The 435,423-nt window shown below is 63.6% G+C and carries 481 protein-coding genes, 10 tRNA genes, 2 rRNA genes, 1 other RNA gene and 1 pseudogene; 230 read left to right on the top strand and 265 right to left on the bottom strand.

Features of this window, described 5'->3' with window-relative positions:
* Both KBY73_RS03020 and rrf read left to right on the top strand, forming a co-directional pair.
* Nucleotides 1–99, top strand: a 23S ribosomal RNA gene (locus KBY73_RS03020); the annotation flags it as partial.
* Nucleotides 100–211: 112 nt separating this feature from the next.
* Nucleotides 212–328, top strand: a 5S ribosomal RNA gene (gene rrf, locus KBY73_RS03025).
* A gap of 147 nt (nt 329–475) precedes the next feature.
* Here the strand turns inward: rrf and KBY73_RS03030 are convergent.
* The 4 genes from KBY73_RS03030 to KBY73_RS03050 form a co-directional block, all read right to left on the bottom strand.
* Nucleotides 476–910, bottom strand: a complete 435-nt coding sequence (locus KBY73_RS03030; RefSeq protein WP_254935645.1) for a DUF4440 domain-containing protein — start codon at nt 908–910, stop codon at nt 476–478.
* Complete coding sequence (mtnC, locus tag KBY73_RS15030) at nt 907–2,349, bottom strand: acireductone synthase (RefSeq protein WP_315858395.1); 1,443 nt, start codon at nt 2,347–2,349, stop codon at nt 907–909. Before mtnC ends, KBY73_RS03030 begins: the two co-directional genes overlap by 4 nt.
* Nucleotides 2,328–3,173, bottom strand: a complete 846-nt coding sequence (locus KBY73_RS03045; protein ID WP_254935646.1) for a DNA-formamidopyrimidine glycosylase — start codon at nt 3,171–3,173, stop codon at nt 2,328–2,330. Before KBY73_RS03045 ends, mtnC begins: the two co-directional genes overlap by 22 nt.
* A gap of 108 nt (nt 3,174–3,281) precedes the next feature.
* Entirely contained in the window at nt 3,282–3,491 is a 210-nt protein-coding gene (locus KBY73_RS03050) for a photosystem I reaction center subunit IV (protein ID WP_106502000.1), read from the bottom strand.
* Between the two features lie 150 nt (nt 3,492–3,641).
* Here KBY73_RS03050 and KBY73_RS03055 point away from each other — a divergent pair, with 150 nt between their 5' ends.
* Both KBY73_RS03055 and KBY73_RS03060 read left to right on the top strand, forming a co-directional pair.
* Complete coding sequence (locus KBY73_RS03055; RefSeq protein ID WP_254935647.1) at nt 3,642–4,682, top strand: hypothetical protein; 1,041 nt, start codon at nt 3,642–3,644, stop codon at nt 4,680–4,682.
* Between the two features lie 77 nt (nt 4,683–4,759).
* Nucleotides 4,760–6,265: an ATP-dependent DNA helicase RecQ gene (locus tag KBY73_RS03060; RefSeq protein WP_254935648.1), complete on the top strand. Its 1,506-nt coding sequence runs from the start codon at nt 4,760–4,762 to the stop codon at nt 6,263–6,265.
* Nucleotides 6,266–6,305: 40 nt separating this feature from the next.
* On the opposite strand, the gene KBY73_RS03065 is transcribed toward KBY73_RS03060, so the two are convergent.
* The 4 genes from KBY73_RS03065 to KBY73_RS03080 form a co-directional block, all read right to left on the bottom strand.
* A complete protein-coding gene (locus tag KBY73_RS03065; RefSeq protein WP_254935649.1) occupies nt 6,306–7,799 on the bottom strand; it encodes a LysM peptidoglycan-binding domain-containing protein in 1,494 nt (497 codons plus the stop codon).
* Nucleotides 7,800–7,924: 125 nt separating this feature from the next.
* Nucleotides 7,925–9,274, bottom strand: coding sequence for an aldehyde dehydrogenase family protein (locus tag KBY73_RS03070; protein WP_254936190.1), 1,350 nt, complete (start codon nt 9,272–9,274; stop codon nt 7,925–7,927).
* A gap of 249 nt (nt 9,275–9,523) precedes the next feature.
* Nucleotides 9,524–9,595 (bottom strand) — tRNA-Thr (locus tag KBY73_RS03075).
* A gap of 10 nt (nt 9,596–9,605) precedes the next feature.
* A tRNA-Tyr gene (locus KBY73_RS03080) sits at nt 9,606–9,687 on the bottom strand.
* Nucleotides 9,688–9,724: 37 nt separating this feature from the next.
* Between KBY73_RS03080 and aroQ the strand changes: the two genes are divergently transcribed.
* From aroQ to KBY73_RS03095, 3 genes are read left to right on the top strand one after another with little or no spacing between them, the layout of a single operon-like run.
* Entirely contained in the window at nt 9,725–10,165 is a 441-nt protein-coding gene (aroQ, locus tag KBY73_RS03085) for a type II 3-dehydroquinate dehydratase (protein ID WP_254935650.1), read from the top strand.
* Nucleotides 10,165–10,779 carry a tRNA-(ms[2]io[6]A)-hydroxylase gene (locus KBY73_RS03090; protein WP_254935651.1) on the top strand — a complete coding sequence of 205 codons (615 nt, stop codon included), beginning with the start codon at nt 10,165–10,167 and terminating at the stop codon, nt 10,777–10,779. Before aroQ ends, KBY73_RS03090 begins: the two co-directional genes overlap by 1 nt.
* A gap of 41 nt (nt 10,780–10,820) precedes the next feature.
* Nucleotides 10,821–11,738 carry a cation diffusion facilitator family transporter gene (locus KBY73_RS03095; protein ID WP_254935652.1) on the top strand — a complete coding sequence of 306 codons (918 nt, stop codon included), beginning with the start codon at nt 10,821–10,823 and terminating at the stop codon, nt 11,736–11,738.
* A 15-nt stretch (nt 11,739–11,753) separates the two neighbouring features.
* Here KBY73_RS03095 and KBY73_RS03100 read toward each other — a convergent pair whose 3' ends face one another.
* Both KBY73_RS03100 and KBY73_RS03105 read right to left on the bottom strand, forming a co-directional pair.
* Nucleotides 11,754–12,914: an HD-GYP domain-containing protein gene (locus tag KBY73_RS03100; protein ID WP_254935653.1), complete on the bottom strand. Its 1,161-nt coding sequence runs from the start codon at nt 12,912–12,914 to the stop codon at nt 11,754–11,756.
* A gap of 44 nt (nt 12,915–12,958) precedes the next feature.
* A complete protein-coding gene (locus tag KBY73_RS03105; protein ID WP_254935654.1) occupies nt 12,959–13,519 on the bottom strand; it encodes an acireductone dioxygenase in 561 nt (186 codons plus the stop codon).
* Nucleotides 13,520–13,601: 82 nt separating this feature from the next.
* On the opposite strand from KBY73_RS03105, the gene cobI reads away from it, so the two are divergent.
* Both cobI and KBY73_RS03115 read left to right on the top strand, forming a co-directional pair.
* Nucleotides 13,602–14,354 carry a precorrin-2 C(20)-methyltransferase gene (cobI, locus tag KBY73_RS03110; protein WP_254935655.1) on the top strand — a complete coding sequence of 251 codons (753 nt, stop codon included), beginning with the start codon at nt 13,602–13,604 and terminating at the stop codon, nt 14,352–14,354.
* Between the two features lie 56 nt (nt 14,355–14,410).
* The gene (locus KBY73_RS03115) at nt 14,411–15,193 is read left to right on the top strand and encodes a DUF4079 domain-containing protein (protein WP_254935656.1); all 783 of its coding nucleotides are present in this window, start codon (nt 14,411–14,413) and stop codon (nt 15,191–15,193) included.
* Here the strand turns inward: KBY73_RS03115 and KBY73_RS03120 are convergent.
* Both KBY73_RS03120 and dusB read right to left on the bottom strand, forming a co-directional pair.
* Nucleotides 15,081–17,159 (bottom strand): glycosyltransferase, encoded by a 2,079-nt coding sequence (locus tag KBY73_RS03120; protein ID WP_254935657.1) that lies wholly within the window; start codon nt 17,157–17,159, stop codon nt 15,081–15,083. The two genes, KBY73_RS03115 and KBY73_RS03120, sit on opposite strands and share 113 nt — an antisense overlap.
* Entirely contained in the window at nt 17,156–18,160 is a 1,005-nt protein-coding gene (gene dusB / locus KBY73_RS03125) for a tRNA dihydrouridine synthase DusB (RefSeq protein ID WP_254935658.1), read from the bottom strand. The genes KBY73_RS03120 and dusB overlap by 4 nt, the downstream gene beginning before the upstream one ends.
* A gap of 28 nt (nt 18,161–18,188) precedes the next feature.
* On the opposite strand from dusB, the gene KBY73_RS03130 reads away from it, so the two are divergent.
* The 7 genes from KBY73_RS03130 (at nt 18,189) to proC (ending at nt 23,443) form a co-directional block, all read left to right on the top strand.
* On the top strand, nt 18,189–18,668 hold the full coding sequence (locus KBY73_RS03130) for a DUF1823 family protein (RefSeq protein WP_254935659.1): 480 nt from the start codon (nt 18,189–18,191) through the stop codon (nt 18,666–18,668).
* Nucleotides 18,669–18,727: 59 nt separating this feature from the next.
* Nucleotides 18,728–20,092: a ribosome biogenesis GTPase Der gene (der, locus tag KBY73_RS03135; RefSeq protein ID WP_254935660.1), complete on the top strand. Its 1,365-nt coding sequence runs from the start codon at nt 18,728–18,730 to the stop codon at nt 20,090–20,092.
* A gap of 13 nt (nt 20,093–20,105) precedes the next feature.
* Nucleotides 20,106–21,038 (top strand): CbiQ family ECF transporter T component, encoded by a 933-nt coding sequence (locus KBY73_RS03140; RefSeq protein WP_254935661.1) that lies wholly within the window; start codon nt 20,106–20,108, stop codon nt 21,036–21,038.
* A 51-nt stretch (nt 21,039–21,089) separates the two neighbouring features.
* Nucleotides 21,090–21,356: a PipX family protein gene (locus tag KBY73_RS03145; RefSeq protein ID WP_106502177.1), complete on the top strand. Its 267-nt coding sequence runs from the start codon at nt 21,090–21,092 to the stop codon at nt 21,354–21,356.
* Entirely contained in the window at nt 21,301–21,999 is a 699-nt protein-coding gene (locus KBY73_RS03150; protein ID WP_396096489.1) for a YggS family pyridoxal phosphate-dependent enzyme, read from the top strand. Before KBY73_RS03145 ends, KBY73_RS03150 begins: the two co-directional genes overlap by 56 nt.
* Nucleotides 22,000–22,092: 93 nt before the next feature.
* Nucleotides 22,093–22,644 carry a cell division protein SepF gene (locus KBY73_RS03155; RefSeq protein WP_254935663.1) on the top strand — a complete coding sequence of 184 codons (552 nt, stop codon included), beginning with the start codon at nt 22,093–22,095 and terminating at the stop codon, nt 22,642–22,644.
* Between the two features lie 7 nt (nt 22,645–22,651).
* On the top strand, nt 22,652–23,443 hold the full coding sequence (proC, locus tag KBY73_RS03160; RefSeq protein WP_254935664.1) for a pyrroline-5-carboxylate reductase: 792 nt from the start codon (nt 22,652–22,654) through the stop codon (nt 23,441–23,443).
* An 84-nt stretch (nt 23,444–23,527) separates the two neighbouring features.
* On the opposite strand, the gene plsY is transcribed toward proC, so the two are convergent.
* Genes plsY through KBY73_RS03185 form a run of 5 tightly spaced genes read right to left on the bottom strand, consistent with a single transcriptional unit; the run spans nt 23,528 to nt 27,644 of the window.
* Entirely contained in the window at nt 23,528–24,127 is a 600-nt protein-coding gene (gene plsY / locus KBY73_RS03165; RefSeq protein ID WP_396096676.1) for a glycerol-3-phosphate 1-O-acyltransferase PlsY, read from the bottom strand.
* Nucleotides 24,128–24,177: 50 nt separating this feature from the next.
* Nucleotides 24,178–25,092, bottom strand: a complete 915-nt coding sequence (locus KBY73_RS03170; RefSeq protein WP_254935666.1) for a DUF3086 domain-containing protein — start codon at nt 25,090–25,092, stop codon at nt 24,178–24,180.
* Complete coding sequence (locus tag KBY73_RS03175) at nt 25,085–25,519, bottom strand: DUF3119 family protein (protein ID WP_254935667.1); 435 nt, start codon at nt 25,517–25,519, stop codon at nt 25,085–25,087. The genes KBY73_RS03170 and KBY73_RS03175 overlap by 8 nt, the downstream gene beginning before the upstream one ends.
* A complete protein-coding gene (locus KBY73_RS03180; RefSeq protein ID WP_254936191.1) occupies nt 25,519–26,265 on the bottom strand; it encodes an ABC transporter permease in 747 nt (248 codons plus the stop codon). Before KBY73_RS03180 ends, KBY73_RS03175 begins: the two co-directional genes overlap by 1 nt.
* Before the next feature lie 14 nt (nt 26,266–26,279).
* Nucleotides 26,280–27,644: an MFS transporter gene (locus KBY73_RS03185; RefSeq protein ID WP_254935668.1), complete on the bottom strand. Its 1,365-nt coding sequence runs from the start codon at nt 27,642–27,644 to the stop codon at nt 26,280–26,282.
* Nucleotides 27,645–27,742: 98 nt separating this feature from the next.
* Between KBY73_RS03185 and KBY73_RS03190 the strand changes: the two genes are divergently transcribed.
* A tRNA-Gly gene (locus tag KBY73_RS03190) sits at nt 27,743–27,813 on the top strand.
* 2 nt (nt 27,814–27,815) lie between these two features.
* Here KBY73_RS03190 and KBY73_RS03195 read toward each other — a convergent pair.
* Nucleotides 27,816–29,882, bottom strand: coding sequence for a glycogen-debranching protein (locus tag KBY73_RS03195; RefSeq protein WP_254936192.1), 2,067 nt, complete (start codon nt 29,880–29,882; stop codon nt 27,816–27,818).
* A 193-nt stretch (nt 29,883–30,075) separates the two neighbouring features.
* On the opposite strand from KBY73_RS03195, the gene KBY73_RS03200 reads away from it, so the two are divergent.
* From KBY73_RS03200 to KBY73_RS03310, 23 genes are all read left to right on the top strand, one after another.
* Nucleotides 30,076–30,756 carry an MBL fold metallo-hydrolase gene (locus KBY73_RS03200; protein WP_254935669.1) on the top strand — a complete coding sequence of 227 codons (681 nt, stop codon included), beginning with the start codon at nt 30,076–30,078 and terminating at the stop codon, nt 30,754–30,756.
* A 192-nt stretch (nt 30,757–30,948) separates the two neighbouring features.
* A complete protein-coding gene (locus KBY73_RS03205; protein ID WP_006911342.1) occupies nt 30,949–31,224 on the top strand; it encodes an HU family DNA-binding protein in 276 nt (91 codons plus the stop codon).
* A gap of 103 nt (nt 31,225–31,327) precedes the next feature.
* Entirely contained in the window at nt 31,328–32,284 is a 957-nt protein-coding gene (gluQRS, locus tag KBY73_RS03210; protein ID WP_254935670.1) for a tRNA glutamyl-Q(34) synthetase GluQRS, read from the top strand.
* 469 nt (nt 32,285–32,753) lie between these two features.
* Nucleotides 32,754–33,020 (top strand): hypothetical protein, encoded by a 267-nt coding sequence (locus KBY73_RS03215; protein WP_254935671.1) that lies wholly within the window; start codon nt 32,754–32,756, stop codon nt 33,018–33,020.
* Entirely contained in the window at nt 33,004–33,393 is a 390-nt protein-coding gene (locus KBY73_RS03220; RefSeq protein ID WP_254935672.1) for an NAD(P)H-dependent oxidoreductase subunit E, read from the top strand. Before KBY73_RS03215 ends, KBY73_RS03220 begins: the two co-directional genes overlap by 17 nt.
* Nucleotides 33,390–34,874: a NuoF family protein gene (locus KBY73_RS03225; RefSeq protein WP_254935673.1), complete on the top strand. Its 1,485-nt coding sequence runs from the start codon at nt 33,390–33,392 to the stop codon at nt 34,872–34,874. Before KBY73_RS03220 ends, KBY73_RS03225 begins: the two co-directional genes overlap by 4 nt.
* Nucleotides 34,871–35,602: a bidirectional hydrogenase complex protein HoxU gene (gene hoxU, locus KBY73_RS03230; RefSeq protein ID WP_254935674.1), complete on the top strand. Its 732-nt coding sequence runs from the start codon at nt 34,871–34,873 to the stop codon at nt 35,600–35,602. Before KBY73_RS03225 ends, hoxU begins: the two co-directional genes overlap by 4 nt.
* Complete coding sequence (locus tag KBY73_RS03235) at nt 35,599–36,183, top strand: oxidoreductase (RefSeq protein ID WP_254935675.1); 585 nt, start codon at nt 35,599–35,601, stop codon at nt 36,181–36,183. Before hoxU ends, KBY73_RS03235 begins: the two co-directional genes overlap by 4 nt.
* A 97-nt stretch (nt 36,184–36,280) precedes the next feature.
* The gene (locus tag KBY73_RS03240; RefSeq protein ID WP_254935676.1) at nt 36,281–37,285 is read left to right on the top strand and encodes a DUF6929 family protein; all 1,005 of its coding nucleotides are present in this window, start codon (nt 36,281–36,283) and stop codon (nt 37,283–37,285) included.
* A gap of 87 nt (nt 37,286–37,372) precedes the next feature.
* The gene (locus KBY73_RS03245) at nt 37,373–38,836 is read left to right on the top strand and encodes a Ni/Fe hydrogenase subunit alpha (RefSeq protein WP_254935677.1); all 1,464 of its coding nucleotides are present in this window, start codon (nt 37,373–37,375) and stop codon (nt 38,834–38,836) included.
* Between the two features lie 91 nt (nt 38,837–38,927).
* On the top strand, nt 38,928–40,244 hold the full coding sequence (locus KBY73_RS03250; protein ID WP_254935678.1) for a glycosyltransferase: 1,317 nt from the start codon (nt 38,928–38,930) through the stop codon (nt 40,242–40,244).
* 30 nt (nt 40,245–40,274) lie between these two features.
* Nucleotides 40,275–40,706, top strand: a complete 432-nt coding sequence (locus tag KBY73_RS03255) for a hydrogenase maturation protease (protein ID WP_254935679.1) — start codon at nt 40,275–40,277, stop codon at nt 40,704–40,706.
* Nucleotides 40,699–41,040, top strand: a complete 342-nt coding sequence (hypA, locus tag KBY73_RS03260; RefSeq protein ID WP_254935680.1) for a hydrogenase maturation nickel metallochaperone HypA — start codon at nt 40,699–40,701, stop codon at nt 41,038–41,040. The genes KBY73_RS03255 and hypA overlap by 8 nt, the downstream gene beginning before the upstream one ends.
* 151 nt (nt 41,041–41,191) lie before the next feature.
* Nucleotides 41,192–42,004, top strand: a complete 813-nt coding sequence (locus KBY73_RS03265; protein WP_254935681.1) for an SDR family NAD(P)-dependent oxidoreductase — start codon at nt 41,192–41,194, stop codon at nt 42,002–42,004.
* Nucleotides 42,005–42,119: 115 nt separating this feature from the next.
* Nucleotides 42,120–42,824: a hydrogenase nickel incorporation protein HypB gene (gene hypB / locus KBY73_RS03270; protein WP_254935682.1), complete on the top strand. Its 705-nt coding sequence runs from the start codon at nt 42,120–42,122 to the stop codon at nt 42,822–42,824.
* Nucleotides 42,821–45,151, top strand: coding sequence for a carbamoyltransferase HypF (hypF, locus tag KBY73_RS03275; RefSeq protein ID WP_254935683.1), 2,331 nt, complete (start codon nt 42,821–42,823; stop codon nt 45,149–45,151). Before hypB ends, hypF begins: the two co-directional genes overlap by 4 nt.
* Nucleotides 45,152–45,168: 17 nt before the next feature.
* Complete coding sequence (locus tag KBY73_RS03280) at nt 45,169–45,381, top strand: HypC/HybG/HupF family hydrogenase formation chaperone (protein ID WP_254935684.1); 213 nt, start codon at nt 45,169–45,171, stop codon at nt 45,379–45,381.
* Complete coding sequence (gene nifJ / locus KBY73_RS03285) at nt 45,378–48,989, top strand: pyruvate:ferredoxin (flavodoxin) oxidoreductase (RefSeq protein ID WP_254935685.1); 3,612 nt, start codon at nt 45,378–45,380, stop codon at nt 48,987–48,989. The genes KBY73_RS03280 and nifJ overlap by 4 nt, the downstream gene beginning before the upstream one ends.
* Nucleotides 48,986–50,017 (top strand): dihydroorotate dehydrogenase-like protein, encoded by a 1,032-nt coding sequence (locus KBY73_RS03290; RefSeq protein ID WP_254935686.1) that lies wholly within the window; start codon nt 48,986–48,988, stop codon nt 50,015–50,017. Before nifJ ends, KBY73_RS03290 begins: the two co-directional genes overlap by 4 nt.
* Nucleotides 50,018–50,103: 86 nt before the next feature.
* The gene (gene hypD / locus KBY73_RS03295; protein ID WP_396096679.1) at nt 50,104–51,126 is read left to right on the top strand and encodes a hydrogenase formation protein HypD; all 1,023 of its coding nucleotides are present in this window, start codon (nt 50,104–50,106) and stop codon (nt 51,124–51,126) included.
* Nucleotides 51,123–52,118, top strand: coding sequence for a hydrogenase expression/formation protein HypE (gene hypE / locus KBY73_RS03300; RefSeq protein ID WP_254935688.1), 996 nt, complete (start codon nt 51,123–51,125; stop codon nt 52,116–52,118). The genes hypD and hypE overlap by 4 nt, the downstream gene beginning before the upstream one ends.
* Before the next feature lie 53 nt (nt 52,119–52,171).
* Nucleotides 52,172–52,858: a response regulator transcription factor gene (locus KBY73_RS03305; protein ID WP_254935689.1), complete on the top strand. Its 687-nt coding sequence runs from the start codon at nt 52,172–52,174 to the stop codon at nt 52,856–52,858.
* A 109-nt stretch (nt 52,859–52,967) separates the two neighbouring features.
* Complete coding sequence (locus KBY73_RS03310; protein ID WP_254935690.1) at nt 52,968–53,201, top strand: DUF3136 domain-containing protein; 234 nt, start codon at nt 52,968–52,970, stop codon at nt 53,199–53,201.
* Here the strand turns inward: KBY73_RS03310 and KBY73_RS03315 are convergent.
* Together KBY73_RS03315 and KBY73_RS03320 are read right to left on the bottom strand one after the other, a co-directional pair.
* The gene (locus KBY73_RS03315) at nt 53,198–53,758 is read right to left on the bottom strand and encodes a hypothetical protein (RefSeq protein ID WP_254935691.1); all 561 of its coding nucleotides are present in this window, start codon (nt 53,756–53,758) and stop codon (nt 53,198–53,200) included. The genes KBY73_RS03310 and KBY73_RS03315 overlap by 4 nt on opposite strands.
* 14 nt (nt 53,759–53,772) lie before the next feature.
* Entirely contained in the window at nt 53,773–54,330 is a 558-nt protein-coding gene (locus KBY73_RS03320; RefSeq protein WP_254935692.1) for a PilZ domain-containing protein, read from the bottom strand.
* 42 nt (nt 54,331–54,372) lie between these two features.
* Here KBY73_RS03320 and KBY73_RS03325 point away from each other — a divergent pair, with 42 nt between their 5' ends.
* The 8 genes from KBY73_RS03325 (at nt 54,373) to KBY73_RS03360 (ending at nt 65,791) form a co-directional block, all read left to right on the top strand.
* Nucleotides 54,373–55,245, top strand: a complete 873-nt coding sequence (locus KBY73_RS03325) for a LysR family transcriptional regulator substrate-binding protein (RefSeq protein ID WP_254935693.1) — start codon at nt 54,373–54,375, stop codon at nt 55,243–55,245.
* Nucleotides 55,246–55,391: 146 nt separating this feature from the next.
* The gene (locus KBY73_RS03330; RefSeq protein ID WP_254935694.1) at nt 55,392–56,333 is read left to right on the top strand and encodes a LysR substrate-binding domain-containing protein; all 942 of its coding nucleotides are present in this window, start codon (nt 55,392–55,394) and stop codon (nt 56,331–56,333) included.
* Nucleotides 56,288–57,631, top strand: coding sequence for a DUF6880 family protein (locus KBY73_RS03335; RefSeq protein ID WP_254935695.1), 1,344 nt, complete (start codon nt 56,288–56,290; stop codon nt 57,629–57,631). The genes KBY73_RS03330 and KBY73_RS03335 overlap by 46 nt, the downstream gene beginning before the upstream one ends.
* A gap of 83 nt (nt 57,632–57,714) precedes the next feature.
* A complete protein-coding gene (locus tag KBY73_RS03340; RefSeq protein WP_254935696.1) occupies nt 57,715–58,887 on the top strand; it encodes a Fic family protein in 1,173 nt (390 codons plus the stop codon).
* A 613-nt stretch (nt 58,888–59,500) separates the two neighbouring features.
* A complete protein-coding gene (locus tag KBY73_RS03345) occupies nt 59,501–59,698 on the top strand; it encodes a type II toxin-antitoxin system RelE/ParE family toxin (RefSeq protein WP_254935697.1) in 198 nt (65 codons plus the stop codon).
* Nucleotides 59,695–60,060, top strand: a complete 366-nt coding sequence (locus tag KBY73_RS03350) for an XRE family transcriptional regulator (RefSeq protein WP_254935698.1) — start codon at nt 59,695–59,697, stop codon at nt 60,058–60,060. Before KBY73_RS03345 ends, KBY73_RS03350 begins: the two co-directional genes overlap by 4 nt.
* A 499-nt stretch (nt 60,061–60,559) precedes the next feature.
* Complete coding sequence (locus KBY73_RS03355; protein ID WP_254935699.1) at nt 60,560–63,052, top strand: dynamin family protein; 2,493 nt, start codon at nt 60,560–60,562, stop codon at nt 63,050–63,052.
* Nucleotides 63,053–63,247: 195 nt separating this feature from the next.
* A complete protein-coding gene (locus KBY73_RS03360) occupies nt 63,248–65,791 on the top strand; it encodes a DEAD/DEAH box helicase (RefSeq protein ID WP_254936193.1) in 2,544 nt (847 codons plus the stop codon).
* A gap of 331 nt (nt 65,792–66,122) precedes the next feature.
* On the opposite strand, the gene KBY73_RS03365 is transcribed toward KBY73_RS03360, so the two are convergent.
* The 9 genes from KBY73_RS03365 to KBY73_RS03405 all read right to left on the bottom strand — a co-directional run bounded on the left by KBY73_RS03365 (nt 66,123) and on the right by KBY73_RS03405 (nt 70,412).
* The gene (locus KBY73_RS03365; protein WP_315858396.1) at nt 66,123–66,368 is read right to left on the bottom strand and encodes a helix-turn-helix domain-containing protein; all 246 of its coding nucleotides are present in this window, start codon (nt 66,366–66,368) and stop codon (nt 66,123–66,125) included.
* Nucleotides 66,368–67,147, bottom strand: a complete 780-nt coding sequence (locus KBY73_RS03370; RefSeq protein WP_254935700.1) for a Bro-N domain-containing protein — start codon at nt 67,145–67,147, stop codon at nt 66,368–66,370. Before KBY73_RS03370 ends, KBY73_RS03365 begins: the two co-directional genes overlap by 1 nt.
* Nucleotides 67,144–67,449: a hypothetical protein gene (locus tag KBY73_RS03375; RefSeq protein WP_254935701.1), complete on the bottom strand. Its 306-nt coding sequence runs from the start codon at nt 67,447–67,449 to the stop codon at nt 67,144–67,146. The genes KBY73_RS03370 and KBY73_RS03375 overlap by 4 nt, the downstream gene beginning before the upstream one ends.
* Nucleotides 67,449–68,036, bottom strand: a complete 588-nt coding sequence (locus KBY73_RS03380; protein ID WP_254935702.1) for a hypothetical protein — start codon at nt 68,034–68,036, stop codon at nt 67,449–67,451. The genes KBY73_RS03375 and KBY73_RS03380 overlap by 1 nt, the downstream gene beginning before the upstream one ends.
* Entirely contained in the window at nt 68,029–68,265 is a 237-nt protein-coding gene (locus KBY73_RS03385; protein WP_254929476.1) for a hypothetical protein, read from the bottom strand. The genes KBY73_RS03380 and KBY73_RS03385 overlap by 8 nt, the downstream gene beginning before the upstream one ends.
* Complete coding sequence (locus KBY73_RS03390) at nt 68,262–68,981, bottom strand: hypothetical protein (protein ID WP_254935703.1); 720 nt, start codon at nt 68,979–68,981, stop codon at nt 68,262–68,264. Before KBY73_RS03390 ends, KBY73_RS03385 begins: the two co-directional genes overlap by 4 nt.
* Before the next feature lie 84 nt (nt 68,982–69,065).
* Nucleotides 69,066–69,815 (bottom strand): hypothetical protein, encoded by a 750-nt coding sequence (locus KBY73_RS03395; protein ID WP_254935704.1) that lies wholly within the window; start codon nt 69,813–69,815, stop codon nt 69,066–69,068.
* Between the two features lie 43 nt (nt 69,816–69,858).
* Nucleotides 69,859–70,038 (bottom strand): hypothetical protein, encoded by a 180-nt coding sequence (locus KBY73_RS03400; RefSeq protein WP_254935705.1) that lies wholly within the window; start codon nt 70,036–70,038, stop codon nt 69,859–69,861.
* Complete coding sequence (locus KBY73_RS03405) at nt 70,035–70,412, bottom strand: VRR-NUC domain-containing protein (RefSeq protein ID WP_254935706.1); 378 nt, start codon at nt 70,410–70,412, stop codon at nt 70,035–70,037. The genes KBY73_RS03400 and KBY73_RS03405 overlap by 4 nt, the downstream gene beginning before the upstream one ends.
* 105 nt (nt 70,413–70,517) lie before the next feature.
* On the opposite strand from KBY73_RS03405, the gene KBY73_RS03410 reads away from it, so the two are divergent.
* Entirely contained in the window at nt 70,518–71,789 is a 1,272-nt protein-coding gene (locus KBY73_RS03410; protein ID WP_254935707.1) for an ATP-binding protein, read from the top strand.
* A gap of 100 nt (nt 71,790–71,889) precedes the next feature.
* On the opposite strand, the gene KBY73_RS03415 is transcribed toward KBY73_RS03410, so the two are convergent.
* Nucleotides 71,890–73,320, bottom strand: a complete 1,431-nt coding sequence (locus KBY73_RS03415; protein WP_254935708.1) for a DEAD/DEAH box helicase — start codon at nt 73,318–73,320, stop codon at nt 71,890–71,892.
* A gap of 63 nt (nt 73,321–73,383) precedes the next feature.
* On the opposite strand from KBY73_RS03415, the gene KBY73_RS03420 reads away from it, so the two are divergent.
* The 7 genes from KBY73_RS03420 to KBY73_RS03450 all read left to right on the top strand — a co-directional run bounded on the left by KBY73_RS03420 (nt 73,384) and on the right by KBY73_RS03450 (nt 80,452).
* Nucleotides 73,384–73,629, top strand: coding sequence for a hypothetical protein (locus tag KBY73_RS03420; protein WP_161956112.1), 246 nt, complete (start codon nt 73,384–73,386; stop codon nt 73,627–73,629).
* A gap of 10 nt (nt 73,630–73,639) precedes the next feature.
* The gene (locus tag KBY73_RS03425; RefSeq protein ID WP_254935709.1) at nt 73,640–76,267 is read left to right on the top strand and encodes a primase-helicase zinc-binding domain-containing protein; all 2,628 of its coding nucleotides are present in this window, start codon (nt 73,640–73,642) and stop codon (nt 76,265–76,267) included.
* A gap of 287 nt (nt 76,268–76,554) precedes the next feature.
* Complete coding sequence (locus KBY73_RS03430) at nt 76,555–77,247, top strand: hypothetical protein (protein ID WP_254935710.1); 693 nt, start codon at nt 76,555–76,557, stop codon at nt 77,245–77,247.
* A 104-nt stretch (nt 77,248–77,351) separates the two neighbouring features.
* The gene (locus KBY73_RS03435) at nt 77,352–77,726 is read left to right on the top strand and encodes a hypothetical protein (protein WP_254935711.1); all 375 of its coding nucleotides are present in this window, start codon (nt 77,352–77,354) and stop codon (nt 77,724–77,726) included.
* A gap of 4 nt (nt 77,727–77,730) precedes the next feature.
* On the top strand, nt 77,731–78,267 hold the full coding sequence (locus KBY73_RS03440; protein ID WP_254935712.1) for a hypothetical protein: 537 nt from the start codon (nt 77,731–77,733) through the stop codon (nt 78,265–78,267).
* Nucleotides 78,267–79,901, top strand: a complete 1,635-nt coding sequence (locus tag KBY73_RS03445) for a terminase (protein ID WP_254935713.1) — start codon at nt 78,267–78,269, stop codon at nt 79,899–79,901. The genes KBY73_RS03440 and KBY73_RS03445 overlap by 1 nt, the downstream gene beginning before the upstream one ends.
* Nucleotides 79,902–79,921: 20 nt before the next feature.
* Nucleotides 79,922–80,452: a sigma-70 family RNA polymerase sigma factor gene (locus tag KBY73_RS03450; RefSeq protein WP_254935714.1), complete on the top strand. Its 531-nt coding sequence runs from the start codon at nt 79,922–79,924 to the stop codon at nt 80,450–80,452.
* 110 nt (nt 80,453–80,562) lie between these two features.
* Here the strand turns inward: KBY73_RS03450 and KBY73_RS15115 are convergent, their stop codons facing one another.
* Nucleotides 80,563–81,633 carry an SIR2 family protein gene (locus KBY73_RS15115; protein ID WP_396096681.1) on the bottom strand — a complete coding sequence of 357 codons (1,071 nt, stop codon included), beginning with the start codon at nt 81,631–81,633 and terminating at the stop codon, nt 80,563–80,565.
* A gap of 106 nt (nt 81,634–81,739) precedes the next feature.
* Nucleotides 81,740–82,438 carry a trypsin-like peptidase domain-containing protein gene (locus tag KBY73_RS03455; RefSeq protein WP_254935715.1) on the bottom strand — a complete coding sequence of 233 codons (699 nt, stop codon included), beginning with the start codon at nt 82,436–82,438 and terminating at the stop codon, nt 81,740–81,742.
* Nucleotides 82,439–82,672: 234 nt separating this feature from the next.
* On the opposite strand from KBY73_RS03455, the gene KBY73_RS03460 reads away from it, so the two are divergent.
* The 5 genes from KBY73_RS03460 to KBY73_RS03480 all read left to right on the top strand — a co-directional run bounded on the left by KBY73_RS03460 (nt 82,673) and on the right by KBY73_RS03480 (nt 86,379).
* Nucleotides 82,673–84,064, top strand: a complete 1,392-nt coding sequence (locus KBY73_RS03460) for a DUF4055 domain-containing protein (RefSeq protein WP_254935716.1) — start codon at nt 82,673–82,675, stop codon at nt 84,062–84,064.
* Complete coding sequence (locus KBY73_RS03465; protein ID WP_254935717.1) at nt 84,061–84,588, top strand: hypothetical protein; 528 nt, start codon at nt 84,061–84,063, stop codon at nt 84,586–84,588. The genes KBY73_RS03460 and KBY73_RS03465 overlap by 4 nt, the downstream gene beginning before the upstream one ends.
* A 3-nt stretch (nt 84,589–84,591) precedes the next feature.
* Nucleotides 84,592–85,158, top strand: a complete 567-nt coding sequence (locus KBY73_RS03470) for a hypothetical protein (RefSeq protein ID WP_254935718.1) — start codon at nt 84,592–84,594, stop codon at nt 85,156–85,158.
* 70 nt (nt 85,159–85,228) lie between these two features.
* Nucleotides 85,229–86,089, top strand: a complete 861-nt coding sequence (locus KBY73_RS03475; RefSeq protein ID WP_254935719.1) for a hypothetical protein — start codon at nt 85,229–85,231, stop codon at nt 86,087–86,089.
* 5 nt (nt 86,090–86,094) lie between these two features.
* Nucleotides 86,095–86,379 carry a hypothetical protein gene (locus KBY73_RS03480; RefSeq protein ID WP_254935720.1) on the top strand — a complete coding sequence of 95 codons (285 nt, stop codon included), beginning with the start codon at nt 86,095–86,097 and terminating at the stop codon, nt 86,377–86,379.
* A 75-nt stretch (nt 86,380–86,454) separates the two neighbouring features.
* Here the strand turns inward: KBY73_RS03480 and KBY73_RS03485 are convergent, their stop codons facing one another.
* Complete coding sequence (locus KBY73_RS03485; protein ID WP_254935721.1) at nt 86,455–86,670, bottom strand: hypothetical protein; 216 nt, start codon at nt 86,668–86,670, stop codon at nt 86,455–86,457.
* Between the two features lie 218 nt (nt 86,671–86,888).
* Here KBY73_RS03485 and KBY73_RS03490 point away from each other — a divergent pair, with 218 nt between their 5' ends.
* Nucleotides 86,889–87,563 carry an HD domain-containing protein gene (locus KBY73_RS03490; protein WP_254935722.1) on the top strand — a complete coding sequence of 225 codons (675 nt, stop codon included), beginning with the start codon at nt 86,889–86,891 and terminating at the stop codon, nt 87,561–87,563.
* A gap of 40 nt (nt 87,564–87,603) precedes the next feature.
* Here KBY73_RS03490 and KBY73_RS03495 read toward each other — a convergent pair whose 3' ends face one another.
* Entirely contained in the window at nt 87,604–87,861 is a 258-nt protein-coding gene (locus tag KBY73_RS03495) for a hypothetical protein (protein WP_254935723.1), read from the bottom strand.
* Nucleotides 87,862–87,878: 17 nt separating this feature from the next.
* Nucleotides 87,879–88,625: a C39 family peptidase gene (locus tag KBY73_RS03500; RefSeq protein ID WP_254935724.1), complete on the bottom strand. Its 747-nt coding sequence runs from the start codon at nt 88,623–88,625 to the stop codon at nt 87,879–87,881.
* A gap of 47 nt (nt 88,626–88,672) precedes the next feature.
* On the opposite strand from KBY73_RS03500, the gene KBY73_RS03505 reads away from it, so the two are divergent.
* The 4 genes from KBY73_RS03505 (at nt 88,673) to KBY73_RS03520 (ending at nt 91,218) form a co-directional block, all read left to right on the top strand.
* Entirely contained in the window at nt 88,673–89,359 is a 687-nt protein-coding gene (locus tag KBY73_RS03505) for a hypothetical protein (protein ID WP_254935725.1), read from the top strand.
* Nucleotides 89,360–89,420: 61 nt separating this feature from the next.
* Complete coding sequence (locus KBY73_RS03510; RefSeq protein ID WP_106502084.1) at nt 89,421–90,350, top strand: major capsid protein; 930 nt, start codon at nt 89,421–89,423, stop codon at nt 90,348–90,350.
* 3 nt (nt 90,351–90,353) lie between these two features.
* Nucleotides 90,354–90,791, top strand: coding sequence for a hypothetical protein (locus tag KBY73_RS03515; protein ID WP_254935726.1), 438 nt, complete (start codon nt 90,354–90,356; stop codon nt 90,789–90,791).
* Nucleotides 90,792–90,795: 4 nt separating this feature from the next.
* The gene (locus KBY73_RS03520; protein ID WP_254935727.1) at nt 90,796–91,218 is read left to right on the top strand and encodes a hypothetical protein; all 423 of its coding nucleotides are present in this window, start codon (nt 90,796–90,798) and stop codon (nt 91,216–91,218) included.
* Nucleotides 91,219–91,237: 19 nt separating this feature from the next.
* Here the strand turns inward: KBY73_RS03520 and KBY73_RS03525 are convergent, their stop codons facing one another.
* Both KBY73_RS03525 and KBY73_RS03530 read right to left on the bottom strand, forming a co-directional pair.
* Nucleotides 91,238–91,582, bottom strand: a complete 345-nt coding sequence (locus KBY73_RS03525) for a DUF86 domain-containing protein (protein WP_254935728.1) — start codon at nt 91,580–91,582, stop codon at nt 91,238–91,240.
* A complete protein-coding gene (locus tag KBY73_RS03530) occupies nt 91,579–91,893 on the bottom strand; it encodes a nucleotidyltransferase family protein (protein ID WP_106502187.1) in 315 nt (104 codons plus the stop codon). The genes KBY73_RS03525 and KBY73_RS03530 overlap by 4 nt, the downstream gene beginning before the upstream one ends.
* Before the next feature lie 77 nt (nt 91,894–91,970).
* On the opposite strand from KBY73_RS03530, the gene KBY73_RS03535 reads away from it, so the two are divergent.
* Nucleotides 91,971–92,756, top strand: a complete 786-nt coding sequence (locus KBY73_RS03535; RefSeq protein WP_254935729.1) for a hypothetical protein — start codon at nt 91,971–91,973, stop codon at nt 92,754–92,756.
* 48 nt (nt 92,757–92,804) lie between these two features.
* The gene (locus KBY73_RS03540; protein WP_254935730.1) at nt 92,805–93,425 is read left to right on the top strand and encodes a Fic family protein; all 621 of its coding nucleotides are present in this window, start codon (nt 92,805–92,807) and stop codon (nt 93,423–93,425) included.
* Here KBY73_RS03540 and KBY73_RS03545 read toward each other — a convergent pair.
* A complete protein-coding gene (locus KBY73_RS03545; protein WP_254935731.1) occupies nt 93,397–93,588 on the bottom strand; it encodes a hypothetical protein in 192 nt (63 codons plus the stop codon). The genes KBY73_RS03540 and KBY73_RS03545 overlap by 29 nt on opposite strands.
* Nucleotides 93,589–93,712: 124 nt before the next feature.
* Between KBY73_RS03545 and KBY73_RS03550 the strand changes: the two genes are divergently transcribed.
* Together KBY73_RS03550 and KBY73_RS03555 are read left to right on the top strand one after the other, a co-directional pair.
* Nucleotides 93,713–94,180 carry a hypothetical protein gene (locus KBY73_RS03550; protein ID WP_254935732.1) on the top strand — a complete coding sequence of 156 codons (468 nt, stop codon included), beginning with the start codon at nt 93,713–93,715 and terminating at the stop codon, nt 94,178–94,180.
* 72 nt (nt 94,181–94,252) lie between these two features.
* Nucleotides 94,253–94,813, top strand: a complete 561-nt coding sequence (locus tag KBY73_RS03555; RefSeq protein WP_254935733.1) for a collagen-like protein — start codon at nt 94,253–94,255, stop codon at nt 94,811–94,813.
* A gap of 45 nt (nt 94,814–94,858) precedes the next feature.
* Here KBY73_RS03555 and KBY73_RS03560 read toward each other — a convergent pair whose 3' ends face one another.
* From KBY73_RS03560 to KBY73_RS03595, 8 genes are all read right to left on the bottom strand, one after another.
* Nucleotides 94,859–95,212 (bottom strand): hypothetical protein, encoded by a 354-nt coding sequence (locus KBY73_RS03560; RefSeq protein ID WP_254935734.1) that lies wholly within the window; start codon nt 95,210–95,212, stop codon nt 94,859–94,861.
* Between the two features lie 139 nt (nt 95,213–95,351).
* Complete coding sequence (locus KBY73_RS03565) at nt 95,352–95,495, bottom strand: hypothetical protein (protein WP_254935735.1); 144 nt, start codon at nt 95,493–95,495, stop codon at nt 95,352–95,354.
* 151 nt (nt 95,496–95,646) lie between these two features.
* Nucleotides 95,647–96,003, bottom strand: a complete 357-nt coding sequence (locus KBY73_RS03570) for a hypothetical protein (RefSeq protein ID WP_254935736.1) — start codon at nt 96,001–96,003, stop codon at nt 95,647–95,649.
* A 36-nt stretch (nt 96,004–96,039) separates the two neighbouring features.
* Nucleotides 96,040–99,357 carry a DUF499 domain-containing protein gene (locus KBY73_RS03575; protein WP_254935737.1) on the bottom strand — a complete coding sequence of 1,106 codons (3,318 nt, stop codon included), beginning with the start codon at nt 99,355–99,357 and terminating at the stop codon, nt 96,040–96,042.
* Nucleotides 99,358–99,367: 10 nt separating this feature from the next.
* A complete protein-coding gene (locus KBY73_RS03580) occupies nt 99,368–102,265 on the bottom strand; it encodes a DUF1156 domain-containing protein (RefSeq protein ID WP_254935738.1) in 2,898 nt (965 codons plus the stop codon).
* On the bottom strand, nt 102,262–104,691 hold the full coding sequence (locus tag KBY73_RS03585; protein ID WP_254935739.1) for an ATP-dependent helicase: 2,430 nt from the start codon (nt 104,689–104,691) through the stop codon (nt 102,262–102,264). The genes KBY73_RS03580 and KBY73_RS03585 overlap by 4 nt, the downstream gene beginning before the upstream one ends.
* Nucleotides 104,691–108,218: a protein NO VEIN domain-containing protein gene (locus KBY73_RS03590; protein WP_254935740.1), complete on the bottom strand. Its 3,528-nt coding sequence runs from the start codon at nt 108,216–108,218 to the stop codon at nt 104,691–104,693. Before KBY73_RS03590 ends, KBY73_RS03585 begins: the two co-directional genes overlap by 1 nt.
* 162 nt (nt 108,219–108,380) lie before the next feature.
* Nucleotides 108,381–109,265: a hypothetical protein gene (locus KBY73_RS03595; protein ID WP_254935741.1), complete on the bottom strand. Its 885-nt coding sequence runs from the start codon at nt 109,263–109,265 to the stop codon at nt 108,381–108,383.
* Nucleotides 109,266–109,392: 127 nt separating this feature from the next.
* Here KBY73_RS03595 and KBY73_RS03600 point away from each other — a divergent pair, with 127 nt between their 5' ends.
* Nucleotides 109,393–111,591 carry an AAA family ATPase gene (locus KBY73_RS03600; protein WP_254935742.1) on the top strand — a complete coding sequence of 733 codons (2,199 nt, stop codon included), beginning with the start codon at nt 109,393–109,395 and terminating at the stop codon, nt 111,589–111,591.
* Nucleotides 111,592–111,790: 199 nt separating this feature from the next.
* Nucleotides 111,791–112,690 (top strand): hypothetical protein, encoded by a 900-nt coding sequence (locus tag KBY73_RS03605; protein ID WP_254935743.1) that lies wholly within the window; start codon nt 111,791–111,793, stop codon nt 112,688–112,690.
* A gap of 144 nt (nt 112,691–112,834) precedes the next feature.
* On the opposite strand, the gene KBY73_RS03610 is transcribed toward KBY73_RS03605, so the two are convergent.
* Nucleotides 112,835–112,975 (bottom strand): hypothetical protein, encoded by a 141-nt coding sequence (locus tag KBY73_RS03610; RefSeq protein WP_254935744.1) that lies wholly within the window; start codon nt 112,973–112,975, stop codon nt 112,835–112,837.
* 617 nt (nt 112,976–113,592) lie between these two features.
* Here KBY73_RS03610 and KBY73_RS03615 point away from each other — a divergent pair.
* On the top strand, nt 113,593–114,099 hold the full coding sequence (locus KBY73_RS03615) for a hypothetical protein (RefSeq protein ID WP_254935745.1): 507 nt from the start codon (nt 113,593–113,595) through the stop codon (nt 114,097–114,099).
* A gap of 27 nt (nt 114,100–114,126) precedes the next feature.
* Here KBY73_RS03615 and KBY73_RS03620 read toward each other — a convergent pair whose 3' ends face one another.
* The 3 genes from KBY73_RS03620 to KBY73_RS03630 form a co-directional block, all read right to left on the bottom strand.
* Nucleotides 114,127–114,537 (bottom strand): PPC domain-containing DNA-binding protein, encoded by a 411-nt coding sequence (locus tag KBY73_RS03620; RefSeq protein ID WP_254935746.1) that lies wholly within the window; start codon nt 114,535–114,537, stop codon nt 114,127–114,129.
* Nucleotides 114,534–115,058: a GNAT family N-acetyltransferase gene (locus tag KBY73_RS03625; protein WP_396096683.1), complete on the bottom strand. Its 525-nt coding sequence runs from the start codon at nt 115,056–115,058 to the stop codon at nt 114,534–114,536. Before KBY73_RS03625 ends, KBY73_RS03620 begins: the two co-directional genes overlap by 4 nt.
* 505 nt (nt 115,059–115,563) lie before the next feature.
* A complete protein-coding gene (locus KBY73_RS03630) occupies nt 115,564–116,163 on the bottom strand; it encodes a thermonuclease family protein (protein ID WP_254935748.1) in 600 nt (199 codons plus the stop codon).
* Between the two features lie 140 nt (nt 116,164–116,303).
* On the opposite strand from KBY73_RS03630, the gene KBY73_RS03635 reads away from it, so the two are divergent.
* Both KBY73_RS03635 and KBY73_RS03640 read left to right on the top strand, forming a co-directional pair.
* Nucleotides 116,304–116,633 carry a hypothetical protein gene (locus KBY73_RS03635; protein WP_254935749.1) on the top strand — a complete coding sequence of 110 codons (330 nt, stop codon included), beginning with the start codon at nt 116,304–116,306 and terminating at the stop codon, nt 116,631–116,633.
* Between the two features lie 135 nt (nt 116,634–116,768).
* Entirely contained in the window at nt 116,769–117,215 is a 447-nt protein-coding gene (locus KBY73_RS03640; RefSeq protein WP_254936195.1) for a DUF4236 domain-containing protein, read from the top strand.
* Nucleotides 117,216–117,255: 40 nt separating this feature from the next.
* Here the strand turns inward: KBY73_RS03640 and KBY73_RS03645 are convergent, their stop codons facing one another.
* Together KBY73_RS03645 and KBY73_RS03650 are read right to left on the bottom strand one after the other, a co-directional pair.
* Complete coding sequence (locus tag KBY73_RS03645) at nt 117,256–117,678, bottom strand: NUDIX hydrolase (RefSeq protein ID WP_254935750.1); 423 nt, start codon at nt 117,676–117,678, stop codon at nt 117,256–117,258.
* A 9-nt stretch (nt 117,679–117,687) separates the two neighbouring features.
* Nucleotides 117,688–117,930, bottom strand: coding sequence for a hypothetical protein (locus KBY73_RS03650; RefSeq protein ID WP_254935751.1), 243 nt, complete (start codon nt 117,928–117,930; stop codon nt 117,688–117,690).
* A gap of 104 nt (nt 117,931–118,034) precedes the next feature.
* On the opposite strand from KBY73_RS03650, the gene KBY73_RS03655 reads away from it, so the two are divergent.
* Together KBY73_RS03655 and KBY73_RS03660 are read left to right on the top strand one after the other, a co-directional pair.
* Nucleotides 118,035–118,178, top strand: a complete 144-nt coding sequence (locus tag KBY73_RS03655) for a hypothetical protein (protein ID WP_254935752.1) — start codon at nt 118,035–118,037, stop codon at nt 118,176–118,178.
* A gap of 55 nt (nt 118,179–118,233) precedes the next feature.
* Complete coding sequence (locus KBY73_RS03660; protein ID WP_254935753.1) at nt 118,234–118,959, top strand: glutaredoxin; 726 nt, start codon at nt 118,234–118,236, stop codon at nt 118,957–118,959.
* A 6-nt stretch (nt 118,960–118,965) separates the two neighbouring features.
* On the opposite strand, the gene KBY73_RS03665 is transcribed toward KBY73_RS03660, so the two are convergent.
* The 3 genes from KBY73_RS03665 to KBY73_RS03675 are packed head-to-tail and all read right to left on the bottom strand — an operon-like array spanning nt 118,966 to nt 120,258.
* The gene (locus KBY73_RS03665; RefSeq protein WP_254935754.1) at nt 118,966–119,241 is read right to left on the bottom strand and encodes a hypothetical protein; all 276 of its coding nucleotides are present in this window, start codon (nt 119,239–119,241) and stop codon (nt 118,966–118,968) included.
* A gap of 5 nt (nt 119,242–119,246) precedes the next feature.
* A complete protein-coding gene (locus KBY73_RS03670) occupies nt 119,247–119,501 on the bottom strand; it encodes a DUF3721 domain-containing protein (RefSeq protein ID WP_254935755.1) in 255 nt (84 codons plus the stop codon).
* A gap of 31 nt (nt 119,502–119,532) precedes the next feature.
* Complete coding sequence (locus tag KBY73_RS03675; RefSeq protein WP_254935756.1) at nt 119,533–120,258, bottom strand: DUF305 domain-containing protein; 726 nt, start codon at nt 120,256–120,258, stop codon at nt 119,533–119,535.
* A 60-nt stretch (nt 120,259–120,318) separates the two neighbouring features.
* Here KBY73_RS03675 and KBY73_RS03680 point away from each other — a divergent pair, with 60 nt between their 5' ends.
* The gene (locus KBY73_RS03680; RefSeq protein ID WP_315858397.1) at nt 120,319–120,759 is read left to right on the top strand and encodes a MerR family DNA-binding transcriptional regulator; all 441 of its coding nucleotides are present in this window, start codon (nt 120,319–120,321) and stop codon (nt 120,757–120,759) included.
* 51 nt (nt 120,760–120,810) lie between these two features.
* Here KBY73_RS03680 and KBY73_RS03685 read toward each other — a convergent pair whose 3' ends face one another.
* The 3 genes from KBY73_RS03685 to rppA all read right to left on the bottom strand — a co-directional run bounded on the left by KBY73_RS03685 (nt 120,811) and on the right by rppA (nt 123,715).
* Nucleotides 120,811–121,431, bottom strand: coding sequence for a DUF305 domain-containing protein (locus KBY73_RS03685; protein ID WP_254935757.1), 621 nt, complete (start codon nt 121,429–121,431; stop codon nt 120,811–120,813).
* Nucleotides 121,432–121,676: 245 nt separating this feature from the next.
* Nucleotides 121,677–123,014 (bottom strand): cell wall metabolism sensor histidine kinase WalK, encoded by a 1,338-nt coding sequence (locus KBY73_RS03690; RefSeq protein WP_254935758.1) that lies wholly within the window; start codon nt 123,012–123,014, stop codon nt 121,677–121,679.
* A complete protein-coding gene (gene rppA, locus KBY73_RS03695) occupies nt 123,011–123,715 on the bottom strand; it encodes a two-component system response regulator RppA (RefSeq protein ID WP_254936197.1) in 705 nt (234 codons plus the stop codon). The genes KBY73_RS03690 and rppA overlap by 4 nt, the downstream gene beginning before the upstream one ends.
* Before the next feature lie 120 nt (nt 123,716–123,835).
* Here rppA and KBY73_RS03700 point away from each other — a divergent pair, with 120 nt between their 5' ends.
* From KBY73_RS03700 to KBY73_RS03715, 4 genes are all read left to right on the top strand, one after another.
* Nucleotides 123,836–124,408 carry a hypothetical protein gene (locus tag KBY73_RS03700; RefSeq protein ID WP_254935759.1) on the top strand — a complete coding sequence of 191 codons (573 nt, stop codon included), beginning with the start codon at nt 123,836–123,838 and terminating at the stop codon, nt 124,406–124,408.
* A 41-nt stretch (nt 124,409–124,449) separates the two neighbouring features.
* Complete coding sequence (locus KBY73_RS03705; RefSeq protein ID WP_254935760.1) at nt 124,450–127,560, top strand: efflux RND transporter permease subunit; 3,111 nt, start codon at nt 124,450–124,452, stop codon at nt 127,558–127,560.
* On the top strand, nt 127,557–128,630 hold the full coding sequence (locus KBY73_RS03710; protein WP_254935761.1) for a DMT family transporter: 1,074 nt from the start codon (nt 127,557–127,559) through the stop codon (nt 128,628–128,630). The genes KBY73_RS03705 and KBY73_RS03710 overlap by 4 nt, the downstream gene beginning before the upstream one ends.
* Nucleotides 128,631–128,706: 76 nt before the next feature.
* Nucleotides 128,707–129,903, top strand: a complete 1,197-nt coding sequence (locus KBY73_RS03715) for a chromate transporter (protein WP_254935762.1) — start codon at nt 128,707–128,709, stop codon at nt 129,901–129,903.
* 459 nt (nt 129,904–130,362) lie between these two features.
* Here KBY73_RS03715 and KBY73_RS03720 read toward each other — a convergent pair whose 3' ends face one another.
* Together KBY73_RS03720 and KBY73_RS03725 are read right to left on the bottom strand one after the other, a co-directional pair.
* Nucleotides 130,363–130,647 (bottom strand): DUF1651 domain-containing protein, encoded by a 285-nt coding sequence (locus tag KBY73_RS03720; protein WP_254935763.1) that lies wholly within the window; start codon nt 130,645–130,647, stop codon nt 130,363–130,365.
* Nucleotides 130,648–130,654: 7 nt separating this feature from the next.
* Nucleotides 130,655–130,939 (bottom strand): galactose oxidase, encoded by a 285-nt coding sequence (locus KBY73_RS03725; RefSeq protein WP_254935764.1) that lies wholly within the window; start codon nt 130,937–130,939, stop codon nt 130,655–130,657.
* A gap of 100 nt (nt 130,940–131,039) precedes the next feature.
* Between KBY73_RS03725 and KBY73_RS03730 the strand changes: the two genes are divergently transcribed.
* Nucleotides 131,040–131,234, top strand: coding sequence for a hypothetical protein (locus KBY73_RS03730; protein WP_254935765.1), 195 nt, complete (start codon nt 131,040–131,042; stop codon nt 131,232–131,234).
* Between the two features lie 3 nt (nt 131,235–131,237).
* Here KBY73_RS03730 and KBY73_RS03735 read toward each other — a convergent pair whose 3' ends face one another.
* The 6 genes from KBY73_RS03735 to KBY73_RS03760 all read right to left on the bottom strand — a co-directional run bounded on the left by KBY73_RS03735 (nt 131,238) and on the right by KBY73_RS03760 (nt 135,300).
* The gene (locus tag KBY73_RS03735; RefSeq protein WP_254935766.1) at nt 131,238–132,005 is read right to left on the bottom strand and encodes an RAD52 family DNA repair protein; all 768 of its coding nucleotides are present in this window, start codon (nt 132,003–132,005) and stop codon (nt 131,238–131,240) included.
* 89 nt (nt 132,006–132,094) lie between these two features.
* On the bottom strand, nt 132,095–132,721 hold the full coding sequence (locus KBY73_RS03740; protein ID WP_254935767.1) for a siphovirus Gp157 family protein: 627 nt from the start codon (nt 132,719–132,721) through the stop codon (nt 132,095–132,097).
* 60 nt (nt 132,722–132,781) lie between these two features.
* Entirely contained in the window at nt 132,782–133,276 is a 495-nt protein-coding gene (locus KBY73_RS03745) for a DUF2493 domain-containing protein (RefSeq protein WP_254935768.1), read from the bottom strand.
* Nucleotides 133,277–133,514: 238 nt separating this feature from the next.
* A complete protein-coding gene (locus KBY73_RS03750) occupies nt 133,515–133,697 on the bottom strand; it encodes a hypothetical protein (protein WP_254935769.1) in 183 nt (60 codons plus the stop codon).
* A gap of 97 nt (nt 133,698–133,794) precedes the next feature.
* A complete protein-coding gene (locus tag KBY73_RS03755; RefSeq protein WP_254935770.1) occupies nt 133,795–135,033 on the bottom strand; it encodes a hypothetical protein in 1,239 nt (412 codons plus the stop codon).
* Between the two features lie 193 nt (nt 135,034–135,226).
* Nucleotides 135,227–135,300, bottom strand: a tRNA-Arg gene (locus KBY73_RS03760).
* 62 nt (nt 135,301–135,362) lie between these two features.
* Between KBY73_RS03760 and KBY73_RS03765 the strand changes: the two genes are divergently transcribed.
* Nucleotides 135,363–135,617, top strand: a complete 255-nt coding sequence (locus KBY73_RS03765) for a hypothetical protein (protein ID WP_254935771.1) — start codon at nt 135,363–135,365, stop codon at nt 135,615–135,617.
* Nucleotides 135,618–135,667: 50 nt separating this feature from the next.
* Complete coding sequence (locus tag KBY73_RS03770) at nt 135,668–136,411, top strand: hypothetical protein (RefSeq protein ID WP_254935772.1); 744 nt, start codon at nt 135,668–135,670, stop codon at nt 136,409–136,411.
* A gap of 11 nt (nt 136,412–136,422) precedes the next feature.
* Here the strand turns inward: KBY73_RS03770 and KBY73_RS03775 are convergent, their stop codons facing one another.
* Both KBY73_RS03775 and rsmI read right to left on the bottom strand, forming a co-directional pair.
* A complete protein-coding gene (locus KBY73_RS03775) occupies nt 136,423–136,662 on the bottom strand; it encodes a hypothetical protein (RefSeq protein ID WP_254935773.1) in 240 nt (79 codons plus the stop codon).
* Nucleotides 136,663–136,701: 39 nt separating this feature from the next.
* The gene (gene rsmI / locus KBY73_RS03780) at nt 136,702–137,625 is read right to left on the bottom strand and encodes a 16S rRNA (cytidine(1402)-2'-O)-methyltransferase (protein WP_254935774.1); all 924 of its coding nucleotides are present in this window, start codon (nt 137,623–137,625) and stop codon (nt 136,702–136,704) included.
* On the opposite strand from rsmI, the gene KBY73_RS03785 reads away from it, so the two are divergent.
* The 4 genes from KBY73_RS03785 (at nt 137,624) to KBY73_RS03800 (ending at nt 141,268) form a co-directional block, all read left to right on the top strand.
* Nucleotides 137,624–138,559 carry a 3'(2'),5'-bisphosphate nucleotidase CysQ gene (locus KBY73_RS03785; protein WP_254935775.1) on the top strand — a complete coding sequence of 312 codons (936 nt, stop codon included), beginning with the start codon at nt 137,624–137,626 and terminating at the stop codon, nt 138,557–138,559. The genes rsmI and KBY73_RS03785 overlap by 2 nt on opposite strands.
* Nucleotides 138,560–138,735: 176 nt before the next feature.
* On the top strand, nt 138,736–139,422 hold the full coding sequence (locus KBY73_RS03790; protein ID WP_254935776.1) for a hypothetical protein: 687 nt from the start codon (nt 138,736–138,738) through the stop codon (nt 139,420–139,422).
* Nucleotides 139,423–140,100, top strand: coding sequence for a sugar transferase (locus KBY73_RS03795; protein ID WP_254935777.1), 678 nt, complete (start codon nt 139,423–139,425; stop codon nt 140,098–140,100).
* Between the two features lie 16 nt (nt 140,101–140,116).
* A complete protein-coding gene (locus KBY73_RS03800) occupies nt 140,117–141,268 on the top strand; it encodes a glycosyltransferase family 4 protein (protein WP_254935778.1) in 1,152 nt (383 codons plus the stop codon).
* A gap of 8 nt (nt 141,269–141,276) precedes the next feature.
* Here the strand turns inward: KBY73_RS03800 and KBY73_RS03805 are convergent, their stop codons facing one another.
* From KBY73_RS03805 to KBY73_RS03825, 5 genes are all read right to left on the bottom strand, one after another.
* Nucleotides 141,277–142,185 (bottom strand): glycosyltransferase family 2 protein, encoded by a 909-nt coding sequence (locus KBY73_RS03805; RefSeq protein ID WP_254935779.1) that lies wholly within the window; start codon nt 142,183–142,185, stop codon nt 141,277–141,279.
* The gene (locus tag KBY73_RS03810; RefSeq protein WP_254935780.1) at nt 142,097–142,897 is read right to left on the bottom strand and encodes a glycosyltransferase; all 801 of its coding nucleotides are present in this window, start codon (nt 142,895–142,897) and stop codon (nt 142,097–142,099) included. Before KBY73_RS03810 ends, KBY73_RS03805 begins: the two co-directional genes overlap by 89 nt.
* Nucleotides 142,898–143,254: 357 nt before the next feature.
* Nucleotides 143,255–144,532, bottom strand: coding sequence for a glycosyltransferase family 4 protein (locus KBY73_RS03815; RefSeq protein WP_254935781.1), 1,278 nt, complete (start codon nt 144,530–144,532; stop codon nt 143,255–143,257).
* Nucleotides 144,529–145,380 (bottom strand): bifunctional 2-polyprenyl-6-hydroxyphenol methylase/3-demethylubiquinol 3-O-methyltransferase UbiG, encoded by an 852-nt coding sequence (locus KBY73_RS03820; protein WP_254935782.1) that lies wholly within the window; start codon nt 145,378–145,380, stop codon nt 144,529–144,531. Before KBY73_RS03820 ends, KBY73_RS03815 begins: the two co-directional genes overlap by 4 nt.
* Nucleotides 145,381–145,419: 39 nt before the next feature.
* Entirely contained in the window at nt 145,420–145,725 is a 306-nt protein-coding gene (locus KBY73_RS03825; protein ID WP_254935783.1) for a hypothetical protein, read from the bottom strand.
* A gap of 28 nt (nt 145,726–145,753) precedes the next feature.
* On the opposite strand from KBY73_RS03825, the gene KBY73_RS03830 reads away from it, so the two are divergent.
* Complete coding sequence (locus tag KBY73_RS03830) at nt 145,754–146,062, top strand: hypothetical protein (RefSeq protein WP_254935784.1); 309 nt, start codon at nt 145,754–145,756, stop codon at nt 146,060–146,062.
* Here KBY73_RS03830 and KBY73_RS15120 read toward each other — a convergent pair.
* From KBY73_RS15120 to KBY73_RS03925, 20 genes and pseudogenes are all read right to left on the bottom strand, one after another.
* Nucleotides 146,042–146,137: pseudogene (locus KBY73_RS15120) on the bottom strand (hypothetical protein); the annotation flags it as partial. The gene KBY73_RS03830 and the pseudogene KBY73_RS15120 overlap by 21 nt on opposite strands.
* Nucleotides 146,138–146,281: 144 nt before the next feature.
* Nucleotides 146,282–147,391, bottom strand: coding sequence for a hypothetical protein (locus KBY73_RS03835; RefSeq protein WP_254935785.1), 1,110 nt, complete (start codon nt 147,389–147,391; stop codon nt 146,282–146,284).
* 38 nt (nt 147,392–147,429) lie between these two features.
* Nucleotides 147,430–148,545 carry a DegT/DnrJ/EryC1/StrS aminotransferase family protein gene (locus KBY73_RS03840; protein WP_254935786.1) on the bottom strand — a complete coding sequence of 372 codons (1,116 nt, stop codon included), beginning with the start codon at nt 148,543–148,545 and terminating at the stop codon, nt 147,430–147,432.
* Entirely contained in the window at nt 148,542–149,288 is a 747-nt protein-coding gene (locus KBY73_RS03845) for a class I SAM-dependent methyltransferase (RefSeq protein ID WP_254935787.1), read from the bottom strand. Before KBY73_RS03845 ends, KBY73_RS03840 begins: the two co-directional genes overlap by 4 nt.
* A 30-nt stretch (nt 149,289–149,318) precedes the next feature.
* Complete coding sequence (locus KBY73_RS03850) at nt 149,319–150,143, bottom strand: nucleotidyl transferase AbiEii/AbiGii toxin family protein (RefSeq protein WP_254935788.1); 825 nt, start codon at nt 150,141–150,143, stop codon at nt 149,319–149,321.
* 59 nt (nt 150,144–150,202) lie between these two features.
* Nucleotides 150,203–151,015 carry a type IV toxin-antitoxin system AbiEi family antitoxin gene (locus KBY73_RS03855; RefSeq protein ID WP_254935789.1) on the bottom strand — a complete coding sequence of 271 codons (813 nt, stop codon included), beginning with the start codon at nt 151,013–151,015 and terminating at the stop codon, nt 150,203–150,205.
* Nucleotides 151,016–151,218: 203 nt separating this feature from the next.
* Nucleotides 151,219–151,533 carry a hypothetical protein gene (locus tag KBY73_RS03860; RefSeq protein WP_254935790.1) on the bottom strand — a complete coding sequence of 105 codons (315 nt, stop codon included), beginning with the start codon at nt 151,531–151,533 and terminating at the stop codon, nt 151,219–151,221.
* Nucleotides 151,534–151,665: 132 nt separating this feature from the next.
* On the bottom strand, nt 151,666–152,667 hold the full coding sequence (locus tag KBY73_RS03865; RefSeq protein ID WP_254935791.1) for a glycosyltransferase family 2 protein: 1,002 nt from the start codon (nt 152,665–152,667) through the stop codon (nt 151,666–151,668).
* The gene (locus KBY73_RS03870) at nt 152,664–153,176 is read right to left on the bottom strand and encodes a class I SAM-dependent methyltransferase (RefSeq protein WP_254935792.1); all 513 of its coding nucleotides are present in this window, start codon (nt 153,174–153,176) and stop codon (nt 152,664–152,666) included. The genes KBY73_RS03865 and KBY73_RS03870 overlap by 4 nt, the downstream gene beginning before the upstream one ends.
* Nucleotides 153,177–153,280: 104 nt before the next feature.
* A complete protein-coding gene (locus KBY73_RS03875; protein WP_254935793.1) occupies nt 153,281–154,498 on the bottom strand; it encodes a hypothetical protein in 1,218 nt (405 codons plus the stop codon).
* Nucleotides 154,495–155,835, bottom strand: a complete 1,341-nt coding sequence (locus KBY73_RS03880) for an ABC transporter ATP-binding protein (RefSeq protein WP_254935794.1) — start codon at nt 155,833–155,835, stop codon at nt 154,495–154,497. The genes KBY73_RS03875 and KBY73_RS03880 overlap by 4 nt, the downstream gene beginning before the upstream one ends.
* Before the next feature lie 40 nt (nt 155,836–155,875).
* A complete protein-coding gene (locus KBY73_RS03885) occupies nt 155,876–156,346 on the bottom strand; it encodes an RES family NAD+ phosphorylase (RefSeq protein WP_254935795.1) in 471 nt (156 codons plus the stop codon).
* Nucleotides 156,343–156,759, bottom strand: a complete 417-nt coding sequence (locus KBY73_RS03890; RefSeq protein WP_254935796.1) for an antitoxin Xre/MbcA/ParS toxin-binding domain-containing protein — start codon at nt 156,757–156,759, stop codon at nt 156,343–156,345. Before KBY73_RS03890 ends, KBY73_RS03885 begins: the two co-directional genes overlap by 4 nt.
* A 138-nt stretch (nt 156,760–156,897) precedes the next feature.
* Nucleotides 156,898–157,758, bottom strand: coding sequence for an ABC transporter permease (locus KBY73_RS03895; RefSeq protein WP_254935797.1), 861 nt, complete (start codon nt 157,756–157,758; stop codon nt 156,898–156,900).
* A 34-nt stretch (nt 157,759–157,792) separates the two neighbouring features.
* The gene (locus tag KBY73_RS03900; protein ID WP_254935798.1) at nt 157,793–157,972 is read right to left on the bottom strand and encodes a type II toxin-antitoxin system RelE/ParE family toxin; all 180 of its coding nucleotides are present in this window, start codon (nt 157,970–157,972) and stop codon (nt 157,793–157,795) included.
* A 52-nt stretch (nt 157,973–158,024) separates the two neighbouring features.
* Complete coding sequence (locus KBY73_RS03905; protein ID WP_254935799.1) at nt 158,025–158,246, bottom strand: ribbon-helix-helix protein, CopG family; 222 nt, start codon at nt 158,244–158,246, stop codon at nt 158,025–158,027.
* Nucleotides 158,247–158,423: 177 nt separating this feature from the next.
* Nucleotides 158,424–158,630 (bottom strand): hypothetical protein, encoded by a 207-nt coding sequence (locus KBY73_RS03910; protein ID WP_254935800.1) that lies wholly within the window; start codon nt 158,628–158,630, stop codon nt 158,424–158,426.
* 79 nt (nt 158,631–158,709) lie between these two features.
* Nucleotides 158,710–158,871 carry an AbrB/MazE/SpoVT family DNA-binding domain-containing protein gene (locus KBY73_RS03915; protein WP_254935801.1) on the bottom strand — a complete coding sequence of 54 codons (162 nt, stop codon included), beginning with the start codon at nt 158,869–158,871 and terminating at the stop codon, nt 158,710–158,712.
* Between the two features lie 60 nt (nt 158,872–158,931).
* The gene (locus KBY73_RS03920) at nt 158,932–159,654 is read right to left on the bottom strand and encodes an RES family NAD+ phosphorylase (RefSeq protein WP_254935802.1); all 723 of its coding nucleotides are present in this window, start codon (nt 159,652–159,654) and stop codon (nt 158,932–158,934) included.
* Nucleotides 159,647–160,012 (bottom strand): MbcA/ParS/Xre antitoxin family protein, encoded by a 366-nt coding sequence (locus KBY73_RS03925; protein WP_254935803.1) that lies wholly within the window; start codon nt 160,010–160,012, stop codon nt 159,647–159,649. The genes KBY73_RS03920 and KBY73_RS03925 overlap by 8 nt, the downstream gene beginning before the upstream one ends.
* 195 nt (nt 160,013–160,207) lie before the next feature.
* Here KBY73_RS03925 and KBY73_RS03930 point away from each other — a divergent pair, with 195 nt between their 5' ends.
* The gene (locus tag KBY73_RS03930; RefSeq protein WP_254935804.1) at nt 160,208–161,647 is read left to right on the top strand and encodes a hypothetical protein; all 1,440 of its coding nucleotides are present in this window, start codon (nt 160,208–160,210) and stop codon (nt 161,645–161,647) included.
* A gap of 225 nt (nt 161,648–161,872) precedes the next feature.
* Here the strand turns inward: KBY73_RS03930 and KBY73_RS03935 are convergent, their stop codons facing one another.
* The 3 genes from KBY73_RS03935 to rseP form a co-directional block, all read right to left on the bottom strand.
* Entirely contained in the window at nt 161,873–163,999 is a 2,127-nt protein-coding gene (locus KBY73_RS03935) for a polyribonucleotide nucleotidyltransferase (protein ID WP_254935805.1), read from the bottom strand.
* 143 nt (nt 164,000–164,142) lie between these two features.
* Complete coding sequence (gene rpsN, locus KBY73_RS03940) at nt 164,143–164,445, bottom strand: 30S ribosomal protein S14 (RefSeq protein ID WP_254935806.1); 303 nt, start codon at nt 164,443–164,445, stop codon at nt 164,143–164,145.
* 74 nt (nt 164,446–164,519) lie between these two features.
* Nucleotides 164,520–165,608 (bottom strand): RIP metalloprotease RseP, encoded by a 1,089-nt coding sequence (gene rseP, locus KBY73_RS03945; RefSeq protein ID WP_254935807.1) that lies wholly within the window; start codon nt 165,606–165,608, stop codon nt 164,520–164,522.
* Between the two features lie 194 nt (nt 165,609–165,802).
* Between rseP and KBY73_RS03950 the strand changes: the two genes are divergently transcribed.
* Nucleotides 165,803–166,648, top strand: a complete 846-nt coding sequence (locus KBY73_RS03950; protein ID WP_254935808.1) for a neuromedin U — start codon at nt 165,803–165,805, stop codon at nt 166,646–166,648.
* 11 nt (nt 166,649–166,659) lie between these two features.
* On the opposite strand, the gene KBY73_RS03955 is transcribed toward KBY73_RS03950, so the two are convergent.
* Nucleotides 166,660–166,929 carry a Txe/YoeB family addiction module toxin gene (locus KBY73_RS03955; RefSeq protein WP_254935809.1) on the bottom strand — a complete coding sequence of 90 codons (270 nt, stop codon included), beginning with the start codon at nt 166,927–166,929 and terminating at the stop codon, nt 166,660–166,662.
* Nucleotides 166,926–167,168, bottom strand: a complete 243-nt coding sequence (locus KBY73_RS03960) for a type II toxin-antitoxin system Phd/YefM family antitoxin (RefSeq protein ID WP_254935810.1) — start codon at nt 167,166–167,168, stop codon at nt 166,926–166,928. The genes KBY73_RS03955 and KBY73_RS03960 overlap by 4 nt, the downstream gene beginning before the upstream one ends.
* 207 nt (nt 167,169–167,375) lie before the next feature.
* Here KBY73_RS03960 and KBY73_RS03965 point away from each other — a divergent pair, with 207 nt between their 5' ends.
* Complete coding sequence (locus KBY73_RS03965) at nt 167,376–167,510, top strand: hypothetical protein (RefSeq protein ID WP_254935811.1); 135 nt, start codon at nt 167,376–167,378, stop codon at nt 167,508–167,510.
* 72 nt (nt 167,511–167,582) lie between these two features.
* Nucleotides 167,583–168,590 carry an ABC transporter substrate-binding protein gene (locus tag KBY73_RS03970; protein WP_315858398.1) on the top strand — a complete coding sequence of 336 codons (1,008 nt, stop codon included), beginning with the start codon at nt 167,583–167,585 and terminating at the stop codon, nt 168,588–168,590.
* On the opposite strand, the gene KBY73_RS03975 is transcribed toward KBY73_RS03970, so the two are convergent.
* On the bottom strand, nt 168,519–168,800 hold the full coding sequence (locus tag KBY73_RS03975) for a DUF2283 domain-containing protein (protein WP_315858399.1): 282 nt from the start codon (nt 168,798–168,800) through the stop codon (nt 168,519–168,521). The genes KBY73_RS03970 and KBY73_RS03975 overlap by 72 nt on opposite strands.
* 186 nt (nt 168,801–168,986) lie before the next feature.
* Here KBY73_RS03975 and KBY73_RS03980 point away from each other — a divergent pair, with 186 nt between their 5' ends.
* The 3 genes from KBY73_RS03980 to KBY73_RS03990 all read left to right on the top strand — a co-directional run bounded on the left by KBY73_RS03980 (nt 168,987) and on the right by KBY73_RS03990 (nt 170,994).
* Nucleotides 168,987–169,298 carry a CopG family ribbon-helix-helix protein gene (locus KBY73_RS03980; RefSeq protein WP_254935813.1) on the top strand — a complete coding sequence of 104 codons (312 nt, stop codon included), beginning with the start codon at nt 168,987–168,989 and terminating at the stop codon, nt 169,296–169,298.
* Nucleotides 169,295–169,648, top strand: coding sequence for a type II toxin-antitoxin system PemK/MazF family toxin (locus KBY73_RS03985; RefSeq protein ID WP_254935814.1), 354 nt, complete (start codon nt 169,295–169,297; stop codon nt 169,646–169,648). Before KBY73_RS03980 ends, KBY73_RS03985 begins: the two co-directional genes overlap by 4 nt.
* A gap of 110 nt (nt 169,649–169,758) precedes the next feature.
* Entirely contained in the window at nt 169,759–170,994 is a 1,236-nt protein-coding gene (locus KBY73_RS03990; protein WP_254935815.1) for an ATP-binding protein, read from the top strand.
* Between the two features lie 18 nt (nt 170,995–171,012).
* Here KBY73_RS03990 and KBY73_RS03995 read toward each other — a convergent pair whose 3' ends face one another.
* The 3 genes from KBY73_RS03995 to serS are packed head-to-tail and all read right to left on the bottom strand — an operon-like array spanning nt 171,013 to nt 172,796.
* Nucleotides 171,013–171,258, bottom strand: coding sequence for a hypothetical protein (locus KBY73_RS03995; protein ID WP_254935816.1), 246 nt, complete (start codon nt 171,256–171,258; stop codon nt 171,013–171,015).
* Nucleotides 171,237–171,506, bottom strand: coding sequence for a hypothetical protein (locus KBY73_RS04000; RefSeq protein ID WP_254935817.1), 270 nt, complete (start codon nt 171,504–171,506; stop codon nt 171,237–171,239). Before KBY73_RS04000 ends, KBY73_RS03995 begins: the two co-directional genes overlap by 22 nt.
* Nucleotides 171,507–171,518: 12 nt before the next feature.
* Complete coding sequence (serS, locus tag KBY73_RS04005) at nt 171,519–172,796, bottom strand: serine--tRNA ligase (RefSeq protein ID WP_254935818.1); 1,278 nt, start codon at nt 172,794–172,796, stop codon at nt 171,519–171,521.
* A gap of 293 nt (nt 172,797–173,089) precedes the next feature.
* On the opposite strand from serS, the gene KBY73_RS04010 reads away from it, so the two are divergent.
* Genes KBY73_RS04010 through KBY73_RS04020 form a run of 4 tightly spaced genes read left to right on the top strand, consistent with a single transcriptional unit; the run spans nt 173,090 to nt 176,928 of the window.
* On the top strand, nt 173,090–175,024 hold the full coding sequence (locus KBY73_RS04010) for a hypothetical protein (RefSeq protein ID WP_254935819.1): 1,935 nt from the start codon (nt 173,090–173,092) through the stop codon (nt 175,022–175,024).
* Nucleotides 175,024–175,722 carry a prepilin-type N-terminal cleavage/methylation domain-containing protein gene (locus KBY73_RS04015; RefSeq protein WP_254935820.1) on the top strand — a complete coding sequence of 233 codons (699 nt, stop codon included), beginning with the start codon at nt 175,024–175,026 and terminating at the stop codon, nt 175,720–175,722. Before KBY73_RS04010 ends, KBY73_RS04015 begins: the two co-directional genes overlap by 1 nt.
* A 5-nt stretch (nt 175,723–175,727) precedes the next feature.
* Nucleotides 175,728–176,333, top strand: coding sequence for a prepilin-type N-terminal cleavage/methylation domain-containing protein (locus KBY73_RS15125; protein ID WP_396096541.1), 606 nt, complete (start codon nt 175,728–175,730; stop codon nt 176,331–176,333).
* Entirely contained in the window at nt 176,299–176,928 is a 630-nt protein-coding gene (locus KBY73_RS04020; protein WP_254935821.1) for a prepilin-type N-terminal cleavage/methylation domain-containing protein, read from the top strand. Before KBY73_RS15125 ends, KBY73_RS04020 begins: the two co-directional genes overlap by 35 nt.
* Before the next feature lie 52 nt (nt 176,929–176,980).
* On the opposite strand, the gene KBY73_RS04025 is transcribed toward KBY73_RS04020, so the two are convergent.
* Both KBY73_RS04025 and KBY73_RS04030 read right to left on the bottom strand, forming a co-directional pair.
* Nucleotides 176,981–177,253, bottom strand: coding sequence for a NifU family protein (locus KBY73_RS04025; RefSeq protein ID WP_254935822.1), 273 nt, complete (start codon nt 177,251–177,253; stop codon nt 176,981–176,983).
* 53 nt (nt 177,254–177,306) lie between these two features.
* Nucleotides 177,307–177,909 (bottom strand): hypothetical protein, encoded by a 603-nt coding sequence (locus KBY73_RS04030; RefSeq protein ID WP_254935823.1) that lies wholly within the window; start codon nt 177,907–177,909, stop codon nt 177,307–177,309.
* 162 nt (nt 177,910–178,071) lie between these two features.
* On the opposite strand from KBY73_RS04030, the gene lepA reads away from it, so the two are divergent.
* Nucleotides 178,072–179,880, top strand: a complete 1,809-nt coding sequence (gene lepA / locus KBY73_RS04035; RefSeq protein WP_254935824.1) for a translation elongation factor 4 — start codon at nt 178,072–178,074, stop codon at nt 179,878–179,880.
* A 105-nt stretch (nt 179,881–179,985) separates the two neighbouring features.
* On the opposite strand, the gene KBY73_RS04040 is transcribed toward lepA, so the two are convergent.
* Genes KBY73_RS04040 through KBY73_RS04050 form a run of 3 tightly spaced genes read right to left on the bottom strand, consistent with a single transcriptional unit; the run spans nt 179,986 to nt 182,469 of the window.
* Entirely contained in the window at nt 179,986–180,345 is a 360-nt protein-coding gene (locus KBY73_RS04040; RefSeq protein WP_254935825.1) for a DUF4351 domain-containing protein, read from the bottom strand.
* Nucleotides 180,320–180,790, bottom strand: a complete 471-nt coding sequence (locus KBY73_RS04045; protein WP_254935826.1) for an Rpn family recombination-promoting nuclease/putative transposase — start codon at nt 180,788–180,790, stop codon at nt 180,320–180,322. Before KBY73_RS04045 ends, KBY73_RS04040 begins: the two co-directional genes overlap by 26 nt.
* A gap of 29 nt (nt 180,791–180,819) precedes the next feature.
* A complete protein-coding gene (locus tag KBY73_RS04050) occupies nt 180,820–182,469 on the bottom strand; it encodes a bifunctional diguanylate cyclase/phosphodiesterase (RefSeq protein WP_254935827.1) in 1,650 nt (549 codons plus the stop codon).
* Nucleotides 182,470–182,644: 175 nt separating this feature from the next.
* Between KBY73_RS04050 and KBY73_RS04055 the strand changes: the two genes are divergently transcribed.
* From KBY73_RS04055 to KBY73_RS04080, 6 genes are all read left to right on the top strand, one after another.
* The gene (locus tag KBY73_RS04055; RefSeq protein WP_254935828.1) at nt 182,645–183,151 is read left to right on the top strand and encodes a hypothetical protein; all 507 of its coding nucleotides are present in this window, start codon (nt 182,645–182,647) and stop codon (nt 183,149–183,151) included.
* The gene (locus KBY73_RS04060; RefSeq protein ID WP_254935829.1) at nt 183,148–183,558 is read left to right on the top strand and encodes a hypothetical protein; all 411 of its coding nucleotides are present in this window, start codon (nt 183,148–183,150) and stop codon (nt 183,556–183,558) included. The genes KBY73_RS04055 and KBY73_RS04060 overlap by 4 nt, the downstream gene beginning before the upstream one ends.
* Complete coding sequence (locus KBY73_RS04065) at nt 183,545–184,060, top strand: GspH/FimT family pseudopilin (RefSeq protein ID WP_254935830.1); 516 nt, start codon at nt 183,545–183,547, stop codon at nt 184,058–184,060. Before KBY73_RS04060 ends, KBY73_RS04065 begins: the two co-directional genes overlap by 14 nt.
* A complete protein-coding gene (locus tag KBY73_RS04070; RefSeq protein ID WP_254935831.1) occupies nt 184,057–184,614 on the top strand; it encodes a prepilin-type N-terminal cleavage/methylation domain-containing protein in 558 nt (185 codons plus the stop codon). Before KBY73_RS04065 ends, KBY73_RS04070 begins: the two co-directional genes overlap by 4 nt.
* Nucleotides 184,615–184,796: 182 nt before the next feature.
* A complete protein-coding gene (locus tag KBY73_RS04075; RefSeq protein WP_254935832.1) occupies nt 184,797–184,931 on the top strand; it encodes a hypothetical protein in 135 nt (44 codons plus the stop codon).
* 85 nt (nt 184,932–185,016) lie between these two features.
* On the top strand, nt 185,017–185,382 hold the full coding sequence (locus KBY73_RS04080) for a hypothetical protein (protein ID WP_254935833.1): 366 nt from the start codon (nt 185,017–185,019) through the stop codon (nt 185,380–185,382).
* Here KBY73_RS04080 and KBY73_RS04085 read toward each other — a convergent pair.
* Together KBY73_RS04085 and KBY73_RS04090 are read right to left on the bottom strand one after the other, a co-directional pair.
* Nucleotides 185,376–185,630, bottom strand: coding sequence for a Txe/YoeB family addiction module toxin (locus tag KBY73_RS04085; protein WP_254935834.1), 255 nt, complete (start codon nt 185,628–185,630; stop codon nt 185,376–185,378). The genes KBY73_RS04080 and KBY73_RS04085 overlap by 7 nt on opposite strands.
* Nucleotides 185,621–185,878, bottom strand: coding sequence for a type II toxin-antitoxin system Phd/YefM family antitoxin (locus KBY73_RS04090; RefSeq protein ID WP_254935835.1), 258 nt, complete (start codon nt 185,876–185,878; stop codon nt 185,621–185,623). The genes KBY73_RS04085 and KBY73_RS04090 overlap by 10 nt, the downstream gene beginning before the upstream one ends.
* Before the next feature lie 107 nt (nt 185,879–185,985).
* On the opposite strand from KBY73_RS04090, the gene KBY73_RS04095 reads away from it, so the two are divergent.
* From KBY73_RS04095 to KBY73_RS04105, 3 genes are all read left to right on the top strand, one after another.
* Nucleotides 185,986–186,456, top strand: a complete 471-nt coding sequence (locus KBY73_RS04095; protein WP_254935836.1) for a hypothetical protein — start codon at nt 185,986–185,988, stop codon at nt 186,454–186,456.
* 333 nt (nt 186,457–186,789) lie between these two features.
* Nucleotides 186,790–187,146 carry a GAF domain-containing protein gene (locus KBY73_RS04100; RefSeq protein WP_254935837.1) on the top strand — a complete coding sequence of 119 codons (357 nt, stop codon included), beginning with the start codon at nt 186,790–186,792 and terminating at the stop codon, nt 187,144–187,146.
* Nucleotides 187,125–187,655 (top strand): HD domain-containing phosphohydrolase, encoded by a 531-nt coding sequence (locus KBY73_RS04105; RefSeq protein WP_254935838.1) that lies wholly within the window; start codon nt 187,125–187,127, stop codon nt 187,653–187,655. Before KBY73_RS04100 ends, KBY73_RS04105 begins: the two co-directional genes overlap by 22 nt.
* Here the strand turns inward: KBY73_RS04105 and KBY73_RS04110 are convergent.
* From KBY73_RS04110 to KBY73_RS15035, 3 genes are all read right to left on the bottom strand, one after another.
* Complete coding sequence (locus tag KBY73_RS04110; RefSeq protein ID WP_254935839.1) at nt 187,645–187,821, bottom strand: hypothetical protein; 177 nt, start codon at nt 187,819–187,821, stop codon at nt 187,645–187,647. The two genes, KBY73_RS04105 and KBY73_RS04110, sit on opposite strands and share 11 nt — an antisense overlap.
* 139 nt (nt 187,822–187,960) lie before the next feature.
* Nucleotides 187,961–188,488: a type IV pilin protein gene (locus tag KBY73_RS04115; RefSeq protein WP_396096549.1), complete on the bottom strand. Its 528-nt coding sequence runs from the start codon at nt 188,486–188,488 to the stop codon at nt 187,961–187,963.
* Nucleotides 188,489–188,720: 232 nt separating this feature from the next.
* Complete coding sequence (locus KBY73_RS15035) at nt 188,721–189,182, bottom strand: prepilin-type N-terminal cleavage/methylation domain-containing protein (protein ID WP_315858400.1); 462 nt, start codon at nt 189,180–189,182, stop codon at nt 188,721–188,723.
* A 132-nt stretch (nt 189,183–189,314) separates the two neighbouring features.
* Here KBY73_RS15035 and KBY73_RS04125 point away from each other — a divergent pair, with 132 nt between their 5' ends.
* The 3 genes from KBY73_RS04125 to KBY73_RS04135 are packed head-to-tail and all read left to right on the top strand — an operon-like array spanning nt 189,315 to nt 191,711.
* Nucleotides 189,315–190,643 (top strand): cell wall metabolism sensor histidine kinase WalK, encoded by a 1,329-nt coding sequence (locus KBY73_RS04125; RefSeq protein WP_254935840.1) that lies wholly within the window; start codon nt 189,315–189,317, stop codon nt 190,641–190,643.
* A 43-nt stretch (nt 190,644–190,686) separates the two neighbouring features.
* Nucleotides 190,687–191,103, top strand: a complete 417-nt coding sequence (locus tag KBY73_RS04130) for a ParD-like family protein (protein ID WP_254935841.1) — start codon at nt 190,687–190,689, stop codon at nt 191,101–191,103.
* Nucleotides 191,100–191,711, top strand: a complete 612-nt coding sequence (locus KBY73_RS04135) for a zeta toxin family protein (protein ID WP_254935842.1) — start codon at nt 191,100–191,102, stop codon at nt 191,709–191,711. The genes KBY73_RS04130 and KBY73_RS04135 overlap by 4 nt, the downstream gene beginning before the upstream one ends.
* Here the strand turns inward: KBY73_RS04135 and KBY73_RS04140 are convergent.
* The 6 genes from KBY73_RS04140 to KBY73_RS04165 all read right to left on the bottom strand — a co-directional run bounded on the left by KBY73_RS04140 (nt 191,680) and on the right by KBY73_RS04165 (nt 193,952).
* Nucleotides 191,680–192,378 (bottom strand): response regulator transcription factor, encoded by a 699-nt coding sequence (locus KBY73_RS04140; RefSeq protein ID WP_254935843.1) that lies wholly within the window; start codon nt 192,376–192,378, stop codon nt 191,680–191,682. The genes KBY73_RS04135 and KBY73_RS04140 overlap by 32 nt on opposite strands.
* Nucleotides 192,378–192,542, bottom strand: a complete 165-nt coding sequence (locus tag KBY73_RS04145; RefSeq protein ID WP_254935844.1) for a hypothetical protein — start codon at nt 192,540–192,542, stop codon at nt 192,378–192,380. Before KBY73_RS04145 ends, KBY73_RS04140 begins: the two co-directional genes overlap by 1 nt.
* A gap of 107 nt (nt 192,543–192,649) precedes the next feature.
* Nucleotides 192,650–193,099, bottom strand: coding sequence for a TA system VapC family ribonuclease toxin (locus KBY73_RS04150; protein ID WP_254935845.1), 450 nt, complete (start codon nt 193,097–193,099; stop codon nt 192,650–192,652).
* Entirely contained in the window at nt 193,096–193,344 is a 249-nt protein-coding gene (locus KBY73_RS04155) for a CopG family transcriptional regulator (protein ID WP_254935846.1), read from the bottom strand. The genes KBY73_RS04150 and KBY73_RS04155 overlap by 4 nt, the downstream gene beginning before the upstream one ends.
* Nucleotides 193,345–193,395: 51 nt before the next feature.
* Entirely contained in the window at nt 193,396–193,731 is a 336-nt protein-coding gene (locus tag KBY73_RS04160) for a type II toxin-antitoxin system PemK/MazF family toxin (protein WP_254935847.1), read from the bottom strand.
* On the bottom strand, nt 193,728–193,952 hold the full coding sequence (locus KBY73_RS04165) for an AbrB/MazE/SpoVT family DNA-binding domain-containing protein (RefSeq protein ID WP_254935848.1): 225 nt from the start codon (nt 193,950–193,952) through the stop codon (nt 193,728–193,730). The genes KBY73_RS04160 and KBY73_RS04165 overlap by 4 nt, the downstream gene beginning before the upstream one ends.
* Nucleotides 193,953–194,072: 120 nt before the next feature.
* Here KBY73_RS04165 and KBY73_RS04170 point away from each other — a divergent pair, with 120 nt between their 5' ends.
* A complete protein-coding gene (locus KBY73_RS04170) occupies nt 194,073–194,936 on the top strand; it encodes an ABC transporter permease (protein ID WP_254935849.1) in 864 nt (287 codons plus the stop codon).
* Between the two features lie 22 nt (nt 194,937–194,958).
* On the opposite strand, the gene KBY73_RS04175 is transcribed toward KBY73_RS04170, so the two are convergent.
* Together KBY73_RS04175 and KBY73_RS04180 are read right to left on the bottom strand one after the other, a co-directional pair.
* Nucleotides 194,959–196,098, bottom strand: coding sequence for an ATP-binding protein (locus KBY73_RS04175; protein ID WP_254935850.1), 1,140 nt, complete (start codon nt 196,096–196,098; stop codon nt 194,959–194,961).
* Between the two features lie 24 nt (nt 196,099–196,122).
* Nucleotides 196,123–196,563 carry a DUF6165 family protein gene (locus KBY73_RS04180; protein WP_254935851.1) on the bottom strand — a complete coding sequence of 147 codons (441 nt, stop codon included), beginning with the start codon at nt 196,561–196,563 and terminating at the stop codon, nt 196,123–196,125.
* Nucleotides 196,564–196,616: 53 nt separating this feature from the next.
* On the opposite strand from KBY73_RS04180, the gene KBY73_RS04185 reads away from it, so the two are divergent.
* Nucleotides 196,617–196,829 (top strand): hypothetical protein, encoded by a 213-nt coding sequence (locus tag KBY73_RS04185; RefSeq protein WP_254935852.1) that lies wholly within the window; start codon nt 196,617–196,619, stop codon nt 196,827–196,829.
* Nucleotides 196,830–196,836: 7 nt separating this feature from the next.
* Here KBY73_RS04185 and trmH read toward each other — a convergent pair whose 3' ends face one another.
* Nucleotides 196,837–197,532: a tRNA (guanosine(18)-2'-O)-methyltransferase TrmH gene (gene trmH, locus KBY73_RS04190; protein ID WP_254935853.1), complete on the bottom strand. Its 696-nt coding sequence runs from the start codon at nt 197,530–197,532 to the stop codon at nt 196,837–196,839.
* Between the two features lie 194 nt (nt 197,533–197,726).
* On the opposite strand from trmH, the gene KBY73_RS04195 reads away from it, so the two are divergent.
* The 4 genes from KBY73_RS04195 to KBY73_RS04210 all read left to right on the top strand — a co-directional run bounded on the left by KBY73_RS04195 (nt 197,727) and on the right by KBY73_RS04210 (nt 199,990).
* A complete protein-coding gene (locus tag KBY73_RS04195; RefSeq protein ID WP_254935854.1) occupies nt 197,727–198,062 on the top strand; it encodes an MGMT family protein in 336 nt (111 codons plus the stop codon).
* An 890-nt stretch (nt 198,063–198,952) separates the two neighbouring features.
* Complete coding sequence (locus KBY73_RS04200) at nt 198,953–199,282, top strand: hypothetical protein (RefSeq protein WP_254935855.1); 330 nt, start codon at nt 198,953–198,955, stop codon at nt 199,280–199,282.
* A gap of 256 nt (nt 199,283–199,538) precedes the next feature.
* Nucleotides 199,539–199,676, top strand: a complete 138-nt coding sequence (locus KBY73_RS04205) for a hypothetical protein (RefSeq protein WP_254935856.1) — start codon at nt 199,539–199,541, stop codon at nt 199,674–199,676.
* Nucleotides 199,677–199,765: 89 nt separating this feature from the next.
* Complete coding sequence (locus KBY73_RS04210) at nt 199,766–199,990, top strand: hypothetical protein (RefSeq protein ID WP_254935857.1); 225 nt, start codon at nt 199,766–199,768, stop codon at nt 199,988–199,990.
* Between the two features lie 156 nt (nt 199,991–200,146).
* Here the strand turns inward: KBY73_RS04210 and KBY73_RS04215 are convergent, their stop codons facing one another.
* Both KBY73_RS04215 and KBY73_RS04220 read right to left on the bottom strand, forming a co-directional pair.
* A complete protein-coding gene (locus KBY73_RS04215; protein ID WP_254935858.1) occupies nt 200,147–200,311 on the bottom strand; it encodes a hypothetical protein in 165 nt (54 codons plus the stop codon).
* A 48-nt stretch (nt 200,312–200,359) separates the two neighbouring features.
* Nucleotides 200,360–202,135 (bottom strand): hypothetical protein, encoded by a 1,776-nt coding sequence (locus tag KBY73_RS04220; RefSeq protein ID WP_254935859.1) that lies wholly within the window; start codon nt 202,133–202,135, stop codon nt 200,360–200,362.
* Between the two features lie 338 nt (nt 202,136–202,473).
* Here KBY73_RS04220 and KBY73_RS04225 point away from each other — a divergent pair, with 338 nt between their 5' ends.
* Nucleotides 202,474–203,355: a hypothetical protein gene (locus tag KBY73_RS04225; protein WP_254935860.1), complete on the top strand. Its 882-nt coding sequence runs from the start codon at nt 202,474–202,476 to the stop codon at nt 203,353–203,355.
* A 102-nt stretch (nt 203,356–203,457) separates the two neighbouring features.
* Complete coding sequence (locus tag KBY73_RS04230; protein WP_254935861.1) at nt 203,458–203,784, top strand: multidrug efflux SMR transporter; 327 nt, start codon at nt 203,458–203,460, stop codon at nt 203,782–203,784.
* A 617-nt stretch (nt 203,785–204,401) separates the two neighbouring features.
* Here the strand turns inward: KBY73_RS04230 and KBY73_RS04235 are convergent.
* Entirely contained in the window at nt 204,402–204,545 is a 144-nt protein-coding gene (locus tag KBY73_RS04235; RefSeq protein ID WP_254935862.1) for a hypothetical protein, read from the bottom strand.
* A gap of 110 nt (nt 204,546–204,655) precedes the next feature.
* Between KBY73_RS04235 and KBY73_RS04240 the strand changes: the two genes are divergently transcribed.
* Nucleotides 204,656–206,029, top strand: coding sequence for a 16S rRNA (cytosine(967)-C(5))-methyltransferase (locus tag KBY73_RS04240; RefSeq protein ID WP_396096558.1), 1,374 nt, complete (start codon nt 204,656–204,658; stop codon nt 206,027–206,029).
* Nucleotides 206,030–206,036: 7 nt separating this feature from the next.
* Here KBY73_RS04240 and KBY73_RS04245 read toward each other — a convergent pair whose 3' ends face one another.
* The 3 genes from KBY73_RS04245 to KBY73_RS04255 are packed head-to-tail and all read right to left on the bottom strand — an operon-like array spanning nt 206,037 to nt 209,360.
* Complete coding sequence (locus KBY73_RS04245) at nt 206,037–208,151, bottom strand: transglycosylase domain-containing protein (protein WP_396096560.1); 2,115 nt, start codon at nt 208,149–208,151, stop codon at nt 206,037–206,039.
* Between the two features lies 1 nt (nt 208,152).
* Nucleotides 208,153–209,133 carry a chlorophyll synthase ChlG gene (gene chlG, locus KBY73_RS04250; protein ID WP_396096562.1) on the bottom strand — a complete coding sequence of 327 codons (981 nt, stop codon included), beginning with the start codon at nt 209,131–209,133 and terminating at the stop codon, nt 208,153–208,155.
* Nucleotides 209,134–209,144: 11 nt separating this feature from the next.
* Nucleotides 209,145–209,360 (bottom strand): DUF2862 domain-containing protein, encoded by a 216-nt coding sequence (locus KBY73_RS04255; RefSeq protein ID WP_254935863.1) that lies wholly within the window; start codon nt 209,358–209,360, stop codon nt 209,145–209,147.
* A gap of 57 nt (nt 209,361–209,417) precedes the next feature.
* On the opposite strand from KBY73_RS04255, the gene hisF reads away from it, so the two are divergent.
* The 9 genes from hisF to KBY73_RS04300 all read left to right on the top strand — a co-directional run bounded on the left by hisF (nt 209,418) and on the right by KBY73_RS04300 (nt 216,988).
* Nucleotides 209,418–210,203, top strand: a complete 786-nt coding sequence (gene hisF / locus KBY73_RS04260; RefSeq protein ID WP_254935864.1) for an imidazole glycerol phosphate synthase subunit HisF — start codon at nt 209,418–209,420, stop codon at nt 210,201–210,203.
* 45 nt (nt 210,204–210,248) lie between these two features.
* Nucleotides 210,249–210,539, top strand: a complete 291-nt coding sequence (locus KBY73_RS04265) for a hypothetical protein (RefSeq protein WP_254935865.1) — start codon at nt 210,249–210,251, stop codon at nt 210,537–210,539.
* Nucleotides 210,526–211,230, top strand: a complete 705-nt coding sequence (ubiE, locus tag KBY73_RS04270) for a bifunctional demethylmenaquinone methyltransferase/2-methoxy-6-polyprenyl-1,4-benzoquinol methylase UbiE (protein WP_254935866.1) — start codon at nt 210,526–210,528, stop codon at nt 211,228–211,230. The genes KBY73_RS04265 and ubiE overlap by 14 nt, the downstream gene beginning before the upstream one ends.
* Nucleotides 211,231–211,329: 99 nt before the next feature.
* Nucleotides 211,330–212,076 (top strand): EAL domain-containing protein, encoded by a 747-nt coding sequence (locus tag KBY73_RS04275; protein ID WP_254935867.1) that lies wholly within the window; start codon nt 211,330–211,332, stop codon nt 212,074–212,076.
* 184 nt (nt 212,077–212,260) lie between these two features.
* Complete coding sequence (locus KBY73_RS04280) at nt 212,261–213,724, top strand: sensor domain-containing diguanylate cyclase (RefSeq protein ID WP_254935868.1); 1,464 nt, start codon at nt 212,261–212,263, stop codon at nt 213,722–213,724.
* Nucleotides 213,721–214,611, top strand: a complete 891-nt coding sequence (gene glyQ / locus KBY73_RS04285; protein ID WP_254935869.1) for a glycine--tRNA ligase subunit alpha — start codon at nt 213,721–213,723, stop codon at nt 214,609–214,611. Before KBY73_RS04280 ends, glyQ begins: the two co-directional genes overlap by 4 nt.
* Entirely contained in the window at nt 214,608–214,802 is a 195-nt protein-coding gene (locus KBY73_RS04290; protein ID WP_254935870.1) for a hypothetical protein, read from the top strand. Before glyQ ends, KBY73_RS04290 begins: the two co-directional genes overlap by 4 nt.
* 64 nt (nt 214,803–214,866) lie before the next feature.
* Nucleotides 214,867–216,867, top strand: coding sequence for a ComEC/Rec2 family competence protein (locus tag KBY73_RS04295; protein ID WP_254935871.1), 2,001 nt, complete (start codon nt 214,867–214,869; stop codon nt 216,865–216,867).
* A gap of 36 nt (nt 216,868–216,903) precedes the next feature.
* Nucleotides 216,904–216,988 (top strand) — tRNA-Ser (locus KBY73_RS04300).
* A gap of 269 nt (nt 216,989–217,257) precedes the next feature.
* On the opposite strand, the gene KBY73_RS15040 is transcribed toward KBY73_RS04300, so the two are convergent.
* The 5 genes from KBY73_RS15040 to KBY73_RS04325 all read right to left on the bottom strand — a co-directional run bounded on the left by KBY73_RS15040 (nt 217,258) and on the right by KBY73_RS04325 (nt 220,604).
* Nucleotides 217,258–217,542, bottom strand: a complete 285-nt coding sequence (locus KBY73_RS15040; RefSeq protein ID WP_315858401.1) for a ribbon-helix-helix domain-containing protein — start codon at nt 217,540–217,542, stop codon at nt 217,258–217,260.
* 621 nt (nt 217,543–218,163) lie between these two features.
* On the bottom strand, nt 218,164–218,697 hold the full coding sequence (locus KBY73_RS04310) for a hypothetical protein (RefSeq protein WP_254935873.1): 534 nt from the start codon (nt 218,695–218,697) through the stop codon (nt 218,164–218,166).
* A gap of 631 nt (nt 218,698–219,328) precedes the next feature.
* On the bottom strand, nt 219,329–219,499 hold the full coding sequence (locus KBY73_RS04315) for a hypothetical protein (RefSeq protein WP_254935874.1): 171 nt from the start codon (nt 219,497–219,499) through the stop codon (nt 219,329–219,331).
* 19 nt (nt 219,500–219,518) lie between these two features.
* Entirely contained in the window at nt 219,519–219,839 is a 321-nt protein-coding gene (locus KBY73_RS04320) for a DUF1311 domain-containing protein (RefSeq protein ID WP_254935875.1), read from the bottom strand.
* 111 nt (nt 219,840–219,950) lie between these two features.
* On the bottom strand, nt 219,951–220,604 hold the full coding sequence (locus tag KBY73_RS04325; RefSeq protein ID WP_254935876.1) for a methyltransferase domain-containing protein: 654 nt from the start codon (nt 220,602–220,604) through the stop codon (nt 219,951–219,953).
* A gap of 799 nt (nt 220,605–221,403) precedes the next feature.
* Between KBY73_RS04325 and KBY73_RS04330 the strand changes: the two genes are divergently transcribed.
* On the top strand, nt 221,404–221,625 hold the full coding sequence (locus KBY73_RS04330) for a hypothetical protein (RefSeq protein ID WP_254935877.1): 222 nt from the start codon (nt 221,404–221,406) through the stop codon (nt 221,623–221,625).
* Between the two features lie 42 nt (nt 221,626–221,667).
* Here the strand turns inward: KBY73_RS04330 and KBY73_RS04335 are convergent, their stop codons facing one another.
* Both KBY73_RS04335 and KBY73_RS04340 read right to left on the bottom strand, forming a co-directional pair.
* Nucleotides 221,668–221,853 carry a hypothetical protein gene (locus KBY73_RS04335; protein WP_254935878.1) on the bottom strand — a complete coding sequence of 62 codons (186 nt, stop codon included), beginning with the start codon at nt 221,851–221,853 and terminating at the stop codon, nt 221,668–221,670.
* 224 nt (nt 221,854–222,077) lie between these two features.
* Nucleotides 222,078–222,377, bottom strand: coding sequence for a hypothetical protein (locus KBY73_RS04340; RefSeq protein ID WP_254935879.1), 300 nt, complete (start codon nt 222,375–222,377; stop codon nt 222,078–222,080).
* A 122-nt stretch (nt 222,378–222,499) separates the two neighbouring features.
* Between KBY73_RS04340 and KBY73_RS04345 the strand changes: the two genes are divergently transcribed.
* Both KBY73_RS04345 and KBY73_RS04350 read left to right on the top strand, forming a co-directional pair.
* Nucleotides 222,500–222,646, top strand: a complete 147-nt coding sequence (locus tag KBY73_RS04345; RefSeq protein WP_254935880.1) for a DUF2256 domain-containing protein — start codon at nt 222,500–222,502, stop codon at nt 222,644–222,646.
* Between the two features lie 3 nt (nt 222,647–222,649).
* Nucleotides 222,650–222,976, top strand: coding sequence for a YciI family protein (locus tag KBY73_RS04350; RefSeq protein ID WP_254935881.1), 327 nt, complete (start codon nt 222,650–222,652; stop codon nt 222,974–222,976).
* Here the strand turns inward: KBY73_RS04350 and KBY73_RS04355 are convergent.
* From KBY73_RS04355 to KBY73_RS04380, 6 genes are read right to left on the bottom strand one after another with little or no spacing between them, the layout of a single operon-like run.
* Entirely contained in the window at nt 222,947–223,189 is a 243-nt protein-coding gene (locus KBY73_RS04355) for a hypothetical protein (protein WP_254935882.1), read from the bottom strand. The genes KBY73_RS04350 and KBY73_RS04355 overlap by 30 nt on opposite strands.
* Nucleotides 223,190–223,238: 49 nt before the next feature.
* Complete coding sequence (cbiB, locus tag KBY73_RS04360; protein ID WP_396096686.1) at nt 223,239–224,261, bottom strand: adenosylcobinamide-phosphate synthase CbiB; 1,023 nt, start codon at nt 224,259–224,261, stop codon at nt 223,239–223,241.
* A gap of 23 nt (nt 224,262–224,284) precedes the next feature.
* Entirely contained in the window at nt 224,285–225,280 is a 996-nt protein-coding gene (gene ilvC, locus KBY73_RS04365; protein WP_254935883.1) for a ketol-acid reductoisomerase, read from the bottom strand.
* A gap of 46 nt (nt 225,281–225,326) precedes the next feature.
* Nucleotides 225,327–225,929, bottom strand: coding sequence for an ATP-dependent Clp protease proteolytic subunit (locus tag KBY73_RS04370; RefSeq protein WP_254935884.1), 603 nt, complete (start codon nt 225,927–225,929; stop codon nt 225,327–225,329).
* 51 nt (nt 225,930–225,980) lie between these two features.
* Entirely contained in the window at nt 225,981–226,667 is a 687-nt protein-coding gene (locus tag KBY73_RS04375) for an ATP-dependent Clp protease proteolytic subunit (protein ID WP_254935885.1), read from the bottom strand.
* A gap of 31 nt (nt 226,668–226,698) precedes the next feature.
* A complete protein-coding gene (locus KBY73_RS04380; protein ID WP_254935886.1) occupies nt 226,699–227,853 on the bottom strand; it encodes a PIN/TRAM domain-containing protein in 1,155 nt (384 codons plus the stop codon).
* Nucleotides 227,854–228,045: 192 nt separating this feature from the next.
* Here KBY73_RS04380 and KBY73_RS04385 point away from each other — a divergent pair, with 192 nt between their 5' ends.
* Nucleotides 228,046–229,224 (top strand): coproporphyrinogen-III oxidase family protein, encoded by a 1,179-nt coding sequence (locus KBY73_RS04385; protein WP_254936203.1) that lies wholly within the window; start codon nt 228,046–228,048, stop codon nt 229,222–229,224.
* On the opposite strand, the gene panB is transcribed toward KBY73_RS04385, so the two are convergent.
* Complete coding sequence (panB, locus tag KBY73_RS04390) at nt 229,172–230,011, bottom strand: 3-methyl-2-oxobutanoate hydroxymethyltransferase (RefSeq protein ID WP_254936204.1); 840 nt, start codon at nt 230,009–230,011, stop codon at nt 229,172–229,174. The genes KBY73_RS04385 and panB overlap by 53 nt on opposite strands.
* A 45-nt stretch (nt 230,012–230,056) precedes the next feature.
* Here panB and ffs point away from each other — a divergent pair.
* Nucleotides 230,057–230,153, top strand: an RNA gene (ffs, locus tag KBY73_RS04395) — signal recognition particle sRNA small type.
* Nucleotides 230,154–230,171: 18 nt separating this feature from the next.
* Here ffs and ftsZ read toward each other — a convergent pair.
* From ftsZ to miaB, 5 genes are all read right to left on the bottom strand, one after another.
* On the bottom strand, nt 230,172–231,353 hold the full coding sequence (gene ftsZ / locus KBY73_RS04400) for a cell division protein FtsZ (protein ID WP_254935887.1): 1,182 nt from the start codon (nt 231,351–231,353) through the stop codon (nt 230,172–230,174).
* Nucleotides 231,354–231,430: 77 nt separating this feature from the next.
* Nucleotides 231,431–232,249, bottom strand: a complete 819-nt coding sequence (locus tag KBY73_RS04405; RefSeq protein WP_254935888.1) for an FtsQ-type POTRA domain-containing protein — start codon at nt 232,247–232,249, stop codon at nt 231,431–231,433.
* Nucleotides 232,250–232,271: 22 nt separating this feature from the next.
* Complete coding sequence (locus tag KBY73_RS04410) at nt 232,272–232,682, bottom strand: hypothetical protein (protein ID WP_254935889.1); 411 nt, start codon at nt 232,680–232,682, stop codon at nt 232,272–232,274.
* Nucleotides 232,679–233,776: a D-alanine--D-alanine ligase family protein gene (locus tag KBY73_RS04415; RefSeq protein ID WP_254935890.1), complete on the bottom strand. Its 1,098-nt coding sequence runs from the start codon at nt 233,774–233,776 to the stop codon at nt 232,679–232,681. Before KBY73_RS04415 ends, KBY73_RS04410 begins: the two co-directional genes overlap by 4 nt.
* 33 nt (nt 233,777–233,809) lie before the next feature.
* Nucleotides 233,810–235,171, bottom strand: coding sequence for a tRNA (N6-isopentenyl adenosine(37)-C2)-methylthiotransferase MiaB (gene miaB, locus KBY73_RS04420; RefSeq protein ID WP_254935891.1), 1,362 nt, complete (start codon nt 235,169–235,171; stop codon nt 233,810–233,812).
* Nucleotides 235,172–235,452: 281 nt separating this feature from the next.
* Between miaB and KBY73_RS04425 the strand changes: the two genes are divergently transcribed.
* On the top strand, nt 235,453–236,550 hold the full coding sequence (locus KBY73_RS04425; RefSeq protein WP_254935892.1) for a dipeptide epimerase: 1,098 nt from the start codon (nt 235,453–235,455) through the stop codon (nt 236,548–236,550).
* Nucleotides 236,544–237,605, top strand: coding sequence for a DUF1611 domain-containing protein (locus KBY73_RS04430; protein WP_254935893.1), 1,062 nt, complete (start codon nt 236,544–236,546; stop codon nt 237,603–237,605). The genes KBY73_RS04425 and KBY73_RS04430 overlap by 7 nt, the downstream gene beginning before the upstream one ends.
* 49 nt (nt 237,606–237,654) lie before the next feature.
* Here the strand turns inward: KBY73_RS04430 and KBY73_RS04435 are convergent.
* Both KBY73_RS04435 and KBY73_RS04440 read right to left on the bottom strand, forming a co-directional pair.
* Nucleotides 237,655–237,727, bottom strand: a tRNA-His gene (locus tag KBY73_RS04435).
* Between the two features lie 73 nt (nt 237,728–237,800).
* Nucleotides 237,801–238,013 carry a hypothetical protein gene (locus KBY73_RS04440; protein ID WP_254935894.1) on the bottom strand — a complete coding sequence of 71 codons (213 nt, stop codon included), beginning with the start codon at nt 238,011–238,013 and terminating at the stop codon, nt 237,801–237,803.
* A 162-nt stretch (nt 238,014–238,175) separates the two neighbouring features.
* Between KBY73_RS04440 and KBY73_RS04445 the strand changes: the two genes are divergently transcribed.
* From KBY73_RS04445 to KBY73_RS04455, 3 genes are read left to right on the top strand one after another with little or no spacing between them, the layout of a single operon-like run.
* Entirely contained in the window at nt 238,176–238,547 is a 372-nt protein-coding gene (locus KBY73_RS04445) for a DUF4359 domain-containing protein (protein WP_254936205.1), read from the top strand.
* Nucleotides 238,547–239,821, top strand: coding sequence for an amidohydrolase family protein (locus KBY73_RS04450; RefSeq protein WP_254935895.1), 1,275 nt, complete (start codon nt 238,547–238,549; stop codon nt 239,819–239,821). The genes KBY73_RS04445 and KBY73_RS04450 overlap by 1 nt, the downstream gene beginning before the upstream one ends.
* Nucleotides 239,814–241,193 (top strand): FAD-binding oxidoreductase, encoded by a 1,380-nt coding sequence (locus tag KBY73_RS04455; protein WP_254935896.1) that lies wholly within the window; start codon nt 239,814–239,816, stop codon nt 241,191–241,193. Before KBY73_RS04450 ends, KBY73_RS04455 begins: the two co-directional genes overlap by 8 nt.
* On the opposite strand, the gene KBY73_RS04460 is transcribed toward KBY73_RS04455, so the two are convergent.
* The 5 genes from KBY73_RS04460 to murA form a co-directional block, all read right to left on the bottom strand.
* The gene (locus tag KBY73_RS04460) at nt 241,177–241,665 is read right to left on the bottom strand and encodes a pentapeptide repeat-containing protein (protein ID WP_396096573.1); all 489 of its coding nucleotides are present in this window, start codon (nt 241,663–241,665) and stop codon (nt 241,177–241,179) included. The genes KBY73_RS04455 and KBY73_RS04460 overlap by 17 nt on opposite strands.
* 265 nt (nt 241,666–241,930) lie before the next feature.
* On the bottom strand, nt 241,931–243,187 hold the full coding sequence (locus KBY73_RS04465) for a folylpolyglutamate synthase/dihydrofolate synthase family protein (RefSeq protein ID WP_254935897.1): 1,257 nt from the start codon (nt 243,185–243,187) through the stop codon (nt 241,931–241,933).
* Nucleotides 243,188–243,194: 7 nt separating this feature from the next.
* The gene (locus KBY73_RS04470; protein ID WP_254936207.1) at nt 243,195–244,391 is read right to left on the bottom strand and encodes an aspartate aminotransferase family protein; all 1,197 of its coding nucleotides are present in this window, start codon (nt 244,389–244,391) and stop codon (nt 243,195–243,197) included.
* 41 nt (nt 244,392–244,432) lie between these two features.
* Nucleotides 244,433–244,514, bottom strand: a tRNA-Leu gene (locus KBY73_RS04475).
* A 12-nt stretch (nt 244,515–244,526) separates the two neighbouring features.
* Entirely contained in the window at nt 244,527–245,843 is a 1,317-nt protein-coding gene (gene murA / locus KBY73_RS04480) for a UDP-N-acetylglucosamine 1-carboxyvinyltransferase (protein ID WP_254935898.1), read from the bottom strand.
* 153 nt (nt 245,844–245,996) lie between these two features.
* On the opposite strand from murA, the gene KBY73_RS04485 reads away from it, so the two are divergent.
* The 5 genes from KBY73_RS04485 (at nt 245,997) to trpC (ending at nt 249,600) form a co-directional block, all read left to right on the top strand.
* A tRNA-Leu gene (locus tag KBY73_RS04485) sits at nt 245,997–246,080 on the top strand.
* 8 nt (nt 246,081–246,088) lie between these two features.
* Nucleotides 246,089–246,337: a hypothetical protein gene (locus tag KBY73_RS04490; RefSeq protein ID WP_254935899.1), complete on the top strand. Its 249-nt coding sequence runs from the start codon at nt 246,089–246,091 to the stop codon at nt 246,335–246,337.
* Nucleotides 246,338–246,356: 19 nt separating this feature from the next.
* Entirely contained in the window at nt 246,357–247,178 is an 822-nt protein-coding gene (locus KBY73_RS04495; protein WP_254935900.1) for an RNA methyltransferase, read from the top strand.
* A gap of 38 nt (nt 247,179–247,216) precedes the next feature.
* Complete coding sequence (locus KBY73_RS04500) at nt 247,217–248,707, top strand: dihydrolipoyl dehydrogenase (RefSeq protein ID WP_254935901.1); 1,491 nt, start codon at nt 247,217–247,219, stop codon at nt 248,705–248,707.
* A gap of 5 nt (nt 248,708–248,712) precedes the next feature.
* On the top strand, nt 248,713–249,600 hold the full coding sequence (gene trpC, locus KBY73_RS04505; protein ID WP_254935902.1) for an indole-3-glycerol phosphate synthase TrpC: 888 nt from the start codon (nt 248,713–248,715) through the stop codon (nt 249,598–249,600).
* A gap of 213 nt (nt 249,601–249,813) precedes the next feature.
* On the opposite strand, the gene rpsD is transcribed toward trpC, so the two are convergent.
* Nucleotides 249,814–250,422, bottom strand: coding sequence for a 30S ribosomal protein S4 (rpsD, locus tag KBY73_RS04510; protein WP_254935903.1), 609 nt, complete (start codon nt 250,420–250,422; stop codon nt 249,814–249,816).
* Between the two features lie 197 nt (nt 250,423–250,619).
* On the opposite strand from rpsD, the gene yidD reads away from it, so the two are divergent.
* From yidD to aqpZ, 4 genes are all read left to right on the top strand, one after another.
* A complete protein-coding gene (gene yidD, locus KBY73_RS04515) occupies nt 250,620–250,883 on the top strand; it encodes a membrane protein insertion efficiency factor YidD (protein WP_254936208.1) in 264 nt (87 codons plus the stop codon).
* 65 nt (nt 250,884–250,948) lie between these two features.
* Nucleotides 250,949–251,212, top strand: a complete 264-nt coding sequence (locus KBY73_RS04520; protein WP_396096577.1) for a glutaredoxin family protein — start codon at nt 250,949–250,951, stop codon at nt 251,210–251,212.
* Nucleotides 251,213–251,239: 27 nt separating this feature from the next.
* Entirely contained in the window at nt 251,240–252,730 is a 1,491-nt protein-coding gene (locus tag KBY73_RS04525) for a UDP-N-acetylmuramoyl-L-alanyl-D-glutamate--2,6-diaminopimelate ligase (RefSeq protein ID WP_254935905.1), read from the top strand.
* 132 nt (nt 252,731–252,862) lie between these two features.
* Entirely contained in the window at nt 252,863–253,591 is a 729-nt protein-coding gene (gene aqpZ, locus KBY73_RS04530; RefSeq protein ID WP_254936209.1) for an aquaporin Z, read from the top strand.
* Between the two features lie 26 nt (nt 253,592–253,617).
* Here the strand turns inward: aqpZ and KBY73_RS04535 are convergent, their stop codons facing one another.
* Nucleotides 253,618–253,938 (bottom strand): hypothetical protein, encoded by a 321-nt coding sequence (locus KBY73_RS04535; RefSeq protein ID WP_254935906.1) that lies wholly within the window; start codon nt 253,936–253,938, stop codon nt 253,618–253,620.
* 71 nt (nt 253,939–254,009) lie between these two features.
* Entirely contained in the window at nt 254,010–255,164 is a 1,155-nt protein-coding gene (locus KBY73_RS04540) for an aminotransferase class V-fold PLP-dependent enzyme (protein WP_254935907.1), read from the bottom strand.
* Nucleotides 255,165–255,259: 95 nt separating this feature from the next.
* Here KBY73_RS04540 and KBY73_RS04545 point away from each other — a divergent pair, with 95 nt between their 5' ends.
* Nucleotides 255,260–256,066, top strand: a complete 807-nt coding sequence (locus KBY73_RS04545; protein WP_254935908.1) for a mechanosensitive ion channel family protein — start codon at nt 255,260–255,262, stop codon at nt 256,064–256,066.
* Here KBY73_RS04545 and KBY73_RS04550 read toward each other — a convergent pair.
* The 11 genes from KBY73_RS04550 to sppA form a co-directional block, all read right to left on the bottom strand.
* Nucleotides 256,063–256,236 (bottom strand): hypothetical protein, encoded by a 174-nt coding sequence (locus KBY73_RS04550; protein WP_254935909.1) that lies wholly within the window; start codon nt 256,234–256,236, stop codon nt 256,063–256,065. The genes KBY73_RS04545 and KBY73_RS04550 overlap by 4 nt on opposite strands.
* Before the next feature lie 156 nt (nt 256,237–256,392).
* Nucleotides 256,393–257,358: a hypothetical protein gene (locus KBY73_RS04555; protein ID WP_254935910.1), complete on the bottom strand. Its 966-nt coding sequence runs from the start codon at nt 257,356–257,358 to the stop codon at nt 256,393–256,395.
* A gap of 99 nt (nt 257,359–257,457) precedes the next feature.
* Nucleotides 257,458–258,957 (bottom strand): AAA family ATPase, encoded by a 1,500-nt coding sequence (locus KBY73_RS04560; RefSeq protein WP_254935911.1) that lies wholly within the window; start codon nt 258,955–258,957, stop codon nt 257,458–257,460.
* Between the two features lie 10 nt (nt 258,958–258,967).
* Nucleotides 258,968–259,507: a DUF177 domain-containing protein gene (locus tag KBY73_RS04565; protein WP_254935912.1), complete on the bottom strand. Its 540-nt coding sequence runs from the start codon at nt 259,505–259,507 to the stop codon at nt 258,968–258,970.
* Between the two features lie 3 nt (nt 259,508–259,510).
* Nucleotides 259,511–260,638: a membrane protein insertase YidC gene (yidC, locus tag KBY73_RS04570; protein WP_254935913.1), complete on the bottom strand. Its 1,128-nt coding sequence runs from the start codon at nt 260,636–260,638 to the stop codon at nt 259,511–259,513.
* A gap of 53 nt (nt 260,639–260,691) precedes the next feature.
* The gene (locus KBY73_RS04575) at nt 260,692–261,099 is read right to left on the bottom strand and encodes a PH domain-containing protein (RefSeq protein WP_254935914.1); all 408 of its coding nucleotides are present in this window, start codon (nt 261,097–261,099) and stop codon (nt 260,692–260,694) included.
* Nucleotides 261,096–261,479, bottom strand: coding sequence for a ribonuclease P protein component (gene rnpA, locus KBY73_RS04580; protein ID WP_254935915.1), 384 nt, complete (start codon nt 261,477–261,479; stop codon nt 261,096–261,098). Before rnpA ends, KBY73_RS04575 begins: the two co-directional genes overlap by 4 nt.
* Before the next feature lie 5 nt (nt 261,480–261,484).
* Nucleotides 261,485–261,622 (bottom strand): 50S ribosomal protein L34, encoded by a 138-nt coding sequence (gene rpmH / locus KBY73_RS04585; protein WP_006170261.1) that lies wholly within the window; start codon nt 261,620–261,622, stop codon nt 261,485–261,487.
* Nucleotides 261,623–261,735: 113 nt separating this feature from the next.
* Entirely contained in the window at nt 261,736–262,329 is a 594-nt protein-coding gene (locus tag KBY73_RS04590; RefSeq protein ID WP_254935916.1) for a DUF2808 domain-containing protein, read from the bottom strand.
* 88 nt (nt 262,330–262,417) lie between these two features.
* Nucleotides 262,418–262,795, bottom strand: coding sequence for a chorismate mutase (gene aroH / locus KBY73_RS04595; protein WP_254935917.1), 378 nt, complete (start codon nt 262,793–262,795; stop codon nt 262,418–262,420).
* Nucleotides 262,792–263,604 (bottom strand): signal peptide peptidase SppA, encoded by an 813-nt coding sequence (gene sppA, locus KBY73_RS04600; RefSeq protein ID WP_254935918.1) that lies wholly within the window; start codon nt 263,602–263,604, stop codon nt 262,792–262,794. Before sppA ends, aroH begins: the two co-directional genes overlap by 4 nt.
* 58 nt (nt 263,605–263,662) lie before the next feature.
* Here sppA and KBY73_RS04605 point away from each other — a divergent pair, with 58 nt between their 5' ends.
* From KBY73_RS04605 to KBY73_RS04625, 5 genes are all read left to right on the top strand, one after another.
* Nucleotides 263,663–264,598 carry a DMT family transporter gene (locus KBY73_RS04605; protein ID WP_254935919.1) on the top strand — a complete coding sequence of 312 codons (936 nt, stop codon included), beginning with the start codon at nt 263,663–263,665 and terminating at the stop codon, nt 264,596–264,598.
* Nucleotides 264,598–265,674 carry a glycosyltransferase gene (locus KBY73_RS04610; protein ID WP_254935920.1) on the top strand — a complete coding sequence of 359 codons (1,077 nt, stop codon included), beginning with the start codon at nt 264,598–264,600 and terminating at the stop codon, nt 265,672–265,674. Before KBY73_RS04605 ends, KBY73_RS04610 begins: the two co-directional genes overlap by 1 nt.
* Nucleotides 265,675–265,733: 59 nt before the next feature.
* Complete coding sequence (locus KBY73_RS04615; RefSeq protein ID WP_254935921.1) at nt 265,734–265,982, top strand: type II toxin-antitoxin system Phd/YefM family antitoxin; 249 nt, start codon at nt 265,734–265,736, stop codon at nt 265,980–265,982.
* Between the two features lie 8 nt (nt 265,983–265,990).
* On the top strand, nt 265,991–266,380 hold the full coding sequence (locus KBY73_RS04620) for a type II toxin-antitoxin system VapC family toxin (protein ID WP_254935922.1): 390 nt from the start codon (nt 265,991–265,993) through the stop codon (nt 266,378–266,380).
* Nucleotides 266,381–266,475: 95 nt separating this feature from the next.
* A complete protein-coding gene (locus tag KBY73_RS04625; RefSeq protein ID WP_254935923.1) occupies nt 266,476–268,254 on the top strand; it encodes a glycosyltransferase family 39 protein in 1,779 nt (592 codons plus the stop codon).
* Here KBY73_RS04625 and KBY73_RS04630 read toward each other — a convergent pair.
* Entirely contained in the window at nt 268,248–268,796 is a 549-nt protein-coding gene (locus KBY73_RS04630; protein WP_254935924.1) for a DUF721 domain-containing protein, read from the bottom strand. The genes KBY73_RS04625 and KBY73_RS04630 overlap by 7 nt on opposite strands.
* 87 nt (nt 268,797–268,883) lie before the next feature.
* Between KBY73_RS04630 and KBY73_RS04635 the strand changes: the two genes are divergently transcribed.
* The 5 genes from KBY73_RS04635 (at nt 268,884) to KBY73_RS04655 (ending at nt 273,105) form a co-directional block, all read left to right on the top strand.
* Nucleotides 268,884–269,657 carry a PspA/IM30 family protein gene (locus KBY73_RS04635; RefSeq protein ID WP_254936210.1) on the top strand — a complete coding sequence of 258 codons (774 nt, stop codon included), beginning with the start codon at nt 268,884–268,886 and terminating at the stop codon, nt 269,655–269,657.
* 79 nt (nt 269,658–269,736) lie between these two features.
* Nucleotides 269,737–270,057, top strand: coding sequence for a thioredoxin (trxA, locus tag KBY73_RS04640; protein WP_254935925.1), 321 nt, complete (start codon nt 269,737–269,739; stop codon nt 270,055–270,057).
* Nucleotides 270,044–271,237: an aminotransferase class I/II-fold pyridoxal phosphate-dependent enzyme gene (locus tag KBY73_RS04645; RefSeq protein ID WP_254935926.1), complete on the top strand. Its 1,194-nt coding sequence runs from the start codon at nt 270,044–270,046 to the stop codon at nt 271,235–271,237. Before trxA (KBY73_RS04640) ends, KBY73_RS04645 begins: the two co-directional genes overlap by 14 nt.
* Nucleotides 271,234–271,941 (top strand): biotin--[acetyl-CoA-carboxylase] ligase, encoded by a 708-nt coding sequence (locus tag KBY73_RS04650; protein WP_254935927.1) that lies wholly within the window; start codon nt 271,234–271,236, stop codon nt 271,939–271,941. The genes KBY73_RS04645 and KBY73_RS04650 overlap by 4 nt, the downstream gene beginning before the upstream one ends.
* 42 nt (nt 271,942–271,983) lie before the next feature.
* Nucleotides 271,984–273,105: a M23 family metallopeptidase gene (locus KBY73_RS04655; RefSeq protein ID WP_254935928.1), complete on the top strand. Its 1,122-nt coding sequence runs from the start codon at nt 271,984–271,986 to the stop codon at nt 273,103–273,105.
* A gap of 22 nt (nt 273,106–273,127) precedes the next feature.
* On the opposite strand, the gene KBY73_RS04660 is transcribed toward KBY73_RS04655, so the two are convergent.
* Together KBY73_RS04660 and KBY73_RS04665 are read right to left on the bottom strand one after the other, a co-directional pair.
* Nucleotides 273,128–273,802, bottom strand: a complete 675-nt coding sequence (locus tag KBY73_RS04660; protein WP_254935929.1) for an ABC transporter ATP-binding protein — start codon at nt 273,800–273,802, stop codon at nt 273,128–273,130.
* A 36-nt stretch (nt 273,803–273,838) separates the two neighbouring features.
* Nucleotides 273,839–275,398 (bottom strand): NAD(P)H-quinone oxidoreductase subunit N, encoded by a 1,560-nt coding sequence (locus KBY73_RS04665; protein WP_254935930.1) that lies wholly within the window; start codon nt 275,396–275,398, stop codon nt 273,839–273,841.
* A 110-nt stretch (nt 275,399–275,508) separates the two neighbouring features.
* On the opposite strand from KBY73_RS04665, the gene topA reads away from it, so the two are divergent.
* The 5 genes from topA to KBY73_RS04690 are packed head-to-tail and all read left to right on the top strand — an operon-like array spanning nt 275,509 to nt 281,528.
* The gene (topA, locus tag KBY73_RS04670) at nt 275,509–278,226 is read left to right on the top strand and encodes a type I DNA topoisomerase (protein ID WP_254935931.1); all 2,718 of its coding nucleotides are present in this window, start codon (nt 275,509–275,511) and stop codon (nt 278,224–278,226) included.
* Nucleotides 278,226–278,681: a hypothetical protein gene (locus KBY73_RS04675; protein WP_254935932.1), complete on the top strand. Its 456-nt coding sequence runs from the start codon at nt 278,226–278,228 to the stop codon at nt 278,679–278,681. The genes topA and KBY73_RS04675 overlap by 1 nt, the downstream gene beginning before the upstream one ends.
* Nucleotides 278,681–279,343 carry a DUF2232 domain-containing protein gene (locus KBY73_RS04680; RefSeq protein WP_254935933.1) on the top strand — a complete coding sequence of 221 codons (663 nt, stop codon included), beginning with the start codon at nt 278,681–278,683 and terminating at the stop codon, nt 279,341–279,343. Before KBY73_RS04675 ends, KBY73_RS04680 begins: the two co-directional genes overlap by 1 nt.
* 21 nt (nt 279,344–279,364) lie before the next feature.
* Complete coding sequence (locus tag KBY73_RS04685; RefSeq protein WP_254935934.1) at nt 279,365–280,480, top strand: nicotinate-nucleotide--dimethylbenzimidazole phosphoribosyltransferase; 1,116 nt, start codon at nt 279,365–279,367, stop codon at nt 280,478–280,480.
* A gap of 10 nt (nt 280,481–280,490) precedes the next feature.
* Nucleotides 280,491–281,528 (top strand): twin-arginine translocation pathway signal, encoded by a 1,038-nt coding sequence (locus KBY73_RS04690; protein WP_254935935.1) that lies wholly within the window; start codon nt 280,491–280,493, stop codon nt 281,526–281,528.
* On the opposite strand, the gene KBY73_RS04695 is transcribed toward KBY73_RS04690, so the two are convergent.
* Entirely contained in the window at nt 281,525–282,598 is a 1,074-nt protein-coding gene (locus KBY73_RS04695) for an aldo/keto reductase (RefSeq protein ID WP_254936211.1), read from the bottom strand. The genes KBY73_RS04690 and KBY73_RS04695 overlap by 4 nt on opposite strands.
* A gap of 61 nt (nt 282,599–282,659) precedes the next feature.
* Entirely contained in the window at nt 282,660–283,229 is a 570-nt protein-coding gene (locus tag KBY73_RS04700) for a bifunctional nuclease family protein (RefSeq protein WP_254935936.1), read from the bottom strand.
* Nucleotides 283,230–283,290: 61 nt separating this feature from the next.
* Between KBY73_RS04700 and KBY73_RS04705 the strand changes: the two genes are divergently transcribed.
* Both KBY73_RS04705 and KBY73_RS04710 read left to right on the top strand, forming a co-directional pair.
* Nucleotides 283,291–283,956 (top strand): riboflavin synthase, encoded by a 666-nt coding sequence (locus tag KBY73_RS04705; protein WP_254936212.1) that lies wholly within the window; start codon nt 283,291–283,293, stop codon nt 283,954–283,956.
* A gap of 118 nt (nt 283,957–284,074) precedes the next feature.
* A complete protein-coding gene (locus tag KBY73_RS04710) occupies nt 284,075–284,581 on the top strand; it encodes an HdeD family acid-resistance protein (RefSeq protein WP_396096690.1) in 507 nt (168 codons plus the stop codon).
* Between the two features lie 24 nt (nt 284,582–284,605).
* On the opposite strand, the gene KBY73_RS04715 is transcribed toward KBY73_RS04710, so the two are convergent.
* The 4 genes from KBY73_RS04715 to KBY73_RS04730 form a co-directional block, all read right to left on the bottom strand.
* Nucleotides 284,606–284,971, bottom strand: coding sequence for an AbrB family transcriptional regulator (locus KBY73_RS04715; RefSeq protein ID WP_254936213.1), 366 nt, complete (start codon nt 284,969–284,971; stop codon nt 284,606–284,608).
* Between the two features lie 125 nt (nt 284,972–285,096).
* Nucleotides 285,097–285,705: a cytochrome c oxidase subunit 3 gene (locus tag KBY73_RS04720; RefSeq protein WP_254935938.1), complete on the bottom strand. Its 609-nt coding sequence runs from the start codon at nt 285,703–285,705 to the stop codon at nt 285,097–285,099.
* Nucleotides 285,702–287,324 carry a cytochrome c oxidase subunit I gene (gene ctaD, locus KBY73_RS04725; protein WP_254935939.1) on the bottom strand — a complete coding sequence of 541 codons (1,623 nt, stop codon included), beginning with the start codon at nt 287,322–287,324 and terminating at the stop codon, nt 285,702–285,704. The genes KBY73_RS04720 and ctaD overlap by 4 nt, the downstream gene beginning before the upstream one ends.
* A gap of 9 nt (nt 287,325–287,333) precedes the next feature.
* Nucleotides 287,334–288,191 (bottom strand): cytochrome c oxidase subunit II, encoded by an 858-nt coding sequence (locus KBY73_RS04730; protein WP_396096589.1) that lies wholly within the window; start codon nt 288,189–288,191, stop codon nt 287,334–287,336.
* Between the two features lie 195 nt (nt 288,192–288,386).
* Between KBY73_RS04730 and KBY73_RS04735 the strand changes: the two genes are divergently transcribed.
* Genes KBY73_RS04735 through KBY73_RS04760 form a run of 6 tightly spaced genes read left to right on the top strand, consistent with a single transcriptional unit; the run spans nt 288,387 to nt 293,335 of the window.
* Nucleotides 288,387–289,349, top strand: coding sequence for a COX15/CtaA family protein (locus tag KBY73_RS04735; protein ID WP_315858402.1), 963 nt, complete (start codon nt 288,387–288,389; stop codon nt 289,347–289,349).
* Nucleotides 289,342–290,325 (top strand): heme o synthase, encoded by a 984-nt coding sequence (locus KBY73_RS04740; protein WP_254935940.1) that lies wholly within the window; start codon nt 289,342–289,344, stop codon nt 290,323–290,325. The genes KBY73_RS04735 and KBY73_RS04740 overlap by 8 nt, the downstream gene beginning before the upstream one ends.
* The gene (locus KBY73_RS04745; RefSeq protein ID WP_254935941.1) at nt 290,326–291,366 is read left to right on the top strand and encodes an ABC transporter ATP-binding protein; all 1,041 of its coding nucleotides are present in this window, start codon (nt 290,326–290,328) and stop codon (nt 291,364–291,366) included. It abuts the gene before it with no gap.
* Nucleotides 291,366–292,211 carry an ABC transporter permease gene (locus KBY73_RS04750; protein WP_254935942.1) on the top strand — a complete coding sequence of 282 codons (846 nt, stop codon included), beginning with the start codon at nt 291,366–291,368 and terminating at the stop codon, nt 292,209–292,211. Before KBY73_RS04745 ends, KBY73_RS04750 begins: the two co-directional genes overlap by 1 nt.
* Before the next feature lie 11 nt (nt 292,212–292,222).
* Nucleotides 292,223–292,660 (top strand): hypothetical protein, encoded by a 438-nt coding sequence (locus KBY73_RS04755; protein ID WP_254935943.1) that lies wholly within the window; start codon nt 292,223–292,225, stop codon nt 292,658–292,660.
* Complete coding sequence (locus tag KBY73_RS04760; RefSeq protein WP_254935944.1) at nt 292,661–293,335, top strand: N-acetylmannosamine-6-phosphate 2-epimerase; 675 nt, start codon at nt 292,661–292,663, stop codon at nt 293,333–293,335.
* Nucleotides 293,336–293,346: 11 nt separating this feature from the next.
* Here KBY73_RS04760 and groL read toward each other — a convergent pair whose 3' ends face one another.
* On the bottom strand, nt 293,347–294,990 hold the full coding sequence (groL, locus tag KBY73_RS04765; protein WP_254935945.1) for a chaperonin GroEL: 1,644 nt from the start codon (nt 294,988–294,990) through the stop codon (nt 293,347–293,349).
* A gap of 134 nt (nt 294,991–295,124) precedes the next feature.
* Here groL and KBY73_RS04770 point away from each other — a divergent pair, with 134 nt between their 5' ends.
* The gene (locus KBY73_RS04770; protein ID WP_254936241.1) at nt 295,125–295,364 is read left to right on the top strand and encodes a hypothetical protein; all 240 of its coding nucleotides are present in this window, start codon (nt 295,125–295,127) and stop codon (nt 295,362–295,364) included.
* Here KBY73_RS04770 and fabG read toward each other — a convergent pair.
* Nucleotides 295,361–296,113 carry a 3-oxoacyl-[acyl-carrier-protein] reductase gene (fabG, locus tag KBY73_RS04775; RefSeq protein WP_254935946.1) on the bottom strand — a complete coding sequence of 251 codons (753 nt, stop codon included), beginning with the start codon at nt 296,111–296,113 and terminating at the stop codon, nt 295,361–295,363. The two genes, KBY73_RS04770 and fabG, sit on opposite strands and share 4 nt — an antisense overlap.
* Nucleotides 296,114–296,185: 72 nt before the next feature.
* Entirely contained in the window at nt 296,186–297,031 is an 846-nt protein-coding gene (locus KBY73_RS04780) for a lipopolysaccharide heptosyltransferase family protein (protein ID WP_254935947.1), read from the bottom strand.
* A 73-nt stretch (nt 297,032–297,104) separates the two neighbouring features.
* On the opposite strand from KBY73_RS04780, the gene ispD reads away from it, so the two are divergent.
* Nucleotides 297,105–297,785 (top strand): 2-C-methyl-D-erythritol 4-phosphate cytidylyltransferase, encoded by a 681-nt coding sequence (ispD, locus tag KBY73_RS04785; RefSeq protein WP_254935948.1) that lies wholly within the window; start codon nt 297,105–297,107, stop codon nt 297,783–297,785.
* On the opposite strand, the gene KBY73_RS04790 is transcribed toward ispD, so the two are convergent.
* Together KBY73_RS04790 and KBY73_RS04795 are read right to left on the bottom strand one after the other, a co-directional pair.
* The gene (locus KBY73_RS04790; RefSeq protein ID WP_254935949.1) at nt 297,748–298,677 is read right to left on the bottom strand and encodes an LD-carboxypeptidase; all 930 of its coding nucleotides are present in this window, start codon (nt 298,675–298,677) and stop codon (nt 297,748–297,750) included. The genes ispD and KBY73_RS04790 overlap by 38 nt on opposite strands.
* On the bottom strand, nt 298,674–299,579 hold the full coding sequence (locus tag KBY73_RS04795) for a 4-hydroxybenzoate polyprenyltransferase (RefSeq protein ID WP_254935950.1): 906 nt from the start codon (nt 299,577–299,579) through the stop codon (nt 298,674–298,676). Before KBY73_RS04795 ends, KBY73_RS04790 begins: the two co-directional genes overlap by 4 nt.
* 90 nt (nt 299,580–299,669) lie before the next feature.
* Between KBY73_RS04795 and KBY73_RS04800 the strand changes: the two genes are divergently transcribed.
* A complete protein-coding gene (locus KBY73_RS04800; protein ID WP_254936216.1) occupies nt 299,670–301,280 on the top strand; it encodes a Ppx/GppA phosphatase family protein in 1,611 nt (536 codons plus the stop codon).
* Here KBY73_RS04800 and KBY73_RS04805 read toward each other — a convergent pair.
* Together KBY73_RS04805 and KBY73_RS04810 are read right to left on the bottom strand one after the other, a co-directional pair.
* Nucleotides 301,261–302,019 carry a helix-turn-helix domain-containing protein gene (locus KBY73_RS04805; RefSeq protein WP_254935951.1) on the bottom strand — a complete coding sequence of 253 codons (759 nt, stop codon included), beginning with the start codon at nt 302,017–302,019 and terminating at the stop codon, nt 301,261–301,263. The two genes, KBY73_RS04800 and KBY73_RS04805, sit on opposite strands and share 20 nt — an antisense overlap.
* Before the next feature lie 79 nt (nt 302,020–302,098).
* A tRNA-Val gene (locus KBY73_RS04810) sits at nt 302,099–302,170 on the bottom strand.
* Between the two features lie 69 nt (nt 302,171–302,239).
* Here KBY73_RS04810 and KBY73_RS04815 point away from each other — a divergent pair.
* A complete protein-coding gene (locus KBY73_RS04815; RefSeq protein WP_254935952.1) occupies nt 302,240–303,757 on the top strand; it encodes an FAD-dependent oxidoreductase in 1,518 nt (505 codons plus the stop codon).
* An 8-nt stretch (nt 303,758–303,765) separates the two neighbouring features.
* Here KBY73_RS04815 and cobM read toward each other — a convergent pair whose 3' ends face one another.
* From cobM to petC, 4 genes are read right to left on the bottom strand one after another with little or no spacing between them, the layout of a single operon-like run.
* Entirely contained in the window at nt 303,766–304,533 is a 768-nt protein-coding gene (gene cobM / locus KBY73_RS04820; protein WP_254935953.1) for a precorrin-4 C(11)-methyltransferase, read from the bottom strand.
* On the bottom strand, nt 304,530–305,390 hold the full coding sequence (gene lgt, locus KBY73_RS04825) for a prolipoprotein diacylglyceryl transferase (RefSeq protein ID WP_254936217.1): 861 nt from the start codon (nt 305,388–305,390) through the stop codon (nt 304,530–304,532). Before lgt ends, cobM begins: the two co-directional genes overlap by 4 nt.
* Entirely contained in the window at nt 305,387–306,322 is a 936-nt protein-coding gene (petA, locus tag KBY73_RS04830; protein ID WP_254935954.1) for a cytochrome f, read from the bottom strand. Before petA ends, lgt begins: the two co-directional genes overlap by 4 nt.
* A gap of 48 nt (nt 306,323–306,370) precedes the next feature.
* Complete coding sequence (petC, locus tag KBY73_RS04835) at nt 306,371–306,931, bottom strand: cytochrome b6-f complex iron-sulfur subunit (RefSeq protein ID WP_254936218.1); 561 nt, start codon at nt 306,929–306,931, stop codon at nt 306,371–306,373.
* Nucleotides 306,932–307,061: 130 nt separating this feature from the next.
* On the opposite strand from petC, the gene KBY73_RS04840 reads away from it, so the two are divergent.
* Nucleotides 307,062–307,418 (top strand): DUF3067 family protein, encoded by a 357-nt coding sequence (locus tag KBY73_RS04840; RefSeq protein ID WP_261347177.1) that lies wholly within the window; start codon nt 307,062–307,064, stop codon nt 307,416–307,418.
* Here KBY73_RS04840 and tatC read toward each other — a convergent pair.
* Both tatC and KBY73_RS04850 read right to left on the bottom strand, forming a co-directional pair.
* Nucleotides 307,415–308,194, bottom strand: a complete 780-nt coding sequence (tatC, locus tag KBY73_RS04845) for a twin-arginine translocase subunit TatC (protein ID WP_254935956.1) — start codon at nt 308,192–308,194, stop codon at nt 307,415–307,417. The two genes, KBY73_RS04840 and tatC, sit on opposite strands and share 4 nt — an antisense overlap.
* Nucleotides 308,191–309,897 carry an NFACT family protein gene (locus tag KBY73_RS04850; RefSeq protein ID WP_254935957.1) on the bottom strand — a complete coding sequence of 569 codons (1,707 nt, stop codon included), beginning with the start codon at nt 309,895–309,897 and terminating at the stop codon, nt 308,191–308,193. Before KBY73_RS04850 ends, tatC begins: the two co-directional genes overlap by 4 nt.
* Before the next feature lie 79 nt (nt 309,898–309,976).
* On the opposite strand from KBY73_RS04850, the gene gmk reads away from it, so the two are divergent.
* Complete coding sequence (gene gmk / locus KBY73_RS04855; RefSeq protein ID WP_254935958.1) at nt 309,977–310,531, top strand: guanylate kinase; 555 nt, start codon at nt 309,977–309,979, stop codon at nt 310,529–310,531.
* Between the two features lie 77 nt (nt 310,532–310,608).
* Here gmk and KBY73_RS04860 read toward each other — a convergent pair whose 3' ends face one another.
* Entirely contained in the window at nt 310,609–310,725 is a 117-nt protein-coding gene (locus KBY73_RS04860) for a Photosystem I reaction center subunit IX (protein WP_254935959.1), read from the bottom strand.
* Between the two features lie 66 nt (nt 310,726–310,791).
* On the bottom strand, nt 310,792–311,286 hold the full coding sequence (locus KBY73_RS04865; RefSeq protein WP_254936219.1) for a Photosystem I reaction center subunit III: 495 nt from the start codon (nt 311,284–311,286) through the stop codon (nt 310,792–310,794).
* Nucleotides 311,287–311,347: 61 nt separating this feature from the next.
* On the opposite strand from KBY73_RS04865, the gene tsaD reads away from it, so the two are divergent.
* Together tsaD and KBY73_RS04875 are read left to right on the top strand one after the other, a co-directional pair.
* Nucleotides 311,348–312,415 (top strand): tRNA (adenosine(37)-N6)-threonylcarbamoyltransferase complex transferase subunit TsaD, encoded by a 1,068-nt coding sequence (gene tsaD / locus KBY73_RS04870; RefSeq protein WP_254935960.1) that lies wholly within the window; start codon nt 311,348–311,350, stop codon nt 312,413–312,415.
* 40 nt (nt 312,416–312,455) lie between these two features.
* A complete protein-coding gene (locus KBY73_RS04875; RefSeq protein ID WP_254935961.1) occupies nt 312,456–312,665 on the top strand; it encodes a chlorophyll a/b-binding protein in 210 nt (69 codons plus the stop codon).
* Nucleotides 312,666–312,691: 26 nt separating this feature from the next.
* Here KBY73_RS04875 and KBY73_RS04880 read toward each other — a convergent pair whose 3' ends face one another.
* Nucleotides 312,692–313,909, bottom strand: coding sequence for a type IV pilus twitching motility protein PilT (locus tag KBY73_RS04880; RefSeq protein ID WP_254935962.1), 1,218 nt, complete (start codon nt 313,907–313,909; stop codon nt 312,692–312,694).
* A gap of 108 nt (nt 313,910–314,017) precedes the next feature.
* On the opposite strand from KBY73_RS04880, the gene wecB reads away from it, so the two are divergent.
* Nucleotides 314,018–315,127: a non-hydrolyzing UDP-N-acetylglucosamine 2-epimerase gene (gene wecB, locus KBY73_RS04885; RefSeq protein WP_254935963.1), complete on the top strand. Its 1,110-nt coding sequence runs from the start codon at nt 314,018–314,020 to the stop codon at nt 315,125–315,127.
* A gap of 17 nt (nt 315,128–315,144) precedes the next feature.
* Here wecB and KBY73_RS04890 read toward each other — a convergent pair whose 3' ends face one another.
* Nucleotides 315,145–316,311: an efflux RND transporter periplasmic adaptor subunit gene (locus KBY73_RS04890; RefSeq protein ID WP_254935964.1), complete on the bottom strand. Its 1,167-nt coding sequence runs from the start codon at nt 316,309–316,311 to the stop codon at nt 315,145–315,147.
* Nucleotides 316,312–316,354: 43 nt separating this feature from the next.
* Here KBY73_RS04890 and ychF point away from each other — a divergent pair, with 43 nt between their 5' ends.
* Nucleotides 316,355–317,446 (top strand): redox-regulated ATPase YchF, encoded by a 1,092-nt coding sequence (gene ychF, locus KBY73_RS04895; protein ID WP_254935965.1) that lies wholly within the window; start codon nt 316,355–316,357, stop codon nt 317,444–317,446.
* A gap of 61 nt (nt 317,447–317,507) precedes the next feature.
* Nucleotides 317,508–317,717, top strand: coding sequence for a hypothetical protein (locus tag KBY73_RS04900; RefSeq protein ID WP_254935966.1), 210 nt, complete (start codon nt 317,508–317,510; stop codon nt 317,715–317,717).
* 90 nt (nt 317,718–317,807) lie between these two features.
* Here KBY73_RS04900 and KBY73_RS04905 read toward each other — a convergent pair whose 3' ends face one another.
* Complete coding sequence (locus tag KBY73_RS04905; RefSeq protein WP_254935967.1) at nt 317,808–319,070, bottom strand: MFS transporter; 1,263 nt, start codon at nt 319,068–319,070, stop codon at nt 317,808–317,810.
* Between the two features lie 81 nt (nt 319,071–319,151).
* Between KBY73_RS04905 and KBY73_RS04910 the strand changes: the two genes are divergently transcribed.
* Complete coding sequence (locus KBY73_RS04910) at nt 319,152–320,750, top strand: alpha/beta hydrolase (protein ID WP_254935968.1); 1,599 nt, start codon at nt 319,152–319,154, stop codon at nt 320,748–320,750.
* Between the two features lie 8 nt (nt 320,751–320,758).
* Here KBY73_RS04910 and KBY73_RS04915 read toward each other — a convergent pair whose 3' ends face one another.
* From KBY73_RS04915 to KBY73_RS04990, 16 genes are all read right to left on the bottom strand, one after another.
* A complete protein-coding gene (locus KBY73_RS04915; protein ID WP_254935969.1) occupies nt 320,759–321,790 on the bottom strand; it encodes an ABC transporter permease in 1,032 nt (343 codons plus the stop codon).
* On the bottom strand, nt 321,787–323,226 hold the full coding sequence (locus KBY73_RS04920) for an ABC transporter substrate-binding protein (RefSeq protein WP_396096694.1): 1,440 nt from the start codon (nt 323,224–323,226) through the stop codon (nt 321,787–321,789). The genes KBY73_RS04915 and KBY73_RS04920 overlap by 4 nt, the downstream gene beginning before the upstream one ends.
* Nucleotides 323,227–323,434: 208 nt before the next feature.
* The gene (locus KBY73_RS04925) at nt 323,435–323,659 is read right to left on the bottom strand and encodes a hypothetical protein (RefSeq protein WP_254935971.1); all 225 of its coding nucleotides are present in this window, start codon (nt 323,657–323,659) and stop codon (nt 323,435–323,437) included.
* A gap of 260 nt (nt 323,660–323,919) precedes the next feature.
* Nucleotides 323,920–325,233, bottom strand: a complete 1,314-nt coding sequence (locus tag KBY73_RS04930; protein WP_254935972.1) for a homoserine dehydrogenase — start codon at nt 325,231–325,233, stop codon at nt 323,920–323,922.
* A 48-nt stretch (nt 325,234–325,281) separates the two neighbouring features.
* Entirely contained in the window at nt 325,282–325,713 is a 432-nt protein-coding gene (locus tag KBY73_RS04935; protein WP_254935973.1) for a SufE family protein, read from the bottom strand.
* Nucleotides 325,713–326,168 (bottom strand): hypothetical protein, encoded by a 456-nt coding sequence (locus KBY73_RS04940; protein WP_254935974.1) that lies wholly within the window; start codon nt 326,166–326,168, stop codon nt 325,713–325,715. Before KBY73_RS04940 ends, KBY73_RS04935 begins: the two co-directional genes overlap by 1 nt.
* 7 nt (nt 326,169–326,175) lie before the next feature.
* Nucleotides 326,176–326,352, bottom strand: a complete 177-nt coding sequence (locus tag KBY73_RS04945; protein ID WP_254935975.1) for a hypothetical protein — start codon at nt 326,350–326,352, stop codon at nt 326,176–326,178.
* A gap of 69 nt (nt 326,353–326,421) precedes the next feature.
* Nucleotides 326,422–327,006, bottom strand: coding sequence for a 5-formyltetrahydrofolate cyclo-ligase (locus KBY73_RS04950; RefSeq protein ID WP_254935976.1), 585 nt, complete (start codon nt 327,004–327,006; stop codon nt 326,422–326,424).
* Nucleotides 327,003–327,476: a crossover junction endodeoxyribonuclease RuvC gene (gene ruvC, locus KBY73_RS04955; RefSeq protein ID WP_254935977.1), complete on the bottom strand. Its 474-nt coding sequence runs from the start codon at nt 327,474–327,476 to the stop codon at nt 327,003–327,005. The genes KBY73_RS04950 and ruvC overlap by 4 nt, the downstream gene beginning before the upstream one ends.
* A gap of 3 nt (nt 327,477–327,479) precedes the next feature.
* Nucleotides 327,480–328,250 (bottom strand): phosphatase PAP2 family protein, encoded by a 771-nt coding sequence (locus KBY73_RS04960; RefSeq protein ID WP_254935978.1) that lies wholly within the window; start codon nt 328,248–328,250, stop codon nt 327,480–327,482.
* 63 nt (nt 328,251–328,313) lie between these two features.
* Nucleotides 328,314–328,946: a hypothetical protein gene (locus KBY73_RS04965; RefSeq protein ID WP_254935979.1), complete on the bottom strand. Its 633-nt coding sequence runs from the start codon at nt 328,944–328,946 to the stop codon at nt 328,314–328,316.
* Between the two features lie 8 nt (nt 328,947–328,954).
* Nucleotides 328,955–330,043, bottom strand: coding sequence for a magnesium chelatase ATPase subunit I (gene bchI / locus KBY73_RS04970; RefSeq protein ID WP_254935980.1), 1,089 nt, complete (start codon nt 330,041–330,043; stop codon nt 328,955–328,957).
* The gene (locus KBY73_RS04975) at nt 330,040–331,503 is read right to left on the bottom strand and encodes a DUF3370 domain-containing protein (RefSeq protein ID WP_254935981.1); all 1,464 of its coding nucleotides are present in this window, start codon (nt 331,501–331,503) and stop codon (nt 330,040–330,042) included. The genes bchI and KBY73_RS04975 overlap by 4 nt, the downstream gene beginning before the upstream one ends.
* Nucleotides 331,500–332,480 carry a serine hydrolase gene (locus KBY73_RS04980; RefSeq protein WP_254936220.1) on the bottom strand — a complete coding sequence of 327 codons (981 nt, stop codon included), beginning with the start codon at nt 332,478–332,480 and terminating at the stop codon, nt 331,500–331,502. The genes KBY73_RS04975 and KBY73_RS04980 overlap by 4 nt, the downstream gene beginning before the upstream one ends.
* Nucleotides 332,481–332,585: 105 nt before the next feature.
* On the bottom strand, nt 332,586–333,335 hold the full coding sequence (locus tag KBY73_RS04985) for an RNA methyltransferase (protein WP_254935982.1): 750 nt from the start codon (nt 333,333–333,335) through the stop codon (nt 332,586–332,588).
* Nucleotides 333,332–333,718 carry a c-type cytochrome gene (locus KBY73_RS04990; RefSeq protein ID WP_396096604.1) on the bottom strand — a complete coding sequence of 129 codons (387 nt, stop codon included), beginning with the start codon at nt 333,716–333,718 and terminating at the stop codon, nt 333,332–333,334. Before KBY73_RS04990 ends, KBY73_RS04985 begins: the two co-directional genes overlap by 4 nt.
* Before the next feature lie 75 nt (nt 333,719–333,793).
* Here KBY73_RS04990 and petG point away from each other — a divergent pair, with 75 nt between their 5' ends.
* Nucleotides 333,794–333,904 carry a cytochrome b6-f complex subunit V gene (gene petG / locus KBY73_RS04995; protein ID WP_094559756.1) on the top strand — a complete coding sequence of 37 codons (111 nt, stop codon included), beginning with the start codon at nt 333,794–333,796 and terminating at the stop codon, nt 333,902–333,904.
* Between the two features lie 27 nt (nt 333,905–333,931).
* Here the strand turns inward: petG and rsmD are convergent, their stop codons facing one another.
* From rsmD to KBY73_RS05030, 7 genes are all read right to left on the bottom strand, one after another.
* Nucleotides 333,932–334,498 (bottom strand): 16S rRNA (guanine(966)-N(2))-methyltransferase RsmD, encoded by a 567-nt coding sequence (rsmD, locus tag KBY73_RS05000; RefSeq protein ID WP_254935983.1) that lies wholly within the window; start codon nt 334,496–334,498, stop codon nt 333,932–333,934.
* Complete coding sequence (hisH, locus tag KBY73_RS05005; RefSeq protein ID WP_254935984.1) at nt 334,495–335,118, bottom strand: imidazole glycerol phosphate synthase subunit HisH; 624 nt, start codon at nt 335,116–335,118, stop codon at nt 334,495–334,497. The genes rsmD and hisH overlap by 4 nt, the downstream gene beginning before the upstream one ends.
* Complete coding sequence (locus KBY73_RS05010) at nt 335,115–336,149, bottom strand: LOG family protein (RefSeq protein WP_254935985.1); 1,035 nt, start codon at nt 336,147–336,149, stop codon at nt 335,115–335,117. The genes hisH and KBY73_RS05010 overlap by 4 nt, the downstream gene beginning before the upstream one ends.
* 53 nt (nt 336,150–336,202) lie before the next feature.
* On the bottom strand, nt 336,203–336,526 hold the full coding sequence (trxA, locus tag KBY73_RS05015; RefSeq protein WP_106501486.1) for a thioredoxin: 324 nt from the start codon (nt 336,524–336,526) through the stop codon (nt 336,203–336,205).
* A gap of 211 nt (nt 336,527–336,737) precedes the next feature.
* Nucleotides 336,738–337,901, bottom strand: a complete 1,164-nt coding sequence (locus tag KBY73_RS05020) for a GuaB3 family IMP dehydrogenase-related protein (protein WP_254935986.1) — start codon at nt 337,899–337,901, stop codon at nt 336,738–336,740.
* Nucleotides 337,902–337,966: 65 nt separating this feature from the next.
* The gene (locus tag KBY73_RS05025) at nt 337,967–338,506 is read right to left on the bottom strand and encodes a CAAD domain-containing protein (RefSeq protein ID WP_254935987.1); all 540 of its coding nucleotides are present in this window, start codon (nt 338,504–338,506) and stop codon (nt 337,967–337,969) included.
* Between the two features lie 79 nt (nt 338,507–338,585).
* A complete protein-coding gene (locus tag KBY73_RS05030) occupies nt 338,586–339,746 on the bottom strand; it encodes a homocysteine biosynthesis protein (protein WP_254935988.1) in 1,161 nt (386 codons plus the stop codon).
* Nucleotides 339,747–339,793: 47 nt separating this feature from the next.
* Between KBY73_RS05030 and gyrA the strand changes: the two genes are divergently transcribed.
* The 3 genes from gyrA to crtL are packed head-to-tail and all read left to right on the top strand — an operon-like array spanning nt 339,794 to nt 344,846.
* On the top strand, nt 339,794–342,424 hold the full coding sequence (gene gyrA, locus KBY73_RS05035; protein WP_254935989.1) for a DNA gyrase subunit A: 2,631 nt from the start codon (nt 339,794–339,796) through the stop codon (nt 342,422–342,424).
* An 18-nt stretch (nt 342,425–342,442) separates the two neighbouring features.
* Nucleotides 342,443–343,576, top strand: coding sequence for a CARDB domain-containing protein (locus tag KBY73_RS05040; protein ID WP_254935990.1), 1,134 nt, complete (start codon nt 342,443–342,445; stop codon nt 343,574–343,576).
* Nucleotides 343,569–344,846, top strand: coding sequence for a lycopene beta cyclase (gene crtL / locus KBY73_RS05045; protein WP_254935991.1), 1,278 nt, complete (start codon nt 343,569–343,571; stop codon nt 344,844–344,846). Before KBY73_RS05040 ends, crtL begins: the two co-directional genes overlap by 8 nt.
* Before the next feature lie 8 nt (nt 344,847–344,854).
* Here the strand turns inward: crtL and KBY73_RS05050 are convergent, their stop codons facing one another.
* On the bottom strand, nt 344,855–346,429 hold the full coding sequence (locus tag KBY73_RS05050; RefSeq protein ID WP_254935992.1) for a glycoside hydrolase family 57 protein: 1,575 nt from the start codon (nt 346,427–346,429) through the stop codon (nt 344,855–344,857).
* 86 nt (nt 346,430–346,515) lie between these two features.
* Between KBY73_RS05050 and KBY73_RS05055 the strand changes: the two genes are divergently transcribed.
* Complete coding sequence (locus KBY73_RS05055) at nt 346,516–348,159, top strand: 2-isopropylmalate synthase (RefSeq protein ID WP_254935993.1); 1,644 nt, start codon at nt 346,516–346,518, stop codon at nt 348,157–348,159.
* A 220-nt stretch (nt 348,160–348,379) separates the two neighbouring features.
* Nucleotides 348,380–349,228: a carbohydrate ABC transporter permease gene (locus KBY73_RS05060; RefSeq protein WP_254935994.1), complete on the top strand. Its 849-nt coding sequence runs from the start codon at nt 348,380–348,382 to the stop codon at nt 349,226–349,228.
* Between the two features lie 33 nt (nt 349,229–349,261).
* Here the strand turns inward: KBY73_RS05060 and KBY73_RS05065 are convergent, their stop codons facing one another.
* The 4 genes from KBY73_RS05065 to KBY73_RS05080 all read right to left on the bottom strand — a co-directional run bounded on the left by KBY73_RS05065 (nt 349,262) and on the right by KBY73_RS05080 (nt 352,243).
* On the bottom strand, nt 349,262–349,702 hold the full coding sequence (locus tag KBY73_RS05065; RefSeq protein ID WP_254935995.1) for a hypothetical protein: 441 nt from the start codon (nt 349,700–349,702) through the stop codon (nt 349,262–349,264).
* A gap of 201 nt (nt 349,703–349,903) precedes the next feature.
* On the bottom strand, nt 349,904–350,431 hold the full coding sequence (locus KBY73_RS05070) for a hypothetical protein (RefSeq protein ID WP_254935996.1): 528 nt from the start codon (nt 350,429–350,431) through the stop codon (nt 349,904–349,906).
* 8 nt (nt 350,432–350,439) lie between these two features.
* Nucleotides 350,440–350,628: a hypothetical protein gene (locus KBY73_RS05075; protein WP_254935997.1), complete on the bottom strand. Its 189-nt coding sequence runs from the start codon at nt 350,626–350,628 to the stop codon at nt 350,440–350,442.
* 103 nt (nt 350,629–350,731) lie between these two features.
* Nucleotides 350,732–352,243 carry a peptide ligase PGM1-related protein gene (locus tag KBY73_RS05080; RefSeq protein WP_254935998.1) on the bottom strand — a complete coding sequence of 504 codons (1,512 nt, stop codon included), beginning with the start codon at nt 352,241–352,243 and terminating at the stop codon, nt 350,732–350,734.
* 60 nt (nt 352,244–352,303) lie between these two features.
* On the opposite strand from KBY73_RS05080, the gene KBY73_RS05085 reads away from it, so the two are divergent.
* Both KBY73_RS05085 and KBY73_RS05090 read left to right on the top strand, forming a co-directional pair.
* Nucleotides 352,304–352,591, top strand: coding sequence for a SemiSWEET family sugar transporter (locus KBY73_RS05085; protein WP_254935999.1), 288 nt, complete (start codon nt 352,304–352,306; stop codon nt 352,589–352,591).
* Nucleotides 352,588–353,127, top strand: a complete 540-nt coding sequence (locus tag KBY73_RS05090) for a hypothetical protein (protein ID WP_254936000.1) — start codon at nt 352,588–352,590, stop codon at nt 353,125–353,127. The genes KBY73_RS05085 and KBY73_RS05090 overlap by 4 nt, the downstream gene beginning before the upstream one ends.
* Here KBY73_RS05090 and KBY73_RS05095 read toward each other — a convergent pair.
* Nucleotides 353,124–355,193 carry an HDIG domain-containing metalloprotein gene (locus KBY73_RS05095; protein WP_254936001.1) on the bottom strand — a complete coding sequence of 690 codons (2,070 nt, stop codon included), beginning with the start codon at nt 355,191–355,193 and terminating at the stop codon, nt 353,124–353,126. The genes KBY73_RS05090 and KBY73_RS05095 overlap by 4 nt on opposite strands.
* Before the next feature lie 69 nt (nt 355,194–355,262).
* On the opposite strand from KBY73_RS05095, the gene folD reads away from it, so the two are divergent.
* From folD to KBY73_RS05120, 5 genes are all read left to right on the top strand, one after another.
* Nucleotides 355,263–356,141 carry a bifunctional methylenetetrahydrofolate dehydrogenase/methenyltetrahydrofolate cyclohydrolase FolD gene (gene folD / locus KBY73_RS05100; protein ID WP_254936222.1) on the top strand — a complete coding sequence of 293 codons (879 nt, stop codon included), beginning with the start codon at nt 355,263–355,265 and terminating at the stop codon, nt 356,139–356,141.
* Nucleotides 356,142–356,340: 199 nt separating this feature from the next.
* Nucleotides 356,341–356,511 (top strand): hypothetical protein, encoded by a 171-nt coding sequence (locus KBY73_RS05105; protein ID WP_254936002.1) that lies wholly within the window; start codon nt 356,341–356,343, stop codon nt 356,509–356,511.
* A 237-nt stretch (nt 356,512–356,748) separates the two neighbouring features.
* Nucleotides 356,749–357,651 carry a geranylgeranyl diphosphate synthase CrtE gene (gene crtE, locus KBY73_RS05110; RefSeq protein WP_254936003.1) on the top strand — a complete coding sequence of 301 codons (903 nt, stop codon included), beginning with the start codon at nt 356,749–356,751 and terminating at the stop codon, nt 357,649–357,651.
* Nucleotides 357,648–358,133: a divergent PAP2 family protein gene (locus KBY73_RS05115; protein WP_254936004.1), complete on the top strand. Its 486-nt coding sequence runs from the start codon at nt 357,648–357,650 to the stop codon at nt 358,131–358,133. Before crtE ends, KBY73_RS05115 begins: the two co-directional genes overlap by 4 nt.
* Nucleotides 358,126–359,577, top strand: coding sequence for an ATP-dependent RecD-like DNA helicase (locus KBY73_RS05120; RefSeq protein ID WP_254936005.1), 1,452 nt, complete (start codon nt 358,126–358,128; stop codon nt 359,575–359,577). Before KBY73_RS05115 ends, KBY73_RS05120 begins: the two co-directional genes overlap by 8 nt.
* Here KBY73_RS05120 and KBY73_RS05125 read toward each other — a convergent pair.
* Both KBY73_RS05125 and KBY73_RS15130 read right to left on the bottom strand, forming a co-directional pair.
* Nucleotides 359,568–360,407 (bottom strand): hypothetical protein, encoded by an 840-nt coding sequence (locus KBY73_RS05125; RefSeq protein ID WP_254936006.1) that lies wholly within the window; start codon nt 360,405–360,407, stop codon nt 359,568–359,570. The genes KBY73_RS05120 and KBY73_RS05125 overlap by 10 nt on opposite strands.
* Nucleotides 360,408–360,513: 106 nt before the next feature.
* Entirely contained in the window at nt 360,514–360,711 is a 198-nt protein-coding gene (locus tag KBY73_RS15130; RefSeq protein ID WP_396096613.1) for a hypothetical protein, read from the bottom strand.
* Nucleotides 360,712–361,155: 444 nt separating this feature from the next.
* On the opposite strand from KBY73_RS15130, the gene KBY73_RS05135 reads away from it, so the two are divergent.
* Together KBY73_RS05135 and KBY73_RS05140 are read left to right on the top strand one after the other, a co-directional pair.
* Nucleotides 361,156–361,839 (top strand): DUF6969 family protein, encoded by a 684-nt coding sequence (locus tag KBY73_RS05135; protein ID WP_254936007.1) that lies wholly within the window; start codon nt 361,156–361,158, stop codon nt 361,837–361,839.
* Nucleotides 361,805–362,338, top strand: coding sequence for a TVP38/TMEM64 family protein (locus tag KBY73_RS05140; protein WP_254936008.1), 534 nt, complete (start codon nt 361,805–361,807; stop codon nt 362,336–362,338). Before KBY73_RS05135 ends, KBY73_RS05140 begins: the two co-directional genes overlap by 35 nt.
* Before the next feature lie 374 nt (nt 362,339–362,712).
* Here KBY73_RS05140 and KBY73_RS05145 read toward each other — a convergent pair whose 3' ends face one another.
* Together KBY73_RS05145 and KBY73_RS05150 are read right to left on the bottom strand one after the other, a co-directional pair.
* Nucleotides 362,713–363,813 carry a methyltransferase domain-containing protein gene (locus KBY73_RS05145; protein WP_254936009.1) on the bottom strand — a complete coding sequence of 367 codons (1,101 nt, stop codon included), beginning with the start codon at nt 363,811–363,813 and terminating at the stop codon, nt 362,713–362,715.
* A gap of 39 nt (nt 363,814–363,852) precedes the next feature.
* Nucleotides 363,853–366,057: an FAD-dependent oxidoreductase gene (locus tag KBY73_RS05150; RefSeq protein WP_254936010.1), complete on the bottom strand. Its 2,205-nt coding sequence runs from the start codon at nt 366,055–366,057 to the stop codon at nt 363,853–363,855.
* A 146-nt stretch (nt 366,058–366,203) separates the two neighbouring features.
* On the opposite strand from KBY73_RS05150, the gene KBY73_RS05155 reads away from it, so the two are divergent.
* Genes KBY73_RS05155 through KBY73_RS05170 form a run of 4 tightly spaced genes read left to right on the top strand, consistent with a single transcriptional unit; the run spans nt 366,204 to nt 369,736 of the window.
* Nucleotides 366,204–366,887 (top strand): TIGR04282 family arsenosugar biosynthesis glycosyltransferase, encoded by a 684-nt coding sequence (locus tag KBY73_RS05155; RefSeq protein ID WP_254936011.1) that lies wholly within the window; start codon nt 366,204–366,206, stop codon nt 366,885–366,887.
* Nucleotides 366,811–367,542 carry a glycosyltransferase family 2 protein gene (locus KBY73_RS05160; RefSeq protein WP_254936012.1) on the top strand — a complete coding sequence of 244 codons (732 nt, stop codon included), beginning with the start codon at nt 366,811–366,813 and terminating at the stop codon, nt 367,540–367,542. The genes KBY73_RS05155 and KBY73_RS05160 overlap by 77 nt, the downstream gene beginning before the upstream one ends.
* Entirely contained in the window at nt 367,533–368,840 is a 1,308-nt protein-coding gene (locus KBY73_RS05165) for a hypothetical protein (protein WP_254936013.1), read from the top strand. Before KBY73_RS05160 ends, KBY73_RS05165 begins: the two co-directional genes overlap by 10 nt.
* A 29-nt stretch (nt 368,841–368,869) precedes the next feature.
* The gene (locus KBY73_RS05170; RefSeq protein WP_254936014.1) at nt 368,870–369,736 is read left to right on the top strand and encodes a DUF547 domain-containing protein; all 867 of its coding nucleotides are present in this window, start codon (nt 368,870–368,872) and stop codon (nt 369,734–369,736) included.
* A 21-nt stretch (nt 369,737–369,757) separates the two neighbouring features.
* Here the strand turns inward: KBY73_RS05170 and KBY73_RS05175 are convergent, their stop codons facing one another.
* The 12 genes from KBY73_RS05175 to KBY73_RS05230 all read right to left on the bottom strand — a co-directional run bounded on the left by KBY73_RS05175 (nt 369,758) and on the right by KBY73_RS05230 (nt 384,647).
* Nucleotides 369,758–370,195, bottom strand: coding sequence for an arsenate reductase ArsC (locus tag KBY73_RS05175; RefSeq protein ID WP_254936015.1), 438 nt, complete (start codon nt 370,193–370,195; stop codon nt 369,758–369,760).
* Between the two features lie 91 nt (nt 370,196–370,286).
* Nucleotides 370,287–371,288 carry an arsenosugar biosynthesis radical SAM (seleno)protein ArsS gene (arsS, locus tag KBY73_RS05180; RefSeq protein ID WP_254936016.1) on the bottom strand — a complete coding sequence of 334 codons (1,002 nt, stop codon included), beginning with the start codon at nt 371,286–371,288 and terminating at the stop codon, nt 370,287–370,289.
* On the bottom strand, nt 371,260–372,000 hold the full coding sequence (locus tag KBY73_RS05185; protein WP_254936017.1) for an anti-sigma factor domain-containing protein: 741 nt from the start codon (nt 371,998–372,000) through the stop codon (nt 371,260–371,262). The genes arsS and KBY73_RS05185 overlap by 29 nt, the downstream gene beginning before the upstream one ends.
* A complete protein-coding gene (locus KBY73_RS05190) occupies nt 371,987–372,580 on the bottom strand; it encodes a sigma-70 family RNA polymerase sigma factor (protein ID WP_254936018.1) in 594 nt (197 codons plus the stop codon). Before KBY73_RS05190 ends, KBY73_RS05185 begins: the two co-directional genes overlap by 14 nt.
* A gap of 2,223 nt (nt 372,581–374,803) precedes the next feature.
* Nucleotides 374,804–376,375 carry a vanadium-dependent haloperoxidase gene (locus KBY73_RS05195; RefSeq protein ID WP_254936019.1) on the bottom strand — a complete coding sequence of 524 codons (1,572 nt, stop codon included), beginning with the start codon at nt 376,373–376,375 and terminating at the stop codon, nt 374,804–374,806.
* A 1,060-nt stretch (nt 376,376–377,435) separates the two neighbouring features.
* The gene (locus KBY73_RS05200; protein WP_254936020.1) at nt 377,436–378,122 is read right to left on the bottom strand and encodes a GAP family protein; all 687 of its coding nucleotides are present in this window, start codon (nt 378,120–378,122) and stop codon (nt 377,436–377,438) included.
* On the bottom strand, nt 378,119–378,763 hold the full coding sequence (locus tag KBY73_RS05205) for a histidine phosphatase family protein (protein ID WP_254936021.1): 645 nt from the start codon (nt 378,761–378,763) through the stop codon (nt 378,119–378,121). Before KBY73_RS05205 ends, KBY73_RS05200 begins: the two co-directional genes overlap by 4 nt.
* A 1-nt stretch (nt 378,764) precedes the next feature.
* Nucleotides 378,765–379,019, bottom strand: a complete 255-nt coding sequence (locus KBY73_RS05210; protein WP_254936022.1) for an acylphosphatase — start codon at nt 379,017–379,019, stop codon at nt 378,765–378,767.
* Complete coding sequence (locus tag KBY73_RS05215; RefSeq protein ID WP_254936023.1) at nt 379,016–380,506, bottom strand: cobyrinate a,c-diamide synthase; 1,491 nt, start codon at nt 380,504–380,506, stop codon at nt 379,016–379,018. The genes KBY73_RS05210 and KBY73_RS05215 overlap by 4 nt, the downstream gene beginning before the upstream one ends.
* Complete coding sequence (locus KBY73_RS05220; RefSeq protein ID WP_254936024.1) at nt 380,507–381,802, bottom strand: glucose-6-phosphate dehydrogenase assembly protein OpcA; 1,296 nt, start codon at nt 381,800–381,802, stop codon at nt 380,507–380,509. It lies immediately after the preceding gene.
* 36 nt (nt 381,803–381,838) lie between these two features.
* Complete coding sequence (zwf, locus tag KBY73_RS05225) at nt 381,839–383,362, bottom strand: glucose-6-phosphate dehydrogenase (protein ID WP_254936025.1); 1,524 nt, start codon at nt 383,360–383,362, stop codon at nt 381,839–381,841.
* Between the two features lie 142 nt (nt 383,363–383,504).
* On the bottom strand, nt 383,505–384,647 hold the full coding sequence (locus KBY73_RS05230; RefSeq protein ID WP_254936026.1) for an FAD-binding oxidoreductase: 1,143 nt from the start codon (nt 384,645–384,647) through the stop codon (nt 383,505–383,507).
* Nucleotides 384,648–384,887: 240 nt separating this feature from the next.
* On the opposite strand from KBY73_RS05230, the gene KBY73_RS05235 reads away from it, so the two are divergent.
* A complete protein-coding gene (locus KBY73_RS05235) occupies nt 384,888–385,358 on the top strand; it encodes an SRPBCC family protein (RefSeq protein ID WP_254936223.1) in 471 nt (156 codons plus the stop codon).
* A gap of 115 nt (nt 385,359–385,473) precedes the next feature.
* On the opposite strand, the gene KBY73_RS05240 is transcribed toward KBY73_RS05235, so the two are convergent.
* Nucleotides 385,474–385,546, bottom strand: a tRNA-Glu gene (locus KBY73_RS05240).
* A gap of 77 nt (nt 385,547–385,623) precedes the next feature.
* Nucleotides 385,624–386,823: a histidine kinase gene (locus KBY73_RS05245; protein ID WP_254936027.1), complete on the bottom strand. Its 1,200-nt coding sequence runs from the start codon at nt 386,821–386,823 to the stop codon at nt 385,624–385,626.
* A gap of 95 nt (nt 386,824–386,918) precedes the next feature.
* On the opposite strand from KBY73_RS05245, the gene KBY73_RS05250 reads away from it, so the two are divergent.
* From KBY73_RS05250 to pepN, 3 genes are read left to right on the top strand one after another with little or no spacing between them, the layout of a single operon-like run.
* Nucleotides 386,919–387,473 (top strand): hypothetical protein, encoded by a 555-nt coding sequence (locus tag KBY73_RS05250; protein ID WP_254936028.1) that lies wholly within the window; start codon nt 386,919–386,921, stop codon nt 387,471–387,473.
* A gap of 44 nt (nt 387,474–387,517) precedes the next feature.
* A complete protein-coding gene (locus KBY73_RS05255; RefSeq protein ID WP_254936029.1) occupies nt 387,518–387,973 on the top strand; it encodes a cAMP phosphodiesterase in 456 nt (151 codons plus the stop codon).
* Nucleotides 387,974–387,978: 5 nt separating this feature from the next.
* A complete protein-coding gene (gene pepN, locus KBY73_RS05260) occupies nt 387,979–390,636 on the top strand; it encodes an aminopeptidase N (protein WP_254936030.1) in 2,658 nt (885 codons plus the stop codon).
* On the opposite strand, the gene KBY73_RS05265 is transcribed toward pepN, so the two are convergent.
* Nucleotides 390,637–391,761 (bottom strand): glycoside hydrolase family 10 protein, encoded by a 1,125-nt coding sequence (locus tag KBY73_RS05265; protein WP_396096622.1) that lies wholly within the window; start codon nt 391,759–391,761, stop codon nt 390,637–390,639. It lies immediately after the preceding gene.
* A 62-nt stretch (nt 391,762–391,823) separates the two neighbouring features.
* Entirely contained in the window at nt 391,824–392,831 is a 1,008-nt protein-coding gene (locus KBY73_RS05270; protein ID WP_254936031.1) for a ribose-phosphate pyrophosphokinase, read from the bottom strand.
* A 68-nt stretch (nt 392,832–392,899) separates the two neighbouring features.
* Here KBY73_RS05270 and KBY73_RS05275 point away from each other — a divergent pair, with 68 nt between their 5' ends.
* Nucleotides 392,900–393,403, top strand: coding sequence for a hypothetical protein (locus tag KBY73_RS05275; RefSeq protein WP_254936032.1), 504 nt, complete (start codon nt 392,900–392,902; stop codon nt 393,401–393,403).
* On the opposite strand, the gene KBY73_RS05280 is transcribed toward KBY73_RS05275, so the two are convergent.
* Complete coding sequence (locus KBY73_RS05280) at nt 393,386–394,381, bottom strand: LCP family protein (RefSeq protein WP_254936033.1); 996 nt, start codon at nt 394,379–394,381, stop codon at nt 393,386–393,388. The genes KBY73_RS05275 and KBY73_RS05280 overlap by 18 nt on opposite strands.
* Nucleotides 394,382–394,472: 91 nt before the next feature.
* Between KBY73_RS05280 and KBY73_RS05285 the strand changes: the two genes are divergently transcribed.
* Both KBY73_RS05285 and malQ read left to right on the top strand, forming a co-directional pair.
* Nucleotides 394,473–395,669, top strand: coding sequence for a Coenzyme F420 hydrogenase/dehydrogenase, beta subunit C-terminal domain (locus KBY73_RS05285; RefSeq protein WP_254936034.1), 1,197 nt, complete (start codon nt 394,473–394,475; stop codon nt 395,667–395,669).
* On the top strand, nt 395,666–397,192 hold the full coding sequence (gene malQ, locus KBY73_RS05290) for a 4-alpha-glucanotransferase (protein ID WP_254936035.1): 1,527 nt from the start codon (nt 395,666–395,668) through the stop codon (nt 397,190–397,192). The genes KBY73_RS05285 and malQ overlap by 4 nt, the downstream gene beginning before the upstream one ends.
* Here the strand turns inward: malQ and KBY73_RS05295 are convergent.
* Both KBY73_RS05295 and KBY73_RS05300 read right to left on the bottom strand, forming a co-directional pair.
* Nucleotides 397,156–397,965 carry a helix-turn-helix transcriptional regulator gene (locus KBY73_RS05295; protein ID WP_254936036.1) on the bottom strand — a complete coding sequence of 270 codons (810 nt, stop codon included), beginning with the start codon at nt 397,963–397,965 and terminating at the stop codon, nt 397,156–397,158. The two genes, malQ and KBY73_RS05295, sit on opposite strands and share 37 nt — an antisense overlap.
* 110 nt (nt 397,966–398,075) lie before the next feature.
* Nucleotides 398,076–398,807 (bottom strand): pseudouridine synthase, encoded by a 732-nt coding sequence (locus KBY73_RS05300; RefSeq protein WP_254936037.1) that lies wholly within the window; start codon nt 398,805–398,807, stop codon nt 398,076–398,078.
* A gap of 70 nt (nt 398,808–398,877) precedes the next feature.
* Here KBY73_RS05300 and KBY73_RS05305 point away from each other — a divergent pair, with 70 nt between their 5' ends.
* Nucleotides 398,878–399,894 carry an RpoD/SigA family RNA polymerase sigma factor gene (locus KBY73_RS05305; protein ID WP_254936038.1) on the top strand — a complete coding sequence of 339 codons (1,017 nt, stop codon included), beginning with the start codon at nt 398,878–398,880 and terminating at the stop codon, nt 399,892–399,894.
* A 68-nt stretch (nt 399,895–399,962) separates the two neighbouring features.
* Here the strand turns inward: KBY73_RS05305 and KBY73_RS05310 are convergent, their stop codons facing one another.
* Both KBY73_RS05310 and KBY73_RS05315 read right to left on the bottom strand, forming a co-directional pair.
* Entirely contained in the window at nt 399,963–400,430 is a 468-nt protein-coding gene (locus tag KBY73_RS05310) for a hypothetical protein (RefSeq protein WP_254936039.1), read from the bottom strand.
* A 38-nt stretch (nt 400,431–400,468) separates the two neighbouring features.
* Nucleotides 400,469–401,563 carry an ABC transporter substrate-binding protein gene (locus KBY73_RS05315; RefSeq protein ID WP_254936040.1) on the bottom strand — a complete coding sequence of 365 codons (1,095 nt, stop codon included), beginning with the start codon at nt 401,561–401,563 and terminating at the stop codon, nt 400,469–400,471.
* 4 nt (nt 401,564–401,567) lie between these two features.
* Between KBY73_RS05315 and KBY73_RS05320 the strand changes: the two genes are divergently transcribed.
* Nucleotides 401,568–402,863 (top strand): hypothetical protein, encoded by a 1,296-nt coding sequence (locus KBY73_RS05320; protein ID WP_254936041.1) that lies wholly within the window; start codon nt 401,568–401,570, stop codon nt 402,861–402,863.
* Nucleotides 402,864–402,888: 25 nt separating this feature from the next.
* Here KBY73_RS05320 and KBY73_RS05325 read toward each other — a convergent pair whose 3' ends face one another.
* Nucleotides 402,889–404,529 carry an AarF/ABC1/UbiB kinase family protein gene (locus KBY73_RS05325; RefSeq protein WP_254936225.1) on the bottom strand — a complete coding sequence of 547 codons (1,641 nt, stop codon included), beginning with the start codon at nt 404,527–404,529 and terminating at the stop codon, nt 402,889–402,891.
* 57 nt (nt 404,530–404,586) lie between these two features.
* Here KBY73_RS05325 and KBY73_RS05330 point away from each other — a divergent pair, with 57 nt between their 5' ends.
* The 3 genes from KBY73_RS05330 to KBY73_RS05340 are packed head-to-tail and all read left to right on the top strand — an operon-like array spanning nt 404,587 to nt 407,537.
* Entirely contained in the window at nt 404,587–405,939 is a 1,353-nt protein-coding gene (locus KBY73_RS05330) for a lysine decarboxylase (protein WP_254936042.1), read from the top strand.
* A gap of 7 nt (nt 405,940–405,946) precedes the next feature.
* The gene (cbiT, locus tag KBY73_RS05335; protein WP_254936043.1) at nt 405,947–406,606 is read left to right on the top strand and encodes a precorrin-6Y C5,15-methyltransferase subunit CbiT; all 660 of its coding nucleotides are present in this window, start codon (nt 405,947–405,949) and stop codon (nt 406,604–406,606) included.
* A gap of 10 nt (nt 406,607–406,616) precedes the next feature.
* Nucleotides 406,617–407,537, top strand: a complete 921-nt coding sequence (locus KBY73_RS05340) for a phosphatidate cytidylyltransferase (protein ID WP_261347168.1) — start codon at nt 406,617–406,619, stop codon at nt 407,535–407,537.
* A gap of 7 nt (nt 407,538–407,544) precedes the next feature.
* Here KBY73_RS05340 and KBY73_RS05345 read toward each other — a convergent pair whose 3' ends face one another.
* The 5 genes from KBY73_RS05345 to rimI all read right to left on the bottom strand — a co-directional run bounded on the left by KBY73_RS05345 (nt 407,545) and on the right by rimI (nt 413,437).
* Nucleotides 407,545–408,183, bottom strand: a complete 639-nt coding sequence (locus tag KBY73_RS05345) for a DUF2993 domain-containing protein (RefSeq protein ID WP_254936045.1) — start codon at nt 408,181–408,183, stop codon at nt 407,545–407,547.
* On the bottom strand, nt 408,180–409,073 hold the full coding sequence (locus KBY73_RS05350) for an alpha/beta fold hydrolase (protein ID WP_254936046.1): 894 nt from the start codon (nt 409,071–409,073) through the stop codon (nt 408,180–408,182). The genes KBY73_RS05345 and KBY73_RS05350 overlap by 4 nt, the downstream gene beginning before the upstream one ends.
* Nucleotides 409,070–410,176 carry an iron-containing alcohol dehydrogenase family protein gene (locus KBY73_RS05355; RefSeq protein ID WP_254936047.1) on the bottom strand — a complete coding sequence of 369 codons (1,107 nt, stop codon included), beginning with the start codon at nt 410,174–410,176 and terminating at the stop codon, nt 409,070–409,072. Before KBY73_RS05355 ends, KBY73_RS05350 begins: the two co-directional genes overlap by 4 nt.
* A 52-nt stretch (nt 410,177–410,228) precedes the next feature.
* A complete protein-coding gene (locus tag KBY73_RS05360; RefSeq protein ID WP_254936048.1) occupies nt 410,229–412,781 on the bottom strand; it encodes an ATP-dependent Clp protease ATP-binding subunit in 2,553 nt (850 codons plus the stop codon).
* A 179-nt stretch (nt 412,782–412,960) separates the two neighbouring features.
* Nucleotides 412,961–413,437, bottom strand: coding sequence for a ribosomal protein S18-alanine N-acetyltransferase (gene rimI / locus KBY73_RS05365; RefSeq protein WP_254936049.1), 477 nt, complete (start codon nt 413,435–413,437; stop codon nt 412,961–412,963).
* 27 nt (nt 413,438–413,464) lie between these two features.
* On the opposite strand from rimI, the gene lysA reads away from it, so the two are divergent.
* The 6 genes from lysA to KBY73_RS05395 all read left to right on the top strand — a co-directional run bounded on the left by lysA (nt 413,465) and on the right by KBY73_RS05395 (nt 419,427).
* Complete coding sequence (gene lysA, locus KBY73_RS05370) at nt 413,465–414,853, top strand: diaminopimelate decarboxylase (RefSeq protein WP_254936050.1); 1,389 nt, start codon at nt 413,465–413,467, stop codon at nt 414,851–414,853.
* 20 nt (nt 414,854–414,873) lie between these two features.
* The gene (gene cdaA, locus KBY73_RS05375; protein ID WP_254936226.1) at nt 414,874–415,704 is read left to right on the top strand and encodes a diadenylate cyclase CdaA; all 831 of its coding nucleotides are present in this window, start codon (nt 414,874–414,876) and stop codon (nt 415,702–415,704) included.
* Nucleotides 415,701–416,474 carry an isoprenyl transferase gene (locus tag KBY73_RS05380; RefSeq protein ID WP_254936051.1) on the top strand — a complete coding sequence of 258 codons (774 nt, stop codon included), beginning with the start codon at nt 415,701–415,703 and terminating at the stop codon, nt 416,472–416,474. Before cdaA ends, KBY73_RS05380 begins: the two co-directional genes overlap by 4 nt.
* Nucleotides 416,475–416,541: 67 nt before the next feature.
* A complete protein-coding gene (gene bioB / locus KBY73_RS05385) occupies nt 416,542–417,429 on the top strand; it encodes a biotin synthase BioB (RefSeq protein WP_396096697.1) in 888 nt (295 codons plus the stop codon).
* Complete coding sequence (locus KBY73_RS05390) at nt 417,426–418,361, top strand: rhodanese-related sulfurtransferase (RefSeq protein ID WP_254936053.1); 936 nt, start codon at nt 417,426–417,428, stop codon at nt 418,359–418,361. Before bioB ends, KBY73_RS05390 begins: the two co-directional genes overlap by 4 nt.
* Nucleotides 418,327–419,427 (top strand): DUF952 domain-containing protein, encoded by a 1,101-nt coding sequence (locus tag KBY73_RS05395; protein ID WP_254936054.1) that lies wholly within the window; start codon nt 418,327–418,329, stop codon nt 419,425–419,427. The genes KBY73_RS05390 and KBY73_RS05395 overlap by 35 nt, the downstream gene beginning before the upstream one ends.
* Here KBY73_RS05395 and KBY73_RS05400 read toward each other — a convergent pair.
* The gene (locus KBY73_RS05400) at nt 419,384–419,743 is read right to left on the bottom strand and encodes a type II toxin-antitoxin system VapC family toxin (RefSeq protein WP_254936055.1); all 360 of its coding nucleotides are present in this window, start codon (nt 419,741–419,743) and stop codon (nt 419,384–419,386) included. The two genes, KBY73_RS05395 and KBY73_RS05400, sit on opposite strands and share 44 nt — an antisense overlap.
* A gap of 71 nt (nt 419,744–419,814) precedes the next feature.
* Entirely contained in the window at nt 419,815–420,108 is a 294-nt protein-coding gene (locus KBY73_RS05405) for a type II toxin-antitoxin system Phd/YefM family antitoxin (RefSeq protein WP_254936056.1), read from the bottom strand.
* Between the two features lie 94 nt (nt 420,109–420,202).
* Between KBY73_RS05405 and KBY73_RS05410 the strand changes: the two genes are divergently transcribed.
* Nucleotides 420,203–420,736 carry a hypothetical protein gene (locus KBY73_RS05410; protein WP_254936057.1) on the top strand — a complete coding sequence of 178 codons (534 nt, stop codon included), beginning with the start codon at nt 420,203–420,205 and terminating at the stop codon, nt 420,734–420,736.
* Nucleotides 420,737–420,770: 34 nt separating this feature from the next.
* Here the strand turns inward: KBY73_RS05410 and KBY73_RS05415 are convergent, their stop codons facing one another.
* Complete coding sequence (locus KBY73_RS05415; RefSeq protein WP_254936058.1) at nt 420,771–422,000, bottom strand: carbohydrate porin; 1,230 nt, start codon at nt 421,998–422,000, stop codon at nt 420,771–420,773.
* A gap of 121 nt (nt 422,001–422,121) precedes the next feature.
* Here KBY73_RS05415 and KBY73_RS05420 point away from each other — a divergent pair, with 121 nt between their 5' ends.
* Entirely contained in the window at nt 422,122–422,871 is a 750-nt protein-coding gene (locus KBY73_RS05420) for a J domain-containing protein (RefSeq protein ID WP_254936059.1), read from the top strand.
* Here KBY73_RS05420 and lipA read toward each other — a convergent pair.
* The 3 genes from lipA to KBY73_RS05435 form a co-directional block, all read right to left on the bottom strand.
* Nucleotides 422,850–423,776 (bottom strand): lipoyl synthase, encoded by a 927-nt coding sequence (gene lipA, locus KBY73_RS05425; RefSeq protein ID WP_254936060.1) that lies wholly within the window; start codon nt 423,774–423,776, stop codon nt 422,850–422,852. The genes KBY73_RS05420 and lipA overlap by 22 nt on opposite strands.
* A gap of 19 nt (nt 423,777–423,795) precedes the next feature.
* Nucleotides 423,796–424,374: a recombination mediator RecR gene (recR, locus tag KBY73_RS05430; RefSeq protein ID WP_315858406.1), complete on the bottom strand. Its 579-nt coding sequence runs from the start codon at nt 424,372–424,374 to the stop codon at nt 423,796–423,798.
* 62 nt (nt 424,375–424,436) lie between these two features.
* On the bottom strand, nt 424,437–425,219 hold the full coding sequence (locus KBY73_RS05435) for a pentapeptide repeat-containing protein (protein WP_254936061.1): 783 nt from the start codon (nt 425,217–425,219) through the stop codon (nt 424,437–424,439).
* A 55-nt stretch (nt 425,220–425,274) separates the two neighbouring features.
* Between KBY73_RS05435 and psbP the strand changes: the two genes are divergently transcribed.
* From psbP to KBY73_RS05455, 4 genes are read left to right on the top strand one after another with little or no spacing between them, the layout of a single operon-like run.
* On the top strand, nt 425,275–425,805 hold the full coding sequence (gene psbP, locus KBY73_RS05440; RefSeq protein ID WP_254936228.1) for a photosystem II reaction center PsbP: 531 nt from the start codon (nt 425,275–425,277) through the stop codon (nt 425,803–425,805).
* Nucleotides 425,802–426,899: an FAD-dependent oxidoreductase gene (locus KBY73_RS05445; protein ID WP_254936062.1), complete on the top strand. Its 1,098-nt coding sequence runs from the start codon at nt 425,802–425,804 to the stop codon at nt 426,897–426,899. The genes psbP and KBY73_RS05445 overlap by 4 nt, the downstream gene beginning before the upstream one ends.
* 32 nt (nt 426,900–426,931) lie before the next feature.
* The gene (locus KBY73_RS05450) at nt 426,932–428,272 is read left to right on the top strand and encodes an NHLP bacteriocin system secretion protein (RefSeq protein WP_254936063.1); all 1,341 of its coding nucleotides are present in this window, start codon (nt 426,932–426,934) and stop codon (nt 428,270–428,272) included.
* Nucleotides 428,269–428,475 (top strand): hypothetical protein, encoded by a 207-nt coding sequence (locus KBY73_RS05455; protein WP_254936242.1) that lies wholly within the window; start codon nt 428,269–428,271, stop codon nt 428,473–428,475. The genes KBY73_RS05450 and KBY73_RS05455 overlap by 4 nt, the downstream gene beginning before the upstream one ends.
* A 4-nt stretch (nt 428,476–428,479) precedes the next feature.
* Here the strand turns inward: KBY73_RS05455 and KBY73_RS05460 are convergent, their stop codons facing one another.
* The 5 genes from KBY73_RS05460 to KBY73_RS05480 all read right to left on the bottom strand — a co-directional run bounded on the left by KBY73_RS05460 (nt 428,480) and on the right by KBY73_RS05480 (nt 435,192).
* Nucleotides 428,480–429,505 (bottom strand): FUSC family protein, encoded by a 1,026-nt coding sequence (locus KBY73_RS05460; protein ID WP_254936064.1) that lies wholly within the window; start codon nt 429,503–429,505, stop codon nt 428,480–428,482.
* Nucleotides 429,502–430,527, bottom strand: a complete 1,026-nt coding sequence (locus tag KBY73_RS05465) for a hypothetical protein (protein WP_254936065.1) — start codon at nt 430,525–430,527, stop codon at nt 429,502–429,504. Before KBY73_RS05465 ends, KBY73_RS05460 begins: the two co-directional genes overlap by 4 nt.
* Nucleotides 430,528–430,541: 14 nt before the next feature.
* Nucleotides 430,542–432,329, bottom strand: coding sequence for a TolC family protein (locus KBY73_RS05470; protein ID WP_254936066.1), 1,788 nt, complete (start codon nt 432,327–432,329; stop codon nt 430,542–430,544).
* A gap of 857 nt (nt 432,330–433,186) precedes the next feature.
* The gene (locus KBY73_RS05475; RefSeq protein ID WP_254936067.1) at nt 433,187–434,248 is read right to left on the bottom strand and encodes an FUSC family protein; all 1,062 of its coding nucleotides are present in this window, start codon (nt 434,246–434,248) and stop codon (nt 433,187–433,189) included.
* Nucleotides 434,245–435,192: an aromatic acid exporter family protein gene (locus KBY73_RS05480; protein ID WP_254936229.1), complete on the bottom strand. Its 948-nt coding sequence runs from the start codon at nt 435,190–435,192 to the stop codon at nt 434,245–434,247. The genes KBY73_RS05475 and KBY73_RS05480 overlap by 4 nt, the downstream gene beginning before the upstream one ends.
* Nucleotides 435,193–435,423: the final 231 nt, after the last annotated feature.

A 435,423-nucleotide genomic window follows, 5' to 3' on the forward strand; every position in this document is an offset into this window, starting at 1 on the left:
CCAGTAAGGTCACGGGAAGAACACCCGTTGATAGGCTCTATGTGGAAGCGCAGTAATGCGTGAAGCAGAGGAGTACTAATAGACCGAGGGCTTGACCAAAACTCAGGCTCTAAACAAAAGCTTGTTTCCAGTTCACAATCACCTGACTTTAAGGTTGAGTGATTTTCTTACCTATGTAGTTCTCAGGGTTCAACCTGAGGATGAATACTTTCCTGGTGTCCATGGCGCAGTGGAACCACTCCGATCCATCTCGAACTCGGCTGTGAAACGCTGCAGCGGCAACGATATTTGGGGGGCAGCCCCCTGAGAAAATAGCTCGATGCCAGGTAAAACATTCATCCCAATCAACTTCATCTTGCTCTTGAAAGAGTTTGTGTAAGTTGACTTAAAAGCCACCCCTAAGGGTGGCTTTTTTGTTGGTTAAGCTTCTTGGGTGGCCTTGGTAATTACAGCGGCTGCGGCTCAGGAACGCAACTCAGGAACGATGCACATGGACGTGTTTCCAGATGCCATCTATTCTCTGCCAAACACGGGTCTCGCAGCAGCTAGCGGTAACGGCTGCTCCGTCGACCATCTTCTGGGTGAGACGGGTGTAGCTCAATACGGCGGCGTCGGGACTGATCCAGCGAATATGTGGTCTGGCCATGCTCACCTGTATTGGGGCTGGAGGGCCGCTCGGCGCTGCTGCTGGTAAGTCGAAATAGAATTGATGGAAGGCAAGGCCCTCTGCGAGGACCCCATTGGTCTCTGCTTCGAAGCAGGTGAGATCTGCGCTGCAGTGGTTGGCATAGGTGAGCCAATCACCGTTTACGACGCTTTCAAGCAGGGTTTGGTTGAGGCAGATCAACTGCTTCTCGTTTGTCTGCGCCGCCCCAGCTTTTGCATCAATATCCTGATTGCCTTGATTCATGGGTTTAGCTCCAGGTCTTGGAATGAGCTGATCCTCTCAAACCGACTCACCGCTTGTGCCGAATTGCCTGGGCGGATGCTGAGCAGGGCCTGCATGCCGCTGGCCGCCGCCGCTTCGCATTCGGCCAGGGTGTCACTTATAAACAAAATTTGGTGGCTTGGAACATCAAGCGACTCGGCAATCTTTATGTAGCTGCTCTGATCCCGCTTGCTGCCGACGCGGGTGTCAAACCAGTGCCCAAATAGCGACCTGAGATCTCCACCACTGCTGTATCCGTAGATCAGCTGTTGGGCTCCAACTGATCCAGATGAATAGACCGCCAATTGCAGTCCGGCTGCATGCCACTGCCGAAGGGCGCCTGGTACATCTTCAAACAGCGGACCCTGAAGGTTGCCACCTTGGTAGCCAATTTCCCAGATCATCCCCTGCAGCTCTTTGAGTGGTGCGAGCTTGCGATCCTTTTTGATCAGCCAATGCAGGTACTTCAAAACACCCTCTCTCCAGCCTGATTGCCCCTGCTGCCGCATTGACTGAGCTTCGGGATCTGGATCTTCCGCCCAGGCTTTCTCCACTTCCGCTAGCAACTCTTGAACCTCCGGGTCCTTGTGCCGCCCGTTCAAAAAGCTGCCGAGATGTTCAGCTGCATAGGGGAAAAGGGTGGCTGATACAAAACTCACCGGGCAGGTGGTGCCTTCAATGTCAAGCAGCACATGGCTCAAGCCATGCCGTTGCACAACTGCCCTGCCGTGCTGTCTGCCGCTTAGCCCCTGAAGCAACACTTGGCGCCAGTGTTGCTCCAGCAGAAACTCCAGAATCTCGAGATGTCTTCGAGCTGTTGTTAGATCTTTGCCCCAGGCATAGAGCCCATGCCCCGCAATCAGTAACCCATAGGGCGCTGCCGCGAGGTGGGCTTCCGCGTTGCTGCGCAGTCGTGCCAGATCCTGATCGTTAGCCAGTACTGGAATTGAGACGCTGGTGGCGTGGGTGACCACACCTTCAAGTCCTTTAAGCATCTCCAGGTCCTGGAGCACTAGGAAGGCAGCCCCTTGTTTGGTGGGTGCGTAGTGCTGGGACAGCAGGGTTCCCGCTTGGGAATGGGTGTGCAGCACCGCACCGGCTCCACAGGTCTCCACAAGGCCGAGGTGCAGGGCGGTTTCGGCGCTGGCCCGCCCGGTGCCTTTCAACACTGCCCCAGCAGCATCGACCACGATCAGCTGCTCTGGGGCAACGTTGCCCTTATCCACCCCGCTTGGGGCCATCAGCAACTCCAGCGGCTGCCACCGCAAAACGCAGCTGAAGTTGCCTCCTGTGCCATCGCACCAACCGCGGCGATGGATAGCGGCCATCGTCGCGCTGAGCTGTTGAGCTAATTCGGCTGTTTGTGATGCGGTGCTATCCACGCAAGCTTGCGGTTGGTTCAATGCTGGCAGCTCGGGCACCAGTGGCTGCTGCGCCCGCCGAGTTTCTCGCGTTGGACGGGGGTGTTGCAGCGGCGGCAGGGTTCGCCGCCACGCCTGTATACCCAGGCCACGCCACCGTAATTGCCGTTGTTGCCCTTGAGGTCGCGGAAGTCGCTGAAGGTTGTGCCACCAGCGCCGATGCTGGTTTCAAGCACCTCCACCAGGGCCTGGCGCAGGCGCTCCAGCTGCGAGATGCCAAGGCTGCCGCTGGTGGTGGCGGGCCGAATTCCTGCAGCAAACAGGGACTCATCGGCGTAGATGTTGCCTACCCCCGCCACCAGCGCTTGATCCAGCAGGGCATTTTTGATTGGCCGCCTCGAGCCCCGCAGCCGCTCTGCCAGGTAGGCCGCGTTGAAGGCTGGGCTGAAGGGCTCGGGCCCCAGCCGCCCCAGGCCCGTGATTACCGAGTCCAACGGTTGGCCTGGCGGTACCCACCACATCTGGCCGAAGCTGCGGGTGTCTACGAACCGCAGCTCCTGATTGCTGGCAGCAAACAGTTGCACGCGGGTGTGGGAGCAGGCCGGTTTCGGTGTTTCCAGCCAAAGGAATTGGCCGGTCATGCGCAAATGCACGCCCCAGCTGCCAGCCTCTTCACCCCCTCGACTGAGCTGGCTCATCAGATATTTGCCACGTCGCGACCAGGTGCCAACTCGACACCCGCATAAGGCCGCAGCGAATGCAGCGGGGTCGACCGGGCTGGCTATGGCCCTAGCCCGGTGCACCTCAACCCTGCTGATCTCAAAGCCTTGGGTCTGCTGCTCGAGACCCCGCCGCACGGTTTCAACTTCGGGTAATTCCGGCATTGGCTTAAGCGCTTGCCCAGCAAAATGCCCGCGCAACCAAAAGTTGCACGGGCTTTAAAGAGGCCTGGAAATCTTCCTGGAACTTGGACCCCAAGAGGCTGAAGTGGTTCAGGCCTTTTGGAGTTCGCTCTCGGCGAAGTTGTTGGTGTTGATGCCGCCTTCAGAGCCGCTGTAGCCGTTGTAGTTCACCTTCTCAAAGCGAACCACCACGGGGTAGCGGATGCCGGAAGTGTCGATCGAAGCGACGGTGCCGACTTCGTTGAACCAGTAAGACTCGGGGCGCTTGATGCGCACCTTGTCGCCGCGGGAGATTGCCATCGCTGCGCTTTAGATCGGGTGGCTGCCAGAGCGAAGATACCCGCGCAGGAGGTTGGCTTCACCAAGGGCGTCATGATTTGTCGCCCTTGGTGAGACGTTGGCTGCCCATGGCACCATCGACAGCACAGCAGCCCGTCCTTTCCCATGGCCATGGACCCGATGGAGGTCCCGGCGCCGCCGGTGCTCAACCTCGAGCTGCCCGACCCCGAAAGTGACACCATCAGCACGATGGAATTTCTGGCCAGGCTTGAAGAAGCCTGGGCCGTGTGCGATCGCTTCGACCTGCAGACCGAAATCTGGCGCGGGCGGATTTTGGCGGCGGTGCGGGACCGGGAAAAGCGTGGCGGTGAAGGGCGAGGCACGGGCTTCCTGCAGTGGCTCCGGGAGCGGGAGATCAGCAAGACCCGGGCCTACACCTTGATTCAGCTGGCTGAGTCGGCTGAGAGCTTGGTGGGTGGCGGCCTGCTTGAGGAAACCAGCGTCAACAACTTTTCGAAGCGGGCCTTTCTGGAGACGGCCCAGGCCGACCCGGAGGTGCAGCAGATGATCAGCGAGGCGGCCAATGAGGGTCAGCAGATCACCCGTAAGCAAGTGCGTCGTCTTAGCGATGAGTTCACAGCCGCCACCAGCCCCCTTTTGCCCGAGGAGATCCGCCAGCGCACAGCTGACAATCTCCTGCCACCGCGGGCTGTGGCTCCCCTGGTGAAGGAGCTGGCCAAGTTGCCAGAGGACCAGCAGGAGGACCTGCGCAAGGTGTTGCGCGAGGAGCCGGAGCTGGAGCGAGTCAAGGAGGTAACCAGCACGGCCCGCTGGTTGAGCAAGGCGGCGGAGGCAGCTTTGGCGGTGCGGGCTTTTCAGCAGGGGGAGCTCGATTTCGAGAAGGCGCTGCAGGAGGCTCAGCGACTCGATGCCCTGGGCTTGCTGGCCGATGCGGTGGGCCAGGCCCAGGCCCTGGAGAGTGCCGTGCTGAAGCTGCACACCAGCTGGCGGCGGCTCGGGGGCCTGCAGGAGCGCCTCTGGGTGGAGAGCGGCAGCAGCACGCCCCACCTGCGCGAACTGCTCACTGCCTTGCAGTCGCTCAGCGGCAGCACCCTGCGGGTTTCCCTGGGGGAGCTGGCGGGGGGCAAGCGGGTGCGCTTGCAACTAGTGGAGGAGTCGCCGGAGCAGCTGCCACCACCACCCCTGCCGTGACCACCCCTGCCATGAGCGGCCCCTAGCACCGCATCTGGTGGTCGCTATGGTCGGTGAGCACTACGGGTAGGGCCCAATTGCCTTCTGGCCCCGCTGATCCCCTGGCGCTGGCCCTGGAGCGCCATTTCGGCTGGTCCGAGTTCCGTCCCGGTCAGCGGCCGGTGGTGGAGGCCCTGCTGGCCGGCCAAGACTGCCTGGCGGTGCTGCCCACTGGCGGTGGCAAGTCGCTTTGCTATCAGCTGCCCGCCTTGGTGCGTGGTGGGCTGGTGCTGGTGATTTCTCCGCTGGTTGCCCTGATGCAGGACCAGGTGAGCCAGCTGCAACGCCGAGGCATCCCTGCCGCCTGCCTGCATGGCGGCCTGGCCTTGCCGGAGCGGCGCCAGCTGCTGCAGCGGCTGCGCGATCACAGGCTGCGGCTGCTTTATCTGGCCCCGGAGCGGCTGCAGGGGGAGGCCACCCGCCAGCTGCTCGACGACGTGCTGGAGAGCGGCCAGCTGGTGGCACTTGCGGTGGACGAGGCCCACTGCATCAGCGCCTGGGGCCATGATTTCCGCCCCGACTACCGCCGCTTAGGCCAATTGCGGGCTCAGTGCCCTGGGGTGCCCCTAGTGGCGCTCAGCGCCACCGCAGCCCCCCAGGTGCGGGCCGACATCATTCGCCTGCTGCAGCTGCGGCGACCGCTGATCCAGGTGCGTTCTGCCCGCCGCACCAACCTTGTGTACGGCATGCAGGTGCGCCCGCCCGATCCCCTGCCCCTAGTGCTGGCGGAGCTGGGGGCATCCCGGGGCGCCGTGCTGATCTACGCGCGCACTCGCCGCTCGGTGGAGCAATGGGCAGCTCGCTTGACCGGGGTCGGGGTGGAGGCGATCGCATATCACGCCGGCATGGACCCCGAAAGCCGCCAGCTGGCCCTGGAGCATTTCCAGCTGCAGCCGCGGCCGGTGCTGGTGGCCACCGTGGCCTTCGGCATGGGAGTGGATCGATCGGATGTGGGACTAGTGCTGCACCTGGACCTGCCGGCCAGTCCGGAGGGGTATCTGCAGGAATCGGGCCGGGCCGGCCGGGATGGGGAACTGGCGCGCTGCCTGGTTCTCTACGACCCGGCTGATCGCACCAGCTTGGGCTGGGCAATTCGGGGCGTGGGGGCCCAGCGCCAACAGGACCAGCAACGGCTGGAGCTGGCCCAGCAACAATTGCGGCGGATGGAAGCGGTGGCGGAGGGCGAGGGCTGCCGGGAGCAGGCGCTGCTGCTGGCCGTAGGAGAACTGGCGGCTGTCTGCGGCCGCTGCGACAACTGCCGCAACCCCCGTGAAAGTCGGGATTGGTCTGTTGAGGCGCACCAGGCTCTGGAGGTCTTGGAGCTTCGTCCCGGCCGCGATCTACGCAACCTGGCTGAGGAGCTCGCATCCGCCGTGTCGGCAGAGCAGCGACAGCAGCAAGAAGCGAGCTGGGGGTGGCTGCTGCGGCGGCTGGCCCAGGAGGAATTGCTCAGCGAAAGCGATGACGGCGCCCAGCGGCTCTATCTGCGCGCCTCGGGCCGGCGCTACGTGCGCCAGCCCTGGCCACTCCACTGGGCTGCCTGACTGGGCTGGCTGATTGGGGGTGCTTGGCTAGCCGGTTGGATTAGCTGGCCCGGGCCTTACAGATATCGCTGATTAGCTGCTCCTCAAAGTCGCTCTGGGGTGCATCCCAGCTCTTCCATTGGCCTGATTGGCTGGTGGCATTGAGCTTGCGGGCTCCGCAGTTGACCGCCAAATAAACGGGCTTGCCATCGCCGTTGAGGGTTGGGGCTACAAAACTGCCCCCCATGGGTTGCCAGTTGGCCCAGTCCACCTGCAGCGGGCCGTAGCTGCGCCAGTCGGGCCCTTGGGGCTTGCTGCTGCTGGGCTTGCTGCCAGTGCTCGGCCGGCTGGCGGGGGAGGTGGTTGCGGTAGTCGAAGTGGTTGCGGCTTTGGCGATCGGCGTGGCAACGACAGGTGAGGGCTTGGGGGTGGGTTGGATTTTTGGCTGGGCCGCTGCTTGTAGGACTGGTTTTGCGGCGGGTTGCACGCTTTGTTCAACAGGCTGTTGAACAGCTTGCTGAACGGGCTGTTGAACGGATTGTTGAACTGGTTGTCGTATGGCCTGTTGAACGCTGGGTGTGGGCCGGGGAGTGGGTTTGGGGGCCGGCACGGCTATGGCTACAGCGGGAGTCACGGTTGTGGTCGCTGCTGTGGTCACGGTGGGTTTAGGGGCTGGCGTTGCAACTGGCGTTGCCTTTGCAACTGGCGTTGCCTTTGCCACTGGCGTTGCCGCAGGCTTGGGCTTTGCCTGGGCTGCTGGCTTTGGAGTGGCCTTCACGGGAGGCGGGGCTTGCAGTTTCAGGCGGGTGCCGGACACCACCAGATCGGGGTCGTCGATTTTGTTGATGGCAACTAGCCGCTCAACCGGCAGCCCGTAGCTGCCGGCGATGGTGGAGAGGCTCTCGCCGCTGCGCACCATGTGTTCCTTGGCGTTGCGCGGGGCCGCTGTGCTGCGGGGGGCGGCCGATGAGGAAGGACGCCCAGGGATGGCCAGGCGTGTTCCCGCCACCACCAGATTTGGATTGCTGATCCCGTTTACCTTGATCAGCTGCTCGGTGCTGGTGCCGAAGCGATCGGCGATTTCTGAAAGGGTTTCACCGCTTTTCACCGTGTAAGGGGCGGTGGGCAGCGCTCGGGGAGCGGCGGCCGCCGTTGCCCGGCGAGATCCAGGCAGCACCAGCTTTTGGCCTGCTACCACCATGTTGGGGTTGGTGATGCCGTTGGCCTGCATCAACTGGTTGAGGCTGACCCCCTGGCGATCGGCGATGTCGGAGAGGGTGTCTCCAGGCTGGACGGTGACACTGCCGCCCCTGGAGCTCCCAGCGCCAGCGGCGCTACTGCCTGGCAGCCGCAAGCTCTGGCCCGCCACCACCAGGTTGGGGTTGCTGATGCCATTGGCCTGCATTAGTCGGGTGAGGCTGACGCCGTGGCGGTCGGCAATTTCCGAGAGGGTTTCGCCTGGCTTCACCACCACGTTTGCCAGGGCTGCCGCAGGGGCCAGACCCGGGAAGGGCAACACCACCGCTAGGGCCAGGGCGGCAAGGGAGCGACGCATCGGCACCACGTATAGGTACGGGAACGTTAAGGGCGTTGTCTCGTCCCATCCAGTCCCCCGATCGTCTTCAGCGCATCAAAGCTTCTGATCGTCCTGCCTTTGCCCCCCCAATCGTCGTGCCCCAATTAGCCCAGCAGCCGCTTCACCAGGGCCAACTTGCCCGCATAGGGGGGGTAGCGGAAGGGCAGATCCAGCCAGAAGGGGCGCCGCAGCACCGTGCGGCGGTGCGAAAAGGTGAGAAAGCCAGCTTCGCCGTGGTAGCTGCCCATGCCGCTTTCGCCGACGCCGCCTAAGGGCAGGGCCGCCGCACCCGCCTGCATCACCACATCGTTGAAGCAGACGCCACCGGAGCTGGTGGTGTCCAGGGTGCGCTGCTGGGCGGCTCGATCGTGGCTGAACAAATAGAGCGCAAGGGGCTTGGGCCTCGCCCTCACCTCGGCCAGGGCGGCTTCCAGGTTGGCTACTGCCAGCACGGGCAGGATTGGGCCAAACAGCTCCTCCTGCATCAGCGGATCGTCGCCGGATTCGATCGCTACCAAGGTGGGTTCGATGCGCCGGCGGCTGGGATCGCTGCGCCCCCCCGCCAGCACCTGGCCGCGGCTGCGCGCTCCCGCCAGCAGGGCCTCCAGCCGCTGGAACTGGGCTTCATTGACGATGCAGCCCATGTCCTCGCTGGCGAGGGGATCGCTGCCGTAGAAGCGCTGCCATTCGGCGGCGATAGCTGCAACTAGCGCTTCCCGCACGGCTGGTTGCACCAGCAGGTGGTCGGGAGCGATGCAGGTTTGACCTGCATTGAGACCCTTGCCCCAGGCCAGGCGCTTGGCGCTGGTGGCGATGTCGGCATCGGCAAGCACGATCGCCGGACTCTTGCCGCCCAGCTCCAGGGTCACGGGGGTGAGATGGCGGGCGGCGGCGGCCATCACCAGCCGGCCCACCCGGCCGCCCCCGGTGAAAAGGATGTGGTCAAACTGCTGCTCCAGCAGCTCGGCTGCCACGGCCCCATCGCCGGTGACCACCTGCACCACCTCGGCTGGAAAGGCCAGGGGTAGGCAGCGGGCCAGGAGTGCGGAGATGTGGGGCGCATGTTCTGAGGGCTTGAGAACGGCCGTGTTGCCCGCCGCCAGGGCGCTCACCAGCGGATGCAGGCAGAGATGGAATGGGTAGTTCCAGGGGCCGATGATCAACACGCAGCCCAGAGGTTCGGTCTGCACCCAGGCTTGGCCGGGCCGCAGGGCCAGATCCAGCCCAATCGGCCGCGGTGCCATCCAGCGCTTCAGCTGACGCCGGGTGAGGGTCAGCTCCTGACGCACCGCTATCAGCTCAAAGGTGGCCTCGAGGGGCGGTTTGCCAAGGTCGGCCGCCAAGGCTTCGAGCACTGCCGCCTCCTGATCGCGCAACAGGCCTTCCAGGCGATCTAGCTGCTCCAGCCGCCAGGCCAGGCTGCGGGTGAGGCCCGCGCTGACGGGTGTCCGCATTGCCGCAATCGGCGTTGCTAGGAGAGGGGTTGCGGTTGGGGAGGAGGTCAAGGGGCGGGCCGCGTGTCAGCCCAAGCTGGCAAATTGCTTGCGGCTTCGGCTGCTCAGAGCCAAGCCAGCCCCTGCAGCATTTTGCAAAGCAGCTGCAGGAACATGACCTGGTCTTCCACGATCAGGCAGCGAAGGGTCACCCAGATGGAGCCGATGAACCATTTTGCTTGAGGAGCGGTGCCAGCCCCTCTTTTTGTAAGCCCTTGACGAGATTTGAACTCGTGACCTCTCCCTTACCAAGGGAGTGCTCTACCACTGAGCTACAAGGGCATGTGGAAGGTGGGCCGGGTTGGATTTGAACCAACGTAGGCAGAGCCAGCGGATTTACAGTCCGCCCCCATTAACCACTCGGGCACCGACCCGAACCACACCCGAAGAACTTACCAGCCGACCTTCTCCATGCAGCTGCTCGCTCTCCACGGTCCCAATCTCAACCTGCTGGGCACCCGTGAGCCGGGTGTTTATGGCAGTAGGACCCTTGATCAGGTCAACGCTGAGCTGGAGAGTCGCGCCCAGGCCCTGGGGGCGGCGATCAGCTGCTTTCAGAGCAACCATGAAGGCGCCCTGGTGGATCGCATCCACGAGGGCCGAGGCAGCGTGGATGGCATTTTGATCAATGCCGGCGCTTACACCCACAGCTCAATTGCCCTGCGCGATGCCCTGCTGGGGGTGGCGATTCCCTTCGTGGAATTGCACTTGAGCAACACCCACGCCCGCGAGCCATTTCGGCACCATTCCACCCTGGCCGATAAGGCCCTGGGCGTGATCTGTGGCTTTGGGCCGCTCAGCTACACCCTGGCCCTGGAGGGGCTGGTGGCCCACCTGCGAGCCCAGCCTTGATGGCCCGGGTTAAGTGGCTGACGGCTCCCACCAGCCCCGCCTGGCTGGAGCAGGCGATTGCCCAGCCAGAGCTGCTGTTGATTGACCACGCCCACTGCGAGCGCAAGGCTGCCGGCGTAGCCCTGCAGTTGATGTTCCGTTACCCAAGCGAGGTTGGCTTGGCGGCCGCCCTTAGCCCTCTGGCACGGGAGGAGTTGGAGCATTTCGAGCAGGTGCTGCAACTGCTGCAACGGCGCGGCGCAGCCCTGCGCCCCCTGCCGGCCCCGGCCTACGGCTCGGCACTCACGGCTCAGGTGCGCAAGGGCGAACCCCAGCGCATGCTCGATTCCTTTTTGGTGGCTGGCTTGATTGAGGCCCGTAGCCATGAGCGCATGGCCCTGCTGGCGGCCCATAGCCCCGATGCCGAGCTGCGAGAGCTGTATGGAGAGCTGCTGGCCAGCGAAGCGCGCCATTTCGGCCTCTACTGGCTGCTCTGCGAAGAGCGCTTCGGCCGTGAGGCCACGGTGGAGCGGCTGCAGGAGCTGGCGACGGCGGAAGTCGCTGCCCTTACAGGCGATCTCGCCGGCGCAGACCAGGTGCGGATGCACTCGGTGGGGGTTGATTTGGTGAGCTGACTTCGGCGGACAGCACCGCCCACCTGACCTACAAAAGGTTGATGAGCCATCCAGCGGTGGGCCGCCAGCGGCTGCCTCGCCACATCCAGCATGAACATCGAGATGGCAATCCAGCCGCCTTTCGCTGGAGTGTGTTGCTCAACAGCGGCCTCTCGGCTTTGCAGCTGGCCATTGGCATCGGCTTTGGCTCTTTGGCCCTGATCGGTGATGCCCTACACAACCTCGGCGATGTGGCGGGGTTGCTGCTGGGCTGGGGGGCTGAGCGCCTCAGCGCCCTGCCCGCCAGCAGGCAATTCACCTACGGATTTGGCCGCAGCACCCAGCTGGCTTCGATGATCAACGCGGCCTTGATCTTGATGGCATCCGCCGTTGTGATCGTGGAGGGCGTGCAAAGACTGGCCAAGCCGGTGGAGCTAACCCCTGGCCCGGTGGCGGTGGCGGCCCTGTTGGGCATTGCGGTGAACCTGGGCTCGGCTGGTTTGTTTGGCCACAACCACAGCCACGATCTCAACCGCCGAGCTGCGGTGGTTCACCTGCTCACCGATGCGGCGGTGAGTGCAGCGGTGCTGGTTAGCGCCCTATTGATTCAGTTCACCGGCATCCACTGGCTTGATCCCTTCACCGGTATTGGCGTGGGCTTGGCCGTGGCCTGGACCGGCTGGAGCCTGCTGCGTCAGTCGGTGCTGGTGAGCCTTGACGGGATCCCGCCAGGCATCGATCGAGATGCTGTGGAACGCACCTTGGCCGAGCTGCCAGGGGTGGCGGCGGTGCATCACATACATATTTGGGGCATGAGCACCTCCCAGACGGCTCTGACGGCGCACCTCCTGCGCGATCCCCAGCAGGTAGACGACATGTCCCTACTGCATAGAGCAAAAGCTGAGTTGGCCCAGCTGGGCATCGACCATTCGACCCTGCAGCTTGAGCCTCTGCAGCTAGAGCCTGACCATCTTCATTAAGTCAGGAGCTTTAGCTCAGCTGTCTTTGAATCGATCGCGGATGGTGTTGATCTCAGGGAGATGGCACTTCAAGGCCTGAACGCAATCGCCATCGATCTTGCCCCTTTCAACTAAGCGCTCCAGCTCACCAATGGCCGCCTCCACAGACCAGGGCTCTTTATAAGGCCGGTGACTTGTGAGGGCGTCGAGAATGTCGGCGACGGCGATGATCCTGGCCTCTAGGGCGATCTCAGCGCCTTTAAGCCCATTGGGGTAGCCGCTGCCATCGAGACACTCGTGGTGCCCGGCCACCACGTTGCGCATCACCTGGGAGTCGGGCAGGGTGTCAAGTCCGAATTCGCCGATCATGCGCTCTAGCACGTCAATACCCTTTTGAACGTGGGTATTCATCAGGGCTCGCTCTTCGGGGTTTAGACCGCCGGACTTGAGCAGAATGCTGTCAGGAATGCCGATTTTGCCAATGTCATGCAATGGTGCAAATAAATAAAGGTGCTCTATGTATTCATCGCTTAAGTCGTGGTGAGGGGCTAGCTCCCTGGCGATTAGGCGGGAGTAATGAGCCATGCGCTCAAGATGATTGCCGGTTTCAAAGTCGCGGAGGTTGGCAAATTCGCGAGCAACTTGAGCTGATGTGGTAATCGAGCGAACTAAATTTAATTCGTTTGAGATTGTTAGGCTGATCAGGGTATTATAAACCTCAAGGCTGCGTTGAATCTTTTTGCTGAAAGCAGCTGGCTTCAATGAGTCGTAGAAAAGGAAGCCGATAAACTCCTGCCTCTCGTATAGGGGCACGGTGAAGGAGGAGCGGTAGCCCTCGTTTAGGAGCCATTGGGAGTGAGGATGGGTAGGACTTACGACATCGGCGATTTCATCCAAAATCCGAATGCTACGGCTAGCTGCTAAGGCGCTGAGGGAGGCACTTTCGGCAAGGCGAAACTCATATCCTTTGATGGCTTCGCCCTTGCGAGTGCTGTGCACAAAGGTTTTGAGCATGTCATCGCTGGGTTCGTATAGAGCGCAGGCGATGCGGTCTACATCAGGAACCTGCTCCAGTAATTGCTCGTGCAGCTGGCGCAGTCTGAAATTGAGGTCATCTCCAACTTGACGGATCAGGCTGGCAGCTTCCTTATTCCTCTCGGGCTCAGGAGGGGAGAGATGGCTGGGCGGAAATGTCATTTGGAAAGAAAATCCATAACTTCTTTTTCGCTCCAAACCAAACTCTAAGTGGCTAACTCGTCGAGGCGGGGGTATTGGTCGGCGATTTGATCGCCGGTAAATTCGGCCACCCAGCCTGTGGGGTTGTCGAAGAAGCGCAGGGCGCAGAAATGGGGTTCGGGACCCATGTCAAACCAGTGCTTCGTGCCAGCCGGCACGGAAATCCAGTCGCCCGCTTCACAGAGCAGCTGCAGCACCGCATCGCCGATGTGCAGGCAGAAAAGGCCGCGGCCCTCTATGAAAAAGCGCACCTCGTCTTCGCTGTGGGTGTGCTCGGCCAGAAACTTCTGGCGCAGGGCTTGGCGGTCGGGATGGTTTGGTGTGAGGCGAATCGCATCCACCGTGGGGTATGAACCGCCGGCCTGCACCCGCGCGATTTCGGTGGCGTAGACAGCCAGGATTTCGGCCGGATCGGCATCCGGGGCCAAGCCGCCCTCGACGTGCCAGCGCTCAAAGCCAATGCCCATTGCCGCCAGGGTGGCGGCGATTGCGGCCGGATCACTACTGCTGAGGTTTGGTGCGGCTGTTGCGGCTGGGCCGGTGCCAAATACCTGCAGAAGAGTCATCGGGCCAGATCACGGTCTTTTCCCAGCTTAGAAAGGCTGCAGCAGCAGGCCCGTTGTGTTTTCGGCAGAATCTCCGGGAGTCTTGGCGCCGGTGGCAGGCCTCACCCTGGTAGGGGTTGGCCCCGGTGATCCTCAACTGCTCACCGTGGCGGCGGTGCGGGCCATTGGGGCCGCGGCGGTGGTCGCCTACCCGGTGGCCCGGCTCGAGGCGGAGGGAATGGCGGCCCAGATCGCCGCCCCCTGGATTAGCCCCGAGCAACGGCGCCTACCGCTGCTGTTTCCGATGGTGAGCGAGGCGGATCCGCGCCGCCAGGCCTGGCATGCCGCAGCTGCTGCCCTGGCCGCAGAAGTGGCTGCTGGCCAGGCTGTGGTGCTGCTGTGCGAGGGAGACGCCTCCCTCTATGCCAGCGCCTCCTACGCCCTGTTGGCCCTGGCGGAGCGCCATCCCAGCTGTCCGGTGGCGGTGATCCCCGGCATCACGGCGGTGGCCGCGGCCGCGGCGGCCGCCTCCTCCCAGGGGTTGCCCTGGCCCCTAGCCCTGCAGCAGGAGGCCCTGCTGATCCGCCCCACCCCGGAAACCTCCAGGGAACTGGAGGCCCTGCTGGAGCACGCTGCCGGGGAGGGCACGGTCTTGGCCCTGCTGAAGCTCGGGCACCGTTGGGCCTGGGTGCGACCCCTGCTGGAGGCCCGGGGGCTGCTGGCCGGCAGCCTGTTTGCCCAGCGCGTGGGCTGGCCCGACCAGCTGCTGGCGGCGGCGGCCGCGGTGCCCGCCGAGGAGCAGCCCTACTTTTCGCTGCTGTTGATCCGTCAGGGCTGGCCGGACGTGTTGCCCTGATGCTGTAGACGGGCCACGCCGTTCTGACCAGACTCAACCTGATCGCCCACGGCAGCATGACCCCGATCGACTGGTTGGCCCTGGTGCATCCGGTGCTGATCATCCTGTTCGTCTACCCGGTGGTGGGGGCGACGATCCGGCTTGGATTGCTGGCGCGGGAGCGGCGGCTTGGCCAGAGCAAGCAGCCGGTGGCCGTGCCGAAGGAACATGCCGACCATGGGCGTTGGCTGACGGCCGGCGTGGTGGTTGCGGTGTTGATCGCGCTGCTGTTTTCGTTTCTCAACCGCTGGTTCGATCCGGCTGCCGCCTTCCCTGGAGGCGCGGGGCGGCTAGTGCTGTTGTTGCTGGTGGCCCTGGGTTGCGTGCTTGCCCTCCTGGCCCTGTGGCACGTGCGTCTCCCGGCCCTGAGGGCCACCTTTGCCCTGTTGCTCTGGGCGGGTCTGTTGGGCCTGGGCAGCCAACCGGAGATCTGGCGCGTCAGTGACAACCCCTTCAGCGCAGGGTTTTGGGGGTCCCATTACTGGAGTGGCTCCCTCCTCGTCGGTCTGCTGTTGTTCGCGATGGCGGCCCGTCCGGAGATCCAGCGCTCACCCCGCATGCGGCGGTTGCATGTGAGCGCCAATGTGCTGGTGGCAGTGTTGCTGGCGGTGCAAGGCATCACCGGCAGCCGCGACCTGCTGGAGATCCCCCTCAGCTGGCAGAAACCGGCGATCTATGCCTGCGACTTCACGGCCCGCCGCTGTCCCCAGGGTCAGGCGCAGGGTCTGGATGGAGGGCCTGGTTCACCAGGCTTCGCCGTCCCGCTTGCGGTGGTGGGGGCGGCCAGGGCAGTTGGCTGAGCACTGCCAGCAGGGCCAGCCATTCCGGCGGAGCCTGCCGATCGGGCCAGGCCCCCGCCCTGCTGAACAACCAGCGGCGCAGGGCGAGCAGACCTTGGGAATCGCTTGGATCCCAGTCCACGCTCAGTGGCGGGCCGATCGGCCTGGTCAGCGATGACAGCGGAGCTTCCGCCAGAGGCTTCAGGGCCAGGGCCGGAACGCCGCTGGCACCCCCGGCGGCACTTGCGAACACAAGTCGCCAACCCGCTCCCCCTGGCCAGGGCTTCGGACACTCCAGATCGGCGCCACGCTCACTGATGGCCGTCAGCTGGGCGTGGCGACGCTGGCCCGTGGGCCCGAGCAGCTGAACGTCGAGGCGCAGGCCCAGCCAGGGGGTGGGATCGGGGCAGGGCCGATCCCAGCAGACCCGCAGGGCCACCAGCAGGCCCAGCAGATTCAATCCCGCCCAGGCCAGCCCCAGGCTCTGGCCAGGGCTGATCGGGCCGGCCAGCACGGCCCGGATCAAGGCTCCGAGGTTCAGTCCATTGAGCAGCAGGAGGGCGAGCAGGGGCAGGCCCAGCACGGGGGCGATGCCGCCGCGCTCGCGCACCCGGTGTTTGGGGGTGATGCGGAAGGGTTGCACTCGGCCCCAGAGGCTGAGCAGCACCGTGGTGGCGAGGGGCACCGTCAGGGCCCAGCCGGGCAATTCGGCCAGCAGGGCATGGCGGCTGCCGCGGTTGAGCCAACCCACACTCAGCAACAGGGCCAGCCAGAGGGGGAGGAGGCGCTCCACAAGGGCCTCCGCGGTGACATGCACGGGCAGTACCCCCAGCAGGCCGAGGCTGAGGGGCATCAGCAGCAGCACCAGCCGGGGCACGGTGTTGAACCAGTGCAGTCCGCCTTCGAGGAAGGCCAGGCGTTGATGCCATTGCAATCCGGCCACCCGCAGGGGCCCTTGCGGGAGCCGCAGGGCCTGAAGGGTTCCGGCGGCCCAGCGCTGCCGTTGCCGCACGAAATCGTGCATGCTCTCGGCGGCCAGGCCGGCACTGAGCTTTTCGCTCAGGTACTTCAGTTGCCAGCCTTGGCCCATCAAGGCAACGCCGGTGACGAAGTCTTCTGAGATGGCGGCCTCCACGAACCCTCCCACCGATGCGAGGGCTGCCCTGCGGACCACAAACGAGGTGCCGGCGCACACCACCGCGTCCCAGGCGCTGCGCACGGGCTCAATCCAGCGGTAGAAGCTCTCTTCGTCGGGCAGCAACCAGCGTTCCAGCCCCAGGTTGCGCATCACCGGATCGGCGTTGAAGAAACACTGGGGGGTTTGTACCAGGCCCACAGCCGGGTCGAGCAGCAGCCCGATGGTGCGGTTGAGGAAATGCTGCTGGGGCACGAAGTCGGCATCGAACACCGCCACGAGGTCACCGGCGCCCAGGGCCAGGCCGGCGTTGAGATTGCCGGCTTTGGCATGCAGCCGCTGGGGCCGGTGGTGGTAGCGGCAGCCATGGGCCGCGGCGAGCGCTGCCACTTCTGGCCGCCCTGCGTCATCGAGGACCCACACCGTGCGCTGCGGATAAGAAAGGCTGCCGCAACCCACCAGGCAGCGCTCCAGCACGGGTAAGGGTTCACCGCAGGTGGGAATCAGCACATCCACCCAGGGCCGCCAGTCGCTGGCCTGCCAGCGGGCCTGGGCGGCATCGGCCTCGGCGCGGCCATCGCTGAAGCGGCGCCAGGCCAGCAGCAGCGGCAGCAGGCCGCTGAGCAGCAACCAGCCCTCCGCCAGCAGTAGCAGCACACTCAGGCTGGCCGCCAAGGGGCTGTTGAGGTTGAGGCTGGCCGTCACCCGCCAGTGCAGATAGCGCAGGCTGAACAGGGCCAGCAGCACCAGCAGGCTGCGGCGCATCCACAGGGGCCGGCTCGCTTCCGGGCGACGGCTGAGCCACAGGGGCCAGAGCAGCAGCAGCCAGGGGAGCCAGAGCTCCGCAGTCATTCCAGGCCCGCTGCAGCGTTCTCAAGCAACGCTAGGGCGGTTTCCGGCGTGGGGGCCAGCATCAGGGCATGGCGCAACTGTGGTGCGCCTGGGAAGCCGTTGCAGGTCCAGCCCATGTGCTTGCGAGCGATCAGCAGGCCGTGGTCGCCCTTGGCCGCCACCAGGGCCTGCAGCTGCTCCGCCGCCAGGGCGAGGCGCTCGAGGGCGCCGGGGGTGGCTGGGATCGGCCGGCCGCTGAGGGCCGCATCGAGCTGGCCCACCAGCCAGGGGGCGCCCATGGTGCCGCGGCCCACCATCACCCCATCGGCGCCCGTTTGCTCCAGGCAGCGCACCGCATCCTCGGGGCTGTTGATGTCGCCATTGGCGATCACCGGGATCGTCAGCGCCGCCTTCACCGCAGCGATCGCGGCCCAGTCGGCCTGACCCTTGAAGCCCTGTTCGCGGCTGCGGCCGTGCAAGGTGAGCAGCTGGGCACCTGCATTTTCGAGCCGCTGGCACCAGCTCACCGCATCGCTGCCATCGCACCAGCCCAGCCGCGTTTTCACCGTCACCGGGAGAGCTACGGCCGCGGCCACACTTGCCACCAGGCGGGCCGCCAGCTCGGGATCGCGGATTAGGCCGCTACCGCCGCCTTTCTTGGCGATCTTCTTCACCGGGCAGCCCATATTGATGTCGATCAGAAAGGCGCCGGCGGCCTCGGCCCGCTTGGCCGCCTCGGCCATGGCGGCGGGCCGGTAATCAAACAGCTGCACACCGATCGGGCCGCTTTCCTCAGCCAGCTCCTCCACCTTCTGCAGCCCGAAGCCCAGCTCCAGGCTGGTGGCGTTCACCATCTCGGTAAACAGCAGGGCGTCGGGGGCCCAGCGCCGCACCAGGCCGCGAAAAATCCGATCGCTCACCCCCGCGAGAGGCGACTGCAGCACCCGGCAGCGCAGAGCGCGGGATGTGCCGTTGCCAGAGAGCTGCAGGGGAGAAGCTGTGATCGGTGAAGCAGTGATCATGGTGATCCGATTGTGATGCTTCAGGCCGATGGCTTCCGCTCAGGCCGCCCCCGCTGCCGTGCCCTACCCCTTGAGCCGAGAGTTGCTGGAGGCGGTGCTGGCCGACCGCACCAGCGATCGCTTCGTGTGTGAGCTGATCTGGCCGCGCCTGGGATATGAGCTGAATGGCTCCGGCACTTGGAGCGCCGGCCCGGCTACCAGCGCTGGCTGGCGGGAGTCCTTCCCCCTTGAACCCCAGTTCATCGCCGAGCGGCCGCCGGCCGTGGCGCTCACCCGCTCGATCGCCAAGGAGCACAAGCAGCTGCTCAAGCAGCAGCTGGGTTTTGCGGGCTACACGATCGGCGAGCTCTACCCGCGCCGCACCCGCCGCGCCACCGCCGTGAACTGGCTGCTGGCCCACCTGGCGGAGCGTGATGAAGCCCTGCCGGAGAGCGGGCCGCTGCCGCAGCTGTTGGCGGCGCCGGCTGATCCGGTGCTGGGGCATGCAGGCGACCTGCCCATCACCTGATGGCTGAGGTTTAGGTCTCTCTGTAGGGTCAATACAGGACAGACGTAGGAATACCTCCATTGGCCTTACCGGTCGTTGCCATTATTGGCCGCCCCAACGTGGGCAAATCCACCCTGGTGAACCGGCTCTGCCGCAGCCGCGAAGCGATCGTGCACGACACGCCCGGCGTGACGCGGGATCGCACCTATCAAGAGGGCTACTGGGCCGATCGCACCTTCCGGGTGGTCGACACCGGCGGCTTGGTGTTTGACGACGACAGCGAGTTTCTGCCGGAGATTCGCGAGCAGGCAAACCTGGCCCTGGCCGAGGCGGCCGTGGCCCTGGTTGTTGTTGATGGTCAGCTGGGTTGCACCGCCGCCGACCAGTCGATTGCCGAGTGGCTGCGGGGCCAGGGGGTTCCCACCATGCTCGCAGTGAATAAGTGCGAGTCGCCCGATGCGGGCCTGGCCATGGCGGCCGAGTTTTGGGGCCTGGGCCTGGGCGAGCCCTTCCCGATTTCGGCGATTCACGGTGCCGGCACCGGCGACCTGCTCGACAAGGTGGTGAGTTACTTGCCCCCCACCGAAGAAGACGAGGGCGAAGAGCCGATTCAGCTGGCGATCATCGGCCGGCCCAATGTGGGCAAATCCAGCCTGCTCAATGCGGTGTGCGGTGAAAACCGGGCGATCGTCAGCCCGATTCGGGGCACCACCCGCGACACGATCGACACCACGATCGAGCGGGAGGGCAAAACCTGGAAGCTGCTCGATACGGCCGGCATCCGCCGCCGCCGTTCGGTGAGCTACGGCCCCGAATACTTCGGCATCAGCCGCAGCTTCAAGGCGATCGAGCGCTCCGATGTGTGCGTGCTGGTGATTGACGCCCTCGATGGCGTCACCGAGCAAGACCAGCGCCTGGCTGGCCGCATCGAAGAGGACGGCCGAGCCTGCGTGGTGGTGGTGAATAAGTGGGATGCCATTGAAAAAGACAGCCACACCATGCCGGCGATGGAGAAGGAGCTCCGCGCCAAGCTCTATTTCCTCGACTGGGCGCCGATGCTGTTCACCTCTGCCCTCAGCGGCCAGCGGGTGCAGGCGATCTTCCCCCTGGCCCTGCTGGCGGTGGAGCAGCACCGCCGCCGCGTCACCACTTCGGTGGTGAATGAGGTGCTCACCGAAGCGCTCAGCTGGCGCACGCCGCCCACCAGCCGTGGTGGCCGCCAGGGCCGCCTCTACTACGGCACCCAGGTGGCGGTGCGGCCCCCCAGCTTCACGTTGTTTGTCAATGAGCCGAGGCTCTTTGGTGAAACCTATCGCCGCTATGTGGAGCGTCAGATCCGTGAGGGCCTGGGCTTTGAGGGCACGCCGATCAAGCTGTTCTGGCGCGGTAAGCAGCAGCGCGATGCTGAGAAGGAGCTGGCCCGCAGCCAGACTCGTGGGCGCTAGGGCCTGCGCTTAGGTGGATTTTTTACGCCAGATCCCCATCGGCCAATTTGCCGCCCCGGATCCGGCGGAGGCGGCCACGGGTGGCAGCTGGTTGCGCCGGCTTGATCCGCGCCTGAAGTTGGCCTGGAGTCTGATTTTTTTAGTAACGCCGATCCTGGCAGGACCGCTCTGGCGTCTCAGCCTGGTGGGCTTGTTGCTGCTGATTACCGCCGCTAGCGGGCTCAGCTGGCGGCTATGGCGCCGCAGCGTGCCGCTGCTACTGGCCCTGGCCCTATTGGTGGGTGCCCTAGCGGCCCTGCTGCCGGCGGGCACGGCGGCACCCGCAGCCCTGCAGCGGCCGCCGGCGGAGTTGCGGCTCCAGCCCGGCCCCCCTGGTAGCCCGCCGCCAGAGCGAGCCGGCACCCCCTGGGTGCTGCTGCGCGCTGGCCCCCTACTGGTGACCCGACGTTCAGCTGAGCTGGGCCTCAACGGCGCCACGCTGCTATTCACCCTGGTGCACAGCGCCAACCTGCTGCTGCTAAGCACCTCCCCCGAACAGTTGGTGTGGGCGATCAGCTGGCTGCTGGCGCCCTTGGCCCGGCTGGGCCTGCCGGTGGAGCGGCTTGGCTTCACCCTGCTACTGGCCCTGCGCTTCCTGCCCCTGGTGCAGGAGGAGTTGCAAAACCTGTTGCGATCTATTGCAACCCGCGCCGTGAATTTCAAGCAGCTGGGCTGGAAGGGGGGCTTGGCTTTGGTGCTGGCCCTGGGAGAGCGGCTGCTGGCCAATGTGTTGCTGCGCGCCGAGCAGGGAGCTGAGGCGCTGCTGGCCCGCGGCGGGGTCTGGCTGCCGCCCGACCAGCTGCTGCGACCAGCAGTTGCGGGGCGGGGCTTGGGCCTGCTCAACGCCACGGCGGCGGGCTTGCTGCTGCTGATGCTCCTGCTGCGTTGGAAAGTCGGTGACCTTTAATGGCCAAGTTCGACCGCATCGGTGAGCAGCGCATTGACGAGCAGCGCATTTGTGAGTCCGGAGCGCTACCTCAACCATCCCACCTTCGGGATGCTCTATCGGGTGGCGGCGGTTTCCGAAGGCCGGGATCTGTTCGCCACCCTCTATGCCCAGCGCATTTTTTTCGTCGTCACCCTGCAGCCCCGTGGCGCCACCTTTGAGGTGGTGCCGCTGATGGATGCTCGCCACTTTGCTGAGCAAAATCTGGTGCGCTCCCGCCGCGATGGTCCCGAGGCCCACGCCCATTGGCGTCAGTTGTTTGATCAGACCTTCATCTGAATCCTTGGCCGGGAGACTGGCCGCCCTCCAGGCCGAGCTGCCGCCAGGCTGCCGCCTGTTGGCGGTGAGCAAGGGTCAGCCCGCTGATCGGATCCGCGAAGCGGTGGCCGCCGGCCAGCGCAGCTTTGGTGAAAGTCGCCTGCAGGAGGCGGTGCTCAAGCAGGCCGAGCTGGCCGATCTGGCGCCCCTCGACTGGCATTTCATCGGTCGGCTGCAGGCCAATAAGGCCCGGGGTGTGGTGCGCCACTTCGGCACCATCCACTCCCTCGACAGCCTTGAGCTGGCTAGGCGCCTGGCCCGCATCGCCGCCGAGGAGCAGCGCCAGCCGGCGGTGTTTTTTCAGGTGAAATTTCGCCCCGATCCCGCCAAGACCGGCTTTGAGCCCGCTGAGCTCTGCCAGCACTGGCCCGAGCTGGCTGGCTTAGCCCCCCTGCAGCCCTTGGGCCTGATGACCCTGGCGCCCCTGGGCCTGGGCGAGGCCGAGCGCCGGGCCCTGTTTGGTGAGTGCGACGCCCTGGCGACGCAGCTGGGCCTGCCGGAGCGCTCGATGGGTATGAGTGGCGACTGGCCCGAGGCGGCTGCGGCTGGCAGCACCTGGGTTCGCATTGGTAGCGGCCTGTTTGGCCCTCGCCAAATTCATTAATTCCTCCACAAGGTGCCAATCTCCGCTTGAAAGCCTTGCCGCGATTGGTGTGGGACGCTATTCAGGTAGAAAGCAACCTGTGAGGTTCAGTTCGTGTCGTTGTTTTCCCGTCTGCGTGCCGTTGTCTCAGGAGACGACTATCTCGATGGCGACTACGACGATGAGCTCGATTACGACGGCGGCGAGCAGCCTGAGCCGAGCTACACCAGTCGTTCTAGCGCTCTAGCCCTGAGTTCCGATTTCAGCGCTGACGATCCTTTTGCCGGCACCAACGTGATCGGCATGCCCGGCCTTTCCACGGCCGTTGCCGAGGTGACCCTGATGGAGCCGCGCAGCTTCGATGAAATGCCCCGCGCCATTCAGGCCCTGCGCGAGCGCAAGACCGTGATCCTCAACCTCACGATGATGGAGCCCGATCAGGCCCAGCGCGCCGTGGATTTTGTGGCAGGCGGCACCTTCGCTATTGACGGCCACCAGGAGCGGGTGGGTGAAAGCATTTTTCTGTTTGCGCCTAGCTGCGTCACGGTGACCAACGCCACCAGCGACGAGGCCTCTTCGCCCACGATCGTGAGCCGCGAGATCAGCGAGCCCCAGCAGGACGTGGCCCCCAGCCCGGCCTGGGGCCGCCAGGACGCCGCCATTTAGGCCGGTTGTGACGCCAACCTTCGGCGTAGTGGGCCTGGGCCGTATGGCCCAGGCTTTGCTGTTTCCCCTGCTGGAAGCAGGTCTGGTGCAGCGCGAGGGTGTGCGGGCAGTTGTCGCCAGCGAAGCCTCGGCCGCCTGCCTGGCCCAAGCCCACGGTTTGGCCGTGGCTACTGATGCAGCTGCAGCCTGGTCTGCGCCGGTGGTGTTGCTGGCGGTCAAGCCCCAGCAGCTCGAGGCCGTGGCACCGGCGGCGGCTGGTGGTTCGGGCGGACTGCTGATCTCCGTGCTCGCCGGGGTCACCCTGGCGCGGCTGCAGCGTTTGTTTCCCGGCTGGCAGTGCGTGCGCGCCGTGCCAAATACCCCGGCCCTGGTGCGGGCGGGCCTCACGGGCCTGGCCTTTGGCGCCGAGGTGCCCTCAGACCAGCGCCGCTGGGTGCAGCAGCTCTTCGCCCAGGTGGGCGAGGTGCACGAGCTGCCTGAAGCCCAGCTCGATGCCTTTCTGGCGCTCACCTCATCTGGGCCCGCCTTTGTGGCGGTGGTAGCCGAAGCCTTGGCCGATGGCGCTGTTGCTGCCGGCTTGCCGAGGCTCCTAGCCCAGCGGCTGGCTCACCGCACCCTGGCTGGCAGCGCCGCCATGCTGGAGGAGCGCGATCTCCATCCTGGCCAGCTCAAGGACATGGTGAGCTCCCCGGCTGGTACCACCATCGCCGGTCTGCGTCAGCTGGAAAAAGCTGGCCTGCGCTCAGCCTTGATCGAGGCCGTGCTGGCTGCTGCCCAGCGCAGCCGCGAGCTGGCCTGAACGCGAGCTTGGGGTCTCGATCAGTCCTGGTCTCGATCAATCCTGGTCTCGATCAATCCTTGTCTTGATCAGACCTTGTCTTGATCAGTCCTTGGAAGCCCCCAGTCTGGGTTCGGTGCCGGCTAGCAGCCTTTTGATGTTGCTGCGGTGGCGCCACAGCACCAGCACGGTGGTGAGCAGGGCCAGGCCCAGGTATGGCCAGCGCAGACCCAGCCCCTGATCAGCAAACCAGCCCAGCATCAGCAGGGGCAGGGCCAGCGCCGCCACGACGCTGGATAGGGACACGATGCGGCTGAGGCTGAGCACGGCCAAGAAGATGCCGAAGCAGGCCAGCCCCACCGGCCAGGTGAGCCCCAGCAACATCCCCAGGCCGGTGGCCACCGCCTTGCCACCCTTCCAGCCCAGCCACACCGGCCAAATGTGGCCAGCCAGCGCCGCTAGGCCAGCCAGTACTACGCCAACGCCAAAGGGGTCGAGCAGGGTCTTGGCCAGCAGCACGGCGGCGGCGCCTTTGAGCACATCCACTAAGAACACCGCCAGGGCCGGCCCCTTGCCGACCACCCGCAGCACGTTGGTGGCACCGGTGGAGCCGGAACCCTCGCGGCGGATGTCGAGGCCAGCCAGCCAGCGCCCCGCCAGGTAACCGCTGGGGATTGAGCCGAGCAGGTAGCCGGCGATCAGCATGGCCAAAGTGAGCAGGGTCACGGCTGTTGGGAGGGTCACGGTGGCTGGGGTTAATAGGTTTCGTCGGCCATAAGTTCGCCGGGGCCGGCCGCGAAGACCAACCAGAGCGGAAACTGCAGGATTGGGATCTCGATTACCGGCTCGCCCGCATCCACCACGATGAAGGGCAGCTCGCCCCGCTCTTCGAGGCGGTCGGCCCGCTCCACCAGGGCATCGGCCCGCTCAAACAGGACGATGCCGCTGCTGGGTCCGAAATCCTCGCGGGAAAGGCCCAGGCAGTCCTGCAGGCCGCGGCGCCACTCCCCCAGACGCTCCGGTTGGCTGGCCAGCACCAGGGTTTGGAAGCGCTCGCCATAGAGTTCGCCGAGGATGGCGATGGCGGCGGCGGCCACCAGGGCATTGCGGCTGCGGCTGCCGCAGCTGGGCTGGGCGCCCCTGCCCCCCTGGCCCAGGAACCAGTCGTCGAGCAGGGCGGCTCCGCTGGCATCCAGGCTGCGGCGCAGCTGCCAGGGATCGGCGTAGAAGTCGGGCTGGCCGCCAAAGCGCGCAAGGCGCTCGCGAATCAGGACTTCGTCTGGGCCGAACAGCCCCGCGGCCGCTACAGCCGCTAGGGGTTGGCTGGCTACGGGGGTGCTGCTGATCTGGTCGAGGGGGGAGGGCTGCACCAGCACCTGCTGGGGCACCAGTTCCACCTGCTCGGCGGCCACGGCGAGATCCTGCAGGGCTCCCACCAGGTAGTCCTGGAAGCCCTTGAGCCGCCTGGCCACCCCATCGGCCTGACCTGCAAAGCTCGCTTCGATCTCTTTTTGGATCTGGCCGCGGCGCGCTTCCAGCTCGCGGATCTCCTCGAGCAGGGCCGTGCGCTGCTGCTGCAGCTCCGTAAGGGCCAGCTCCTGCCAGGGTGCTGCTGAGGGGGGCTCGGGGCTGGCAGGGGTGGGGGAAGCCTGGCTGGGGTCGTCAGACATCGCTTGGGGAATCGGGAGGTGCGGCGGGGGGAAGCTGGCTCAGGTGCTGCTCCAGCTGCTGGCGCAGGCTGGTTGCATCAAAGAGCACGGGCAGGAAGTGGATGCTGCCCTGTTCACGGAAATAAAACAGCACCGGCAGCCCCGGCCAAAAGATCGTCCAGCTCAGCCATTCTTGGTAGGGGAAGCGGCGCAGCAGGGTCTGCTGACGCCACACCAGCAGGGCATCGCCGCCAAATTCCAGCCGCAGCAGGCGGGTTTGTAGCAGCAGAAACAAACCGAACACCGCTACGACCAGGCTGAGCCAGATGGCCCCAGCCCACAGCGGCGTTAGGGCCAGAGCTGCCAGTCCCAGGCCAATCACGCCAAGGGCTACTCCGTAGGCGGGTTCGAGGACTACGCCGCTAGTGCCGGGGGCAGGGGAGGTCATCAGGTGAATAGCAGCGAGGTGAGCAGGGCGTCCATCAGGGCGACTGTGACCAGGATCATGACCACGGCGCCGGTGGTGCTGGTGCCCACCTCCTTGGGACCACCCCGGGTGGTTAGTCCCCAGCCGCAGGCGATCACAGCTATCTGCAGCCCGAATACCAGGGCTTTGAGCAGCATCGAGGGCAGGTCGTCGGGCTCCATCCAGGTGCGCACCGAGCTCCAGAACACCGCCGGGGGGATGTTGTAGAGCAGCGTGCTGCTCACCTGGCCCGACCAGATCCCCACCCAGAAGAACAGCAGGCATTGCACCGGCGCCATGATCACCATCGCTACTACCCGGGGCACCACCAAGTACTCCACGGGGTCGGTGCGCAGCATCGTGATCGCGTCGATCTGCTCAGTCACCTTCATGGTGCCGATCTGGGCCGCATAGGCAGTGGCCACCTTGCCGGTGAGCAGGGTGGCGGTGAGCAGTGGCGCGATCTCCCGTGATAGCCCCAGGGCCAATAGACCGCCCACCGTGGCGCTGGCGCCCTGTTTGGAGAGTTCCGCAGCCACCTGGATGTTGAACACGGTGCCTGCAGCCAAGGCCGTGATCAGCACGATCAGGAAGCTGCCGGGGCCGGCTTCCATCAGCTCTTGCATCAGATCGTTGAAGCCGATGCGCCCCTTGGCGATGGCGCTCACCGCCTGGCCGCCAACCAGCAGGCTGGCTCCTAGGCGCCGCAGCCAGCGCGGTGTTGTCAGCCAGGCGGGGCGCTTCATGGCTGGCGGTGCAGGCCTTTCTCCGGCCAGCGTCGCATCACCAGCAGGCCAGCGGTGATCAGCACGGCCGGAATCAAGCCCATGCATAGGCGGATGGTGGTGAGGGCAGTAGTGGGCTGGGCCAGTCCCTGGGCGGCCTGATAGCCGCTGAGGCTCAAGCCGTTACCAAGGGCAAACACGGCCACACCGATGCCCAGTTTCTGGGTGATCACCATCCAGGCGGTGTAGAGCCCGGCCGGTTTGTCGGGGTCGGCATCGATTGCATCGGGCAATAGGGCCCAGGGGATCAGGTAGGCGGTGGAGGCCCCCAGGCCCGTAACCATGATCGTGAGCACCAGTAGGCCCAGGGAGATGCCATTGCTGAAGCTGCCCAGTGGGTCAGTGCTGCCATCGAGGGGCACCAGCAGGCTGGCTCCCAGGCAGCCGGCAATCCACAGCCCCGTGCCCCAGCGCAGGGCGCAGACGCGGCCGTGGCGCCCTGCCACCCGGCTCCACAGCTGCAGCCCCGCCAGGGCACTGAGCTGGAAGGGAATCAGGATCCAGGTGCTCCAGCTCTCCGGCAGCTGCATCACCACGGCCAGGAAAATCAGCGATACCGGCTGCATCAGCTGCAGGGCACACCAGAGCAGCAGGTAAAGCCCCAGCACCTTGAGAAAGCGAGGGTTGGCGGCAATGCGCTGCAGTTGGCGCCTGATCGGTTCCGGGTGGCCCGTAGGGCGCTGGCAGTTGCGGGCGAAGGGCGCTAAGCCCCAGCAGCACAGCAGGGTGAACACCGTGAGGACAATTCCGGACACCCAGCCCATACGGAGGTAGCCCTCCGCGCCCTGGCCCACCAGCAGGGCCCCCAGCACCAAGCCGGCTAATCCAGCCAGGATGGATCCGGTGAAGCGGCTGGCATTCAGCTGGGTGCGCAGTTGGGTGGAGCTGGTGAGCTCGGAGGCCAGGGCCGAGTAGGGCAGGTTGACGCAGGTGTACAGCCCCATGGCCACCAGCTGAATCGCCACCAAAATTGAGAACTTCTGCCAGTTCCCCCCCGGCGGCACCCACCACATCGCGACCAGCGCAAGGCCTAGGGGAAGGGCGCTGCCAGCCATCCAGGGCAGCCGCGGGCCCCAGGGGTGCTTGGTGTGGTCGCTGAGCCAGCCCACTAGGGGGTCGTTGATGCCATCCCACACCTTCAGCACCATCAGCACTAGGCCCGCCATCCAGGCCGGCAGCCCGGCCACACCGGTGTAAAAGACAAATAGGTAGAAGCCCAGCTGGGTGGCAGCCATGCCGGTGCCGATGTCGCCGAGGCCATAGCTCCACAGCAGGCGACGCCGGGCTGCCTGCCCCAAGCTTGGTTCTTCAGCTGTAATCATCGGGGCCGCTTGGGGCTTGGGGTGGGCAGGCCATAATGTCTGAGCTGGGTTACTTCGGTAACAGCATCAGGGCATGTGACTCGTACACGTGTACTGCCGCGGGCGTAGTTTAGTGGTAAAACCTCAGCCTTCCAAGCTGATGATGCGGGTTCGATTCCCGCCGCCCGCTCTTTAAAGCTTTCTGCCTTCCAGCAGCGGGGCCGCCACCAGCAGCATCAGGCTGCGGCTCTGCAGGGGTGCGCCGGCGGGTAGCCACGCCTCAGGCTGGGAAGGCAGGTCTTCGCCGGGGGGTAGGGCCGTGTCAATCACCCGCAGCCAGCCCTGGCGGCAGCTGGGCAGCTCAAAGTGCATCGCCTTGCTGTAGGCGTTCATGCCGCACCAAACCAAGGGGCCCTGGTGACTGTCATTGAGGCTCCAGGCCAGGGTGTGGGACCAGCTCGCCCAGTCCGGGCTTGCTAATTCGACACCGTGCCACTGGCGCCAGAGGTGGCCGCGATCGCCGCTGCGCCTTTGGGGTTTGTCATCAAGGGGCAGCTCGGGGTTGAACAGCCCGGCCAGATGGGCCCGCAATTGCAGCAGGCGTTGCAGAAACAGGCGCAGGGCCAGGTCGCCAGTATCTGGTTGCCAGTGCATCCAGCCGAGGGGGTTGTTCTGGCACCAGGTGTTGTTGTTGCCGCCCTGGCTGCGGCGCACCTCATCGCCCATCAACAGCATTGGCACTCCCGGTGCGAGCAGCAGGCTTGTGAGCAGATTGCGCAGCTGACGCTCGCGCAGGGCCGTGATGGCGGAATCGGAGCTGGGGCCCTCCACACCGTGGTTCCAGGTGTTGTTGTGGTTGTCGCCGTCGCGGTTGTCCTCGCCGTTGGCCAGGTTGTGCTTGCCGTTGAAGCTCACCAGATCGGCCAGGGTGAAGCCGTCGTGGGCGGTCAGGAAGGTGATGCACTGACCTGGATGCACCGGCGTGTTGGTGAAAAGGTCTGGGCTGCCACTGAGGCGCTGGGCCATGGTCCAGCAGGTTTTTTCATCACCCTTCCAGAAGCGACGCAGGTCGTCGCGGAAGCGACCGTTCCAGGTGGCCACCCGGCGGGCGGGGAAGTCGGCGAGGCGATAAAGGCCACCGCAGTCCCAGGGTTCGCTGATCAGTTTCAGGTCGCTGAGGTCCGGGTCGGCCTCCATGTCCTCGAATAAGGGCGGCGAGTCCAGGGGGGCCAGGTTGTCGCCGCGACTGAGGGCGATGCCCAGGTCGAAGCGGAAGCCATCAATGCCCAGCTCCGTGGCCCAGCAGCGCAGCGATTCCAGGATCAGCCGCCGCACCAGCGGCCGATTGGCCGCAATGGTGTTGCCGCAGCCGCTCACATCTTGGTAATCGCCTTTGGCGCTCTGCTGGTAGTAAAGGCGGTCGCAGAAACCGCGCCAGCTGAGGGTGGGCCCATCCTGATTGCCCTCGGTGGTGTGGTTGTAGACCACATCCAGCAGTACTTCGATGCCGGCCCGGTGGCAGGCGGTCACCAGTTGCCGCACCTGGTCGCGGCCGCTGAGCGGGTCATCGCCCACCAGATAGTCGGGATGGGGCGCCATCCAGCTCAAGGGGCTGTAGCCCCAATAGTTGTGGCGTCCGGCCGGGGCGTCGTTGGGATCGAAGGCCATCACCGGCAGCAGCTCGATGGTGGTGATGCCCAGATCCTTCAGGTAGGGAATGGTGGGGATCAGCCCAAGCAAGCTGCCGTGCAGCTGGGCCGGCACGGGACAACCCGGGCCCTGGGTGAAGCCACCCACGTGCATTTCGTAGACGACGCTCTTCTGCCAGCTGTGACGCGGCCGGGGGGCGTGATGGAAATCAAAGCGGTCGCGCTCGGTTACCACTCCCTTGAGGCAGTGGCCGGTGTTGGGTGCCGCCCCAACGGCGCCGCCACGCTGATAGCTCTGCCAGCCGGCGATCGCTCGGGCACAGGGGTCGAGCAGCACCTTGGACGGATTGAAGCCATGGCCGCCCGGCTGCAACGGCCCAAATGCCCGGTAGCCGTAACAGCTGCCCAGGCCCAGACCCTCCACCTCCACATGCCAGTGATCAGCAGAGCGGTGCCGCTGGTCCAGTTCCACCACCCGCGCTGGTTCGCTCGCCTCGCCATCAGCGAACAGCAGCAGCTCGATCCGGGTAGCTAGAGGGGCCACCACCGAAAAATTGACGCCCCGGACGGTGAGGCTTGCCCCAAGCGGCCAGGGGTGGCCGATGTGAATCCCTTGGTGGTGATTCGGCGGCGGAGCTAGCTCAGGACTGTTGAATTGGACCGTCAAGGGGCCGAGCCTGCTGCAATGACGCTAGGCGCGAATCTGGTCTGGGGCAGCAGGCAGTTGCCTGCGGTGACCGTCTCCGGACGGATTGGGCTCCACCCCTTGCCCTGCCATTGCCCGCGCCACCTGCTTAAACAAGTTGACCCAGTTGACCCAACCCCCCGAATCCGGCCGGCCGCCCCAGCAGGTGCGCCCTGGTCTGTGGCTGTTCGCCCCCAGCCGCGATAGCCAGGGGGGAAGCAGCTGGCTGCTGGAGGCGTCTGCCTATGGAGGTAGCGGAGATCTGCTGGTGGATTGTCCGGGATTCACTGAAGCAAATCTGGCAATGTTGCGCCAGCGCACTGAGCTGGTGGGGCCAGGCAGGATCGTGCTCACTAGCCGCGAGGGCCACGGCCGCTGCCGGCGCTGGCAGGAGGCCCTGGGCTGGTCTGTGCTGGTGCAGGAGCAGGAGGCCTATCTGCTGCCGGGTGTGCAGGGGTGTACCAGCTTTGGCGAGCAGCTAACCCTGGCGCCTGGGGTCCAACTGCTCTGGACCCCAGGGCCCACGCCGGGCTCCTGCGTGCTGCTGGTGCGTGCTGGAGCAGTCGATGGCCTGTTTTGTGGGCGCTTGCTGCTACCAACCGGACCAGCTGCGTTGGCGCCCTTGCGCACGGCGCGCACCTTCCATTGGCCCCGCCAGCTGGCCAGTTTGGAGCGGCTGCGCAGCTGGTTGCCGGCCGGCTCTCCCGACTGGATCGCCAGTGGTGGCGGGCTTGGTGCCCTGCGGGGCGACAAGCTCGTTCATGGGGGGGCGGAGCTGCTAGCTGGGATCGTCTTTTGAGCCATTTGGGGCCTTCCTGGACCCCCCATGTGGGGAAATTGTCACGAAAACCGTTGCGGCAGAGCACTTCTGTGTTGCAGCAGCGTCCAGAGCCCCATACCATTGGCGCGCTCATCTCAGGGCCGGTCGGGGTTCTCCGACTCGCCACCTTTCGTCGCAACCCGACCGCCACCCCCGAGGCTTCCTATTCCCATGAACAAAGCTGATCTCGTCAACCTCGTTGCCGCCCGCACCGAGCTCACTAAGACCGACGTCTCCCAAGTCGTCGACGCCGCCATCGAAACCATCATCGACTCGGTCGTGGAAGGCAAGAAGGTGTCAATCCTGGGCTTCGGCTCCTTCGAGCCCCGTGAGCGCTCTGCCCGCCAGGGTCTGAACCCCAAGACCGGCGAGAAGATCAAGATCCCCGCTAAGCGGGTGCCTGCCTTCACCGCCGGCAAGATGTTCAAAGACCGCGTCCAGGGCTGATCTGGTTTCAGGTAATACCTGTCATGGCGGCCCCTAGGGGCCGCTTTTTTTGTGCCCACGGCAGAGTGGACCCCTGAGTGATGCTTCCCCCCTGCTGGCTGCTGTGCCGCTGCCATCCCCCCTGCAGGCCCTGGTCGAGGCCGGCCTGGCCCAGCGCCAGCGGGGTTATCGCGGCCGTTTCGCCCCATCCCCCACCGGCGCTCTGCACCGCGGCAACCTGCGCACGGCCCTGCTGAGTTGGTTGCACGCTCGGCTGCGGGGGGGTGCCTGGTTGCTGCGCCTCGACGACCTCGACACGCCCCGCAATCGGGCCGGTGCTGAGACATCGATCCTGGCTGATCTGGCCTGGCTGGGTCTTGATTGGGACGGGCCGGTGCTGCGCCAGAGCGAGCGGCGCGGGCTCTATGCCACGGCCCTGTCAGCCCTGCGGCGCCATGGCTTGCTCTATCCCTGCCGCTGCAGTCGCCGCCTGCTGGCCCATATCTCTGCGCCCCACGGCGCTACTGCCGTGTATCCGGGTACCTGCCGGGCTGCCAGTGGCGGCTGGGGGCCGGAGCAGGGGCGGCTGCCCAGCTGGCGCTTGCGGTTGGAGCCCGGGCGCCTGCATTGGCTGGAGAGCTATGGCGCTCCTGGGGAGCTCGATGGGCCAGCGGCTGTTGGTGATGTGGTGTTGCGCCGGGCTGATGGTTACCTCGCTTATCACCTGGCCACGGCGGTGGATGAGCTGGTTTTGGGAATCAGCGATGTGGTGCGCGGTGACGACCTCTGGAGTGCCACTGGTTCCCAGGTGGCCGTGATGGCGGCCCTGGGCGCGGCCCCGCCCCGCTACGGCCATGTGCCGCTCTGGCGCGATGGCGGCGGGCACCGGCTCAGCAAGCGAGAGGGGGCCGAGGGGCTCGCCGGCTACCAGCAGCGCGGCATGGATGCAGCGGCAGTGGTGGGCCAGCTGGCAGCCAGCGCGGCTTTGGTGCCAGCGGGCAGCCGCCTTTCAGCCGCTGAATTACTGCAGCAACTCAGCTCAGAGCGGCTGGACCAGATCCTCCGCGGCGCTCAGGCTTAAGGAAGGTTTCGGGATCAAGTGGGGAAAAGCGCATCACACTGGCGGTTAGCGCTAAGTCCCCGAATGGGGACATTTCGATGACCTACTCCGACGGGCCCCTGCAGCGGTCAAGCCACGCAAATTCCTGCCGCTGTCAGCAATGCGGAGGCAGCGGCATGCTGCGTCTGGACGATCAGCGCTACCGCACCTGCCTTGATTGCTTAGGGCAGGGCAAGGTGCTGCAGGCCAGGGCTGCCACCACCGTCGCCGCCATTCTTCAAGGCAGGGCTGGGCTTCAGGTCAGCCTTTCTGCTTCTTCTTCCGCCAGATGAAAAAGGCTGCGGTAGCCACCACCACGGCTAGGGGCGCCGCAGTTAACAGCAGCAAAATCACGGCAGTCCAGTCCGTGTACATCGCTCAGAGGCCAAACCGGAGTCATCATCCCAGTAAGCCGTTCTGGTTGCCGATCCCCATGGCACGGATATCTCCCATGGCTCTGATATTTCGATCAGCCCTTGCAGTGGGGGCCATCAGCATTGGTTTGCTCCTGGGGCAGTCAAGCCGGGCCGGGGTGGAGTTTGACAATTGCCAGCCCACCGCCGATGGCGGCATCAGCTGCGATACCCGTCCCACCGGCAATACCCAGATGGATGACGAGGCGGCCCGCTTTGGACTCTTTAACGACGCCAGCCCCGGCTGGAGCGAGTTTGATCCCGATCAGGGCTTTGAGGACGACCTCGGTGGCAACGACACCTGATCGCCCCGGCTGCCATGCCCTGGACGCCTCGCTGATTGAACGCCTGCATGCTGTGCAGCAGCGGCATGGCTATCTGCCGCGGGCTGAGTTGCAGCAGCTGGCGGTTGCCATGCAGCGCCCCCTAAGCGATGTGATGGGGGTGGCCAGTTTTTATCACCTGTTTCGCCTTGTTCCCCCGCCATTGCACCGCTGTGTGGTGTGTCGTGGCACCGCCTGCTTTGTGCGGGGGGCGGAGCGGCTGGAGGCGGGCCTACGGCGGCGGGGGGTGGCGTTTGAGACCGCCAGTTGTGTGGGGGCCTGCGGCCAGGCACCGGTGCTGGTGATCGATGGCACTGTTGGTTACGGCGATCCCGGTGCGCTGCCAGAACAATGAAGGCGGCCATCTCCTGGCGCTGTTGTGATGCCACCTCCTGCCGGGCGGCGGGGGCAGCGGCCCTGCGGCATAGCTTGGTGGCCCAGCACGGGGCGGAGCGGGTGAAGTCGGTGGGCTGCCTGCGGCTGTGTGGTCAAGGTCCCCTCGCCGCCGCAGACCACGAAGATGGCCGCGTCGAGTTGTTTGGCGGCGTGGCCGCTGAGCGCCAGCTGGATCCGCAGCATCCCTTCTTCACCCTGCAGCGATCCGTGGTGCTGGAGCGCTGTGGCCTGGTGGACCCCGGCTGCCTCGAAGATGCCCTTGCCCAAGGCGCCTACGCGGCCCTCGCCGTCTGCCGGCAGCTGGCACCGAAAGCCGTGGTGGAGGAGCTGGAGCGCAGCGGGCTGCGGGGCCGCGGCGGGGCCGGCTATCCCACCGGCCGCAAATGGCAGTTGGTGGCGGCTCAGCCGGGCAGCAGCAAGGTGGTGGTGTGCAATGCCGATGAGGGCGACCCGGGTGCCTTCATGGACCGGGCCGTGCTGGAGGGCGATCCCCACCGGCTGCTGGAGGGCATGGCGATCGCAGCCCATGCCGTTGGTGCCAATGAAGGCTACATTTACGTGCGGGCCGAATACCCATTGGCCATTGAGCGGTTGCGCGGCGCCATCGCTGCTGCTGAGGCCAGGGGTCTGCTGGCGGGCTTCGCTATGCAGCTGCGCATCGGTGCCGGGGCCTACGTGTGCGGCGAGGAAACGGCTCTGCTGCATTCGATCGAGGGGGGGCGGGGCACGCCGCGGCCGCGGCCGCCCTATCCGGCGGTGTCGGGCTTGTGGGGCCTGCCCACCTTGATCAATAACGTTGAAACCTTTGCCGCCGTGCCGGCGATCTTGCGGCAGGGCGGCGCCTGGTATGGCGCCATGGGTACCGCCACCAGCAAGGGCACCAAGGTGTTTGCCCTCTCTGGTGCCATCACCCACACCGGCTTGATCGAGGTGGAGATGGGCACCAGCCTGCGCACCATCGTTGAAACGATGGGAGGAGGGGTGCCTGCTAACCCCAACGGCAGTCTCGGCGTGGTGAAGGCGGTGCAAACCGGTGGCCCCTCGGGCGGATGCGTGCCGGCGGCGCTGCTCGATACCCCGGTCGACTACGAGGGACTGCAGGCGCTGGGATCAATCATGGGTTCGGGCGGCATGGTGGTGATCGACGAGTCGCTGGCGATGCCTGAACTGGCCCGCTATTTCATGGGCTTCTGCGTGGCCGAGAGCTGCGGCAAGTGCCTGCCATGCCGGGCCGGCACGGTGCAGCTGGAGCAGCTGCTCGATCGCTTCGTGGAGCGGCGCGCCACCGGCGCGGATCTCGTGCAGCTCGAGCAGCTTTGCGGCATGGTCAAGGCCACCAGCCTTTGTGGGCTGGGCCAGTCGGCTCCCAATCCGGTGCTGAGCACCTTGCGCTTTTTTCGCGCTGAATATGAGGCGGCCATCGCCGGGGCTGGGCCATGACCCAGGCGTCACCCAGCATCACCCTGCAGATCAACGGCCAACCCTGCACGGTGGCGGCCGATGCAACGCTGCTGCAGGCGATCCGCAGCGCCGGTTTGCAAGTGCCCACCCTCTGTCACCTCGATGGCCTTACCCCCGTGGGGGCCTGCCGGCTTTGTTTGGTGGACCTTGAGGGCCACCCCAAACTCGAGCCGGCCTGCGTCACCACCGCAGCTGAAGGGATGGTGGTTCATACCCACACACCGGAGCTGGAGAGCTACCGGCGCATGGCGGTGGAGCTGTTCTTCGCAGAGGGAAATCATGTGTGTGCCTTCTGCGTGGCCAATGGCGCCTGCGAGCTGCAGGACGTGGCGGTGGAGGTGGGCATGGACCACTCCCGTTTCCCCTACCAGTACCCCAAGCGCCATGTCGACGCTTCCCACGCCCTATTTGGGCTAGATCACCACCGCTGCATTCTTTGCACCCGTTGCGTGCGGATGTGCGACGAGATCGAAGGGGCGCACGTATGGGATGTGGGCTACAGGGGCAGCGCCTGTTCGATCATTGCCGGCCTCGACCAGCCCTGGGGCGAGGTGGAAGCCTGCACCTCCTGCGGCAAGTGCGTGGATGCGTGCCCCACCGGCGCCCTGTTCCGTAAGCAGGACGCCACCGCCGAGAAGCAGCCCCACCCCGAGCGGGCCCAGCAGCTGGCTGAAGCGCGCACTGACCGCCGCTGGCACAACCAATGACCACTCCCCAGGTGCAACCCCCAAAGCTGCGATTTGCCACGGTGTGGCTGGCCGGCTGCAGCGGCTGCCATATGTCGTTCCTCGATCTTGATGAATGGCTCTTTGAGCTCGCCGCAGCGGTGGAGATCGTCTACTCACCGGTGGCGAGCGACATCAAGGTGTTTCCCGAGGGGGTGGATCTGTGCCTGGTGGAGGGGGCGGTGGCTAATGCCGACAACCTCGCGCTGGCGCTGCAGCTGCGGGCCCGCAGCAAGTTGGTGGTGTCCTTTGGTGATTGCGCCGTGAGCGCCAACGTGCCGGGCCTGCGCAACCTCTGGGCCGGAGTGGCTGGTGGCAGCCGCCAGAGCGTGCTGGAGCGCGGTTATGTGGAGCTGGCCGATCGCGGCGCCCAGCATCCCCACGCCCCCGGCATCGTGCCGGAGCTGCTGGAGCGAGTGCTGCCGCTGCATGAGGTGATTGCGGTCGATTACTTCCTGCCGGGTTGTCCGCCCTCGGCGGAGCGGATCCGGGAGTTTCTGGAAGACCTACTGCGCGGCGAGCGGCCGCAGCAGCAGGGCGCTGAGCAGCTGAGGTTTGGCTGAGGGCTGGCAGGTTTCCGGTTTAAGGCGACTGGTGCTGCGCCCAAGATGGAACAGAATTAGTTTGATTGGGACTGGATCTTTATATGGAATTGCCAGCATGAAAATCCTCCTGGTGGGTGCTCTGGCGATACTTGCGCTGACTTCAGGAGGTAAGGCCCGGGCTTCTGAAGCGAGGTTTGCGCTTGAGATCTCCACCCCCAAGCGTCTCCTGAATCTGCCTTCGGGATCCGCGGTGACTGCCCAGGGCGGGCGCTTCTGGGTTTTCGGTGACGATAGCCCTTGGGCCTACGAATTGGATAACAGTCTCTCCATTAAGGACAAACATCAACTGGGAACCTTCTCGCTGGACCCAGCCGGACGAATTGCTAAGCAGTTCAAGCCTGATTTGGAATCATCGGCGGCGATTCGGCTCAATGGATTCGATCATCAGGTGGTGCTCGGATCTGGTAGTGAGGCCGGTTTGCGGGAAAGGGGGTATCTGATCCGTGAGAACAGGGATGGCGCTGGTGGTGGGATTGGGTTTGAAGTCAAGGAATTTCAACTGGCTCCTCTTTATGCACAGCTGAAGAAGGTGGGAGGGCTTGATCGTCTAAATATTGAGGGCCTGATCGTGGCAGGTCCGCAAGTGCTGCTCTTGAATCGGGTTAACGCTGGTGGGAACATGATATTTGCGATACCCAAGGAAGAATTTATTGATTATGTTCAGGGCCGCCGCTCCAGTGTTGCGAGGCCTGAGGTCATTCCTGTCCGTTTGCCTGCTGTAGATGGTTTTGAGGCGGGTCTTTCGGGGGGTGAATACTGGCCTGAACGCGATAGTTTGGTCTACACAGCTTCTGTAGAGGCTACGGGAAATGCATATGCTGATGGCGCAGTGCTGGGTAGTTTTGTTGGAGTGATACCCCGGCGTAATTTGCGGTCAAACGTATTGCTTGACTTGGTGGATGCGGCCATCCCTCTCAGTCGAGATGGGCGCATTGTCTTGACCAAGGCCGAATCCATCGCTGTTGAGTCTGGGAGCCTGCGCAAGATCAAAGGAGTTATTGTTAGCGATAATGACGATGGTACTAGCGAATTCTTTTGGTATCAGCTCGTGGCTTATTAATGCTCTTTCTCTTATCTCTTCCTTGGTGTTTATCCATGTGCTTGGCGCCAGGGCCTGCGTACACAGCACTTCAAGTCTGACTAAGCCATGACCAGCACGATCACGATCGATCCGGTGACCCGCATCGAGGGCCACGCCAAGATCACCCTGCATCTCGATCAGTCGGGCCGGATCACTGATGCCCGCTTCCACGTGGTCGAGTATCGCGGCTTCGAAACCTTTTGTGAGGGCCGGCCCTTCACGGAAATGGCGGGTATTACGGCGCGCATCTGCGGCATCTGCCCGGTGAGCCACCTGCTGGCCGCGGCGAAAACCGGCGACAAGTTGCTGGCCGTGCAGCCGCCTGCGGCGGCCCGCAAGTTGCGGCGGCTGCTGAACCTGGCCCAGATCTGCCAAAGCCACTCCCTCTCGTTTTTTCACCTCAGCAGCCCCGATTTCCTGCTGGGTTGGGATAGCGATCCGGCCAAGCGCAACGTGTTTGGCCTGATGGCGGCCGATCCGGAGCTGGCCCGAGCCGGCATCCGCCTGCGCCAATTTGGCCAGCAGCTCATCGAGCAGCTGGCGGGCCGCAAGATCCATGCGGCTTGGGCGGTGCCCGGGGGCGTTCGCACGCCGATGACGCCTGAGACGGCGGCCTGGATCCATCAGCGCTTGCCCGAAGCCGAAGCCACGGTGCGGCTGGCCTTGGAGGTGTTTCAGCGCTTGCTGGATCAGCAGCTGGCTGAAGAGCAGCGAGTGTTTGGCACCTTCGACTCCCTGTTCATGGGCCTGGTGGACGACCAGGGTCAGTGGTCGTGCATCGATGGCCTGTTGCGGCTGGTGGACAGCAGCGGCGCCGTGGTGGCCGATGGCCTCTCAGAAGACGACTACGTCAGCTTCTTGGGCGAGGCGGTGGAGAGCTGGAGCTACCTGAAATTCCCTTATTACAAGCCCCTTGGCTATCCGGAGGGGATGTATCGAGTGGGCCCCCTGGCGCGCCTGAATGTGTGCGAGCGGATCGGCACCCCCTGGGCCGATGCCGAGCTGGCGGCCTTTCGCGCCCGCAACGGCACAACTGCCAGCGGCGGCAGGATTGCTAACTCGTCGTTTGCTTATCACCATGCCCGTCTGGTGGAGATCGTGGCTTGTCTGGAGGCGATCGGCCAGCTGGCGCAGGATCCCGAGCTGCAATCCCCCCACGTGCGCAGCCATGCCAGCCTCAACGCCAACGAGGCGGTTGGGGTGAGCGAGGCGCCCCGGGGCACGTTGTTCCACCACTACCGGGTAGATGACGACGGCCTAATCACCCGGGTGAACCTGATCATCGCCACCGGCCAAAACAACCTGGCGATGAACCGCACCGTGGCTCAGATCGCCCGCCACTACCTCGGCCCCGCGCCACTTGCCGAGGGCGCCGAAATCCCTGAGGCCCTGCTCAACCGGGTGGAGGCGGGCATCCGCTGCTTTGATCCCTGCCTGAGCTGCAGCACCCATGCAGCCGGTCAGATGCCGCTGCGAATAGAGCTTGTGGATGCCACTGGGCGGCGGTTAGCGGAGCGTGTGCGGGATTAAGGGGGCAACCCCAGGGCAATGGGTCCGATCTCCAAGCTCTTCAGGATCAAGATGTCAGCTCTAGAAGCCCACGCTGGTCTCCCCGATCCCCATGGCTGAAGTGCTGCTGCTGTCGGTTCCAGTGTTCGGCCATGTCAAGCCGATGCTGGCCCTGGCCCGTGCTCTGGTGGCTGATGGCCATCGGGTGCGTTGGCTGGCGGGGGAGGCGTTTCGAGCGCGGGTGGAGAGCACCGGGGCGGTGTTCTGTGCAATGCGGGAGGGTTTTGATTACTCCCTGCCTGAGAAGGTGCCGCAGACCCTGCAGCAGCGACGACAGGCTTTGCGCGGTTTGGCCCAGCTGCGCTTCGATCTTGATGTCTTTTTCATTCAGCCTTCCCAGGGGTTCTGCCTGGATCTGCTGGCTCTCCACGATGAGCAAGCTGCCGACCTGGTGGTTTGCGACAGTTTTTTAATGGCCGGTGCCTGGTGGAGTGAGCGCACCGGGCGGCCCTGGGTGCAGTTGTGCTGCACTGTGCTCACGTGCCCCAGTCGCGCGGTGGCACCGTTCGGCCTGGCCTTGCCGCCCGATGACTCTCTGCTTGGGCGGTGGCGCAATAGGGTCCTGCGGCTGTTGACACGCAGCCTGCTGTTCCGCTCGCTGCGTACCAGCGCCGACCAGGCCCGTGCCGGGCTCTGCTTGCCACCTCGACGGCCCTGGCTGTTCGATCAGGTGTCTGCCGATCTGGTGCTCAGTGGCACCGTGGCGGCATTTGAGTATCCCCGGCCTGATCTGCCAGCTCAGGTCAGCTTCGTGGGTCCGCTGCTGGAGGAAGAGCAGGAGGCCTTCACTCCCCCCTCCTGGTGGGGTGACCTCGATGGCGTCACGGTGGTGCATGTGAGTCAAGGCACTATCAACACTGATCCCTCGTTGTTGCTGCGACCCACGATTGAGGCCTTGGCGGATCAACCGCTGTTGCTTGTGGTCACCACCGGCCGGTCAGATGGATCCAGCGAGGCGCTTGGCGCATTGCCTGCGAACGTGCGAGCGGCTGGTTATCTCCCTTACGGGTTCTTGCTGCCCAAGGTGGCCCTGATGATCACCAACGGTGGCTACCAGGGCGTGCAGGCCGCCTTGAGCTTCGGGGTGCCCCTAGTTACGGCCGGTGCCGGCGAGGACAAGCCGGAGGTCTGTGCTCGCCTCCGGCGCACCGGAGCTTCCTTGGATCTCGGCACCGCTCACCCCCAGGCCACCGCTATCCGTGCTGCGGTGCAGGAGGTGCTCACCGACCCGTCCTATCGGGCCGCAGCCCAGACCCTGGCGGCGCAAATGGCCGCTGCTGGAGGGGCTGCAGAAGCTGTCCGCAGGATCAACTTGGTGCTGGACAAGCAACGCCTCGCTGCGGATCAGGTCATCGCCGCCAACAATTAGGAGCTCGCCTCCCCCCTCACTTGCTTTGCCATGCAGCAGCACCCCCAGGGCAGCCGCCTGGTGATCGGCATCGGCAACAGCCTGCGCGGTGACGACGGGGTTGGGGCCTTGCTGGCCGAACAGGTGGGGGGACGCAGCGTCCAGCAGCTCACTCCGGAGCTGGCGGCGGAGCTGGCCGAGCTGGAGGCGGTGCTGTTTATCGATGCCTGGCTGGCGCCGGCCGGCGCGGCTCCCCGGATCACCTCGATCTCGCTTGCCGCGGGTGCGGCCGAGAGCCACCGGCTGGAGCCGGCCCAGCTGCTGGCGATCAGCCAGGCGCTCTACGGCTGTGCCCCTGCCGCCCACCTGCTCCAGGTGCCGGCGACGCGCTTCGACCATGGCACCACGCTCTCGGCTGAGCTTCAGGCCGCCCTGCCCCAGGCCCAGGCACTCATGCAGGGCTGGCTGGCGCGCCATGCATGAGCTCAGCCTGATGGAGGCGGTGCGCGATCAGTCGTTGGCGGCCGCCAACGCTGAGGGTGCCACTCGCATCACGGCGATCAGCCTGCGGATCGGCAGCCTGGCCGGGGTGGAGCCTGAGGCGTTGCGCTTTGCGCACACGGTGGTGATGGACGGCACGATCGCGGCGGGAGCCGAGCTGCGCATTGAGATTGTGATCGCTCGCTTTTTTTGTGAGCCCTGTCAGCAGGCGTTCGATACCGAACAGGGCGATTGCCTTTGCCTCCGCTGCGGCAGCTTCAGCCGCCGGCTGCTGCAAGGCCGCGAGCTGGAGCTGACCTCGCTAGAGCTCAGTTGAAAGCAGCATTGGCATTTTTTCAGTTTCAAACCTCATCGATGCCAAGTGGAACTACAGCATCGAGTAAGAAGCCCAATTGGCGGAGCAATTAGATTGCTAGTAGTTCGTTTCATCGGAATTTTTGCCTAATGAACCCAATTCAGAGCTTCTAATGTCAGCCCCAACCGTTCTTGTAACCGGAGCTTCCAGCGGAATTGGTGCGGCGACAGCTCGCCTATTGCTGGAGCGCGGCTGGCGTGTGTTTGCAGCTGCTCGACGGCTGGAGGCAATGGAGCCCCTGGCCGCCTTGGGTGCCGAGGTGATGGCACTGGATCTAAGCGATGACGACTCACGCCGCCAGCTCGCTGAGCAGCTCACAGCCAAGGTGGGTGCCCTCGATGCGCTGGTCAACAATGCTGGCTTCGGTGAAGTGGGTCCGCTTGAGACATTGGCCCTGGATCGAGCCCGGGCGATTTTCGAAGTCAACGTCTTTGGGCTGATGGGTCTCACCCAGCAGTTGTTACCTGCCATGCGCGAGCGAGGTCGCGGTCGCATCGTCAATATCTCCTCGATTGCCGGTCGCTGGGTTTCACCCGGATCGGGCTGGTACGGGGCCAGCAAGTTTGCGCTTGAGGCACTGAGCGATGCCTTGCGACTCGAGCTCAAGGCCTTCGGTGTCAGCGTGGTGGTGGTTGAGCCGGGCGTGATCGCTACCGACTTTGCCAACGTGGCCTCCCCTTCGATGGAGGGATCCTTGTCTTGCAGTACCTACGGCTTCATGATGCGTGCCGTTCGCAAGAGCTGGGATGCCGTCTACCGGGGTGCCTCCCCGCCGCTAGAGGTGGCACTAACAATCGAGCGAGCTCTCACCGACCCCACCCCATCAGCTCGTTACCTCTGCGGTCACCAGTCAGCCTCAGTGATCGCCAGCCGGATCCTGCCAACCCGACTGTGGGACAGCCTGGTTCGCATTCAGATGACCTGATGACTGTTATCACCTGTGGTGCTCTGAACCTTGCAGGGACGGAGGCCCATGGCCGTCGTTTCGGAAGGATTCCGGGTGGTGCCTAGCCTGGAAACGGCCCTTGTTCTTAGCTGCCATGTGCCGCGACTGCTCCTGCGGACAGCCGGCGCTTGAGCCGCTCCTACAACCAACCCGCCAGCTACCCCTGCACACGGCCCTGCTGCAGCGCAACGATGCCCAGGCGGCCGGCCTGCGCCAGCGCTTCGAAGCCGCAGGGGTCACGGTGGTGAACCTGCTCTCCTCGCCCGGCTCGGGCAAAACCGCCCTGCTCGAAGCCCTGGCCCAGCGCCTCGATCCCGCCGGTTTGGCGGTGATCGTGGGCGATCTGGCCACCGACAACGACGCCCGCCGCCTCCAGGCCGCCGGCCTGGCGGCGGTGCAGATCACCACTGGCCAGGCCTGCCACCTGGAGGCGCCAATGGTGGCCGAGGGTCTGCATCGCCTCAGCCACCAGGGCATCAGCCTTGAGCAGCTTGAACTGCTGGTGATCGAGAACGTCGGCAACCTGGTCTGTCCCGGCGCCTACGACCTGGGAGAGAGCTTGCGGGTGGTGCTGCTTTCCACCACCGAGGGAGAAGACAAGCCGCTCAAATATGCGCCGATCTTCCACGCCGCCGATCTGGTGCTGATCACCAAGATCGACCTGGCCGAGGCGGTGGGTTTCGATCGCGCCGCCGCCCACGCCGCCATCGCCCGCGTCGCCCCCCACGCCTCCGTGCTGGAAACCTCGGCCCGCAGCGGTGCCGGCCTCGACGCCCTGATCGCTGCCCTGGCGCGATGAATGTGGCGCGGCTGCGCCTGTGGTGCCGTGGCGTGGTGCAGGGGGTGGGTTTTCGGCCCCTGGTGCATCGCCTGGCCGCCGAGCTGCAGCTGGTGGGCGAGGTGGAAAACGTCGCTGGTGCCGTCAGGCTGGAGTTGCAGGGCAAGCGCCGCTCGCTCGAGCTACTGCTGCGGCGCTTGCCCGAGGCGTTGCAGCCCCCCGGCGCTCTTGAGCCACTGGCGCCTGAGTGGCTCCCGCCCCTCGTTCCGGCGCCACCCGGCCTGCGCATCGCCGCCGCCACCGCCCAACTCCTGGGCGCCAGCCTGATCGCCCCGTCCCTCGCCGCCGATCTGGCCCCCTGCCCCACCTGTCTGGCCGAGCTCCACGACCCCGGCAACCGCCGCCACCGCTACCCCTTCATCAGCTGCAGCCACTGCGGGCCCCGCTACTCGATCGCCAGCGCCGAGCCCTACGCCCGCGCCCACACCAGCTTGGCTGGCTTCCGCCTGTGCGCTCTCTGCCAGCAGGAGTTCGACGATCCGTCTGATCGCCGCTTCCACGCCGAAACGATCGGCTGCCCCGCCTGCGGGCCCCGGCTGCAGTGGCAGGGAGCCGGGGCCGGCGGTGGGGATCCGCTGGCGGCGGGCCTGGCCCTGCTGGCGGCGGGCGGGATTCTGGCCCTCCAGGGGGTGGGCGGCTTCCAGCTGCTGGTGGCTGCCGGCGATCCGGCGGCGGTGGCCCGGCTGCGCCAGCGCAAGCAGCGGCCCGCTAAGCCCCTGGCCCTGCTGGTAGCCGATCTGGAACAGATCCCTGCTGCCGTGGAGTTGTCTGCAGCAGAACGGCTCCAGCTGCAGCACCCGGCCGCGCCGATCGTGCTGCTGCGGTTACGGCCAGGCCAGCGCCAGCCCTTCGCTGGGGTGGCCCCCGGCAGCGCCGCTTTGGGGGTGATGCTGCCGGCTTCGCCGTTGCACCAGCTGCTGGCGGCGGGTTTTGGCCGCCCCCTGGTGGCCACCAGCGGCAACCGCAGCGGCGAGCCCCTCTGCCTCGATCCGGCCGAGTCCCTCGATCGCCTCGCCGGCATCGCCGATGGCTTCCTGCTGCACAACCGCCCGATCGTCCGCCGCCTCGACGACTCGGTGTTGCAGCTGATCGAAGGGCGGCCGGTGCTGCTGCGCCGGGCCCGCGGCTACGCCCCCCAGGCCCTGGCTCTGCAGGCCCCGCCCGGCACCGCCCTGGCCCTTGGCGGTGATCTCAAAAGTGCGCCGGCCCTGGCGCTCGGCGGCCGCGTTTGGCTGGCGCCACTGCTGGGTGATCTGGCTGGGCCCCTGCCGCAGCAGCTGTTGAGCGAGGGGCTCGAGCAGCTGCTGGAGCGCCCTGGCCCCGGGCTCGCCGCCCTGGCCTGCGATGGCCATCCCGGCTACGCCAGCCACCAGCTGGCCGCGGCGGCGGCCCGGCGGCTGGGGCTGCCGTTGCAGCTGGTGCAGCACCACCGCGCCCACGGCCTGGCTGTGGCGGCGGAGCACGGCCTGCCGCTGCCCCTGCTGGTGTGGGCCTGCGATGGCCTCGGCTATGGCGAGCCGGCCGAGGCGAGCGGCCATCGGCTCTGGGGCGGTGAGCTGCTCTGGCTCACGACGTCTGGCGCCGAGCGTTGGGCCTGCCTGCGCCCCTTTCCCCTGCCCGGCGGCGAGCGGGCCATGGCCGAACCCCGCCGGGCCGCCCTGGGCCTGCTGGCCGCGGCCGGCCCGGAGGCCCTGGGCCATCCGGGGGCCGCTGCTTGCCGGGCCGCTTTCAGCCCCGGCGACTGGCAGCTGCTGCTGCAGGCCATCGCCAGCGGCTGTAATAGCCCGCTTTGCTCCAGCACTGGCCGCCTGTTTGATGCGGCGGCCTCCCTGCTGGATCTGTGCCAGCGCAGCAGCTTTGAGGGGGAGGCGGGGCTGCTGCTGGAGGGCCTAGCCCTGCAGGCCCCGCCTCCGCAGGTGGCGCCCATGCCGCTGCTGCCGGCTGCGGGGCTGCAGCTTGGCTGGCTCGATTGGCAGCCCCTGTTGCAGAGCTTGTTGAACGCGAGAGCTGCGGGGGTGTCGCCGCAGGAGAGCGCTGCCTGCTCCCACGCTTCTCTGGCGGCCGGCTTGGCCAGTGCCGCGGCTAAGGCGGCTGGGCGCCTTGGTGCCACCACCGTGCTGCTGGCCGGTGGCTGCTTCCAGAACCGCCTGCTGCTGGAGCGCAGCGCCGCTGCCCTGCGCGCGGCCGGCCTGGTGCCCCGCTGGGCTGAGCAGCTGCCCAGCAACGACGGAGGTCTGGCCTTAGGCCAGCTTTGGGCAGCTCTGGCTGATCTCCCTATAACGAAGTAGAGCGTGGAGGCCTACCCATGTGCCTGGCCACCCCCGGCCTGATCTTGACGATCACCGGTTCGCCTGCGGATGCCGGCCCTGATGCGGAGCTGTGGCGCCAGGCCGAGGTGGATTTCGGTGGTGTGCGCCAGTGGGTGAGCCTGGCCTGCTTGCCGGAGGCGGCGGTGGGCGATCGGGTGCTGGTGCACGTGGGCATGGCCCTGAGCGTCGTGCTCGCTGAGGAGCCATGAGCACTCCCCTACTCACGATTGATGGCAACGAGGCCGTGGCCCGGGTGGCCTACCGCCTCAATGAGGTGATCGCCATCTACCCGATCACGCCGGCCTCGCCGATGGGGGAGTGGGCTGATGCCTGGGCCGCGGAAGGGCGGCCCAACCTTTGGGGCAGCGTGCCTTCGGTGGTGGAGCTGCAGAGCGAAGCGGGTGCTGCCGGCACGGTGCATGGCGCCCTGCAGGCGGGGGCGCTCACCACCACCTTCACGGCCAGCCAGGGGCTGCTGTTGATGATCCCCAACCTCCACAAGCTGGCGGGGGAGCTCACCCCGGCGGTGCTGCACGTGGCGGCCCGCTCCTTGGCGGCCCAGGGCCTGTCGATCTTTGGCGATCACAGCGATGTGATGGCCACCCGCGGTAGCGGTTGCGGGATTCTCTGCTCGGCGTCGGTGCAGGAGGCGGGCGACTTTGCCGCCATTGCTGCCCTGCTCAGCCTGCGCAGCCGGCTGCCGTTCCTGCATGTGTTCGATGGCTTTCGCACCTCCCACGAGATCCAGAAGATCGCGCCGCTCAGCGACGGCCAGCTGCTCGAGCTCATGCCCGCGGCGGAGATCAGTGCCCACCGCGCCCGCGCCCTCAGCCCCAATCGCCCGGTGATCCGCGGCACCAGCCAAAACCCCGACGTCTACTTCCAGGCGCGCGAATCGGTAAATCGCTTCTACGACGCGGCCCCGGACCATCTGATCGAGGCGATGGCGCGCTTTGGCGAGCTCACTGGTCGCCCCTACCGCCCCTACGACTACGTCGGCCCCGCCGCTGCCGAGCGGGTGCTGGTGCTGATGGGGTCGGGCTGTGAGACCGCCGTGGAGGCGGCTGAGGCGCTGCAGGCCGCCGGCGAGGGGGTGGGGGTGCTGAAGGTGCGCCTGTTTCGGCCCTTTGCGGCCCGGCTGCTGGTGGAGGCCCTGCCGGCCAGCACCCGGGCGATCGCCGTGCTCGATCGCTGCAAGGAGCCCGGCGCCCCCGGGGAGCCCCTCTACCTCGATGTGGTGGCAGCCCTGGCCGAGGAGTGGGCTGCCGTGCATGGGGGGGTGCATGGGCCAGCAGCGTTGCCGGCGGTGCTGGGCGGCCGCTACGGGCTGTCGTCGAAGGAGTTCACCCCGGCGATGGTGAAGGCGGTATTTGATCATTTGCGGCCCCTGCTGGCAGCTGGCCAGCCCCGCCCGCTCAACCACTTCACGGTGGGCATCGACGACGACCTCACCCATCTATCCCTGCCCCTCGACGCTGACGTCGAACACGGCTTCCACACCGACGCAGCTGAGGTGCGGGCCGTGTTTTACGGCCTGGGCTCCGACGGCACGGTGGGGGCCAACAAGGCGGCGATCAAGATCATTGGCGAGGGCACGGATTTGTATGCCCAGGGCTATTTCGTTTACGACTCCAAAAAGTCGGGTTCGGTCACGGTGTCGCACCTGCGCTTTGGGCCCCAGCCGATCCGCTCCACCTACCTGATCCAGCGGCCCACGTTTGTGGCCTGCCACCAGTGGGATTTCGTCGAGCGCTTCGATCTGCTGGCTGGCATCGAGCCCGGGGGCGTGTTTCTGCTCAATAGCCCCTTTGCGCCAGCAGACACCTGGGCGCGGCTGCCGGAAGCCCTGCGCGCTCAGATCCGCAGCAAGGGGATTCAGGTGCAGCAGATCAATGCCTACCAAGTGGCGCGCCAGGCGGGCATGGGGCCCCACATCAACACGGTGATGCAGGCCTGCTTCTTTGCCCTCAGCGGCGTGCTGCCGCGCGAGGAGGCCCTCTACCGCATTCGTCACTCGATCGAAACCAGCTACCGCCGTAAGGGTGAGGCCGTGGTGGCGATGAACCTGGCGGCCCTCGACGCCAGCCTCGAGCACCTGGTGCCCCTCGATTGGTCGAGCCTCGACGGCTCCGGCCCGGAGCCATTGCGGGAGGACCGGCTCACTGGTGCCCCGGATTTTGTGCGGGAGGTGATCGGGCCGATGCTGGATCGCCGCGGCGATGCCCTGCCGGTGAGTGCCCTGCCCTGTGACGGCACCTGGCCGGTGGGCACGGCCCGCTGGGAGAAGCGCAACATCGCCGCTGCGGTGCCGGTGTGGGAAACAGACCTGTGCGTGCAGTGCGGCAAGTGCGTGCTGGTGTGCCCCCATGCGGTGATCCGCGCCAAGGTGGGCGCCCCTGATCTCTTCGCCGCAGCCCCCGAGGGCTTCCGCACTGCCCCCGCCCGCGACCCCGCCTTTGCCGGCCAAACCTTCACCATCCAGGTGGCCGCCGAAGACTGCACCGGCTGCGCCCTGTGCGTGGAGGTATGCCCCGCCCGCGACCGCAGCGAGCCCAAGCGCAAGGCGATCAACATGGCGCCGCAGCGGCCGTTGCGTGAGCAGGCCCGCGGCAACTGGGACTTTTTCCTGCAGCTGCCCGAGGTGCCGCGCGCCGAGCTCAACCTGCACAAGATCGGCCAGCAGCAGCTGCAGCAGCCATTGTTTGAGTTTTCCGGCGCCTGCGGCGGCTGCGGCGAAACGCCATACCTCAAGCTCGCCTCCCAGCTGTTCGGCGATCGGATGCTGATCGCCAACGCCACCGGTTGCAGCTCGATCTACGGCGGCAACCTGCCCACCACCCCCTGGAGCGCCAACGCCGAAGGACGGGGCCCGGCCTGGAGCAATTCCCTGTTCGAAGACAACGCCGAATTCGGCTACGGGATGCGGGTGGCGCGTGACCAGCAGCGCCAGATGGCCCTCGATCTGCTGGAGCGGTTGGCGGGCCAGCTTGAGCCTGCCGAGCTGCCGCCCCCCTTGCTGGAGGCCCTGCGCAACGCCGACCAGAGCGATGAAGTCGGCATTGTCGAGCAGCGCCAGCGGGTGGCCGAGCTCAAGGGGCGTTTGGCGGGAATGGAGCACCCGGAAGCCCGCCAGCTGCTGGAGCTCGCCGATGCCCTGGTGAAAACCAGCGTCTGGCTGGTGGGCGGCGATGGCTGGGCCTACGACATCGGCTTCGGTGGGCTCGACCACGTGCTCGCCAGTGGCCGCGACGTCAACGCCCTGGTGCTCGACACCGAGGTGTACTCCAACACCGGCGGCCAGGCCTCCAAAAGCACCCCCCGGGGGGCGGTGGCCAAGTTTGCCGCCGCCGGCAAGACGGCCCCCAAAAAAGACCTGGGCCTGATGGCGATGACCTACGGCACCGTCTACGTAGCAAGTGTGGCGATGGGGGCCCGCGACGAGCACACCACCCGCGTATTTCTGGAGGCCGAGAGCTACCCGGGGCCTTCGCTGATCATTGCCTACTCCCACTGCATCGCCCACGGCATCGATATGGCCCAGGGCATGGCGCACCAGAAGCTGGCGGTGGATTCGGGCCGCTGGCTGCTCTACCGCTACGACCCGCGCCGAGCCGAGCGCGGCGAGACTCCCCTGCAACTCGACAGCCCGGCGCCAAAGCGCTCGCTCAAGGAGGCGATGGAGCAGGAAAACCGCTTCCGCATGCTGCGCTACAGCCAGCCGGAGCGGGCCCAGGCCCTGGTGCGCCAGGCCCAGCGGGAGCTCGAATGCCGCTGGGCCACCTATCGGGCCCTGGCCCAGTCAGCCCCCAAACCATGATCCCCGACCTCTCCACCACCTATCTCGGCCTGGCCCTGCGCAGCCCCCTGGTGGTGGGCGCTGCCGCGCCCCTCAGCGAGGAGCTAGGCCAGCTGCAGGCCCTGGAGCGGGCCGGGGCGGCGGCGATCGTGCTGCATTCGCTGTTTGAGGAGCAGATCGAGCAGGAGCAGCTTGACCTGCACCGCCATGCCATGGCCGGCACCGATAGCTATGGCGAGGCGCTCAGCTACGTGCCGGAGCCATCGATCTTCCATGGCGGGGAAGACATCTACCTGCGCCACCTGGAGCAGGCCTGCCAGCATTTGGCGGTGCCCGTGATCGCCAGCCTCAATGGCACTAAGGCGGGCCGCTGGGTGGAGTCGGCGCGGCGGATTGAGGCGGCCGGCGCCTCGGCCCTGGAGCTCAACATCTATGCCATTCCCACCGACCCCGAGCTCTCCAGCGCCGCCATCGAAGCCGAGGTGGAGGAGATCGTGCGCCAAGTGCGCGCTGAGGTGCGCCTGCCCCTAGCCGTGAAGCTCAGCCCCTTTTTCACCAACCTCAGCGCCATGGCCCGGCGCCTGGCCGCGGCGGGCGCCGATGGGCTGGTGCTGTTCAACCGCTTCTACCAGCCCGATATCGACATCGAGACCATGGAGGTGCGGCCCAACCTGCTGCTCTCCACCCCCCACGACCTGCGACTACCGCTGCGCTGGATCGCTCTGCTGCACGGCTGCCAGCCCCTGGATCTGGCCGCCAGTGGCGGTGTGCACCGGGGCACCGATGTGGTGCGGCTGTTGATGGCGGGGGCTGCGGTTACCCAGGTGGTGGGGGCGTTGCTGCGCCACGGCCCCGAGCGCCTGGCGGGCCTGGAGCAGGAGCTCTCCATCTGGCTGATGGAGCACGAGGTGGCCAGCGTGGCGGAGCTGGTGGGCTGTATGAGCCAGCAGCGCTGCCCCAATCCGGCCGAATACGAGCGGGCCCAATACATGCGCGCCATTCAGGGCTACCGCCCCGCCGATGCCCGCCAGGCGCCTGGCCCCTGGTGAGTGCCGCCCTGCAAAGCCAAATCAATGGCCGGGTTGCTGAGCTGGCGGCCCTGCTTGCTGCCACTGCCAGCCGCCCCTGGACCCTGATGGAGGTGTGCGGCGGTCAGACCCACGCCATCCTGCGTTGGGGGCTTGATCAATTGCTGCCACCGGGGCTGCGGCTGATTCATGGACCGGGCTGTCCGGTGTGCGTTACGCCGGCCGAGCGCCTCGATGCGGCCCTGGCGCTGGCGGCCTGCCCGGAGGTGATCCTCTGCTCCTACGGCGACATGCTGCGGGTGCCAGGCAGCGCCGCCGGCGCCGATCTGCTCGGCGCGCGGGCTGCAGGCGGCGACGTGCGCCTGCTCACCTCGCCCCTACAGGCCATTGCCCTGGCCCAGGCGTGCCCTGCGCGCCAGGTGGTGTTTTTGGCGGTGGGCTTTGAAACCACGGCACCGGCCACCGCCCTGCTGCTGCGCCAGGCCCGGGCCCTGGGGCTCACCAACCTCACGGTGCTGCTGGCCCACGTGCGGGTGGCGCCGGCGATGGCGGCATTGCTGCAGGAGCCAGGCAACCAGGTGCAGGGATTTTTGGCGGCGGGCCATGTGGGGGCGGTGATGGGCACCGCCGAGCTAGGGCAGTTGGTGCGGCGCCACCGGGTGCCGGTGGTGGTCACGGGCTTTGAGCCTGCCGATGTGATGGCCGGGCTGCTGCGACTGGTGCAGTTGCTGGAGGCGGGCACCCCGGCGCTTGCCAATGCCTACGGCCGGGTGGTGCGCCAGCAGGGCAACGGCGCCGCCCAGGCCATTATGAAGGAGGTGTTTGCGGTGGTGGACCAGCCCTGGCGGGGTTTGGGCCCCATCGCCGCTGGTGGCTATGAGCTGGCTGCGGCCTACCGCGACTTCGATGCGCTGCTGCGGTTTTGTCTGCCCTCAGCAGCGGTTTCCCCGCCGCCGGAGCCCCTAGCCAGCCCCTGCATCAGCGGCCTGATCCTGCAGGGCCGCGCCCTCCCTCCCGACTGCCCGGCCTTCGGCTCGGCCTGCACCCCGGAGCGACCCCTGGGGGCACCGATGGTGTCGAGCGAAGGGGCCTGTGCCGCCTACCACCGCTACCGGCCGCCGCCGCCATGAGCGACTGCATCCAGCTGGCCCATGGCGGCGGCGGCACCCTGATGCAGCAGCTGATCAACCAGGAGCTGCGGGCCCTCTACGCCGATCCGGCCCAGGTGCTGCACGATGCGGCCCGGCTCGAATTGCCGCCCGGCCCGCTCGCTTTCAGCACCGACGGCTACGTGGTGCAGCCGCTGGAATTTCCCGGTGGTGATATGGGCAGCCTGGCGGTGATCGGCACCGCCAATGATTTAGCGATGGCGGGCGCCCGGCCTCTGCATCTGAGTGTGGCGTTGCTGCTGGAGGAGGGCTTGCCGCTGGCGCTGCTGCGGCGCTTTGTGGCCTCGATGGCTGCGGCTGCGCGGGCCTGCGAGCTCACGATCGTTACCGGCGACACCAAGGTGGTGGAACGGGGCAAGGCCGACGGCATATTCATCACCACCAGCGGCATCGGGGCGGTGCAGGCGCCGATGCCGATTCACCCTACGGCGATTCGCCCGGGCGATCAGCTGCTGCTGAGCGGCGACCTGGGCCGCCATGGCGTGGCAATCCTGGCCGCTCGCCATGGCTTGGCCCTGGTGCCGCCCGTGCTCAGCGACTGCGCGCCGCTCTGGCCCCAGGTGCGGGCCCTGCTGGAGGCCGGGGTTCGGATTCACTGCCTGCGCGACCTCACTCGCGGCGGCCTGGCCAGTGCCCTGCAGGAGCTAGCGGAGGCGGCCGCGGTGGAGCTGGCGATTGAGGAGGCGCAACTGCCGGTGCTGGAGCCCGTGGCGCGCACCTGTGAGCTGCTGGGCTTTGAACCTCTGCACCTGGCCAATGAGGGTCGCTTTGTGGTGGTGGTGCCGCCATCGGCCCGCGATCAGGCCCAGACCCTGCTGGCGGCCAGTGGCGGAGCCTGGATCGGCAGTGTGCGGCCGGCCAGCCAGGGAGCGCGGGTGCTGCTTACCACCTCTTTTGGCACCGAGCGCCTGCTGCTGCCCCTCAGCGGCGAGCTGCTGCCCCGCATTTGCTGAACCCGTCAGCTGTCTTAGGGTGAACTGACGCCCCTGCCAAGAGTTGTGGGTCGATGGATCTCACCCCTTTTCTGAGCAGCCTGGAGGGCACCACCCTCGACCAGGTGCTGTTGTCGGTGGCGGTCAGCGGCAAGGTGGCGATCGCCATGAAGGGTCGCTTTCTGCTCCGATCAGTGTGCGAGAGCTTTCAAGACCGCACCCGCATCGGCTGTGCCGTCACCGATGAGGCCACCTGCCTGGAGTATCTGGCGCGGGAGCCCTACGAGCTGTTGATTTGCACCGACTACCTGGAGGACGGCAATGGCTTCGAGCTGGCCCGCAAGGCGCGCAGTGCCCATCAGGGCTTGCGGGTGGTAGTGCTGGCCCTGGGGGATGTGATCCCGGCCCAATACGTTGAGGCTTCCTGGTTGGAGGCGGTAGTTGCGGAAGCCGATTTCATCGGCGATCAGCGACCCCTGCAAGCAGCGGTGCTGGCGGTGATGGGGCAGCACTCCTACCGCAGCCCTTCGCTGCGTTCCGGCACCCTGCCCTACCTGAGTTGCCCGCGGCTCACTAAGCGCGAATACGAAGTGCTGGATCTGTTGGCCAGTGGCCTCACCGATCGGGAGATTGCTGAGCGACTGGTGGTGAGCGAGGAAACCGCCAAGACCTATACCAAGCGACTGCTCAAGACCCTCGACGTCAATAACAGGTTGCAGGCCGTGCTCAAGGGCATGCGCTGCGGCATGGTGCAGCTCTGAGCCCCCTTACATATTGTCCCCGTATGGGGGGCTCGGTAAACCTGCCCAGCAGCGCACACTCAAGCCAGGGCCCTACCGGGTTCTTTGCGGCCGCCCAGCCCTGTGTGCCATGACCACCTCCCTCCCCGCTCCAAGTCTCACCATTGGTGAATTGGAAGCGAACTATCCGCTTTATTGCAAGGCCATGCGCCTGTTGATTCGCGAGGGCAAGACGATCGCCAAGGTGCGCCGTACGGTTTGCTGGCAGCGGCTGGAGATCCTGCACAATTGCCTGCCGACTCAATACCGCGAGCCCGATTATTTATTCGCCTTGCTGCAGCGGGAGTTGAGCGCCGGCCTCTAGGCGTCGCTTACTTTTTCCAGCTGGGGATCGAGAACCCACAGGGCTAAGCCGCCGCCCCGTCCCCTGGCCAGCAGCCAGCCGTTATCGGCGGCGCCTGAGCGAGCGATCAGGGCGAAAAATGGGCGCCGGCGTTGCTCCGGCTGCTGGCTGATCGCTTGTCGCCAGAGCCTTTGGCGACCGAGCCGCAATTCCAGCTGGTCAAACCAAAACTCCAATAACGGCCTGCGGCCCCGCAGATTGCCGCTGCCGCTGAAGCGCAGCTGCAACGCCCCGAGCTGAACGCTGTTCAGCACCGTTAGATCACCCTGTTCCAGAGAAGGGGCATCTGGAGGGGCATCTCGTGTGGCGATGCTCAAACTTGCCTGCAGGCCCCGCAGCAGGGCTGCCTTGGCGGGGTTGGGTTGGGCCCTGCCCTTGCTCCAGAGCAGCTGGAGCCGCCAGCGGCCACACAGCTGCTCTGCCGTAATCCCGGAGCCCTGGCGACGGCTGAGCCGCTCAAGGGCCAGCGCCTGTTCGCCACTGGGAATTTCGCTGGTGGGAATTTCGCTATTAGGCATTTCGCTACTGGGCATCAGACGTCGAAGTTGGCTTTGAGGTAGCGCTCCAAAAAGGTGCCTGGTGGTAGCTCGGGGGGCAATTCAAATTTCATGCCTAAGTAGGTCTGAAAGGCATCGTCTGAAAACCACATCAACTGGGCCTGGAAGTTGACCATGCCCGTGCCCACCACCTCGGTAAGGGTGAGATCGCAGCTGGTGGCCACCGGTAGATCCACCTGGCCGTTGGCGATCACGCAAAGTCCTGTGCGGCTTAGGTCCCACAGGGTGATGACCCACTGATTCCCGTCGGCAGTGCGGAGGGAGCCGCGGGGGGCAATGGCGAAGGGAATGACTTTGCGCTCGTCTTGACGGTTGTCGGCCGAGCCCCTACGGCTGAGGCCGCTGCGCCTATCGAGGCCACTGCGGCGATCTTGCCGCTGTTCATCTTTGAGCCAATCTTGAACGCCACGTTGTTGGTCGCTTTCGCGTCGTTCGCCGCCGCTGCGCCGGTCGTTCGTGTTCAGTTTCTGAAAGCGACCTTCACCCCCCATGACGTACTGAAGTTGGGCATAAGAGTCCTTAAAGCCTGTCATAGCTCAGGTCTGGCTTAAGGTCGAGCGTCAGTTTTCGCGGAATTGGTTGACCTTGATGCGCTTACGGCGCTCGACGCCCTGCAGTGGCTGCGTACGTGTGAAGAGGTCTCTAAGCGCTTCGGCCTAAGTCAGGCCACCGTCAGCAGGCAATCGCGAAAATGTCTTGATCTTTTTGGTCTTGACTTCCAACGCATCGAGGGCGAGTGGAACACCGTTGGCGATTCGACGATCTTGGCGCTGGAGCGCGGCGTTCATCAAGTGGCGAGGTGGCAGGGGCTTAGGCCCCTGCGCCTGGAGGCCACCTATTGGTCAGGCCCCTTGTTGTGCACTCCTGTACCAGATGGTTGGATTCTTGGCCTTGCCAATATTGTTGGAGTGCCGCGTAATTTTCAGCTAGTTAGGGAGCGGATTGTTGATGTCTGCCTCACCGGCTTGCCTGATGGCCCACCTGCCGGCGACCCTGAGCTGACTTCGATTGAGCTATCGAAGATGCCGGTATTTTTTGTTGTTAGGCCGGGTCATCCTTTGATTAATCAAGCCCAGCTGTCCTTTGCTGATATTGCCCAATATCCAACCCTTGCGCTGCCACCAGGCTCCTATCCCCAAGTTGAGGCTTGCCTAAAGAAGCTCGGCTTCTGGAATGATCACGTGCGAATGTTTCGCTATAAGCGTGAAAATTGGGAGGGCAAAACGGAGGCGGAGCTCACTATCGGCTATGCCACTTCACTCAGCATGGAAATTTCTGGAGGTGATCTAGTCAGGCTTCCCCTGGAGTTGCCATTTTCCTCTGGGGAGGTGCTTGTATGCCGCCGAGATTTTATTGATCATCCCCGTTTGCTTTCCTTGCAGGCTTTGCTGCTTTCCCGTCTCGCTGGTTTAGCTGAGCGCCACGGCGATATCCAGCTACACAAGTAGGCCGCAAATGATTAATTATGCAGAAACTGAAAGATTCTGTTTTGTTCGTTACACTCGGCTTGGTGTTTTTGCTTTTTTGCGATAGACTAATTTGGTTTGCGGGGGGGGGGGTGGGGGGGTTGGTCGAGCTTGATTGCCTAGCCGCCTTGGACGGTCTGATTTGGCTGCGCACGGGCCATCAGGTTGAAGCCAGGTTCGGGATCGGTCAATCCAGCGTGAGTCGCTTGAGTCGCAAGTGCGCTGAGGTGTTTGGCTTCTCCCTGGTCAGGGGCGGTTCCGAGTGGAGCTTCAAGGGTGATACGACACTGCTCAATCTTGAGCGTCGTGTTCATCAAGCGGTGCGGTGGACCAGTGGTAGGCATTTGCGTCTGGAGGCGCAGCACTGGTCTGGCCCGTTGCTCTGTGAGCCGGCTCCAGCAGGTTGGATTGCTGGCTGTTTTCACTTTCATGAATACGAAAGGCCGCTGCAGCTGCTGAGGGAAGGGGTGATTGACGCCTGGGTGGCTTCCTATCCCGATGTCCCAGCTGCCACTGACCCCGCCATTGCCTGCATTGGCTTGAGCCGAATGCCGATTTGGCTGGTGGTCGATCAATCTCATCCGTTGCTTGAGCTTGGTGAGCAGGTCACATTTGCCGACGTGGCTGCCTATCCCTGTATGCCCCTGCCTGATGGCGCCTTTCCTAAATTTCAGGCTGTCCTGGAAGCCTGTGGCTTGTGGAACGGCGGCAGCCCAGAACGGATTAGGAATCCTTCCTGGTTTGGTGAAGTTAATTGTGAAGATCTCCTTGTTGGTTTCGCAACTCCCCTCTCCCTACTTCTCAGTGGCGATTGCTGCAGGGTGCTGCCCCTAAAGCTGCCTTTAGAGGTTGGCGATGCCCTCCTAGTGCCAAGGCAATACGAGCGTGCCCCCCAAACGCTGCAGTTGCTGGCGGATCTTCGTTCGCGTTTGGAGAGCCTCGCCGGCGCCGCTCCAGACATGGTGGTGTTAGACGGGTTCGAGCACCCAAGTGCAACCCCAAGCGACAAGCCCTTTAAGGAGCAATGGCTGCCAAGCGCACCCTCAATGCCAAAAACCTCGAAGGGCTAGGCGCGGCCGTCCTCGCCGAATTGCTGATTGAGGTGAGTGCTGGCAGTGCGGTGATGCAGCGCCGTTTGCGGCTGGCGCTAGCTGCTGCTGAGGGTGCCGGCGGAGCGGCCCAGGAGGTGCGCAAGCGCTTGGCAGCCCTGGCCCGTGCCACCACCTTTGTTGATTCGCGCAAGCGCAAAGCTTTGGTGGTTGAGCTGGAGGCCCAGCACCAGGCCATCGCTGGACCGGTGGCTGCAGTGGATCCGCCGCTGGCTCTGGAGTTGCTGCTGCGTTTTCTCGAGCTGGCAGATGGTGTGCTGGATCGCTGCTCCGACAGCACGGGCATCGTGATTGGCCTGTTCCAGAGGGCCGTGGTTGACGTCGGGCCGCTGGCCAGCGCGGCCGCCGTGCCCGCCGAAGCGCTGGCTGAGCAGCTGCTGGAGCTGGTGTTTGAAAACGGCCACGGCCAATTTGACGACTTGATCCCGGCGGTGGCCGATGCCCTTGGCGATCCGGGCCTGCGACTTCTCGAGCAAGGCTGCCGCGAGCGGGGTGCCTGCGATGGTCACCCAGCCCTGCTGCAGATCGCTGAATGCCTGGGTGATGTGGATGGCTATGTGGCCCAGTTTGATGCCAAGCAATTGGCCTGGCCCCCCACCGCCGCGGATGTGGCAAGTCATTTGCTGCAGGCGGGCCGCATCCAGCAGGCCCTGGCGGTGCTGGATGGCGCGGCCAGGGCTGCGGCTGCCTGGCATTCCCCTGAGTGGGACGACACCCGCATCGTCGTGCTTGAGGCCCTGGGCCGCAACGACGAGGCTCAGCAGTTGCGTTGGGCTTGTTTTGCCAAAACCCTCTCGGCTAGCCATTTGCGCCAACACCTCAAACGGCTTGCTGCCTTCGAGGACGTAGAGGCGGAGGAGCGGGCCTTTGCGGTGGCTGAGGACCATCCCATGCGGCTGCTGGCCCTCGATTTCCTCGTGCGCTGGCCCGCAGTGGCGCGGGCTGGGCGCCTAGTGCTCGCCCATGGGCCCGACGACTGGGATGGTGAGGCCTTCGCAATCCTTGCCCCAGCGGCTGAGCGGCTCAGCGCTGAGCAGCCGCTGGCCGCCACGGTGCTGCTGCGCTCGATGTTGGTTTTTGCCCTGTCGACGGGCCGCACCAAGCGCTACCGGCACGCTGCCGAGCACTTGGTCAGCTGTGAGCTGCTGGCCGCGCGCATCGACGACTGGCAGGGCGTGGAGCGCCACGAGAGCTTCGTGGGTCGCATTCGGGAGGTCTTTGGCGGCCGCTGGAGCTTCTGGTCTCTTGTGGAGCGCTGAGGCTCTGGCAGGCTGGCCCTCTATTCACGGGAAGGCCGTTTCTTTGAATAAGCTGGCTGGGTATTTAAGGTTGCCTGGGTGTAGTGCGGCGCGAGGCCACCGGCCACTACGAGTTCAGCGCCACCGCTGGGGAAACGGTGAGGGCTTTTGTGCCCGACCCGCTGCCGCCAGAGCCCCCGGTGTTGCTGGTGGGGCCACTGCAGGCGCTGCATGAGCGGGCGCTGCTGGCCTGCGGCCGCCTTGACGGCGTTTCCACCCTGCTGCCTGATCCAGAGCTGTTCCTCTACGCCTACGTGCGCCGCGAGGCCCTGCTCTCCTCCCAGATAGAGGGCACCCAGTCGTCGCTTTCTGATCTGCTGCTGTTCGAGCTGCAGGAAGCACCCGGCGTTCCCTTTGACGATGTGGTGGAGGTCTCCAGCTATGTGGCCGGGCTGGAGCATGGCCTGGCCAGGCTGGCGGAGGGGTTCCCGCTCTCCTGTCGCCTGCTGCGTGAGATCCACGGCCGGCTGCTGAGTCGCGGTCGCGGCGCCGATCGCCTGCCGGGGGAGTTCCGGCGCAGCCAGAACTGGATCGGCGGCACCCGCCCAGGCAATGCCCGCTTCGTGCCGCCCCCGCCGGGGCTAGTAGATGACTGCATGGGGCTGCTGGAGCAGTTCATCCATGGCGGCCACCACGGTGAGCACTCTCTGCCGGTGCTGGTACGCGCCGCCCTGGTCCATGTGCAGTTCGAGACTATCCACCCATTTCTCGATGGCAACGGCCGCCTGGGCCGGCTGCTGATTGTGCTGATGCTGATTGAGGCTGGCGTGCTCCAGCAGCCGCTGCTCTACTTGAGCCTGTTCTTCAAGCAGCACCGCAGCCGCTACTACGAGCTGCTCGACGGCGTGCGCCAGCAGGGCGACTGGGAGGCCTGGCTCGGGTTTTTCCTTGAGGGGGTGGAGAGCACGGCCTCAGCCGCGGTGGCTACGGCTCAGCGGCTGCTGGCGCTGTTCCATACGGATGAAGCGCGGCTGGGAGAATTGGGCCGCTTTGGCCCCAGTGTGCGCTTGGTCTACGCGGCACTGAGGCGGCGGCCGCTCACCAGCACCAAGCAGCTCAAGGAGCTGAGTGGGCTTAGCTTCCCCACCGCCGGCAAGGCGATCGAGGCCCTAGTGGATCTCGGCATCGCTAGGGAGATCACGGGCGGACGGCGCAATCGTCTGTTCGCCTACGACGCCTACCTGGCGATCCTCAGCGAGGGAACTGAGCCGCTCTGAGCGTTCTGCTCCATCGCATCGGCCAGCCGCCGCCCCTGCAACCTGGAGAGTGAGGGAACAGAACCGATTGAAACGCCCCCTGTTGGATTCGAACCAACGACCGGCTGCTTAGAAGACTTACGATCGCTGGCTTAAGAAGCCTTGCTGCAACCGGGTTCTTGGGTCGTAAATTCGCCAGGTGTGAGCAGAAGTGTGAGCAGTTCGCCGAGGAGGAGGCCTCAGCGTGCCTTCGTTCGAGCGGTTGCGGGGTGCTTCGTCGCGGCTCGCGCCACACCTCCTTGGCCTGACCAGGCTGGAGCCCAGCACCAACGGCCGACCCGCCTGCGGGCTGGTGCTCGCACCGCTCCCTGGTCGTGCATTTCTGCCGCTCTTCTGCCGCACCGACCCCTGGGTGGATGGGCTTGACGGCAGCAGCCAAGCCCCTAAGGTATTCCATTGAGGGAATACTGGATGTGGGGTGTCGGTCAGACCGCTGTCTTCGAGGACTGGTGGGGCGAGCTCAGCGAGCAGGAGCAGGACGATGTGACGGCCATCGTTGAACTGCTCCAGGAAATGGGTCCCCAGCTGCCCTTCCCCCCACTCCTCAGGAGTGGAGAGTTCCAGGCACAGCCGCATGCGCGAGCTGCGCATCCAGTCCCATGGTGACCCTTTGCGTGTCTTCTATGCCTTTGATCCCAGCCGCAGCGCCATCCTGCTGATCGGCGGCAACAAGACCGGCAAGGACAAGCGGTTCTACAAAACGATGATCCCCAAGGCGGACGCGCTCTACGACGAACACCTCATCAATCTGCAATCCCAACCCAAGCCATGACGCGTTCTTTCTCTGAACTCACCAAAGACCTCAGCCCTGAGCGGCGTGAGCGCATTGAGCAGCGCAAGGAGCAGCTGCGGCAGGAAATGACCCTGGCGGAACTGCGCAGGGCCTTTTCACTCACCCAGGACACCCTGGCCAAAAACCTCAACGTCAAGCAGGCCGAGATCTCCAAAATCGAGAATCGGGCCGACATGCTGATGAGCACGTTGCGCAACTTCGTCCAGGCCATGGGTGGTGACCTGGAGGTGAGGGCTGTCTTCCCCGACCGCTCCATTGAGATCAGCGCCTTTTCTTCTCTGGCCAACAAGCCCGGCAAGTCGCGCGCTGGCAAAAAGAAACAGCAAATGGTTGAGGCGTAGAGATCACTCTTCTGGTGCGCATGTGGACCGTCTGACGATTCAGGTATCGAACTACGGCATTCTGCGATCTTGTCACTCTCTTTATGGCATGAGCGCTACCCCTGGAGATCAGTGGGGTTATGTCTTTCTTGAAGAGTTCCCATTGGACCTAGTACGAATAGATAGCTGGCTGGTTCTTTGCACCGTGTGACTTGCAGTCAAAGGCAGGGAAGAAGGTGGCACATATTCAACAGGGTCGATGCCAGGCGATGGCTAGGTAGTTGGGTGGTGGGAAGTTGGGGCAAGAAGGGAAATTGTTAGGCCTGAGAAGTTCGCGCTCCGAACGTGTGGCTATATATTTGGCCGATCTTGGTCAATCCAGATCTTTCATAATATGCTGCTTTTGCATGAATATCTAGCTTTGGAGAATCTTTACCCCTGCATCGGCAAAAGCCCCTGGTTGGGATAGAATCCGTCAAATTTCACCTGCATGCAGAACAGCCTGTGTCGGAGGTAGGCCATGAATGCCCATGAGCTATTGGAATGGTACGAGCAGTCAGCTCGTCCGTTTCTCGAAAGGCACTCGCCAGACAGGCTTGAGGCACTGCAAGCCGATCAGGAGCGACTGAGTCGCCTCTTGGACTCGAAGGACGAAGTCACTGTTTGCTTTCTAGGTAACTCCGGTGTGGGCAAGAGCACACTGTTGAATGCCCTTGCTGCCGGCGCAAGCCAGATTCTCCCTGCTGGCGGTATTGGCCCCTTAACAGCACAGGCGACTGAGGTTCGCTACAGCGAGGAAAAGTTCTTTCACGTTACCTACCACCCAAAAAAGAATCTCTGGCGGCTTGCTTTCGCATTGGAATCTCGGCTACAGGCTGAGCGTCGTGCGGCCAAGCGGAAACATGGATCCGAAGTGATCGCAGATGGTGTACCAGCAGAAGAAGCTGGCCTGTCTGAGTTGGCAAGTGAACTGACACAGGATGATCTTGCAGAAGTTCTACAGCAAGCCCAAGTAGAACCAGTAGATTCGAGTGAAGATGGAACAGCCGATCCTGATGATGCACTTGAGGGCTTGATTAAACAAGCCAAGAACATTGTTTGCGGAAAGCAATTTGCTGAACGACCACTGGAGTACTTGGTAGATGCGCTCAGGCAAGCCTGCGGCTATGAACTCAAGTGGGAATCAGATATCGATGTAGGCGATCAAGCCCGAATCGAGCGGATCAAGCAAATTATGCTCTTCAGCAACGAAGATCGAACATATGAGCGAAGAGAGGGACAGGATCCTCGAGGGTTTCAGGAGGATATGACAGCACATGCCGCTGGCTTTCTGTCCCCGCTGATTGAACGGATTGATGTTGGTTGGCCTTCAGAACTGCTGCGATCTGGAGTTGTGCTGGTGGATTTGCCGGGCGTGGGTATTGCTCAGGATTCCTACCGAGACGTGACCAAATCCTATGTGCGCGATAAAGCTCGCGCCGTGATCGTCACCGTTGATAGGGCTGGCCCCACGGAGTCCACTATGGAGCTCCTTCGTACCAGCGGATATTGGCAGCGCTTAGTAGGCGCTGCAGATGATCCAGCTAGTGACGCTTGCACAATGCTGATAGCGGTCACTAAAGTCGATGATGTCACCCAGACTGAGTGGCAGAATCAAATCTCCACCCTAGAAGAAGGTGCACAACGCCCTAAAAAAAGAGATGTGTTTGCGCAACTCGTGGAGGAATTCAAGCCACGGATGAAATCCCAGATTGTCGAGCAGCTAGGTAAAATTGGTGATTCATCCAACGAGTCGGTCAATGCTGCTAGGGGGCAGGCCCGTGCAAGCATTATGGATTCACTGGAAATACATCCTGTTTCGGCTACTGAGCTACGCAGAATCCTGCTTGATGATGAGGATGATCGCCCTTTTCTGACAACCGTTGAACAGACAGGCATTTCGGAGCTGCAGGATTCTTTGGCTGGTCTTGCGCGACGTGAAACGGAGAGACAACGTCAAGCGATCGAGGAGCTGACTCAGAGGCTGGCGACAAGCCTGATTAGTGAGATGCAGCTCATCGAGGCAAGGTGGAAACAGGAAAACCGAGCGGCAGAGGAAGCCGAAAGACTTGAGAAGGCTCTCACTCCAATTCTTAATGATAAGAAGGAGGAATACCGCGCTCGCGCGGCTGCCTTTCGCAACTTTCTGGATGAGACTGTACAGGCGAAGATTGAAGCCCTGGTTTTGGAAGCACAGATAGCAGCCGAGAAAGACGTAAAGGAATATCTTTCTAGCCTGAGAGGTGCTCACTGGGGGACCCTGCGTGCGGCCGTGCGCCGAGGTGGCACATTTTATGGAAGCAGAAATATTAACCTTCCTGATGATATTACTGGATATTTTCTAGAGCCAATGGCAGCGGTTTGGGGCCAGAAGCTCTTGCGGGTAATCCGCGCGAAAACTTCCGATCTCGCAAGCGATACTGTTCAGATGGTTGAAGAGCTATGCGATTGGGCTATAGAGAATGGCGGGGTGACAGTAAGAAAGCAACTCCTACAGGCCCAGCGAGATCGTATATCCGCATTGGCGAAGCAGATCAAATCTGTTGGCAAGGAAGCTGTTGATGAGCTGCGACAGACCGTGAAATCAGAACTGTCATCAACTATCCGACAGCCAATCAAAATCTCATGTGAGCAGTTTGTTAAAAACGGAAATGACATTGGCCCTGGCGTCAAGCTGCGCATATTGGAATTGTTTTCCGACTTGGCTAAAGTGGCGACCTCTGCAGCCAAGGAGCCTGCTATTCGCATTCTTCAAGAGAATGCAACTCGCGTGCGAATGGAAGTCCAGCAGGAGTTGAAAAAGGGGGGCGATCCCTTGCAAGATACTGCTGATCTAATCGTTGAGAGCCACGAGGCACGGGTCCGTCGGTCTGATGCTCAAAAGCGCCGGACTGTTCTGATGGAGGTTGGTGCGGTGATTGACGGATTTCCTAATATGTCATCTGAAAATCTCCGCGCCGAAGTCCCGGGCTAGGAGGAAGCGATGCTTTTCGAGTACTCGGGTCATCAAAGAGCTTTATTGAGAACAGTCGATGACTTTGGCTTTGTTACGTATGATCTAGTCGGCATTCCAAGGCGGCTCTGTGAGATCGATTCACTCCCGCCTCTAGTCGAAACCAATGTCGATAAGCGTCGGGCAAAGCAGCTCCCCACACCCGCTGCCCAATTGGTGAAGCTAGAGCTCGCCGAGGGTGATAATTGGCTTTCCCTATCTTCAAGAACACTTGCGCGGGTATACGCTGCATTTCTTGTTGCTGAGGATCCTCAACGTCGCTTAGACGCGCGTAAAGCAGCCACCCTCATGCATCAAGTGAGCTTAGTCCAGCACATTTTACAGCGTCCCGATCTCAAGAAAGTTCTTATTGGTGATGAGGTTGGGCTCGGGAAGACTATTGAAGCGGGCCTGATCATTCGCCAGCTGCTTGAACGAGACTCTCGGATCCGAGTTCTATACTTAGCACCAGCTCGCTTGGTCTCTAACGTTGCAAGTGAGTTTCGCGATAAGCTTGATCTGGATGCACGTGTATGGGTGGCCGGCTCTGGTTCTGACGCCCGGATAGAGGACGACAGGATCGTTATTGCAAGTATTCACAAAGCAGTCTTTGGAGACAACCTCGACAAAGTAGTCAAAGGAGGGCCGTGGGATGTCCTTATCGTTGATGAATGCCACCATCTTTCCGACTGGAGCCCGTCTGGTGGCAAGCCTAACCAGTCTTTCAAGCTTGTAAGCCAGCTCATCAAGGGTCAGCCCGAAGAAGGGCGCCTGGTCCTCATGAGTGGAACCCCACATCAAGGGAGTGAAACCAGATTCCGTAATATTCTCAGATTGCTCTCTGACGATGGTAAAGACATCAAGGGTGCTGCAGGTCGTGTCATCTTTCGCACAAAAGATCGTGTTCGAGATTGGAGAGGAGCACCGCTTTTCCCGTCCCGTGATATCCGGAAGCCAGTCGTCGTAGAGCTCGGTAAAAACTACGAAGAATGGTATTCCTTGGTCGGCAAGCTTTATGACATAGATGGACTCAATGGAGTTCGCCTGCGTGCTGCAGGATGGGCAAAGGGGCAGGCTCTGCAGTGGGCTGCTTCGAGCGTTCAAGCGGGACTTGGCTTCTTAATCCGACTAGGAATTCGGCGTCTGAATTGGACTTTAGAGCATCCTTCACTGAGTCCAGCCCTCGCAGCTCTAAGGCCCTACCGGGGAGGCCCAGCGAATGAGCCAATACCTACACTCTTTGATCGGCTGGTCAAGCAGGTTGGTAAAGCTGCCCTGCAGCAGGTAGGAGATGAAGACGAGGAGGATTGGGATGAAGAGGAGTGGCGGCCTGATCCGAAATTGCTGGCTCAGTTGCTCGATGAAGGCGTGCAGCTGATTGAGAGTGGATCGTCGCAAGCAAAGTGGGATGCCGTTTGTGACTTGATCGATCGGTTTGAGGGAGACAAGGTGGTTCTCTTTGCGCAGCCTGTAGAGACGGTTTCTGTTGTGGCAGCTGTCCTTGAAAAGCGATATGGCATTAAGCCAGCGATCATCATTGGTAACCAGCCTGACCATGAGCGGACTGCACAAGTCACGCGCTTTCAATCGGACGACGGCCCCCGCTTTCTTGTTTCTTCAAAGGCCGGTGGCGAAGGACTCAATATGCAGCGTGCCAGGTATCTGATCCATCTCGATGTTCCCTGGAACCCCATGGATTTGGAGCAGCGGATTGGCAGGGTTCATCGATTTGGATCACGCAAGACCATTGTGGTTGACACCGTGGTTGCAGCAGGGAGTAGGGAAATCGATATGTATCGGATTGCGAGAGACAAGCTCGCATTGGTGGCACGCCATCTGGATCCCGAACAGTTTGAGACCTTGTTCAGTCGAGTGATGTCACTTGTCCCCCCAAAGGAGCTTGAGGCCATCTTGGGCGACCTTTCTGGACCGCTTGCTATCGACTCGCCTGGGGCGGAGGAGATAGGACGGCTCGTTAATGAAGGCTTTCACTCCTGGAGCCGCTTTGATGATGCGTATCGACGCCAAGCAGAGCTCATCAGAGCTGCCAGCCCGGGTGAAGCGCACTGGGCTGACCTCGCTGCCTTGCTCGTTAAGTACTGTGGTGCCTCAGATGGCCCTGGCGCTACATTTTCCTCCTTTGAGTTCTCGAACGATGAAATCATCGCAATCGAGGAAAATGTTGGCACGATTCAGGCAAATGGCAAGATCTATGCGTGTGGAGATACGGGGGGCTTGCTGGCTGCCGGGCCTGGCGGTGAAGTCGCGGCAAATCTTGGATTGAATCTTGATTGGGTTCAGCGCAACTTGCGTAATATTCTGACTCCTGATCGCCCCGTCGGAATCGCCTTTGTGAATCGATCGCCGAATCTTAGTCAGGATTCGAAAGGTGGAGATGTCACTGTATTCCTTTTCTTGCTTCGACAGCAACTCAGGCATGAGGCTGGGCGCTGGTCCGAAGGTATGGTTGAGCTGCGGCTCTTTTCGGTCGATAGAGAGAATCCGCCTGAAGAGGTGCTTGGAGAGGCGAAGGCCAGACTGGTTCGAGCATTGAGCTCCTCTACCAGGGTGAAAGACCCTCAGTCAGTCCGCATCAGAGAGGATTTTCCTTCTTTGGAGAATGAGCTTTTTTCAATGCTTCGGACTCCCTCTGAAGATGACATCGCGCGGGGTGTGCGCTATGTCGTCTGGCCATTGGCTGCAGTAGCTGTGATCCCGTAGGTTGGCTCTGCATCCCCTCCTTGCTTGGTTGCTGACTACTTCACGACAGGGCGGACTGTTGCCTTGCTCGACCTTTATCTTTGTGATCTCTCCAACAGCGGTTTCTGTATCTCGAACGGGTAGACGTCCTATGGCTTGTAAGGAGCTTCTGGGTGTGCCAGGCCGCGAATCCACCGCTGAGCGAGATGGAAATTAGCACTTGCATAAGAAGGGGCACCTTCAGACGTATGCATTCGGCCTGATCATGCTTGCCTCACATCAACCGGCCCCATCCGGAGCCTTTTGTCTGAGGTGGCTCTCCTCCGGATGAGTGGTCGCACGTCCGCTGATTTCAGGACTGCAGATGTCTCCTACTCCAGCCGGTGATCGTGGCCTCCACGTTCTCCAGGTGCCACTGCAGTGGCCCCCGACCCTGAGTGCAGCCCCAGCGGCGGTAGTGCTTGCCCGGGGTGAGCACCCCCCGCAGCCGCAGCTGACGGAGGGTCTCGCGGCTCATCCCAAGAGCAGCGCAAGCTTCGGCCGTCGTCATCCAGACCCGCTGACGTCCGGATGGGGGTGGTGTCGTCTGGTTCTCCATCAGGCCAGCTCCCGCAGCACGCTGACCACCGCGGGATTCCAGAGGATCTGGTAGCCGCTGTGGCCGCCGCGGCAATAGGGCAGGGCTTCTGCCCAATGTTCGCCGGCATTGGTGAGTTCCCATTCCCCACGCTGATTGCGGATCTGCAGCCCGCAGGCTGCAAGGTGTTGGTTCGTGTCCTTGGCTTTCATCCCTAGCAGCTGCCCGAGCCCCGTGGCATTGAGTGAGCAGATCGGGTCCTCCGCTGCCGGCAGGGCTCGCCGCAGGGTTTCGGTCGCCAGCCCAGTGTTTTCCTGAATGCAGGTGAGCGTTGCTGCCATGGCGATACCGGGTTTCACGCCGGGGACCTGGGCGACGGCCTGACCAATCAGCAACAGAGCCCCGACGCTGTCCTGCTTATCTGAGGGCAAGGATGCCGGCGTGGGCGCGAGGCCAGGCACGGAATAGCGCCCTGTCCGGCGGATCGCCGGCAAAACCTCGTGTGTGACCCAACGCTTGAAGCGCTTGGCCTCCGGCTTGCGGCTGCCGAGAACCAAGGTGTAGAGACCAGGTTCATTCACCGTGGCCACGGCCTGCACACCGCCAGGGGTGTCAGTTGAAATGACACCCTTCTCGTCGTCATCCAGTCGGGTCGTGGCCTGACGAGGATTGCCGATCCCCAGCACGCTGCAGACATCGGTGGCGACAAACCAGGGGTCGCCGTGCTCGTCAGCGAAGACGCGGAGCTGGCTGCCTTCGAAGTCAAAGGGAACAAGGGTGCTTGAAGTCGTGCTGTTCATCGGTCTGAAAACGCTGTGACGGGTGGAACCTCACCGGCATCAGTGCCGGCGGCGGGGCGGAAGACGGTGTTGGCGCTGCTCACAGGCCGAGGCGGCACAGGCCCGGCAAGCACGAGCAGCAGGGTGCTGAGCTGAAACGCCAGCCCCAGCAGCACCAGGGCGCGCAGCCCGGCAAGGCTGGAGGCCGTGACCATGACGGTGGGCCGGCGGGTGCGGCAGAAGGCAGGCAGCTGGGGAGCGGGCCGGTGAGGGGGCCTGCCGCTCCAGGCCCCGGCGTTGATGCCCTGACGATCAAGCGGCATCAGAACAACTCCTCGCCCTCGTCGGATGCACCGGTGCTCCAATCACCGGCACCACTGCCGGTGGTGGTGTAACCCTCGACCTCCTCGAAGCCATCGGTGGGATCGACCTGCTCGTAGGCAACGAACTCGACGACCTGGATGGCACGGGGCTGGAAGGTCATGCCGCAGCCGTTTTCGCCATCCCAGTCGTAGATGTCGAAGGCCACGACGACCTTGGAGCCGTTGCCGATGGCGGCCCCATCCCAGGGCTGCTTTTTGGCATCGACGATGCGGGGCCCCTCAGACAGGGAGCCATCACGCCGCTGAAACTGCGGCACCTTGAAGCGCACCGCGGTGAGCTCGCTGGGCGTTTCCTTGTCCGGCTTCCAGGGGAAACCCTTCTCGGCGCGGCGCTTGCGGCTGCCATGCAGAGCGATGAACTGGTCCTCCATTGCCAGCAAGAAGGACTGCGCCTTTTGGTCACTGTTGGGAAGCAGCAGATCGCAGGTCCAGGCCTTGGGTTTGCTCTTGTCGAGCTGGTGCCGGGGGGTGATCAGGTGGGCCCAGCGCACTTCGGCGAGGGGCGTGCGGAAGATCGTCTTAGCCATGGGTTGACTCGGGGTGAACGGTGGACGAGAGGGGTTGATCGAATGGGGCAAGCGGCGGCAGGCCAAGGCGCTCGCGCAGCAGGTGATGCACGGCGCCGCTGGCCGAGAGGTTGCGGGCTTGCATCAGCTCGCGGACCTGCAGGTAGACGTCGGTGCGGACCTGGGTCTGGATGACATGGCGACCGGCCCGTGAGCGGGGCTGCTCGCCATAGCGACGGGGCCTGCTCATGGCTCTGCGGGCGCTTGAGCGCCTTCGAACTCCTCGAGGAAGCGGTCGATGAAGGCGCTGTGCTGGTGCTGGGTGATGCGATCACCGATCGAGCGGGCATTGCGTGGCACCTGGAAGTGCTCACGGAACGCCGTGGTCAGCTCACGCCGAGCGGCCTGGGGAAGGGCAAGGATGCGCTGATGCGTGGCCTCGATTTCCTGAGCCGTGAGTGGCTCCAGAGCGACATCACTGCCACCGGCGCCTGCACAGGGTTCGGATGCCTCAGGAGAGGACGTCTTCGCCAGCAGAGCAGGACGTTGCACACCAGCAGAAGCGAGCTCAGCGACAGAAGCCGCCTCAGGCTCTACAGGCATAGCCTGCTTGGCTAAAGGAATGCCCAGCAGCATGGCCAGCATCCAGCCGGAAGCCTGAAGTGGGTCGTCGACCTCGTCGGCCCACTCTTCACTGCTGACCTCGGCGCCACCGGCGTGCATCACCGTGACCCGCAGCTTGTGTCGGCCACGGATGTCGACCAGCTGGCTGCTGAAGGCAATGCCCTGGGCAAACGCCGGCCTGGCCGCTTCGACCACGGCGGCCAGGTCAAGGGATGGAACGGCCTGCACCTGTTCCTGGAAGGAGGCCAGGGCGGCCGTGAGGGCGCGCTCGGCGCCGCCTTTTTCGCCGAGCAGCTCAAGGGCGCTGGCTGGCACGTCTGCGCGTGCGGGGATCTGCGTCATGGCATCAGGGTGTCGGGCTCGTGCCCGCTGGCCTGAGCTTAGCGGCTTTCTAACGCGAGCCGCAATCGGTTGGCGTCCTCGGACTTATCCGGGCTCCTTCCTGCGTCGCCGGGCGGCCGGCTTGGGCGGTCCTGCCGGGTCGTTGGCTTCCCAGGCTCGGATCCACTCGTCAGGAAGGAACTGCTCGTCTTGCGTCCAGAGTTGCGCCAGTTCGGAAGTGGAGTAGTCGTCGAGGGCCAGGACCTCGCGAAAACGCTTGCGGTACATCTCCGGCACCGACGCGGCGAGCTGCTCCAGCGCATCGGTGACGTCGGCGTCGCGCGTTCTGATCACACGACGCACATGGCGCCTCCAGTTCTGACAGAGATCCTCGGCTTCTTTCGACGAGAAGGTGGGAGAGAGAACTGCCTGATATCTATCGGGAACTTCCAGGTATCCGATGTAGCAGCTCCAGAATTCAACGGCACCCCAGGGCTGCTTTCCATCGTTGCCCAGCAATGGCTCGGCATATTCGATTTGTTCTCGAATACGCAGGGATTTGACCCCTTCCAGTCGTCGATGAGTATCCAGCAGCAACCTTCGGTTCAGTTCCTCAAGCTGGAAAAAAGCTTTCTGACGCAGCTCGCCGGCCTTGCCCTGCTCGATCACCGAGAGGTTGCCGTAGGAGATCACCTCAAACTTCGCTTCGGCACCCCACTCGCAGGCGGTGTACTGGGTCCAGCCGTTGCGGCGGCGCCAGTTCAACAGCATCTTCCCGAAGGCCCGACGTGACTCCTGTTGCCAGTCGAGGACGGCCTGGTAGGAGCGCCCCGTCAGGTCCATGTCGTATGTCATAGCCCGATTCTACGACCTGCTTGCCATTGCAAGCCAGAGCCTGTCAAGACTTGGCGGCATGGATTGAGTGGTTCACCGGCTCGGCCAGCAGCTGTTTGACCTGCTGGCCGCTCAGGATCCGACCCGTCTGAGCCTGGAAGCGCAGGGCCAGCGTGTACGGGTGTGCACCGGGATGGCAGCGAGCGAGGGACTGCAGCTGCCGGCTGAGCTCAGGCCGGTTCATGCCGTTTGCTCCTCGACGGCGCTCAACGTCAGGACTGCCTGGGCCTGTTGAACCGAGCGGCAGACGGCAGCAAGGCCGCCGAGATCTTGCACCGCCTGCAGGAAGGCGCGCTGCTCCGGACTGACGACCCCGCAGTTCGTCTTGATCTCCAGGGCAACGAACTGAGCAATCCGCTGGCCGACCAGTTCAGGCGTGATCTCCAGCGAGCGCAGACCGATCAGATCGCTGCTGCCCTTGGACAACCCGAAGCGCACGAAGCGCCCCTGCTGGTCGACCAAAGCGCCGGTGTTGTTGCGCCAGAGCCGTACCGGTCCGCGGCCGCAGGCCAGGCGGATGCGCTGCTGGATCTCGTGTTCGCTGGGGGAGGAGGCCATGCCTCCTGTTGCCGGGCAGGCCAGCGGCCTGCGGTAGGTATTGGCAGTTCCGCCAATATGAGGGCAGTATTGGCTGAACTGGTCTCGCGGCTGATACCTCGATCGATGGCACTGCCGAACCTCTGGGGGCTCTACAACCTGCGCTCCTCCCCCTACTTCCAGGCCACCCTGCGCTCGGATACCGAGGCCACTCCCCTCAATCTCTTCGTGGGCCGAGAGCGAGAACGGCAACTGCTGCTCACCACCATCGGTAGCAGCCGCAGCTCGAGGCAGGCTGTTGCCGGCAGGCCCGGAATCGGTAAGACCACCCTGGTGCAGGCGGTGAAGGCCGACGCCCGAGAGGCGGGGTACTGGACCTCCTCCGAGATCATTTCCTTGGGCAGTGAAGGCGGCTCAGAAGACCTGCTGGGCCGGCTGCTCAATGGCGCCTATGACGCCGTGCTGGCCAGTTTCCCCGCCGCTTCCGGACCAGCGATTGAAGCCGCGCAGCAGCTGGTGCGCAGCTTTCGCCTGCGCGGCGGCGGCTTTTCGGCATCAGCGTTTGGATTTGGGGCTGGCGGCACCCAAACCGAAGGCGTATCGACACCACCGAGTGCGCTCGTCCTTGATGGCCCACGGGTGCTGCGGGACCTGCTGGTCTACGCACAGGCGCAGGGGGCCCAGGGTCTGGTGCTGCACCTGAACAACCTTGAGAATCTCAGCGAGGCTGATGCCGACCGTGCCGCCGATCTGCTGCGCAGCGTCCGCGATCAGGCCCTGTTGCTGGATGGCCTGCACTTGATCGTGGTGGGCACGACCGACGCGGTGCGGACGGTGGTGCAAACCCACACCCAGATCCGTTCGGTGTTTAGCGATCCGCAGGTGCTCCAGCCTCTGGCGCTGGAGGCCGTGCAGCTGCTGCTGACCAACCGCTACGCCGCTCTGCAGTTGAGCCCGGGGCAGCCCTGGCGCGCACCGGTGGATGAGGCCGTGGTGGAGCGGCTCTATCAGCTCTTTCGCGGGGATCTGCGCGGAATGCTCAAGGCCCTCGAGGACGGCATGACGGCTTTGCTGGGGCTGACCAGTGCCGCAACCAGCGATGGGGCCGCGCCTGTCGGCATGGACGACCTGCTCTTGGTGCTGCGGCAGCGCAACCAGCAGGAGCTGAACGATCAGCTGGGGCCGACGGCCTGGGAACGTCTGCGGGCATGGGGCAACCGTGACCCGGAAGCCATTGAGATTCAGACAGGTCTCAAGACGCTCTGGGGCGTCAGCCAATCGGCGGTCTCCCAGACCCTGCAGCAACTCACCACCGCTGCCGCCGTGGAAGCCCTCCCCCGCAAGGGGCGTGATCCGATTCAGTACATGCTGACCGGAACGGCCCGGCTGGCCTTTTGACCGCGCACCATCACGGGCAGCGAGCACATCCATGCGCAGGTATTTGCTGAATGGCGAATACCTGGTGCGTATTTGGAGGGCTGTCACCCTCGCAAATACTTCATGCCTTGCCGCGTTGCCTGGCTGCCCACACATGCCTGGCCCAGCCGGGCTTATAGCCGCGTTCCTGCTCCCGCTGCAGCAAGTCCTCGAAGGTGCGGCAGCCGGCTGCCGGGTGCGTACGGCGTGGCCGGGCCTGCTGGAGCTGGGGGCGGTGCCGATCCGACCCGCTGATCTCGACCAGTTCACCCTCAAGCAGTTGGAGCCCATGGCGCTGCTCATCGCGGTCCTCTGCAAGAAACAGGTGGCCGCAGTCGGGGCAGACCTGTGCGGCACTGGGGCAACTGCAGAAGCAGATCGGGCAGTCCTTGATCGGAATCGAGATGCCCTCCCGGCGGCGGCGGCCAGCCAGGTTCCACGCGCGCTCATCGGTGGGCAGGCCATGGCGATGGGCATTGCCGACGTGATCGAGGATCACCGCCTCCTGCTTGCCCGGTGCGGGACGCAGGGCCCGGCCGACCATCTGCAGATAGAGCGACAAGGAAGCGGTTGGGCGCATCAGGATCGCGCCGCCCACTGAGGGGATGTCGGTGCCCTCGGAAATGATCATGCAACTGGTGAGCACCTCCACCTCCCCGGTGCCGAGCCCGGCGATCAAGCATTTGCGATCCTCTGCTGACGTGCCGCCGCTCACTGACGCGGCCCTGATCCCCGCAGCGCGGAAGGCGCCAGCCATCTGTTCGGCGTGCTCGATCGTGCAGCAAAAGCAGATGGCCGTGCCGGGGTGCAGCCGGCGCAGGTAGTGCGACACCGCATCACCGATTGCGGCCCGGTCCCCGAAGGCGCGCGCCGCCTGCTCCAGGTCGTACTCGCCCATCCGCTGGTGGAGTTCGGGACCCTGCCCCTTGCTGTTCCTGGCACCTGGCCAGGAGAAGACCTTGGGTCTGGCCAGCCAGCCCTGCTCCACCAGCCAGGCCGCAGAGGGCCCCAGCACCAGGGCCTCGAAGAAGCCGCCGGCCTCTACGCCGAGACCTTTGCCATCGAGGCGTTCGGGCGTGGCGGTCTTGCCGATCAGATGCGCCTCTGGCCAGGTGTTGATGATCTGGCCCCAGATGTTGCCTGCCACCAGGTGATGGGCCTCGTCCTGAATGATCAGATCCGGCGCTGACAGCTGCCCCAGCCGCCGGGCCACAGTCTGCACCGAGCCAACCGCCACCTGCCGGCCCTGCAGCTGGTGGCCGGGGGCGACCACATCGGGCTCCAGCCCCCAGGCCCGAACGGTGCCCGTGAGCTGCTCGATCAGCTCGGCCCGGTGGGCCAGCACCAGCACCTTCCTGCCCTTGCGGGCAGCGCCGCGGGCGATGGCGCCGATGGTCTGGCCTTTGCCCGCGCCGGTGGGCATGACGGCACAGACCCGCCGGTGGGCCTTGAGGGCCGCGCGGAGATCGGCCAGCAACTGCAGCTGGTAGTCACGCAGAACGATTGACGGCATTGGCACCAGATCGAGCGGGACGACTGCTAGCCGCTCATCTTCCTTGGCTCAGGCTAGCGAGGCATGGCCAAAGCTATTAGGCTGCAGATCACGAGCAATGGCCTGATGCCCGACTACGCCCTGCCGGTGAGTGTCTCGATCACCCAGCAGCAACTCGCCTGGCTGGATGCCCGCAGGCGTCACGGCTCCCTCAGTCGCTCGGCGGCACTGCGGCAGGTGCTGGATGCCGCCATGGACCGCGAACTCCTGCTGGACAGACCGGATCGGGCATCACCGAATCCCGCCGCGACCTCAACAGCGAGCAGGTGAGCCGGAACCCATGGCCTCTGATGCCATTACTGCGGCCCGGGGCCGCTGGCCGGAGATCCTGGCTGCCCTGGCGGGACTGAGCGGCGAGCAGCTCAGCAATCGCCATCAGCCCTGCCCGCTCTGCGGCGGGACGGATCGCTACCGCTTTGACGACAAGGACGGCAGTGGCTCCTGGTTCTGCAACCAGTGCGGCGGCAAGGACCAGCGCGGCGGCGCTGGCTCCGGCATCGACCTGCTGCTGCGCCGGCAGGGCTGGAGCTTTGTGGAGGCCGCCCGGCAGGTGGAGGCCTTCCTTGGCCTGGTGCCTGATCACCAGGACACCCGTGCCGATAGGGGCACCAGTCGAAACGGCAAGCCCTGGCGGATGCCTGACAAACCTCCCGCCGATGCCCAGCCACCGCCGTTGAACCGCGGGGCCACCGCCCAGTGGGCCTACCGCAATGGCGCAGGGGAAGTGCTGTTCTGGATCCAACGGATCCGGCTGCGTAACGGCGGCAAAGCCTTCCTGCATCGCGTCTGGCTGGATGGGGACTGGCATCGCCCCAGCCGCCGCGACGCCTTCAGCTGCGACTGGCCCACCCCCAGGCCGCTCTACGGACTGCCGAATCTGCTGGAGCGCCCCAACGCTCCGGTGCTGGTGGTGGAAGGGGAGAGCACCGCCGATGCGGCTGCACGCCTGTTCCCGCAGCACGTGGTGCTCACTTGGGCCAATGGCTCCAAGGCGATCGCCAAGGCGGACTGGACGCCGCTGGCCGGCCGCTCGGTGACGCTCTGGCCCGATGCCGATGCCGCGGGCCTGGAAGCCATGCAGAGCCTGACCGCCCTGCTGCACCCGCTCGACTGCCAGCTGCAACTGGTGGCTCTGCCGGCGGACTTGCCCCAGGGCTGGGACCTGGCCGATGCGGACTGGACACCCCAGCAGGCCGCCCGGCAGCTGGCGAAAGCAGCCCAGCCATGGAGCCCCGCCGACGCGGGTGCTGCTGGCGATGACGCTGGTGCTCCGCCAGTGACAGCGCCTGCTGCACCCCCAAACCCGGGCACGCCTTTTCAGTGCCTTGGCTACGACGCGGACGCGAACTTCTATCAACCCGGCAGCACCGGTCAGGTGATCCGCCTGCCCCGGGGTTGCCACACCGCCACCCACCTGGTGGCCTTGGCACCACTGGAGTACTGGGAGAGCCTCTACCCCAGCCGGACCGGTGTGAACTGGCCGGCGGCAGCCAGTGATCTGCACAAGAGCTCGGCCGCGATGGGGATCTTTGCGGTGGAGCGCATCCGCGGCCGCGGGGCCTGGTGGGATGAGGGCCGCACCGTGCTGCACCTCGGTGATCGCTTGATCACTCCCGATGGGGAGCACCCGATCACCAAACCCTTCCGCTCGCGGCACATCTACCAACGCCTCAAGCGCCTGGAGGGGCCCTGCGGCGTTGAGCCTCTGACCGTGCAAGAAGCAGGTGTGATCGTGGGCATCGCCAACCGCTTTCGCTGGGAGGTGCCGGCCTCCGGCACCCTGCTGCTGGGCTGGGTGGTGCTGGCTCCGATCTGCGGAGCCCTGCGCTGGCGGCCCCACCTCTGGCTCACTGCCGGCGCCGGCTCAGGCAAGAGCCAGATCCTCGATCGCTTCGTGGCGCCGCTGCTCGGTGATTTGAGCCTGGTGGTGGTGGGCGCGACCACAGAAGCAGGCCTGCGCCAGACCATCTGCTGCGATGCCGTGCCAGTGGTCTTCGATGAGGCGGAGAGCAATGAGAAGGGCGACCAGCAGCGCATGCAGGCGATCCTGTCGCTGGCGAGGGTGGCCAGCAGCGAGAGCAGCGCCGAGATGCTTAAGGGTTCCCCCAGCGGCGATGTGAGCCGCTACCGGGTGCGCTCGATGTTCCTGATGTCATCGATTGCCACTGCCCTCAAGCAGGGAGCTGACAAAAGCCGTTTCGCGCAGCTAACCCTGCGCAGCCCCACCGAGATGGGCAAGGAAGAACGCGAGGTGCACTGGCAGAGCCTTGATCGCGATCTCGAACGCCACATCACTCCAGAATTGGCGCGGCGATTGATCGCTCGCACCGTGTCGCTGATCCCGGTGATCCGTCAGTCGGTGGTGGTCTTCTCCGCTGCTGCGGCAAGGCACTTCGACTCCCAGCGCCTGGGGGATCAGTACGGAACCTTGATGGCCGGAGCCTGGTCGCTGCTGAGTGATGCGGTGCCTACCCAGGAGGAGGCGGAGCACTGCATCGCCTGCCATGACTGGGAGAGCTACAGCCAGAGCACGGAAGTACCGGATGAGGCCCGCTGCATTCAGACGATCCTGCAGCGCCAGGTGCGGGTGGAGACCGACGACAAACCCGTCACCCGCACCATCGGCGAGCTGGTGGAGCTGGCGGCTTGCCACAGCAGTTGCATCGACGTGAGCCCGGGTTTGGCGGCCCAGACCCTTGGGCGCCATGGCCTGCGGGTGGATCAGGACCGGCTGCTGGTGAGCAACACCGCCAAGGCGATTGAGCAGTTTCTTGCTGATACCGCCTGGCAGAACAGCTGGCCCGTGGTGCTGCTGCGCCTGGCCGGTGCGCAACGGGCCGGACCGGTGCGCTTCTGTGGCGCCGGCATGGTCAGCCGTGCGGTCGCCATTCCCCTGGGCGAGCTGTAACGAACAGCCGTCACAAACGGGCCAGACATAACAGCAGCGGTAACGCCCAGATCAACTGCCACGCAATCGATCTGGGCCGCTGTAACGATGTAACGCTCCAGGGATCCGATAGAGCCCCCTATGAATTCAATGGCACATGCACACCCTCTCAACCAGCCCCTGCTGCTTGCTAAAGCCTCTATCTCTGAAAAAGGGTTACAGCGTTACAGCCACCCCTAGAAACCTCGGCAGGCCGGCCCTCTCGGCTGTTACGCCCATCGTCACGCCGCGTCACAACTGAAACGGTCATGGTCACCACCACCTCCACCTGGCTTGATCCCATCCCCGGCCTCTGGCGGGATGAGGAGGCCCATCGCTACTGGCTGGGCGATCACCTGTTTCCGGTGTCGATCACCGGCGTGCTGGCCCATGGCCTCAGCGAGACCGCCAAACGGGCGATCGAGGCGAAGCGGCCGATCTGGGAGCCGCGCGGCACCACGGTGCATGCCGCTCTGGAGCACTACAGCCAGGCCCGCTTCTTGGTAGGCAAGAGCGCCAGCGAAGCCCTGCTGGATGCCGAAGCCATGCCAGGCCATCACCAGTACCGGGACTGGATCCTGCCGCTGCTGCAGCTGCCGCTCTGGGAGGAGGTGGAGGTGATCGCCAGCGAACGGCTCACCTGCTGCCTCACCCGCAACGTGGCTGGTGCCTTCGATGGGGCGTATGTCTCATCGGCACTGAGCGAACGCCATGGCCAGCCGGTGCGGGTGCTCTACGACCTCAAGACGCTCTCAGCCCATGGCCGGCCCTATTCCACCGCCGCCCAGCTGGGCGGCTACATGGTGCTGGAGGCCGCGCAGGGGAACCACTACGAGCTGGGTCAGACGATCTGGAGCAAGCCCGGCGAGGCGTTCACCAGCACCTTTTACAGCCGTGAGCAGTGCCTGGCGGCCTGGGCTGCGGCCTGGAGCCGTTACTGCCTGAGCCACCGCCCCTTCTGATCACCCAGGCATCCCCGAGGCATGTCGGGACATTGGCTCGTGATGCAGAGCCGCTAGATTGAGCAGGCTCGGAATTGTCCGGGTCAATGATCTAGTGCTCTCTGATGGCGGACCTCCTGCTCGCTGCTGCTCCACCTGCGTCCCCCGCAGATGCGGCTGATCTCGATGCCCTGCTGGATGCCGTCACCGCGATCAAGGCCCGGCAGAAGCAGCTGGAGCAGCAACTGGAGCCCCTGCTGGAGGCCCTCAACGCGGCGATGGCCGCTGGCCAGCTGGATCCAGCCTTCTCCCACAACGACTGGGGCTTTGCCCACAGCCCCGGGCGGCTGAGCTACGACTTCCCGCCGGTGGTGCAAGAGATCGAGCAGCAGCTCAAGGCCGCCAAGGACAGCGCGATCCAGCAGGGCAATGCCACTGAAAAGCGCGGCAAACCTTTCTGGACCATCCGTGCACCCAAAACGCCGGCACTGCCGTTCTGAGCCCATGCCGCAGCACTCCCGCCCAAGCAGCGCCGCTGATCCAGTGGAAGAGCTGCGCTCTGCAGCCAGCGCAGAAGACGACAACGGCCAGCCGCTGTATGAGCCCACCGACCCCGCCCGACCGATCGGCCATGCCAACCCCCCGCGCCGCACGAGGGGACTGCTCATGCAGCTACCCCCTCGGCCCTCGCGTTTGGAGGTGGAGCGGCGCGTGGCAGAAGCGCAGCTTTGGATCGCCCAGCGCATTCCGCTGGCGCTGATCGCCGAAAAAGCTCGTGAAAGCTGGGGGGTGAAGAACACCCAAACGATCAATCGCTACCTCAACCTGGCCCGCGAGCGGATGGTGGAGGAGCTGATCAGCGACCGGCGCCGCCACCAGGCCGAGCAGATCTTTGCCCTCAATGACTGCGCCCGCCGGGCCATGGATGCTGAGCAGTTCTCAGCTGCAGTGGGTGCCTTCCGGGTGATTGCCGAGATCGGCGGACTGCTGCGGGCGCCGATCAAACCACCCGAACCCCAAGGGGGCGGGGCCAGAAGTTGATGGCCGGCCTGCTTCTCGATCCGGCCAGCGACCGCTGGGCCGACTGGGGCCTGCTGGATGTTCCTGACCCCTGCCGCCAGCAGAACGGCCCCCAGGTCCAGCAGGCCTTCCGTGATTTCATCGTGGCCGCTTATCCCGGCTACGCCTTCCACACCTGGGCCGAGCGATTGATCGCTCTGCTGCAGCGCGTGGCCGATGGCGAGCTCAACCGCCTGATCGTCTGCTGCCCCCCACGGCTGGGCAAATCACTACTGGTGTCCAAGCTGTTCCCGGCCTACTGGGTGAGCCGCTACCCCACGCGCTTCTGCGCCATCGCCTCGTATTCGGCCGAGCTGGCCTATGCCCATAGCCGTGAGGCGCGGCACTACTACCGCGCCGTCGGCCATCCCCTCTCCAAGGACTCCACTGCCGTGGGCAACTGGCTGACGCCCGAGCGCGGTGGCTGCATTGCCGCCGGTGTGCGCGGCCCCTTCACCGGCAAGGGCTACGCCCTGGGGATCATCGATGACCCCTACAAGGGTCCAGAAGACGCCAATTCCGCCGGCCAACGCCAGAAGCTGATCGAGTGGTTCCAGTCCGTCTGGCTCACCCGCGCTGAACCAGCCCCTCAGGGGCCCTCGCGATGGGGTTTTGCAGGCGCGGCCCAGGTGGTGGTGCTGACCCGCTGGCACCAAGACGACCTGATCGGCTGGCTGTTGGAGCAGGAGAGCGGCGAGGCCCCGCAGCGCTGGCAGGTGCTGAACCTGCCGGCCATTGCTGAACTGCCCCAGCAGCAGATCAAGTTCCCGGCCACCTGCACCATCGAGCCGGACTGGCGCCAGCCCGGTGAGCCGCTCTGCCCAGAGCGTTTCCCGCTGGTGGAGCTGGAGCAGATCCGCATCCGCGCCGGCAGTTATTGGTGGAACGCGCTTTATCAGCAGCGCCCCTCCCCAGCAGAAGGTCTGCTGTTCAAACGCGCCTGGATCCGCACCACAGCGGGCACCCCTGCCCCAGACGGCCGGGCAGCGCAACGACCCTTTGCGGCGGTGGTGCTCAGTTGCGATCTGAGTTTCAAGGGGGGCGCGGAGAACGACTACTGCGGCTTCTGCCTGCTCGGCCTGCTGCCGGATCAGGAGGCCCGCCATCCGGCTGCCCAGGCCAAGGCACGGGATGAGCAGCTCCACCCCAGTGCCGCCCGGGTGCGCTCACCGGCCGAACCGCAGGAAGGTGTCCACCGGATCGAGGTGATCTGGAGCCAGCACCACCGCCTCGACCTACCGGGGGTGGTCAAATTCCTCGGCCAGACCCTGGCATCGCTGGGCCAGGGCTTGAGTCCTGATGCAGTGCTGATGGAGGACGCCGCCAATGGCCCGGCCGTCTGCCAGTTGCTGCAGCGCCAGATTCCTGGCCTGATTGCTGTGCGGCCCACCGGTAGCAAGGTGAGCCGCGCCCATGCCGTGGCCCCGCTGCTGGAGGCCGGCCAGCTGGCTTTTCGCAGCGGCAACGACGCCCTAATCAGCGAATTGCTGGGTTTTCCCAATGCCGCTCACGATGACCTGGTGGATGCCTTCTGCCAGGGCGTGATCTGGCTGCAGACCCAGCACTGGCGCAGCCAGGGCAAGGCCACGCCCCGGCCGTTGCTGTTCTCCCGCTGAGGGGCATCCCCCCATTTCTGATGAGCCCCACACCACACAACCACCGCCCCAGGCCTCAGCAGGCCACCCCTCGCGTGACGACATCAGGTCGTTCACGAGGCCCGTTGCGCTCGCCCCACGCCGCTGCTGATGCCCTGGTAGTGGAGCACCTGCCCTTTGCCGCCAAGGTGGCCGCCAACTACGCCCGCCGCACCGGCCATCCCAGGGAAGACCTGGAGCAGCTGGCGGCCATTGGGTTGATCAAGGCCTCACGCCGCTACGACATCCAGCGGCCGGGCCGCAGCCCCAACCACTTCATCGCCTACGCCAGGCCGTTCGTGAACGGCGAGATCACCCACTACCTGCGCGACAAGGGCTTTCTCATTACGGTGCCGGGCCGCTGGCGGGAGCTGCATGCTCGGGGGCAGAAGTTGCTGCGGCAGGGCACACCGGCGGATCAAGTTCCGGAGCTGCTCGGACTAAGCGCGGATCGTTGGTCGCAGATTTCAACTGCCTGCACTGTGAGGGTGGTGGCGATGGGGGCTGAGCAGGTGGAAGAGTCGTTGGGGTGAGGATGACTTTGAGTAACGTAATTGGGGATAGCTGTGCACCTATCTTCTTCGATCCAGCGCATCCCCCCCCTGCGCGTCAGGTTCATACGCTGGCTAGGCCGCACTCGCGCTTACTGTTCATTTCTAAGGAAGTCAGATAGGGATTCACAGTAGTCCCAGTTTTGCCCTTCCACGCCTGCTCTGCGAAGCACAGATCGCCATCTTTCTAGAGCCGCAGTGTTCGGATCCACGATACAGATGCGGCTCAAGCGCTCTGGCCTGAAACTGCCGAACATCGCGTCTGCGACTTGGTCGGCTGGCGGCAAAGAATAGCCGATCACGATGAGCTCACGTGCCGTATGAAGATATTCATACGCTCGAGTCCATAGCCATCGGAACAGACTGACGCTTGTGATGGGTTTAGTCGGAAGTGGCGGAATGAGCAACGGCGATACGGCATCGGACGGACTGGGCGATGATGAGTTGTCAACCCAGACTGCTTCGATACGGTATAGATGCTCTCCGGGATCACCGCCTCGAATAAGTGCCTGCAAGTTCTCGCTGGTGCATCTCCAGTTGATGGAGCCGTGCAGCTTCAACAGCAGTGGGTTGGGTTGTGGTGAGCGTGCGGGACGATCACGCCGCTCCCGAATCTGGTCAAAGTAGACATCAGTCACTGCTCGACCCCGCAATATGTGCTGGTCCAGCAATGTGTCATAGTTGAATGTGATGATCCGGTTTTCTAGGCGATCAATAGCGACTCCCGCCGGAAAGTATCTGGAAGCCAGTTGCTCGTACAAGCGAGAGCGGTTCTCGCGGGCCCGTCGGAGGACGATGCAGATGAGATGCGAGACCGAATCAAGCCAGACTGCCGGCTCAATTTGCGATCGCGAACGTCTCGGGTGAAGAGCCTCAAGCAGCTCGAGCAGGCCGAGCTGCCGCAACACTGCTTCCTCAAGCCTGTAGTCGCGGAAGCTTCCCCTTGGCGCGAAGAATCTCGACACTCTGTCTCGTTCCTCAGCCACCCAGTTGGGCCGGGCCAAGTCGAGGTCAGCGATTCTTGCTGCAAACTCTAAGTCCAACGGCGTCTGGTAGACGGGTGACTGACCAGGCGTCGCTCGGACCTGGCTGGCGGCTAGAGAAGCACCGGCTCCGAGGACAAACAGCTTTCCAACCTGCTTGCGATTCCGAGAATCTCTCATCGTCCATTCATACGTCGTCTTCCCGTCGTCCAAACGTAGAGACAACCGGGCGCAACCGGAATGATGAAAAAATAATTGTAATCCGGCTTAGGACCGGGACAGCCATTTAAATGAATCCCTGAAGATAGTACGCCGGTGTTACTGCAGCCAACTTGCCGCCCGTTTGGTCTGAGATTGTGCCGTGCATCAGTCCCAAGCAATAGGTCTTGTCCTTTAGCGTTGTCATGCCGCCGACAATCATTATTCCAAGGTCAAATACGGGTCCACCGCTGTATCCACCAATGCTCGGGTTCTCAAGGAGAAAGAACTCGCAAGGCGTATTGGTGTCTGCACGATTGAGGGAAATTAGTGCTGATGATGCGTAAGAGCGATAAGTGAGGGGGCTAAACATTCCCTGTGCGCCGAGGCCATTGGGAAAACCAACAGAAGTCAGTTCAATGTCTCTCGATATCGGTTCGCGTTGTGTTTGAAAATGGTCGAATGGGAGAAACCTATTGACCAAGTGAGGCTGAACCCTGGGATTCATCTCTATCGCGAGAGCTGAAATATCTGCTACCGGGTGATGCTTCCATGCCAGGCTCATGTTGAAGTCGGCTAACGACATTGAAGTTGCATTTCCCCGGGCATCACTGATGACAACCGCAGTAGCCTGGCTGGTCGCAAGAGCCACATGGGTTGCAGTTAGCAGGTAAAGCTTATCGGCCTTTTCGACAAAGATTCCCGTCCCAACCGATTCCTGACCAAGTGAGACCTGAGTTCGCAGGCTAAGAACAACTTGAAATGTTTGATCGCGTGTCAGGATCATTTAAGTCTCTAGTGTCTAATTTGTTCCTAGTTGGTTCCGCTAGCCTTAACAACAGTGCTCCGCTCTAGCTAGTAACCAGTTTTTCTTCAGTGCCCCTTGGGCCTTGAATGGCTTTGATGGCAGTGCTTCCCCAGGAACCCTCCGCAAACCGTAGGAGTCATCGACGGATCTGAGAACTACCTTGCCACCGGTTGATTGCCGCGCCGGCAAAAGCAGGCAGCACCGACGATCAATGTGCCCCCTGCGAACGCAACAGAGCTGCTCCCCTGGCCTCTGCACCCCACCCTGGCCGCACTGCTCCCCCGCCTGGAGCTGATCCAGGACTGCTGGGACCTCCTCGCTGGCCGCAAGGAGCACTACCTGCCCCGCGGTGAACGGGAGCCAGAGAGCGCCTACCGCCGAAGGCTGGAGGGGGCTCTGCCCTCCGGCTTCTTCCGCGATGCGCTGCGCACCTTCGCGGGGATGCTGGCTTCCAGCCACTGGCGGGAGCTGCCGGCCTCGCTGCAGGCGGTGATCAGTGATGTGGATGGACGCGGCACAGACCTGGGCGTGTTCCTCGAACGGGCCGACGTGCTGGTGCTCCGCGATGGTGCAGCACTGATTGGCGTGCTGCCGCCTGAGCACCTCTGGCCCAGCGAGGGCGACCGCCAGCAGGCCCTGCGCCGTGGCGATCGCCTCTCCCTGCCTCGTCTTGCTCTGCTGGAGCGCCGCGATGTCCTGAACTGGCACTTGCCCGGACCCCAGTCCCTACCTGACGCGGTCAGCTTTCGGCTGCCTAACCCCAAGGCCCAGGACGAGCCCCTGGACCCGGATCGACCACAGCATTCCTGGCTCTACGGCTCCGTTGCCCTCGATGGCGAGGGCATGAGCATTGAAACCATCGAGCTCATGGCAGACCCGCAGGCCTCGACCGGCTGGCGCCCGCAACGATCTGGACTACAGCACTACCGGGGTATCAGCCAGCTGCCCCTGATCTGGTACGCCAGCGATGGTGCTGCATTTGGGGAGGGCGACCTGCCCCACCTTGGCCTGGCGCATCAGTACCTCAACCACTTCCGCTGCCAGAGCGACTACCAGGAGCTGCTGTACCGAACGGCTCTGCCGGTGGGTGTGCGCACAGGGGTCGTCGGCCCCATGGGCAGTGGCACCAGCGAGCCGGTGGTGCTGGGCCCCAACAGCGTGATCGACCTGCCCGATGGCGCCAGCTTCCAGTTCGTTGAGATCCAGGCCCGCTCCTTGGCCGAGCACCGCGCCTGGCTGGAATCCCTCGACCAGGGCATGCGCCGTGACGCCCTGATTCCCTCTGGCGCCCAGGGGGCTCCACGCACCGCCACCGAGATCTCGCTGGCGGCCTCGCAGGCCTATGCGCTGCTGCAGAGCCAGGCGATCCAGAAGGCCTCGATGTTCTCCTCCCTCCTGCTGCACTGGTGCGCAATCACCGGAGAACCAGTTCCCGTGCAGCAGGGTCCGGCATTGCTGGTGGAAATCAGCCCGCTGGCCCCCGCGCCAAAACCACAACCAACCGTGGCCGAAATGCTGCAGCTGCATGAGCGCGGCATCGTGAGCGAGCAGGCCCTGCGGCAATGGCTGGGGGATCTGGCCGGCGTGGCGCCGGCTTCTGCATGACCACCAGCAGCAATGCGCCCAGCGCCCCAGGTGGTGCGACGTGGCAACCGCAAGACCAGGAGTCCATCCGCCAGTGCCTGGCGCTTCCCGCCACCGTTCCCTGCCTGGATGCCATCGGTCGGGCAATGGCAGATCTGCTGCGCCAACACGCGGCCGGGGTATTGAGTGCCCGTGCCCTACTGGATGCGGTGGCCCTGATCGATCAGCAGCTGCTGAATGGTGGCTACGAGCAGGAGCAGGCGATCCAGAAGCGCAGCCACTCGGGGCCGATCGCCGGCTCGGTCGCGGCGGCTGGTGATGCACCCCTGCAGAAAGCAGATGTGATCGCCTACGACACGGAGCTGTTGCGCGAGGAGAGCGAGACCACCTACGCCAACCCCAGTTCGCCCGCGATGGGTCTACTGCGTCAGCGGCGCCGCTACGCCGACCAGCTGCTTTTGCTGCTGCCTGGGCTCAGCAGCTGGGTGCAGTTCACCGCCCAGGCCGCAGGGCAGCTGGGAACAACGCCAATGCTGCGAGGTTGAGCGATGACCACAAGCCCCAGACGTTTCACCAGCGGCCAACATCCATGCGCAGCCGGGCCCTGGCCCTCTACGCCCCTCCAACCATTTGCCAACGCCCGCCTGCTGCTGGCCGAGAACGCTATTTACGGTGACACCACCTCTGCCGTGGTGGCCAGCCACGTGCTCGAGTGCTTTCTGGTGCGCGCCAACTACATCTCCTCTAAGGAGAACGGCCCTGGGGTCGACACCGGCGACTTCACCTATAGCGGCATGGTCTGCCGGGCTACCCGCCTGCCGCCTCACCCGGGCGCCATCTGGCTGAGCAGCACCTTGAGCTGGCAGCAGAACGGCCGCCGTGTGGCCACCGGTGGCAGCACCGTGGTCGCCCCCTGCGAGGGACTGATCTGGCTGGGGGATCTCAGCCTGCTCAACCCTGCGGGCGCTGCTGATGTGGATCCCTACGCCCAGCACACCGCCTTTGCGGTGCTGGAGTTCGGCGCCGATTACGGCTCCGGCGGCATCGGCTCCCTGGTGCAGCCGCTGATCGGCGAGCGGGTGTTCGGGACCCTCAAGCCGAATCGACTCATCTGATTCCTGCCTCGGCAACAGGGGATGGCAGCGCCGCGATGGGCTGCCGATCCACTGACAGCCGAGACGGGTCATGGCCACTGCTTCCGCAACCCCCAACACGAGCACCACCCGCAGCGGGGGTGAAGGCAACGAGCTGCTGGACCTCCAGGGCCCTGAGGCCAGCGAGCAGGACAGCACGCAGGCCGAGCACAGCAGTGGCGCGGATGCTGCAACCACCGCCAATGAACCCACCCAGGGATCTGGCGGTGATGGCCTCAGCGAGGCCCTCAAGGCCGAGCGCCGCCGCAGCAACAACCTCGAAAAAGAACTGCGCGGGCTGCGGCAGCAGCTGACCCGCTTCTCGGAGATCAACCCCGAGGAGTACGCCCGTCTGCAGGAGGCCGAACGCCAAAAGCAGCACCTCGAGCAGCAGCTGGAGCTGCGGGAACGCCAGATGGAGGAGGCCGCCGCCAAACGGGTGGCCGCCGTCAGTGCAGAGCGCGATGCCGCCCATGAGCGGGTGCAGGAGCTGCGCAAGGAGCGGCTGCTGGAGCGTGCCTTCTCAGAAGCAGAAGGGCGCACCGGGGGCGATGGGCGCGGCACCTTCTTTCAGGTGTTCCGCTCGATGCTCTGGGACTGCTTCCGGCTGGGCAGCAGCAAGGACGGCGGCGATGTGCTCGAACCGCTCGACGGCCATGGCCAGCCACTGCTCGGCGACGACGGCCGGCCGATGACCACGGCTGACTACCTCGATCAGCTGCGCATCCACCCCGTGTATGGCTTTCTGTTCCAGCAGCGCGGCGCCATGGGCACGGGCGCTTTGCCCGCGGGCACTGCAGCCGGCAGCCTTGGCTCCAGCGGGTTTGGCGAGGTGATCAATCCGCAGGCGATGAGCGCCAGCGAGCTTTATCGGGCTGGCTTTGCCCTCAATGGCCGCAGCCCGCGCAGCTGAGCGCGATGACGCGCTGGGACTACTACCTGGCCTTTTGGAGCCGTCGCTCCACCGCCACCGTTGTGCCGGCGCCGAATCGCAGCCAGGCCAGGGATCGTGCTCAGGCCAGGCAAAAAGCCGGCTACGGCAGCCTGGTGTCGATCCAGCAGGCCAATGCGGCCGACCGCCGCCTGATCCGTCAGGGCGTCTGGGTGCGCCGCCGCCGCAATGGCAGCAGTCCTCAGTTCGGCGCCGCTCCTGCGCGTGCTGCAGCACGCAGGCAACGGAGCCGCTACCGGCCCTGGCTCTGAGATCCGCCACGGGCTTGGCAACGAGCTGACCAAGGGCAGAAAGGCCCGGCAACGCCGGGCCACAAGGCCGCCGCCTCAGAGCACCGAAACGGTGCCGAGGCGCTTGGCGGCCAGCTTGCGGGCCAGCTGATGGGCCAGCTCAGCCGGCAGGAAGCGCGGCTTCTTCACGGGCTTGCCGCGGCGGCCATAGAAGACCGTGACGCGCTCGGCAGCGGCGACCTTGAGCCCAGCCGGGTAGCTGTGCAGCACCAGCTGACGGATCGGACAGGCCAGAGGAGCAGAGGAGGCCATGGGACGGAGGCGAGGAACACCTGTCCCATCGCCCCGGACGACACGCCCTGGCAAGGGTCGGCGTAGCCGACTCGCGTCAGCCCTTGCCAGGGCGGGGCGAGCAGGGCGCAGCCCTGCGCTCCGGGGCAGTGCTGGTGATTCCTCGCCGACCCCATGGCCGGATGGCTGCCGGGGCCTGGTTGAGACAGCAGCCGCAACACCGGCTGTAGAACGTGCCGATGACGGCTCCTGAGAACGCCCACAGCCAGCGCTACACCGATGCCCTGGGCTGGGCGGCTGAGCTGCACCGCGGTCAGCGTCGCAAGGGCAAGCCGGTTCCCTACATCGCCCACCTCATTGCCGTGAGTGCTCTGGTGTGGGAGGACGGCGGCAGCGAAAACCAGGCGATCGCGGCTCTGCTGCACGACGCCATCGAGGACGCGGGTCAGAGCCAGGCCTCAATTGCCGCACGCTTTGGCGAGGAGGTGGCCGCGATCGTGGTGGACTGCACCGACACCGCTGGCCCCGTGGAGCCCGGCGCCGAGAAGGAACCTTGGCTGCTGCGCAAGACCCGCTATCTCGCCTCGCTGGAGGAGAAGCCTCAGACCTCCCTGCTGGTGACGGCAGCCGACAAGGCCCACAACGCCCGCGATCTGGTGCTCGATGCGCGCAGCAACCCCAATGGCTGGGAGCGTTTCACGGCTGGACTGGAAGGCAGTGCCTGGTACCTGCTGCGCGTTCAACAGGCCCTGAGCCATCGCTTGCCGGAGAGTCGCTCCACCGCCCTGCTGGCAGAAGCGGTGCAGGAGCTGCTGAGCAGCGAGCCCTACAGGCGTCTGGTGCCCCATGGCATCGCTCCGGCGGTGTGGGCCGCCAGCTACCTGGATCGAACGGAGGCCCATCCCCAGCCTTAAAGCTTCCGCCCGTCGCGATCAGCGCTGCGGCCAGGCTGGTTCAGTTGTCTGGATCGCGGCGCCGGGCACTGACGATGCTGCCGCCACCGAGCAAGGCCAGGCTGGTGCCAACCGCCGTCTCAAAGGTCTGCTGCAGGTTCTCGGCGTAGCTGCTGCACACCGGGCCAAGCCGCCGCTGCAGACCAAGCCAAAAGCAACCGCCCAGGCCAGCGGCATAGAGCGCGAACTGGGCGATGAATACCCCAGCCACCGCCCGCAGCAGGAAGCGCTCGCGATCAAATCCATCGCCACCAGCCATGGCCGTGCTCCTTGGTATCAGGGATGGCAAGTGAGCAGCCAGCCGGTGCCGGGACCATCGGCCTGCCAGCGCGGCAGCCAGTTCTTCCAGCTGTAGTGCTGAGAGGCGCCGTTGGTGTTGGCGGTGTAGCCGCCATGGACCAGGTCGGCCTCACCGTTGGGGTCGTTGTGGATGGCGACTGTCTCGGTGAAACCGATCACCACGCTCCAGTGACCGCCGCCGCTGGGGGCTGAGGCGGGGCCGTGGTGCAGCCAGCCCACGGCCACTGGCCGCCCCAGGTTGATCTGCTCCTCCAGCGTTGCGCGCTGGCCGTTGGTGGCGAAGTGGGCGGTCAGCCCCAGGGACCGCAACGCCGCCAACTGCGCTTCTGCCGAGGTGGTGTCGCCATAGCGAGTACGGATGACGTTGTAGGCGTCATCGCCACTGACCTTGCCCCAAAAGCGGGCGAGCATGGCGCAGCTGCTGGAGAAGCACTCGCGATAGCCAGTGCCTGAGGCGTTGTCGTTCTGGTTCTCCCAGGCCACCGGCAGCGGATTGGCATGGGCCGGAGCCGGCGGCGCCGAGGAGAAGGTCTGCCGCCATGGGGCGGCCTCCGTGAGGATCGCCGGATCGGCCGCCATGACCGCCTGGCGCAACTGCTCGATGCCGGCGAGCTGCTGAGGCTGACCCTTCCAGTGGTCCCAGAACTGACGCCAGCGCTCAGCGCTGAACGGCGTCTGGGCAGCAGGGATGGCCGCATTAGAGGCAACAGGACTGGTGACCATGGCAGCAGGGCGACTTCCTGCTGTTGCCGTGCCGCAGCTCTACGGTCATGACAGCGCTTCTATGCAAGATGCCTGTTGCAACCAGGCGAAAGCCATGCTCAGCTCTGGTTGTAGCGGCGGCTGTCCTGACCTTTGGACTGGTCGACCGGCAGCCCGTTCAGGCGTTGCCGGGAGAAAGCAGCAGTGAACTGCTGCGGAACTGGCGTGCAGCCACTCACATTCTTCCCAGACCAAAAGCAGAGCGGAAATACACCGATGGCTATCCAGACCTCAGCTCCCAGGGTTCTGCGGCAGGAGGGAGCCTCGCGTTCAGCGCATTCTTGAACAGCGACCGCATCTCCGAAAGCGAAACCATCGACTACAGACCAGAGGCTTGTGAACGCGATCCCTACCGCTGCTCTGGTCAGGTCATCTTTCAGAAAAGCGGTAATGACCTGGGGCACCTTCTGATTGCCGAGGTCTTTGGCGTCGAGGTGTTGGAGGACTTCATACGCTCAGACGCCCTGAAAACAATCCACGAACCTGGTGGTGGATCCAGTCAGGTCAGCGTGTTTTATGCCGGCAATCGCTTCAACTACACCACCTGGGTCCACAGCGAGCCTGGACGGACTCGAGCGATCTCCCACTTCACTGTGCTGGGCAAGAACGATGCCGAGCTACGGAGACGCATCCGTTTGGCCGAGACCTGCTCCAACCCTGCAATGAGAAGTGATCCGCTTTGCAGTGCTCCTTGAGGCAGGGTTGGGGGCTCGGCAATAGCCCCTGACATCACTGGGGCCTGGCCCCACCTGTGCCATGGGCCTCACCCTCATCGAGGCAGCCAAATACGAGCACCGGCTTGAGCACCTCGCTGTGCTCAAGACCTTCTCGGAGGGCGAACTGCTCGCCCGGCTGCCGTTCATGAACATCGCCGGCAGCGGCCTCTTCTATTCCGCCGAGCAGGAACTGCCCTCGGTGGGCTTCCGCGCCGTCAACGAGGGCTACACCCAGAGCTACGGCGTGGTGGACCAGCGCGCAGAAGCGGTGCACCTCTTTGGCGGTGACGTGGATGTGGACCGCTCGATCGTGGACCTGATGGGCCCGGAGGCCCGCGCCAGCCAGATCGAGATGAAGGTGCGCTCGATGCGGTTGACGCTGGAGGCGACCGTGATCAACGGCGACACCGCCAGCAACCCCCGCGCCTTTGACGGCTTGAGCAAGCGGCTGCCGCCCGGCAACCCAATGGCGATCAACAACGCCTCCGGCGCTATCCCCGGTGCACCGCTGAACTTCGATCGGCTCGATGAGCTGATCGATTCGGTGAATGCCTATGGCGGCAGCAAGGTGCTGGTGATGAGCAAGGCGATGCGCCGCCAGCTCAATGCCCTCGCCCGCGCCTCCATCGGCGGCGGCGTTTACCAGACCAGCACCAACTCCTACGGGATGACGGTGCATCGCTACCAGGACTGCGACATCCTCACCGTCGACCGCGATGCCCAGGGCGTCGAGGTGATGGGCTACGACGAAGCGGGCGGCACCAGCTCGATCTACTGCTGCACCTTTGGCGATCAGGGCGTGACCGGCCTGCAGGGCCCGTTCCAGGGCCGCTACGGCATCTCGGTGCGGGACCTGGGCGAGGTGCCCGATGCCCCGGTGTTCCGCACCCGCGTGGATTGGTACGTGGGCTTTGCCGTGCTGCAGCCCCGCGCCGCCGGCCGTCTGTTCAACATCACCCCCGCTGCCTGAGCCATGGCCCTCACAAACGGCAACCCCTTGATCGATGCGGAGACCACCCTGGTGGGGTGGACGAACCGCAGCGCCATCCGCAACAGCGAGCACACCTTCCTCTCCGGTGAGGAGGTGCTGCTGAACACCAAGCTCGATGCGGCCTCCCGCTTCTCGCTGGTGGCCTCCCATCCCGGCGCGCCTGCCGCGGTGGAGGTGGAGTTGCTGCTGGCACCGGTGCTGCGCGATGGCACCACCGGCAGCTGGATCAGTGCTGTCCGCGTTGCCCTACCGGCAGAAGGTGGGCGGGTGGAGGCATTCCTCTCCGGCCATGACATCCAGATCACACCGGCGGATCTGCCCAACCTCGATCTGCCGGCGGTGTGTTTCGCCAAGGCGCTCGTGACCCCGACCACACCGGCGGGCATGCACGTGGGTCTGACGGCCACCATCGCGGCCTGAGCCCATGGCCCGCAAACGCTCCACCAGCCCCGCAGAGGAACCGGCAGCCGAGCTGCTGCCGGCGCAGCCCACCGCGATCGAAGTGGCACCAGCCACGGCGACCCGCCACGACCTGGTGGATCCCACCGTTCCGGCCGGCCTGGTGCGCATCAGCGACGGCAGCCAGGAGCGCTTCATCTGGCCGGTGCACCTGAGCGGCTGGCAGCAGCAGGGCTGGACCCTGATCGCTGCCGCCACCGGCGTTCAGATCACGCCGCAGCCGACAGCGCCTGCAGCAGTGATCGAGGCACCGCTGGCCGCAGTAACGCCAGAGGCGAGCACAGTCGAACCAACCCCAGACGTCGCCGAGTCCAAGCCAGTGGCCACCTGGGAGCTGGAGACCAGCGCCACAGGCGAGGCGCTGCTGCTCGACGACCCGCTGCTGTAAGAGGCGGGCAGCGGCCGCTTCACAGTTGAGGGGAGTCCTGCTGGAGCAGTCGCTGCACGGCTGCATCCAGCGGCGGCAGATCGCTCTCGACGGTTCGCCAGACCCGGCTGAGATTGACTTTGAGGTAGTCGTGAATCAGCACGTCTCGCATCCCTGCGATCTGCCGCCAGGGGATGGAGGGATTGGCAGCCCTCAGGTCTTCACTGAGGTTCTTGGTGGCCTTGCCGATGACTTCCAGATTGCGAATCACACCGTCCTGAATCAGGCGCGATGCCAGAAATGCGGCTTCCCCGGGCTCTGTGTACTCGGCGATGCGCTCAAGGCAATCGCGAATGCTTTCCAGGTAGAGGCGGTCCTTGTTCACAGACCCACGGCCTGCTGCAGGACTTCAGAGCGAATCAGCGGATGGAGCGAATCGGGCTCGGCCACATCAACCGGACAACCAAGCAGTTGCTCTAGCTCCTGACCCATACCCACCAACGCCAGCAATGACTGACTTGGCGGCAAATCGACCAGCAGATCGAGGTCGCTGTCCTCATGCTCCTGATTGAGGGCCACAGAGCCGAACACCCGCAGGTTGGAGGCCCCATAGCGCTGGGCAACCTCCAATACGGCAGGCCGGAGCGTCTCAAGCCGCTCGCGGATGCTGGGTGTGCCCGTGCTGGCGATGGTCATCGGTCCATTCTGCTCGGGAATCGGCAATAGCAATCGGTCCCTGGCGAACCCCTCTGGCCGGCGCAACACCCCAGACAATGGCCCCGCGCCTGGCTGCCAGCAGTCCCACTGCAAGTGGCGGCTCGGCAGCCAGCCCGCAGCTGATCCGGCTGCTGCCGCCTTGTGGCTGCCCTGGCGAGAGCGTGTGGGTGCCTCCCGTGGAGGTGAGCCGCTGGGAGCAGCAGGGCTACCGCCGCGCTCCAGTCCCCGCCGCACCGCTGGAGCTGGTCTGGCTGCCGGCGGCACCCGTGCCGCAGGACCCGGCTGGCAGCAGCGCGGTGTTGCTGCTACTCCAGGCCCGGCCACCGCTGCCAACGGCGCTGACGCTTGATTGGGGTGACGGCAGCGTTGAGACCTGGCCCTGGCCCAGCGGCGACAACGCGCCGCGGCTGCGCCATGCCTACGCCTGCGCCCAGGACTGGCAGGTTTCGGCAGAACTGAGCGGCAGCGGCATCAGCGCCGAGCTGGCGGTGCATCTGCTGGGCTGCCCGATCTGGCCGCCACCGCCACCCCTGCCGCCGGGGGCGATTCAACCGCTGATCCCCGGCAGCGGCCTGCTGGGCGAACCCTTTGATGGCCGGCGCCGCGAGCAATGGCAACTGCAGCGCTGGAGTGGCGGCACCAGCAGCGGCGGCGTACCCGCCAGCGATGGCTCCAGCACCCGCTTCCTGCGGGCCGACGGCCTCTGGGCCACCCCGCCGGGCAGTGGCGGCGGCACCCGCTGGTGGAGCGGCGAGGGGCCACCCGGTGTGCTGCCTGATGCCCAAGCGGGCGACTTTTACCTCGACATCCGCAGCGGTGATCTCTATACGTTGACCGCTTGAGGCCAGCGGGAGCGGAACACGGGAAGATGACGCCGAACGGGAGCCTGCATGAGCCGCTACCGCGTCGTTGGCGCAGAAGCTGAGTGCGAACCAAGCTCCAATGGACTGGTGTTGCGAAACCTTCTGGGTATCACCGATCCAGAGGAAATGGCCAACGTTGAGCAGGGGCTTCTGCGCCAGCTCTACCAAGCGGTGCTGAGTGATCCCGCCTACCAGGGCAGGCTGACGACGGCGATGCTGACTTCATGGCACAGCCGTTGGTTGGAGAACATTTACACATGGGCAGGAGCTGAGAGGAGTGTCAATGTCAGCAAAGATGGCTTCCTCTTTGCACCGGCTCTCTTTATTCCTGATCTGTTGCTTGAGTACCAACAGCAGCAACTCGATGTCTTAACACCATGCAGGCCAACGAGCATCGATGAGCTGCTTTATGCGCTGAGTTCAGTGCATGTTGAGCTGATCTTGATTCACCCTTTCCGCGAAGGCAATGGACGCATTGCACGGCTTCTGTGCGACGTGATGGCTTTTCAAGCCGAGATCGGCCCCTTGGACTACACGGAATGGGATCGAAGTCCAGGGGAGTATTTCGCGGCGATCCAAGCCGGTCATGGACGCGACCTTGAGCCGATGCAGCAGCTCTTCAGGCGATTGTTATCAGCCGCCGATTGACGACCACCTGCGGTGTGGAGAGCAGCTTGGCCTCGATGCTGCTGATCGACTGACGGGTCTCGATCGCCGTGGAGCTCGCCACAGATCGAATGATCCGCTGCTGCAGCGGCCGACGGCGAGCCAGAGCGCGCAGTCTCAGAAGCTCTTGATCTACTGCGGCCATGGTTTCGACCTCCTTGAGCCCATCCTCGCACTGACTGGCCTACAGGGCCAGACCAGCTGCTGAATTGAGGCGGCAATAGCAGCCGACCCCTTCGAGCGGCCAGCTGGACCGCAGGCGTACGGCCATGCCCTGGACACGCAGCACCAACCTCAAGGGCCCCTCGCTTCTGCGGGTGGCGCGGCTACCGGCGGCACTCAGCACTACCTCCAACACCAGCTGGCTCAGCCTGTTCAGCACACCGCTGGCGGCGCAACAGGTGCTCTCCTTTTCGGCGGAGCTCTACTTCTCCAGCGGCGCCAACAACACCGGCCTTGTGACCACCCTCTCAGGCCCCGCCACACCGCAGGCGGTGATCCACAACTTGGTGACCGGTGAATCGCTCACCAGCTTTCGCAACCTCACCGCCAGCAGCTACGACACGCCCCTGATCGGCACCACCTCCGCCGGAAGTTCGGTGCTCAGGGCCCAGGTGAGCGGCACGGTGGAGAACGGCGCCAATGCCGGCAACCTCAGCCTGCGTTTCCGCTCAGAAGTGGCCGGCACCGCGGTGACGGTGATGCGGGGCTCCTGGTGGCAGGTGCTGCAGCACTGAGCCGGGCTCAGACGCGCGCAACAACGGCAATAGGGGGTGTGCTCTCGCCGGCCACAGGGCCGTTGCTCTCCCATGGCCTGGATTCCCTCCGGTTCGCTCAAGGGCCCGCAAGGGGATCCCGGCCCGCAGGGACCTCAGGGGGTACAGGGCCAACCCGGTGCCGATGGCGCCCAGGGCGTGCAAGGCCCACAGGGACCAGCGGGTATGCAGGGCGTTGCCGGCCCGGAAGGACCGCAGGGCCAGCAGGGCATCCAGGGTGCTCCGGGCCTGGGCATCACCTTCAAGGGGCATGTGGCCACCGTGGCAGACCTGCCCGCCGATGCAGCCCAGGGCGATGCCTACATCGTGCAAGCGGATGACTCCTTCCGCGTCTGGGACGCCACCAGCAGCACCTGGGTGGATGGGGGGTCGATCCAGGGACCCCAAGGCATCGCCGGCCCACAGGGACCGCAAGGCCTGCAGGGAGAGCCCGGCCCCCAGGGCCTGCAGGGAGTAGAGGGTCCTGCCGGGCCCCATGGCAACCGCGGCACCGGCTGGTTCACCGGCAGTGGCGCACCCACAACCGTGCCCGGATCTGTGCCGGGTGATCTGTATCTGGATCAAACCAGCGGTGATGTGTACGTGCTGAGCTGAGGCCCGGTGCTGCGTGCTGATCACGCCCGCCGGGCCGGGATGGGCTCAGGCCAGCATCAGCCGGCGCTGCGCCTCGAGCTGGGAGCGCCGCAGCAGCTCCTGCTCGGCCAGCAGCCGCTCATCGAGCTCATCAATGCGAGCCAGGCACTGCTGGATCGCGGGAATCACCTGTTCCTCCAGCAGGGTGATCTCCTCTTCTCCATAGGGCTGCTCAATCCAGGTGCGCCGCAGCGCCAGCCCGCGCCGCCGCAGCAGAATCTCCTGCACGGAGCGGAGCGTGGATTCCAGCAGCAGGAACGGATCTTCTTCTGGTTTGCAGAACGCACCTTCCGGTGCGATAGGCCGGCAGAACGGCGATTCCGCGGAAGCCGGGTTGCCTGCAGCAGAGCGTGTGGCCATGACGATCGGCGCCGAGAGCGGCGCAGCGACGGGACCGATCCCAGCGGAGGCCCGACCGCAGGAGGGCCTCAGACTGGAGAGGCCCCGAGCAAGCCCCCCCCAAAGCGGAGCAGGCATTAGGGGCCGTAGCCCCCAGCCATCAGAAGGGCAAAAGAGCCTCGAGCTCGGGTTCTGCAGGGGCCTCAGGCTGCTCCGCCTGACGCTCGGTGAGCAGATCATCCAGCAGGGCTGCCAGCCGAATCAGCCCGCGGCACCAGCACTCCTCTGAAAGCCAGAGCAGCAAGCCATCGCTGCTGGCGGAGAAGTGCAGCCGGCGGGCGGCATGCAGGTGAATAGGGCTGTGAGCGGGAAGGCAAAGCGTGGCTATGGCGTACCCAGCGCAGGCCCCAATACCAATGGGGCGGGGTCAAGCCCTCGCGCCGCCCGAATCAGAACTAGAACTCTTCAAAGGTGGACCTTGGATCCAGTGAAAGACTTGGCTTGAATACCCAATGAGCCCCGCTTCTCACTCCAGAAAAGTTTCTACAAACTGAGCCATCGCTGTCCATATCCTTGCAACCATAATAAGTGTGAGTCAAAATTTCATATTCAATCAAAACTCCGCCGTCAGTCAGTGATGCATGCGTGATTTGGTGGTCTACGTAGCTCGTTCGGCAATCACCATCATCGACCTTCAAATCAAAGGCTGGCGAGAGCTCCTCTGCATAACTCTCTAGATAATCAATGAGGTCAACTTCCCCTTCTTCGTCTTCCAAGACGGGAGGGACGGGGATGGAAATCTCGTTGTCCATGAATCATCATCGTGATCTTATTAGCTTTTACGGTACTCAATACAACCCAGGCTTATCGACCTTCAGCGCCGCTGAGTTCTCCAGCACAATCCGTGCGGTTTGCTCGTCGATGCCGCCGGGGGCGTTGACCTGCACCTCCAGGGTCATCTCGATCTGAACTCCGGGCAGGGCCTGGAGGTGGGACATGACCTCCTCCACGAAGGCGCTCATCTGCAGGCTGGCCCTGGTGGGATCGAGTTTCACAGAAGCCACGTAGCGCGTGGGCAGCTGGGCTTTGGGTGGAACGGGCGGTTGTGGCGGAGTCGGTGGTGCAACCCCACCAGGCCCTGTTGATCCCGTTCCTTCATTTGTGTACGGCTTCTGTGTGCCCTTGCCTTCACCGGCACCTGGGCCGGGTGGCGGTGGATCCATCGGCTTGGCTCGATCCGCTTCGATCTGAGCCAGGGCCACCTCATCTTTGACGATGTAGCCGGTGAGGCTGCTGGGCTGAGTGCTGGATGCCTGCTGCGGCCTCAGGCCGCTGTAGCGGCCGCTGGCCTCATCGAAGCCATCGGCCAGATGGAAGGTGCTCTCACCACTGAGGGCAGCAGAGGGGTTGATCAATGCGTCGAGGATCACCTGATCGGTGCTCACCCTCGGCAGATACAGGTACTTGCGGCACCAGTCGACCAGATCACGCACGCGGACGTGGGGCTTTTCCACCCAGAGGAAGCGGTTGAGGTCGTCGCGGAGGCGGCGGGCACCGAGGGAACGGAACAGGAGGTCTTCCTGCTCGCACTTCTCACTGCTGCGCTGGCCAAGGCTGCCCTTGCCACTGCTGAGCTTCTTCTCATCCCACTGGGCACCGTTGGGGCCTGGGGCCTGCTGGTAAGGGATCAGGAGGTGGCACCAGGTTTCAGGGATGCGGCTGGCGACGGCTGTGGTGGCTTCCTCCACCTTCTTGATCGCCTGCTCCTTCTGGGCCACGCTGAGATTCAGCTCCAGGGCGTTGTCGGTGATGCGCTGCCAGGCGCGGCGATCGGCCAGGGCCTGGAAGAGGTTTTCGATGGTGTCTTCATCGGGGGCCAGGAACACCAGGGTGTTGGCGTACTGCCGTGGGCTGTTGCCCTTGCTCTGTAGACAGGCAGTAGCCCACTGGCGCGCCGCACTGAACTCCACCCCCTTGCGGTGGGTGTGCTCCGCCGCCAAGAGCACCAACCGGGTGGAGGGCTCATCGGGCACGGCGCTGCCATCGACGGGAGCAGCATGGAGGCCCGCGAATTCACCACGGCTGCTCGCCTCCTTGGCCAGGCGGGTGTTGAGCTCGGCGTTCAGCTCCTGGCGCTGACGCAGGTAGCTCTCGCGATAGTCCTCGGCGGTCCGGTTGAGGTTGGGACGGGTATCGATCCAGTAGCGGTCACCGTCCTGCTGAATGAAGCGGCCGCGATCGCCGAGGCGGCGCAGGGCATCCCCGAAGGTGGCGATCGGTTCGCCTGGCATTACGCAGGCCAGCTTGACCCGCTGATCGCCGATGCCGGGTCTCTCTGTTTCCGCATCGGGGGCGGTACCGATGTAGAGGCTGCGGGCCACGCGCTTGCAGGCACTTACTCGCCCGAAGTTGGGGTTTTCACTATCGAGCCGGGCGGGGGTGGAATCTGGACCGTCCACGTCCTGAGAAATGATCGGCTCCCACTGGTTGTCGAGATAGCGCAGCAGCTCGTTTTTGACATCGGCATCGTCAATCGGTACCGAGCTGGGCATGATCAACAGATCTTTGCTGTTGCCGTTCCAGAGGCCTTCGATGGTTTTGGCCAGCAGTCGCAACACGCCGCGCGTGCGCTGGAAGCGATCGAGGGTGCTCCAGTCGTCGTAGAGCCGCTTGAACAGCTCCGGGTGGATTGGGTAGGCGGCGGTGAGTAGATCGCGGTAGCCGGGTTCGCAGGTTTCGGAGGGGAACTCGTTTTTGTTGTTGGCGTATTGATCGCTGAAGGCCCTCACAACCGCATCGCGGGCGGCTCCACCTTCGTTGTTGGTGATGGTGTCGAACAGGCGGCGCCTGACGATCTCAAAGCCCTCATTGCCGCTGGCGGGACGCCATTCGTAGGCAATGCGGTTGACGACATTGCGCAGACCATCGAGGGCTTTTTCGCCATCGCTGCCACCGATCTCATTGGTGCTCTGGGGCACGGAGATAAGAAGCAACACATTTGGCACCTGCTTGGCCGCTTCTGTGAGCGCCTGCGCGAAGGACACCTGGGAATCAAAGGTGCCGGCGGGTAGGTTGGGATTGCTGACCAGGTTGCGGGCATAGGCCACCCACTCATCCACCAGGATCAGGCAGGGGGCAGTGGAGCTGAACAGAGCAGCCAGATCCTGGGCGCCTGGGGCAACGCGCTGCTGATCGCTGTTGGCGATGCGGGCATAGCCTTCGGCACCGCCCAACTGATAGGCCAGCTCACCCCAGAGGGTGTTGACCACGGTGCCATCGGGCTTGGTGCTTGCTTCTGCCGGACTGAAGGCCGTGCCCACCAGCACGGCGCGTGAAGCCTTGGGCACCGAATGGATGCCAACCTCCGTACATACCTCATCGAGGCCGGGAAGACTGGCCAGGGGAGTGCCAGAGCAGAGGTGGTAGAGCGAGAGCATCGAGTGGGTTTTGCCGCCACCGAAGTTGGTCTGCAGCTCGATCACCGGATCGCCGCCCTGGCCATTGAGCCGCTGCAGGGAGCGACGCAACAGGTCGCGCATGCCGGAGGTGATGAAAGTGCGGCGGTAGAACTCAATCGGATCGGTGTATTCGGGGGTCCCGAGCCCGCGACGCACCTGATCGAGGTCGGCGGCGAACTCGGCCTGCTGGTATTTACCGGAGATCACATCCGGGTGGGGGGTGATCACATCGCGCCAGGGAACGAGACCTGCTTTGGTTTGGCTTTCGGTGGTGGCCTGATAGCGGGTGCGGTTGCGAGCACGCTCGGAGAACACCACCTGCTGCAGCTCTTCCCGCAGGCCGCGGATTGCTTCTGCCTGCTCGGGGGCGCTGATGTTGCGGCAGAGACGAACGGCGGTGTCGAGGTAGCGGTCGACGTCGTCGGAGGAGAATGGTTCGGAATGGGCCCACTTGTTGCGGGCCTCCTTGAGCTCACTCACATAGGCCCGATCCGACTGACTCAGCAACCTCTTGAAGACCGCCCCCCAGTGCTCCATGAACAGGCCCAGCAGTACCGAGACGTCTTGCAGGTTGCTGGCCTGGGGCGGCAGGTTGTCTTGCCAATTAGTGCCGAGGCCCTGGTAGAGCTCACGGCTGAGGTAGGGCAGCAGGCCATCCCGGAGCTGATCCAGGGCCTTGCCGATGCGGTCGCGGTTGGAGAGAGCCATGGGGTTTGGATCAGATCAGGGTGGTCTGAAGGGGCGCAGACGAGCTGGTGGAGGAAGCTGATGCAAGGCGCTCCAGCTCAGGCCAGGCGATCACCAGGCCGTTGTAGGAGCGGGCTTCTTCTGCTTGTTTCTTCTTCTCGCAGTGGTTGTAGAGGCGATAGGCAAGGGCACGGCAATTGGTGGCGAGATCACCGTGGCCGGAGACATTCTTGAGCTGAAGCAGTAGCTCAGCGGCAGCGCTTTCCCCGTTCGCTTCTAGTCGCTTGATCAGATGCTGAGTTGCCTCCCAAACGCAGAGACGACGATCGGTGGTGGGATCCCAACCCTCTGGAAGTTGGGCGCGCTGGTAGAGCCGCACCTTCCCAGCCAAGGAGGAGAGGATTCCAGCCTCTGCAACCCCATCAACGGAGAGGTTGCGAGCAATGGCTAAACCTTCAGCATCCCCATAGGAGCGCTCTTCATAGCCGTAGCTCTCAAAGAAGGTGAGGGCAAAGCGGCTATCAGCGTCGAGATCGCCTTCGTCCTGGGAGAGGTACTCATCGAGGGCGGCGTTGATCTCGATTAGGGCCTCCCGCACGCTCATGGGGCTATCATCGGGGTTGAGCACGGCCCTGGCACTGCTGTAGATCGCCATGCCAGGCCCAATAGCAGCTTGAGCGACATCAACAGGGGCGATATTTGCACGTTCAAGCTGCTTAAGAGCCTTGGGCAAGAAATATTTAAGCTCTCGCCGAAATTCACTCCGCGTTAGATTGAGAGCGGTCTCGGAGCGTTTATTGCAAACCAGGACAATACTTGAAGCGAGTGAATTATAATTGGACTTAAGTGCGCTTGACTGCTCGGTCCTTATTGGCAAGGTTCCTGTGATTTCAAAACCTGCAGTAATAACCGCCTCCAAAAAGCTCTCCCAGCCCGTGCTGGCAAACCCTAAATTACTTTTTGCTTCTGCCTGCTTAAAAGCGTAGTAAATTGTACATGGAAAAACTGGGTGGGCTTCGTTTAGTATCGCCCTCATTGCATTAATCATTCCTTCAAGAAAGAAATGATCAGCGCTTTCTTTCCCTCCATGTCTGTAGGGAGTAGCTACAAGCTCCTCCGCTTTGGGGACCGCCATTGTGGCAAAAAGATCTGGATAGATGCCGCTTAAGCTTCTACGCAGCCAAACATAGAAAAAATCCGAGAGGTCGGCGTATCCGACATTGTCATAATACGGAGGGTCGGTGCTGATAATTGTTGGTGTTTTAATATGGGGATTAAGAAGTTGAGCAGGGTGTTGATTGGACACTCCCTTTGCTCCTTTGCCAAGATGACGAATAACTTTTGCAGAGTCCTCACACATTCCATCCCAATCCCCACCAGCGCCAGCAAAGGGGCTGCACTCGGGGAAGTCCCATACCATAGGTATTGCTTGCCTTCCAAAAGCACGCCCACTTTTTCCTTGATTAGCCCTCCATAGTCCAAGCGTGCAGTGATAAGAAGTCATCTTTGATACTACTTGACCAAGGTATGTGCAGACATAACCCGAATAGTGGCAAGCTTCAGCTTTGCTCATCCCAGCAGATTGCGCATCTATGGAAATAGCCTTGTTCGCCTCGCCAACAAGGTCTCCCAATGTTGATAGTAGAGCCAGTTGCCTAGGCGTAAACAACTGGCCATGCTTGGTAATGCCATAAATTTGAGTCTTGATGTCTCTAGGGTGATGATTTATCTCAAGCTCTGGAAACCAGCCTGGGCTCGTTATTTCTTGCTCTGCATTGCAACTTGCAGATGGCGGCAGGTAAACCCTTTCTTTGTCGCCCTGAACAACAACCCCTAGGCAGCGCAAGCCCATTCGGCCCGCAACACCTTCGGCACGAATATAATCATAGGAAATCGGGGAGCCCGACATTAGGCATTTAAATGCATTCCACTTTCCTGCTGACAATCCAGTTTTTGTCAATTGGGGGTCTGGTGGTGAGCCAGCACAGACAGTAATGCGATAACCGTCGCTGTCGACAATTGGCACAATATAGGCGTGGTTTTTGCCGCTAGTTGAAAGCAGGAAAGTTGAAGCCAGTGGAACATCAATCCCTTGAAATGCTGGGTTAGGGCTTTTTACTGTCCTAGCCCATAGCCAGGCAATTACAGGCAGGCAGCGGCCTTTGTATTTTGCTAAATCTTTCCTGGGATTCCCTGGATCTAGTATTAGCTCATCAGTGACTTCAACACTTTGATAGAGGTATTCCAGCCTCCGCCTTGCTTCGCTCCCAATCCACTTGCCGTAATAAGCCACATCCTCGGCAAGCCCTTCCGCCTTTGTGTAATTATTAAGTGACAACTTTTTGACTGAGTCAGGATTGACAGGTTTGGCGTCACGAACCAGCCCTGGAATCTCGATCATTGTCTTGTTGATGAGGACTGCCACCGGGTTCAGATCACTGGCGCAGGCCTCCAGCCCAAGCCGCTGCGCCTCCAGGGGCAAAGCTCCGCCGCCTGCAAATGGATCGTGGAAGCCGGGCAGCTTGTCTGGATTAAAGAGCTCTGCTGCCTGTGGGTGATTAGAGTTGTCATCGCAGGCCCGCCGCCAGCTCCGCTTGATTTCTTCCCGAGCTCGGTTCAACACCAGTTCATTGGTGGTGTTCTCCCAGATGACCAGCTCACTGACAAGGGCAAACAGCCGCAGCCGTTCGTTCTCCTGATCTTCCTCAGTAGGGAACTCCTCCGGTACTGCTGAAGGGTCATCCACCATCTGGCAGAAGATCACCGCCCTTGCTGCTGCCAACGGCCGCCGCGCCCACCACAAATGCAAGGTGCTGGGGTGACCATGACGGATGCTCTTCTCCCGTGCCGATGCCGCATTGATCGCCTCCAAAGGGATGGCGACCTCGATCATCTTCTTGCGGCGTTTGACGGGGTGGTCGGTCATCATTCGAACTCCGTTTCGTTGTCTTCGAGAATCACATCAAATACCCCTATGTCACCTGGTGAGTGGGGACCAAATCTCTCTCGCGTATCACTATCGTCGGGTGAATCCTGTCGCTTTTCTCGAAAACGGATGGCATTTTGATTGATATCATCCCACAGCTTTAACCTAATTGATGATTGTCTCCGGTCATCATCAGTCTTTAGAGGTTTCAATTCAAGATGCGACGTGATCTCCTGCACAACCTTCGTATAGACGGATTGCTGGGTCTCGGACGAAAGGAGACGAGACCACGACCTTGCACATGCATTCCCAACTTGATAGAGATGCATGTATGACAAGAGACTCTCTAGATAATAACTACCTGACTGACCAGGAAGGGCCGAAAGCTCTCCTTTGAATATAGCCCGGCATTCGGCTACATATCTTTCGACAGTCTTGTAGTCCGCCTCTGTCAAATAAGGCGACGGCTCATTCGATGTATAGAAAATATGTAGATCATGTATGGCCCGCGTCATGGCCACATAAAATATGCGTCTTTCTTCCTCCTCGGCAGAACGCTTCTCCCGAGCACTGGTCACTTCGCCAGTCGCCGAGGGGAAATCAGTCTGAGAACTATTCATATTGGGGACAACCACAACAGGAAACTCAAGTCCTTTTGCCTTGAATACTGTAAGTATTTTTAACTTCGATTCGTTCCTGCCGCGAATTTCCGTTGCATTAAATGCTTTAACCCTGTCGATTTGGGCCAGGAACGCGGCAAGCGTATCGTCTCCGGCGTAATCGACAAGGGCATCAAATATCTGTGCCTTAACTCGGCCAATACGGGGATGAACAGAGGAATCGATAATCCACTGTCGAAGCTCGGTTTTCGCATCTAAATCAGAGATGGCTTTTGCTGCAGTATATTCACTGGGACTTTTGTCTGAGTATGCGGAGAAGAATGCGATTAGATTATCCACTCCTTCGCTCCGCTTGCCAGAGTCATTTTGCCTCGTCTCATTGTATTCATCCAGTAACTCGCCTAAGGGCTTGGTATTTTCCGAGCCAAGAGCCTTGTTGATGACGGCCTCAAGTGCCGCGCGCTTCATGTATGTCTTTGGACGCGTATAAACCTTTCGCAATGCTTTTTGGTAGACTTCTTGGTCGCTTGCATCAAGGGCGCAACTATGCATTCGCTTGTGCTCGAGAATTAAAAGCGTTAGATAATCAAGAATGTATCCCGTCTCCCTTCTGAAGTAGAATGGCTTGCTATCAGGAATCTCGTACGGTATCTGCTTCGCGATTAGAACCTGTTCAATGCATGGGGTCTCAGCGTACTGCCTAATTAATACCACGATGTTGTCATAGCTTCCGGTCTCTGTATAGACTGATTCCGCGATCTGTGCTATTTCATTTGCTTGGTCGCGGATTGTATGAAAACGTCGGATATCCAACTTGCCAGTAAATGGCATCATCGGCATCATTTTCTTTTTGGCTCTATTCTGGTTTTTCTCGATTACTTGAGCCGCTAGTATCACCGGACCTGGAGACGATCTAAAATTCCTGCTTAGGCGATAGTCTGTCCAGCTATTGTCGCTTAGCTTTGATCGAATAAAGTCTGGCCTGGCGCCTCTCCATTCATAGATTGTCTGGTCATCATCTCCGATCACCATCATATTCTGTGACCTCTCGTCCAAGAACTGGAGCATCATATCCTGTGCTTTGTTGACGTCTTGATACTCGTCTACAACAACAAATTCATAGCGAGAGGCAAACTGTTCTCGCAGTGCCACGTTTGAACCTAGACCAACAGTCGCGTTAACCATGATGTCATCAAAGCCAAGCGCCTTGCAATTTCTCCTCTCGTGCTCGTAGGTATCAATTAAAACTTCCAGCCATTGATTTCGTTGAAATGTTTCAATGTCAAAATATGGACGGGCCCGCTCGGGTAGCGATTCGTACATCCAATCTGTGCACAACATATCTCCCTTGAGCTGCATGAGATAGTTCGAGAAATCACTGTACCCGAGGTCTTCTATTAGTTGCTTGTTGATTTCATGGTCTTTGGGGTTGATGCCGTTGTCATCACGTATTCTGTCCTTCGCCCTGTAAAAGCATCCCGAAAGTTCATTGTCGTCAACATTGAAACGTCTTGGGGCCTCAAGCTGATCTGTCTTGAAATTGACTATGCGCAAGGCGACGGCATGGAGTGTAGCTACTTCAACTCCTTCGCAGAATTCTTCATCGGCAAGCTTGTGTTCAAGTTGATTGCGAGCAAATCGACTAAATGTCGTTGCAAGTATTCGTTTGGGATTGTGGCCGCACTCGCCAATGAGGCGATTTATCCTCTTGACAACCGTTGTTGTCTTGCCTGAACCGGCAACTGCGAACACTACCGCTCGCCCCTGTTCGTGCTCGATGACTGCTTGTTGTTCTTTGGTCGCTTTCATCAGTGGGCGTCTCTCCCGGCGGCCAGCAGTTGTGGAAGGTTTTTGGTGATCTGGGTGTCGCCAAATCCAGGCAGGCCCCAGTCGACACCGCTCACGTACACCGGTGCTGAAGCCTGATCGCCAGCCACGCTTACCAGCGCCAACCGGAAACGGTGGGGTGAGTTGCGGCCGACATTCACCTCATTGATCGTGAGCGTGACGGAATCGGCCCCATCCGCCCGGCCCTTAACCTCAATGAAAAAGAGATTGCCACTGTCATCGATCGATTCGATGTCGTAGCCAAGGCCGCGCTGGGCACTGACGTCTTTTGGCATGCGACCTAGGGCTTTCTCGGCTTCAAAGACGGCGTTCATCGCCAGCAGTTCCACCCGCTTGCGGGCGGCTGCGTCCACGCCTTCTGGCTCGCTTTGGCCCTGCAGCGCTAGCAGCAGCCCCACCGGAAGCACCAGGGCGCCGCCCTTGAGGGTGGGCACCTTGGCGGTGATCTGGGTCTCTGCCTCCAGCTGCACCATCCGCTTCCCCAGACGGTTCAGCAGCACTTCGGCGCGATCCTTCGCCACCTTGGCCGGCAGCCGCACCTGCTTGCCGGCCTGCTCCTGGAGTTGCAGTTCGGCGTAGCGGCGGCTCCAGTGGTTGATCTCTCTCTGCATGCGCGCCTGAATTTCACGCCTGGCCTTGGCGATCCGCTCCAGACGCTCGGCCTTCACCTCCTCAAGGTGTTGAGGCACCAGGGTGGTCATGGCGTGCTGGAGCACCACCGCATCCCAGTCCTGCGCCAGCCAGCTCTCCTGCAGCAGGGGAGTCACCAGCGATTGCTCGGCCTCCTTCAAGGGCCGGTAGTCGAGATACGGGGCCGATCCGGCGGGGTTCACGTCCCCGCTGCGGCTGATCTCCAGGAATTGCAGCCGGTTGGAGATCAACTGCTGCTGGCCTGATCGCGTCTTGCGGCCATCCTGCAGGCCGTGCTCCAGGCAGAAGAGCAGCCGGGGCTCGCTGCCCAGGTCGCGTTCATCCACCAGCACCGCCCCCTGGCCCAGCACCGCTCCATCGCGCTCTGTCACCAGCGAGATGCAGGCCTCCAGCAGCGGATGACCGGGGCTCACCAGCTCTGCCCGGGGGCTATCGGCCACATGCTCCTTCTCAAAACAGATGCGCTCGTAGCGGGCCTGCACCGGTACACCGATCCCGATTTGCTGGTTGCGATCCATCAGCAGCGGCGGCACGTAGGTGATCTCGTAGCGGCCCTTCTCGCGGGGGTTCACCTTGCCCCCCAGCCGCCGGAACGCCTCGATGAAGAAGTCGTGCACGTAGTGGGGATGGATGCGTTTGGCCATCGCCCGCTCCATCTGCTGGCGCAGCTGCTCCACCGTGGCCGCATCCATGCCCTGGCGCACCAGGGCTCGCTGCGCGAGCAGCTCCTCCAAGTGGCCCTGGTCCACCGCTCCGTCGATCTCCAGCTCCAGCTGGGCCTTCACATCGGGGCGCTCGTTGTAGCGGACGGCATCCATCAACAACTCCCGCAGCGAGCGGCCCGAGAACAGCTGGCCGAGCACGTCGAACACCTTGTCGCCCAGGGCCTCGCGTGCGGCCTCCAGCTTCTTGAGCAGCTGGATGTACACGTCGCCCTCGCGGGTGTCTTTGGCCAGCAGGTTCCAGAGGTGGCAGACCTCCTTCTGGCCGATCCGGTGGATGCGCCCGAAGCGCTGCTCCAGTCGGTTGGGGTTCCAGGGCAGGTCGTAGTTCACCATCAGGTGCGCCCGCTGCAGGTTCACGCCCTCCCCGGCTGCATCGTTGGCCAGCAGCACCACCACCTCCGGGTCGTTCATGAAGGCATGCACGATCTGGCGGCGCCGATCGCGGGCCACCCCGCCGTGGATCTCCACCACCGCCTCCGGCCGTCCTAGACGGTCGCGGATCTTGGCGGCCAGATCCATCAGCGTGTCCTTGAACTCGGTGAACAGCACCAACTTGCGCCGCGCACCATTGGCCTGCTTCATCAGCGGGTCATCGAGGATCCGGTCCAGCTCCTGCCATTTGGCATCAGTGCGCTGGTCCACCACCTTGCGGCTCAGCTGCTCAAGCTCCTTGAGGGTCTGGATCTCGAACTCCAGCTCGGCCAGGGTTTGGGCGGTGGTTGCGTTGTCGGTGAAGGCCTCCTCAGTGCCTTCGATCTCGCCGGCGGTGTCTTCTTCGTAGAGGTCGTCGATTTCGTCGTCGCTCAGCCCGCCCGGCTGGTACTTGGCATCCAGCTGCAGGCGCTCTCCGGCTCCACGCCCTTCCAGTAGCAGGCGCTCCTCCTTCAGGCGGCTCTCCAGGCGCTCACGCCGTCGCTCCAGGGAGCGGTGAATGGCAAACGGGCTGCTGGCCAGACGACGCTGCAGGGTCATCAGGGCAAAGCCCACGTTGACCCGCTTTTTGCCGCCGCCCTGCTGGTTGGCGTTGCGGTCGGCGCGGTTCATCTCCTCGCGCACGTAGTCCGTCACCCGCTCGTAGAGCACCTTCTCCGCATCGGAGAGCTCGTACTCAGCCGTGTAGCTCTTGCGCTCGGGGAACAGCTTGGTGCCATGAAAGGTGTAGAGGTCTTCCTTCACCAGCCGCCGCATCAGATCGGTGGGATCGCTGCGGTGCACGGCATCGCGCTGGTGACCTGCAAAGCGGTCCTCATCCAGCAGGGCCATAAACAGTTGGAAGTCCTCTTCCTTGCCGTTGTGCGGCGTGGCGGTCATCAGCAGGAGGTTGCGGGCGTGGTTGCCCACCCGCTTGCCCATCTCGTAGCGCCTGGTGCGCTTCACCTCGCTCCCGAAGTAATGGGCGCTCATCCGGTGCGACTCGTCGCACACCACCAGGTCCCATTCCGGCGCCTGCTCTAGTCGGCTCTGCAGCTCCTCGTCGCGCGAGAGCATGTCCATCCGGGCAATCAGCAGCGGGCGCTGATCGAATGGGTTGCCCAGCCCGGTGGCGTTGATCATCTCGCGGGTGAGCAGCTCGAACTGCAGCTCGAACTTCTCCTTGAGCTCGTCCTGCCACTGCTCGGTGAGCGAGCCCGGCGCCACGATCAGGCAGCGCTCCAGCTCGCCGCGGATCAGCAGCTCCTTGATCAGCAAGCCGGCCATGATCGTCTTGCCGGCACCGGGGTCGTCGGCCAGCAGGAAGCGCATCGGCTGCCGGGGCAGCATGTGCTCGTAGACCGCACTGATCTGGTGGGGCAGCGGGTCGATCGTGCTGCTGCTCACCGCCACATAGGGGTCGAACAGGTAGGCCAGCTGGATCCGCTCGGCCTCGCTCACCAGCCGGAACAGATCACCGCTGCCGGCGAAGCTCCACTTGCGGCCGCCGCCCACCAGCTCCAGGTCGGCCTCATTGCTGCGGAACAGCAGCTGCTCGCCCAGGGCGCCGTCCTGCCCGCGGTAAACCACCTTGCAGGCGGCTTCGCCCAGCATCTCGGCCGTGATGATGCGGACGGCCTCGCGGCCCACCAGGCCCTTCACAAGAGCGTCGGGCTTGAGGTCTTCCAGGCGGGTGGTCATCGCTGCACCTCCTGCCATGGCTGCCGCCCAGGCACCCCAGCCACGCCCCCGATCGGAGCCATCAGTGAAGAGCCGCCCATCACGGCAAACGCATTCGCTTCAGTCTGCGCTAGGCCGGGGCAAAAGACAGCCACTCCGCAGCCAATGAAACGCTGATCAGAACTAGTTTTCATGCGGATCTTGCATTGTTTCGGCTAAACGCAGCTGCTGGCGTAGTGCCCGCACGGCTTCACGGGCAGCAGAGCCGTTGGCCGCTCCCTGGGGCAGCAGCAGCCAGAGCTGCTCCACCAGCACCGGTTGATCAGCCAAGGGCTTCAAGCCATACCGCTCCAACCAGTGCGGCCCAACCAGCTCCGGGCTGATCGGCAGGGCCAACTGCCGGTCGCGGGCGCGCTTGATCCACGCTTCAGCCTCCTGGCAGGCCGCTGGCTGCTGCTCCACCCCATAGCCCTGGGCCGCTACGGCCTGATGCAGCAGGGGGGCAACAGCTCTACGGGGCAGCAGCACCCGGCGGCTGGTAGCTGCCGTGGCCACCAACTGCAGGCGCAGCTGGCCCAGCGGCAGCACCACCAGACCCTCCCAGTGCGGCAGCTGACCTGAGAGCAGCCTGCGCTCCAGGCAGAAGGAACTGAGCAGCGCTCCATCCAGCAGGCCATGACGCACCAGCTCCGCCCAGTGCTCCGCCTGGCGGCAGCGCGCTGGCACCTGCTGAATCCCGGCCAGGCCGTGCAGCAGGCGTTGGTGCAGCACATCGGTGCCGATACGCAGCAGCCCCTCCATCAAACGGTGCTCGCGGTAGGCCAGCCGCAGGTGCTGCAGGCAGGTGTTGTGCCCGTGGCGGCACACCGAGGAGCCCTGGCGCGGCACTAGCCGGAACTGCAGCTGCATCAACTGCAGGCTGCGACACACCGTGCTCTGGTGCATGGCCAGGGCAGCGCCGGCCTTGGCCTGGGAGCCGGCCAGCTCGAGAAAGTCGAGGATGTGCAGGTCTGCCAGCGCCGCGGGTGGCGCGTAACTGCTGACTGGAGGACTGCTGGAGCTGGCCACGGCTGGCTTGAACGTTGCTGGTTGCAGCGTCAGCGCCGCAGGACCAATCCGAGCTGTTTTTTGTGCGAAAAAGAAGCCGCCGGGTGAGGATGCGGCTTCTGTTGTGGGGTGGGAGTTGCCGTTGCCGATGACGCCTGCGCTGCGCTGCCACCTGCTGATCGGCCAGCCCGCCAGCGGCAAGACCACCTTGGCCAAGGCCCTGGCGCCCCTGCTCAGCGCCCCGGGTGAACCGCCGGCGCAGGTGCTCTCCACTGATGCGATCCGGGCGGAGGTCTTCGGGGATGCGGCGGTGCAGGGCCCGTGGGTGGACATCCAGCAGCGGCTGCACCAACGCATCCAGGAGTGTGTGGCCACCGGCATCCCGGTGATCGTGGATGCCACCCATGCCCGCCGCGCCTGGCGGCTGGCACTCACCCAGGCGCTGCCGCTACCCGCTCCCGTGGAGTGGATCGGCTGGTGGCTCTATACCGATCTGCCCACCTCGTTGGAATGGAACAGCCGGCGCGAGCGGGCCGTGCCGGTGCCGGTGATCCAGGAGATGGCAGCCGCCCTGGCCGATCCGCACTTCGGGCCAGCACGGGCCGAGGGGTTTGCGGCCATCTGTGCCGTTGTGCCCACCCACCACAACGATCTGACAGCGGTGCTGCAGGCCGAACTGGCCGGGCTCGACCAGCGGATTCGCTCGGCCACCAACCGCGAGCGCAAGCTGCAGCGCCACGGCTACTCGCGCCTGCTGGATCTGGAGCGGCTGCTGCACCTGATCCGGCTACTCAGCACCTGGCCCGATCTGGCTGCCACCGACCCCGCCAGTGCAGAAGAGCTGGAGGCGATCCTGTCGCCCTTGCCTGTGGGCGATCTAGCGGACCGTGCTGCGGCTTTTCTGGGGAGGCTGCACGGAGCCTGTTTTGCCGATGCCAGCGCCCTTCGCAATGACCTGGCCTGGCTGGAGGCCAATGGCTTCTGCAGCGCCATCCCCAGCACAGCCCCCATTCAGCTGGCGGCTGCGCCGCGTGCCACCGGCCCCATCCATGGCGGGCTGCCGCCGATGGGCGACGGGCCGGTGTTTGTGCGGGTGATGACCCTGCTGCGCCACCTGCTGCAGGTGCCGTTTGATCGGCCAGCCGAGCGCGGCAGCAACCTGCATCAGCACCTGATCAGCGCCACAGAAACGATCCCCGGCGCCTATCTGCCGGGCGAAACGGCCACCCTGCGCAAGGACCTCGAAAAACTCCTCACCCCCTACGGCTTCCGCAACCGCAACGACAACGTGCGCCATGGCTACTGCCTGGGCGCTGCGGTGCTGTCGCCGGCCCGGCTGCGGGAGGTGCACAACGTGGTGCAGCAGGCGGCCGGACGGCTGGCCGATCCATCGGCGCAGGACCTGTTGAGTGAGCTGGATGAACGGTTGGGCTGGGCTGGCATCAGCGCCGATGGCCTACCGCCGGTGCGCAGCTACGCCCGCCATGCGGTGGTCGACACCCAGCTGGTGCGCCGCGACTCCCTGGCCGCACCCCGCCGCGCCGAGGCGATCGAGGCAGCGATCTTCGAACATCGCCGCGTGCTGCTGCAGCGCTACCCCGGCGTGGGCAGCTTTGCCGATAGCCCCGCCGGTGAGCTGCGGGTGTGGCCGCTGCAGCTGATCTTTCACAACGTGGGCTGGTATCTCCTCTTTGAGGAGGACCAGGTGGGGCGCGAGCAGGGGTTGATCCGCAGCGAACGGCTCGATCGCCTCGCCATGGCCCGCGCCGATGGCGACCTGCGCCGCAACCAGGAACAGCACGCCGCCGCCATCAACCGGCTGGAGCGCTTGCTGCACCACAGCGGCGGCATCTTCTTCGGCAGTGATCTGGAGCAGCAGCTGGCGGTGGCCAGCAGCTCAGCCCAGCGCCGCAGCCAGGCCCTGGTGACCCTGCGCTTCTGCTGCAGCCCCTGGGCCTTTGCCTTCATTCGCGAGGGCCTGCAGCGCTACCCGATCGAGCACACCCGCTTCTCCAAACCCTTGTCCAGCGACAGCTGGTGGCATCACCCCAAGGCGCCGCACGTGCTCGAGCCCGGGGCCGCGGATGCCAGCCACCCCTACCCGGTGGAGCTGGATCTGCCGCCCTGGACTGTGGCCGCCGACATCGACCTGCGGAGCTGGCTGTTTGCCTTTGGCGGCGGCATTCGCATCGAGCAACCGGATGCGCTCAGACAGGAGCTGCTGCAGCGCTGCCAGGAGGCGATCGCAGCCAATGGCGGGCCAGCAAGCCCAGCCAGTGCCGCGGGCCAGCCCTCCCAGCGGACTGCTTTTGCGAACCGACTGCACCAAGAGAGGCCGTTGTTGTAATCACGCCTGAACTCAATACGACCGCAAGAGGTCTTGTTTTGATGCGGATTTCGCATGGCTACAACCATTCATCACGACGCTTCTGAATGGCGCGCATCAGCGCCTAAATCAAGGCGTGAGCCCAGCTGTGGCCAATAGGAGCACTTGCATCGTGAAGAGAACGCATGGTCCGCTCGGCCTGTTCGCCGCAGCTGCACTGTTGAGCAGCCAGCTTCCGGTGCTGGCGGATGATCTGCCGCTGTATTGCAAATATCCGCCGGGTCGCGGACTCACTCCTGAGCAGGAAGCCCGCTGCGCTGAAGACCCGGCCAAGGCCCAAGCGGCCAAGAAGAAAGCAGATGAATTGCAGCCACCCACCTATCCCTTCTCCCGCGCCGGCTTCCTGACGGTTGAACCAACCAGCGGGAAACAGATTGGCTTGACGCTGCTCTCCAAAGACGGCAGTGAGATCACCTTCGATTACGGCAAGAACAAAGAGAGCCTGGTGCTGAAGCCGGCCGAGATCATCAGCTGGAAATCGGCCAACGCAGGCTCAGGAACCGACGCCAGCAGCGCCGTGAGCGTTGCCGTCGCGGGCGCCTTGTTCTTCTGGCCGATGATGCTGGCGGCCCCGTTCATGGTGAAGAACTACACCATCACCGGCTTTCAGGTTGAGACCATTGATCGGCTCGGCAAAGATGTCAGCCTTGATTTCGCCACCATCGAAAGCCCCAGACCAGCGATGGAGCTGCTGCGGTTTTCCACGGGTCTGACGGCAGGCACCAGACGCGGACCTGACACCACCAAACCGCTCTACGAGGCCGGACTCAAGCAATCGCTGCTTGAGCTGGAGACCCTCAAGAAACCGCTTCTGGTGGTGAACAACAAAAAGCCGTGGTGCTCAACCATCAAGCTCAGCGACAATCCAGACAGTGCCGCCTACAAGGGCATGGTTGAGCACATCAACGCCTTGCGCCGCAAGCTGGAGCTGCCACCCGTGCAAGACCTGGCAACCCAATCGACCGATCAGCAGTGGGAGGCCTATCTGGATTCCAAGCCAGGCCTGAGGCAATGGGCGGCGACCTACAAGCAGCAGGCAGAGATGCTGAAACAGTGCTGATCGATCGGCGCCAGCATCGGCGGCGCCTGTAGCCCGAGCGAGGCCCTCGCCTGAGCAGCAAGGGCGCAGGCACTGGGTCTGGAAACGATGCACAAGCTGCATCTTTTTTGTCGGCACCCTTGAGCTGCCACGGGGGACGGAGGCTCATGGAAGCGGGAATTCCATCGCCACTGGCGCTAGATCGAGGGCCGGCACTTGCCAGGTGGCGCGAATCCCGAACCACGCCAATCGGGCCATGGCGCAGCTATCGGTGCGCAGTTGCAGACAACGATGCACGAACTGCATCGAAATTCCGCGACTGGCCGGCGGCAATGGCGCGAACCGGCGCCGGATTGACGCGACCCGCCAGATCCGCAATTGTCACACCTACTAGAAGTGAGACAACTGAGGAGACCGCAAGACCCGTTGCGCCGCAATTGATCTTAAAAGTGTGGATTATTTTTCGTTATACGGGCCCGTGGTGCGCAGCCCTCAGACACTCGCGCCAAGTAATCACCAGCGCGCGATTCTAGGCCCACCCACCAAACATTTAATCTTTGCTTCAGGGTCTGGTTGGGAATTGACACCACCACTGGTGGTGGCGGGTGGTTCAGGACCCCACCAGTGCTGATAGAACTGATGGGCGCCTTGGCAAGGGGCGGCACTCCCGGTCACGGCCGGGCGAAACGGGGAGTCCCGGGCTTTTCGCAAAGAAAAGGCCCAGGGAATCTGACCTCCCTAGGCCTCCCCTTGAAGGGTGCTGGTTCTTATCAGCAGTTTCATGGTGACCCATCGACCGCCTTTTGCGCGCCATTCGCGACACATCTCAGCAATTGACCCCAGCCCCTTGACAGAGCTGTCGGGGCAGGTCAATCCATCTCTACCCAGCCGGCACCGTTCTGGTGTGGCCTGCATCGCTTCCGATGCTGCTGCCCAGTCCTGCGCTGCACACACCGGAGGTGGCCTGCATGACTGAGCCTCTCCCCACCCGCTGCTTGCTGCATCAAGTGCTGTACCAACGCACCTCGCCCTACGGCGACCCGTACGCCGTGGCTCTGATGATCGATCCTGCCGGCAACACCCATACGGCACTGGCCTGCAGCAAGTTCTTCGGCGATCTCGACAGGCTCACTGAGTTGGAGGGCCACGAGGTGAACCTGTTGCAAACCCCCAACGGCTTGAAACTCAGGCCGTGGGCGGAACAGACCATCGAGGCCAGTGACAGCTGCGATGAAACCTGTTGTTCATCGCCGTCGTTGGAACCCGGCGAACTGCCAGACCCCCTGTTTGCAGAGGAAGATCCACCAGCGAGCAGCACGGCTGCGAGCACAGGATCGGCAGCCTCTGCCTTCACGGACCTGGCCACCACCGTGGCCAAGCTGGCGCGGGATCTCAAGCTCCCAACGGCCATGTGGATTCACCTCCCGTAGCGGCGCCCCCCGTCAGCGCCCAGGAGATCAGCGCAGGCCCGGAGCTTGAGGACTGATCCGCAGTTCGGCGTAGCCAGTGACTGGATCCAGCTCCCGTTGGAACCGCCACTCCGGCAGAAGGCCAATCACCAGCTCGGCGGTGGTACTCACCAGTGAGCTGAGGCCGAGGTGCCCGCCGATGACGGCACCGCTGCTGTCTGCGATCGCAATGTGCAGATGGGCGCCATCGGGCGAGAGGGTGCCGGAGAGGCTGATGATCTCCAGCTCGCCGCAGATCGTCGTGGTCTCAGATGCTCCGGCCAGGCGCAACTGGGCTACCGACAGGCTGCCGACGGCGCTGATCACACACCCCGCCTGCGCCTGCTGCTCGCCCATCCAGGCTTCCAGGGCCCGGCGCAGGTCGTCGCCCGGATGCAGCCGCAGCGGCACCACCTTCATGGCTTGGGCACCTCCATCAGGCCCTGGACCATCACCAGCGCATCGACGTAACCCAGCTGCCGGTGGCGGAACGCCCCCGGCAACGTGCCGACCACCTGAAAGCCATTGCGCTGCCAGCAGCGGATGCCGGCGGTGTTGGTGCTCACCACCAGGTTGAACTGCATCGCCCGGAACCCCAACCGCCGCGCCGCCTGGAGCGAGTGCTGGCAAAGGCGGCTGCCGATCCCCCGCCGGCGGCAGTGCTCGGCCACCACATAGCCCGCGTTCGCTACATGGGCGCCGAGAGCGAGGGAGTTGGGCCTCAGGTAATAGGTGCCCACCAGCGCGCCAGTGGCATCCACCGCCACCATCACCGCCTGGCTCTGCTCCACCCAGGCCTGCAGGGCCTCGGCTTCGCTGATCGCCGGGTCGTGGGGGAAGGTTTCACCAGCGCGGAACACCGGCTCCAGCAGCGCCCACACCGCCGGCCAGTCGGCCGGCCCCAAGAGACGGATCTGCAGTGGCGATGGAGCGGGAGTCAGAGATCAGGTGCGCTGCACGGGTGATTGTCTCGCCAACAGGAAGGCGCCCCGTAGGGGGCGCCTTAGCACCGGTTGCGGCGGTCACCTACTCACACCAAGGGCTGCCGGTCGGGTGTCTGTGGTTCACGCATGCCCTGTCAGGGGCCTGGCAGGGAAGGAAAGGAGATCACGTCTGGGGGACGAGATGCTCAAGGCTTGACCGTCTCGGTTGTGATCCCGACCCGGGTTATGCAGCCCGGGGTGTCAACACGCGAGGAACAGAACTGGCGTATCGCTCTCTGCGGCTACGGGATGACGCTCGCGCCGCGTCACCACGTTCACCTTGTGTGTGTCGCATCGTTGGCGCACCTCCGTTGTGCGCACCGGCTCGGGTGATCCCTGGCCGGACTCTGTTGGAGGTGAAGGCCGGGTTGGCTCCCATCCCTTCCCTCAACTTCAACGTACGCCCCTTTTCAGCTGGCGGTGGCCCACTGGAGTGCCTGTTCCCGTACCAGCTGAAACCCAGTCAGCGCAACGAATCACACGCCTCGCCATCACCGTTGCCATCGAGATAGCTGTGCCCCTGGCGCAGCAACTCCTGGGCACGGTCGTAGGAGCCGATCTCGCTGCAGCGGTAACGCCGCCCACCGGGAGTGGTGCCATCGGAGATGCTGCGGCCCCGTGGGCTCCGGCGGAAATCCCACGGTCGGGTGATGCCGCCTTCCACCTGCCACACCCCATAGCGATGCCGGCTGGTCCGGACCTCGGCATCCAGATACTTCTTGGCGTTGCAGCCACCCAGGTACTGCCGGTAAGCAAAGGCCTGGCCGTCTTCCACCATCACCAGATTGAGGTTGATGTCACTGATCACCTCGGCCACCGTGCGGCCGTAGCGGTCGGTGGTCTTGACCTCGAGGGTCACCTCACGGCCGATCGGCAGCCGTTGCTGTAGGTAGCGCCGGGCCTGCTGGCCCCACGGACTCTGGGCCGTCTCGGGGGCATCGATGCAGGCGAGCCGCACGGTCAGAGCCCGGCCGGCTTGGCGCACACGAATCGTGTCGCCGTCGCCGATGGAAAGCACGGTGGCCCTGACGCTTTGGCCCTGGACCTCAGCCGGCCAGACCACGGACGCCCAGAGCGCGACACCCAGCAGAAACCACCTGACCATCGCCGGAGTTTGCACCGGCGCCGTTTCCATGCAGCTCCTGCATCGCCTGGGTGGACAGGGGTGATTCACGCCAATCTGGGGCTCTGTCTATGTCTGCGATGGGCCGCACTCCCCTGCTGATCGCCCTTGCTGTCGCGGCTCTTGCAGCCGGCAGCGGTCTGGCCCAGCAACCGGTGAGGCCCCTCCCGAAAGTGGGAGGGTGCCCATTGGGCTACTACAGCTCTGGCAGTTACTGCGTGCCCAGCAGCAGCGGCAACACCCGCGGGGCGATCGAAAAGAGCGGCAACAGCTGCCCGCTGGGCTTCTATTCCTCGGGCAACTACTGCCTCAGCAGCCCGAGCAACGAGCGCGAGGCGATCCAAAAGAGCGGCAACTCCTGCCCGCTGGGCTGGTTCAGCTCCGGCAGCTACTGCGTCAAGAGCCGCTGATCGCCATGGGCTTCCGCTTCCGCCGCTCCGCACGCCTGGGGCCTCTGCGCTTCAACTACCGCTTCGCGGGCCTACGGCTACGCCAAGGGGGGCCTCAGCTCGATCTCCGTTGGCGGGCGCGGAGCCTCCTTCAACATCCCGGTGAGCCGCAGCGGCGGGGCCCGTACCACCGTGGGGCTGCCGGGCACCGGCTTGAGCTGGAGCGTGGAGCACACGCCCGATCGCCCTGCCGCACCCCCAGCTGGCTCTGCAGCGGGCCTGCCCAACAGCCGGCGGCTGCGGCCCGGTCAGCTCGATGCCCTCAAGCAGTCGCTGCTTGAGGTTCTGCACAGAGAGCTGTTCGCTCTCAGTTCCACCGGGGAGCAGCTCTGGCAGCACGCCCTGGTGAGCCGACTGCTTGCTGATGGCTCCCTCTCGGTGCGAACGGCTGGCCTGCTGACCCTGGTCGAGACGCCTGAGGCGATGGAGGCCTACCTGCTACGAGCCCAGGGGCAGGACGATGCCAAACGCCGGGCCCAGCGCTGCATCGCGGCGGTGCAGCAAGCCTCAAGCCTGGCCGCTGGGCGTGGCTGGCTCTCCTGACCTGACAAGGGCAGGTCCAACGCTCCAGGCTTTGTTGTGGTCAGCCCTCTTCTTGGAGTACGTGCTGCATCACCTCCAGCAGTCCATCGGCCAGGGGGCGATGGGCGGCGAGCTTGGTGCTCCAGATCGATCCCGACAGGAGTTCCTCCGGGCTCACCAGGCCCAGGTCCTGGCCCTCCAGCAGCTGCAGCTGCTCCAGCGACACGGACAGCTCACCTCGATACACATGGGCCGTGCGCCGGTGGATGTGATGCACCATCACCAGCTCCACAGCGAGGGGCTGCCAGCTGATCTCCTCCAGGAGCTCCCGCCGCAGTGCCTGCTCCGGCGTTTCGCCTGGATCGAGGTGCCCGCCAAAGAGTCCCCAGCAACCGGGGGCGACGATGTTGGGGATCTCGTCGCGCAGCTGCATCAGCCAGCGACCATCCCGCTGCAGCATGGCCAGGGCGACTTCAACGGCCATGGCTCGAGCTCAGGCTGCGGCCGGCCGGCGCCGCTGCGTGGCATAGACCGCTGCTCCACCAGCCGCCAGCACGACGCCACCGCTGATGGCCAGGAACACCAGGGTCTGGAGCAGCAGTAGGAAGATCCCCAGGGCCGAACCTGCCGCGACCTGAATCCTGGCCTTGATCAGCAGGGTGAGGAGCACCAGCACAGTTGCCTTGAGGGCGAGAACCTTCGCGGTGGTGAGTGGGCAGAACGGGTTGGGGAGCATGGCGGGCTCGCTGTTTTCCCCATGCTGCTGGCCTCAGAGCCGCCCCGCGGTTGCCGTTCACTGGGGAGAGCCCGCTGTTGGGGAAAACCTTTCCAGCCCTGCTGGTGTTTCTCGTTCCAGAACTTGAGCGCATTGCCCAGGTTGAGCGCGATACGGCGTTCCCCCTAGGCCAAAGCGTGCGCCTGGAGCCGTGCCTCCGGCTGATCTCCAGCCGCGGACCCTCACGCGACCCGGACAACCGCCCTTGACTCTCCAGTGACTGGAGCACTCAGGCTGAAGGGATCCCGTTCTCCCTGGCTGCCCATGGATGCCGCGACCCTTGAGGCTGTCCGCCTCTACCGGATGGATCTTCCGGATCACCCCTGCCCCTGGGGTCTGCGGGCCCTTCATCTGCTGCAGGAGCAGCACATTCCCTTTGAGGACCATCGCCTCACTAGCAGCGAAGAGGTGGACGCCTTCAAGGCGGCCCATGGGGTGGCGACCACGCCCCAGGTGTTCGCAGGGCAGGAGCGGATCGGCGGGTACACCGAGCTGGCCGCACGGCTGGGGGTAAGGCCGGAAACGGCCGAGATCTTCTATACGCCGGTGGTGGTGGTGTTCGGCACTGCAGCTCTCATGGCTCTGGTGCTGAGCGCTGGGGTCAGCGGCTTCATGGGGTTCGCCATCTGCCTGCTGGCCATGCTCAAGCTGATGGATGTGGAGGCCTTCGCGGCCAGCTTCCGTAAGTACGACCTGCTCAGCCAGCGCTGGCGTCCCTGGGGACAGCTCTACCCAGGCATCGAGCTGCTGGTGGGGCTCGGTGTACTGATGCATCCCCTGGTCAACACCGCATCGCTGCTGGTGGGAGCCGTGGCGGTTCTGCTCGGTGCCATGGGCATGGTGTCGGTGGGCAAGGCCGTGTTCATCGATCACCTGGCGCTCAACTGCGCCTGCGTGGGCGGCAACTCCAAGACACCCCTCGGCGTGGTGAGTTTCGCCGAGAACCTGATCATGGCCGCCATGGGAGCCGTGATGCTCGCAGGCGGCTGAGGGGGCTCAGGTGCGTGCCCGGCCGCTGGAGAGGAGCATGGCCAGCCCGGAGGCGATCACCACAAGGGTGAGGCCGCCGAGTAACAGCGAGTAGTAAGGCTGAAGATTGATGGGGCCGAACTTGCCGGTGTGGATCTTGAGCAACCAGAAGGCATCGATCCCCCGCTCCAGAAGCAGGCTGTAGAGGGAGCCACTGGCCGCCGTTAGCAGCAACGGCGCGGCGGCCAGCGGAACCACGACGCGATGGGCCCGACGGAACCGGGCGCTGAGGGCTCGCGGCATCGGCCTCACTCTTGCCTCAGTTCCTTGTGCAGCATCGCCTCACCGCCGCAGGGCATCCACAGCCCATTGTTCTGATGCGTGCCCTTGCAGCCCAGCTCCTTGGCACGCTGCTCCGCCTCGGCCTGGGTCTTGTACATGCCCTTGGCGTGGGCCAGGGCCTGGCCTGGCAGCTGCAGAACAGACAGCAGTGCTAAGGCACCTACAGCGAGAGGTTGCTTGCGGATCCAATGGATACACACGTGTGAGAACAGGTAGATCATTTGTAGATGATTGACAAGATGCGGGTGGTAATCAGAACGAGAAAAGTGCGTCGAACTGGTAGTACTCAGGCTTGTCGAGTCCGTCATGCCTGAGCATGCGACGCAACTCAAGAATCTCGCGGCGTTGGGCGACGATGATCTGCCGCGCCAGGCGCTGAATGGTGGGGTTACTGCTCTTCTTGAGCGCATCGTGGGCCATCACCAGCGCACCGCCGTGGTGGGCGATCATTCCTTCTAGAAACCAGGTGACGCGGTTGTCCTTTCTTGGTGTGGAGCCCGTCATCTGCATCGCCTGAATCTGGGCAGCGCCCATGCGCTCCAGGCTTTCCATGCTGTTGGGATCGCCACCGGTCTTCAAGGCCACGGGATAGACGGGTGCCTCGGGGTACCAGGCCTTACGCCATTGCCCCATCGCCTTGATCTCCTGGGCCTGATCCCGCCAGATCTCCTTCCCCAGCGAGCCCACGCCGGGCACGCCGATGTCAAACACAAACTCACTCATGCGTAGGGCGCCGGTGTGGTGCTGCACCATCGCGTCGAGCCAGCGCAGGTCGTAGGTGGCTCCGGCGGGGCCGACATCGTGGTTGTGGGCGCTGTGGTCCATGGGTGCGACAGCCGGCGCTGATCCCGGCGCGGGAGCCGGAATACCCATCTGATGGTGTTGATGGTGGCCGTGATGGGGATCCATCTGGGCCAGGGTCGGAGCTGTAGCCCCAAGCAGGCCCAGCAGGGCAGTGGAGACGGGGGCGAGTCGCATGAAAACAGCTGGGGCAGCATCCAGCATTTAGCCTGCAACCTCCAGCTAGGGGAGAGTCAAGTGGCTGCGCGACATCCAGGGAGCCTTCTGCCCGGGGAGCTCGACAAAATCGGCGCTGTAGCCCGCCGCTCGGGCCTGACGGTCAAGACCATCCGCTTCTACTGCGATGAAGGGCTGATCCAGCCGATCAGCCGCAGCGAGGGCGGCTACCGGCTCTTCGATGACGGGGTGTTCTCGGAACTGGCCCTGATCCGCACCCTGCGGGCCATGGAGCTCCCGCTGACGGATGTCCGGCAGATCCTCGAGGCGCGGCGCTCGGGCGTCTGCACCTGCAGCGACCTGAAGGCGCGGATCCGCAGCAAGGCCGGTGAAATTGGCGAGAAGATCACAGCGATGCAAAGCCTGCAATCTGAGCTGTTTGCCCTGCTCAACAGCTGGGAAGTCTGTGGGGGCCGTACGCCGGTTGCTCCCACCCCCGTGCTGGTCGCCGCCGACCGCTGAGCTGGGCGTTTGCCACCTGACCGGGGCGGACTGGGACAACCCCTGGCGCTTTCAGTGGTTCGCCGTGCCGAACCACTGCTGATACCAGCGGGCCATCTGTTCGATCTCCTCGCTCTGCACCCGCACCATCGCCGCTTCCAGCTCCCGCAGCTCGGGATGGACGGTGCCCCACTGGGCATGGGAAGCCATCATCACGCCCATGCGGTGGTGGGCAATCATTTGCTCGAGAAAGGCCCGATCGAAGTCGGGAGCCGTGCGGAGGGAATCGAGGCTGGTGGAGAAGCCGGGCATTCCCATGCCCATACCGCCCATTCCCATGCCGCCCCTCATGCCCATCCCCTGACCCGGCCAGGTGGGCACGTCGCTGCCGTACCACTGGCGATACCAGCGGCGCATCTGGGCATTCTCCTGGCTCTGACTGGTGCGGATCCTCTCCGCAAGGCCCCGGATCTCCGGTCGCCTGGAGCGCTGCAGGGCCAGCTCCGCCATGGCGATGGCTCCCTCGTGGTGGGGAATCATCATCACGATGAAATGGGCATCGGCGGAACGCTGGCCCATCGGCATGCCACTCCGGCCACTACCAGGGGGCATCGCGGTGGTCGGAGCCGCGGTGCCGGCCTCAGCGCTAGGGGCGCTTGGGCCCGCCTGAACGGAGCTTGCCAGAACCAGCAAGGCCGCTGCCGCTGGAGCGATGCCTTTCAACGAACGCCCCCTCCCTACGCCGCAACGATTCAGACACCGGGCCATCGGCACCTCCGTTGAGCTGCTGATTCCAGCCTGGCCGGATTGGGCGGCAGGAAGGTTCGATGCAGCACAAGGGACACAGGGCCGCTGGCGAGACCGAGCTTCCACGGGGGCTGGAGGGGGTGCTGGGTGGAGCCGCAGAGCTCCATTCGGGTTAAAAAGGCTGCACCGGATCAGGGCAAACGCTTTTCAGCAGAAAGCCGCAGGGAAAACGTCGCGCCGTGTCCCGGTGTCGACTCCACACGGATGACCCCGCCATGGCGTCGGGCGATGGCCTGGGCGATCGCCAATCCCAGGCCGGTGCCCCCCTGCTGACGGCTACGGGCGGGATCGAGGCGATGGAACCGCTCAAAGATGCGCCCCTGGTCCTCCACTGGGATACCAGCGCCGCTGTCCTGCACGGACAACTGGATCTCCCGGCCGCGGCGCTGCAGACCTACCAGGACCGTGCCGCCAGCCGGGCTGTGCTGCAGGGCATTGCTGAGCAGATTGATCAGCAGGCGGCTCAATTCCGAATCCAACCCCAGAACGGTGGCGTCGCCCACCTCGATCGCCGCTTGCAGGGTCACCGTCGCCGCGGCGGCCGCTTCGCTGAAGTCCTCCAGTACGTCCGCGCAGATCTCCGCGAGGTTGCAGAGTTGCCTGTGGCTGCCGTGGGCGGGTCGCTCCAGGCTGGCGAGCAGCAGCAGATCGGCGATCAGCTGCTGCAACCGGCGTCCCTGGTTCAGCATTTGATCCAGGCCCCCCCCGCCGTTGCGTTCCGCTTCGAGCAGGGCCAGGAGGTTGGCCAGCGGCGTGCGCAGCTCATGGGCGACATCGGCACTGAACTGCTCCTGCCGGCGGTAAGCCTCCAGCAGGGGCGCCATCGCCAGGCCCGCCAGCCACCAGCTGGCCAGGGCCATTCCTGCCATCGCCAGAGCGAACACGCCGTGGCCCAGCCACCAAAGCCGGCTGGCCTCAGCATCAAGGGGTGCCAGGCTGCGGCTGATCTGCAGGGTGCCCCAGTCCTGCTCACCGCTGCCATGGGCCTGGTGCAGATGGATTGCGTAGCTCAACAACCGCTCACCCCCAGGCAAACGCTGCTCTAGCCACACCGGCTCCGGCCGGGCAGGCCCTAGGGCGCCAGGCGAGGCGGCCAGCAGCTGGCCGCGGGCATTGAAGATCCGCAGCTGGAAACGGGCCGGATCGGCGGCGCTGATGGCATGGCGCTCGATCAGGGCATCAGCGGCCGGACAGGCCTGACCCACCAGACACAGGCCCGGGAGCACCGCCGCCAATGCCGCAGACGGCACGGCCACTGGCGGCAAGCTGGGTTTGAGGCTGTCGTGCAGGGTGCCGGCAACGGTCTGCAGTTCGCGGCGCAGGGCGGCTTCCCGCTCCTGCAGCAGCAGGCGCGCCATGGCGAAACCGGCGCCGTACAGAATCCCGCCCATCACCAGCAGCGAGAGGGCAGCCAGGCGCAGCCGAGCTCGCCACAGCAGTGCCGGAGCCGGTGAGCGGTTGGGGCTCATGGCTCGTCAGGGAGCCGGGCCAGGAAGCGATAGCCGCGGCTCGGCACCGTTTCGATCGGGGAGGCCAGGCCATGGGCCGCCAGTTTTCGACGCAGCAGCCGCACTTGGGCAGCCACCACATTGCTCACCGGATCCTGATGCAGATCCCAGAGCTGGTTACGCAGTTGCGAGCCGGGGATGATCCGCTCAGGGTGCTCCAGGAAATAGGCCATCAGCTGCTGCTCCTTACCAGCCAGAGGGATCGTCACCACACCATCGGACGAGCTGACCTGCAGCTGGCCGGACTGGGGATCGAACCGGTAGGGCCCCACCTCCAACACGGGCTCGCGGTACCTGGGCTGGCGGCGTTGCAGGGCCCGCACCCGCGCCAGCAGTTCCTCCATCGCGAAGGGTTTGCTCAGGTAGTCATCGGCGCCGGCATCGAGCCCCTCCACCCGATCGGCCGTCTCGGCCCGGGCCGTGAGCAACAGCACGGGCAAGTCGAGACCGGCGGCGCGGGCGCGGCGGCAGAGCTCAGGGCCGCTCAGCCCCGGCAGCATCCAGTCCACGATCGCTAGCTCATAGCGGGCCAGCTCACCGCTGAGCAGCGTCCAGCCCTCCAGCCCATCGCTGCAATGGTCCACCACGTGGCCCTGGTGCTGCAGCACGGTCTGCACGGCGCCGGCCAGCTCCTGCTCGTCTTCCACCAGCAGGATCCGCAGCGGCATCAGGTGGAAGCTGAGACCGGCGGATGCTAGTGGGCACAGGCGATTTCACCTGTTTTTCATTCCTACTGCGGCATCCTCTGCGGGTTCTTGTTCTGCCCTTGCGGCAGCAGCAGCATGCGCGCCCTTCTTCTGGCCGGCGGCCTCAGCCTCGGAACTCTGGCCCTGGGTGGGTTCAGCCCGGCCATGGCCCACGTGGGTCATGGCGATGAGTTTCAGCAGCAGGGGAACGTGCGCCAGGTGAAGGCCAGCGCCGAGATCGATTCCATGCTGGGGATCACCACCGCTCCTGCCACGGAAGCCGGCGGCGTGGTTGTCATTCCGGTCGCTGCGGTGGTGGATGCGGATGGCAAGCCCCTGGCCTTCGTGAAAAGCGGCACCACCTACGACCCGGTGTTCCTCCATACCGGAGCCAGCCAAGGCGATGAGATCGCCATCACCGACGGCAGCATCGCGCCTGGAGACGAGGTGGTGACCCAGGGGGCCCTCTCGCTCTACGCCGAATCGAAGAAGAGCCAGAGCGCCGGCGCAGCTAGTGCGGCTGCCCCTGCTGCATCCTCTGACGCCTCTGCGACCCAAGCCACGCCAACGGCCGCCGGAGGCCTCAACCGCCTGGTGATCGGGGCCGGTGCTGTGGTGATCGTCCTTGGTGCTGGGGTTGTGGTCTCCCGGCTGGGCAAGAAGAACTAACCCCCGACCCTTGCTCTCTCTCCGCCTCCCAACCCTTTCTCATGCTGGAACGCCTGCTCAATCAGACGCTGCGGACCTCGATCGCCAGGCGCTGGCTGGTGGTTGTGGCCGCCGTGCTGATCACTCTCTGGGGCCTGTCGATCCTCAGCCGGATGCCCCTAGATGTGTTCCCCCAGTTCGCCCCTCCCCAGGTGGATGTGCAGACCACAGCCGATGGTCTGGCACCGGAAGAGGTGGAACAGCGCATCACCGTGCCGATTGAATCGGCCGTCAATGGCCTGCCGGGAGTGGAAACGGTGCGCTCCTCCTCAAAGGTGGGGCTCTCGATGGTGCAGGTGGTTTTCGATCAGAACGCCGACATCAATCGGGCGCGGCAATCGGTGGCGGAACGCCTGCAACAGATCGAGGCGGAGCTGCCTGCCCAAGCCAGCTCCCCGGCCATCTCACCCCTCGTGTCTCCCCTGGGCACGATCCTGCAGTACGCCTTCACCCTGGAGGGCGGCGGCCCCACGACGCCGATGGAGCTGCGCCGGATCGTCGCCACCACCTTCAACAACCAGATCCTGGAAGTTCCCGGTGTCTCCCAGGTGACCCTGTATGGCGGTGAGGAGGCCCAGCAGCAGATCCAGATCGATTCTCAGCGACTTCAGGCCCGCCAGGTGTCGTTGCAGGCTGTGGCCGAGGCGGCAACGGCCGCCAGTGCCAATGCCCCGGGCGGTTTTCTGATCGCCGGCGGGCAGGAGAAGCTGATCCGCGCCAGCGGCCAGGCGGGCAGTAGTGAGGATCTCGCTGGTTCTGTGGTGACCAACAGCCAAGGCCAGGCGCTGCGGATCGGTGATGTCGCCGAGGTGCGGCTGGCCAGTGCCCTGAAGCGCGGTGATGGCAGCTTCAACGGCAAGCCGGCAGTGGTGCTGATGATCAACAAACAGCCAGACATCGACACGCCAAGGGTGACCCGTGAGGTGGAGGAGCGGATCGCCGCCCTCAGCAAGACTCTGCCGGCTGACATTCAGGTGAAGCGCACCTTCCGGCAGGCCAATTTCATTGACACCGCGATCAAGAACGTCAGCACTTCCTTGATCGAAGGGATCCTGATCGTATCCGTGGTGATGGTGCTGTTTCTAATGAACTGGCGCACCGCCGTGATCACCCTCAGCGCCATCCCCCTGTCGCTCGTGATCGGGCTGATGTTGATGCGCGCCTTCGGGCTGGAGATCAACACCATGACCCTCGGTGGTCTGGTGGTGGCGATCGGCTCGGTGGTTGACGACGCCATCGTCGACATGGAGAACTGCTACTCGGGGCTGCGCCGCAACCAGGTGGCCGCCCAGCCCAGGAATCCCCTGCAGGTGGTGTTCGAAACCTCCGTGGAAGTACGCCAGCCGGTGCTCCTGTCCTCCGTGATCATCGTGGTGGTGTTCGCCCCGATCTTCAGCCTCTCGGGAGTGGAAGGGCGGATCTTTGCGCCCATGGGGCTGGCCTACCTGTTCTCGATCGCGGCCTCCAGCCTGGTGGCACTGACGCTCACACCAGCGCTCTGCGCCATCCTGCTGGCAAATACACGCCTTCCGGCCGAGAACACCTGGGTGGCCACTTGGGCCGAGCGGGCCTACAGGCCCTTGCTGGAGTTCTCGCTGTTGTCGCCCAGGCGCGTTCTGGCCGCTGCTCTGGCATTCGTTGTGGTGGCCTGTGCCATCTTGCCGAGCCTCGGGCGGGTGTTTCTACCGGAGTTCCGTGAGAAATCTTTGGTGAACTCGATGGTGCTCTATCCCGGAGTGTCCTTGGAGATGACCAACCGCGCCGGCCTGGCTCTCTCCAAGACCCTCAAGGCCAGCCCTTTGTTCGAGTGGGTGCAGGTGCGAACCGGCAGGGCCCCTGGTGATGCCGATGGAGCAGGCGTGAACCTGGCCCATGTGGATGTGGAATTGAGCGACGAGGCGATGAAGGATCGCCCTGCTGCCATTGCCGAACTACGCAACGCCTTCCTGAAGCTGCCCGGGGTGGCCCCGAACATCGGCGGTTTCATCTCCCACCGCATGGATGAGGTGCTCTCAGGGGTCCGCAGTGCGATCGCCATCAAGGTCTACGGCCCCGATCTGGCGGAGCTGCGCAGGATCGGCGAGCAGGTGCGCGATGCGATCGAGCCGATCCAGGGGGTGGTGGATCTGCAGCTCGAACCCCAGTTGCCGATCCAGCAGGTGCAGATCGCCTTCGATCGCCAGGCCGCCACGGCCAACGGGCTAACGATGCAGCAGCTCGCCGATGCGGTGGAGATCGCCCTCAATGGCAAGACGGTGGGCCAGGTGGTGAGCGACGGCACCGACCGCACCGATGTGGTGGTGATGCTCCCCGAAGACTCCCGCAACAGTCTTGATGCCCTGCGAGCGCTACCAATCGCCACCCCCGCCGGCACCATGCTGCCGCTGGGAAGCCTGGCCCGCATCGACTATGGCCTGGGCGCCAATGTGGTCAACCGTGAAGACGTGTCGCGGTTAATCGTGGTGTCCACCAACGTCAGCGGCCGGCCGCTGGGCACGGTTGTGGCCGACATTCAGAACACCATCGACAGCAAGATCAAACTGCCAAGCGGCTATTTGATTCGCTACGGCGGCCAGTTTGAGTCGGAGGAACGGGCCACCACCAACCTGCTGCTCTACAGCCTCTTGGCCATGGTGGTGATCGCCGTGTTGATGTTCGTGGCCGTGAAATCACTACCGGCCACGCTCGCGATCCTGATCAATCTGCCGCTGGCTCTTGTCGGGGGTCTGGTGGCCATCCTGCTCACCGGAGGGGTTCTCTCGGTGGCCTCCCTGATCGGCTTCATCACCCTGTTCGGGGTGGCGGTCCGCAATGGCCTGCTGCTGGTGGATAACTACAACCGCCGCCATGCGGAAGGCATGGAGCTCAAGGAGGTGATCCGCGCTGGCAGCCTGCAACGCCTCAATGCGATCCTGATGACGGCCCTCACCTCTGCCCTCGGCACGCTGCCCCTGGCTTTGGCCTTTGGGGCCGGAAACGAGATCCTGCAGCCCCTGGCGATCGTGGTGCTGGGTGGTCTGATTACCTCCACCCTGCTGACCCTGTTGGTTCTCCCTGCGCTCTACGCCCGTTTCGGCCGCTGGTTGCTGCCCAGGGCTATCTCTGAAGCATGAGAACAGAGCGTCCAGGGCAGTTAGCCGGCCTCGGTGCCGCCGTGCTGTTCGGCTGCAGCGCGCCGCTGATCAGCACCCTCACCGGCTCGGGCTCGGCCCTGAGCATCGCGGGCCTGCTCTACGCCGGCGCCACCATGGCCTTGCTGGCAGTTCGGTTGGTTCGAGGGACCCAGGCGGAAACCCCAATCCGCCGTGAAGACTGGCCGGCCCTCGCCGCGCTCACCTTGCTGGGTGGCGTGGTGGGTCCAGTCGCGCTCGTGCTGGGTCTGGCCCGCTTGCCGGCCACCGCCAGCTCGCTGCTGCTCAACCTGGAGGCGGTGTTCACCTTGGCGATCGCCGTGCTGGTGGGGCGCGAGCATCTGGGGCGGCGTGGCCTGGTTTCGGCGCTGCTCACCATCGCTGGCGCGGTGGTGTTGTCGCAGGGATCGCTCCGTGGTGCCACGGCCATCGGCTGCGCCCTGATCGCCCTGGCCACCCTGGCCTGGGGCATCGACAACAACCTTAGCCAGCGCCTCAGCCTGCGCGATCCGATCCAGATCGCCACCGCCAAGGCCGCTGGAGCGTGCTTGCCGATGTTGGCTCTGGCCCTGCTGCTGGGCCAGGCCTTTCCGCCCCTGCCGGTGAGCCTGACTCTGCTCGGCATCGGCGCCCTGGGCTACGGCATCTCGATCTGGCTGGATCTGCTGGCCCTGCGCGATCTGGGGGCGGCCCGCGAGGCCGTGCTGTTCTCCACCGCACCGTTCGTGGGGGTGCTGTTTGCTCTGGTGGTGCTGCGGGATCCGCTCACCTGGCCCGTGCTGATCGCCGCGGTGCTGATGGCCGCTGGCGTGGTGCTGCTGCTGCGCGAGCAACACAGCCACTGGCATCGCCACGAGCGGCTGCGTCATGCCCATCGCCACCGCCACGATCCCCGTGATGGCGATCCCCATCACCAGCACGACCATGCCCCGGCCGATCTGGAGGGCTTCCCCGCTGATCGCCCCTTCTGGCATGCCCATGAGCACGGCCACCAGGCGCTCGAGCATGGTCACCCCCATGTGAGCGACGCCCATCACCGCCATCAGCACTGAGCGTGTGAGACCCGTTCGGCGCTGCTGCGCCTGATCAAGTCCAGTCCCTCTCAAGTTTCTGCAACATCACACTTCCATGGCAGCAGAGATCAACGCGAACCAGGCTCCCGGAGCACCGCACTACTCGCTGGCTGACCTGATCCGTTATTTCCTCCTACTCGGAACGACGGGATTTGGCGGACCGATTGCGCTGGTGGGCTACATGCACCGCGATCTCGTGGAAGACCGAGGCTGGATCAGCGAGGACGGCTACCAGGAAGGCCTGACCCTCGCGCAGGTGGCACCAGGCCCCTTGGCAGCGCAGTTGTCATTTTATATGGGCTACATCCATTACGGCTTGCTGGGTTCAGCACTGGTGGGGCTGGCATTTGTTCTGCCCTCCTTTCTGATGGTGGTTGCCCTGGGTTGGGCCTACACCAGCTACGGCGGGCTGAGCTGGATGCAGGGCGCTTTCTATGGAGTCGGTGCCGCCGTGATCGGCATCATCGCCATCAGCGCCTACAAGCTCACGAACAAAACCATCGGACGTGACTGGTGGCTCTGGGCGGTCTACATCGTTAATGCAGCTTCTACTGTGATCAGCGAATCAGAGCGCATTGAGTTCATTCTGGCCGGTGGTGCACTGATCTGGTTTTTGCGTACACCGCCAAGCCAGCTATGGAATAGAAATAAATTGCACGGCCTCAGTGCACTGCCCCTGCTACCGATTCTTGCCGCTGTGCCCGTGGCCACCGCTGGACTGCTAAGCAAGATCTTCTGGTTTTTTGCCACGGCCGGCGCATTTGTCTTTGGTAGTGGCTTGGCGATCATCCCGTTCCTTTATGGCGGGGTGGTCAAGAACTTTCAATGGCTGGATACGCAACAGTTTCTGGATGCTGTTGCGGTGGCAATGATCACACCGGGCCCTGTCGTCATTACAACAGGATTCATCGGATTTCTGGTGGCAGGGTTTTCCGGTGCCTGCGTGGCATCCCTCGCCATGTTTCTCCCTTGCTACCTCCTGACCGTTATCCCAGCGCCGTATTTCCGTAAGCACGGCAAAAATCCGGCAATTGCGGCGTTTGTCAAAGGCGTCACCGCTGCTGCAACCGGAGCCATTACGGGGGCCGTGATCGTGCTGGCGCGTCAGTCCCTACAGGATCTACCAACCGTGTTGATCGCCATCACAGCGCTGTTCAGCCTGTGGTTCTTCGGTCGGAAGCTACCCGAACCACTGGTGGTGGCGGCTGCGGCGGTGCTCGGGATTCTGATCTTTCCGTTGACACACGCCTGAGCAACGAGACCGCCTCTGTGACGTAGTTCCTGCTTCCATTTGCCCTCATCTGAGCAGATGACCTCCAGCCAACCAAAACCCCCGAGCTGGGGGCCCGGGGGTTTTGGTGGCGGGTGTTGAACCTGCTGGCATTGGCACCTGGGGCCGAGCATTCCAGGTGTGAGGCAGTTGGTTCTCCGGTGGGCACCTGAAGCGGTGCGGATGGAGTGTCGACGGTTCAGGCAAACATTTGGTGTCTGAACTGACGACCCGCCCACGGATGGGGGAAGACTGTTGGAGCAGGGGCCTGCAGTCAGCGTTGCTTCTACGCGTGCTGAGGTGGGTTGTCAGCCATCGGTGGCTCCTCCCTGGGTTGATGGAACCAGATTCGCTCCGCCAGCAGCCCCGCACAATCGGCCATTGCACGCATTGCCCTGGGCTGCAGAGAGGAGCAGCGTGGGTGGTTTGGGCTGCTCCTCCTCATGCCCGAGGTGGTGGTGGCGGATCCCACTGGGGTGCACAGGCCCGCCACCCCTGCTGACGCCTTTCGGACCAGAGCTTGATCGCCTGCTGGCGGCTGAGCTCCTTGCGCCGCTTGAGGAGGGGCGGCGCGCCGTTTGGCATCACCTCCCCGAGCGTCACCTCCAGTGACTGGCTCCAGCGGTCGTAGCGGCGCGGCTGGAAATGCAGGACCTGACGGCCATCACTGATCCAGCCCTCCTGCGGGGAGAGCGGCGGCCGGCCGGTCCTGTCCGTGACATTCATCGGCCGCTCACACCACCTCCGGCGCCCAGCCGCGGCTGAGCGTCATGTCGTCAGTCCAGCCCTGGCAGCGGCTGGTGAGGTTCTCGCCGTGGGCGATCAGCCCTTGGTGCAGCTGGCATGTGAGCACGGGGATGCAGTTCACCCCGGCGTGATGCCTGAACCAGTGGCAGGTCATGCAGACCTTGCGGCTGCGGGTCTTGAGCAGCACGGCCTCATCGAGGTAATGCCACTCCTCGATAGGGATTTCAAGCCGGGCGGCCAGGGCCGCAGGCCGAGGCAAGGGGATACCCATGACCCATTCCAGACGCGTACATCTGTACTAGCACGCGCAACTCGGAATGGCGGCCACGGCCCATCGACCTAGGTACGGTTCAGGCAAAGGAGGCGTGTCGATGCTCCGCGAACTCGTGCTGGCCATTGGCATCCCCCTGCTGGTGCTGCTGCTGGCGGTGCTGGCCCTGGAGCAGTGGCGTGATCAGCTGCCGGCCTGGCTGCAGCGGTTGGCCGAGCGCCCGTCCTGGCTTTGGAACACCGGCATCGGGCTGATCATCGGCCTGTCGCTGCTGCGCTGGCTGCTGCAGCGCTGATGCTCAGGCCGCCAGCGCCTGGCGTTGGCCCGCAGGGTGCACCGATCGGTGCGAAACCAGAAACGCTTCGATCCAGTCGTGGTGGCGTCGCTGGCAGATCCGATCGGCAATCGAAGCCGCATCGTCCGGCACCTGAAAGCGTTTGCGGAACGCCTTGGTGAACCCTTCCAGAGCAGGACGGGGCAGGCCACGGACGGTGGCCAGGATCTGCTGGACGGTGGCTGGATCAAGGGGCTCCAGGCCTACCTCCGCCATGGACTCGACCGCGGTGCTGTTGCGCTGAGGCGCCGGTGCGTGACGGACTGGTGTGGGAGCAGTTGAGCTGGTGACCTCCCGCTGCTGCTTGTCGTAGAGCGCCAGCCCAAAGGGATTGCCGAAGGTCATCAGTGCCCGCTTCATGGCATCGGTTTCGGCCTCCTTGAGGGCGGACTCGTGGGCCTGGCCCAGGTCGGCGTCGATGCCGTGGCCAGCGCCGCTGCCCTCGCGGATGACATCGCCGACGCGGATGCGCACCCGGGCGGTGTAGGTGACACCCCAGCCTGCGCGGTTGCCGCTGCCCAGGGTGCGTTCGCGTTCAGAGACGCACTGCACGGCGATGGTTTCGCGCTGCCAGCCGTCGAAGCCAAAGATGCGGTTGGCTTCGGCGATGGCTTGCCAACCCTCCAGGTAGGCCAGGGACCGCCCGGCCTGGCTGCGGGTCTGGACCTTGGCGCGATCGAGTGGAGCGGAAAGGGCAGCGATCTGTTCAGGGGAGAAGACAGCGGTGGCCATGGAAATGCTGCGATGTGAGAAGGGATTTGGGTGGAAGGGGTGTGGGCCCGCGCCTGAAACGGACCCACGTGAAAGGGGGCTCTGCCCCCTCAGTGGATGCGCCAGGAGCGGCGGGATAGAAGCTGGGCGCCGGTGATCTGGCGGCCGGCATTGAGGGCCTCTTTGATGGCCGCCTTATCGGGCTTGCTGGTGGTGGTGACGGTGAGCCACTCGGAATCGAGGGCCTGTTCGTCGTCGATCACGACAGCCGATGACCTGCGGCTGCTGAGCTCGTGATTGGGGAAGGAGAAGCGGGTAGCGGCTGGCTGCAGCTGGGTGATGACAAACACCAGCGATTCCTCCAGGGCATCGGCCCGACTGGCATCAGAGCGGGCCAGATCGGTGAGCCGCTTGGCCTGCTGCTGGCGGTAGGTCGCCTGACCGCGCAGATGCTCGATCACCCAGCAGGTGGCATCGGCCTTATCGGCCAGGGCGGCCTTGTTGCCCTCTTCTGCAAGCAGTGCCGCCTCCAGCTCAGCCAGAGCTGAAGCCCGCTGTTCGGGGTCATCGGTTTCCAGCTGCTCGGCCAGCTGGCCGATGACGGTGGTGAGCTCCTGGGCCTCGATGCCCAGCTGCCAGAGAGAGCCAGATCGCTGGAGTGAGCAGGCCAGACCTGCCGCCTCCGCTCCTGACGCAACGACAGCAGCGGAGGCGGGAATAGAGGTGAGAACAGCCATGAGGGTGTGGGGGAATGAACGGATCGGAAACAGAACGGAGCGCCGATGGCGCACAAGGCTTCAGGAGCGGGCGGAGACAGGAACAGCCCAGAGCCCTGCCGAGGGACTGACCTGGGCCACCGAGATCGGGACCGGAGATCGGGCGGCCATACGGCGGGCTTGCTGCACCAGCGAGGCGGTGCCTGCTCCACCGGGGAAGGCCACGACCAGCACCGAGGCCATCGAGCCAGGGGAGGTGTGAGCCTCCGCCCGGGCAATGGCCTGCTGGAGCAGCTCGCGATTGCGGATTGGCCCGGCGGCCCGGCCGTGGCGCTCCCACTGGGCCGGCATCACCAGAGACGACCAGCCCAGCTGATGGGCCGCTCGGCCGATGGCGGCATCGGCGCCGCGGGCACCGCCATGGAGCAGCAGGTGCACCAGCCGGCCGCCGCTACGGGCGAGCAGCTCAGCGGCGACCCGCTGATGCGGCCAGGCCAGATCGCGGCCGCCACCAGCCGCGATCACAAGCGAATAAGCAGAGCCCGAACGTGGCTCAATTGAATGACAGATAGCCATGGAATCAGCTGCCAAAAGTGACAACTGATCGGGGCATCACAACCGCTCAGAGATACGCGGCTCTGATGGCGAGATCAGGGGATAAAGTTGCCGCAGGCGATGGGCTTGGGGCCTTTGGCGCAACCCTTATTCTACCAGTACGGATGCACTCTAGAGGCAGCAGAACCCTTGCAATGCAATGGATCCACGAAAAGCTGAGCTCCATAGAGGAGCCCCGGCTCGCTGAGAATCAAGACCATCAGATCTGGGCCGAATCAACCCGCCCCCGCCGCGCAGCTGCGAGAGAAACGCTGGGGCCCCTATGGCGGCTACCGCCGGTGACCAGCCCTTCGGCCACCGCAGCCGCGGGAGAGCAGCTGAGCCCGCCACCCCACACCGGCCCCGGAGCGGAGGGCGGCGGCGGCTGGCCGATGCACGCCACGGCACAGCCGTGGCACGCTGAAGGACGGCCGCTGCCGAACGGAGCCTTGCGGCGTTTTTGAGAGTTGTGGAGGGGGCGCTGGGAAGTTGGCGGTGCGTCAGCCCTTGGACGACTTCCACTGGACATTGGCCTGGGCCAAGGCCGCATCGACGACGTCGTCGCCGCACCAACGGCTGTAAGCCGCCAGATGGGTCTGAACGCTGTGGCCCATCAGGGTGGCGGCCACCTTCGGGGCCAGCCCCAGTACGACATGGGCGCGGTGCGCGTAGGCGTGGCGCAGGCTGTAGGGCACCAACTTCTCACCTATGGCGGTGTAGTGGTTCCTGAGCTTCTGCCAGGTCTGGCGCCGTTTCAGATACGTGGCGAGTGCCTCGCCACTTTCACCAGGTCGCAGTGGCGGCATCTGGCCAGGATGGAATCGGTTCAGCAGATCCCATTCAGCCGCCCACTCATCGCAGGGCAGGAGGCGGAGATTGCGTGGTGCGGTGGAGCCGCGGCTGGTCACTTTCCGATAACTGCAGTGCAGGTGATCGCCGCGACGTTCCAGGTGTCGCAACTCCTCAGGACGCAAGCCATAGGCGGCTACCAGCTGAAACGCCAGTCGCCAGCGGGCATCAGGGATCGCTGCAACCATCTCGAGGATGTGCTCGACCTCGATAGGGGTCGTGCGGTTGACCTCGGCTCTTTTTCTTCCGACATAGGGACTCAGATCAAGAGGCGGCGCCCAGCACTCAGGAAGGCGCTCCCCGTCCACCCCCCAACGCAACAGAGCTGCTGTCTGCTGAACCCGCATCTGACGTCCTCGGGCGCCCGGCTGCTGGGACCAGCGATCGGTGACCGCATCCAGGAGCTGGCGTGAATGGCCGGGCGACGGGTGCCTGTGCATCGCGGCCAGGACCTCGCGCATGCCTGGCTGCCAGATCTTGTCCCAGGTGCTGCTCTTCAGTTCGCCACTGCTGATCTTGCGCTGGCGGTAGGCCTCAATGAGTGCTCCCCAGTTGATCGGGCACTCCGGGTCTGATGCCCAGGGGCTCTCCTTTGCTGGTGGAATTTCATCGCGGCTTGGCTCCTTCTCCGCTCCCTTGCTGGTCACGTGGAGCTGCAGGGCGTCGTCCAGTGGAGTGCCGGCCAAGAAGGCCTCTCTCGCAGCTACCGCGTCTGCGGCAATGTCTTCGGCATGGGCTGGTGACCAGGGCCATGTCATCAGGACCTGTCGCTGCTTGCCATCACCGGCACCAGCGGTCACGCGGAGCCGGGCACGCCCCCGATAGGGGCTCACCGACCATCCCCGCGGAAACCCCCGCGCCTGCATGCGCAATGCCAGCAGCGCGCTCACGGGATCTGGCTTTCTGGTGGGCGCCGAGCGGGTCATGCGCGGGACGGGACAAAACTGCTCACAGGTGTGAGCAGAAGTGTGAGCAGTTTGCCCTCAGAGCTTGGCACGGGTGGTCAGGGACAGCCAGCGGCTTCCACGCTGAAAGCCGTTGCCCTGACAGGATTGTGGGGCAAAATTATGCCCCTGATTGAAACGCCCCCTGTTGGATTCGAACCAACGACCGGCTGCTTAGAAGGCAGCTGCTCTATCCGGCTGAGCTAAGGGAGCAGCCGTTGCCATGATCGCTCAGGAGATGGGGGCTTCACAACTGCGGCCCTGGCGCCAGAGTGGTGGCAGTGATCTTTTTTGAAATGCGTTTCGCCCTGCTGCTCTCTGCTGCTGGCTTGCTGGCCCTTGCGGCGCCCTTGGGCGCCCAGGCTGTGAGCTTGGATGAGGCCTGCGGCAAATTTGCCGGCAAGCTCAGTGCCGCCCAGGCTGCGGGTGATACCCAAAAAGCCCAGACGATCTATCAGGAGGGCTCAGCGCGCATCGCTTCGAGGTTCAACGGTGCCACCTGCCCGAACGTCAAACCCCCAACCCCCTAAACCCGCTGGCTCTTTCGGCCTACACTGGTCTGCTGCGCAACGCTCGCCCCATGGCTGCCACCCGGCTCACTGACAGCCAGAAGATCGAGATCGTGGCTCGCTACCGCGCAGGGGAAGTCAGCGCCGAGCTGGCTGAGGCCTATGGCTGCAGCACCAACACCGTGAGCCGCGTGGTGAAGGCTGGGCTGGAGCCAGCTGAATACGAGCAGCTCAAGCAGCAACGCAACCGGCCGCTCAAGCTTTCTCCAGAACAAGCTTCTCCAGAACAAGCTGCTCCAGAAGGAGACGTTCCAGAACCAGTTGCATCAGAGCCTGAACCTCCAGAGCCCGCCGGCGGCGACGAAGAGCATGCGTTGCTGGCGATCGACGATGCCGATGATTTTGGCGATGACGCCAATGATCTCGACTTCGCTGACGACGATCTAGCCGACCAGTTTGTGGCCGTGCCGCTGTTGCTGGTGGATCACGTTGGCGAGCCGGCCCAATGCCAGCCGCTCGCAGATGCGCCCCTTCCAGCCAGCGTTTACATGCTGGTGGATAAAACAGTGGAGCTCCAAGCCAAGCCGCTCAAGGACTTCCCCGAGCTTGGCCCGCTACCCGATGGTGAAGAGGAGCGGCAGGCCCTGATGGTGTTCGCCAATCCCCGTCAGGCCAAACGCCACTGCGGCCGCACCCAGCGCGTGATCAAGGTGCCAGACACTCGCATCCTGGAGCGCACGGCGCCCTACCTGATTGCCCAGGGCATCAGCCGGGTGGTGATGGAGGGCAGCCTCTACTCCTTGCCCGGCAGTTAATCACCGGGCCCTTAATCCCCAGGCAGTTGCTCGTTGCGGGGGACGAGCAGGGCGGCGCTGCAGCCGCCACTGAGTACGCCAATCACTAGCGCGATGCCCACCAGAAAACCGGCTGGCAGGGGTGTGCTGCGGGCAAAGCCCAGGTTGAGGCTGGGGCGCTGGTCGAGGTTTTGAGCACCCAGGCAGAGGATCGCTAGCAGCAAGCCACCGCCCAGCAGGCTGGATGCAAGCAGGCGCAGGCGCACGACCATCAGATCACTAGGTAATCCCTGTGGCGGCAGTCTGCCCGGTCAGGACTCGGTCTGCAGCTGCTCCTGGTGCAGCAGGGCGTAGAGCTCCCGCTTGCTGTGGCCGGTGCGCTCGGCCAGCAGCTTGGCGGCGGCGTTGCTGCTGTGGCCGGCCCGCTGCAGCTCCTGCAGCTCGGCGCTGAGGGCAGCGCTATCCCAGGCCAGGGGCTCTGGCGGCAGGGCGCCTGCCAACACCAGGGTGCATTCCCCCTGGGGCGGGGTGCGGCGGAAGTGCTCGATGGCTGCGCTAACGCTGGGACCCACCTGCTCTTCGTGCTTTTTGGTGAGTTCGCGGGCGACGCGTAGGGGCCGATCACCCAGCACCGCCAGTAGATCATCGAGCAGATCGAGCAGCCGGTGCGGGGCTTCAAACAGCACCATGGTGCGCTGCTCAGTTTGCAGTTCCTGCAGTCGCTGACGGCGCTGGTTGGTCTTGGGCGGCAGGAAGCCCTCAAAGCAGAAGCGGCCGCACGGCAGGCCACTGCTCACCAGGGCGGTGGTGACAGCGCTGGGGCCGGGAATGCAAATCACGTTGTGGCCAGCTGTGCGGGCGGCCGCCACCAGCACCTCGCCGGGATCGGAGATGCCCGGCAGCCCGGCGTCACTGATCACGGCCAGGGCTTCGCCTGCGGCGAGGGCCGCAAGCAGTTCGGGGATGCGGGCGGTTTGGTTGTGGGCGTGGAAGCTCACCAGCCGCGGCCCCTGCTCTTTTTGACGCAGGCCGAGCTGATGCAGCAGCAGGCCGCTGCGGCGAGTGTCTTCGCAGGCGATGCGCTGCACGCCGGCGAGCACCTGGCGGGCGCGGGGCGAGAGGTCGGCCAGGTTGCCGATGGGGGTGCCCACCAGGTAGAGCACGCCGGGGGCGGGTTCGGGGGCTTGCACGGCTTGGGGTGGGCTCCTGCAAAATGCTGAACCCTGCCAACCCATGATGCCGGCTGCCCTCCCCTTGCCCTCTGGCATTGCGCTCGAAGCCTTGCTGGTGGAGCTGCGGCGGCTGAGCTGGGGCGCGGCCGACATCCTGCTGGCCTATGGCCGCGGCGAGCAGCCCCCCTATGGCTTCCCGCCGGCGTTGAGCGTGGATGAGGGCGGCGAGGGCCCGGTGAGTGCGGCGGATCTGGCGGTGAACCAGTGGCTGCTGGAGGGCCTGGCCGCAGCCTTCCCCACGGCGGAGTGGACCGTGCTGAGCGAGGAAACCGCCAAGGAGCAGCTCACTGAAGGCGAGCCCCTGGCGGCGGAGTGGCTGTGGATCCTCGATCCCCTCGATGGCACTAAAGACTTCCTGCAGGGCACGGGCGAATATGCGGTGCATCTGGCCCTGGTGCACGGCGGCGAGCCGGTGCTGGGGGTGGTGCTGCTGCCTGTGCTGGAGGAGCTGTGGCTGGGCGTGATGCCAGGGTTGGCGGGCTCGGCAGGAGAGGCCTGGTGCGAAAGCCGGGTGGGCGAGCGCAGCCCCGTGCGGCTTAGTGGCCGGCGAGCTCTCGGCGAGCTGGTGCTGGTGGCCAGCCGCAACCACCGCGACCAGCGGCTCGAGCAGCTGCTGGCGGCCCTGGCCCTAGGCGACACCAAGGCAATCGGCAGCGTCGGCGGCAAGGTGGCCACGATCCTGCGCGGTGAGACTGATCTCTATATCTCCTTGTCGGGCAAGAGCGCCCCGAAGGATTGGGATATGGCAGCTCCTGAGGCGGTGTTACGCGCCGCCGGTGGCGCCTTCAGCCATGCCGACGGCCGCGCCCTGGCCTACAACAGCGGTGACGTACGCCAGGCCGGCTGTTTAATCGCCAGCCACGGCCCAGCCCACGCCGAATTGTGCGAAAAGGCGGCGGCGGCGCTGGCGGTGATTGATCCCGGTTTTGTTGTTTGAGGGCAAGAGATTGGTGGCTGGAGGGGAGAGGTCGCTTTTTTGTGGTGGACTTAGCTAGGACTTAGCCCACCCCTGAAAATGTTGTTGGCCCCTGCCCGGTCTTCAGTTTTTAGTTTTTAGTTGGCGTTAACTCAGCTATGAGCTGGCTGCAACCCTGCCCTGCCTAACTTGAACCGATGCGTTTGCCCTGGCTGCGTGCCCGACTGCGTCTGGTCGTTCTGGCTGGTTGGGATCTGGTGATGCTGCTGCTGGCCTATGCCGGCATCTATCAGCTGCGGATCGGTGGCTGGTGGGGCGAGAGCAGTGAGGCCTGGGGTTTTGCCCTGGCTTGGCTGGTGTTTTCCTATCTGCTGGGGCGCTACTCGCGCGAGAGCCCCCAGCGCAGCGTGGCCCTGCGCCGGCTGGGGCTGGCCCTGGCGGCGGCGGCGCTGCTGCTGCTGGCGGTGCAGCTGAACAGCTGGCTGGCACGGGTGCTGATGGAGGCCACTCGCTTCCGCGGCTTCCTGCTGCCCTGGCTGGGGTTGGTGGTGCTGGGTTCCCTGCTTGGGCAGACGCTGCTGCGCCGCCGTTCGGTCGTTGGGCTGCCCTGGCTGCTGGTGGCCAGCCCCGCTGAGCAGCAGGTGCTGGAGCGGGAGCTGGCGGGTGAGCGGCGCCGCTGGGGCAGTAGCGAGCAGCCGCTCTGGCGCTGCTGCCGGCTGGAGGATCTGGAGGCGGAAGTGGCGGCGGGTGGGCGCGAGCTGGCGGGGGTGGCGATCAGCACAGCCGCCTTGGGGACGCAGCGGCCCAGCGAGCTGGGGGTGCTGCTGGCGGCACGGAAGCGCGGCCTGAGCTGCTGCGCTTTAGATAGCTGGTGCGAGCGCTAGTTGCAGCGGCTGCCGCCGGAACTGTTTGACCCCGATGCCCTGCTGGTGGGTGAGGGCTTCCAGCTGCAGCCGGGCTGCTTCATCCGGCGCCTGAAGCGCTTTGGGGATGTGCTGGGGGCCGCGCTGCTGCTGCTGGCCACCGCACCGCTGCTGCTGCTGGCGATGCTGCTGATCAAGCTGGAGGACGGCGGCCCCCTGCTCTACCGCCAACACCGCAGTGGCCAATACGGCTCATTGATTTGGCTCACCAAACTGCGCACGATGGCCGTGGATGCTGAAGCCAGCGGTATCCGCTGGGCAACGCCCGGCGATCCGCGCATCACGCGGGTGGGCCACTGGCTGCGCCGCTGGCGCATCGACGAACTCCCCCAGCTGGTGAGCGTGCTCAGCGGCGAAATGAGCCTGATCGGCCCCCGCCCGGAGCGTCCCGAGCTTGAACAACAACTTGAAGCCCAGATTCCCCAATACCGCCTGCGCCACTGGCTCCGCCCGGGCCTGAGCGGTTGGGCCCAGGTGTGCTTCCCCTACGGCGCCTCTGTGGCAGACAGCCGCGCCAAACTCAGCTATGACCTCTATTACCTGCGCAATGCTGGGCCGTTGCTGGATCTGCTGATTGTGGGGATGACGCTGCGGCTGTTGGTCGGTGGTAGGGGCGCGGTGGCGGCTCGGCAGTGTTGATCCAGGCTGGGCAGGCGTGATTCAGCTGTTGCGGGAGTGGCCGCCCGGCTATGGCGGTGTTGAGCGGGTGGCCCATGAACTGGCGAGCGCTCTCACAGCCAACGGGGATTCCGTGACCACGCTCTCCCTGCGAGCACCCTCCTCTGGCAACGAGGGAGGCTCGTACCCGAGTGATCCATTGCCAGTCAATTACGCGCGATTGCGCCTGCCCGCGCTGCGAATGGGCAAGCTGCTCTTTGTCCTTCCCTCCGCCCGCTTGTGGCGGGTGCTCACGAGTGATGAGCCTCTACTGCTGCATCTGCCTTGTCCGATGGTCCTAGTTCTGGGCATGGCGGCCTGGTTGCTGAAGCCGAGGCGAAAGATCTGTGTGTATTGGCATGCGTTTCTGGACTCGCAGAGATGGCTGGTTGCCTTGTTGCTTTCGGTCTATGAGGGCCTGGCTGTTTATTGGATTCGCGCAGCTCAGGTGAATCTGCTCACCACCTCTCCTGTGCTTGCCGAGGCTCTAAGAGAAGAGGGGATCGATCTCTCAAAGATCGCTGTACTTTCCTGTTGCCTGTCGGAAGTTCAAGAACAACTCTGCTTGCAGAAGTGTAAGAACAACCAAGCGGCAACACACCGTGTTGCAGGAGGGAGGATCAAGCTGGTGTTTGTGGGCCGGCTGGGCACCTACAAGCGGGTGGATCTGCTGCTGCGGGCTTTTGCCGGCTCTGCTGCCGGCGAGCTGCACATCATTGGTACTGGTGACACCACGGAGATCGAAGTCCTGATCGCCCAACTCGTGCCTGCCTATCAGCAGGTGGTTCTGCATGGGCGGCTCGATGAGCAGCAGAAACTTGATGTGGTCGCCGCTTGTGATGTGCTTATTTTGCCCTCCTACAGCAGCAATGAAGCCTTTGGGATCGTGCAGCTTGAGGCGATGGCCTGCGGCCTAGCGGTCTGCGCGCCGCAGATCCTCCGTTCGGGCCTGGGATGGGTTGGCTCGCTGAATTTACTTTGTAATAACACCGACCCTGTACAGGACATTCGTGGCGCGATTGAGGTGCTCTCAAGGCCCGAGATGTTGAATGACCTGCGCGCTAGTTCCTTTGCTCGGTATCAGCAGCTTTTTGACCGTGATGTGTGGCTTATTGCACTTGAGGCCTGCCGCGACAATCTCGGCGCATAAGTTCTGAACTACGTGTCACGGGGCATTCTGAGGCCCTCTGCGTACCCTGTTAGCACGGAGCAGATGCGGTGTCTGTCGCCTCTCAGACCAGCCATCAGTGAATAAATAATTTCTACCGCCATGGCAAGTTGCCACTGGCTTCTGGCCAGTACATATCCCCTTGCGCGTGCGTAAAGCATCCGTTTGGCGACCGGTGGACGGTTATTTGGATGCGATAGCTCGGCGATGAAGATAACGGGCTGCTTCATCCTGGACAGCGTGCTGGTGCGGATGAGTAGATCGAGATCTTCCCCGGCTGCAATCTCACGACCGGGGCCAATTCGTTCATCGAATCCACCTGACTTTAGAGCTAGGTGGCGAGGAAGTAAATAGAAGGGTGTGCCAGAGATGCGAATCAGCCATAGTCTGGAGAGAAAGCCGCCATAAAGGTTGCGCCTTGCGGGACAGGGACGCTCCTTCCATTGGGCAAAAAGGATGGGCTGCCCATCAAGCTGCGATTGGGAGAACGGCAGGAAATGAACAACCTGTGCATCATCGTCGAGAAACCAAATATAGTCACCAGTGCAATGCTGGAGTCCGATGTTGCGCGCGTGAGAGGCGCCTGGAGCCGAAGCAATAATCGTGACAGGGTAGGAATATGACGTAGATGCCACATACCTTTTGGGAGACTGGTCAACTATAATAACTTCGCAAGTTTGGCGTTTCTTCTGCAGTGCGTTGTCGATCGATGCCAGGCATTTCGTCAGTTCGTCATGACGGTTAAGGCTCGCAATAACAATAGAGATGAATGGTATTGCTGCCTTGTCTGGCGAGGATTGAATCGTCATGTTATCCGGCACCAAAGAGGCGATTGTTAACTTGCCTCCATTGGAAGTAAAGTTTTCTCTTAGGGCTGATGGGAATCTGATGCGTTTCATGCGCTCGCTGCGTCTCGCTGATTACGCAGTTGAAGTGCGTGCGATCAAAGCTGATTCCACCGCGCCGCATGCACGCGAGAATGCTGCTGGTGCTTCCAAAGGAAAGCTCGCGTTCGTGCTGTATGGCGGCCTTGCCTGCACGCAGTAGCCACTCCAGATCAGCGCATATACGGTAGCTGGGATTGAACAATCCGTAAATCCGAAACAACTCCTCTGAAAAAAGTGTGCCTGCATGGCAGAAAGGCAGGCGCCCCCAGTGCCATCGGCAGGCCATCTTTGGGCAAATAGGCTTCACTAATTTCCCTGTGTTTGAGATCACCGTGCCATAGACAATATCTGGGGCTGTGGATTTAATTAGGGCGAGCGCTTCTATTAGGCCCTGGGTTTCCAGTCTGTCGCCAACACCAAGAAAGCAGTAATAGTCATTATTTGGATTTTTGGTGATAGCATGATTCCATGCCTTGTAGATGCCGCTTCCTGGCAGGATGGCTGCTTCTTTTTTGTTGAGGATCTCACTCAGAAGGGTGTCGGTTCCGTCTGTCGAGCCGCCATCCACGATCGCCATGCTCACCCCAGGAACGATGCAGCTCTGCTGTAGCGCATCGATATGGCGGCTGATCTCGCCAGCTTCATTCAGGCATGCCGTGATCAGACAGATTCGTGGCATTAATGGTGGATCGGGTCTTGAGCAGATCTGCTTCTGACTGTTCACACTAGCTTTAGTATCTCGGAATAGCCTAGGCACGGCGGATTCGCTGGTGCAGGCCGGTTTTGGCAGATCCCAGACCTTCCGCGAACCGCTGCTGTCGAGTAGGTCGACAAAAAGCACAGCGAATAACTATTAAAAATATCTAACTTCTTCTTGCAAGGTGCTGAGCGATGGATTGTCTGTGGTTAATGTTAATCGGATTGGGCACTATCGCCACAATTTTATCGTCAATGAAGGCACTGGGGCTCACGCAACGGGCAGTGTTAGCGATTTTCCTTGCGCTGCAGGTCTAGCGGTTGAGATCGAAACCTCTCTCATTGTCCTACCGATTGCTCATGCGGTAGAAATCATGATGGCACTTCAAGGTTTTGATGGTTGCCTAGAAGAGCTCGGGCAACCAATTGCCACTGATGTCTTGTATATCTCTGCGTACATCCCCGCCACCCGCGCCGGAGCCCAGAGCCGCTCGGCCCGCTCCCTAGCCGCAGCCCCCAAGGCACGGCGACGCGATGGATCCTCCAGCACCCAGCGAATTACCGCCGCGAGGGAAGCCGGCTCAAACGGTTTGGCCAGGGCGCCGGTAACGCGGTCGGCCACGATGTCGAGCAAGCCACCGGTGTTGAAGGCCACTACCGGGGTGCAGCAGGCCTGGGCTTCGAGGCCGGTATTGGGCAGGTTCTCCTGGCGGGAGGGGATCACGAACGCATCGGCGGCGCTGTAGAGGGCGCGCAGGCTGAGGTCGTCGTGCAGGTGGCCGGTGTAGTGAACCGGGAAGCCGAGCTGGGGCGGTGCTTGGGGGGCGAGCTGGCCGAACACCACCAGCTGCAGGGTCTGGAGGTTGGGTTCGGTGCGCAGGTGGGCGAGGGCAGCGAGCAGCAGGTCGATGCCCTTGCGCGGATCGCTGCCGCCGCCGATGGCGCCAAACAGCAACAGCGGGCAGTCCTGCGGCAGCCCGAGAAGCTGGCGAGCCAGGCGCTGGTCGATCGGCTGCCAGCTGTCGGTGTCGATCGGATTGGACACCACCGCTACGGGCCAATCGTGCATCAGGGCACTGGCGCGCACGCAACCGGCCAGCCACTGGCTGGGGCACACGATCTGCAGCGGCAGGCGCCAGTGTTTGCGTTTGCGCTGCCAGGTGTGGCGGTTGAGATCGAAGCCGCTCTCGTGGGCCGGGCGGTTGTCGCGCCGGTAGCCATCGCGCCAGCGGTGATCGGTGGTGTAGTGCTCGGCGCCGCAGAAGGCCCACATGTCGTGCAAGGTCCACACGATCGGCTTGCGGATGCGGGCGATATCGGCAATCGAGAGCATCTCGCCCTGCACCCAGTGCAGGTGCACCACATCGGCACCAGAGGCATTGATCCGCTCAGGCCAGCGCGATGGCAACAACGCCGGGGAGTGGATGATCGGGTTGCCCGTGTGCAGCAGCTGACGAAGCGGCGTGGCCAATTGCGGACGGATACGGCTGATGGCCTTGGCCCATTTGCTGGTGGGGCCCTCCACTGTCCAATCGCCCGAGGCGGCCACATTCACCAGCATCTGGGAGTCGATGCCGGAGCTGCGCAGGCCGTGATGGATGCGATAGGCCGCGCGGGCTGCGCCGCCGTAGATGTCGGAGCAGTTGAGCTGGAAAACCTTCAACGGGCTGGCATCGCAGACATCAAACGCATCAAGGCTCGCCCGGCATGTGTGCGGCCTTTGGGGAGGGATTTCACCCAGGGATACACCCACCGGGCCAAGATCTCAGCTCGCTTAGCCGCCTCTTCATCAAGATCTCCAGTACGCCCATAAGCACGGCCATATTTAACCTTCTCACGCGGCTGCAAGCCCATTCCGCGCATCGCTTGATCCCAGCCGATCGAGAGATGGAAGAGTTGGGGCAGGTGGCAGGCAATCACCGGAGCAAAACAGTTGGCGATCAGATAACGGCCGCCGATACGCAGGTGGCTGGCGGTGCTGGCTGCCAGCGCGATCGGATCGGGCACGTGCTCGAACACATCGGTGGCGACCAGCAGGTCGTAGTCACCCGTGAGTTCGGAAACAAAGCGCACGTTGGGCGTATCTGCAGCCAGGGCCATCGCCGCCGGATGGGGATGGGGCTCCACCACCTCCACCGAGGCCTGGGGCAAAGCCGTGCCGATGAAGCGCGCCAGCCCACCGAAACCGCCGCCGAAGTCGGCCACGCGCGCAGGGGCTTGCTCCATAACCCACGCGGTGAACGCCTGCCGAATGGCCAGGCTCTGGGGATCCTGCTCGATGAACAGGCCATTGAGCAGCCACACGGGATCCCGGTAGAAGGCCGTCACGCGCCCATCCATCTGCAGGGGATCACAGCCATGGTCATGCCACTGCTCATCCATCAACTGCCACAGTTGCTGCAGCGAGGGATAGCCCTGGTAGCGCTCGAACACGCTGTGGAGATAGCTGCGCTCCGTTTCTCCAAGGTGCTCGCGAACGGGCGGGGCAACGAGTCGGTTGACCTCAACCATGCCGGCCTCCCCATGCGGAGGCGGCTGGCGTACTGAGCGTTAACGGGGCTTCTGCGCCTCGATGAATAACGACTCGGTGCCCTTGCGCGGCTGGCCATCGGCAGCCAGGTCGAGCGGATGGAAGGGGAAATCGGAATGGTGGCTGGTGGATGCCGTGCAGCGCTCGATCGCCACGAAACCACTGGCACTCAACAAATGCATGAGGCTGTGGGCGTCGTAGAGCCAGTGATGGCGCTCGACCACGCTCATGTTCTGCTCGCGGAAGGCGCGCGGCAGCAGCTTGATCACGGCCAGCATCCAGAGGCGCTCGGCAAAGGCTGGTAGCCGCCGCAGGATCGCGCGCAAGGTGCGCCTTTCGGTGGGCGGGGGGGGAATGCATCAGTTCTTCACCAGCGCGTTCGCGCACGAAGGCCTTGCTGCTTTCGTTTCCCCGGGGATCAGCCTTCAGGCTTTGGTAGTAGCAACCCAATGCTCCGCAGGATTGACGCCGTACACACTGATCCAGCAGCTCCAGCACCATGAAATAGGCCTTCTCGTACTCACCTTGGTCGAGAGGCTGAAGATAATTGCGGCAGAGATTCTTCAGATCGGGCACCACCAGCCTGAGCAGGCCACCGGGTTTAAGAATGCGCCAGCACTGCTGAAGGAATGGTGCCACCAGATCGCGCGGGATGTGCTCTAGAAAGTGGGAAGAGTAGACTAAGCGCGCAGTTACGTCTGCCAAAGGCAAGCGGACAAGAAGATTGGCAGGCTGCACTGCGGAGCTGGTGCTGGCATAATCCAGGTTGAGCCTGTCGGAGCCTTACACATAGACGCCTCCGCAGGCAAAGTTAATGTTTTTTCTCATAGCCTGGCCCATTCATTCTGAAGCGGATTAGATATGCCGAGCGCGTCTTTCGCGCTAAATCGAGATCGATAGAAGACTGAGGGATTCGACCATCGACTTGTCATGGCTAAATTCAAGCGAGGCAGCAAGGCACCTTTTCTGGTATTCAGTATAATTATTGCTGATTTCATTCAGTGCGGTCGCAAGCTCGTGACAATCTCTAACAACCTTCCCTATCCCCTTTCCATTTACGAAGGCATGGGAATGAGAGGCATTGACCACAACTGGCTTCCCGCAAGCCAATGCATCATATAGTTTGCCAGCAGATCCAAGAGCGAGGCGGAGATTGTTATTCGACTGGGAAAATCCTACGAATACAGAGTCTGAACCATTGTAGATCATCCATTTTTTCGAAGAATCTACAAGATCAGTAGAGACGTAAATAGATCCAGTGTAGAGTTTTTCAAGGCTTCTAGCAAGCTCGGCCTGCCTGGGATCTGTGAACCAACCGTGAAGCACTATTGCAAATCTTTTTGGCAAAAGCGGAGCGCAACCAAGCAGAAAATGCAGCAACGTATCTTCATTCAAGGTTCCAACACATAGCAGAATAAAAACACTATCGTCTATGCCGAATCTATCTCTGAAGTATCTAGAATCACTAGAAGGAATTGGCTTCCTTGGCGAATTGTATACCACTGACAACCTTTTTACTCCCAAGCTGGTTCTTAGATAATTGCAACGCATTAAATCTTGCGATATCACCAAATCACACCAATGCGCCCCTAGTCGCTCTAACATTTTCAAAAGGAAATATCTTAAGCGGCTCCGCAATCTCAGTTCGGCGTTGCTATTTTTTTCGAGGAATTCAAGAGAGAAGTAGACTTTCTTAACTTTTACGAACAAAGCGCCTGCAAGGTAGAAGAGTGATTGATGGTCGAAGAAGAATATTAAGTCTGATTTTTTTATAGCACTTCTTAGAATAGAGAATTTGCCAAAAACATCAAGTTTTCGCGCCTCTTCAGGCGGAATGCCTAATAAGCAGCCTCTTAGATGCGAAGGAAAAGGAAATCGGTCAAGGTCGGCATTTGGGGCGTAGATGACAACTCTCCAGCCTTCTTCGGCAAAAAGGCTAGCGGCGTTTAGCAATGGCGTCGATATTCCAGCCCAGGAATATCGAGCAATCATAACAACGGTTCTATGCGATGTTGGTAGTTGAGGAGTAATCAACGGAAATGCTGCAAAACAATAGTTGCGACTCTGCTTATCTGGCAATCCGTGAGAGCAAGTCCACTTGGCAAATACAAACCAGAGGCAGATAGACCCTCTGCAATGGGCAGTTCTACTCCTTCAAATAAGCCCTGCTTCAGAAATACTGGCTGTCTGTGAATAGGGAAAAAGAATGGCCTTGTGCCAATCCCTGCTTCACTGAGATACTCGATTAAGCCGGAACGGCTAAGACTGGAATTGTTTAGAACAATGGCAAAAACCCAGTAGAGGTTGGCGGCATAAGGTAGTTGCCCCAGAGGAAGCTGAAGCCCGACAACATTGGAAAAATACTCGGAGTAGTTCACGCCAATCTGTCGCTTTCTTACCAGCGAGGCATCAAGGTTCTCCAGTTGCGCCAACCCCAATGCCGCCTGAATATTCGTCATCCGGTAATTCCACCCCAGCTCTTCGTGCACGAAACGCTGCTTAGCCTGAAAGCAAAGGTTGCGGAGCGAACGGCAGCGCTCGGCTAAGGCGGGGTCGTCAGTGACGCACATCCCCCCTTCACCAGTGGTGATGTGCTTATTGGGATAGAAGCTGAAGGTGCTGATGTGGCCAAAGGAACCGCAGGGTTTGCCCCTGTAGGTGCCACCGATCAGTTCCGCGGCATCTTCGATTACGGCCAAGCCGTGGCGGTCGGCCAGATCGAGGATCGGATCCATATCTACAGGCAGACCGTAGATGTGCACAACCATGATCGCGGCGGTGCGGGGGGTGATGGCGGCGGCCACCTGTTCGGGCACCATGTTCCAGGTGTCGGGGTCGGCGTCGACCACCACGGGGGTGGCGCCGGCGCGCACGATGGCGGCGGCGCAAGAGATGATCGTGAAGGTGGGCAGAATTACCTCGTCGCCGGGGCCCAGCTTGAGAGCAGCCACGGCGATGTCGAGGGCGGCGCTGCCGTTGGCGCAGGCGATGCCGTGCTGGCGACCCACCCGGCGGCTGAAGGCTTCCTCGAACTGGCTCACGAACGGGCCTTCAGAGGAGATCCAGCCGGTGTTGAGGCACTCCATCACCAGCTCTTTTTCCCGCTCGCCGATTACGGGTTCGTTGACGGGGATGAAGTCAGTCATCGCTTGCGCAGCACCAGGCACACGCCCCAGGTGGCCTCCGATGGCGCGGCACCAGTGAGCCATTCCTCGGCGGTGAGGCGCTCGAAGCCGGCGGCTTCTGCCAGGAGGTCGAGCTCGGGGAGGGAGAAGTGGCGCATCGGGTGCGTTTCCTCGAAGGAGTGGAAGGCGCCGGTGGTGAGGTCTTGGGCCATCACGGTGTAGTGCACATCCACGCGGTTGGCGTTGGGGTGGAGTGTGGGCTCGGCGATGCGGGTGATGGCGAGATCGGTGGTTTGCAGGCGCTTGACGCGCAGTTCGGGCCGCCGGGCGGCCACGGCGGGGGAGTACCACACGTCGAACAAGAACAGGCCGCCTGAATCGAGGTGGTGGGCGGCGTTGGCAAACACGGCCTGCACGGCGGGGTTGGTGGTTTGGTAACTCACCACATGGAACAACGCGAGAACCGCGTTGAAGCGCCGCGGCAGCTGGGTGGTGGTGATGTCGCCCTGCTGGCAGCTGAAGCCTTCGGCCTGCTGGGCGGCGGCCACCATGGCGGCGCTGCGCTCGAGGCCATGGACGCGGTAGCCGCGGGAGGCGAGCAGGCAGCCGTGGCGCCCGGTGCCGGAGCCGTAATCGAGCAGGTCGCGGCCAGCGATGCCGTGGCGCTGGAGCAGCTGATCCACATAGGCGGCTTCAGCGGCGGAGTCTTTCCCCTGATAGAGGAGGTCGTAGTAGCGGCTGCTGAGCTCGAAGGGCTGGCTCATGGCTTGATCATGGCATGGAGCTTACGTACCTCAAGCACCCAGCATTTCTGCGAAAACATTAGATCGATTTTGGGCATGATACTGCTCGATTACAGCCGTTGAGTTTTTCCAAGGAGCACCTGATAAGCCCACAACAAGGCGTAGCCAGAGCGTCTTGAAAGCCTGCAAAGCATGGTTTTGCTCATACTCCACATGGCTGGGCAGCAGTGGGTTGATGTCACCCACCAAGCTCCTGTTTAACTTCTTCAGCAAAATTTCCTCCACGTTGGCGCGCGTGAACGATGGGGCCGTACTTCCCAGGTAGTGCTGAAAGCAAGCAAGAATCGCTGCATCATCAAGATCGAGTCGATCAAAGGCCTGGCCTAGATCAAACAGATCTCGATCTTTACGTCGCTGCAGTAAGGCCCGAAACTTGGTGGCAATCAACTCCTCAGCGACATAAGAAAGCAGATTTGCGTTTCCGCTAAACCAAGGGTTTTCGAGCGTGAAAGGGTAATGGGCCAGATGAAGGCAAGCCTGGTGTTCCAGGGTATTGATTTCAATCTTGAGTCTTCGAGTTTCTTCTCCGACTGCGCCAACTGGCGAATAGAGATAGAGCAGTTTGATCGTCTGGCCACTCTGCTTCACATCGCGATCAAGGCCCAGCCACTGCAGTGCATCACCGATGGCCTGCAGCAGCGGCTTGATGGGGCCTGGCTGCAAAAAGATCAGGTCGATATCTTCTGAATAGCGCAGAGGCTCGGGCATCAACAGCTTGTGGATCGCTGTGCCACCTCGAAAAGCCAACCGCTCTTGCAGACCAGGGTGGCTGAAGAGATCGTGCAGTGCCCGTGAAATGATGAGATCCTGCTCCACCTGGCGAGGATCCGGCCATGGTGCCTGGAGCGCCCAGGCCTGAACGAACCCTTCAGGTATCAATCGTCAAGCTCCAGGCTGTGATTCACGATCACCTTCCATGTCGTATCTCTGGTAGTCATCGGCATGTCATCAGCCAACAAAGGATCGGCCTCTGGAGGGCTAAGCGGCACCCAATTTTTGGAGACAGCGGCAAAGGGCTGGAGCGCTTCAGCCAGGTGTGGATGCCCCAGCGTTTGCAGAAGGTAGCCCAGGCGGCGGATCGTGGTGCTTTCCAGCCATGGGGCCAACTCAGCAAGTCGATCGGGCCGTGCCTGGTCTGCCAGATCCTTGACGATCTGGGCGGCATGGTCGATCCCACCCAGCTGCCGCACGTAGCGGAGGCAGTCGGCAAGGGTGAGCTCGATGCCGGCCATGGTCGCGTATCCCCGCGGTGTGGGGATCACATCGATCAAGGGGGGGCGGTTCACAGCGGCGAACAGCTCGGGCTGCTGATGCAGAAAGCGCACCTGCACACGACCCTTCTGAATCGGCCTCAGCAGGCGTGGCGTGATCACCTGCACAGCCATTGCAGCCTGATGGCTGGATCCATGCAGGGCAGCAGCACGCCAGAGGGAAACCCGGTAGGCATTGCCCAGGAACTGCATCAGCGGATCGAGCCAGTGCATGGGATCTGGAAGTCCATAGATACCGTCTTCAGGCCGCAGCAGCACATAGAAGCCGGGGTGGAGCCGGGCGATGGATCCATTGCGAAGCTGGCGGGTGATGCAAGCTGCAAGGGCTGGTTGCGACCCGCCGAGGCGATGACGAAGCTCACCGGCAGAGATGCACTGCCGGCCTTCTGCCTGCAGCCGCAGAAGACAGTCCGCCAACCCTGGCATACGTCGCTCTCGAACCACCCACAAGGCCAGGGTAATCCTGCTGCCAGATCGTCAACAGAATTCAATGCAGAGTATCGAGTTTTGCAAACGGCCTGGGGGCATTAAGGGGTTTTGAGGCTGCTGGCGTGTTTACGGTTGGCGAGGGGCAGAGCGCCGGAAGGTGCCGCTGGAGCTGCTGAGCTCAAAGGGCTCGCTCATGGTTTGATCACAGCCTGATCGGCGCTGATGCCCTCAAAACGGGTTTTATCATTGTCGCCGGCGTAGGGGCCCTGCTTCACCTCGATCATCTCGGTGGGTTCGAGCATCTCGAAGCCATGGCCACCGTAGGCGAGCAGGATCACGTCGCCGGTTTCAAGGACGCGGCTTTCGAGATAGGTGTGGTCGTCGTCGTAGAAGTCGACCCGCACGCGGCCGGATCTGATGAACAGCACCTCCTTGGTGTATTGCACCTCGCGGGCCACGGGGTTGTGGACGTGGGGAGGGATCACATAGCCGCTAGGGCGGTTCATGTACCCCAGTTGCTGGGAGAAATCGCCAGGAGTAAAAAAGTCAATTCCCTCCTGGTGAAATTGTGTTCGCAGCAGAACAGCAAGCGTTCGACCCTTATGTACTATCGCTTCAATTAAATTTGCTGTCATGGATTAGAAGTAGGTTTCTTTGTGAACCCAGGCTCTAACTTCTGGATCCGATTCATAGGCCGACTGATGATATGCGAATCCTTCCTTGTAGCCCTCATGGAAAGCTGCTTGTGCAGGATTTAATGTGGAAGCCGACGGTGTAGACCATCCAAGTGCCTTTTTCTTAGCAGCTCTGAGCTTATTCCGAAGTCTTGGCATGAGCTTTTGATGGCTACTAGGCGGCGTAATGGAATGCACTTTGGGGGCATTTCTTAGGCAAGTGTAGGAATCGGAAACCCCTTGATTGAACCCTCTCTTCCGGAAATACCCCAAAGTCATTCGCTCCGGAGTTACTTTGTGATAAACTGATGCTCGTGAATCAAACATGCACTTAAGTTTATTGTCGGCAATATATTTGGAAACGTGAGTTTCACCATCTCCCCGAAAACGGATCAGGTCTTGAGGCATTCCGTCCGGGTGAAAGCCGCCAGCTGCAATTAGCACGTCCCTACGGATAGCAAAATTGCAACCCCAAACCATATACGGGCTTATTGGATACTTACCATTGGCTTGCTCTTGAATGCTGAGCCAAGGTAAAGAGTGAACATCATCGCCACGAGAGTTCCAAAGGCTATCCAGCCATCGCGGGTATGTCCCATAAAAAATGGGGACACTATTCCCGCCAAGCATGGCTAGGTCATCGGAGCTAAAGTTCTCAATGATTGCCGAAAGCCAAGTATCAGTAACTTCAACATCATCATCTAAAAATACAAGAATTGAGCCACGGGCAACTGAGCATCCTCGATGACGACCAGCGTGGAGTCCCGGGCTGGCCTCATGCAAATAGGTATAGTTGCGGAAATGAGATCCCAGAGACTTGCAGACTAGGTGTGTGCTGTCTTTTGACCCATTATCAACAATAATAAGTTCCGAATCTTCAAACTCTTTGCATTGAGACGCTAGGGACAAGACCGCGCTACCAAGAAGACTCGCTCTATTCCGAGTAGGAATTATAATTGAGATCACGGCTTCTTGCTAAGAGTTCCCCACCACATATTTGGCAAAGAGCCGACCTTAGTTGTTACGTGGCGTACTTCCTCAGCAATTACTCTTTGCACGCCAGTAGCCCAGCCAACATCATGAAATATCACTACAGAACCCTCTCGAAGTAAACTCTTATACGTATCCCAGTCTTGCTTTGCACCCTCATAACTATGATCCCCGTCAATGAAGAGTAAGTCCAAGGAATCCGTTAAGCCGTAGACATTATCTTTTACCATATTGCTCCATCCTCGGACTGGAATAATGAACTTCGAGAACCTCATTGTATTAGATTTAAATTCATTAAACGTATCCATTGCGCCTTCGCTCATTGCGTCATTCTCCCAAGTATCTATGCAAAGCAAACGGCCTTTGTTTGAGTTAATGCCCGCCGCTATTGCACATGAAGAAGCTCCTAAATAAGAGCCAACCTCCATGGCGTTAATTCTTCGCTTGGCCAACCTGTAAAGAGTGATTAACTCAGTGGTGGTCAAGTGCGTCTTACAATGAAATGCTGGGGCAAGGCGGGAGTATAGAACATCTTTTAATGCAGGGTATCGGTCTATTGCTTTTAATGAAAGAAAGTCTCGTGTGTTTTTCATTGTTCGTACCCAGGGCATCTTGTTAGGTTAAAACTCTCGCCAATGCCGAGATGCCTCGCCATATACATTAAACTTAGTGTCCTAAACCATGTTGGAAGCATGGCACCCTGATTAATTAGGCTCATAGTCTGCGGGGATCCATATACAAACGACTCATTTAGCCTAAATACAAATCCACCGTCATCTACCATGTTTGCAGTGACCCACTTAAAGGCAAGGTTGAGTGCCTTATTTATCTTTCTTTTCATGCTTTGACTAACGAATGGGAATGCTCTTATCAAAATATCTATTGAATCTATATCTTCACAGGCGCTTGAATTTGTAGCAACACCGAAGCCGCCAAGGCCATTCTGAGTTTTTAGCACAGTCTTTATGATTTGATCCCAATTAAAGGAATAAAATCCATCATAAAAAAAGAGTGGAAAAAGGTGATAAGCAAACTGAACAAGCCTTGATCTCTGCCTTGGATTATCTACATCAAGATTTCCCCACATACCTGTTTGGGGATTTATTCTTTCAAAAAGAATAGATTTCATAGAATTTAATGAATCAGCGGCATTTTTATCTTGCCATTGATCTCGTTGGTATTGAAGCAGGCATCCTATATTCATGATCTTATTGTCAACATCTGAGTCGCCGAGCCTACGCTCATGCCACTCAATGCTATTCAGCCATGAGGATATCTGTCTTGTCGAAAATTCAGAAAGGAAGTTGAATGGTTTACTGGGCCTAGACCCTAGTGCTGTATATCCACTTATCATATGAAGTGCCAGATGGCGAGCTCCCCACCAATCGGAATCATCATATATTTCATTGTACACCGAAGGATCAATAAATAAGCCATTCTGGCTCTGATAAGAATCAAAATAATGCGCCCAACTATGCCTTATGCTGTTGGGAATACCGGACAATTCGCCGAGTATGCTCAGTGTCATTAATGCGTATACTGATGCATAAAGTGATGTCTCTGTTGACGTCTTTGAATAATAGTATTCAAAGCTGGAATCATGTTTGCGGTGATTGTCAAGGAAGGCAAGGACTTTTCCCTTAAACTTATAATACTTGAAACTTTTAACGCTATTGCCTTTCTGTTTAACTCTTTTCTTGAGATGAAGCAGTTGGGATGTGTTTCTAACTTTGCTAGTTACCGATCTATAGTATTCTTTTGCTTTTTGTGGAGCAATTCGACTCAGCTGAGGTATGAGATATGTCATTTAACGATATCAACATGGGACAATGAGCTGACAACCGCTTCGGCTCTTAATGCTGCGACACCATCCTCTTTGGTAAGTAAATAGCCGGTCTTGTAAATATCTGATTGCATTATTGAAAAATCAATGCAATCTTCGACTTTGTCTGCGAGTGTGCCTTGGTGGCTTCCAAGGGAAACTGTCAGGACATATTGCCCGGGCGTCAATTGATTGCATTCAATTCTAAACTCAACTTCTCCGGATGACGGTATATTATGTGGAGGCTGAAATGCCATATAAGTGTTAAATCCTCCTACTCTAATCCCCTCGGTTGTCTTTACAATAAAACCTGCGCCAGCCAGCGAATCTGCTTCACTAGCTTGGTATTTTATTCTTAGCTTAAGGCATTCATTTTGCTTGAAGTCTCTATTTGGAGTTTTATCTTTTCCAAAGAGGGCCGCCGATATTAGGATGTTTTTGGCGCCTCTTATTCTATTTTTGTGGTTGCTTAGGTCGACAAAGCCAGCTCCCCTTTCGTATCCGCTAGAGAGATATTTTTGTATGCAATCGACTGAGGACCCTAAGTATTGGATTTTCCCTTCGTTCAGCCAAATGCCTTTGCTGCAAAGTTCGCCTAGGACGCCCATGCTATGGCTAACAAAAAGCACAGTCCTCCCTTCTCCTGATACGTCTTTCATTTTCCCTAAACACTTCTTCTGAAAACTGGCATCCCCCACCGCCAGCACCTCATCCACCACAAGGATCTCCGGCTCCAGATACGCCGCCACCGCAAACGCCAGCCGCACATACATGCCGCTGGAGTAGCGCTTAACCGGTGTGTCTAAGAATTTCTCCACCTCGGCGAAATCTACGATCTTATCAAACTTGGCACGGATCTCCCGCCGCATCATCCCCAAGATGGCGCCATTCAGATAAATGTTCTCCCGGCCCGTGAGCTCCGGGTGGAAGCCCGTGCCCACCTCCAGCAGGCTTGCCACCCTTCCCAGGATCTCCACTCGGCCCGTGGAGGGTTCGGTGATGCGGCTGAGGATCTTCAGCAGGGTGCTCTTGCCCGCCCCATTGCGGCCGATGATCCCAACCCGCTCACCCCGGCGGATCTCGAAGCTCACATCCTTCAGCGCCCAGAACTCCTCTTCGCTTTCGGATCGCTCCTTCGCCGCCTGGCGCTGGGCCTTGCGCAATTGCCCCGCCAGCGTGAAGGGGTTCAGCAGCCGGCCAGCTGCCTTGGCCTGGCGGGCCACCACATCGCGCAGGGCCGTGTAGCGCTCGCCTTGCTCGTGATGGAGGGAGTACTTCTTACCGAGTCCCTCTACCCGGATCACTACGTCGGAATCGCTCATGCAGGGAGGTGCGGGGTCATAAAGAAAGAAAGAGGGTGGGTCAGCCCAGCCGTTGATCCAGCTGGAAGGGCTCCTGGTGCACCAGCGCCACCTGGGCCATGGCTGGGTGCAGGGGATTAAGCAGCAGGTTGCGGGCCTGAGGCACCACCACCGAGGGCAGCACCAGGCCTAGCTGTTGCCCGGTCCGCAGCCATTCGCCTCCAAACGCGGCGCTGGCCTGGCCATGCGGGATGGCGTTCCAGCCCTCCGACAGGACCGTGGGATCGGCCTTGCCGATCAGCCCCGGCGTATCGGGCACGTCGAAACCACACAGCACAAGTGGGGCGCTGAGCACACCGTTGAGGTGCATCAACACTTCCAGCAAGGTGATCTCGGGTGTCATCCCCAGGTACACCGCCCGCTGCCCTGGTTGGTTCCAGCGCTGGCCATCGCGAGCCGCTCCCTGGCCCGTGAGATCTCCGGAGTAGCGGGCCTTGCTCAGTCGCCAGGCTCTAATCACACCCTCGCTCACACCGGTGCGCCTTGCTCCAGGGCCATTAGCAGCCGCCGCACCTGGCCCGCGCCGATCGCCGTGCGGCAGTGCTGCAGTGGGCTCGCCTGATGCAGCAGCGGGTGGGGTGCCTTGAGCCAAGCCTCGGTGCTGGCTGGCTGCTCAAACACGCCGTAGGCCAAGCTGATCACCTCCACCAGTCGGTCCAACCTCTCGGAGGCCACCAGATCCAGGACCACCTGCTCGCGGCTGCGGCGAGCCATCGTGGCCTCCGAGAGGGCCAGCAATGGTTCCAGGTCTGCCGGCTTGAGGTGCAGATGCTGCCGCAGGGCCGCCAGCCAGCTGCTGCTCCAGCCCTGCTCAATCGCTGTCAAGCGCTGCTGCTCATCCAGGGCGCCGCGTTCAGCAGCGCGTTGCCAGAAGGCTTGGCTCAAGTTGGCTTCAGGGGCTTCTTCACGTGTGGGAACAGGGATTGCAGGTGCCAAGGGCAGAGGGCTCCGGGCGGCGTCATCTGAGGCGATGCTAGCCCCAAATGATGCAGACGGGTGAGACGCGGCTCCGATCGCGCGCACTCAGATCACATCCGCAAACCGCTTCTCCATGCGCCGGAACTGGCGGATGCCGGTAATTAGCAGCAGCAGCACGATCACCATCGATAGGCCAAAACCCAGCGGGTTGATATACGCTCCCCGGCCAATAATCGCCCAGCGAAACCCCTCGATCACGCCCACCATCGGGTTGAGCGCAAACAGCAGCTGCCACTTCTCGGGCACGATCGCGCTGGAGAAACCCACCGGGCTCACATACAGACCAAACTGCACCAGAAAGGGCACAACATAGCGGAAGTCGCGGTATTGCACATTCAGGCTGGCCAGCCACAGGCCCGCGCCCATACTTGCTGCAAAGGCCACCGCCACCCAGAGGGGGAGAGTCAAAAGACGCCAGCTCGGCCACCACTGATGCCAGAGCATCAGGCCAGCCAGGATCACAAAAGAGATCAGGAAGTCCACAAAGCTCGTGATCACCGCTGCTGCCGGCACTATCAACCGCGGGAAATACACTTTTGTAAGCAAGTTTGCGTTGGAGATGAGGCTCTCAGAGCAGCTGCTCAGTGCCGTGCTGAAAAACTGCCAGGGCAACATCGCCGCAAAAACCAAAATGGCGTAGGGCGCATTCCCCTCTGTGGGCAACTTGGCCAGTCGGCCAAAGATCACTGTGAACACCACCATGGTGAGAAACGGCCGAATCAGCGCCCAGGCCACGCCGATGAAGGTCTGCTTGTAGCGCACGGTGATGTCACGCCAGGCCAGGATCGCGAACAGCTCCCGGTAGCGCCACAGGTCTTTCCAGTACTGCTTCTCGATCCGGTTGGGCTCGAGCACCAGCCATTGTTTCGCGGGGTCGCGGGTGCGGGTGGCGGTGCGGGCGGGCATCAGGGTGATGGGTGGGATGGGGATATGGGATCCATCAGCGATAGACCTCGCGGCGATGGCCGATGCGCACCACCAGGATCACCAGTTCGCTGCGCTGCCATTCGTAGACCACGCGATAGTGGCCCACCCGTAGGCGTCGCAACCCTTCGAATTCACCCTTGAGCGCAGAGCCGGCGGCAGGTGTGTCGCAGAGCAGGTCGATCGCCTCAACCACCCGCAGGCGATCAGCTTTTGGGAGTGCGCCAAGCGCCTTGACCGCGGACCGTTTAATCCGCAGCGAGCAGCGCATCGCGCACCTCCGCCCAGTTGAGTACGGGGTCTGCCGGATCCTTCAGCGCTGCCACCCCGCAGCGCAGATCTTCAATGTCGTCGAGGTAGTACTCGATGGCCTGGCGGATGATGTCGGCCCGGCATCGGTTGAGTTGCTGGGCCGCCGCATCAAGCTCGGCGCCAAGGGCGTCGGGGAGGCGGGCCGTGACCTGAACCATGGGGAACGCCGCGAATTCGTGGCGATGTCAGTGACATTATTTTAGGGCGGCAGGCCGTGCGAGGCCGAGTGCAGGTGGAGCTTCCTTGGCGGGTGGCGGCTATCACGCTTGGCTGCCGCGTCAATCCGTACAGGCTGTACAGAATCCTGAACACTGCCGAATCAGGCGCCTGGCGGCTCAGGGGGAAGTCCGTCTGATGAGCTCAAAGAAGCAGACGCACCGGCTCACCGGCTGCAGCCAGAAGCCGCGCTGCCTCCTGGTCAAAGGTCGCCAGTTGGTCGCCGCCAAAAGCTGCAGCCCGGCGCGCACGCTGGAGCTGGCCAGCAGCGCTTCGATGGCGCCGATGCAGTCGCTGGAGCTGAAGCGATACACCCGCCGCAGCATCCACACCAGCTCGCACAGCCCTTGCCTAGATCGTCCTGCACCAGCGCCCGCACCAGCACGTTGGTGTCGGCCGTGATCCTCACAGGTTTGCGATTCCTGATTTGCGCTCGCCGCAGGGAAGTCCGGCCCAACCAGCCCAGCTGGCCTCCTGGAGCTCCTCCACATCAAGTCGTTGGCCGGGCTTCACACCGAGATGGGCCAGGAGCTCCTTGCGCAAGGTCACCTGGCCCTTGCTGGTCACCTTGAGGGATGTACCGCGAGATTGAGCTGGTTGCGCAGGCAGGCGTTGGTGCGGAATCGCTCATCCACTCGCAGCACGGCCTGGCCAGCGGCCTTCCACTAGGAACTGCTCCCGCAGGAGCGTGAACACTTGGCTCAGGCCAAACGAGGCAAAGGTCACCCCATCGGGGCGAATCTCCAGCGCCCAGTCCTGGAAGTCGAACGGGGTACTGGCAAATGCTGCTGGGGTGAGCACACCCACGCAGGGAGGCTCCAGCGGGGCACGGGCTGAGGGCACCTCGAAGGCTTCCACATCGAGCTGGCGGAGCTGTTTCCCCAGCGCCTGGCTGGCTTGGTAGCTGCAGGGATCGGTCACCCCCGCCAGTTCTGCTGCGTTCAGGCAGTGCTGCAGCTGCAGGCCCCGCTGCACCGCGATCTCTACCTGAAACGACGTTTGCTCGCGCTGGATCACCTTGCCGGCCGGCAGCGGTGAACCCTCCAGAAGTCGCAGGGCATGGAAGGCCCGCTCGGCCAACACCGTGCCCAGGCCCCTGGCCCCATAAAACAGCTCTCGCTGGTCGGCTGCGGTGAAACTGGAGCCGCTGCGCAATGGCGGATAGCGAAAGGGGGTGGTGAGCAGCCGGTGCTGCCCCGGCGGGGCCGGCGGCTTCACCGTGTCGATCAGGGCCTCCAGCCGTGCCTGCTCCTGCAGTGAATCGGTCCAGCGTTCGCTGGCCTGGTAGCCCTGGCGGTCGGTCATGCGCACCACCTGGCCCACCAGCGGCTGGAGATGGGCCTCAAGCACGCATCGCGTCGAGATAGGCCGCCACCCGCGCTAGGCCCTCCACCGAGGCCAGTAACTGGCTTGGTGCCTGCTCGCCCAGGTGCTGATTGGGCTGCTCCAGCCAGTGGCGCATCAGCTCCGGATCGGAACCCATCAGGGCATCGAGGCTGCGCATCACCCGCAGAAACAGCAGCCCCAGCTGCCCTTCCTTGCTCTGGGGCGGCAGGCCGCTGCGCTCCAGGCTGGTGCGGTGCCGGCCCACGATCGCTCCCAGATCCTCCTTGGAAAGGCCCACCTCACCTGCCGCACGCAGGCAGGCCTCGGCTATCAGTTGAGCATCAGCGGCCGAGGCGTCCTGCCGCCGCTCCAGAACGGTCATAATGTGCTTGATGCATGTGCACAAATCTTAGGCGCTTTCGAGCAAAAGCACCAAGCCGATCGCCATCGATAGGCCAAAACCCAGCGGGTTGAGCGGTGATAAGTCGCCCATAACCTGGTGTGTGAATCGTGCGCAGAAAATATCCTTAGGAGCACCATCACTCCCTAGGGTTCGCCCAATGGGTGCGGCACCTGGATGGATCGGGGATTACGGCAATACTTTGATGCCCATCCGTTGCGCTGGTATCCGGTCGTTTTGCTGGCTGGAGTTGGGGTGTCGCTGGCAGCGGGCTCACCTCTGCAGAAGTTTCAGCAGCAGCGTTGGGTTGAGATTTTGCTGGCGGTGGCGGTGTTGGCTTGGTGTTACCGGCCTGCCGCAGCGCGCTCGTTGGGACGTCCCCTGCTTTCTGGTTGGTATGGCCTAGGCCTGATCGGCTTTGGGGGGGTGGCGCTGGTTGGTAGTGCACTGGGACCGATCCCTTGGATTTCCCTCGGTTTTGTTGGCGTGGTTTTACTGCAATTTGGCTTGCTGCCCCTGCTTGTGGATGGCTGGCGCGAGCGGCGAGATGAAGGCATCCGGCTGCTTGCCCTGCTGGCAGTGGCCCTAGTGGGTATGGATGTGGGCCTGTGGCTGGTGATGCATGGCTTCGATTTGCAGCCCTACGCCTGGATGCGTCGTTTGAGCCCCAGCGGCCAGCTGGAAATGGAAACGCCCTATCTATTTCTCAATGCCCGTTGGGCTAATCAGGTGAGCCTGCTGCTGCTCTGGACGTTCATTCCCCTGCTGCAGCAGTTGCAGCAGGGGGTGATCAGAAGGCAACGGCGCTTCTGGTGGTTTGTTTGTTGGGCCGTGCCGCTGCTTTGCTGCACCCAGGTGGTGCTTAGCGAGGGAGATGGGGCCTTAATCGCTATCTTGCTGGCCCTGGTGGGCCTGCTGGTGCAACGGCGCAATGTCCGCGCTGTGCAGATCCTGGCCTGCTGTTTGGCTGCCGCGTTTGCTTTATCTCTGCTGCTCAACGAGGGAACTTTGCTGTTGCAATTTGGCCAGCGCGCCGGCACCGAGCTGCAGCAATCCCTCACGGCTCCCCCTAAGGGGGCCACCCTGCCGACGGTTTACAGGCTGCCCTACTGGCTGCTTTACCTCCGTCATGTTGCCGATGCACCCTTTTTTGGCCATGGCATTCCGGTGATTCAGGCCGGTTCACCTGTCTGCACCCCCCACAACATCTGGGTGGCTCTTCTCTACTGGACAGGTCTTGCTGGCACTGGTTTTGCCCTACTCCTCACGACCGGATTTGTGCCGTGGAGTCGTCAGCAATGGCGCCAAGCCAGCCCGATGGCCATGCCTCTGCTGGTTTCGTTGTTTGCTTATCAGCTAGTTGATGACATCTGGCTGCGGCCCCTTTCCTTGGCCCTGTTACTGGTGTTGTTAGCCAGCCTGCTGCCTGCTGATGCGCCACCATTGCCAGAGCCAGCAATGGTGAGGCGTTTCACGCTCTTTTTTGAGCAATATCGCCTGTTGGCCTTGCTTGGGGTGTTGCTGCTTTGTTTATCGGTGGCCATGCCTGGTGGTGCTGGCTTGGGCCCATCAGATCTGGTGAGCATGCCAGGCCAGATGTGTCTGTTGCTCTTCTAGGCCAGTCCTGAGGGGAGTGGTCGTTTTTTGCTGGTGGACTTAGCTAGGACTTAGCCCGCCTCTAAAAATGTTGTTGGCCCCTCCCCTGTCTTCAGTTTTTGTTGGCGCCAAGGCGAGTGAGCTCATTCAGGCGCTTATATCCAATAAAAAGCCGGCCTTGCAGGGCCGGCTCTAAGTGCTTGAGGCCAAATTTAGAAAGGGCCAGTTGGCGGCCCTCCCTTTCAATCACTCAGGGGCAGGAGCTTCGCTTTGGGGCACGCCGCGCAGGGTGAGGTTGATGCGGCCGCGGTTGTCGATTTCGCGCACGCGCACCGTTACCTGATCACCCACGTTCACCACATCTTCCACTTTTTCTACCCGGGCTTCGGAGAGTTGGGAGATGTGAATCATCCCTTCCTTGCCAGGCAGGATCTCCACGAAGGCACCGATCGGGATCACGCGGGTCACGGCACCGCTGAATACCTCGCCTTCGCTGATGCGACGGGTGAGGCCTTCGATGATGCGCTGGGCCTCTTCGGCGGCAGCGCCATCGTGGCTGGCAATCGTGACGATGCCGCCATCTTCGATGTCGATCTTGGTGTTGGTGCGCTCGGTGATGCCCTTGATCGTGCGGCCGCCGGGGCCGATCACGGTGCCGATCAGTTCTGGATCAATCCGGAAGCTGAGCAGGCGTGGGGCGTGGGGCGACATGGTGTCGCGGGGCTTGTCGATTGCCTCGAGCATTTTCTCGAGGATGTGCAGCCGGGCGGGGCGGGCTTGGTTAACAGCTTCAGCCACGGTTTTCATATTTAGGCCCGTGATCTTCATGTCCATCTGCAGGGCGGTGATGCCCTTTTCGGTGCCGGCCACCTTGAAGTCCATGTCGCCAAGGAAATCTTCGATGCCTTGGATGTCGGTGAGGATGCGTACCTCCTCGCCCTCCTTGATCAGGCCCATGGCGGCGCCGCTCACTGGTGCCTTGAGGGGCACGCCGGCATCCATCAGGGCGAGGGTGCTGCCGCACACCGAACCCATCGAGGTGGAGCCGTTGGAGCTGAGGCACTCCGACACCACGCGCAGCACGTAGGGGAAGGACTCCTTGTTGGGCAGCACGGGCACAATCGCCCGCTCAGCCAGGGCGCCGTGACCGATTTCGCGGCGGCCGGGGGAGCGCATCGGCTTGGTTTCGCCGGTGGAGTAGGGGGGGAAGTTGTAGTGGTGGAGGTAGTGCTTCTCGGTGGACGGGTTGAGGTCGTCCATTTCCTGGGAGTCGCTCGGGGTGCCGAGGGTGGCGCAGGAGAGCACCTGGGTGAGGCCGCGCTGGAACAACGCTGAGCCATGCACTCGCTTGGGCAGTACGCCGGCGGCGGCGCTGATCGGCCGCACTTCATCAAGGTTGCGGCCATCGACACGCTTGCCCTCCTGGAGGATCTGGGCGCGCATCAGCTTTTTGGTCAGGTCCTTGTAGCTGTTGCCAAGGGCCTTGCCGCTGGAGGCGGAGCGGATCGGGTCGTCTTCGGCTAGAGCGGCGATCTTCTCGCTCACCTCGGCCTTGATGGCGTCGAGCTTCTCGTCGCGTTCAGTTTTGGTTTGGGAGAACTGCTTGAGCACCTCACCGATGCCACCGGCACATTCCTGCTCAAGGAAGTTGGGCAGGGTGGGGTCGATGACCTGGGGTTCGGGGATCACCTGCTCGATGCCGAGCTCCTTGAGCAGGTTTTGCTGCGCCTTGATTAGTTCGCACACCGCTTCGTAGCCGAAGTCGATCGCCTCGATCACGTCCTGCTCGGGCAGCTGGTTGGCACCGGCTTCCACCATCACCACGCCCTGGGGCGTGCCAGCTACCACCAGATCAAGCTCGCTGCGCTCGATTTCGCGGAAGCTGGGGTTGAGCACGAAGTCGTCGCCGAGCAGGCCCACCCGCACGGTGGCCATGGGGCCATAGAAGGGGATGCCGGCCAGCAGGGTTGCCATCGAGGCGCCGGTGACGGCGAGCACATCGGGTGGCACGCGCTCATCGAGCGAGAGGCAGGTGGCCACGATCTGGATGTCGTCGCGCATCCAGCTGGGGAATAGGGGCCGGATCGGCCGATCGATCAGGCGGCAGGTGAGGATTGCCCGCTCAGAGGGACGGCCTTCGCGACGGAAAAAGCTGCCAGGGATGCGACCGGCGGCGTAGAGACGCTCTTCGTAATCGCAGGTTAGGGGCAGAAAATCGATGCCTGGGCGACCGCCGGAGCGGGTGGCGGTGACCAAAACCGAGGTATCACCACACTCAACCATCACCGAGCCCCCAGCCTGGGGGGCGAACCGACCGGTGGTCAGCCGGATCTCCCGACCATCGAAGGAGATCGACTGAGTTTGTCCTTGCACGTGCGCTTATGTCCTGTTGTTGTCAGGGACCATTCTCGCATTTAGGCCGTTACTACTGGGGCATCCTTCGCTTTTTATCGCGTTTATGGGCTTGCTTGGCCATAAAAAAAGCGCCCGTAGGCGCCTTTGGAATCTTTAGCTGATTACCAGGAAGACTTGACCACACCGGGCAGCTCACCCTTGTGGGCGCGCTCGCGCAGCTGGTTGCGGCACAGGCCGAAATCGCGGTAATAGCCGCGGGGCTTGCCGGTGGCCCAACAGCGGTTGCGCACGCGGTTGGGAGCGCTGTTGCGGGGCAGCAGCTGGATTTTGCGGTGGATTTCCAGACGCTCCATGGGATCTGCAGCGGCGTCGAAGGCTGCCTTGAGGGCAGAGCGCTTGGCGGCAAAACGCTCAACCATCTTCTTGCGCTTGACATCGCGCGCAATCATCGACTTCTTCGCCATGCGGCCTGAACTGCGATCGGATAAGTGCTTTCGAGCTTACCTTGCGGCGGTTCGGGCTACAGGGTGGGGCCAGATCAGCGCCCAAGCAGCTGCTGCACGACCGGCAGCTGGGAGGTGTCCTTGACGATTAGGACCACGCTTAAGCCAACCAGGAAGACAAAGCCCGACTGCATGAAAGCCATCTGAAAGCGCTCGGGCAGGGGCTTACCCCGCAGGCCCTCGAGCAGCAGAAACACAAACTGACCGCCATCGAGCAGGGGCAGCGGCAGGGCGTTGAGCACCGCCAGGTTGATCGAGATCAAGGCGGTGAAGATGAACAAGCTGCTGCCGCCCTGCTTGGCCAGCGACGCCCCCATCTCAACAATTTTTACCGGACCAGACACCTGGCCCGCGGTCTCGCCGAAGTGGGTGGCGAGGGTCACGAACCCTTCCACGGTGCGGCTGGTGAGGGCGGCGAAGTCGTGGTTGGCCTGGCGGAAGGGCTCCAGGGGCGTGCGGGCGGGACGGAAGGCCTCGGTGCCATTGGGTTGCAGCTGGGCGCCAATGCGGCCAACGCCGCCGAGATCGGCGGGGGTGAGCTGGAGGGGCAGGGTTTGGCCGTTGCGCTCGGCTTCCAGGCGCAGGGTTTGATCGGGGGCGGCCTTGATGCGCTCCACCAAGGCGGCAACGGCGCTTTGGCCGCCGCCAAGATCGCTGCCATTGAGGCTCAAGATGCGATCGCCCGGCTGGAGGCCTGCAGCTGCTGCGGCTAGGCCGGGTTGTACGCCACTCACCAGCACGCCGGGGCTGGCGCTGAAACCGGCGGGGATGCCGAGCACCAGGCCCTGGCCGAGCAGCACCGCATAGGCGAGCAGCATGTTGGCCAGCACGCCGGCGGCGATCACCAGGGCCCGCTGGGCTAGGGGCCGGTTGCTGAGCAGGTTGGGGTCGTTTTTGGGGATGGGGCTGTCTTCATCGTCATCGGGAAAAGCCACGAAGCCGCCCAGGGGAATGGCCCTTAGGGCGAATTGCACACCGCGGCGCTGGCGCTCAAACAGCACCGGCCCAAAGCCGATCGAAAAGCTGCTGACGCGGATCCCCTGCCAGGTGGCGGCAAAGAAGTGCCCCGCCTCGTGCACCACGATCAGCCCTGCCAGGATCGCTAGTGCTGTGAGAACGCCCATCCAGGCCCCGCTATTAATGCGTCCATTGTGCTGGGTTTGCCTGGGGGCAGGGGGGCGGCATGCACGCTTTGGCGCTGAACTAAGTCTTGGCTAAGTCCACTCGCTGCGGCCGTGGGTTCCCCGCCGAGCCCGGGCCGTGCCAGCAGCAGCGCGACCCCTAAGATCCCGCCTCAGCAGTAGTTGTTTTTACCTATATGAATCGCTTCTGGAGTGCCCTGATCTGCGCCACCTTGCTGCCACTTCCCGCAGCAGCAGAACCTCCACCGGCAGAGCCACCGGCAGAACAAAAAGCAGAGCAAGAAGCAGAGCAAGAAGCCCAAACCGAGGCGCTGGCGGCAGAGGCCCAGAACCCGATCTCAAATTTGGTCAGCGTTCCGTTTCAGTACAACCTCACCCCTGGCATCGGGCCCAATGAAAACCAAACCCAGAGCCTGCTGAATATTCAGCCAGTGGTGCCGTTTTCGCTCAGCCCGGATCTCACTTTGGTGACCCGCACGATCCTGCCGGTGCTGAGCCAGCCCACTGCTACGGGCAATCAAAATGGCATTGGCGATCTCAACCCCAGCTTCTTCTTCGTGCCCAAGGCTAGGGGCGCTTGGACCTTTGGTTTTGGCCCCACCTTGGTATTACCAACGGCTAGCGATAGCAGCCTGGGCCGGGGCAAGTGGTCTGCGGGGCCGGCGGCGGTGGCGGTGTACAGCAAGGGCCCCTGGGTGGCCGGGGCACTGCTGAACAACATCTGGTCGTTTGCAGGCAATAGCGATCGCAGCTCGGTGAGTGCTTTTTTGCTGCAGCCCTTCATTAATTACAACCTGCCCCATGGCTGGTATTTAGTGACCGCGCCGATCGTCACCGCCAACTGGCGGGCGGCCAGTGCTGACCAATGGATTCTGCCGGTGGGCGGCGGTGTGGGCCGCTTGTTTCGCATCGGCAAGCAACCGATTAATGCCTCGCTGCAGGCCTACGCCAATGTGGTGAAGCCTGACATTTTTGGTGATGTCACTATCAGGGCTCAGATTCAGTTTTTGTTTCCTAAGTAGGTGAGGCAGAACTATTCATAGTGGCTCCAGAGCCGCAGCACTTTGACGATGCGCTCGTTGTCGAGTACCTGGTATATCAACCGGCGCTGAATGTTGATGCGCCGTGAGCAGGCGCCGCGCAGATCACCAACAAGGGCTTCGTAGGGCGGTGGCTGTTGGTAGGGATCGTCCCGTAGGAGTCCCAGTAGGTTCTGGGCTTTCTGCTTGAGGGCCGGTGCTGCGCAGGCAAGTTTGCGGGCGTCTTTCTGAGCTTGCTTAGTGAATAGAACGGTCCAGCTCACCAGCCTGGTTCGCTGCTCAGCTCAGCAGGCGCGGTGGCCATGCCTTCAAGGATCGATTCGCGCATCCCTGGGATCGACCCCAGGTGCAGGGTCTCCTGGATGGCGCGCCAATCGTCTTCCGAGATCAGCACGGCATTGCTGCGTTTGCCGTTGATCTGCACCGGCTCATGGGACTGGCCCACTTCATCGATTAGCGCGTAGAGGCGCTTACGGGCTTCTGTGGCTGACACGCTGGCCATAGACTCCCCTCATGCGTACGTTAAAGCGTACCAGCCTCGCCCTTGAAACGCTGGTGCCCCGCTCCATGGAGCTGAGCTTGCAATGTGATTGCGTATCGAGGGGTTCGAGGTGATAGCGCCCATCAAGGCCAATACATAAACCGCTCCTTGTGCTGGGTTTGCCTCGGGCAGGGGGGCGGCATGCAATCTTTGACGCTGAACTAAGTCTTGGCTAAGTCCGCTTGCTTCGGCCGTGTGTTCCCCGCCGAAGCCGAGCTGTGGCAGCAGCAGCGCAACCCTTTAGTTGTGATTCAGTTAATGGTTCTTATTGGCCATAAGACCATCCTGCTGCGTATCGTCTGAAAACTGATTAAATTTTTTGCTGTTTGTGATTTCACGATCCTGGCCCAGATTCAGTTTTGGTTCCGGAAGTAAGTGAGGCAACACCGCTTTAGGCAGCTGCTGGCGGTGGCCACGGCGGTGCTGGTGGCCTCGCTTACGGGCGGCTGCGAAGGCTGGCTTGAGTCCCTTGGGCTTCCCTACAAAATCGAGGTCCCGCTCGCCACTTGGCCGGGCTACGAATACTTTTATTTGGCCAAGCGCAAGCGGTTGGCGGCGGAGCAGAGCCTGCGCCTAGACACGCGCGACTACCCCGATCCGCAGGCAATCGTGCATGCATACCTGCGCGGCGAGCTGGATGTGGCCCAGCTCACCACGGTGGAGGCGGTGGATATCTGCAGTAAGCAACCAAAACGCTGTCCGGTGGTGGTGCTGGTGCTGGATGAATCCCGTGGCGGCGACATGGTGGCCGCCCGGGCTGGCCTGCTCAGCGTCGAAGACCTGCGTGGCCGCAAGGTGGCTGTGACCCCTTCAACCCTGGGGCCTTTTGTGCTCAGTAGGGCGCTTGAGGAGGCGGGTATGGCCCTCAAGGACGTGAAGGTGGTGCCGATGCCGATGGGCGAGATGGCGGGGAGTTTGGCGTGGCGCAAGGTGGATGCGGCGGCGTTCTTTCCGCCATTCAGCGACTACGCCCTGCGGGTGGGTTTGGCTCAGGTGCTGTTTGACAGCAGTCGCATCCCCGGCGAGATCTTCGATGTGCTGGTTGTAGATCCGCTGTTTGCATTGCACCACCGCGACGATCTGGCCCGGCTGCTGCGCACCTGGCAAGCCGCCCATGAATATGCCGATCGCCACCCAGATGAGGCGGATAAGTTGATGGCATTTAGGGAGAAGTTGAGCGTGCCGCGCTTCCGCCAGGCTGAGCAGGGGCTGGTTTATCACTCGTTGCAGGAGCAGGTGCCTTTACTGGAGCCGGGCGGGGTGCTGGCCCAAAACCTCAAGGCGGTGCAGCAGGTGCAGGTGGAGCTGGGCTTAATGAAGCCCGGTGCGCCTCTTCCCCGGGTCGACGATGCACCGCTGCGCCAGGCGCTGAATCAGCCCTGAACGGTTGCGGGCGCACGGTTTTTGGGCTGGCTGAAGAACGGGGCTTATCGGCAGCAGGGTCACCCCAACCGGCTTGCCGAGCTCATCAAAATCAACAATCAGGTTGTCGCTCAGGGCTTCGGAGCTGCTGCTCACCCGATCGGCAAGCTCGATGTAGAGGGTGTCGGTATCTGGGAAATAGCGGATTTTCATGGCGCAGGGGGGCGCCATGCACTTTTTGGAGATGAACTAAGTCTTGGCTAAGTCCACTCACTGAGGCCGTGTGTGGTTCCACTCAGCAGATGTTTGCCGTTTGGCTGGGCACCCCAGCTATTGAGCCGTCGCCTCCCTTTAGGCCGCGAACGGGTATGATCATATTGAGCATCTTATCAACCATGGCCGTCGCGTCATCTCCTTTTGAACGCGTCACGTTTTGAACGCGTCACGGTGACGATGCCGGCGGAGTTAGTTGCTGGCGTTGATCGCTACGAGCGCAACCGCAGTCGCTTCATCACAGAAGCCGTGCGTCATGAACTGAAGCGCCGTCGGCACCTGGAGCTGCTGCGATCACTCGACGAACCCCATCCCGACAGCCTGGCCACCGCCGCTTTGGGGCTGGAGGCCTGGGCTGGGGCGCTGCCCACAGAAGACAGCGATCTGCTCGACCCCACCGCAGGCCTGCCCTTGCGCTGGAGCGCCAATCAAGGCTGGCAAGAACCAGTGACATGAACCTGGCTAGAGGCACTTTGGTGCTCGTTGACCTGGAGCCAACGCTGGGCCATGAACAACAGGGGACTCGGCCTTGTGTGGTGGTGAGCGACGCGGCTGTTAACTGCAACCAGAGCTTTCCCCTGATCGCGGTGGTGCCGGTCACAGGCACTCCTGCCCAAGGGGCGCTCTATCCAGCCTTGGCACCTGGATCCAGCGGACTCACCAAGCCATCGACAGCCCTGGTGGATCAGCTGAGCTCCATCGACAAGCAACGCGTCCGCAGGCGCTATGGCGAGGTGTCACCAGAAGAGCTTGAGGCCATTGACGCGGGCTTGTGTCTGTATCTGGCCCTTGAGCCCCAGCCGTGACTCACCCAGCTGGTCGGCAAAAGCCCCATCAAGAGGCCGGCGAAAACCGGATTAGAAACTCCGCATTTACTGCATTAAGATGCCGGTGTTTCCCGCATCAGCGAGCCTGAGTGCCTGCCTACAGCCCCCGGATCGTGGATGGCGAACTGCGGGAGCTGTTGGGATCCGCAGGTGCTGTGGTGATCGAAGGGCCTAAGGCCTGCGGCAAGACGATGACGGCCTCGCAGCAATCCGCCTCCCGCGTGTTGCTCGACATCGACCAGGCCGCGCGGCAGGCCTTGGCGGTGGAGCCGAGGCTGGTGCTGGAAGGAGCAAGGCCGCGACTGCTGGATGAGTGGCAGGTGGCACCCGAGCTCTGGAATCAGGTGCGCAGGGCCGTCGATGCCTCCGAGCAGCCCGGCCAGTTTCTGCTCACCGGCTCAGCGGTGCCGGCGGAAGATATCAGCCGCCACACCGGCGCCGGCCGTTTCGGGTTCTTGCGCATGCGGCCCATGAGCTTGTTCGAATCTGGAGTGTCCAACGGCGCCGTGTCGCTGCGTCAGCTGTTTGCTGGCGAGGTGCAGACCGTGGCGGATCCAGGGCTGAGCGTGCAGGATCTCGGTGCGCTGATTGCGCGCGGCGGATGGCCCGCGCAGCAGAGCAGACCTCTGAAAGCGGCGAGCCGGGCCGCCCGCGACTACCTCGAGCAGGTGCGGCAGATTGACATCAGCCGAGTGGATCGCCGCCGCGATCCAGCCAGAGTGGGGGCACTGTTGCGCTCTCTCGGGCGCCATTGCGCCACTGAGGCCAGGCTCTCAACACTGGCCGCCGATGTCGCCCTGGATGAGCGCACCGTGACGGCTTATCTGCAGGCGTTGGAGCAGCTGATGGTGATCGAAGATCAGCCCGCCTGGGCTCCCCATCTGCGCTCGAGGGCGCGGCTGCGCAAGGCCCCAAAGCGTCATTTCGTCGACCCATCGCTGGCGCTGGCGGCCAGCGGGGCTGCTGCGGAGCGATTGCCGGAGGATTTTGAATGGTTCGGGCAGTTGTTCGAATCACTCGTGATCCGCGATTTGCGCGTGCTCAGCCAACCCCTGGAAGGAGAGGTGTTGCACTACCGCGATGACTACGGGGTGGAGGCGGATGCGATCGTGCAGCTGTGCGATGGGCGCTGGGGCGCCATCGAGATCAAGCTCGGCGAGGGGCAGGTTGACGAGGCCGCCGCCAACCTCAAGCGCTTCTCAGACCAGATCGACAGCCAACGCTCGGGGTCAGCGGCGTTTCTGGCCGTGATCTGCAGCAAGGGGTACGGCTATCGCCGGCCCGATGGGGTTGTGGTGGTGCCGGTTGGTGCCCTTGGGCCGTAGCCAGCCTCCTGCAGTGGGCTAGAGAGCCACTGGAAGTTGAGTTTTGAAGGGCTCGGCCAGGAGTTTGGCCAGGCCTGCTGCATTGCGGATGTCTACGCAGAGAAGGGTGGCACCAATGAATTCAAGTGTGTAGCCATCCCCTTCGAGTACCAGATCGGGAATGCCACGCAGGCTGGGATGGCGAAACAGGATGGCCCCGTTTTCGCCATCCACCAGACGCTCCATTCCTTCCAGTTGGGTGCTCAGGTGTTGGGCTTGATCCATCTTCCTGCTCCCAGGCCGTTGGTCACGGTGCGTTGGTCGGTGGGATATGTGGTGATCACCCGTTCCCCATCTTGGCTGAGAATGGCGATCCATGGGCGGTCTTCCCAGTCGGAGACAACCACAGTGGCTGCTGTGCTGAGGTCCAGATGCCGCTGGCCTTGCTTAAGAGCGGCTTGCCAGCTGTTCAGGCGATCACCGTTGATTTCGTAAGTCTCAAGCTTGTCGATCGCGTGCTTGCTTAGCTCCATGGGCTCCCCCCATCACCCCGCACCGATCGTGTCGCCACCGAAGTAAGGCACCAGGGCGGCGGGGAGCTTGACGGAACCATCAGCCTGCTGGCCGGTTTCGAGTAGGGCGGCCATGGTGCGGCCGATGGCGAGGCCGGAGCCGTTGAGGGTGTGGAGCAGGCGGGTGTTTTTGCCATCTTTGAAGCGGATGGCGGAGCGGCGGGCTTGGAAGTCGTTGCACACTGAGCAACTGGAGATCTCGCGGTAGGAGCCGGCGCCGGGCAGCCACACCTCGAGGTCGTAGGTGCGGGCTGCGGAGAAGCCCATATCACCGGTGCAGAGCTCGATCTTGCGGTAGGGCAGCTCGAGGGCTTCCAGCACGGCTTCGGCGTCAGCGGTGATCTGCTGGTGGGCGGCGGAGGAGTGGTCGGGATGGCAAAACCAGTAGAGCTCCACCTTGTTGAACTGGTGCAGTCGGATCAGGCCACGGGTGTCGCGGCCGTAGCTGCCGGCTTCGCGGCGGAAGCAGGGGGTGTAGGCGGCGTATTTGAGCGGCAGCTGCTCAGCGGGAATCACCTCGTCGCGGTGCAGGGAGGTGACTGGTACCTCGGCGGTGGGGGTGAGCCAGAGGTCGTCGTCGGCGCAGCGGAAGCTCTCCTCGGCGAATTTGGGCAGCTGGCCTGAACCCGTGAGGCTGGCGGAATTCACCAGGATCGGCGGCATCACCTCGCGGTAGCCCTTGGCGGTGTGCAGATCGAGCATGAAGCTGATCAGGGACCGCTCCATGCGGGCGCCAGCACCCATCAGGGTGATGAAACGGCTCTGGGCGATCCGCACGGAGCGTTCGGTTTCAAACAGCCCCAGCCGCTCGCCGATCTGCCAGTGCTCCTGCAGGCCAGCTTCGGTGCGGGGGCTGCCCCAACGCTTGATCTCGATGTTGTCGGCTTCGCTGCGACCATCGGGTGCCTCGGGCGAGGGCAGGTTGGGCAGGGCTGATAGGGCATCACGCAGCTGCAGCTCCATGGCTTTTTCCTGCTCCTCGAGGGCCGCTACCTGCTGCTTGATGGCGTTGCCCTGGTCGCGCAGGGCCTGCACCTCGGGACTGTTTGGGGCAGATCCGCCTTGAATCAGCTGCCCCACGGCCTTGCCGATGCGGTTGCCCTCGGCTTGAAGGTTGCTGCGCTGCTCCTCGAGATCGCGCTCCTGGCGGGCGATCTGCTGCAGCGGAGCGAGGTCTAGCGCCATGCCCCGACGGGCCAGCTGGGTGGTGATCAGCTCAGGGCTGTCGCGCAGAAGGCGCTGGTCAAGCACGGCGGCTGAATGTGGTTATCGTAATTTTAAGTGGCGACGCATCAACTACGGCGTTGGAGGAATTTCCAATCCTTTAAAGTGGATTGGACATTGGAATTCCTAGCATTGCTTGGCGCTCGCTTTGATGGGTAGTTTGCGAATTTGTCCGGAGTTTGCAAAAAAAACGCCCCTCCACTTAAAATAGAACACGATCAGCATCACGGGTGGTTGTCACAATGGTCGCTCACAACTCTAAAAGTCGAAGCCGATCCGGGCTTGCTGGCTTGAAAAGCTATAGGGACAGGTCGCAATATTTGAGCCTCTCGCTTAACCAGGTGGTATCAATAAGAAATCTTCTCGCTACATCTGCTAACCAAAAAAGAGCAGGTAACATTGTATTAGCGCTCATTCTTGCTGCTGCCGTAATAGCTACCGGCGCGGCAATTGTATTGCGCAGTCAGGGCTCGTATCTAGGGTCATTTTTCTCCTCAGAAAGCAAAGAGTCTCGCGAAGCTGCTTTGTATGGCCAGCAAGCCATAATTAGCGAATTGGCAAGGACGCCAAATCGTGGATTGCTTCTGGGAAGATCTACAACTACTGGTGGTTTGTTTGCTCCTAGTTCCTGGGCTGCTTCATCTGGCAACCCCGGGCAAAATCCGTGTTCTCTTTCGTCGTCGACCGGTTCTCCGGTCGCTCCAACATCTATAAGTGGCGTCACGACTACATCTAAAGCTGCTGTCAAAAATCAGTCAGACAAGAGTTACTGGCTCCGTTCAGTAGAGTTTAAAAACGAGGCAATTACTGGATCTAGAAGCGCAATTAAATTTAGTAGATCTAACGTGTCCTCTAACTGGAATTCCGCTACAACGGGATCTTATTCGGCATCTGCTGTAAATCTTCAAGGGGCTACCAAAGCCTATATTGAATTAGAAGTAGAAGGTGAATCTGTTCAAGCCGGGAAAACATCAATCTCGAGGATTAAAAAAGAATACGAAGTTGTGCCAAAATGCTGCGGGCGCTCCTTTGGTTACACTTTTGCCAGCCTCGCGGCTCCGACGGCAAGTTTTGGACAGGATTTGAGATCATGTCCCGCTTTTGGCCAAGGAATTTTAAATCTGGTTACAGGTGCGAATGGAAACGGAGTGTTTAATACTACAGGTGGAGCATTTGATTTATGGGAAAATAGTATTGGTACCAATCAAGACCTAGCAGTAACTTTAAATCCCAACGATGTTAAAAGCCTTGACGCAGATACCAGTCTAGCGGGTTCTACTCAAAAATTGCCGCCACAGATTGCGCTTCCTAGTGGCGCATCTATTAGTAATTCAGGTTGTATTACTGGCCAAGTTGCGCTGCCTGCAGCTGGGTTAAGCCCTCCTTCACAAGCATGTACGGGTTCAACAACAGCTGAAACTATTTATCAAGAGCAAACCGGATCTGCCCGTCCAAATTATTCAGGAAAAGGTAAGAATAGAGTGCTTATAAGTTATTCGGGTTGTGGGCCTAATGAGTACAGTGTGAATCCCAATACGGCGCCTCAGCTTCCTTCGGGAGCCATATTAACAGATCGATCACAACAAAATCTAGCTAATCAATCCCCCAGTCCAGACAGGTGCTACCTTCTCTCGAGTAGAACAACAGCTCCAGCTCCTTACTGTACTCAAGTTACCACTGCGAATGGTTCAGAATTTTATTGCAAGATTCGTTATGTTGACATTAGTGGCAATAGCAATGTTAGTGTAGACACAACTGGTGGAAATGTAACGCTATTGTTTACAGATGGCGACACGACGGGTTCGATACTTGGAGGTACGGCAGCTTTTGGGGGAAATGGTGGATTCGAGCATGTCGTCAATGGGAGCACTGCTGCTTTAGCTGATGCTTTCAGGTTTAGAGTTGTCAACAATGTTCTTGGAAGTGACTTTCAGCTTAAAGGCGCTGCTGGGGCTCTTGCGGGCTTTTTTGACCTTCGATATTCCGATGTATTTATAAGCGGTGGTGGAGGAAATGCCAATGTCAATCTTTCTGGGATAGTATGGACTAATAATTTGGATATAGCTGGTAATGTAACCCTTGTAAATCCACCGTCTGGTAACTGTACTGATCCAAATCCGGCTGCTGGCTCTACATGCGCATTACTTAGTGCGCTTTATCCAAAGCTGTTTGACGGCGATCCTACAAATGATGATATTACTCCGGCCAATGATTGGACTCCGCGTAGCGTATTTAGTCTTAACTTATTTCAATAATGACGATTGATATGACTTACGTGGCTTTAAAAGGCAGTTGCCGCCCATTTCTTGATTTGCTTTGGATGCCTAGTTGGCGTCGTAGTAGAGTTTCGGCAGTCTCTTCTAGTCCTTCGAACTTTCTTGAAAAGGTTGCAAAAGCCAGTTCGTCTGGTGCTGGATTTACCTTTGTAGAGGTATTGATGACTGTTGTGATTGTGGCAGTGGCCGCTGTAGCAGCTGCGGTCAGCACAAATGTGGCTGTTAGATTTTCAAATAAAGCACTTGATAGTACGCGTATTGATTCTCTCATCGATCGAGATATTGCTTCCCTAGAGAGGGCTTCATTCCAGTACACATATTGCACGGGAACATATAAGTGGGATTCTTCCCCATGCGGGTCCGCGGCTCCAGGTTCGCAAAATTACTATTTCCCTCTTGCTACTCCATCCTCTTCGGCGAATGCAGTCAATTTTGGTGCTGCTTGCACAGGCGGCACGATGACAAATTCATTGACAGACGCTATTAATGGAGGAGATAGCACTCTTGCGTTATCCCCTTCTGCGACAGCTCTTGGAATCTCAAGGGAGGTTACTCTTGATAGTGCCAGTGCTCATCGTCTTTTAATTGAGTATAGGTTGAATAATTCAGTTAAGCGACAAAGGGCTGTGGTGCCTGCCGCGGCATATTGGTGTCCAGATACGGAACCACTACTATAATTACTATGCACCTGTTTTCCCCCTATCCAAGATCTGGAAGCCCGAACAATGCGCTACGCCGATGCAAAAGCTCTGAGTGTGGCCTTTCTCTGGCTGAACTTCTTATCGTAATTGTAATCTTAGGGATATTTGCCGCCATAACTTTAGAGTCATATAATTCTTTTCAGCGAAGAGAGCGCGTCAATGCAGTCGCCCTTTCTATCTACGGCTGGTTGAATGAAGTAAGGCAGGCTAGTCTTCGCCTTCAAGACTCTGGCTGTATGGTTACTTTTGCAAGCGGCAGTATTGCTGCTGGGCAGCAGCTGGCAAGTGTTGAGACCGGCTCGAGTTGTGCTGCGATTTTGGGGGCTAACTCTAGCCTTGTTCTTGATCGAGATTTGACCAATGGGTTAATTACTCAAATAGGCCCATCTGTACTTTCTGTCACATACACTCCTAGGACGTTGTCCACGAATGTCTCAGATATTACCATTGGATTGACTGTAGATGCTAAGGCCCCGCAGCGCTGCTTACTTGTTTCTGCTGTATCTGGCTCTATTCAGGTCGGCCGTAACAATTCATCTTCCTCAACGACGGGTGTTTGCTCCTATTCCACTCAGCGTAGTATTTGACGTGAAGTATTCCGTCGGCCTCCGTTCTTATTTCAGGCTTTTGGCTAAATCAGGGAATGGCTACTCCCTTGTCGAGCTCTTGGTTGTAGTCGTCGTGATTGGAATAATCTCTCTTGCTCTGACTAGTTTCCTTTCCACCCAGCTGTTTGAATCATTGCGATTCGAAAAGGCTAGTCGAGAGACTGACGACGCGTCCCGTGTCCAACATCTTTTGGATACGGAGGTGTCTGAATCGGATGATGTTCTTTATCCTGGTTCGGTTACTGTCCCTGCTGTTTGCGGAGCTGGGGATCTCGTTTTCGCGCTTGACATTCCTAATCAATACAATGTAGCCACCGGATTGCCTAATTATTACAGAACATATTATCTTACTGGTGCATCGGGCGGGATTACCCGTTGTGGCAAGCCTGTTGTCGCGACTGGTGCTCTTGATTTTGCTTCCAGCGATGTCAGCTCGTCAATCTCTTCAAATATTTCGTTGGAAGTGGTGGCCTCGGGCTCTGGAGCGGAAGTACTCGAGTACAGGCTTTCGAGCTTAAATGGCCGGATCCTGGTTGATGGAAGAGCTTATGGGCAGGCTGAGGCGATCCGATGATGGTTGTCTATCAAAAATCTAATATTTAGCCTTAGATATCTTAGGAATAAGTTCAAAGAACCTGCACCACCTCTGATACCTCAGGAATTGCCTCCCGCAGCTTGCGCTCGATGCCCATCTTCAGCGTCATCGTGCTGCTGGGGCAGCTGCCGCAGGCTCCCTGCAGGCGAACTTTCACGATCGGGCCGTCGATTTCCACTACTTCCACGTTGCCGCCGTCGGCCATCAGGTAGGGGCGCAGCTCATCGAGGGTGCGCTCCACGTTTTCCAGCGTCAGGGCGTGGGGATCTTGGGCGGGGGCTGCGGGGGTGGTTTCGCTGCTCATTGGGGCCAGCCTGCATGGCTTTCCAGTTTAGGACGGTTGGGCCTGCGCCTGGCTTAGTCCAGGTGGAAATGGGCGAATAGGTTTGCGGCTGGGTCCTGCCGACCGTTGGTGCGCCAGCGAGTTACCAGCTCTTTGAGGCTTTTTTCATAGCGCCGCCGCTTCTGCGCGATCCGGCCCAGATAAAGCACCCCTGGGATGATGCCTGGTATCAAAAGCAGCAGGCCGATCCAGATGTCGCGCCTGTGGTAGCCCTTAGCCGGGAACCTACGGCCACTGCTGATCGCCCAGGCCAGCGCCCGGATTTCCTCGGGGAGATTGCGGTAATTACGTTTATTTGATTGGTCGTTTGCATAGGGCGTGATCTCCAGCTTTGCCTTGCGGGTCATATCCCGCGCAATCTGACGCCGCACGCCGATCACCTCCCTTGCCTTAGCCAGGGGCACCCGGGCAATCATCTGGCCCTTGGCAGTCATCAGCGTGAAGCTGGTCGCACTGATGCGCGACTGCTCCAGGGAGCCATACGTGCCATCAGCCAGCTTGCCCTCCTCCCTTGCCACATCCTGGGCTGCGGCAAACAGCAGGTTCAGACCCTCCTCCCGATTCACTAGCCGGCGCTCGTCTCGGGCTTGCGGCTTGGGAAGGTGCGGCTGATCCATGGATATAGCGCTGGCTGAAAACTAACTTTCAATCCTATGCCTTATAGAGTTATTCGCATGCAGTTGGGGGCGATTCCTCGATTGGTAGGTCAGCTGGCCGTTTCGCCCCAGGTTTCCGTCTCCTAGGCTGGCGGGAGCACCCATGAAGCCTCCGCCGGCACGATGACTGACGTTCCCGTTCAGCGGATCCGTAATTTCTGCATCATCGCCCACATCGACCACGGGAAATCCACCCTGGCCGACCGGCTGCTGCAGGACACCGGCACCGTTGCGGCTCGCGACATGCAGGCGCAGTTTCTCGACAACATGGAGCTGGAGCGTGAACGCGGCATCACCATCAAGCTCCAGCCCGCCCGTATGGAATACACCGCGGCCGATGGTGAGAGCTACATCCTCAACCTGATTGATACTCCCGGCCACGTTGACTTTTCCTATGAAGTAAGCCGTTCATTGCAGGCTTGTGAAGGCGCCCTGCTGGTAGTAGATGCCAGCCAGGGCGTGGAAGCCCAAACCCTGGCCAATGTCTACCTGGCGCTTGAAAACAATCTTGAGATCATTCCTGTCCTAAACAAGATTGATCTGCCTGGCGCCGATGCAGACCGCATCGCGGAAGAAATTGAAGCAATCATCGGGCTCGATTGCTCCAATGCAATTCATTGCTCAGCAAAAACTGGTCTCGGGGTGCCCGAAATCCTCCAGGCTGTGGTGGATCGGGTGCCGGCTCCCGCCGACAAAGTGGCTGAGCCGCTGCGGGCCTTGATATTCGACTCCTATTACGACGCCTACCGGGGCGTGATCGTGTATTTCCGTGTGATCTCCGGTTCGATCAGCAAGCGCGACAAGGTGCTACTGATGGCCAGCGGCAAGGTAGTGGAACTCGATGAGGTGGGCGTGATGGCGCCCGATCAGCGCCAGGTGGATTCACTCCATGCCGGCGAGGTGGGTTACATGGCCGCTTCTATCAAGGCCGTTGCCGATGCCCGCGTTGGCGACACCATCACGCTGGCAGCCAATCCTGCCGCTGAGCCGTTGCCCGGTTACACCGAGGCCAAGCCCATGGTGTTCTGCGGGCTGTTTCCCACCGACGCCGACCAATACCCTGATCTACGCGAAGCCCTAGACAAGCTGCAGCTTTCCGATGCCGCGCTCAAATATGAGCCGGAAACCAGTAGCGCCATGGGCTTTGGTTTCCGTTGTGGCTTCCTTGGCTTGCTGCACATGGAGATCGTGCAGGAGCGGCTGGAGCGGGAATACAACCTTGATCTGATTGTTACCGCGCCATCGGTGATCTATCAGGTGAACATGCTTGATAACACATTGATGATGGTGGACAATCCCGCCACCCTGCCCGACCCGCAAAAGCGTGAATCCATAGAAGAGCCCTATGTGAAGCTCGAGATTTACACCCCCAACATCTATAACGGCGCCCTGATGGAGCTGTGCCAAGAGCGGCGCGGTGAATTTATCGATATGAAATACATCACCACCGACCGGGTGACTCTCCACTACGAGATGCCGCTGGCGGAGGTGGTTACAGACTTCTTTGACCAGATGAAGTCGCGCACCAAGGGCTACGCCTCAATGGAATACAGCCTGATCGGCTACCGCAAAAATGAGCTGGTGCGTCTTGATGTATTGATCAATGGCGAGAAGGCCGACCCGCTCACCACCATCGTGCACCGCGATAAGGCCTACAACGTAGGCAAGGGTTTGGTGGAGAAACTCAAGGAGCTGATCCCCCGCCAGCAGTTCAAAATTCCAATCCAGGCCTCGATCGGCAGCCGCATCATTGCCTCCGAAAGCATCAGCGCCATGCGCAAAGATGTGCTAGCAAAGTGCTATGGCGGCGACATCTCCCGCAAGAAAAAGCTACTGCAAAAGCAAGCCAAGGGCAAAAAGCGCATGAAGGCCATGGGTAAAGTCGATGTGCCCCAAGAGGCCTTCATGGCCGTTCTCAAGCTGAACCAGTAGGGCGCTGTGGCTACTGTGTTGTGTGACGAGGCCGCCAGCTTTGGTCTGAATGGTTTAAGGGGCTGAACGTTTGCCCTCCTGAATTCTGTACAGGCTGTACGGAATTCAGGCGAGTGCTGCGAACCAGGCGGCCAGGTCGTCTGGTCCCTGAAAATCGAGCAGGGCTTCCGCCAAGGCCTCGAGTTGCTCCAGCGGCAGTGCCTCGATCTGGGCAGTGGTGGCGGCGCTCAGTGGGCCGCAGCGGCGGCTCAGCAGACGCAGGGTGACGCGGGCTTCTCCTCGGGCTTCTCCCCGCGCTTCTCCTTCGGCGAAGCCAATGCCGACGATCTCTTTGTAGATGCGGCTTTGGGTGAAGTCTTCAACGGTGATGCCGCCCATGGCGCATACCTCCGGGATAGATCGGGTTGGAAAGCGTGTTACCAAGATAGCGGCGATCACATCATCGAGCTCCGCTGTCCAGGGCATGCTCTTGGCTGCCGCTTGCTGACGCAAGAGCCAGAGATGCGTTGGGCGGCCAGTGCTCAGGCAGCAGTTCCACCCAGCGCACGCGATGCTCCAGAAATTTAGCCACAGGCTCCACTGCCCCGAAATGGAGCTGACGCGACGGGGCGATCACCACCACTCGCCAAGCATTGATGCTTGGCTCCTGCTGCAGAAGGCGCGCTGATTCGGCGTAAAGGCGCCGCAAAAAGCCGGCATCGGCAGCCATCTGGGCCTCGAGGATCAAGGCCGGCAGGTCGGGTCGATCGGCTGGAGGCAGAAAGAGACCGTCGAGTCGATATTCGCGTTCTTTCAGTGCGGGTGCTGAAAAGGTGTGACCCGCAGCGTCAGCAGGAAGCCCCTCAACTAGCGAGAGGATCCGGTCGGGATTGTTCTGGAACAGCCAGAAGAACAGCTTGTCGGAGAGCATTTAAGAATCTTGTACAGTCTTCGACGGCCCTAGGTGCCAGCACTAATGGCTGCGTCGTAGCAAGCGGCGAGCTCTGCAACTGGTAGGGGTTTGCTGAATAAATAGCCTTGGAAGTATTTAATGCCTAGTTTGCGTAGGGCTTGGAAGGTTGCCTCATCTTCTACTCCTTCTGCTACTAGGTGTAGGGGCATCTGGGTGGACATGCCAGCGATCACTTCGACGATCTGGCGGGCGTAGGGATCGGTGTGCAGAGCTAGCACAAAGGAACGATCGATTTTTATCTCGTTTGGCTGCAGCGTATTGATCAAGTTGAGCGAGGAGTAGCCGGTGCCGAAGTCATCTAGCGACAGCTCGATGCCAGCGGCGCGTAAGGCCTGCAGATTTGCTTCAGTGGTGGCGGAGCGATCCAGAATTGATGCCTCTGTGATCTCGAGCGTCAACCTTTTGGGATCGACGCCGGTGCGCTCCAGCATGCCCAGCAGCCTTGCCTGCAGCTGCGGATCACTTAATTGCGACGGGCTCACGTTGCTGGAGAGCCTCAGCCCAGGCTGTTGCAGGGCGCCATCAAGGGCTAGGAAGCCATCGAGGCTCAGCTGGAACAGGTGCTCACCCAGCTCCCGCATCATGCGGTAGCGCTCGGCGATATCGAGAAACACATCTGGGCCGATGAAGCCCCGACTGGGGTGCCGCCAGCGGGCCAAGGCTTCTACGCCGCGCAGCCTTTGCTCCTTATCCACCACCGGTTGGAAAGCCATGCTCAAGCCGCCTTGGCGCAGGGCATCTTTGAGGTCGGCGTAGAGCTGGTAGTCGTCGTAGCTGCCTTTGGCAGTGGCTACATCGAATACGGCTACGCGGGCGTGCTGCTGGCTCTTGGCTTGATCCATCGCCAGGTCGGACTGGCGCAGGATTGCTTCTGGATCGCTGGAGTCGGGATCCACCACATTTACGCCAATGCTGATATCGATATCGATGCTCACATTGCCGAGGTTGGCTAGCTCCTCAAACATCGCCATGATCCGGCAGGCAAACAAATGGGCGTGGGCCTTGAGGGTTTGCTCGGAGTTGCTCTTAATCGCCGATAGATCCATCAGCACCGCAAATTCATCACCACCTAGGCGGGAGAGGAAATCGCCAGCTCGAATTGTGTCTTTGAGCCGCTGCGAAACCGCTACCAGCGCCCGGTCGCCGGTGGCGTGGCCGTAGGTGTCGTTGATTGCTTTGAACTTATCGACATCAATAAACAACACCGCAAAGCGCTTACGCGAGCGCTTGGAGCGGGCTGATTCGATCTGCACCTGCTCAATGAAATGACGCCGATTGGGCAGCTGGGTCAGTGAATCGAGTAGCGCCAGCGACCGCGCTGATTCCAGCAGCCACTCCATGCGGCTGGCCAGTTGGTTCACCTTGAAGTTGATCTCACTGCGCTTAAAGCTGTCGGGTGGCATGCCCAGCTGCTGCAGCACCGCATCGAGGTTGCGGCTGGTCTGCCGCAGCCGCCGGCTCGACTTGTGCTCCAGCTGCAGTTCGCGCAGGTTTTGGCGCCGCCGCTCCAGCATCACTTTGGCGCGCACCAGCAGCACCACCGCCACCAGCCCGGCGAACACCAGTAGGTCGCGGCCCAAGTACCAGGCCAGTACTGACGTGAGCAGCAGCAGCGCCAGTAGCAATGGCTTGCGCATTTGCGAGCGCGGATGCTCCCGTCGCTCCTGCTTCCACCAGGACCGCACCGGTCGTTGCAGCAAAGCTCGCACCGGGGGGCGCATTTGATCTCACTAGTGGCCGCAAATTAGCGCCGCTTCAAGGATTTTGCCGCCCGTGGGAACACTGATCGCGTCGTTGTGCGCCAGGTGCCCCATGGCCCGGTTCCCCCGTTCCCTAGCTAGTCCCCCTCCAATGGCGGCTGGTTTTGTGTTGCCCCTCTCTGCCACAGCCTCGCTGCTGCTAGTGCTGAGCAGCGTTTCGCTGCAGGCTGCGGCCCTGCAGGCCCGCAGCCAGGTGCAGGCTGGCCAGCGGTTGCGGCAGGCGGAAGATCAGTTGATGTCGGCGGCCCAACACCTGCTGGCGGCGCCAGCTACCCCCGCCGTGGGCCAAACCGGCCAGGTGGGCCCGGTTGCCTACCGCTTGGTGGCTTTTGATGGCCCCCATTGGGATGGCGCACATGCTGCAGGTGGCCTGCAGCGGGGCCGAGCTGCCGCCACCTTGGAACTGCAGCCCACCGCTGAGCAGCCCCGCGCCCTGCGGGCGGCCTATGGCCTGGAGCTGGCCCGCACCATTACGCCCGATGGCCCCGGCAGCCAGCAGCTACTGGCAGTGCGGGAGCTGGGCTTGCGCGGTCGCACCAGCCAGGGGGTGGCGCCATGAACTTGGTAGAAGCGATGGTGGCCTCGGCCATGTTTGTGACCTCGTCTAGCTGCTCCTTGCAGTTGTGGTCGGGCAGCGCCAGCTGGGCGCGTCAGGCGGAAGCGCAGCAGCAGCAGGCGGCCCAACTGGAGGCAGCCCTCCTGGCTAGCCAGGCCCAGCTCACGGCCCTGGCCGGCACAACGATCGCCGCTGATTGCACGGCCGCCAGCAGCTGGCTTGTGGCCCATTTGCAAAGCCTCCCCAGCGGCGAGGGCATCGTGCGCCAGGTGAGCACCGAGCCCGGGGCCCTGGTGCGGTTGCAGGTTGCTGGTGCTGGTGGTGTGCAGCGCCAGCGCTGGCTAAGCCCAGCGGCCTACGGCTTGTGTGGATCGCAACCTGCAGCGGAGCCGAGCGATGCAACGACCTGACTCAGGCTTCAGCCTGGCCGAGCTCCTGGTGGCGGTGGCGGTGCTGGGCTTGCTGGCCAGCCTGGCCATAGATGGCGGCCAGCGCAGCCTGGCGCGGATGAGGGTGGAGGCGGCCAGCCGCCGGCTCGGGGTGGGCCTGGAGGCTGCGCGCCGGCAAGCCCAGAGCCAAGGCCAGCCCTGTGCTCTTGAGCTCGGTGCCAGCGGTTGGAGCGAGCCCAGTGGCGGCAGCCTGGCCGGCTGTCTGACGGCAGTGGTGGCCAGCAGCGAGCAGCAAGACAGCGACGCCGTGACGCTCCAGCACAACCTGCCCGGGGCCCTGCGTTTCAGCAGCAACGGACTGATTCTCGATGGCGGCACGGTGGTGATCGCTGCGCCTGGCACGGAACTGCGCCGCTGCCTGGTGGTGTCACTGCCGCTGGGGGTGAGCCGCCTGGGTCGCTACACCGGCCCCCTGGACGGCCCACCCAGCAGCAGTGCCTGCCTTGCCGATGGGGCTCTATGAAAGCGATTGCCAAGGCAAACGCCAGGGGCTTTTCCCTGGTGGAGCTGCTGCTTGCTCTTTTGATTGGTTGCTCGTTAAGCGGGCTGCTGTTGCAGGCTGTTTTGGCCGAGCTCAGCAGCGGTCAGCGCTTTGCTCGGCTGCTGCGCGAGCGGGCCGTGGCCCGGCGCACGCTGGAGCTGGTGCGGGGCGACCTGCTCCAAGCCCGGGGCCTCGCCGATCCCGCCGGGCTGGCGCCGGCCTGCAACCTGGCGGGCCGCAGAGTGGTGCTGCATCTCGATACTGCCTCTGGACCGATCACCTATTCATTGGGCAAGCCGGCTGAACCGATCTGGCGGGGCCAGGTGCTGATGCGCTGCGGACCGGCCTATGGCCTGCATGGCGAGCTGGGCAGCGGGGCGGCGCAAAACCGAGTGGTGCTCGATGCCCTGGCGGCCAGCGCTGGCTTCCGGGCCCAGCCCGCTAGCGCGGGGGTGCTGCAGCTGGAATTGGCGCAGGCCTGGGCCGATGGGGGGCGGCTGAGCTCCCGCTTGCCGGTGGCCATTGGGGCAAATTAAGCAAGCTGCCGGCTGGAGCGGCGGGGTGCTGAAAGCTCTCCTGAATTCAGTACAACCTGTACAGATTTAGGGAGGCGCCCACATTGCCAAGGCTTCCCCCTGAGCCGCCCGCTTCTCCACAGACGCCCGGAAATCTGCCCAGATCCCAGTGACCGCAGTTGATCTGGGCGGGAGAATAGGGCATGAGAAAGCCCAACACCTTCCGTCCCTGGAACCCCGCGCAGACGCTGCTGCTTTTGTACGCCTACTGCGTCGGCATCCCCTCCTCCCGGGTGCTCACCGGCAACCAGCAGCCGGACCACAGCCGGGTCTGGTGAGCCTGGGCGGGGTGAGCCACACCTTGTCGCGGTCTCCGGCAAGAATTCCCATTAGGTTGTAGCTATATAAGGCAACCTTCTGCGTTTGCTGCGGCAGAAGCTGGTGGAGGGCATCATCATGCCCTTGCCCGTGCTCACACGCCGCGACACCTGGATCCCGCGCGTAGCCGGCAAGGTTCTGGCGGTGATCGGCATGCGCCGCAGCGGCAAGACCAGCCTGCTCTGGCAGGAGCTCGGCGATCGCCTGGCGAATGCTGAATGGAGCCACCAGTCATGGCCAATTGATCTCAGCGCCAAGCCCTCTCGCCATCCACGGGCAAGAAGGGTTCCACACGCATCCCCAGCGCCTGCAGCAGCTGGCTGCGCGGGTGCTCCCCTAAACGTTTTTTTCGTGACCCCCACCCGTAGAAAACCAGACAGACCACACTTGATCAGCTTCAGCAGTCAGTAGTGATGCCGGAGCTGGGCGATCAGCAGGTCGCCCGCACTGATGCAGTAGACGATGCGATGTTCAGCGTCGATGCGCCGCGACCAGTAGCCGGTTAGGGCATGGCGAAGGGGCTCGGGTTTGCCGATCCCCGCGAAGGGATCTCGGCGGATCTCGTTGATCAGTCGGTTGATGCGCTGCAGGATCTTGCGATCGTGTTGCTGCCAGTGCATGTAGTCCTCCCAGGCCTCTGGGGAGAAAATCAGTCGCACGGCAGTAGATCGTGTTCTTCCCCGCCACCGCCGTTCAGGCAGGCGATAGAGCGGAGCAGGCGCTGGGCGTTGGCCGGGCTGCGCAGGAGAAAGGTGGTTTCCTCCATTGCCTTGTAATCGGCTAGGGAGAGCATCACCACGGCGGGCTCGCCGCGGCGTGTGATCACTACTGGTTCATGGTTTTCACACACCTTGTTCATCGTGCCCGCCAAATGGGCACGGGCGGTGCTGTAGGAGATCGCGTCCATCGGCTTTAAACCTTGCTGGCAGACGTACGTCTTACTGTACTGCTCTTGTGGGGGTCAGCCCGTGATCGAACGCCCGCGGCACTGGTGAACGCTGGGATCTGCTGCAGTTGGAGAAGGGCGGCCCGCCTACCGGCGGCGAGCAGCTGCGCGAGCGGGTGCGCCAGCTACTGAGTGGGGAGGCCGCCTCGGGGCCAGAGCCCCTGCAGTTTCGCCGTGCCGGCAGCATTGAGGCTCGCGGCTTGCCGCTGGCCACCGAGATCGATGCCAAGGGCAGCAGCTGGGCCCTGGCCACCGAACTGCTGGAGCGCTATGAGATGCCCTTCCAGTGGGATGCCAGCCATCGCCGCATCCTGGTGGGTGCCCTTGATGTGGTGCCTCGCTTTCAAGACGACGCGGTGCAGGCATCGGTGGGCTGGCCCCTGTTTGAGATGACCCTCGAGCGCAGCAGCGTCCCGGTGATCCTGCGGGGCATCGTGCGCCAGGACCGCGCCTGGTGCCGGGTGCTGGAATTTGCCGAGGAGCTAGGCATCAGCGTGGCCTACGACCCCTTCCGCCTGCTGGAGCGGCGGGGCGGTTGAAGACCGGCCCTGATCAAGCAGTCCGAGCAGGCTGAGCATGATTTGATGAAAACTTAAGTGGAAAACATCAGCCGCAGTGGAAGACATCAGCCGCACCGAATTCATCCTGCGCAGCCGCCAGGAGCGGGCCATGGCCAATGAGCGCCAAGGTGATCGGCCTACGCCTGCCTGTCGGCGCTAGAGCATTGCTGGTGCACTCGATCGTCGAGCAGGCGGGCTGATGACAACGGAGCCCTTCATTCCGCGGATGGCGATGCCTCAAAGCCAGAATGAAACACGACTACAAAGTTGCATTTGTCACCTGCCGATCCGCTTCAGGAACAACTGCAGGCCTTGCAGCTAAAGGTTCGAGCCGTGGTGCCCCAGGTGCAGCGCCTCACCTGCGAACGGGTGGATGGGGAGCTGCAGCGCCTCACACCGATTTACGACAGCAGACCACTGCCACCTGAAGCCTCATGGCGCGGTGGGTCGTCGGTGGTTTTGCCGGTGAGCCAGGACGGCAGGCTGGATTTTGTGGTGGGTTTCCATGCCCCCGAGGCGGCGGTCTTTTCAGATGCGGAGCAGGCCACCCTGGAGGCGTTGGCCGAGTTGATCGGCCTCACGGTGCGCAACCATTTCAATGCCACGGCTTCCCTCTATGTGGCCGTACCGGCGATCACCTCAACCGGGTGTCCCACTATTCGCGCTTGATCGCCGAGGGGCTAGCTGAGCGCCGGGGCCTCAGCGCCCATGCCGTCGATCAGATCGCCCGTTTCTCCCGCCTGCACGACATTGGCAAGATCGGCATCCCCGATCGGATTCTGCTCAAGCAGGGCCCGCTCACGGACGAGGAGCGGCAGGTGATGAACACCCATGTGCAGCTGGGGCTGGAGATGATCGGCAAGGTGCTTGGTCAATACGACCTAAGCGCCCTGCCCGGCGCCCAGGTGCTCTGCAATGTGATCCGCCACCACCATGAGCGCCTTGATGGCTCCGGCTATCCCGAGGGGCTCAAGGGTGAAGCGATTTCCCTGGAGGGCCGAATCGTGGCGGTAGCCGATGTGTTTGATGCGTTGGTGAGCCGCCGCCCTTACCACAACAGCTGCACGATCCAGGAGGGGCTGGCGGTGGTGCAGCAGCAGGCGGATGATGGCCGGCTTGATGGCGATTGTGTGGCGGAGTTGGAGCAGGTGCTGGCTGAAACGGGGATCAGCCCGTGATCGAGCGCACCCGGCGCTGGGCGCCATTGGCGCTACCAGTTTTATAGATGACGCCGTTTGAATCCTGCACGCTGAGCTGGTAATTGGGCTGGCGGGGATTGTTGGTGTCCACATCAAAGTAGACTACGCTTTCCACCACCAGGGCATCATTGCTGGAATCCGCCAATAGCTTCGTATCGGATCGGTGCGGCAAGCAGCGAGTAGCAAGACAGGGACCCTGTGACGCTTCCGCACAATCTGTCCGGGGCCTTGCCGATCCCACTGGAGCTTGAAGCTGCGCTATGAGGCGTGAATCGAATCGCTCATCATTGCGTTGCTTGGCATCTGGGTGGTTCTCCTTGCGTCCATCCACTGGCCTCTGCACATTGGGTGAGAGCGACGGCACCATTGGCGGTCACGGTTGCCTGGGCTTCTTGAGTTGTACTAAACGCGTCTCTGCTGGAAGTGAAAATGCTCTCCGTGCCCGCGGGTTCGCATTCGCCGGTGGTTGCTGCCGAAGCGGCTGGGGTTGCTGTGGTGAAATCGCCCGTGATCTGGGCTGCGGCACAAGCTCGCGCGGTTGACATGGCGCTCTTTTGCGCTGCATTGATTCGGGCCCTTCCCTGCTGATTCAGAAAGGCTGGCAGGGCAATAGCTGCCAAAACGCCGATGATTATCACCACGATTAGCAACTCCACCAATGTGAAGCCAGCTACTGCAGCTGGAATGCCGAACTTCCTGATTGCGATCTGGCCCAACTTGCCATTCTGAAGTGCTTGGCCTGCAGGGTGCTTCTTGGCAGGGCCACCCCGAAGCCGTGCCAATGTCACTGAAAAATGCTCAAGGCCGATCAAGAGAGTTTCGAGCAACAACCCACTCCTCGTCCAGCAATTTTGCGGAATTAGCATAATTATGCATGTTTAGCATGATTGGGCACGGTGTTCGCCCAATTTTGAGAATGGGTCTCAGGCGTGGGGCCCGAGCCTGGAATGCATGCTTCGAGATAATTATTGGTTGGCAATAAAAAGCTCCCCGAAGGGAGCTTGATATTTTAATTGTCAAACGCAAAGATTGGACTGTTAATAACTAGGATTTAACAGGAACGCATGCAGGTACGGTACCTGCAGTCCAACCAGATGCTGCGGCGCATGTGGTGAGAGCGGCAGATCCGTCGGAAGCAACTGTGGCTATGGCATCTGCAGTTGTGCCAAAAGCAGCTTGAGGTGATGTGAATGTACTAGGCGTTCCTGCTGCGTTGCAGGTTCCGTTGGTGCCACTTCCGGTAACGGTTGCAGAAGCCTGATCTCCGGTGACCTGAGCGGCGGCGCAAGCGCGGGCAGCTGACATGGCGCTGTTTTGAGCACCATTCACCTTGGCGCGGCCCTGCTGGTTCAGGAAGGCAGGTAGGGCAATGGCTGCGAGGATGCCGATGATGATCACAACGATCAGCAGTTCCACCAAGGTGAAGCCGGCCTGCAGGGCGTTGCGCTTCTTGGAGCTGTTGAGGCGTTGGATCAGGGAGCGCTGCGCGAGCAGCTTGGCTGCCATGGAAGATGCCACGGTTCAGAGTGATCTATGAGTTCGAACTGATCATCACAGCTATCAATTCGGTTGTATTGAGTCAGGGGTGAGCAGAATCTGAGGATTGCCTGAAGAAGGCGTTCTATGGACCGTTGGCCCATGCGCATTTCGCCCCTGCGGCTCTGGCTGCAGAGCACCTCCCTACTGGCGGTGCTGGCTGGCTACAGCCTGCTGCTGCTGTTCAACCAGGGCTTGGCTGGTCTGCAGCGGGGCACTGCCCACCAGCAACTGGTGCAGCAGCTGGAAACCACCCTGGCGGCCCGGGCCCGCAGCCGCGGCCAGCTGCAGGCTCTGACTGATTCCTCCCTGCTGCCAGGCCTGGAGCTGCGGCTGCGGCCTGCTGCTGCGCCAGCCCCGGCTGGAGCCCAACCCACCGAGCAAGGCCGCCAAGGGCAGGAATTGTTGGTGAGCACCACAGCCATTTCCTTGCTGGATGGCAGCACCGCAAGCTTGGAGGTGCTGCAGAACGTGTCGGCCTCGGTGCGGCAGGAGCGCCTGGCCTTCTGGCTGCTGGCGGTGGCGGCTGGTCTATCCAGCCTGTTCACCAGTGCCCTGTTGCGCCTGGTGTTGCAGCGCGGCCTGGTGCAGCCCCTGCAGGAATTCACCACCCAGCTCTCCGCCACCCAGGCGCCGCCGCTGGCTTCCGATCAGATCCCCGTGGCCGAGCAGCCAGAAGAGCTGCAGCCCATCGCCCTCGCTTTCAACGACCTGCAGCAGCGCCTATCGGTTTCCTGGGAGCGGCAGCGCTCCTTTGTTGATGGCGTTGCCCATGAGCTGCGCACGCCGATCACCCTGATCTCCGGCCACGCCCAGCGCCTGCTGCGTCAGCCCGGCTTGGAGGCCACAGCGCCCTCGCTGCGCTTGATCCAGCAGGAGGCCCAGCGCATGGGCAGCCTGGTGAGCGATCTGCTCGATCTGGCCCGCCAGGATTCCGGCCGGTTGCAGTTGCGGCGGCGGCCGATCCTGGCTGATGAGGCCCTGGTGCAGGCCTATGAGCGGCTGGCCTCCAGCAGCGGCTGGCGCTTGCACCTAGACACGCCAGCTGCGGAGCTGCCAGTGGCGATGGGCGATCCGGAGCGGTTGCAGCAGTGCCTGGCCGCCCTGATCGAAAACGCTCTTCACTACAGCCCCACGCCGCTGCCGGTCACCCTTGCTGCCGACCAGCAGGGTGATTCCCTGGTGCTGCATGTGCGCGACCAGGGCCCCGGCGTGGACCCCAGCGAGCGCGATGCAATCTTTGGCCGCTTCGCCCGCGGCAGCGCCGCCATCAATGCCAACAGCCGCGGCAGTGGTATCGGCCTGGCCGTGGTGCGGCTGCTGATGGAGGCGATGGGTGGCTCTGTGGTGGTGGCCGAGGCGCCAGGGGGTGGGGCTGATTTTCAGTTGCATCTGCCCTTGGTTAGGTCCTTGGGGGTGGTCAGCCCGTAGCAGATTGCTACGATCAAATTCGGTTTCTCTGGCGAGCTGGGCTATGGCGAAATCCCCATCCCCGGTGCGTCTGCAGGAGGAGCTGATGCAAAGCGCCACCCAGGCCGGGGCCCGGCACCATCGCAGCGCCGCCGAGCAGATCGAATACTGGGCGGCGCTGGGCCGGCAGGTTTGTCGTTTTGTCGACCCCGACAGCCTGCTGGATGTGGAAGCTGGGCTGGCGCGGCTGCAGGTGGAGCCGGTTGTGGCCCAGCCCGTGGCGCCAGAAGCGGTGTTCTCCGCCGTGGAACTGGCAAGGCAGAGCGGGGAGCTGCCCCACTTGGTGAGTAAGGCCGCCATCCGCTATCAGGCTTCCGCCAGCCAGCCCGGAGCGCTGGAGCGCATCGCGGCCGATGGCAGCCGCAGCACCGGCAGCTTTAGCAACGGCATCTTCATCCCTTTTGAGCCGGAGCCGGGTTGAGCGGGCGCACGGTTTCTGGCAAACAGCTCTGGTTGCTGGTGGGCGGTAATGGCGCCGGCAAAAGCACCTTTCACCGGCTGTTTCTGGAGCCGCTGGGTCTTCCCTTTGTGAATGCCGACAACCTCGCCAAACTCATTGCGCCGGATAGCCCGGAAGCCCATGGGTTTGAGGCGGCCCTGCTGGCTGAGCAGCAGCGTGAATCCTTGCTGCTGAGGGGTTTCAGTTTCTGCTTTGAAACGGTCTATTCCCATCCCTCCAAAGTCGACTTCGTTGCCCGCGCCAAGGCACTTGGTTATGAGGTGGTCTTGGTGCTGCTTCATCTCAATGACGCCTCCCTAAATCAGGCGCGGATCGCCCAGAGAATCTCAGAGGGTGGTCATCACGTGCCGGCTGAAAAGGTGATCAGCCGTATCCCCCGATTATTAAACAACGTCCAAGCATCTTTACCCTTATGCGATCAAGTGCGGCTTGTTGATAATTCCTCCACCGATCATCCCTTTTTGCCCGTAGCCACGATCATCGCTGGCCTTGAGCAGCGCCACCAAGATCCACTGCCTCCTTGGGCACACGAGCTGCTTATGCCCTTGGGGGTGCCTCCTTCAGCATGAAGCCCACGCCGCGGATGGTCTGAATCAGGGTTGGCCGGCCTTCTCGCTCCAGCTTGCGGCGCAGTGCCCGGATATACACATCGAGCACGTTGTCGTCGCCCACCCACTGCTCGCCCCACACCGCGTTGAGAATCGCCTCGCGGCCATGCACCTGATTGGGCTGGCGCAGTAATAGGTGCAACAGCTCAAATTCCCTGCCGGTGAGGCTGATGCTTTCGCCGCCGCGGCTCACCTCCCGGCTGGCTGCAGTGAGCTGCAGATCCGCCAGCTGCAGGGTTTCAGGCTCGCTGCTGGCTTTGCTGGCGCTGCGCAGCCTGGCCCGCACCCGGGCCAGCAGCTCCTCGATTGAGAAGGGTTTGGTGAGGTAGTCGTCGGCGCCGGCATCTAGCGCCTCCACCCGTTCGCGCACGTCATCGCGGGCGGTGAGCATCAGCACCGGCGTGTGATCGTCGCTGCCCCGCAAGCGCCGGCAGATCTCCACACCGCTGAAATCCGGCAGGGTCCAATCCAGCAGCAGCAGGTCCCAGCGGCTCTCCCGCAGCTGCACCAGCGCCTGCTGGCCGCTGGCTGCCTCGGCGCAGGCGTAGCCCTCGATCTCCAGCTCGGTGCGCAGGAAGTGGCGCAGCTCCGGGTCGTCGTCGACGATCAGCAGGCGGGGGCTGGGCATTAGCGCTCCCGGTCGGCCCGGATCAGCTCTTCCGGCGACTGGGGCCACTTCAGGGGAGGGCTCTGCGACCAGCGCTGTTCGATGCGCTCCAAGGCCGCTTGGCGCCGCATAGGGAGATCGTCGCCCGCCTGGTTTTCCAGGTCGCGAATCTGCAGCGACGGCATTGACAGCAGTCCAGGCTTTGGTGGCAATTTAGTGCGAGTGCCTGCCAACCCTGGCGCCAAATCCTGCCAATGCTGCGATGGGATCGAACGATTGGCAGGATTGGTGGCTAGGAGCCTGCGTTGGCAATCAGCTCGAGGGCGCCCTGCCCGCCTGCCACGGCAACGGTGCTGAGGCGTTGGTCGAGGCTGGCCAGCACCCCTCCCTGCTGCACCGCCAGAGCCAGGAGATAGGTGTCCGTGATCTGGCCCGAGTCCACCAGGGCCCTGGGGTTGACATGGCCAAGGCCCAGCAGGCTCGGGGCGTCTGCCCAGAACCGGTGCTGCGGATGGCCAACCAGCTCCTGCAGGATCCTGCTCACGACCGCCGGCGATCCCGGGGAATTCGGGTAGCGCGGATGCCCCACGATGCGCAGCACTGCGTTTTGGGTGATCGCACAACTGGCCCAATCGGCCCCTTCTCGGCTCGAAAACCAGCGGTGGCAGCTCTCGTGGTGGACATGCCTTGGGTCGATTAAGGCGATCAGCACGTTGGCATCGAGCAAGGCGACCGGAATCACTCCCCGTCCCCCCGCAGGCTGTTGACGAGCTCAAGATCTACTGGGCCTCCGCTGGGTTGCAGGGGCAGCAACGGAAACCCATTGCGCTGCTCCGGCGGCGGGCTGCCGGGAACTGCTGGCCCTGGGGTGGTTAGGGCGCGGCGTAGCAATTCGCTGACCACGTTGCCAATGGGTTGGCGCCGTTCGCGAGCCAATACCCGCGCTGCAGAGAGCACGTCGTCATCCAGCCGCAGGGTGGTGCGCATCTGGTGTGAGGCATCAATCATCAACCCTAGCCGCGATCGTCAGCGTCGTTCTCAGTCCACCAATTGGTGCAGCTGGGCTGCGACTCCATCTCGATCGGGCGGGGCCAGGTGTCCCAGGGTCTTCAGGATCAGGCGTTCATCCAGCGTGAACACCTTGAAGCGCACCAGGCAGGGCTGGGGCAGGCCGGCGGCCTGATGGTTCTGGATCGTCCAATCCAGGGGCCACGCGGATTGCTTGGCCGACGTCACCATCGCCAGCAGCACGTGGCCTGAGGCGCGCTGGAAGTCGGGTGGAGACAGCACCACCGCCGGGCGCCGCTTCTGGGTGGCGCGATCCGTGAAGGGGAACGGCACCAGCACCAGCGAATGACGGTCAAACGGCTTCATAGCCCTGCGAAGGCTTCCTCATCCGCCGGGCTGCTCCATTCCTGCAGGCTGGCGTCGAGGCTGCGCAGGTAGGCCAGATCCAGCGGCGCAATCGCCCGCACCCGTACTGAGCCATCCTCCAGCTCCCAGCTGAGTTGATCCCCCTGTCGCAGCCCCAAGGCTTCGCGCACCGCCTTGGGCACGGTCACCTGCCCCTTGGCCGTCAGGGTTGCCACTTCCATGGCCCTTGCCATCGTTTTTATCCAAAACTCACTTTAGCGCGGAGCTCTCCTTACGGTAAGGAAGCCTTGTTGGTGGATCGAGCTGTTGCAGCCCGCCGCCTAGCTGCGTAAGGTCGCGCCATGCTTTTGTCGTTGCGCCGCGCCCCCAGCCTCTCGGTCCGCATGGCCCGCTGGGGTTTGGTGATCGTGGTGGCCTACGCCCTGGTGGCCCTGCTCACGCCGCTGCTGGTGCATGCCGGCTGGCTTAGTGATCCCAACGCCGGCCTGCAAAATCCGATCTATGCCCAGCCCTCGCTGAGCCACTGGTGCGGCACCGATCGTTTAGGCCGCGACGTGTGCGTGCGCACCCTCGCCGGCAGTGGCGTGGCCCTGCAGGTGGTGCTGCTGGCCCTGGTGATCGCCCTGTTGATCGGTGTGCCCCTTGGCATGGTGAGCGGCTACTTGGGCGGCTGGGTGGATCGGGTGCTGGTGCTGCTGATGGACACCCTCTACACCCTGCCGGTGCTGCTGCTCTCGGTGGTGCTTGCCTTCCTGCTGGGCCGGGGCCTGCCCAATGCCGCCGCCGCCCTTTGCGTCGTCTACATCCCCCAATACTTCCGGGTGGTGCGCAACCAAACCGCCCAGGTGAAGGCTGAGTTGTTTGTGGAGGCGGCCCAGTCGCTTGGCGCCGGCCCGATCTGGATCCTGCGCCGCTACCTGCTGCGCAACGTGATCACCTCGGTGCCGGTGCTGCTCACCCTCAACGCCGCCGATGCCGTGCTGGTGCTCGGTGGCCTCGGCTTTCTGGGCCTTGGCCTGCCCGAAACCATCCCCGAGTGGGGCGGCGACCTGCAGCAGGCCCTCACCGCCGTGCCCACCGGCATCTGGTGGACCGCCCTCTACCCGGGCTTGGCCATGTTTGTGCTGGTTCTGGGGCTGTCGTTTTTAGGCGAAGGCCTCGAGAGCTGGCTCAGCGGCGGCAGCGCTCAGCGCACCGGATCCTGAAGGTCGGAGCCGAAGCCCGTCGTTAGGGGCGCAGTTGTCTCAACCAGGCTTCCAGCGGTTCACAGCGGATGCCATCGATCAGCAGCGGTTCTGGGCACAAGGAGAGCAGCAAGCGCTCTGCCTCTGGGTAGTCCTCACCGAAGGCCCGCAGCGCCTTGAGGTCGCTGCGATCGATGCGACGGCTGTGTTTCACCTCGATGGCCATAAATAAGTCTGGGCCATACACGACGAAATCCACCTCCAGTCCAGATCGGGTGCGCCAGAAGCTGAGTTGGGCCCCTCCTGGCCGCAGCTGGCAGAGCGCCCGCAGGTGCTGGGCCACCAGGGATTCCAAAGCGATGCCGCCAATCTCTTCCGGCCCATCAAGCGGGCCGCGGGGCCTGAGGGAGCGAAAAACTCCGGCATCGAAGCAGAAAAACTTCTGGTGCTGCACCAGCTGCCGCTGGGCTCGCCGTTGAAACACCGGCAGCCGAAAGCTGATCAACAGATCCTCAAGAATTCCCAGATAGCTTTCAGCCCTTTTGCGGGGTATCTCGGTTTCCCGGGCCAGGTTTGCCAGGTTGAGCAGGGTGCCCTGCGAAAAGCTGATCACCTCCAGAAACCTTGCGAAATCGCCGATCTGACGCACCAGGGCTTCTGCCTGCACCTCTTCCTGCAGATACAGCGAGGCATAGGCCGCCAAGGTGGCCTGGGGATCCACGGCTTGCCACACAAGGGGCACCAGTCCGTTGGCCTGGGCCCGCATCAGATCAAAATCCTGGCCGAGCTCAGCAGCCATGAAGGGCCCCATGTGCACGGCCACCAGCCGCCCACCGAGCAGGTTGGCGGCCCCGTGGCGCAGCTTGCGGGCACTCGAACCGGTGAGCACAAAACGCAGATCCCGCCGCTGCTCCACCAGGGCATGCACCACGTCGAGCAACTGGGGGGCTTTCTGGATTTCGTCGATCACCACCGTCTGAGCGGATTTGCCAGCGGCAGCAATGAATTCCGACAGCCGCTCTGGCCGGGCCTGGTAGGCCCTCAGTACATCCGGTGCCAGCAGATCCAGCCGCAGGGCTTCGGGGAACACCTGTGCCAGCCAGGTCGACTTGCCGGTGCCGCGGGGGCCAAACAGGAAGAAGCTGCCAGGAGGTGGCTGCAAAAATCGCCGCACTGCCGCCATATACGCAGCCGAAATGGAGTTTTGCTAGCCATTTTGCATGGGAATTAGGCGTTCGCTCGCTTGATTCCCATCGCCATAGCTGGCGTAGAGCTTCTCTTCCACAATCGCTGAACCGTGGCGCTCGTTGATGGCGCGTTTCACGGCGGCCCGTTCGTCGTTGCTGAAATACACCGCTCGCGCCAGGGCGACGAAATCGTCGCTGAAGTCCTGCTTGGCCTCAAGGGCGCGGATGTCGTCTTCGATGGCCCAGAGCTTGGCGTTGATCTGGCGCAGGGCGTCAAACAGGTCTTCTGCCACCGCCAGGCCCGCTGCCTCCAGACAACCCAGCAGTAGCTGCCGCTCCCGCTCCACGTTCGCTAGCCGCTCGCCACTGAGCCGCGCGGCCTTGAGTTCCAGGATCGTGATCTTGTCGACCACCTCCCCGATCGAAGCCGGAATCTGCAAGTTGGCAGGGCTAGGGGACACGGCCTGCGAGGAGAGGCCCACAATGGAAGCACCCCGTCACCCTGTGGATAGTCGTGCCCTGGTGGTTGGATCTGCTCCTGCTCTCTGCTGCTGCGGCGCTTTGGTGCAGCGGCAATGCCAATGACGACGACGTTTGGAGCCTGTTCCAGAAGTTTCTTGCTGCCGTTGCCCTGGCGGTGGTGCTGCTCGGCGGCCGTCAGATTTTTCTTGAGCTGCTGGGCCTCGGCCTGGCCCTGTGGCTTCCCAGTGCCCGCAGATATCAGTAACCGAGCATCAGCAGCGCAGCTTGATCGTGCGAGGCAGGGTTTCGCTGATGGCCCCCTCGGCATCAAGGCTTGGATAGGGGCGGCCTTCACGCTGGCACCAGGCCGCCACCTCCGGATAGGCCCACTCAAATAGCAGGGTGTCGTAGCGCCCGTCCGGCACCCCTTCGCCGTGGCGTGGCAGCACCCCGGCCACCTGCCGCTGACGCAGCGCCTCAAACAGCAGCGTGGCGCAGGCCACGCTCACATTCAGCGACTGCACCATGCCGTGCATCGGGATCACGATCGGCTGATCTACCAATGCCGCCGCTTCAGCGCTTAAGCCCCACTTCTCCGCCCCCAGCACCAGGGCGCTTGGGCCGGTGAAGTCGCACTGGCGGTAGTCAACCGCTTCCACCGACAGGTGGGTGCCATAGAGCCGAAAGCCCTGGTCCTTGAGTTGGCGCAGCAGGGCCACGCTGTCGCCGTCGCTATGGCGATGCAGCGGCACCCACTTTTCGCTGCCCTTAGAGGTGCAATTGAAGGTGGGCGTGCGGCCCGCCAGGCTCACCACATGGGCCTCAAGCACCCCCACCGCATCGCAGCTGCGCAGGATCGCCGAGAGGTTGTGGGGCTTATCCACGTGCTCGAGCACCACGGTGAGATCGCCCATGCGGCGATCGAGCACGGCCTTGAGCCGCTCAAAGCGGCGGGGCAGCAGGGTCATGGCGTCGGGCTCAGTTGAGGTGCGGAATCACGGGCATCTCCCGAATGCCCAGTCTCCCCAATGACAAGTCGCCTGCATTACGAGTCGAACGCATGACAAGTGCCCTTGGGCAGTCACTTTTTTGTTTTTAGGCTGGGTTCAACACCCGGTTGCCCAAGCTCAAACCAGCTTTGTTTCCTCCCGCTCGGCGCTCGATGCAAGCTCCCGCCCCCACCTTTGATCAGCGGGTTTACGCCGTCGTGGCCCAGATCCCTTGCGGACAGCTGGCCACCTACGGCCAGATCGCTGAGCTGGTTGGGGTCTGGGGCGCCGCCCGCCAGGTGGGCTGGGCCCTGCGGCGGTTGCCCCTGCCGTCGGAGATCCCGTGGCAGCGGGTTGTTAATGCCAAAGGGCAGATCAGCTTCAACCCCAGCCGCGAAGGCAGCGACTGGATCCAGCGTGATCTGCTGCTCGCTGAAGGCATACCCGTAGATGCAGCGGGCCAGTTGCCCCTGGCCCAGCACCGTTGGCGGGCAAAAGAAAATTTGTGAATTTGCTGGGATAAAGGCGCGTCTGAATCGACGCATTGAGGGAGGCGTCAACGGCAGTTGAAATTTGATATGAGGCCATTTTTGCGGCCATTTTGGAATTCAGTTGGTTCAGTGGGTCTGTTGGCGGGAGCTTCGTCCCACCTCGAGAGTGGCCCTAAAAGGCATTCATCGCTCATAGGGTGGCAATCGAGTTGGCCATGTCCCTCGGCACGCCGAGCAGATGCTTGACCAAGTCAAATCACTTAGGGCCACAAGTGTTGTGCTGCGCCAAGCCGTGCGCCAAGTGGTTGGTGCGCTGGAAATGGATAGGCGCATGCCGTCATAGAGAGACCCCCAGCGGCGTCCTGTAGCCCTCTCCAAGCCCCCGCTGGCCGCCTGATGGGTTTGCCTGGCTGCTGCCCAGCCTGGCCCGTTGCAGCCGGTCAGGGAAGGGTTTGGTGGGAACAGTTGCGAACTCGTACGGGTAAGCCTGGCCGGCAATGCGGGCGCGGTACTGGAGGGCAGTGTTCCCGTAGTGGGGTGGGGGGGGGACCCGGTGACGGTTCTGGTTGCTGCCCGACAAAGTGGAGGAGATGACCTCAGAACAGCTTTAGAGCCTTGCTGTCCTTGTACTGGCGATGGTGCCGGTGTCTCTGCTGTGGCGGGTCTGGATCCAGATGCTGGACTGATTGCTGCGCCGCTGGTAGCCGCACTGTTGGTTTTAGCTCCTGCCTGACGGTGTCGGCGGTGTCGCTGCCCTATTTCTGAACCGACCACCTAGGGCATTAGCAAGGGTCAGCGTGGTCGATGCAGCGCAGCCTTGCGGTACTGGACTCGTGTCACACCAAGCAGACACCGCTGCGCTGATGGGGCACAGTGGAAGAGGTCCAACCGTTTGACAGGAGGTCGTCGTGCCCCGCTCCAACCGCCTCAGCCTTTCCCTGGCAAGCACTGCCGCTGTGGCACTGGCATCGCTGCCCCTTGGCATCACCCCTGCAAGTGCTGCCAAGGTCGCCGAAGGAACCACCTCAAGCATCGGGGTGGTGGAGACTTCGCCTAATGCCCAGCAGTTCAACCTGAAGACTCAGGGTGCATCAACTGTCTTAGTGGCAAGAGGCGGTAATGATGGAAGAAAATTTGTAGTGCCAGCATTCCTTCAGCAACTACTGGGAGTTCTTGGAATCCAACCCCAAGGTTCTCCATTTTGTGAAATCTGCTTGGGTTCTTGGAATCCAGACTGACAACACGGTGCTACTCCTACCTACAACTTACCAAGCCCCTGCCATTACAGGGGTTTTTTATTGTCTCGATATACCCAACAGCACTCTTTATGAGCGCCTACAACTTGGAACAATCGGCATCCGCAGCCGTTCCCGTGCGCATTCGGCGAAGCACCATCCTCGCTCACCCCTCCCCCCTGACCCACGCAGCCAGCAGCTTGTGGAGGTCCTGGCCGTCGGGCAGCTCAGTCGGCGCTGCTGACAGCCTTCCCATGGGGTGCTGCGCTCGGGCGATGTCATGTGCGTGGGCTGCGTCCAGCGCCTGCACCATCTCGATGCCGAAGCATGCATCCGCAGGGAACAAAACGGCGAACTGGGGAATGGCGGTCAGCGCTGGCTGGGTGATGCTGGTTGATCGGGGCGCAGCGCTTAGCCAACTTTCAGCAAGCTCTCATGCCAGTGGGCAGCACCCTCAGCTAGAAAGGAAAAGAGCATCCAAATCCCATGATTCGCCGTATTGCTGCGCCTGCCCTGGCGGCGCTTACCCTCGCCGCATCCACTGCCATGCCTCTGGCGGCTGGGGCTGCGCCTAAAGATGTAGCGGCAATCGCTGAAAAGCGGACGGTACCTCTTTTAAGAGAGTGCGGTCAGCAAGAGTTTCTACCCTTTTGCCTTGCTATATTAGGAATTATAGAACGTCAGATTGAAGAGTTTAAAAACAGGTTTTGATCGCAGTTCTTTAGGTAGGCAGCCAGCTTCGATTGCAGCCATTCCCTGAGTGCCTGGCATGGTAAATGTCTTGCTTTAGGTGCTGTATTGAAGCTGCGTGCGCGAGAAATTCCCTTTTCGCGCATGCCGTTTCACTCCGAGGCCAGACGACGCCCCTCACCCCACCATCCGCAGTCTTTGCCGTGCCGGCAATGCCGACATCCGCCCTGACGGGTGCTGCGCTCGGGTGATGTCCTGTTCATGGGCAGCGTCCAGCGCCTGCACCATCAACAGGCTCGCCAGGTGTGACTTTCCGCTGTAGCGCCCGATTCCGACGCCCATGGCAGCGGTTGCTAAAGCGCGGGCCGCTAGGGGAATCGTTTTGGGCGATCAAGCAGCAAATGTGGCAACACCATTGGCGTTCACTGTGAGGGTGCCGTCTGCGAAGTTAAAGATCCCACCTTTCGATCCACCGATCTTTTCAAATTCGTTGACAGTCATGGAGACACCTTCAGAGGTGATATTGCTGCCAATAATGGTGTAAGTTCCTTGGCCAAATAGGATCTTATCAACACCAGATCCACCAGAAAATTCGCCGTCGCCAAAGCCAAGAAGGCGATCATTGCCATCTCCAAGGGATGTCTTGCCGAGGCGGCCAACGAACCCTCCATTCAACGCATCGACAGTGTCATCTCCAGCCCCCGTATCGATGAAGCCTTGATTAAAAATTCCTATTCCCCCAATGCCACGAATGCTGTCTTTGCCCGACCCGCCATTGATTGTGCCAAGATTTTGAATCCCAATTACTCCAGCCCCCGTAATGGTGTCATTTCCCTCGCCGCCATTAATTATGCCAAAATTATTTACCCCAGTACTCGAATCGCTCTTGCCCGTGACGAGGTCGTTCCCACTACCGCAGTCTATTAAATAATCGCCAACTTCAGGACCAATCAACGAGGCATTGAAAATGCCAGATCCATCCTTGCTCTCCCCGTTGATGGTGTCACGACCGGAGCCGCCAATGATGCTGCCTTCGTTGATGATTCCTTTTTCGGTGCCTCCTTTACCCTCGACAGTGTCATCTCCGGTACCACCATTAATGGTGCCTTTGTTGATGATTCCATCGTTGCCACCTTTACCGAGGATGGAGTCTCTTCCGTCGCCGCCCAATATGTTGCCGCCATTACCGATTCCGGTACTGGCGCTTTTACCAACTATGGAGTCATTACCTGAGCCCCCCTCAATGAGGAAGTCGACGCCAACGCTTAAGTCAAATAAACTGTTCAGGATTCCGTAGTCCGCCCCCTCGCCACGGATGGTGTCATTCCCAGAATCTGCATTAATGGTGGCGTTATTAACGATTCCCTCGTTGCCGCCTTGGCCCTCAACGATATCGTTTCCTTTGCCGGCCGTGATAAGGGCACGGCTTCCATTGGCGATACCAGCAAATCCTCCTATTCCAGAAATGAAATCGCTTCCTTTGCCTCCATCAATTGTGCCGGTGCTGAAGATTCCATATGAATCTGCTTCTCCCTTAACGGTGTCTTTTCCTTTGCCTAGCTGAATGACTTGTGACCCGTTTGAAATTCCTGTGGCGATAAAGACCTCGCCTTCTTGATCAATGTCGCCACCACCACGGGCTACGCCTTCGATGGTGTCTGCTCCGCTGCCCGTATCAATGGAGCCATCGTTGCTAACACCAAAATCTGGGCCTGAGCCACGGATTGTATCGTTACCAGATCTTGTATTTATAATACCAAGGTTCTCAATACCACCACCGTTTTCTTTGTTCCCATTTTGCTTTATGCTGCCCTCGATGGTGTCTGCTCCACTGCTCGTATCGATGGAGCCAGTGTTGACAAATCCGACTACTTTCCCGACGCCAGTGATGGTGTCGATGCCGGATCCAGTATCGAGAGTGCCAGCAACGCTGTAAATGCCATATTTTCCACCGCCTTTGCCTAAAACAATGTCGTTGCCAGATCCAGTATCGAGGGTGCCAACGATTTCAATGCCTACATTTTCAGCAGCAGAAATGCCAACAATGGTATCGCCCCCAGCTAGCGCCTCGACCGCCTCACCCGAAACGACATACCATCCACCATCGGAAATCGCTGTATTTGGTTGATTGTTAAACGGGAAGGCTGCAAGGTTGCGAAATGACATTGGCTATTGTTGTCTGAGGTTGATGTTTACATCTTAGCAGCTCTGCCACTCCTTCAGCTCCGTCGCTGTGGGGAGTTCATAGTTCATCGCCTTGCTGGTCTGTGCACCTTCCAAGTGGGGGTCGAGGGACTCTTGCCCGCCAACTTGATTGATGCAAAGCGCGCGCTTAGGCAGTTGACACCGGAGATAAACAGTTTGACACTATTTTGTTATCGCAAGACGGCTAGAGCGCCATTCGCAAGATCCCGTACCTCGCTTTGATCGAGACCAGGGACATCAATTAGCGAGTCAGTCAAGGCATGTTAAGCTGGTAGGAGGTTGTATCAATTTTTAAGGTCATGGTTGCTGCTGATGCTCCCATTCTGACAAAGAATCAGCTTGACGACTTATTCAATTTTTCCAGTCTAAATCAATCTGTAGAGCTCGCTTGCCAATTGGCGGTTCAACATCCAAGGCTGCTCTACTTATTCATGCAGAGATATGCCCATTTCAACGGTTATGCAGGCAGCTTAGTGGCTCGCTTGGCAAGCTCGGTTGGTCTTTCCCGCGACCTGTTTAAAAGCTCTTCTGCTGTTGTTGCAGACGAAGCAGATAGAGGACTTGAAATTGCGGCAAGAATATTGGCAGCAACTATTGATGAGCATGCGGATAAAGGTCAGAAATGCGCCCCTCATCGAGCGCTAGCTCAAGCAACTCTAAAATCCATAGGTGACTATGCAGTCTTGACCGTAGAAGAGAGAAACCATCTTTCCATTCTCCCCAATTGGATGCAAGGAACCTTGGAAAATACCGTCCAAGGATATCAAGGCGTGCCTGGCGATGTTCGTTCGCTGATTCGCGCGTTGGGATTTCACGCAGCATCTGAAATCCTCGCCAGCTTTGAATACTCAATTATAGATAAAGTTGTTAGGCATGATAACCGTAATATCGGTTATGATGCTTATCTTCGCGGGATCCATGAAAGGGTTGAAGTCGAGCAAGGGTTATTTAGCGCCTGGTACTGGATTGTCATTCATGGCAAGCATAAAGGTTCGGGGGTTGAAGATGAACATTTTCAGTCGGCTCTTGAAGCGCTTGATCTAGCTTCATGCTATCGAACTGAGTCGGCACAGCAAATACAACAATGGGCTCTGCAGGGTTTCTCAGACTTTGTTGAGATCCAGCAAAGACTTTTCAAAGAGATTGTACGAGAGGGCTCTGAGTATCTCCAACAGCTGTAGTCACTTAATTGCCTTCTTGACTTAAGCAAAGCCAAGCGCTGAAGCTGCCCCTCGCCTTTCTGGCAATTCCAAAATACTTAGCAGTTTATCCACGATTGATCTATGGGATGGTTTCTTTTAGTGGCGGCAATCGTCCCGGAAGTGATAGGCACGATTCTGTCTAAGCAAACAAATGGCTTTCAAAATCTCAATACATCAGCTCTGATGGTTATTTGTTATTGTTTGTCCTTGAGTGGTTTGACACTCGCTATGAAAACCATTGAAATGAGCATCGCTTATTCTGTTTGGACGGGATGCTCGATCTTGGCGATTTCGATCCTGGGTGTCGGCATCTTCAATGAGGCAATGAGCTTTGCCAAAGGGTTTTCAATTGTCCTGTTAGTGATAGGGCTTGTAGGCCTAATGGCGGAACATCAGCCTCGCGCCTGAGCGAAATATTTCCCTTCTTGCTTGCTAATCGGCTATTTTGGTGACAGCTTGAGGTCGGCCGCCAAAATTGCTCGCAATCAGTATTTTAAATCTTCACATATTTCAGAGAATAGACTCAACTAGCGCCATGGTAATTCTATTCCCATTTAAATGGACTGGCTCAGCCGTGTGATCGTGCAGATCATCCCTATATGACCCCTTTTCTTCAAGTTATTGGTAATGCTAGCGTTGTCCGCATATATTTAGTTGCCTATATCCCTCTTCGCTCGATTCCGGTAGCTGTCAGGAAAGATGACTTCTCTGCTGCCATTCAAGTAGTTATGGCAAGTGCAGCTGGTCTTGGGTCGATTTCCGGTCGTGGAGGATTGATCCAAAGCGACTTGGATTCTGCTGGCGTGCCTGTTCATAGATGTGGGCACGATTCCGGCAGAGGTCAACGGCCTCGCCACTTTGGCGTTGGTGGGGCGTCATGCACTTGATGCTGCTGTGGCGGTGTCGGTGGTTGTACCAATCCACAAATGACGCCACCCAAAGGCATGACTCCTCCACGCTGGCGAATGGCCCCTTGGGTAATTGGGCCGGTATTTTGCTGTGCGGACAAGCGATTCGGAATAGGGTTAGTCGTTGCTAACCCTTGGTCTGGAGAAGGACTGCACCGCGCCCAGTTCTTCCAGCCGGCTTTCCAGCGTGGCGGCGCGCATTGCGTTGCCGTTATCGGCATCCCCGTGGATGCCGCGGGCCAGTTGCCCCTGGCCCAGCACCGTTGGCGTGCTGGGGTTGATGACTTTGCAAATTAGTTCTTCTTAGCTAACTACCAAAAAACATCCACCACCTCCTCCTCTCCCCTGCCGCTTCCCCCTGCGCGCTAGTTGTGGAGCCTTGCCCTCCGCCGCCCCACGCCCTGGCACCCGCCCCCGCAACCGAAACTCCCGCGATTGGCCTGGCGCCGCGCCAGCTCGCCTGGCAGGTGTTGCTGGCGGTGGGCGCTGGCGCCTACGCCGATCTGGCGCTGGAGCGGGAGCTGCAGCGCCATCCCCTTGAGGGCGCCGACCGGGCCCTAGCCACCGAACTGGCCTACGGCGCCATTCGCCAGCGACGCCTGCTCGATGCCTGGCTTGATGCCCTCGGCAAGGTTCCCGCCGCCCGCCAGCCACCCAAGTTGCGCTGGCTGCTGCACCTAGGGCTCTACCAGCTGCTGTTCAGCAGCCGGGTGCCGGCCTCTGCGGCGGTGAGCACCACCGTGGAATTGGCAAAACGGGGTGGACTCGGCCGGCTGGCGCCGGTGGCCAATGGCCTGCTGCGGGCCTGCGGGCGCCGGCGCGCGGAGGCCGGGCCTGAGTCCTGGGATGGTCTGGGCCCCCTGCCCAGCGACCCCGCCGCCAGCTATGGCCTGCGCCATTCCCTGCCCGCCTGGCTCGCTGAGCTGGCGTTGCAATGGCCTGATCCCGAGGCCTTCGGTCTGGCCTGCAACCAACCCCCCGCCCTCGACCTGCGCCTCAACCTGCTGTGCACCACGCCTGCTGCTGCTTTGGAGGCCTTCACTGCCGCCGGGATCGAGGCGGCCCCCCTGCCGGATCTGCCCGGGGGCCTCACGCTCCTGGGCCGCAGCGGTGAGTTGCGCGCCCTGCCCGGCTACGCCGAGGGCCACTGGTGCGTGCAAGACCGCGCTGCCCAGGCGGTGGGTTTGCTGCTCGATCCCCAGCCCGGCGAGCGGATCCTCGATGCCTGCGCCGCCCCGGGTGGCAAGAGCACCCATCTCGCTGAGCTGATGGCAAACCAGGGTGAGGTGTGGGCCGTGGATCGCTCCGAGGGGCGCCTGCGCCGGGTGGGCGTCAATGCCGCCCGCCTTGGCCTGCAGTGCATCCACACCCTGGCCGCCGATGCCACCGCCCTAGCGGCTGAGAAGCCTGAGTGGCTCGGCTGGTTTGATCGCATCCTGCTGGATGCCCCCTGTTCGGGCCTTGGCACCCTGGCCCGCCACGCCGATGCCCGCTGGCGGATCAGCCCTGAAACGATCACCGAGTTGGTGCCGCTGCAGCGGTCCCTGCTGGAGTCCCTGCTGCCCCTGCTCAAGCCGGGCGGCCAGCTGGTGTATGCCACCTGCACCGTGCATCCGGCTGAAAACGGCCAGCTGCTCGCTGGCTTCCTTGCCGATCACCCCGGCTTGCAGCTGCAGCAGAGCTGGCAGCGTTGGCCAGCCGCCAGCGGTGGCGACGGCTTTTTTGCCGCTCTGCTGCAGGCTTAAGGCGGGGTTAGGGGGGTGGTGGTGGCGCCACCACCGGGGGTGGTGGGGCTTCCAGCGGCGGTGGTGTGGCGGGCGCCGGGCTGGGGGCAGCAGGGGTGCTTGGTGTTTGCGCCTGGGGGGCGGCAGGGCTGGCCGGCGCGGCTGGTGTGTAGGGCTGCTCGTTGAGACTGGGGGTGGGATCAAGCTCCAACGGCTGGGGTGCCGGCTCACGCCAGCTTTCGGTGCTGGCTGCCGGTTCACGGCGGCGCTCGGCTTGCTTTTTGTCCAGCCGGTAGGTGTCCTCTAGCTGCGGCTTGGGCGGAAACTGGCGCACTGGCAGGTCCTTGCTGATCGGCGCCATAAAGGCCCTCCAGGCGTAGGTGGCCACCACGCTGGTGTCCTTGGTGGTGCGGCTGTCGTCGTAGCCGAGCCACACCCCGGTGGTGAGCTGGGGGATCGAACCGATAAACCACAGGTCGCGGCCCCCCTCTGAGGTGCCCGTCTTACCGGCCACGGGCCGGTCCGGCAGGGCCGCGCCGCCGCCCGTGCCCGACCGCACCGCCCGCTCCAGCATCCACAGCATCAGGGCCGCGATGTCGCTATTGACGGCCCGGCGACCTTGATCGCCATCCACCCGGCGGCTCCACAGCAGCTCGCCATCGGGGCCGAGGATCTCCTCAAACGGTGTGGGTTTCACGTAGATGCCACCGTTATTGATGGCGGCGTAGGCGGCGGTCATGTCCACCACCGTTTGCTCGGTGGCGCCGAGGGCGAGGGGGTAGAAGCGCCCCAGCTCTCGGGTGATGCCGAGGCTCTTGGCCGTTTCGATCACCTTGTCGAAGCCCAGCTCCTGCAGCAACCCCACCGCCACTGTGTTGAGCGAGTTCTGCAGCGCCATCACCATCGACACCGAACCGAAGTAACGGTTGCCGAAATTCTTGGGGCAGTAGCCGGCGAAGCAGCGGGCCGAATCGCGGAATAGCCGCTCCGGCAGCATCCCCTGCTGCAGGGCCGTGAGATACACAAACAACTTGAAGGTGGAGCCGGGTGAGCGCAGGGCCTGGGCTGCCCGATTGAACTGGCTGTCCTTGAAGTCGGTGCCGCCCACCATCGCCCGCACCAGGCCTGTTCCGGGCTCCATCGCCACCAGAGCGCCCTGCATGCTGCCGCTGGCATAGCTGTTCACGGCCGACTGGGCCTTCTCCTGCCAGGCCAAATTGACGCTGCTGCGCACTGTCAAACCACCCACCTCGAGCTGCTCGGGGCTGAGCACCTTGGGCAGTTCCTGCTGCACCCAGCCGCTGAAGTAGGGGGCTCGGCTGTCCCAGTATTTGGGTTCGGCTGGCTTGAGTTGCAGCGGTGCCGCTTCAGCCTGCTGTTGCTCACTGACACTGATGAAGCCCGCCTCCTCCATGCGGCGCAGCACCACGGCCCGCCGCTCCAGGGCCAGGTCAGGATTCACCAGGGGTGAATAAACCGAGGGAGCCGGTGGTAGCCCTGCGATCAGGGCGGCTTCCGCAAGGGTTAGCTGTTCCGGGGTTTTTGTGAAATACACCCAGGCCGCGTCGGCAACGCCGTAGGCGCTCGAGCCGAGATAAACAACGTTGAGGTATTCGGTGAGGATCTGCGGTTTGCTGAGCTGGCGCTCGAGCTTGCCGGCCAGGGCGGCCTCTTTGAGCTTACGAATCAGGGTGCGGTCCTGGCTCAGAAATACGGTGCGGGCCAGCTGCTGGGTGATTGTGCTTGCCCCCTCCTCCACCGAGCCCTTGCGCAGGTTGCGCACCATGGCCCGGCCGATCCCCACCGGGTCAATGCCGTTGTGCTGATAGAAGCGCCGGTCTTCCGCGGCGATAAAAGCCTGCTGCACCAACGGCGGCATCGTTTCGGGCGTCAGCTTCTCGCGAGTTACCGGTCCGATTTTGTGCACCACCTGGCCGTCGGCCGAGAGGATGGTGAGGGTGCCTGGGCGGTTGAAGTGGTTGATGCCACGGGCGTCGGGCAGCAGGCTGTCAAAGCCCGCCACTAGCGCCGCCTGGCCGCAGGCAACGCCGCCGCCAATCAGGGCGGCAAGCAGCCCTACTCCCACCAGGTTCGTGCGGCGGGGCTGGGGAGCTTTGCCGGTGGCGGGGCGCTGGCGGTTCACCTCAGCTAACGAGGGAGCTGTGGCCGATTGCCAGGGCGGTCACGAGCATGCCGAGCACCAGGAATGGTTGGGCGCTTGCCTGGTATTTGACATCGAATGCGACTGGATCACGCAGCAGCCAGATGTCCTGGAAGGTGATCTGGGGAATGATCAGCAGCACCAACAACACCGACGCGAAGTGCTGGCCGATGGCAATCAGCACGGCCACCATCGCCAGTTGAAACACATCGATCATGCCGGCGCTGATCCAGCTTGCTTTCTCGATACCGAAAGCCACCGGAAGGGATTGCAGGCCCATGGCCCGGTCGCCCTCGACGCTCTTGAAGTCGTTGACCACGGCTATGCCTAGGCCGGCTAGGGAGTAGGCCAGGGTGAGCAGGGCGGTGGTCCAGGTGAGCTGGCCAAAAAGAGCCTGGCCGGCCCACCAGGGCAGGGCGATGTAGCTGGCGCCAAGGGCGTAGTTGCCAAGCCAACCGTTTTGCTTGAGCTTCAGCGGCGGAGCTGAATAGATGAAGCTCACAAAGGAGCCACCTAGGGCAAGCAGCAGCAGCACCGGGGTGGTGTGAGCGGCCCAGAGATCAAGGCCGTAGGCCACTCCTAGCCCTGACAGCAGCAGAATCCAGATCTGGGCCTTCACCTGGCCTAAAGGAATCGCTCCTGAAGGAATCGGCCGGTAGGGCTCGTTGATCGCGTCGATTTCGCGGTCGTAGTAGTCGTTGATCGTTTGGGTGTAGCCGGCCAGCAGGGGCCCGCTCATCAGCATGCAGGCGATCGAGGCGCCCACCTCGCTGATGCTCCAGTGGAAATTGCCTGAGGCGGCAGCACCGCACAACACACCCCAAATCAGGGGTATCCAGGTGACCGGCTTCATCAGCTGCAGCCGGATTTTCCAGATACTGCTGGTGCCGCTGGCACCCTTCATGCCGAGCAGCTGACGGGCACCGCCGCCGCTGGCCGCTTCGGGATTGGGGGTGTTGCTCAACGGCCTAGGCCTCAGGCGAGGGTGAGTTCGTCGTCAAAGAACCAGGCGATTTCACCATCGCTTAGTTCAACAACCACGCCGATGCCCTTGCCATCCACCGTGCGGAAACCGGTTACGGTGCCGATGGAGTCTGCCTTCAGGGAGTCAACCATTTTGCTTGAGATGCGATCCCGAACCCGGGTGACCCGCACCTTCGAGCCGATGTTGATGGTGGCAGCCTGGGACATGGCCGGCGCGACTGGAAAGTGGCGCAACCTTAACAGTGCCCTACGGAGCTCGAGTCCATGGTTGCCAAGCGGATCATTCCTTGTCTCGACGTGGCCGATGGCCGGGTGGTGAAGGGGGTGAATTTTGTTGGGCTGCGCGATGCCGGTGATCCGGTGGAGCTGGCCTGTCGCTACAGCGCCGCTGGAGCCGATGAGCTGGTTTTTCTCGACATCGCCGCCAGCCACCAGGGCCGCGGCACCCTGGTGGAGCTGGTGCAACGCACCGCTGAGGCGGTCACGATCCCCTTCACCGTGGGCGGTGGCATCAGCAGCGTTGAGGGCATCACCGAGCTGCTGCGCGCCGGCGCCGACAAGGTGAGCCTCAACTCATCGGCCGTGCGCGATCCCGAGCTGGTGGCCCGCGGCGCCGAGCGCTTTGGCTGCCAATGCATCGTGGTGGCCATTGATGCCCGCGCCAGAGCTGGTGGGGGTTGGGATGTTTATGTCAAAGGTGGCCGCGAGAACACGGGCCTCGATGCGGTGGCCTGGGCCCGGCAGGTGGTGGCCCTCGGAGCTGGCGAGATCCTGCTCACCTCCATGGATGGAGATGGCACCCAGGCGGGCTACGCCCTGGAGCTCACCCGGGCCGTGGCCGATGCGGTGGAGGTGCCAGTGATCGCCTCCGGCGGTGCCGGCTGCATCGACCACCTGGCTGAGGCCCTCGACCCCGGGCCGGCGGGTGGCCACGCCTCAGCAGCCCTATTGGCCTCCTTGCTCCACGATGGGATCCTCAGCGTCGAGCAGATCAAAACGGAGCTGCTGGGTCGTGGTTTGCCAATCCGGCCCCTCGCATCGAGTTGTTAAGCCTCGTTACATTGCTTAAAGACTTTCATTTGACACGGCCAGAGCTTGTTTTCCGCCCTTCCCGTACTTCCGCCTCCCGCCTCCACCGCAATTGCCCTCGGCATGGTGGCGGCGGTGGTGGCTTTGATTGCTTGGGCGCTGCAGCTGATGCAGGCCGCCAGTGATCGCCGGGAATTTTCGCTAATGCTGGCTGGCTGCATGGTGTGCTCAGCGGCAGTTGGCCTGGCCACCGTGATGGTGCTCACCTTCACCAGCCCCAGCCCCAGCCTGCTGCCTGCTGTGGATGCGGGCATCAGCCTCGATTCGATTGTGTTGCCCTGGGATGGCCAGCTTTAGGCCCGGAGATCCACAGGCGGTTCAGGAGCTGTTCGAGCAGATCGCGCCCCGCTACGACCAGCTCAACGACCTGCTCAGTTTTGGCCTGCATCGCCTCTGGAAACGTCAGGCGATTGCTTGGTTGCAGCCCCAGCCTGGCCAGCGTCTTTTAGATCTCTGTTGCGGCACCGGCGATCTAGCCCTAGTGCTGGCTTCCCGGGTGCGCCCAGGTGGCAGCGTGCTCGGCATAGATGCGGCGGCTGCCCCCCTGGCAGTGGCGGCCAGGCGGGCAGCCGCCCAGCCCTGGCTAGCGGTGAGCTGGCAGCAGGGCGATGCCCTGGCCACGGGCTTGGCGAGCGCTAGTTGCGATGGGGCCGTGATCGCCTACGGATTGCGCAACCTTGCTGATCCAGGTGCGGGCCTGCTGGAGTTGCGGCGACTGTTGCGCGATGGCGGCCGAGCCGCAGTGCTTGATTTCAACCGCACATCTGGGGCGGTAGCGAGCTTTCAGCGCTTTTATCTACGCCGGTTGGTGGTGCCCACCGCAGAGCGGTTCGGCATTCCCGAGCACTACGCCTACCTGGAGGAGAGCCTGCAGCGCTTTCCCACCGGCTCCGAGCAGCAGCAGCTGGCGCGGCGGGCGGGCTTCAGAGAAGTGCGGCATCGGCCCTTAGCAGGTGGCCTGATGGGTTTGCTGGAGCTGGTGGCCTGAGGCCAGTGGACAGCTTGGTTCCTGGCTGCTGGTGCGCGGCCCAATTGTGATTAAGGTTGAGCTGTCTCTTTTGCGTAGGGGTTAAATCCCCCCAGGGTTTTGGAAAACTTTTACATCCAGCCCATTATCGACCTTTCCTCAGGCCGGGTTTGCGGCGGCGAGGTGCTTTGGCGTCCCAACGACAACGTGCCAAGCGCTGAGGAGATTCAGGCTCTAGACGAAGATCCCGCTCTCAATATCTCGGTTACCCAAGATTCTTTCGTATTTGCTCTGCGGGCCCTCGACCGGATGCAGTCGAACGTGTGGCTGTCGGTGAATCTCTCCTGCCAATACGTTGGCTCAGGCAAGATGTTTTTCCGGCCGATCTCTAAGGCGGTTGGCGATCTCGACACCCTGCGCCGCAAGGTTGGTCGCCGCTTGGTGGTCGAAGTCACGGAGAAGGGCGTTGCGGGTCAGCACGAGTCGTCGTTCATCAACGAGCTCACCTCCTTGCACACCATCGCCGTCGACGACTTCGGTACCGGCGATGCGCCTCTCTCCCACATGCTGAACCTCAACTTCAGCAAGGTGAAGGTGGATCGCTCGATCGTCTCCGGTATCGATGCCGATTCCTTCCGCCAGCGTTTCCTCAAGTGGCTGGTGTCCGGGTGTCACGCCATCAATGTCGATGTCTGCGCCGAGGGCGTGGAAACGGAATCGGAGGCCACCTTCCTGCGCCGCATCGGCGTTAACCAGGGCCAGGGCTGGCTGTGGAGCAAGGCCATACCGGCTGAGCAGTTTGAAAACCTCACCGTGCCCAGCACAGCCGTCACCGAGTCGCTCGGCCGGATGCTCAACGCGTCCTGAATAAAAAAACCACCGCTGGCATAGCAAATACTTTTAACAAAAACAGTTTAAAAAGATACTTGTAATTCTACCCTTTGATGGGTAACTTGGCGTTAAGCGCTATAGAATCCTGCCTTGATTGAGGTGCTTTTTTGTGGGGCCTGTTTCGGTGCGAGCTGGGAGGCGCTTTCGGTTTTTACCCACCATGGGGCTGCTGCTGCTCTGCGGTTTTGGTGCCTCCAGCGCCTTCAGCTACTTCAGTGCCCGCGGCATCCTGGACCGCCAGCTGGCAACCACCCTGCCGTTAACGGCCCAGGCGCTCTCCGGTGAAGTGGAGCGCTATCTCACCCGGCCGGCGCTGCTTTCGTCTTCGATGGCCCGCAACACCTTCCTGGAGCGCTGGGTTGCCGCCGGGGAGCGGGACCAATCCGAAATGGTGGGCTATCTCCGCAATATCCAGGCCGAACACGGCGCCACCACCGCCTTTTTTGTGTCCGATCGCACCGGTCGCTATTACCACCCAAGCGGGGTGCTCAAGTCTGACTCCTCCAGCGATCCCAACGACCGCTGGTTTTACCGGGTGCAGGCCAGTGCCGATCCCTTTGAAGTCAACATCGATCGCGATACGGCCGATCCCAACCGGGTAACCGCCTTCACCAACTTTCGGGTGCTGGATCAGGCGGGTGGCTTCATCGGCGCTATCGGCTTAGGTATCGACGTGCGCGAGTTGGCTCGGGAGCTGAATCGCTATCAGGATCGCTATGGCGCCCAAGTGCTCTTGGTGACCCATGCAGGTCAGGTGGTGCTCTCCCCCGGCGCCCACTCTGGGGCAACCCTGAAGGAGGTGCCAGGGCTGGCTCCTTACGTTTCCCGGATCCTCGAGCAGCCCGCCACCTCCCTGCAGCTCCCCCACGGTGAGGGCCAGCTGTTCGTGAACAGTCGCCAGATCCCTGAGCTCGGTTGGGTGATTGTGGTGCTGCAGCAAAACGATCCGAGCAAGGCAGCGCTGCTGCCGATCCTTGGTCAGAATCTGCTTATTGCCCTGGGGGTGTCAGCAGTGGTGCTGCTGCTGGCCAATGCCACCGTGGGCAATTACCAGCGCCGGCTGCAGCAGCTGGCGATCACAGACAAGCTCACCGGGCTGCTCAACCGCACCGCCTTCGACACCCTATTTGCCCGTCTGGTGAAAGACGCGCTACGGCGGCAGGAGCCGTTGGCAGTGATGTTGTTTGACATCGATTTCTTCAAGCTGATTAATGACAGCCACGGCCACGCGGTGGGCGACCAGATGATTCAGCACGTTGCTGCTGTGCTCCAGCGGTCGACGCGTGGCAGTGATCTGTTGTTTCGCTGGGGTGGGGAGGAGTTTCTGCTGCTTTTGCCGGCGTGCTCGGCGGTCCAGGCGGTGGAGCGGGCGGAGCGGCAACGGCAGATCCTGCGATCGCAGCCCCTGGCCATTTCCCCCAGCTTGGCTGAGCCCATTGCCCCACCCACCCTCAGCTGCGGCGTCACCACCTATCAGCATGGTGAAACCCTTAAGGAGCTGCTGCTGCGGGCTGATCAGGCCCTCTACACGGCCAAGCGTGGGGGGCGTGATCGGGTGGTGTGCCTGGAGGCTGAGGCCCCCCTACTGGGCAGAATCGATCCAAAGCCCAGCACAGCAGCGTGAACTTCCAGGACATCATCAGCACCCTGAACCGCTTTTGGGCCGACCAGGGCTGCCTGCTCCTGCAGCCCTACGACACCGAAAAGGGCGCCGGCACGATGAGCCCCCACACGGTGCTGCGGGCGATCGGTCCCGAGCCCTGGGCCGTGGCCTACCCCGAACCCTGTCGCCGCCCCACCGATGGCCGCTACGGCGACAACCCCAACCGGGCCCAGCACTATTTCCAATATCAGGTGCTGATCAAGCCCAGCCCCGATGGCATCCAGGAGACCTATCTGGCCTCGCTGGAAGCGCTGGGCATCCGCGCCAAGGATCACGACATCCGCTTCGTAGAAGACAACTGGGAATCGCCGACGCTGGGCGCCTGGGGTGTGGGCTGGGAGGTGTGGCTTGACGGCATGGAGGTCACCCAGTTCACCTATTTCCAGCAGTGCGGCGGCCTCGATTGCCGGCCGGTGTCGATTGAAATCACCTACGGCCTGGAGCGCCTGGCCATGTATCTCCAGGATGTGGAGAGCATCTGGGATCTGAGCTGGGATGGCAATCGCTCCTATGGCGATATCTGGCTGCCATTTGAGAAGGGCCACTGCGCCTACAACTTCGAAGCCTCCAACCCCGAGCGGCTCAAGCAGCTGTTTGCCATCTATGAGGCGGAGGCGGCAGATCTGGTGGCCAAGCAGCTACCCGCTCCAGCCCTGGATTTCGTGCTCAAGTGCAGCCACACCTTCAACCTGCTGGAGGCCCGCGGCGTGATCTCTGTCACGGAGCGCACCGCCACGATCGGTCGCATCCGCACCCTGGCCCGTCAGGTGGCGGAGGCCTGGCTGGCCGAACGCGAAGCCCTCGGTTTTCCTTTGCTGAGCGAGGCCAAGCGCCCCGTGGTGGTGTGAAGAGGCTGCTCCAGCGCAGCTTGCTGGTGGTGGTGCTGGCCGGCGGCAGCTTCCAGTTGGGGCGCTTAAGTGAGCGGGCCGTGTGGCCCTGTCGCTTGCGCCCGGTGGCCAAGCTGGTGGCACCGCTATTGGGCCAGGAGATGCCGAGCCGGGAGCTCTGCGAGCTGTTGCTGCAGCTTCCGCGCCTCTAACTCCAGCCCGTGTGGGAACCCTGGCTGGGTTCATGCGGAGTGGCCAGTGGGCTGTTGTGGAGGTGTGGCGGACACTGCCGGCGCAGCCGGGCCGCGCCTAAAGCCGCTTTTGTGGGGCCTGCTTTTGGCCCTGCTGCTGCTGCGGGTGGGCTGGCTGGCGTTCACGCCGCCCCAGCCGGCGGCCGGTGATCCAGTGCTTCAACTCCAGGCAGCCGGTGGTCCGCTGGACCTGACGCTGCGGGGAGTTCTGCTCAGTGATCCGGTGCCCAGCGGTGCTCCGGTGCTCAGTGGTGGTGGTGCCTGCCGGGCCCTGCTGCAGCTGCCCGTGGGCCGCACCGAACTGCGCTTCGGCGATTGCCCGGAGCTGCAACAGGGTTGGCGCCTGCAGGTGCAGGGCCGCCTGCGGCGCCCCCAGGTGTCACCCCATCCGCTGCTGGCCGCACCAGCAGAGCGACTGGCGCGTCAGGGAAGCTTCAGCCAGCTGCAGGTGCAGGATTTTGAGGTGCTGCAGCGTGCGGCAACGCCGGTGGCAGACCTGCGCCGCCGCATGGCCCAGGCGCTGGTGCAGCATGCTGGCCCAAACAACGGCAGCGTGCTGGCGGCCCTGGTGCTCGGGAGCGCCGTGGTGCCCGTGCCGGCGGAGCTGCGCGAGGCGTTTCGGGCAGCGGGGCTATCCCATGCCCTGGCGGCTTCCGGCTTCCATTTGTCGGTGCTGCTGGGCGTGGTGCTGCCCCTGGGCGCGCGCTTGCCGCGGCTGGGGCGGCTCACCTTGGCGGCGGCGGCGATGGGCCTGTTTGTGCTGTTGGCAGGCCCCCAGCCCTCCGTGCTCAGGGCAGTGCTGATGGGGGCCCTGGCCCTGGGGGTGGTGGAGTGCGGCTACCGCGGTAGGCCCTTGGGCATCCTGGTCGCCAGCGCCCTGGTGTTGCTGCTGGCGCGGCCCGACTGGCTGCTCGATGTGGGCTTCCAGCTCAGCGTTGTGGCGACTGCTGCGCTGGTGGTGTCGGCCCGACCGCTGGAGCTGGGCCTGCGCCGCTGGCTGCCGGGTTGGTTGGCCGTGGCCACGGCGGTGCCGCTGGCGGCTTCGCTCTACACCCTGCCACTTCAGCTGCTGCACTTCGGCGTGGTGCCCCTCTATGCGGTACCGGCCAATTTGGTGGTGGCACCCCTGCTCACACCCCTCACCCTCGGGGCGATGGCCCTGGCCTGCCTGGCGGTGCTGCTGCCGCCGCTGCTACCGCTTGCCACCGTGCCCGTGGCCTGGCTTGCCAATGTGTTGGTGGCGGTGGTCAAGGTGTTTGCGGCGCTGCCCATGGCCCAGTGGCAATTGGGCCGCCCCGCCCCGGGCCTGGTGCTGCTGTTCAGTGTGGCGTTGCTGGCTCTGGCCTGGCCTGCCCTGGCCCGGCGCTGGCGCCTGCTTGGTGCTGCCCTGTTTGCGCTGGTGGTGGCGGTGCAGTTCAGCTTGCTAAGCGCCGACCAGTTGTTGCTGGTGCACCAGGGGCGGCTGGATCTGCTGGTGGCGCGGCACCAGGGCCGGGCGGTGCTGGTGAGCAGTTCAGGTGATGGCTTCAGTTGCAGCCAGGCCAGCCAGCTGGCCCGGGGTCTGGGGGTGCAGCGCTACGACTGGGCCTTACTGCTAGATCCGCTGGCGCCCGAGCAGCCGCACTGCTGGCAGGGGCAGGCCGGTCTGGTGATGGCCAGTGCCGATGGCAGTTTGCCGTTTCAGCCTGGCCAAAGGCTGGCTAGCCCTGGGCTGAGCGCCGCACCGGTGGCGATCGAGAGCCGGGCCATTCAGCTGCAGCTGGGCCGCTGGCGCTGGTTGCTGTTGCCCGACCGCCAGGCGCTCTGGGCCTGGCGGCAGCTGGCCGCCGATGGCTCAGAGCCAAGCGTGCTGCGCGGCCGGCTTGATGGCGTCTGGCTGGGTTTTGCACCCTCCGCCCGCGAGCGCCGCCACCTCAAGGAGCTTGGCGCCAAGTGGCTGTGGCTCAGTGGCGCCACCCCGGCGGGCTTGCCAGCGGCCTGGGCGGCCAGCGGTCCCAGTGGATACCTGCAGGCCGCCCTCGGCTGACCGATCCTTAGAGTGACGCAGGCCCAGCGGGTCTTTGGAGAGGTGGCTGAGTGGTCGAAAGCGAACGACTCGAAATCGTTTGAAGGGAAACCTTCCGTGGGTTCGAATCCCACCCTCTCCGCTTCTCAATAGTTTTCAAAGGGTCTGATTCGTCCAGACCCTTTGCTGTAACTGGGTTCTTGGTGGGTGGGTGGTCCAGGTGGATCCGCCCGAAAACAAGGGTCTCTGCCTGTTGTGTTGTTGGACTGCTGATATGCCCTTCTCTGACGCGCAGGTCCGCACTCTGAAGGCAGGTCATTGCAGACGGGTCATTGCAGACAGAGCGAATCTGTCGGGGATTCCGCTAGAAGCCCTCTGGCGCAAGGGCGTATCGACTGTAGATGATGTTGATTACGCCTCTTTTGAAAACCGCTCTAGAAGGTGGGATGCAAGGTTGCTAAGCGACCGCCCCTCGCAATCGCTTTTCGTCAGCAAATATCTATAAACGGTATGGGGGATGGTGACGCTGATTCGTTGTGGTTTTCTAAAGGCAACTGGAGTTTGATCGCTCCCTTGGGATTCGTGAGTGCCCATGGTTGGTAGGTCGTGCCTGGATTTAGCGACCCCCACATTATCCTGAAAGTGAATTAGCGCAACCTCGCCAATGCTGTGACCCGCATTATGCAGTCCCTGCATTATGCAGTCCCTGCATTATGTCGTTTCTGCATCATTTTTCGCTTTTTGTCTAAACTGCTACTGCGACTCGTCTTTGGAAAGAATATCTTTGGCTACTTCTGAGAATGAGCGACTAGTTTTCTCTGCAATCTTGCTAATTTTTCCACGATCTCGTCGCTTAATTCCAGCTCTATTCGCTTGGGAAAGTCTCTTGGGTCAAGGCGAAAAAAAGTTGTCGCATTGTCTTTCGTCGTTGCTTGTAAAATTGTGAAAAATGGATATAAAGAATCTTTGTTATTGCCTTATTCCTTTTCAATCCTAACTATTTTGCCCTCCCTTCGCTGTTCTGTTTTTCGGAAATCAACAGATAGGCGCTCAGCAGCGGTTGTGCTATTCCATCCCGTTGTGCCTGACCTTGAAGACTCTTGATGGCATCACTAACTTCTGTGTCGTATTCCCAACTGGTTTGTGACCGCTCCTTCTACTGAGAAGAACATCAGGATGATCGTTTGCCATTTCCGCTTGGGGTGAGTGGATGATGGGGCGCCGGGCGATTGTGCCAGGGCGCAGTTGAGGCGACCTCAGCAACAGGCGATCCCACTATTTAACAATCGCTGCTTGCCTAAAAATATTGTGATTCTGTCAGGCAAATCGCGATATCTGCCATTCGGCATTGCCTTTACTCTGCGTAAGATGAATGATGTTTTCAAAATCTTTCTCGCCCCTCCACTTTAGTTCAGCATTAATGCCAAGATTATCGGACGAAGTATTGTTATTTAGCCTTAAGCGTGCCACCGCAAATTCCAATATTTTTAATGTGTGGGGCAGCTGGGCGGCCCATCGGTGGTGTTTATTTTCGTATTTTATCTCTATTGAAAGATTCTTGATTGCAGCATTTAGCGCAGTTGGATCGTCAATTAATTCTTCTTTGCTTTGATTGCCATCGCTGCAAGAATTGACATAGAAGTATATGCTTCCTTTGATTGCAGGCGCTTTTAGGATGCTATCGCTGCCAATCTTGGCAAGAAGTTCCTTATTCTCATCAATCGTCTCCTCGCCAATGTGTCTGCCCAACAGCTTTGGAGCGCCTGGCTGTTCGTTCATTGCTGCTGGGTCGTGTGGTTGAAGTGTGGCAGGGGATTGCCCCAGTAGAGGCAGGCAGAGTCCTGTTCCCACTGGCAGCTGCAGTCACGATGAGCGGCAACCATCACGCTCTGGGCGGCATTGAGGTTTGCCAGGTCAATGGTGGAGAAGTCGGTTGGCATTGGTCTGAACCTATTGGATCTGCACTCGGGACCTTGCGGAATATTCCACTGGGTTCGGCTGTATATATCGCTACGGCATTCTTATGAATTTGCTTTAGAAATGGCAGATTCAGCGGAGTCGGTATGGATTTCTCTGGTTCGCCTTTCCTTCTTGCCTTTGTCGCCCTGGTGGGGTTTGTTGTGGTTGAAGTAGTACTTAAGTTTGGTGCCTGACATTCTGGTGCCTTTGCTGGGCAGGGAAGCAATAGGTGATTAGCAGTGCTTTGCTCTACTAAGGTGCTTGACGTATTGTTTTTGGCTTAAATCAACCACAGTAATATACAACCCAGAAGATCCCGCTAGCCCCCTTGTTGCGACAAACCTCGGCGGGCTTTTCTCTGTCGTCCTTGTTCTTGCGGCACTTTAATTATTATTCTTGTCCTAGGTGTGCTGCAAAAATGCTTAAGCGAGTTAATGGCAAATCTTCTCTTGTGCTGAGGGTCTTTATTGGGGTTGTTGTCTGGTGGATCTGGAAGCTGGTTCGGATGTAGTCCAAGAATGCTTCAGGACTTTTTCTTCCAGATTCGCTCCAGTGTTTTGCGGAACTCCCCACTGCTTTGTGGTCGTGCCAGGTCACGCTTCCAAAAGACGCTGCTAATCCACCACACCTGAAGAGCGCCGAACGCAAGGGCGACCAGACCCAGTTGGATGTAACCCCAGTTGAGCTGCTCCATTGCGCCAGTGCTCCCCTGATTAATTACCCATCCGCTTGAACTCTTCCAGCAGTGCCCGATTTAGGTGGTCATCGCATCCCACCACCAACTGCGGGTAGATGGTGCCGTCCTTGTAGGGGGCATAGGCGTGGGCACAGACCGCACGGGTGGCGTCCTGCCACTGTTGGAACATTGCCCTGGGGATCTTGCTTTGGAGTTGGTCGGTGGACTGCTGCCAGGACACCTCAGCGCAGTAGCGCATCTCCACCGTGTTCTCGCCAGGGCACCGGATCTGGGGTCCCTGGGCGTGGATCGCAGTGGGGAGTAGGACAAGGCCAGTGGCGACAAGTAGGTGCTTCATCGGGATCTTCTGGCGCTGCTTGAAGGGTATGGGTGCTTTCTGCTGTTGGCGACTGCCTCGGCGACAAGGGACTCAATGGACTCCTTGCCTTCACCTCCCCAGCATTTGGCATTATTGATGCAAATAAGTTCGCTTTTTCCAATCACAGTCTTTGCCAAGTATTAGATTGCTTCCTTTCCATTCAAATACTTTTTTCAATTTAAGGTTGAATGGGTGTTGAGTCGGGTCAAGAGTTCTGAAGTCTCCTGTTTTTATTTCTCTGTTGTTTACGGGTGAAAATGGACGCCGCAGCTTTAGAAGAATTTCCCCGAAAGCGGATACGCAGGGAATGTCATTGGTAATTAATGCATATTTGAAGTTTGGAAGAATTGATAAAATATCTTGAACTTTCTTCGTGCTTAAATGCATTAGTACGTCTTTGCAAACCAGCAGTTCTGCGCGAGGGAGTTCATTGTAATCATTTGGAAGACAGGCAAAGGAAACCCCTGGTCGTGAAAATGACTTCTGATTGTTTGCGATTACATTTTTAGATGCATCGATGCCAATATATGTTGCTCTGCCAAAGTCTAGAAATTGGGAGAACTGCCAGTCGCCGCAGCCAAGGTCAACGACTGATTTAATATCGTGTTGACGAATAAAGTTTTCTAGGAATATCTTGTAGGGCTGAGTTGCCTCAGGGGAACTTCCGCCCCCAGATCCCTTGCCCCAGTATGAATTTTCATAAATCTTATCAAAAATATCTGGATCGCCAAACTCAAGGCTCATAAAAAGTCGGTAAATTCTGAACTCTAAATTTAGCACTAAAGATGATTTTATGGTTGCAAACCATAACTCTTGATGTATAGCAGTTATTGCAGACGGTTTTTGGCAACTTCATAGATACGCAATTATTGCGCCGCTACCTCTGCCTCTGTTCCTTCTTCCAGATTTGCTCCAGTGTTTTGCGGAACTCCTCACCGCTTTGTGGTCGTGCTAGGTCACGCTTCCAAAAGACGCTGCTAATCCACCACACCTGAAGCCCGCCAAACGCCAGGGCGACCAGAGCCAGTTGGATATACCCCCAGTTCAAGTGCTCCATTAGCGACTCAGCTGCAGGGCAGTTTTGATCGGCAGGTGGGCGGTGGGGATTCCCAATGCCACCATTGAAACATTGCCGCAGGTGTCCGCATGAACACTTGCGACAATCACTCCATGCCGTGAGTGTAAATGCCTAATAGCGTAAGGGAGTCGTGATGAGCGACGGGAAGAATGTCCCTGGCGGAGTCGAACACGCTAGGGATTTTTTTGTGAACAAACCTTTGATCGCGTGTGTGGCTGCAACAGGTTTGGTCGCCAAGGTTGATGGATTTTTAAAATACGGCTGCATCAGTGAAGCAGTGTGGCAAGCAAAATGTAATTACAGTCCCCTTGCTTGTAAATAATGCCCCGCTTCTTCCTCCCCAGGATCGCATCCAACCGAAACAGGCGCGGACGGGCCTTGCAGTAGCTGGTCTGTGGATTTGCAGGGGATTTCCTTTTCCTGCTTCCTGCGGCATCCTTGGGTTGAATTCCATCACAACTGAAGATGAGGGACGACGACTTCTCTTTGAGCGACGACGATGCCAATGAGGTGGAGCTGCCTGTCTTTGATATGGGCGCCGATCACTGGCAGGAGGAGATTGATTTTCTAGAACAGCGTCTTCGTGGCGAGCAGGGCGATATTGATAAGGACGATAGGGAGACCTGCACGGAAGCACTGGCAATCGCCAAGGAGAACCTTGCCAATTGCTTAAGGCGCAAAAAATGATATTTTTATACCCTGCATGTTATCGGGCCTCTTATTTAATGCTCAATAACTAGCCGCAATTGATTTTGCGGGTCGTGCGGAGATTTTTACTTTTCTATAAAGCGAACAGAATTCTTCTTTGCCGGAATCCATGGAATGAGCCATTGAATTGAGAACATGCTCAAGATCTTCCGTTGCTAGTTCGCCGAGCGAATTCCAGTTTAAGGCAAACAGAATTGAAGAGTCCATGGCAGGGTATTGAGGCCACCCTGGTGCAAGGACGACTGATTAATTGTTTTCGAACCCTAACCCCATACCCTGTCAGAAGGGGGTTTCGGCACATCCTTTGGTGTTAAAAAATTAAGTAGATTGCAGTATGTTGTTGCGCTGCAATGCATTTGGGGGTATTTGAAGTGCTTTTCTCAGTGAACTTAAAGATTATTCGAATTGTGGTTCTGCTTTGATACTTGTCTTTAGTAGTTGTCGCCGTACTTGACTTCGGTTGATGCATTCATGAGTTCAACAGTCGTTTGGAAGCCCTGGGCCACAGTTACCTCGTGTTGAATGCCGATGTCCCTCAATGCAGTTACGTCGTATTCAGGGGCGGTGATCCAGCTGAAGCCTTTGCCAAATGTGTTGTCGGGGTTGACTACATACCAATGGCAGGCGGTGTCTGGAACTGCCACCGAGCATTTGGTCCAGTCGTTGTCCCATTGGGGAACCTGAACAAAAGAAAGGGCGGCAAATAAGAAACCAAAAATGCTTAACAGCATGACCGCCTTATGAAATCTTCACAATCCTACTATGGTTTGGTCGCTTTTTGTCGTTTCCCTGATTTGGATTTGGTTTCGGTTGCCTAAATTTCCCATCGCTGATCTGCGTCGAGCCCCTGGAGATGCCCCACCACGAGAACCGTCCCACCAAAATCTGCCCTGTCTGTGAGCGGCCTTTTCAGTGGCGGCGCAAGTGGAAGGATGTTTGGGATGAGGTGCGCTACTGCTCAGATAGGTGCCGCCGGCAACGCAGCGCCAAGGGGGTTTAGAGGATGGGCCCTACCTTTGTGAAGCTTGAGCTGGGTCTGGTTTCTAAGCCCCAATTTGACGCGGTGATTCCAGCTCACCTGGCTTGGCTGGCAGATCTCGAACGCAAGGGCCATGAGCCCCGCAGTGGTTATTGGGCCGATCGGGTCGGCCGCAGTGGTGATGGGGCTGGCGGCATGTTGCTGTTTAGGGCCGCCAGTTGGGAAGAAGCCGAGGCCCTTGTTCGAACAGATCCGCTGATCCTCCAGGGATGCGTCAGCTGGACGCTGCATCAATGGGCGCTGGTGTTTCCGCCAGCAGGCCTAGCTGTGAAACAGCAACACCAGGCCTGAATTGAGCTGGTGAAACTCCCGTTCTTCGCGACTTAGATCGAGCCCTACCTGCAGACCTTCCTTGAGGGCATCTTCATAGGGAGGAGCTGTTGGCGCTGCCCCGGCTTGCCAGAGGGCTGCAATCCCTACAGGTGTGGCGTGCCAGCGAAAGCAGGGGGTTAGGCCGATGTTCGGCTCCTTGAGGGCATCTTCAAGTAGTTCGCGAATCGCCATGGTCCCAGTGATCTGCGCGCAGCTTCGGCAGGGCCTGTGGCAGGGGCAATCAGCTGAGAGTTTTCGTGATGAACGACCCGGCCGCGGCAGCAGTGAGCCATATCAGCTCAAGCCGCCGATTCAGTTGCAGCATTTGCAGCACTGCGGCTTGATCCGGCGCTGGCAGGCCTGCGCCAAGTAGGGGCTTGCTGCGTATTTGGCCGCCGTAGCTATTGCTGCCTCCCAGCTGCACCCCCGTGACATGGGCATAGGCGGCTTGAGATAGCCCCGCATTGGGTGAGGGGTCGGCAGCTCCATCGCGCCGGGCCGCTGCCAGCACCCCGAGGCTGCGGCCTGGCTGGCCAGCTGCCAGCGGCAGGCTCACCGCCACCAGCCGGCAGGGCAGCCAAACCAGTAGGTCGTCGAGGCGGGCGCCTGCCGTGCCCAGCCAGCGCAGGCGCCCGCGGCGGTAGCCCAGCATTGAATCCAGCGTGCTGGCTGCTTTGAAGCCCCAAGCCAGGGCTAGGGGGCCGGGCCATGCGGGGTTGAGGCTCCACAGCCCAGCCCCAAGCAGCATCCAAAACAGTGGCGCAAACAGACCGTCCACGCCGTTCTCGCTGGCCGTTTCAGCCAGGGCCCGCAGGATCTCCGGGCCGTCGAGATCGGCCGTGTCGCGGCCCACTATCCAGGCAAGGGCTCGACGGGCGGGCTCAAGGGCTGTCTGGTTTTGTACGGGCTGCCTCTGTACAGCTTGTACGGAATTTGGGAGAGCTTTCAGCACCCCAGCCACCGCCTGCTCGAGGCTGCGGCCGGCAAGGGCGCTGGCCAAGGCCACCACCAGCAGTGGCGTAGGAGCCAGCCGCTCCATTCCCCAACCCGCGAGGCCGCTGCCCCCCACTAGCACCAGCGTGATTAAGCCCCCCGCCAGCCGCAGCTTCCAGGCTCTGGTGCCCGCCCAGGCTTCGGCGCCGCGGCGTAGCAGGGTGATCCACCAGCCCATTACCACCACCGGATGGGGACACCAGCGCGGGTCCCCGACTAGGCGATCGAGGCCGCAGGCGAGGACAACCAGCAGCAGGGGATTGCTGAGCAGTTGGTTGCTGAGCAGGGGTTGGATCAGGCCGTTTTCAGCCAGCTGAACATCGAGCGCAGGCCCTTGCCCACCTGCTCGATCGGATGGGCCGCATCGCGCTCGCGGATTTTGGTCATCTCTGGCTTGCCGGCGTCACACTCGGCCACGAAGTTGCGGGCGAAGGTGCCGTCCTGGATGTCGCTGAGGATGCGCTTCATCTCCGTTTTGGTGTCTGCGGTGATCAGGCGCGGGCCGCTCACGTAGTCGCCGTATTCAGCGGTGTTGGAGATCGAATCGCGCATAGCCGTCAGGCCGCCCTTAACCATAAGGTCGACGATCAGCTTCACCTCGTGCAGGCACTCGAAGTAGGCCAGCTCGGGCTGATAGCCGGCCTCCACCAGGGTTTCAAAGCCTGCTTTGACCAGCTCGGAGAGGCCGCCGCACAGCACGGCCTGCTCACCGAAGAGGTCGGTTTCGGTCTCTTCTTTGAAGTTGGTTTCGAGGATGCCGGCTCTGGTGCCGCCGATCCCTTTGGCATAGGCCATGGCCAACTCGCGGGCATGGCCGCTGGCGTCCTGCTCGATGGCGAATAGAGCCGGCACGCCCATGCCGTTCTGGTATTCCCAGCGCACGGTGTGGCCGGGGCCCTTGGGGGCAATCATCACCACGTCCACATCGGCGGGGGGCTTGATCAGCTCGAAGCGGATGTTGAAGCCGTGGGCGAAGCTGAGCACCTTGCCGGCGCTCAGGTGCGGTGCAATTTCCTTGTCGTAGACGGCCTTCTGGAATTCATCGGGCAGCAGCACCATGATCCAGTCGGCCTTGGCGCAGGCATCGGCCACGCTCAGTACTTCCAGGCCATCGGCCTTGGCTTTTTCTGCCGAGCGGCTGCCTTCGTAGAGCCCAACCACGACGTTGACGCCGCTGTCCTTGAGGTTCAGCGCGTGGGCATGGCCCTGGCTGCCGTAGCCAATGATGGCCACTGTCTTGCCATCAAGCAGGGAGAGGTCGGCGTCGGTGTCGTAATAGAGCTTGGCCATCCGGGCTGTCTAGGCAGGGCAAAGATCGAGCTTACGCAAACGCCCTTCAGGCTTCGCTCGGATGGGCGATCACCCGATCGATCAGGCCATAATCCTTGGCCTCAGCGGCGCTGAGGAAGTAATCGCGGTCGGTGTCTTTTTCAATTTTTTCAAAGGGCTGGCCAGTCATGTCAGCCATCGAGTGGTTGAGCATGTCCTTGATGCGCAGGATCTCCTTAGCCTCAATCTCGATGTCACTGGCCTGGCGCTGGCTGGTGCCGCCCAGGGGCTGGTGAATCATGATCCGGCTGTGGGGCAGGGCCAGCCGCTTGCCCTTTGTGCCAGCGCCCAGCAGGAAGGCGCCCATCGAGGCGGCCAGACCCACGCAGATCGTCACCACGTCGCTCTTGACGTATTGCATGGTGTCGTAGATCGCCAGGCCCGCGGTCACCGAGCCGCCGGGGGAGTTGATGTACAGATAGATCGGCTTGGAGTTGTCTTCCGAATCCAGATAGAGCATCTGGGCCACCAGGGCGTTGGCGACTGCATCGGTGACCTCCGAGCCCAGAAAGAGGATCCGTTCCACGCCCAGACGGGTGTAGATGTCAACCCAGCGCTCGTACTGGCTGCCGGGGAGGCGGTAGGGAACGCTGGGGGTGCCGATGGGCATGGGTCGAGGGTGAGGACGGGGTGGGGAACTGGATTGGTCGCCTATGGCCCTTTAGCCAAGGCCGGCTGCCGTGGCTGGGGGGGCGGTTGGTAGGTCTTTCTGGCTCGTGAGTACCCGATCGATCAGTCCGTACTCCTTGGCTTCCTCAGCGGTGAAGTAAGTCATGCGATCGGAATCGCGGGATAGCTGCTCCACCGACTTGCCGGTGTTGAGAGAAAGCATCTCCAGCAGGGTGCGCTTGTTGTGCAGCACTTCCTGGGCCCGGATCTGGATGTCGGTGGCCTGGCCGCGGGCGCCGCTGCGGGGCTGGTGCAGCACGATCGAGGCGTGGGGCAGGGCGGCCCGGTGGCCCTTGGTGCCAGCGCTGAGAATCATGGCTGCAGTGCCCATCGCCTGGCCGATGCAGATGGTGTGTACGGGCGGCTTCACGTAACGGAGCGTGTCGGCGATGGCGAAGGCTTCGGTTTCAAAGCCAACGGCGTCGCCGGTGTACCAGCTGGTGCCGGTGGAGTTGATGTAGAAGAAAATTGGCTTCTCCGGATTGTCAAACTCCAGGTAGAGCAGCTGGGCAATGATCAATTCGGTGACGTCAATGCCCATTTGGCGCTTGGCGTCGTCGTCGCTGAACAGGGGCAAGCCCAGATAAACGATTCGCTCCTTCAGCAGCAGGCTGGGCAGATCCGGGGGCGGCGTGCGCATAACCGCGGAATCGCCGTAGTAGGGGGCTGACACCGACATCCGCGATTGATAGGAAGCACGTTTGCGGAGCCTAGCGGGGGCTGTCCGCTTGCGGATTGGCCTTGCTGCGCTCTTGCCGTGGTTTGCGCTTGGCGCTGGCCTCCCCATTGGCCTCGGCTGGGGCACCGTCGCCCCGGGCGAAAACGATCCGGCCAGTGGGGTTTTGCAGGGCTCCGGTGACCACCACTGGCAGCCGCTCGCCAATGCGGCCCCGGGCGCCTTCCACCACCACCATGGTGCCGTCGTCGAGGTAGCCCACGCCCTGATCGGCCTCTTTGCCATCGCGGGCGATCTTGAGCAGCAGCTCGTCGCCAGGCTGCACCTCGGGCCGCAGGGCTATCACCAGCTCGCTGAGGTTGAGCACCTTGAGATCTTTCACCTCAGCCACCTTGGCCAGGTTGTAGTCGGCGGTGAGCAGGGTGCCGCCGGTGTCGGCGGTGAGCAGCAGCAGCTTGTCGTCGACGCCGTTGCCTTCGTAGCGGGTGCTGTTGACCACCAGCCGCCGGCCGTACTGGTCGCGCAGCTCGCTCAGCAGCTTGAGGCCGCGGCGTCCCCGGCCGCGCTTCTCGGCGTTGCCCGAGTCGGCTAGGGCCTGGAGCTCATCGATCACGCTCTGGGCCACGATCACCTGGCCCTCCAGCAGCCCTGAGGCGAGCAGGCCGCGGATGCGGCCGTCAATGATCACGCTGGTGTCGAGGATTTTGGCGCTGGCAGGTTGCAGAACCCCATCGGCCACCAACATCGCCTCGGTGCTGCTGGGGTTGAACAGGCGCAGCAGGGTGCGGCCATGCACTTCGGCCAGGTTGTAACCCGATACGCCGAAGAAGACGTTGCTGAGCACCGCCGCCAGCGGTTTGACGAAGATCACCTCCCAGGGCAGGGGCAGCAGCAGGATCGGCGCCAGCAGCAAGTTGGCCACCAGCAGGCCGAGGATCAGGCCCACGGCGCGGCTTACCAGCAGGTCGGTGGGCATGGTGCGCACCTGCTGCATCAGCTTGCGCCGCAGCTGCTGGAAGAAAACTCCAGCGATCACGCCAAAAAAGGCACCGAAGCCCCCCAGCACCGTGCGCAGCCCTTCTGGGTTGTCCACCTGCAGCAGCAGCTGCTCGGGCAGCAGGTCTACCCCCAGCCAGCCGGCGGCAGCGCCAGAGATCACAAACAGGATCAGGATGAGGGAGTCAACCATTCCCGTCGTGCGTGGCTACCCAGCTGATCTGGGTTGCAGCATGCCTGATTTCGGTGCCCTTGGCCTGAAGGGGTTTCCGCACCTGTCGTTGTGACTGCTCAATTTCCCCATCCAGTGCCAGTCCCAGTTCCAGTCCCAGCGCCAGCTCCAGTCCCGGCAGTCGCCCTGCCCTGGCCGCCACGCAGTGCCTATTTGCACATCCCCTTTTGTCACAGGCGTTGCTTTTATTGCGACTTTCCAGTGGTGCCCCTCGGCGACCGCGCCGGCGGCGAAGCGCCGGCGCCGGGGTCGGCCTCGATTGCGGCCTACCTCAGCTTGCTGCTGCAGGAGATTGCCGCCTCGCCCCCCGGCCCCCCGCTGGCCACGGTGTATTTCGGTGGCGGTACGCCCTCCCTGCTGACGCCCCCCCAGCTAGCGGCCCTGCTGGCGGCTCTGAGCTGCCGCTTTGGCCTGGCTCCTGGAGCTGAGATCAGCTTGGAGCTTGATCCAGCCAGTTTTGACCAGGATCGCCTGGCTGGCTATCTGCAGGCCGGGGTAAACCGGGTGAGCTTGGGCGGCCAGAGCTTTGACGATGCCGTGCTCGCCGGGCTGGGTCGCCGCCATCGCGGCGCGGACCTGCTGGAGGCCGCCGGCTGGCTGGCCCAAGCCCTGGCCGGCGGTGCCCTCAGCAGCTGGAGTCTGGATCTGATTCAGGGATTGCCGGGTCAGGACCTGGGCCACTGGCGCCAGCAACTGCGGCAAGCCATTGCCCTGGCACCACCCCACCTCTCCGTCTACGACCTCACCCTGGAGCCCGGCACCGTGTTTGCCCAGCGCCACGATCGCGGCCAGCTGCAGTTCCCCGATGCCGACCTAGGCGCCGACTTGATGGAGCTCACCTGGGCCGAGCTCAGCGCTGCTGGCTACGGCCACTACGAGATCTCCAACTACGCCCTCCCCGGCCACGCCTCCCGCCACAACCGCGTCTACTGGAGCGGCGCCGGCTGGTGGGGCTTTGGGATGGGAGCCACCGCGGCGCCCTGGGGTGAGCGCCTGGCCCGGCCGCGCACCCGCGAGGCCTATGCCGACTGGTTGGCCCAGCCGGGCTCGCCGCCCGCTAGCGCTGGCCAGGCTTGCCCAGGCATGCCGCTGGATGAGCGCTTGCTGGTGGGGTTGCGCCGCCGCGAAGGGGTGTCCATGCCCGCCCTGCTGGCCCAGGCGGGGCTCGGGCCAGCAGCGCTTGTGGCCTTGCGTGGCCGCTTGGCGCCCTGGATCAGCGAGGGGCTGCTGCGGATTGAGGGGCCCCGCTGGCGACTCAGTGATCCAGCTGGCCTGGCCCTCAGCAATGGGGTGCTGCGGGAGCTACTGGCGTGGTGGCAGGAGCAGGAGTAGTTGCCTGGGCAGGGTGACGCTGGCTGGCGATCCAGCCCTGCAGTGCTGCCACCCCCAGGGCCCGACCCTGCAGCAGCGGCGGGCTGAAGGGGGGCTGGCGGCTGGTGAGCCCCAGCAGGTCTGCCGTGACCCGAACCTGGCCATCACAGCCCTCACCGGCGCCGATGCCTATTACCGGTAGATCCAATTCCTGTTGCAGCAAGGCGCCCAGATTGGCGGGCACGTGTTCAAGCACCAGGGCGAAGCAACCCGCTGCCTGCAGTGCCAGGCCTTGGCGCCGCAGCCGCTCGCGACTGACCTCATCATTGCCCTGGCGGCGGTAGCCCAGCCGATGCACCGACTGGGGGATCAGGCCGATGTGGCCCATTACCGGTATGCCGCTGCGCACCAACCGGTCGATCACGGCCAGGGTCTCAGGCTCGGCGCCTTCAAGTTTCACAGCGGCGGCGGGGGTCTCCTTGAGCACCCGGCCGGCGGCGGCTACCGCGTCGTCTGGGCTGCACTGGTAGCTGAGGAAGGGCAGATCACAAATAAGCAGGGGCATTTGCCCGGGGCCGCAGCTGCTGGCCAGGCCGCGGGCCGTGGCCCGGGTGTGGTGCAGCATCTCCTCGAGGGTCACCGGCAGCGTGGTGGCGTGGCCCAGCACGGTCATCGCCAGGGAATCCCCCACCAGCACCGCATCAGCTCCGGCCTCGGCCACCAGAGCGCCAGAGAGGGCATCCCAGGCCGTAAGCATCGTGATTGGTAGGCCAGCCTGCTTGCGGCTCGCCAGATCAGCGGGGCGCAGGGGCACGGGCTTCGGTGCGAGTGATGCCATTGCTAACATCTAACCGACTCGGACCCATGCGGCTCCGACGCCCAAATCTGGTCAGGACCGGAAGGGAGCAGCCACACGGGATGCTCAGGGCAGGCGTGGAATCCGGGTCACCCCAATCACAAACCGCTAGCTAGCTGTCCTGGCTCTGGCGGTTGAGCAGGAAGGGGGGGATTTTGGCGCCCCGTTCCTCCTGGCTGCTGCTGAACAGGGGGGTGCCGGCAAAGCTGACCACAGTGCGCTCGGTGCGGTATGGGGCGCCACTTTCAAAGCCGGTGGCGATAACGGTCACATGGATTTCGCCCTCGAGGCGTTCATCCACCACGGCACCGACAATGATGTTGGCGTCAGGATCGACAACCTCGTAGATCACTTCAGATGCGGTGGTCATGTCCTCCAGGGTCATGTCTTTGCCGCCGCTGATGTTGATCACACAACCCTTGGCGCCATCGATGCGGGCCGATTCCAGCAGGGGGCTGCTCATCGCCGCCTGAGCCGCCTCAAGAGCGCGGGAGCGGCCGGAGCCCACACCGATGCCGAGCAGGGCGGTGCCGGCGCCAGCCATCACCGAGCGCACGTCGGCGAAGTCGACGTTCACCAAGCCCGGCCTGGTGATGATGTCGCTGATGCCCTTAACGCCCATTCGCAGCACATCATCGGCGGCGCGGAAGGCCTCTTGCAGGGGGGCGCCGGCAATGGCATCGCGCAGGCGATCGTTGGGGATCACGATCAAGGTGTCGACGCTTTCGGCCAACCGGGCAATGCCCTCTTCGGCCTGACGCAGCCGCTTGCGACCTTCAAACCCGAAGGGCTTGGTGACGATGCCTACGGTGAGGGCTCCAACTTCCTTGGCGACCTCGGCCAGGATTGGTGCTGCGCCGGTGCCGGTGCCGCCACCCATGCCAGCGGCGATGAAAACAAGGTCGGCACCCTGCAGTGATTCCTGCAGTTCGGCCCGGGACTCTTCCGCAGCCTTTTGGCCGATTACCGGATTGCCGCCGGCACCCAGGCCGCGAGTCAGTTTTTGTCCGAGCTGGATGCGCTTCTGCGATGCCGACTGCAGCAGCGCCTGGGCGTCGGTGTTCAGCACCCGGTAGCCCACACCCTGAAGGTCGGAGGCAATCATCCGGTTCACCGCATTGCTGCCGCCACCGCCGACCCCGATCACTTCGATGCGTGCCGACTGGCTCGGCACAATCCCGCCTGAAACGCCGCCAAAGGACGGATCGTTTGAGGCCTGGACACCGTTTGACTGGGAGGAGCTTTGGGTCATAGCGGCATCGGGGGTGGCGGTGCGATCAATCGGCGACTGCATTATGTCGACGTTTCCTTGCCTGGATCAGGCGAGTGTCTCACCTTTGCGGGTTTCCTGGCATGTCTCTGCTGGATTCCTTACGGCTCACTGCTGGCGGCAGCCAGTCCAGGGGTGGCGGGTAGGCCCAGCTCGGGTTGTTCTGGATCGCTGAGATCGATGGATTGCAGCCGGCGGCCCTTCACCTTTGCCGGCAGTTCCTGTTGCAGGTGACGGAGTACTTCAAGGCGCCGCCCCAATTGGGCATCAGCCGGCCCGAGGCGCACCTTGCCGAGCCGCTTGCTCTGCAGCCAGAGGCTGCTGTCTGGTTCAAAGCGGATCTGGCTGATGTCGCCACCAAGCCGCCCCCGTTGTTCGAGCACCAGGGCGAGGGCCGGGCGGTAGCGGGCCTGCCAACCCAGCACCAGCAATCCGGCACTGGCTTTTGCTGCGGCCCCCTGGCCCTGGCCAATGCTCATCCAGTGGCCGAGTCGATCGACATAGCCCTGCTCGCTTCCCTTGGCGGTGCGTCGCTGGGCCCTGGCTACCGCCTGGCGGTCGACCAGTTCAATCCGCAGCCGCGGCGGTGCCATCAGCCGACTCACCTGCACCTGTTCCACCGGCAGGGCACTGGCCAGCACCTCGGCGATGCGTTTGGGATGCAGGCCCAGCAGGGGTTGGGGAAAGGTCAGCCGGACGGCTTGCACCACCTGGTCGGTTCCCACCTGCTGGCTGCCCACCACCTCCACCTGGTCTGGACCGGTTAGCACCCATCCCTGACGCAGCAGGCCGTAGCCCAGGCCGCCGGCGAGGGCTAGCAGCACAAGGAAACGCCAAAGATTGCGCAGGCGCTCTCTTCGCCGCTGTTGGCGCAGTTGGCGCCGCCGCTCCGATCCAGGTGGGACAGGGGTGGCACTCACCGCAACAGGCTCCACTCCTGGCTCACAACTCGCAGCGCGAGCGCGACATCAGCTCAGCGATCCAGCGCCGGGCCCGCTCCGCATCGGCAAAGGGCAGGTCTTTTTGTTCGCCACCACCAACTAGGCGCAGGCGGCAGGCCCCCTGGCTCTCTTCCGTGAGGGGCGCCTCGCCCGAACCCAGCGACAGCAGCTCAACCAATTCGAGCTGCTTAATCACAAAAAAGTCATCCTGCTTGAGTTGGCCGGCTTCGAAGGAGCACCAACTCAGCACGCCATCCACCAGCCGGGCGCCGCCGCAGCTGTCGAGTTTGGCCAGCTCGGAGCCCTCGGCCCATTCGCGAAACAAGCGCTGCCGCCGCCGCTCTAGCCAGCCCAGGGCGGTGAGCAGCACGAAAACCAAAAGCAGTGGCAGCCAAAGCAGGCCGTGACTCATGTCGAAGGGCCTCCACTAGGTACCTGCGAGTGCCATTCTCGGGCCCCTTCGATCAATTCGCGCACCAAGGTGGGCAGGGCCACACCCGTGGCGGCCCAGAGCATCGGGTACATGCTCTGGCTGGTGAAGCCCGGCAGGGTGTTGATCTCGTTTAGCCACAGTTCGCCACTGGCTTCGCAGAAGAAGAAGTCAACCCGCGAAAGCCCCATGGCACCAACGGCCTCACAGGCCTCGATCGCCATAGCCCGGCAGCGTTCAGCCATCGCCTCTGGCACCAGCGCCGGAATCACGGTGTGGCTTTTGCCCTCGCTGTATTTGGTGTCGTAGTCGTACCAATCGGCTTCAAAGCAGATTTCGCCCAGCACCGAGGCCTGCAGGGGCTGGTGGCCGCCGCCCCGCACCGCGCATTCCAGCTCGCGGGCCGTAACCCCCTGCTCCACCACCAGCCGGGGATCAAGGGCGGCGGCAAGCTTCAGCCCGGCCTGCATGCTGGCCCGATCAGTGGCCTTGCTGATGCCCACCGAAGAGCCCAGGTTGGCGGGTTTCACGAAGCAGGGGTAGCCGAGCTGGCTCTCCAGCTGGTCGAGCAGGGCGTCGTCGTTTTGCGCCACTGCGCTCGCTGACACGCAGGCATAGGGCACCTGGGGCAGGCCAGCGGCGGCGAAGGCGGCTTTCATCGCCTGCTTATCCATGCCCACCGCCGAGCCCAGCACGCCCGAACCCACATAGGGAACCTGCATCAGGGTGAACAGCCCCTGGATCGTGCCGTCTTCGCCGTTGGGGCCGTGCAATACCGGCAGCCATACATCAATCTCCAGGGCGCCGGCAGGTAAGCCCCGAAATCCAGGCGGCGGCAGCGGTTGGGGCAGTTGCTCGAGCCGGGCCGGGCTGCCCTGGCGCAACACAGCATCGGCCAACTCAGCTCCCCACCAGCGCCCTTCGGGGTCGATGTAGAAGCAATGCAGCGAGTAGTGGGATGCGTTTTCGGCATCCCGCACGGCCGCCGCCACCGTGGCGGCGGAACGGATTGAGACGGCGTGTTCGCCGGAGGCTCCCCCAAAGATCAGACCAACGGCGATTGGGGTGGGAGTCATGCCAGCCGGTATGGGACCCAGGGGGCCCAAAACTCAGGCCAGTTTGCCGCTCAAGGAGAAGGCGCGCACCTCTTCGATTTGCACCGTCACTAGGTCGCCCGGTTTGATCGGGCTGCCATCGGGGTTTTGACCGGGGAAAAAGGTGAGCCGGTTGGTGCGGGTGCGGCCCATCACCTGACTGGAGTTTTTGGGATTGCTGCTTTCCACCAGGATCTCCTCACAGCGGCCGGCGTAGCGGTTGCTGCGCTGCTGGGCGGTGCGCTCCACCAGGGCGTTGAGCTCCTGCAGGCGCTCCACCTTCACCGCCTCGCTGAGCTGGTTGGGCCAGTCGGCCGCTGGGGTGTTGGGCCGCGGCGAGTAGGCGGCGGTATTCACCAGATCGAAGCCGATCTCCTCAATCAGGGCCAGGGTGCGGCGGTATTGGGCGTCGCTTTCGCCAGGGAAGGCCACGATCACATCGGCACTGATGGCGGCATCGGGCATGCGCTCGCGGATGCGTTCAACGATGCGGCGATAGCGATCCACCGTGTAGCCGCGGGCCATGGCTTTGAGCACTTCGTCGTCGCCGCTCTGGAAGGGCACATGGAAGTGTTCGCACACCTTGGGTAGGTCGGCGCAGGCATCGATCAGCCGCTCGGTGAAGTAGCGCGGGTGGCTGGTGGCAAAGCGGATCCGCTCAATTCCGGCCACGTCGTGGACGTGATGGAGCAGGTCGGTGAGGGTGTGGGCGCGGCGGCCCTCCGGGCTGATGCCGGGCAGGTCGCGGCCGTAGGCATCGATGTTTTGGCCCAGCAGGGTGATCTCCTTAAAGCCGCGTGCCGCCAGGCCCTGCATTTCCAGCTTGATCGCTTCGGGCAGCCGCGACTGCTCCTGGCCGCGCACCGAGGGCACCACGCAGTAGGTGCAGCGCTCATTGCAGCCGTAGATCACATTCACCCAGCCGCATACCTGGCTATCGCGGCGCGCGGTGGTGATGTCTTCAAGAATGTGTTGCTCACCGGTGGCCAGCACCTGCTGACCCTGCTCCACCTGGGCCAGCAAGGTGTCGAGTCGGTTGGCGTGCTGGGGGCCCATCACCAGATCCAGCTCGGGCACGCGCCGCAGTAACGATTCGCCCTCCTGCTGGGCTACGCAGCCCGCCACCACTAGGGTGAGGTTGGGGTTGAGGCGCTTGCGTTGGGCCTGGCGGCCTAGGTAGCTGTAAACCTTCTGCTCGGCGCTATCGCGGATTGTGCAGGTGTTGTAGAGCACCAAATCGGCGCTGTGCTCGTCTGTGCCGGCCCGGTAGCCCATGGCTTCCAGGATCCCGGCCATGCGCTCGGAATCCGCCTTGTTCATCTGGCAGCCAAAGGTGGTGATCCAGTAGCTGCCGCGCTGCGCTTGTGTCGCCGTCATCAACCCAGTTTCCGATATCGCTGGCCTACTCAGAGATCTTCCACAAGGGTTAGCTGCTGTCCGCAAAGGGCCACCGCTCCCTCACGGCAGTCGCGCAGGTCTGCCAGCTGCTGCTCAAGCAGTTGTTGGATCAGGGAGGAGCGGATCGGTGCGCTTGTGATATTCAGGATCGCGAGTTGCTCATGGTGATCCTGAGTTGTGTTGGCCCCAGTGGCTTGTTCACAGGCAACCTTTGAGCCATGCCAGCTTGGAAGCCCATTCCAGGAAAGGCCGCTGAAGCCATGCGCCTGAGCCTGCAACGCTTTCAGCTCACCAAGGCCGTGCCCCTGGCCATCAGCCGCGGCACGACCGCTGCGGTGGAGCACCTGCTGGTGAGCCTTGAGCACGACGGGCTCACGGGCATCGGCGAGACCGGCGGCTTCGATACCGGCCACCGCCATTACGACACCGATGCTGTTGCGGCGGAGCTGGAGGCGGTTGGCCCCCAGCTTGCGCTTCTGGCGCCTCAGCCCCTGCAGGCCCTGGAGCCCCTGCTGGCCGCCCTGAGCCCCCCGGCCCGTTGCGGCTTGGATCTGGCCCTGCACGACTGGTGGGGCAAAAGGTTGAACCAGCCGCTGCACCGGCTCTGGGGCCTGGATCCAGGCGCCTGTGTCGCCACCAGCGTCACCCTTGGCTTAGGTACGCCCGAGGCTGTGCTGGCGCGGCTCGAGCGCTGGTGGCTGCAGCTGCCTGCCACCCGCATCAAGCTCAAGCTGGGCAGCCCCGCTGGCATCGCCCACGACCTGGCCCTGCTGGAGGGGGTGGCTACCGCCCTCGAGCAGCGGCGCCAGCAGACAGGTAGCGCCTGTGAGCTGCAGGTGGATGCCAACGGCGGCTGGGATCTGGCCACAGCCCGGGCCATGCTCGAGCCCCTGGAGCGGGCCGGCGTGGTGCTGCTGGAGCAGCCCCTGGCGCCCCTGCTGGATCCGCAGCTGGATACCGCCGGCTTTGTAGCCCTGCGCGGGCTTTGCCCCCTGCCCCTGGTGGCCGATGAGAGCTGCTGGCAGCTGGCCGATCTGCTGCGGCTGGCCCCCCACGTAGATGGCATCAACATCAAGTTGCTCAAGAGCGGTGGCCTCAGCGAGGCCCTGCTGCTGGCCCAGACAGCTCGCCGCTTGGGTTTAGGGGTGATGGTGGGGTGCTACTCGGATGGGGCCCTGCTCAATGGCGCCGCAGCCCAGCTGCTGCCCCTGGTGACCTGGCCCGATCTCGATAGCCACCTCAACCTGGTGGACGATCCCTTCACGGGGCTGCCTGTGGAGGGAGACGTGCTGATCCCGCCAGTGGGCCCCGGCCATGGCATCGATCTGGGTATCGCCATGGAGCAGGCGTCATGTTGAGCCCAAACGCTCCGGTCGTGCTGCTGCAACATGGCGGCCTCAACGACCTCAGCGGCAAGACCGGTTTGGCGATGTTGCGCTATCGCAGTGGGCCGATCGTGGCGGTGATCGATCCTGCTTTCGCTGGCTCCGACCTGCAGCAGGTGAGCGGCATTGAGCGGGCTGTGCCGGTGGTGGCTGACATGGCGGCAGCCCTTGCCTACGGGCCCGAGGTGGCGGTGGTGGGGCTGGCCCCCTCCGGTGGCCGCCTGCCACAAGCGATGCGGGCCGATCTGCTGGCGGCGCTGCAGGCGGGGCTAAACCTGGCCAGTGGCCTGCACAGCCGCCTTGGCGATGATCCCGAGCTGGCTGCCGCCTGCAGCCGAGCCGGTCAGTGGATCTGGGATCTGCGTCAGGAGCCGGCTGGCTTGGAGGTGGCCGCAGCGCGAGCCGCTGCTCTGCCCTGCCGCCGCGTTCTGGCTGTGGGTTCGGATATGGCCGTGGGCAAAATGAGCGCCTGCTTGGAGTTGCAGGCTGAGGCCAGGCGCCGCGGCCTTGATGCCCGCTTTGTGGGCACGGGGCAGGCGGGAATCTTGATCAGCGGCCAGGGCGTGGCCCTCGATGCCGTGCGGATTGATTACGCCGCCGGTGCCGTGGAGGCGGCCGTGCTGGCCGCCGCCGTTGGGGCCGGGCCGGAGGCGTTGCTGCTGGTGGAGGGCCAGGGGTCGCTTTGCCATCCGGGCTCCAGCGCCACCTTGCCCCTGCTGCGCGGCAGCCAGCCCACCGATTTGCTGCTGGTGCACCGCGCTGGCCAGAGCCACGTGCGCACCCGGCCAGGGGAGGTGCCGGTAGCGATCCCGCCCCTGCCCGAGTTGATCGCGGCGCTGGAGGCGCTGGCGGCCTTGGGGCGTCCCGATGGCCTGCGGCCGCGGGTGCGGGCCGTGGCGCTCAACACCGCCCGATTGGACGCCGCCGCAGCTCAGCTTGCTGTTGCCGCCACCGCGGCCGAGATCGGCTTGCCCTGCGCCGATCCGGTGCGGCATGGGGCTGCGGTTTTGCTGCAGGCGCTGCAGTAGGTCACAAAAAAGCCGCCCCAAAAGTGGTGGGGACGGCTAGGGAATCAAGGGCGAGCGAGGGGATTCGAACCCCCGGATGGCGGCACCACAAGCCGCTGCCTTAACCGCTTGGCGACGCCCGCCGCGCTTCTCGAATGTAGCAAGTCGTGGCCTGTTAAGGCTTCTCACCCGTTGCGGCGACCTGCTTCAGCACAGCTACCGCGGCCTCAGCCACATGATCGGAATTGCTACAAGGCAGAGAATCCCCGCGCCTGTTTGCAGTTCGGGCAGCACGCCGGCCACTGGTACCAGCAGCGGCGAGCGCAGCCAGGGCCCGACTAGGTCGCGTAGAAATGCTGCTGAGTCGGCGTCGAGCAGGGCTGCTGCCAGGGCAACCAGAAAGGCCGTGCCAATGAGCTTTTGGTCCATGCCCTTGCTCCTGAGCTCGCATTAGACAGGACGTTGAGGGTTGGGGCAAGGCGCCCTGCCGTGGCTAGCAATAGGTGTCAACCTTGTTTGCCTGCAACTTTGCACCGTTTGGTTTGCCGTTTGGACACCCCGGCCCGCTTTGCATGGGCGCCTGGCTTGATCGTGCTCGCCCTGGCTGCTGGCGGGCTTGCCCTCACCAATCCATCGCCAGCCGATTTCCGTGCCTACGCCAGTGATCGCCTAGTGGAAGAGATCAGCGAGGAGCTCTGCGGCGATGGCGGCCTGCCGGTGCTGTTGCGGATGGCAATCAACAACTGTGTGGGGCTTGTTCAGGCCCAGCGAGAGGCCTTGGCGGCCGTGGTGCTCAGCTACACCCGCCGCCGCAACTACGGCCTTTTGAGTGTTTTCGAAACTGAGCTGGGTGGTCAATCGCTGCTGCGCTGGCAGGTGCCGCGCTTTCGCTCCACCGTGGTGGGAGTAGCCGGTCAATTTGTATTGATCAGCGCTGCCACCGACCGTTCCGAGAGCCCCTAGTGGAGCTGCGCCTGCCCCGGGGACTGCTGGATCCGCGCCTGGGCGGAGCCGAGTTTCGCGCCGATGCGGATGGGCTGGTGTCCCTGTGCATCGCTTTCGAGGCGGGACGGATCACGGCCATTTCGCCCCGGCCCGCCCCGGCGGCCAGCCTGCCCCTGGCCCTAACTCCCCTAATTGAGCCCCATGCTCACTTGGATAAGGCTTTCAGCGCCGCCGCCTTTCCCAACCGGGAGGGCACGATGGCGGCGGCCTTAGCTGCTAATCAACGCGAATACGCTCAGCGCAGCGTTGAGCAGGTGGCTGAGCGAGCTGAGCGCGCCCTGGAGCGGGCCTGGCGCAACGGCGTGCGGGCTATCCGCAGCCACATCGATAGCGTGGGGGTTGGGGCCGAGCCCAGCTGGGAAGCCCTGTTGGCGGCCCGTGAGCGCTGGCGCGATCGGCTGGAGCTGCAGCTGGTGGCCCTGGCACCGATGGCTCATTGGCTCACGGCGGAGGGGCAGGCCCTGGCCCGGCGGGTGGCCGCTGGCCAGGGCCTGCTGGGTGGGGTGATCGGGCCGCCCTATGGCCAGGGTGCCGCTCAGCGAAGCGCCGACCGCGAGGCCCTGCTGGCCCTGCTTGACCTGGCCGAGCGCCATGGTTGCGGTGTGGATCTGCACGTTGACGAAGCAGATGCCTGCCCTGGTGAGGGGGTGGCGATGGTGGCTCAGTTGGTGTTGGAGCAGCGCCGCGCCGTGGCGATCACCTGCAGCCACTCCAGCAGCATGGCCCTGTTGCCGCCACGCAACTGCGACCGGCTGGCGGATCGGCTGGCCGCCGCCAACATCGCCGTGGTGGCTCTGCCCACCTCCAATTTCTGGCTGCTGGGACGCCGGCCTGGGCGCACCCCCTGGCGGCGGCCCCTGGCGCCGATCCGCAGCCTGCAGCAGGCGGGCGTGCGGCTGGCTATCGGCGGCGACAACGTGCAAGACCCCTGGTATCCCGGCGGTGATTTCGATCCCATTGAGCTGCTGCGCTGGTCGGCGCCGCTCTGCCAATTGATGCCCTGGCAGCGGCTGGGACTTGCCCCCTTCAGCACCGCCGCCGCAGCGGTGCTGGAGCTGGCCTGGGATGGGGTGGTGCGGCTTGGGGCGCCCGCCGATTTAGTGCTGCTTGGGGCTGGTAGCTGGGGGGAGCTCCTGGCGCGGCCGCCCCAGCGCCGGGTCTTGCGTCAAGGCGTCTGGCTGCCGCCGCCCGAAGCTGAGTTGCTCTCCCCCCTATTACCACCCCATGGCTGAGCGTTGCCCTGAGGCCCAGATCGCTGCCCTGGCAGCTGAGCTGCGCCGGTTGGATTCGGCCCTGCCGCTGCTCGGGGCCGAGTCGCCGCTGGAGCTGGAGCGGCTCTCCCGCGACTACTACGACTACTCGCCAGTGCTGGTGACACTGCTGCAGGGCTGCCGCGCCCAGTTAGTGGCCAGAGCCACCACGGTGGAGCAGGTGCTGCTGGTGGCAGGAGCCTGTGCTCGCCAGGGCGTGCCCTTGACGGTGCGGGGTGCCGGTACGGGCAACTACGGCCAGTGTGTGCCGCTGCAAGGCGGCCTGGTGCTGGATCTCAGCGGCCTCAATCAGCTGCGCCAGCTCGATGAAGCCACCGGCGTGCTCGAGGTGGAGGCAGGCGCCTTGATGGGCGCGATCGAGCAGCAGTTGGCCCCCAGGGGCCGGGCCCTGCGGTTGGTGCCCAGCACGGTGCGCAGTGCCAGCATCGGTGGCTTTATCGCCGGTGGCTCCGGCGGCATCGGCTCCCTGCGCTGGGGTTTTCTGCGCGATCCCGGCAACCTGCTGGGCCTGGAGGTGGTAACCCTCGAGCCCGAGCCGCGGCTGCTGCAGCTCGATGCCGCCGCCAGCGCCCCGCTCAACCATGCTTACGGCACCAATGGCATCATCACGGCCCTGCGGCTCCCTACCAGCGAGGCGGTGGTTTGGCAGCAGCTGGTGGTGGGCTTCGAGCAGTGGGGGCAGGCCCTGGCGGCGGCCCAGGCCCTTGCCAGCGCAGCCTTTGAGCTCAATGCCATCACCGTGCTGGAGGGGGCGCTGGCTAGCCAGCTCCCCTGGCCGGCGGGCTGTCCGGCGCCCGAACCTGGTGAGCAGCGCCTGTTGTTGCTGGCCGCCCCCGCCTCGCTGGAGGTGTTGCCGAGCTGGCTGGCGGCCAGGGGCGGAGCGCTGCGCTGGCAGGCCCCCCAGGGCCAGAGCCGGGGGCTGCCGCTGCGGGAGCTCAGCTGGAACCACACCACCCTGCATTGGCGCGCTAGGCATCCGGATTGGACCTACCTGCAGATGCTGCTTCCTCAGCCGGAGGCCCCCTGCCTGGAGCGCTTGCGGGAGCAATGGGGCGACGACCTGCTTTGGCACCTGGAGGCCGTGAGGCAGCAGGGTGCGGCTCGGCTGGCGGCCCTGCCGCTGCTGCGCTGGCGCGGCGAGGAGGCCCTGCAGCAGCTGCTAGACGATTGCCGCCGCTGCGGTGCCGTGTTGTTTAACCCCCACGTGATCAGCGTCGAAGATGGTGGCTTGGGTGTGATCGATGCCGACCAGGTGGCAGCAAAGGCCGCCTACGACCCGGCCGGCCTGCTCAACCCCGGCAAATTGCGCGGCTGGCTCAGCAGCCCAGGCTGAGGCGGGTGTCGGCGCCGGTGATCGGGTTGGTGCCTTCGGCATCGCGGCAGAGGGAGCGCTGGTCTACCCGGTCGATCAGGGCGTCGCTGAAGTCGGCATCGGTGACGTTGGCGCCGCGGAAGCTGCTGCCTGAAGCGATTGCCCCGGTGAGAATGGCCCCGCTGAGATCGGCTCCAGAGAGGTCCACCTTGTCCATCAGGGTGCCGCTGAGATCGGCGCCGGCGAAATTGGCATTGGGGAAGGCCGCCTGGGTGAGAATCGCCCCGTGCAGATCGGCGCCGCTGAAGTTGGCGTGCCGTCCCGTGGCCCCAGCGAAGGAGGTATTGGCTAGATCCTGGCCGCTGAAATCCTGCTCGTTTTGGTTGGTGAGCGTGTAGTCCACTCCGGAGAAGTCGGCCGCCGCCGGCAGTGGAGAAAGCAGTGGAGACAGCAGCAGCACCAGGGCTAGGGAAAGGGCTACTGATTCCGCCACTGATTTGGCAACTGATTTGGCAACTGATTTCGCTATTGATTTGGCTCCTGACTGGGCCGCTGAGAGGAGCTCGACGAGGGGAGCCATGGGGATGGGCCGCGGGACCTCACTCTGGCCTGGATGGTGTGCGGTGGCAGCAGGGGGGGAGTAGGTGCGCGTTTTAAGACTTGACTTAGCCTTAGCTAAGCCAATAAGCAAAAACCTGCTTGAGCCTGATTGAGGGGGGTGGTTCGAGCCGTGCTGGTGGCGATGAGCAGCAGGCGAATTAACCAAACTCAGAAGTCTTTGGGCTTGCAACTGGGGCTTGCTCTGATGTGGCTAGCTGGCCGAGTAGGTAGAGAGAGCCAGCGACTACCACGCGCTGCAAACCACTTCCCGCTTGGGCCAGCCCGGCCTCGAGGCTGGGGGCGCTGTGCAGCTGGCTAGCGAGTCTGGGACAGGCGGAAGTAAGGGCTTCAAGGCTCCAGCAGGCGTGCCCTGGCACCGGAACGATCCAGGCCCGGTCGTCCGGGGCCAGCAGGGCCGCGGCTATCTCAGGCCCCTGCTTATTGGCCAACATGCCGAGCAGCCAGTAGCGCGGGCCGGGGGCCAGGCCGTGGCGCGCGGGATGGGCGTCGAGTTCGGCGCGTAGGGCGAGGGCGGCCGGCAGGTTGTGGGCGCCATCGAGCAGTAGGGGTAGGCCGTGCCAGTTCAGTTGTTGCAATCGGCCTGGCCAGCGGGCTGCTGCGAAACCGCGGCGTATGGCTGGGTCGTTGACCGGCCAGCCCCGCTCCCCTAAGGCCCGCAGCAGGCCCAGGGCGACGGCGCCATTGGCGGCCTGCACTGCTCCTGAAAGCCCCAGGGTCCACTGGTTGAGGTCCAGGGGCTGCACCCAGCGCAGCTCGGCTCCCATCGCGGCAGCCCGCTCCACCAGCACCGCCTCCACCTCCGGGCTCTGGGGAGCGCTAATTGCCACGGCTCCCGGCTGGAGCACGCCGGCTTTTTCGGCGGCAATCGTGGCTGGATCCGGCCCGAGGAACTCAGCGTGGTCGAGCCCCACCGAGGCAAAGCCGATCACGGGCCGGTGGGGATGGCAGGTGGTGGCGTCGAGCCGGCCCCCCAGTCCCACCTCCAGCACCACCAGCTCACAGTTCGCCTCCGCGAAGGCCAGAAAGGCGGCGGCGGTGACCAGCTCAAAAGGGGTTAGCTGGTGGCGTTGGGCGACCGGCGTGGCGGTTTCAAGGTGGCGGCGCAGGCATGGCGCGGCGATTGGGTCATGGCCCAGCCGGATCCGCTCGGTCCAGCTCGCCAGGTGCGGCGAGGTGTAGAGGCCGGCGCGGATGCCGCTGGCCAGCAGGGCCTGGTGCACCAGGGTGCAGATCGAGCCCTTGCCGTTGGTGCCCGCCACTTGCACGGCGGCAAAGCGGCGCTCGGGGTTGCCAAACTCAGCCAAGGCGGCCTGGAGGCGATCGAGTCCCAGGTCGACGCCGCGGCGGCTGAAGGGCTCGATCAGGTCGGCGAAGTTGTCGGGTTTAGCGACCAAGGCTGTTTCAGCGCCCAAGGCTGACTAGGGCGCGCTCGAGGCGGTCGACGGCTAGGCGCAGGTGGCGGGGCTGGATTACCAGCGGGGGCACGAAGCGCACCACCCGTGGGCCGGCGGGCACCAGCAGCAGCCCCTGCTCCATGGCCGCCTTGACGATGTCCGGAGCGCTTGGGGCCTCTTCGCGCAGCACCAGGCCTTGCAGTAGCCCCCAGCCCCGCACCCCCTCCAGCAGGGTGGGGTGGCGGCTCACCAGCTGGGCCAGTAGCTCTTGCAGCAGTCCGCCCATCACCTGCACGTGGCTGAGCAGGTCGCGACGCTCCAGCTCGGCCAGCACGGTGAGGCCGGCGCGGCAGGCGAAGGGGTTCCCGCCGAAGGTGCTGGCGTGTTCACCGGGGCGGAAGTGATCAACTGAGGCTTTCACCGCCAGGGCACCGATCGGGATGCCGCCGCCGAGGCCCTTGGCCAGGGTGATCGCATCGGGCTCCACCCCCAGCTGTTCGTAGCCCCAGAGCTGGCCGCTGCGGCCGACGCCGATCTGCACTTCATCGAAGATCAGCAGGATGTTGTGGGCGTCGCAGAGCTCGCGCACCCGCTGAAAAAAGGCCCTGTTGCCTGGATGCACGCCGCCTTCGCCTTGAATTGGTTCGAGCAGCACGGCGGCCACCCGCGGACCCTGAACTTCGCAGGTGGCGAGCAGGGCTTCAAAGGCGGCCGTGTCGTTGTAAGGGAAGTAGCGGAAGCCCTGCACCATCGGCTCAAAGCCCTGGTGGTACTTGGGCTGACCCGTGGCCGTAACCGCAGCCAGGGTGCGGCCGTGGAAGCTGGCCTGGGCGGTGAGAATTAGGGGCGCCTTGCCGTCGCCAGTGGCGATGCCCCTCACCGTGTGACCGTGCTTACGGGCCAGCTTGATGGCGGCCTCATTGGCCTCAGCGCCGGAGTTGCAGAAGAAAACCCGATCCAGGCAGCTGCTGGCGGTGATTGCAGCGGCGAGTTCCTCCTGCTCGGGGATTCGATACAGATTGGATACGTGCTGCAGCTTGCCCAGCTGGCGGCTTAGGGCCCGCTTCAGCCGCCCGTCGCTGTGACCGAGGGTGCAGACGGCAATGCCGGCTACGCAGTCGAGATAGCGCTTGCCATTGCTATCCCAAACCCAGACTCCCCGGCCCCGGGTGAGGCTGATCGGGAAGCGGGCATAGGTGTCCATCACGGCTGAGGCAGATATGCCTGAGGGGGTGATGGGCGAGATGGGAGCGGTGGGACTCGAACCCACAAACCCGAAGGCGCTCGATTTTGAGTCGAGTCCGTCTACCAATTCCGGCACGCTCCCGCAGTTGAGAGCTTAAGCCGCCGAGCTGACACGCTCAATGCTGGCACCGGCCGCATTGAGCTTGCCCTCAAGATTTGCGTAGCCACGGTCTAGGTATTCCAGGCCGCGCACGCTGGTGATGCCGTCGGCGGCTAGGCCGGCCAGCACCATGGCGGCGGAGGCGCGCAGGTCGCTGCCTTGCACTGGAGCACCGCTGAGGCGGGCCACCCCTTCCACAAAGGCGGTGTTGCCCTGCATGCGGATGGCCGCACCCATGCGTTGCAGTTCGCCCACGTGCTGCAAGCGATTTTCAAAGATGTTTTCGGTGATGACGCTGGTACCCCGGGCCGTGGCCAGCAGGCTCATGAAAGGGGCTTGCAGGTCGGTGGGGAAGCCAGGGAATGGCTGGGTGCGCAGGTCGACTGCGTTGATCTGGTCGGCCTTGATGGTGAGCCCGACGCCGTCGTGCTCCAAGGTGCAACCCGCCTCCTCAAGCTTGGTGAGCACGGCGCCAAGGTGATCTGGGATCACTGGGGTTACCCGCAAATGGGAGCGGGTGATGGCGGCTGCCAGTAGAAACGTGCCCGCTTCGATGCGATCTGGGATTACGGCGTAGTCGGCGCCATGTAGGCGATCCACACCCACGATTGTGATCGTGGAAGTGCCGGCGCCGCGCACCTTGGCACCCATGGCGATCAGCAGGCCAGCCAGATCAACAACCTCTGGCTCTAGTGCGGCGTTGTCAATAACCGTCTCGCCATCGGCGAGCGCCGCCGCCATCATCAATGTCTCGGTGGCGCCAACGCTGGGGCAGTCCATATGGATGCGGCCGCCCGTGAGGCGATGGCCGCTGCCCGGTACCACCGCGGTAACGACCCCATGCTCAATGGTGACTTGGGCACCGAGGGCCTTTAGACCTTTGACATGCTCAACAACGGGCCGGGTGCCGATCTGGCAGCCGCCTGGCAGGGGCACCTTGGCCATGCCAGTGCGGGCCAGCAGGGGGCCGATGCAGAAGAAGCTGGCCCTCAGGCTGTTAACCAGCTCATAGGGGGCTGTAGAGCTATTGATTGAGTCGCCCTTTAATTCCAGCGCGTCACCATCACGGTGCACTTGGCCGCCAAGGCTGCTGAGCATTTCGCTCATGGCGGCGATGTCGGTGAGCGGAGGGACGTTTCTAAGTCGGATCGTTTCCCTAGTTAACAGACAGGCAGCCATCAGCACCAATGCTGAATTCTTGGCACCACTCACCTGCAGCTCACCGGAGAGGCGCCGGCCGCCTCGGATTTCCAGCTGAGGATTTTGAAGAGAACGGGTCTTGTTAGGTGGCTGGACAGCGATCAGACCCATGGAACGACTGCCCGGCTCACGTCGCAGCATATTGACAACAAATGGTGAGACCGTCTAGACGGCCGCCGCCGGAACTGGCTCCGACCGCTGGTGCGGGTTGCCGATGGCGTATGTTTTCATCGTTGCAACGAGCCCAGCTCTAGCGACAGCCACGCGGATGTGGCGGAATTGGTAGACGCGCTAGTTTCAGGTACTAGTGGCAGCAATGTCGTGGGAGTTCAAGTCTCCCCATCCGCACTCTTCTCATGATAGTTCTCAAGATCTCAAACGCTTCCGAGGTGATGGCCTCGAAGTTAGGCAAATTCCTTGAGAGCCTTACTCCCGACAGCCTTGATCAATCCACGATCGAGGACATTGTCCTCAAGAAATTGGTCGAAAACCTGCATGCCGAAGGCTTGAAGGGTGAGGTTGCCTCAGTACGTGGGCTCGATTTAGACGGCAAGGAGCTCGTAGTGCACGACGGTTTGAGTGTGCGCCGTCACCAGGCTTTCTGAAGTGATCCATCGCGATGGCTTGAGTGCTGCTGAGCCGCTCACTAGCCGCCGCAACCCCCTGGTAAAGCAGCTGCGTCTGCTGCACGAGTCTCGCGGTCGCCGCGAGCAGGGTTTGCTGCTTCTGGAAGGCACCCACCTCCTGCAGGAGGCGGTCCGTTTAGGGCTTCAGCCCAGGGACTTGCTGGCTACCGCCGCTTGGCTGGCTGACCATGGCGAGCTGGTGGCAGCCCTGCCTCCAGGCTGCAGTTGGCGACTGGTGAGTGCTGAGGTGCTGGAGGCCATAGCCACTACCCAGCATCCCGACGGAGTGGTCGCCAGCCTGCTGCCTCCGACGGCAGCCGCTCCAGGCGTGGCCAGCTTTGTGCTGGCCCTTGATGGGATCCAGGATCCCGGCAACCTCGGCACCTTGATGCGCACTGCCTTGGCAGCGGGGGTTGGGGCCCTGTGGTTGGCCGATGGGGCTGACCCCTTTCAACCCAAGGTGTTGCGCGCCTCGGCGGGGGCTGCCTTGGCCCTGCCCCTGGTGCGAGAGAGCAGGCAGGAACTGGCGGAGCGGTTGCAGGCCGCAACGGCCGCCGGCCTGCAGCTGGTGGTTGCGGTGCGCCCCGAGACCGGATCGGTGGCTGCTACTTCGGCACCTATTCCCTATTGGAAGCTCGATTGGACCCGGCCCACGGTGTTGCTGCTTGGCAACGAGGGGGCCGGGGTGTCAGCGGAGCTCCAGGCCCTGGCCAGCCAGCGCGTCACCATTCCCCACAGCCCAGTGGTGGAATCCCTCAATGTGGCCGTGGCGGCAGCTCCGCTACTGCTCGAGCGTCTGCGCCAGCAGGCAGGAGCTTGACGGGGGAGAATGCCCGTCAACAACCGCAGTGCTGCCCGGTGAGCGACGCCCCCCTCGACGGATCGCGTTTTGACGGATTCCGTTTTGATGGTTCGAGCTTCGATTACGACGTGATCGTGATCGGTGCCGGCTATGGCGGCTTCGATGCGGCGAAGCACGCTGCCGACCATGGCCTGCGGGTCGCCATTGTTGAGTCGCGCGACATGGGCGGCACCTGTGTGAACAGGGGCTGTGTGCCTTCCAAGGCCCTGCTGGCGGCCAGTGGCCGGGTGCGGGAGCTGGCCGACGCCGAGCATCTGGCGGGCTTCGGCATCCACGCCGCCCCAGTGCGCTTTGAGCGCCAAAAGATCGCCGACCATGCAAACCAGCTGGTGGCAACTATCCGCAGCAATCTCACCAAAACCCTGGAGCGCGCCGGTGCCACGATCCTGCGGGGGCAGGGCCGCCTGGCCGGCCTTCAGCAGGTCACGGTGCGCGAGAGCGGCAGTGGCATCGAGCGCACCATCAGCGCCCGCGATGTGATTCTGGCTACCGGTTCCGAGCCTTTCGTGCCCCGCGGCATCGAGACCGATGGGCGCACCGTCTTCACCAGCGATGAGGCGGTGAACCTCGAGTGGCTGCCCCGCTGGCTGGCGATCATCGGCAGCGGCTACATCGGCCTGGAATTTGCCGATGTGTACACGGCCCTAGGCTGCGAGGTCACGATGATCGAGGCCCTGGATCGGGTGATGCCCACCTTCGATCCCGACATCGCCAAGCTCGCCGCCCGCAAGCTGATCGACGGTCGCGACATCGATGCCCGCGCCGGCCTGCTGGCCCGCAAGGTGACCCCCGGCTGCCCGGTGAAGATCGAGCTGGCAGACATGGCCACCAAGGAGCTGGTGGAAACCCTGGAGGTGGATGCGGTGCTGGTGGCAACTGGGCGGGTGCCCTCTAGCGCCGAGCTCAACCTGGCTGCCGTTGGTGTGGAAACCGAGCGGGGCTTCGTGCCAGTCGACGAGCGGATGCGGGTGTTGGTGGGCGGTGAGCCGGTGCCGCACCTTTGGGCCGTAGGCGATGTGACCGGCAAGATGATGCTGGCCCACACCGCCGCCGCCCAAGGCACCGTGGCGGTAGACAACATTCTTGGCCACAGCCGCCAGATCGACTACCGCTCAATCCCAGCGGCCACCTTCACCCACCCGGAGATCAGCTCGGTGGGCCTGAGCGAGGCAGACGCCAAAGTCCTGGCTGAGCAAGAGGGATTCGAGCTGGGCCTGGTGCGCAGCTACTTCAAGGCCAATTCCAAGGCCCTGGCTGAACTCGAGGGCGAAGGCCTGATGAAATTGCTATTCAACAAAGCCAGTGGTGAGGTGCTGGGCGCCCACATCTTTGGCTTGCATGCGGCGGACCTAATCCAGGAGATCGCTAACGCCGTGGCTCGCCGCCAGAGCGTGGTGCAACTGGCCACGGAGGTGCACACCCATCCGACCTTGAGCGAGGTGGTGGAAGTGGCCTACAAGCAAGCAGCCATGGCGGTGGCAGGCTGAGCACCATGGAGATCCGTCGCCGGCCGCCCAACCCCAAGGTGAAGGTGGCCTTTCTTGAATACGCCATCCGTCACGAGGACAGCGAGCCACGTCACATTCTTGAGCAGATCCTCTGGGAGAAGGATCGGGAGATAACGGCCGCCCGGGAGAGGGTGCCCTTGGAGAAGCTCAAACAGCAGGTGGCTGAGCTGCCGGCGACCAGGGATTTTTTGGCGGCTCTGCGGGCCTCCTGCCGCAAGCCGGCGGTGATCGCCGAGGTGAAAAAGGCCAGCCCCAGCAAGGGCGTGATTCGCGAGGACTTCGATCCCGAAGCGATTGCCAAGGGCTACGCCGCCGGTGGCGCTAGCTGCCTCTCGGTGCTCACCGATAAGCAGTTTTTCCAGGGTGGCTTTGAGGTGCTGGTGCAGGTGCGCCAGGCGGTGGATCTGCCCCTGCTCTGCAAGGACTTCATCCTGAGCCCATATCAGCTCTATCAGGCCCGCGCCGCCGGGGCCGATGCTGCCCTGCTGATCGCTGCGATTCTCAGCGACCAGGATTTGGCTTACCTGCTCAAGGTGGCCAGGGCTCTGGGCCTGGCCGTGCTGGTGGAGGTGCACGACGGCGAGGAACTAGAGCGGGTGCTGGGCCTTGATGGCGTGCAACTTATCGGTATCAACAACCGCGATCTAGCCAGCTTCCATACCGATCTGGCCACCACCGAGCAGCTCACTGCCGTTTACGGCGAACGCATCCGCGCCAAGGGCTGCCTGCTGGTGAGCGAGTCGGGCCTGTTCACCCGCGACGACCTCGACCGGGTACTGGGTGCTGGCGCCGAGGCGGTGCTGGTGGGCGAAGCGCTGATGCGTCAGGCCGATGTGACCGCCGCCCTGGAGACCTTGATCGGCAGCGACTGATGATCGGCAGCGACTGATGTTTGTGTTTGCAAGACTTAGCTAAGCCATGGTTTAGCTAAGAAGCGCGCAGGTTGGGCATTGCCGCCATTCCGGCCGCCATCCCAGCCGCCACGCCGGTCGCCACGCCGGTCGCTATAAAAATGAATGCAACAAAAAGCCCCCGCCACAGGGCGAGGGCTTGGGGAGTGCGGGGCTGCCGCAGCAGCCAGTCGCTCACACCTTGCGGGAGTAAAACTCAACCACCAGCAGTTCGTTGATCTCAAGGGCGACCCATTCGCGCTCGCATTTGCTGATCACCTTGGCGACGAGCTTGTTCTTATCGAGCTCCAGATGGGGCGGGATGTTGGCCAGACCCGGGAACGCCAAGTTGCCTTCAGCTAATTGCTTGCTCTGCTTGCGCTCGCGCACGGCGACCACATCGCCGGCCTTGCACTGGTAGCTGGGGATATCCACGACGCGGCCGTTCACGGTCACGTGGCCATGGTTAACCAGCTGGCGGGCGCCGGGGACGGTGGGGCCAAAACCCAGACGGAAGCAAACATTGTCGAGACGGTTCTCGAGCAGTTTCAGCAGGTTGGTACCCGTAGAACCCTCCTGGGCCCGGGCTTTCTTGACGTAGCGAACCAGCTGACGTTCGGAGATGCCGTAGTTGAAGCGAAGCTTTTGCTTCTCTTCGAGGCGGATGGCGTATTCGGAGCGCTTGCGACGGGCTTGGCCGTGCTGACCGGGGGGATAAGACCGCTTGGCGGACTTACGGGTGAGACCGGGAAGGTCTCCCAAGCGCCGCGTGATCCTCAGACGAGGGCCGCGGTAGCGAGACATGAAAACAAATTCAAAGGACGAAGTACCTCCCTTGGGAGGCAAGGCGCTGCGGTATCGAGCATGCTGGGATGAACCCGCTAACTCGAGCTGTGCCGCGCCAACGATCGATCCTATCGGTTGGGCCGCGCAGCCTCGATCTCCAGCCAGAGCCTGGCCTCGCCTCGCTGCAACAGGCCGAGCTTGGGGCTTCACCCCAACTGCCGATCAACCAGTCAACCCAGTTGCCGACCCAATTGCTTACTAGTGGCCTGGCGGCACTATTGCTCGCCTTGATCAGCTTTTATCGCCAGTGGATTTCGCCCTTGCTGGGGCCCCGCTGCCGTTTCATTCCCAGTTGCAGCGCCTACGGCCTCGAGGCGATCAGCCGCCATGGGCCCTGGCGGGGCAGCTGGCTCACCCTGCGCCGGCTGCTGCGTTGTCATCCCTTCACCGCCTGCGGTTGCGATCCCGTGCCCGATTGATGCTCTCCTCCACTCCCTCTTGGCCCTCTCCCGCTTCGCCCTCCCCCTCCCCCGGGCTTCCGGTTTTGCTGCTGCTAACCCGCAAGGGGTGCTGTCTGTGCGAGGGACTGGAGCAGAAGTTGCGCGCCCTCGATCCTCCGCTGGCGCTGGAGTTGATCGATGTGGATGGTGATCCCGCCCTGCAGGCCCGTTTTGGGCTGGAGGTGCCGGTGCTGCAGGTGCGCTCCGGCCAGGGAGAGCGACAGCTGCCCAGGGTGCCGCCCCGGCTGGCTGGCGCCAGCTTGCAGGTTTGGTTGCAGAAGCACGGTTTTTCCAGCCAGGACGCTTAGAAAGGCGCCAACTGCCTCGCCGGTGCCATGACCCAGCTGCTCCACCCAGTCCTGCAGCAGGTGGGTTTGGAGGTGCCGGTGGGCGTGCCCAACGGGGAGCTGAGCGGCATCAGTTGTGATTCCCGTCGCATCGGGCGGGGCACTTTGTTTGTGGGGCTGCCTGGCACCCAGGTGGATGGGGGCTGCTTCTGGCCCCAGGCCCTGCAGGCCGGTGCGGTAGCTGCGGTGATTAGTGAGGCCGCGGCGGCCCTTCAGCCGCCTGGACCAGGCGATGCGGTGCTGGTAGCGCCTGAGCCGCTGACCCGCTGGGCCGGAGAGCTGGCGGCTGCCTTCTGGTCCCAGCCCAGTCGCCGGCTGGCCCTGATTGGGGTCACCGGCACTAATGGCAAAACCACCACCACCTATTTGATCGAGCATCTGGCCGTTTCGTCAGGCAGGCCTTCGGCCCTGTTTGGCACCTTGGTGAATCGCTGGCCTGGCCACAGCGTGACGGCTCAGCACACCACGGCCTTCGCTGATCTGCTCCAGGCTCAGCTTGCCCAGGCCGTTGAGGCCGGTGCCCAGATCGGTGCCATGGAGGTGAGCTCCCATGCCCTTGATCAGCAGCGGGTAGCTGGCTGCCACTTCTCCGGCGCCGTGTTTACCAACCTCACCCAGGATCACCTCGACTATCACCCGTCGATGCAGGCCTATTTCGAAGCCAAGGCGCGGTTGTTTGCGGAGCCGCTGCTGGCTGGTGGGGCGGTGGTGAATGGCGACGACCCCTGGGGTGCCCAGCTGGTGAGCCGTCTAGGTAAGGCCTGTTGGCGCAGCTCCCTGGAAGACCCCAGCGCCGAGCTGTTCATCCGCGATTTGCAGCTGGGGGCAGGCGGCGTCCGCGGGGTGCTGCAGACGCCGGCGGGGGAGGGGGCATTTCACTCACCCCTGCTGGGGCGCTTCAACCTGATGAACCTGCTGCAGGCGGTTGGGGCCCTGGTCCAGCAGGGCGTCCCCCTGCTCCAGTTGCTAGATGGGCTAGCCAACTTCCGCGGCGTGCCTGGTCGCATGGAGCGGGTGGTGGTGGGCGACGGCGGCGGCGATCCAGCCGTGTTGGTGGATTACGCCCACACCCCCGATGGCCTGGCCAACGCCCTGGCTGCTTGCCGCCCCTTCACGGTGGGGCGTCTGATCTGCGTGTTTGGCTGCGGCGGCGACCGCGACCGCAGCAAGCGGCCCCAGATGGGAGCGATCGCCGCCCAGCTCGCTGACCAGCTCTATGTGACCTCCGACAACCCCCGCACCGAGGACGCCCAGCAAATCCTGGCCGATGTGACTGCCGGCATTGCCCCTGGAGCATCCATGCAGGTGGAGGCCGACCGGGCGATAGCGATCGCTGCCGCCATCGCCGCGGCAGCACCTGGGGATTTGGTGCTGATTGCCGGCAAGGGCCATGAGGACTACCAGATCCTCGGCACCACCAAGGTTCACTTCGACGACCGGGAAGAGGCGGAGAAAGCCCTGCGCCGCCGGCGGGTCTGAGCGACGCGCGGCTGAGTTGGTGGGCGTAAACCAACAAACTCGGACGCTGGTCTGGTTCCAGTCAGGCCAGCTAGATACCTTGGGCCTGCCATCTGTCTCCACCCTGTCTCAGCGATGACCCAGTCACAACCGATGTCTAGGCGATTCCTAGCCGAGCTGATCGGTACTTTCTGGTTGGTGTTCGGTGGTTGCGGCAGCGCGGTGCTGGCTGCGGTTTTCCCCTACGCCCAGGCCGATGCCAATCCCCTTGGACTGGGTTTCCTCGGGGTATCCCTGGCCTTTGGTCTCACCCTGCTCACCATGGCCTACGCCATCGGCCATATTTCTGGTTGCCACATCAATCCAGCCGTGAGTTTTGGCTTGTGGGCAAGTGGCCGTATGTCTGGATCCCATCTGCTGCCTTACATCGTGGCCCAGGTACTTGGTGGCACCCTTGCAGGGGGGCTGATCTATGGCATTGCCAGCGGTCGACCTGGTTTTGAGCTGTCCGGCTCCAACCCCCTGGCTACCAACGGCTTCGGCGCCCATTCCCCTGGGGGTTATGGCCTGGTTTCAGCGCTTCTGATCGAAGTAGTGCTTACTTTTATCTTCCTGCTGGTGATTCTCGGCACCACCCATCGAGATGCCATTGCCAGCATGGCCGGAGTGCCTATCGGACTGTCGTTGACCTTGATCCACCTGATCAGCATCCCAGTTACCAATACCTCAGTGAACCCCGCCCGAAGCACTGGCGTGGCCCTGTGGGTTGGTGGCGATGCCATGGGCCAGCTTTGGCTGTTCTGGCTAGCACCAATTGTTGGTGCCCTATTGGCGGGCTGGGTCCAGAGGCAGCTGCTGGATGGGTCTCGCCCCAGCGCTTGAGGCGAAACCATCTAGACCAGTGACCCTCAGTCCTGAGAACCTTCTTGGGAGCGCAGGGCGCCGTAGCTAATGGCGGCCAGCCCAACGGGGAGCAACAGCCACCAGAGCCTGGTTCGGTCTATCCGTAGGTCTGTTCTGGTGGCGGCATCAGTTTCTTTGGCACCAGCAAAGGGGGATTCCTTACTACTGCCGGCTGCCTTAGTGCCCTGGAGTTTCTCCAGGACTGGGGTTGCCGCCTCGGCTGCTTGAGGTGCAGATAACGGAGTACTGAAAAGTGCGGTGCAGCTCAGTCCGGCGCTGCAGGCGCTGAGCAGCAGTAGTTGGCGTAGGGAAGGGATGGGTGCCATCAATTGGCTCTAGGGCTTTTACATAGTGGCCAGAACTGCTCCTATTGGCATCGCGCCTTCCGTGCGGACTTTTAGAGATTTGCCAGCAAGTAGTCAATCTCAGCTTCGGTGCTGGTGATGTGGGTGCAGGCCCGCAGGCAGTGGGGATCGTCGAGGCTGCGCAGCCAGATGCCTTGCTCACCTAGGCGCTTCACCACCATTTCCGGATCTTCCCCGCTGATTTCAAAGCTGACTAGCCCCGCTGGTGGCGGCACCTCCAACAGCGTGCGGGCGCGCGGGTTTGCCTGCAGTCCTTGCCAGAGATAGCCGCTGCGCCGCTTAATCAGGGCCAAGCGCTCTTCGGCGGTGCCTTCCGCCTCCAACAGGTGCAGGGATTGCTCAAGACCAGCGCAAAGGGGTATGCAGGAGGTGGCTACTTCAAAGCGCCGGCTGTCCGTGTGAAATTCGCTCTGGCCGCTGGCTTCGTGGCTGAGACTGCGCCAGCCGATCAAAGTTGGTCTGGCCTCGCGCACCACCCGCTCCGATAGGGCTACTGCTCCCAGTCCCTCGGGGCCACAACACCATTTGTGGCCGGTGCAGCCGTAGATGTCAGCGGCGGCTGCACCGGCTTCGATGGGGATGGCCCCAAGGGATTGGGCCCCGTCCACCAGCAGCCAGGGATGCTTGGGGTGTGAGCTGAGCTGGCCGGCTACCGCTGCAATCGGCATCACCTGGCCCGTGTTCCAGAGCAGGTGTGAAAGCACAACCAATCGGGTGGCGGGGCTGAGCTGGCGATCCAATCGCTGCAGCACCTGCTCGTTTGTGTCATCGGCAGTGCCGCGCAGATCCGCCACCGGCAAGGTGGTGAGCACAAGCCCTTGGCGGTGGGCTAGTTCGCGGCAGGCGGCCACCACCCCCGGATGCTCGCAGTCGCTGATCAGGAGTTCGTCGCCTGCCTGCCAGGGCAGGCCCCAGAGCGGTAGTACGCAGCCACTGGTTACGTTTTCGCTGAAGGCCAGCCGGTGCGCCGGCACGCCAAACCAGCCAGCCAGGTGCTGACGCAGCTGGCTGGTGGTCTGTTCCACAAAAGGCCACACCGCTCCGGTAAACGGCCCCAGCTCCTGGATTGTGCGCCAGGCGGCCGTGATGGCCTCCAGGGACGAGCTCGGCAGGGGTCCCTGGCCGCCGTAGTTGAAGTAGGTCTTGTTGGCTAGCGCTGGTAGCTGGGCGCGGAAATCAGTTGGCATCAGGAGCGTTTATTTGCTCGGATCCTGGCATTGCATTGACGATCGGTCGATTGATCCGTGAAGATCCAGTTAGTTCAATCTATGAATTGTTGGCAATGCCAATTCCAGATCTGTCAGTGCTCGTGGCCTCCACGATTGTTCCCTTTATTTTGAAATTGGTGGGGGCAGTAGCCCTTTGGATCGCTGGTGGCTGGCTGATTCAGTTGGCAATGCGCATTATGCGCAAAAGTTTGCGTCATAGCAGCCTGGATGTGACGGTTGTTGGTTATCTGATCAATATCCTCGCTGCGGTTTTGCGAGTGATCTTGGTGGTAGCGATACTCGGCTTCTTTGGTATTCAGACAGCCAGCTTTGCTGCCCTGCTTGCTGGTGCCGGCGTAGCCATCGGGGCGGCCTGGAGTGGCATGCTCGGTAACTTTGCGGCTGGTGTTTTTCTGCAGATTTTCCGCCCTTTCAGTGTTGGTGACTTCATCACAGCTGCTGGCATCACCGGCACAGTGGAGGAAATCGGCATGTTTGTGACTTCGCTGCTAGCCCCAGACAATGTCCGCAACATCGTCCCCAATGGCAAGTTGTTTGGCGACACCATCCAGAACTATTCGGTCCATGGTTACCGTCGTGTTGAGCTAGTGGCCCAGCTCGACAATTCCGCTGATGTAGGCCGTGCCATTGCCCTGCTAAAAGAAGGCATCAAGCAGGTGCCTAATCAGTTTGCTGGCATGGAAGCAGACGTCGAGGTGCTCGAGTTCAGTGAGCGTGGTCCCCGGTTGGCGGTGCGTCCCTACACCCACACCAACAACTACTGGCAGGTGTATTTCGACACCAATCGCATGATCATCGACGTGCTCGGTGCCAATGGCTTCCCCGTGCCCAGGATTCCGCTGGCGATGGGCGCTAACTAGAGCACCTGGCCAACCATTACGGCGGCGATTGCTGAAAAAAGCGTGATACCCAAGGCGGTGAGCGGGTTCTGTCCCTGAGCCACCGCCACGGTGGTTACGATCCCTGCCCCAAGACAGGCCACCGCCAGTTGGTTAAGCACTTCAGGGCGGCTGTTTGGAGTGGGGCTCACGGATGCTCGGGCGGCTTGGGCCAGAACGTAGAGGTGATTTCCCTCTACGTCCCTGGTTGGCGCCGAGCTTGTTACCTAGTGTCGGAGTTCGTTACTCGCCGACATCACCGCTTCTTGGTAAGCCGCTGCTGAATCGGTAGGGGCTTGATTTCAATGTCAAATCCCTCCGCTACCAAAAGTTACCTGGCAAGCGGCATTGATCAGCTGAGCTTCCGCAGGGGTGGTGGGTACGCCGCCATTAAGCAAGCCTTGCTGGCAATCGGCTTCCATCTGGTAAGTGCCATAGCCATTATTGACGGCGAAGCTCACCCCGGACTGCGCCATGGGCTGAACACTGCCGTAATACAACTGCCAATTGGTGTTCGGCACAAGAACGTAGGCCTGCTGGCGAGCAATAGCTCGATCAATGGCGCTATTTATTATGGCTGCCGTTGTTAGGGCGGTGACTCCCCATACAACGGATTGGCCAAGCCACCAGCCCCAGGGCGGCGAGCTGGACACTCCATACCAACTGCCACCCCATGGCCTGTTGTTGTACCAACCTGAACTTCTTGCCCAGCCTGGGTTGTTGTAGTAGTTGTTGTTGACAACAACTCGTCGGGTCCAGATGTCGCGATTCTTGCGATTGTATTCGCGCCAGTTATTGCTATTCCAGTCTTTCCACTGGTTTTTGTCCTTAGCTCTTCGATCGTCCCAGCCCTGGTCATAGCCGCGTTCGTAGCCTTTTTCCTTGCCTTTTTCTTTGCCATATTTAAGGCCTTCCTCGTAGCCCTTCGTGGTGCCTTTTTCGTATCCCTTTTTCTTGCCCTTTTCCAGTCCCTCTTGATAGATGCGCTCTCGTTCTTTCTGATTTATATTTTGACCTTGTTTGTTGTCTTTGCCTGAATTTTGTTGCTTATCCTGTTGATTTTTTTTCTTTTTCTTTTTCTTTTCGTCTGCGTCTGCGTCCTGGTTCGCGATCCTTTGCCAGCCAGATGCGCCAGATTCTGAGGTGGTTGCCTCTGCGCTGGCTCTGTTAGCTGCCAAAACCGGTAGAGATCCTGTGCTGGCCATCAGTAGGGCCATCGCCAGGGAAGGAGCGGCGAGGCGATTGTTTGAGATCGGCAGGAATGGGAATCCCATGGTTGTCTCCTCGTTGGCTAGGTGTTGCGTTAATTCTGCTACTGATCTAGCTACGACCCACGGCCTTCATGTTGATGGGCATACCCGTTGTGAAACTGGCTAGCCCTGGCTGTTGGCTATTCCATTGGGCAGGGAAGCGGGCCTAGCCCGGCCGCCGCTGGCCCAGGCCTGCAGCGCCTCCAGTTGCTCCCTTGCGGTGCGCGAAAGGGGCACCACCTGGCTAGCGGCAGCGATGAGGTCGGCTTCGCCGAATTCCCGCTGCTCGGCGAAGGCCAGGTGCATGGCCTCGATCACGGTCTGCTCCAGTTCGGCGCCTGAGAATCCCGCAGTGCGATCTACCAGCACTTCCAGGGTGATGGTGTGCTTTGGCCGGCGGCGACGCAGCTGCAGATCTAGAATGGAGCGGCGTTCGTCAGCGCTGGGCAGATCCAGCAGGAAAATCTCGTCGAAGCGCCCCTTGCGCAGCAGTTCGCCTGGCAACTTGTCGACCCCATTGGCAGTGGCTACCACAAATACAGCGCTGGTTTTCTCTGCCATCCAGGTGAGCACCGTGCCCAGCACGCGCTGGCTGGTGCCCCCATCGCTGCGGGAATCGCCCCCAAAGCCTTTGTCGATCTCATCTATCCAGAGCACGCAGGGCGCCATCGCCTCCGCCCGCTGGATCATGTCGCGGGTGCGGGCCTCTGAAGCCCCAACCAAGCCGGCGAATAGCCGGCCCACATCCAGGCGCAGCAAGGGCATGCTCCAGCTGTGGGCTATCGCCTTGGCGGTGAGCGATTTGCCGGTGCCTTGGGGGCCCACCAGCAGCACGCCCCGGGGTAGGGGCAGGCCGTAGCGCATCGCTTCTTCGCTGAAGGCCATGTGGCGCTGCTCTAGCCAGTGCTTGAGGGCTTCGAGTCCACCGATATCGGCGGGGCTGGCCTCGCTTGGGCAGTACTCCAGCAGCTCGCTCTTGGCGATCGCCTGACGTTTCTCCTCCAGCACCTCGGCTAAATCCGCCTCCCCGAGTTGGCCGCGCCGCGCCAGGGCCCTGGCAGCTAGCTGGCGCACCCGCTGCTCACTGAGGCCGTGGCAAGCGGCGGTGAGCTGTTCGCACACAGCCGGTGCCATCGGGTAACCACTGGCGCCAGCAATAGTGCTGAGCAGTTGACGGATCTCTTCGGCATCAGGCAGGGGTAGGTCCAGCAAGGTGATGCTGTCTTCCAGTTCCCGGGGAATGGCCCAGTCGGGGGCTGTGATCACCAGGGTGCGGGGTGCCTGGCGCAGGCTCGAGGCCAGGTTGCGCAGCCGGCGGCAGACACCGGCGTCTTCGCAGTAGCGGTGAAAATCGCGCAGCACCAGCAGGGCCCCCTGCTCAGGCGGCAGGGGATCGAGGCAGGCCAGGGCAGCCATTGGGTTGCGAGTGGCCTCGCCGCTGCGGTTTGGGGCACCGCTCAAGCCATCAATGAAGTCCCAGCGCAGCAGGGTGCGGCCGCCCAGCCGCTGGGCGGCTTGCTCCAGCAGGCCATCAACCCGTTCCTCCTCGAGGCTGCGGATCCACAGAATCGGCGTGCGGGCCCGGATCAGTAGATCGAGTTGGTCGGCCCAGCTGTCTGTCACGGAGGGAGGCTCAGGGGTTCAGGCCCTGCAGGGCGCTCCAGCGGGAATCGATGCCGTCGCCGTCGCTGCTCCAGGTGGCTGGACCAGGGCAGTCTCTGCCGCAGTGGTTAACGATCGGTAGCAGCAGGTTTAGTTGCTCAAATACCCAGTGTTCTGGATCGAAATTGCCCCTGGGATCGAGCTGCTCCATCAGGCCGCTGTCGTCAGCCTCGCCCTCCATTGCCATCGAGTCGGATGGGATTGGGGCGGGTTCGCCGATCCAAAGCAGTTCCTGGTTGCTGGCGCGCAGGGGATGGTTGAAGTGCTGGAGGCAGCGGTCGCAGCAGAGGGTGACGATCGTTTCTGCTTTGCCCACCACCTCCAGCACGTTGCCTCGATGGCTGGCGTGCAGTTGGCCGCGAACCGGTGTGAGGCTGGCTAGACCCTCGATGGTTTGGTCAATCTGCCAATGGCGCCCAGCTTCCAGGTGCCGCAGATCCGAGATGGGAACAGGTCTAAGCCGCTCCCCGCCAATCTGCTCAGATTGATCTGGCCGCGGTGAATTGGACACGGGTCACTTCTTGCCCTTGGGTTCGAAGGGCAGGCGACCGCCGCTGGCAGACACAGTCACGGGTTGTTGCGCCATTTGCTGGTCAAGGATCGCCTGCAGGTTGTCGGGCAAGGCTTCACGGCTGAGCAGGAAGGTCTGCAGGGCCTGGAAGATGTTGGCCACCACCATGTAGAGCAGCACCCCAGCCGGCAGGGGGAAGAACAGGAACATGCCGGTGATCATCACCGGGGTGATCTTGTTGGCGGTGGATTGCTGAGGATTGGCGGGCATGCCCATGCCAGAAAGGATCTGGGAGGCAAAAAGGCTGGCGCCGAAACCTGCCACCAAGATGGCGATGTCCCAGTTCACGGCGCCGTCGGTCATAAAGCCCACCTGGCCGAGGGCCTTGATGAACAGGAAGCCGCTGCGGGCTGCCAGACCGGGGATCTTGGCCTCCACGGTGGCGTCGCCGGTGCCTAGGGCCGTGATCGTGCCATCAGCTGCCACGCTCACGACGCCTTCTCCCTTGGTCACGCTCCAGGCGGGGGTGTAGGCGTCGCCGTGGTCGATGCCCTGCAACACCGAAGCAAAGCTCGAGCCGTCTTTGGTGTGCAGCTTCACCTGGGCCGAATCACCCACCCCCAGCTTGGTGCCGCCTTCGAGGCTGGCGATCACCGGCACGTGGGTGGTTTCGGTAACGAAGATCGAATGGCTGGCGCTGTTGAAGGGCTTGGGCTCGACTGCGGCGATTTGCTCAGCGGGCAAAACCTTGAGGTTGAGGGTGTAGGGCACATCCGCGAAAGGTGAGCCTCGCAGGGTGGCGAACAGTGCAAACAGGATCGGCATCTGCACTAGCAGGGGCAGGCAGCCAGCCAGGGGGCTGCCGAACTCCTTCATCAGTTGGCCCAGCTCCTCCTGCTGCTTCTGGGGGTTGCTGGCGTATTTGGCCTTGATCTCGGCCTGCCGCTTCTGCATAGCGGGCTGGGCGATCCGCATGCGGCGGGCGTTGCGGATCGAGCCAGCGCTGAGCGGGAACAGGGCGAGGCGGATCACCACTGTGAGGGCGATGATTGCCAGTCCATAGCTGGGCACCAATCCGTAGAAGAAATCGAGGATTGGGAGCAGCAGGTTGTCGGAGATGTAGCCGATCACGGCAGAGGGGCTCTCGAGGTAGGGGGGAGCGTGGGCTCAGTGTGACTGATGGTCTAGGCGGCCATGCCCTTGGGTGTGGAGCTTTTGGCTTGGCGGCGCTCCTCGATGTAGGCCTCGAGCTCCCGGAACCCTGGCACTGCGCGCATCTCGAGCTTGGAGCCGTCGTTGAGCACCAGCACCATGTCGCCCCAGAGGCCGAAGCCGCGGGGCACACTGCGCACCTCCCTGATTTGGCTGTACACAACCTGGGTGCGGTCGCGCCCCAGCCAGCCACCATTCACCTCAATGCGGCGACTGGTGATCCGGAAACGCAGCCATAGAGCCCGCACGATCGCTCCAACGGCGAAAGGAATGCCGATGAGGGTGAGCCCGAGCACCAAATTGAAGATCAGATCTCCCTTGGCGGGCCCGCCTTCGTAGAAAACGCTTTCCTGAATGGAGGCGGTGGGGGCAGTACTCATCGCGTCAGGCCTGCTTGGTGAAGAAGTTGACTGCATTCTCCCAGCAAGGCCTGAGGGCATTGCTCAGCGCTGCCGGGTTTGAGGCTGAGTAGCAGCCAGAGGCAGCGCTGGCCATCGCCGATTTGCTGGGCAAGTAGGTGCTCGTGCAGCAGGCGGCGCAGGCGATTGCGGCGCACGGATCGTTTGTGCACCTTGCTGCTAATCACAATCCCGCAGCGCCAGCTGCTGGGGGGACTTGACTGCTGCTTTGTAGGTAGGAGTTGGGGCAGGGCGTCCAAAACGCGGAGCAACAAAAAAGGGCCGTGCGTTTTGCGGCCCTTCTGATACACACGGTCAAACACCCGTTGCCCCTTGAGCCGGTGGCACTGGGGCAAGGCCAAGGCTCTTAAACGGCGAGGCGGGCCCGGCCGCGGCGGCGGCGGGTGCGGATTACGCGGCGGCCTGTGTGGCTGCGCATGCGCACACGAAAACCAGATACGCGCTTGCGCTTACGACTTGTTCCTTCCAGGGTGCGCTTGGTCATGGCTGGCTCTTCGCTGCGCTTATTGCGTCGGTAATGGGCGTAAGGGCCAACCTATCAGGCGGGGTTGGCACCCCCCCCCAGTCAGTACCGCCCCTACTCAGTACCGGCTCAGCTCAGTTGTTAGGTGGATCGATCTGAATCAGCCAGCTGCCCAGGTAGCCGGCCATCGGCACGTCGCCGGGGGCTTGGGCTAAGGCATTGAACTGATACATCCCGATGTTGAAGGGATTGAAGATGTTCATGTACACCCCGATGGTGCCCGTGTCTGGTATGGGGGTGTCTGGGAAAATCTCAATAGCGCTGCCGTTGGCTGCTACTTCGATCGTGGCTGGAATGGTCTCCTTGCACCTGGTGCGAGACATCATGCCGCCCTCACTCATCTTGCATAGCTGGATTCGCTTGGGGTCAATTTTGGCGTCGAAATAGCTTGGGATGGTTATGCTTAATTTGAGAATTGCGGTTTTGCGATCTTTTGGTCTAAGTATCAAGTAGTACTCCGAGCGCTTGAGGCGCTGGGTGTCGGTCATGAAGAAGTAGAGCTTGCGGTAGTCCTTGGTGTTATCCCAGCGGAACTCCATCAGGCTGGGTGTGCCTTGGGCCAGGCTCGGCTGGATACCGGTGCTAAGGGCAACTGCTCCAGTAACGAGAGCGGCGCTGGCGGCCAGGGCCGGGAGAGCGAGTTGGTGGCGAAGGCGAGGGAAACCCATCAGGGCTGCATCATTAAGTGATTCGATTCTCAGCAGGGAGCTGCTGCCCCGGTGCCTGAGGTGGCCGGCCCCAAAGGTGGCGGCGGGCCTATGGCTGAGCCCGATCGGGACGCAGGCCAGCTGCCTCGCGCAGGTAGGGGTGCACCGGTATCTGCTGCGGTTGCAGCCATGCATGGGCCAGCAGTCGGATGCAGCGAGGTAGATCGCCGGCTACTTCCATTTGCTGGCAATCGAGCAAAGCCACCTGGTCCCAGCCTGGCTGGCGCCTGGCGATGGCCGCTGGGAAGCAGGCATCGAGATCCCGGGTTACCGAAAAGGTCACCGACACCAGCTGCTCGCCTTGGAGTCCATTGCGCTCCATCAGGGCATCCACAAGCTCCTTGACGCAGGCTTGAATCGCCTCGACACTGTTCAGCTCGGCGGTGGTGGCCCCGCGCAGGGCCCGCAGCACAAAACCAGCGTTCATGGCCTGTATAGCCACAGGGGTTGACCGCTCCAGGCCAGTTCCAGGCTGAAGCTCTCGATCAGCTGGCGCAGTTGGCTGCGGCCCGGCAGCACACCTCCAAAGCGTTTGGGCGGGGTGCCAAAGGTGATTGGGCGGGTTTTCTCAGGGTCGAGGCCGGCCAGCTCGGCGGCCAGGCGCCTGGCCGTCTCCTCGTCACCTAGCACGTCTACTAAACCCAGCTCCAGGGCTTGGGCGCCGCTGAACACCCGTCCATCGGCGAAGCCGCGCACCGTTTCTTGGTTAAGCCCCCTTCCCGTTGCTACGGCCTCCACAAACTGGTGGTAGCTCGAATCAATAAGACTCTGCAGCAGTTTGCGTTCCCCTTCGCTGAGAGAGCGATCCGGCGAAAGAATGTCTTTGTAGAGACCGCTCTTGACGGTTTCAAAGCTCACGCCCAGCCGCTCCAGCAGCTTGGAGAGGTTGTTGCCCCGCAGAATCACGCCGATCGAGCCGGTGATCGTGCCTGGGTTGGACACAATTTTTTCGGCGGCAACTCCGATGTAAACCCCGCCTGAGGCGGAAATGTTGCCGAAGCTGGCCACCACCTTGCAGCCCTTCTCTCGTAGGCGCAGTAGGGCGCTGTAGATCTCCTGGCTGTCGCCCACGGTGCCGCCGGGGCTATCGATGCGCAGCAACAGAGCAGGACACTCCCGTTGCTCCACCTGGCGCAGGGCCTTGATCACCCGGCTGCGGGTGGGGCCGGCGATTGGTCCTTCGATGGCAATGCGCGCCAGGGTGCGACGGGTCTTGCGGCGCCAGGGCCAGGGCATTTGGGATAGGTGAAGTGGTTGGATCTTAAAAACAAAGCCTTCGCCGGCCAGGAAGCTCATGCCCCAGGCCCTGCGATGGCCCTTGATGTTGCTCCCTTTTGCGCTGTGGGGCACGGCGATGGCGGCGATGCGGCCCCTGCTGGAATCCGGCAGTCCCCTGCAGGTGGCAAGCCTGCGGCTGCTGCCCGCGGGGGTTCTGGTGCTGCTGGCCGCCCTGTTGCTGGGCCGCTCGCTGCGGGTGGCTGCCGTTGATTGGCCCTGGTTACTGGCCTTTGCCCTGGTGGACGGCAGCCTCTTCCAGGGGCTACTGGCTAGGGGCCTGGGCCAAACCGGGGCGGGCCTCGGTTCGGTACTTATTGATTCTCAGCCCCTGCTGGTGGCTCTGCTGGCCCGCAGTTTGTTTGGGGAGGCGATCAATCCGGTGGGCTGGGTGGGTCTGCTGCTGGGGTTGCTAGGCATTCTTTGCCTGGGTTTGCCGGCACCGGTGCTGCGCCACTGGTGGCTCGATGGTCCGGTCGCCCTTGGCGAACAGGCCTGGAGCCATGGGGAGCTGTGGATGCTGGCGGCTGCGGCGGCGATGGCCATCGGCACGGTGCTGAGTCGCTACGCCAGCCGCCAGAGCGATCCGGTGGCAATTACCGGCTGGCACCTTCTGCTTGGTGGTCTGCCGCTGCTGGGCGGGGTCGCCTGGGAGGGGCCCCTGCTGCCCAGCTGGAGCCTGGGAGAATGGGGATTAATGGCTTATGCCACCGTGCTCGGCAGCGCCCTGGCCTATGGCCTCTTTTTCTGGTTTGCCAACAGTGGTGACCTCACAGGTTTCACCGCTCTCACCTTCTTAACTCCCGTCTTCGCCCTGCTCTGTGGGGTTTGGCTGCTTGGTGAGCAGTTGCAGCCGCTGCAGTGGCTCGGGGCCCTGCTGGCCTTGGTGTCGGTGCTGTTGATCAACCGGCGCCAGCAGCTCTGGCGCGGCACCTCCCTGCTGGAGCAGCCCTGATGCGGATCCTGGTGGTGAGTACTCCGGTGGGAGCCCTGGGCAGTGGCCGCGGCGGTGGTGTGGAGCTAACGGCCTGCGCCCTGGTGGCGGGGTTGTTGGGGCGGGGCCACCGGGTGACGGTGCTGGCGGCCGAGGGGTCGGTGTTGCCCAGCTCCTGCCTCGCCGCCGAACTTTGGACCAGTAGCGGCAGCTCCCAGACCAGCGCCCAGCACCAGCAGCGCAATGCCGCGATCACGATGCCGGCCGATGGCCTGCTGCAGGCCTTCTGGCGGCGGGCGCTATTGGAGGGGCCTGGGGCCGGCTTTGAGGCGGTGATCAACCTGGCCTACGACTGGCTGCCTCTCTGGTTGACGCCCATAGCGCCCCTGCCCCTGTTTCACCTGGTGAGCATGGGTTCGGTGAGTGAGGCGATGGATTTGGCGATTGCCGAGCTGGCGGCTTGGGATCAGCGGCGCCTTGCTTTTCATACGCGCGTTCAGGCGGAGGATTTTTGTTTGCCCCAGGCGCCGGTGGTGCTGGGCAATGGCTTTGACCTAGACGCCTATGGCTTCTGCGCCGAGCCTGAGCCGCTGCTCGGCTGGGCCGGCCGGGTGGCGCCGGAGAAGGGGCTGGAGGACGCGGCGGCGGCGGCGGCCCAGCTGGGGTTACCCCTAGCGGTGTGGGGTTTGGTGGAAGACCAGGACTATGCGGCAGCGGTGGAGGCGTCGGTGCCGGCTGGCACCCTGCAGTGGCGGGGTTTCTTGCCCACCGATCAGCTGCAGCAGCAGCTGGGCCATTGCCAGGCCCTGCTGAATACCCCCAAGTGGAATGAGGCCTACGGCAACGTGGTGGTGGAGGCGCTGGCCTGCGGTGTGCCGGTTGTGGCCTATCGCCGCGGCGGCCCTGGCGAGCTGGTGCAGCCGGGTTTCACCGGACTGCTGGTGGAGCCGGACGACGTGACGGCCCTGGCTGCGGCGGTGGCGCAGGTGGGCGCGATCGAGCGGCGTGCCTGCCGGGCCTGGGTGGAGGCCAACGCCACGCGGGCGGTGCTGGCGCAGCGGGTGGAGGCGTGGTTGCTGGCTGGTTTGGGTTTGTGAAAGGCGATATGGATTCTTAGTCGACTAAGCTGGTCAAATCTGGGAGGCGGATTACAGCCATGCGGCAGGTAAACATGCACGAGGCCAAGACCCACCTATCGCGGCTGGTTGATGAGGCAGCAGCGGGGGAGCCGTTTGTGATTTGCAAGGCCGGCCGGCCCATGGTGCGCGTCACCCCCCTCAGCGAGGCAGGCGCTGCTGCGGCACCACTGCGGCGCCTGGGCCTGCTGGTCGGCCAGTGCCAGGTGCCCGACGACTTTGATCAGCTGGGCGCCGCCGAGATCGCCGATCTGTTTGAAGGCGCCTGAGGCCAGCGATGCGCATATTGCTCGACACTCATCTTCTGGTGTGGGCGATGGGCTCGCCCGAGCGGCTGTCAGCGGCCCTAGCGGCGATGCTGCAGGATCCCGCCAATACGCCTGTGTTCAGTGTGGCCAGCCTGTGGGAGCTGGTGATCAAACAGGCGCTGGGGCGGCCGGATTTCCGGGTGGAGCCAGCCTTGCTGCGCCGAGCCCTGCTTGATGGCGGTTGGCAGGAACTGCCGATCCAGGCCCATCACGCTCTGGCTGTGGCCGCACTGCCGCTCCTGCATCGCGATCCCTTTGACCGGCTGTTGCTGGCCCAGGCCAGCGCTGATGGCCTGCTTTTGATCACTGCCGATCAGCAACTTGCGGCCTATCCGGGGCCGGTGCGGCTGATGGGCTGAATGGGCGCTTCAGTACGTTGAATGCTTCGGCAAAACGCCCTCTGCCACAGCGCTTAACGCCAGAACTGCCAAGCGCTGAGCCCCCACCGGCGACGTTGGCCCGCCATCGCCTGGTCTTGCTCTGCACCCTGGCGATCGGCTTGCTGCTCTTCGTGTGGCAGCTCGGCAGCACCGGGCTAGTGGATGAAACACCGCCGCTGTTCGCCGCCTCGGCGCGGGCGATGGCTGAAACGGGCGACTGGCTGATTCCCCGCGTCAACGGCCTGCCCCGCTACGACAAACCGCCGCTTGTGTATTGGCTGATGGGGGCCCTTTATGCCCTGCCGGGGCAGCAGGCTTGGAACCCCCTGGGCACCTGGGCGGCGCGGCTGCCCTCGGCCCTGGCCAGCGTGACCTTGATGCTGGGCCTGGCCCACACGCTGCTGCGCTGGCCCCAACGCTCCCGGGCCCCAGGAGCCACGGCGCTGGCGGCCGCCCTGGCCTACGGCCTTTCGCCCCTGGCGTTGGTCTGGGGCCGCATTGCCGTGAGTGATGCCCTGCTGGCGGGGTGTTTGGGGTTCAGCCTGCTGCTGAGCTGGCGCTGCTACGCCGCAGGCGGGCGCCGCTGGTGGCAGACCTGGCTGGTGCTGGGGCTGGCGGTGCTGGCCAAGGGGCCGGTGGCGGTGCTTTTGCTCGGGCTCACGCTCCTTTTATTTGGCTGGCTGCAGGCGGATCTGGGCGGGCTGTGGGCGCGGCTGCGGCCCCTGCCCGGGCTGGCACTCACCGCCCTGGTGGCGCTCCCTTGGTATGGCCTGGCGCTGCTGGTGGAGGGGGAGCCGTTCTGGCAGAGCTTTTTTGGTTACCACAATCTGCAGCGCTTCACCGCGGTGGTGAACAACCACCTGGCGCCCTGGTGGTTCTTCGGGCCGGTGCTGGTGATCGCCAGCTTGCCGGTCACTCCCTTGTTGCTGCTGGGGCTGGCCCAGGGCCTGGGGCGCCTGCGCTGGCGTTGGCTGCCGGCCGAGCCCCTGGCGCCAGAGCTCTCCCTGCAGCGCTTCGCCGCCTGCTGGCTGCTGGCGGTGTTGCTGTTTTTTACGGCGGCTGCCACCAAGCTGCCCAGCTACTGGCTGCCGGCCACGCCGGCGGCGGGCCTGCTGGTGGCCCTGGCGGCCCAGCGGAACGGTCGCTGGGCCTGGGGGCTGAGCCTGCTGCTAACGGCGGTGGTGGCCGGGGGCTTCGCGGCAGGCCCCCTGTGGCTGCCGCTGATTGAGGCCCCCGAGATGCCCAGCCTGGTGGCTGAGTTGTCGGCCGCGCCCTGGGTGCCCCTAGGTGCGGCCTTCTGGGCCTTGGCCCTGCTGCTGGGAGCCTGGGCGGGCTGGCGCAAGGACGCTCTGGCGGGCCTGCTGGCCCTGCAGCTGCCGCTGGCAGCGTTTGTGCCGGCGGTGTTGCTGCCGCTGGTGGAGTTGGGGGATCGGCTGCGGGCCGCCCCGGTGCGGGAGCTCGCGGCTGAGGCCCGCTCCGCCGGCCGGCCCAGTGAGCCCCTGGCGATGCTCGGCATGCTCAAACCCTCGCTGCACTACTACAGCCGCCGGGTGGTGATCTTCGAGGGTGATGAGCCCCAGCATTTGGTGAACCTGGCCGATCGCCTGCGGCATGAGAGCCGCCCAGGCCAAGCCGCCAGCACGCCGGCGCAGCAGCCGAGTGTGTTGGTGGTGATTGATTCCGGCACCGCCGCCCAGCCCCACTGGCAGGGACTTCAACCCCAGCTATTGAGTCGCCGCGGTATCTACGCCCTCTGGCGCCTGGAGCGCAGTCGCCTTGAGCAGCGGGCGGCCCAGCTGCGCGCAAAGGGTTTGAGCCCCGATTGGCGCGATCCGAGGCCCGAGCGCTACTGAGGCTGCGCGTCTTCTAATGACTGGGTCAGCTGCTTTTGCCGACAGAAACTGCAATGGCCCCAGCGGGCCATCTCACCGGCGGGGGCCGGGCTGGTGCAGCGGGGACAGCTAGCCATGCCGTGGACGTCCACCCGGCTGGGATGGACGCTCCACACTTCTTCTTCCTGCTGGCGGCCGGGGGGCACGGCGGCGCTGGGGTGGTGCTGCTCCAGGCGTATGTCGCGCACGGTGAAGCCGTTGGCGCGTAGGGCCCCCAGCAGTTGATGGCGGTTGTATTGGAGCGCTTGCAGCCAGGGGCCAGGGGCGGCGCCCACGGTGAGCAGGCCGCTGTGCAGCCGCAGGGGCCGGCAGTGGGGTGCCAGCTGGGCGCCGGCGATGCGGGGCCAGGCCTGCCATAGGGCTGCCAGGTGGCCGCCCTGCTGCCAGCTTTGCTCCAATTCCCGCAGGCAGCTGGCCAGGGCGCTGGCGGGCTGCCGGGGTGGCGGCATCAGCAGGCTCAGATTGCCGAGTTGGCGGGTTTGCTGCCGGGGGGCCTTGGCCATCACTTGACCCTATCGGCGGTGCGGCAATCCCGCTGCTGAATCAAGCCAAACCCTGGCTAACCTCAAGCCTTGCCCCTGCAGCCTCCGATGGGCTTCTTTGACCGCCTCAGCCGCCTGATCCGCGCCAACGCCAATGCGGCGGTGGGCGCGATGGAGGACCCTTCCAAGATTTTGGATCAATCGGTGGCCGACATGCAGTCGGACCTGATCAAGCTGCGCCAGGCGGTGGCTACTGCTATCGCTAGCCAAAAGCGCATCCAGAATCAGGCGGAGCAGGCCGATTCTCAGGCTAAAACGTGGTACGAGCGCGCTGAACTGGCTCTCAAGAAGGGTGAGGAAGACCTGGCCCGCGAAGCCTTAGGGCGCCGCAAAACCTGCCAGGACACCGCCACTGCCCTCAACACTCAGCTGCAGAGCCAGGCGGGTCAGGTGGAGCAGCTCAAAAAGACCTTGGTGTCACTTGAGAGCAAGATCGCCGAGGCCAAAACCAAGAAGGACATGCTCAAGGCCCGCGCCCAGGCGGCCCAGGCCCAGGAGCAGCTGCAGAGCGCCGTGGGCAGCTTGGGCACCAACAGCTCCATGGCCGCCTTTGAGCGCATGGAGGAAAAAGTGCAGACCCTGGAGGCTCGCAGCCAGGCCGCCGCTGAGCTGGCTGGAGCAGATCTGGAGAGTCAGTTTGCAGCGCTTGAAGGGGCCCCGGAGGTTGACGATGAATTGGCGGCTTTGAAAAATCGCCTGGCCGGTGGGACACCGGTATCCCTGCCCCTGGCAAACTCAGCTGCTGCCCAGCTCGAGCCGGTAAAGGTGAGCGAGGTAGACCCGGAGCTTGAGGAGCTCAAGCGTTCGATCGACAAACTCTGAGCGGCTTGGCAGTTCGTCTCCGGCCGGCTGCCCTGCTCCATACAATCGCCGTACGCATACGTTTTTAAGGGCTGCTGTCGTGTCTGTCGTTCATCTCACCGATGCCAATTTTCAAGCTGAGGTGACTGATTGTTCTACGCCCGTGCTGGTGGATGTATGGGCGGAGTGGTGTGGTCCCTGCCGGCTGATGGCTCCAATGATGGAGTGGATTGCTGCTGAATATGCGGGTCGTCTGGTGGTGGGCAAGCTCGAAGCAGACGCCAACCCCGCCATTCGCGATGGCTTGCAAATCCAGGGGCTGCCCGCCCTGATCTTGTTCCGAGATGGCAAGGAACTGGCTCGCCACGAGGGTGCCATGGCCAAACCTCAGCTACAGGCTTTTGTGGATGCCCATATCTGAGCGCCTGTCGCGTCTTGGCAGCGGCGTTTTCGCCCGCAATGACCAGCGCAAATCGGCCTACGCATCTCGTGCCGCCAGCCGGGGTCTTTCCCCACTGCTCGACCTCTCACTCGGCTCCACCGACCTGCAACCCCCCGAGGCGGCCATCGAGGCGATCGCTGCCCAGCTTGGTCAGCCTGCCAGCGCCTCCTACTGCCTTCACGCAGCGACCCTGCCCTTTCGCTCGGCAGTGGCCGATTGGGCCCAGCGTCGCTTTGGGGTGAAGGTCGATCCGGAGACGGAGGTGCTGTTGCTGGTCGGTTCCCAGGAGGGCACGGCCCACCTGCCCCTGGCGGTGCTCAACCCAGGTGATCGGGCCCTGCTGCTCGATCCCTGCTACCCGTCCCACCTGGGTGGCTTACACCTGGCTTCCGCTGAGCCGGTGTTTTTGCCGCTCGATCCCGAGGCGGGCTGGCGACCGGATTTTGATGCCCTCAGCCCTGAGCAGTGGGACGACTTGAAGTTGATGGTGCTCGGCTACCCCCACAACCCCACCGCTACTACGGGCCAGCAGGTCTGGCTGGATGAATCGGCGGAAAGGGCCTTTCGCCATGGGCTGGTGCTGGCCCACGACAACCCTTACGTGGATCTGGCCCTCGATGGCGAGGCGCCGGCCCTGTTGCGAGCACCCCATTGGCGCGACTGCGGCATTGAGTTTTTCTCCTTTTCCAAGGGCTGGTGTTTGGGGGGCTACCGGTTGGCTTTCGCCATCGGTGCCGAGTGGTTGATCAGCGCCTTGCGGCAGCTCAAGGGGGTGGTGGATTTCAATCAGTCCCTTGCGCTGCAGGCCGGGGCGATTGCGGCGCTTGAGCAGGCTCCCCATTGGCCTGGTCAGTTGCGGCAGGAATACCGGCAGCGACGCGATCGCATGGCTGACGCCCTGGAGGCGGTGGGCTGGCCGGTGCGGCGGCCCTCAATGGCGCTTTATTTGTGGTTGGAGTTGCCGCCCCAGGCGCGTGAGCGCAGCTGGGGTAGCGAAGAATTTTGTGCAGCCCTGCTCGAGTCCACCGGTGTGGCCCTGACCCCTGGCAATGGCTTTGGCTCCGGAGGCGAGGGCTGGTTGCGCCTTGCCCTGGTGCATCCGGTGGCCGAGCTCGAGGCTGGTGCGGCCCGCATCGGCGCCTGGCTGGCCACCCTTTGAGCTGGCAGCTGCGCCGCCTGCCGGTGTGTGCCAGCACCGAGATCGAACTTGCTCGCTGGCTGGAGCAGCGCCAGGTCGCTGGCTTGTCACTGCAGCGGCTGGCGGTAACAGCTCGGCGCCAGCGCTTTGGCCACGGTCAGCAGGGGCGGCCCTGGTTGTCGCCGGCGGGCGGGCTCTGGCTAAGTGCGGCCCTTCCTTGGGCTGGGGCTTTGCCTGGAACGGCCTCCCTGGGCCTTGCGGTGGCGGTGGGGCTGGCCCAGCAGCTCGAGGCCCTGGGGCTTGCGGTGCAACTCAAGTGGCCCAACGATTTGCTCGTGGGGGATCGCAAAATCGCGGGGTTGTTGCCCCGCTTGCGCTTGCGGGGCCAGCGGATCCGCGCTGCCCAGGTTGGGGTGGGTCTCAATGGTTGCAACCGGGTGCCGCCTGGAGCCCTGTCGGTGGCAGAGGCCCTCGGCTGCCGGCAGGGCCACCCCCTGGCGCGGCCAGAGCGCTTGTTGCCCAGGGTGCTTGCTGGCCTGGAGTGGGCTGCGGCCCATGCCCAGCAGCCTTGCGAGGTGCGCGCCGCCGCCGAGGCCCGGCTGTGGCGCCCACCGGCGGGCTGGTTGCACGACGGTGAGCTGTGGCAGGTGCTGGGTCTGCATGCCGATGGCCGCTTGCGCCTCAGCCGGCAGGGGCGGGAGCTGGCCCTGCAGCGCCACTTCTGAGGCCGCTCTTCGGCAAGGGCGCGTTCAGGCAGGATTTTTACAATGGCGCCTATGCGCGATCGCCAGCCACCGGGGCAAGCCCCCCTAAATCCTGCTGCCCCAAGCCCCCGGCGCCGGGGCCGAGCCCTGCTGGCGATGCTGCCCCTTGTTGCCGCGCCCTTGCTGGGAGTGGGCCTGGTCTGGGGGCAAGACCAGCTCAGTCCTGAAATTGCCCCTTCGCCACCGCCCGAGCCCCTGGCCCAGCCGCTGCGTCCCGATCCGGTTGCCCTGCCGAGCCGGCCGCCGGCCCGTTTTGATGCCTCCCTCGATGAGCTGGTGCGCGATGGGGTGGTTAGTCCGGTGGAGCGGGCCCGGATTCGTTCGGGCTCCGGCACGACCCCCTTCAACGTGCCGGCCCACCAGCAGGCCTGCAGCAGCGGCGCCCTTTCCCAGCAGGAGTGCAGCAGTGGTGTGGTGGTGCGCTGGCGCGGCCGTACCAACAACGGCGTAGATGGCGGCGGCGCAGGCACTGGTAATGCTGGCCCTGAATTTGGCCGCTATGACGGCGAAGGTCGCTTGCTGCCGCCGCTCACGGTGCCGGTTTCGGCCCTGCTGGCTGGCGCTGGCGGTAGCTTCCGCCTTGCCGATGTCTTTGGGGTCACGCCCCGCCCGGCTCCGATCGGTGGCAATGGCAACCGCAAGCTGCTGTTCCCTCTTATTGGCTCGGCGATCACCAGTAGCAACTTCGGCTACCGGCTGCACCCGATCCTGGGCAGCTGGCTGATGCACGCGGGCCGCGATCTAGCGGCTCCAGAGGGCACCCCAGTGGTTTCAGCCCTAGGCGGCTTGGTGGTGAGCAGTGGCCTGGCGGGGGGCTACGGCCTAGCGGTTGAGGTCGAACACGACCGGCCGCGGCGCCGCACCCTCTACGGCCATCTCAGCGAGCTCTACGTCAAGGAGGGCGACCGGGTGCGCCAGGGCGAGGTAATCGGCCGGGTCGGCAGCACGGGCTTAAGCAGCGGACCCCATCTGCACTTCGAGCTGCGGCTGCCCGGCGACGGCGGCTGGGTGGCGGTGGATCCTGGTGATCTAGATCCGGGCAAGGGTGCCGCTGGCAGCGATGCCATCGCCCTGTTGATGGGGCAGCTATTAGAGAGATTGGAGCGGCCCCGCACCGTCAGTTGAGGATCCATTAGCTGAGGATCCGTTAGCTGAGGATCCGGCCGTCGCGGAAGTGCACGATCTTCTCGGCCCTGGCTGCCACGTCGTCTTCGTGGGTCACCATCACCACGGTCATGCCGCCGCGATGAAGGGCATCGAAGATGTCAAGTACTTCGGCGGTGGTTTGGGAATCGAGGGCGCCGGTCGGCTCGTCGGCCAGCAGTAGGGCGGGCTGGTTGATGATCGCCCTGGCTATGGCTACCCGTTGCTGCTGGCCGCCTGAGAGCTGATTGGGCTTGTTGTTAAGCCGCTGACCCAGCCCCACCCGCTCGAGGGCCGCCCGGGCCCGTTGGCGCCGCTCAGCAGCAGGCACCCCTGCGTAAACCATCGGCAGGATCACATTGTCGAGGGCGCTCAACTGGGGCAGCAGATGGAACTGTTGAAACACAAAGCCCAGGTCGCGGTTGCGCAAATCAGCTAGCTGGTCATCGCTGAGGTCTTCCACCGGAGTGTTGTTGAGCCGGTAGCTGCCGCTGGAGGGGCGGTCGAGGCAGCCAAGAATATTCATGGCCGTGCTTTTGCCGGAGCCGGACGCTCCCATCACGGCCAAATAATCACCTCTATTTACGGTGAGATCTACACAGTCGAGGGCCTTAACGGCCATCTCGCCGCTGCCATAAACCTTGTCGACGCCCTGAAGTTGGGCAACGGGATCGCCCATTAAATCGCTGCCCTGTTCTTTGCAAATGACCTGTGCTCAACCAATGGCCTGAACCAGCATCGGCGTGCCGGTAACAGCCTGGCTGGCCCAGGTGAATAGGGGGTTGGAGAGAATGCCACCCACAGCGGTAACAATCACGCAGCCCACCAGGGCGGTGCGCAGGGCGGGCAGGCCAGCCACAGACCAATTGATTGACGGGTAGGCCTTCACCACATCTGAGGCTTCCTGGGGCTCTTTTACCACCATCATCTTGATCACTGAGATGTAGTAGTAGATCGACACCACCGAGGTGACCAGACCCACCACCACCAGCAGGTATTGGTGGTCGGCCCAGCCGGCAAAAAATAAATAAATCTTGCCAAAGAAGCCCAGCATCGGCGGTATGCCACCTAGGGAAAGCAGGCAGAGACTTAAACCAAGGGTGATCAGCGGATCCTTTTGATAAAGGCCGGCGTAATCAGCTATGCGGTCGGAGCCGGTGCGCAGCGAGAACAGGATGATGCAGGCGAAGGCGCCCAAATTCATGAACAGGTAGGCAGCCATGTAGAGCACCATCGCGGCGAAGCCGTCTTCGGTGCCGCACACCAGGCCGATCATCACGAAACCGGCCTGGCCGATGGAGCTGTAGGCCAGCATCCGTTTCATCGAGGTTTGGGCCAGGGCCACCACGTTGCCCAGCACCATGCTGAGCACCGCAAGCACGGTGAACAGCAGCTTCCACTGGGCATCAAAGCTCTCGAAGCAGCCCACCAGGATGCGCAGGGCCAGGGCAAACCCGGCGGCCTTGGAGCCCACTGAAAGGAAGGCCACCACCGGGGTTGGCGAGCCTTCGTAGACGTCGGGGGTCCACTGGTGGAAAGGCACCGCCGCGATCTTGAAGGCCACCGTGGCCAGCACGAAAACCAGGGCCAGGGCTGTTACGGGGGAGGCGCTGGTGCGCAGGGCCAGGGCTACGGCGTCGAGGCCGGTGGCACCGCCGGTGAGGCCATATAGAAGGGAAGCGCCATACAGGAATACGGCCGCGGCGGCCGAACCCACCAGCAAATATTTGAGCGCTGCCTCCGAGCTGCGGGCATCCCGCTTCATGTAGCCCGCCAGCAAGTAGCTAGATACCGAAAGGGTTTCCAGCGACACGAAAATGGTCACTAGATCGGTGGCACCACACAGGAACATGGCGCCAAGGGTGGCAGCCAGCAGGATGCCGGCGTATTCACCCACCGGCGTGCCGCTCTGCTCCACGTAGCGCCAGCTGACCAGCAATGAAATCAAGGTGGAGGCCGCCACCACGGCCCTGAAGGCAATCGCCAGGTTGTCCGCCAGGAAGGAGCCCACGAAGGAGGGCTGCAGGTCGGGGGTGTTCCACTGCAGGGCAAGCAACACCAAGGCGCTGCCTAGGCCGGCGTAACAAATCGGTGGCACCCAGCGACTGGCCGCCTTCTCGCCAGCGAGATCCACCAGCAGGCAGGTGAGCAGCGCGATCAGCACCGCCGCCTCCGGGGCGATGGCGCCAGCGTTGAGCTGGAGATTTAATCCTCCCGTTCCGGCACCACTGCTGATCGCATCGGCCACGGAGGAGAGGGCGCCCAGCAGGAACATCAGCGAGGGGACCGCGAGGTGGGAGCTGTGATGTGGAGGACTGTAGCGGCGCCTGGCTGTCAACTTGGGCGCTTGATGCGATAAAGAGGGAAGCGGTAAGTCGCTGGTCTGTGGGTCACACCCTGGTCATTGTTGAAAGTCCGACGAAGGCCCGCACCATCCGCGGCTTCCTTCCCAAGGACTTCAAGGTGGAAGCCTCGATGGGGCACGTCCGCGACTTGCCCAATAACGCCAGTGAGATTCCGGCGGCTCACAAAGGTGAGAAGTGGGCCAATCTCGGCGTCAACACCGCCGCCAACTTCGAGCCCCTCTACGTGGTGCCGAAGGACAAGAAAAAGGTGGTCAAGGAGCTCAAGGATGCCCTGAAGGGTGCCGACCAGCTGCTGCTGGCCACTGACGAAGATCGGGAAGGGGAATCGATCAGCTGGCACCTGCTGCAGCTGCTTAGCCCCAAGGTGCCTGTGAAGCGCATGGTGTTTCACGAGATCACCAAAGAGGCCATCAGCCGGGCTCTCGAGGACACCCGCGACCTCGATATGGAGCTGGTGCATGCCCAGGAAACCAGGCGCATTCTCGACCGGTTGGTGGGTTACACCCTTTCGCCGCTGCTTTGGAAAAAGGTGGCGTGGGGTTTGAGCGCCGGCCGGGTTCAATCGGTGGCAGTGCGCTTGCTCGTGCAGCGCGAGCGGGCCCGCCGGGCTTTCCGCAGTGGCAGCTACTGGGACCTCAAGGCCCGGCTGGAGCAGGGAGAAGCTGGCTTTGAGGCCAAGCTCAGCCATTTGAAAGGGGAGCGCATCGCCGGAGGCTCCGACTTCGATGAGAGCACCGGCGCCCTTAAGGCCGGCAGCAAGGTGAGGCTGCTGAGCGAGGCCGAGGCCCGCCAGCTCCAGGTCGAGGTCCAGGCCAACCCCTGGCAGGTGGCCTCCGTAGAGGAGAAGCCCACGGTGCGAAAGCCCGTGCCGCCTTTCACCACGAGCACCCTGCAGCAGGAGTCCAACCGCAAGCTGCGACTCTCGGCCCGGGAAACCATGCGCACGGCCCAGGGCCTCTACGAGCGCGGTTTCATCACCTACATGCGCACCGACTCGGTGCACCTCAGCGACCAGGCGATCAATGCTGCCCGCAGCTGCGTCAGCGAGAAGTACGGCAAGGACTACCTCAGCCCCAGCCCCCGCCAGTTTTCCACCAAGGCCCGCAACGCCCAGGAGGCCCACGAGGCGATTCGCCCAGCCGGTGAGGCGTTCCGCACCCCAAACGCCACAGGTCTTGATGGCAAGGATCTGGCCCTCTATGAGCTGATCTGGAAGCGCACCGTGGCCAGCCAGATGGCTGATGCCCGCCTCACCATGCTTGCTGTGGAATTGCAGGCCGATGGTGGCTCCCTGGGCCCAGCCCAGTTCCGGGCCTCGGGTAAGCGCATCGACTTCGCCGGTTTCTTTCGCGCCTACGTCGAGGGCAGCGACGATCCCGATGCGGCCCTAGAAGGTCAGGAGCTGTTGCTGCCGGCCCTGAAGGTGGGCGACAGACCCGCCTGCAAGGCGGTGGAGGCCCTCGGCCACCAAACCCAGCCCCCCGCTCGCTACAGCGAGGCTGCCCTGGTGAAGATGCTTGAGAAGGAGGGTATCGGTCGCCCCTCCACCTATGCCTCGATCATCGGCACGATCGTCGATCGCGGCTACGCCACCCTCGCCAACAACTCCCTCACCCCCAGCTTCACGGCTTTTGCTGTGACGGCCCTGCTGGAGGAGCACTTCCCGGATCTGGTGGACACCAGCTTCACGGCCCGGATGGAGAACACCCTCGATGAGATTTCCCACGGTCAGGTGCAGTGGCTGCCTTACCTGGAGAGCTTCTTTAAGGGTGAAAAGGGCCTGGAAACCCAGGTGCAGCAGCGGGAGGGCGATATCGATCCCGGCGTGTCCCGCACTGTTGAGCTGGAGGGCCTGCCCTGTGTGGTGCGCATCGGCCGCTTCGGCGCCTACCTGGAAACCAAGCGCGTCGCTGAAGACGGCACCGAGGAGCTGCTCAAGGCCACCCTGCCCCAGGAGATCACCCCTGCCGATCTCGATGCCGAAAAGGCGGAGTTGATCCTGAGGCAAAAGGCCGATGGGCCTGAGTCCCTTGGTGATGACCCGGAAAGCGGTGAGCAGGTGTATCTGCTGTTTGGCCAGTACGGCCCCTACGTGCAGCGGGGCCAGGTGAGTGACGAGAACCCCAAGCCCAAGCGAGCTTCGCTGCCCAAAGGCGCCAAGCCCGAGGAGCTGACCCTGGAGGATGCCATTGCCCTGTTGCGGCTACCCCGTCAACTTGGCGACCACCCGGAGGGCGGCCGGGTGGAGGCGGGTCTGGGTCGCTTTGGCCCCTACGTGGTGCACCACAAGGGCAAAGGCGAGAAGGACTACCGCTCGCTCAAGGCTGAGGACGACGTCCTGGTGGTTGGCCTTGACCGAGCCCTGGAGCTGTTCGCCATGCCCAAGAAGGGCCGTGGCGGCCGCACGGCCCTCAAGGACATCGGTGTCCCCGAGGGCGACGAGGAGGCGATCCAACTGTTTGACGGGCCCTACGGCCTCTACGTCAAGCAGGGCAAGGTGAATGCTTCGCTGCCGGAGGGCACCACCGCCGACACCATCACCCTGGAGCAGGCGGTTGAGCTGCTGGCCGCTAAGGCAGCTACTGGCAAAGCTGCGGCCAGGAAGCCGGGAGCTAAAAAGCCAGCAGCTAAAAAACCTGCAGCTAAGGCTCCTGCGGCAAAGAAAGCTCCCAGCACCACCAAGACCGGCCGACTGCGCGCCAGCGCGGTGCGAGTGATCAGGGCGGCGGACAGCTGATGGCAGGCGCCGGCCGCACCTTTGGGTCGCTGCTTTGCGCCCTAGCGCTGGCTGGCTGCAGTGGCACCCGCTTCGGCGACCAGCTGGCCCGCAGCTTCTCAGCGCCCCCGGCCCAGCCCGCTCAGCCGGTCTCTCCTGCCCCTAATCCAGCGACCGCCACGCCCGCCTCCAAAGCTGCTTCCCCCACTACGGCCTCCCCCACTACTGCCTCCCCCAAAAAGGCTGAGCCCAAGCCCGTAGAAGCCAAGCCAGCAGTCGTCAATCCCAGTAAGCCAGCCCCTTATCGCATCACGATCCAGCTGCCCTCCGCCGATCCCGCTGCCCCGGCTGAAGCGGTCACAGAAGCCTTGCGGGCGGCGGGGGTCAGTTTTGAGGTGGAGATGATTGAGCGGGTCGGAGCTGCTGCAACGCCGGCGCCTGCCCCCACGGTCACGCCGGCGCCGGCACCGCGCTGATGTCGTCCCGGCGCCAACTCAACCGCGGCCAGGCCCGCCAGTTGATGGATACGGCCTATCTCGCCGCCGCCACCGCCCTGCTGTGGGTGGCGCTCTATTACCTGCCGGTGGGCAGCCCCCTATTTCGGCTGGCCCTGCCCCTGCCCTTAGCCCTGTTGCAGTTGCGTCATGGCTGGCGCTGTGCCGTGGAGGGCCTGGTTGTGACCGCCCTATTGCTGGTCGCCTTGATGGGTCCGATCCGGGGGCCGTTGGTTGTTTTCCCCTATGGCTTGCTGGCGCTGTGGCTGGGCTGGTGCTGGCGGGCCAGGGCCGGTTGGAGCTCCAGTTGGTGGCTGAGCTGGGGCGTTGGCAGCCTGATCGGTGCAGCTGGCTTCCTGGTGCGGGTGGCGGTGCTCTCGGTTTTGGTGGGCGAGAACCTTTGGGTGCTGATCACCACGGCTGCTGCTGGTTTATTGGAGAAGCTGGCTGGCTGGCTGGGCCTGGCGGCATCGATCGAGCTGGCCCAGGTGCAGCTGGCTGCCCTGGCGCTGGTGTGGGTGCAGAACGTGATCGTGGTGCTGGCCCTGCATGCGGTGGCCTACTGGATTTTTCCGCGCCTGCATTCCCCCATCCCAGAGCCACCGGATGCCCTTCGGGCCCTGGTGGCCCTTGACCCCCTCTGATGCCCCCCTCTGAGCGGCCTGATGGCCCCTGATTCCTGGACCCAGGCCCTGGAGCAGGGCTGGCGCCGCAGCCGCACTCTGCTGCTGCTCGCGGCCACCGATACGGCTGCGGTGCCTGGGATTTCCGCTGCCGGGGCCTCTCCCCAGGCCCGGCTGGGCACGGCGGCCGCCGATGCCGAATTGCTGCTGCTGGGCCCCGGTGGTCGCCGCTGCCATGCCCTGCCGCCCCTGCCGGCTGGGGTCAGCCCGGCCCTGATAAGCCATGTGGTGTTGAGTCAGCTGGGGCTGCTGGAGCGCACCCGGGTGCTCGATCTGGGCTGTGCGATCGCGGCGGCGGTGCCGCACCTGCGCCTGCCGGGGCTGGAGAGTGCCGGCCCGGCCCGCTGCCTCAGCACGGGCCAGGCCCTTGCCCCAGCCCGGGTGGCGGCCCTGGTGCAGCGCGGCCGCGCCTGGGGCAGGCGCTGGGATCCGGCCGAGCCGTTGCTGCTGGCCGAATGTGTGCCAGGGGGCACCACCACGGCCCTGGCGGTGCTCGAGGGCCTGGGGGTGGCGGCGGCGGGTCTAGTGAGCGGCAGCTTGCGCCAACCGGCCCACGGGCTGAAGGCGGCCCTCGTGGCTCAGGGTTTGGCTGCAGCGAGTTTTGAGGCGGCAGAGCTGGCGGCAGTCTCTGACCCCCTAAACGTTTTGGCGGCGTTGGGGGATCCAATGCAGGCCTTCGCTGCTGGGCTGGTGGGGGCGGCGGCGGCCCGCGGTACGCCGGTGCTGCTGGCCGGTGGTAGCCAGATGGCGGCGGTGCTGGCCCTGGCCCTAGCCCTGGCTGAGCCAGAGCAGCGGCTAGCCCTGGCGGATCGCTTGGTGGTGGCCACCACCGCCTGGGTGGCCGAGGAAGCTGGCAGCAACCTGGCCCTGCTGCTGGAGCGCATAGGTGGCCGCTGGCAGGTGCGGCCGCGGCTGGAGGTGGCGGCCCTGCGCTTCCATGGCTGCATCAGCGCCGCCCTACGCGACTACGAGCGCGGCTACGTAAAGGAGGGGGTCGGGGCCGGGGGCCTGGCCCTGCTCTGGCAGTTGGCGGGCCGGCAGCCAGGGGCCCTGGCGGAGGCCTGCGATGCAGCCTGCCGGTTGGAGCTCGGTGTCTAGGGTCGCTGCCATGGCATTCACGCCCGCTGTGCTCTCCCGTCGCCGCCTGCTGCAGCTAGGGGTGGGCGCTGGCGCTGGCTTGCTGGCCGCTTGCCGCTCCGCCGCTGGCCCCGAGCTGCTGCTGGCAGAAGCAGACCTGCCAGCCGCCTGGCTGAAGCAACTGCCCGCCCCTTGGCGGACACGCCAAGTAGCTGATGCAGCTGCTGTGCAAAAAGCCGTGCGTCAGCTTGGCGAACGACCGGCCCCTGGCTTGGTTGCCCCCGGTTTGGTGGCTCTCAGTGACGGCTGGGCCAGTGGCCTGAGCCGGCAGCAACTTCAGCCCTTTGAGGCGCCGCGGCTGTGGGCTCGTCTGGCCGCCTTCAGTGCCCCGGTGGCTCGTCTGTTTGCCCCGCTGGGTGACGCGCAGCTGGCCTTCCCCTGGGCCTACAGCCCCTGGGTGATCGCCCTGCGCAGCCGCCCCGACCTGGCCGCCCGTCGCCAGGAGGGCTGGCAGTTGCTGCTTGATCCCAGCCTGAGCGGCCGGTTGGTGTTGCCCTCCAGCCCCCGCATCAGCCTGGAGATCATGGGCGGCGATTTTGCGCGGCTGGAGCGGTTGCGGGCCCAAGCCCTCGCCTACGACGACCGTGACGGCCTCAATCTGCTGCTCAGCGGTGATGCTGAGGCGGCGGTGCTGCCGCTGCAGCGCCTGATTCCCCTGCTGCGCCGCGACCAGCGCCTGGCGGTGATCTGGCCCGACAGCGGCGCGCCGCTCAGCTGGCAGCTGCTGCTGCGGCCTGAAGGTGGTGCCTCTTCAGTGCCGCCGCCGCTGGAGTGGCTGGGGGCGGTGCTGGAGCCGCCGCTGCTGGAAGCCCTGCTGGCGAAGGGCTGGGTGCCTCCTCTACCCCAGGCGCTGCTGGCGCCAGTGGCCCGGCGTTTCCCCACGTCGATGGCGGCGTTGCTGCTGCCGGGAGATGCCCTCCTGGGCCGCTGCTGGAGCCTGCCACCCCTTTCCGTGCCCCAGCAACTGGCCCAGCAGAACCTCTGGGATGCGGCCGCACCCAGGCCCTAGCCCCAAAGGCGGCGGCGCGGCGCGGCGCTGAGGAGCCGGTGGGTGTCGGCCAGCAGCTCGGGGATGGGCAGCACGTGGGGGCAGCGGGGCAGGCAGGCGCCGCAGGTGCGGCAGGCCTCGGCGTTGAGCTCCTCCCACCAGTGGCCGGCGCGGCCGATCAGGTTGTAGCGCTCCTGGGCAAAGGCCTCCATGCCGTGGCCCACGGCCAGGTTGCGCAGGCGCAGGAGTTCGGGGATCGGCACGCCGTTGGGGCAGGGCAAGCAGGCGCGGCACTGGCCGCAGCGCTCCGCCCCCAGGCGCTCGCGGCCGGCTGCATCCAGGCGCTGCAGGGCTGAGCGTTGCGCGGCACTCAGCCAGGGCGAGGGCCCGCCGATGGCAGCGGCCCAGGCCAGGTCTTCCGGCTGCTCAGCCCCCAGGCTCAAGGTGGAGATCCCTTGATCGAGCAGGAAGCGATAGGCCAGCTCCAGGGGGTGAAACGGGGCGCAGTCGGCCAGCAGCTCCGCTGGTGGGTCGTAGAGGCGACCGCCCTTGTCGGCCGGGGAGATGGCAAGCACGCCGATTCCCTGGGCCAGGGCGGAGCGGGCGATGGGCAGGAGGGTCTGGTCAAACAGGTGCACATGCAGGCTGCAGAACGTGAAGCTCCCCGAGCTCAGGGCGGCTTCGATCAGCTCGGGAGTGCCGTGGCTGCTGAAGCCCACCTGGCCCACCAGTCCTTCGTCTTTGGCCCAGGTCAGCAGGTCGGCGCCGGGCCCCTTAAGCGCCCACTCCAGGTGCTCGGGGCGGTTGAGGCCGTGTACGGCCAGGTTGGTGAGCTGGGCCACGCCAAGGCGGGCCAGGATTGAGCGCAACTGCCCCTGGCCGGCGGCCAGGTCGGGGCCGGGCAGCAGTTTGCTGGTGATGCGCCAGCCGTCTGAGGGGCCCAGGTTGTCCCGTTGCAGGGCCGCCAGGGCCTGGCCCAGGAAGGTTTCGGCAGGCCCGTAGGCAGGGGCTGTTTCCAGGTGGTTGATGCCGGCGGCCAGGGCTGCCCTAAGGACCGCTTCCATTTGGGCGGGGCTGCCCAGAGCCCGCATCGTGCCCAAGCTGAAGGCCGACACCGCCGGCCCGGCGCCGTAGGGGCGCTGCAGCTGGTTTTCAGGCTGTTGGTTCATCCCCAGATTGGTCCGCTTCTGGGGGGGCCTGTTTGAGGTGGCGCACTAGGTCGGCAGGGCTGGTGCTGTCCAGGAAGCGGCGGAAATTGTCCTGCTCCTGGGCGTCGGCCTCCGCATCCACCGGGATGGAGGCATCAGCCACGACCTCTTCGAGCATCCAGATGCTGCTGCCGGTGCGCAGGGCTAGGGCGATGGCATCGCTAGGCCTGGCGTCTATTTCGATGCTTGAGGCTGATGATTGGTCGCCAGCCGAGCCAATTTCCCCATCGCTAGCTGGGCTGAGTTTCAGCACGGCGCGGAAGGTGCTGTCTTCGATCGTGTGGATTACAACCCGGTCGAGCTGCAAACCCCCAGCGTCGATCAGGTCGGCCATCAGGTCATGGCTGAGGGGGCGGGTCGGCGGTTCTTCGCTGAGGCCAGCCAGGATATTTTGAGCTTGGGCCTGATCGATCCAGATCGGCACCTGGCGCCGGCCCGATGGATCGCGTAGCAGCACAATCGGGCTGCGACTGGCCGCATCGAGGGCAATTCCGGCAACGCGCATTTCAACCATGGCTAGGCGCAGCCTTTTGCCCGATTATGGCGAGGATGTATCCCCCTGGGCTGGACAGCAGATGTTTACCGGGCTGGTGCAGGCCACAGGCGTGATTCGCCGCTCGCCCCACGGGGTTCAGCTGCAGTGGGATGCAGCCCCGGGGGCTACCTGGACCCCAGCTGACCTGGCCCTAGGCGACAGCGTGGCGGTGGATGGGGTTTGTCTCACCGTTGCTGGGCGGCTGGCCGATGGCTTTCGCGCCGATGTCAGTGAGGAAACCCTGGGCCGCACCACCTTGGCCGCCAAGGCAGACCGGGGCGGCAGGGTGAATCTCGAGCCTGCCCTGCGCCTGGCCGACCGGCTTGGTGGCCACCTGGTGAGCGGCCATGTGGATGGGCTGGGGGTGGTGCGAGCCATCGCCCGCCAGACCGCCTCCTGGCGCCTGGAGCTGGCCTGGCAGAACCCCGCCTACGGCCGCTATGTGTGCGAAAAGGCCAGCGTGGCGGTGGATGGCATCAGCCTGACAGTGGCCGGCTGCGACCCCGATGGCGCCGGCTTCTGGATTGCCGTGATTCCCCACACCTGGGCAAGCACCACCCTGGCGCAGCTGGCCGTGGGGGATGGGGTCAACCTGGAGGCCGACCTACTGGCCAAGTACACCGAGCGTTTGTTGGCTGCCAGCGGCCCCAGCGGCGCGGCGGAGCCTATCAATGCCCCCTGGCTGGCTGATCACGGCTGGATCTGACGTCTGCGCTTGGCGTGACTACGGTCCAGGTGATGTTGCTGCCATAGCGATGGGCTCAGGTTTGTTTTCGTCCAAAGGCGAGGAATTGAAGGCCTTCACCCTGTTTGAGGGGGTGTTGATGCTGGTACTTGGGGTGCTGGCCCTGATCTTCCCGGTGCTGGCTTCCGCCTGGATCACCGTGATCGTGGCGGTGGGCTTTCTGGTGGGCGGCATCGTGGGTTGGGTAAGCAACCTGACCCGCTCCCGCCAGTTGGGACGCTGGTATTGCTTTTCGCGGCTGGTGATTTCCACCCTCTTCATCGTGGTGGGGGCCTGGATGATTCAGCAGTTCCGCGGCGGTCCGCTCGAGGGCGGCCTGGTCGTGGCCAGTCTGGCCTTTGCCATCGGCATCGTTTTCATCCTTGAAGGCCTGGTTTCGATGCTGGTGGCCCTTGGTCACACCCGGGTGAGTGGCTGGGGTTGGGGCTTGCTCAACGGAATCGTCACCCTGATTCTTGGCTTGCTGATAGTGACCATGCAGGCCTGGGGGCTGCTCTGGGTGATTGGGGTGCTGGTTGGAATCAGCTTTCTGTTCAGTGGTATCGACCTGCTCGCCTTCAGCGCCAGCTTCCATGGCGACGACTGAGCTGGAGTGCCAGGGGAGAGGGGCCTAGGGATCTTGTGGTTCGATCGGTAGCAGGCTGATCGAACCGTTGTCTGGGTTGATCTCGATCCGAAATTCCTGGCCCGGCTCCAGTCCCAGCCTGCGGGTGTAGGCCTGGCCGATCAGCAGGTTTCCGTTGCCATGCACCCGGGTGCGGAAATCAGCTTGCCGTCCCTTGCCTTGGCCGCTGCTGGCGGTTCGGCCAACGCTGTTGGGTACCGGGTAGCCCTTAGCGGCCACCAAAGCTCGATAAAAACTTTTTTTCAGCACCCGTCCGCTCGGACCCACGTAACCGCAGCCCCGAGCGATTTCGTCCTCTGGGCGGTTGCTCAGGGCGCGGGCCCGATCAAGAAGGGCCTTGCCTTCCAGCATGTCCGCGGGGCTGTCGCCGCTCCTGGCCGCCATGGGAAACGCCTGCACTAGGCAGATATATCAACTGATTGTGCCCGGTATGCGAGGAAATCGCCATCCGTGCCAGCGGTTGCCGACTTGGAGCCTCAGAGCAGATACAGGATTCCGTAGAGCACAACCCAGATGCCATCGACGAAATGCCAATAGAGCTCAGCTGCTTCTAAGCCGAAATGGTCGCTGGCGCTGATGCGTCCTCCCGGGCGGGTCTGCAGAGCAACGATGGCGATACAGATCACCCCAAGAGTCACGTGCAGGCCGTGGAAGCCTGTGAGGGCATAGAAGGTGCTGGCAAAAAGGTTGTCGGTGAGGCTGAAGGGCAGGTTGAAATACTCAACCATCTGACCCGCCAGGAAAATCGCGCCCAGGCCGCCAGTGATTGCCAGCCAGAGGCGGCTGGCCCCCAACTTTCCGGCCCGGCATTCCTTGCCCGCGCGATGAAAGGTGAAGCTGCTGATGATCAAAACCACCGTGTTGATGGTGGGTAGCAGCAATTCGAGCTCGTAAATCCCGCCTTCTGGCAGCGGATTCACGGCCCGGAAAGTGAGATAGGCAGCAAAAAAACCGGCGAAGGTCATGCCATCTGCCACCAAGAAGGTGGCCAGGCCAAATAGGCGGAAATCTCCGTGCCCCTCTCCAGCTGGGCCGTGGCCAGCCTCAACGACTACTGAATCCTGTAGGGGTGTGGTGCTCGTCACGCTTTTACCTCCGGGTGCTGGCCGTAGCCGTAGGGCTCGGTCACTAGTGGTGCCTCGCCATGCCAGTTTTCAACCGGTGGCGGCGAACTGGTGAGCCATTCAGATGTAAGGGCATTCCAAGGGTTGTCACCAGCCTCTTTGCCGTTTATCGCCGTAACCACAACATTGATAAGCAGTGGCAGGGTGCTGATTGCCATCAACAGGGCGCCCACACTGCTCACCTGGTTAAGGGTTGTGAAGGCGGGGTCGTATTCGGCAACTCGTCGGGGCATGCCATTCAAGCCGAGCCAGTGCTGGGGGGCGAAGCAGAGATTGAAACCAACAAAGGTGAGCAGGAAGTGGAGCCTGCCCAGGTCCTCGTTGAGCAGACGACCGGTGAATTTCGGATACCAGTGATATAAGGACCCGAAAATAACAAAGACCGTGCCCCCGTAAACGATGTAGTGGAAGTGACCCACCACGAAGTAGGTGTCGTGGACGTGAATATCGAAGGGCACTTGAGCCAAGGCAACGCCGGTGATGCCGCCAAATACAAAATTAACGATGAAGGCGCATGAGAACAGCATCGCCGAATTAAGAGCAATCTTTCCACCCCACAAAGTTGCCAACCAGTTGAAGAATTTAATGCCGGTTGGAACTGCGATAAAGGAGGTGGCAATCGTGAAAAACAGGCGCATCCAGGGGGGGGTGCCGCTGGTGAACATGTGGTGTGCCCAGACAATCAGGCCAAGGAAAACGATCGCCATGATCGAATACACCATCGTGGTGTAACCAAACAGAGGCTTGCGGGCGTGGATGGGAAGTATTTCGCTGACCAGGCCGAAGGCTGGCAGCACCATAATGTAAACAGCCGGGTGGGAATAGAACCAAAAAAGGTGTTGATAAACCACTACGTTTCCACCCATGGTTGGGTTGAAAAATCCGGTGTGGGCAATGATGTCGAAACTGAGCAGAATTAGGGTGCCTGCCAATACCGGGGTCGAAAGCACAACTAAAATGCTGGTGCCTAGCATTGCCCAGCAATACATAGGCAGCATCATCAGCTTTAGTCCTGGTCGCCGTAATTTGAGGATGGTGGCAATGAAGTTGATGCCGCCAAAAATCGAGCTGCCACCAAGCAGAAGCACGCTCAATATCCAAACCACTTGGCCTGCGGCTGGGGTCGTGAGACTTAGGGGTGGATAGGCGGTCCAGCCAGACTGGGCAGCAGCTCCAGCGATAAAATAACTACTGATAAGCAGAATGCCCGCAGGGGGAATCAGCCAGAAGGCCACAGCGTTGAGACGGGGGAAAGCCATGTCTCTGGCGCCCACATAAAAGGGAATCAGATAATTGCCGAAGGCACCGTTGACGACTGGCACGATCCAAAGAAAGATCATCACCGTGCCATGAAGGGTGAGCACCTCGTTGTAGGTCTCACGGCTGACAAAATCGGAGATTGGACTTATCAGTTCCGTGCGGATAACTCCAGCTAGGGCCCCGCCGATCAAATAAAAGATGAAGCCACAAATCAAATACTGCAGGCCAATCACCTTGTGATCGAGGCTGAAACTGAAGTAGCGCAGCCAGCCCTGGGGTTGCAGGTTGCCGTCGAAATCGCTTGGGTTGGCGAGAGTCATGGCTGGTCGTCAGGTGGTGGTGCGGTTGGGAGTGTTCTGCTGCAACCAGTTGTCGTAGGCATCGGGCTCGTGCACTACAACGTTGGAGCGCATGCCGCCGTGGTAAGGGCCGCAGAGCTCGGCGCAGATGATCGGATAGGTGCCAGCCCGAGTGGCTGTAAAGGAGAGCACGGTTGGCTGGCCTGGAATTACGTCCTGCTTGAGCCGGAACTGGGGTACCCAGAAGGCATGGATTACATCCCGGGCTTCCATGCGCAACTCCACCTGTTGACCTGTGGGCACATGCAGCTCGCCGCTGGTTATGTCTGAGCCTGGATAGTGAAAAATGAAGGCAAATTGCATAGCGGTTACCTCCACAGGTAAAACCGGTCCGGCAGGTGCAGCATCCATGCCGGCTACGCCAATGCCACCCCAAACCCGGCCAGCTGTATCGCCTTTCTTAACGCTGACCTGCTGCATGGCCCCTTGATCCATGGCCATGTGATCCATGGCCATGTGATCGTTGAGGGTGGCCATACCGCCCATCCGCTCATATATGTCGTAGCTGTATAGACCGACAAACAAAACAACTACTGCTGGGATGGCCGTCCAAACGATCTCCAGCGGCAGATTTCCCTCTATTGCCAGACCATCGCTGACATCGCCGCTGCGGCGCCTAAATCGAAACAAGCTGTAAACCAGCAGGATCACGATGCCGAGAAACAGCACGGTGCCAATGCTGAACAAAACCTTAAATAGATCGTCGTAGGTGGATGCGTTGCTGCTGGCGCCCAGCGGCAACACGTTGACGTTGTTGCCAACCCAAAGACCTGTCAGCACAAGGGCTGTGGTGGCCGTGAGCACAGCTAGGGCGGTGCGAATTGGCACGGTGCTGTTTGAGCTTCTGGTCAGCCTATGGGCATTGGCTGCGATGTGCGGCTCGATCCTTGCCTTAGTTGGCAAATCAACGCCTCAGGCGCTTGCAAGCAGGGCTGATGTTTTCACTTCGTGATCTGGGCAATTAAGAGTCCCTCGTTTTGAACAACTTGGTTAGCTTCTCTGGACTCCGGGATGGTCGTTTCCGTGACGACAAATCTCCAATCACCTCTAGCCCCAAGCTTTCGCAGCAGGCCAGACCCTGTTCTGACCCAGAAGCTCGCCCTGCTTGCCTCCCACCTAGTGGTGGCCTTGGTGGCCTTGGTTGGCATCGGCGGTGCCACCAGGGTGATGGAAGCGGGTTTGGCCTGTCCTGACTGGCCCCTCTGCTACGGCCGCCTCCTGCCAGGTCGTCAGATGAATCTGCAGGTGTTTTTGGAGTGGTTTCACCGCCTTGACGCTTTCGTGGTGGGAGTAGCCCTGCTGGTTCTTACGGCAGCGAGTTTTTTCTGGCGGCGCCGCCTGCCCGCTTGGTTGCCCTGGCTGGCTGCTGGGGCACTTTTTCTGGTGTTGGTTCAAGGGGCCCTGGGGGCTCTTACCGTCACTCAGCTTCTGGCTGCGCCCTTAGTTACTGCCCATCTCGCTACGGCCTTGCTGCTGGTTGCCCTTACAAGTGGCATCTACCAGCGTCTGGCAATGGTGAATAGGGCCTCGATCAGCCCTCCGCTTTGGTGGCAGCTGCTGGCGAGCTTGGCTCTGGTGCTGGTCTTAGCCCAGTGCCTGCTGGGTGGAACCATGGCCAGCCAGTGGGCGGCAGATCAGTGTTTTAGTGCTGGCAATGGCTGCCACTGGCTGCTGGCTCACCGCCAGCTCGCCATGACTGCAGCTGTTGCAGTGCTGGCCCTGGCAGCAGCAACACTGTTTTTGCCTCCAGGTCAGGGGCAACTGCCCGGCCTCGCCCAGGGAGCAGCCGTGTTGGTGCTGGCCCAGGTGAGCTTGGGCATTTGGACCTTGAAGCTCCAGCTGCAGGCGCCGCTGGTGACGATCGGCCACCAACTGCTGGCGGCCCTGCTGGTCGCTCTGCTTGCAGCGGTGCTTGCCCGCTCCCTTGGCAAATCAGGCCAGACCTTGCCCATGTCTCCAATGTCTTCCGAGGTGGCTCATGGTTAGTGCAACGATCACAGCTCCAATCGCCGTTGCCCCGGCGATCCGCCCCTCGGTGAAATTGCCGGCTTGGCTTGAAGTTGCCAAGCCCCGCCTCATACCGCTGCTGCTCGCTACCACCCTCGGTGGCATGGCCCTCAGCTCTGGCGATGCACCCACCGCCAGCACGATCATCTGCACCCTGGTGGGGGGCAGCCTGGCTTCGGCTGCGGCCGGTGTGCTCAATTGCCTCTGGGAACAGGATCTCGATGGGCGCATGCAGCGCACTAGCCGCCGGGCCCTGCCCTCTGGTCGTCTGGCCCAGCGCCAGGCCTTTGCCCTAGCCATTGGCCTCACCATCCTGTCGGTGGTGGTGCTGGTTATGGGCGTTAATCCGCTGGCTGCCAGCCTCTCCCTGCTGGGGCTCTGCAGCTATGTGCTGCTTTACACAGCCCTGCTCAAGCCGCGCACCAGTCAGAACATCGTGGTCGGCGGGGTCGCCGGAGCTATCCCGCCCTTGGTGGGAGCTGCCGCTGCCACCGGCTCCCTTGGCTGGGCTTCCTGGTGGTTGTTTTCCCTGGTGATGTTGTGGACGCCAGCCCACTTCTGGGCCCTGGCCCTGCTGCTCAAGGACGATTACCGCTCCGTGGGCATTCCGATGCTGCCGGTGGTCAAGGGCGTGGCGGTGACGACCCGGGCTATCAGCCATTACGCCTGGGCCACCGTTGGCTTCAGCCTGCTTGGGATAGTGGCGCTGCCAACAGGCGGCTTGCTTTATGGCTTGATGGTGCTGCCCTTCAACGCCCGTCTGCTGCAGCTGAGCTCCCAGCTACGCAGCCAGCCTGACGAACCCCAACGGGCCAAGGCCATGTTCCGCTGGTCGATTTTCTATTTATTCGGCATCTGTGCGTTGCTTTTGTTGGCCCGCCTACCGCAGGCAGCTCTGCTCGGCCCCCAACTGTTCAACGTCCCCTTTGCTGCCTTGCCTAGATTGGTCGGCTGATTGGAGCGGCTTGAGTCGGTGATCGAACTGCAGCAGCTCTGCAAGCGCTACGGGGGCAAAAAGGCGGCAACTGCCGTCGTTGCCCTCGACAACCTTTCCCTGCAAGTGCCGGCCGGCAGCCTCTATGGCCTGCTTGGTCCTAACGGTGCCGGTAAGACGACCGCCTTGCGCATCCTTTGCACCCTGCTGGCCCCTGACAGCGGCAGCGTTCGGGTAGGCAGCGTTGATGCCCTGGCCGAGCCCCGGGCGGTGCGTCGCTTGTTGGGCTACGTGGCCCAGGAGGTGGCAATCGACAAGATCCTCACCGGCCGCGAACTGCTGCAGCTGCAGGGTGATCTCTATCACCTGGCCCCAGCTGCCCGGAACCGGCGCATGGACGAGCTGATCGAGCTGCTCGGCATGGCCGAGTGGATTGATCGGCGGTGCGGTAGCTACTCGGGCGGGATGCGGCGCCGGCTCGATCTGGCCGCTGGCCTGTTGCACAGCCCCCAGGTGTTGGTGCTCGATGAGCCCACCGTCGGCCTTGATATCGAGAGTCGCGCGGCGATCTGGTCTGTGTTGCGCCAGCTACGCGATGGCGGCACAACTGTCCTGCTTAGCAGCCACTACTTAGAGGAGGTTGATGCCCTGGCTGACCATCTGGCTATCATCGAGGCTGGCAAGGTCATCGCCGAAGGCGCTCCTGCTGTGCTCAAGGCCGCCTTGGGTGGCGATCGAGTGACCTTGAGGGTGCGCGAATTCAGTGATGCCGACGAGGCTGAGCGGGTGCGCAGCTTGCTGAACGAATGCGCCGGGGTACGCCAGGTGGTGGTGAACCGGGCCCAGGGCTACTCCCTGAATCTGGTGATTGAGCACGACGGCGTTGTCGAGCAGCTGCGCCGCCAATTGGCGGCAGCCGACCTGCCGGTTTTCGCCCTCGCCCAGAGCCGCCCCAGCCTCGATGATGTCTATCTCCAGGCCACCGGCCGCACCCTGATGGACGCGGAGCTGGCGGTGGCCGGCAGCCGTGATCCCAAGGCTGAACGCAAAGCGAGCATGTGATGACCACAACCCTTCCAGGCCCCCAACCCGAGGCATCCGCCTTGGCCGAGATCAGTCAAGAAACCCTGGCCCTCACGCGTCGTTTGTTCGTACAGCTGCAGCGCCGGCCTTCCACCTTGGTGGCGGGGGTGCTGCAGCCCCTGATCTGGCTGGTGTTGTTTGGCGCCCTGTTTGCCAAGGCTCCGGCGGGCCTGCTGCCTGGCGGCATCAGCTACGGCCGCTTCCTTGGCGCAGGTGTGATCGTGTTCACGGCCTTCAGTGCGGCCCTTAACGCCGGCCTGCCGTTGATGTTTGACCGCGAATTCGGCTTCCTCAACCGGTTGCTAGTGGCGCCACTGCGCTCGCGCAGCTCGATCGTGTTCGCCTCGGTGCTCTACATCACCACTCTGAGCTTGGTGCAGAGCCTGGCGATCATGGGCACTGCCGCTTTGCTGGGTTACGGCTGGCCTGGTGCAGCTGGGCTGCTGCTGGTATTAGTCACCTTGCTGCTGTTGGTATTTGCAGTAACAGCCTTGAGTTTGGGGCTTGCTTTTGCGCTGCCAGGCCACATTGAGCTGATTGCGGTGATCTTTGTGGCCAACCTGCCACTGCTGTTTGCCAGCACCGCTTTGGCTCCGTTGTCGTTCATGCCGGCCTGGCTGGGCTGGCTAGCGGCCCTTAATCCCCTTACCTTCGCGATAGAACCGATTCGTGCCGCCTATGCGGGACAGGTCTCTCTCACCGCAGTGGTGCTGGAGGCCCCCTACGGCCAGCTCAGCAGCGCCACCTGCCTAGGGGTGCTCGCCTTGCTGGCCGCCGGGTTGTTCCTGCTGATTCGGCCGCTTTTGGATCGCAAGCTCACCTAGCAAGTCCTTTCGTGACGCAGCCCTCCAGATTCCCCCCGTCCGATCGTCCCGACTTAGGAGACCGCTTGCTGGCGGCGGTTGCAGAGCGGGATCAGGCCATGGCCCAGCGTCTGGTGCAGCAGTGGGCGCACCGCCGGGGGCTGGCTGCCCTCGAAGCCCTGATCGCCGGCCCTCTGTGTGTGGGCCAAGGAGTAGGGGCGGCTGAGTGGCTGCGCTCCCAGGCTGGCCTGGAAACCAACCTTCAGCCCAGCGTGCAACCAACTATGCAATTAGTTGAGCAACTAGTTGAGCAACCAGTTGAGCAACGGGCTGTGCTGGCCCTTGTGCAGGATGCCCTGGCTCCGGCAGCTCGCAATGCAGCCCCTGCGCCCTTTGCCCACGCTTCCCTGCGGGCCTGGTTGCCGGATGCTGAAGAGCTCAATGACTTTGCCCTTCCCCTGGCCAGCTGAGTGAAACCCTACGGTCTGATTGTGTCGGTGCAGGCCCCCGAGGGCTCACCAATGCGCGATCCCGATGTGATCGCCGCCATGGCAGATGCCAGTTTGCGCAATGGCGCCTCTGGGGTGCGTCTGGAAAGTCCAGAGCACATCGGCGCTGTTCGTCAGCGCTGCCCAACCGCCCTGATCGTGGGCCTATGGAAGCGCAGCTATCCAGACAGCTCGGTGTACATCACCCCGGGGTGGGAGGAGATTCGTGCGGTTTGGGCTGCTGGTGCCGATGTGGTGGCGATTGATGCCACCGAGCGCCATCGCCCCGGGGGTGAAAATTTGGAGGGTCTGATCGCCCGCGCCCAGCGCGAGCTTGGTGCTGCGCTGATGGCAGATGTGGACAGCGTTGCCAATGGCCTGCGTGCCGCCGAGTTGGGTTGCACCTGGGTCGGCACCACCCTTTATGGCTACACGGAATCAACCTCAGGCCAGAGGCCACCAGCCTGGGATCTATTGCCCCTGCTGCGGCAGCAATTACCCGCCGAGGTGAGCCTGATCTGCGAGGGTGGCATATCAAGCCCCCAGCAGGCCCGCCAAGCTCTCGACCTCGGCGCTGATGCCGTGGTTGTGGGCACGGCAATCACCGGGGTCGATTTGCAGGTTGCTGCCTATGTACGGGATGTACTGGGCGGCTGAGCAGCCTGGGATCACATCATCCCGGGCATGCCCATGCCACCCATTCCGCCCATTCCTCCCATGTCACCGCCGGGGGCTGCTTCGGGTTCGGGCTTATCGGCGATCACAACCTCGGTGGTGATCAGCATCGAGGCGATAGAGACCGCATCTTGAAGGGCTAGGCGCACCACCTTGGCCGCATCGAGAATGCCAGCTGCCAGCAGGTCTTCGTAGACGCCGGTGAGGGCGTTGTAGCCCTTGCCCAGCCGCAGGATCTCAGCTGCCACCACGGCGCCATCGGCACCGGAGTTGTGGGCGATCTGGCGCACGGGCTCGGCTAGGGCCCGTTTGACGATCTCGACGCCGGTGCGCTCGTCGCCCTGGCAGCTAGCCGCCAGGCTACTCAGCCCTTCGGCCAGCTCCAACAGGGTGCAGCCGCCACCAGCAATGATTCCCTCCTCCACCGCAGCGCGGGTGGCGTTGAGGGCGTCTTCGATGCGCAGTTTGCGGTTCTTGAGCTCGGTTTCGGTGGGAGCACCCACCTTGATCACGGCAACCCCTCCGGCCAGTTTGGCGATCCGCTCTTGCAGTTTTTCGCGGTCGTAATCGGACTCGGTGTTGTCGAGCTCGCGCTTGATTGAGGCCACCCGATCAGCTACCGCTGCCTGGTGCTCACCGCTGGCCACGATCGTGGTGCTGTCCTTGGTGATGGTGATGCGGCGGGCCTGACCGAGCTCGGCTAGGCCGGTCTTGTCCAGGGTCATGGCCTGGTCTTCGCTCACGACCGTGGCGCCGGTGAGTACGGCGATGTCGCCAAGCATGGCCTTGCGGCGATCCCCGAAGCCAGGGGCCCGCACTGCTGCAACCTGCAATACGCCCCGGTTTTTGTTCACCACCAGCGTGGCGAGAGCTTCGCCCTCCACTTCTTCCGCCAGGATCAGTAGGGGCCTGCCGCCCTTGGAAACCGCCTCCAGCACGGGCACCAGGTCAGTGATGGTGCTGATTTTGCGGTCGGTGATCAGGATCAGGGCATTTTCAAAGACGCATTCGCGCCTCTCCTGGTCGGTGACGAAGTAGGGGGAGCTGTAGCCACGGTCGAAGGCCATGCCCTCGGTGATCTCCAGTTCGGTGGCTAAGGAGGTGGATTCCTCAACGGTGATGACGCCGTCAGCGCTCACCTTGCCCATGGCTTCGGCGATCATCCGGCCGATCTCTTCGTCGTTGCCGGAGCTCACCTCGGCTACCTGGCGAATCGCTTCACCGGCGACGGGCTGGGCCCTCTCGGCGATGCCCGCCACGATCTGGGCTGTGGCCTTTTCCATGCCGCGGCGTAACCCGACCGGGCTGGCGCCGGCAGCCACGTTTCTGAGACCTTCGCGGACCAGCGCCTGGGCCAGCAGGGTGGCAGTGGTGGTGCCGTCGCCGGCGGTGTCCTTGGTCTTGCTGGCTACCTGCTGCATCAGCTTGGCGCCAACGTTTTCGAAGGGATCTTCGAGTTCGATCTCCCTGGCGATGGTGACGCCGTCATTAACGATCTCGGGCGCGCCGAATTTCTTTTCGAGCACCACGTTGCGGCCGCGGGGGCCGATGGTGACCTTCACCGCGTTGGCCAGAGCGTTTACACCCCGCTCAAGGGCGCCACGGGAGGCATCCGAAAAGCTGATCAGCTTGGCCATGAAAACGTTGAACACTCAGTTGTGCCAGGGTCCCACAGCGGACCACCGCCAGGCCAACGGAGCGGGGTGGGGAAAGCCGAATCAAGCTGCTGCTTTGGGCTACTTATTCGCTCCAGCCTCGATAGGGTTCAGCAATGGAGGATTTGCTGCAAACAGCACTGGAGAGCGCGGACGAAGCCATTTCGCTGGATCCGGGCTCCACTGCTAACGCCATGGTGTTTGTGCTCGTGGCGGCGGCTGGGGTGTTGATGGCCTTGGTTTATGTGCCGGTGAGGCTGTTTTTGACAATCACCGCCCGCAGTCGCCGCCTGCGCCTGTTGCAACGGATTCGCCGGCTGCGCGAGGAGTTGGCTCAGCCGCTCACAAACTCTTAACGCATCACCATGCCGCCATCCACCTGCAGCACCTGGCCGGTGATGTAGGCAGCAGCCGGGTCGGCGGCCAGAAAGCGCACTGCACCGGCTACTTCGCTGGCGCTGCCCATCCTCCCCAGGGGAATCGCAGCCAGGATCGGTTCTTTGTCGAGTTCGGCGGTCATGTCGCTCTCGATGAATCCTGGGGCAACAGCATTGACCGTGACCCCCCGGGCTGCAAATTCAGCCGCATTGCTGCGGGTGAGGCCGATCACCCCGGCCTTGGCGGCGCTGTAGTTGGCCTGGCCTGGATTGCCCATCAGGGCCACCACTGAGGTGATGTTGATGATGCGGCCGCTGCGGGCCTTGAGCATGGCCCGGCTCACAGCGCGGGTGCACAGAAAAACGCCGGTGAGATTGAGGTTGATCACGCTCTGCCAGTCGGCGGTTTTCATCCGCATCAGCAGACCGTCGCGGGTGATGCCGGCGTTGTTAACCAACACGTCGAGCCGGCCGCCCTTATCAAGCACCGCTTTGACCATGGCGTCGACCTGCTCTTCATCGGCTACATCGGCCCGATGGCTCCAGGCTTCGCCCCCGGCAGCAGTGATCTCAGCCACGACCGCTTCGGCGGCGTCGGGGGAGCTGGCGTAATTCACCACTACTTGGGCGCCGGCGGCTGCCAGATCAAGGGCGATGGCGCGACCGATACCCCGGCTGGCTCCTGTAACCAGGGCCACTTGGCCGGCCAGGGGGGCTGGGCTGGACATCACGGCACTCGACATCGCGGCACTGGGGTTTGTGGCGCTGATCGTATGGCCTGACTATCCCCCGAAACCCAATTATCCCAGTCCCAGGGCGGCGAGCACCTCGGCGTCGCCAAGTTGGCTGAGGTTGGCGGCGCTGCCGAGGCCCTGCACCCCAGCACGGCTGGGCAGACTGGCGGGATCCCGGCCCAGGGCCACCAGCGGCAGGCCAAGCAGCAGGGCTAATTCGCTGGCTACGGGGTCGCTGGCTAGCACCACATCGGCACTGGCGATCTGGGCGGCGCGCTTACGCATATCTCCAGCCCCAGTGCCAGCTAGTGCTGGCACGGTCCGCAGGTTGGGCAGCTTGCAGCGGATCTTGGCGGGTAGGTCTTGCCATTGCTGGGCTGGCCAGTCGCCACCAGCACCGGAGGGGGCCAGCAGCAGGGCCGGTCCATCGCCACTAGGTAGGGCCGCGCTGGCGGCCTCCAGGTCGGCAGGGGCGATTGGCAACCGGAAAGAATCAGCCTCGAGCCGCACCCCTATGGGCCGTAGGAAGGCTTCAAAGGCTTGGTTGGCCCAGCCGCCCTCGATGGGGGTGATCCGCTCGGTGGCGGAGAAGCCACCGCTGGCAACCCTGGTGGGGATGTGGCTCATCGACAGCATCAGATCCATCTGGCGGCTGGGGGCCAGGTTGAGGCTCACCTGAAAATCAGGCTCCCGCACCGAACCCATCAAGTTGGCCCAATCGGCCAGGGTTGCCTGCTCGTAGGTGAAGGGCATGGCCCGTTCCACGGCGGGATGCAGGGACCAAAGGGGCACAGCCGCTAACGGACACACCACCTGGACGTCGGCATGGAGTTGGTCGGCAACGGCGGCAACGGCGGCAAAACTCTGCAGCTGCTGGCTGCTGCCGCCCGGAATCAGAAACAGGGCGCGCATCGCAGACGACACAGGTTCGGCGGCCTGATTGTATGGATCAGATTCGGATTGACCCGTCTCGCGGGAGTCGCTTGTGCATTTGCTGATCGCCGCAGCCGGCAGCGGCCGCCGCATGGGGGCCACTGGCAACAAGCTGCTGTTGCCAGTGGCGGGGCGGTCGGTGCTGGCCTGGACCCTCGATGCGGCCCTCGCCTGCCCCGCCATTAGCTGGATCGGCATCGTGGGCCAGCCCGTTGATGCAGCCGCGATCGCGGCGATCGTGGCCGAAGCTCACCCTGACCTGCCGGTGCAGTGGATTGAGGGTGGTGACACCCGTCAGGAGTCGGTGAGCCGGGGGCTGGCGGCCCTGCCGGCAGCTGCTGTTGGGGTCCTGATCCACGACGGGGCTCGCTGTCTTGTTGAGCCGGAGCTGCTGGCCCGCTGTGCCGCTGCGGTGCAGCAAGGCGCAGCTGTGATCGCCGCCACCCCCGTAACAGACACGATCAAGCAGGTGGATGGAGCTGGCACCATCACGGCCACCCCAGATCGCAGCTGGTTGTGGGCAGCCCAAACTCCTCAGGGTTTTCCGGTGCAGCAGCTGCGGGCTGCCCATGCAACCGCCACCGAGCAGGGCTGGAGCGTCACCGACGATGCGGCCCTGTTTGAGCGGCTGGGTTTGGCGGTGCAGGTGTTGGAGGCGCCTGCCTCCAACATCAAGCTCACCACCCCCTTCGATCTCACCGTGGCAGCGGCGGTCCTTGCTTCGCGCTGCTGATCCGCAGCTGGCCGCTGCTGCCATCGAGCTCGGCCCAGGCACCTAGGGGTAGGGCCGCATTGCCGGCCACATGACCCACGGGCAAGTTGCTCACCACCGGGATGCCGAGATCGCTCGTGCGCTCGCGTAGCACCTGCTCGAGGCTGAACCGATCTGCCTCGGCCGTGCTGTCATCGCAGTCAGTGAACTGACCCAGGCCGATACCGGCCAGCTGCTGCAGCCCACCGCCTAGCCGCCAGTGGGTGAGCATGCGCTCGATTCGGTAAGGCGCTTCGCCCACGTCTTCGAGCACCAAGATGGTGCCGCGCAGATCCGGCATATACGGCGTACCCAGCAGGTGGGTGGCCACGGTGAGGTTGGCTGCCAGCAGGGGGCCTGCGGCGCTGCCACCACACCAGCTCTCGCCCTGAAGGTCGCCCAGGGGTTCGCCAAACAACAGGGACCGCAGCCGCTCCTTGCTCCAGGCGGGTTCGGCGGCCAGGGTGGTGAGCAGCGGCCCGTGGATGGCTCCTCCCTGCCCCTGGGCTACTTGGGCCCAGAGCAGGGAGGTGACGTCGGAGAAACCAAGCAGCCAGCGAGCTGGCAGGGCCAGGGGGGCTTCTAGCAACCGGGCCGCACCCCAGCCACCCCGCACACAGGCCAGCAGTTCGGCGCCCCGCCTGGCGGCCGCTTCCAGGTCGCCGCGGCGCTGTTGGTCTTGACCGGCCAGATAGCCCCACTGGCGCCCGTGCAGCGGCGTGCGCTCCACCTCCAGCCCCCAGCTCTCGAGCACGGCAATGCCCGTCTCCAGGCGCGCCAAGGCGTCGTCGCCCAGCAGGGCTGAGCTTGCCGCCACCAGCTGAACCCGATCCCCTGGCCGCAGCGGTGAGGGCTGAGGTGTGACCTGGCTCATGGCAGTTGCCCCAGCACTAGGGCAAGCAGCAGCAGCCCTCCCAGCTGCACCTGGCGGCTGAAGTGGCGGCCGTAGGCGGAGCGGGGCAGATTGGGGTGGCGCAGCAGGGCGGCTTCGCGCTGCATGCCAGCTGCTGCCAGCAGACCCAACGGCCAGCTGATCCAGCCGCAGCCCTGCAGACCGGCGGCTAGCCCCAGGGCCAGGGCGGCCAGGCCGTAGCTGATCGCCACCGCCAGGGGGGCCCGGCTGCCCAGGCTGAGGGCACTGCTGCGCACGCCGATGGCCCGGTCGTCATCCCGGTCGGCCATGGCGTACACCGTGTCGAAGCCGAAGGTCCAAAGCAAGGTGGCCAGCCACACCAGGGCCAGGGGCCAGCCGCCGGCCAGGGAGCCGGTGGTAGCGGCCCAGGGGATCAGCACCGCAAAGCCCCAGCAGAGGGCCAGCACCAGTTGGGGGTAACCAAACCAGCGTTTAGCCGAGGGGTAGAGCAGCACCGGTGGCAGGGCCGCGATTGCTAGCAGCAGGCAGAGGTTGCGACTGGCGGCGGGCAACCCCCACATCAGCACCAGCAGCACTGCCAAGGCGACAACCAGGCTGAGCAGCAGCAGGCCTATCGCCTCGCCAACGCCAACGCGGCCATCGGCTAGGGGACGGCTGCGGGTGCGCTCCACTAAGGGGTCAATGCGGCGGTCCCAGAGATCGTTGGCGATGCAGCCGGCCGCGCTCACCGCCAGTCCTCCCAGCACGATTAATCCCACTAACAGCGCCGCCGGTGGGGCGTTTGGGGTGAGCCAGAGGCTCCAGCCAGCTGGAATCAGCAGGATCAGGCGGCCACTGGGCTTGTGCCAGCGCACCAGCTCCAGCCAGACCCCCAGACGGGTGCCGCGCGTCGAGTTGGCCATGCCCCCTTTTCGTCGTGCCGCACCCTAGGTGTGCCGGTGGGATGGGCTGTGGGTGGCAAAGTAACGCCCCTGCGGCAGTTGCCGAGCTCGATGGTTCAGGCCCCCAACCTTCAGCAGGCCGGTCGCCGCCGGGTGGCTGCGATCGACATCGGCACCAACTCGATTCACCTGCTGGTGGCAGAGGTGGATCCGGAGCTGAGCAGTTTCAGTGTGGTGCTGGCTGAGAAGGCCACCACCCGGCTCGGTGAAAGGGATCCCCATAGCGGTGACCTCAGTGCCGAGGCGATCGAGCGGGCTTTCCGCACCCTGCGCCACGATCGTGATCTGGCCCTTAGTCATGGGGTGGATCAGATCGTCACGGCTGCCACCAGCGCCGTGCGGGAGGCCCCCAACGGCCGGGATTTTTTGGTGGCGCTGCAGGAGCAACTGGGCCTGGAGGTGGATCTGGTTAGCGGGCCCGAGGAGGCGCGACTGATCTATTTGGGTGTGCTTTCGGGCATGGCTTTCGGCGACCAGCCCCACTTGATTATTGATATCGGTGGCGGCTCCACCGAATTGGTGCTGGCCGATGGCCGCGACGGCCGCTCCTTCAGCAGCACCCGCATCGGAGCGGTGCGCCTGCAGCGGGAGTTTTGTCAGCAGGACCCCCTCCCGGTCGAACGTCGCTCCTTCCTGCAGGCATATATCCAGGGGGCCCTCGACCCTGCCGTAGCTGAGGTGAAGGCGGCGCTGCGGCGGGGCGAACAGCCGCTGATGGTTGGCACCAGCGGCACGGCCATGGCCCTAGCGGCCCTGGCTGCTGCTGAAGATCCCAAGCCGCCGCTGAAGCTGCAGGGCTACCGGCTCAGCCGCGAGCGCATCGACCAGCTCACCGCCAGGCTCCTGGCTATGACGCCGGAGCAGCGCCGCGCCTTGCCCGCCATCAATGACCGTCGGGCCGAGATCATCGTGCCAGGCGCCCTGATTTTGCAGACGGCGATGGCGATGCTCGGCGTGCGGGAGCTGGTGGTTTGTGATCGGGCCCTGCGGGAGGGCCTGATCGTGGACTGGATGCTGCGCAACGGCCTGCTGGGAGATCGCTTCGCCTTCCAGAGCACTATTCGCCAGCGCACCGTGCTGCACCTGGCCCAGCGCTTTGGTGTTGATCGAGCCCGGGCCGATCGGGTGGCTTCCCACGCCCTCAGCCTCTACGACCAGTCGCGGGGGCTACTGCACCACGACGAGGGGCCGGGCCGGGAGCTGCTTTGGGCCGCCGCCCAGTTGCATACCTGTGGCAAGAGCATCAATATCTCCGCTTATCACAAGCACAGCTGGTATTTGATCCGCCACGGGGAGCTGCTGGGCTACTCCGAATCCGAGCACCTGATGGTGGCAGCGATTGGCCGCTATCACCGCCGCAGCCTGCCGAAGAAGCGCCATGAGTCGTGGCAGCTGATCGAAGACCGCGACCAGCGCCGCACCGTTACGGCGATGGCCTTGCTGTTGAGGTTGGCGGCGGCCCTAGATCGCCGGCCCGCTGCGGTGATTGCGACCCTGCAGGTGACATCAAGGCAAAATGCGGTTTGCGTTGATCTGGAGCCCCTGGCGGCCGCCCCTGGTGAGCCAGCTCCGGATCTCAGCTTGGAGCGCTGGAGCCTGCGATCCTGCGCCGAAGTGGTGCAGGAATCCTGCGGCCTTGGTCTCAGGGTGCCGGAGCCCTGAAGCTGCGCCAACGCACCTGATCAATGGGGCCCAGGGGTTGGGCAGCGCCGCCACCTATTTGGGTGCGCACTAGGTCGGGACGCCCTGCCAGCACCTCAAGCCCTGGGCCAAGGGGGAAGCGCCGCTCACCTGTGAAGGTGCCACGGAACAGAGTGGTGCCGTTTTTTGTTTTTACTTCGAGCCAGCTGGGCTGGCTGCTCGTCAGTTGCAACTGAACGGGCTCGACGCTGCCTTTGCCGCTTTCTCTATCTCTGCTCCTGTCTGCTGGGGGATTCCCCGTCAGCAGCTGGGGCTGGGCTTGCGGCTGGGTTGGGCGGGCCTGGTGACGCTGCCACTGCTGCCAGCCCGCGGCGCCAGCGGCGCTGAGGGCGACCAGGATTGCTGCTGTGATGACCAGTCGGCTGCTGGTTTGTGCCAGTCTGGTTGGGGCGCGCTGGGTCAGTTCGGCCACCTTGATCGGCTTGGCTTGAAACTGGCCGCTATCGCGCAGGGTTTGCAAGGGGCCATCGATGTTGATGGCCAGGCTGCTGGCGATTCTGCGGGCCTGGGCGATCACAAAGACCGGTTCTGGCAATCGACTGGCGTCGGCTTCTTCCAGGGCCTGAAGTTGTTCGACCCCCATGTTTAAACGGGCTGCCAGCACGGCCAGTGAGAGACCTTGGCCCTCCCGGGCCTGGCGCAGCGTTTGGCCGAGGCAGTGCAGGGCGGATAAGGCCTCGGGGTTGGGAGAATCCGACACCAGAAAAGCAAGCTATGCAGATTTAGACATTCTGCAGGAAAATTCTGCAGGCAAATTTGATGCGGTCCAGCCGTTAAAATGGGCGATACTGGATTCGAACCAGTGACCCCTTCCGTGTGAAGGAAGTGCGCTACCGCTGTGCTAATCGCCCGCACCCTCAGAGCTTAAAACACCACAGGCAGTCGATCGGTCACCATGGGCTAAGAGCCAGTCGCATTGCGTGAGCGCCAACCCCGAAGGAGCCGATCCCAAGCCAGCAACGGCCCCGGTGGACTTGATCCAGTCAGCCGACTTGAGCCAGCCAGTGGATGTTGATCAGCCAGTGGACGTTGGTCAGCCAGTGGACGTGTTGATCGTGGGAGGCGGGGTGTGCGGTACGGCCCTGCTGTTCGAACTGGCCCGCTACACCGATTTGGGCCGCATCCTGCTGGTGGAGCGCTACGACGCCCTGGCCCGGGTGAACTCCAAGGCCACCAACAACAGCCAGACGATTCACTGCGGCGACATTGAGACCAACTACACGCTCGAGAAGGCGGTGCGGGTGAAGCGCACCGCCGAGATGATCGTGAACTACGCCGAGCTGCTTGATCCAGCCAGCCGCGAGCGCTGCGTTTTTCGCACTCCCAAAATGGTGCTGGGGGTGGGCGAGCGCGAGTGCACCTTCCTGCGGGAGCGGTTTGAGCGCTTTTCACCCCACTTCCCGGCGATGGAGCTGCTCGAGAAGCCGCAGATTGCCGAGTGGGAGCCCCAAGTGGGACTGGTGCAGGGGGAGTTGCGCCCGGAGGAGCTGGTGGCGATCGGCATCCGCCGCACTTACACCGCCGTGGACTACGAGGAGCTCTCCGCCTCGTTCGTGGCCCAGGCGGAAGCGGCGGTGGCCCAGGCCAAGAAGGGCGTGGCCGGCAGCGAGCGCCAGCTCAAGGTGCAGCTAGGCACCAGCGTGGTCGCTATTACGCCGGAGGGCGACGGCTACCGGGTGGAACTGGCCCCCACCCCAGGCTGCTCCAGCGCCGCCGGGGAGGCTCCACGCTCGGTGCGGGCCCGGCATGTGGTGGTGAATGCCGGAGCCCACAGCCTGCTGATGGCCCAGCGCATGGGCTACGGCCTGGAGTATTCCTGCCTGCCGGTGGCCGGCAGCTTCTACTTCACGCCGGATTTGCTTCGGGGCAAGGTTTACACCGTGCAGAACGACAAGCTGCCCTTTGCCGCAATCCACGGCGACCCGGACGTGCGCGCCCCTGGTAAAACCCGTTTTGGCCCTACCGCCCTGCTGCTGCCGCTGCTGGAGCGCTACAAGCCCGCTTCGTTCTGGGAGTTTCTGAAGGTGCTGCGGCTCGATTGGGCCGTGTTGGCCGTGTTCTGGCAGCTCTTTCGCATCGCCGATATCCGCAATTACATTTTTAAAAATCTGTTGTTCGAGGTGCCCTGGCTGAGGCGGCGATTGTTTTTGGCAGATGCTCGCAAGATCGTTCCCGACATGCGCCTCGAGGACCTCAGCTTCGCTGAGGGCTACGGCGGGGTGCGCCCCCAGCTGATCGATAAGGCCAACCGCAAGCTGATGCTCGGCGAGGCCAGTATCGCGGCCCGGCCCGGCCTTGTGTTCAACGTCACTCCTTCCCCTGGTGGCACCTGCTGCCTGGGTAATGCCGCCCGGGACCTGGAGGCGATCGTCGAGCGGTTGGGCTGTAGCTTCGATCGGCAGCGCTTGGCCCGGGAGCTTTACGGCGAGGCGGGCTGATGCCTTTGTCAGCTAGCGCCGCCGCGGAAAAGGTGATTGTGGCTAGCTGAGTAGAGGCGAGAACGGGCCTCAGCTGGCGCCGCCAGCGCCGGGCTGACCACGTAGAGGGTTGTGCGGATTAACTGCCGTTCCTGGCTCACCCGGGCCATGTCGGCCAGGGGAACCACCTTGATCCACTCATCAGGCCAGCTCACCCGGTAGCCAATGGCTACGGGAGTTTCGGCGGGGTAGTGGCGCAGCAGCTCGGTTTGCACCTCTTCGACGTGGCGAGCACTGAGGTAGAGGCAAAGGGAAGCTCGCAGGGAGGCCAGCCGCTCCAGTGCCTCCCGCTCCGGCACGCCGGTGCGTCCGCCGGCGCGGCTCAGCACGATCGTCTGAACCAGGCCAGGGATGGTGAGCTCGCTCTGCAGGGCAGATGCGGTGGCCTGGTAAGCACTCAAGCCGGGCACCACTTCCACGCCGATACCGGCATCGGCTAGGCGGCAAATTTGCTCGGCGATGGCGCCATAGAGGCAGGGATCCCCATCGTGGAGCCGCACCACGGTTTTGCCTGCACGGGCCCGATCCAGCACCACCTCCATCACCTGCTCCAGGGTGAGGGTGCTGGTGCGCACCTGCTCACAGCTATCGGGCGCCAGGGCTGCGATCTGGGGATTGATTAGGGAGTCGGTCCACACCAACACCTCCGCCTGTTCCAGCAGGCGGGCGGCGCGCAGGGTCAGCAGGTCGGGTGCGCCGGGCCCGGCACCAACTATCCAGACAGGCTTGTTATTCAAGTGGGTACTCCACTGGGGTCGGGCAGGGGGCGGTGGCGGCGGTAGAGCCACCAGAGGCCAACGCCGCCAAGGGCAATCAAAAGCAGGCTGACCAGCTGGGCCATGCGTAGGCCGCCATCACAGAAGGGCGGCTCAGAAAGCAGGCAGAGGGGGTCGAGGCGCAGCCCTTCAATCCACACCCGGCCGCTGCTGTAGGCCATCAGATACACGCAGCTGAGTGCTCCAGGCAGCAGCTGAATGCGGCCGCTACTGGCGGCCCGAAATAGCACCAGCAGTAGGGCGCAAACTCCCAGATTCCAAAGAGATTCGTAGAGGAAGGTGGGGTGAAAGTAGAGCTGCTCAAAAAATTCAGCTGGACGGCTGGCCGCTGGGATCTGCAGTTTCCAGGGGAGATCCGTAGGCAAGCCGAAGGCCTCAGAATTAAAGAAATTTCCCCAGCGGCCAATCGCCTGGCCGAGGGCCACGGCGGGCATCAGCACGTCGAGCAGCTGCCAGAAGGGCTGCCGGCGCCAGCGGCAGTACAGCATCGTGGCCAGGGCGCCGCCCAGCAGGGCGCCGTGGATGGCGATGCCTCCGCGCCAGATGGCGATCGCATCAAGCCAGTTGCCGGAATACTGGCGCCACTCGAGCGCGACGTAGTAGATGCGGGCCCCGATCACGGCCCCCAACACCATCAGGGGCAGGAGATCGGCAATCAGGGATGGCTCAATGCCTCGAGCCCGGCCGAGCCGGGTGGCCAGGCTGAGGCCTAGCAACACGGCAACGGCGATGAGCAGGCCGTACCAGCGCAAGGCAAAGGGGCCCAGCTGGAAAACCAGGGGCCCCGGGGAGGTGAAGGTGGCAAGCACGCTGCTCAGATCAAGCCTTCAGCAGCCTGAACCTTTTCAACCTGGCGCTTCTTGAGCACCAGCAAGATCTGGGCCAGGGCGATTGCGGCAAAGAAAGCCAACAGACCGTAGATGCGTACAGGGTTTTGCAGCACCACCTCGGCATCAATCTGGCCGAAGCCACCCACATTGGGGTCGTTGGTGATCGGAGAACCGGCAACTACTGCATCACCAACAGCCGCCAAGACTGTGGGGCCAGCCGGCACGGTTTCAGTGGCTGTAGTGCCATCTGCGGCGGTGATCTCCACCAGAGAAGCGCCGTTATCACCGGCAGTGATTGCAGACACCGTCCCAGTTACGGGGGCGTTGAACACGCCGTTGTTGCTCTTCTCGCCGGTGGGATACACCTGGCCGCGGCCACGGTTGCCGCCCACATGCAGCTGGTATTTGCCGAAGTGGATGCTGCTGTCGGTGGCGGGATCAGGAGAAAGAATCGGGAAAACGATCTCTTGGTGCTCATCACCGGAGATCGGGCCCACCAACAGAATGTTGGGTTGGTCGTCGGAATACTGGGTGTAGTAGATGCCGGCTGTTTCCTCCTTCAGCTCATCGCTGAGACGGTCTTGCGGGGCAAGGGTGAAGCCATCGGGAAGCATCACCACGGCGCCGACGTTGAGACCGGCGCGGCTGCCATCGCCGGCCACCTGCTGAACGCTGGCGTCGTAGGGGATTTCAACTACGGCCTTGAACACCGTGTCAGGGAAAATGGCCTGGGGCACTTCCACCCGGGTGGCCTTCTTGGCCAGGTGGCAGTTGGCGCAGACGATTTTGCCGGTGGCCTCCCGGGGGCTGGCGTAGTTCTGCTGGGCCCAGAAGGGATAGGCCCAGCTGGGGCTGGCGCCGGTCAAAAGCACGGCGAAGGCGATTAGGGAGCCGAGCAGCAGGGAAAGGGAACGACGCATCACGAGATCAGGCGACAGACAGGGAGAAGAAAAGCTGGATCGGGGTAATCAGGCCCACCAGGGCTTGTCGCCGGTGCGGAAGTCGGTTTCGCTCCACTGGCTAAGGAAGACGTTGTCGTTGTCTACAGAAACGTGAGCCAGGGCCAAGGAGAGGGGCGCTGGACCGCGCACCACTTTGCCGGTGGCGTCGTACTGGGAGCCATGGCAGGGGCACATGAATTTATTGGCGCCGCTGTTCCAGGGCACTACGCAGCCCAGGTGGGTGCAGATGGCGTTGATGCCGTAGCTGCCGATGGCGTCATTGCCCTCAACGAGCAAGTAGGTGGGATCTCCCTTGAGGCCCTGCACCAGGCTGCGATCGCCCTCCTTGTGAGTGCTGAGCCAGCCGCTGGCAGTGACGCTGTTGCCGAGCTCGTCTTTAGCGGTGGTGCCGCCGCCGCCTCCTGCCGCCTTGGGGGGAATGAAATAACGAGCCACTGGATAAAGGGCACCCAGGGCCACACCGGTCACAGACCCGAAGGTCAGCAGGTTCATGAACTGCCGGCGGCCCATTCCGGGCACATCACCGTTGGAGGCGCTACTTGAAGCGCTCGCTGGCATCTGGGTCATGAAGACGCGCCGGGACAATGTGGCGCCCATTATGAACCTTGCCTGTGCGGCTCCGGGGCGGTGCAGCCGGCTCGCCCCTGGGCCTGCAACATGCTGTTGTGCAATCCGTCGCGTGAGCTTGGGCGTGTCCCTGCCCTCCAGTGCCCTCCCCCCACCCCCTGAGCCAGGTTCGCCCCTGTCTGCGCAAGAGGTTTGGGATTTGCTGCAAACCCGTTGGCAGGTTTCCTACGACCTGCAGCTGGTGCAGCGTCGCGGCCGTCTCTACCTACAGGTGATGTGGGCCTACCTAGAGCAGCAATCCTTTCCGCTCACGGAGGAGGGCTACCGCAGCAAGCTCGAGGAACTGGTGGGTTTGCTGAACGGCCTGGGGGTGGCTGATCAGGTGCGCAGCTGGCTTGGCACCACCTCCGATAAGCCGAGACAGGGAAAGGCCATGGGTCTGGCGTTGGAGATCCCGGCCGGCAGGGCCAGCGAATTTTTACTCTAGGCGGGCCGCAGCCGTTCGGTGCAGGCCACCAGGCCAACGCCGATTAGGTAGAGGGCCGTGATCGCCCCGGAGAGCAGCAGCATCGTTACGGGGTCGGTGGAGGGGGTCAACACGGCTCCCGCCAGGGCACTTGCCAGTACCACCCAGCGCCAGCCTGCCAGCATGGGCTGGGCCTTCACCAAGCCAAGGGCGCCGAGCAACAATTGCAGCACCGGCAGTTGAAATGCCAGCGCGGTGGCCACCATCAGCAGCAGCACGAAGTCGAGGTAGCGCTCGATTGACCAGCTCGGTTCGACAACGTCGGCGCCGTAGCTCACCAGGAAGCGCAGGGCTGCGGGCACCAGCGCCCACCAGGCGAAAGCCAGCCCCGCAGCGAACAGCACCGCCGAGCCAGCTACCGCCGGGGCCACCAGCCGCCGCTCCCGCCGGGTAAGCCCGGGCAGCACGAACCCCAGACCCTCGTAGAACACGTAGGGCAGGGCCAAGGTGAGCCCGGCGTAGCCCGCCACTTTGAACGACACAAACAAAAATTCGCCCGGCGCCAGCTGCAGAAAGCGGATGCCCTCCGCTGGCACTTCCAGCAGCCGCACCAATGGTTTAACGGCGACGAGGCAGGCTGCTGCCGCCACCACTACCGCCAGCAGGCTGCGCAGCACGCGGCGGCGTAGCTCCTCGAGATGCTCCACCAGGCTCATCTCCACCTCGGCTGGAAATTCTCCAGGCCCCGATTCGGGCGCGGCGAGGGGCTTGGCTGAGATTTCGGGTTCGGCGCTCATCGTTTCTGCTCCATCAGCAGGCTAAGAGCCCGCTGAGGTTCTCCCCACAGCACGGAGCCGCCACGATGGCGCACGGTACCGGGAGCTGCACCAGGAATGCGTTGTAACTCCTCGGTGGGCACCATCACCACCGGCACCCGCCGGTTGCCCCGGCCCCTGCTGTAGTGAGCGGCCAGATCGGCTGCGGCCTGCAGATCCGCATCGCTGGCCGGTCGCTCCGAGCTTTTCAGCACCACATGGCTGCCGGGCAGCTCCTGGGCGTGGAACCAGAGATCGCCGCGGCGCGCCTGGCGAAAGGCGATCCATTCGTTTTGGCGGTGGTTGCGGCCAATTTGTATGGGCAAACCTGAAGGTGTGTGCAGCTCCAGGGGCTGGGGCACCCCCTCGATCGCCCCAGACCGCCGGCTCTGGCGACCCCCGGCTGGCTTGCGCTGGCCGCGCTCAGCCAGCAGGGCTTCGAGCTCGGCAGCCAGGCTGCTCACCTGCTCGAGGCTGTCGGCCTGCTCCAGGTAAGTGAGGCTGGCTTCGAGGCTTGCTAACCGCTGCCTGTGCAGCTCCAGCCTGGGGGTGATTGCCGCCACCGAACGCCGCCGTTTGCGGGCGGTTTTGTAGAGCTTCTGGGCCTCTTCAATGCACTGGCGGCTCGGCTGGAGCTGGCTGAGCAGGGCATCGGCGCGGCGCTGCAGAGCTTCCCCTTCAGGCACCGCATCCAGCAGGGCTTGCTGCTCGCTGGCCTGGCGGCTTTCGCGCTCGACTGTGGCCTTCAAGCGGTGCTGCAGCTGCTGGCGCTGCTGCACAAGCACCTGGGCGCCGAGGTGCTCGCTGAAGTAGGCGGCTATGCCTTGATTGATTGCCAGGGCTGGATTTGCGGTAGGGGTATCGCCGCTGGATCCAGCCCAGCAGCGGTAGCCGGCCGGTTCGAGCTGCCAGCTGAATCGCCCCATCTGCACGGCTTCAAGCCACTGGCGCCAGCCCTGCCACAACTGCTGCCATTGCTCTGGACTGATGCTGTCCACGGCCAGTTCGCCCCAGCCGCTGGGGAGTAGCTGGCGCAGTAAGGCCGGACTAATGCCCTGGTAGGCATCACGCAGGGCCTGCTGCAGGGGCAGGGGCACGAGGCGCAGACGGCGCTGCCAGCTCCCAAAGCTCTCCTCCAGCCGCGGCGGCTCGCCCGCCAGGGGCGGGGGCGGCTGGTAAGGGTCGCCGGTGCCGATCGGCCGTAGGCGTGATTGCTGGGGTTTCACCTGGCGGGCTAGGGCCACTACCTGGCGGTCGGCGTCGAGTAGCAGCAGGTTGCTGTGGCGGCCCATCAGCTCCACCACCAGCCAGCGCAGCACGGGCTCACCGGGACGCCTGGCGAAGCCAAGCTCCACCACCCGCTCCCAGCCCTGCTGCTGGATTTCTATGAGGGCCAGACCCTTGAGCCCGTGCTGCAGCTGCTGGGCCAGGGTGCTGCCATCCCCTTGCCGGGGTGGCGGCGGGATTGTGTGCAGCCGAGCCGCTTCTGCCTGCCAGCTGAGCTCGAGCCAGTGGCTACCGCTAAGGCTGCGCAGGCCGATCTGCAGGGCCTGGGAGCTGGCCTGCTGGGCCTTCTCAAAGCGACTTGGCAGCAGTAGCGGCCGCCACTCGGCCAGCACCGCCCGCAGGGTCGTGACGTCTACTGCCTGCAGGCGTGAGGGTGCCTGAAGGCGGGAGGGAGCCATGGCTTGGCAGGGGGACACGGCTTGGCAGGGGGGACACGGAGGCCGGCTTCTACTCTGCAGGCCAGAGCTGTCGCCCGCCATGAGCGCCTTGCCCGGCCGTCTCACCTTGATCACCGGACCTAGTGGAGTCGGCAAGGGCACCTTGGTGCAGCGACTGCTGCTACTTCATCCAGAGATCTGGCTATCAATCTCAGCCACCACCCGCGCCCCCCGCGCCGGTGAGCTGGATGGCCAGCACTACTTCTTTCTGACTCGCGACGCCTTTGAAGGCCAGGTGGCTGAGGGCGGGTTTCTGGAGTGGGCCGAATTTGCCGGCAACCTCTACGGCACCCCCCGCCAACCGGTGCAGGCCCAGCTAGCTGCAGGAAGGCCCGTTCTGCTTGAGATCGAGCTGGAGGGGGCACGCCAGGTGCGCCAAAGCTTTGCCGAGGCTTTCCAGATTTTTGTCGAACCCCCCAGTTTTGAGGAGCTTGAGCGGCGTATCCGCGGCCGCGGCACCGACAGCGAGGAGGCGATTGGCCGGCGGCTGGAGCGGGCCAAGGTGGAGCTGGCTGCGGCGCCAGAATTTGACGCGGTGCTTGTCAACGGCGAACTTGAACAGGCGTTAGCTGAGCTTGAGCAGCTGCTGAGCTAGGCCAGCTGGGCACGGGCAAAAAAAAAGGCCCCGAGGGGGCCGCCGCTGATCAGAAATGGCTGATCTGAGGGGGCTGATCAGAGGGGAAGGAACAGCAAGTCGGGGAAGAAATGGTTGAACTCGATCATTATTAAGGCGGTAACGCCGAACCAAATGGCAGCAAATACCGGAGCGGTGGTGAGGAACTTTTTCATGATGAAAAATTTAGAGATACGTCTTGGACTTGAAGGGCTAAGAACCCCTTAGCGGGGCGAAACTGCTCAGCGAGGAGAAACAGTGACCTTGTCGTCGGATTCGAGCAGCTTGCCGCTGGTGAGCTCGCCGAAGGCTGCCAGGGGCCAGGTGGCTGCTGCCAGGGTGCTCTTAATAGCCAGGGGCAGATCAATCTGGATCTCCTTCATGGTGGCGTCCTTGTCGCCGCGGATGGCGCGCAAGTAGTTGCGACCAGCCCAGCCAATGCAGCCAGCTATGTAAAGGAAGGCGATACCGGGGAGCATGAAATCACCGGCATGGTTCCAGCGTCCATCCACGATCAGGTGGGGTAGGCCATCGGTGCCGCATACGGACTGGCTGTACATCGCGAAACGCGCCTTGGCCTGATCGGTTTTGGCGGTAGCAGCGCGCTGCTGGAAGCGGGCGCTCTCGGAGCAGGGGGTCAGTCCTGCCACGTCAGCCTTGGCCGCAGGGGCGAAGCCGAGCAACAGGAAGGCGGAGAGCAGAACCGCGAAGAGTCGGCGGGAGAAAAGACGGCGCATCGGACGCAAGGCCGCGGGGCAGGATGACACTTCTGGACAGTACGGGAGCTGTTGAAGTCCAATGCCTTTGGTTCTTGCCCTCGAAACAAGTTGTGACGAGTCGGCGGCAGCGATTGTGCGTGATCAGACGGTGCTCGCCAGTGCCGTCGCCTCCCAGGTCGAGGAGCACGCCCGCTGGGGTGGCGTGGTGCCGGAAATCGCCTCGCGGCGTCACGTCGAGGCCCTGCCCCAGCTGATTGGGCAGGTGTGCCGAGATAGCGGCGTGACCATGGCCGAGCTCGATGGCATCGCCGCCACCGCCGCGCCGGGCCTGGTGGGGGCCCTGCTGGTGGCATCGGTCACGGGCCGCACCCTGGCGAGGCTGCATGGCAAGCCCTTTGTGGCTGTTCATCACCTTGAAGGTCATCTCTGCTCGGTGCAGCTGGGCGAGCCCCTGCCGCCCGGTCCCTACCTGGTGCTGCTGGTGAGCGGCGGCCATACCGAGTTGCTGCGGGTCGACGGGCCTGGCCGCTATGTCCGCTTGGGCCGCAGCCACGACGATGCCGCCGGCGAAGCCTTCGACAAGGTCTCCCGCCTGCTCGGGCTCGGATACCCGGGTGGACCGGCGATTGAGGCGGCTGGGCAAAACGGCGACCCCCTTCGCTTTGCCCTGCCCAAGGGCCGGGTGTCGCGGCCGGAGGGTGGCTTTTATCCCTACGACTTCAGTTTCAGCGGCCTCAAGACGGCGATGCTGCGCCAGGTGCGCGCTTTGGAGGCTGAGCACCAGGCGGGCGGCGAGCCGCTACCGCTGGCTGATCTAGCGGCCAGCTTTGAGCAGGTGGTGGCCCAGGTGTTGGTGGAGCGCAGTTGCCGCTGCGCCCGTGAGCAGGGCCTGGGCACGCTGGTGCTGGTGGGTGGCGTGGCCGCCAATCGGCGGCTGCGGCAGCTGTTGGAGCAGCGCTGCGGGCTTGATGGCCTGGCCTGGAGGGTGGCTCCGCTGGCCTACTGCACCGATAACGCCGCCATGATCGGTGTGGCTGCGGCCCAGCGCCTGGCCGGCGGCCAGAGCAGCTGTTTCGACTTGGGCGTGGCTGCCCGGCTGCCCCTGGAGCAAGCCGGCTTGCTTTACGAATCACAACCGTGCTTTTAATCGTCGTAAACTGAAATTCCTCCGGTATTGGTGCGGCCCGATGACCACCCTCAACCGCGAGCGCGAACTGCAAGACGCCGTCGATATTGATCAGGTGCCAGACGGGTTTGAGCCGGTGAGTGCCACCGAGCTCAATGCCTGGCGCCGCGGTTTCACCCCCCAAGCCGAGATCTGGAACGGCCGGCTGGCAATGGTGGGCCTGTCTGTGGGCTTATCGGTGCTGCTAGTGGCCCGCCTAGCGAGCCACTAGAAACCCTTGCCTCATCCCTGGGTTGACTAGCTCCGACCGCGAAGAGCTTGGGCCAGTTCGTTGGGCTTGAGGCTTTGGGCTAATGCGTCCTCTGGCGCAACCCGGTTGGCTTCCACCAATTGCTGCAAGGCCTGATTAGCGGTTTGCATGCCATCGAAAGCGCTGCGCTTCATGATCTCCTCGATCTCGTCGAGTTCGCCGCGCTGGATGTAATCCTTGCAGGCGTCGGTGTTGATCAAAATGTCGTGATAAGCGGCACGTTTGCCGTCGGTTGTTTTAAGCAGTCCCTGGGCTATCACGCCGAGCAGTGATTCTGAAACCGCACGCCGTACACTGTCCTGCTCGCTGGGGGGGTACATGCCCAGCACCCGTTCTACGGTTTTGACGGCGGAGTTTGTGTGCAAGGTGCCAAACACCAAGTGGCCTGTCTGGGAGGCCTCGATGGCTGTGGCCAGGGTCTCTTGATCGCGTATTTCTCCAATCAGGATTACATCGGGATCTTCCCGAAGCGCTGCCCGCAGGGCGTTGTGGAACACCTTGGTGTGCTGACCCACCTCCCGGTGCCTAATCAACGACTGGCGGCTTTCGTGTACGAATTCGACCGGATCTTCGATGGTGAGAATATGGCGGCACATGTTGCGGTTGATCCAGTCGATCATCGCGGCCAGGGTGGTGCTCTTGCCGGAGCCGGTGGGGCCCGTAACCAGGATCATTCCCTTGGGCCGGGCCGCCAGCTCCTTGAGCACTGACGGCAGGTTGAGATCTTCCATGGTGGCGATCTTTTGGGGGATCAGCCGCAGCACCATCGCCGGCCCCCGCAACGAATCCAACAGGTTGATGCGCACTCGCACAAAGGAAAAGGCGTGGGAGCCGTCGAATTCCTTGTCGCGTTGGAAGCCGTCGATTTCGGCGGGGCTGAGCATCTCTCTCATCCAGCCGCTGAAGGTGGCCGCATCAGTCACGGGCCATCCGGTGCCAGCCATCTCCCCCCGGGCCCGGAAGCGGGGTTCCTCTCCGACTCCCAGATGTACATCCGAGTAGCCCCTCTCGTTGGCGATGCGCACGATGCCTTCGAGGCTGTCGGGCTGGCTGCCATTATCTACCCGGGTGGGGGCAGTTCCACTGTCTGCGGTGGGGGCCGGGGGCGCCGCTGCTGGAGCTGGGGGTGCGGCGGCTGGCGGTGCTGCGGCAGGGGGGAAAGGTGACGGGGGAAAGGGAGACGGAGGAAAGGGTGAAGTCGTCATCTGCTGCGGTCACCGGTATCTGCCCAGCTTCGCTGCTGCAGCGGCTCCTGTCAGCCCCGGACCCTTTGCTGATGACCTTCGTAGGATCAATTGGTCTGCAGCGCTTCGGTGTCCAAGCCCCTTGTCACGATCGTGCTGGGCACCCGTCCGGAGGCCATCAAGCTGGCGCCGGTGATCCGGGCCTTTCAGCAGGCCGACGATTTCCGCACTCGGGTTGTGCTCACCGGCCAACACCGCGAAATGGTGAGCCAGGTAATGGGTCTGTTTGGCCTGACGGCCGACCACGATCTGGCCCTGATGGCTCCCAAGCAGACCCTCACCCACATCACCTGCGGCGCGCTGCAGGGGCTGAAGGAGGAATTTGGCGAGCATCGGCCCGATCTGGTGCTGGTGCAGGGCGACACCACCACCGCCTTCGCTTCGGCCCTGGCGGCCTTCTACGAGCAGATCCCGGTGGGCCACGTAGAGGCCGGGCTGCGCACCGACAACCTGCTCGATCCCTTCCCGGAGGAGGCCAACCGGCGCCTGATCTCCCAGCTGGCCCAGCTGCACTTCGCCCCCACGGCCCTCTCGGCTGCTAATTGCCGGGCATCAGGGGTGGTGGGCACGGTGCTTACCACCGGCAACACGGTGATCGACGCCCTGCTGTTGATGGCCGAGCAGGCGCCTCCCTACACCCTGCCCGGCCTCGATTTTGAGACGCAGCGGGTGATTCTGGCCACGGTGCACCGGCGTGAAAATTGGGGTGAGCGCCTACAGGACATAGGCCGCGGCTTCCGTGAGCTGCTCGAGCTCTATCCCGATACGTCCCTGCTGCTGCCCTTGCATCGCAATCCCACCGTGCGAGAGCCCCTGCAAGCCCTGCTCGGAGACCACCCCCGCGCCTTCCTGGTTGAACCCCTCGATTACGACCAGCTGGTGGCGGCGATGCGCGGCGCCACCTTGGTGCTGAGCGATTCGGGCGGTCTGCAGGAGGAGGCGCCATCGCTGGGTAAGCCGGTGCTGGTGCTGCGCCGCACCACGGAGCGCCCTGAGGCTGTGGAGGCAGGCACGGCAAAGCTGATCGGCACCGATAGCGCCGACATCGTGGCCGAGGCCAGCCGTCTGCTGGATGATCCGGCGGCTTATGAGGCCATGGCCCGGGCCCACAATCCCTTTGGCGACGGCCAGGCTTCAGGGCGGATCGTGGAGGCTGCGCGCACTTTCCTGGCTGGCTAAGCCTTGGGACCTGAGGTTCAGGGGCGCTTCTTGGCCCAGGGGGGCAGGTCGATGAACACCCGGGTGCCGCTTTTGAGCCCGGAGAGGATTTGGGTGTCCTTGCCGCTGCTGATGCCGAGCTCCACCGGCTGGAAGGTGGGCTGGTTTTTCGTGCCCACCAGCAGCACGCCCGGCCGCCCAGCCTCGGTGACGATCGCCACGGTGGGCACCAGGGTGTCGGCCCGCACCTGACCTGTCTGGAAGCCGACGTCGGCAGTCATGCCGATGCGCAGCTGGGGGGGCTCGCCAACCAAGCGCAGCACCACATCGAAGGAGGTGACGTTGTTGATCTTCACGGCCCGGGGGGTGACGCGCTTGACCCGTGCTTCAAAGCTTTTATCGGGAAAGGCATCCACCCGCACCGTGGCGCTCTGGCCTAGCTGCACACGGCCAATGTCGCTTTCCGGCACCTTGGCCACCACCTCCAGCCCCTGGGCTAGCTCCACAATCGAGGAGCTGGTTGCACCGGCGGTGGCCGAGGCGGTGGTGGTGGGTGTCACAAAGGCGCCAGGATCGGCGAAGCGCTGGGTCACCACCCCATCGAACGGCGCCCGCACCACCAGATCGGCTTGCTCCACCTGGCGGGCGGTCAACCGCTGGCGGGCGGCCTGTTCAGCCGCCTGGTCCACCAGGAAGGTGCTGCGCACGCTGTTGAAGTCGCTAAGGCTGATGGCGTTCTGGCGGTAGAGGCGCTCGTTGCGCTCCAGCTCGCTGCGGCTGCGGGCCAGCTGGGCCTGGGCTGAGCGCAATTGGGCCCGCAGCTCGGCGAGCCGCTCGTCGAGGTCGCCTCGATCCATGCGAGCTAGGGCCTGGCCGCGGTCTACCGGGTCGCCCTCCTCCACGTAGAGCGCCTCGATCACCCCCTGCCGTTTGGGGCTGACGTTTACGCGCTTTTCGGCCTCGAGTTCGCCGCTGGCACTCACCACCCCTGGCAGGTCGCCCGCAGCTGCAACAACGGTGTACAGCTCGAGATTGGCCCGGCTGGTGCCGCGCTGTCGCTGCACTAGGCCGATGCCAGCTACGAGCACAAGCCCTGCGGCGGCCGCGGCCCAAAGGCGCCGACGCTGCCAGGGCCGGCGCGGCGAGCTGGAAATCGCCGGCACTGAAGTGGGGGTGGAAATTGGGCTGGGGGCAGATAATTCCATTTTCGCTGCTGGCGCCTCGACCTGCGGCCCGTAGATTTCGTTGATGCTTAAAGCCGGAATCGTCGGTTTGCCCAACGTCGGCAAATCGACCCTGTTCAATGCCCTGGTCGCCAACGCCCAGGCCGAAGCCGCCAACTACCCCTTCTGCACGATTGAGCCGAATTCCGGTGTGGTCTCCGTGCCAGACCCCCGGCTTGACCAGCTAGCTGCGCTCAGCTCCAGCAAGGAGATCATTGCCACCCGGGTTGAGTTTGTCGATATCGCCGGGCTGGTGAAGGGGGCCAGCCAGGGAGAGGGTCTTGGCAACAAGTTTCTGGCCAACATCCGCGAGGTGGACGCAATCGTGCACGTGGTGCGCTGCTTCGAAAATGACGACGTGATCCATGTGAGTGGCTCGGTGGGGCCGGCCCGCGACGCGGAGGTGATCAACCTCGAGCTGGGCCTGGCCGATCTCTCCCAGGTGGAGAAGCGCCGCGAGCGGCTCAAGAAGCAGGTGCGCACCAGCAAGGAGGCCCAGCTTGAAGATGCCGTCCTCGAGCGCATCCAGGTAGAGCTGGAGGCCGGCGGTGCCGCCCGCAATGTGGCCCTCAGCGAGGAGGAGGCCCCGTTGCTCAAGCCCCTGGGGCTGCTCACCGCCAAGCCGATCATCTATGCCACCAATGTCAGCGAAGACGATCTGGCCAGCGGCAACGCCTACTGCGAGGAGGTGGCAGCGCTGGCCCTGAAGGAAGGGGCGGGCACGGTGCGCATCTCGGCCCAGGTGGAGGCTGAATTGATTGAGCTTCCCGAGGAGGATCGCACCGAATTCCTGGCGGGTCTCGGCGTAGGGGAGGGCGGCCTGCAGAGCCTGATCCGCGCCACCTACGACCTGCTGGGGCTGCGCACCTATTTCACTACCGGCGAGAAGGAAACCCGCGCCTGGACCATCCAGGCCGGCATGACCGCCCCCCAGGCCGCTGGCGTGATTCACACCGACTTCGAGCGCGGCTTCATCCGCGCCCAGACGATCGGCTACAAACAGCTGCTCGAGGCGGGTTCGCTGGTGGAAGCTCGCACCAAGGGCTGGCTGCGGGCTGAAGGCAAGGAGTACGTGGTGGCTGAGGGCGACGTGATGGAGTTTCTGTTCAACGTGTGAGCTCGGGGGCCGTTCACCAAGCCTGAACCTGCTTCAAAATGGATTTGCTGAGAGACACGCCATGACTACCCCCCAACCAACCAACCCTCAGCCCGAAGAAGCCGTGGACGTTGGCCATCCCCACGATTTTGAGGTGCAGAAGGAGCTGCACCAAAAGATCCGCAACGATCCCGACTACGACGACTGGGAATACGGCACCGAGCCCCTGCCCCACGAGGCCTGGGTGGCTAAGCAGGCATCCGCGCGCGAGCAACCGCCGGCCTCGGCTTGAAGCATGGCCCCCCTCTGAATCCGTACAACTCCTGCAACTTGCACAGCCTGTACACATTTCCTACAGGGGTTTCAGATTTTGGACCGGGTTTCAGCTCAACTGGTCCGATCCGAAATCTGCAGCTGGCTTCGGCCTGAGCCGCTTCACCAGGTTGAGGCCTGCCAGGCATAGCAGGGTCATGCCGATCCAGAAGCCACCGGCGTGGCTCTGGGCATCGAGGGCTACACCCGCCAGCAATGGAGCACCTAGGGCGCTCAGGGCAAAACATTGGGAAAAAAGAGCCATGGCCAAGCCCTGGTGCTCCTTCGGGCTGAGCTCGATCACCGCTGCGGTGGCAATCGGCAGGAAAGCAGCTGCCCCCAGAGCCAGGGGCAGCTGGGCCAGTAGCACCAGCCAAAGCCCTTGGCTGCTCAGGGCCGAAAAGGCCAGCAGCACCGTGCCCATCGCAAAGCAGGCCAGGCTCAGCCCTAGCCCGTGCGCTATGGGGCGCTTGGCCAGGGCCTGACCCACCGGCCACTGGATCAGCACCAGCACGCCCAGCTGCAGACCAACCAGCAGCGCCCCCAGGCTTTCAGGCATGGCCGCCCGCTCCAGGCCGCCGCGCACCAGATCCAGGGGCAGGGCGCTCTGCATCAGCGCCGGCAGCGAGGTGGCCAGCAGGCTGATCGCTAGTAGCGGCAGCAGTGGCGGCAACCATTGGCGCCAGGGGGTGTGATCGGCTGGATCGAGGCTGGCAGGTCTAGCCCGCTGCAGGGGCTGCCTTAGCAGCAGCGCTACCACCGCCAGCAGGCAGATGATGTCGATTAGGTAGATGCCCCGCAGCCGGCCGGCTGCAGCTAGCAGCGCCCCGAGCAAGGCTCCAGCCGCAATCCCAGCCGCATCGGCGCTGCGCACCAAGGCATAGCCCCGGGCGGTGGGAATCGGGGCAGGCCCCATGCGGCAGCCCAGGGGCACCGCCAGCTCAACCGCCGGCCAGTAGAGCCCGGCAGCGATGCCGATCAACAATTGCCCCTGCACATAGCCCGGGAAGCTGGCCGTGCCGAACAGCCGCAGGTCCCCCAGCAGGGCTGCCAGGGCGGCCAGTAGCACCGGTATCGAGCAGGCCAGCCCCCGATCCAGCAGCATGCCGCTCAAAAAACGACCAGCCGTGCCAGCCAGCGCTGCCAGCGCCAAACCCTGGGTCACCGCCTGGGCGCTGAAGGCCGCCTGGTGGAACACGATCGGAGTTAGGTACAGCACCCCACCGGCTCCAAACGAAGCCACCAGTCGCACTAAGGCCACCTGGCGCAGCGCCGCCGGAAACTGGGCCAGCCAGCCGGACTGCGGCGGACTGGCGGAACGGAAGGGGCGCAAACGGGCCGTTAGGTAGCTGAAGGGAGTCTGGCGCCGCCTAGCGGCCCTGGCACGAGAGAATAAATACCCCCGCCCTTTGCCTTGGCTCGCCGCTCGTTGCGCCTCTGGTGTTGCTTTACCGGAGCTCTGGCCATGGGCTGTATGCCGGCTCGGGCTGCCGAGGAGTTGGTGCTGCAACTCGATGGCCTGGCGCTGCCCATCGACCTGGTGGCCCTGGAGTCCTGGACTCGCCAGCCCCAGCAGGCATCTAACGACCTGAAGGCGTGGCTCAATCTGCTGGAGCCCCAGAGTCGCCGCGACCTGGTCCGCTTGCTGCAGGCGCCACTGCTGCGGGATCGCAGTTTTGGGCTGCAGCTGCTCAACAGCTGGACCGGCGAGCAGATGCTTAAAGAAGCCGGCAGCCTGCTGACTACCGGCCCTTCTGACCGCAGCACGGCACCGCTGCTGCTCAGCAGCCTGCGTCGGTTGCTGGAGGCACAGAGCAGCGTCTCCGCCCTGGAGCTGCTGCGGGCCCTGCCTGTGGCCAGCGTCACCCTGCGCCTCGATGGCGCGTTGCAGCTTGCCGGCCAGTGGCGCCGCCAGCTGCAGCGTCAAAACACTGCCCTGGAGCGGTTGCGCCAGCTGCCCCTGCCCCGGCGTAGCTCCAGTCCTTTGGGGTTTACCAGCGCCGTGCGGCGCCAGCCCCAGCGCCTGCAGCTGCAAGTTCCCCATCGGGTGGCGCCCCTGCCGCTGGAGCTATGGCCTGCCCAGCAGGCCCGCCGTGGCCCTTGGCTGCTGCTGATGCCGGGCCTGGGCGGCAGCGCCGACCAGCTCAGCTGGTTGGCGGCGGCTCTGGCTGATCGGGGTTGGCCCGTGTTGGTGGTGGTCCATCCCGGCAGCGACCAGCAGGCACTGCAGGCGTCGCTGCTTGGCGATGCCCCACCGCCCGGGGCCGAAACCTTGCCCCAGCGCCTGGCAGATCTGCAGGCCGTGCTCGAGGCCCAGCGGGAGGGCCAGCTGCCCTCTTTAGGCCCGGCGCCGGCGGGGGAGCAGGGCGTGGTGCTGGGGGGGCACTCACTTGGTGGCCTGGCTGCGCTGATGGGGGCTGGCCTGGTGCCGGAGCGGGGACTGGGTCGCCGTTGTGAGCTGGCCCTGGCGTCCTTGCCGCTTACCAACCTGTCGCGGCTGCTCCAGTGCCAGCTGCCTCGGATCACCGGTGATGGCGACGCCAGCGCCGGCCCCTTGCGGCCCCAGGCCACCCCCTTGCTGGGAGTGGTTGCCTTCAATGGTTTCGGCAGCCTGCTTTGGCCCCACCGCGGCCTGCAAGATCTCAACGTGCCGGTGTTGCTGGTTGGCGGCAGTCTCGATCTGGTGACCCCTCCGGTGCAGGAGCAGCTGGCCGTGTTTGCTGGTGCCACCCATTCCCGCAGCCGGCTGGTGCTGGTTGAAGGTGCCAGCCATTTCTCACCGGTGCGTATCGACAACCGGGGCGAAGCGTTGTTTCGACTCGGTGAGGAGCTGGTGGGCATCGAGCCCCTGAAGGTGCAGGCGCTGCTGCTCAACGTCACCAGCGAGTTTCTGCAGGGCTTTGAGCACCCATTGCTGCTTACCCCCCAACGCCGCGACCAGGACGGCGTCCGGGCCTACGTGCTCGATCGCAACCAGGCTCGCCGCTGGCAGGGGTTGCTGCCGCCGGAGTGAGTTAAGGCTCAGAACTTGATCCGCGGATCGAGCACGGCCACCAGCAGATCCACCAGCACCGTCACCAGCACCACCAGGCCGGCCACCACCACCACGATGCCCTGTACCAGTGGGTAGTCGCGCTGGCCGATCGCTTCCTGCAGCCGGAAGGCGATTCCTGGCCAGGAGTAGGTGACCTCGATCAGCAGTGCCCCGCCGATCAGCGACGCCACGGTGATGCCCGTGATCGTGAGCACCGGCAGCAGGGCATTGGGCAGGGCGTGGCGCAGCACCACCCGGGCCTCTCCCAGACCGCGGCTGCGGGCTGCTTCCACGTAATCGGAGCCGAGGGTGCGGCGCAGATTTAGCCGCAGCGAGTTGGCGAAGATGCCGCTGAGCAATAGGCCCAGGGTGGACGCTGGCAGCACCAGATGGCGCACGCTCCCTAGCAGCTGCTGCCATTCGCCCGTGGCCAGGCCACTGCGCAGGCTGTCGAGCAAGTAGAAGCCACTGCCTTGCGGCGGCAGCAAGGTGGGCGGGAAGCGCCCCCCCACCGGCAGCCAGCCCAGCCACACCGCAAACACCAGCTGCACCACCATCGCGGCCCAGAAGGGCGGTAGGGCATAGGTGCCGATGCCGTAGAGCCGGCCAGCTAGATCGAGCTTGCCTTCCGGGCGGGCAATGCCGGAAAAGCCCACCGCTAAACCGACAACGGCAGCCAGCAGCAGGGCCACCACCCCCAGCTCCAGGGAGGCCGGCAGGCTTTGGCGAATCACTTCCGTCACCGGTTCCTGGTTGGTGAGCGAGGCGCCCAGGTCGCCATGCAGCAATTTGCCCAGGAAGCCGCCGTATTGGTGCAGCAATGGTTGATCTAGGCCCAGCTGGGCCCGCAGCGCAGCGCGGGCGCTTTCGGGAGCGCGGGTGCCGAGCAGGGCGTCGATCGGATCCCCTGGCGCCAGCCGTAGCAGCAGAAAAACCAGGCTGGCGATCAGCCACAACATCAATGGCGCCAGCGCCAGCCGGGCGGCCAGGTAGCGCAGTAGGGCCCGGCGGCGGCTCATGGTTTGCTGCTCCCTTGGGAGGTCTGCTTACGGGTCAATTCCTGGAGCAAGAGGCGGCCGGAGCCATCGAAACGGGGCTGGCTGATGCTGGGCTGGGCCCAGGCCCGCGGTGCCACCAGCCACACCGGTAGGTAGGGGTTGGCGGCCGCCGTTTGGCGCTGGATGCGGCGCAACAGGGCGGCGCGGGCGGGGCCGGCTACAGAAGCACTGCGCTCCAGGTCTAGTTGCAGGCCGGGTTTGGCCCAGAAACTGCCACTGGCGGCGCTGGCCCCCTTGAGACAGCGCTCCCCTTGGGCTTCCTCACAGCCCAGCAAGGGCACCAGGTAGTTGTCGGCATCGGGAAAGTCGCCCATCCACTCCAGCAGGATTAGCGGGAAGGCCCCTTCCCCTAGCTGGCGGTAGGCGGTGGTGGCCTCCATGCCGGTCACCTCTAGCTCAACGCAATCGCCCAGATCTTGCTGCAGCTGGGCCTGCCAGGTGAGGGCAAACATCCGGTCGGCGGGGATGTTGGAGCGGAAGGTGAGCGGCAGGGCCAGGCGCTTGCCTTGGCAGTAACCGGCCTGGCGATAGAGCTGGCGGGCCTTGGCTGGGTTGTAGCTGGGCCAGGCCTGGGGGTCGGAGCCCTTGAGGCTGGGGGGCACCAGATCGCGCAAGGGCGGCCGCAGGCCCAGGGTGACCCGGCGGCTGATGGTGTGGCGATCGAGGCTGTAGGCCACCGCTTGGCGCAGCCGGGGATCGTTGAGGGGCGGCTGGTCGGTGAGCAGGGTGAGGTAGCCGATCTCCAGTGCCGGACCGCTGCCCTCCCGCAGGCTCCCAGCTGCAGCCTGGCGTTGCAAGGCGGCCTGCTGGTCGATTTCGAGGCTGGTCGAGAGCAGCACATCCACCTCGCCGCTCTGCAGGGCGCCGTAGAGAGCGGTGGAATTACTGAGCGACACCAGGTCGATGCCGCCATTGGCGGGTTTGGGCCCCCAATACCCCGCAAACGGCTCTAAGCGTTGCTGCTGACCTGTAAAGAAGCTGAGCCGGTAGGGCCCGGTGCCCACGAAGCGGTCGTTGAGGAAGCGATCGCGATGGTTTTTGTAGGCGCTGGGGGAGAGGGGCGTCAGGTTGACGGCGCTGAGCAGCTCGGCGAGGGGGCTGAAGGGGCGCTTGAGCGTCAGCTCGATTGTGTAGGGACCTACGGCCCGCGCTGCGCTTACCCGATCGCCCAGCAGGTAGCTGAGCTTGCCGATAGCTAGGAAGCGCTCCAGGCTGAACACCATGGCCGCGGCATTGAACGGCGTGCCGTCGTGGAAGCGCACGCCCTGGCGCAGCTGCACCTGGGCCTTGAGCCCGTCGGCGCTCAGCTGGGGCAGCGCCACTGCCAGGCGCGGCTCCAGCTGGCCAGCGGCATTGATCGCATAGAGCGGATCGCCGATCGCGCTCAACAGCTGCATGGCACCGAAGGTGTAGGCGCCGCCTGGATCAACCGTGTCGATGCGGTTTTTGCTGGCAACTACAAGCCGGTTGGCCGACGCCTCGTGCTTGGGCCGGCAGCCGGAGAGAGCCAGGCCAGCTGTCAGGACGCTGGTCAGCAGGGCTGCTGCCAGGGTTTGGGTCAGCCGCGGAGCGCGGGGCAAGGGGCGGCCGTCAAATCAACGCCATTCAAGACCGACGCGGCCAGGCAGGGCGCACCTGTTGCAGGGAAATTTCAAACACTTCCGATCCCTGGCGCGCCAGGGGCCAGCGGCGCAGCCAGCAGCGGTCGTGGTGGTCGTCGACGCCAATCACTTGGTAGAGCTGCTCATCGCTTTCAAGGTGCACGCAGGCGCCTTGGTGAAGGTTGACGGTGCTCGAGGCCTGGGCACTGGAGCAGGTGGGGCCGGTCATGGGGTTAGGGGCTAACTGATTGGTGCTTGCTGGGCAGATGCTGCGGGGGACAGGGGCTAAACACTGTTCGCCTCGCTACAAACATCGGCCTGGGTGTGGGGATCTCGACAGGGCTTGCCGCAGCACTGGCCCTTTCAGATCAGACCCCGCTGGGGTCTTAATAATTAATTTCGATTTATACCCCCACTGTGGCCTGCCACTGGTCCCATTGGCCAGTTGATGGCGATTTGGAGACCTGATGGAGTCAATCAGGCCCGCTGCTACAGGGTGCGCAGGCAGGCGGCCACGGCCTGAACATCTGACAGGGCCTCGATTGCGGCTAGGGCCTGGCGGAAGTTGGCTTCGCAAACCTCGTGGGTAATCACCACGATTTCGGCGGCGCCGGCGCTCTGGGTTTCGAACTGCACTATCGATTGAATCGACACCCCCGCTTCGCCAAAGCAGGTGCCGATCGCACCGATCACGCCAGCCCGGTCGCTGGTGCGCAGCCGCAAGTAGTTGCGGTGGCTGGTTACGGCACTCTCGACCAGCTGGCAGTCGCGCCAGCTGCCGGCGGCCAGCAGGGGATCGAGGGGCGCCTGAATGCCCCTACCGCCAGTGGCCTGGCGGATGCCGGCGATGTTGAGAATGTCGGCCACCACCGCCGATGCGGTGGGTCCTGCTCCAGCCCCGGGCCCGTAGAACATCACCTGGCCCACGGGGTCTCCCTCCACCAGGATCGCGTTGTTGACCCCGTTCACCCCGGCCAGCGGATGGGACTTGGGCAGCAGGGTGGGATGGACGCGCACATCGAGGAGCTGCTCGGCTTGCTCACTTGGCATGGCCTGGGCCACGGCCAAAAGCTTCACCACGTAGCCAAGCTGCTCGGCGTAGGCGATGTCGCGGGCATCGAGCTGGTCGATCCCTTCGGTTGGGATGGCTTCGCGGGGCACCGGACCGCCGTAGGCCAGGCCCGCCAAAATTGCGATCTTGTCGGCGGCATCTCCCCCCTGCACATCAGCGGCGGGGTCGGCTTCGGCGTAGCCCAGGCGCTGGGCGTCGGCCAGCACGTCGGCGTAGGCGGCGCCCTCTGCCGCCATGCGGCTGAGGATGTAGTTGGTGGTGCCGTTGATGATGCCGCTCACCCGCTGGATCCGGTTGGCTCCCAGGGACTGCTTCAGGGGCTCGATGATCGGGATGCCGCCACCTACGGCGGCTTCGATCAGCACGTACACCCCGCTGCGGGCAGCGGCGGCGGCGATCTCCTCGCCGTAGCGCGCAATTACGGCCTTGTTGGCGGTTACTACCGGTTTGCCGGCCGCAATCGCCCGCAGGATCAGGGAGCGGGCCGGCTCCAGGCCACCCATCACCTCCACCACGATGTCTACCGCCGGGTCGTCGATCACTGCTTCTGGGTCGGTGCAGAGCAGTTCGGCGGCCAGCTCCACCGTGCGCGGCCGGTTCAGGTCGCGAACGGCCACCCGCCGCAATTCGAGTTCGCCCACCAGCGGGTGGCGGCCGGCTGGGGTCGCCAGGATGGCTGCCACACCAGCCCCCACCGTGCCGAGCCCGAGCAAGCCGATGCCGATGGTCATGCGTTGGGGGGTAGCGGTGCGGCGATCCTATAAATCAATTGGCTTGGCCTAGGGGGTGGCCGACAAGGACTGGGCTTGGGCCTGCATCAGCCGCAGGATGTTAAGAAAGCCGTTGGCCCTTGAGGGGGTCAGGCTGGCCTGCAGGCCGGTGGCGGCGATGAAGGCCGGATCAATGGCGGTGGCCTGCTGCGGGGTCAGTCCCTCAAGCCCTTCGATCAGCAGGGCCAGCAGTCCCTTAGTGATGGCGGCGTCGGAGTCACCGCGCCAGTGCAGGGCACCATCGACTAACTCCGCCACCACAAAAACCTGCGAAACGCAGCCCTTCACCTTGAAGGCGTCATTGCGAAATTCCTCGGGCAGGGGCTCGAGCTTTTTGGCCAGCCAAAGCACGTATTCGTAGCGGCGGCGTGGATCGCTGGTGCTGGCGAGGCGCTCCACCATGCGGTCGAGGGCCGGACTGCCGCTGGGGGTAATGCTCATCAGCGCCGGCCGCGGCGGCGCCAGCTCAGGGCTCCTCCCAGGGCGCCGGCTGCGGCACTGAGGCCGAGCAGTGCCAGCCCTGTTTGGCCTCCTTGCCCTGGTCGGGAGCTGTTGAAGCGAGTTGAAAGGGCCGGTGCTGCCCCTGGCAGCTCGAGATAGTCGCGGTGGCCTGGTCCGCGGTCTACCTGCAGTTCCCAGGCTGAGGTTGCGTTGCTGGGCAGCTGGAAGCGGAGCTGGCCGCTGGCATCGGTGCGACCTACTTCGATTGGTTCACCATTGGGTGGCACCAGCCGTACCACCGCATCATCGGCGGGTTCCCCATTGCCGAAACGGCTGTCGAGCACCAGTTGATCGGTGAGGCTGCTCAGGCGCTCCAGGCTGCTTTCAATCGCGTGGCTATGGGCCGGGGCGGCGCTGGCAAACAGCAGCAGGGCCGGAATTACACGCAGATTCATGGCTGAATCAGGAAGCTTGCCAACGACTATCGCTACTTTTGCCGGCCTGAACCATCCGCACCATCGAACTCACCATCATCGAGAGGGCGTCGTGGCTCTGACCACGCTCCTGAAGTTCGGCAGCCAAGACCCTCTCTGGGACCGAGGCGTAGCTGCAGGGAGCAGTAAGAGCTTTGAGATCCAAGGCGTGGCCTGTTCTATGAGTTGATCTTGGCAAATAGCTGCTCGCAGCGCGTCCCGTGTAAAGGCATTGTCAAGAAGGGTGCCCGAGGCCGTTTTCATCGAGCCAGCCCTGCAGGGGCACATCCCAGGGGTCGCGCGGCAGCTGCTCAACCCGGCAGCCGCGGGGCAGCACCGCCAGCGCCGGCACTTGGGCCCAGGCGGGGTCGGCCCGCAGCCGGTCGTACCAGCCGCCGCCATAGCCCAGGCGGATGCCGGCCGCATCGCAGGACAGGGAAGGAATCAACAGCAGGCCCAGCTGCTCCGCGGCCAGCGCGCCGTCGCCATGCGCTGCGGATCGGGCCGCTGGTGCGGGGATGCCGCAGCCATCGGGCTCCAGGTCGTCGCCGCTCCGCCAGGGGCGGTACACCAGCCGGGCCGCCGGATCGCTTGGGGCGGCGGTGATGGCCGGCAGGGCCAGCTGGTTGGGCAGTAGGGCCTGCAGCGAGCGCAGGTCGACTTCGCCGGGCAGGGGCCAGTAGAGGCCCAGGTGGCGCCCGGGGGGCACCAGAGCTAGACAGTGCCGCCGGGCCTGGGCCTCGATGGCGGGCTGGGCCTCTGGCAGTAGGGCCAGGCGCCGGGCCCGGAATTGCTGGCGCAGGCTGGCTTTGGCGCTCACCGCTGGAACCAGCCGGTGAGGGCGGCGGCTAGGGCATCGGCGGCGTCGTCGGGGCGGGGCGGGGTGTCGAGGTTGAGCTCGCGCATTACCGCTTCGAGCACGTCGTCCTTCTGGGCGTGGCCATGGCCGGTGAGGGCCAGCTTGATCTGCATCGGTGGAAACTCCACCACCGGCACCTTGAGCCGCGCCAGGGTCATCATCAGCACGCCGCGGGCCTGTACCACCGAGATCGTGGTGCTGGAGCGGTAGAAGAAAAACTTTTCCACCACTGCCAGCTGGGGCTGCCAGGTGCGGATCAGCACCCGCAGGTCGCGGGCGATCTCCACCATCCGCTCCCCATCGCTGCGTCCAGGATCGGTGCGGATGATGCCGCAGTCGAGTAGGTGCTGGGCGCCGCCGCGGTGCTCCTCCACCTCAATCATCCCGTAGCCGACGCGGGCCAGGCCGGGATCGATGCCGAGGATCCTCATGGTTCAGCGCAGCATCGGCGGCAGGGCCTTGGCTGGAACTGCCCGCAGCAATTCGAGCTCCGCCCGTAGCGCCGGATCCTGCCGGAAGGCTCGCCACTGGGGACTGGCGATGATCTGCAGGGCGGCGTCAGCACCGAGGCGCTGGCCTGCCTCCACATCGGATGGGTAATGCACGCCGCAGAGCACCCGGTTGGCTCCACCCTGGCGGCCTACGTGATGGAGGCGCTCGCGACGCTCGGGAAGTAGATCGGCGAGCAGCTCGGCTGTGCTGCGGAACCACACGGCGTGTCCAGAGGGAAAGGAGCCGGTGTCTTCCCGTGGCAGACAGGGCTCCAGCCCAGGGTGGGCGATGTAGGGACGGATGCGGCCCTGTTGTTGCTTGATCCTTCGATAGGCGCTGTTCACCGGCGCCATGAACGCGTGTAGGCCGGCGCTGAGCATTGGCGTGGCCTTGCCGAGCTCAGTGCCCACAGCGCTGCTGAAGACATTGAGGTCGCGATCTAGTAGCAGCCAGGTGGTGGCCACGATCTCCGGGCTTCGGAAGCGCTGCAGCCACTCCAAGATCGCCAGATCAGCGGCTTCCGTGGCACTCCCGGGCGCTGGAGGGAGGCCAGCGATTGCGGCCAGTCGGCGCTGGTCGAGTTGGAGCTCCGCTGCTGCCGGTTCGGCTTGGGCGGCCAGGCATGTTTGCTGCAGGGCTAGGGCGGCCAGCAGACCAGCTACCCACTGAGACCGCCGCAGGGTGGTGGAACGGTGTGTTACACAGGTGGCCATGGCGGTGAACGTTGCAAACAATTGGGGGGAGGCAATATTTGAGGACTTCAGGGCCGGCGATGGTCAGCTCCGCGGTTGCTGACGAGGCTCCAGGCGTGGTTCACAGCGCTGCTGGCCATCGAGCAGCTGGGCCTGGCTGTAGATCCGCACCTCGGGCTGCTTTAGGGACGGCCGGTAGCGGAGCACAACCAGCTGGTCGAAGTCGTCGTCGGCGATCGGTGCCATCGCTGGCCAGCCCAGGCCTGCGGCGAGCTGCGGCAGGCGACGGTGTTCCCAGAACAGCACCACCCTGCCGCCGGCAACGCTCGGATCGGTGAGAATTTGGCGTCCTGACTGGAAAGAATCCTCGCGGGAGGCGAGGTCGATGGCGATGTCTACGCCGGTAGCAACCGCTAGAGGCACGGCCGTCTGGTAACTGCGGGCGTTCTTACTGGAAATGGGATCGAGATAGAAGCTGCGGATCTGGCTGGGGCGCCCAAAACAGTGCGGCAGCAGCGAGGCCAGCGCAATAGCGCGCTCGAATCCCTGCGCCGACAGGTTGTAATTGGACCCCCCAGGACCTTTGTGGCCATGCCGCATCAGCACCACCAGCTCAGGCGTGGCCCGAGCGGAGGGGGCCAGTGGCATCAGGCCGATACAGGCGGTGAAAAGCATCACCCGGCCGATGCAGTCAGCAGATGAGGCTCGGGAGGCCATGGGGTGGTTCACCCCACCAATGCCAGCTCGAAGGCGCTGCGATCGCTGCTGTCGGAGCGCTCGAACACCTTGCAGAACACCTTCACCACCCGGTCGCCGGAGTCGATCGTTTCCAGAGGGTCTTTGCGCAGGCGATGGCGCAGGCAGCAGGCCACGACGCGAGCCACGTCTTCTTCGCCCACCTCGGTGCGACCCTCGAAGGCGGCCAGGGCCCGGGCGGCCCGGTTGGTGACGATGTCGCCGCGCAGGCCATCCACATCCAGCTCGCCGCACACCGCCGAGATGCGAATGCGTAGGTCGGCATCGATCGCCACTTGATTCAGAAGCTTCTGCGCCGCAATCACCCGGTCCTGCAGGGCGTCCTGGGTTGTTTGCACAGCGTTGTTGAAGCCGTCTGGATCGCTGTCGAAGGCGGTGCGCTGATCCACCACCTGCACCCGCAGCTCTGGATCGCGCACTGTGCGCACCTCCACGCTCATGCCGAAGCGATCGAGCAGCTGGGGCCGCAGCTCCCCCTCCTCGGGGTTGCCGGAGCCGATCAGCACGAAGCGGGCCGGGTGGCGCACACTCACGCCTTCGCGCTCGACCGTGTTCCAGCCGGAGGCGGCTGAATCCAGCAGCACGTCCACCAGGTGGTCGTCGAGCAGGTTCACCTCATCCACGTAGAGCAGGCCGCGGTTGGCCTTGGCCAGCAGGCCGGGCTCAAAGGCCCGCACGCCTTCACTCAAGGCCTTTTCGATGTCGATCGTGCCGCAGAGGCGATCTTCCGTGGCGCCTAGGGGTAGGTCGACCATGGGCACCTGGCGGGGCTCCACCGGCAGCTCCTCACCCTGCTCGGCGCGGGCGCGCACCTCGGTGCTCTGCAGGTCTGGGTCGCTGGGGGAGCTGTTGTAAGGGTCGCCGGCCACCACATCGATTTCGGGCAGCAGGTCGGCCAGGGCCCGGATCGTGGTCGATTTGCCTGTGCCCCGGTCGCCCATGATCATCACGCCGCCAATGCGCGGATCGATCACGTTGAGCAGCAGGGCCAGTTTCATCTCCTCCTGCCCGACGATCGCGGTGAAGGGGAAGACCCTGCGCTTGCGAACTGGCGTCACGGCTGGCTGGCTGGAGTTGATTCGGATTGTTTCACAGCTGGGTTCATAGCTGGATCTGGAAGCGGCAACAGGCTGAGCACCTGGGGCGGGGTCGCATCGGCCGGATAGATCAGCCGCACCTGCAGCTGGCGGTTGGCCCCTGGCGCCAGGCTGATGGTGCCGAAGGCGGGGCTGGGTTCACCAGCACGCTGCACCAAATGGAAGCTGCGCCGGCCAAGGGGCCTGCTGCCCGGGCTGGCGCCATCGAGGCCCGTCACCTCCACCGTTCCGCGGAACATCACTGGCCGGCTGCCACTATTAATGCCGTCAATGCTTTTGAAGCGCAGGCCACCAATGGCGGCATCGCCCTTGAGCGGCGATTCCAGGGCCAGCTGCAGCGTCACCGGCTTGGTCGTGTCGTTGCGCAGGGGGATGCTGAGGTCGTATTCGACGCCGTAGTTGCCGTGGGCGGCCCAGGCGGTGCCCGGGTAGAAAGCCTGCAGCTCGGCGGTCTGCACCTGGCCGCTGCCGAGAGTGCCCCGCTCCAGGCTGCTGATCGGCCAGGAGATCGGCGCCCGGCTCACGCTCAGCCAGTTTTTACCGGGATCGCTGAGGCGGCTGCGCCAGGTGCTGCCCACCTGCACCCCACTCACCCGCGAATACACCATCCCCCCCTTGCTGCCCCGGGGGGTGGGGCTGTGCTCCCGGGGGCTGAGATCCCCCTCCAGCAGGGCGGCCCAGGCACCGGCCGGCGGTGGCGCGTTGCCGCTGCCAAAAGCGGCCAGGGTGGCCAGGCTCACGGGGGCCGAGCTCTCCAGCCGCAGCTGCAGGTTGCGGCCGTTGAGCAGGGGATCAAGGCCCCGCACCGGCAGGGGCAGCACCAGCAGGGTGGTGGTGGCCCCTGGGGGCAGGATCCAGCTGGCGGGCAGCTCGGTGCTGCGCTGGCGGGCCAGCAATTCGGTGGCCACCCGGCTGCCGGGGCCAGCCCACACCGGCGTAGTGCCCTGAACCATCAGGTCTGGCAGGGGCAGGAAGGGGGCGCCGGCCTGGCCGGGATCCACGGCCTGGGAAAGGGCTGTGGAGCCAGCCAGCAGCTTCAGGGTCACGGGGCCGGGGCCGCGGGGAGCGGCCAGCACCGCCAGCCACAGGGTGGAGTCGAGGCTCTCCGGCTTGCCCGCATACACGTGATGGCTGAACAGGTCGAAGCGGCCGTTCAAGGCCACATCGAGGTGGGCTGCAGGCACGCCGCGGCCGGCGCCGGGGAAAGTGGAGAGCAGGATCCCGGGCTCGCGAATCAGCTCGGGATTGTTGTCGTTTACCAGCAGCAGCCGGTCCAGTCCGCCGCTCAAGGGCGCCACGGTCTGGGGGCGTAGCAGCGGGGCCGCTGGGTTGGCTTTGGTCTGGCTCAGGGCGGGGGCAGCCAGGCTGCTTAGCAGCAGCAGGGGCAGCCAGCTGGCCTGGAGCAGGCGAGCGCGGTTCATTTGCGACCTACCAGGGTTTTTGATACTTCAGCTGCCATGGCGCGGATCAGATCGGTGGAGCGGGGGTCGTTGAACGGACCTTTCACCATGAAGGCCGCCACGGCGCGCTGGCCGTTGGGGAGCTGGATCAGGGCCGCATCGGCGTAGGCAATGCCGATATCACCGGTTTTGTTGTAGACGGTGATGCCGAAACTGAGCAGCTCGCTGTCGGGGTCGGCGGCATCTTTACCGAGCCCCTGGAGTAAGCCCAGGGGAATCAGGGTGTTGGTGCGGGAGCTGCCCATGATTTCCCTAAACAGGTCCCGTGCCCGGGGACTAAGACTTTCGCCGATATCCACCATGGCGATCGACTTGGCCAGGTCGCGGCTGCTGGTGGTGTTGGTGCCGTCGAGATCGGGCAGCCAGTTGTTGACTGCCGTCGCAGGCAGGCCCATGGCGGTGAAACGCTCATTGAGGGTCGTTTTGCCGCCTAGACGCTTGATCAGCAGGTTGGTGGCGCTGTTGTCGCTCACCCGGATCATCTCGGTGGCTGCTTCAAAAAACGGGAAGCGGGTGCCCACCGGTTTGTTGGCCATCCAGCCGGCTCCGCCGCCCACCACCTCTTTGGTGAGGGACAGGGGCTCGTTCCAGCGCAACTTGCCGTTATCGAGGTCTTCCAGGCCTGCCAGCAGAATCGGCGTTTTGATTGAGCTGGCGGCCGGCAGGGGTAGGTCGGGTTGCAGCTGGGCAAAGCGGCCGTCGTCGAGCACCAGCAGGAAGGCGCTGGCGGTGAGGTCTTTCTGGGCCGCTGCCAGCTCACCCCAGCGCTTGCTCACGGCTGCCAGCTCCGTGCGGGCTTCGAACTGGCCTGGATCGAGGCCCTTGGTGTTGCTGGCTGCGCTGAGGTCGAGGCTGGGGGCCTTGATGGCGCCTTGGGCCAGGCGGGGGGCCAGCAGCTTGAGACTGGTGCCGGTGACTACGCCTAGACCAATTCCCATCACCACCAGGCGCAACACCAACCGAAAGGGGCCTCCCCAGCGGTTCTTGGGGCTACGGGGCTGACGGCCAGCGGTCACGGGCCACTCCAACGAAGTGACCTGAAGTTAAGGGGTCTGACCAGGGTTGCTCTCGCGCTCACTGGCCCAGCGCAGCTGGCGCACCATGCCGCGCACCAGTGCTACCTCTTCGGTGGAGATTTGGGCCCGCTGCAGCAGCCCCCGCAGCTTGGCCATGCGGGCGTGGGCAGTGTGGGGATGGAGGAAGCCCACGTCGAGCAGCAGGGCCTCGGCATCGCCGAGCATCGCTTCGAGGCCCTGGCGGTCGCTTGGCTCCGGCAGGGCGCCAACCTCAGGGCCGCTGCCCAGGCTGCTTTCTAAGCAATGCCAGCTATGCAGCACCAGGGCTGCAGCGTGGGAGAGGTTGAGGGAGGCGTAGGCGTCGCCGCTGCCCAGGGTGAGCAGCTGGCCAGCCTGGAGCAGCTCGTCGTTGCTGAGGCCCCGATCCTCCCTGCCGAACACCAGGGCGCAGGGGCCACTGGCCTGGGCCAGCCAGCGCAGGGCCGGCTCCGGTGCTTGCAGGGGTAGGGGTTCGCCGGCCCGCCGGCCGCTGGTGGCCACCACCCGGCAGCAGTCGGCCAGGGCGGCGCTGAGACTGGGGAACAGGCGGGCCTGCTCCAGTAGCCAGCCGCCGTGCACGGCCATGCGCCGGGCCTCCTCGCCGAGGTGGTCGCAGCGGGGCGCCACCAGGCGCAGCTCACCTACGTCGAAGTTGGCACAGAGGCGAGCGACGCTGCCGACGTTGAGCGGCCCGGAGGGTTCCACCAGCACCACGGCCAGCTGGGCGGCGCTGCTCACACAAGACCGTTCAAGTAGGCCAGCAGATCGGCCATGGCCTGGGGTTCCGGTTGGAAGCGGGGCATCGGTGGCGTGCGGCCACTCACCACCTGCTGGATCAGCTGGCGGGAGCTCTTGCGGGCGGCGACGCCATGCAGATTGGGGCCCACCAGCCCTTGGGCGGCGATGCCGTGGCAGCCGGCGCAATTGAGCCGAAACAGCCGGCCGCCTTTTTCACTGGAGCCGGTGAGCTCAAGGGTCTGACGGCTGTAGGGATCGGCCTGGGCTGCAGGCAGCACAAGCAACACCGCCACGATGCAGGCCGCGGCCGCCATGCCCACCAGGGCAGCGATAAGGCCGCGGCGCCTATTAGCGGCATCTGGGTTTAGGGGTTGGCCGGTCACAGTTGGTGCAGGGCGCTCGCGGTGTGGGGGATGGGCGTGGAACAATTGTGCCCTGAACGCTTTGTCAGTGCTCCCATGATCGAACCCCTGCTCTGCGGCATCGTGCTCGGTCTGATCCCCGTGACCCTGGCTGGTTTGTTTGTAGCCGCCTGGAACCAGTATCGCCGTGGCACCCTGCTCGACTGAACTTCAGTCGGCGCCTCAGTTGACTCGTTAGTTGACTTGGTCCAGCAGCAGCAAGCTGGTGCTGCCGTAACGACGTTGATCGCGCTTGCTCCATCCGGCTGGAAGCGCTGGCAGCTCTGAGCTAGCGCATTCCCAGATCAAGGTGCCGCCTGGCTTGAGCCAGCCCCCTGCCAGCACACCATTTGCTATCTGGGCATAAAGGTTTGCGGCGTAGGGGGGGTCGGCATAGATCAAATCAAAGGCTGCCTGTTGATTTGGCTCCGCCAGCCAACGCCCCACCTCGCGGCAGTGCACCGCCCAGGCGCTCGCTTGGCGGCTGGCTTCCCCCAGCCCCTGATGCACCACCTCGAGATTGGTGCGGGCCACGGCGGCGATGCGGCGGTCCTGCTCGATCGCCACAACTCGGCTAGCACCCCGATGCAGGGCTTCGCAGGCCATAGCGCCGCTGCCGCTGCATAGATCCAGCCAGGCGCAGCCGGGCAGCTCGGCTGCCAGCAGGTTCATTGTCGCCAGCCGCACCCGGGAGCTGGTGGGGCGGGCGATGCTGCCCGGTGGACTCTGCAGCCGCCGGCCCCCGCTAAGCCGCAGGCTCATAAGACATCGAGCCAGGCCAGCCAGCGGCGCAGGATCGCCTCGCCGTGGGGGCCTGATTTTTCCGGGTGAAACTGGCAGGCGCCAATGGCGCCCTGCCAGACCGCGGCGGTGACGGTGGTGTCGGCGAAGCGCACCAGGGCGGTGTTGCAGGCCGGATCACTGGGTTCGGCGGCGTAGGAGTGCACGAAGTACACCCAGCTCTCCGGGCTGGCGGCCGGCAGCAGGGGACTGGGGTTTGCTGGCAGCAGGGGCTCCCAGCCCATGTGCGGAATCGGGTGGCCAGGTCGGCGGGGCAGGGCCCGTACCCGCCCCTGGAACAGGCCCAGGCCGGCGGCTTCGCCCTCATCGCTGGCCTCAAACAGCAGCTGCAGCCCCAGGCAAATGCCCAGCAGGGGCCGGCCGGCGGCGCACCAGGTCGTGATCGCCTCGGCTAGACCACCCTGGCGCAGGCGCTCCATCGCCGGATCAAAGGCTCCCACCCCTGGCAGCACCAGGGCCTTGCAGCCCTCCATTTCGGCGCCGCTATGGACGGTCTGCACCGTTGCTCCGAGCCGTTCGAAAGCCCGCTGCACTGAGTGCAGATTGCCCATGCCGTAATCGATCAAGCCGAGGCGACTCATGGGGCTGAAGAACTGGGTTGGCGGCGACCGGGCTCCGTCAGCAGCTGCTCTGGCGGTACCTCCAGCCAGTTGAGGGTGTCGAGCAGCTGGTAGAGCCGGCCGATGCGGCGGCGATTGAAGTGGAAATTCAGGCAGGGGCGCAGCAGGCCGGCATCGTCCACGGTCTCGCTCGCCTGGATAACGCCCTCATCCACCAGATCATCGAACTGCAGGTTGAGGGCAGCTAGCTGAACTGGCTGCAGGGCGCAGTTGAGCAGCAGCTCGATGCGGTTTTCGCCCAGCCTGGCGGAGTGAAAAAGGTGATAGAAGCGGCTGATGTGGGCCACTGCCTCCTCGGCACTGTGGGCCTCCATCAAGATGTCGCCGTCTTCGGGGGAGATCAGGCCGCTGGCGGCCAAACCCTGGTTGACGTCCCGCTGCCAGCCGCTCCAGAAGGGGTTGCCGGGTGGGGCAAGCAGCACCAGGGGAATCGGCGGGGTGCGGCCGGTTTGGATCAAGGTGAGCGATTCGAACAGCTCGTCGAGGGTGCCGAAGCCGCCTGGCATCACCACCAGGGCATCGCTCTCGCGCAAAAAGAAAAGCTTGCGGGTAAAGAAATAGCGGAAGTGGAGCAGCCGGCCATCGCAGCTGCTCACAAAGCGGTTGGCGTGCTGCTCAAACGGCAGGTCAACGTTGAGGCCGATGCTGGCCTCGCAGCCGGCACCGCTGTTGGCGGCCTCCATGATGCCGCCGCCAGCACCCGTCATTACATCAAATCCAGCGGCCACCGCGTAGCGGGCCAGCTCTTCGGCCAACGCGTAGCTGGGGTCGCTTTGCACCGTGCGAGCTGAACCGAAGACGGTGATCTTGCGGGTATGGCGGCGGGGGCGAAAGACCTCAAGGGCCTCACTGATGTCGGCTAGGGCGCCACTGATCAGCCGCCATTCATCGCGGCCACGCTCATGGCGACCCACCTGCAGCAGGGAAACAAGGGATCGCTCGATCAGATGCCGCTGGGGGTGGTCTTCGAGCTCATGGGCCAGAACCTGCAAAGGGCTCTGGCCGAAATGGGATGGGTCGCTCAGAACTAGATGCTCAACTGCGCTCAGAGGTACTTAGAAATCGTGGACGACAGGGTGGTTTTAGGCACGGCACCAACCACGGTGTCGACCTTCTGGCCCCCCTTGAAGATCATCAGGGTGGGGATGCTACGGATGCCGTACTGACTGGCGACGTTGGGATTCTCGTCGGTGTTTAGCTTGAACACCTTGATCTTGCCTTCGAATTCGGTGGCAATTTCGTCGACGATTGGCGCCACCATGCGGCAAGGGCCGCACCAGGGGGCCCAAAAATCGATCAGCACGGGCAAATCACTTTTGAGCACGTCTTGCTCAAAGGAGGCATCAGTGACAGCGGCAGCGCTGGACATCCTTGCAGGATCAGGGTTTGGCGAATCTAGCAAGGTTGTTTAAGGCCTACCCACGACCGTTGCAGGTCGTGATCCGGTGAGCCTGGGCAGCGGGAAGACAAAAGGCCCGGACGCGCCGGGCTGGAGGGTGTGAGGAGTGTGAGAGCCGAAGCTCGCACCTGTTGAGGCTAACGCTGCCGTCTGCCCTGGCTGTAGAAACGCCCGCCCAGGCCTATTTGCCCATGCCGAGCTGCTGGGCTTTTTGGTAAACCTTGCCCTCGGTGAGCAGGGATGGGGCAACCACCACTTCCACTTTCTGCATGTCTTTGATGGTGCGGGCGCCGAGGGTGCCCATCGAGGTGCGAATACAGCCCAGCAGGTTCTGGGTGCCGTCATCGAGACCGGCCGGACCCCGCAGGATCTTTTCCAGGCTGCCGGTGGTGCCAACTTTGATGCGGGTGCCGCGGGGCAGCACCGGGCTAGGGGTGGCCATACCCCAGTGGAAGCCCCGGCCGGGGGCCTCGCTGGCGCGGGCAATGGGGGAGCCGATCATCACGGCGTCGGCACCGCAGGCCAGGCACTTGCAGATGTCACCGCCGTTGACGATGCCGCCATCGGCCACGATCGGCACATAGCGGCCGCTCTCGGCGAAATATTCGTCGCGGGCGGCGGCACAGTCGGAAACAGAGGTGGCTTGGGGAATGCCAATACCCAGCACGCCGCGGCTGGTGCAGGCAGCACCGGGGCCGATGCCCACCATCACGCCGGCGGCGCCGGCCCGCATCAACTTCAGTGCCACCTCATAGGTGACGCAATTGCCAATGATCACGGGCACCCCGAAGGTGCGGCAAAGGTGCTCGAGATCGAGGCTCTCCTGGCCCTCAGGGCCGATGTGCTCGGTGCTGACAACCGTTGCCTGCACAAAGAAGAGGTCGGCGCCGGCTTCGGCGATGGCCTTGCCGAATCGCAGGGCGGCCACTGGAGTGGCGCTCACCGCCGCGATGCCGCCCTGCTGCTTGATCTCGGCAATCCGCTGACGGATCAGGTCTTCCCGCACCGGCTGGCTATAGAGCTCCTGCATCAGGGGCACGAAGTCCTCCTTGCCCACCGCTGCGATGCGGTCGAGGATGGGATTGGGGTCGTCGTAGCGGCACTGGACGCCCTCCAGGTTCAAAACGCCTAGGGCTCCTTGTTTGCTCAGTTCCACCGCCATGGCCACATCGACCACCCCGTCCATGGCACTGGCGATGATCGGAATCTCGCGGCTGATGCCGCCAAGGCTCCAACTGCTATCGGTGATAGCTGGATCAACCGTGCGGCCACCGGGCACCAGGGCGATCTCGTCGATGCCATAGGCACGACGCACAGTGCGGAAGCGACCGAGCTGAATGTCCACCTGGAGTCAACTAATTCGGGCCAAGCTATCAACCAGCCGCCCGCAGGCCACGGGGCAAGGCGGGATCAGTCCTTGCCGCGGAAGGCTTTCCAGCTTTGCTGCAGACCGCCCAGCAGCCGTTCGCGCTCGCTGCTGCGCAGCAGTTTGGGAATGCCATAGCGCACCGCCCACACCACCCCAACCAGCTCGAGCAGGCCGGGCACCAGGGGCAGGCTGTCGAGGGCGCCCAGCACGGCGCTGTAAACCCGTAGCACCAGCAGCAGGCCCACTAGGCCAGCCAGGATGGTCACCGGTTTGCGGGCCTGGGCCCACAGGTTGTTGAGCTCGTTTTGATCGAGCCACTGGCGCAGCTTGCCCAGCAGCAGTTCCCACTCACCACCTTCGCCGTTTTGGGGCTCGGCTTCAATCACCAGGGTGGCGGCGATGCTGGGCTCGGGGGGCGCCGCCTGTGGAGTGGGCTGTTCAACGATCTCTTCAAAGGGCTGTGGAGTGGGCTGTTCAACCGCCTGTGGAGCGGTTTGTTCAGTTGACTGTTGAACAGCCTCAACCTCTTGGCTGGGGCTGGCGGGATCGGTGTCGGGGTTGATGGTGGTGTCGTCGGCCATGGCGAGCGGAGCGGCGGGCGGCGCGGCGGGGATATGAATGTGGCGGGAGCTTAGGTGCGGTTGGCTGGGACACCAAGCCCTAGGCCTCAATCGGCAGCAAGCTGGGGCGGCTGCTCAGCGGCACGACAGGTAGGCGCAGGGGGAAGCTGCCTTCGATAAGGGCTTTTATCAGGGCCTCGCTGGCGGCGGCGGCCAGGCGCGGGCTGTGGGAGGGCGCACAGGCCACCGAGCGGCCTGCCACCTGGATCGTGCCGCTGAGCAGTTCGGCGTAGCTCACCGACCCCAGGCTGGGTTTGATGCGCCGCGGCACCGACAGGTCGAGCACGGGCGCCTCGAGCTCTTGGGGGCCAGCGGCGGCCTGGCGCGCTACCTCGGCATTGATCAGGGGCACCGGCGCCGCAATCGCAATCAGTAGGGCGCTGCCATGGCCCTCAAAAAAACAAGGCCGCACCCACTCGGGCCGCAGGCCGTGCAAATCCACGCTCACGGCGGCGGCTGCGCCGGGGGTGCGGGCATGGCCGCTGGCCTGGCGCCGGCAACCGGGCTGGTGGCCGCTGCCAGCGCCGATCACCCAGCCGATGGCGCCGCCTACCAGCACCGGTGAGCCAGGCCCCAGCAGCGACAACCCCGGCATGGTGAGGCCGATGCTGCCGGCGCCGCCGCAGGAATAGAGGGCGTTGGCGGCTGGACCCAGCAGGGTGCCGTAGGGGCTGGGGCAGGGCCCCTGCGCCTGGCTGAGGGCCACTACGCCGTTTTCAGTGATGGCCCGCTGCAGCAGCAGCCGGCCAGCGCCGATCTGTTCCAGCCCCAGCTCCGTGTGCAGCTCTCGGCGCGGGTGCAGGGCGGTGGCCTCGCCGCTGGCGTTGAAGGGCAGCGACTGGCCCTGCAGCAGGGCGCCGAGCAGCTGGGCGCCGCCCATCGCATCGCCTAGGCCGCCGCCGATCGGCAGCACCAGCTCGCCGCTGCCGCAGCCCGCTAACCCCGCCACTCCGGCCAGCTGGACGTCGCGCAGGCGGATGGGTGGATCCGTGGGGCCGAGGCTTAGGAGCAGGCTGGCCTGGTCGCTGAAACCCGCATCGGCTGCCACCACCACATCAGTGCTGGCGTAGGCCTCGGCCAGCCCGGCTTGCTGCACCAGGCTGCGAAAATCAGCGGCGGCGCGCACCTGCAGCTGGCCCCGTTGCTGCTTGAGCCTTAGCTCCGCCTCCTGGCGTGGCGGGAATGGATCGGATTTGGGCATTCCCCCTGGGCTTTAGATAAACTGACCGTTGCTAAAGACGGTCATCCATGGCGGACCCCAGCGGACCCGGTGCTGACATACCGGGGGAGTCCGGCGGCAACGGTGATTCGCGAATCATCCTGACCGATCTGCGCAACGAGATGTCGCGCTCCTATTTGGAGTATGCGATGAGCGTGATCGTGGGTCGGGCCCTGCCCGATGCCCGCGATGGCCTCAAGCCGGTGCACCGGCGCATTCTTTACGCGATGTATGAGCTGGGTCTGACCAGCGACCGGCCCTACAGGAAGTGCGCCCGTGTGGTGGGTGAGGTGCTTGGTAAGTACCACCCCCACGGCGACACGGCGGTGTACGACGCCCTGGTGCGGATGGCCCAGGACTTCAACATGCGCATGCCCCTGGTGAATGGGCACGGCAACTTTGGCTCGGTGGACGGCGATCCCCCGGCCGCCATGCGTTACACCGAATCACGGCTGCAGGCGCTGACAACCGACAGCCTGCTCGACGATATCGAGGCCGAGACGGTCGACTTCGCCGACAACTTTGATGGCTCCCAGCAGGAGCCCACCGTGATGCCGGCGCGGATTCCGCAGCTGCTGCTCAACGGCTCCACCGGCATCGCCGTGGGCATGGCGACCAACATCCCACCCCACAACCTCACTGAGCTGATCGACGGCACGCTGGCGCTGATCGCCAACCCCGACATCGACGATCTGCAGTTGATGGCGATCATCCCGGGGCCGGATTTCCCCACGGGAGGCCAGATCCTGGGTCGCCGCGGTATCCGTGACACCTACACCACCGGTCGCGGTTCAGTGACGATGCGGGGCGTCGCCTCGATTGAAACGCTGGAGGTGAAGGGCCGCCCCGACCGCGATGCGGTGATCATCACCGAATTGCCCTTCCAAACAAACAAGGCCTCGCTCATTGAGCGGATTGCCGAGCTGGTAAACGACAAGAAGCTGGAGGGAATCTCTGATATCCGCGATGAATCCGACCGCGATGGCATGCGGGTCGTGATCGAATTGCGCCGTGATGCCTACCCCCAGGTGGTGCTGAACAACCTGTTCAAACTCACGCCGCTGCAAAACAACTTCAGCGCCTACATGCTGGCGTTGGTGAAGTCGGAGCCGGTGCTGCTCACCCTGCGCAAAATGCTGCAGGTGTTTCTCGACTTCCGCATCGAGACGATCGAGCGCCGCACCCGCTACTTCCTGCGCAAAGCCGAGGAGCGCGACCATATCTTGCTGGGCCTGCTGCTGGCCCTAGACCAACTCGATCCGATCATTGCCCTGATCCGGGCTGCTTCCGATGCGGCCACTGCCCGCGTGCAGCTGCAGGAGCGCCACGGCCTCAGTGAGATCCAGGCCGACGCCATCCTGCAGATGCAGCTGCGGCGACTGACGGCCCTCGAGGCCGACAAGATCCGCCTTGAGCATGAGGATTTGGTCGCCAAGATTGCCGACTACAAAGACATCCTGGCCAATCGCGAGCGCGTACTCACGATCATCACCGAAGAGCTCGGTGCGATCCGCACTCGCTACCACTCCCCTCGCCGCACTGAGATTCTGGATCTCGAGGGCGGCCTCGAAGATATCGACCTGATCGCTAATGAGCGTTCGGTGGTGTTGCTCACCGAGAACGGCTACCTGAAGCGGATGCCGGTGAGCGAATTCGAGGCCACCAGCCGCGGCACCCGCGGCAAGGCCGGCACCAAGACCCAGGGCGAGGAGGCGGTGCGGCTGTTCATCAGCTGCAACGACCACGACAACCTGCTGCTGTTCTCCGATCGCGGCGTTGTCTACACCGTGCCGGCCTATCGGGTGCCGATCTGCAGCCGCGCTGCCAAGGGCACGCCGATTGTGCAGATGTTGCCGATTCCCCGCGAGGAGCAGATCACCTCGCTGCTGGCGGTGAGTGAATTCACCGATGACGGTGTGCTGGTGATGCTCACCAGTAGCGGCACGATTAAGCGCACCCGTCTATCGGCCTTTGCCAACATCCGCTCCAATGGCTTGATCGCCATCGATTTGGTGGAGGGTGATGCCCTCACCTGGGTGCGTTTGGCCCTGCCCGGCGACAGCATCCTGATCGGCTCGCGCAACGGCATGACGATCCACTTCCGTCTCAACGACGAGGAGTTGCGACCCCTAGGCCGCACAGCCCGCGGCGTGCGGGCCATGAATCTGCGCCCCGGCGACCAGCTGGTGAGCATGGATGTGCTGCCCGCCGAGCTCGCCGATCGGGTGGCGAGCTCGGCCAGCGCCGAAGACGACGACAGTGAGGAGGTGGCACCGAGCGAGGGTCCTTGGGTGCTGGTGGCCAGTGCCAGCGGCCTGGGTAAGCGGGTGCCGGTGGATCAGTTCCGCCTGCAGAAGCGCGCCGGCATGGGCCTGCGGGCGATCAAGTTCCGCAATAAGAGCGATGTGCTGGTGGGCCTCAAGGTGCTCGGGGCCGGCGAGGAGTTGCTGCTGGTGAGCGAGAAGGGGGTGATCGTGCGCACCCAGGCTGATGCGGTGCCACAGCAGTCGCGGGCGGCCACGGGCGTGCGCTTGCAGAAGCTCGATGCCCGCGATCGCCTCAGCGAAGTGGTGCTGGTGCCACCAGCTGCCGAAGATGAGGAGCTGCCCGTCCTGGAGGTGGTTGGTGAGGCCCCGGCCGATGCCGCCCTAGATGCCTGAGCCATAGGTTCCATTCCCATGGCCGACCTCTGGATCGCAAACACCATCAGCGATTTGATTCAGGGCGATGTGAACGAGCACCTGCCCCTGGAGCGCATTCCTCTCCAGGGTGATGTGTTGGGATTGGGCACCACCACCAGCATCGACAACGGGGAGCTCACCTTCCTGCAGGATGCCGATGGCGTGGTCACCACGATCTGGAAATGCCAGGCCAGCGATGGCGGTATTCGGGCCTTGCGGCCTGGGGATGGCAGCAGCCACTTCCCTTACGTTTGTTTCAGCGGTGATGCCACCGCCGTGCGCACGCCGGTGGATCTGGCCAGCCTGAGCGAGGTGCGGGGCCGGCCGTTGCAGGAGCTGGTGGCTGAGGCGATTGCCCAGCTGCGGCAGCAGGGCCGGTTAGCAGAGGCGCCGATTTATGGCCTGCGCCTGGTGTCGCAGTGGGAGTCTCTGGTGATCACGGTGGCCTCAAAGTTGTGCATGGGGCAGCAGCGGCGCAACACCTCCGTGGCCAGCAGTGCGGCCAGCGATGGCACCGCAGCGCGAAGCATCTACCAACTGCTGCAGCACTACCGATTAGCGCCGGAGAATCCCGGGGATCCCAGCGATCCGATCCGGTTTCTGGGCCGCTCCCTGGAGTGGGATTGCTGCGGCTTCTTCGACACCGATCCAGCCCAGGGCCGGGTCACGATCCCCGATCCCCACGCCCATCTGCATCTGCACGGCTGCAGCACTGATCTGCGTTACGGAGGCCATCTTCACCACGAACATCCCGGCACACGGCTGGCATCCCTGCAGCGGCTGGTGCTCTATCCCTTGCAGCAACTGCACCAGCTGGTGAGTGATCTGGCCATTGAGGCGCTGTACTTCCGCGATGGCAGCGCCCACTTCACCGTGGCCAATCGTGGTGCCATGGATGTGAGCGATGTGGGCGTTGCCGTGGTTGTCAACGACAGCTATGGCGGCCATCGCTATCTGCGGCTCCCCTGGCTGGCGGCCGGTGCCAGTGAAACCTTCAGCGTTCCCCTGCAGCTCCCCGCGGGGTGCCATCGTCTCGAGGTGATCGCCGATCCCGAGGGTCAGATCCTGGAGGAGGCAGCTTTCCAGTTCAACAATCGCGCCACTCTCGACATCCAGCTGCCAGATGTCTGAGCTGTTGGTTTTTGATGTGCTGGTGGTGGGTGCAGGCCCGGCGGCACTGGCTATCGCTGCCGAGCTGGCGGAGCAGGGGCTGGCGGTGGTTGTGCTGGCGGCAAGCGATTGCCGCGACCCCTGGCCCAACACCTACGGGATCTGGGGAGACGAGGTGGATGCCCTAGGCCTTGGCCACCTGCTGGAGCATCGCTGGAGCGACACGCTGAGTTATTTCGGTGCCGGCAGCAGCGATCCTGCCGATCCAGCCAACAGCCCCACCGCCCACGGCCGCGACTACGGCCTGTTCGACAAAAACAGGCTGCAGCAGTTCTGGCTGGAGCGTTGTGAGGCTGCCGGCGTGCAGTGGCTGCGCGGGCAGGCACTGGAGCTGAGCCATGGGGGCGGCCGCAGCCAGGTGGCCACCGCCGCAGGGGAAGTTCTGGAAGCAAGGCTGGTGCTGGATGCCAGCGGCCACAAGGCGGTATTTGTGCGGCGGCCCGACCAGGGGCCGGTGGCCGGCCAGGCGGCCTATGGCGTGGTGGGACGCTTCACGGCGCCGCCGGTGGAGCCGGGGCAATTCGTGCTGATGGATTACCGCGCCGACCATCTCAGCCCCGAGGAGCGCAGCGAGCCCCCCACTTTTCTCTATGCGATGGATCTGGGCCAGGGACGGTTTTTTGTGGAGGAGACCTCCCTGGCCCTGGCGCCACCGGTGCCCTACGCCACGCTCAAGCAGCGCCTCGAGCGGCGGCTGGCCCATCGCGGTGTGGCGATCGAGCAGGTGGAGCACGAGGAGTTTTGCCTGTTTCCGATGAACCTGCCCCTACCGGATCTGGATCAGCCCGTGCTGGCCTTTGGTGGGGCTGCGGCGATGGTGCATCCGGCCTCCGGCTACCTGGTGGGGGCCCTGCTGCGCCGGGCCCCGGCGGTGGCCGCAGCGGTGGCGGCGCGGCTGCGGGCTGAACCGGCCGCCACTTCGGCGGAGCTGGCCGCAGCTGGCTGGCAGGCGCTCTGGCCCCCGGAGCTACGCCGTAAACAGGCCCTCTACCAATTTGGGCTGGAGAAATTGATGCGCTTCTCGGAGCCCCAGCTGCGCAGTCACTTCGCCAGCTTCTTCTCCCTGCCCAGCGCCCAGTGGTATGGCTTTTTGACCAATACGCTCAGCCTGGGCGAGCTGCTGGCGGCGATGCTCGCCCTATTTGCCACGGCACCCTGGAGCGTGCGCTGGGGCCTGATGGGCATGCGGGGCCGGGAGTTGCAGCTGGGACTGCGCATGCTGGATCCCTAGTTTTGTGCCTAGGCCTGGACCGGCGCCGGCAGCCAATCGGCTGCGTTGAGCAGGGGGAATAGGCCGTCTTCGATGGCTATCGCCTTGAGCCATTTGGTGGGTAGCTCGGTGCCGTTTTCGATCGCATCCAGCAGGCGCCAGAAGCGATCAAGGTGGCGCTCGATCCTTTCTTTGGCCAGTCCGGTGGTGGTGCCCGCCCGCAGGATGAAGCTCCAATCAGAGCTTTGGGCCAGCAGCAGCTCCCGGCCCGCCTGGGTGAGCAGGTCTCGCTGGGCTGGGCTGCCAACGCCGCGCTGAACCCGAGCCACCATGGCCTGGGAGGCCCGTTGCCACTCGGCCACCACCCAGGCGTTGGTCTCGTTGAGCCAGTAGTCGTGGTAGCCACCCTGGCCCCAGCTGCTGGGGGAGGGGCGGCACACCTGCAGGGGCTCGACGCCTCCGAGGGCCTCCCGCAGGGTCACCAGGCGCACGCCGGCCTCATTGGCCTGGCGGAATAGGGCAGCTAGAAACTGGGGCCCCTCAAACCACCAATGGCCAAATAGCTCGGCATCGAAGGGGGCCACCAGCAGCGGCCGGCGCTCCATCGAGCGGGCCAGGCCGCTGAGCTCCTCGGCTCGGCCCTGCAGGTAGGTGGCGGCATGCTCCTCGATGCGCTCGGCGGCAACTGCGGGTTCGTAGGGCTGTTTCTGGTCGAGGGGGCAGCCCTGGGCCGTGACCCGGTGCAGCTTCAGGCCGAGGGGCCGGCGGCTGGTGATTGCATGGCTGGCTAGTTCGCTGTCGGGTAGATCCCAGCCCAGGTCGCGGTGGAATTCCCGGTAGGCGCCGTCGCCGGGGTAGCCCTCGCGGGCGCTCCACACCGGCAGGGTGGCGCTGCTGTCGCGGCCGAAGAAGGCTGCCCCAGCCGGCGAGCAGATCGGTGCGAACACGCCATAGCGGGGGCGGGGTTGGGCGTGCAGCAGACCGTGGGCATCGAGCACCGAGTAGCGCAGACCGCAGCCCACCAGCTGCTGATCGAGGCCTTCGTAGTAGGCGCATTCCGGCAGCCAGATGCCTAGGGGCCGCTCACCCAGCAGGCGTTCGTGCTCGCGCACTGCGGTGATCAGCTGGGCCCGCACCGCCTCTGGCACCTGGCGCAGCAGGGGCAGGTAGCCGTGGGTGGCGCCGCAGGTGATCAGGTCGAGCACCCCCTGTTGCTGCAGCCTGCGGAAGCGGGGGATCAGTTGCCCCTTGGCCTGACGCCACTGGTTCACCACCGTCTCGAGTTGGGCAGCTAGGTGGCTGGCGGCTGCTGTTTGGTCTTCCGGGGCTTGCTGCAGCAGCTCCTGACGGACGGCGATCCAGGCCAGGAAGCGGCCATTGAGCTGGGGATCGGCCAGCAGGGAAAGCAGGGTGGGCGAGAGGCCGAGGGTGAGCCGGGGGCGCTGGCGCCGGTCAGCGGCGGAGGCCTCGAGCACGGCCAGCAGCGGCAGGTAGCACTCCTGGAGCGCTTGGAAATACCAATCTTCCTCAAGCGAGCCGGGTTCGCTGGAGCGCACGTAGGGAAGATGAGCGTGGAGGACTAGGGCCAGATCGCCTGCGGCCATAACCTTCCTGCGATAACTGCACTCTAGGCGTAGTGCCCGCATACAATGGGCTATCTCATAGTCATTCCGCCTAGAGGGGCTCCCTTATGGCCCGCGATCCCGGCCGCGTATTGATCTTCGATACCACCTTGCGCGATGGCGAGCAGTCGCCTGGCGCCAGCCTGAACCTCGAGGAGAAGCTGGCGATCGCCCAGCAGTTGGCGCGGCTGGGGGTGGACATCATCGAGGCCGGCTTCCCCTTTGCCAGCCCCGGAGATTTCAACGCAGTGCAGCGCATTGCCGAAACCGTTGGCACGCCGGAAGGGCCGGTGATCTGCGGCCTGGCTCGGGCAGCTGCCGGCGACATCAAGGCCTGCGCTGATGCGGTGGCGCCCGCTGCTAAGCGGCGCATCCACACCTTTATTGCCACCAGCGACATCCATCTCGAGCACAAGCTGCGCAAGAGCCGCGCTGAGGTGCTGGCGATCACCGCCGAGATGGTGGCCTACGCCCGCTCGCTGGTGGACGACGTGGAATTTTCCTGCGAAGACGCCGGCCGCAGTGATCCGGAGTTCATGCATCAGGTGATCGAGGCGGCGATCAGCGCCGGCGCCACCACGATCAATATTCCCGACACCGTGGGCTACGCCACCCCAGCGGAATTCGGCGCCCTGATCGCCGGTATCAATGCCCAGGTGCCCAACATCGACCAGGCGGTGATCTCGGTGCACGGCCACAACGACCTGGGCCTGGCGGTGGCCAACTTCCTCGAGGCGGTGAAAAACGGCGCCCGCCAGCTGGAGTGCACGATCAATGGCATCGGTGAGCGGGCTGGCAACGCCTCGCTCGAGGAGCTGGTGATGGCGCTGCACGTGCGGCGCAGCTACTTCAACCCCTTCCTGGGGCGGCCAGCGGAGAGCACCGAGCCGCTCACGGGCGTGCGCACCGAGGAGATCACCAAGACCTCGCGGCTGGTGAGCAACCTCACCGGCATGGCGGTCCAGCCCAATAAGGCGATCGTGGGCGCCAACGCCTTTGCCCACGAGAGTGGCATCCACCAAGACGGCGTACTCAAGAACCGCCTCACCTACGAAATCATTGATGCCCGCACCGTTGGTTTGGCGGACAACCGCATCTCCCTGGGCAAGTTGAGCGGGCGCAGCGCCTTCCGGGCCCGGCTTGAGGAGCTGGGCTACACGCTCGAGCGTGAGGACCTCGACGATGCCTTCGCCCGCTTCAAGGAGCTGGCTGATCGCAAGCGGGAAATCAGCGACCGCGATCTAGAGGCGATCGTGAGCGAGCAGGTGCAGCAGCAAGATGGCGGCAGCTTCACCCTCAAGAGCGTGCAGGTGAGCTGTGGCACGGGCTTGCAGCCCACCGCCACCGTCACCCTGGTAACGGCGGATGGCGCCGAGCTCAGCGAGGCGGCGATCGGCACCGGGCCGGTGGATGCGGTGTGTCAGGCGCTCAATCGGCTGGCCCAGGTGCCCAATGAGCTGGTGGAATTTTCGGTGAAATCGGTCACCGAAGGCATCGATGCCATGGGTGATGTGACGATCCGGCTGCGCCACGAGGGCGTGCTCTATTCGGGCCACTCAGCTGACACGGACATCGTGGTGGCCGCCGCCCAGGCCTTCGTGAACGCCCTCAATAGGCTGGTAGCCGGTGGGCGTCACCAGCCGCTGCACCCCCAGAAGGCGCCGCTGCCCGTAGTGGGCGATCTGCCCCTGGCCGACCGGCCACGGGTTTAGGCCTGTGGGTCTATGCCTGTGGATCTATGCCTGTGGATCTGGTCGTTTGGGTGCGGCGTTTCAGCTTGGGTTCGCGTCCATGGGTCGGCGTTGTTTTTATTAATTAGCTAAGCCAAGACTAAGCTAAGCGCCAAAACACGACTAAGCGCCAAAACACGACATCCCCCCCCCTGGCCAGTCCCCCCGCCTGAGTCATCTTCTTCCCTTCAGCTCCCCCGCCATGAGCCTGCCCCTCTCAGGACCGCGCCGCTCACGGCTCAGAGCCGCCGCCCAGCTGATTTTGCTGTTGCTGGTGGCCCTGGCGATGCTGGTGCCGCTGCTGTGGCTGGTGAGCACCTCGCTGAAGGGTCCGGCGGAGGACATTTTCACCAGCCCGCCAGCCCTCTGGCCCAGTCAGCCCAGCTTTGAGGCCTACAGGCGCCTTTTTAGCGACAATCCAATCGGCACCTACCTGCTCAACAGCACGATTGTGAGTGGCCTGGCGGTGCTGGCCAATGTGCTCTTCTGCTCGTTGGCGGCCTATCCCCTGGCCCGCATGAATTTTCGCGGCCGGGGCTTGGTGCTGGCCCTAGTGGTAGCAACGATTTTGATCCCCTTTCAGGTGGTCATGATTCCGCTCTACCTGTTGATGGTGCAGATCGGCCTGCGCAACACCCTTTGGGCCCTGATCATTCCCCAGGCGGCCACCGCCTTTGGCATTTTCCTGCTGCGGCAGAGCTTCCTGGGGGTGCCGGTGGAGCTGGAGGAGGCGGCCCGCTGCGATGGCTGCACGCCGGTGGGGGAGTGGTGGAACGTGATGATTCCAGCGGCCCGGGCCGACCTGATCACCCTGGCGATGTTCGTGTTCATCGGTACCTGGAGCGATTTTCTCTGGCCCCTGGTGATCCTCGATGAACCCGAGCTCTACACGCTGCCACTTGGTCTGCAACAGCTGGCCAGCAGCTTTTCGCTCGACTGGCGCCTGGTGGCGGCAGGAGCGGTGATTTCGATCCTGCCGGTGCTGGTGGTGTTTATCGGCCTGCAGCGCTACATCCTGCCCAGCGCCGCCGGCGATGCAGTCAAAGGCTGAAAACCAGTGAGGGATTGAAAAGCTCCTGCTTGATCAGTTTGTAGATGCAGGGGGGCGCACAGGCGGCAGGGGCGGCACCCCCAAAGGCAGCTCATCGCTTTTCGGGTCAGTCGCTTCGCTGGGGCGGGCTGCGCGCAACTTGCTGAGCTCCGCCCGCAGGTTTGCGGTTTCGCGGCTCAGCCCATCGATGCGGGTGCCGTTGCGCTCCACCGCCTGCAGCCGCTCCACGGTGGTGCGCAGCTGCTGTTCCAGGCCAGTGGTGCGATCGAGGGCCCGGCTGTTCTCCAATCCCTGCACCCGCTCCTGCAGCTGGCGGATCGTGTCGTTTTGCTGGCGGGATTTACCCACGATCACCAAAAAAAGCACCACCAGCATTGCCGTGACACCGGCCTGCAGCCAGGGCACCCAGGCGAGAGAAGCGCCGTTGGGGCTGGCTTCGGTGCTGATCGCGGCTTGGTCAGGGGCTGGGGTCATCAAGGCAAGCAGCCAGTTCTGCCTAGATGCTGGCGGGCAGAAGGAGTTTTGTCAGGGGTGGCTGGGGGATTGTGAGGTGTTTGCAGGCAAGAGGCCAGGCAGTTATTTAAGCCATCTCTTGATGGGCACCCGCCACGTTTACGGCCTGGATTACGAATTTGGTTTCGTAATAAACCATGTTGCAGCCAAAGGCTACTGAGTTCAACGTAGCGCTACCGCGGCAAGTTGCTGCGCATCGCAGCGGCTCCAGGCGTTGCGATCCGCAGCTGTGCTGCCAACTCCTAGGGCCAGCAAGGCTTTTTCGGCTTGCTGCTGGCGGGCCTTGCTGCGTTGCCGCTTGGCCTCCTGCTCACCCTGCCAGTAGCGGCGCTCGGCGCGATCCCTGCTGCGCCAGGCCGCCAGGGCCTGCTCATAGCGCTCCTGCTCCAGCTCCTGGTCTTCGCGGGTGAAGCGTGCCAGCAGCTCCGGATCTGGTGCCGCAGGCCTCCGAAGGGGGGAGTAGGCCTGTTGCTTGAGATTGGCTAGCTCGCTGCTGCTGCGCCGCAGCTCCTGCAATTGACGCTGCACCGCTGGCTGCTGGCCGCGGCAGCGGCTCACCAGGGCACTCAGCTGCCGCTGGGCTGCCTCCGCCTGCTCGCGCTTTTGCCGCTCCGCGCCATTGCAGCCCAGCAGCGTTAGCGCCATCAAGGTGGTGCAAAAAAGGTTGGCCGTGGCGCGCCGTTGCTGCATTGGTGCCCTTAGGCAGCCCTACGGCCTAACTCGCCAGCGGGCGGCAGAAACTGCCACAGCCGCCGGTAGGCCTCCAACTCCAGATCACCCCAGCCCACTAGCTCGGGGTTGCTGCTCTGGATCGCCTCAAAAAGCTCCTGCCGGCTGCCTGGCAGGGCTTTCAGGCGAAGGATGGAGAGGGCCTCCGTCCGCTGCATGGGTGCTTGAAAACTCCCTCCAACCAACCGGATCTCGCTATCCGTGTCAAGCCACTCAGACCTGCGGCTGGTCTCCAGCTGCACCAATTCATCAGCCATTGCCCTAGTGCCCCAGCCGCCGGGCGGCTCTCAGCAGCTCCGCTTCCGTGGCCCCGTACACCGCTTCTGCTTCCGCGGCGCTGCGGCCGATGCAGGTCATGCCGAGCTTGCCGTATTGCGACAGGCATCCCAGCAGGTGAAACACGCTGCCGCGCAGCTGGGACGGGTCGAAGTGCAGGCCCGCCTCAGCCACGATGTCGATCAGATCCACCGGCAGCAGCCCGCGCAGGTGCGGCGCCGTGAGGTTGTCGGTGGCCTTGTAGTGCAGGGCCGGGCCGCTGGGGGCGTGATACAGCCCGCTGACTGGATCGAGGCTGCCGCTGGTGATGGCGCTTAGCGCCATGTAGGGGTGGGTGGTGCCGCCCTGGCGCAGGTTCACCTCGATCGCCTGCAGATCCCAGCGATCGCCAAAGCGCCGGGCGATGAAATCCACCGCATAGCGCTCCAGCGCGCCCTCTGCCGCTAGCGCCTCGCCCACCGCCTGGCCGTGGCGCATCAGCTCGGCCCGGTAGGACTCGGCCGCCGGGAAGCTGCAGCCCAGGTAGGTCTGGCCGCTGGGGCCGCCTAGCACCTGCTCATGGCTCGAGAGCACCTCCACCGCGCCGGCCTGCCCGCCCCTGCCGGGATAAATCGTGCCCTGCACGCTTGGTGAGCTGAGCTCCTCCCCTCCCTCCAGCCAAGCCTCCACCAGCGCCCCCTGCACCGCCAGCTGCTCCTTCCAGCTGGCGGCTGGCATCGGCAGAGCCTCCAGGGCCTGCCGCAGCCGCCGCCGCCGCTCAGCGCCACTGAGTCCCGCCAGCTGCAGGGGTGCGAGCGGCAAAGGGGCATTGCCCTCGCCGCTGAAGCCCTCATTGAGCTTCACCACGCACTGGCGCAGCTCGGGGTGGGCTTCCCAAAGCTCAGCCGCCGCCTCGGTGAGGTCGTCGAGGTTGTGGGTGAGGGCCGAGCCGGGGGGGTGGGGCACGCCGCAGCGGGCGAACAGCTCGCGGCTGCCGGCCTTGCTGCCCCAATAGCCCAGGGCCGGATCGGTGCCCAGCAGCGGCACCTGCAGCCGCTCCGAGAGCTGGCGTTCCAGGTCGCTCACAACAAAGCAGTTGATGAAGCTGCGCCCCGGCCGCAGCAGCTCGGCGATGCGCCCCAGTAGGGCCGGCCGCTCCAGCAGCTTGGCGGTGAGGGGTCGGCTGGAGGCGTCGTCGGTGTCGACTAGGTGCAGCCGCCGCCGCGCGTGGGAGGTGGGCACCCCCGGCAGCAGCTCCAGCACCGCATCCACCACCAGCTCCCCCAGCGGTTTGCTGGTGGCATACACCATGCGCACCCCCGGATCCCGCAGCCGGATCAGCGAAAACAGTTGGCGCTCCTCGTAGTGGTGGGCGCCGGTCACCAGGTCGATCTGGTTCTGGTCCATCGACAGCGACGGCACCATCAGCACGTCCACATCCGGCCCCTGGGCTGCGGTGCTCTGGCCCCACTGCGGCTGCAGTTGGGCCTGGAGCTCGCGGAAGCTGAGCAATGTCATGGGAGTGGGGGCAGGATCGAGTGCCAGCTCCCATGCTGACGGCACGCTCGCCCAACCCCCATGGCAGTTCCTTTGGTTAGTCCTGCTGTGCGCGCCCTTGGCTACCTGGCGGCGTTGCTCACCACCTTGAGCTTCTTCCCCCAGGCCCTCAAGACCCTGCGCAGTGGCGACACCAGCGCCATCTCCCTGCGCATGTACGGCCTGTTTACCGCCGGCATTGCCCTGTGGGCCATCTACGGGTTTTACACAGGCGATGGCCCCTTGATCGTGGCCAACCTGGTCACCCTGGTGCCCGCGGGGATCGTGCTGGAGCGCAAGCTGCAGTCCCTGCGCGCTCCGCGCCGATGAGCGCCCGGATCCGCCCAGCCCTGGACTCGCTGCTGCACGGCCTGATCAGTCTGGGCCTCGGTGCCCTGCTGGCCGCCTTCATCCTGGTGGGTGCCAGCCAGCAGGGGGGGCAGGGCAACTCCCAGCTCGCTGCCGACAGCCTGCGCATGCTCTGGTCGCCGGCGATATTTGCCGGGGTGGGTGTCCTGCTGATTGCCAATGGGCTGCTGCGCTGCCTGTGGCTGCTGCTGAAGAGGCAGCAGCGGGCTAAGCCAGTGCTGGTGCGGCCCGTGCTGGTGCGGAGTACTCCTGGGCGCACCGTTGCTACTGAGCCGGCTGTCGCCGAGTTAGCACCGCCGCCCCCGGATGCCTACCGGCGGGCCTGCGCTGAGCTTGGAGTCGAGCCAGGCAGCGACTGGGCCCTGGTGCGCTCAGCCTGGCGCCGCAACCTGCCCCAGTGGCATCCCGATCAGGGCGGCGCGCTAGATGTCTGGCGGCGCAAGCTGGCGGCCTACACCCTGCTCGAGGCCTGGCAGCAATTTGAGGAGCCGCGCTAGGCGCTGTAGCCCTTTCTGGCTGGGATCGGGTAGGCGATCCGCCGGTGGCGCATCCGCCGCCACACCCGCACGAAGGCCCGGATCAGTAGTTCCAGTTCGGCCCGACTGATGCCGCTTTCGGCTAGCTGGTTGTCGTCTTGGCGAGCTTCGATGATGCGGCGCACCATCTGGCGAGCCTCGCTTTCGCAAGTGCCGGGCGGCAGGGAGCGCAGGGCGGCTTCGCAGCCATCGGCCAGCATCAAGATCGCCGTCTCCCGGCTGCGGGGCGTTGGCCCCCGATAGCGGAAGCGCTCCTCGGCAACGCCCGGATCCCGTTCGCGGGCATGGTGCAGGAAGTAGCCCATCTTCAAGGTGCCCTGGTGCTCTGGGATGAAGTCGGCCAGGGGCCGTGGCAGCCGGTAGCGGCGGGCCAGCTTCAACCCCTCATCCACATGGGCCTGCAGGATGGCGGCGCTGGCGAAGGGGTCGTCAAGGCTGTCGTGCGGGTTGGCGCCCTCGCCCTGGTTCTCGATAAACCATTGGGGGCCGTGCAGCTTGCCTACGTCGTGATATAGCGCCCCGGTGCGCACCAGATCGATGTCGGCCTGGATGGCCCGCGCCCCCTCCTCAGCTAGGCCCGCGATCATCAAGGTGTGCTCGAAGGTGCCGGGTGCTTCCACCGAGAGCCGCCGCAGCAGGGGCCTTTGCAGGTCGGCCAGCTCCATCAACCGCGCCCGCGTCACCAGGCCAAAGAAGGTTTCCACCAGCGGCGCCAGCAGCAGGCCCGCCATCAGCAGGCCGCCCAGCAGCAGGGCTTCGCTCACGAGGTCCACCTGGGCCACCGCTCCCGGCCCCTGCAGCCCCCATTGAAGTGGTAGCCACTGCAGCAGCAGACCGGCGCCGGGCAGCAGCACCGCCAGTTGCAGTAGTTCGGCCCGGCTGCGCTGTCGTCCGGCCGCCAGGGCAGCCACGCTGCCCACCGCTGCCGCCACCAGCAGCCTCACTCCCATCAGGGCCGTGATCGGCATCGGCCACAGGAAGCTGGCTGCCGCCAGCCAGGCCAAGCCGCAGGGGGTGCCCAGCCCTTGGGCCAGCAGCAGCGCCGGGGGCACCAGCAGCACCAGCGGACTCGCCAGGGGCCCCAGCCAAAGCGCAAAACCCTGCACTACCAGCAGTGCCCCCAGGGCCAGCAGCGCTTGCCGCGGCTCCAGGCAGGCCCGCCAGCGGCGCAGCACCAGCACCAGCACGCCAGCCATGGCCAGCGCTTCTAGGAAGTGACCAAGCCAGGCCAGGGGCCGCGGCCGCCGGTTCACCAGGCCGAAGTAATCAAGTACGTCAAAGGCCTGGGGGCTGATCCTGTCGCCCTGACGGGTGATCAGATCTCCCTGTTGCACCGTGATCGTGGGGATCCCCTGCTGGGTGATCAACGCCTCGATGCGTCGCTGGCTCAGGCCTGGATCACTGCGCAGGTTGGAGTGGCCCTGCAGGGAGCTAGCCAAAAGCCGTGCCCCCAGCCCCCGCGGTAGCGGTGCCAAGGGCTCGAGCTGCAGGGTGGCCGCCTGAAGCAGCTGGCCTTCTGCGACCCCAGCTGCCAGCCCCTGGCTGAGCATGCGCAGCTGGGCTTGGCGCACCTCCCGGCCCCAGGCCGTGAGCTGGGTGCCCCCGGCCCCCCGCAGCCAATTGCGCTCCTCGGTGGTAATTGCCACCGGTTCGATGCGCTGCTGGTCTGATTTGGCCTGCTGCTCCACCGCCTGCAGATCCTGCTCCAATTTCTGACGCAGCTGCCTGTTGACCTGCTCATCCACCACCTGCACCGTGCTGCGAGGCACCACCTCCTGGCGCCGCTCCTCCAGGGCATTGCTATCCACCACCTTTGCCGCCTGCGGTGCCCTAGCCGTGAAGGGAGCCTCCATGCCGGGTCGCAGGTTTGGCTCCACCAACCAGGGCCAACTCGATACCAGTGCCACCAGGGCGCACACCAGCAGCACTGACGCTGTATCGCGATTGCGCCAAACCCCCGGCGAATGCCGCGGGCGCTCCAGCCGCAATAGCTGCCGCCACAGGGTTCGCAGCCGCCTTAACACCATTCCAAAACGCTAGCGGGCCCTAGGCCGGGCGGGATTGCAAGCTGGGGAGGCGTGCTTGCTTTCTGCACCATGGCCACCCGTATGGACGGCCGCCAGCTGGCCGGTGAGATCGAACTCCGGTTGCAGGCGACGATCGCTGAGCGACTGGCAGCCGTGGGGCGCCCGCCTGGTTTGGCGGTGTTGCGGGTGGGCGACGACCCGGCCAGTGGCGTCTATGTAGCTAATAAGGAAAAGGCCTGCGCCCGGGTGGGCATCACCAGCCTCGGCGCCCACCTCAGCGCCACGGCCAGCGCTGCCGAGGTGCTGGCCGCGGTGCAGCAGCTCAACGCCGATATCGCCTGCGACGGCATCCTGCTGCAGCTGCCCCTGCCTGCCGGCCTCGATGAAGGCCCGCTGCTGCTGGGGATCGACCCGGAGAAGGATGCCGACGGCCTGCACACCCTCAACCTGGGCCGGCTGCTCAAGGGTGAGCCGGGGCCGCGTAGCTGCACCCCCGCCGGTGTGATGGCCCTGCTGGCCCGCCACGGCGTGGCCCTTTCCGGCCAGCGGGCCGTCGTGGTGGGCCGCAGCATCTTGGTGGGCCAGCCGATGGCGCTGATGCTCCAGGCCGCCGATGCCACCGTGAGCGTGGCCCACTCCCGCACCACTGATCTTGCTGCCCTCACCCGCCAGGCCGACGTGCTGGTGGTGGCCGCCGGCCGGCCCCGCATGATCGGTGCTGAGCATGTGAAACCCGGCGCCGTGGTGATTGATGTGGGCATCCACCGCACCGAGAGCGGCCTATGCGGCGATGTGTGTTTTGAGGAGGTGGAGCCCCTCGCCAGCGCCATCAGCCCCGTGCCCGGTGGCGTGGGCCCGATGACCGTCACCATGCTGCTGGTGAACACCGTGGTGGCCTGGTGCCGCCGTGCCGGCGTCGAGCACGGCCTGGGCGATCTGGTCCCCTGAGCGGGCGGGGCCCGACCAGCGCCGCTCTAATAAGGCGGGCTAGTTATATCCAGGTTTGGCTGTTGATACCCAGGTTTGGGTATTTTTACCGGCAGCACTCCCAGTCAGTTCATCTATGCTTCTATAAGGTCTTTGATTCTGGAGTCTATGAATGGAGATCTCTATAGTTTTGTCACAGGTTCTCCGGGCTCAGGAGTCCGTGGAGTTGCTCTTGGACGAAGAGGCCCATGGCAAGCATTTCAGCCAAATTTCCGAGGCGCTGGAAGCGCTTAAGCTCGCTGAGATGCGTATCTATGAAGTGTTGAAAGAGCGTTCAGCGGTGCTCGGTAAGTGCATGACCACGTTGTCGTACACACCGAAAAGTAGGTAGGACTTGCTGCCTTTTTAATATTTATCCCACTGGAATTAACCATCCTCGTGCAGCAGGGCGTAGGCCGACCCCTTGCGTTTGAAAACCTCCAATCCCGGGCCTGTTAGCTTGGCAACGATGGTGGGGGGCCATGGGCGGCTGGAGGGCTGAGAACCGGGCTTTTGCAATGGAAATGTTTTTACGCGCCTGACTGCCAGGAGGTTGCCTGAGAGAATCCCTGCGAACAACCTGATTGGCATGACGGCGGCGGACTCCAGCCCCTTTGACTTCGCTGCCTATCTGGAGGCGACCCGCGTGCGGGTAGAGGCGGCCCTTGATGGCTCCCTGGGGCCGGAGCGGCCCGAATCCCTGCGCGAGGCGATGCGTTATTCGCTGCTGGCCGGTGGCAAGCGGCTGCGGCCGATCCTCTGCCTGGCGGCCTGTGAGCTGGCTGGCGGCAACAGCGAACTGGCCATGCCCACGGCTGTGGCCCTTGAGATGGTGCACACCATGTCGCTGATCCACGACGACCTGCCGGCGATGGACAACGACGATCTGCGCCGCGGCCGCCCCACCAATCACAAGGTCTATGGCGAAGCCAACGCCATCCTGGCCGGCGATGCCCTGCTCACCCGCGCCTTTGAGATGGTGGCGCTGCGCAGCCCAGGTGTGCCGGCCGAGCGCTTGCTGGCGGTGGTGGGCGAGCTATCCCTGGCTTCTGGCGCCCCTGGCCTGGTGGGCGGTCAGGTGGTGGATCTGGAGTGCGAGGCCAAATCCGTCGACCTCGAGACCCTCGAATACATCCACCTGCACAAGACCGGCGCTCTGCTGCGGGCCTGCGTGCTCACCGGCGCCCTGATCGCCGGCGCTTCCGAAGACTTGCTGGCCGCCCTGCGCACCTACGCCCGCGGCATTGGTTTGGCCTTTCAGATCATCGACGACATTCTTGATGTCACCTCCAGTAGTGAGGTGCTTGGCAAAACCGCCGGCAAGGATCTCACCGCCGACAAAACCACCTACCCCAAGCTGCTGGGCCTAGAGGAGTCGCGCCAGCGGGCTGATGCCCTGGTGGCCGAGGCCAAGGCCGCCCTGGCTCCCTGGCAAGCCAGTGCCGCGCCCCTGCTGTCCCTGGCCGACTACATCACGAGCCGCGACCGATGAGTAACCCCGTGCTGATTGGCGTCTTCGATAACGGCGTGCTCTGGTGGGGCCTGGCGGCCTGTGGCGCTGCCCAGCTCTCCAAGCTGGTGATTGAGCTGGTGGTGCATCGCCGCTGGAATCCGCGGGTGCTGGTGGAAACCGGTGGCATGCCCTCGAGCCACTCGGCCCTGCTCACCGGCACCACCGCAGCCCTGGGTTGGGTGCAGGGCTTTGAGGGGCCCCTGTTTGCCCTGGCGGCCGTGCTCTGTTTTGTAGTGCTCTACGACGCCTCTGGCGTGCGCCGCGCCGCCGGCCTCACCGCCGCCCGCGTTAATGAGATGGGACCGGACGCCAAGCCCCTCAAGGAAAATCTCGGCCACACCCGCCTGGAGGTGCTGATCGGTGCCCTGATCGGGCCGCTGGTGGCCTTGCCCGGTCTGGTGCTGGCTGGCTCGCCGCTGCATCTGGCCCAGGGCCTGGGCTGGTTCACCGCGGTTGGTTGACCCCGCTGCGGCCCTCACCGCCGACCAGCAGGTCGCAGTAGAGGCTTTTGCCGATTGGCTGGCGGCGCCCGCAGAGGGCACGCCCTTTGTGCTTAGTGGCTACGCCGGCACCGGCAAAACCTTCCTCTCGATGCGCTTTCTGGTCCAGGTGGAGGCCACTGGCCTCTGCTGGACCGTGGTGGCCCCCACCCATAAGGCCGTGGGTGTGCTGCGCTCCTACCTGGCTGGGGCTGGCCTTTCGCCCACCTGGTTTCCTTCCACCATTCACCGCTTGCTGCGGCTGAAACTCAAGCGCCAGCGCGATATCGAGCGCTGCGAGGAAACCGAGCAAACCGCCGTCGCCCTCGAGCACCTGGGCCTGGTGCTGATCGATGAGGCCTCGATGGTGGACTCCACCCTGCTGGAGATCAGCTTGCGCTGCGCCCACCCTTTTCGCACCCGGCTGGTGTTTGTGGGCGATCCAGCCCAGTTGCCGCCGGTTGGTGAACCCGTGAGCCCGGTGTTCAGCCTGGGCCGGGCCAGCCGGGCCGAGCTGCGCCAGGTGGTGCGCCACCAGGGGCCGGTGCTGCGCCTGGCTTCGGGGTTGCGCGAGGGCGACCTGCCCTGCCGCCGCCCGCCGCCGCTGCCGCCGATCCGCAACGCCAGCGGTCAGGTGGCCCTGCTGGAGCGCGGCGCCTGGCTGCAAGCCGCCCAGGCCGCCCTGCGCCGCAGCGCCGAAACTGACAACCCCGATCTAGCCCGCATCCTCTGCTACACCAACCGCTCCCTCGAGCAGCTGGTGCCGATCGCCCGCCGCGCCCTGCACGGCGAGATGGCCGACCAGCTGCCGGTGCTGCCAGGGGAGGTGCTGATCACCCGCGCTGCCGTGATGGCCCCTGCCTGCCGCGAGGGCGAAGATGCCGCCGAGGAGCCCGACATGCTGCTGGGCTCCAACCGGGAGCTGGTGGTGCGCGATGTCATCCCCGAGCGCTGCGATCTGGCCGACTTCGGCGTTACTGATCCGCCGGTGATCGATACCCTCACCGCCCGGGTGGAGGCCGGCGATAGCCAGCTGAGCCTGCGGCTACTGCCGCCCCTGGGCTCGGCGGCCCGGATCGCCCTCGAGGCTGTGTTGGCCCGCCTACGCCAGCAGGCCAAGGACGCCGGCAAGCAGGACGGCAAGGGCCTGTGGCGCCGTTTTTTCCTGGTGCGAGATGCCTTTGCCTCTCTAGGTCCGGCCGCCGTTCTCACCGTCCATCGCAGCCAGGGCAGCACTTTTGCCGAGGTGTTTGTCGATGGCGATGTGTTCTGGCCCAGCGACACCGTGCTGCGCCGCCAGCTGGTGTATGTGGCAGTGAGCCGGGCCAGCCAGGCGGTCACGCTCCAGGCCGGCGCTCCGGGTGCCGGGCCCAGCGCCCTAGCCGACCAGCAGCTCTGGAGCGACTGGTTGCTTGATCAGAGGTAGGCGACGCTGCCATCGCCGCCGATCACAAGCGTGCCTGTTTGAAACTTGACCTCTTCGAAAGAACTGGAACTGCCGATACTTTCAAAGCTGATAGCCGTCATGGACACTCCACGCTGATCGGTGATGCTCTGGCCATTGGTGTAGTTGTATTCGTCAGTATTGTCTGAAATCACATAAGTACCCTCCTTGAGGAACAGGCTGTCGCGGTCGCCTCCGCCATCTACGGTTTGGGGGCCAAAACCAATTAATCGATCAAAGCCAGGGCCCATGTCCAGATATCCCTTGCCATCAAGTCCCCCGCGGCGAACATTGACAAGGTCCGAACCCTTGCCCATATAGATATAATTGTCGTTGCGCAGGCCGGCTAGAACGCCGACTCCTCTTAGGGTGTCGTTGCCGCTGCCCATGTCGAGGTAGCCGCTGTTGGTGATGCCTTCCTGTCTGCGGCTTTTGCCGAGCATCAAGTCTTCGCCGCCTTCGCTGTAGATATTGCCTTGATTTTCCAGGCCTCTTGAGTTTGCAGAGATACCAGTGATCGTGTCATCCTCCAGGCCGGTGTTGATCGTGTCTTCGTTGTATAGCCCTGATTCCTGATCTGATTCACCGCGTACCAGATCATTGCCGGCCTGGGTTTTCAAGCTGCCGCTGATCCTTACCCCGCTGATTTCTTCGCTGCTGCCATTGATGATGTCGTCGCCGTCTAGGGTTTTTGCATTGAAGCGGCCGGAGAGACGAATCCCTTCTTCGCTATCCCGCACCCGATCCCGGCGTGGAGTCCAACGTCCATCTGTGCCGTTAGCCCAGCCTTTGTTGGTGAGTTTCGTGGTCATGATGTCTATGTTTTGTTGGCTTTTTCATCTTGACCACGTTGAATGGCTTTGGGCCTGAGTAATGCACATCTGGCCCACTTTGCTCCAGATCTGCGATCTGCTCAGCTCAGGCCAGCCGCAGGCCCTCGATGCCCTGCCAGCCCAGATAGATCGCCAGGGCCACGCTCACCAGGCCCACCAGCAGGTCGCCCTTGGCGAACAGCCACTGCTTGCCCCGCTCCAGCCCCACTAGTTTTTTGGATTTGGGGGACCGCGATCTTTTAACCGAGTCGGCCTTCGTGATCAGGTCGGACTCGATGATCACCAGTGCGTCTTTCTAGCCCAGCACAACTGGGGAATCCATCACCAGCGCTTCAGCGGCGACGACGAGCCCCCGCAGTGACGAGCCTCCTCGCGCAGGCTCTTAGTCAAGTCGTGAAGCAACCGAAGAATGAATAGGGAAAGCGAGATGGGATGGCTTACCAAGTGATCTGGCTTAATTTTTGCAAGGGAACTTCTAGTCAGCATGGCGCGAAATCCAAGTGCTGATCCCGTGGGTATTCCCAGGGTCAGCACGTTTTCTGCCCATGGCATCCCTCTCATCCCGCCTGCGGGCGGGTCTCGGTGTGGCCGCTCTTACGGCTGCTGCTCTTACCCTTCCGGGCTGTGCGGGCATCTGCGGCCCGCGCGGCGGTTGTGGGAGTAAGCAGGAGCAAAAGGCAGGAGGTTGCGGTGCTGCCAAATCGGGTGGCTGCGGCGCGGAGCGCTGATGCACCTGCGCCAGCGCTATCAGGCCGGTTGCCGCAGCCTGCGCCACTGGCTCATGGTCAATGAGCGGCATGGTTCCTTGGTGCGTGCTTGCACTGGTGAGGGGGTCGTGCTGGCCGATCGCCATTACCCCGAGAACGACTGGCGTGATCCGCTCAGCGGCAGCCAGGCTTATTACCACTGCCATCGGCCAGGTGAGGAGCATGGTCACCTGCACCTCTTTATGCCCGCCGAACCTGGAGCAGATCTCACCCATCTTCTGGCCATCGGTCTCGATCCCCGGGGTCTGCCCCTGAGCCTCTTCACGGTGAATCGCTGGGTCGCCAACGACGCTTGGCTCCCCGCACAGCTGAGCTGCCATCTGTTGGAGCGTTTTAGCCTTGCTGCGAGTGAGGCAGATCGGCACACCAGTGGATGGCTGGAGCAGTTACTCCGCTTCTATGCTCCAACAATTCAGTCTCTGCTGTTGGAGCGAGACCGAACCCTCGAGGATCGGGAAGGCTCACTGGAGCAGGCGCTTGAGGATCGGGATTTTGAGATCCCCAGCCAGCTGACCATCGACTGGGGTGCCGATCTCGATTCCGTTCAACAGCAGTGGAAATCACATGTGGAGCAGCTTCGATCCGGCGCTGTTGCACCATCCGGCCGGGATGGTGCTGTTCGTGCTGGCCTATGCCGTGGCTGAAATGCTGCTGCTTCCAGCGCTGCCTGCCACGGTCCTGGCCGGCAGCGTCTATGGCCTGACGTTGGGGTCGTTCTTGGTAGTGCTGGGGGCATCCCTGGGAGCTATGGGGGTGTTCACGCTGGCGCGGTGTTGGCTGCGCCCCCAGGCCAGCCGTTGGTTGGAGCGCTCCCGGCACCTGAAGTCCCTGCAGAGGGTGGTGAACCAGGAAGGCCTGCGGGTGCTGTTGCTGGCCCGTCTCTCGCCTGTGCTCCCTTTCAACCTCCTGAACGTGGCCTACGGCCTTAGCGACATCCCTCCGCTCACCTTCGGCCTCGGTCTGATCGGTATCGTCCCTGGCACGGTGCTGTATGTGGGGCTTGGGTCCGCTGTTGCCGATCCCCAAGCCGGTGCCGGGAGCCTGCACTTGATCGGACTGCTGGCCACGCTGGCCTGCGCGCTGCTCCTGGCGCGACGGTTGTTGCCCGGCTCCGCTCCAGCGCAGTCCGAGGACGATCCCTGAGCCTTCCTTCCTTTCCCATGACTGTGCAGCCACAGGCAGGTCCACTGCATTTCATGGAGCTACAGGACTCGGGGCGATAGCGCTCTCTGCCAATCCCCATGGGTGTGCCGGCATGGTCTTGATGGGAGCCGTTGCCGGCTGCAGCGCAGCTAGCGAATAAAACCTCAGCCTCAGCGGATCCAGCACGGTAGCCCCCCTGGCCGCCGAGATCGCCGACGCGCGCAGCGGCACCGCCCAGATCGGTCTGGGGTCCAGGGCGCTCAAGCCGGAGGAAGCGGATCTGCAGGCCACCACGACCGCCATCGACGGGATTGCCCTGCTCGGAGATCACCGCTGCCTACCTCGATGGTGTCCGGGGCTGACGCGGCAGCGATTCAGCAGCAGGAGCCACTCGTTGCAGCTGTGCCTGCCGCGGAGGAGGCAGCGGCTGCGGCAAAGGTTGTGGCCTCCGGTCCTCCAAACGGCAGGGCTGTTCCGCAGCCCTCGAACAGGCCGTAGTGGCGGCTGAAATCGCCGATGAAGCTGAAGTGGGGGGCCAGGCGGCTATCCGCAAGCATCCGGAAGGTGTTGCCACAGACGGGAAACACCTTGCCGGCCTCGATCCAGTGGTGCTTGTCGAAAGGCAGGGCGTGGGGGTGCTCGGCGATCGTGCCGCGGTAGATCACCGCCTGGCCGTGGTCTTCGCAGTCATCCTCCAGCTCGGGGAGGTGGAACAGCCGGTAGGTGGCGGAGAAGAAGCGGATGGCGCCGGTGCGGGCGGCCAGCTCGGCATCGGTGATCTCCAGGGGCCGGTCGCTCACCAGGCGGGGATCGGCGAAACCGGACTGGCGGGCCAGGCGCAGAAAGTCGTTCCAGTAGAGGGCGCCGCTGAGGCATTCGCCGTAGAGCACCTCATCGTGGCGCAGCGCCTCGGGCACGCGCCGGTCGGCGTACACGTCTGCGAAGAAGAACTCACCGCCGCTCTTGAGCAGGCGCCGCACCCCGTTCAGCACGGCCAGCTTGTCGGCCGAGAGGTTCACCACACAGTTGGAGATCACCAGATCGAAGCTGCCGGGCTCCAGGGGCAGCTGATCGAGCTGCTCGATGCGGCCCTCCAGGAACTCCACATTGGCGAAGCCGAACTGGTCGGCGTGGTGCTGTTGGTGCCGCCGGGCCACCGCCAGCTGCTCGGGCGTCATGTCCACCCCCACCACCGCGCCGCTGGCGCCCACCAGCTGGGCCAGCAGGTACACATCGCGGCCACTGCCGCAGCCCAGATCCAGCACCCGCATGCCCTCCAGCAGCGGCGGCACCACCAGGCCGCAGCCGTAGTAGCGCGACAGCACCTCGGGATGGATGCGGGCCAGCAGCGGACGCAGGGCTTCTGGCACGTTGCTGGCGTCGCAGCAGGCGTCGGTGCGCAGGTCGGCGCTGCTGCTGAGCGTGGCGCCGTAGTACTCCTGGACACTGCGGCTGACGTCGGTGGGGCTGGCCATGGAAGGTTGCAGGGGGTTGGACAGGAGGCTTCGGGGGGCTCAGCCGCGTCGCCGCCAGGCGTGATAGCGGCGCAGCCAGGGCATCAGGTGTTGGGGCACCCGCTGCTTCTTCCAGCTGGCGGCGGCGAACTTGTTGGCCTCCGCCATGGTGGGGTAGGCGTGAATGGTGGCAAAGATCCGGCCCAGCCCCAGGCCCCACTTCATCGCCAGCACAAACTCGGCCAGCAGTTCGCCTGCGTGCTCGCCCACGATCGTGGCGCCGAGGATGCGGTCGCTGCCGGGCTGGGTAAGCACCTTCACGAAGCCCTGCTCGGCGCTCTCCACGATCGCGCGGTCGAGTTCGTGCAGGGGGAAACGGGTCACGTCCACGGTGATGCCCTGCTGTTCGGCTTCGGCTTCGGTGAGTCCCACCGTGGCCACCTCCGGTTCGGTGAAGGTGGTGCGCGGAATCACCCGGTAGTCGGCCTTGAAGGCGCGCAGGTTGCCAAACAGGGCGTTCACCGCCGCATACCAGGCTTGGTGGGCGGCGGTGTGGGTGAACTGGAACGGTCCGGCCACATCGCCGGCGGCGTAGATGTTGGGGTAGTTGGTCTGCAGGAAGTCGTTGGTGGTGACCGTGGCGCCGGTAGGAATGCCCAGCTCCTCCAGGCCGTAGCCCGTGAGCCGGGCGCGGCGGCCTAGGGCGCAGAGCACGGCATCGCAGGCGATCGCCCGCTCCTCGTCCCCCTGCCGCACCCGCACTGTTACCGCACCCTGTGGGCCGGGCTGGCGCTCGAAGCCGAGCACCTGGGCGCCCATCAGTAGGGTCACGCCGTCGGTTTCCAGGGCCCGCTGCACCTCGACGGCCACGTCCGCGTCTTCCTTGCTGAGCAGGCGCTCGCTGCGCTGGATCTGGGTGATAGGCAGGCCCAGCTGGGCCAGGGCCTGGGCCAGTTCGCAGGCGATTGGCCCACCCCCCAGCACCGCCATCCGCGGCTGCTCCAGCGCGCAGTTGCCCAGCCAGCTCCACACCGTTTCGCTGGTGAGCAGCGGCACAGCCTCGCTCCCCGGCCAGTGAGGCAGCACCGGCTCGGCGCCGGTGGCCAGCACGATCGCGCGCGCAGTGAGCATCTGATCTTCCCCATCGGCCCCCTGGATCGCCACGGTCCAGGGATCGAGCAGGCGGGCCTGGCCGCGCAGCACCTCCACCCCCAGGCCCTCGTAGCGCTCGACGCTGTCGTGGGGCGCAATCGCCTCCACCTTGGCTGCCACCCGGGCGAACACCTGCCGCACGCTCAGGCGCGGCTCCACCGGCTCTAGGCCGTAGCGGTCGGCGCGCCGCATGCGCGCCGCCAGCCGCGCCGAGCTGATCAGCGCCTTGCTGGGCACGCAGCCGGTGTTGAGGCAGTCGCCGCCCATCTCGGCGCGCTCCACCAGAGTCACGCGCGCCTTGACCGTGGCGGCGATGTAGGAGGTCACCAGCCCTGCCGCACCGGCGCCGATCACGATCAGGTTGCGGTCGAAGTGGCGGGGGCGCTGCCAGGGGCGGTAGAGCCGCCAGATCTGCCAGCGGCGGGTCGCCGCCTTCGCCAGCCAGGGGAACAGGGCCAGCAGCAGCAGCGAGCCCAGCAGCGGCGGGCTGAGGATGCCGCCCAGGCCCCGCAGCTGGGCCAGCTGGGTGCCGGCGTTCACATACACCAGCGTGCCGGGCAGCATGCCGATCTGGCTGGTGAGGTAGTAGCTGGCGGCCCGCATCGGCGTCAGCGCCATCAGCAGATTCACCAGAAAGAAAGGAAACACCGGCGCCAGCCGCAGGCTGAGCAGGTAGAACACCCCATCGCGCGCCACGCCCGCCTCAATCGGCGCCAGCTGGCGGCCGAAGCGGCGCCGCACCAGATCGCGCAGCAGGGTGCGGGCCACCAGGAAGGCCAGCAGGGCCCCCAGGCTGGAGGCGAACGACACCAGCAGGGTGCCGAGCCCCAGGCCGAAGATCGCCCCGCCGGCGAGGGTGAGCACTGCGGCCCCCGGCAGCGACAGGGCCGTCACTAGAACGTAGATGAGCATGTAGGTGCCGGCCACCAGCACGGGCGCCTGCGCCCGCCGCTCCAGCAGGGCGCCATGGGCGCGCTGCAGGCCCTCCAGGGTGAGCTGGCGGTGCAGGCCCAGAGCGAAGAACAGGGTGACCACCATGGCGATGGCGGTGATCAGCAGCATTTGGCGCCAGCGGGCGTGCCGACCGGTCTGTGGCGCTGCAGAGGAGTTCATGCATCAGGCTAGGTCCCCTCGTTACCGGTGAGGCCTTGCCGTGGATTGCCCGCGGAGGGGGAGATGAAAACCACCAGGTCCGTTGGCCGGTACTGCCATCACCGGGTTTTGGGAGGGTCGGTTTCCTGCAGCTTCCTGTGCGAGTCGTGATCCTGGCCAAGGCCCCAAGGCCAGGCGCGGTAAAAACCAGGCTGGCGCCGGCCCTGGGGCAGGACGGGGCCGCCCGCCTGGCGGAACGGCTCTTGCTCCGCACTATTGGTACTGCCTGTGCCAGTGGCCTCGGCGTGGTGGAGCTGTGTGCGACTCCCGCCCCCGATGATCCGGCCTGGCGGCGGCGGAGCTGGCCGCCGGAGCTGGTATGGAGCGAACAGACCGACGGTGATCTGGGCGGGCGCATGGCAGCGGTGGCCCAGCGGGTGCTGGCGTCGGGAGCAAATCTGCTGCTACTGGGGATGGATTGTCCTGAACTAGAGGTCCACCACCTGCAGACGGCTGCGGTCCAGCTGTCCGGCACCGATGCCGCGCTGATCCCCAGCCTGGATGGGGGCTATGTGCTGCTGGGCCTGCGCCGCTTTCACCCCAACCTGTTTGATGCAGTTCCCTGGAGCACCGCCGCGGTCTGCGCCCTCACCCGCGAGCGGCTGCGCACGCTTGGATGGTCGTGGAACGAGCAGTGCCCCCTGGCCGATCTCGACGAACCTGCCGATCTGGATCGCCTGCCGAAGACAATCCGTGGGCAACTCGGAATCGACCATGTTTCTGGATCATCCGCCACAAGCGGTCGGCCCGGCCCTGCTCAACAGCATCCAGGTGGTGATTCCGGTGCGTGATGAGGAGCAAACGCTCAGCCATGTGATTTGGCAGCTGCAGGCCCAGGGACTGGGCCGCATCCGTGTGGTGGACAACGGCAGCCGCGATCGCAGCGCCACCATTGCCCGGCACATGGGGGCTGAGGTGCTCAGCGAACCGAGCCCCGGCTACGGGCGGGCCTGCTGGCGGGGCTGCCGCAACCTCGATCCGGCCGTGCGCTGGATTTTGTTCTGCGATGGCGATGGCGGTGATCCGCTCGAGGAGCTGCCCCGCTTCCTGGATCAGCTCAGCGATCACGACTTGCTGCTGGGCGACCGCACCGCCACCGCCGCCGGCCGAGCGGCGCTGACGCCTCTGCAGCGCTGGGGAAACTGGCTGGCCACAACGCTGATCGCCCTGGGCTGGGGATTCCGCTACCGCGATCTGGGCCCTCTGCGGCTGGTGCGGCGCTCGGCGTTCGAGGCCATGGGGATGCGCGACCGCGGGTACGGCTGGACCCTGGAGATGCAGGTGCGGGCCATCGAGCTGGGTCTGCGCGTGCGCGAGATGCCCGTCTCCCATCGGCCCCGCCTGGCCGGCCACTCCAAGATCTCCGGTCGGTGGGGCGCCAGTGTGCGGGCCGGCAGCGTGATTCTCACGACAGTTGGGCGCAGCTGGCTGAGGCGATGGCAGTGACAGCTCCCTCTTCTGCCCGCCTGCGGCTGTCGGCCAGCGCCCTGCTGCTGATCGGCGGGGCGTTGTGGATGGCTCCCCACGGCGACCTGTTCCACCCAGCCCAGCTGTTGCCGTTCTGGGGGGCGGCGGCGGTGATGGGGCTCGGGTTTGCCCTCTCATGGACCATGCCTGCCGTTCCCCGGGCACTCTTCTGGGCCGTGGCGGTGCTGGCGCGGCTGGCGCTGCTGCCGATGGAGCCCGGCGATGACATTTGGCGCTACCTCTGGGAGGGAGGCATCCAGCTGCAGGGATTCAGCCCGTATCACATTCCTCCCGATGCCCCTGCCCTGGAGGCCCTGCGCACGCCCTGGTGGGGGCAGATCAACCACCCAGACACCACGGCGATCTACCCGCCCCTGGCCCAGCTGTTGTTCCGGCTGCATGCTGCCCTGGCCCATCAGGTGGTGCTGTTCAAGGCGTCCTTCCTGGCCGCCGACCTGGCCATCTGCGGCCTGCTCGCTGCCCGCTTCGGTGCGACCCGCGCGGCGCTCTATGGCTGGAATCCGCTGGTGATCTACAGCGTCAGTGGCGGCGGCCACTACGACAGCTGGTTCCTGCTGCCGCTGGTGGCCGGCTGGCTGCTGGCCGAGCGCGAACCCCCGCCCCAGGGCCCCCGCTTCCAGGCCTGGATCGACCTGCTGCTGGGCCTGAGCGTGGCCCTGAAGTGGATCACCCTGCCGCTGCTGCTCCATCGAGTCTGGAGCCGTTGGCGGCAGCTTCGGCGCCCCGGCCCCGTGGTCGCCGCCGTGCTGCTGGGGCTGGCCCCCCTGCTGCTAGGGGCCCTGGCTTTCTGCCGTGGGCCGGCCTGCCCGTTGCTGCCCACCGGCTCCACATTCATGCGTTACGGCCGCAGTGCCGAGTGGATGCCCCACTGGATCGCCCAGTTCTTGCCCTGGACCCGGCAGATCAACGCTCTACACGGCCTGTTGCTTGTGGTGGTGGTGGTGCTGCTGCTGGCCACCACCGCGCGGTTGGGGGTGTTTGCCTGGCGCTACCTGGTGGCGGTGCTCCTGCTCTCACCGGTGGTGCATGGCTGGTATTTCATCTGGCTCATGCCCTTCGCCGTGCCTAGCCAGAACTGGGGGGCCAGGTTGGTGAGCCTCTCGGCCTTCGTGTACTTCGTTCTCCCCTCGAGGCTGCCCGACTGGCAGCTCACCACAGCGGAGCGCTTGCTTCTGTGGCTGCCCTTGCTTTTCGGTCTGCTGCTCAGTGGCCCGCTGCAGCGCCGCGCGCGAACCGATCCGGCAGTTCAGCGGTAACCCCCGTGTCCGGTTCCGGCTTTGCCTCCATGCTCCCCGCCCGTCACCGAGGCCCGTTGATCCTGCTCTGCGGCGTGTTGCTGCTCGGCATCGCGGGCTGCGACCGAGGGCCCGAGGACTTGCTGGCCCGCTCCACCAGCAGCACCACGGTGGCGTCCTCCACGCCCCAGCTTCCCTTGGATCCAGCTGAGTTCAACGCTGTACTGGCGTGGGTTGTGAATGGCCGCGGCATGGTCAACTATGCGGCCTTGCAGCGGCAACCCGCCCAGCTCGATCGCTACCTCCAGGCGCTGGCCGACCTTTCTCCCGCTCGCTTCGCCTCCTGGTCTGAGGCAGAACAGATCGCCCTGCTGATCAACGCCTACAACGCCCTGACCCTGCGCTCGATCATTGATCACGATCCGATCCGGCCGAGCATCAAGGCGATTCCTGGAGTGTGGAAACTGCGCCGTCACTCGGTGATTGGCCAGCGCCTCACCCTCGATGAAATCGAGCACCGGATTCTGCGGCGCGAGTACAACGAACCCCGCATCCACGCAGCCCTGGTGTGTGCAGCCATCAGCTGCCCGCCGCTGCGGAGCGAGGCCTACACGGGTCCGGAGCTGGACCGGCAGCTGGAGGATCAGACCAACCGCTGGCTGGCCAGCAGCGAGGGTCTGCGGATAGATCGGGAAGCCGGCACGGTGGCCATTTCCTCGATCTTTCAGTGGTTCGCCGAAGATTGGCCGCGTGCTGACCCCAGCGCCACCCCCGTACCTGGCCACAAGAAAGAGAGCGCCGTGCTCCACTTCATCGCGCGCCATCGCCCCGCTGAGGATCGGCCCCTGTTGCTGGGGGGTGACTTCCGCCTTGAATACCTTCCCTACAACTGGTCCCTGAACCGTCAGAGCCCCTGAACGGAGGGGGGATCTGACGGTTCAGGCCAGCTCTGCGGCCAGCAGGGCGCTGATTCGCTGCGCCAGTTCGTCGAAGCAGGCGGAGAAGGCCTGCCGGGCCTGCTCCCCCTCCCCGTGGGCAGCCGGATCGGGCAGACTCCAGTGCAGTGTTTCCGGGCCACCTGGCAGCGGTCCGCAGGTGCTGGCCGCGTGATCGCACACCGTCACCACCAAGTCGAAGGGGGCTTTAGCCGCCTCCAGTACGGCCGGCAGGCTCTTGCTTCTGAACTGACTGGTGTCCACGGGGAGCAGGCTGATCTGCTCGAGGGCCAGTGGGTGCACCCGGCCGGTGGGGGCGCTGCCTGCGCTGGCGACGTCAATGGTTCCCTGGCCCAAGGCCTGGAAGAGGGCCTCAGCCATGATGCTGCGCGCGGAATTGCCGGTGCACACCACCAGCACACGTTGGCGGATGTCGGTCATGGCAGGAAAGATGTCAGGTGGACTGTCGGGAGGAATTTCAGTGGGGCCTGTAAGGAGAGACAGGCCAGGGCCGCGAAGGCAGTTTGTGCACTCAGCTCAGCGCTCCACCGCAGCTGGAGCCGGTACCGGCGGTGCAGCCGAAGCAGTGATCGGCGACCGCGATCGGCTCATCCGAGGGGTCGTGTTCCAGCAGCTCCCTCAGATGGCGCCGGGGACTGCCTTCGCCCTCTGACAGACCAATCATCGGCAGACCGAGCATCTGGTTGAAGTCGCAGTCGTAGAGGTAGCCCTGCCAGTCCACGCTGATGGTGGAGCGGCACATCACCTGCTCCAGGTTGGAGGGGTTGTGGCTGGCGCGCAGCAGATCCATGTAGCTCTCCAGCCGGCCCTGCTGGCGCAGCCCGGCCGCGAAGCGCTGGATCGGCATGTTGGTGATCGTGTAAAGCCGGTTGAAATGGATGCCGAAGTGAGCGTGCAGTTCGCGCCTGTAGTCGGCCTCCAGTGCCGCCTGGGGCGGCGGCAGGCTCGGGCCCTGGGGGTTGTAGACCAGATCCAGTTCAAGGGCTGAACCCTCGATGCCGTACCCGAGGGCATTGAGCTGGCGCAGGCCGGCGATGCTGCGGTCGAACACGCCGTCGCCGCGCTGCTGGTCGACATTGGCAGCGCTGTAGCAGGGCAGGGAGGCCACCACTGTGACCCCCTGATCCGCCAGGAACCCGGCCAGATCCTCTTGGCCCGGCTCACTGAGAATGGTGAGATTGCAGCGGTCGATCACCGTCACCCCGAGCTGCCGTGCCTCGCTAACCAGATTGCGGAAGCCGGGATGTAGTTCCGGAGCTCCTCCGGTGAGATCCAGCGCGGTGAGTCCCCGCGCCCGCAGCACCTCCGGCACCAGGGCGATGGTGGTGGCGTCCATCGTCTCGGTGCGGCTGGGCCCGGCATTCACGTGGCAGTGGCTGCAGCTCTGGTTGCAGCGGTAGCCCAGGTTCACCTGCAGGGTGCCGGGCCGGCCCCGGCGCAGGGCGGGGAAGGCCAGTTCAGGAGGGCTGACCGCGATGGCGAGCTCAGACACTGGTGAGTAGCTCGGGGCCATCGGGGGTGCTGCCATCGGGTTGGAGGGGCTCGAGGGTGATACTGAGGGCCTGGGCCTGGCTGGAGGGCTGGGTGGGGATCGGCATCGCCACGCTGCCGTCGGCATTGGGAACGAAGCGCACACATCCCTTCGTTCTGCCGTTCACATTCGCCCACAGGCGGTACACATGGGTGGGCGGCGCCGGCGGCAGCCCACGAACCAGCAGCAGGTTGTGATCCTGGCCCGGGCTAACCACCACTTTTCCGGAGATCCCGGCATGGCCCGAGGTGCCCCGCAGCGCGAGTGTGCGGCTGGCCGTCGCCGGTGTCGCCTGCCGCAGGTTGGCCATCTCCTCGCGCAGCTGCACCACCTGGGTGCCCAGAGCCACGAGGCCGCAGGCCATGGCGGCCATGCCGAGTTGGGCGGGTCGCAACGGCCAGCGCCGGGCCTGCTCCTCGGTCCGCGGCTGATGACGGTTCTGCTCGGATTGCAACAGGCGGCGGCGCAGCCGGGCGGGCGGGGTTGCGTCATTGGGCAGGGCCATGGGCAGCAGCTCCAGGGTCAGCCGCAGTTCATCTAGCTGGCTCTGCAGGTGAGGGTCACTGGCGAGGGTCTTCCGCAGCTCCTGCCGCTCGCCTTCATCAAGGTCGCCGAGCACGTAGCCGGCCATCAGTTCATTGAGCTGGGGATGGGAGTCGTGGCGATCAGGTCGGTTGGGATCAAGGGCGGCCATGGTGATCGGCGGCGGTGGGGGAGGGGGCGAGGGCGTTGAGGGAACTGGAGGAGAAATCCATAAGATGGCCACGCAGGGCAAGCAGGCCCTGGCGGGAGCGTGTCTTCACCGTGCCCAGGGGTATCTGCAGGTGTTCGGCGATCGTCGACTGACTCATGCCCTCGTAGTAGGCCAGTTCCAGTACCTGGCGCTGGTTGGGGTGAATGCGTGCCAGGGCGCTGCGCATGCGCTCGGCCAGATCCCCCAGCTCCGCCCAGTCGTGGGGGCTGCGGGTGTGCCCGCCTAGAAGCTGGGTAGACCAGCGCTGCAGCAGATGCCAGCGATTGCGTTGCTGGCTGAGGCGGTTGATCGCCATCGAGCGGGTGAGCAGCAGCAGGTAGGCGAGCACCGGCCCGCGGCTGGCGTCGTAGCGCTCTTGGCGCCAGTAGCGCAGGAAAACGTCCTGCAAAAGATCTTCCGCCGCGGCGCTGTCGCGGCAGAGACGCAGCGCCAAGCGGTAGACAGCAGGGCTGTAGGCGTCGTAGAGGCCGGCCAGATCGTCGGGCGGCGGTGGCGAGAGTTTGTAATCGTTGACGACCATGCAGCGAACTGGGATCTGTAGGTTCTACCAGCTGCTTGTGGGATTGGTTTTAAGTCTGTGGCTTCTACCCATCCTGCGATCGGTTGCTGCTTGGGTCGCACCTTGATCAGCTTTGCTGGGTGAACAGGGCTATGGGTTTGGATTCATTCTGGAGGGTCGGTGTGCAGTGGCAGCATTGGACGAAAGCAATGTGCTGGCTATGGCCTGCTGTGATCTTGGTGAGGGACTGCGAAATCGATCTCCTAGAAGTCTTTCCCAATCACTGATCATTAGGGATGGTAAGTTTGTACGGCTTAGTTTTTTCTCCCAATTAACTTCTCCCAATTCGGACGAATCTAAGTATCGGCTTTCCGCAGTATTTAACGCTTTTGTTGGTTACTTAGAGATTCATCAGCCTCGGCTTCCATAGGCTTAATCAGCTATTGGACACAGATTCCGGCAGGCCGCGAGCGGACTCAATTTTTATTTTGCCAGTTGCCCAACTGAATTTGGTGTGTTTTGTAACCGTCTCATGGGACTGAATGGCTGGCCAATCGCATATTGGCAAGGCGCTCGACACCTTGCTTTGTTTGCAGTCTCGATCAATGAGAACGACTCAGGTAGAGGGTGTTTGCTCGCTCTCGCGGACCTCTACTCTAGAGCCTGGGTGTGGGGTGTGCTTAATCCACCTACTCGGGTAGTTAAATCTAGGCCCTGCGAAACTTGGCTTAGAATTTATATTTTAAGTGAGCGCTAGCAGAGGCCGACATGTTGCATATAAATCACCATTTTCCCCCTGCCTCGCCCAGCGCAGCGCTGACTTTCTGATCGCGGTTGTGCGCCCTAGCCGGCAAGCAACCGGCAGGTGAAACTGGATAGTCATCTCACGTGGACTTTCGAGCGATTCAGTCACCTGAGTTGATGGCCGAGCAGTAGCCCGGAGATACCACGATCCGCGCCATGCGCAGACATGGCATCAGCAATGGCAGGCCGTATGACGATATCTGTCACAACGTATTTGCTTAGCGTACCTATCGGTGCGACACGAGTTTGCTGACTTGTGCCAAGGCCCTGTTGCAGATCGTTTCCGATTGGTGGTGAATCGATATAGCAGGCACTGGGATCGTGACGGGCCTATGCGGGAAGTTTCCAACCGCTATCGGGAGGATCATGGAGTAATAACCCCGGCCGCGCCAAGCTGGGCAGCCTGGCGAGCAAAACCCTTCGATCTGATGGGATTTGGTCGATCACTGAGGTCATCGCTGCCCTCGCTTACGTCATCAATGGACTGCTAAACAGGCAGGTAAGGTAAAGCCCCTATAATTACTTGTAATAGGCCTTAGATTTATTGTATTATTGAGAGACAATGTTATAGGCTGAATATATCTTAATAAGTCTAGCCGCTCCCTTGTTGTATCTTCATGCGGTGTAATCGTGATGGTTGTCAAAAGAGCTCACTTGCGTGATCCGGTCGTTTCGGATCTGGGAATTTTGCTTTGGCTTGCTGTGGCATGCAGGTGACGTTGCGGCAGATGCGGGAGGGCTTTGTGTGCCTGATTCATATCGACTATGCTCCCATCGCGGCTGTTGCTGATCACGAGTATATGCTCTAAAGGGTGTAGTCCCTCCCGGCTTTGATGGATCTCACTTTTTTGACTGCATTCAATTGCGAATGCTTTTTGATAGGATTTTGACCTCATATGCTTCAATTGATCAAGTCGCGACTGAATTATTTCGCTTATGGATATCATCGGCCTCTTCGGCTTAAGTGCGGATTCACTTATGATAGGTGTGTAGCAATTGCCTGTGTACGCTCAAGGCTAAATAGCTAATAGCCCATTTGGTCAATAGTACGGATGTTGCATCGTCTTTGATGAGTTTGGAATCTTGCTTAGTTACCCATGGCTGGATCCATAAATATAAGTACATCTAATGCCCGGAGCGGCTGAAAATTGAATGTTGCCGGACTCTAGGTTCTTGGGCTTAACATTCTAGGTATATCTATGTTTCCTATTGTAGCAAGTTGCGATAAATCGCGGCCAAATACAAATCTTGGAGGATTTTGGAGCGTCACCGCTGGAGCTGGAGTAGTACGTCAAATTGCTTGGGGCTAGATCGATGAATTGCCACTTTTAGTGGATCTGGCAATGCTAAATCTGTATGATAGTAGATCGCATTAAGCACTCAGGGGTAGTGCTAATGCGATCTTGGCCTAATAATATAAATTGTATGGTGGGACTCTTATCAACTCCACAGGCTGGAGACTTCTTTGAAGACAGCGCTGCCTATTGCTTGGCCTAGTTGGAGTCCCTGTTCATTGCCATCATCAAAGTGGATTCCCCCATAAATCCTTGAGATGCCAGATTCTTTCCAGGCATCTTCCCATGTATCCCACTTGAGCCTAACAGGAATATTCTTATTTTTTTCAATTAGGGAAGTTGTCTTGATTGATGCTCCAAATTTTTCACTTCCAGTTATTTCCTCAATAAATTTTCCGGCTGCCGAAGAGAAAGTGCTATGCCCAGATACGAACTCTGAGAAAGGTGGGGAGTAGCCGCTTCCAGGTGTTTGGTATGTGACCCAGTCTTTTCCATTAATCTCTTTGGTCTTTTGGGCGTCACGAGAATAGGCATCAAATACGTATTGCCCAGTGATATCATCTTTTTCCCCAAGAAGTCCAAGCCTGCTGAGCTCCCTAATGGCTGTCAGGGGACGCGTGTAGTCAGTTTCAGTCTTTAAGCCCCATGCAGCAACGGAAGCACTGAGGAGAGATTGACCAATGCCAAAAAATAGTTTTGCGTCGTCAGCAAGATTATTGTCGAACTTTTCTGAAGCATATTTTCCAAACTCCATCCATGAACCTGGTGGAAACCCTGTGCCAGCACCATCCTCCCAGAATTCAGCAATGAGTTTTTGCTTGGGATTGAGATTTGCACTGGCTTCGACTACCCGTTCGGCTTGATTGATGAATTCAGGATTGATCCACTTCCCTACCAAGTCTTTCGAGATCTTTTTGGTTTTGTCCCCAACAGTGATCTTGCCTTTGTCGAGGTTGACATCGGCATCCTTGATTAACAGAAAAGGTTCGGGATCCTTAAGGTCGGCTTTGAGGTTTTCTAGCTCGTTTTTGCCAAGAATCTGACTTACTTCCCCCCATTGCGGAGTGAGAAACTGCTGCAAGCCACTAGTAGGAACATCTCCAACATTAAACTCGGGCGTCCAGCTGTCTAGGCTTTCGATATCGTTGGGGCCTGAGTTTGTTGGCAAAAAGTTTGAAGTATCAGACGCGCCATCATTTTTGTAGGATTTTGCAATTGCAGAGGCAACTTTTTGACTAATCTTAGACGCTAAATCGTTAGCTTTGGCTCCAAGATCTCTGAAATTTTTGCTAGCTACATCCTCAAAAATGGCTTTGGCGCCAGGGGCCTCATTGCGCATAGCCTTAACTGTCGAGTCAAGGACCACATTGTTAATGAAATCTCGCTTGTACTCCTTGCTCCTTCCCTTCAGGAAGGCCTCGGCCGTTCTCTCAGCTGAGTTGATCAGCGAAGTAAGAGAGCTCTTCTTAAGGCTTGAATTAAATGAATCCTCAAAGATCTGATAAGATTCGTAGAGAGCGCTGCCCATAAGGCCATAAAAGCGAGCTGCAATGGTTGGCCCGAACCTTCCATTAATCAACACTGACTTGCTTTCTACAGCATCTGTAGCAGCCCCTGCGAGTTTAAAGGCAAGAGTTGTTGATCCGTCTGTTGACCGCGCTTCTGTGTTTAGGGTGGCTGCGTCGGGATTGGCGCGAACTAGAACGGGCTTGCCCAAATTAATAGGTTGAAAAAGTTTTTACATATTAACTGTACTGCGGAATTCACCCCTTCCCGCTCATTTCTCTTTTGGCTGAGGATATCTGGTTTAAAAGTTAATAGAAAACTTCTTTGGTGAGAAGAGCTTTCTGTTGGCTCTTGAGTCCTTTGTGTGGCTTCCCTTGCTTCATTGGAGGGCCTTGCCTCTCTTTTGCTCGATGACTGGCTGCGCTCCAGGGCTATGACGCTTGATCGAGGGTTGTTGGGTTTTGCTTGCTGTTGGTCGCGGATGGGGCGGAAGGGCGGGGCCTGCCACGATGCAGGCCTCAGTGATGGACTGTCTTGCTTGAGACGTCTGGATTAATTGGCTGCGCAACAGCTTTTGGCTTTTCCGGCACATCCGCCACTCGGCTTGGCTGCACAGCAACCTTTTTGAGTGCCTGAGCCGCATCCTCCCATCATCAGTTCTTGCTTGGCGCCACAGGCACCCTTGGGGCCGCATGACCCTGCATATGCTGGCAACCCGACCGCTGCTGCGGAGATCGCGACAGCTCCAAGAGCAGTACGAAGGCGGCTGGAAAGTGAAGGCATGACAAATGAGAAAAGACATACTTATTACCGGTTCAGAGGTGAACTGGTTTTCGTGGGGTTGTCGGACCGAGCTCGAACCGTGACAGGCTGATTAGGAAAATGTGAGTTGGTGGCTGGAGGCTGGCGTTTAGGGCGTGCAGTACTAGGGGCTCAGGTGGCTATTGCGCATAGGCCAGCAGCCGGCTTGCTGGAGTAGGGGGGGGGGCCTAGAGCTGACGCAGATTTGTGGAAGCTTCCAGCTCCAGGAGGCTCCGATTTGGTGTGCGCAACCGTGCTGGTGCAGCTTGGGGTGGAGAGTTGAAGGCTCGTCGGCGAAGGCGTCGAGCTTGAGGGTGAGTGGAACTTGGCTGGGTAGGTGGGTCCAGGGGGTAGCGCTCTACTTGAGCTCGACGCCCTGCTCACCGTTACACGTAGTCTGGTTGAGATTTGCTTTTGGCCTAGCGGCTCGCTAGTAGGCCAGTGCAGAGAGGATGAGAGAAGCCAGTCTCTCAGCTCAGCCGCAGGCCCTCGATGCCCTGCCAGCCCAGATAGATCGCCAGGGCCACGCTCACCAGGCCCACCAGCAGGTCGCCCTTGGCGAACAGCCACTGCTTGCCCCGCTCCAGCAGGGGCAGCACGCGCTCTGGGCCGGCTAGCAGCAGGGCCAGCAGCGGCAGCAGCAGCAGGCTGGCGCTCACCAAGCTGAATGCCCCAGTGGCCAGCAGCTCCTGGCCGCGGCCGAGCCCCGCTGACAGCAGGCTGCTGGCGGACTTGGCAAACAGAAATAGATCGTCGGGGCTGGCCACCTGCAAGCCGGCACTGATGGCCAGCAGCAGCGGCAGGGGCAGGGCACAGAACTGATCGAGGCGGCGCGTCCAGCCCGGCGGCCCCGCACCCTCTTCATTTTTATTCAGCAGCTCCTTCGCCCCCAGCCCCAGCAGGGCGCCGGCGGCCAGCAGGTCGAGGCCGGTGAGGTGGACGCTGCCCTTGTCCATGCTCAGCAGCAGGCCGTGGCCCACCGTGAGCAGCAGGGTTACGGCCAGGGCGGCGGTGACCAGCCAGCCCGCCACAAACAGCCCGCCGCGCTGCAGGGGTTTGGGGCCGAGCAGCAGCAGCAGCAGCAGGCCGATGTGCAGCGGCGAAAAGCCGATCGCCAATCCAAAAGCTGCTAGCTCGCTGAGCAGGTTGGTACTCATGGTGCGGTCCTTATCGGGGCATTCCAGCGCACGATCGTGCGCCGTTCCCGCTCGTGGCCGAGCACCGACAGCGTGGCCGTATTCAGGTTGAACAGGGCCCCGCCTGCAGCACCCAGCCCCAGCCAGCTGCCCGCCAAGCTGCGCAAAATATGGCCGTGGGCTACCAGGGCAACGGCGCCCAGCTCGGCCTGGGAGGCCACCAGGGATTCGGCTAGGGCGATCACCCGCCGGCAGCGCTGCTCCACTTCCAGGCAGCTTTCACCGTCTGGGCAGCCGTGGCTCCATAAGGTCCAGTCGGGCACCTGGGCGCGGATCTCGGCGGTGCTGATGCCCTCGTAGCGGCCGTAGTCCCACTCCTGCAGGTCGGGGCAGATCTGGGCGCCCTCCCCCAGGCCCGCCAGCTCGGCGGTGCGCCGGGCCCGTTGCAGCGGACTCACCAGCACCGCCGCAAAGCGCTGGCTTGCCAGCCCTGGCGCTAAGGCCCGGGCCTGCGCCTCGCCCTCCGGCAGCAGGGGCAGGTCGGTGCGGCCGGTGTGGCGCCCGTCGCGGGCCCAGCTGGTCATCCCATGGCGCAGCAGCCACAGTTCGAGCTGGGGAGGCGTGCTGAATGTTTCGGGCAGCTTGCCCAGCAGCTGAGTCATTTCAGCGACGGACTTCAAACCAGTCGGTGCCGGCGGCGGCCACCTGGCTGCTAGCCACGCTGTTCACCACCGCATCAGCCGGGCCCTTCTCGCACCACAGCCGCAGCTCGGTGAGCTCCTGCGGGCAGCCCTCAGCTTCTATCTCCACCGAACCATCGGAGCAGTTGCGCACCCAGCCGCTCAAGCCAAGATCCTGGGCTCGCAGTTTGCAGGCGGCCCGGTAGCCCACCCCATGCACCTGGCCGCGCACGATCAAACGCCAGCGTTCTTGCTGGATCTGGGGCCGGGGTTCGTGGGGCTGCACGAAGCGGCGCTCGTCGGCAGCGGCGCGGCGCGCGCGGCTGCGGCTGCCAGGCGTGAGGGAATCACCGGGCATCCAGCCCAGTGGAGGTGCAGCCAGCTGGCGTGCACGTTCGGCGCTGTCCATCCTTCGCTCCGGGTTGCGGTCCCCCAGCCGTCAAGCTGCCACAGCCCACCGCCGGCTGCCACAGAGTTGTCGCAGTTGGATAGGGGCTCCAGTTGCCAGCGGTGAAATTCATGGCCGCAAAAGCTCTCGCCCGGCTGCACCAGCAAGCCATTGGCCGTGGCGGTAGCCGTGCGATAGCCCAGGCTCAGGGCGCCTTTGCGGGCCTGGAAGGGCAGCACGCCCGCCATTGGCTGCAGCTGCCCCTCGCTATCGGCCAGCTGCTCGCCCAGCAGCAGCAGGCCGCCGCATTCGGCCACCAGCGGCAGCCCAGCCGCCGCTGCCCGGGCCAGGTCGCCCAGGCTGCGCCGGCTTGCCGCCAGCTGGGCCGTGTGCAGCTCCGGGTAGCCCCCCGGCAGCAGCACCGCCCGGCAGCCCTCGGGTAGGGGCTCATCGGCCAAGGGGCTCCAGGCCAGCGGCTCCAGCCCCACCGCCTCGAGCAGCTCGCCGGCCTCCGGATAGCGGAAATGGAAGGCCGCATCGCTGGCGATCGCCACCGGCAGGGGCTGGGAGCTCGGTTGCGGGTTGGAGCTCTGCCGCAGGCGCTGGGGGCTCTGGCGCAGGCACCAGCTGATCGGATTTTCGGCCCCTGGCTCGGCTGCTGGTGGGGCCAGGAGGGGCAGCAGCTGCTCCAGGTCTAGGTGGCGGGCGGCCAGCTCGGCCCACTGCTCCTGGCGCTGCTCAAGGTCTTGCAGCTCCCCAGGCGGCAGCAGACCCAAGTGACGGGAGGGCAGCTCCAGGCTGGGGTGGTGCGGCAGAACCCCCAGCAGCGGCACCTCGATGCTGGCCAGCGCTTCTGCCAGCAGGGCGTGGTGGCGCTCGCTGCCCACCCGGTTGAGCACCACCCCGGCCAGCTGCACCACTGGTGGGCCATGGTCGCGGAAGCCCCGCACCAGCGCCGCCAGGGAGCCCGCCTGCCGCGACGCTTCCACCACAAACACCACCGGCAGGCCGAGCTGGGCCGCCACCGCTGCCGAGCTGCCCTCACTGCTGGGGCCGCGGCCATCGAACAGGCCCATCACCCCTTCCACCAGCGCCAAGTCGGCCCGGCTGCCGTGCCAGGTGAAGCAGCGCTCCAGCCACTCGGGCCCGCACAGCAGCGGATCGAGGTTGCGGCAGGTGTGGCCGCTCACCCGGCTGAGCAGCTGGGGATCGAGGTAGTCGGGCCCCACCTTGAAGGGCTGCAAACCCAGGCTCTGCGACCGGGCCCAGGCCGCCAGGCACAGCGACAGCAGGGTCTTGCCGCTACCGCTGCTGGGCGCGGCGATCAGACAGGCCATCTAGGGCAGCAGTTTGGCCGCGAGGGGGGCGGCGGCGGCCAGCAGGGGGTTGGTGGAGTCATGGCCGCCGGAGAGCAGGCGGGCCATCTCCATCTCCTCGCTCTCATTGGGCAGGGGCACCACCTCCTCAGCCAGTTCCATGCTGGCCATGCCGCCCGATTCGAGCCGCATGCAGCCGCCCGATTCGGAGCAGAGGATCACGCATAGCGGTGAGCCCTGGCTGCTTTGGCAGATCAGCCGCAGCCCCACCATGGCGCCGGGGTGGGTTTTGGGTACGCCCACTGGCACTGGCATCTGGCGGAAGCGCACGGTCTGGCCGTCGGTGCGCTCGAATTCAGCGCCGATGCCATCGCCCACCCCATCGCCATCCACCGCATAGGTCGAGATCAGGTGCCAGCCCAGTCGGTCGGCTAGCCAGGCCGCCAACAGCAAACCCTTCACCGGGTTGGATCCCTCCACGTCGAGGTCGAGCTGCACCACGTGGTTGAGGGCATCACGCCGCGAGGGCGGATCAAACACCATCGCCAGCGATTCGCGCCAGCTGCGCAGCCGCAGCCAGTTGAGGTCGTTGATCGGTTGGCCCGCATCGATCCGATCCACCAGTAGGTCGAGGCAGCGGCGTGGATCCCCCAGCGACGAATCCACCACCAGGCGCCGGGTGCCGGTGGCTAGAGCCGCCATCACCTCAGGGGCCTCGTCGAGGCTGCTGTTCCACCACACCCAGCAGGGCAGGTCTGGGGCGATCAGGGGTTGGACCAGATCGAGGTTCTGGCGCAGGGCACCGGTGCCGCCCCTGAGCACCACCACGTCGCCGCAGGCGGAGCTGCCAGCGCCCTCCTCCGGCAGGGGGCAGTAGGCGGCCACCAGGGTTTCTAAGGGCTGGCCGCCGTCGAGGGTGGGGGCCAGGGTGATCAGCCGCCGGGGCATGTGGGCGCTGATCGCCCCTTCCACAAACTGACCGCGCTGGTCTTCGGCGTGGTGATTGCCTCCCAGCTGGCCGAGCGCCCAGGCCAGCTGGGGATCCATCGGTGCCGTGCTCAGGGGCAAGCCACAGCTCACCGCCGCGGCGCGGGCCGCCTCCAGCACCGTTTCATTGAGCAGGCCGGTGATTGGTCCATCGAGCCGGCCGCAACGCACCAGCTGCTGCTCCAGCCAGGAGCCCTCCCACACCACCAGGGTGAAGGTGGCGGCGCCGGGGGAGCTGCCCAATTCCTGATTCCAGAGGCGCTCCAGGTAGCCGGGCACCTGGTCGGGGGGGAGGGCGAGGGGGGCCTGGAGGGTGAGCTGGGTCGACATGGGGTCAGACTCGCGGTGGGTTCAGGGCAACAGAAATCAGGGGCGACGCCAGGCCAGGCCGTCTTCGGCCAGCAGGTTGTCGGCGGCGGCAGGACCCCAGGTGCGGGCCTCGTAGGGGTATACGGGCAGCTGGGAGGGGGCGTCCTCGATCAGTTCCAGCAGCGGTGTGTAGAGACGCCAGGCGGCCTCCACCTCGTCACTGCGGGTGTAGAGGGTGGGGTCGCCCAGCATGGCGTCAGCTAGCAGGCGCACGTAGCCCTCGTCGCTGGGTTCGCCGAAGCTGTCGTCGTAGGAGAAGGCCATGTCCACCGGCCGGCTGCGCATGCCGGAGCCGGGGGCCTTCACCTCAAATTTAAATTCAGCACCTTCATCGGGCTGGATGCGCAGGATCAGCTGGTTGGGGGTTGGGGCGCCGCCAGCGGCATCGAACAGGTGCACCGGGGCCTCCCGGAAGGTGAGCACCACCTCGGAGAGCCGCTTGGGTAGGCGCTTGCCGGTGCGCAGGTAGAAGGGCACGCCCTGCCAGCGCCAGTTGTTGATGAACAGCTTCATCGCCACGTAGGTCTCCGTGGTGCTTTCCGGGTTCACCCCCGGCTCATGGCGGTAGCCGGCGATTGGTCGGGTGCTGGATCCCCCTGGCCCGTATTGGCCCCGCACACAGCACTTCCAGGGCTCGTCTTCATTGGCTAGGCGGGCTGCCTGCAGCACCTTGGCCTTCTCGTTGCGCATCGACTCGGGATCGAAGCGTCCCGGTGCCTCCATCGTCGTCAGGGCCAGCATCTGGGTGAGGTGGTTCTGCACCATGTCGCGCAGGGCGCCCGAGCTTTCGTAGTAGCCGGCCCGCTCCTCCACGCCCACGGTTTCGGCCGCCGTGATCTGCACGCTGGAGATGTAGTTGCGGTTCCAGATCGGCTCGAAGATCGTGTTGGCGAAGCGCAGCACCAGGATGTTCTGAACCGTCTCCTTTCCCAGGTAGTGGTCGATCCGGAAGATCTGACTTTCCTGGGCGCTGGTCTGAACCACCCGGTTGAGTTCCTGGGCGCTGCCGTAGTCGCGGCCGAAGGGCTTCTCGATCACCACCCGGCTACGAGCCGGGTCGCTCAGCAGCCCGGCGGCGGCCAGGGAGCGGCAGCCACTGCCGTAAAAATTCGGCGACACCGACAGGTAGAAGGTGCGGTTGCCCCGGGTGGCCCGCAGCCGGTCGATGCCGTCTAGCCGCTGGCCCAGCCGCACCACCGAAGGGGGATCCTCCAGATCCACCGGCTCATAGAAAAGCCCGGCGGCAAATTGCTCCCAGGCCACCCGGTGCTCAGCCACCTCTTGGGCCATGGCCTCGGCCATCTTGCCGCGGAATTCCTCATCGCTCCAGGGGCGGCGGGCGCAGCCCAGCACCGCAAATTCACTGGGGAGGCGGCGCTGGCGAAACAGCTCAAACAGCGCCGGTACCAGCTTGCGGTGGGTGAGGTCGCCACTGGCCCCAAAAATCACCAGGCATTGGGGCGGGATAACCCGCTCTTGGCGGAGTCCTACCCGCAGTGGATTGGTGAGCACAGCGCCCATGAATGCCTGTCTGGTGCCCATGGTTTAACGGGCCTGGAGCCGTCGCCCACCGCTTGGCCCACTTTGTGATGGTTTCTGTGTGGGATTCGCCAAAAAAAAGCCCGCCTTGGGGGCGGGCAGAAGAAGCAAATTTGGCTCGAATTCAATAGGTTTCGACGTGCCAGCGGTCGGCTTTTTTGAGCTGGGGACGCAACTCGGCCCAGTTCAAACCCTTGGCGGTGGCGGCGGCGGTCATCGCCTCGTCGATGCCGGGCTCCATGCCCCGCAGACCGCACATGTAGACGTGGGTCTTGGGATTTTCGATCCAGGAGAAGATCTCTTCGGCGTTCTCGCTGACGCGGTCTTGGATGTACATGCGGCCGCCGTTGGCGTTTTGCTGCTCGCGGCTGATCGCCTTGGTGTAGCGGAAGTTTTCGGGAAACTCGCTGGCGTAGCGGTTGAAGTCGTCGTCGTAAAGGAGGTTGGGGGTGGTGGGCACGCCCATCAACAGCCAGGCCTTACCGCGGAAATGCCAGCCGTTTTTCTCCCGCTCGGAGGGCTCAAACATGCGGCGCAGGTAGGTGCGCATCGGCGCGATGCCGGTGCCGGTGGCCAGCATGATCACGTTGGCTTCCTCGTCTTCAGGAAGCAGCATCTCCTTGCCCACTGGGCCGGTGATCTTCACCTTGGCGCCGGGTTCGATGTCGCAGAGGAAGGTGGAGCAGACGCCGTTGATCGTCTCGCCGTCCTTCTCGTATTGCAGCTGGCGCACGCACAGAGACACCGTGTTGCCCTCCAGATTGTCGCCGTGGCGGGTGCTGGCGATTGAGTAGAGGCGCAGCTTGTTGGGCTTGCCGTTGGCATCGGTGCCGTCGGGGATGATGCCGATGCTCTGGCCTTCGACGTAGTGCAGCTGGGGGTCACCACCGGAGAGGTCGAAGGTGATGTGATTCACCCGGCCGATCGCCCCTTCCGCCAGCAGGCTGTAGTTGTCGGTCACCGTGCCGACGAACGGATCCTTCGGCTTGTAAAGGTTGACGGGAACGTCGGCGTGGGACACGGCAGCGGGTTTCGAAGGAGCGGCGTTTGCTTTGGGGGCGGGTGCTGGGCTGGCGCCAGCGTCCGTGAGAACGGCGCTGATGCGACCGCCTTTCTGAGCGATTGATTGCATCAGGCCCTGGAGTTGGCCGAATGGAACGGTGAAGCGGCGCTCAGCCTGACGCTGGCGTCCCACCCCGAAGGCTTCCACCACGACGGTGAACATCCGGTTGTCGGACTGGGTGGCGCGACCGGTGGAAACACGCATACAGACTCAGTCCCCTCAAAAGCGCGCTGATCATAGGGAACACGACCGCAGCGAATTCCCGGCAGACACAGCTAGGTTTGTGCCCCAGCACACTTACGCCGTGCGTCCTTGGCGCAGCTTCTTGCCCAATCAGGTCTGCCCGGCCAGCTGGCTGAGCCAGTTTTGCTGTCGAAGGGGCCTGCGGATGTGATCAATTCCGCCCAAACCTCCGTTTGCAGCCTCGACACCATCCAGCAGGAGATGGAGCGGCTTCCCCAGGGCACCAGGCGCCTGGCAGTGCAGTTGCGCCTACCGCTTGATCCCCGCTGGATCTGGTCCGTGCTTACCGATTACGCCAATCTCAACAGCTTTATTCCCAACCTGGCTTCCTCCCGCCAGCTGTGGCGCCGCGGCAATCGGGTGGGTTTGGAGCAGGTGGGCACCCAGCAGTTCTGCGGGCTGCGTTTCAGCGCCAAGGTGGAGCTGGAGCTTGAGGAGGATCTCGAGGCAGGCGAGCTGCGCTTTTGCATGTGCCGCGGAGATTTCCGCCGCTTTGAAGGCTGTTGGCAGATCGGCCGCACTGGTGAAACCACCCATCTGCTCTACGAGCTCACGGTGCAGGGCCGGCCCGGCATGCCGATTGGCTTAATTGAGCAGCGTCTGCGCGAAGACCTGGCCAACAACCTGCGGGGAGTGCAGCGAGAGGCCGAACGCCGCGCTGCCCAATCCTGAATTAACAGGAGTTGAATTCCCGATTCAGCAGGAGTTGAAGTCCTGTTTAGTGGGAGTTGAAATAACAAACCCTTCTCTTTTGCCCATTGGGCATTAAAGGAGTTGGATTTATGTATACCCCCAAGGGGATTCGAACCCCTGTCGCCTCCGTGAAAGGGAGGTGTCCTAGGCCTCTAGACGATGGGGGCGAGGCCACAACGCTGTAAGGCGTTGATGTATTGGAAGCTACGGGGCAGGGGGACCCTTCGTCAAGGCGAGCAGCGCTTCAGGGCCTGTTATCAGTGGGGGCGACGCGACGATCAGGGCCCCTTGGCGTCAGTGCGGGTTGGACCTGGCCGCTCCAGACCGGCACGCTGACGTGGAAGCAAGCACCCTCGCCGGGCTCCGACACCACCCAGATGCGCCCCCCGTGCACCTCGGCGATGCGGCGGCACACCGATAGGCCCACGCCGTAGCCAGAGGTGGTGCCGGAGGTTTGGGGCAGGCGCACCCGATCCAGAAAAATCCGTTGCTGCTCCGCTTTGGGGATACCCGGCCCGGTGTCGCAAACGCTCACCTGCACCCACTGGTCGGTGCGGTGCAGCAGGGTCAGGTGCACCTGGCCCCGGTCCGGGGTGAACTTCAGGGCGTTTTCCAGCAGGTTCAGCAATACCTGGCGCATGCGGCGCTGGTCGGCGAACACATCTGGCAGGTCGGCCGGGATGTCGGTGATCAGCTCCAGGTCGCGGCCGATCCAGAGTTTTTCCAGCTCCAGGATCGCCTCGGCGGCCACCTTGCCCAGCGCCAGGCGCTGGGGGTTGAACAGGGCCTCCCAGCGGGTTGTGCCCACCTCCAGCAGGTCCTTGGAGAGTTCCTGGATGTCGTCGAGGCGGCGGGTGAGTACGTCCCGGAAGCGGCTCTCGTCGATCTGGCCGAGGGTGTGGCTCTGGAGGGCGAGCTTGGCAGCCGTCAGCGGCGTGCGCAGCTCGTGGGCCACCATGCGCAGCAGGCGTTCCTGCACCCCAAGGCGCTCGATCAGGGTTTCGTTTTCCTGGCGCAGCACCAGCAGCTGGTCTTCGAGCTGCAGCTCGCGCTTGGTGCGGCTGCCATCAATTTCAGCGGGCCGCAGGCTCATGCCCAGGCTCGTAACCACCTCCATCTGCTGCCAGCGCGGCAGCCAGCTGCGCAGCTTCTGGGTGATCGCATTGCCGGCGATCACCTGCTTGGGCAGGGGGTCGAGCTTCACCAGGGCTGGGGTGGCCACCAGCCGGTGCAGCTCCAGTAGCTGGGGTTGGTGGGCCGGATCGGCGATCTCCAGGCTCACCTTGAAGGCGCACTCCTCGCTTTTGAGGAACTGGATCAGGTTGCGCAGGTCCTGGCTGGCCAGGTGGTAGCTGGTGGCGACCAGCAGCAGCTTCAGTTCGGGGCGTTCGGTCGCTCCGTCGTTGGCGACCTGGGCGGCCGTGGTGGGGTGTTCGGCGCTCACGCAGCTAACCCTATGGGGATTTGGCCACACCAGCTCAATTTCGCTATGACTAAAGCAATCAATGCCGTGCGCCCTAGGGCCGGGGTGTCATGAGCATGTCTCCAAACTCCAGTCCAGTGGCGCCGCGCCCCAGGATTCAGCTCGACAGCAATTTGCGGCGCTGGTTTGCCCGCAATCTTGGCCTGTGGCGCTCGCGCAGGCTCTACTTCTTTGAGGATGGCGAGTCGCTGCGGGTCGACATGATGCTGCGGGTGGAAATATTCAGCGAGCCGGTGGAGGGTGATGCTGCCTATCGCTTCACCTGGTGGCCCGAGCAGGAATTCGAATTCTTCGACAAAAAGCCCCGCTACGTGCCCACTGGCACCATGGAGGCCAATTTATGCGGCCACCAGCTCAGCCGCAGCTGTGGCTACTTGAGCGGCACTCCCACCAAAAGCCAGATCCGCCAGGTGGATGAGCATGAGCTGATTTTTGAATCCAGCTACCAGGAGTGGCACATTCTTGAGCACATTCGCCTGGTCGACCAGGACCGCTACCGCTCCCGTTCGATCTACTCCTGGAAGAACGGCGCCCTGGATGTGGCCGAAACCCACCACGAGATCCGGGTTGAAGAAGCGGGGGCGCCCATCCCGCCTGACGCCCCGTCCTGATGCAGCAGCATGCAGTCATTAAATTTTCTTTTCCGGTGTTCCTGATGCCCCGTAGTTTTCTGGCTCCCCTGCTGGTGCTTCCCCTGCTGCTGGTGCCCGCAGCGGCCCTGGCCGCTCCAGCCACTGAGGCGGAAATGAACCTGTACACCCGTATTGCAGCCGTAAACGTATGCATTGCCAGGGGGGCAGGGGTTCCCTTCGATAAAGCGGTGGGCATTGCTGGCGAAACCGTCGCCCAGCTGATTCAGGGCCAGCACGATGGTGTAATCAGCCAGGTGGGAGCTAAGCCGCTCAGCATCGACGACCTGCGCAAGGGATCGATCAACTCGGCTGTCCTCGGTGCCGCTGAGATCTGCCCCAAGGAGGTGCCTGCAGATGTGATGGCCAAGGTGCAAGACGCCATCAAGCAGTCGCCAGATGCCAAGCCAGCAGTGAAGCCCGCCACCCCTAAGGCCGTTACTCCTAAGGCCGTTACTCCCAAGCCCGCTACCCCCAAGTAATTCCCATGCCGCTCGTGCGCCTCGCCGATTACCGTCCGGCGCCGTATCTGCTTGAGCGCACCGATCTAACGGTGCAGCTCCACTCCGGCCACACCGAGGTGCTGGCCCGGCTGGCCTTCTTGCCCAATCCGCTGGCCCAGCCGGGACCGTTGGTGCTCCAGGGCGTCGACTTGGAGCTGCTGGAATTGCGTCTCGATGGCGAGCTCCTGCCGGCTGAGGCCTTTGAGCTCAGCGACGACCAGCTGGTGATCACCCAGCCTCCCGCTGGGGTTTTTCAGCTGCAGAGCCGGGTGCGCATCCACCCGGAAACCAACAGCACCCTTGAAGGCCTCTACGCCAGTGGCGGGCTGTTCACGACCCAGTGCGAAGCCGAGGGATTTCGGCGTATCACCTTTCACCCCGACCGCCCCGATCTGCTCAGTCGCTTTCAGGTGCGGATCGAAGCCGATCGGGCCAGCTGTCCGGTGCTGCTCTCCAACGGCAACTGCCTAGACAGCGGCGACCTCGACGACGGCCGCCACTTCGCTGTTTGGGACGACCCTTTCCCCAAACCCTCCTATTTATTTGCCCTGGTGGCGGGCCAGCTTGAAGAGGTGAAAGACAGCTTCACCACCGCCAGCGGCCGTGCCGTGGCCCTGCGCATCCACGTGGAACCAGGCGATGCGCCTTACACCGCCCACGCCATGGCGTCGCTGAAACGCTCGATGGCCTGGGATGAGCAGCGCTACGGCCTCGAATACGACCTCGATGAGTTCAACATCGTGGCGGTGCGCCACTTCAATATGGGCGCGATGGAGAATAAAAGCCTCAATATCTTTAATTCCAAGCTGGTGCTAGCCGACGCCGAAACCGCTACCGATGGCGAGCTTGAGCGGATCGAGAGCGTGATTGCCCACGAGTATTTCCACAACTGGACAGGCAATCGCATCACCTGTCGCGACTGGTTCCAGCTGTCGCTCAAAGAAGGGCTAACCGTGTTTCGCGACCAGAGCTTCACGGAAGATATGCACGGTGCGGCATTGAATCGCATCGAAAATGTTTCGATGTTGCGTAATAGCCAGTTTCGTGAAGATGCCGGCCCCACTGCCCATCCCGTGCAGCCTGATGCTTATCAGGCGATCGACAACTTCTACACCACCACGATCTATGAAAAGGGATCGGAACTTATTCGTATGTTGCATACCCTGCTGGGTGAGGAGGCGTTCATGCGGGGGATGGCGCTCTACGTGAGCCGCCACGACGGCACCGCCGCTACCTGCGAAGACTTCGTGCAGGCGATGCAGGATGCCGCGCCCGTGCCGCCGCCCTTTGATTTCGCCCAATTTCGCCGTTGGTATCACCAGGCCGGCACGCCGCGGCTGCACATCCAGCGCCACTGGGATGGCGAAGCGGGCGTGCTGGAGCTGCAGGTGCAACAACACACCCCAGCCACACCCGGCCAGAGCGAAAAGCAGCCGCTGGTGATTCCCCTCGCCCTGGGGTTCCTGGGTCAGGGCGGCGAATCCCTGCCCGTGCGGCTTGAGGGGGAACCAGCCCCAGCCCGACTAGCCGGCGATGGCACCCGCCTGCTGGTGATCGACCAGCCCCAGCAAACCTTGCGTTTGGTGGGGTTGCCCCAGCAGCACCATCCACCGGCCCTTTCCCTGCTGCGCCATTTTTCAGCGCCGGTGATCCTGGAAATGGGCCGGCCCACCGCCGAGCTGGTGCACCTGCTGGCTGCCGATAGCGATCCTTTTGCCCGCTGGGATGCGGGCCAGGTGCTGCTGCGCCAAGCCGTGCTGGCCCGCGCCGCAGGCAGCGCCGATGGCCTGCTGGAAGAGGAGCTGATCGATGCCTTCGGCCGGATCCTGGCCGATCCCTCCCTATCTGAGGCCAGCCGCAGCGTGTTGCTGGCCTTGCCAGGTTTGCCCGAGCTCGAAGATGCCGCCGTTGCCATTGGCGCTGAGCCCGATCCACCGGCCCTATTTGCGGCGCTGCTTGCCCTGCAGCAGCGTTTTGGTGCGGCCTTGGCCGTGCCCCTGACCGCTGCTCTGGAGCGCTGCACGCCCCAGTGGAGCCTGGCCTGGCCCGCTGGTAATGGCGATCGCCTGCTTACGGGCACCGTGTGGAGCTGGCGGGTGGCCGCCGGTGATGCGCAGGTTGCGGAGGCTGCAGCGGCGGCGGTGCAAGGCCCCTCGATGACCCTGGCTCGCGCTGGCCTCAGGGCCCTGCAGTGCCATCCGATCGCTGAGCGCCAGCAGGCGGTGGAGGCTTTTTACCAACGCTGGCAGCACAAGCCGGTGATCCTTGATGCCTGGTTTGCCCTTGAAGCTTCTGCGCCCTTTGCCGATGGCCTGGAGCGGGTGGCTCGCCTGCTGGAACACCCCCGCTTTGATCCCGCCGCGCCCAATTCGGTGCGGGCCGTGCTCGGGGGGCTCGCCGGTAATACGGCGGTGTTCCATGCGGCCGATGGCTCCGGCTATCGCTTCATGGCAGCTCGCATCGCCGATCTCGACCAGCGCAACCCGATCACGGCCTCTCGACTGGCCAAGGTGTTTAGCCGCTGGCAGAGCTACGGACCAGCCCGTTCAGCCGCGATGCGCGCAGCCCTCGAGCAGCTCGCTGCAGCACCGCTTTCGCCCAATACCGGCGAGGTGGTGAGCCAGTGCCTCGGCGCTGATTAATCAGCGCCGGTAGCTCTGGTGTAGCTGGCGGAAGGCAGCTTGGCGGTAGGCAGCCCCCTCAGGCCCGGCGTGCAAACCCCAAAGTCCCTCCCAGTAGAAATAGATCACGCCATGGCCCCGCTGCAGCGACAGCTGGGCTTTCTGGCCCAGGGTCGCCATGGTGGGGGTGCGGCCACCAAAGCCCGCCAGGATGCCGATCTCCACAGGCATGCCCCAGCTGCGCGCCTTCACCAGAGCCGGTTGGTTGAGGTCCTTTTCGAAGCCCTTCACCGAGTGGGCGTAGTTCTGCACTACAAGGTCGTCGATCAGCTCGCCTAAGGACCAAAGCTCCCAGTCCTGCAGCCAGTGGTTGTAAGCAAAGCGGAAGGGGCCTGGCGAGAGGCTGATCACCGTGCCAGAGGGCTTGAGCTGGCCCCGCAGCTCCCGCAGCAGGGCGGTGAGCTGCTGACGCCGCCAGCGCATCCAGGCCCGATCCGTGTGGTCGTCTGGCGGCTCCCGGCCCGTGGCCGCCCGGAATAATTCGCGACTGGTGGGGTCGTAGCCGAGCTCCACGGGCCAGGCAAAGTGGTCGTCGAGCTGGATGCCATCGACGCTGCAGCGCTGCACTATCTCGCCGATCAGGCCAAGAAAGCGCTGCCGCACCCCCGGGTGGGCCGGGTTGAGCCACACCATTGGCTTGCCGTGCATGACCATCTCACTGCTGCCATCACGGCGCTGCAGCACCCAGTCGGGGTTTTGGCGCACCACGGCTGCGTCGGCCGGCTCCATCAGGCCGTACTCAAACCAGGGGATCACCTGCAGGCCGCGGCGATGGGCGGCCTTGGTGAAGCGGCAGATCGGATCGAGGTTGGGATTGGCTTTCGCTAGGGCCGGCTCCATCGGCGCATGGAGGGAGCGGTGGAAGGTGGTTCCCCTGCTCCACACGTTGGGATAGAGGGTGTTGAAGCCCGCTTCTGCCAGTTCCTGCACCGCCCGATCGATGCGGGCGGGGTCGTAATAGAGCGGGCTGGGGCTATTGGTGAGCCACACGCCGATACGCCGGGGTGGAGCTGGCTGCGCTTGGGCCAGCAGCGGAGCGGTGGCAGCCCAAGGCAGGGTGAGCAAAATGCTCGCCGCAGCAGGCAAAAAGGCTTTTAAGCGGGCAAAACGACGCAACTTCAGCGGATATGCCCTCAGCGGAACTGGTTTCAGCGGAACATCGAGCTCACCGAGCTCTCCTCGTGGATGCGCCAGATCGCTTCGCCGAGCATCTTGGCCACCGAGAGCACCTGAAGCTGGGGGAAGCGGTCGTCATCGCGGCGGGGAATGCTGTTGGTGACAAGCACCTCCTCGAATAACCCAGGCTCCGACATCCGCTCGATTGCCGGCGGGGAAAACACCGCGTGGCTGGCGCAGGCCAGCACCCGGGTTGCCCCCCGCTGCCGCAGCAGCCGGGCACCGGCACAGATCGTGCCGCCGGTGTCGATCATGTCGTCGATCAGGATTGCGGTCTTGCCCACCACATCGCCAATCACGGTGAGGCTTTCGGCCACGTTGTGACCGGAGCGACGCTTGTCGATGATCGCTAGGGGTGCGTCATTCATCTGCTTGGCGAAGGCCCGGGCCCGCGCCACACCTCCCACGTCCGGGGACACCACCACCACTTCACCAAGGTCGCGGGTGCGCAGATAGTCGACCAGCACCGGCGAGCCATAGATGTGGTCGCAGGGGATGTCGAAATAGCCCTGGATCTGGGCGGAGTGCAGGTCCATTGCCAGCACCCGATCCACCCCTGATTTAGCCAGCAGGTTGGCAACGAGTTTGGCGGTGATCGATTCCCGTCCGGCGGTCTTGCGGTCGGCGCGGGCGTATCCGTAATAAGGGATCACCGCGGTGATCTGCCGGGCCGAGGCCCGCTTGCAGGCATCCACCATGATCAGCAGCTCCATCAGGTGATCGTTCACCGGGGCGCAGGTGGGCTGGATCAGGAAGACATCGCAGCCGCGGATCGACTCCTGAATCTGGATGTAAAGCTCGCCGTCTGCGAAGCGTTTGATCACCCGCGGCCCATCTGGCACGCCCAGATAGGTGCCAATTTCCTGAGCCAGGGCTTGGTTGGAGGTGCCACTGAACAGCCGCAGACGCCGGGTGTCGTGATTCGGCTGGCTCGCGCTGCCCTGGGGTGCCACGCGATCAGCGGTCAGAAAACTGGTCACGGCGGGCGCTAACGCGTCGGCTGAAACCTGATGGTAGAAGCGAGCCCGCCCACCTAGTACAAAAATCCATGACTCTTTCCCTGCCTGGTCGGCAACGCCCGTTGGTGCTGGTGGGAGCTGGTGCAGCGGCTGCGGTGGCGGCGCTGCAAGCAGAAGCGGGGCCATCGCTGGCCTTGGCCCTGGGCCTGCCCTGGGGCAAACCGCTCGCAATTGAGCAGCCGCCCCAATCGCTGGCCTCCTTGGCTGAGCAGGGACCAGGCCTGGTGCCCTTGCCGCTTGATCCCGGCCTGGTGTTGCAGGGATTCGGCCACTGGGCCGAGGCCCTAGGGGCCTGGCGCCAGCCGGTGCTGCTGCTGCTGGCGGCCGAGCAGCTGCAGACGGGCCTGCCGGCGGCGATGGCTGCCCTGCTGACCCAGTGGCAAGTGCCCTTGGCCGGGCTGGTGCAGGCCGGTGGCCCCTGGCAGCCAGACCTGCGCCGCGGCGATGGCCTGCCCTGGTTGGGAACCCTGGAGGAGCCTTTTGACCTGGCCCCTGCTTTGGCCCTGCGCTTGGAGCTATTGCTCAGCCGTTGAGCTAGCCGCTACCGGCCAGAGGGGCTCAGGGGCGCTGCTGCTGATCTCGCGCAGGCTCAGTTTTCCCCCTCGGCTGCTGTTGGGTTCGGGTGCCGGTTCGGGTGCCGGGGCAAGGGGCAGGCTGGTGAATTGCACGCTCTCGGCCTGATCTAGGCCAGCCGCCAGCAGGCTCAGGGTTTCTGGCTGGCTCAAGTTGGTGACAACCCCCTGGTTGTTGAGTGATTTGAGCAAATTGGCAAGTTGGCCCAGCTGCTCCGGCAGGGCCAGCTCCCGCAGCAGGCTGCGAACCACCAGCTGCTGGTTGTCCTGGCGACTCTCCTCAGGCCGGTCTGGATCGCGGTAGCGCACCAGTTGCTCCACCTGGTTGCCCTTGAGCCGTTGCAGTCCGCCCTGAAGGTTGATGCTGAAGCGCTGGCTCTTGTCGTTGTAGCGAAGAGCCAGGGTGGGATTGGCGGCGATGCTGCCCAGGCCATCCACCAGGCTGCGCAGGTTGGAGCGGCCCAGCACCAAAAAGCGCGCTGGCTGGCCCGAGTCGAGGCCCACCAGGTTGCTCACCGCATCAGCGGTGAGGGCTACGCCGCCGATGCGATACAGGCTGCCGAGACTCTGGGGGCGTTTCTGGCCCGGCAGTTGCACGGCCAGGTTGGGCGGCAGGCTGAGCACCTGCAGGGGCCCCTGGGGATTAACCCGCACCAGCAGCAGGGCATCGGCGTTGGCTGCCCCCCGGGGAGCGGCCTTGTTGAGCGGATCGCCGGGACGCTCGCTGTCCAGGCCGATCACCAGCATGGTGATGCTGCGGCTGGGGGGCTTGGCTAAGTCGGCAGGCGTCAGCTGCTGCAGCGGTTCTGTGGCACGGTCGCCTATGGGCCAGAGCACACCGATCAGACCAGCGCCCATGGCCATGCCCACGGCTAACGCACCCAGCCGCAACAGGGTGGGTCCCCGGCGGGGCTGGCTTGGGGCGGAACGTCGGGCCATGGGGGCTTGTCGGCAAACCACTTTGGCCCAAGCCTCTACGCCTTGCACCCGATAGGTTGTGGCGGCGCAGATGCGATGGGGAAATCCGCTGATGGCTGCAACTGCTCCCCATGAGCGCGCCCGGCCCCTGGCCAAGGGCAGCGTCTATCCCGCCAAAGATTTATGCAGCCAGTGCGGTCTGTGTGACAGCCGCTGGGTTGCTTACGTGAAAAACAGCTGCGCCTTTCTGGAGCAGCGCTTTGAGGCTATGGAGGCTGCGGCCCATGGCCGTAGCCGCGACCTCGACAACGAGGAGGAGCTTTATTTCGGGGTGCAGCAGCGCATGCTCACCGCCCGGCTCCAGCAACCGATCGAAGGGGCCCAGTGGACGGGGATCGTCAGCCGCATCGGTGTGCGGGCCCTGGAAACTGGCCTTGTCGACGCGGTGCTTTGCGTTGGCCAAAGCGAGGAGGATCGCTTCACGCCCGTGCCCCGCCTCGCCCGCACCCCGGAGGAGGTGCTCAGTGCCCGGGTGAATAAGCCCACCCTGTCCCCAAATCTGGAGGTGCTGGAGCAGCTGCCCGGCAGCGGCATCCGCAAGCTGCTGGCGATCGGTGTGGGCTGCCAGATCCAGGCCCTGCGGGCGGTGCAACCCACCCTGCCCCTCGACGAGCTCTACGTGCTGGGCTTGCCCTGCGTTGACAACGTCAGTCGAGCGGGCCTGCAGACCTTCCTCGACAGCACCGTCAGCTCGCCAGAGACGGTGGTGCACTACGAGTTCATGCAGGACTTCCGCATCCACTTCCGCCACAGCGACGGCCGCGAGGAAACGGTGCCTTTCTTTGGTTTGGATACACCCAAGCTCAAGGATGTATTTGCTCCCAGTTGTTTGAGTTGTTTCGACTACACCAACGCCGGCGCCGATCTGGTGGTGGGCTACATGGGCGCGACCTTCGGCCGCCAATGGCTCACGGTGCGCAACCCCAGGGGCCAGTTGTTGCTGGATCTGGTGGAGGAGGAGCTCGACGTGGCACCAGTTACCTCCAGTGGTGAGCGTTTTGCGGCGGTGCAGCAGGGCATCGAGGCCTACGACAAGGCCCTGAAGCTGCCCATGTGGTTGGCCAACCTGATCGGTTTGGTGGTGCAGCGTCTCGGGCCGAAGGGCCTGGAATATGGCCGCTTTTCGATCGACTCCCACTTCACCCGCAACGCCCTCTGGTTGCGGCGTAACCACCCAGAAAAGCTCGAAGCCCACATTCCGGCGTTTGCCAAGGCCATCATTAGCCGATATCGGCTGCCGGCCTCGTGAATCAGGCCCACCGCCATGCCGGGGTGCTGCTGCACCCCACCTCCCTGCCCGGTAAGGGTGGTTGCGGCAGCTTTGGCCAGGCTGCTCACGATTGGCTTGACCTCCTCGGTCGCCATCGCATTGGCGTTTGGCAACTGCTGCCCCTTGCTCCCCCCGACGGCACCGGTTCGCCCTACAGCTCCCCTAGCGGCTCGGCCCTCAACCCCTGGCTGCTGGATGGCGAGCGGTTGCGGCAGGAGGGCTTTTTGCAGCCAGAGGACCTGGAGGCCCTACCTGGAGCTGCGCTGACGGCCGGGCCGATGGATTTGTCTGTGGTTGCGGTCCGTAGTACGGCTTTGGGAGAGGCTTTGGTCCGCCGCTGGGGCGCCCAGCCCGCGGAGCAGCAACGGGCTTTTGCCCGCTGGCGGCGCAGCCAACGGCGCTGGCTGCCAGACCACGCCCTATTCATGGTGATTCGCCGGCTCCAGGGCGGCCAGCCCTGGTGGCAGTGGCCGGCGCCCCTGGCCCAGCGTCAGCGCCGCGCCCTGGCGCGAATTGCCGCCGATCATGCCGACTGGCTGCTGCAGGAGCAGTTGCTGCAATGGCAGCTGCAGCGCCAGTGGCAGCAGCTGCGCCGCCAGGCCAGCCAGGCCGGCGTGCAGTTGCTGGGCGACCTGCCGTTTTATGTGGCCCACGACAGCGCCGACGTCTGGGCCCACCGCTCCTTGTTTTCCCTGCGCCCCGATGGCTCGCTCACGGCCCAGAGCGGCGTGCCACCGGACTACTTTTCGGCCACCGGCCAGCTCTGGGGCACTCCTGTTTACCGCTGGCCCAGGCACCTGCTCAGTGGCTTCAGCTGGTGGCTGGCCCGCCTGCAGCGCCAATTTGAATTGTTCGACCAGCTGCGGCTCGATCACTTCCGAGCCCTGCAGGCCTTCTGGAGCGTGCCGGGTGATGCCCCCACCGCCGAGAATGGCCGCTGGCGCTGGTTTCCAGGCTGGCCGCTGCTGGCCTTGCTCTGGCTGCGCCGCGGCAGGCACCTGCCCCTAATTGCTGAGGATCTTGGTGTGATCACCCCGGCGGTGGAGGCCCTGCGAGATGGTTTCGACTTGCCAGGCATGAAAATCCTGCAGTTCGCCTTTGATGGCGACCCCAACAACCCCTACTTACCAGCCAACATCCGCGGTCGCCGCTGGGTGGTGTACACCGGCACCCACGACAACGCCACCAGCGTTGGCTGGTGGCAGAGCCTCGGTGACGACGCCCGTCAGCGGGTGGCCGAGGCGGTGGGTGCACCGATCACGGCGCCGGCCTGGCAGTTGCTGGAGCTGGCCCTGGCGAGCTCTGCCGACCTAGCCGTGGCCCCCTTGCAGGATCTGCTGGAGCTCGATGACCGGGCCCGCTTCAATACTCCAGGCACCAGTTCGGGCAACTGGACTTGGCGCCTACAGCAGCCGGTGGCCAGTCTGGACGGGGCCCTGCAGGGCTATGGCGCCATGGCGGCGCGCTATGGCCGGGCGGCCTCTGCTGGTGAGCTGAACTGACCGGGCTGGCCCTTGACTGGCTGCAGGGGCGAGCCGTTCCAGCTCACTTGATCGCCGGCGCTGGGTGGAGGGTTGAGGCTGAGGCGGAAGCCGCCACTGAGGGGCAGGCTGAGGCTGCCGCTGCTGTTACGCAGGTTGGTGCGAACTCCGCTGGCGCTCTCCAGCGTCAGCTGGCTGGGCTGGCTTAATTGCAGCTCCAGCACTCCGGCCGCTGGAATTTGGCTTGGCTTTGCCCGCCGCAGTTGCCCAACCCCCTGGCCCCTGGCGGCCAGCTCCAGGGGGCGCAGTTCGGGATATAGCTGCAGCAGGGCTTGATCAGGCCGCGGCGGTTTGGCCTGGTCCCTGGCAGGTAGCGGCGAAATCGGCCGTAGCGCCAGCAGCCCTCGTGCTGCCAGTTGCTGCTGCTGCAGGTTCACCGCGTAGATCAGGCCCAGGGTCAGTAGGCCGTAGAGCAGCGTGCCCTGCCAGGTGGTGAATACATCGATTGAGCCCGGCGTGAAACGACGTAGCAGGGGCTCTCGCCTTTGGCCCTGAAAACGGAGCTGCTCGCTGCTTGGCAGCACCGTTTCTAAGCTGCCCGCTGGCAGCTCTAGGTGCCGCTCGATCAGCGGCACCATGGTGCGCAGGTAGGTGGCTTCCGGTAGGCGGTCGCGCCAGCCTCGCTCTAGGGCCTCCAGCACTGCTGCGCTGATACGTGTTTGCAGGGCGAGATCCCGCAGGCTTAGGCCCCGTTCCTCGCGCCGCAGCCGCAGCCGCTGGCCTGCTGCCAGCAACGGATCAGCTGGAGCCTCGGCAGGCCCACTTGGGGCCGCTGAATTACCACGGCGCCACCAGCGGCCGGGGCGGCCTCGCGGGCGCTTTGGTGGCTGCGGGGTAGAGGGGCTCAGGGTGGGGGTGTGGGATTAAGCAGTTGCCATTCTTGGCGATCGAGGCGCCGCCAGCGACCTTCGGGCAATGCGCCCAGCTGCAGGGGGCCGATTGCCAGCCGCTGCAGATCGAGCACGGGGTGGCCAAGGGCCTCGGCAGTGCGCCGGATCTGACGGTTGCGTCCCTCTCCCATCCGCAGTTCGATTTCGGTTGCCTGGGGGCGCCTTTGAATCAGCGCCAGCCCCACCGGTTGGCTGGCCTGGCCATCAAGGGGCACTCCGGCGGCCCAGCGCTCCAGCACCTGGTCATCCGGTTGGCCCTTCACCCACACCCGGTAAGTCTTGCGGTGGCCGTAGCGGGGATGGGTGAGCCGCAGGGTTACCTCCCCCTGGTTGCTGAGCAGCAGGGCGCCGCGGCTGTTGGCATCGAGCCGGCCCACCGGGTGGAGTCCGCTGCCGTGGCGCAGTTCGTCTGGCAGCAGGTCCAGCACGGTGGTTCGCCCCTCGGGGTCGTGGCAGCTGCAAACCACTCCCACCGGTTTGTTGAGCAGCAGCAGCAGGGGCTGGGGCCGGGCCGCCAGGGGCTCTCCCCGCACGGTGATGCGATCGCGCTCTGGGTCGGCCCGATCGCCCAGCTGGGCTACGGCACCATTCACCTGCACCAGGCCTTGGCCCAGCAGCTGTTCTGCCTGGCGCCGGGAGCAGAGCCCGGCGTTGGCTATCAGTTTTTGCAGCCGCTCAGAGGCCATGCCATCCATGTTCGCCCTTGAAAAGAATGGTAGGTTTACGAAACCAAAGAGTTTCGTAAACCGGCTCGCCATGTCCGCCCTGTCCGTTCTTGGCTCCAGCCCCAGTGCCGGCGCTGCCTCGGCCCAATCAGGCGGCGACCTAGTGCGCAGCTACCTGCGGGACATCGGCCGAGTGCCGCTGCTATCTCACGAGCAGGAGATCACCTTGGGCCGCCAGGTGCAGGAGCTGGTGGGTTTGGAGGAGCTTGAGCAGGAGCTGGAGGTGCAGCTGGGTAACAAGCCAAGCCAGGTGGAATTGGCCCAGGCCGCTGGTCTGAGCGCGCCCCTACTTAAGAAGCGCTTGCAGGCTGGCCGGCGTGCCAAGGAGCGGATGGTGGCTGCGAATTTGCGGCTGGTGGTGAGCGTGGCTAAGAAGTACACGCGTCGGAATATGGAGCTGCTGGACCTGATCCAGGAGGGCACGATCGGTTTGGTGCGCGGCGTTGAGAAGTTCGACCCAACCCGTGGGTACAAATTTTCAACTTATGCGTATTGGTGGATTCGCCAGGGGATCACGCGGGCAATCGCTGAGAAGAGCCGGACGATCCGGCTGCCAATCCACATCACCGAAACGCTGAACAAGCTGAAGAAGGGTCAGCGAGAACTAAGCCAGCTGCTGGGGCGCACGCCGACGGTGACGGAGCTTGCCGAAGCGGTGGAACTGCCGGAAGAGGAGGTGAAGGATCTGCTGTGCCGTGCGCGCCAACCGGTGAGCTTGGAGACGAAGGTGGGCGATGGGGATGACACCGAACTGCTTGACCTGCTGGCAGGAGATGCGGAGCTGCCGGAGGAGCGGGTGGATGGTGAGTGCCTGAAGGGCGACCTGCGTGCGCTGCTGGAGCAACTGCCGGAGCTGCAGGGGCGGGTGCTGAAGATGCGTTATGGGATTGAGGCTGGGGAGCCGCAAGAGAGCTCGGAGCCGATGAGCCTGAGCGCCATCGCTAAGCAATTGGGCATGAGCCGCGACAAAACTCGCAACCTGGAGCGCAAAGCCCTCGAAGGCGTACGGGCCCAATCACGCATGCTTGAGGGTTATCTGGTGGCTTGAGCTGACACAGCCGCTTGGCTTTGCCGCCTATTCGGCAGGTAACTTGATATATTTTTTAAGTAGTTAAATTAGAAAAACTGATCGAAGTTGTCGAAATCGACTGCACTGAAGGTGCCTGCTTCCACCTGAGCCATAAGCCGTTCCAGCTGCACCCACAGGGCGCCAGCTGTGGCAATCGACAACACAAAGGAAACCAGCAGGGCAACCCCGGCCGAGAAACCGAATACCTGCAGGCTGCCGCCAATAAACAGGGTGATGCCGATCACCACGCCGAAGTAAGGCAGGGTGACCGCAAAACTGCCAAGCGGTAGCAGGGGCAGGCGATCCTGTTTCCAGCCCTCCAGCTTGTTTTCTACCAATTTGGCGAAGGTGAGCCCGCAGAGCACGCCGATGGCCAGGCCCACACCAGCCACTAGGTAGGGGGGCTGGATGATCTGGGCATATTCCAGCAGGATGTCACTCGCATCTAAATCGCCGTACATCCAGCCGTCCGGCAGGGCGCTGCTGTCCATGGCGTCGAGGGGCAGGCTGGCCATCTGCTGAGACTGGTCTGGGTGGCCGAGACCCTAGGCCCTCAGGGTTCCCAGCGCTGGGAACCCAGGAAGGTGAGTTCGACGAAGCTGCTGCCGTTGTGGTCCTCGGGACCCAGTTGCACCCGGTAGCCACCAAGGTCTACATCGCGCATGGTCTCAAGCGCGGTCACAAAGCGTTGGCGGCTGGGTTCCGGCCCGGCTCGACGCAGGCCTTCCACTGTCATTTTTGCGGCAAGGAAGCCCTCCAGGCTGTTAAAGCCGAAGTGCGGTTTGGCCTGCTGGCGCCGCATCAATTCCTGGTATTCCCTCACCACTGGCACCCTTTCGTTCCAAGGGAAAGGCACCACCTGGGCGACGCCAATGCCACTGGCCTCATGGCTTTGCAGGGAGGCACGCAGGGCGCTGGTACCTACAAACGACACGTTCATCAGCTGGGCTGTGCTGCCGCGCCGCCGCATCTCGCGGCTTAAGGAGGCCGAGCTCGGGTAGGCAGCTACCACCAAAACTGCATTGGCATTGGCGTTTTGCACCATGCTGGCTGCCCTGCCGGTTTGGTTTGAGTTGCGCTCAACGCTGGCAGTAGCCACTGGTTTGAGGCCATGGCGTCTCAAGGCGTTGAGAGATCCCTTGAGGCCGTCTTGTCCAAAGGCATCGTTTTGATAGACAACCGCAACGCGATGGCGGCCGCTGCGCACTAAGTAGTCGACCATCCGGTCAATTTCCATGTGGTAACTGGTACGCAGGTTGAACACCATGGGGCGATGGGGCTGGCGTAGCAGTTGGGCGCCGGTGAGTGGAGCGATCAAAGGGATTTTCTGTTTCTCAACCAAGGGCAACACCGCCTTGACGGTGGGGGTGCCCACATAACCAAACAAAGCAAACACCTTGTCGCGCTCAACCAGCTGCTTGGTGTTGCGCAGGGTGAGAGGTGGGTCGTAGCGGTCGTCGAGGCTCAGCAGCTTCAGGCGCTTGCCATGGACGCCACCTTGGCGATTCACCTCTGAGAAATAGGCCAGAGCCCCTTGCCGGTATTCGCTGCCGAGCATGCCGGAGGGGCCGCTGAGGGCCGCCGACTGCCCCAGCACCAGTTCTGTTGATGCCAGGCCAGGCAGGGCCAGCGTCAGGGCCAGCGCCACTGCGGTGCCTACTCGCTCACAAGCGGCTTTCGGCTTTAACTTCAGCAAACTGCAGCAGTTGGGCATGGGTAAGCGCAGGCAAAGGCCTTGGAACGTGCTGGCGATGGTTGCCGTTGTTCTGGCGGCCATCCTGGCAATTTTGGGGATCGGGCGCATTGATGTGAGCCCGGTGCTAAGCCGCGATTCTTTGCGTCTCTCCTCCGCATCCCGCGCTCTCACCACCCTGCCCCTCGGCGAAAAGCCTGCCCTTGGTGTATGGAGCTCCATGCGGGGAGACCAGCTCAGCGCTGGCGAGGAACGGGTCGATCGGGCTGAGCTGGAGCGAGCCCCATACAAGGTGGAAGTGGGAGTGTATTCGACTAGCAATTATGAGCTAGATCTAACGGTGCCAAGCTATTCAAGTGGTGGCTATGTATGGCTGCGCTGGGAGGAGCCTATGCAGCGTTATGTGGAAACTCATGGCGGAGATATTTCCAGCTTGTTTATTGTTCTAAATACCTTGCTTTCTGATAAGGATTCAAGCCTTAGGCCGGTGGGCGAAATGCCGGTGCGACTTGCCGATGGCGGCTACTATCAATTATTCACGTATGTTGGTCGTTATTATGTAGATAAGGCTAGTTTTCGCCACTATCCTTTTATGAATATTAGCCTGCCACTTGTCATTGAGGCTAATGACGTGGATGGAGAGCTCGGTTATCAAAATCTCCGTTTAATTCCAGAGATTCGCAACAGCGGCATGGGTCTCTATGCACGCATTATTGGCTGGCTAAATACCGGCTGGTCAATTGCGGAATACCGACACCACTACGCTACAAATTTTGGCCTTGGTGGCGAAGAAAACGACTACAGCCAGATCCTCTTTGAAATTTCCTATGGCACCTCTTCGTGGTCATCTTTCTGGAGATTGTTGTTGCCACTCTCCGTGCTGATGGCCATGGTGTTGTTGGTATTTAAGGTGCGGCCTGATGAGCAGGATGCTCGTGCCAGTATCCCGGTCACTGTGCTTCTTACGCTGGTTTTTCTACAGCAAACCTATCGTGACAAGTTGCCTGATTTGCCCTTTCTTACCTTCCTTGATCAAGTATATGTCGTTGCTTACGTAGTCACGCTGGCAGCGTTTGTGTTGGTGCTATGGATTGGGCGTCGCTATGCCGTGATGGAATCGATTGAAGATCCAGCAGAGAAGCATGCACTATTAATGCATCTAAATCGCCTCGACGATATCTGGCCCCTAGTGGTAGTGCTGGTGGGTGGTGCTGCAATGACCTTCTGCTGGATGACGATCCCCCAAGTTGTTTGAGCTATCTATAAATTAGTTCTAATGTTTAAGCGGGTTGCAGTGTGAGCCTTGCCAGCATGCCACTCACCAACTTGCGGGGTGAAAAAGTACGTCCCATCAGTCCCATCAAGGCTCGCAAATCATCTGTGTGCAAGCGATCACCCTGGACCAAGGTAAGCAGCAGCCGTTGACGCAGGCTGCCGCCTTCTGGACCCAACAGCAGTTTCAGGCCAGCTCCAGCAACTGGAAGCAAATCGGGGCTGGTGGAATCGTTTTCCACAACCGCCAATAGATTCTCCAGTCGTTCAAGCTGCAGGCGGCCGTGTCGATCAAAGAGCACCTCAAGCAGTTTTTCGCGCATCTCACTGGTGTCTCCTGCCAGCAGGCGCCGGGCGACGTATGGATAGGCAACTCGGATGATCTTGAAGCTGGGATCAAGCCGCAGAGCCAAGCCCTCCTGGCTTACCACCGCCCGAATGATCAGGGCGAAGCGAGCCGGCACCCGAAAGGGATAGGCATACATCAGCTCCGAAAAGCGATCGGTGATGGCTTTGAAGTTGAAGGAGCCCACGTTGTCGCCTAAGGCGCCACCAAGCACCTCCTCAAGGGCAGGAATGATTGGCTCGAGGTCGGCCTTGGGGTTGAGGAAACCCAGGCTGACGAAATCATCGGCCAGGGCGCTGAAATCCCGATTGATCAGGTGAACAACGGCACCGGTGAGGGTGAGGCGATCGCTGTCGCTGATCGAATCCATCATGCCGAAATCCACATAGGCCACATGGCCTAGGGGGCCGGTTTTGCCGGAGAGCGCAAACAGGTTGCCGGGGTGGGGATCAGCGTGGAAATAGCCAAATTCGAGCAGTTGCTGCAGTCCGGCGATCACGCCAGTGCGGATCAGGGCCGAGGGATCCAGGTTGCGAGCTTCCAGCGCCTGGCGTTCCTGCAACTTGGTGCCATTGATCCACTGGGTAGTGAGCACCCGCTGGCTGGATAGCAGTCGCTCCACCCGCGGCACTGTCACCTCGGGCTGGCGGGCGAATAGATCGGCAAATCGTTCAGCGTTATTGGCCTCGAGCCGGTAATCAATCTCTTCAAACAATGTTGAGCCGAATTCATCGATGATGTCGCCGAGGCCAAAGCCCAGGTTGAGCGGCAACAGCGGCGCACTCAGCACAGCTAACAGGCGGATGATCACTAGATCCCGCCGCAAAATTGTGGGCAGATTGGGGCGTTGCACCTTGACTGCCACCCAGTGGCCATCAGCGAGCTGCGCTTTGTAGACCTGGCCCAGGCTGGCTGCTGCTACGGGGTAGTCGGGGAATACCTCAAACAGCTGGTCGGCCGGGGCGCCCAATTCCTGTTCAATGGTTGCTAGCGCAATCGCATGGGGATAGGCGGGCAGGTTGTCCTGCAGCTGGGTTAGCTGTTCGAGCCAGTCGCGCCGTACCAGATCGGGCCGGGTGGAAAGGGCTTGGCCCACCTTGATGAAGCAGGGGCCCAGGTCGGTGAGCGTAGTGAGAATGCGCTGGCCCAGCCGTTGCTGCACCTGGGCATTGCTGCTGTTGCCCTGCACCACCAACACCAGGGCCAGGCTGGACAGCTGCCAGATCACCACGATCAGCCGGGCGATCAGCACCCAGGGGCGCAACAGCAACCAGCGCAGGTCCCGGCCCGGGTCGTAACCCAGCTCCTTGGCAGCATCGGCGTTGGTCAAGGCACAGCAGTGGCTAGCTGGGCAGACTCTATGAACGCCACCCCTCTTGCCATGGGCCTGCCGCTGCATCTGCCGGCCCACGGCCGCGGTCGGGGTCTGTCTCCTGCCCTGAGGAGCCTGCTGCGCCAGCGGCCGGGCAGCTGGGACCTGCCGGAGCTGCCGGAGCAGGGTGGCCCCCTGATCGATACCGGTGCCGTCGCTGAGGCTCAGCGGCGTTGTGCCTCCCAGCTTGGTGCGGAGGCGGTCTGGTTTGGTGTTAACGGCGCCAGTGGCCTGCTGCAGGCGGCCCTGCTGGCCCTGGCTCCCCCTGGCAGCCGGGTGCTGCTGCCCCGCAACCTGCACCGCTCCTTGCTGCACGGCTGCGTGCTGGGCCAGCTGCGGCCCGTGCTGTTTGACCTGCCCTTCGATCCGGCCAGCGGCCTGTGGCTGCCACCGAGTCCAGCCCATCTCGAGGTGGTGCTCGCAGCAGCAGAGCAGGACGGTCCCCTGGCGGCCCTAGTGCTGGTATCGCCCAGCTACCAGGGCCAGCGCGCCGAGCTGCCGGCCCTAGTGGCATTGGCCCACGGCCGTGGGCTGCCCGTGCTTGTCGATCAAGCCCATGGCCGCGGGGTGGCCTTGGCTGCTGGGGCCGACCTAGTGGTGCTCTCGGGCCAGAAGGCTGGCGGCGGTTTGGCCCAGAGCGCAGCCCTGTTGCTGCAGGGCTGCAGGGCTGATCGCGATGCCGTGGCCCGGGCCCTGCTGTGGCTGCAGACCTCCAGCCCCAGCGCCCTGTTGCTGGCCTCCGCAGCAGCTGCTCTCGACGACCTCACCAGCTCGGCGGGCCGGCGCCGCTGGCAAGCGGCATGGCGCTGCGGCGAGCGCTTGCAGCGCCGCTGCCGTGCGCTGGGCTTGCCCCTGGTTGCCAATGACGACCCGCTGCGGTTGGTGCTGCACACCGCTGCCATGGGAATCAATGGGCTGGAGGCCGATGCCTGGTTGCTGCAGCGGGGTGTGATCGCCGAGTTGCCGGAACCGGGGGCGCTCACTTTTTGCTTGGGTATGGCGCCGCCCCCTGGGCTGGTGTGGCGCCTGCCCCACCAGCTGCTGCGCCTGCGGCGTGCCCTGGGGGGACCGCCCCTGCCACCCTTCAGCGCGCCACCGCTGCCGCTGGTAGCGGAGCCGGAGCTGCCCCTGGCCGAGGCCTGGCGCGCTCCAGCGGAAGTGGTGGCTTTGGCGGCGGCAGCTGGACGGATCGCCGCCGAACCCCTTTGTCCCTATCCGCCGGGTATACCCCTGCTGGTGCCCGGCGAGCGGATCGATCTGGCTAGGGCTACCTGGCTGCGGCAGCAGCAGCAGCTTTGGCCAGGCCAGATCGCTGATACGGTGAGGGTTGTGGCCGGATAGGGGGCCGATGGATTCCAGTGCCGCGGCCGATCTAGGCCAAGCTTCCCAGCAGCCGACCTACCAGTGGGATTTCGTCACCCCTGGGCTGCCGGATAGTGCCTTTGAAGACGCTCCGGGCTTCAGCCCCACCCCCATGGAGCTGAGGGTGATGCTGCTGGCCCATCTGCGCCCCCGCGCCGATTCCCTGGTGTGGGATGTGGGCGGCGGCACTGGTGCCCTGGCCCTGGAAATCGCCCGGCTGATGCCCAGGGGGGCAGTGCATACCCTCGAGCGCGACCCCGATGCCATCGAGTTGTTGGAGCAAAACCGACGCCGCTTTGGCATCACCAACCTGCACATCCACGCTGGCGCTGCGCCGGATGATCTGGACCAGCTGCCCGCCCACCCAGATCGGGTGCTGCTGGAGGTGGGACGGCCCTTGGGTGATGTGCTGCTGGCGGTATGGGAAGCGCTGGTGCCCCGCGGGCGCTTGGTGATCAGCACCGCCAGCCTGGAGGGCTTGGTGGATGCCACCGATACCCTTGGCCAGCTGGCGGCCTGCGATGTGCAGGTGGTGCAGGCCACCGTGCACCGCATGCAACGGCGCGGCAGCCAGGCCAAATTGGCTGCGGCCGAACCACTGTTTTTGATTGCTGCCGAGCGCTCAGCTAGCTCGGAGACCTCCTGATCGCCGCGTGTTGATACCTCCTACCCAGCCAGCTAAACCCCGCACCGCCACCTCCTTACCCCGGCTGTTGAGCGGCTGGCTGGCTGGGGGCTTTGGCTTCGTGGTGGTGATGCTTGGGGGCTGGTGGTTCACGGTGGCCGTGGGGGTGATCGTGCACTTGGGGCTGCTGGAGTTCTTCCGGATGGCCCAGTTCAAGGGGATCCGGCCCGCCACCAAAACCACCCTGGTGGCGGTGCAGCTGCTGCTGGTCACCACCCAGCTGGCCAGTGGCAGTGGCTTATTGGGTGGCGGTTGGTTTGCCGGTGATGTGGCCGCAGCTGTGCTGCCGGCCTCTGGGGCGGTGATCTGCGGCTGGCTGCTGTTGCAGCCGGTCACCGGCACCATCGCCGACATCGCGGCTTCAATTTTCGGGCTGTTTTACCTGGGTTTTCTGCCCAGCTACTGGATACGTCTGCGCGACCTGGCCGGAGACGCTCTGGCGCCCAACCTGGCCGGCCAGCCCTGGCCCGCCAGTGCCGGCCTCGCCCTCACCCTGCTGGCCTGCTTCTTGATAGTTGCCACCGACATCGGCTCCTACGTGATCGGCCGCCGGCTGGGGCGCCATCCGCTTTCGCCAATCTCCCCTGGCAAAACGGTGGAGGGGGCCCTGGGCGGGGTGGCCTGTGCGGTGGCGGTGGGTGCTTTCGGCGGCACCTTGATCGGCTGGAGCTGGGGCTGGCTGATCGGTGCGGTGCTCGGGGCGGTGGTGGCCCTGTTTGCCCTGGTGGGTGATCTCACCGAATCGATGATGAAGCGCGATGCAGGCCTAAAGGATTCCGGTGATGCCATTCCTGGGCATGGCGGGATCCTGGATCGAATCGACAGTTATTTGTTTGTGCCGGCGGTGGTTTACTCGCTGGTAACCCTGGTGTTGCCCCTCTTGCAGGGCTAGTGCAGGACTAAGGGCTCACCTGGGCCGTGCCAATCAGCTGCACCATGCCTGCCTCTATGCGGGCATCGCTGATGTGGATGCCGGGATCCATCGGCAGCCTGCTGCTGACCTCGCCGTCAACGGAGCGAATTTCGATGCTGCCCCTAGCTGCCAGCACGGTGGTGGCGAGCTCGACCAAGTCGGGAGCCCCAAGGGCTCGGGCGGCAAACACCAGGTTGTCGCGGCACATGCGCAGCTCCACCAGGGGCACGATGCCAAGCAGGGCCTCGCCCAGGCCATCGCCTAGGGCGCGCCACTGGGGGGCGCTGAGGGAGCGGGTGAGGCCGTCGGCGGTGAAACTCACCTGGCCCTGGATCTCGAAGGCCCGCTCCAGCTGCAGCGGTTGGCCCTTGAGCAGGTTGCCGCTGTGCACCTGGATGGGACCGCTGCTTAGCTCCACCAGCTCGAAGTGGAGGTCCCTGTAGATCACCCGGCGGGCCAGCAGTTGCACGCCGGCCAGACGACCGCGCAGTAACTGCAAGCCAGTTCCTTGCAGCTGGATATCGAGACTGCCGATGGACTGGCACTGCTGGCGCACCCAGAGCTGCAGGCCGCTGGCCAGCAGCTGCATCACCGGCCCGCCTGGTTTGTCGTCGCTGCTGCTCATTGCTGGGAAGGGGCGTCGAGCCAGGTGGCGGCGACGGTGGCGGTCTGATCGAGGTGCGGTAGGTGGCCGCAGGCATCCAGCTCAAGCACCCGCTCTCCTAACAGGGCCAGGGCCGCCCGCTTCTGGGGTGCCCGCAGGATGCGGTCATTGGCGCCCCACAGCACCTTGATTGGTTGGTGGGGCAGGGGGGCGCCGGCGCCGGCGAAGCCACCGGAGCGGGCAAAGCGCCGCAGGGCATCAGCCCAGCCAGGGCTTTGCAGGTGCAGCGAGGCGATCTCCAGTTCGGCAGCTCCCACGGCGGCGTCCGGATCGGCGAAGGCGGTGCGGCAAAGGCCCCGGCGCACCCCTGGTAGGGCCAGAAAGCGCACGCCTAGGCCATCGAGCAGGGGCGGCAGGGGCATGGGACGGCCAGTTAGGCCGGCTGGAGCCAGCAGCAATAGCCGATTCACCTGCTCGGGCAGGCGTCGGGCCAGCTCCACCGCCACCGAGCCACCCATCGAGGCACCGATCAGGCCGAGGGGGGCGGGATTGCGGCTGCCAATTTCCCGCGCCAAAACCTCCAGGTGGCGCAGCACGCCGCTGGGGCTGTAATCGCCGCCGCTGGGCCTTGGGCAGAAGCCAAAGCCGTACAGGTCGGGAATGAATAGCTGCACGCCGCTGGCCAGCAGGGGGGCCAGACGCCGGAATTCCAGGAAGGAACTATCAAAGCCATGCAGCAGCAACACCGGTGGCCCCTCGCCCAGCACGGCCACAGGCCAGGGCCCCTCACCGCCGAGTTCAGGCAGGGGCCACCACTGCACCTGCGCTGCCAGGGCCCTGCCCTGGGGATCCAGCAGGCTGCTGGCCGCTGCCGCCACCAGGGCTTGCTGGGCTGTGGGCTCGCTGTTCACGCGGGCTGGCGCTCGCTGCTGCAGGTGCTCACCAGGGCGGCCAGTAGGTCGTTGGGCCCTACGGCAAAGGGCAGGTGGTGCAGATCGGAATCGTCGCGGCAGGCAAAGGCGCAGGCCTGCTGCAGCTGGTGCAGACCTGCCTCAGCCAGGCCAAGCTCCTCCAGGCTCACCGGCAGGCCGAGCTTGCGGAACAGGGGCAGCAGCTGGCGCCGGGATTGGCCGGCCAGCTGGTTGCCGCCGAGCACCTCCTCCAGCCGCAGCTGCACCAGGATCCCGAAGCCCACTTTTTCGCCATGTAGGCGGCCATGGCTGGCCTCCAGTTGGGTGAGGCCGTTGTGAACGGCATGGGCGGCCACGGTGCGGCAGCGGGCTCCCCCAATACCGCCGATCAAGCCAGCGCTGAGGCCGCAGGCTTCAGCCACCCGCTCCCAGGCGGGGCCGTGGGGATCCTGGAGGGCAAATTCGGCTTCCAGCATGAGTTGGTCGCGCAGCACCCGGGCCATCTGAACCGCTTGCTGCACCAGGCCATCGCCGCTGGCGCCACTGCTCACCGACGACTCATACCACTTGGCCATGGCGTCGGCGATGCCGCTTGCCAAGGTGCGTGCTGGGGCTTGGCGGACCAGGTCGTGGTCAAAGATGAGCAGATCTGGGCAGCGGGCCAAGGCCACATCGCCCAGAAAGGCACCTTCAGCTGAATAGATGTTTGCCAGGGCAGTCCAGCCCGCGCAGGTGGCCGCACTGGTGGGCACGGTGATGCAAGGCAGGCTTAGCCGGTGGGCCAGCAGCTTGCCGGCATCGAGCACCTTGCCGCCACCAATGGCCACAACTGCATCGCAGCCTTGCTTTTGACAAATCGCGGCGACCGGTTGCAGGTCTTCTTCGCAGCAGTCGAACTGCAACTCGGCGCAGTGTGGCTCAAGCCCAGCCTGATGTAAGTCGGCAACCAGCTGCTGCCTCAGCCGGGCTGTTACGACGCTGCGACCCAGCACCAGGGGGCGCTGGCCCAGGGCAGCTAGCCGCGGGATGCCCTGGAGCCAAGCTCCAGGGCCCCTCAACACCTCTGCAGGTGCGATGGCGTGTTGGCTCAGGGAGTTGCTCATCCCGCTGCTGCTTTCATCCCCAAGTGATGGTACGGGCTAGGCCCGAATCCCCTCAAACTCCAGCCGCAGCCAATTCCGGCTCGGCCGGCAGGGCTGCCTGCTTGCGGATCACTACCTGCTTGTCTTCATTGACATCGACCAAGGCGGAGTCGCCATCGCCAATCCGTCCGGTGAGGAATTCCTCGGCCAGCGAATCTTCAAGCAGCCGCATCACAGCTCGGCGTAGGGGACGGGCGCCGTAGGAGGGGTTGTAGCCCTCCTCGACCAGCCGTTCCTTAAAGGCTTCCGTAACTGATAGGGCAATGCCCTTCTCCAACATCCGGCTGAACACCTCCTTGAGCATGATCTCGGCAATATCCTTGACCTCGTCGCGGTTGAGCTGACGGAAGACAATGATTTCGTCGAGGCGATTGAGGAATTCAGGGCGGAAGTATTGCTTCAGCTCCTCATTAACTAGCGAGCGAATGCGGTTGTAGTTGGTCTCATCTGCATCACCACCGCCAAACTCGAAGCCGAGGCCGCCGCCGCCCTTTTCAATCACCTTCGAACCAATGTTCGAGGTCATAATTATCAGGGTGTTCTTAAAGTCCACCGTGCGGCCCTTGGAATCGGTCAGGCGACCGTCTTCGAGCAGTTGCAGCAGCAGGTTGAACACATCGGGGTGTGCTTTTTCGATCTCGTCGAATAGCACCACGGTGTAGGGACGGCGGCGTACAGCCTCGGTGAGCTGGCCACCTTCATTGAAGCCCACATAGCCTGGAGGCGAGCCGATCAGCTTGCTGACCGTGTGGCGCTCCATGAATTCCGACATGTCAAGCCGGATCATGGCTTCTTCGCTGCCGAAAAAGTAAGCCGCCAGGGACTTGGTGAGCTCGGTTTTACCAACGCCGGTTGGGCCGGAGAAGATAAAGCTGGCAATCGGGCGGTTGGGATTTTTCAGCCCAACCCGGGCCCGGCGGATGGCACGGGACACGGCCTTAACGGCTTCGTCTTGGCCAATCAAGCGCTGGTGGAGGGTCTCCTCCATGTTCAGCAGCTTGGCTGTCTCGCTTTCGGTGAGCTTCTGAACAGGCACACCGGTCCAGGAGGCAACGATGTGGGCGATGTCTTCCTCCGTAACCATGGGCGTGCGGTCGCCATCGGCGGCACCCTCAAACACTGCTATGGGTGCACTGCTACCGGCCTCAGCAGTCACGGCCTCAGCTGCTGGCTCCTCATCTTTGCGGGTCTGCAGGATTGAACGAATCTGCTCGCGCAGCTCTACTTCCTTATCGCGCAACTCACCTGCCTTGGTGAAGTCTTGCTCCCGCACGGCCTGTTCTTTGTCTTTCTGGACAGCGCGCAGCTGCTTATCAGCTTCCTTAGCGGCAGGCGGCAACTTGGAATTCATCAGCCGCACCCGGCTGCCGGCTTCGTCTACCAGGTCGATTGCCTTGTCTGGTAGGAAGCGATCAGAGATGTAGCGGTCGCCTAGGGTGGCTGCCGCAATTAGGGCCTCATCGGCAATTATGAGGCGGTGGTGAGCTTCGTAGCGATCCTTCAGACCACGCAGAATTTCGATCGTGTCAATAACGGAAGGCTCGCCCACCATCACCGGCTGGAAGCGGCGCTCTAGGGCCGCGTCGCGCTCGATGTGTTTGCGGTACTCATCAAGGGTGGTGGCGCCGATGCATTGAAGTTCACCCCGGGCTAGGGCAGGCTTGAGAATGTTGGCGGCATCGATAGCACCTTCTGCCGCACCTGCGCCAATTAAGGTATGCACCTCATCGATCACGAGGATTACATTGCCGGCGCTGCGGATCTCCTCCATGATTTTTTTGAGGCGCTCCTCAAATTCACCCCGATATTTGGTGCCTGCCACCAGCAGGCCGATGTCCAAGGTGAGAACTCGTTTGTCTTCGAGGATGTCTGGAATATCACCAGAATTGATTCGCTGAGCCAAGCCTTCGGCGATGGCTGTTTTGCCTACGCCAGGCTCGCCAATTAGCACCGGATTATTCTTAGTACGACGACCCAGTATTTGGATTACACGCTCAATTTCGTTCTGACGACCCACCACCGGATCGAGCTTGCCGTCGGCGGCCTGCTGGGTGAGATTGCTGCCAAACTCGTCGAGGGTTGGTGTTTTGGTGGAGCCCTTGCCGCTGCCACCACCGGCGGCTACCTCGGCTGTTTCGCCCAGCATGCGGATCACCTGGGTGCGCACCTTGGCCAGATCAACGCCAAGATTTTCCAGGACCCGAGCAGCTACACCCTCACCCTCACGGATCAAGCCAAGCAGCAGGTGCTCGGTGCCGATGTAGTTGTGACCAAGCTGGCGAGCTTCTTCTAAGGAGAGTTCCAGAACTCGCTTGGCGCGAGGCGTGAAGGGGATCTCCACGGCAACGAAGCCTGAGCCTCTGCCGATGATTTTTTCAACCTCAACGCGGGCATCTTTGAGGTTCACCCCCATCGACTTGAGCACCTTGGCGGCAACGCCAGTTCCCTCACCGATCAGGCCAAGCAGGATCTGTTCGGTGCCCACAAAGTTGTGGCCAAGGCGGCGGGCCTCCTCTTGGGCCAGCATGATCACCTTGATGGCTTTCTCAGTAAACCGCTCGAACATTGGCCTAGGCCTGGTACAAGTGCTTCCAAGCTACCAGGGTTAACAGGTGTGGTGTGGTTTACGCCGCATCAAAGGCAGATCCCCTGCGGTAGCTGGCTCTAAGGCGTTTGAAGGCAACAATGCAAATTGCTGAATTGCCGGTCATTAGCAATAAGAAAAGCCGGTTATCCACACCACTGCTACGCATTATTCAGGTCAGATAACCGCAGCCATTGGATCAGGGCGTCTTCGCCATTGCGGTAGTAACCGCGACGCACTCCCGCATCACGGAAGCCCAGGCGGCGGTATAGGGCCACTGCTGCAGTGTTTGCCGGGGCTACTTCCAGGGTGGCGTGCAGGGCCCCCTGCTGCCCGGCCTCCAGCAGCAGGGCCTTCAGCACCTGCTGGCCGAAGCCCCGGCGCCGCTGCTCCGGATCCACCGCCACCACGGTGATGTGCAGTTCATCCACCACCAGCCATCCGCTAGCCATGGCCAGCAGCTGCTGCCCTTGCCAAAGTCCCACCCCGGGGCGCCGCTGCTCCGCCAGCTCGGTCTGCCACTGGGCGCGGTTCCAGAGGCCGCCGAGGCTGGCCTGGTCGAGGCCTAAGCAGGCCTCCAGGTGCTCAGGAGCCAGGGCCGCCTGGTGCAGCGCCGCCAGGGAGGTCCTTACATTCATGCTCACTAGACCCGCGCGGCCAAAGCCATGCTGACCTCCCATGAGCCCGCTGCGCTGCTGAATCCCTTTGAAAGCGATAGGGATCCCCATAGTCCTAATCGCAATCTCACCCCCCTCACCACTGCCCTCGATAGTGAGGGGCGCCTATTGGTGGGTGGCTGCCTGCTGAGCGACCTGGCCCGCGATTACGGCACACCTTTATATGTGCTCGATGAAGCCACCCTGCGGGGCACCTGCCGGGCCTACCGGGAAGCCCTCGCCCAGCACTACCCAGGGCCGTCCCTAGCCATCTACGCCTCCAAGGCCAATAGCTCCTTGGCCATAACTGCCCTGGTGGCATCCGAAGGCCTGGGGCTTGATGCGGTTTCTGCTGGCGAGTTGCTCACAGCCCTGCAGGGGGGCATGCCGGCGGAGCGCATCGTGCTGCACGGCAACAACAAGAGCCGCGAAGAGCTGGCCCTGGCAGCCGAGCAGGGCGTCACGGTGGTGGCTGACAACTGGCGCGATCTTGAGCTGCTGGCTGCCCTGGCCCCTGACTTGCAGCGACCTGTGCAGCTGATGCTGCGTTTTACGCCGGGCATTGAGTGCCACACCCATGAGTACATCCGCACCGGCCACCTCGACAGCAAGTTTGGCTTTGATCCCGACCAGCTCGAGGCGGTGCTGCAGCACCTGGTGACCTGTTCCTGGGCCCAGCTCACCGGGTTGCACGCCCATATCGGCTCCCAGATTTTCGAGCTCCAGCCCCACCGCGATCTGGCTGGCGTGATGGCCGACGCCCTGGCCTTGGCCCGCTCCCTGGGGCACCCGGTGGTTGATCTCAACGTGGGCGGTGGCCTGGGTATTCGCTACACCACCAGCGACGATCCGCCGAGCATCAGTGAGTGGGTGCGCACCGTGGCTGAGGCGGTGGTGGTGGCCTGTCAGGAGCGGGGGCTGGAGCTGCCCCGCCTGCTCTGTGAGCCGGGGCGTTCCCTGGTGGCCAGTGCCGGGGTCACCCTCTACGAGCTGGGCAGCCGCAAGGACATCCCCGGCCTCCGCACCTACCTCTCGGTGGACGGCGGCATGAGCGACAACCCCCGGCCGATCACTTACCAGTCCCAATACACGGCGGTATTGGCCGATCGCCCCACGGCCGAGGCCAGCGAAACCGTCACCGTGGCTGGTAAGCACTGCGAATCTGGCGACGTGCTGCTCAAGGATTTGGCCCTGCCGCCAGCTGGCAGCGGCGATGTGTTGGTGGTTTTTGCCACCGGCGCTTACAACGCCTCGATGAGCTCCAACTACAACCGCATCCCTCGGCCAGCGGCGGTGTTGGTCCACGACGGGTTCGCTGATTTGGTGCAGCGCCGCGAGCAGCCGGAAGACCTACTGCGCTACGACGTTTTGCCAACTCGGTTGCGATCGGTAAGGTGAGTTAATCGATTGGAGTGCGCGTGATCGGGCCGCAACTGGGTGAGTTGCTAAGGCTGATCGATTTGCGCTTGCTACTTGATCTGCTATTCGCCTTCGGCCTGGGTGTGCTTGTGCTGGGCCGGGTCACCGAGGCCCGCACCCTCTGGCTGCTGCGTGGCTATTTGTTGCTGGTGGCCCTGGCCTGGGTGGTGCAGCGCTACGCCAACCTGCCGCTCACCAGCAAGCTTGTTGATGCCCTGGTGCTGGCCTGCAGCCTCGCCCTGGCGATTCTCTGGCAGGGGGAGCTGCGCAGGCTGATGGAGCTGCTGGGCACCGGCCGCATCGGGGTTCTGTTTGGCAGCCGCAGCCAAGACCAACTGGGATCGGGATCGGTGGCGGTTCTAAGTGAGGCTGCCGGCCGCCTTTCCCAGGCCCGCCGCGGCGGCTTGATCGTGGTGGATCTGGGCAGCGACCTGCGTCCCGAAGACTTCTTGAATCCCGGCATTGGCCTCGACGCCAAGCTGTCGGTGGATTTGCTGCTCAACCTGTTCGCCGCTGACACGCCGCTGCACGACGGTGCCGTGCTGGTGAAGTCCAACCGCATCGTCGCCGCCGGTGTGATCCTGCCCCTATCCCGCCAGGGCATCAACCGCTATGGCACCCGCCATCTGGCGGCTCTGGGTCTGACCGAGCGCTTCGATCAGTGCCTGGCGATCGTTGTGTCGGAGGAAACCGGCACCCTGTCGCTGGCGAGTCAGGGCCGCCTCGAGCGGCCGATTACCAGCAGCCGTCTGCACGACCTGCTCAGCCAGGCCCTGGCCTTGCCTGTTGGGCGTAGCGTGGTGAAGGACACGCCGGAATCCCGCGGATGAGTCGCGCCCTGGCGACCACCACTGCGACTGCCCCCGAGGTAGTGACGCCTGGCCTTGATCCGGCGAGGTTGCCCAGCCATGTGGCCGTGATCATGGACGGCAATGGCCGCTGGGCAAAGCAGCGCAATCTTCCCCGGGTGATGGGCCACCGTGAAGGGGTTGAGGCCCTTAAGCGCACCTTGCGGCTCTGCAGCGACTGGGGCATCAGCGCCCTCACCGCCTACGCCTTTTCCACCGAAAACTGGAGCCGCCCTGGCGAGGAGGTGAGCTTTCTGATGGCCCTGTTTGAGCGGGTGCTGGCCCGCGAGCTTCAATCCCTGGAGCAGGAGCAGGTGCGGATTCGCTTTCTTGGCGATCTTGAGCCCCTGCCGGAGGGGCTGCAGCGCCTGATTGCCGATGCCACCGAGCGCACGGCAGCTAATACCGGCATTCACTTCAACGTTTGCACCAACTACGGCGGCCGAGCCGAGCTGGTGCGGGCTGCCCAGCGGCTGGCGCGGCGCTGCGTGGCTGGGGAACTAGATCCTGCCGCAATCGATGAGCAGCAGCTCGCCGCCGAGCTGCACACCGCTGGTGAGTGCGATCCGGATCTGCTGATCCGCACCAGTGGCGAGAGGCGCATCAGCAATTTCCTGCTTTGGCAGCTCGCCTACGCCGAAATCCACATCACCGATGTGCTCTGGCCCGATTTCAATCAGGCGGCCCTGCTCGATGCCCTGCTCGACTACCAAGGCCGCCAGCGCCGCTTTGGTGGTGTCGAACCCTGCTGAACTCGCCTTGATCACGCGTCACGACTGGTCCCGTTCCGAAATCCAGGCGCTGCTGGAGCAGCCCCTGATGGAGTTGCTTTGGCAGGCCCAGCAGGTGCACCGCTCCGCCAACCCCGGCTACCACGTGCAGCTGGCCTCCCTGCTCAGCGTCAAGACCGGCGGCTGCGAAGAGGACTGCGCCTACTGCCCCCAGTCGCTGCACAACAGCAGTGATGTGGCGGGCCGGCCGGAGCTGGAGGTGGAGCCGGTGCTGGAGCGGGCCCGGGCCGCCAAGCAAGCCGGGGCCCATCGTTTCTGCATGGGCTGGGCCTGGCGTGAGATCCGCGACGGTGCTCCCTTTGAGGCGATGCTGCAGATGGTGCGCGGTGTGCGCGAGCTGGGCCTGGAGGCCTGTGTAACCGCCGGCATGCTGAGCGACTCCCAGGCCGAGCGCCTAGCTGAAGCCGGCCTCACCGCCTACAACCACAACCTCGACACCAGCCCCGAGCACTACGACCGGATCATCACCACCCGCACTTACCAGGAGCGGCTGGAAACCCTGGCCCGGGTGCGCCGCTCCGGCATCACCCTCTGTTGTGGCGGCATCATCGGCATGGGCGAAACCGACGCCGATCGGGCCGGGCTGCTGCAGGTGCTTGCCAACTTGAATCCCCACCCGGAGAGCGTGCCGATCAATGCCCTGGTGGCGGTGGAGGGCACTCCCCTAGAAGACTTGCCGCCGGTCGACCCCCTGGAGCTGGTGCGGATGGTGGCCACGGCTCGGATCCTGATGCCCCAGGCGCGGGTGCGGCTCAGTGCAGGCCGCGAGCAGCTGGGTCGGGAAGCCCAGATTCTTTGCCTGCTGGCTGGTGCTGATTCGATTTTTTATGGCGACACCCTGCTAACCACCTCCAATCCTGCGGTGGAGGCCGACCGGGAGCTCCTGGCCGCCGCCGGCGTGCAGGTGGGCGGATGAGTGTGCTGGTGGCGGCGTTTTATCGCTTCGCCGCCCTTGAGGGCCTGCCAGAGCTGCAGCGCGAGCTGGGCGACCTGGCAGCAGCCGAGGGGGTAAGCGGCACGATCCTGCTGGCGCCTGAGGGGGTAAACGGCACGATTGCCGGAGCAGATGCTGGCGTTCAGGCGCTGCTGGCTCGGCTGCGGCAGGTGGCAGGCCTGGAGCGGTTGGAAGCCAAGTTCAGTCGCTCGGAGATTCAGGCTTTCCACCGGCTCAAAGTGCGGCTAAAGCGCGAGATCGTGACCATGGGTGAGCCCCAGGTGAGTCCCTATCTGGCCTCGGAGGTAGGCACCCACGTGCCCCCTGGGCAGTGGGATGCCCTGATCGCCGACCCCGACACCCTGGTGATCGATACCCGCAACGCCTACGAGGTGGCGATCGGCAGCTTTGAGGGTGCGATTGATCCGGGCACCGAAACTTTTCGCGAGTTTCCCCATTGGGTGGAGCGGGAGCTCAGGCCGCTGGTGGAGCAGCGCCAGCCCCGGGCGATTGCGATGTTCTGCACCGGTGGCATCCGCTGCGAGAAGGCCACGGCTTACCTGCAGCAGCAGGGTTTTGCCGGGGTGCACCACCTTGAGGGGGGAATCTTGCGCTACCTCGAGGAGATCCCCGAGCCGCTAAGCAGCTGGCGCGGCGAGTGTTTTGTGTTTGATAAGCGAGTAGCCGTCAACCACCAGCTCGAGCCCGGAGAGCACAGCGTTTGCCATGCCTGCGGCCTGCCGCTTTCGCCTGCCGATCGCAAGCTGGCCAGCTACGTGGCCGGGGTGAGCTGCCGCCACTGCCTCGAGCGCTTCAGCGACGCTGATCGTCAGCGTTTCGCCGAGCGTCAGCGCCAGATGGAGCGAGCCCGCCAGCGGGGTGAGCAGCACCTTGGTGGGCGCCCCGTTGGCTGATTACCAGCCAATTTTGTACAGCTTTCGCCGCTGCCCCTACGCGATCCGGGCGCGGCTGGCCTTCGCTGCCGCTGGCCTGCAACCTGGCCAGGACCTGGAGTTGCGCGAGGTGAGCCTCAAGGCCAAGCCCCCCGAGCTGCTGGAGGCCTCCGCCAAGGGCACGGTGCCGGTGTTGGTGCTGGGGGCTCAGGTGCTGGATGAAAGTCTGGCAATCATGCGCTGGGCCCTGGAGCGCCGCGACCCCCTCGGCTGGTTGGCGGGCTGGAGCCCAGCCCAGCTGGCCGATATGGAGGCACTGATTGCCACCAACGACGGCCCCTTTAAGCAGCACCTCGATCGCTTCAAATACCCCGATCGCTACCAAGGGGAGCCAGCCAGCACCAACCGGCTTGCTGGCCTCACGATCCTGCGCCGCTGGAATGAGCAACTAGGGGCCGGAGGCTGGCTGCTCGGCGATCGCCCTTCCCTGGCCGACTGGGCCCTGCTGCCCTTCGTGCGCCAGTTTCGCCTGGTGGATCCGGCGGGCTTTGACGCCGAGCCGCAGTTGGCGGCGCTCCAGGCCTGGCTGGGTCGGTTTTTGGCTTCTCCGGAGCTGGCGGCGGTGCAGGAGGTTCCCTGGGCGGCGCGAGCCCCTTGGCGCTCACCTGGCTTGCTTTATCACCTGGCGCTGCGGCCCGAGTGGCAGGCGGCCCGGGCCGATGGCGTGTATCGCCGCTCCACCCGTGGCTTGGCTTTGGAATCGGTGGGCTTCATCCACCTCAGCTCAGCGCACCAGGTGCCGGCCACCGCTAACCGCTTCTACGCCGATCTGCCCGCCGCTGAGGTGTTGTTGCTTACGGTCGATCCCCAGCGCCTGGCGGCTGCCGGTTTGGAGGTGCGCTTTGAGCCGGCCGCCTCGAACGCTGGCAACACTGGTGGGGAGCTGTTCCCCCATCTCTACGGCGCCTTGCCCCTGGGGGCCGTGCTGCGCGCTGAGCCCTGGCAGCGGCAGGCCATAGCGCAGGTGGGTGTGGGCGCTTGCGTCACTGGAGCACCTCCAGCTCAAGCAGCTGGGCCGCTTGGTTGAGGCGACGGTCGAAACAGGCGAAGGTCATGGGAAGGTCCAGTTGCTGGTGCAGGTTGTGGGCTGCAGCCAGTTGCACGCTGTCGTAGCCGCGTAGGGCAAATGCTTCTGCATAGATTCCGGCTTTTTCAACTAGCGGCTGGGTGACATCAGCGATCACAAAGTCAGGCCAAGCCCGCTCAAACATGGATCGAGCCTGGTCTAATCCAAGCTGATTAGCACCCTTGAAGCGAGTGCGCTGGGCAAAGGCAGCCATCGACTCAGCCCAGGTGATCCTGCAGACCGCGATTCCTTCTGAAGAAGAGCTTGCCTCGATCATGGTCTCGCTGCCCTGCTCGTCGATGAAGAGCTTGAGAAGGGCAGAGGTATCACAAAAAAGGATCACAGTCTCTAACCACGATCCTCGATCACGATGTCACTTATCAGTGGGCCGCCATCGTTCAGCTTTACGGGTGGTGGAATCACAGGATTCTTGCCATTCCAGCTGATCACGCCGGCATCAATCGCTTTCTGCAGCGGATTGGTTGAGGCTGAAGCAGCTGGGTTCAGAGCTGTGATGCGTGCGATGGGCTTGCGATGGGAGGTGACTTCCACTACCTCGCCAGATTGGGCACGGGCCAGCCATTCGGAGAGATGGGTCTTGAGATCCCGCACCGAAACCTGGCTTGCGACTACTTCTGACACGCTTGAAGCCACATATGCGACCACATTAGCCGCCTCCCGCTGCGATGGGGCGTTGGGCAACGGTTGAGACTGGCCCAGGCCGTGGCGGTTGTGGATGTCCAGCTCTTCCCCCGGGGCACCTACCTGCCCCAGCCCCAGCCTGGAGCAGCTGGAACAGGAAGCCCGCACGCGCGGCCTGTTGCTGCGCCTGCAGGTGGGCCGGCCAGCTGGGTTGGCCTGGAGCCTGCGGCTGGGAGTGGCGCGCAGGGATGGGAAGAGGCTGGTGCTGCTTGGTGAGATCAAAGGCTGGGCCCTGCCTGCGGCCGCTGGCCTGCGGCTCGACACGATGCGGGTGCAGGGCGAGGACACGGCCGCCGTAGGACCCTTGATCTGGGCGGCCACCTTTGCCTGGGCCCTGGAGGCAACCCCCTGCTGCCAGGCCACGATCCTGGCCATCCGCGACAGCGAGGCCCAGCACCGCCGCCTGGTGCGCTACTTCCGCCAGCTGGGCTTCAGCCCCCTGCGCGAGCTCGGTGCCGGCGTTGCCGATCTGGCCCCCCGGCTGATCTGGGGCGGGGGTGGTCTTTTGATGCGGGCCGATTGCACTGAGGTGTTGCGCCGCAGTGGACGGCGGCTGGGTCTGGACTGATCAACTTCCAAGCCGGCATCGGCTTGCAGCTGCTTCAAAACTGCAGCTGCAAGCCGATGCCGGCCGCCAGGATCGGCTCGGCGTTGCTGCCATCGGGGTTGAGGATCAGCTGCAGCACCGGCTGAAGACTGAGGTTGGCGTTCACCAGCCAGCTGTAGTTGAGTTCGAGCACGGTTTCACTGCTTTGGCCAGGCGAGAGGGTGGGGCTAAAGCGGCTGCTGCCGATCCCTAGGGCCAGCACGTCGAGGGGGCGGCCTGGCACTAGCCCCTGACTGAGCCAGCCCCCACCGAGAAATAGGGGTACGGGATTGGTGTCCCACTCGAAGCCAGCGTTTACGCCCAGCCAGAAGCGGTTGTCGAGCCCCAGTGGCAGCTGCGCCGCCATGGTGAGGGTGGCCATGGCGGCCCCATCCAGGTTGCCAGTGCTGCGGTTGTCGACGTAGCCGCTGGCGATCTGTAGGAGGGGCGGTGGCAGCTGGCGGTTGATTTGCTGGTCGCCGACGCGGATTGGCTTTTGCATCGCCGCCGCTCCCGGTAAGCGCTCATAGCTCCACTGGACTACCTGGAGGTGGCCGTTCAGGCGCTGCTGGTCGGGGTTGACGCCGAATAGGGAAGCCAGGCTGTATTCGGGATCCAGCAGAAAGGCGCCGTAGTGCCATTCGCCCCAGCGGCCGGCAGGCTCCGGTCGCCAACTCAGCTGCAGGCCAGGAGCGGTGTAGGGGTTGATTGGCAGCCCGTCAACACTGAGGTTGAGGGTGTCGTTGAGGGCTGAGTGCACGTAGGCATCAAGCACCGGTGCACTGACGAAACCGGGATTGAGCGAGAACACCCCGGCCTTGATGCCGATGCCTCCCTGGCCTGGCTGGCGCTCCACGCTGGCTTCGGTGAGCCAGAGGCCGGTGGGGTGGGCCGTGCTCTGCAGGGGGAAGGCGGCGCCGAGGCTCTTTGCGTAGTTGGCATCACCGCTGAACAGCATCAACTGCAGGTTGGTGCGCCAGTGGTCGGCTTCTTGCCACTGCTGCTGCTCCTTGGCCAGCCCGCTGCTGAATGTTGCCCCCAAGGTGAGTTGCTGCATCCAGCTGGCGCCTTGACGATCGCCACCGCTGGGGTTGGCCAGGGGCTGGGCCTGCAGGTTGAAGTCGAGGTCGAGCCAGCTGGCTGTTGGCGCCGGCTCTGCCAAAACTGAATACGGCAGCAGCCAATTGGTTGCTAGCAGCAGTAGGGGTGCCAGCAGGCGTTTGGAGGATCGTGCCGCGCCGCTCAAACGCTTACAGGCTCCAGATGGGGCTTGCCACTGGCTTGGAGTGGCGTTGGGGCAAGTATGCCGGTGCTGGCATTTCCATGCTCCGCAACAATGGCGACCTGGGTTGAGGTAGGGGGGTTGGATGGGTTTTGATCCCCGCCACTGGCGCCCCTCTGCCACCTCACCTCCGGTTACGGCCAATCTGGAGGAGCTACTGGCCGAAAACGAGAGCCTGCGCCGGGAGGTGCGGGCTCTGAGGCAGCAGTTAGACCAGCAAGTCTGGTCGCACCAGCAAGCCTGGTCGCAACAGCAAGCCTGGTCATCCAATCGGGCCCGCAGCCGTGTCACCTCCGCCGCTTCCCACGGGATCACGCCGGCTCGGCTGGAGCGCTGGGGAGCCGCCATGGCATCCCATCCCCGCTGGCAGGAGCTGCGCCTGGGGCCGCCCGCTGGTTTGCGGGGTTTGGTGGAGGAGTTGCGTAGCCAGTGGTGGGATCCGCGACTCGAGCTGGAACAGGAGCTAAACCGCCGCTGCCCCGGCCTGGGCTCTGAGCTGGTTGAGGCCTTGCGGGGACCCCACTGCCGCTGGCGCTGGGCTGTGCGGGCTGCCTTTGCGCTCTATGGTCCGCGCGCTCCAGAGTGGCTGGAGGAGGACCCAGTGCGGGTCGTGGAGGAGTTGCTGCGGCGCAGCCCAGGCAGCTCTGGCACAACCTCCAGCGCAGCTGATCCTCGCCAGCAAGCCCTAGCGCTGTTGGGCTTGGCGCCCGGTGCCAGCCCTGCCGAGATCCGGCGGGCCTACCGGCGACTGGCTAAAAACCACCACCCCGATCTTGGTGGAGAGGTGACGGCCTTCCATCGCCTTGATGCGGCCTATCGATTGCTGGTCGGTTGAGGGGCTGCGTGATAGCTGCTACGCACCAGCGGCCCGCTGCGCACCTGCTCAAACCCCAGCTCCCTGGCCCTGGCTCCCAGCTGATCAAATTCTTCTGGAGTCCAGTAGCGAGCCACCGGAATGTGGGCAAGGGATGGGCGCAGGTATTGGCCCAGGGTCAGGCGCTGGCAATCGACTGATCGCAGGTCGCCCATCGTCTGCAGCACCTCGGCTTCGGTTTCGCCCAGCCCCAGCATCAGCCCGCTTTTGGTGGGGATGGCGGGCGCCAGTTCGCGGGCAGCGGCCAACAGGGCCAGGGAGCGGCGGTAGGTGGCGCCCCGGCGCACCTCTCCTTGAAGATGTTCCACGGTTTCGAGGTTGTGGTTGAAGCAGGCGGGCTGCGCCGCCAGCACTGCGGCCAGCCGTTGGCGTTGGGCCGCTAACCCCTCCTGTTCGTCGCGCTGGCCGCCCCAGAAGTCGGGCGTTAGCACTTCGATGCCGATCGCCGGGCTGCGGCGGCGGATCGCGGCCATGGCGGTGGTGAATAGATGGGCGCCGTGGTCCGCTAGATCGTCCCGGGCCACGGCCGTGAGCACCACATAGGAGAGCTTGAGCGCGGTAACTGCCTCGGCTACCCGCTCGGACTCACCTGCGTCTAGGGGTTGGGGTGCCTGGCCCTTCTCCACCTGGCAGAAGGCGCAGCTGCGGGTGCAGATCGGGCCTCCCAGCAAAAAGGTGGCGGTGCCAGCGGCGTAGCACTCGGCTCGGTTGGGGCAGCGGCCCTCCTCGCAGATGGTGTGCAGCCGCTGCTGCTTCACCAATCCCTGCACGTTTTCCAGGGCTGAGGCGTTGCCCACCGGACGCCGCAGCCACTCGGGCAGCCGTTTGGCAGGGGCGATGCTGCTGTAGCGGGTCGTGCTGGTCATGGCAGGGCCACCTTTGCGCTTACTCCACCTGGCGTCTGCCCTCAAAGGCCCGGGCAAGGGTTACCTCGTCGGCGTATTCCAGCTCGCTGCCGACGGGCAAGCCGTAGGCAATGCGGCTCACGGTGGTGAATGGTTTGAGCAGCCGGGCCAAATAAAGGCTGGTGGTATCCCCTTCGACGCTTGGTGTCAGGGCCAGGATCACCTCAGTGATGGACTCCTTGTCGACCCGGTTCACCAGGGGCTGGATCTGCAGCAGCTCGGGGCCGATGCCATCCATTGGTGAGATCAAGCCGCAGAGCACGTGGTAGTGCCCCTTGAACTCCCTGGTGCGCTCCATCGCCAGCAGGTCGCGGGAATCGGCCACAACACAAAGCTGGCCGTTGCCGCGCTCCTGGTTGCGGCAGATCTCACAGATCGGCTCGGCCGAGAGGTGGAAGCAGCACTTGCACTGGCCCACCTGGCTGCGGGCCGCCAGCAGGGCGTCGGCGAAGTTGCGTACCTGCTCCTCAGGCTGGCGCAAAAGGTGCAAAGCCAGCCGCTGGGCCGTGCGCGGGCCAATGCCAGGTAAGCGCTCGAACTGGTCGATCAGCCTGGCCAGGGGGCGGGTAAAGCCGCTCAGCAGTCCGCCGCAATTGCTCAGAACTTAGGCAGCCTGCTCGATCAGCTGGGATTGGGGGCTCCGCTATCGAGGCTGGCCCTATCAAGTTGTGCTGCATCAAGTTCTGCCCCATCAAGTTGGGCACCTTCAAGTTGGGCACCCTCAAGATCGGCGCCAACTAAAATCGCGTCACGCAAGTTGGCACCGCGCAGATCAGCCCCGCGCAAGTTTGATCCGCTCAGATCGGTGCCGGCCAGGTTGGCTCGGCGCAGCACGCTTCCTTCCAGGTTGACGTTGTGCCAATGGCCGTTGGCAGCCTGCAGATTGCGCAGGTCAAAGCCCGCTAGCTGCTGGCCGTCGATTGGGAGCCCGGCGCTGTTAAGGATTTCTAGAGCAGAAATACGCCCCACCAGCCATTTGACGCCGGTGGCATTGCAGTTCATCAGCAGCTCGTAGGCCTCGATGTTGTCGCGTTGGCGCCGTTTTTGAGCCTCCAGCACGTAGAGGAAAGCGGCCGTCACGATGCTGAGCGATTCCACATTGCCGACGCTGATCAGAGCCTCCGCATCCCGCCAAAGGCACCCCGGGGCCCAGCGGTTGTTGCGGCAGGTGGCGTAGCTGTTCACCACCAGCAGCAGCGCCATGGCCGCTGCACCCGATAGGGCTAGGCGGAACAGAAAGGAGCCGTCTAGCAGGCGGAAGAAGCGGGAGTCGTGACGACGCTGCTGCCGGTCCACCCAGGTGGATTGGCGTGGCATGGGGAGACTGGAGATCAGGAGCCCATGCTGACCCCTGGGGGCACGGCTGCCCAGCAGAATGGCGCCACGCAACGCGCCTTGAGCCATGGCTGTCTTTCGCAATCAGGCAGGTTTTCGCAATCGGGCTGTCCTACGTACTTTTATGCCGCGTCTGGTTGCCTTGGTGCTGGCGGGGCTGTTGGTTGCTTGCAGTGCTGCGGCAGCCGGGCTCAATGGTTTCCAGAGCCCCGACGGGCGCTACGCCTTCCTCTACCCCACCGGTTGGACCCGGGTGCAGGTGAGCGGCGGCCCCCAGGTGGTGTTTCACGACCTGATCAACAGCGATGAAACCCTTAGCCTGGTGATTTCTGAGGTGAACTCCACCAACGACCTCGAAAAACTCGGCAGTGCCGTGGCCGTCGGGGAGCAGTTGCGCCGCACCGTGATCGCCCCTGAGGGCAGCGGCCGGGCCGCCGAACTGGTGGAGGCGTCCGAGCGCCAGGAGGGGCCCCGCACCTTCTACGACCTGGAATACGCCGTGCACCTCGACGACCGCGACCGCCACGAGCTGGCCACTGTGGTGCTCGACCGGGGCCGCCTGTACACCTTTGCGGCCAGCACCAATGAAATCCGCTGGGCCAAGGTGAAGGACATGTTCCACCAGGTGGTTACCTCGTTCACCCTGCTGGTGTGACGGCTTCGGCACCAGCCGATGTGGTGATCGTTGGCGCTGGGGTGGCTGGTGCTCTGTTGGCCTTGGCGTTGCGGGAGCTGGGGGCGTCGGTGACGGTCGTCGCTGCCCCCGCCAGCCATGGGCCTTGCTCCGCTACCGAGCTCAGCTATGGCGCTCTGCCGGGATGGCCCCTGGCCGCAACCCCCTTAGCTCGCTTGGCGGCCGGAGCCTCTAAGCGCTGGCGGTTTCTGCAAGAACGCCATGGTGATTTGGGCTGGCGGCCCTGCCGCTTGCGTTTGCACGGGGCTGCCGCCGGTTGGCGGCCCCTTAGTGCCTGGTGGCCGCTGCCCTTCGCCCAAGTGGATTCCGCAGTCTTGGCGGCGCGCTTGCCGCTGGTGCTGGCGGCTGCGGGGGTGACGGGCAAAACGGGCCGGGTGGAGCGCCTGGATCGCCAGCCAGCCCCTGGTTGGCGGCTTTCCCTCAGTGATGGCAGCGACCTGCAGGCCCCCCAGCTGGTGCTGGCTGCGGGCGCCCAGTGCCGCGAGCTCTGGCCGCTCCTGCCCCAGCGCTTGCGCAGCAGCTGGGCGGCGGCGCTGGAGCTGGCCTCCTTTCCGGCGCCGCTGGGCCGGGCCGCTGCCTGGCTGCCGGTCAGCTTTGGGCGGGTCGCTCTGGAGCGGCGCGCCGCTGGCCTGAGCCAGCCGGAGTGGCTGGTGGATGGCGGGTTGGTGCCCCGGGCAGAAGGGGCACTGTTGGGTCAGCACACCCTGGTGCGACCGGGCCTGGAGCTGGGCCCAGCGCCGCCGCCTATGGAGGTGGAAAGGCAACTGCGCCAAGAGCTAGCGGCGCAAGCCTGGGGGGAGCCGCTGGCGGCGCTGCCTGGTTGCCTGCGCCAGGCGGCCGTGGCCTTTTGCAGTGAGGGCTTGCCCCTGGTAGGTCCGCTGGCGGAGGCACCTGGGCTGTGGGTGTTCACCGGCTTCAGTGCGGGGTTCAGCCAGGTGCCGGTGCTGGCACCGCTGCTGGCCCAGGCCTTGGTGGCGGGTGGTGATCGGGTGGAAGCGGCGATGCAGCGCCTGCAGCAGCTGGGCCTGGGCTGGCCGGATCAGGCGGGGGGCTGACAGGCGTCCCTGATTCCTGCAAGCTGGGCGCCATGACTCAGGCCACTCCAACCCCAGCCCAGCTGTGGCCCCGCCGGCAATGGCAGCAGATGCAGACGCGCTGGAAGGGGCTGCGCGATCACAACCAGGTGGGCGTGAGCCTGGCGGGGGTGGGCGGCGTGCTGGTGCTGTGGGCCCTGTTCTGGCCCGTGCCCACCGAGGTGGAAGGCATGGGCGTGCTGATCTACCCCAACAACGCCGGCATCCTTAACGCCCGTGCTGGCGGCCAGGTGCGGGAGGTGTTCGTCAAGGAGGGGGAGCCGGTGGCGCGCGGCCAGGTGCTGATGCAGCTCTACCTGCCGGTGCTGGAGCGCCAGCTCGATCAGCAGCGCGGCAACCTGCGCCAACTGCAGCGGCACAACGCCCAGCTCGATGAGCGCGATGCCTTGCGCTTGCTCACCGAGAAGCGCGCCCTGGATACGTCTCTGGCCAAGTTGTCCGACGATCGCCGTCGCTACGGCGCCTTGCAGTCGACGTACTCCAGCAAACTGCGCAACCTGGATTGGCTGGCCCAGCGCGAGGTGGTGGCCCCGCTCTCCACCGAGGTGGTGTCGGCGGAGCAGGGGTTTACCAGCACCAGCGTGAATCTCGACGACGTGAAGATCAACGAGAAGAACGTGGTGACCAATTACCAGCAGGTGAAGCTCAACATCGAAACCCAGGCCCTGCAGCGCCGCTATCAGATCGACGATCTCAAGCGTGAGATCCAGGTGACCGAAGCCAAAATCGGCTACGACGGCAAGGTGCATGCCGACCGGGACGGCACGGTGTTGGATCTGCAGGTGATCGCCGGCCAGACCGTGGGCACCGGCCAGCGGCTGGGCACGATCGGCCGACCTGAACAACCCAGTTCCAAAGACCGCCCGTTGCGGGTGGTGGCTTACTTCGCCCCCGCTGATGCCCGCCGCCTGCCCCTGGGGCTGCCCGTGGAGGTGGTGCCGCAGTGGAACCAGCGCGGCCGCTTTGGCGGCATCGTGGGCAAGGTGAAGCAGGTGCTCACCCTGCCCGCCACCGCAGACGACATTTCCACCACCACCGGCAACGCCCAGCTGGCCCAGGAACTCACCAAGAACGGCCCGGTGATGCGCAGCGAAATTGAACTGGAGCGGGATCCCTCCAGCGTGGATGGCTACCGCTGGACCCTCTCGGGGGGCAGCGGCGTGTTCCCGATCCGCGACGGCCTCACGGTGTCGACCCACGCCTATGTGGAGTGGCGCTCGCCGATCAGCTACGTGATTCCAGGCCTGCGCTCCCTCACCGGCGGCTTCCGCGCCCCTTGGATCGATCTGCGCTGGAACCTGCCCTTCCTGCGCCAGCCCAACACTGTTTCGTGACCCGCCCCGTGGACGCCAAGCCCCGTTTCCAGATCCGCAACCCCCTGCTGCGTCAGGAATTTCCCTGGCTGGTCAGCGAGGTGGTGTTGCTGCTGATCCTGTTCAACGCCAACCCCCCGGAGCTGTGGTTCTGGCTGGTGGTGCTGCTGGTGGTGCTGCTCTATCGCGTGGAGCGCTGGTGGTCGTCGCGGCCCAACGCCTGAGTTCTCAGCTCACAAGCTCTCGCCATTGGCGTTCGGTGCTTTCCATGGTGTGATCCATGCGGTTGAGCACCATCAACTGAGCGGCCACCCGTTGCAGTTGCTCTGGACTTAGTCGCCTGTAGGCAGCCTTGGATTCGGGCGATTGCAGGGCCTCCAAGGACAGCGTCGAACGCGGTTGGCTCGGCGGTGGCTGTAGTTGGATTGAATGGCTGAGCTGCTGTTGCCAGCTCAGCAAACGCTCGACCACACCCTGCACAAAAGCTAGGCCTGCGTCGTAGTCGACCTGTAGACCCCAGCCCAGCCAGTCGGCATTCGGCAGGCGCCGCAGCTCGTCGAGATCCAGGATCAGGGCCTCGCTGGCCTGGTCCAGCAGCGCCCACATTCTTGCCACTGGATGCTGGCTCGCCAGGGTGCCCAGTTCCAGCAGGGCGCCCTGGCGTTGGTCGCGCAGGCTGATCAGGTTGATGCGCAGGTTGCGAATCTGTTGCCCCTGCTGGTGGCGCCGCTGCACTACCTGCTGCAAGGCTTCTCCCAGATCCACCAGCAGCTGCAGCAGTCCCTCGCGCTGCTGGATCCGGGCTCGAGAAGGCCAGAAAAGGCGCAGGCTGAGCAGGGCCATCAAGATGCCGAAGGCGGTCCAGAGCAAGCGCAGCGGGATCCAGCTGTCGAGCTGCTGGTCATGCGTCAGCCAGCCCATCACCACCACGAAGCAGCAGACCCCGTAGCCCACCGTGAGCCGCAACGAGCCGGCGATCAGCCGGGCCAGCAGTAGGGCCAGCGGCAGGGCTACCACCGGGGGCAGCTGGCCCCAGGCCCGGTAGCCAAAGAACACCACCATGGCTCCCACTGCGGTGCCAACCAGGCGCTGACGGCCGAGTTCGAGGGTGTTGCCGTAGTTCCCTACGGTGACGCTCAGCACAGCCAAGGAGGCGTAAAGCGCAAAGGGCAGGCCGGTGAGGCTGGCAAAGCCGTTCACCACCGTCACGGTTGCGGCGAGGCGCACGGTGTCCCGCAGGGCTGGGCTGGTCATCGGTTCGACGCCGAGAGCTGCGCCAGGGCGGATCTGAGCAGTGCCCGGCTGTGGAGCAGCTGTTTCAACACTTGGCACTGCTGGCCGATGGTAAGCAGCAGGGGCTGGGGAGCGCCTAGGTGCCCGGCTTCCTCAAGCCAAAGCTGAGCGGAGCTTGAGGGGCTCGGCACCGGGGCAGCGGCGGGCAGGGCATGCAGGCGCTCGGCAAGATCAGCAAGCGTGCTCCGCAGCAGCAGCTCAGGTCTCTCTGCCGGCACTGGGGTGGCCAGCTGCCGTAACAGGGGCTCCAGCAGCAGCCACTGGCGTAACACCTGTCGCCAGATGCTGCCGGCCTGGGCCCAGCGCGACAGCTGGTGTTGGGTGTGGGCGGGCATGGGAAGGCCCTGGTTTTGGTCGCGGAGCTGTTGCAAAAGCTGAATGCTGGGCAGCAGATCCTGGGAGCGCAGGGCAGCTGGGGGCTCACCGCCGCTATCCAGCCACTGCTGCATGGCCAGGATTTGCGCCTCGAGTTGGCTGGCGATCCGGGCTTCCAGGGCAGGGAGCTGTTGCAGGGGGCGGCGTGGCCAGAGGGCCCAGGTGGCGATCTGCGCCATCAAGATGCCAACCACTGCCGCGAAGGCCAGGTCAAAAATCGTCGCCCAGTTGAACTGGTTGCCGCGGTGCATCAGTTCCACGGCCCAGCAGCTCAAATACCCCGTACTCAGGCCTTTGAGCAGCCCCAGGCTGCGCACCAGCACGCCGGTTAGCAGGATTGCCAGGCCCAGCACCACCCAACTGGTGGATATCTCTTGCAGCACGATGGCCGTGAGGAGGCCGATCAAGGCGCCGGCCACCAGCTGGCCGATGCTGCGGGCGGGGGTGAGGTCATTCTCATTCACGAACAACACAGCCATCACCAGAGCCAGGGGAAGCAGCTGGTTGCGCCCTGACCAAAACAGGATCCCGATCGTCAGGGTGCTGGCCAGCCAGATGCGCAGACTGTTGCGCCAAAGAGGGCTTAGGGAGTGCAGGCCGGCAGCCATGGGGTGTCGCCCGTTCAGGGTTGGGTGATGGGGCTGCTGCTGAGCTGCAGCTGGGGCTGGATCGGCAGGTTTGGATCCCGGGGCATCGGCAGCAGTTCTTTCAGCAACTTCGCGTAGGTGATGTTCACGCCCACCGTGGCGTTGAGCCGCCGCACCAGGCTGTTGATGAGACGGTCTTGGGTGTTGGAGAGATTGAGCTCGTTGTCGAGGCCGGTTAGATAGCGCAGCCGCACGTCACGGAAGGCCTCCAGGGCAGCCGCCACGCCTCGGCGGGCTGAACTCAGCTTGGCCAGGCTGGCTTCGTGGTTGAAGAAGGCCTGCTCCATGCGCAGGCGGATGTCGTTGCGACTGGCGGCGTATTGCTGGGCCGTGGCCGCAGCCTGTTTGGTAAGGGCCCGGGCCTGGCCAGCGGTGGTGCCGGCATCAAACAGCAGCCAGGTGAAGGTCAAACCCACCGACCAGTCCCAGCCGTTGCTGGTGCTCAGGGGCAGGGCGGTGGAACCGCAGCAGCCGCCCCCGCCAAGAGTGAAGTCGCCGAGGCTGGTTTGGGAGCTGCTGCCACCGCCGCTGGCAAACAGCGAGAGTTTCGGCAATAGACCTGCCGCGGTGGCCTGGCTCTGCTGGGCCAGGGCCGTGCGGGTGGCCAGGATCGCCTCCAGTTCGGGGTTGCCCCGGTAGGCCGCCAGCAGGCTGGCCTCCAGATCGAGGGGCCAGCGGGGCTGCACCACGATCGGGTCGCTGGGGCTGGGGGTCACGCTGGCGGGCAGGTTGAGCAGCACCGCCAGTTGGCGGCGAGCCACTGCCCGATCCGCCAGAGACTGGATAAGGGTCTCTTCGTCGGCTGCCTGAATTGCCCGGCGACGCAGCACATCGAGCCTGGGCACTAGGCCCGCCTGCTTGAGGTCGAGGGTGTCCTGCAGGATCACCAGGTCGTTGCGCAGGTTGGCGTCGTAGACGCGCACCAGCTGCTCGTCTTGCTGGAGCTGGTAGTAAGCCTCACTCACCTGCAGCTGCAGGGAGCGCAGCTGGTTGGCATAGGTGTTGCGCTGCTGCTCCAGGCTGGCGCGGGCCGCGCGCACCGAGGGCGTGCGGGCGAAGTCGAGCAGGGCGTAGTTGAGTTGCAGGCTCCCCTCAACGCCCCATTCCCCGGAGGTGGCCGCCACGGAACCGCCGTTGGGCACATAGAAGGGGCCTGCGGTGGGCACGGGTGCCCCGCCTGACGGGGAGGGGCTGAGCAGCCCTGCAGGGTCAAACAGCGGGCCGAACCCCAGGTTGTCGTTTGGCTTCTTGGAGGTGGTGGTGCTGCGAGCCCCCTCGTAGCCACCAGTGGCAAAGGCGCTGATAGTTGGCCAGTAGCTGCCCATGGCGGCCTGGACGCGGGCCAGGGCGGCAGCCACCTGCTCGCGCTGGGCCTGCAGGGTGGCGCTGTTGGCAAAGGCGATGGCCAGGGCCTGCTCCAGGCTGAGGCTGGCAACGCCGCCAGCCTGAAGCTGCTGGGGGGTGGGCAGATCCAGGGGCGGGCCGGCCACCGTGTCGGCGGGTTGAATCGGACCGGTGGCGGGTTGGTTGGCCCGGATCAGGTTGGCGGGCAGCTCCGGTGTGCTGAGCACGTCGCCTACCGGGGGCTCGGGCTCGCTAGGCAGCAGCTGATCCAGGGCCCGCAGCTGCGCATCCAGCCGCTGCCAGCTGCGCTCCAGCAGCTTGGTGCTCTGGGGCTGGGCTGGGGGCTGGGCCAGGGCAGCCGGGGCCAGTTGGGCGGGGATGACCCCGAGCCACAACAGGGCCATAACGCGCTTGCGCATTGCCACAGTGATGCAGATAAGCGCCTTGGTCGGCGCATTCTGATTGGTGCAGCGGTTCTGCGGACCTGGGGGTGTTCGGCTTCAGGGGCGGCAGCTAGCTTCCTCGGTTTGCCCAGCACACCGGCGATCAGGATTGCCACATAGAGCTGGCCCACGATCGTGATGCCCACGCTGGCGGTGAGGCTGGTGAGGCTGCCGCTTTTTAGCACCGGGCTGCCGATGGTGGTGAGGCTGGCGAAGGCGGCGCCCAGCATCGCCGGTGCATGGCCGATGCCATCGGGTAGGGCATGGCCATGGGCCGGCAGGTTGAAAGCCGCCGGGTCGAGCACCAGCAGCGAATTGAGCACGATGCCGCCGGTGAATCCCACCAGCAGATACCCGGCCGCGGCTCCCATCAGCAGGTCGCCGTTGAAGAGTGGCTCCTCGGCCAGGGCATTGACCAGGTTCCAGAGCAGCTGCAGCATCAGCATCAGCCAGACCACCAGATGCACCACGCTGAGCTGAATGGCCAGGGCTGGGTCGAATACCAGGGCCATCTGCCACATCACCTCGATCAACAGCGCCAGGAGCCAGGCGAACCCCACCACCTGGCGGCGCAGCAAAGCCTTCTTTAGCCGCTGTTTCAGCTGCTGGGGAATCGACTCGCCCGGCGATGGCTCGAGTCTGTTTTGAGGCAAGAGGGGCGAATCCAGCAGTACGGCGACGCTGGCGATCACTAGATACACCAGGCTGACCAGCCGTGGTGCTTCCTCAAGGCCGCGCAGACCCACCAAGGCCAATACCTCAACCGCCAGGAGGCCTCTGTAAAAAGCGTGGCGCTGTTGAAGCAGGCTGCTGATCACGGCCATCGATGTGCTTCAGCTCCTGTCGAGAATTGCCAGCCAGTTCCCTTCGCCATTGCGGATGGCCTGCTCGGCCTGACGGCAGAGCATCAGCCGGCTGGCGATCCGCTCGAGTCGTTCCAGGGAGGCGGTGTTGGCGGTGGGGTCGTTGAGCTCCTGGTCCAGCTCCTGCCAGCTGAGCGGCAGCTGCAGCCCGGTGTCGGGTGGTTTTGGCAGCCCCCGGCGAATACGGATCTGCCGTTCCCATCGGCCTAGCTGGCTTGCCATGGCCTGCAGCAACTCCGCTTCGGCCCGGTGCAGCTGCACCACCAGCTGGGGATCTTGTAGGGAGGGTGGCTCGCGCACCAGGCCGCCCACCAGGGTGATCAGGCGGGAGGCAGTGGCCTCGAAATTGGCCATCAGCAGGGTGGCCGGATGGCGCTCCGGCAATGTGCCCAGCTCCTGCAGCAGCACAGGCCGCTGCCCCCGGATGGCGATCAGCTGGTTGCGCAGGGCCCGGTAGCGGCTGATTCCGATCGGATCAGCCCCCTCCCCCTGGTCGGCCGCGGCGGGATCTACCCGCGCCGCCAGGTCGCAGAAGCAGCTCTGCAACTGGCCGAGCAGGCCGGCGACCTGGGTCATGCTGGTGTCGAGTCCGCGGGCTGGCCAAAACAGCCGCAGGCCCAGCAGCGTGATCAGCACCCCGAAGCTGGTCCAGAAAAAGCGAAGCGGAATCCAGGCGGCTAGACCGCCCTCGTGGACGAGCCAGCCCATCACGATGACGATGCCGCCCACCTTGTAGCCCACCTGCAGTTTCAGCAGGCCGCCCAGCAGGCGCAGGGCGCCGAGGGTGAGCGCGAGCGCCAGCGGCATCGGCAGGCCCCGCAACCCCTCGTAGCCGATCAGCAACAGCACCGACCCGAGCGCCGTGCCCAGCAGGCGCTGGCTGCCCAGGGCGAGCGCGCCGCCGTAGGTGCCGGTGGACACCGCCAACACCGCCAGAGAAACGTATTGGCTGTCTCCCACCCCCGACAAGCTGGCGAAAGCGTTGCCGAGCCCTGCGGTGAAGGCTGTGCGCAGGCCGTTGCGGTTGATCACAGCGGAGCCATCCGGTTCAGCCCGCCCAGGCAGGCATGCAGCGGGCGCCCCTCCTCCGCGAGAGCCAGCAGCGGCAGCAGTGGGAGCTGCTGCTGCTGGGCCAGCTGCTGCCAACGCTGGGGCTCACGCCCTGGGGTCGGCCCGGGCTCTCCGCTGAGCTGCCGCTGCAGCTCCTTCACCGCGTGCCGCAGCAGATCGGCCTGCAGGCTCTGATGTTCGGGCAGGCCGGCCACCAGCCTCTCCCAGGCGATCCAGTGAAAGTGGGCCAGCTGCCATAGCCGCAGCCGTTGCTCCCAGCCGCTGCGTTTGAGGGCCTGATGGCGGGGGCCACTGCGCTCCTGGGCCACCAGTTGCTCCATGCATTGCAGGGCGTTGGTGAGCGGTGCCGGATCCAGCGGCTCGGGCCTGGATAGTCGTTGGGCCAGCCAGTCGCTGTAGGCCTGCAGCTGGGTCTTTAGGGCGTAACGCAGGCGCCCATCGGCTGCTTTGAGTTCGCTGCTGCTGTTTTGCGGCCAGAACAGCAGGCCCACCAGGATCGCCACAATGCAACCCACCACCGTGTCGAGGGCGCGGTTGAACACGTAGTCCCAGCCCAGCGCCGTATGGCCGGGAAGCATCAGAAACATCACAGCGATCAGCGCGGCCGTGCCTAAGGCGTTCTGCCAGCCCAGAAGCTGCAGCACAGGAATCATCACCAGCATCGACACCAGGACGCCGATCCAACCGCCGAGGATGGTGTGCACCAGGAAGGTGATGAGGCCCCCCGCCACGGTGCCCAGGATTCGGCCGCTGGCGGCCTTCAGTGAGTGGTCGTCGTTATCGTCGACAACCATCACCACTGCCATCAGCGGGTACCAGGCAAATTGAATGCGTTCGGTCCAGACGGCAATGGCGGCTGTGATGAGCGCGGCTACAAATAGCTTCAGGCTGTTGCGCAGCAGCATGTTTTGCACGGTCTGAGGCAGCTCTCAGCTGAGTCGAGCTTATGGGGATCGGCCCTGTTGCGCTTGGCTTACCCGCTGCGCTTGGCTGTCGTGAGGGGGCTGATATGAGCTGGCTACCGGCGCTATTCCCCAACCTGCCCATCCTGCGGTCTCCTGCTGAAGGGTCCTTTCATCGCCATTCCGAGGTGGTCATAAACGGGATAGGTGTTGTTGGTAGCGAGGGCGATGCTG

Origin of the sequence: Cyanobium sp. Tous-M-B4, assembly GCF_024345395.1 — a bacterium.
In the GTDB taxonomy this organism is placed as follows: Bacteria; Cyanobacteriota; Cyanobacteriia; order PCC-6307; family Cyanobiaceae; genus Cyanobium_A.

What these genes read in the sequence shown, in the direction of transcription:
- KBY73_RS03030 (WP_254935645.1), bottom strand. Translation starts at nt 910, where the DNA reads ATGAATCAAGGCAATCAGGATATTGATGCAAAAGCTGGGGCGGCGCAG.
- KBY73_RS03045 (WP_254935646.1), bottom strand. Translation starts at nt 3,173, where the DNA reads ATGCCGGAATTACCCGAAGTTGAAACCGTGCGGCGGGGTCTCGAGCAG.
- KBY73_RS03050 (WP_106502000.1), bottom strand. Translation starts at nt 3,491, where the DNA reads ATGGCAATCTCCCGCGGCGACAAGGTGCGCATCAAGCGCCCCGAGTCT.
- KBY73_RS03055 (WP_254935647.1), top strand. Translation starts at nt 3,642, where the DNA reads ATGGACCCGATGGAGGTCCCGGCGCCGCCGGTGCTCAACCTCGAGCTG.
- KBY73_RS03065 (WP_254935649.1), bottom strand. Translation starts at nt 7,799, where the DNA reads ATGCGTCGCTCCCTTGCCGCCCTGGCCCTAGCGGTGGTGTTGCCCTTC.
- KBY73_RS03070 (WP_254936190.1), bottom strand. Translation starts at nt 9,274, where the DNA reads ATGCGGACACCCGTCAGCGCGGGCCTCACCCGCAGCCTGGCCTGGCGG.
- aroQ (WP_254935650.1), top strand. Translation starts at nt 9,725, where the DNA reads ATGCAGCTGCTCGCTCTCCACGGTCCCAATCTCAACCTGCTGGGCACC.
- KBY73_RS03090 (WP_254935651.1), top strand. Translation starts at nt 10,165, where the DNA reads ATGGCCCGGGTTAAGTGGCTGACGGCTCCCACCAGCCCCGCCTGGCTG.
- KBY73_RS03095 (WP_254935652.1), top strand. Translation starts at nt 10,821, where the DNA reads ATGAGCCATCCAGCGGTGGGCCGCCAGCGGCTGCCTCGCCACATCCAG.
- KBY73_RS03100 (WP_254935653.1), bottom strand. Translation starts at nt 12,914, where the DNA reads ATGACATTTCCGCCCAGCCATCTCTCCCCTCCTGAGCCCGAGAGGAAT.
- KBY73_RS03105 (WP_254935654.1), bottom strand. Translation starts at nt 13,519, where the DNA reads ATGACTCTTCTGCAGGTATTTGGCACCGGCCCAGCCGCAACAGCCGCA.
- KBY73_RS03115 (WP_254935656.1), top strand. Translation starts at nt 14,411, where the DNA reads ATGACCCCGATCGACTGGTTGGCCCTGGTGCATCCGGTGCTGATCATC.
- KBY73_RS03120 (WP_254935657.1), bottom strand. Translation starts at nt 17,159, where the DNA reads ATGACTGCGGAGCTCTGGCTCCCCTGGCTGCTGCTGCTCTGGCCCCTG.
- dusB (WP_254935658.1), bottom strand. Translation starts at nt 18,160, where the DNA reads ATGATCACTGCTTCACCGATCACAGCTTCTCCCCTGCAGCTCTCTGGC.
- KBY73_RS03130 (WP_254935659.1), top strand. Translation starts at nt 18,189, where the DNA reads ATGGCTTCCGCTCAGGCCGCCCCCGCTGCCGTGCCCTACCCCTTGAGC.
- KBY73_RS03150 (WP_396096489.1), top strand. Translation starts at nt 21,301, where the DNA reads ATGGTCCCGAGGCCCACGCCCATTGGCGTCAGTTGTTTGATCAGACCT.
- plsY (WP_396096676.1), bottom strand. Translation starts at nt 24,127, where the DNA reads ATGCTGATCGCCGGCTACCTGCTCGGCTCAATCCCCAGCGGTTACCTG.
- KBY73_RS03170 (WP_254935666.1), bottom strand. Translation starts at nt 25,092, where the DNA reads ATGTCTGACGACCCCAGCCAGGCTTCCCCCACCCCTGCCAGCCCCGAG.
- KBY73_RS03175 (WP_254935667.1), bottom strand. Translation starts at nt 25,519, where the DNA reads ATGACCTCCCCTGCCCCCGGCACTAGCGGCGTAGTCCTCGAACCCGCC.
- KBY73_RS03185 (WP_254935668.1), bottom strand. Translation starts at nt 27,644, where the DNA reads ATGATTACAGCTGAAGAACCAAGCTTGGGGCAGGCAGCCCGGCGTCGC.
- KBY73_RS03205 (WP_006911342.1), top strand. Translation starts at nt 30,949, where the DNA reads ATGAACAAAGCTGATCTCGTCAACCTCGTTGCCGCCCGCACCGAGCTC.
- KBY73_RS03215 (WP_254935671.1), top strand. Translation starts at nt 32,754, where the DNA reads ATGGCTCTGATATTTCGATCAGCCCTTGCAGTGGGGGCCATCAGCATT.
- KBY73_RS03225 (WP_254935673.1), top strand. Translation starts at nt 33,390, where the DNA reads ATGAAGGCGGCCATCTCCTGGCGCTGTTGTGATGCCACCTCCTGCCGG.
- hoxU (WP_254935674.1), top strand. Translation starts at nt 34,871, where the DNA reads ATGACCCAGGCGTCACCCAGCATCACCCTGCAGATCAACGGCCAACCC.
- KBY73_RS03235 (WP_254935675.1), top strand. Translation starts at nt 35,599, where the DNA reads ATGACCACTCCCCAGGTGCAACCCCCAAAGCTGCGATTTGCCACGGTG.
- KBY73_RS03240 (WP_254935676.1), top strand. Translation starts at nt 36,281, where the DNA reads ATGAAAATCCTCCTGGTGGGTGCTCTGGCGATACTTGCGCTGACTTCA.
- KBY73_RS03245 (WP_254935677.1), top strand. Translation starts at nt 37,373, where the DNA reads ATGACCAGCACGATCACGATCGATCCGGTGACCCGCATCGAGGGCCAC.
- KBY73_RS03250 (WP_254935678.1), top strand. Translation starts at nt 38,928, where the DNA reads ATGGCTGAAGTGCTGCTGCTGTCGGTTCCAGTGTTCGGCCATGTCAAG.
- KBY73_RS03255 (WP_254935679.1), top strand. Translation starts at nt 40,275, where the DNA reads ATGCAGCAGCACCCCCAGGGCAGCCGCCTGGTGATCGGCATCGGCAAC.
- hypA (WP_254935680.1), top strand. Translation starts at nt 40,699, where the DNA reads ATGCATGAGCTCAGCCTGATGGAGGCGGTGCGCGATCAGTCGTTGGCG.
- KBY73_RS03265 (WP_254935681.1), top strand. Translation starts at nt 41,192, where the DNA reads ATGTCAGCCCCAACCGTTCTTGTAACCGGAGCTTCCAGCGGAATTGGT.
- hypB (WP_254935682.1), top strand. Translation starts at nt 42,120, where the DNA reads ATGTGCCGCGACTGCTCCTGCGGACAGCCGGCGCTTGAGCCGCTCCTA.
- hypF (WP_254935683.1), top strand. Translation starts at nt 42,821, where the DNA reads ATGAATGTGGCGCGGCTGCGCCTGTGGTGCCGTGGCGTGGTGCAGGGG.
- KBY73_RS03280 (WP_254935684.1), top strand. Translation starts at nt 45,169, where the DNA reads ATGTGCCTGGCCACCCCCGGCCTGATCTTGACGATCACCGGTTCGCCT.
- nifJ (WP_254935685.1), top strand. Translation starts at nt 45,378, where the DNA reads ATGAGCACTCCCCTACTCACGATTGATGGCAACGAGGCCGTGGCCCGG.
- KBY73_RS03290 (WP_254935686.1), top strand. Translation starts at nt 48,986, where the DNA reads ATGATCCCCGACCTCTCCACCACCTATCTCGGCCTGGCCCTGCGCAGC.
- hypD (WP_396096679.1), top strand. Translation starts at nt 50,104, where the DNA reads ATGGAGGTGTGCGGCGGTCAGACCCACGCCATCCTGCGTTGGGGGCTT.
- hypE (WP_254935688.1), top strand. Translation starts at nt 51,123, where the DNA reads ATGAGCGACTGCATCCAGCTGGCCCATGGCGGCGGCGGCACCCTGATG.
- KBY73_RS03305 (WP_254935689.1), top strand. Translation starts at nt 52,172, where the DNA reads ATGGATCTCACCCCTTTTCTGAGCAGCCTGGAGGGCACCACCCTCGAC.
- KBY73_RS03310 (WP_254935690.1), top strand. Translation starts at nt 52,968, where the DNA reads ATGACCACCTCCCTCCCCGCTCCAAGTCTCACCATTGGTGAATTGGAA.
- KBY73_RS03315 (WP_254935691.1), bottom strand. Translation starts at nt 53,758, where the DNA reads ATGCCTAATAGCGAAATTCCCACCAGCGAAATTCCCAGTGGCGAACAG.
- KBY73_RS03320 (WP_254935692.1), bottom strand. Translation starts at nt 54,330, where the DNA reads ATGACAGGCTTTAAGGACTCTTATGCCCAACTTCAGTACGTCATGGGG.
- KBY73_RS03335 (WP_254935695.1), top strand. Translation starts at nt 56,288, where the DNA reads ATGGCTGCCAAGCGCACCCTCAATGCCAAAAACCTCGAAGGGCTAGGC.
- KBY73_RS03345 (WP_254935697.1), top strand. Translation starts at nt 59,501, where the DNA reads ATGCGCGAGCTGCGCATCCAGTCCCATGGTGACCCTTTGCGTGTCTTC.
- KBY73_RS03350 (WP_254935698.1), top strand. Translation starts at nt 59,695, where the DNA reads ATGACGCGTTCTTTCTCTGAACTCACCAAAGACCTCAGCCCTGAGCGG.
- KBY73_RS03355 (WP_254935699.1), top strand. Translation starts at nt 60,560, where the DNA reads ATGAATGCCCATGAGCTATTGGAATGGTACGAGCAGTCAGCTCGTCCG.
- KBY73_RS03365 (WP_315858396.1), bottom strand. Translation starts at nt 66,368, where the DNA reads ATGGAGAACCAGACGACACCACCCCCATCCGGACGTCAGCGGGTCTGG.
- KBY73_RS03370 (WP_254935700.1), bottom strand. Translation starts at nt 67,147, where the DNA reads ATGAACAGCACGACTTCAAGCACCCTTGTTCCCTTTGACTTCGAAGGC.
- KBY73_RS03375 (WP_254935701.1), bottom strand. Translation starts at nt 67,449, where the DNA reads ATGCCGCTTGATCGTCAGGGCATCAACGCCGGGGCCTGGAGCGGCAGG.
- KBY73_RS03380 (WP_254935702.1), bottom strand. Translation starts at nt 68,036, where the DNA reads ATGGCTAAGACGATCTTCCGCACGCCCCTCGCCGAAGTGCGCTGGGCC.
- KBY73_RS03385 (WP_254929476.1), bottom strand. Translation starts at nt 68,265, where the DNA reads ATGAGCAGGCCCCGTCGCTATGGCGAGCAGCCCCGCTCACGGGCCGGT.
- KBY73_RS03390 (WP_254935703.1), bottom strand. Translation starts at nt 68,981, where the DNA reads ATGACGCAGATCCCCGCACGCGCAGACGTGCCAGCCAGCGCCCTTGAG.
- KBY73_RS03395 (WP_254935704.1), bottom strand. Translation starts at nt 69,815, where the DNA reads ATGACATACGACATGGACCTGACGGGGCGCTCCTACCAGGCCGTCCTC.
- KBY73_RS03400 (WP_254935705.1), bottom strand. Translation starts at nt 70,038, where the DNA reads ATGAACCGGCCTGAGCTCAGCCGGCAGCTGCAGTCCCTCGCTCGCTGC.
- KBY73_RS03405 (WP_254935706.1), bottom strand. Translation starts at nt 70,412, where the DNA reads ATGGCCTCCTCCCCCAGCGAACACGAGATCCAGCAGCGCATCCGCCTG.
- KBY73_RS03410 (WP_254935707.1), top strand. Translation starts at nt 70,518, where the DNA reads ATGGCACTGCCGAACCTCTGGGGGCTCTACAACCTGCGCTCCTCCCCC.
- KBY73_RS03415 (WP_254935708.1), bottom strand. Translation starts at nt 73,320, where the DNA reads ATGCCGTCAATCGTTCTGCGTGACTACCAGCTGCAGTTGCTGGCCGAT.
- KBY73_RS03420 (WP_161956112.1), top strand. Translation starts at nt 73,384, where the DNA reads ATGGCCAAAGCTATTAGGCTGCAGATCACGAGCAATGGCCTGATGCCC.
- KBY73_RS03425 (WP_254935709.1), top strand. Translation starts at nt 73,640, where the DNA reads ATGGCCTCTGATGCCATTACTGCGGCCCGGGGCCGCTGGCCGGAGATC.
- KBY73_RS03430 (WP_254935710.1), top strand. Translation starts at nt 76,555, where the DNA reads ATGGTCACCACCACCTCCACCTGGCTTGATCCCATCCCCGGCCTCTGG.
- KBY73_RS03435 (WP_254935711.1), top strand. Translation starts at nt 77,352, where the DNA reads ATGGCGGACCTCCTGCTCGCTGCTGCTCCACCTGCGTCCCCCGCAGAT.
- KBY73_RS03440 (WP_254935712.1), top strand. Translation starts at nt 77,731, where the DNA reads ATGCCGCAGCACTCCCGCCCAAGCAGCGCCGCTGATCCAGTGGAAGAG.
- KBY73_RS03445 (WP_254935713.1), top strand. Translation starts at nt 78,267, where the DNA reads ATGGCCGGCCTGCTTCTCGATCCGGCCAGCGACCGCTGGGCCGACTGG.
- KBY73_RS03450 (WP_254935714.1), top strand. Translation starts at nt 79,922, where the DNA reads ATGAGCCCCACACCACACAACCACCGCCCCAGGCCTCAGCAGGCCACC.
- KBY73_RS15115 (WP_396096681.1), bottom strand. Translation starts at nt 81,633, where the DNA reads ATGAGAGATTCTCGGAATCGCAAGCAGGTTGGAAAGCTGTTTGTCCTC.
- KBY73_RS03455 (WP_254935715.1), bottom strand. Translation starts at nt 82,438, where the DNA reads ATGATCCTGACACGCGATCAAACATTTCAAGTTGTTCTTAGCCTGCGA.
- KBY73_RS03465 (WP_254935717.1), top strand. Translation starts at nt 84,061, where the DNA reads ATGACCACCAGCAGCAATGCGCCCAGCGCCCCAGGTGGTGCGACGTGG.
- KBY73_RS03470 (WP_254935718.1), top strand. Translation starts at nt 84,592, where the DNA reads ATGACCACAAGCCCCAGACGTTTCACCAGCGGCCAACATCCATGCGCA.
- KBY73_RS03475 (WP_254935719.1), top strand. Translation starts at nt 85,229, where the DNA reads ATGGCCACTGCTTCCGCAACCCCCAACACGAGCACCACCCGCAGCGGG.
- KBY73_RS03480 (WP_254935720.1), top strand. Translation starts at nt 86,095, where the DNA reads ATGACGCGCTGGGACTACTACCTGGCCTTTTGGAGCCGTCGCTCCACC.
- KBY73_RS03485 (WP_254935721.1), bottom strand. Translation starts at nt 86,670, where the DNA reads ATGGCCTCCTCTGCTCCTCTGGCCTGTCCGATCCGTCAGCTGGTGCTG.
- KBY73_RS03490 (WP_254935722.1), top strand. Translation starts at nt 86,889, where the DNA reads ATGACGGCTCCTGAGAACGCCCACAGCCAGCGCTACACCGATGCCCTG.
- KBY73_RS03495 (WP_254935723.1), bottom strand. Translation starts at nt 87,861, where the DNA reads ATGGCTGGTGGCGATGGATTTGATCGCGAGCGCTTCCTGCTGCGGGCG.
- KBY73_RS03500 (WP_254935724.1), bottom strand. Translation starts at nt 88,625, where the DNA reads ATGGTCACCAGTCCTGTTGCCTCTAATGCGGCCATCCCTGCTGCCCAG.
- KBY73_RS03505 (WP_254935725.1), top strand. Translation starts at nt 88,673, where the DNA reads ATGACAGCGCTTCTATGCAAGATGCCTGTTGCAACCAGGCGAAAGCCA.
- KBY73_RS03510 (WP_106502084.1), top strand. Translation starts at nt 89,421, where the DNA reads ATGGGCCTCACCCTCATCGAGGCAGCCAAATACGAGCACCGGCTTGAG.
- KBY73_RS03515 (WP_254935726.1), top strand. Translation starts at nt 90,354, where the DNA reads ATGGCCCTCACAAACGGCAACCCCTTGATCGATGCGGAGACCACCCTG.
- KBY73_RS03520 (WP_254935727.1), top strand. Translation starts at nt 90,796, where the DNA reads ATGGCCCGCAAACGCTCCACCAGCCCCGCAGAGGAACCGGCAGCCGAG.
- KBY73_RS03530 (WP_106502187.1), bottom strand. Translation starts at nt 91,893, where the DNA reads ATGACCATCGCCAGCACGGGCACACCCAGCATCCGCGAGCGGCTTGAG.
- KBY73_RS03535 (WP_254935729.1), top strand. Translation starts at nt 91,971, where the DNA reads ATGGCCCCGCGCCTGGCTGCCAGCAGTCCCACTGCAAGTGGCGGCTCG.
- KBY73_RS03540 (WP_254935730.1), top strand. Translation starts at nt 92,805, where the DNA reads ATGAGCCGCTACCGCGTCGTTGGCGCAGAAGCTGAGTGCGAACCAAGC.
- KBY73_RS03545 (WP_254935731.1), bottom strand. Translation starts at nt 93,588, where the DNA reads ATGGCCGCAGTAGATCAAGAGCTTCTGAGACTGCGCGCTCTGGCTCGC.
- KBY73_RS03550 (WP_254935732.1), top strand. Translation starts at nt 93,713, where the DNA reads ATGCCCTGGACACGCAGCACCAACCTCAAGGGCCCCTCGCTTCTGCGG.
- KBY73_RS03555 (WP_254935733.1), top strand. Translation starts at nt 94,253, where the DNA reads ATGGCCTGGATTCCCTCCGGTTCGCTCAAGGGCCCGCAAGGGGATCCC.
- KBY73_RS03560 (WP_254935734.1), bottom strand. Translation starts at nt 95,212, where the DNA reads ATGGCCACACGCTCTGCTGCAGGCAACCCGGCTTCCGCGGAATCGCCG.
- KBY73_RS03570 (WP_254935736.1), bottom strand. Translation starts at nt 96,003, where the DNA reads ATGGACAACGAGATTTCCATCCCCGTCCCTCCCGTCTTGGAAGACGAA.
- KBY73_RS03575 (WP_254935737.1), bottom strand. Translation starts at nt 99,357, where the DNA reads ATGGCTCTCTCCAACCGCGACCGCATCGGCAAGGCCCTGGATCAGCTC.
- KBY73_RS03580 (WP_254935738.1), bottom strand. Translation starts at nt 102,265, where the DNA reads ATGATGACCGACCACCCCGTCAAACGCCGCAAGAAGATGATCGAGGTC.
- KBY73_RS03585 (WP_254935739.1), bottom strand. Translation starts at nt 104,691, where the DNA reads ATGAAAGCGACCAAAGAACAACAAGCAGTCATCGAGCACGAACAGGGG.
- KBY73_RS03590 (WP_254935740.1), bottom strand. Translation starts at nt 108,218, where the DNA reads ATGACCACCCGCCTGGAAGACCTCAAGCCCGACGCTCTTGTGAAGGGC.
- KBY73_RS03600 (WP_254935742.1), top strand. Translation starts at nt 109,393, where the DNA reads ATGACGCCTGCGCTGCGCTGCCACCTGCTGATCGGCCAGCCCGCCAGC.
- KBY73_RS03610 (WP_254935744.1), bottom strand. Translation starts at nt 112,975, where the DNA reads ATGCAGTTCGTGCATCGTTGTCTGCAACTGCGCACCGATAGCTGCGCC.
- KBY73_RS03615 (WP_254935745.1), top strand. Translation starts at nt 113,593, where the DNA reads ATGCTGCTGCCCAGTCCTGCGCTGCACACACCGGAGGTGGCCTGCATG.
- KBY73_RS03620 (WP_254935746.1), bottom strand. Translation starts at nt 114,537, where the DNA reads ATGAAGGTGGTGCCGCTGCGGCTGCATCCGGGCGACGACCTGCGCCGG.
- KBY73_RS03635 (WP_254935749.1), top strand. Translation starts at nt 116,304, where the DNA reads ATGGGCCGCACTCCCCTGCTGATCGCCCTTGCTGTCGCGGCTCTTGCA.
- KBY73_RS03645 (WP_254935750.1), bottom strand. Translation starts at nt 117,678, where the DNA reads ATGGCCGTTGAAGTCGCCCTGGCCATGCTGCAGCGGGATGGTCGCTGG.
- KBY73_RS03650 (WP_254935751.1), bottom strand. Translation starts at nt 117,930, where the DNA reads ATGCTCCCCAACCCGTTCTGCCCACTCACCACCGCGAAGGTTCTCGCC.
- KBY73_RS03660 (WP_254935753.1), top strand. Translation starts at nt 118,234, where the DNA reads ATGGATGCCGCGACCCTTGAGGCTGTCCGCCTCTACCGGATGGATCTT.
- KBY73_RS03665 (WP_254935754.1), bottom strand. Translation starts at nt 119,241, where the DNA reads ATGCCGCGAGCCCTCAGCGCCCGGTTCCGTCGGGCCCATCGCGTCGTG.
- KBY73_RS03670 (WP_254935755.1), bottom strand. Translation starts at nt 119,501, where the DNA reads ATGATCTACCTGTTCTCACACGTGTGTATCCATTGGATCCGCAAGCAA.
- KBY73_RS03675 (WP_254935756.1), bottom strand. Translation starts at nt 120,258, where the DNA reads ATGCGACTCGCCCCCGTCTCCACTGCCCTGCTGGGCCTGCTTGGGGCT.
- KBY73_RS03690 (WP_254935758.1), bottom strand. Translation starts at nt 123,014, where the DNA reads ATGAGCCCCAACCGCTCACCGGCTCCGGCACTGCTGTGGCGAGCTCGG.
- KBY73_RS03700 (WP_254935759.1), top strand. Translation starts at nt 123,836, where the DNA reads ATGCGCGCCCTTCTTCTGGCCGGCGGCCTCAGCCTCGGAACTCTGGCC.
- KBY73_RS03705 (WP_254935760.1), top strand. Translation starts at nt 124,450, where the DNA reads ATGCTGGAACGCCTGCTCAATCAGACGCTGCGGACCTCGATCGCCAGG.
- KBY73_RS03710 (WP_254935761.1), top strand. Translation starts at nt 127,557, where the DNA reads ATGAGAACAGAGCGTCCAGGGCAGTTAGCCGGCCTCGGTGCCGCCGTG.
- KBY73_RS03715 (WP_254935762.1), top strand. Translation starts at nt 128,707, where the DNA reads ATGGCAGCAGAGATCAACGCGAACCAGGCTCCCGGAGCACCGCACTAC.
- KBY73_RS03720 (WP_254935763.1), bottom strand. Translation starts at nt 130,647, where the DNA reads ATGAATGTCACGGACAGGACCGGCCGGCCGCCGCTCTCCCCGCAGGAG.
- KBY73_RS03725 (WP_254935764.1), bottom strand. Translation starts at nt 130,939, where the DNA reads ATGGGTATCCCCTTGCCTCGGCCTGCGGCCCTGGCCGCCCGGCTTGAA.
- KBY73_RS03730 (WP_254935765.1), top strand. Translation starts at nt 131,040, where the DNA reads ATGCTCCGCGAACTCGTGCTGGCCATTGGCATCCCCCTGCTGGTGCTG.
- KBY73_RS03735 (WP_254935766.1), bottom strand. Translation starts at nt 132,005, where the DNA reads ATGGCCACCGCTGTCTTCTCCCCTGAACAGATCGCTGCCCTTTCCGCT.
- KBY73_RS03740 (WP_254935767.1), bottom strand. Translation starts at nt 132,721, where the DNA reads ATGGCTGTTCTCACCTCTATTCCCGCCTCCGCTGCTGTCGTTGCGTCA.
- KBY73_RS03745 (WP_254935768.1), bottom strand. Translation starts at nt 133,276, where the DNA reads ATGGCTATCTGTCATTCAATTGAGCCACGTTCGGGCTCTGCTTATTCG.
- KBY73_RS03770 (WP_254935772.1), top strand. Translation starts at nt 135,668, where the DNA reads ATGGCTGCCACCCGGCTCACTGACAGCCAGAAGATCGAGATCGTGGCT.
- KBY73_RS03775 (WP_254935773.1), bottom strand. Translation starts at nt 136,662, where the DNA reads ATGGTCGTGCGCCTGCGCCTGCTTGCATCCAGCCTGCTGGGCGGTGGC.
- KBY73_RS03785 (WP_254935775.1), top strand. Translation starts at nt 137,624, where the DNA reads ATGATGCCGGCTGCCCTCCCCTTGCCCTCTGGCATTGCGCTCGAAGCC.
- rsmI (WP_254935774.1), bottom strand. Translation starts at nt 137,625, where the DNA reads ATGGGTTGGCAGGGTTCAGCATTTTGCAGGAGCCCACCCCAAGCCGTG.
- KBY73_RS03790 (WP_254935776.1), top strand. Translation starts at nt 138,736, where the DNA reads ATGCGTTTGCCCTGGCTGCGTGCCCGACTGCGTCTGGTCGTTCTGGCT.
- KBY73_RS03805 (WP_254935779.1), bottom strand. Translation starts at nt 142,185, where the DNA reads ATGAAACGCATCAGATTCCCATCAGCCCTAAGAGAAAACTTTACTTCC.
- KBY73_RS03820 (WP_254935782.1), bottom strand. Translation starts at nt 145,380, where the DNA reads ATGGTTGAGGTCAACCGACTCGTTGCCCCGCCCGTTCGCGAGCACCTT.
- KBY73_RS03830 (WP_254935784.1), top strand. Translation starts at nt 145,754, where the DNA reads ATGCATCAGTTCTTCACCAGCGCGTTCGCGCACGAAGGCCTTGCTGCT.
- KBY73_RS03835 (WP_254935785.1), bottom strand. Translation starts at nt 147,391, where the DNA reads ATGATTGCTCGATATTCCTGGGCTGGAATATCGACGCCATTGCTAAAC.
- KBY73_RS03840 (WP_254935786.1), bottom strand. Translation starts at nt 148,545, where the DNA reads ATGACTGACTTCATCCCCGTCAACGAACCCGTAATCGGCGAGCGGGAA.
- KBY73_RS03845 (WP_254935787.1), bottom strand. Translation starts at nt 149,288, where the DNA reads ATGAGCCAGCCCTTCGAGCTCAGCAGCCGCTACTACGACCTCCTCTAT.
- KBY73_RS03860 (WP_254935790.1), bottom strand. Translation starts at nt 151,533, where the DNA reads ATGAACCGCCCTAGCGGCTATGTGATCCCTCCCCACGTCCACAACCCC.
- KBY73_RS03875 (WP_254935793.1), bottom strand. Translation starts at nt 154,498, where the DNA reads ATGACATATCTCATACCTCAGCTGAGTCGAATTGCTCCACAAAAAGCA.
- KBY73_RS03880 (WP_254935794.1), bottom strand. Translation starts at nt 155,835, where the DNA reads ATGAGCGATTCCGACGTAGTGATCCGGGTAGAGGGACTCGGTAAGAAG.
- KBY73_RS03895 (WP_254935797.1), bottom strand. Translation starts at nt 157,758, where the DNA reads ATGCCCGCCCGCACCGCCACCCGCACCCGCGACCCCGCGAAACAATGG.
- KBY73_RS03905 (WP_254935799.1), bottom strand. Translation starts at nt 158,246, where the DNA reads ATGGTTCAGGTCACGGCCCGCCTCCCCGACGCCCTTGGCGCCGAGCTT.
- KBY73_RS03910 (WP_254935800.1), bottom strand. Translation starts at nt 158,630, where the DNA reads ATGCTGCGGCGGGTGTATCGCTTCAGCTCCAGCGACTGCATCGGCGCC.
- KBY73_RS03925 (WP_254935803.1), bottom strand. Translation starts at nt 160,012, where the DNA reads ATGACCGTTCTGGAGCGGCGGCAGGACGCCTCGGCCGCTGATGCTCAA.
- KBY73_RS03930 (WP_254935804.1), top strand. Translation starts at nt 160,208, where the DNA reads ATGGATCGGGGATTACGGCAATACTTTGATGCCCATCCGTTGCGCTGG.
- rpsN (WP_254935806.1), bottom strand. Translation starts at nt 164,445, where the DNA reads ATGGCGAAGAAGTCGATGATTGCGCGCGATGTCAAGCGCAAGAAGATG.
- rseP (WP_254935807.1), bottom strand. Translation starts at nt 165,608, where the DNA reads ATGGGCGTTCTCACAGCACTAGCGATCCTGGCAGGGCTGATCGTGGTG.
- KBY73_RS03950 (WP_254935808.1), top strand. Translation starts at nt 165,803, where the DNA reads ATGAATCGCTTCTGGAGTGCCCTGATCTGCGCCACCTTGCTGCCACTT.
- KBY73_RS03960 (WP_254935810.1), bottom strand. Translation starts at nt 167,168, where the DNA reads ATGGCCAGCGTGTCAGCCACAGAAGCCCGTAAGCGCCTCTACGCGCTA.
- KBY73_RS03975 (WP_315858399.1), bottom strand. Translation starts at nt 168,800, where the DNA reads ATGGCGCCCCCCTGCGCCATGAAAATCCGCTATTTCCCAGATACCGAC.
- KBY73_RS03985 (WP_254935814.1), top strand. Translation starts at nt 169,295, where the DNA reads ATGAACCTGGCTAGAGGCACTTTGGTGCTCGTTGACCTGGAGCCAACG.
- KBY73_RS03995 (WP_254935816.1), bottom strand. Translation starts at nt 171,258, where the DNA reads ATGGATCAAGCCCAACACCTGAGCACCCAACTGGAAGGAATGGAGCGT.
- KBY73_RS04000 (WP_254935817.1), bottom strand. Translation starts at nt 171,506, where the DNA reads ATGGAGCTAAGCAAGCACGCGATCGACAAGCTTGAGACTTACGAAATC.
- KBY73_RS04015 (WP_254935820.1), top strand. Translation starts at nt 175,024, where the DNA reads ATGACGATTGATATGACTTACGTGGCTTTAAAAGGCAGTTGCCGCCCA.
- KBY73_RS15125 (WP_396096541.1), top strand. Translation starts at nt 175,728, where the DNA reads ATGCACCTGTTTTCCCCCTATCCAAGATCTGGAAGCCCGAACAATGCG.
- KBY73_RS04025 (WP_254935822.1), bottom strand. Translation starts at nt 177,253, where the DNA reads ATGAGCAGCGAAACCACCCCCGCAGCCCCCGCCCAAGATCCCCACGCC.
- KBY73_RS04030 (WP_254935823.1), bottom strand. Translation starts at nt 177,909, where the DNA reads ATGGATCAGCCGCACCTTCCCAAGCCGCAAGCCCGAGACGAGCGCCGG.
- lepA (WP_254935824.1), top strand. Translation starts at nt 178,072, where the DNA reads ATGACTGACGTTCCCGTTCAGCGGATCCGTAATTTCTGCATCATCGCC.
- KBY73_RS04040 (WP_254935825.1), bottom strand. Translation starts at nt 180,345, where the DNA reads ATGCCCTGGACAGCGGAGCTCGATGATGTGATCGCCGCTATCTTGGTA.
- KBY73_RS04045 (WP_254935826.1), bottom strand. Translation starts at nt 180,790, where the DNA reads ATGCTCTCCGACAAGCTGTTCTTCTGGCTGTTCCAGAACAATCCCGAC.
- KBY73_RS04050 (WP_254935827.1), bottom strand. Translation starts at nt 182,469, where the DNA reads ATGCGCAAGCCATTGCTACTGGCGCTGCTGCTGCTCACGTCAGTACTG.
- KBY73_RS04055 (WP_254935828.1), top strand. Translation starts at nt 182,645, where the DNA reads ATGGCCCGGTTCCCCCGTTCCCTAGCTAGTCCCCCTCCAATGGCGGCT.
- KBY73_RS04060 (WP_254935829.1), top strand. Translation starts at nt 183,148, where the DNA reads ATGAACTTGGTAGAAGCGATGGTGGCCTCGGCCATGTTTGTGACCTCG.
- KBY73_RS04065 (WP_254935830.1), top strand. Translation starts at nt 183,545, where the DNA reads ATGCAACGACCTGACTCAGGCTTCAGCCTGGCCGAGCTCCTGGTGGCG.
- KBY73_RS04070 (WP_254935831.1), top strand. Translation starts at nt 184,057, where the DNA reads ATGAAAGCGATTGCCAAGGCAAACGCCAGGGGCTTTTCCCTGGTGGAG.
- KBY73_RS04075 (WP_254935832.1), top strand. Translation starts at nt 184,797, where the DNA reads ATGAGAAAGCCCAACACCTTCCGTCCCTGGAACCCCGCGCAGACGCTG.
- KBY73_RS04090 (WP_254935835.1), bottom strand. Translation starts at nt 185,878, where the DNA reads ATGGACGCGATCTCCTACAGCACCGCCCGTGCCCATTTGGCGGGCACG.
- KBY73_RS15035 (WP_315858400.1), bottom strand. Translation starts at nt 189,182, where the DNA reads ATGGCAGCCAAGCTGCTCGCGCAGCGCTCCCTGATCCAACGCCTCAAC.
- KBY73_RS04125 (WP_254935840.1), top strand. Translation starts at nt 189,315, where the DNA reads ATGCGCATTTCGCCCCTGCGGCTCTGGCTGCAGAGCACCTCCCTACTG.
- KBY73_RS04130 (WP_254935841.1), top strand. Translation starts at nt 190,687, where the DNA reads ATGGCGAAATCCCCATCCCCGGTGCGTCTGCAGGAGGAGCTGATGCAA.
- KBY73_RS04140 (WP_254935843.1), bottom strand. Translation starts at nt 192,378, where the DNA reads ATGCCCAGCCCCCGCCTGCTGATCGTCGACGACGACCCGGAGCTGCGC.
- KBY73_RS04145 (WP_254935844.1), bottom strand. Translation starts at nt 192,542, where the DNA reads ATGCCGTCGCTGCAGATTCGCGACCTGGAAAACCAGGCGGGCGACGAT.
- KBY73_RS04155 (WP_254935846.1), bottom strand. Translation starts at nt 193,344, where the DNA reads ATGCGCACCACCCTGCGGCTGGATGACGACGTGCTCTCTGCAGCGCGG.
- KBY73_RS04160 (WP_254935847.1), bottom strand. Translation starts at nt 193,731, where the DNA reads ATGAAGCCGTTTGACCGTCATTCGCTGGTGCTGGTGCCGTTCCCCTTC.
- KBY73_RS04165 (WP_254935848.1), bottom strand. Translation starts at nt 193,952, where the DNA reads ATGGAAGTGGCAACCCTGACGGCCAAGGGGCAGGTGACCGTGCCCAAG.
- KBY73_RS04170 (WP_254935849.1), top strand. Translation starts at nt 194,073, where the DNA reads ATGCTTTTGTCGTTGCGCCGCGCCCCCAGCCTCTCGGTCCGCATGGCC.
- KBY73_RS04175 (WP_254935850.1), bottom strand. Translation starts at nt 196,098, where the DNA reads ATGGCGGCAGTGCGGCGATTTTTGCAGCCACCTCCTGGCAGCTTCTTC.
- trmH (WP_254935853.1), bottom strand. Translation starts at nt 197,532, where the DNA reads ATGACCCTGCTGCCCCGCCGCTTTGAGCGGCTCAAGGCCGTGCTCGAT.
- KBY73_RS04195 (WP_254935854.1), top strand. Translation starts at nt 197,727, where the DNA reads ATGCAAGCTCCCGCCCCCACCTTTGATCAGCGGGTTTACGCCGTCGTG.
- KBY73_RS04210 (WP_254935857.1), top strand. Translation starts at nt 199,766, where the DNA reads ATGATTCGCCGTATTGCTGCGCCTGCCCTGGCGGCGCTTACCCTCGCC.
- KBY73_RS04215 (WP_254935858.1), bottom strand. Translation starts at nt 200,311, where the DNA reads ATGGGCGTCGGAATCGGGCGCTACAGCGGAAAGTCACACCTGGCGAGC.
- KBY73_RS04220 (WP_254935859.1), bottom strand. Translation starts at nt 202,135, where the DNA reads ATGTCATTTCGCAACCTTGCAGCCTTCCCGTTTAACAATCAACCAAAT.
- KBY73_RS04225 (WP_254935860.1), top strand. Translation starts at nt 202,474, where the DNA reads ATGGTTGCTGCTGATGCTCCCATTCTGACAAAGAATCAGCTTGACGAC.
- KBY73_RS04230 (WP_254935861.1), top strand. Translation starts at nt 203,458, where the DNA reads ATGGGATGGTTTCTTTTAGTGGCGGCAATCGTCCCGGAAGTGATAGGC.
- KBY73_RS04255 (WP_254935863.1), bottom strand. Translation starts at nt 209,360, where the DNA reads ATGTCCCAGGCTGCCACCATCAACATCGGCTCGAAGGTGCGGGTCACC.
- hisF (WP_254935864.1), top strand. Translation starts at nt 209,418, where the DNA reads ATGGTTGCCAAGCGGATCATTCCTTGTCTCGACGTGGCCGATGGCCGG.
- ubiE (WP_254935866.1), top strand. Translation starts at nt 210,526, where the DNA reads ATGGCCAGCTTTAGGCCCGGAGATCCACAGGCGGTTCAGGAGCTGTTC.
- KBY73_RS04280 (WP_254935868.1), top strand. Translation starts at nt 212,261, where the DNA reads ATGGGGCTGCTGCTGCTCTGCGGTTTTGGTGCCTCCAGCGCCTTCAGC.
- KBY73_RS15040 (WP_315858401.1), bottom strand. Translation starts at nt 217,542, where the DNA reads ATGCAGGGACTGCATAATGCGGGTCACAGCATTGGCGAGGTTGCGCTA.
- KBY73_RS04315 (WP_254935874.1), bottom strand. Translation starts at nt 219,499, where the DNA reads ATGGAGCAGCTCAACTGGGGTTACATCCAACTGGGTCTGGTCGCCCTT.
- KBY73_RS04320 (WP_254935875.1), bottom strand. Translation starts at nt 219,839, where the DNA reads ATGAAGCACCTACTTGTCGCCACTGGCCTTGTCCTACTCCCCACTGCG.
- KBY73_RS04325 (WP_254935876.1), bottom strand. Translation starts at nt 220,604, where the DNA reads ATGAGCCTTGAGTTTGGCGATCCAGATATTTTTGATAAGATTTATGAA.
- KBY73_RS04330 (WP_254935877.1), top strand. Translation starts at nt 221,404, where the DNA reads ATGAGGGACGACGACTTCTCTTTGAGCGACGACGATGCCAATGAGGTG.
- KBY73_RS04335 (WP_254935878.1), bottom strand. Translation starts at nt 221,853, where the DNA reads ATGGACTCTTCAATTCTGTTTGCCTTAAACTGGAATTCGCTCGGCGAA.
- KBY73_RS04340 (WP_254935879.1), bottom strand. Translation starts at nt 222,377, where the DNA reads ATGCTGTTAAGCATTTTTGGTTTCTTATTTGCCGCCCTTTCTTTTGTT.
- KBY73_RS04345 (WP_254935880.1), top strand. Translation starts at nt 222,500, where the DNA reads ATGCCCCACCACGAGAACCGTCCCACCAAAATCTGCCCTGTCTGTGAG.
- KBY73_RS04350 (WP_254935881.1), top strand. Translation starts at nt 222,650, where the DNA reads ATGGGCCCTACCTTTGTGAAGCTTGAGCTGGGTCTGGTTTCTAAGCCC.
- KBY73_RS04355 (WP_254935882.1), bottom strand. Translation starts at nt 223,189, where the DNA reads ATGGCGATTCGCGAACTACTTGAAGATGCCCTCAAGGAGCCGAACATC.
- ilvC (WP_254935883.1), bottom strand. Translation starts at nt 225,280, where the DNA reads ATGGCCAAGCTCTATTACGACACCGACGCCGACCTCTCCCTGCTTGAT.
- KBY73_RS04370 (WP_254935884.1), bottom strand. Translation starts at nt 225,929, where the DNA reads ATGCCCATCGGCACCCCCAGCGTTCCCTACCGCCTCCCCGGCAGCCAG.
- KBY73_RS04375 (WP_254935885.1), bottom strand. Translation starts at nt 226,667, where the DNA reads ATGTCGGTGTCAGCCCCCTACTACGGCGATTCCGCGGTTATGCGCACG.
- KBY73_RS04380 (WP_254935886.1), bottom strand. Translation starts at nt 227,853, where the DNA reads ATGGTTGACTCCCTCATCCTGATCCTGTTTGTGATCTCTGGCGCTGCC.
- ftsZ (WP_254935887.1), bottom strand. Translation starts at nt 231,353, where the DNA reads ATGCAGTCGCCGATTGATCGCACCGCCACCCCCGATGCCGCTATGACC.
- KBY73_RS04410 (WP_254935889.1), bottom strand. Translation starts at nt 232,682, where the DNA reads ATGAGTCACGGCCTGCTTTGGCTGCCACTGCTTTTGGTTTTCGTGCTG.
- KBY73_RS04415 (WP_254935890.1), bottom strand. Translation starts at nt 233,776, where the DNA reads ATGACTCCCACCCCAATCGCCGTTGGTCTGATCTTTGGGGGAGCCTCC.
- miaB (WP_254935891.1), bottom strand. Translation starts at nt 235,171, where the DNA reads ATGACGGCGACACAAGCGCAGCGCGGCAGCTACTGGATCACCACCTTT.
- KBY73_RS04425 (WP_254935892.1), top strand. Translation starts at nt 235,453, where the DNA reads ATGCGCCTGAGCCTGCAACGCTTTCAGCTCACCAAGGCCGTGCCCCTG.
- KBY73_RS04430 (WP_254935893.1), top strand. Translation starts at nt 236,544, where the DNA reads ATGTTGAGCCCAAACGCTCCGGTCGTGCTGCTGCAACATGGCGGCCTC.
- KBY73_RS04440 (WP_254935894.1), bottom strand. Translation starts at nt 238,013, where the DNA reads ATGGACCAAAAGCTCATTGGCACGGCCTTTCTGGTTGCCCTGGCAGCA.
- KBY73_RS04455 (WP_254935896.1), top strand. Translation starts at nt 239,814, where the DNA reads ATGGCTGAGCGTTGCCCTGAGGCCCAGATCGCTGCCCTGGCAGCTGAG.
- KBY73_RS04470 (WP_254936207.1), bottom strand. Translation starts at nt 244,391, where the DNA reads ATGGACACCTATGCCCGCTTCCCGATCAGCCTCACCCGGGGCCGGGGA.
- murA (WP_254935898.1), bottom strand. Translation starts at nt 245,843, where the DNA reads ATGGGTCTGATCGCTGTCCAGCCACCTAACAAGACCCGTTCTCTTCAA.
- KBY73_RS04490 (WP_254935899.1), top strand. Translation starts at nt 246,089, where the DNA reads ATGATAGTTCTCAAGATCTCAAACGCTTCCGAGGTGATGGCCTCGAAG.
- trpC (WP_254935902.1), top strand. Translation starts at nt 248,713, where the DNA reads ATGGAGATCCGTCGCCGGCCGCCCAACCCCAAGGTGAAGGTGGCCTTT.
- rpsD (WP_254935903.1), bottom strand. Translation starts at nt 250,422, where the DNA reads ATGTCTCGCTACCGCGGCCCTCGTCTGAGGATCACGCGGCGCTTGGGA.
- KBY73_RS04525 (WP_254935905.1), top strand. Translation starts at nt 251,240, where the DNA reads ATGACCCAGCTGCTCCACCCAGTCCTGCAGCAGGTGGGTTTGGAGGTG.
- aqpZ (WP_254936209.1), top strand. Translation starts at nt 252,863, where the DNA reads ATGTCTAGGCGATTCCTAGCCGAGCTGATCGGTACTTTCTGGTTGGTG.
- KBY73_RS04535 (WP_254935906.1), bottom strand. Translation starts at nt 253,938, where the DNA reads ATGGCACCCATCCCTTCCCTACGCCAACTACTGCTGCTCAGCGCCTGC.
- KBY73_RS04540 (WP_254935907.1), bottom strand. Translation starts at nt 255,164, where the DNA reads ATGCCAACTGATTTCCGCGCCCAGCTACCAGCGCTAGCCAACAAGACC.
- KBY73_RS04545 (WP_254935908.1), top strand. Translation starts at nt 255,260, where the DNA reads ATGCCAATTCCAGATCTGTCAGTGCTCGTGGCCTCCACGATTGTTCCC.
- KBY73_RS04555 (WP_254935910.1), bottom strand. Translation starts at nt 257,358, where the DNA reads ATGGGATTCCCATTCCTGCCGATCTCAAACAATCGCCTCGCCGCTCCT.
- KBY73_RS04575 (WP_254935914.1), bottom strand. Translation starts at nt 261,099, where the DNA reads ATGAGTACTGCCCCCACCGCCTCCATTCAGGAAAGCGTTTTCTACGAA.
- rpmH (WP_006170261.1), bottom strand. Translation starts at nt 261,622, where the DNA reads ATGACCAAGCGCACCCTGGAAGGAACAAGTCGTAAGCGCAAGCGCGTA.
- KBY73_RS04590 (WP_254935916.1), bottom strand. Translation starts at nt 262,329, where the DNA reads ATGGGTTTCCCTCGCCTTCGCCACCAACTCGCTCTCCCGGCCCTGGCC.
- aroH (WP_254935917.1), bottom strand. Translation starts at nt 262,795, where the DNA reads ATGAACGCTGGTTTTGTGCTGCGGGCCCTGCGCGGGGCCACCACCGCC.
- sppA (WP_254935918.1), bottom strand. Translation starts at nt 263,604, where the DNA reads ATGCCCTGGCCCTGGCGCCGCAAGACCCGTCGCACCCTGGCGCGCATT.
- KBY73_RS04605 (WP_254935919.1), top strand. Translation starts at nt 263,663, where the DNA reads ATGCCCCAGGCCCTGCGATGGCCCTTGATGTTGCTCCCTTTTGCGCTG.
- KBY73_RS04610 (WP_254935920.1), top strand. Translation starts at nt 264,598, where the DNA reads ATGCGGATCCTGGTGGTGAGTACTCCGGTGGGAGCCCTGGGCAGTGGC.
- KBY73_RS04615 (WP_254935921.1), top strand. Translation starts at nt 265,734, where the DNA reads ATGCGGCAGGTAAACATGCACGAGGCCAAGACCCACCTATCGCGGCTG.
- KBY73_RS04620 (WP_254935922.1), top strand. Translation starts at nt 265,991, where the DNA reads ATGCGCATATTGCTCGACACTCATCTTCTGGTGTGGGCGATGGGCTCG.
- KBY73_RS04630 (WP_254935924.1), bottom strand. Translation starts at nt 268,796, where the DNA reads ATGGCCAAGGCCCCCCGGCAGCAAACCCGCCAACTCGGCAATCTGAGC.
- KBY73_RS04635 (WP_254936210.1), top strand. Translation starts at nt 268,884, where the DNA reads ATGGGCTTCTTTGACCGCCTCAGCCGCCTGATCCGCGCCAACGCCAAT.
- KBY73_RS04645 (WP_254935926.1), top strand. Translation starts at nt 270,044, where the DNA reads ATGCCCATATCTGAGCGCCTGTCGCGTCTTGGCAGCGGCGTTTTCGCC.
- KBY73_RS04655 (WP_254935928.1), top strand. Translation starts at nt 271,984, where the DNA reads ATGGCGCCTATGCGCGATCGCCAGCCACCGGGGCAAGCCCCCCTAAAT.
- KBY73_RS04660 (WP_254935929.1), bottom strand. Translation starts at nt 273,802, where the DNA reads ATGGGCGATCCCGTTGCCCAACTTCAGGGCGTCGACAAGGTTTATGGC.
- KBY73_RS04665 (WP_254935930.1), bottom strand. Translation starts at nt 275,398, where the DNA reads ATGTTCCTGCTGGGCGCCCTCTCCTCCGTGGCCGATGCGATCAGCAGT.
- KBY73_RS04675 (WP_254935932.1), top strand. Translation starts at nt 278,226, where the DNA reads ATGGCAGGCGCCGGCCGCACCTTTGGGTCGCTGCTTTGCGCCCTAGCG.
- KBY73_RS04680 (WP_254935933.1), top strand. Translation starts at nt 278,681, where the DNA reads ATGTCGTCCCGGCGCCAACTCAACCGCGGCCAGGCCCGCCAGTTGATG.
- KBY73_RS04685 (WP_254935934.1), top strand. Translation starts at nt 279,365, where the DNA reads ATGGCCCCTGATTCCTGGACCCAGGCCCTGGAGCAGGGCTGGCGCCGC.
- KBY73_RS04690 (WP_254935935.1), top strand. Translation starts at nt 280,491, where the DNA reads ATGGCATTCACGCCCGCTGTGCTCTCCCGTCGCCGCCTGCTGCAGCTA.
- KBY73_RS04695 (WP_254936211.1), bottom strand. Translation starts at nt 282,598, where the DNA reads ATGCGGGCTCTGGGCAGCCCCGCCCAAATGGAAGCGGTCCTTAGGGCA.
- KBY73_RS04700 (WP_254935936.1), bottom strand. Translation starts at nt 283,229, where the DNA reads ATGGTTGAAATGCGCGTTGCCGGAATTGCCCTCGATGCGGCCAGTCGC.
- KBY73_RS04705 (WP_254936212.1), top strand. Translation starts at nt 283,291, where the DNA reads ATGTTTACCGGGCTGGTGCAGGCCACAGGCGTGATTCGCCGCTCGCCC.
- KBY73_RS04710 (WP_396096690.1), top strand. Translation starts at nt 284,075, where the DNA reads ATGCTGGTACTTGGGGTGCTGGCCCTGATCTTCCCGGTGCTGGCTTCC.
- KBY73_RS04715 (WP_254936213.1), bottom strand. Translation starts at nt 284,971, where the DNA reads ATGCTGGAAGGCAAGGCCCTTCTTGATCGGGCCCGCGCCCTGAGCAAC.
- ctaD (WP_254935939.1), bottom strand. Translation starts at nt 287,324, where the DNA reads ATGACTCTCGCCAACCCAAGCGATTTCGACGGCAACCTGCAACCCCAG.
- KBY73_RS04740 (WP_254935940.1), top strand. Translation starts at nt 289,342, where the DNA reads ATGGTTAGTGCAACGATCACAGCTCCAATCGCCGTTGCCCCGGCGATC.
- KBY73_RS04750 (WP_254935942.1), top strand. Translation starts at nt 291,366, where the DNA reads ATGACCACAACCCTTCCAGGCCCCCAACCCGAGGCATCCGCCTTGGCC.
- groL (WP_254935945.1), bottom strand. Translation starts at nt 294,990, where the DNA reads ATGGCCAAGCTGATCAGCTTTTCGGATGCCTCCCGTGGCGCCCTTGAG.
- KBY73_RS04770 (WP_254936241.1), top strand. Translation starts at nt 295,125, where the DNA reads ATGGAGGATTTGCTGCAAACAGCACTGGAGAGCGCGGACGAAGCCATT.
- fabG (WP_254935946.1), bottom strand. Translation starts at nt 296,113, where the DNA reads ATGTCCAGCCCAGCCCCCCTGGCCGGCCAAGTGGCCCTGGTTACAGGA.
- KBY73_RS04780 (WP_254935947.1), bottom strand. Translation starts at nt 297,031, where the DNA reads ATGCGCGCCCTGTTTCTGATTCCGGGCGGCAGCAGCCAGCAGCTGCAG.
- KBY73_RS04790 (WP_254935949.1), bottom strand. Translation starts at nt 298,677, where the DNA reads ATGAGCCAGGTCACACCTCAGCCCTCACCGCTGCGGCCAGGGGATCGG.
- KBY73_RS04795 (WP_254935950.1), bottom strand. Translation starts at nt 299,579, where the DNA reads ATGGCCAACTCGACGCGCGGCACCCGTCTGGGGGTCTGGCTGGAGCTG.
- KBY73_RS04800 (WP_254936216.1), top strand. Translation starts at nt 299,670, where the DNA reads ATGGTTCAGGCCCCCAACCTTCAGCAGGCCGGTCGCCGCCGGGTGGCT.
- petA (WP_254935954.1), bottom strand. Translation starts at nt 306,322, where the DNA reads ATGCGTCGTTCCCTTTCCCTGCTGCTCGGCTCCCTAATCGCCTTCGCC.
- petC (WP_254936218.1), bottom strand. Translation starts at nt 306,931, where the DNA reads ATGACCCAGATGCCAGCGAGCGCTTCAAGTAGCGCCTCCAACGGTGAT.
- tatC (WP_254935956.1), bottom strand. Translation starts at nt 308,194, where the DNA reads ATGAGCGCCGAACCCGAAATCTCAGCCAAGCCCCTCGCCGCGCCCGAA.
- KBY73_RS04850 (WP_254935957.1), bottom strand. Translation starts at nt 309,897, where the DNA reads ATGGCTCCCTCCCGCCTTCAGGCACCCTCACGCCTGCAGGCAGTAGAC.
- gmk (WP_254935958.1), top strand. Translation starts at nt 309,977, where the DNA reads ATGAGCGCCTTGCCCGGCCGTCTCACCTTGATCACCGGACCTAGTGGA.
- KBY73_RS04860 (WP_254935959.1), bottom strand. Translation starts at nt 310,725, where the DNA reads ATGAAAAAGTTCCTCACCACCGCTCCGGTATTTGCTGCCATTTGGTTC.
- KBY73_RS04865 (WP_254936219.1), bottom strand. Translation starts at nt 311,286, where the DNA reads ATGCGCCGTCTTTTCTCCCGCCGACTCTTCGCGGTTCTGCTCTCCGCC.
- tsaD (WP_254935960.1), top strand. Translation starts at nt 311,348, where the DNA reads ATGCCTTTGGTTCTTGCCCTCGAAACAAGTTGTGACGAGTCGGCGGCA.
- KBY73_RS04875 (WP_254935961.1), top strand. Translation starts at nt 312,456, where the DNA reads ATGACCACCCTCAACCGCGAGCGCGAACTGCAAGACGCCGTCGATATT.
- KBY73_RS04880 (WP_254935962.1), bottom strand. Translation starts at nt 313,909, where the DNA reads ATGACGACTTCACCCTTTCCTCCGTCTCCCTTTCCCCCGTCACCTTTC.
- KBY73_RS04890 (WP_254935964.1), bottom strand. Translation starts at nt 316,311, where the DNA reads ATGGAATTATCTGCCCCCAGCCCAATTTCCACCCCCACTTCAGTGCCG.
- ychF (WP_254935965.1), top strand. Translation starts at nt 316,355, where the DNA reads ATGCTTAAAGCCGGAATCGTCGGTTTGCCCAACGTCGGCAAATCGACC.
- KBY73_RS04900 (WP_254935966.1), top strand. Translation starts at nt 317,508, where the DNA reads ATGACTACCCCCCAACCAACCAACCCTCAGCCCGAAGAAGCCGTGGAC.
- KBY73_RS04915 (WP_254935969.1), bottom strand. Translation starts at nt 321,790, where the DNA reads ATGAGCCGCCGCCGGGCCCTACTGCGCTACCTGGCCGCCCGGCTGGCG.
- KBY73_RS04920 (WP_396096694.1), bottom strand. Translation starts at nt 323,226, where the DNA reads ATGCAGCTGTTGAGCGCGATCGGCGATCCGCTCTATGCGATCAATGCC.
- KBY73_RS04925 (WP_254935971.1), bottom strand. Translation starts at nt 323,659, where the DNA reads ATGACCGGCCCCACCTGCTCCAGTGCCCAGGCCTCGAGCACCGTCAAC.
- KBY73_RS04930 (WP_254935972.1), bottom strand. Translation starts at nt 325,233, where the DNA reads ATGACCATCGGCATCGGCTTGCTCGGGCTCGGCACGGTGGGGGCTGGT.
- KBY73_RS04935 (WP_254935973.1), bottom strand. Translation starts at nt 325,713, where the DNA reads ATGAGCATTACCCCCAGCGGCAGTCCGGCCCTCGACCGCATGGTGGAG.
- KBY73_RS04940 (WP_254935974.1), bottom strand. Translation starts at nt 326,168, where the DNA reads ATGAATCTGCGTGTAATTCCGGCCCTGCTGCTGTTTGCCAGCGCCGCC.
- ruvC (WP_254935977.1), bottom strand. Translation starts at nt 327,476, where the DNA reads ATGAGGATCCTCGGCATCGATCCCGGCCTGGCCCGCGTCGGCTACGGG.
- KBY73_RS04960 (WP_254935978.1), bottom strand. Translation starts at nt 328,250, where the DNA reads ATGGCCACCTGTGTAACACACCGTTCCACCACCCTGCGGCGGTCTCAG.
- KBY73_RS04965 (WP_254935979.1), bottom strand. Translation starts at nt 328,946, where the DNA reads ATGGCCTCCCGAGCCTCATCTGCTGACTGCATCGGCCGGGTGATGCTT.
- KBY73_RS04975 (WP_254935981.1), bottom strand. Translation starts at nt 331,503, where the DNA reads ATGAACCGCGCTCGCCTGCTCCAGGCCAGCTGGCTGCCCCTGCTGCTG.
- KBY73_RS04980 (WP_254936220.1), bottom strand. Translation starts at nt 332,480, where the DNA reads ATGGGAATTGGTCTAGGCGTAGTCACCGGCACCAGTCTCAAGCTGCTG.
- petG (WP_094559756.1), top strand. Translation starts at nt 333,794, where the DNA reads ATGATCGAACCCCTGCTCTGCGGCATCGTGCTCGGTCTGATCCCCGTG.
- rsmD (WP_254935983.1), bottom strand. Translation starts at nt 334,498, where the DNA reads ATGAGCCTGCGGCTTAGCGGGGGCCGGCGGCTGCAGAGTCCACCGGGC.
- hisH (WP_254935984.1), bottom strand. Translation starts at nt 335,118, where the DNA reads ATGAGTCGCCTCGGCTTGATCGATTACGGCATGGGCAATCTGCACTCA.
- trxA (WP_106501486.1), bottom strand. Translation starts at nt 336,526, where the DNA reads ATGTCCAGCGCTGCCGCTGTCACTGATGCCTCCTTTGAGCAAGACGTG.
- KBY73_RS05025 (WP_254935987.1), bottom strand. Translation starts at nt 338,506, where the DNA reads ATGGCCGACGACACCACCATCAACCCCGACACCGATCCCGCCAGCCCC.
- KBY73_RS05030 (WP_254935988.1), bottom strand. Translation starts at nt 339,746, where the DNA reads ATGCCCAAATCCGATCCATTCCCGCCACGCCAGGAGGCGGAGCTAAGG.
- gyrA (WP_254935989.1), top strand. Translation starts at nt 339,794, where the DNA reads ATGGCGGACCCCAGCGGACCCGGTGCTGACATACCGGGGGAGTCCGGC.
- KBY73_RS05040 (WP_254935990.1), top strand. Translation starts at nt 342,443, where the DNA reads ATGGCCGACCTCTGGATCGCAAACACCATCAGCGATTTGATTCAGGGC.
- crtL (WP_254935991.1), top strand. Translation starts at nt 343,569, where the DNA reads ATGTCTGAGCTGTTGGTTTTTGATGTGCTGGTGGTGGGTGCAGGCCCG.
- KBY73_RS05050 (WP_254935992.1), bottom strand. Translation starts at nt 346,429, where the DNA reads ATGGCCGCAGGCGATCTGGCCCTAGTCCTCCACGCTCATCTTCCCTAC.
- KBY73_RS05055 (WP_254935993.1), top strand. Translation starts at nt 346,516, where the DNA reads ATGGCCCGCGATCCCGGCCGCGTATTGATCTTCGATACCACCTTGCGC.
- KBY73_RS05060 (WP_254935994.1), top strand. Translation starts at nt 348,380, where the DNA reads ATGAGCCTGCCCCTCTCAGGACCGCGCCGCTCACGGCTCAGAGCCGCC.
- KBY73_RS05065 (WP_254935995.1), bottom strand. Translation starts at nt 349,702, where the DNA reads ATGACCCCAGCCCCTGACCAAGCCGCGATCAGCACCGAAGCCAGCCCC.
- KBY73_RS05070 (WP_254935996.1), bottom strand. Translation starts at nt 350,431, where the DNA reads ATGCAGCAACGGCGCGCCACGGCCAACCTTTTTTGCACCACCTTGATG.
- KBY73_RS05075 (WP_254935997.1), bottom strand. Translation starts at nt 350,628, where the DNA reads ATGCAGCGGACGGAGGCCCTCTCCATCCTTCGCCTGAAAGCCCTGCCA.
- KBY73_RS05080 (WP_254935998.1), bottom strand. Translation starts at nt 352,243, where the DNA reads ATGACATTGCTCAGCTTCCGCGAGCTCCAGGCCCAACTGCAGCCGCAG.
- KBY73_RS05085 (WP_254935999.1), top strand. Translation starts at nt 352,304, where the DNA reads ATGGCAGTTCCTTTGGTTAGTCCTGCTGTGCGCGCCCTTGGCTACCTG.
- KBY73_RS05090 (WP_254936000.1), top strand. Translation starts at nt 352,588, where the DNA reads ATGAGCGCCCGGATCCGCCCAGCCCTGGACTCGCTGCTGCACGGCCTG.
- KBY73_RS05095 (WP_254936001.1), bottom strand. Translation starts at nt 355,193, where the DNA reads ATGGTGTTAAGGCGGCTGCGAACCCTGTGGCGGCAGCTATTGCGGCTG.
- folD (WP_254936222.1), top strand. Translation starts at nt 355,263, where the DNA reads ATGGCCACCCGTATGGACGGCCGCCAGCTGGCCGGTGAGATCGAACTC.
- crtE (WP_254936003.1), top strand. Translation starts at nt 356,749, where the DNA reads ATGACGGCGGCGGACTCCAGCCCCTTTGACTTCGCTGCCTATCTGGAG.
- KBY73_RS05115 (WP_254936004.1), top strand. Translation starts at nt 357,648, where the DNA reads ATGAGTAACCCCGTGCTGATTGGCGTCTTCGATAACGGCGTGCTCTGG.
- KBY73_RS05125 (WP_254936006.1), bottom strand. Translation starts at nt 360,407, where the DNA reads ATGACCACGAAACTCACCAACAAAGGCTGGGCTAACGGCACAGATGGA.
- KBY73_RS05135 (WP_254936007.1), top strand. Translation starts at nt 361,156, where the DNA reads ATGCACCTGCGCCAGCGCTATCAGGCCGGTTGCCGCAGCCTGCGCCAC.
- KBY73_RS05140 (WP_254936008.1), top strand. Translation starts at nt 361,805, where the DNA reads ATGGTGCTGTTCGTGCTGGCCTATGCCGTGGCTGAAATGCTGCTGCTT.
- KBY73_RS05145 (WP_254936009.1), bottom strand. Translation starts at nt 363,813, where the DNA reads ATGGCCAGCCCCACCGACGTCAGCCGCAGTGTCCAGGAGTACTACGGC.
- KBY73_RS05150 (WP_254936010.1), bottom strand. Translation starts at nt 366,057, where the DNA reads ATGAACTCCTCTGCAGCGCCACAGACCGGTCGGCACGCCCGCTGGCGC.
- KBY73_RS05160 (WP_254936012.1), top strand. Translation starts at nt 366,811, where the DNA reads ATGTTTCTGGATCATCCGCCACAAGCGGTCGGCCCGGCCCTGCTCAAC.
- KBY73_RS05165 (WP_254936013.1), top strand. Translation starts at nt 367,533, where the DNA reads ATGGCAGTGACAGCTCCCTCTTCTGCCCGCCTGCGGCTGTCGGCCAGC.
- KBY73_RS05170 (WP_254936014.1), top strand. Translation starts at nt 368,870, where the DNA reads ATGCTCCCCGCCCGTCACCGAGGCCCGTTGATCCTGCTCTGCGGCGTG.
- KBY73_RS05175 (WP_254936015.1), bottom strand. Translation starts at nt 370,195, where the DNA reads ATGACCGACATCCGCCAACGTGTGCTGGTGGTGTGCACCGGCAATTCC.
- arsS (WP_254936016.1), bottom strand. Translation starts at nt 371,288, where the DNA reads ATGGCCCCGAGCTACTCACCAGTGTCTGAGCTCGCCATCGCGGTCAGC.
- KBY73_RS05185 (WP_254936017.1), bottom strand. Translation starts at nt 372,000, where the DNA reads ATGGCCGCCCTTGATCCCAACCGACCTGATCGCCACGACTCCCATCCC.
- KBY73_RS05190 (WP_254936018.1), bottom strand. Translation starts at nt 372,580, where the DNA reads ATGGTCGTCAACGATTACAAACTCTCGCCACCGCCGCCCGACGATCTG.
- KBY73_RS05200 (WP_254936020.1), bottom strand. Translation starts at nt 378,122, where the DNA reads ATGAGTACCAACCTGCTCAGCGAGCTAGCAGCTTTTGGATTGGCGATC.
- KBY73_RS05205 (WP_254936021.1), bottom strand. Translation starts at nt 378,763, where the DNA reads ATGACTCAGCTGCTGGGCAAGCTGCCCGAAACATTCAGCACGCCTCCC.
- KBY73_RS05215 (WP_254936023.1), bottom strand. Translation starts at nt 380,506, where the DNA reads ATGGCCTGTCTGATCGCCGCGCCCAGCAGCGGTAGCGGCAAGACCCTG.
- KBY73_RS05220 (WP_254936024.1), bottom strand. Translation starts at nt 381,802, where the DNA reads ATGTCGACCCAGCTCACCCTCCAGGCCCCCCTCGCCCTCCCCCCCGAC.
- zwf (WP_254936025.1), bottom strand. Translation starts at nt 383,362, where the DNA reads ATGGGCGCTGTGCTCACCAATCCACTGCGGGTAGGACTCCGCCAAGAG.
- KBY73_RS05230 (WP_254936026.1), bottom strand. Translation starts at nt 384,647, where the DNA reads ATGCGTGTTTCCACCGGTCGCGCCACCCAGTCCGACAACCGGATGTTC.
- KBY73_RS05235 (WP_254936223.1), top strand. Translation starts at nt 384,888, where the DNA reads ATGGAGCGGCTTCCCCAGGGCACCAGGCGCCTGGCAGTGCAGTTGCGC.
- KBY73_RS05250 (WP_254936028.1), top strand. Translation starts at nt 386,919, where the DNA reads ATGTCTCCAAACTCCAGTCCAGTGGCGCCGCGCCCCAGGATTCAGCTC.
- KBY73_RS05255 (WP_254936029.1), top strand. Translation starts at nt 387,518, where the DNA reads ATGCCCCGTAGTTTTCTGGCTCCCCTGCTGGTGCTTCCCCTGCTGCTG.
- pepN (WP_254936030.1), top strand. Translation starts at nt 387,979, where the DNA reads ATGCCGCTCGTGCGCCTCGCCGATTACCGTCCGGCGCCGTATCTGCTT.
- KBY73_RS05275 (WP_254936032.1), top strand. Translation starts at nt 392,900, where the DNA reads ATGACTCTTTCCCTGCCTGGTCGGCAACGCCCGTTGGTGCTGGTGGGA.
- KBY73_RS05280 (WP_254936033.1), bottom strand. Translation starts at nt 394,381, where the DNA reads ATGGCCCGACGTTCCGCCCCAAGCCAGCCCCGCCGGGGACCCACCCTG.
- KBY73_RS05285 (WP_254936034.1), top strand. Translation starts at nt 394,473, where the DNA reads ATGGCTGCAACTGCTCCCCATGAGCGCGCCCGGCCCCTGGCCAAGGGC.
- KBY73_RS05300 (WP_254936037.1), bottom strand. Translation starts at nt 398,807, where the DNA reads ATGGCCTCTGAGCGGCTGCAAAAACTGATAGCCAACGCCGGGCTCTGC.
- KBY73_RS05305 (WP_254936038.1), top strand. Translation starts at nt 398,878, where the DNA reads ATGTCCGCCCTGTCCGTTCTTGGCTCCAGCCCCAGTGCCGGCGCTGCC.
- KBY73_RS05310 (WP_254936039.1), bottom strand. Translation starts at nt 400,430, where the DNA reads ATGGCCAGCCTGCCCCTCGACGCCATGGACAGCAGCGCCCTGCCGGAC.
- KBY73_RS05330 (WP_254936042.1), top strand. Translation starts at nt 404,587, where the DNA reads ATGAACGCCACCCCTCTTGCCATGGGCCTGCCGCTGCATCTGCCGGCC.
- cbiT (WP_254936043.1), top strand. Translation starts at nt 405,947, where the DNA reads ATGGATTCCAGTGCCGCGGCCGATCTAGGCCAAGCTTCCCAGCAGCCG.
- KBY73_RS05345 (WP_254936045.1), bottom strand. Translation starts at nt 408,183, where the DNA reads ATGAGCAGCAGCGACGACAAACCAGGCGGGCCGGTGATGCAGCTGCTG.
- KBY73_RS05355 (WP_254936047.1), bottom strand. Translation starts at nt 410,176, where the DNA reads ATGAGCAACTCCCTGAGCCAACACGCCATCGCACCTGCAGAGGTGTTG.
- KBY73_RS05360 (WP_254936048.1), bottom strand. Translation starts at nt 412,781, where the DNA reads ATGTTCGAGCGGTTTACTGAGAAAGCCATCAAGGTGATCATGCTGGCC.
- rimI (WP_254936049.1), bottom strand. Translation starts at nt 413,437, where the DNA reads ATGAATGTAAGGACCTCCCTGGCGGCGCTGCACCAGGCGGCCCTGGCT.
- lysA (WP_254936050.1), top strand. Translation starts at nt 413,465, where the DNA reads ATGCTGACCTCCCATGAGCCCGCTGCGCTGCTGAATCCCTTTGAAAGC.
- KBY73_RS05380 (WP_254936051.1), top strand. Translation starts at nt 415,701, where the DNA reads ATGAGTCGCGCCCTGGCGACCACCACTGCGACTGCCCCCGAGGTAGTG.
- bioB (WP_396096697.1), top strand. Translation starts at nt 416,542, where the DNA reads ATGGAGTTGCTTTGGCAGGCCCAGCAGGTGCACCGCTCCGCCAACCCC.
- KBY73_RS05390 (WP_254936053.1), top strand. Translation starts at nt 417,426, where the DNA reads ATGAGTGTGCTGGTGGCGGCGTTTTATCGCTTCGCCGCCCTTGAGGGC.
- KBY73_RS05400 (WP_254936055.1), bottom strand. Translation starts at nt 419,743, where the DNA reads ATGATCGAGGCAAGCTCTTCTTCAGAAGGAATCGCGGTCTGCAGGATC.
- KBY73_RS05410 (WP_254936057.1), top strand. Translation starts at nt 420,203, where the DNA reads ATGTCCAGCTCTTCCCCCGGGGCACCTACCTGCCCCAGCCCCAGCCTG.
- KBY73_RS05420 (WP_254936059.1), top strand. Translation starts at nt 422,122, where the DNA reads ATGGGTTTTGATCCCCGCCACTGGCGCCCCTCTGCCACCTCACCTCCG.
- lipA (WP_254936060.1), bottom strand. Translation starts at nt 423,776, where the DNA reads ATGACCAGCACGACCCGCTACAGCAGCATCGCCCCTGCCAAACGGCTG.
- KBY73_RS05435 (WP_254936061.1), bottom strand. Translation starts at nt 425,219, where the DNA reads ATGGCTCAAGGCGCGTTGCGTGGCGCCATTCTGCTGGGCAGCCGTGCC.
- psbP (WP_254936228.1), top strand. Translation starts at nt 425,275, where the DNA reads ATGCCGCGTCTGGTTGCCTTGGTGCTGGCGGGGCTGTTGGTTGCTTGC.
- KBY73_RS05450 (WP_254936063.1), top strand. Translation starts at nt 426,932, where the DNA reads ATGACTCAGGCCACTCCAACCCCAGCCCAGCTGTGGCCCCGCCGGCAA.
- KBY73_RS05460 (WP_254936064.1), bottom strand. Translation starts at nt 429,505, where the DNA reads ATGACCAGCCCAGCCCTGCGGGACACCGTGCGCCTCGCCGCAACCGTG.
- KBY73_RS05465 (WP_254936065.1), bottom strand. Translation starts at nt 430,527, where the DNA reads ATGGCTGCCGGCCTGCACTCCCTAAGCCCTCTTTGGCGCAACAGTCTG.
- KBY73_RS05470 (WP_254936066.1), bottom strand. Translation starts at nt 432,329, where the DNA reads ATGCGCAAGCGCGTTATGGCCCTGTTGTGGCTCGGGGTCATCCCCGCC.
- KBY73_RS05480 (WP_254936229.1), bottom strand. Translation starts at nt 435,192, where the DNA reads ATGCTGCTGCGCAACAGCCTGAAGCTATTTGTAGCCGCGCTCATCACA.